Origin of the sequence: Phycicoccus sp. Soil802 (genome assembly GCF_001429605.1) — a bacterium.
Lineage (GTDB): Bacteria > Actinomycetota > Actinomycetes > Actinomycetales > Dermatophilaceae > Pedococcus.
Genome location: NZ_LMSS01000002.1, coordinates 1 through 456,963, shown reverse-complemented (window position 1 = coordinate 456,963; position 456,963 = coordinate 1). Strand labels below are relative to the sequence as shown.

410 protein-coding genes, 10 tRNA genes, 1 other RNA gene and 2 pseudogenes (1 of these 423 only partly in view) are annotated in these 456,963 nt (G+C 70.7%); 192 read left to right on the top strand and 231 right to left on the bottom strand.

The window, feature by feature from the left end:
• On the top strand, positions 1-733 hold the 3' portion of the coding sequence (locus ASG91_RS05550) for a hypothetical protein (RefSeq protein ID WP_056921595.1). Its footprint begins 674 nt before the window's first position; the window shows 733 of its 1,407 coding nt (coding positions 675-1,407); its start codon lies off the left edge, out of view; its stop codon occupies positions 731-733.
• Positions 734-745: 12 nt separating this feature from the next.
• Here ASG91_RS05550 and ffs read toward each other — a convergent pair.
• Positions 746-844: signal recognition particle sRNA small type (gene ffs, locus ASG91_RS20085), an RNA gene on the bottom strand.
• A gap of 377 nt (positions 845-1,221) precedes the next feature.
• Between ffs and ASG91_RS05545 the strand changes: the two genes are divergently transcribed.
• From ASG91_RS05545 to ASG91_RS05510, 8 genes are all read left to right on the top strand, one after another.
• Positions 1,222-2,775 carry an amino acid permease gene (locus ASG91_RS05545; RefSeq protein ID WP_056921594.1) on the top strand — a complete coding sequence of 518 codons (1,554 nt, stop codon included), beginning with the start codon at positions 1,222-1,224 and terminating at the stop codon, positions 2,773-2,775.
• 50 nt (positions 2,776-2,825) lie between these two features.
• Entirely contained in the window at positions 2,826-3,668 is an 843-nt protein-coding gene (locus tag ASG91_RS05540; protein ID WP_056921593.1) for a glutamate ABC transporter substrate-binding protein, read from the top strand.
• Between the two features lie 181 nt (positions 3,669-3,849).
• Positions 3,850-5,154, top strand: coding sequence for a putative nucleotidyltransferase substrate binding domain-containing protein (locus ASG91_RS05535; RefSeq protein ID WP_056921592.1), 1,305 nt, complete (start codon positions 3,850-3,852; stop codon positions 5,152-5,154).
• A complete protein-coding gene (locus ASG91_RS20985; RefSeq protein ID WP_200961229.1) occupies positions 5,151-5,966 on the top strand; it encodes a metallophosphoesterase in 816 nt (271 codons plus the stop codon). The genes ASG91_RS05535 and ASG91_RS20985 overlap by 4 nt, the downstream gene beginning before the upstream one ends.
• A gap of 174 nt (positions 5,967-6,140) precedes the next feature.
• Positions 6,141-6,228, top strand: a tRNA-Ser gene (locus tag ASG91_RS05525).
• A gap of 95 nt (positions 6,229-6,323) precedes the next feature.
• The gene (locus ASG91_RS05520; RefSeq protein WP_056921590.1) at positions 6,324-6,878 is read left to right on the top strand and encodes a hypothetical protein; all 555 of its coding nucleotides are present in this window, start codon (positions 6,324-6,326) and stop codon (positions 6,876-6,878) included.
• 97 nt (positions 6,879-6,975) lie between these two features.
• On the top strand, positions 6,976-8,883 hold the full coding sequence (locus ASG91_RS05515; RefSeq protein ID WP_056921589.1) for a propionyl-CoA synthetase: 1,908 nt from the start codon (positions 6,976-6,978) through the stop codon (positions 8,881-8,883).
• 9 nt (positions 8,884-8,892) lie between these two features.
• Positions 8,893-9,816, top strand: coding sequence for an AEC family transporter (locus tag ASG91_RS05510; protein WP_056921588.1), 924 nt, complete (start codon positions 8,893-8,895; stop codon positions 9,814-9,816).
• Between the two features lie 119 nt (positions 9,817-9,935).
• On the opposite strand, the gene ASG91_RS05505 is transcribed toward ASG91_RS05510, so the two are convergent.
• Positions 9,936-11,516, bottom strand: coding sequence for a helicase HerA-like domain-containing protein (locus tag ASG91_RS05505; RefSeq protein WP_056921587.1), 1,581 nt, complete (start codon positions 11,514-11,516; stop codon positions 9,936-9,938).
• 39 nt (positions 11,517-11,555) lie between these two features.
• On the opposite strand from ASG91_RS05505, the gene ASG91_RS05500 reads away from it, so the two are divergent.
• The 6 genes from ASG91_RS05500 (at position 11,556) to ASG91_RS05475 (ending at position 16,306) form a co-directional block, all read left to right on the top strand.
• Positions 11,556-11,852 (top strand): type II toxin-antitoxin system VapB family antitoxin, encoded by a 297-nt coding sequence (locus ASG91_RS05500; protein WP_056921586.1) that lies wholly within the window; start codon positions 11,556-11,558, stop codon positions 11,850-11,852.
• A gap of 45 nt (positions 11,853-11,897) precedes the next feature.
• Positions 11,898-12,416: a LytR C-terminal domain-containing protein gene (locus tag ASG91_RS05495; protein ID WP_056921585.1), complete on the top strand. Its 519-nt coding sequence runs from the start codon at positions 11,898-11,900 to the stop codon at positions 12,414-12,416.
• Positions 12,417-12,586: 170 nt separating this feature from the next.
• Complete coding sequence (locus tag ASG91_RS05490) at positions 12,587-13,786, top strand: helix-turn-helix domain-containing protein (RefSeq protein WP_056921584.1); 1,200 nt, start codon at positions 12,587-12,589, stop codon at positions 13,784-13,786.
• A 107-nt stretch (positions 13,787-13,893) separates the two neighbouring features.
• A complete protein-coding gene (locus tag ASG91_RS05485) occupies positions 13,894-15,417 on the top strand; it encodes an aldehyde dehydrogenase family protein (RefSeq protein WP_056921583.1) in 1,524 nt (507 codons plus the stop codon).
• A 6-nt stretch (positions 15,418-15,423) separates the two neighbouring features.
• Entirely contained in the window at positions 15,424-15,813 is a 390-nt protein-coding gene (locus ASG91_RS05480; protein WP_056921582.1) for a DUF779 domain-containing protein, read from the top strand.
• Positions 15,814-15,913: 100 nt separating this feature from the next.
• Positions 15,914-16,306, top strand: a complete 393-nt coding sequence (locus tag ASG91_RS05475; protein ID WP_056921581.1) for a hypothetical protein — start codon at positions 15,914-15,916, stop codon at positions 16,304-16,306.
• Between the two features lie 18 nt (positions 16,307-16,324).
• Here the strand turns inward: ASG91_RS05475 and ASG91_RS05470 are convergent, their stop codons facing one another.
• From ASG91_RS05470 to ASG91_RS05445, 6 genes are all read right to left on the bottom strand, one after another.
• On the bottom strand, positions 16,325-16,684 hold the full coding sequence (locus ASG91_RS05470) for an SPW repeat protein (protein WP_235545449.1): 360 nt from the start codon (positions 16,682-16,684) through the stop codon (positions 16,325-16,327).
• A 121-nt stretch (positions 16,685-16,805) separates the two neighbouring features.
• Positions 16,806-17,663 carry an ABC transporter permease subunit gene (locus ASG91_RS05465; RefSeq protein ID WP_056921579.1) on the bottom strand — a complete coding sequence of 286 codons (858 nt, stop codon included), beginning with the start codon at positions 17,661-17,663 and terminating at the stop codon, positions 16,806-16,808.
• Positions 17,656-18,609 (bottom strand): ABC transporter ATP-binding protein, encoded by a 954-nt coding sequence (locus ASG91_RS05460; protein WP_056921578.1) that lies wholly within the window; start codon positions 18,607-18,609, stop codon positions 17,656-17,658. The genes ASG91_RS05465 and ASG91_RS05460 overlap by 8 nt, the downstream gene beginning before the upstream one ends.
• The gene (locus ASG91_RS05455) at positions 18,606-18,890 is read right to left on the bottom strand and encodes an SHOCT domain-containing protein (protein ID WP_056921577.1); all 285 of its coding nucleotides are present in this window, start codon (positions 18,888-18,890) and stop codon (positions 18,606-18,608) included. Before ASG91_RS05455 ends, ASG91_RS05460 begins: the two co-directional genes overlap by 4 nt.
• A 117-nt stretch (positions 18,891-19,007) precedes the next feature.
• A complete protein-coding gene (locus ASG91_RS05450; RefSeq protein WP_056921576.1) occupies positions 19,008-19,682 on the bottom strand; it encodes a response regulator transcription factor in 675 nt (224 codons plus the stop codon).
• Positions 19,679-20,869, bottom strand: coding sequence for a sensor histidine kinase (locus ASG91_RS05445; protein ID WP_056921575.1), 1,191 nt, complete (start codon positions 20,867-20,869; stop codon positions 19,679-19,681). Before ASG91_RS05445 ends, ASG91_RS05450 begins: the two co-directional genes overlap by 4 nt.
• A gap of 231 nt (positions 20,870-21,100) precedes the next feature.
• On the opposite strand from ASG91_RS05445, the gene ASG91_RS05440 reads away from it, so the two are divergent.
• Positions 21,101-23,020 (top strand): glycoside hydrolase family 15 protein, encoded by a 1,920-nt coding sequence (locus ASG91_RS05440; protein WP_082593931.1) that lies wholly within the window; start codon positions 21,101-21,103, stop codon positions 23,018-23,020.
• Here the strand turns inward: ASG91_RS05440 and ASG91_RS05435 are convergent.
• The 5 genes from ASG91_RS05435 to ASG91_RS05415 all read right to left on the bottom strand — a co-directional run bounded on the left by ASG91_RS05435 (position 22,995) and on the right by ASG91_RS05415 (position 31,523).
• On the bottom strand, positions 22,995-26,096 hold the full coding sequence (locus ASG91_RS05435) for a glycoside hydrolase family 38 C-terminal domain-containing protein (protein ID WP_056921574.1): 3,102 nt from the start codon (positions 26,094-26,096) through the stop codon (positions 22,995-22,997). The two genes, ASG91_RS05440 and ASG91_RS05435, sit on opposite strands and share 26 nt — an antisense overlap.
• A 169-nt stretch (positions 26,097-26,265) precedes the next feature.
• A complete protein-coding gene (locus ASG91_RS05430; RefSeq protein WP_235545428.1) occupies positions 26,266-27,786 on the bottom strand; it encodes a DEAD/DEAH box helicase in 1,521 nt (506 codons plus the stop codon).
• A 190-nt stretch (positions 27,787-27,976) separates the two neighbouring features.
• Positions 27,977-30,358: a phosphoenolpyruvate synthase gene (gene ppsA, locus ASG91_RS05425; RefSeq protein ID WP_056921573.1), complete on the bottom strand. Its 2,382-nt coding sequence runs from the start codon at positions 30,356-30,358 to the stop codon at positions 27,977-27,979.
• Positions 30,359-30,418: 60 nt separating this feature from the next.
• The gene (locus tag ASG91_RS05420) at positions 30,419-31,258 is read right to left on the bottom strand and encodes a pyruvate, water dikinase regulatory protein (RefSeq protein WP_235545425.1); all 840 of its coding nucleotides are present in this window, start codon (positions 31,256-31,258) and stop codon (positions 30,419-30,421) included.
• A 175-nt stretch (positions 31,259-31,433) separates the two neighbouring features.
• A tRNA-Ser gene (locus ASG91_RS05415) sits at positions 31,434-31,523 on the bottom strand.
• 163 nt (positions 31,524-31,686) lie between these two features.
• Here ASG91_RS05415 and ASG91_RS05410 point away from each other — a divergent pair.
• A complete protein-coding gene (locus ASG91_RS05410; RefSeq protein ID WP_056921572.1) occupies positions 31,687-33,114 on the top strand; it encodes an MDR family MFS transporter in 1,428 nt (475 codons plus the stop codon).
• Positions 33,115-33,139: 25 nt separating this feature from the next.
• On the opposite strand, the gene ASG91_RS05405 is transcribed toward ASG91_RS05410, so the two are convergent.
• Positions 33,140-33,772, bottom strand: a complete 633-nt coding sequence (locus ASG91_RS05405; protein WP_235544066.1) for a DedA family protein — start codon at positions 33,770-33,772, stop codon at positions 33,140-33,142.
• On the bottom strand, positions 33,769-34,236 hold the full coding sequence (gene tadA, locus ASG91_RS05400; protein ID WP_056921812.1) for a tRNA adenosine(34) deaminase TadA: 468 nt from the start codon (positions 34,234-34,236) through the stop codon (positions 33,769-33,771). The genes ASG91_RS05405 and tadA overlap by 4 nt, the downstream gene beginning before the upstream one ends.
• Positions 34,237-34,300: 64 nt before the next feature.
• On the opposite strand from tadA, the gene upp reads away from it, so the two are divergent.
• From upp to ASG91_RS05375, 6 genes are all read left to right on the top strand, one after another.
• Positions 34,301-34,939, top strand: a complete 639-nt coding sequence (gene upp / locus ASG91_RS05395; protein ID WP_056921571.1) for a uracil phosphoribosyltransferase — start codon at positions 34,301-34,303, stop codon at positions 34,937-34,939.
• A 178-nt stretch (positions 34,940-35,117) separates the two neighbouring features.
• Entirely contained in the window at positions 35,118-35,288 is a 171-nt protein-coding gene (locus ASG91_RS20980; protein WP_200961228.1) for a hypothetical protein, read from the top strand.
• A 6-nt stretch (positions 35,289-35,294) separates the two neighbouring features.
• Positions 35,295-36,101 (top strand): PH domain-containing protein, encoded by an 807-nt coding sequence (locus ASG91_RS05390; RefSeq protein WP_056921570.1) that lies wholly within the window; start codon positions 35,295-35,297, stop codon positions 36,099-36,101.
• Positions 36,102-36,167: 66 nt separating this feature from the next.
• Positions 36,168-36,665 (top strand): Fur family transcriptional regulator, encoded by a 498-nt coding sequence (locus ASG91_RS05385; protein WP_056921811.1) that lies wholly within the window; start codon positions 36,168-36,170, stop codon positions 36,663-36,665.
• A 57-nt stretch (positions 36,666-36,722) separates the two neighbouring features.
• Positions 36,723-39,041 carry a catalase/peroxidase HPI gene (gene katG, locus ASG91_RS05380; protein WP_082593930.1) on the top strand — a complete coding sequence of 773 codons (2,319 nt, stop codon included), beginning with the start codon at positions 36,723-36,725 and terminating at the stop codon, positions 39,039-39,041.
• A gap of 189 nt (positions 39,042-39,230) precedes the next feature.
• Entirely contained in the window at positions 39,231-40,718 is a 1,488-nt protein-coding gene (locus ASG91_RS05375) for an amino acid permease (protein ID WP_056921569.1), read from the top strand.
• 21 nt (positions 40,719-40,739) lie between these two features.
• Here the strand turns inward: ASG91_RS05375 and ASG91_RS05370 are convergent, their stop codons facing one another.
• Positions 40,740-41,129, bottom strand: a complete 390-nt coding sequence (locus tag ASG91_RS05370) for a VOC family protein (protein ID WP_056921568.1) — start codon at positions 41,127-41,129, stop codon at positions 40,740-40,742.
• A 57-nt stretch (positions 41,130-41,186) separates the two neighbouring features.
• On the opposite strand from ASG91_RS05370, the gene ASG91_RS05365 reads away from it, so the two are divergent.
• The gene (locus ASG91_RS05365) at positions 41,187-42,032 is read left to right on the top strand and encodes a helix-turn-helix transcriptional regulator (RefSeq protein ID WP_157582302.1); all 846 of its coding nucleotides are present in this window, start codon (positions 41,187-41,189) and stop codon (positions 42,030-42,032) included.
• 92 nt (positions 42,033-42,124) lie between these two features.
• Positions 42,125-42,514, top strand: a complete 390-nt coding sequence (locus tag ASG91_RS05360; RefSeq protein ID WP_056921566.1) for a VOC family protein — start codon at positions 42,125-42,127, stop codon at positions 42,512-42,514.
• Between the two features lie 73 nt (positions 42,515-42,587).
• On the opposite strand, the gene pntB is transcribed toward ASG91_RS05360, so the two are convergent.
• The 3 genes from pntB to ASG91_RS20535 form a co-directional block, all read right to left on the bottom strand.
• Positions 42,588-43,985 (bottom strand): Re/Si-specific NAD(P)(+) transhydrogenase subunit beta, encoded by a 1,398-nt coding sequence (gene pntB / locus ASG91_RS05355; RefSeq protein WP_056921565.1) that lies wholly within the window; start codon positions 43,983-43,985, stop codon positions 42,588-42,590.
• 6 nt (positions 43,986-43,991) lie between these two features.
• On the bottom strand, positions 43,992-45,569 hold the full coding sequence (locus ASG91_RS05350; RefSeq protein ID WP_056921564.1) for a Re/Si-specific NAD(P)(+) transhydrogenase subunit alpha: 1,578 nt from the start codon (positions 45,567-45,569) through the stop codon (positions 43,992-43,994).
• A 150-nt stretch (positions 45,570-45,719) separates the two neighbouring features.
• On the bottom strand, positions 45,720-45,872 hold the full coding sequence (locus ASG91_RS20535; RefSeq protein ID WP_157582305.1) for a hypothetical protein: 153 nt from the start codon (positions 45,870-45,872) through the stop codon (positions 45,720-45,722).
• 114 nt (positions 45,873-45,986) lie between these two features.
• On the opposite strand from ASG91_RS20535, the gene ASG91_RS05345 reads away from it, so the two are divergent.
• A complete protein-coding gene (locus ASG91_RS05345; RefSeq protein WP_200961227.1) occupies positions 45,987-47,411 on the top strand; it encodes an MFS transporter in 1,425 nt (474 codons plus the stop codon).
• 53 nt (positions 47,412-47,464) lie between these two features.
• Here the strand turns inward: ASG91_RS05345 and ASG91_RS05340 are convergent, their stop codons facing one another.
• The 3 genes from ASG91_RS05340 to ASG91_RS05330 all read right to left on the bottom strand — a co-directional run bounded on the left by ASG91_RS05340 (position 47,465) and on the right by ASG91_RS05330 (position 50,961).
• On the bottom strand, positions 47,465-48,442 hold the full coding sequence (locus tag ASG91_RS05340) for a pirin family protein (protein ID WP_056921563.1): 978 nt from the start codon (positions 48,440-48,442) through the stop codon (positions 47,465-47,467).
• Positions 48,443-48,601: 159 nt separating this feature from the next.
• A complete protein-coding gene (locus ASG91_RS05335) occupies positions 48,602-49,201 on the bottom strand; it encodes a hypothetical protein (protein WP_056921562.1) in 600 nt (199 codons plus the stop codon).
• A 140-nt stretch (positions 49,202-49,341) separates the two neighbouring features.
• Positions 49,342-50,961: an AMP-binding protein gene (locus ASG91_RS05330; RefSeq protein ID WP_200961226.1), complete on the bottom strand. Its 1,620-nt coding sequence runs from the start codon at positions 50,959-50,961 to the stop codon at positions 49,342-49,344.
• Positions 50,962-51,077: 116 nt separating this feature from the next.
• On the opposite strand from ASG91_RS05330, the gene ASG91_RS05325 reads away from it, so the two are divergent.
• A complete protein-coding gene (locus tag ASG91_RS05325; RefSeq protein WP_056921560.1) occupies positions 51,078-52,715 on the top strand; it encodes an ABC-F family ATP-binding cassette domain-containing protein in 1,638 nt (545 codons plus the stop codon).
• A 73-nt stretch (positions 52,716-52,788) separates the two neighbouring features.
• On the opposite strand, the gene ASG91_RS05320 is transcribed toward ASG91_RS05325, so the two are convergent.
• Positions 52,789-53,616 (bottom strand): NAD(P)-dependent oxidoreductase, encoded by an 828-nt coding sequence (locus ASG91_RS05320; RefSeq protein ID WP_056921559.1) that lies wholly within the window; start codon positions 53,614-53,616, stop codon positions 52,789-52,791.
• 208 nt (positions 53,617-53,824) lie between these two features.
• A complete protein-coding gene (locus ASG91_RS05315; protein ID WP_056921558.1) occupies positions 53,825-54,271 on the bottom strand; it encodes a MarR family winged helix-turn-helix transcriptional regulator in 447 nt (148 codons plus the stop codon).
• A gap of 197 nt (positions 54,272-54,468) precedes the next feature.
• On the opposite strand from ASG91_RS05315, the gene ASG91_RS05310 reads away from it, so the two are divergent.
• The 6 genes from ASG91_RS05310 to ASG91_RS05285 all read left to right on the top strand — a co-directional run bounded on the left by ASG91_RS05310 (position 54,469) and on the right by ASG91_RS05285 (position 59,210).
• Entirely contained in the window at positions 54,469-55,035 is a 567-nt protein-coding gene (locus ASG91_RS05310; RefSeq protein WP_056921557.1) for a PadR family transcriptional regulator, read from the top strand.
• Complete coding sequence (locus tag ASG91_RS05305; RefSeq protein ID WP_056921556.1) at positions 55,014-56,486, top strand: DHA2 family efflux MFS transporter permease subunit; 1,473 nt, start codon at positions 55,014-55,016, stop codon at positions 56,484-56,486. Before ASG91_RS05310 ends, ASG91_RS05305 begins: the two co-directional genes overlap by 22 nt.
• Positions 56,487-56,592: 106 nt before the next feature.
• The gene (locus ASG91_RS05300; RefSeq protein WP_056921555.1) at positions 56,593-57,204 is read left to right on the top strand and encodes a hypothetical protein; all 612 of its coding nucleotides are present in this window, start codon (positions 56,593-56,595) and stop codon (positions 57,202-57,204) included.
• A gap of 4 nt (positions 57,205-57,208) precedes the next feature.
• Positions 57,209-58,438, top strand: a complete 1,230-nt coding sequence (locus ASG91_RS05295; protein WP_056921554.1) for a pyridoxal phosphate-dependent aminotransferase — start codon at positions 57,209-57,211, stop codon at positions 58,436-58,438.
• On the top strand, positions 58,438-58,848 hold the full coding sequence (locus ASG91_RS05290) for a CrcB family protein (protein WP_200961225.1): 411 nt from the start codon (positions 58,438-58,440) through the stop codon (positions 58,846-58,848). The genes ASG91_RS05295 and ASG91_RS05290 overlap by 1 nt, the downstream gene beginning before the upstream one ends.
• Positions 58,845-59,210, top strand: coding sequence for a CrcB family protein (locus ASG91_RS05285; RefSeq protein WP_200961224.1), 366 nt, complete (start codon positions 58,845-58,847; stop codon positions 59,208-59,210). Before ASG91_RS05290 ends, ASG91_RS05285 begins: the two co-directional genes overlap by 4 nt.
• 185 nt (positions 59,211-59,395) lie before the next feature.
• Here the strand turns inward: ASG91_RS05285 and ASG91_RS05280 are convergent, their stop codons facing one another.
• Complete coding sequence (locus ASG91_RS05280; protein ID WP_082592924.1) at positions 59,396-60,919, bottom strand: MFS transporter; 1,524 nt, start codon at positions 60,917-60,919, stop codon at positions 59,396-59,398.
• 100 nt (positions 60,920-61,019) lie between these two features.
• Here ASG91_RS05280 and ASG91_RS05275 point away from each other — a divergent pair, with 100 nt between their 5' ends.
• From ASG91_RS05275 to ASG91_RS05260, 4 genes are all read left to right on the top strand, one after another.
• The gene (locus ASG91_RS05275) at positions 61,020-62,003 is read left to right on the top strand and encodes a YafY family protein (RefSeq protein WP_056921553.1); all 984 of its coding nucleotides are present in this window, start codon (positions 61,020-61,022) and stop codon (positions 62,001-62,003) included.
• A 25-nt stretch (positions 62,004-62,028) separates the two neighbouring features.
• The gene (locus ASG91_RS05270; RefSeq protein WP_056921552.1) at positions 62,029-62,484 is read left to right on the top strand and encodes a VOC family protein; all 456 of its coding nucleotides are present in this window, start codon (positions 62,029-62,031) and stop codon (positions 62,482-62,484) included.
• A gap of 67 nt (positions 62,485-62,551) precedes the next feature.
• Positions 62,552-63,556, top strand: coding sequence for a hypothetical protein (locus ASG91_RS05265; protein WP_056921551.1), 1,005 nt, complete (start codon positions 62,552-62,554; stop codon positions 63,554-63,556).
• 22 nt (positions 63,557-63,578) lie between these two features.
• Positions 63,579-63,764, top strand: a complete 186-nt coding sequence (locus tag ASG91_RS05260; protein WP_056921550.1) for a hypothetical protein — start codon at positions 63,579-63,581, stop codon at positions 63,762-63,764.
• A 94-nt stretch (positions 63,765-63,858) separates the two neighbouring features.
• Here the strand turns inward: ASG91_RS05260 and ASG91_RS05255 are convergent, their stop codons facing one another.
• Positions 63,859-64,686, bottom strand: coding sequence for a UbiA family prenyltransferase (locus ASG91_RS05255; protein ID WP_235545424.1), 828 nt, complete (start codon positions 64,684-64,686; stop codon positions 63,859-63,861).
• Positions 64,687-64,767: 81 nt separating this feature from the next.
• Here ASG91_RS05255 and ASG91_RS05250 point away from each other — a divergent pair, with 81 nt between their 5' ends.
• The 4 genes from ASG91_RS05250 to idi are packed head-to-tail and all read left to right on the top strand — an operon-like array spanning position 64,768 to position 68,019.
• Positions 64,768-65,847 carry a type III polyketide synthase gene (locus ASG91_RS05250; RefSeq protein WP_056921549.1) on the top strand — a complete coding sequence of 360 codons (1,080 nt, stop codon included), beginning with the start codon at positions 64,768-64,770 and terminating at the stop codon, positions 65,845-65,847.
• A gap of 5 nt (positions 65,848-65,852) precedes the next feature.
• On the top strand, positions 65,853-66,383 hold the full coding sequence (locus tag ASG91_RS05245; protein ID WP_056921548.1) for an isoprenylcysteine carboxyl methyltransferase family protein: 531 nt from the start codon (positions 65,853-65,855) through the stop codon (positions 66,381-66,383).
• Entirely contained in the window at positions 66,380-67,438 is a 1,059-nt protein-coding gene (locus ASG91_RS05240; protein WP_056921547.1) for an NAD(P)/FAD-dependent oxidoreductase, read from the top strand. Before ASG91_RS05245 ends, ASG91_RS05240 begins: the two co-directional genes overlap by 4 nt.
• On the top strand, positions 67,435-68,019 hold the full coding sequence (gene idi / locus ASG91_RS05235) for an isopentenyl-diphosphate Delta-isomerase (RefSeq protein ID WP_056921546.1): 585 nt from the start codon (positions 67,435-67,437) through the stop codon (positions 68,017-68,019). Before ASG91_RS05240 ends, idi begins: the two co-directional genes overlap by 4 nt.
• A gap of 2 nt (positions 68,020-68,021) precedes the next feature.
• Here the strand turns inward: idi and ASG91_RS05230 are convergent, their stop codons facing one another.
• The gene (locus tag ASG91_RS05230; protein WP_056921545.1) at positions 68,022-69,521 is read right to left on the bottom strand and encodes an MFS transporter; all 1,500 of its coding nucleotides are present in this window, start codon (positions 69,519-69,521) and stop codon (positions 68,022-68,024) included.
• 96 nt (positions 69,522-69,617) lie between these two features.
• On the opposite strand from ASG91_RS05230, the gene ASG91_RS05225 reads away from it, so the two are divergent.
• Positions 69,618-70,355, top strand: coding sequence for a TetR/AcrR family transcriptional regulator (locus ASG91_RS05225; RefSeq protein ID WP_082593967.1), 738 nt, complete (start codon positions 69,618-69,620; stop codon positions 70,353-70,355).
• A 480-nt stretch (positions 70,356-70,835) separates the two neighbouring features.
• Here the strand turns inward: ASG91_RS05225 and ASG91_RS05220 are convergent, their stop codons facing one another.
• On the bottom strand, positions 70,836-72,812 hold the full coding sequence (locus tag ASG91_RS05220; protein WP_056921543.1) for an APC family permease: 1,977 nt from the start codon (positions 72,810-72,812) through the stop codon (positions 70,836-70,838).
• A 135-nt stretch (positions 72,813-72,947) separates the two neighbouring features.
• Between ASG91_RS05220 and ASG91_RS20530 the strand changes: the two genes are divergently transcribed.
• On the top strand, positions 72,948-73,118 hold the full coding sequence (locus ASG91_RS20530; RefSeq protein ID WP_157606094.1) for a hypothetical protein: 171 nt from the start codon (positions 72,948-72,950) through the stop codon (positions 73,116-73,118).
• 30 nt (positions 73,119-73,148) lie between these two features.
• Here ASG91_RS20530 and ASG91_RS05215 read toward each other — a convergent pair whose 3' ends face one another.
• Positions 73,149-74,126 (bottom strand): DUF389 domain-containing protein, encoded by a 978-nt coding sequence (locus tag ASG91_RS05215; protein WP_056921804.1) that lies wholly within the window; start codon positions 74,124-74,126, stop codon positions 73,149-73,151.
• A gap of 339 nt (positions 74,127-74,465) precedes the next feature.
• Between ASG91_RS05215 and ASG91_RS05210 the strand changes: the two genes are divergently transcribed.
• Positions 74,466-76,322 carry a sialidase family protein gene (locus ASG91_RS05210; protein ID WP_157606090.1) on the top strand — a complete coding sequence of 619 codons (1,857 nt, stop codon included), beginning with the start codon at positions 74,466-74,468 and terminating at the stop codon, positions 76,320-76,322.
• A 109-nt stretch (positions 76,323-76,431) separates the two neighbouring features.
• On the opposite strand, the gene ASG91_RS05205 is transcribed toward ASG91_RS05210, so the two are convergent.
• Complete coding sequence (locus ASG91_RS05205; RefSeq protein WP_157606087.1) at positions 76,432-77,064, bottom strand: hypothetical protein; 633 nt, start codon at positions 77,062-77,064, stop codon at positions 76,432-76,434.
• 289 nt (positions 77,065-77,353) lie between these two features.
• On the opposite strand from ASG91_RS05205, the gene ASG91_RS05200 reads away from it, so the two are divergent.
• The 4 genes from ASG91_RS05200 to ASG91_RS05185 all read left to right on the top strand — a co-directional run bounded on the left by ASG91_RS05200 (position 77,354) and on the right by ASG91_RS05185 (position 79,825).
• Complete coding sequence (locus ASG91_RS05200) at positions 77,354-77,779, top strand: cupredoxin domain-containing protein (protein ID WP_056921540.1); 426 nt, start codon at positions 77,354-77,356, stop codon at positions 77,777-77,779.
• A 71-nt stretch (positions 77,780-77,850) separates the two neighbouring features.
• Positions 77,851-78,249 (top strand): hypothetical protein, encoded by a 399-nt coding sequence (locus tag ASG91_RS05195; RefSeq protein ID WP_235545422.1) that lies wholly within the window; start codon positions 77,851-77,853, stop codon positions 78,247-78,249.
• A 104-nt stretch (positions 78,250-78,353) separates the two neighbouring features.
• Positions 78,354-79,118 carry a CHRD domain-containing protein gene (locus ASG91_RS05190; protein WP_056921539.1) on the top strand — a complete coding sequence of 255 codons (765 nt, stop codon included), beginning with the start codon at positions 78,354-78,356 and terminating at the stop codon, positions 79,116-79,118.
• The gene (locus ASG91_RS05185; RefSeq protein WP_082593926.1) at positions 79,118-79,825 is read left to right on the top strand and encodes a class F sortase; all 708 of its coding nucleotides are present in this window, start codon (positions 79,118-79,120) and stop codon (positions 79,823-79,825) included. Before ASG91_RS05190 ends, ASG91_RS05185 begins: the two co-directional genes overlap by 1 nt.
• A 416-nt stretch (positions 79,826-80,241) precedes the next feature.
• Here ASG91_RS05185 and ASG91_RS05180 read toward each other — a convergent pair whose 3' ends face one another.
• The gene (locus ASG91_RS05180; protein WP_157606084.1) at positions 80,242-80,538 is read right to left on the bottom strand and encodes an antibiotic biosynthesis monooxygenase; all 297 of its coding nucleotides are present in this window, start codon (positions 80,536-80,538) and stop codon (positions 80,242-80,244) included.
• Positions 80,539-80,910: 372 nt separating this feature from the next.
• On the opposite strand from ASG91_RS05180, the gene ASG91_RS05175 reads away from it, so the two are divergent.
• Both ASG91_RS05175 and ASG91_RS20975 read left to right on the top strand, forming a co-directional pair.
• The gene (locus tag ASG91_RS05175; RefSeq protein ID WP_056921537.1) at positions 80,911-81,489 is read left to right on the top strand and encodes a hypothetical protein; all 579 of its coding nucleotides are present in this window, start codon (positions 80,911-80,913) and stop codon (positions 81,487-81,489) included.
• Positions 81,490-81,809: 320 nt separating this feature from the next.
• A complete protein-coding gene (locus tag ASG91_RS20975; protein WP_200961222.1) occupies positions 81,810-82,049 on the top strand; it encodes a Crp/Fnr family transcriptional regulator in 240 nt (79 codons plus the stop codon).
• A gap of 58 nt (positions 82,050-82,107) precedes the next feature.
• On the opposite strand, the gene ASG91_RS05165 is transcribed toward ASG91_RS20975, so the two are convergent.
• Entirely contained in the window at positions 82,108-82,755 is a 648-nt protein-coding gene (locus tag ASG91_RS05165; RefSeq protein ID WP_256363719.1) for a haloacid dehalogenase type II, read from the bottom strand.
• A 570-nt stretch (positions 82,756-83,325) separates the two neighbouring features.
• Between ASG91_RS05165 and ASG91_RS05160 the strand changes: the two genes are divergently transcribed.
• The gene (locus ASG91_RS05160; protein ID WP_056921535.1) at positions 83,326-84,048 is read left to right on the top strand and encodes a redoxin domain-containing protein; all 723 of its coding nucleotides are present in this window, start codon (positions 83,326-83,328) and stop codon (positions 84,046-84,048) included.
• 31 nt (positions 84,049-84,079) lie between these two features.
• A complete protein-coding gene (locus tag ASG91_RS05155; protein WP_082593925.1) occupies positions 84,080-84,916 on the top strand; it encodes a cytochrome c biogenesis CcdA family protein in 837 nt (278 codons plus the stop codon).
• A 59-nt stretch (positions 84,917-84,975) separates the two neighbouring features.
• Here the strand turns inward: ASG91_RS05155 and ASG91_RS05150 are convergent, their stop codons facing one another.
• A complete protein-coding gene (locus ASG91_RS05150) occupies positions 84,976-85,365 on the bottom strand; it encodes a heavy metal-responsive transcriptional regulator (RefSeq protein ID WP_056921533.1) in 390 nt (129 codons plus the stop codon).
• A 100-nt stretch (positions 85,366-85,465) separates the two neighbouring features.
• On the opposite strand from ASG91_RS05150, the gene merA reads away from it, so the two are divergent.
• Together merA and ASG91_RS05140 are read left to right on the top strand one after the other, a co-directional pair.
• Positions 85,466-86,851 (top strand): mercury(II) reductase, encoded by a 1,386-nt coding sequence (gene merA, locus ASG91_RS05145; RefSeq protein WP_256363716.1) that lies wholly within the window; start codon positions 85,466-85,468, stop codon positions 86,849-86,851.
• Positions 86,809-89,136 (top strand): molybdopterin-dependent oxidoreductase, encoded by a 2,328-nt coding sequence (locus tag ASG91_RS05140; RefSeq protein WP_371262031.1) that lies wholly within the window; start codon positions 86,809-86,811, stop codon positions 89,134-89,136. Before merA ends, ASG91_RS05140 begins: the two co-directional genes overlap by 43 nt.
• Positions 89,137-89,282: 146 nt before the next feature.
• Here the strand turns inward: ASG91_RS05140 and ASG91_RS05135 are convergent, their stop codons facing one another.
• From ASG91_RS05135 to ASG91_RS05120, 4 genes are all read right to left on the bottom strand, one after another.
• The gene (locus tag ASG91_RS05135; protein ID WP_082593924.1) at positions 89,283-89,615 is read right to left on the bottom strand and encodes a hypothetical protein; all 333 of its coding nucleotides are present in this window, start codon (positions 89,613-89,615) and stop codon (positions 89,283-89,285) included.
• Positions 89,616-89,762: 147 nt separating this feature from the next.
• The gene (locus ASG91_RS05130) at positions 89,763-90,185 is read right to left on the bottom strand and encodes a hypothetical protein (RefSeq protein ID WP_157606081.1); all 423 of its coding nucleotides are present in this window, start codon (positions 90,183-90,185) and stop codon (positions 89,763-89,765) included.
• Between the two features lie 470 nt (positions 90,186-90,655).
• Positions 90,656-91,036, bottom strand: coding sequence for a hypothetical protein (locus ASG91_RS05125; RefSeq protein WP_056921530.1), 381 nt, complete (start codon positions 91,034-91,036; stop codon positions 90,656-90,658).
• 170 nt (positions 91,037-91,206) lie between these two features.
• Entirely contained in the window at positions 91,207-91,869 is a 663-nt protein-coding gene (locus ASG91_RS05120) for a metalloregulator ArsR/SmtB family transcription factor (RefSeq protein ID WP_056921529.1), read from the bottom strand.
• A 386-nt stretch (positions 91,870-92,255) separates the two neighbouring features.
• Between ASG91_RS05120 and ASG91_RS05110 the strand changes: the two genes are divergently transcribed.
• The 3 genes from ASG91_RS05110 to ASG91_RS05100 are packed head-to-tail and all read left to right on the top strand — an operon-like array spanning position 92,256 to position 95,267.
• On the top strand, positions 92,256-92,609 hold the full coding sequence (locus ASG91_RS05110) for a cupin domain-containing protein (RefSeq protein WP_056921527.1): 354 nt from the start codon (positions 92,256-92,258) through the stop codon (positions 92,607-92,609).
• Positions 92,610-92,640: 31 nt separating this feature from the next.
• Positions 92,641-94,014, top strand: coding sequence for a rhodanese-like domain-containing protein (locus ASG91_RS05105; protein WP_056921526.1), 1,374 nt, complete (start codon positions 92,641-92,643; stop codon positions 94,012-94,014).
• Positions 94,011-95,267: an MFS transporter gene (locus tag ASG91_RS05100; protein ID WP_056921525.1), complete on the top strand. Its 1,257-nt coding sequence runs from the start codon at positions 94,011-94,013 to the stop codon at positions 95,265-95,267. Before ASG91_RS05105 ends, ASG91_RS05100 begins: the two co-directional genes overlap by 4 nt.
• A gap of 214 nt (positions 95,268-95,481) precedes the next feature.
• Here ASG91_RS05100 and ASG91_RS05095 read toward each other — a convergent pair whose 3' ends face one another.
• The 3 genes from ASG91_RS05095 to ASG91_RS05085 form a co-directional block, all read right to left on the bottom strand.
• Positions 95,482-96,447: an IS481 family transposase gene (locus ASG91_RS05095; protein WP_082593923.1), complete on the bottom strand. Its 966-nt coding sequence runs from the start codon at positions 96,445-96,447 to the stop codon at positions 95,482-95,484.
• A gap of 354 nt (positions 96,448-96,801) precedes the next feature.
• Positions 96,802-97,488, bottom strand: a complete 687-nt coding sequence (locus ASG91_RS05090; protein WP_056921524.1) for a maleylpyruvate isomerase family mycothiol-dependent enzyme — start codon at positions 97,486-97,488, stop codon at positions 96,802-96,804.
• Positions 97,489-97,518: 30 nt separating this feature from the next.
• Positions 97,519-98,151, bottom strand: a complete 633-nt coding sequence (locus ASG91_RS05085; RefSeq protein ID WP_056921523.1) for a DsbA family protein — start codon at positions 98,149-98,151, stop codon at positions 97,519-97,521.
• Between the two features lie 74 nt (positions 98,152-98,225).
• On the opposite strand from ASG91_RS05085, the gene ASG91_RS05080 reads away from it, so the two are divergent.
• Entirely contained in the window at positions 98,226-98,660 is a 435-nt protein-coding gene (locus ASG91_RS05080) for a MarR family winged helix-turn-helix transcriptional regulator (protein ID WP_056921522.1), read from the top strand.
• 117 nt (positions 98,661-98,777) lie between these two features.
• Positions 98,778-99,824 carry an ATP-binding protein gene (locus ASG91_RS05075; RefSeq protein ID WP_056921521.1) on the top strand — a complete coding sequence of 349 codons (1,047 nt, stop codon included), beginning with the start codon at positions 98,778-98,780 and terminating at the stop codon, positions 99,822-99,824.
• Positions 99,825-100,127: 303 nt separating this feature from the next.
• On the opposite strand, the gene ASG91_RS05070 is transcribed toward ASG91_RS05075, so the two are convergent.
• The gene (locus tag ASG91_RS05070) at positions 100,128-100,451 is read right to left on the bottom strand and encodes a MerR family transcriptional regulator (RefSeq protein WP_235545415.1); all 324 of its coding nucleotides are present in this window, start codon (positions 100,449-100,451) and stop codon (positions 100,128-100,130) included.
• 203 nt (positions 100,452-100,654) lie between these two features.
• Between ASG91_RS05070 and ASG91_RS05065 the strand changes: the two genes are divergently transcribed.
• Together ASG91_RS05065 and ASG91_RS05060 are read left to right on the top strand one after the other, a co-directional pair.
• Positions 100,655-101,077 (top strand): Hsp20/alpha crystallin family protein, encoded by a 423-nt coding sequence (locus tag ASG91_RS05065; RefSeq protein WP_056921798.1) that lies wholly within the window; start codon positions 100,655-100,657, stop codon positions 101,075-101,077.
• A gap of 556 nt (positions 101,078-101,633) precedes the next feature.
• Positions 101,634-101,981, top strand: coding sequence for a J domain-containing protein (locus tag ASG91_RS05060; RefSeq protein WP_056921520.1), 348 nt, complete (start codon positions 101,634-101,636; stop codon positions 101,979-101,981).
• A gap of 72 nt (positions 101,982-102,053) precedes the next feature.
• Here ASG91_RS05060 and ASG91_RS05055 read toward each other — a convergent pair whose 3' ends face one another.
• The gene (locus ASG91_RS05055) at positions 102,054-103,301 is read right to left on the bottom strand and encodes a site-specific integrase (RefSeq protein ID WP_157606078.1); all 1,248 of its coding nucleotides are present in this window, start codon (positions 103,299-103,301) and stop codon (positions 102,054-102,056) included.
• Between the two features lie 162 nt (positions 103,302-103,463).
• A tRNA-Arg gene (locus ASG91_RS05050) sits at positions 103,464-103,536 on the bottom strand.
• Between the two features lie 461 nt (positions 103,537-103,997).
• Here ASG91_RS05050 and ASG91_RS05045 point away from each other — a divergent pair.
• Positions 103,998-105,833 (top strand): phosphoenolpyruvate carboxykinase (GTP), encoded by a 1,836-nt coding sequence (locus ASG91_RS05045; protein ID WP_056921518.1) that lies wholly within the window; start codon positions 103,998-104,000, stop codon positions 105,831-105,833.
• 10 nt (positions 105,834-105,843) lie between these two features.
• Here ASG91_RS05045 and ASG91_RS05040 read toward each other — a convergent pair whose 3' ends face one another.
• Both ASG91_RS05040 and ASG91_RS05035 read right to left on the bottom strand, forming a co-directional pair.
• A complete protein-coding gene (locus ASG91_RS05040; RefSeq protein WP_082593966.1) occupies positions 105,844-106,644 on the bottom strand; it encodes a DinB family protein in 801 nt (266 codons plus the stop codon).
• Complete coding sequence (locus ASG91_RS05035; protein WP_056921517.1) at positions 106,641-107,264, bottom strand: DUF664 domain-containing protein; 624 nt, start codon at positions 107,262-107,264, stop codon at positions 106,641-106,643. The genes ASG91_RS05040 and ASG91_RS05035 overlap by 4 nt, the downstream gene beginning before the upstream one ends.
• Positions 107,265-107,325: 61 nt before the next feature.
• Here ASG91_RS05035 and ASG91_RS05030 point away from each other — a divergent pair, with 61 nt between their 5' ends.
• Both ASG91_RS05030 and ASG91_RS05025 read left to right on the top strand, forming a co-directional pair.
• Positions 107,326-108,282 (top strand): YafY family protein, encoded by a 957-nt coding sequence (locus tag ASG91_RS05030; RefSeq protein WP_056921796.1) that lies wholly within the window; start codon positions 107,326-107,328, stop codon positions 108,280-108,282.
• A gap of 51 nt (positions 108,283-108,333) precedes the next feature.
• A complete protein-coding gene (locus ASG91_RS05025) occupies positions 108,334-109,818 on the top strand; it encodes a hypothetical protein (RefSeq protein WP_056921516.1) in 1,485 nt (494 codons plus the stop codon).
• A 96-nt stretch (positions 109,819-109,914) separates the two neighbouring features.
• Here ASG91_RS05025 and ASG91_RS05020 read toward each other — a convergent pair whose 3' ends face one another.
• The 4 genes from ASG91_RS05020 to ASG91_RS05005 are packed head-to-tail and all read right to left on the bottom strand — an operon-like array spanning position 109,915 to position 113,280.
• Entirely contained in the window at positions 109,915-110,322 is a 408-nt protein-coding gene (locus tag ASG91_RS05020) for a universal stress protein (RefSeq protein WP_056921515.1), read from the bottom strand.
• The gene (locus ASG91_RS05015; RefSeq protein WP_056921514.1) at positions 110,319-111,152 is read right to left on the bottom strand and encodes an ATP-binding cassette domain-containing protein; all 834 of its coding nucleotides are present in this window, start codon (positions 111,150-111,152) and stop codon (positions 110,319-110,321) included. The genes ASG91_RS05020 and ASG91_RS05015 overlap by 4 nt, the downstream gene beginning before the upstream one ends.
• Positions 111,149-112,171, bottom strand: a complete 1,023-nt coding sequence (locus tag ASG91_RS05010) for an ABC transporter permease (protein WP_056921513.1) — start codon at positions 112,169-112,171, stop codon at positions 111,149-111,151. Before ASG91_RS05010 ends, ASG91_RS05015 begins: the two co-directional genes overlap by 4 nt.
• A 2-nt stretch (positions 112,172-112,173) precedes the next feature.
• On the bottom strand, positions 112,174-113,280 hold the full coding sequence (locus tag ASG91_RS05005; RefSeq protein ID WP_056921795.1) for a substrate-binding domain-containing protein: 1,107 nt from the start codon (positions 113,278-113,280) through the stop codon (positions 112,174-112,176).
• A 111-nt stretch (positions 113,281-113,391) separates the two neighbouring features.
• Between ASG91_RS05005 and ASG91_RS05000 the strand changes: the two genes are divergently transcribed.
• Positions 113,392-114,429, top strand: a complete 1,038-nt coding sequence (locus ASG91_RS05000) for a LacI family DNA-binding transcriptional regulator (protein WP_235545413.1) — start codon at positions 113,392-113,394, stop codon at positions 114,427-114,429.
• A 2-nt stretch (positions 114,430-114,431) separates the two neighbouring features.
• On the opposite strand, the gene ASG91_RS04995 is transcribed toward ASG91_RS05000, so the two are convergent.
• Positions 114,432-114,614, bottom strand: a complete 183-nt coding sequence (locus ASG91_RS04995) for a hypothetical protein (RefSeq protein ID WP_056921511.1) — start codon at positions 114,612-114,614, stop codon at positions 114,432-114,434.
• Positions 114,611-115,087, bottom strand: a complete 477-nt coding sequence (locus ASG91_RS04990) for a hypothetical protein (protein WP_056921510.1) — start codon at positions 115,085-115,087, stop codon at positions 114,611-114,613. Before ASG91_RS04990 ends, ASG91_RS04995 begins: the two co-directional genes overlap by 4 nt.
• Before the next feature lie 169 nt (positions 115,088-115,256).
• On the opposite strand from ASG91_RS04990, the gene ASG91_RS04985 reads away from it, so the two are divergent.
• The 4 genes from ASG91_RS04985 (at position 115,257) to ASG91_RS04970 (ending at position 121,088) form a co-directional block, all read left to right on the top strand.
• A complete protein-coding gene (locus ASG91_RS04985; protein ID WP_056921509.1) occupies positions 115,257-115,991 on the top strand; it encodes a response regulator transcription factor in 735 nt (244 codons plus the stop codon).
• Positions 115,988-117,451 (top strand): HAMP domain-containing sensor histidine kinase, encoded by a 1,464-nt coding sequence (locus ASG91_RS04980; protein WP_056921508.1) that lies wholly within the window; start codon positions 115,988-115,990, stop codon positions 117,449-117,451. Before ASG91_RS04985 ends, ASG91_RS04980 begins: the two co-directional genes overlap by 4 nt.
• Before the next feature lie 230 nt (positions 117,452-117,681).
• A complete protein-coding gene (locus ASG91_RS04975) occupies positions 117,682-119,784 on the top strand; it encodes a glycosyltransferase family 39 protein (protein WP_056921507.1) in 2,103 nt (700 codons plus the stop codon).
• Between the two features lie 11 nt (positions 119,785-119,795).
• Positions 119,796-121,088: a bifunctional glycosyltransferase family 2/GtrA family protein gene (locus tag ASG91_RS04970; protein WP_082593965.1), complete on the top strand. Its 1,293-nt coding sequence runs from the start codon at positions 119,796-119,798 to the stop codon at positions 121,086-121,088.
• Here the strand turns inward: ASG91_RS04970 and ASG91_RS04965 are convergent.
• The 3 genes from ASG91_RS04965 to ASG91_RS04955 all read right to left on the bottom strand — a co-directional run bounded on the left by ASG91_RS04965 (position 120,983) and on the right by ASG91_RS04955 (position 123,447).
• Positions 120,983-121,519 (bottom strand): hypothetical protein, encoded by a 537-nt coding sequence (locus ASG91_RS04965; RefSeq protein WP_056921506.1) that lies wholly within the window; start codon positions 121,517-121,519, stop codon positions 120,983-120,985. The genes ASG91_RS04970 and ASG91_RS04965 overlap by 106 nt on opposite strands.
• A gap of 139 nt (positions 121,520-121,658) precedes the next feature.
• Positions 121,659-121,751 (bottom strand) — tRNA-Ser (locus ASG91_RS04960).
• Positions 121,752-121,854: 103 nt separating this feature from the next.
• Complete coding sequence (locus tag ASG91_RS04955; protein WP_056921505.1) at positions 121,855-123,447, bottom strand: LCP family protein; 1,593 nt, start codon at positions 123,445-123,447, stop codon at positions 121,855-121,857.
• 191 nt (positions 123,448-123,638) lie between these two features.
• Between ASG91_RS04955 and ASG91_RS04950 the strand changes: the two genes are divergently transcribed.
• The gene (locus ASG91_RS04950) at positions 123,639-125,561 is read left to right on the top strand and encodes a penicillin-binding transpeptidase domain-containing protein (protein ID WP_082593919.1); all 1,923 of its coding nucleotides are present in this window, start codon (positions 123,639-123,641) and stop codon (positions 125,559-125,561) included.
• Positions 125,562-125,646: 85 nt separating this feature from the next.
• Here ASG91_RS04950 and ASG91_RS04945 read toward each other — a convergent pair whose 3' ends face one another.
• Positions 125,647-125,850 (bottom strand): cold-shock protein, encoded by a 204-nt coding sequence (locus tag ASG91_RS04945; RefSeq protein WP_056915917.1) that lies wholly within the window; start codon positions 125,848-125,850, stop codon positions 125,647-125,649.
• Positions 125,851-126,302: 452 nt separating this feature from the next.
• On the opposite strand from ASG91_RS04945, the gene ASG91_RS04940 reads away from it, so the two are divergent.
• A complete protein-coding gene (locus ASG91_RS04940; RefSeq protein ID WP_056921503.1) occupies positions 126,303-129,266 on the top strand; it encodes an HYR domain-containing protein in 2,964 nt (987 codons plus the stop codon).
• A 103-nt stretch (positions 129,267-129,369) separates the two neighbouring features.
• Here ASG91_RS04940 and folP read toward each other — a convergent pair whose 3' ends face one another.
• Positions 129,370-130,287, bottom strand: coding sequence for a dihydropteroate synthase (folP, locus tag ASG91_RS04935; protein ID WP_056921502.1), 918 nt, complete (start codon positions 130,285-130,287; stop codon positions 129,370-129,372).
• 106 nt (positions 130,288-130,393) lie between these two features.
• Between folP and ASG91_RS04930 the strand changes: the two genes are divergently transcribed.
• On the top strand, positions 130,394-131,152 hold the full coding sequence (locus ASG91_RS04930; protein WP_056921501.1) for a hypothetical protein: 759 nt from the start codon (positions 130,394-130,396) through the stop codon (positions 131,150-131,152).
• 120 nt (positions 131,153-131,272) lie between these two features.
• Here ASG91_RS04930 and ASG91_RS04925 read toward each other — a convergent pair whose 3' ends face one another.
• Genes ASG91_RS04925 through ASG91_RS04915 form a run of 3 tightly spaced genes read right to left on the bottom strand, consistent with a single transcriptional unit; the run spans position 131,273 to position 135,600 of the window.
• Entirely contained in the window at positions 131,273-132,655 is a 1,383-nt protein-coding gene (locus tag ASG91_RS04925) for an FAD-binding oxidoreductase (protein ID WP_235545411.1), read from the bottom strand.
• Positions 132,656-132,660: 5 nt separating this feature from the next.
• Complete coding sequence (locus ASG91_RS04920) at positions 132,661-134,061, bottom strand: aspartate aminotransferase family protein (protein ID WP_082593918.1); 1,401 nt, start codon at positions 134,059-134,061, stop codon at positions 132,661-132,663.
• A 48-nt stretch (positions 134,062-134,109) separates the two neighbouring features.
• Positions 134,110-135,600 carry a CoA-acylating methylmalonate-semialdehyde dehydrogenase gene (locus ASG91_RS04915; RefSeq protein ID WP_056921499.1) on the bottom strand — a complete coding sequence of 497 codons (1,491 nt, stop codon included), beginning with the start codon at positions 135,598-135,600 and terminating at the stop codon, positions 134,110-134,112.
• Between the two features lie 60 nt (positions 135,601-135,660).
• Here ASG91_RS04915 and ASG91_RS04910 point away from each other — a divergent pair, with 60 nt between their 5' ends.
• From ASG91_RS04910 to ASG91_RS04880, 7 genes are all read left to right on the top strand, one after another.
• On the top strand, positions 135,661-137,022 hold the full coding sequence (locus ASG91_RS04910; protein WP_056921498.1) for a PLP-dependent aminotransferase family protein: 1,362 nt from the start codon (positions 135,661-135,663) through the stop codon (positions 137,020-137,022).
• A gap of 318 nt (positions 137,023-137,340) precedes the next feature.
• A tRNA-Ser gene (locus ASG91_RS04905) sits at positions 137,341-137,425 on the top strand.
• Between the two features lie 192 nt (positions 137,426-137,617).
• The gene (locus tag ASG91_RS04900; protein WP_056921497.1) at positions 137,618-137,950 is read left to right on the top strand and encodes a hypothetical protein; all 333 of its coding nucleotides are present in this window, start codon (positions 137,618-137,620) and stop codon (positions 137,948-137,950) included.
• 607 nt (positions 137,951-138,557) lie between these two features.
• The gene (locus tag ASG91_RS04895) at positions 138,558-140,183 is read left to right on the top strand and encodes a S8/S53 family peptidase (protein WP_056921496.1); all 1,626 of its coding nucleotides are present in this window, start codon (positions 138,558-138,560) and stop codon (positions 140,181-140,183) included.
• The gene (locus ASG91_RS04890; RefSeq protein WP_056921793.1) at positions 140,183-140,776 is read left to right on the top strand and encodes an RNA polymerase sigma factor; all 594 of its coding nucleotides are present in this window, start codon (positions 140,183-140,185) and stop codon (positions 140,774-140,776) included. Before ASG91_RS04895 ends, ASG91_RS04890 begins: the two co-directional genes overlap by 1 nt.
• Positions 140,773-141,273 carry a hypothetical protein gene (locus ASG91_RS04885; RefSeq protein ID WP_157582314.1) on the top strand — a complete coding sequence of 167 codons (501 nt, stop codon included), beginning with the start codon at positions 140,773-140,775 and terminating at the stop codon, positions 141,271-141,273. The genes ASG91_RS04890 and ASG91_RS04885 overlap by 4 nt, the downstream gene beginning before the upstream one ends.
• A gap of 41 nt (positions 141,274-141,314) precedes the next feature.
• Positions 141,315-143,840, top strand: a complete 2,526-nt coding sequence (locus tag ASG91_RS04880) for a CHAT domain-containing protein (RefSeq protein WP_056921494.1) — start codon at positions 141,315-141,317, stop codon at positions 143,838-143,840.
• Here the strand turns inward: ASG91_RS04880 and cysE are convergent.
• Both cysE and cysK read right to left on the bottom strand, forming a co-directional pair.
• Positions 143,801-144,400, bottom strand: a complete 600-nt coding sequence (cysE, locus tag ASG91_RS04875; RefSeq protein ID WP_056921493.1) for a serine O-acetyltransferase — start codon at positions 144,398-144,400, stop codon at positions 143,801-143,803. The two genes, ASG91_RS04880 and cysE, sit on opposite strands and share 40 nt — an antisense overlap.
• 64 nt (positions 144,401-144,464) lie before the next feature.
• A complete protein-coding gene (cysK, locus tag ASG91_RS04870) occupies positions 144,465-145,391 on the bottom strand; it encodes a cysteine synthase A (protein ID WP_056921492.1) in 927 nt (308 codons plus the stop codon).
• Between the two features lie 273 nt (positions 145,392-145,664).
• Here cysK and ASG91_RS04865 point away from each other — a divergent pair, with 273 nt between their 5' ends.
• Positions 145,665-148,013 (top strand): (Fe-S)-binding protein, encoded by a 2,349-nt coding sequence (locus ASG91_RS04865; RefSeq protein WP_056921792.1) that lies wholly within the window; start codon positions 145,665-145,667, stop codon positions 148,011-148,013.
• Positions 148,014-148,146: 133 nt separating this feature from the next.
• Here ASG91_RS04865 and ASG91_RS04860 read toward each other — a convergent pair whose 3' ends face one another.
• From ASG91_RS04860 to ASG91_RS04835, 6 genes are all read right to left on the bottom strand, one after another.
• Entirely contained in the window at positions 148,147-148,908 is a 762-nt protein-coding gene (locus ASG91_RS04860) for a 1-acyl-sn-glycerol-3-phosphate acyltransferase (protein WP_082592964.1), read from the bottom strand.
• Between the two features lie 37 nt (positions 148,909-148,945).
• Positions 148,946-151,363 carry a LuxR C-terminal-related transcriptional regulator gene (locus ASG91_RS04855; RefSeq protein WP_056921490.1) on the bottom strand — a complete coding sequence of 806 codons (2,418 nt, stop codon included), beginning with the start codon at positions 151,361-151,363 and terminating at the stop codon, positions 148,946-148,948.
• A gap of 281 nt (positions 151,364-151,644) precedes the next feature.
• Positions 151,645-152,574: an ABC transporter substrate-binding protein gene (locus ASG91_RS04850; RefSeq protein WP_235545409.1), complete on the bottom strand. Its 930-nt coding sequence runs from the start codon at positions 152,572-152,574 to the stop codon at positions 151,645-151,647.
• A gap of 20 nt (positions 152,575-152,594) precedes the next feature.
• Positions 152,595-153,386 carry an ABC transporter permease gene (locus tag ASG91_RS04845; RefSeq protein ID WP_056921489.1) on the bottom strand — a complete coding sequence of 264 codons (792 nt, stop codon included), beginning with the start codon at positions 153,384-153,386 and terminating at the stop codon, positions 152,595-152,597.
• Positions 153,383-154,030 (bottom strand): ABC transporter permease, encoded by a 648-nt coding sequence (locus ASG91_RS04840; RefSeq protein ID WP_056921488.1) that lies wholly within the window; start codon positions 154,028-154,030, stop codon positions 153,383-153,385. The genes ASG91_RS04845 and ASG91_RS04840 overlap by 4 nt, the downstream gene beginning before the upstream one ends.
• Positions 154,027-155,145: an ABC transporter ATP-binding protein gene (locus tag ASG91_RS04835; RefSeq protein ID WP_056921487.1), complete on the bottom strand. Its 1,119-nt coding sequence runs from the start codon at positions 155,143-155,145 to the stop codon at positions 154,027-154,029. Before ASG91_RS04835 ends, ASG91_RS04840 begins: the two co-directional genes overlap by 4 nt.
• Between ASG91_RS04835 and ASG91_RS04830 the strand changes: the two genes are divergently transcribed.
• Positions 155,144-156,661, top strand: coding sequence for an aromatic amino acid ammonia-lyase (locus tag ASG91_RS04830; protein ID WP_157606072.1), 1,518 nt, complete (start codon positions 155,144-155,146; stop codon positions 156,659-156,661). The genes ASG91_RS04835 and ASG91_RS04830 overlap by 2 nt on opposite strands.
• Positions 156,662-156,677: 16 nt before the next feature.
• Here ASG91_RS04830 and ASG91_RS04825 read toward each other — a convergent pair whose 3' ends face one another.
• A complete protein-coding gene (locus ASG91_RS04825; RefSeq protein ID WP_162257504.1) occupies positions 156,678-157,325 on the bottom strand; it encodes a S9 family peptidase in 648 nt (215 codons plus the stop codon).
• Positions 157,326-157,535: 210 nt separating this feature from the next.
• Positions 157,536-158,111, bottom strand: coding sequence for a dCTP deaminase (dcd, locus tag ASG91_RS04820; RefSeq protein WP_056921485.1), 576 nt, complete (start codon positions 158,109-158,111; stop codon positions 157,536-157,538).
• Between the two features lie 116 nt (positions 158,112-158,227).
• On the opposite strand from dcd, the gene ASG91_RS04815 reads away from it, so the two are divergent.
• Positions 158,228-158,301 (top strand) — tRNA-Gly (locus tag ASG91_RS04815).
• A gap of 111 nt (positions 158,302-158,412) precedes the next feature.
• Here ASG91_RS04815 and ASG91_RS21135 read toward each other — a convergent pair.
• The 9 genes and pseudogenes from ASG91_RS21135 to ASG91_RS04785 all read right to left on the bottom strand — a co-directional run bounded on the left by ASG91_RS21135 (position 158,413) and on the right by ASG91_RS04785 (position 164,281).
• Positions 158,413-159,000 (bottom strand): site-specific integrase, encoded by a 588-nt coding sequence (locus ASG91_RS21135; RefSeq protein ID WP_235545407.1) that lies wholly within the window; start codon positions 158,998-159,000, stop codon positions 158,413-158,415.
• A gap of 66 nt (positions 159,001-159,066) precedes the next feature.
• Positions 159,067-159,525 (bottom strand): annotated as a pseudogene (locus ASG91_RS21430) (phage integrase SAM-like domain-containing protein); the annotation flags it as partial.
• On the bottom strand, positions 159,522-159,725 hold the full coding sequence (locus tag ASG91_RS04805) for an excisionase family DNA-binding protein (RefSeq protein WP_056921789.1): 204 nt from the start codon (positions 159,723-159,725) through the stop codon (positions 159,522-159,524). The gene ASG91_RS04805 and the pseudogene ASG91_RS21430, both read right to left, overlap by 4 nt.
• A gap of 5 nt (positions 159,726-159,730) precedes the next feature.
• Positions 159,731-161,254: a replication initiator gene (locus ASG91_RS20080; RefSeq protein WP_082593916.1), complete on the bottom strand. Its 1,524-nt coding sequence runs from the start codon at positions 161,252-161,254 to the stop codon at positions 159,731-159,733.
• Positions 161,251-161,619 (bottom strand): WhiB family transcriptional regulator, encoded by a 369-nt coding sequence (locus ASG91_RS21425; RefSeq protein WP_157606148.1) that lies wholly within the window; start codon positions 161,617-161,619, stop codon positions 161,251-161,253. The genes ASG91_RS20080 and ASG91_RS21425 overlap by 4 nt, the downstream gene beginning before the upstream one ends.
• A gap of 8 nt (positions 161,620-161,627) precedes the next feature.
• Complete coding sequence (locus ASG91_RS04800) at positions 161,628-163,007, bottom strand: FtsK/SpoIIIE domain-containing protein (RefSeq protein WP_162257503.1); 1,380 nt, start codon at positions 163,005-163,007, stop codon at positions 161,628-161,630.
• Positions 163,008-163,337: 330 nt separating this feature from the next.
• Positions 163,338-163,586: a hypothetical protein gene (locus ASG91_RS04795; protein ID WP_056921483.1), complete on the bottom strand. Its 249-nt coding sequence runs from the start codon at positions 163,584-163,586 to the stop codon at positions 163,338-163,340.
• Positions 163,573-163,824 carry a hypothetical protein gene (locus ASG91_RS04790; protein WP_056921482.1) on the bottom strand — a complete coding sequence of 84 codons (252 nt, stop codon included), beginning with the start codon at positions 163,822-163,824 and terminating at the stop codon, positions 163,573-163,575. Before ASG91_RS04790 ends, ASG91_RS04795 begins: the two co-directional genes overlap by 14 nt.
• Before the next feature lies 1 nt (position 163,825).
• The gene (locus ASG91_RS04785; protein WP_056921481.1) at positions 163,826-164,281 is read right to left on the bottom strand and encodes a hypothetical protein; all 456 of its coding nucleotides are present in this window, start codon (positions 164,279-164,281) and stop codon (positions 163,826-163,828) included.
• 135 nt (positions 164,282-164,416) lie between these two features.
• Between ASG91_RS04785 and ASG91_RS04780 the strand changes: the two genes are divergently transcribed.
• Together ASG91_RS04780 and ASG91_RS04775 are read left to right on the top strand one after the other, a co-directional pair.
• On the top strand, positions 164,417-165,175 hold the full coding sequence (locus tag ASG91_RS04780) for a helix-turn-helix transcriptional regulator (protein WP_056921480.1): 759 nt from the start codon (positions 164,417-164,419) through the stop codon (positions 165,173-165,175).
• Between the two features lie 9 nt (positions 165,176-165,184).
• On the top strand, positions 165,185-165,655 hold the full coding sequence (locus ASG91_RS04775; protein WP_056921479.1) for an NUDIX hydrolase: 471 nt from the start codon (positions 165,185-165,187) through the stop codon (positions 165,653-165,655).
• 640 nt (positions 165,656-166,295) lie between these two features.
• Here ASG91_RS04775 and ASG91_RS20525 read toward each other — a convergent pair.
• The 10 genes from ASG91_RS20525 to ASG91_RS04725 all read right to left on the bottom strand — a co-directional run bounded on the left by ASG91_RS20525 (position 166,296) and on the right by ASG91_RS04725 (position 179,969).
• Positions 166,296-167,609 carry a hypothetical protein gene (locus ASG91_RS20525; protein ID WP_157606064.1) on the bottom strand — a complete coding sequence of 438 codons (1,314 nt, stop codon included), beginning with the start codon at positions 167,607-167,609 and terminating at the stop codon, positions 166,296-166,298.
• On the bottom strand, positions 167,606-170,998 hold the full coding sequence (locus ASG91_RS04765) for a serine/threonine-protein kinase (protein WP_082593912.1): 3,393 nt from the start codon (positions 170,996-170,998) through the stop codon (positions 167,606-167,608). The genes ASG91_RS20525 and ASG91_RS04765 overlap by 4 nt, the downstream gene beginning before the upstream one ends.
• Before the next feature lie 119 nt (positions 170,999-171,117).
• A complete protein-coding gene (locus tag ASG91_RS04760; protein ID WP_157606061.1) occupies positions 171,118-171,789 on the bottom strand; it encodes a hypothetical protein in 672 nt (223 codons plus the stop codon).
• Complete coding sequence (locus tag ASG91_RS04755; protein WP_056921475.1) at positions 171,782-172,909, bottom strand: C40 family peptidase; 1,128 nt, start codon at positions 172,907-172,909, stop codon at positions 171,782-171,784. The genes ASG91_RS04760 and ASG91_RS04755 overlap by 8 nt, the downstream gene beginning before the upstream one ends.
• A gap of 1 nt (position 172,910) precedes the next feature.
• Positions 172,911-173,255, bottom strand: a complete 345-nt coding sequence (locus ASG91_RS04750; RefSeq protein WP_157606058.1) for a hypothetical protein — start codon at positions 173,253-173,255, stop codon at positions 172,911-172,913.
• A 284-nt stretch (positions 173,256-173,539) separates the two neighbouring features.
• Positions 173,540-175,558 (bottom strand): hypothetical protein, encoded by a 2,019-nt coding sequence (locus ASG91_RS04745; protein WP_157606055.1) that lies wholly within the window; start codon positions 175,556-175,558, stop codon positions 173,540-173,542.
• 1 nt (position 175,559) lies between these two features.
• Complete coding sequence (locus tag ASG91_RS04740; protein ID WP_157606052.1) at positions 175,560-178,115, bottom strand: ATP-binding protein; 2,556 nt, start codon at positions 178,113-178,115, stop codon at positions 175,560-175,562.
• Positions 178,112-178,540 carry a hypothetical protein gene (locus ASG91_RS04735; RefSeq protein ID WP_056921471.1) on the bottom strand — a complete coding sequence of 143 codons (429 nt, stop codon included), beginning with the start codon at positions 178,538-178,540 and terminating at the stop codon, positions 178,112-178,114. Before ASG91_RS04735 ends, ASG91_RS04740 begins: the two co-directional genes overlap by 4 nt.
• Positions 178,541-178,544: 4 nt before the next feature.
• Complete coding sequence (locus tag ASG91_RS04730; protein WP_056921470.1) at positions 178,545-178,799, bottom strand: hypothetical protein; 255 nt, start codon at positions 178,797-178,799, stop codon at positions 178,545-178,547.
• Between the two features lie 408 nt (positions 178,800-179,207).
• On the bottom strand, positions 179,208-179,969 hold the full coding sequence (locus tag ASG91_RS04725) for a DUF4145 domain-containing protein (RefSeq protein WP_082593911.1): 762 nt from the start codon (positions 179,967-179,969) through the stop codon (positions 179,208-179,210).
• A gap of 231 nt (positions 179,970-180,200) precedes the next feature.
• Here ASG91_RS04725 and ASG91_RS04720 point away from each other — a divergent pair, with 231 nt between their 5' ends.
• A complete protein-coding gene (locus ASG91_RS04720; protein WP_157606049.1) occupies positions 180,201-182,111 on the top strand; it encodes a hypothetical protein in 1,911 nt (636 codons plus the stop codon).
• A 908-nt stretch (positions 182,112-183,019) separates the two neighbouring features.
• On the opposite strand, the gene ASG91_RS04715 is transcribed toward ASG91_RS04720, so the two are convergent.
• The 7 genes from ASG91_RS04715 to ASG91_RS20060 all read right to left on the bottom strand — a co-directional run bounded on the left by ASG91_RS04715 (position 183,020) and on the right by ASG91_RS20060 (position 192,206).
• Entirely contained in the window at positions 183,020-184,429 is a 1,410-nt protein-coding gene (locus tag ASG91_RS04715) for a hypothetical protein (protein ID WP_157606046.1), read from the bottom strand.
• Positions 184,430-184,470: 41 nt separating this feature from the next.
• A complete protein-coding gene (locus tag ASG91_RS04710; RefSeq protein WP_235545405.1) occupies positions 184,471-185,928 on the bottom strand; it encodes a DNA cytosine methyltransferase in 1,458 nt (485 codons plus the stop codon).
• Between the two features lie 118 nt (positions 185,929-186,046).
• Positions 186,047-186,646 (bottom strand): hypothetical protein, encoded by a 600-nt coding sequence (locus tag ASG91_RS04705; RefSeq protein ID WP_056921465.1) that lies wholly within the window; start codon positions 186,644-186,646, stop codon positions 186,047-186,049.
• A gap of 112 nt (positions 186,647-186,758) precedes the next feature.
• The gene (locus tag ASG91_RS21420; protein ID WP_082593962.1) at positions 186,759-187,193 is read right to left on the bottom strand and encodes a very short patch repair endonuclease; all 435 of its coding nucleotides are present in this window, start codon (positions 187,191-187,193) and stop codon (positions 186,759-186,761) included.
• Positions 187,194-187,474: 281 nt separating this feature from the next.
• Positions 187,475-188,986, bottom strand: coding sequence for a hypothetical protein (locus ASG91_RS20520; protein ID WP_157606043.1), 1,512 nt, complete (start codon positions 188,984-188,986; stop codon positions 187,475-187,477).
• A gap of 40 nt (positions 188,987-189,026) precedes the next feature.
• Positions 189,027-189,665 carry a hypothetical protein gene (locus ASG91_RS20515; RefSeq protein ID WP_157606040.1) on the bottom strand — a complete coding sequence of 213 codons (639 nt, stop codon included), beginning with the start codon at positions 189,663-189,665 and terminating at the stop codon, positions 189,027-189,029.
• A 48-nt stretch (positions 189,666-189,713) separates the two neighbouring features.
• The gene (locus tag ASG91_RS20060; RefSeq protein WP_162257502.1) at positions 189,714-192,206 is read right to left on the bottom strand and encodes a type II secretion system protein GspG; all 2,493 of its coding nucleotides are present in this window, start codon (positions 192,204-192,206) and stop codon (positions 189,714-189,716) included.
• 878 nt (positions 192,207-193,084) lie between these two features.
• Here ASG91_RS20060 and ASG91_RS04695 point away from each other — a divergent pair.
• Positions 193,085-194,737: a DUF885 family protein gene (locus ASG91_RS04695; protein WP_056921463.1), complete on the top strand. Its 1,653-nt coding sequence runs from the start codon at positions 193,085-193,087 to the stop codon at positions 194,735-194,737.
• A gap of 9 nt (positions 194,738-194,746) precedes the next feature.
• On the opposite strand, the gene ASG91_RS04690 is transcribed toward ASG91_RS04695, so the two are convergent.
• From ASG91_RS04690 to ASG91_RS04665, 6 genes are all read right to left on the bottom strand, one after another.
• Positions 194,747-196,189: a hypothetical protein gene (locus ASG91_RS04690; RefSeq protein WP_056921462.1), complete on the bottom strand. Its 1,443-nt coding sequence runs from the start codon at positions 196,187-196,189 to the stop codon at positions 194,747-194,749.
• A 153-nt stretch (positions 196,190-196,342) separates the two neighbouring features.
• On the bottom strand, positions 196,343-197,998 hold the full coding sequence (locus ASG91_RS04685) for an FAD-binding dehydrogenase (protein WP_056921461.1): 1,656 nt from the start codon (positions 197,996-197,998) through the stop codon (positions 196,343-196,345).
• A gap of 39 nt (positions 197,999-198,037) precedes the next feature.
• Positions 198,038-198,835 carry an amino acid ABC transporter ATP-binding protein gene (locus ASG91_RS04680; protein ID WP_082593909.1) on the bottom strand — a complete coding sequence of 266 codons (798 nt, stop codon included), beginning with the start codon at positions 198,833-198,835 and terminating at the stop codon, positions 198,038-198,040.
• Positions 198,832-199,500: an amino acid ABC transporter permease gene (locus tag ASG91_RS04675; protein ID WP_056921460.1), complete on the bottom strand. Its 669-nt coding sequence runs from the start codon at positions 199,498-199,500 to the stop codon at positions 198,832-198,834. Before ASG91_RS04675 ends, ASG91_RS04680 begins: the two co-directional genes overlap by 4 nt.
• Before the next feature lie 7 nt (positions 199,501-199,507).
• Positions 199,508-200,302, bottom strand: coding sequence for an amino acid ABC transporter substrate-binding protein (locus tag ASG91_RS04670; protein ID WP_056921459.1), 795 nt, complete (start codon positions 200,300-200,302; stop codon positions 199,508-199,510).
• Positions 200,303-200,436: 134 nt separating this feature from the next.
• Positions 200,437-201,105, bottom strand: coding sequence for an HAD-IA family hydrolase (locus ASG91_RS04665; RefSeq protein ID WP_056921458.1), 669 nt, complete (start codon positions 201,103-201,105; stop codon positions 200,437-200,439).
• Between the two features lie 47 nt (positions 201,106-201,152).
• On the opposite strand from ASG91_RS04665, the gene ASG91_RS04660 reads away from it, so the two are divergent.
• Together ASG91_RS04660 and ASG91_RS04655 are read left to right on the top strand one after the other, a co-directional pair.
• Positions 201,153-202,802, top strand: a complete 1,650-nt coding sequence (locus ASG91_RS04660) for a metallophosphoesterase (protein ID WP_056921457.1) — start codon at positions 201,153-201,155, stop codon at positions 202,800-202,802.
• 32 nt (positions 202,803-202,834) lie between these two features.
• Positions 202,835-203,524: a DUF5701 family protein gene (locus ASG91_RS04655; RefSeq protein WP_157606037.1), complete on the top strand. Its 690-nt coding sequence runs from the start codon at positions 202,835-202,837 to the stop codon at positions 203,522-203,524.
• Positions 203,525-203,627: 103 nt separating this feature from the next.
• On the opposite strand, the gene ASG91_RS04650 is transcribed toward ASG91_RS04655, so the two are convergent.
• From ASG91_RS04650 to ASG91_RS04640, 3 genes are read right to left on the bottom strand one after another with little or no spacing between them, the layout of a single operon-like run.
• Positions 203,628-204,530 (bottom strand): sucrase ferredoxin, encoded by a 903-nt coding sequence (locus tag ASG91_RS04650; RefSeq protein WP_056921456.1) that lies wholly within the window; start codon positions 204,528-204,530, stop codon positions 203,628-203,630.
• Positions 204,527-205,768 (bottom strand): cupin domain-containing protein, encoded by a 1,242-nt coding sequence (locus tag ASG91_RS04645; RefSeq protein ID WP_056921455.1) that lies wholly within the window; start codon positions 205,766-205,768, stop codon positions 204,527-204,529. Before ASG91_RS04645 ends, ASG91_RS04650 begins: the two co-directional genes overlap by 4 nt.
• A 27-nt stretch (positions 205,769-205,795) precedes the next feature.
• Positions 205,796-206,128, bottom strand: a complete 333-nt coding sequence (locus ASG91_RS04640) for a hypothetical protein (RefSeq protein WP_056921454.1) — start codon at positions 206,126-206,128, stop codon at positions 205,796-205,798.
• A 296-nt stretch (positions 206,129-206,424) separates the two neighbouring features.
• Here ASG91_RS04640 and ASG91_RS04635 point away from each other — a divergent pair, with 296 nt between their 5' ends.
• Complete coding sequence (locus ASG91_RS04635) at positions 206,425-207,474, top strand: SGNH/GDSL hydrolase family protein (protein ID WP_056921453.1); 1,050 nt, start codon at positions 206,425-206,427, stop codon at positions 207,472-207,474.
• Positions 207,475-207,662: 188 nt separating this feature from the next.
• On the opposite strand, the gene ASG91_RS04630 is transcribed toward ASG91_RS04635, so the two are convergent.
• From ASG91_RS04630 to ASG91_RS04580, 11 genes are all read right to left on the bottom strand, one after another.
• Entirely contained in the window at positions 207,663-208,952 is a 1,290-nt protein-coding gene (locus ASG91_RS04630; RefSeq protein WP_056921452.1) for a sugar ABC transporter permease, read from the bottom strand.
• On the bottom strand, positions 208,949-209,800 hold the full coding sequence (locus tag ASG91_RS04625; RefSeq protein WP_056921451.1) for an ATP-binding cassette domain-containing protein: 852 nt from the start codon (positions 209,798-209,800) through the stop codon (positions 208,949-208,951). Before ASG91_RS04625 ends, ASG91_RS04630 begins: the two co-directional genes overlap by 4 nt.
• A 150-nt stretch (positions 209,801-209,950) precedes the next feature.
• The gene (locus ASG91_RS04620) at positions 209,951-211,045 is read right to left on the bottom strand and encodes a sugar ABC transporter substrate-binding protein (RefSeq protein WP_056921450.1); all 1,095 of its coding nucleotides are present in this window, start codon (positions 211,043-211,045) and stop codon (positions 209,951-209,953) included.
• Between the two features lie 93 nt (positions 211,046-211,138).
• Positions 211,139-212,335, bottom strand: a complete 1,197-nt coding sequence (locus ASG91_RS04615; RefSeq protein ID WP_056921449.1) for an ROK family transcriptional regulator — start codon at positions 212,333-212,335, stop codon at positions 211,139-211,141.
• A 25-nt stretch (positions 212,336-212,360) separates the two neighbouring features.
• Positions 212,361-214,220: a glycoside hydrolase family 3 protein gene (locus ASG91_RS04610; RefSeq protein WP_056921448.1), complete on the bottom strand. Its 1,860-nt coding sequence runs from the start codon at positions 214,218-214,220 to the stop codon at positions 212,361-212,363.
• Positions 214,221-214,336: 116 nt separating this feature from the next.
• Entirely contained in the window at positions 214,337-215,974 is a 1,638-nt protein-coding gene (locus tag ASG91_RS04605; RefSeq protein ID WP_056921447.1) for a glucoamylase family protein, read from the bottom strand.
• Positions 215,975-216,026: 52 nt separating this feature from the next.
• Positions 216,027-216,854 (bottom strand): carbohydrate ABC transporter permease, encoded by an 828-nt coding sequence (locus tag ASG91_RS04600; protein WP_056921446.1) that lies wholly within the window; start codon positions 216,852-216,854, stop codon positions 216,027-216,029.
• A 7-nt stretch (positions 216,855-216,861) separates the two neighbouring features.
• Positions 216,862-217,818, bottom strand: coding sequence for a carbohydrate ABC transporter permease (locus ASG91_RS04595; protein WP_056921445.1), 957 nt, complete (start codon positions 217,816-217,818; stop codon positions 216,862-216,864).
• 2 nt (positions 217,819-217,820) lie between these two features.
• Positions 217,821-219,092, bottom strand: coding sequence for a sugar ABC transporter substrate-binding protein (locus tag ASG91_RS04590; protein ID WP_056921444.1), 1,272 nt, complete (start codon positions 219,090-219,092; stop codon positions 217,821-217,823).
• A gap of 76 nt (positions 219,093-219,168) precedes the next feature.
• Entirely contained in the window at positions 219,169-220,206 is a 1,038-nt protein-coding gene (locus ASG91_RS04585; RefSeq protein WP_056921443.1) for a LacI family DNA-binding transcriptional regulator, read from the bottom strand.
• A gap of 204 nt (positions 220,207-220,410) precedes the next feature.
• Complete coding sequence (locus ASG91_RS04580) at positions 220,411-221,352, bottom strand: sugar-binding transcriptional regulator (RefSeq protein ID WP_162257501.1); 942 nt, start codon at positions 221,350-221,352, stop codon at positions 220,411-220,413.
• 214 nt (positions 221,353-221,566) lie between these two features.
• Here ASG91_RS04580 and ASG91_RS04575 point away from each other — a divergent pair, with 214 nt between their 5' ends.
• Positions 221,567-222,985, top strand: coding sequence for an FGGY family carbohydrate kinase (locus ASG91_RS04575; protein ID WP_056921442.1), 1,419 nt, complete (start codon positions 221,567-221,569; stop codon positions 222,983-222,985).
• Positions 222,986-223,042: 57 nt separating this feature from the next.
• On the opposite strand, the gene ASG91_RS04570 is transcribed toward ASG91_RS04575, so the two are convergent.
• Positions 223,043-224,239: an MFS transporter gene (locus ASG91_RS04570; protein ID WP_056921441.1), complete on the bottom strand. Its 1,197-nt coding sequence runs from the start codon at positions 224,237-224,239 to the stop codon at positions 223,043-223,045.
• Positions 224,240-224,382: 143 nt separating this feature from the next.
• Here ASG91_RS04570 and ASG91_RS04565 point away from each other — a divergent pair, with 143 nt between their 5' ends.
• Both ASG91_RS04565 and ASG91_RS04560 read left to right on the top strand, forming a co-directional pair.
• Positions 224,383-224,838 carry a MarR family winged helix-turn-helix transcriptional regulator gene (locus tag ASG91_RS04565; protein ID WP_056921440.1) on the top strand — a complete coding sequence of 152 codons (456 nt, stop codon included), beginning with the start codon at positions 224,383-224,385 and terminating at the stop codon, positions 224,836-224,838.
• A 67-nt stretch (positions 224,839-224,905) separates the two neighbouring features.
• Positions 224,906-225,394, top strand: a complete 489-nt coding sequence (locus ASG91_RS04560; protein ID WP_056921439.1) for a cupin domain-containing protein — start codon at positions 224,906-224,908, stop codon at positions 225,392-225,394.
• On the opposite strand, the gene ASG91_RS04555 is transcribed toward ASG91_RS04560, so the two are convergent.
• On the bottom strand, positions 225,379-226,899 hold the full coding sequence (locus ASG91_RS04555; protein ID WP_056921438.1) for a CdaR family transcriptional regulator: 1,521 nt from the start codon (positions 226,897-226,899) through the stop codon (positions 225,379-225,381). The genes ASG91_RS04560 and ASG91_RS04555 overlap by 16 nt on opposite strands.
• 102 nt (positions 226,900-227,001) lie before the next feature.
• On the opposite strand from ASG91_RS04555, the gene ASG91_RS04550 reads away from it, so the two are divergent.
• The 6 genes from ASG91_RS04550 to ASG91_RS04525 all read left to right on the top strand — a co-directional run bounded on the left by ASG91_RS04550 (position 227,002) and on the right by ASG91_RS04525 (position 232,600).
• Positions 227,002-228,270, top strand: coding sequence for an FAD-binding oxidoreductase (locus tag ASG91_RS04550; protein ID WP_056921437.1), 1,269 nt, complete (start codon positions 227,002-227,004; stop codon positions 228,268-228,270).
• A gap of 159 nt (positions 228,271-228,429) precedes the next feature.
• Positions 228,430-228,729: a metal-sensitive transcriptional regulator gene (locus ASG91_RS04545; protein WP_056921436.1), complete on the top strand. Its 300-nt coding sequence runs from the start codon at positions 228,430-228,432 to the stop codon at positions 228,727-228,729.
• Positions 228,730-228,761: 32 nt separating this feature from the next.
• Positions 228,762-228,980 carry a heavy-metal-associated domain-containing protein gene (locus tag ASG91_RS04540; RefSeq protein ID WP_056921435.1) on the top strand — a complete coding sequence of 73 codons (219 nt, stop codon included), beginning with the start codon at positions 228,762-228,764 and terminating at the stop codon, positions 228,978-228,980.
• The gene (locus ASG91_RS04535) at positions 228,977-229,948 is read left to right on the top strand and encodes a hypothetical protein (RefSeq protein WP_056921434.1); all 972 of its coding nucleotides are present in this window, start codon (positions 228,977-228,979) and stop codon (positions 229,946-229,948) included. Before ASG91_RS04540 ends, ASG91_RS04535 begins: the two co-directional genes overlap by 4 nt.
• Positions 229,938-232,214 carry a cation-translocating P-type ATPase gene (locus tag ASG91_RS04530; protein WP_056921433.1) on the top strand — a complete coding sequence of 759 codons (2,277 nt, stop codon included), beginning with the start codon at positions 229,938-229,940 and terminating at the stop codon, positions 232,212-232,214. Before ASG91_RS04535 ends, ASG91_RS04530 begins: the two co-directional genes overlap by 11 nt.
• Before the next feature lie 20 nt (positions 232,215-232,234).
• On the top strand, positions 232,235-232,600 hold the full coding sequence (locus ASG91_RS04525) for a hypothetical protein (RefSeq protein WP_200961219.1): 366 nt from the start codon (positions 232,235-232,237) through the stop codon (positions 232,598-232,600).
• An 83-nt stretch (positions 232,601-232,683) separates the two neighbouring features.
• On the opposite strand, the gene ASG91_RS04520 is transcribed toward ASG91_RS04525, so the two are convergent.
• The 4 genes from ASG91_RS04520 to ASG91_RS04505 form a co-directional block, all read right to left on the bottom strand.
• On the bottom strand, positions 232,684-233,796 hold the full coding sequence (locus ASG91_RS04520; RefSeq protein WP_056921432.1) for a lysylphosphatidylglycerol synthase transmembrane domain-containing protein: 1,113 nt from the start codon (positions 233,794-233,796) through the stop codon (positions 232,684-232,686).
• 125 nt (positions 233,797-233,921) lie between these two features.
• Positions 233,922-234,272, bottom strand: coding sequence for a UBP-type zinc finger domain-containing protein (locus tag ASG91_RS04515; RefSeq protein WP_056921431.1), 351 nt, complete (start codon positions 234,270-234,272; stop codon positions 233,922-233,924).
• Between the two features lie 68 nt (positions 234,273-234,340).
• On the bottom strand, positions 234,341-235,240 hold the full coding sequence (locus ASG91_RS04510) for a hypothetical protein (RefSeq protein WP_056921430.1): 900 nt from the start codon (positions 235,238-235,240) through the stop codon (positions 234,341-234,343).
• The gene (locus ASG91_RS04505; RefSeq protein ID WP_235545403.1) at positions 235,233-236,153 is read right to left on the bottom strand and encodes an amidohydrolase family protein; all 921 of its coding nucleotides are present in this window, start codon (positions 236,151-236,153) and stop codon (positions 235,233-235,235) included. The genes ASG91_RS04510 and ASG91_RS04505 overlap by 8 nt, the downstream gene beginning before the upstream one ends.
• Positions 236,154-236,421: 268 nt before the next feature.
• Here ASG91_RS04505 and ASG91_RS04500 point away from each other — a divergent pair, with 268 nt between their 5' ends.
• The 3 genes from ASG91_RS04500 (at position 236,422) to ASG91_RS04490 (ending at position 240,369) form a co-directional block, all read left to right on the top strand.
• Positions 236,422-236,892, top strand: coding sequence for a VOC family protein (locus ASG91_RS04500; protein ID WP_056921429.1), 471 nt, complete (start codon positions 236,422-236,424; stop codon positions 236,890-236,892).
• Positions 236,893-237,054: 162 nt separating this feature from the next.
• On the top strand, positions 237,055-238,542 hold the full coding sequence (locus tag ASG91_RS04495) for a DHA2 family efflux MFS transporter permease subunit (RefSeq protein ID WP_056921428.1): 1,488 nt from the start codon (positions 237,055-237,057) through the stop codon (positions 238,540-238,542).
• Between the two features lie 171 nt (positions 238,543-238,713).
• On the top strand, positions 238,714-240,369 hold the full coding sequence (locus ASG91_RS04490; protein ID WP_371262030.1) for a glycoside hydrolase family 13 protein: 1,656 nt from the start codon (positions 238,714-238,716) through the stop codon (positions 240,367-240,369).
• 3 nt (positions 240,370-240,372) lie between these two features.
• Here the strand turns inward: ASG91_RS04490 and ASG91_RS04485 are convergent, their stop codons facing one another.
• A complete protein-coding gene (locus ASG91_RS04485) occupies positions 240,373-240,798 on the bottom strand; it encodes a VOC family protein (RefSeq protein ID WP_056921427.1) in 426 nt (141 codons plus the stop codon).
• 269 nt (positions 240,799-241,067) lie between these two features.
• Between ASG91_RS04485 and ASG91_RS04480 the strand changes: the two genes are divergently transcribed.
• Positions 241,068-242,330: a hypothetical protein gene (locus tag ASG91_RS04480; protein ID WP_056921426.1), complete on the top strand. Its 1,263-nt coding sequence runs from the start codon at positions 241,068-241,070 to the stop codon at positions 242,328-242,330.
• A gap of 63 nt (positions 242,331-242,393) precedes the next feature.
• Here the strand turns inward: ASG91_RS04480 and ASG91_RS04475 are convergent, their stop codons facing one another.
• The 4 genes from ASG91_RS04475 to ASG91_RS04460 all read right to left on the bottom strand — a co-directional run bounded on the left by ASG91_RS04475 (position 242,394) and on the right by ASG91_RS04460 (position 245,743).
• Positions 242,394-243,410, bottom strand: coding sequence for a GTP pyrophosphokinase family protein (locus ASG91_RS04475; RefSeq protein WP_304438258.1), 1,017 nt, complete (start codon positions 243,408-243,410; stop codon positions 242,394-242,396).
• 114 nt (positions 243,411-243,524) lie between these two features.
• Entirely contained in the window at positions 243,525-244,085 is a 561-nt protein-coding gene (locus ASG91_RS04470) for a DinB family protein (protein ID WP_056921425.1), read from the bottom strand.
• A 13-nt stretch (positions 244,086-244,098) separates the two neighbouring features.
• Positions 244,099-245,487, bottom strand: a complete 1,389-nt coding sequence (locus ASG91_RS04465; RefSeq protein WP_056921424.1) for an NAD(P)/FAD-dependent oxidoreductase — start codon at positions 245,485-245,487, stop codon at positions 244,099-244,101.
• Between the two features lie 7 nt (positions 245,488-245,494).
• Positions 245,495-245,743, bottom strand: a complete 249-nt coding sequence (locus ASG91_RS04460; RefSeq protein ID WP_157606031.1) for a hypothetical protein — start codon at positions 245,741-245,743, stop codon at positions 245,495-245,497.
• Here ASG91_RS04460 and ASG91_RS04455 point away from each other — a divergent pair.
• Positions 245,721-246,467 (top strand): hypothetical protein, encoded by a 747-nt coding sequence (locus tag ASG91_RS04455; RefSeq protein ID WP_157606028.1) that lies wholly within the window; start codon positions 245,721-245,723, stop codon positions 246,465-246,467. The two genes, ASG91_RS04460 and ASG91_RS04455, sit on opposite strands and share 23 nt — an antisense overlap.
• Before the next feature lie 10 nt (positions 246,468-246,477).
• Positions 246,478-247,593 carry a DNA glycosylase AlkZ-like family protein gene (locus ASG91_RS04450; RefSeq protein WP_056921421.1) on the top strand — a complete coding sequence of 372 codons (1,116 nt, stop codon included), beginning with the start codon at positions 246,478-246,480 and terminating at the stop codon, positions 247,591-247,593.
• Between the two features lie 7 nt (positions 247,594-247,600).
• On the opposite strand, the gene ASG91_RS04445 is transcribed toward ASG91_RS04450, so the two are convergent.
• Positions 247,601-248,638 (bottom strand): acyl-CoA desaturase, encoded by a 1,038-nt coding sequence (locus tag ASG91_RS04445; protein WP_056921420.1) that lies wholly within the window; start codon positions 248,636-248,638, stop codon positions 247,601-247,603.
• A 180-nt stretch (positions 248,639-248,818) separates the two neighbouring features.
• Between ASG91_RS04445 and ASG91_RS04440 the strand changes: the two genes are divergently transcribed.
• Positions 248,819-249,544 carry a DUF429 domain-containing protein gene (locus ASG91_RS04440; protein ID WP_056921419.1) on the top strand — a complete coding sequence of 242 codons (726 nt, stop codon included), beginning with the start codon at positions 248,819-248,821 and terminating at the stop codon, positions 249,542-249,544.
• 13 nt (positions 249,545-249,557) lie between these two features.
• Complete coding sequence (locus ASG91_RS04435; protein ID WP_082593907.1) at positions 249,558-250,259, top strand: nucleoside/nucleotide kinase family protein; 702 nt, start codon at positions 249,558-249,560, stop codon at positions 250,257-250,259.
• On the opposite strand, the gene ASG91_RS04430 is transcribed toward ASG91_RS04435, so the two are convergent.
• From ASG91_RS04430 to dnaB, 9 genes are all read right to left on the bottom strand, one after another.
• A complete protein-coding gene (locus tag ASG91_RS04430) occupies positions 250,256-251,488 on the bottom strand; it encodes a glycoside hydrolase family 32 protein (RefSeq protein WP_056921418.1) in 1,233 nt (410 codons plus the stop codon). The genes ASG91_RS04435 and ASG91_RS04430 overlap by 4 nt on opposite strands.
• A 1-nt stretch (position 251,489) precedes the next feature.
• A complete protein-coding gene (locus tag ASG91_RS04425; RefSeq protein ID WP_082593906.1) occupies positions 251,490-252,575 on the bottom strand; it encodes a LacI family DNA-binding transcriptional regulator in 1,086 nt (361 codons plus the stop codon).
• Positions 252,572-253,507 (bottom strand): carbohydrate ABC transporter permease, encoded by a 936-nt coding sequence (locus ASG91_RS04420; RefSeq protein WP_082593905.1) that lies wholly within the window; start codon positions 253,505-253,507, stop codon positions 252,572-252,574. The genes ASG91_RS04425 and ASG91_RS04420 overlap by 4 nt, the downstream gene beginning before the upstream one ends.
• Positions 253,504-254,385: a carbohydrate ABC transporter permease gene (locus ASG91_RS04415; protein WP_056921416.1), complete on the bottom strand. Its 882-nt coding sequence runs from the start codon at positions 254,383-254,385 to the stop codon at positions 253,504-253,506. Before ASG91_RS04415 ends, ASG91_RS04420 begins: the two co-directional genes overlap by 4 nt.
• Positions 254,386-254,439: 54 nt before the next feature.
• Positions 254,440-255,771, bottom strand: a complete 1,332-nt coding sequence (locus ASG91_RS04410) for an ABC transporter substrate-binding protein (protein WP_056921415.1) — start codon at positions 255,769-255,771, stop codon at positions 254,440-254,442.
• Complete coding sequence (locus tag ASG91_RS04405; RefSeq protein ID WP_082593904.1) at positions 255,768-257,381, bottom strand: glycoside hydrolase family 32 protein; 1,614 nt, start codon at positions 257,379-257,381, stop codon at positions 255,768-255,770. Before ASG91_RS04405 ends, ASG91_RS04410 begins: the two co-directional genes overlap by 4 nt.
• A 231-nt stretch (positions 257,382-257,612) precedes the next feature.
• The gene (locus ASG91_RS20970; protein WP_057376153.1) at positions 257,613-257,813 is read right to left on the bottom strand and encodes a hypothetical protein; all 201 of its coding nucleotides are present in this window, start codon (positions 257,811-257,813) and stop codon (positions 257,613-257,615) included.
• On the bottom strand, positions 257,810-258,523 hold the full coding sequence (locus ASG91_RS04400) for a hypothetical protein (protein WP_157581661.1): 714 nt from the start codon (positions 258,521-258,523) through the stop codon (positions 257,810-257,812). The genes ASG91_RS20970 and ASG91_RS04400 overlap by 4 nt, the downstream gene beginning before the upstream one ends.
• 90 nt (positions 258,524-258,613) lie before the next feature.
• Positions 258,614-259,978: a replicative DNA helicase gene (dnaB, locus tag ASG91_RS04395; RefSeq protein ID WP_056921779.1), complete on the bottom strand. Its 1,365-nt coding sequence runs from the start codon at positions 259,976-259,978 to the stop codon at positions 258,614-258,616.
• Positions 259,979-260,396: 418 nt separating this feature from the next.
• Between dnaB and ASG91_RS04390 the strand changes: the two genes are divergently transcribed.
• The 3 genes from ASG91_RS04390 to ASG91_RS04380 all read left to right on the top strand — a co-directional run bounded on the left by ASG91_RS04390 (position 260,397) and on the right by ASG91_RS04380 (position 263,078).
• Positions 260,397-260,669, top strand: coding sequence for a DUF2277 domain-containing protein (locus ASG91_RS04390; protein WP_056921413.1), 273 nt, complete (start codon positions 260,397-260,399; stop codon positions 260,667-260,669).
• A 129-nt stretch (positions 260,670-260,798) separates the two neighbouring features.
• Positions 260,799-261,572, top strand: coding sequence for a hypothetical protein (locus ASG91_RS04385; RefSeq protein WP_056921412.1), 774 nt, complete (start codon positions 260,799-260,801; stop codon positions 261,570-261,572).
• Positions 261,573-261,614: 42 nt separating this feature from the next.
• The gene (locus tag ASG91_RS04380) at positions 261,615-263,078 is read left to right on the top strand and encodes a DHA2 family efflux MFS transporter permease subunit (RefSeq protein ID WP_082593903.1); all 1,464 of its coding nucleotides are present in this window, start codon (positions 261,615-261,617) and stop codon (positions 263,076-263,078) included.
• A 43-nt stretch (positions 263,079-263,121) separates the two neighbouring features.
• Here ASG91_RS04380 and ASG91_RS04375 read toward each other — a convergent pair whose 3' ends face one another.
• Positions 263,122-263,502 carry a hypothetical protein gene (locus ASG91_RS04375; protein WP_056921411.1) on the bottom strand — a complete coding sequence of 127 codons (381 nt, stop codon included), beginning with the start codon at positions 263,500-263,502 and terminating at the stop codon, positions 263,122-263,124.
• Between the two features lie 94 nt (positions 263,503-263,596).
• Between ASG91_RS04375 and ASG91_RS04370 the strand changes: the two genes are divergently transcribed.
• Positions 263,597-264,286, top strand: a complete 690-nt coding sequence (locus tag ASG91_RS04370) for a DNA alkylation repair protein (RefSeq protein WP_056921410.1) — start codon at positions 263,597-263,599, stop codon at positions 264,284-264,286.
• Here the strand turns inward: ASG91_RS04370 and ASG91_RS04365 are convergent.
• Both ASG91_RS04365 and ASG91_RS04360 read right to left on the bottom strand, forming a co-directional pair.
• A complete protein-coding gene (locus ASG91_RS04365; RefSeq protein WP_056921409.1) occupies positions 264,273-265,466 on the bottom strand; it encodes an MFS transporter in 1,194 nt (397 codons plus the stop codon). The two genes, ASG91_RS04370 and ASG91_RS04365, sit on opposite strands and share 14 nt — an antisense overlap.
• On the bottom strand, positions 265,459-266,271 hold the full coding sequence (locus ASG91_RS04360; RefSeq protein WP_056921408.1) for a PIG-L family deacetylase: 813 nt from the start codon (positions 266,269-266,271) through the stop codon (positions 265,459-265,461). The genes ASG91_RS04365 and ASG91_RS04360 overlap by 8 nt, the downstream gene beginning before the upstream one ends.
• A gap of 162 nt (positions 266,272-266,433) precedes the next feature.
• On the opposite strand from ASG91_RS04360, the gene ASG91_RS04355 reads away from it, so the two are divergent.
• Genes ASG91_RS04355 through ASG91_RS04345 form a run of 3 tightly spaced genes read left to right on the top strand, consistent with a single transcriptional unit; the run spans position 266,434 to position 270,995 of the window.
• Complete coding sequence (locus ASG91_RS04355; protein WP_056921407.1) at positions 266,434-268,947, top strand: beta-glucosidase; 2,514 nt, start codon at positions 266,434-266,436, stop codon at positions 268,945-268,947.
• The gene (locus ASG91_RS04350) at positions 268,944-269,594 is read left to right on the top strand and encodes a TetR/AcrR family transcriptional regulator (protein ID WP_056921406.1); all 651 of its coding nucleotides are present in this window, start codon (positions 268,944-268,946) and stop codon (positions 269,592-269,594) included. The genes ASG91_RS04355 and ASG91_RS04350 overlap by 4 nt, the downstream gene beginning before the upstream one ends.
• Before the next feature lie 51 nt (positions 269,595-269,645).
• Positions 269,646-270,995: an MATE family efflux transporter gene (locus ASG91_RS04345; RefSeq protein ID WP_056921405.1), complete on the top strand. Its 1,350-nt coding sequence runs from the start codon at positions 269,646-269,648 to the stop codon at positions 270,993-270,995.
• On the opposite strand, the gene ASG91_RS04340 is transcribed toward ASG91_RS04345, so the two are convergent.
• The 8 genes from ASG91_RS04340 to ASG91_RS04305 form a co-directional block, all read right to left on the bottom strand.
• Entirely contained in the window at positions 270,992-271,465 is a 474-nt protein-coding gene (locus tag ASG91_RS04340) for a hypothetical protein (protein ID WP_056921404.1), read from the bottom strand. The two genes, ASG91_RS04345 and ASG91_RS04340, sit on opposite strands and share 4 nt — an antisense overlap.
• A gap of 182 nt (positions 271,466-271,647) precedes the next feature.
• Positions 271,648-273,171 carry a gamma-glutamyltransferase gene (locus ASG91_RS04335; RefSeq protein WP_056921403.1) on the bottom strand — a complete coding sequence of 508 codons (1,524 nt, stop codon included), beginning with the start codon at positions 273,169-273,171 and terminating at the stop codon, positions 271,648-271,650.
• 132 nt (positions 273,172-273,303) lie between these two features.
• The gene (gene iolD / locus ASG91_RS04330; protein WP_056921402.1) at positions 273,304-275,226 is read right to left on the bottom strand and encodes a 3D-(3,5/4)-trihydroxycyclohexane-1,2-dione acylhydrolase (decyclizing); all 1,923 of its coding nucleotides are present in this window, start codon (positions 275,224-275,226) and stop codon (positions 273,304-273,306) included.
• Positions 275,223-276,143, bottom strand: a complete 921-nt coding sequence (gene iolB / locus ASG91_RS04325) for a 5-deoxy-glucuronate isomerase (RefSeq protein ID WP_371262029.1) — start codon at positions 276,141-276,143, stop codon at positions 275,223-275,225. The genes iolD and iolB overlap by 4 nt, the downstream gene beginning before the upstream one ends.
• Positions 276,140-277,075, bottom strand: a complete 936-nt coding sequence (locus ASG91_RS04320; RefSeq protein ID WP_082593901.1) for a deoxyribose-phosphate aldolase — start codon at positions 277,073-277,075, stop codon at positions 276,140-276,142. Before ASG91_RS04320 ends, iolB begins: the two co-directional genes overlap by 4 nt.
• Entirely contained in the window at positions 277,072-278,010 is a 939-nt protein-coding gene (iolC, locus tag ASG91_RS04315) for a 5-dehydro-2-deoxygluconokinase (RefSeq protein ID WP_056921775.1), read from the bottom strand. The genes ASG91_RS04320 and iolC overlap by 4 nt, the downstream gene beginning before the upstream one ends.
• 55 nt (positions 278,011-278,065) lie before the next feature.
• Positions 278,066-278,977, bottom strand: a complete 912-nt coding sequence (locus ASG91_RS04310; protein ID WP_235545399.1) for a sugar phosphate isomerase/epimerase — start codon at positions 278,975-278,977, stop codon at positions 278,066-278,068.
• A gap of 2 nt (positions 278,978-278,979) precedes the next feature.
• Positions 278,980-279,984 carry a Gfo/Idh/MocA family oxidoreductase gene (locus ASG91_RS04305; RefSeq protein ID WP_056921401.1) on the bottom strand — a complete coding sequence of 335 codons (1,005 nt, stop codon included), beginning with the start codon at positions 279,982-279,984 and terminating at the stop codon, positions 278,980-278,982.
• Between the two features lie 156 nt (positions 279,985-280,140).
• On the opposite strand from ASG91_RS04305, the gene ASG91_RS04300 reads away from it, so the two are divergent.
• Positions 280,141-280,878, top strand: a complete 738-nt coding sequence (locus ASG91_RS04300) for a GntR family transcriptional regulator (protein WP_056921400.1) — start codon at positions 280,141-280,143, stop codon at positions 280,876-280,878.
• 12 nt (positions 280,879-280,890) lie between these two features.
• Here ASG91_RS04300 and ASG91_RS04295 read toward each other — a convergent pair whose 3' ends face one another.
• The 7 genes from ASG91_RS04295 to ASG91_RS04265 form a co-directional block, all read right to left on the bottom strand.
• Entirely contained in the window at positions 280,891-282,564 is a 1,674-nt protein-coding gene (locus ASG91_RS04295) for a DUF3352 domain-containing protein (RefSeq protein WP_056921399.1), read from the bottom strand.
• A 144-nt stretch (positions 282,565-282,708) separates the two neighbouring features.
• Positions 282,709-283,155, bottom strand: coding sequence for a 50S ribosomal protein L9 (gene rplI / locus ASG91_RS04290; protein WP_056921398.1), 447 nt, complete (start codon positions 283,153-283,155; stop codon positions 282,709-282,711).
• 19 nt (positions 283,156-283,174) lie between these two features.
• Positions 283,175-283,411 (bottom strand): 30S ribosomal protein S18, encoded by a 237-nt coding sequence (rpsR, locus tag ASG91_RS04285; RefSeq protein ID WP_056884210.1) that lies wholly within the window; start codon positions 283,409-283,411, stop codon positions 283,175-283,177.
• Positions 283,412-283,601: 190 nt separating this feature from the next.
• The gene (locus ASG91_RS04280) at positions 283,602-284,153 is read right to left on the bottom strand and encodes a single-stranded DNA-binding protein (RefSeq protein ID WP_056921397.1); all 552 of its coding nucleotides are present in this window, start codon (positions 284,151-284,153) and stop codon (positions 283,602-283,604) included.
• A gap of 73 nt (positions 284,154-284,226) precedes the next feature.
• Entirely contained in the window at positions 284,227-284,514 is a 288-nt protein-coding gene (gene rpsF, locus ASG91_RS04275; protein WP_056921396.1) for a 30S ribosomal protein S6, read from the bottom strand.
• Positions 284,515-284,673: 159 nt separating this feature from the next.
• The gene (locus ASG91_RS04270; protein ID WP_056921395.1) at positions 284,674-286,077 is read right to left on the bottom strand and encodes a glycosyltransferase 87 family protein; all 1,404 of its coding nucleotides are present in this window, start codon (positions 286,075-286,077) and stop codon (positions 284,674-284,676) included.
• On the bottom strand, positions 286,074-288,311 hold the full coding sequence (locus ASG91_RS04265; protein ID WP_056921394.1) for a transglycosylase domain-containing protein: 2,238 nt from the start codon (positions 288,309-288,311) through the stop codon (positions 286,074-286,076). The genes ASG91_RS04270 and ASG91_RS04265 overlap by 4 nt, the downstream gene beginning before the upstream one ends.
• A gap of 269 nt (positions 288,312-288,580) precedes the next feature.
• Here ASG91_RS04265 and ASG91_RS04260 point away from each other — a divergent pair, with 269 nt between their 5' ends.
• Together ASG91_RS04260 and ASG91_RS04255 are read left to right on the top strand one after the other, a co-directional pair.
• On the top strand, positions 288,581-289,207 hold the full coding sequence (locus ASG91_RS04260) for a PadR family transcriptional regulator (RefSeq protein WP_056921393.1): 627 nt from the start codon (positions 288,581-288,583) through the stop codon (positions 289,205-289,207).
• Positions 289,208-289,218: 11 nt separating this feature from the next.
• Positions 289,219-290,310 carry an inositol-3-phosphate synthase gene (locus ASG91_RS04255; RefSeq protein WP_056921392.1) on the top strand — a complete coding sequence of 364 codons (1,092 nt, stop codon included), beginning with the start codon at positions 289,219-289,221 and terminating at the stop codon, positions 290,308-290,310.
• A gap of 193 nt (positions 290,311-290,503) precedes the next feature.
• Here the strand turns inward: ASG91_RS04255 and ASG91_RS04250 are convergent, their stop codons facing one another.
• The 14 genes from ASG91_RS04250 to ASG91_RS04185 all read right to left on the bottom strand — a co-directional run bounded on the left by ASG91_RS04250 (position 290,504) and on the right by ASG91_RS04185 (position 314,241).
• The gene (locus ASG91_RS04250) at positions 290,504-290,980 is read right to left on the bottom strand and encodes a hypothetical protein (RefSeq protein ID WP_056921391.1); all 477 of its coding nucleotides are present in this window, start codon (positions 290,978-290,980) and stop codon (positions 290,504-290,506) included.
• Between the two features lie 74 nt (positions 290,981-291,054).
• Complete coding sequence (locus tag ASG91_RS04245; RefSeq protein ID WP_056921390.1) at positions 291,055-292,296, bottom strand: WXG100 family type VII secretion target; 1,242 nt, start codon at positions 292,294-292,296, stop codon at positions 291,055-291,057.
• Positions 292,297-292,401: 105 nt separating this feature from the next.
• Positions 292,402-292,701 (bottom strand): hypothetical protein, encoded by a 300-nt coding sequence (locus ASG91_RS04240; protein WP_056921389.1) that lies wholly within the window; start codon positions 292,699-292,701, stop codon positions 292,402-292,404.
• A 77-nt stretch (positions 292,702-292,778) separates the two neighbouring features.
• Entirely contained in the window at positions 292,779-293,048 is a 270-nt protein-coding gene (locus tag ASG91_RS04235; protein WP_157581663.1) for a WXG100 family type VII secretion target, read from the bottom strand.
• A gap of 123 nt (positions 293,049-293,171) precedes the next feature.
• A complete protein-coding gene (locus ASG91_RS04230; RefSeq protein WP_056921387.1) occupies positions 293,172-297,668 on the bottom strand; it encodes an FtsK/SpoIIIE domain-containing protein in 4,497 nt (1,498 codons plus the stop codon).
• Complete coding sequence (locus tag ASG91_RS04225) at positions 297,665-300,091, bottom strand: transglutaminase domain-containing protein (protein WP_056921386.1); 2,427 nt, start codon at positions 300,089-300,091, stop codon at positions 297,665-297,667. Before ASG91_RS04225 ends, ASG91_RS04230 begins: the two co-directional genes overlap by 4 nt.
• On the bottom strand, positions 300,088-301,596 hold the full coding sequence (locus ASG91_RS04220; RefSeq protein ID WP_056921385.1) for a DUF58 domain-containing protein: 1,509 nt from the start codon (positions 301,594-301,596) through the stop codon (positions 300,088-300,090). The genes ASG91_RS04225 and ASG91_RS04220 overlap by 4 nt, the downstream gene beginning before the upstream one ends.
• Before the next feature lie 2 nt (positions 301,597-301,598).
• Positions 301,599-302,567: a MoxR family ATPase gene (locus ASG91_RS04215; protein ID WP_056921384.1), complete on the bottom strand. Its 969-nt coding sequence runs from the start codon at positions 302,565-302,567 to the stop codon at positions 301,599-301,601.
• A 90-nt stretch (positions 302,568-302,657) separates the two neighbouring features.
• Complete coding sequence (locus tag ASG91_RS04210; protein ID WP_235545390.1) at positions 302,658-309,005, bottom strand: Ig-like domain-containing protein; 6,348 nt, start codon at positions 309,003-309,005, stop codon at positions 302,658-302,660.
• 5 nt (positions 309,006-309,010) lie between these two features.
• Complete coding sequence (locus tag ASG91_RS04205) at positions 309,011-309,739, bottom strand: hypothetical protein (RefSeq protein ID WP_056921382.1); 729 nt, start codon at positions 309,737-309,739, stop codon at positions 309,011-309,013.
• 2 nt (positions 309,740-309,741) lie between these two features.
• Entirely contained in the window at positions 309,742-311,379 is a 1,638-nt protein-coding gene (locus ASG91_RS04200; protein ID WP_056921381.1) for a serine/threonine-protein kinase, read from the bottom strand.
• Positions 311,376-312,953: an FHA domain-containing protein gene (locus ASG91_RS04195; RefSeq protein ID WP_157606022.1), complete on the bottom strand. Its 1,578-nt coding sequence runs from the start codon at positions 312,951-312,953 to the stop codon at positions 311,376-311,378. The genes ASG91_RS04200 and ASG91_RS04195 overlap by 4 nt, the downstream gene beginning before the upstream one ends.
• The gene (locus ASG91_RS04190; RefSeq protein WP_235543218.1) at positions 312,950-313,771 is read right to left on the bottom strand and encodes a PP2C family serine/threonine-protein phosphatase; all 822 of its coding nucleotides are present in this window, start codon (positions 313,769-313,771) and stop codon (positions 312,950-312,952) included. Before ASG91_RS04190 ends, ASG91_RS04195 begins: the two co-directional genes overlap by 4 nt.
• Positions 313,768-314,241, bottom strand: a complete 474-nt coding sequence (locus ASG91_RS04185; RefSeq protein WP_056921379.1) for a hypothetical protein — start codon at positions 314,239-314,241, stop codon at positions 313,768-313,770. Before ASG91_RS04185 ends, ASG91_RS04190 begins: the two co-directional genes overlap by 4 nt.
• Before the next feature lie 395 nt (positions 314,242-314,636).
• Here ASG91_RS04185 and ASG91_RS04180 point away from each other — a divergent pair, with 395 nt between their 5' ends.
• The 3 genes from ASG91_RS04180 (at position 314,637) to ASG91_RS04170 (ending at position 319,169) form a co-directional block, all read left to right on the top strand.
• Positions 314,637-316,325 (top strand): stealth family protein, encoded by a 1,689-nt coding sequence (locus tag ASG91_RS04180; protein WP_082593900.1) that lies wholly within the window; start codon positions 314,637-314,639, stop codon positions 316,323-316,325.
• A gap of 83 nt (positions 316,326-316,408) precedes the next feature.
• Positions 316,409-317,320: an FkbM family methyltransferase gene (locus ASG91_RS04175; RefSeq protein ID WP_082593899.1), complete on the top strand. Its 912-nt coding sequence runs from the start codon at positions 316,409-316,411 to the stop codon at positions 317,318-317,320.
• Positions 317,321-317,345: 25 nt separating this feature from the next.
• Complete coding sequence (locus ASG91_RS04170) at positions 317,346-319,169, top strand: stealth family protein (protein WP_056921376.1); 1,824 nt, start codon at positions 317,346-317,348, stop codon at positions 319,167-319,169.
• A gap of 12 nt (positions 319,170-319,181) precedes the next feature.
• Here ASG91_RS04170 and ASG91_RS04165 read toward each other — a convergent pair whose 3' ends face one another.
• The gene (locus ASG91_RS04165; protein ID WP_056921772.1) at positions 319,182-320,615 is read right to left on the bottom strand and encodes a CCA tRNA nucleotidyltransferase; all 1,434 of its coding nucleotides are present in this window, start codon (positions 320,613-320,615) and stop codon (positions 319,182-319,184) included.
• 74 nt (positions 320,616-320,689) lie between these two features.
• Here ASG91_RS04165 and ASG91_RS04160 point away from each other — a divergent pair, with 74 nt between their 5' ends.
• The 9 genes from ASG91_RS04160 (at position 320,690) to ASG91_RS04120 (ending at position 331,648) form a co-directional block, all read left to right on the top strand.
• Positions 320,690-321,184 (top strand): NUDIX hydrolase, encoded by a 495-nt coding sequence (locus ASG91_RS04160; protein ID WP_056921375.1) that lies wholly within the window; start codon positions 320,690-320,692, stop codon positions 321,182-321,184.
• The gene (locus ASG91_RS04155; RefSeq protein WP_157606019.1) at positions 321,184-323,295 is read left to right on the top strand and encodes a DUF6049 family protein; all 2,112 of its coding nucleotides are present in this window, start codon (positions 321,184-321,186) and stop codon (positions 323,293-323,295) included. The genes ASG91_RS04160 and ASG91_RS04155 overlap by 1 nt, the downstream gene beginning before the upstream one ends.
• A 10-nt stretch (positions 323,296-323,305) precedes the next feature.
• Positions 323,306-324,949 (top strand): murein biosynthesis integral membrane protein MurJ, encoded by a 1,644-nt coding sequence (gene murJ / locus ASG91_RS04150; protein ID WP_056921373.1) that lies wholly within the window; start codon positions 323,306-323,308, stop codon positions 324,947-324,949.
• Between the two features lie 66 nt (positions 324,950-325,015).
• A complete protein-coding gene (locus ASG91_RS04145) occupies positions 325,016-327,088 on the top strand; it encodes a hypothetical protein (protein WP_157606016.1) in 2,073 nt (690 codons plus the stop codon).
• Positions 327,089-327,116: 28 nt separating this feature from the next.
• Positions 327,117-327,665, top strand: a complete 549-nt coding sequence (gene sigM, locus ASG91_RS04140) for an RNA polymerase sigma factor SigM (protein WP_056921371.1) — start codon at positions 327,117-327,119, stop codon at positions 327,663-327,665.
• An 85-nt stretch (positions 327,666-327,750) separates the two neighbouring features.
• Complete coding sequence (locus ASG91_RS04135) at positions 327,751-328,584, top strand: hypothetical protein (RefSeq protein WP_157606013.1); 834 nt, start codon at positions 327,751-327,753, stop codon at positions 328,582-328,584.
• Positions 328,585-328,772: 188 nt separating this feature from the next.
• On the top strand, positions 328,773-329,777 hold the full coding sequence (gene trxB, locus ASG91_RS04130) for a thioredoxin-disulfide reductase (RefSeq protein WP_056921369.1): 1,005 nt from the start codon (positions 328,773-328,775) through the stop codon (positions 329,775-329,777).
• A gap of 143 nt (positions 329,778-329,920) precedes the next feature.
• Positions 329,921-330,247 carry a thioredoxin gene (gene trxA / locus ASG91_RS04125; protein ID WP_056921368.1) on the top strand — a complete coding sequence of 109 codons (327 nt, stop codon included), beginning with the start codon at positions 329,921-329,923 and terminating at the stop codon, positions 330,245-330,247.
• A gap of 228 nt (positions 330,248-330,475) precedes the next feature.
• On the top strand, positions 330,476-331,648 hold the full coding sequence (locus ASG91_RS04120; RefSeq protein WP_082592233.1) for an N-acetylmuramoyl-L-alanine amidase: 1,173 nt from the start codon (positions 330,476-330,478) through the stop codon (positions 331,646-331,648).
• A 51-nt stretch (positions 331,649-331,699) separates the two neighbouring features.
• On the opposite strand, the gene ASG91_RS04115 is transcribed toward ASG91_RS04120, so the two are convergent.
• The 8 genes from ASG91_RS04115 to rpmH all read right to left on the bottom strand — a co-directional run bounded on the left by ASG91_RS04115 (position 331,700) and on the right by rpmH (position 337,788).
• On the bottom strand, positions 331,700-332,836 hold the full coding sequence (locus ASG91_RS04115) for a ParB/RepB/Spo0J family partition protein (RefSeq protein WP_056921367.1): 1,137 nt from the start codon (positions 332,834-332,836) through the stop codon (positions 331,700-331,702).
• A gap of 11 nt (positions 332,837-332,847) precedes the next feature.
• Positions 332,848-333,921, bottom strand: a complete 1,074-nt coding sequence (locus tag ASG91_RS04110; RefSeq protein ID WP_082593897.1) for a ParA family protein — start codon at positions 333,919-333,921, stop codon at positions 332,848-332,850.
• 387 nt (positions 333,922-334,308) lie between these two features.
• Positions 334,309-335,130 (bottom strand): 16S rRNA (guanine(527)-N(7))-methyltransferase RsmG, encoded by an 822-nt coding sequence (rsmG, locus tag ASG91_RS04105; RefSeq protein WP_082593896.1) that lies wholly within the window; start codon positions 335,128-335,130, stop codon positions 334,309-334,311.
• Positions 335,131-335,170: 40 nt separating this feature from the next.
• Positions 335,171-335,869, bottom strand: a complete 699-nt coding sequence (locus ASG91_RS04100; RefSeq protein WP_082593959.1) for a R3H domain-containing nucleic acid-binding protein — start codon at positions 335,867-335,869, stop codon at positions 335,171-335,173.
• 11 nt (positions 335,870-335,880) lie between these two features.
• Positions 335,881-336,921 (bottom strand): membrane protein insertase YidC, encoded by a 1,041-nt coding sequence (gene yidC / locus ASG91_RS04095; RefSeq protein ID WP_056921366.1) that lies wholly within the window; start codon positions 336,919-336,921, stop codon positions 335,881-335,883.
• Between the two features lie 102 nt (positions 336,922-337,023).
• Complete coding sequence (gene yidD / locus ASG91_RS04090; RefSeq protein WP_056921365.1) at positions 337,024-337,275, bottom strand: membrane protein insertion efficiency factor YidD; 252 nt, start codon at positions 337,273-337,275, stop codon at positions 337,024-337,026.
• Positions 337,272-337,640 carry a ribonuclease P protein component gene (gene rnpA, locus ASG91_RS04085; protein ID WP_056921364.1) on the bottom strand — a complete coding sequence of 123 codons (369 nt, stop codon included), beginning with the start codon at positions 337,638-337,640 and terminating at the stop codon, positions 337,272-337,274. Before rnpA ends, yidD begins: the two co-directional genes overlap by 4 nt.
• A 10-nt stretch (positions 337,641-337,650) precedes the next feature.
• Positions 337,651-337,788 carry a 50S ribosomal protein L34 gene (gene rpmH / locus ASG91_RS04080; RefSeq protein ID WP_056882794.1) on the bottom strand — a complete coding sequence of 46 codons (138 nt, stop codon included), beginning with the start codon at positions 337,786-337,788 and terminating at the stop codon, positions 337,651-337,653.
• Positions 337,789-338,257: 469 nt separating this feature from the next.
• Here rpmH and dnaA point away from each other — a divergent pair, with 469 nt between their 5' ends.
• From dnaA to ASG91_RS04050, 6 genes are all read left to right on the top strand, one after another.
• Positions 338,258-339,760 carry a chromosomal replication initiator protein DnaA gene (gene dnaA, locus ASG91_RS04075; RefSeq protein WP_056921363.1) on the top strand — a complete coding sequence of 501 codons (1,503 nt, stop codon included), beginning with the start codon at positions 338,258-338,260 and terminating at the stop codon, positions 339,758-339,760.
• A gap of 703 nt (positions 339,761-340,463) precedes the next feature.
• Positions 340,464-341,597, top strand: a complete 1,134-nt coding sequence (gene dnaN, locus ASG91_RS04070; protein WP_056921362.1) for a DNA polymerase III subunit beta — start codon at positions 340,464-340,466, stop codon at positions 341,595-341,597.
• 111 nt (positions 341,598-341,708) lie between these two features.
• A complete protein-coding gene (gene gnd, locus ASG91_RS04065) occupies positions 341,709-342,770 on the top strand; it encodes a phosphogluconate dehydrogenase (NAD(+)-dependent, decarboxylating) (RefSeq protein WP_056921361.1) in 1,062 nt (353 codons plus the stop codon).
• Between the two features lie 29 nt (positions 342,771-342,799).
• Positions 342,800-344,002 (top strand): DNA replication/repair protein RecF, encoded by a 1,203-nt coding sequence (gene recF, locus ASG91_RS04060; RefSeq protein WP_056921360.1) that lies wholly within the window; start codon positions 342,800-342,802, stop codon positions 344,000-344,002.
• A complete protein-coding gene (locus tag ASG91_RS04055) occupies positions 343,995-344,600 on the top strand; it encodes a DUF721 domain-containing protein (protein ID WP_371262028.1) in 606 nt (201 codons plus the stop codon). The genes recF and ASG91_RS04055 overlap by 8 nt, the downstream gene beginning before the upstream one ends.
• 50 nt (positions 344,601-344,650) lie before the next feature.
• Positions 344,651-345,109 (top strand): thioesterase family protein, encoded by a 459-nt coding sequence (locus tag ASG91_RS04050; protein ID WP_056921359.1) that lies wholly within the window; start codon positions 344,651-344,653, stop codon positions 345,107-345,109.
• Positions 345,110-345,161: 52 nt separating this feature from the next.
• Here the strand turns inward: ASG91_RS04050 and ASG91_RS04045 are convergent, their stop codons facing one another.
• On the bottom strand, positions 345,162-345,818 hold the full coding sequence (locus tag ASG91_RS04045) for a Crp/Fnr family transcriptional regulator (RefSeq protein ID WP_056921358.1): 657 nt from the start codon (positions 345,816-345,818) through the stop codon (positions 345,162-345,164).
• Positions 345,819-345,961: 143 nt separating this feature from the next.
• On the opposite strand from ASG91_RS04045, the gene ASG91_RS04040 reads away from it, so the two are divergent.
• Positions 345,962-346,147, top strand: a complete 186-nt coding sequence (locus ASG91_RS04040) for a hypothetical protein (RefSeq protein ID WP_057376201.1) — start codon at positions 345,962-345,964, stop codon at positions 346,145-346,147.
• 27 nt (positions 346,148-346,174) lie between these two features.
• Here the strand turns inward: ASG91_RS04040 and ASG91_RS04035 are convergent, their stop codons facing one another.
• Genes ASG91_RS04035 through ASG91_RS04020 form a run of 4 tightly spaced genes read right to left on the bottom strand, consistent with a single transcriptional unit; the run spans position 346,175 to position 351,871 of the window.
• A complete protein-coding gene (locus tag ASG91_RS04035) occupies positions 346,175-347,740 on the bottom strand; it encodes a peptide ligase PGM1-related protein (RefSeq protein ID WP_056921356.1) in 1,566 nt (521 codons plus the stop codon).
• On the bottom strand, positions 347,737-348,867 hold the full coding sequence (locus tag ASG91_RS04030; RefSeq protein WP_056921355.1) for a response regulator: 1,131 nt from the start codon (positions 348,865-348,867) through the stop codon (positions 347,737-347,739). Before ASG91_RS04030 ends, ASG91_RS04035 begins: the two co-directional genes overlap by 4 nt.
• On the bottom strand, positions 348,864-349,247 hold the full coding sequence (locus tag ASG91_RS04025; RefSeq protein ID WP_056921354.1) for a response regulator: 384 nt from the start codon (positions 349,245-349,247) through the stop codon (positions 348,864-348,866). Before ASG91_RS04025 ends, ASG91_RS04030 begins: the two co-directional genes overlap by 4 nt.
• Complete coding sequence (locus ASG91_RS04020) at positions 349,244-351,871, bottom strand: response regulator (RefSeq protein ID WP_235545388.1); 2,628 nt, start codon at positions 351,869-351,871, stop codon at positions 349,244-349,246. The genes ASG91_RS04025 and ASG91_RS04020 overlap by 4 nt, the downstream gene beginning before the upstream one ends.
• A 182-nt stretch (positions 351,872-352,053) precedes the next feature.
• On the opposite strand from ASG91_RS04020, the gene ASG91_RS04015 reads away from it, so the two are divergent.
• From ASG91_RS04015 to ASG91_RS03985, 8 genes are all read left to right on the top strand, one after another.
• Positions 352,054-353,547: a protealysin inhibitor emfourin gene (locus ASG91_RS04015; RefSeq protein WP_056921353.1), complete on the top strand. Its 1,494-nt coding sequence runs from the start codon at positions 352,054-352,056 to the stop codon at positions 353,545-353,547.
• 436 nt (positions 353,548-353,983) lie between these two features.
• Positions 353,984-355,978: a DNA topoisomerase (ATP-hydrolyzing) subunit B gene (gene gyrB / locus ASG91_RS04010; RefSeq protein WP_056921766.1), complete on the top strand. Its 1,995-nt coding sequence runs from the start codon at positions 353,984-353,986 to the stop codon at positions 355,976-355,978.
• Positions 355,979-356,085: 107 nt separating this feature from the next.
• The gene (gene gyrA, locus ASG91_RS04005; RefSeq protein WP_056921352.1) at positions 356,086-358,710 is read left to right on the top strand and encodes a DNA gyrase subunit A; all 2,625 of its coding nucleotides are present in this window, start codon (positions 356,086-356,088) and stop codon (positions 358,708-358,710) included.
• Between the two features lie 53 nt (positions 358,711-358,763).
• Positions 358,764-359,216 carry a DUF3566 domain-containing protein gene (locus ASG91_RS04000; protein ID WP_056921765.1) on the top strand — a complete coding sequence of 151 codons (453 nt, stop codon included), beginning with the start codon at positions 358,764-358,766 and terminating at the stop codon, positions 359,214-359,216.
• Positions 359,217-359,379: 163 nt separating this feature from the next.
• Positions 359,380-359,456: transfer RNA gene (locus ASG91_RS03995), tRNA-Ile, on the top strand.
• 43 nt (positions 359,457-359,499) lie between these two features.
• Positions 359,500-359,619 (top strand): DLW-39 family protein, encoded by a 120-nt coding sequence (locus ASG91_RS21130; protein WP_235543224.1) that lies wholly within the window; start codon positions 359,500-359,502, stop codon positions 359,617-359,619.
• A 44-nt stretch (positions 359,620-359,663) separates the two neighbouring features.
• Positions 359,664-359,739, top strand: a tRNA-Ala gene (locus ASG91_RS03990).
• A 197-nt stretch (positions 359,740-359,936) separates the two neighbouring features.
• Positions 359,937-360,857 (top strand): SMP-30/gluconolactonase/LRE family protein, encoded by a 921-nt coding sequence (locus tag ASG91_RS03985; protein WP_056921351.1) that lies wholly within the window; start codon positions 359,937-359,939, stop codon positions 360,855-360,857.
• 168 nt (positions 360,858-361,025) lie between these two features.
• On the opposite strand, the gene ASG91_RS03980 is transcribed toward ASG91_RS03985, so the two are convergent.
• The 5 genes from ASG91_RS03980 to selD all read right to left on the bottom strand — a co-directional run bounded on the left by ASG91_RS03980 (position 361,026) and on the right by selD (position 363,722).
• Positions 361,026-361,478, bottom strand: a complete 453-nt coding sequence (locus ASG91_RS03980; protein ID WP_157606010.1) for a hypothetical protein — start codon at positions 361,476-361,478, stop codon at positions 361,026-361,028.
• Positions 361,479-361,528: 50 nt separating this feature from the next.
• The gene (locus tag ASG91_RS03975; RefSeq protein WP_056921349.1) at positions 361,529-361,711 is read right to left on the bottom strand and encodes a YegP family protein; all 183 of its coding nucleotides are present in this window, start codon (positions 361,709-361,711) and stop codon (positions 361,529-361,531) included.
• 130 nt (positions 361,712-361,841) lie between these two features.
• Positions 361,842-362,276, bottom strand: coding sequence for an SRPBCC family protein (locus ASG91_RS20860; protein WP_056921348.1), 435 nt, complete (start codon positions 362,274-362,276; stop codon positions 361,842-361,844).
• A gap of 70 nt (positions 362,277-362,346) precedes the next feature.
• Positions 362,347-362,667, bottom strand: a complete 321-nt coding sequence (locus ASG91_RS20855; protein ID WP_056921347.1) for a hypothetical protein — start codon at positions 362,665-362,667, stop codon at positions 362,347-362,349.
• 56 nt (positions 362,668-362,723) lie between these two features.
• Positions 362,724-363,722 carry a selenide, water dikinase SelD gene (gene selD, locus ASG91_RS03960; RefSeq protein ID WP_056921346.1) on the bottom strand — a complete coding sequence of 333 codons (999 nt, stop codon included), beginning with the start codon at positions 363,720-363,722 and terminating at the stop codon, positions 362,724-362,726.
• Between the two features lie 24 nt (positions 363,723-363,746).
• Here selD and ASG91_RS03955 point away from each other — a divergent pair.
• From ASG91_RS03955 to ASG91_RS03945, 3 genes are all read left to right on the top strand, one after another.
• Positions 363,747-363,842, top strand: a tRNA-Sec gene (locus ASG91_RS03955).
• A gap of 15 nt (positions 363,843-363,857) precedes the next feature.
• Entirely contained in the window at positions 363,858-365,168 is a 1,311-nt protein-coding gene (selA, locus tag ASG91_RS03950) for an L-seryl-tRNA(Sec) selenium transferase (protein WP_056921345.1), read from the top strand.
• A 6-nt stretch (positions 365,169-365,174) separates the two neighbouring features.
• On the top strand, positions 365,175-366,635 hold the full coding sequence (locus tag ASG91_RS03945; protein ID WP_056921344.1) for a selenocysteine-specific translation elongation factor: 1,461 nt from the start codon (positions 365,175-365,177) through the stop codon (positions 366,633-366,635).
• A 75-nt stretch (positions 366,636-366,710) separates the two neighbouring features.
• On the opposite strand, the gene ASG91_RS03940 is transcribed toward ASG91_RS03945, so the two are convergent.
• From ASG91_RS03940 to ASG91_RS03915, 6 genes are all read right to left on the bottom strand, one after another.
• A complete protein-coding gene (locus ASG91_RS03940; protein WP_056921343.1) occupies positions 366,711-368,267 on the bottom strand; it encodes an LGFP repeat-containing protein in 1,557 nt (518 codons plus the stop codon).
• Positions 368,264-368,785 (bottom strand): hypothetical protein, encoded by a 522-nt coding sequence (locus ASG91_RS03935; RefSeq protein ID WP_056921342.1) that lies wholly within the window; start codon positions 368,783-368,785, stop codon positions 368,264-368,266. Before ASG91_RS03935 ends, ASG91_RS03940 begins: the two co-directional genes overlap by 4 nt.
• A gap of 36 nt (positions 368,786-368,821) precedes the next feature.
• Entirely contained in the window at positions 368,822-369,421 is a 600-nt protein-coding gene (locus ASG91_RS03930) for a hypothetical protein (RefSeq protein ID WP_056921341.1), read from the bottom strand.
• Between the two features lie 91 nt (positions 369,422-369,512).
• Positions 369,513-370,385 (bottom strand): hypothetical protein, encoded by an 873-nt coding sequence (locus ASG91_RS03925; protein ID WP_157606007.1) that lies wholly within the window; start codon positions 370,383-370,385, stop codon positions 369,513-369,515.
• A 20-nt stretch (positions 370,386-370,405) separates the two neighbouring features.
• Positions 370,406-370,945, bottom strand: a complete 540-nt coding sequence (locus tag ASG91_RS03920; protein ID WP_056921339.1) for a MauE/DoxX family redox-associated membrane protein — start codon at positions 370,943-370,945, stop codon at positions 370,406-370,408.
• A 128-nt stretch (positions 370,946-371,073) separates the two neighbouring features.
• The gene (locus tag ASG91_RS03915; RefSeq protein WP_056921338.1) at positions 371,074-371,874 is read right to left on the bottom strand and encodes a hypothetical protein; all 801 of its coding nucleotides are present in this window, start codon (positions 371,872-371,874) and stop codon (positions 371,074-371,076) included.
• Positions 371,875-372,059: 185 nt separating this feature from the next.
• Here ASG91_RS03915 and ASG91_RS03910 point away from each other — a divergent pair, with 185 nt between their 5' ends.
• Positions 372,060-372,578: a peptidylprolyl isomerase gene (locus ASG91_RS03910; protein ID WP_056921337.1), complete on the top strand. Its 519-nt coding sequence runs from the start codon at positions 372,060-372,062 to the stop codon at positions 372,576-372,578.
• Positions 372,579-372,674: 96 nt separating this feature from the next.
• Entirely contained in the window at positions 372,675-373,556 is an 882-nt protein-coding gene (locus tag ASG91_RS03905; protein ID WP_056921336.1) for a rhomboid family intramembrane serine protease, read from the top strand.
• Between the two features lie 128 nt (positions 373,557-373,684).
• Here the strand turns inward: ASG91_RS03905 and ASG91_RS03900 are convergent, their stop codons facing one another.
• Positions 373,685-373,933, bottom strand: coding sequence for a cell division protein CrgA (locus ASG91_RS03900; protein WP_056921335.1), 249 nt, complete (start codon positions 373,931-373,933; stop codon positions 373,685-373,687).
• Positions 373,934-373,997: 64 nt separating this feature from the next.
• Between ASG91_RS03900 and ASG91_RS03895 the strand changes: the two genes are divergently transcribed.
• The 4 genes from ASG91_RS03895 to ASG91_RS03880 are packed head-to-tail and all read left to right on the top strand — an operon-like array spanning position 373,998 to position 376,302.
• Positions 373,998-374,750, top strand: coding sequence for a DUF881 domain-containing protein (locus ASG91_RS03895; protein WP_056921334.1), 753 nt, complete (start codon positions 373,998-374,000; stop codon positions 374,748-374,750).
• On the top strand, positions 374,747-375,448 hold the full coding sequence (locus ASG91_RS03890; RefSeq protein WP_056921333.1) for a class E sortase: 702 nt from the start codon (positions 374,747-374,749) through the stop codon (positions 375,446-375,448). Before ASG91_RS03895 ends, ASG91_RS03890 begins: the two co-directional genes overlap by 4 nt.
• 3 nt (positions 375,449-375,451) lie before the next feature.
• On the top strand, positions 375,452-375,646 hold the full coding sequence (locus tag ASG91_RS03885; RefSeq protein ID WP_371262027.1) for a hypothetical protein: 195 nt from the start codon (positions 375,452-375,454) through the stop codon (positions 375,644-375,646).
• Positions 375,646-376,302, top strand: a complete 657-nt coding sequence (locus ASG91_RS03880; RefSeq protein ID WP_056921332.1) for an aminodeoxychorismate/anthranilate synthase component II — start codon at positions 375,646-375,648, stop codon at positions 376,300-376,302. Before ASG91_RS03885 ends, ASG91_RS03880 begins: the two co-directional genes overlap by 1 nt.
• A gap of 20 nt (positions 376,303-376,322) precedes the next feature.
• Here the strand turns inward: ASG91_RS03880 and pknB are convergent, their stop codons facing one another.
• Genes pknB through ASG91_RS03845 form a run of 7 tightly spaced genes read right to left on the bottom strand, consistent with a single transcriptional unit; the run spans position 376,323 to position 384,970 of the window.
• Positions 376,323-378,170 carry a Stk1 family PASTA domain-containing Ser/Thr kinase gene (gene pknB / locus ASG91_RS03875; RefSeq protein WP_056921331.1) on the bottom strand — a complete coding sequence of 616 codons (1,848 nt, stop codon included), beginning with the start codon at positions 378,168-378,170 and terminating at the stop codon, positions 376,323-376,325.
• Entirely contained in the window at positions 378,167-379,444 is a 1,278-nt protein-coding gene (locus ASG91_RS03870; RefSeq protein ID WP_157606004.1) for a serine/threonine-protein kinase, read from the bottom strand. Before ASG91_RS03870 ends, pknB begins: the two co-directional genes overlap by 4 nt.
• Positions 379,441-380,898 carry a penicillin-binding protein 2 gene (locus ASG91_RS03865; protein ID WP_056921330.1) on the bottom strand — a complete coding sequence of 486 codons (1,458 nt, stop codon included), beginning with the start codon at positions 380,896-380,898 and terminating at the stop codon, positions 379,441-379,443. Before ASG91_RS03865 ends, ASG91_RS03870 begins: the two co-directional genes overlap by 4 nt.
• The gene (locus ASG91_RS03860; RefSeq protein WP_056921329.1) at positions 380,895-382,271 is read right to left on the bottom strand and encodes an FtsW/RodA/SpoVE family cell cycle protein; all 1,377 of its coding nucleotides are present in this window, start codon (positions 382,269-382,271) and stop codon (positions 380,895-380,897) included. The genes ASG91_RS03865 and ASG91_RS03860 overlap by 4 nt, the downstream gene beginning before the upstream one ends.
• Positions 382,268-383,602: a PP2C family serine/threonine-protein phosphatase gene (locus ASG91_RS03855; RefSeq protein ID WP_056921328.1), complete on the bottom strand. Its 1,335-nt coding sequence runs from the start codon at positions 383,600-383,602 to the stop codon at positions 382,268-382,270. Before ASG91_RS03855 ends, ASG91_RS03860 begins: the two co-directional genes overlap by 4 nt.
• A gap of 12 nt (positions 383,603-383,614) precedes the next feature.
• Positions 383,615-384,112: an FHA domain-containing protein gene (locus tag ASG91_RS03850; RefSeq protein WP_056921327.1), complete on the bottom strand. Its 498-nt coding sequence runs from the start codon at positions 384,110-384,112 to the stop codon at positions 383,615-383,617.
• Between the two features lie 9 nt (positions 384,113-384,121).
• Positions 384,122-384,970: a DUF3662 and FHA domain-containing protein gene (locus ASG91_RS03845; protein ID WP_056921326.1), complete on the bottom strand. Its 849-nt coding sequence runs from the start codon at positions 384,968-384,970 to the stop codon at positions 384,122-384,124.
• A 175-nt stretch (positions 384,971-385,145) separates the two neighbouring features.
• Between ASG91_RS03845 and ASG91_RS03840 the strand changes: the two genes are divergently transcribed.
• Positions 385,146-385,228, top strand: a tRNA-Leu gene (locus tag ASG91_RS03840).
• Positions 385,229-385,401: 173 nt separating this feature from the next.
• Positions 385,402-386,169 carry a hypothetical protein gene (locus tag ASG91_RS03835; RefSeq protein ID WP_056921325.1) on the top strand — a complete coding sequence of 256 codons (768 nt, stop codon included), beginning with the start codon at positions 385,402-385,404 and terminating at the stop codon, positions 386,167-386,169.
• Positions 386,170-386,183: 14 nt separating this feature from the next.
• On the opposite strand, the gene ASG91_RS03830 is transcribed toward ASG91_RS03835, so the two are convergent.
• Positions 386,184-386,735, bottom strand: a complete 552-nt coding sequence (locus ASG91_RS03830) for a dihydrofolate reductase family protein (RefSeq protein ID WP_056921324.1) — start codon at positions 386,733-386,735, stop codon at positions 386,184-386,186.
• Between the two features lie 113 nt (positions 386,736-386,848).
• Here ASG91_RS03830 and ASG91_RS03825 point away from each other — a divergent pair, with 113 nt between their 5' ends.
• Positions 386,849-387,619, top strand: coding sequence for an MOSC domain-containing protein (locus tag ASG91_RS03825; protein ID WP_157606001.1), 771 nt, complete (start codon positions 386,849-386,851; stop codon positions 387,617-387,619).
• Positions 387,620-387,628: 9 nt separating this feature from the next.
• Entirely contained in the window at positions 387,629-388,564 is a 936-nt protein-coding gene (locus ASG91_RS03820) for an alpha/beta hydrolase (protein WP_056921322.1), read from the top strand.
• Between the two features lie 141 nt (positions 388,565-388,705).
• Here ASG91_RS03820 and ASG91_RS03815 read toward each other — a convergent pair whose 3' ends face one another.
• On the bottom strand, positions 388,706-389,098 hold the full coding sequence (locus ASG91_RS03815; RefSeq protein ID WP_056921321.1) for a cyclic nucleotide-binding domain-containing protein: 393 nt from the start codon (positions 389,096-389,098) through the stop codon (positions 388,706-388,708).
• A gap of 168 nt (positions 389,099-389,266) precedes the next feature.
• The gene (locus ASG91_RS03810; protein WP_056921320.1) at positions 389,267-389,584 is read right to left on the bottom strand and encodes a hypothetical protein; all 318 of its coding nucleotides are present in this window, start codon (positions 389,582-389,584) and stop codon (positions 389,267-389,269) included.
• Positions 389,585-389,633: 49 nt separating this feature from the next.
• Between ASG91_RS03810 and ASG91_RS03805 the strand changes: the two genes are divergently transcribed.
• Positions 389,634-391,739 (top strand): NAD(+) synthase, encoded by a 2,106-nt coding sequence (locus ASG91_RS03805; protein ID WP_056921319.1) that lies wholly within the window; start codon positions 389,634-389,636, stop codon positions 391,737-391,739.
• Between the two features lie 58 nt (positions 391,740-391,797).
• On the top strand, positions 391,798-392,157 hold the full coding sequence (locus ASG91_RS03800; protein ID WP_056921318.1) for an MmcQ/YjbR family DNA-binding protein: 360 nt from the start codon (positions 391,798-391,800) through the stop codon (positions 392,155-392,157).
• Here ASG91_RS03800 and ASG91_RS03795 read toward each other — a convergent pair.
• Complete coding sequence (locus ASG91_RS03795) at positions 392,141-392,647, bottom strand: hypothetical protein (RefSeq protein ID WP_056921317.1); 507 nt, start codon at positions 392,645-392,647, stop codon at positions 392,141-392,143. The genes ASG91_RS03800 and ASG91_RS03795 overlap by 17 nt on opposite strands.
• A 371-nt stretch (positions 392,648-393,018) precedes the next feature.
• Here ASG91_RS03795 and ASG91_RS03790 point away from each other — a divergent pair, with 371 nt between their 5' ends.
• From ASG91_RS03790 to ASG91_RS03780, 3 genes are all read left to right on the top strand, one after another.
• Positions 393,019-393,717, top strand: coding sequence for a hypothetical protein (locus ASG91_RS03790; protein WP_056921316.1), 699 nt, complete (start codon positions 393,019-393,021; stop codon positions 393,715-393,717).
• A 115-nt stretch (positions 393,718-393,832) separates the two neighbouring features.
• A complete protein-coding gene (locus ASG91_RS03785; RefSeq protein WP_056921315.1) occupies positions 393,833-395,263 on the top strand; it encodes an FAD-binding oxidoreductase in 1,431 nt (476 codons plus the stop codon).
• 133 nt (positions 395,264-395,396) lie between these two features.
• On the top strand, positions 395,397-398,741 hold the full coding sequence (locus ASG91_RS03780) for an AfsR/SARP family transcriptional regulator (RefSeq protein ID WP_157605998.1): 3,345 nt from the start codon (positions 395,397-395,399) through the stop codon (positions 398,739-398,741).
• 19 nt (positions 398,742-398,760) lie between these two features.
• Here the strand turns inward: ASG91_RS03780 and ASG91_RS03775 are convergent, their stop codons facing one another.
• The 4 genes from ASG91_RS03775 to soxR form a co-directional block, all read right to left on the bottom strand.
• Positions 398,761-399,486 carry a hemerythrin domain-containing protein gene (locus ASG91_RS03775; RefSeq protein ID WP_056921313.1) on the bottom strand — a complete coding sequence of 242 codons (726 nt, stop codon included), beginning with the start codon at positions 399,484-399,486 and terminating at the stop codon, positions 398,761-398,763.
• Between the two features lie 52 nt (positions 399,487-399,538).
• Positions 399,539-401,782, bottom strand: coding sequence for an MMPL family transporter (locus ASG91_RS03770; protein WP_056921312.1), 2,244 nt, complete (start codon positions 401,780-401,782; stop codon positions 399,539-399,541).
• A gap of 105 nt (positions 401,783-401,887) precedes the next feature.
• Positions 401,888-402,610, bottom strand: a complete 723-nt coding sequence (locus tag ASG91_RS03765; RefSeq protein ID WP_056921311.1) for an endonuclease/exonuclease/phosphatase family protein — start codon at positions 402,608-402,610, stop codon at positions 401,888-401,890.
• Positions 402,611-402,617: 7 nt separating this feature from the next.
• Positions 402,618-403,085, bottom strand: coding sequence for a redox-sensitive transcriptional activator SoxR (soxR, locus tag ASG91_RS03760; RefSeq protein ID WP_056921310.1), 468 nt, complete (start codon positions 403,083-403,085; stop codon positions 402,618-402,620).
• Positions 403,086-403,153: 68 nt separating this feature from the next.
• Between soxR and ASG91_RS03755 the strand changes: the two genes are divergently transcribed.
• Genes ASG91_RS03755 through ASG91_RS03745 form a run of 3 tightly spaced genes read left to right on the top strand, consistent with a single transcriptional unit; the run spans position 403,154 to position 405,552 of the window.
• On the top strand, positions 403,154-403,912 hold the full coding sequence (locus ASG91_RS03755; protein ID WP_082593892.1) for an SDR family oxidoreductase: 759 nt from the start codon (positions 403,154-403,156) through the stop codon (positions 403,910-403,912).
• On the top strand, positions 403,909-405,003 hold the full coding sequence (locus ASG91_RS03750; RefSeq protein WP_056921309.1) for an S-adenosylmethionine:tRNA ribosyltransferase-isomerase: 1,095 nt from the start codon (positions 403,909-403,911) through the stop codon (positions 405,001-405,003). The genes ASG91_RS03755 and ASG91_RS03750 overlap by 4 nt, the downstream gene beginning before the upstream one ends.
• Before the next feature lie 45 nt (positions 405,004-405,048).
• Positions 405,049-405,552, top strand: a complete 504-nt coding sequence (locus tag ASG91_RS03745; protein WP_056921308.1) for a DUF664 domain-containing protein — start codon at positions 405,049-405,051, stop codon at positions 405,550-405,552.
• Positions 405,553-405,602: 50 nt separating this feature from the next.
• On the opposite strand, the gene ASG91_RS03740 is transcribed toward ASG91_RS03745, so the two are convergent.
• The gene (locus tag ASG91_RS03740; protein ID WP_235545385.1) at positions 405,603-406,388 is read right to left on the bottom strand and encodes a fructosamine kinase family protein; all 786 of its coding nucleotides are present in this window, start codon (positions 406,386-406,388) and stop codon (positions 405,603-405,605) included.
• 160 nt (positions 406,389-406,548) lie between these two features.
• On the opposite strand from ASG91_RS03740, the gene ASG91_RS03735 reads away from it, so the two are divergent.
• The 4 genes from ASG91_RS03735 to ASG91_RS03720 all read left to right on the top strand — a co-directional run bounded on the left by ASG91_RS03735 (position 406,549) and on the right by ASG91_RS03720 (position 410,382).
• The gene (locus tag ASG91_RS03735) at positions 406,549-407,718 is read left to right on the top strand and encodes an endonuclease (RefSeq protein ID WP_056921307.1); all 1,170 of its coding nucleotides are present in this window, start codon (positions 406,549-406,551) and stop codon (positions 407,716-407,718) included.
• A gap of 54 nt (positions 407,719-407,772) precedes the next feature.
• On the top strand, positions 407,773-408,552 hold the full coding sequence (locus ASG91_RS03730) for a GAF and ANTAR domain-containing protein (RefSeq protein ID WP_056921306.1): 780 nt from the start codon (positions 407,773-407,775) through the stop codon (positions 408,550-408,552).
• Positions 408,553-408,633: 81 nt separating this feature from the next.
• Positions 408,634-409,284, top strand: coding sequence for a hypothetical protein (locus ASG91_RS03725; protein ID WP_056921305.1), 651 nt, complete (start codon positions 408,634-408,636; stop codon positions 409,282-409,284).
• Positions 409,285-409,293: 9 nt separating this feature from the next.
• Complete coding sequence (locus ASG91_RS03720; RefSeq protein ID WP_056921304.1) at positions 409,294-410,382, top strand: App1 family protein; 1,089 nt, start codon at positions 409,294-409,296, stop codon at positions 410,380-410,382.
• Positions 410,383-410,401: 19 nt separating this feature from the next.
• Here the strand turns inward: ASG91_RS03720 and ASG91_RS03715 are convergent, their stop codons facing one another.
• Positions 410,402-411,847, bottom strand: a complete 1,446-nt coding sequence (locus tag ASG91_RS03715) for an MFS transporter (protein ID WP_056921303.1) — start codon at positions 411,845-411,847, stop codon at positions 410,402-410,404.
• 82 nt (positions 411,848-411,929) lie between these two features.
• Here ASG91_RS03715 and ASG91_RS03710 point away from each other — a divergent pair, with 82 nt between their 5' ends.
• Positions 411,930-412,790: an Fpg/Nei family DNA glycosylase gene (locus ASG91_RS03710; RefSeq protein WP_056921302.1), complete on the top strand. Its 861-nt coding sequence runs from the start codon at positions 411,930-411,932 to the stop codon at positions 412,788-412,790.
• Here the strand turns inward: ASG91_RS03710 and ASG91_RS03705 are convergent.
• The 4 genes from ASG91_RS03705 to ASG91_RS03690 form a co-directional block, all read right to left on the bottom strand.
• Positions 412,783-415,755: a helix-turn-helix transcriptional regulator gene (locus tag ASG91_RS03705; protein ID WP_082593891.1), complete on the bottom strand. Its 2,973-nt coding sequence runs from the start codon at positions 415,753-415,755 to the stop codon at positions 412,783-412,785. The two genes, ASG91_RS03710 and ASG91_RS03705, sit on opposite strands and share 8 nt — an antisense overlap.
• Before the next feature lie 70 nt (positions 415,756-415,825).
• A complete protein-coding gene (locus tag ASG91_RS03700; RefSeq protein WP_056921300.1) occupies positions 415,826-416,140 on the bottom strand; it encodes a type II toxin-antitoxin system PemK/MazF family toxin in 315 nt (104 codons plus the stop codon).
• A gap of 4 nt (positions 416,141-416,144) precedes the next feature.
• A complete protein-coding gene (locus ASG91_RS03695) occupies positions 416,145-416,378 on the bottom strand; it encodes a YlcI/YnfO family protein (protein ID WP_056921299.1) in 234 nt (77 codons plus the stop codon).
• 56 nt (positions 416,379-416,434) lie between these two features.
• A complete protein-coding gene (locus tag ASG91_RS03690; RefSeq protein WP_056921298.1) occupies positions 416,435-417,376 on the bottom strand; it encodes an aminoglycoside phosphotransferase family protein in 942 nt (313 codons plus the stop codon).
• 82 nt (positions 417,377-417,458) lie between these two features.
• Between ASG91_RS03690 and ASG91_RS03685 the strand changes: the two genes are divergently transcribed.
• The 4 genes from ASG91_RS03685 to ASG91_RS03670 all read left to right on the top strand — a co-directional run bounded on the left by ASG91_RS03685 (position 417,459) and on the right by ASG91_RS03670 (position 420,151).
• Entirely contained in the window at positions 417,459-417,785 is a 327-nt protein-coding gene (locus tag ASG91_RS03685) for a rhodanese-like domain-containing protein (RefSeq protein ID WP_056921297.1), read from the top strand.
• A gap of 10 nt (positions 417,786-417,795) precedes the next feature.
• Entirely contained in the window at positions 417,796-418,314 is a 519-nt protein-coding gene (locus tag ASG91_RS03680; protein ID WP_056921296.1) for a DUF3806 domain-containing protein, read from the top strand.
• A gap of 138 nt (positions 418,315-418,452) precedes the next feature.
• Complete coding sequence (locus ASG91_RS03675; RefSeq protein WP_056921295.1) at positions 418,453-419,664, top strand: ATP-binding protein; 1,212 nt, start codon at positions 418,453-418,455, stop codon at positions 419,662-419,664.
• A gap of 49 nt (positions 419,665-419,713) precedes the next feature.
• A complete protein-coding gene (locus ASG91_RS03670) occupies positions 419,714-420,151 on the top strand; it encodes a VOC family protein (protein WP_056921294.1) in 438 nt (145 codons plus the stop codon).
• Between the two features lie 7 nt (positions 420,152-420,158).
• Here ASG91_RS03670 and ASG91_RS03665 read toward each other — a convergent pair whose 3' ends face one another.
• Positions 420,159-420,659 (bottom strand): hypothetical protein, encoded by a 501-nt coding sequence (locus ASG91_RS03665; protein WP_157605992.1) that lies wholly within the window; start codon positions 420,657-420,659, stop codon positions 420,159-420,161.
• 27 nt (positions 420,660-420,686) lie between these two features.
• Between ASG91_RS03665 and ASG91_RS03660 the strand changes: the two genes are divergently transcribed.
• Positions 420,687-421,091 carry a helix-turn-helix domain-containing protein gene (locus ASG91_RS03660; RefSeq protein ID WP_235545375.1) on the top strand — a complete coding sequence of 135 codons (405 nt, stop codon included), beginning with the start codon at positions 420,687-420,689 and terminating at the stop codon, positions 421,089-421,091.
• An 88-nt stretch (positions 421,092-421,179) separates the two neighbouring features.
• Here ASG91_RS03660 and ASG91_RS03655 read toward each other — a convergent pair whose 3' ends face one another.
• Genes ASG91_RS03655 through ASG91_RS03645 form a run of 3 tightly spaced genes read right to left on the bottom strand, consistent with a single transcriptional unit; the run spans position 421,180 to position 423,430 of the window.
• Positions 421,180-422,442, bottom strand: a complete 1,263-nt coding sequence (locus ASG91_RS03655; protein ID WP_056921292.1) for an RNA polymerase sigma factor — start codon at positions 422,440-422,442, stop codon at positions 421,180-421,182.
• Positions 422,443-422,467: 25 nt separating this feature from the next.
• The gene (locus tag ASG91_RS03650) at positions 422,468-422,833 is read right to left on the bottom strand and encodes a YciI family protein (RefSeq protein WP_235544104.1); all 366 of its coding nucleotides are present in this window, start codon (positions 422,831-422,833) and stop codon (positions 422,468-422,470) included.
• A gap of 48 nt (positions 422,834-422,881) precedes the next feature.
• The gene (locus ASG91_RS03645) at positions 422,882-423,430 is read right to left on the bottom strand and encodes a dihydrofolate reductase family protein (RefSeq protein ID WP_056921291.1); all 549 of its coding nucleotides are present in this window, start codon (positions 423,428-423,430) and stop codon (positions 422,882-422,884) included.
• Between the two features lie 264 nt (positions 423,431-423,694).
• Here ASG91_RS03645 and ASG91_RS03640 point away from each other — a divergent pair, with 264 nt between their 5' ends.
• The 4 genes from ASG91_RS03640 to ASG91_RS03625 all read left to right on the top strand — a co-directional run bounded on the left by ASG91_RS03640 (position 423,695) and on the right by ASG91_RS03625 (position 428,622).
• Positions 423,695-426,289: a hypothetical protein gene (locus ASG91_RS03640; protein ID WP_200961218.1), complete on the top strand. Its 2,595-nt coding sequence runs from the start codon at positions 423,695-423,697 to the stop codon at positions 426,287-426,289.
• A 21-nt stretch (positions 426,290-426,310) separates the two neighbouring features.
• Positions 426,311-426,880, top strand: coding sequence for a dihydrofolate reductase family protein (locus ASG91_RS03635; RefSeq protein ID WP_056921290.1), 570 nt, complete (start codon positions 426,311-426,313; stop codon positions 426,878-426,880).
• The gene (locus ASG91_RS03630; protein WP_256363714.1) at positions 426,877-427,947 is read left to right on the top strand and encodes an aldo/keto reductase; all 1,071 of its coding nucleotides are present in this window, start codon (positions 426,877-426,879) and stop codon (positions 427,945-427,947) included. The genes ASG91_RS03635 and ASG91_RS03630 overlap by 4 nt, the downstream gene beginning before the upstream one ends.
• Before the next feature lie 69 nt (positions 427,948-428,016).
• The gene (locus ASG91_RS03625; RefSeq protein WP_082593889.1) at positions 428,017-428,622 is read left to right on the top strand and encodes a DUF421 domain-containing protein; all 606 of its coding nucleotides are present in this window, start codon (positions 428,017-428,019) and stop codon (positions 428,620-428,622) included.
• Here the strand turns inward: ASG91_RS03625 and ASG91_RS03620 are convergent.
• The 4 genes from ASG91_RS03620 to ASG91_RS03605 all read right to left on the bottom strand — a co-directional run bounded on the left by ASG91_RS03620 (position 428,619) and on the right by ASG91_RS03605 (position 431,415).
• Positions 428,619-429,764, bottom strand: coding sequence for a N(5)-(carboxyethyl)ornithine synthase (locus tag ASG91_RS03620; protein ID WP_056921289.1), 1,146 nt, complete (start codon positions 429,762-429,764; stop codon positions 428,619-428,621). The two genes, ASG91_RS03625 and ASG91_RS03620, sit on opposite strands and share 4 nt — an antisense overlap.
• An 82-nt stretch (positions 429,765-429,846) precedes the next feature.
• Entirely contained in the window at positions 429,847-430,338 is a 492-nt protein-coding gene (locus ASG91_RS03615; RefSeq protein WP_056921288.1) for a nucleoside deaminase, read from the bottom strand.
• A gap of 4 nt (positions 430,339-430,342) precedes the next feature.
• Positions 430,343-430,933 (bottom strand): methylated-DNA--[protein]-cysteine S-methyltransferase, encoded by a 591-nt coding sequence (locus tag ASG91_RS03610; RefSeq protein WP_056921287.1) that lies wholly within the window; start codon positions 430,931-430,933, stop codon positions 430,343-430,345.
• Positions 430,930-431,415, bottom strand: a complete 486-nt coding sequence (locus tag ASG91_RS03605) for an RNA polymerase sigma factor (protein ID WP_056921286.1) — start codon at positions 431,413-431,415, stop codon at positions 430,930-430,932. The genes ASG91_RS03610 and ASG91_RS03605 overlap by 4 nt, the downstream gene beginning before the upstream one ends.
• Before the next feature lie 146 nt (positions 431,416-431,561).
• On the opposite strand from ASG91_RS03605, the gene ASG91_RS03600 reads away from it, so the two are divergent.
• Genes ASG91_RS03600 through ASG91_RS20505 form a run of 5 tightly spaced genes read left to right on the top strand, consistent with a single transcriptional unit; the run spans position 431,562 to position 436,141 of the window.
• Positions 431,562-432,413, top strand: a complete 852-nt coding sequence (locus ASG91_RS03600; protein WP_235543229.1) for a glycerophosphodiester phosphodiesterase family protein — start codon at positions 431,562-431,564, stop codon at positions 432,411-432,413.
• Between the two features lie 40 nt (positions 432,414-432,453).
• Entirely contained in the window at positions 432,454-432,927 is a 474-nt protein-coding gene (locus ASG91_RS03595; RefSeq protein ID WP_056921756.1) for an ATP-binding protein, read from the top strand.
• Positions 432,928-432,964: 37 nt separating this feature from the next.
• Positions 432,965-433,855 carry a DUF5926 family protein gene (locus tag ASG91_RS03590; protein ID WP_056921285.1) on the top strand — a complete coding sequence of 297 codons (891 nt, stop codon included), beginning with the start codon at positions 432,965-432,967 and terminating at the stop codon, positions 433,853-433,855.
• Between the two features lie 29 nt (positions 433,856-433,884).
• The gene (locus ASG91_RS03585) at positions 433,885-434,625 is read left to right on the top strand and encodes a glycosyltransferase (protein WP_056921284.1); all 741 of its coding nucleotides are present in this window, start codon (positions 433,885-433,887) and stop codon (positions 434,623-434,625) included.
• A gap of 7 nt (positions 434,626-434,632) precedes the next feature.
• Complete coding sequence (locus ASG91_RS20505; RefSeq protein WP_056921283.1) at positions 434,633-436,141, top strand: DUF2029 domain-containing protein; 1,509 nt, start codon at positions 434,633-434,635, stop codon at positions 436,139-436,141.
• Here ASG91_RS20505 and ASG91_RS03575 read toward each other — a convergent pair.
• Positions 436,074-438,272: a hypothetical protein gene (locus ASG91_RS03575; protein ID WP_082593887.1), complete on the bottom strand. Its 2,199-nt coding sequence runs from the start codon at positions 438,270-438,272 to the stop codon at positions 436,074-436,076. The genes ASG91_RS20505 and ASG91_RS03575 overlap by 68 nt on opposite strands.
• A 41-nt stretch (positions 438,273-438,313) precedes the next feature.
• Here ASG91_RS03575 and ASG91_RS03570 point away from each other — a divergent pair, with 41 nt between their 5' ends.
• From ASG91_RS03570 to ASG91_RS03555, 4 genes are all read left to right on the top strand, one after another.
• Positions 438,314-439,558 (top strand): glycosyltransferase 87 family protein, encoded by a 1,245-nt coding sequence (locus tag ASG91_RS03570; protein ID WP_082593886.1) that lies wholly within the window; start codon positions 438,314-438,316, stop codon positions 439,556-439,558.
• A complete protein-coding gene (locus tag ASG91_RS03565; RefSeq protein ID WP_056921282.1) occupies positions 439,555-440,502 on the top strand; it encodes a D-2-hydroxyacid dehydrogenase family protein in 948 nt (315 codons plus the stop codon). Before ASG91_RS03570 ends, ASG91_RS03565 begins: the two co-directional genes overlap by 4 nt.
• Before the next feature lie 116 nt (positions 440,503-440,618).
• A complete protein-coding gene (locus tag ASG91_RS03560; protein ID WP_056921281.1) occupies positions 440,619-442,277 on the top strand; it encodes an FAD-dependent oxidoreductase in 1,659 nt (552 codons plus the stop codon).
• Complete coding sequence (locus ASG91_RS03555; RefSeq protein ID WP_056921280.1) at positions 442,274-443,689, top strand: ATP-binding protein; 1,416 nt, start codon at positions 442,274-442,276, stop codon at positions 443,687-443,689. The genes ASG91_RS03560 and ASG91_RS03555 overlap by 4 nt, the downstream gene beginning before the upstream one ends.
• Before the next feature lie 17 nt (positions 443,690-443,706).
• Here the strand turns inward: ASG91_RS03555 and ASG91_RS03550 are convergent, their stop codons facing one another.
• The 6 genes from ASG91_RS03550 to ASG91_RS03525 all read right to left on the bottom strand — a co-directional run bounded on the left by ASG91_RS03550 (position 443,707) and on the right by ASG91_RS03525 (position 450,743).
• Positions 443,707-444,792, bottom strand: a complete 1,086-nt coding sequence (locus tag ASG91_RS03550) for an alpha/beta hydrolase (RefSeq protein ID WP_157605989.1) — start codon at positions 444,790-444,792, stop codon at positions 443,707-443,709.
• Between the two features lie 114 nt (positions 444,793-444,906).
• Positions 444,907-445,794: a hypothetical protein gene (locus tag ASG91_RS03545; RefSeq protein ID WP_056921278.1), complete on the bottom strand. Its 888-nt coding sequence runs from the start codon at positions 445,792-445,794 to the stop codon at positions 444,907-444,909.
• Entirely contained in the window at positions 445,794-446,897 is a 1,104-nt protein-coding gene (locus tag ASG91_RS03540; protein ID WP_056921277.1) for a CapA family protein, read from the bottom strand. Before ASG91_RS03540 ends, ASG91_RS03545 begins: the two co-directional genes overlap by 1 nt.
• Positions 446,879-448,675, bottom strand: a complete 1,797-nt coding sequence (locus ASG91_RS03535) for an ABC transporter ATP-binding protein (RefSeq protein WP_056921276.1) — start codon at positions 448,673-448,675, stop codon at positions 446,879-446,881. Before ASG91_RS03535 ends, ASG91_RS03540 begins: the two co-directional genes overlap by 19 nt.
• A 2-nt stretch (positions 448,676-448,677) precedes the next feature.
• Positions 448,678-449,910, bottom strand: a complete 1,233-nt coding sequence (locus ASG91_RS03530; protein ID WP_157605986.1) for a DUF1611 domain-containing protein — start codon at positions 449,908-449,910, stop codon at positions 448,678-448,680.
• A 212-nt stretch (positions 449,911-450,122) separates the two neighbouring features.
• On the bottom strand, positions 450,123-450,743 hold the full coding sequence (locus ASG91_RS03525) for a TMEM165/GDT1 family protein (RefSeq protein ID WP_056921274.1): 621 nt from the start codon (positions 450,741-450,743) through the stop codon (positions 450,123-450,125).
• Between the two features lie 42 nt (positions 450,744-450,785).
• Between ASG91_RS03525 and ASG91_RS03520 the strand changes: the two genes are divergently transcribed.
• Together ASG91_RS03520 and pheA are read left to right on the top strand one after the other, a co-directional pair.
• Positions 450,786-451,202, top strand: coding sequence for a DUF4446 family protein (locus ASG91_RS03520; RefSeq protein ID WP_056921273.1), 417 nt, complete (start codon positions 450,786-450,788; stop codon positions 451,200-451,202).
• Positions 451,199-452,137 carry a prephenate dehydratase gene (gene pheA / locus ASG91_RS03515; RefSeq protein WP_056921272.1) on the top strand — a complete coding sequence of 313 codons (939 nt, stop codon included), beginning with the start codon at positions 451,199-451,201 and terminating at the stop codon, positions 452,135-452,137. Before ASG91_RS03520 ends, pheA begins: the two co-directional genes overlap by 4 nt.
• Before the next feature lie 54 nt (positions 452,138-452,191).
• Here pheA and zwf read toward each other — a convergent pair whose 3' ends face one another.
• Positions 452,192-453,622 carry a glucose-6-phosphate dehydrogenase gene (gene zwf, locus ASG91_RS03510; protein ID WP_235544106.1) on the bottom strand — a complete coding sequence of 477 codons (1,431 nt, stop codon included), beginning with the start codon at positions 453,620-453,622 and terminating at the stop codon, positions 452,192-452,194.
• Between the two features lie 268 nt (positions 453,623-453,890).
• Here zwf and efeU point away from each other — a divergent pair, with 268 nt between their 5' ends.
• From efeU to ASG91_RS03495, 3 genes and pseudogenes are all read left to right on the top strand, one after another.
• Positions 453,891-454,745, top strand: a complete 855-nt coding sequence (efeU, locus tag ASG91_RS03505) for an iron uptake transporter permease EfeU (protein WP_056921270.1) — start codon at positions 453,891-453,893, stop codon at positions 454,743-454,745.
• A 30-nt stretch (positions 454,746-454,775) separates the two neighbouring features.
• Positions 454,776-455,909, top strand: coding sequence for an iron uptake system protein EfeO (gene efeO, locus ASG91_RS03500; protein ID WP_056921269.1), 1,134 nt, complete (start codon positions 454,776-454,778; stop codon positions 455,907-455,909).
• Positions 455,906-456,862, top strand: a pseudogene (locus ASG91_RS03495) (Dyp-type peroxidase); the annotation flags it as partial. The gene efeO and the pseudogene ASG91_RS03495, both read left to right, overlap by 4 nt.
• Positions 456,863-456,963: the final 101 nt, after the last annotated feature.

Below are 456,963 nucleotides of genomic sequence, written 5' to 3'. Positions count from 1 at the left end.
CCTGGCCGGCGACCTGCGCGCGGCCCGGCTCGACGTCGCCTCCCCGTCGACGCGCCTGCGGCGGACCAGGCTCCGGGCCCGCGGGCCGGTCGCGGTGCTGGCCGGCCGCGACCTGTTGGGGCTCCGGCGCGCGCCCGGCGCCCTGGTCGTCGGCCTCGTCCTCGTCGCCGCAGGCTGCTGGTCTCTCGCCCACGCGACCATCCCCGGCGTGCCGAACATCGTCGCGTTCGTCGGCACGGTCTCGTGCTACCTGGGCTACGGGGCCTGGTCCGAAGGGCTGCGGCTGCAGGGTGACAACGCCGGCACGCCGCCGCTGATCGGGCTCGCGTACGGCAGGGAGGCGTTGGCCCACCTGGTGACGCCCTCGGTGCTCTACTCGGCGGTCGCGCTCCTGACCGGGGGCGCCGTCGTCCTCACGACGCCGGGGGCCGGCTTCGCCGCCGTGGTCTGGCCGCTGGCGATGGTGGCGCTCGTGGCCGGGGGCCACCTCATGGCGGCGTTCCGGGGACTACCGCCGGTCAGCCTGTTCTCACCGGGGTCGGCCGTGGTGTCGGTGGCGTTCTGGTACTCCCGGCCGCTGCTGCTCACCATCATCGGCGGCGTCGCCGCGACCGCGCTGCTGACGAGGTCAACCGCCTCGAACGCCCTCATGGTCCTGGTGCTCGCCTCGTATGCCGCCGTCGCGTTCGGGCGGCGCCGGGTCAGGCTGCTCGACGAGGGCCACCGCACCTGACGCGCGTCCGGCACAAAAGGGACACCCCGCGTACCTGGAAGAGCTCTCCTACCCTTGCTGCATTCCTGCCCTGGGGGAGTTCGGAGAGGTACCACCACACGGGGTGCCTGCGGCCAGTGTAGACGGGCCCCCGCCGCTGCAGCCAATTCCCTCCCGGAGCGGCCGGCCACCCCTCGGCCACCCCCTTCCACGTCCCCCGGGACCTCTCGAAGTGTCCACGGGTCGAACACCTGCCGCCCGTCCTGCACCGCCGCCGACGGACGGCCGGCAGCCCTCATGCTTCGGTGCGCACCGTCCCTGACCTGCGGCTTCGACACCCCAACGCCCGTCAACACACGTCAGTCGACGTTGGCTTGCTCAAACGAGCACAGAACTTGCCAATTGTGGGCTGGCGGCAGCAGTGGTGGGATGCGTCCAGTCACCAGCGCCCGCGACCGCGGGAGGTCCGGTGGGGGTGTCGGTCCGAGCGAGAGATCAGAGGTTGACCAATGAGTGACACCGTGACGGGGACGGCGGCCGAGGAGTCGCACCACTCCCTCGACGCAGAGCAGGTGGGCTACAAGCAGTCCCTCGGGCGGCGGCACGTGCAGATGATCGCCATCGGTGGCGCCATCGGCACCGGGCTGTTCCTGGGATCGGCCTCCCGGCTGCACAGCACCGGGCCGGCCCTGCTGCTGAGCTACGCCTTCGTCGGCGTCATCGCCTACTTCCTCATGCGCGCCCTCGGCGAGCTCGTGCTGCACCGCGCCACCTCCGGCGCGTTCGTCTCCTACATGCGTGAGTTCTTCGGCGAGAAGGCCGCGTACATCACGGGCTGGATGTACTGGCTCAACTGGGCCCTCACCGGCATTGCCGAGCTCTCCGCCGTGGGGCTCTACGTCCAGCACTGGTGGCCCACGATGCCGACCTGGGCGACCGTGCTCATCGCGCTGGCCGTCGTGCTGGTCGTCAACCTGCTGTCGGCCCGTGCCTTCGGTGAGTTCGAGTTCTGGGCCGCCGTCGCGAAGGTCGGCGCGATCATCATCTTCCTCATCGTGGGGATCGTCGTCGTGGGGCTGCGCCTCGACATCGGCGGGCACAAGGCCGGTGTGAGCAACCTGTGGGGCAACCCCGGCGGCTTCTGGCCGGCGAGTGGCGACTTCGCTTGGTACGGACCGATTCTCGTGATGTCGGGTGTCGTCTTCGCGTATGCCGCGATCGAGATGGTCGGCGTCGCAGCCGGCGAGATGGCGAACCCGAAGGTCGAGGTGCCCAAGGCGGTCAACGCCGTCATCTTCCGGATCGCGGTCTTCTACTGCGGCTCGATCTTCCTGCTCGTCTCGATGCTGCCGACGAGCGACTTCAAGGCCGGCATCAGCCCGTTCGTCACGATCTTCGGGCGGATGGGCCTCGACTGGATGGGCGACCTGATCCAGGTCGTGCTCATCGTGGCGGCCATGTCGAGCCTCAACTCCGGTCTCAACTCGACGGGCCGGGTGCTGCGAAGCCTCGGCATGGCCAAGCAGGCGCCCGGCTTCACCCTGAGGATGAGCGGGTCCGGCGTCCCCTGGGCCGGCATCGTCTTCACCTCCGTCGTCTACGTCTTCGGCGCGGTGCTGAACGCCCTGACCCCGGACGCCTTCGAGATCGCCCTCGAGGCCGCAGCAATCGGTGTGCTCTTCACCTGGGGCACGATCTTCCTGTGCCAGCTGAGACTTCGGCAGCTCACCGACCGAGGGGTCATCCCCCCGAGCGCCTTTCAGGCCCCGGGGTCGCCGTGGACCAGCTACATCGGACTCGCCTTCCTCGCGATGGTGGTGGTCGGCATGGCCGCCTCCGGGTGGAAGTCGTCGCCGTACTTCTGGCACAAGACCGACTTCGTCGTCGTCATCATCGGGATCCCCGTCATCTTCGCGATCCTGGAGATCGGCTGGCGGGTGGTGCGACCGAAGGTCGTCGCGAACACCGGTGACCGCCTCAGGGCGGTCTGGGCGGACGACGGACCGACCTACGGGCCCCGCGTGGCGGCCAACCCCGACGCGATCGACGGAGGGCAGGCCTGATGTCCCGCACCGTGGCTCGCGCCTTGTCCCACAAGGGTTCTGGAGGCCCCATGTCGATCGTCCGTCGCCGCTCCGCGGTCGCCGTCGCCGCCGCGTCCCTCGTCGTGGGCGTCCTGGTCGGGTGCTCGTCGACCCCGGCCGCCCCCACGACCGACAACGGAGCCAGCGGCACCGGGAAGCTCACCATCGGGATCGCGGACGACGAGCCGGGCGTGAGCGCGAAGTCCGGCAGCACGTACGCCGGCTTCGACATCGAGACGGCTCAGTACGTGGCCGGGAAGCTCGGCGTCCCGTCGGCCAACATCACGTGGAAACCGGTGGACCCGGCCGAACGCATCTCGGCCCTGCAGAGCGGCGCGGTCGACCTCGTGATCGCGACCTTCTCCATCACGGACGAGCGGAAGAAGGAGGTGTCGTTCGCCGGGCCTTACTTCGTGGCCCACCAGGACCTGCTCATCCGACGAAACGACGTGGCGATCACCGGGCCGGAGACGCTCGACGGCAGGATCCTGTGCGCTGCCTCGGGCACGACGTCGGCCGACTACGTCAAGGCGCACTATGCCGGCAAGATCACCTTGCGCCAGGTGCCCACCTTCTCCGAGTGCGTCCGCAACCTCGCCAACGGTGACGTCGACGCGGTCTCGACCGACGACCTCATCCTCGCCGGGTATGCCGCGGAGCCGGAGTACAAGGGCGTCCTCAAGGTCGTCGGCAAGGGCTTCACCGACGAGCGCTACGGCGTCGGCGTGAAACTGGGCGACACTGCCATGGTGGACAAGGTCAACGCGGCGCTGAAGGAGTACATCTCCTCCGGAGCATGGAAGACCGCCCTCGAGAAGACGGTGGGGCCGTCGGGCTACGACATCCCCAGCCCGCCGACCGTCGGAGGCTGATCTGGACGAGGGTGAGCTCGCGGAGCTCCTGGGCCAGCACCGGCCGTTCAGCCACCTCGGGGCGGCCGGTCTGGCCGAGCTCGCTGCCGCCGCCCGGGTCGTCGACTACGGCGGGGGCGACCTCGTCCTCGACGCCTTCATCGACCCCACGGTCGAGGTCTTCGTCGTCATCGAGGGCCGGGTGGACGTCTGGAACGACCCGGCCCGGCTCGCCGAGGTGCCGGACGAGGTCCTCGAGCCGGGTGGAGTCTTCGGCTTCTCCGCCATGCTGACCGAGCGATCGGTGGGGCCTCGGGCCGTGGCCTCGGGCCAGACCCGGATCGCGCGGATCCCGGGAGTCCTCGCGACCCCTGTCTTCACGTCGCGGCAGGGCGCGCGGTTCCTCGCCCAGAGCCTCGCGGCGCGGTCCAGGGGCGCGGCCTCGCCGTCGACCTCCGCGGACGTCGCCCTGCACGCGCAGCTCAACCGCGCTGAGACGGTCGACGACCTCGCGCGGCTCGCCCGCGGCATACCCTCCGTCCTCGGCGAGCTGCTCGCGGGCGGGTTCACGTCCGGACGGGTCATCGCCCTCTACGCGGCGATCATCGACACGACCGTGCGTCGGGCGATCCGGATCGTCTTCGCCGCGCACCCCGAGCTGGACCGCGACGCCTTCACCTGGCTATCGCTCGGCAGCAACGGGCGCCAGGAGGCGGTGCTCAGCTCCGACGTCGACTCGGCGGTGGCGTTCACCGACGACGTCCCGGTGGACCTGCTACCCGCCTATCGCGCCGCGTTCGGGGAGGTCCACGACGTGCTGGCCCGTGGTGGCCTGAGCCGCGACTGGAACGGCGCGACCGCTTCGCGCGAGCCGTTCGCCCGGACCAACACCGAGTGGCGCGCCGCAGCCCTGCGGTGGATGGCGTCGCCCGAGCTCAACCAGGGCGCGATCATGGCCTCGCTCCTCGTCGACGGGCGTCCTATCGAGGGCGACCCGGGGCTCCCCGCCGCGCTGCAGGTGTTCACCGAGCTGCGTCGGCACCCCGGGACCATGCGGTTGCTGTTGGAGGAGTCGCTCGCCCACCGGGCCAGGCTGCGGACGACCCGCGACGCGTTGCGGCGTCGGCCGGCCGACATCGACGTCAAGGAGCATGCCCTGCTCCCGGTGGTGAACCTCGCCCGGTGGGCCGCCCTGAGCGCCGGGTCGCAGGCGCTCGGCACCCGCGACCGGCTGGTGGCGGCGGCCGGGTCGACCATGCTCCCCGATGACCGCGCCGCCACGCTCGTCGACGTGTTCGACACGCTCCAACGGCTCCGGCTGCGCTACCAGCTGATGCAGCACCAAGCCGGTCAGCCACCGTCCGACACCTTCTCGGAGGAGCTGATGTCCCCCCTGGACCGCAGCGTGGTCGCGCAGGCGGTCCGGGAGATCGCCTCGGTCCAGAAGCGGATGACCCGGCTGTCGGTGTACCTCCCGACGGCCGAATGGTCGCGACCGGCGCCATGACGGCACCCACGGCGGTCCGCCGCGTGGTGATCGGCGACGTCGGGGGCCACGCCACCGCCCTCTTCGCCGAGCTCGTCCGGCTCGGGGCGGATCCCGGGACCGGTCGACTGCCGGCCGACCTGCAGGTCGTCCAGCTGGGCGACCTCGTCCACCGTGGGCCGGACTCGGAGCAGGTCGTCGCGCTGGTGGACGGCTACCTCACCCACCAACCTGACCAGTGGACCCAGCTGGTGGGCAACCACGAGATGCAGTACCTGCGGCAGCCCGTCTTCGAGTGGCCGGAACGCCTCCACGCGCACGCGATCGAGACGATGCGCCGGTGGTGGGGCTCTGGCCAGCTCGCGATGGCCGCCACCGTCAAGTCGGCCGGCGAGGTCCACCTCGTGACCCATGCCGGGGTGACGGCCGAGTTCTGGGAGACCGTGCTGGGCTCGCCTCGGACGGCGGCGGATGCGGCGGAGGTGCTGAACTCCCTTGCGGCGCAAGGCTCGGACGACGTGTTCCGTGCGGGTGTCATGCTGCACGGAACAGCTGACGAAGGACCCGTGGGGCCGCTGTGGGCCTCGGCCGCCACCGAGCTGGTGCCGAGCTGGCTGCATCGACCACTGCCCTTCAGCCAGGTGCACGGACACTCCACCGTCTTCGACTGGGCGCGCGACCGGTTCCGGGCCGCTGAGCCGATCCGCGCGGTCACCTCGGTGGACCGCTCCGCGCGGCACGAGACCACGACGCTCGCCGGTGGGCGCATCATCGGCGTGGACCCCGGGCACGGCCGCGCACCGGTCCATCCGTGGCGCGGTTGGCCAGGCTGATCCGCTGATGCGGCTGGTTCGATGTAAACCCGCGGACACATCCCGGCGGGTTTACATCGAACGGACGCCCCGCCGGCGTCGTCACCGAGCTGACGGCCGTCCCTGGAGCCGTTTCGACCCGGTCATCCGGGAGCGATTTCAGTGGTGAGGTTCGGCTCAGGTAGCCTCCTCGGCGGAGGATTCGCATAGTGGCCTAGTGCGCACGCTTGGAAAGCGTGTTGAGTGAAAGCTCTCAGGGGTTCGAATCCCCTATCCTCCGCCACAACCCAGGTCCCGTGCTCGGGTGCTAGACGGGTCGACCACGCTCGACGAGGCCGACCCGTCAAGGACCGGCCTCGTCCGGAGGAGCCACACCGCATGGCCCGACAGATCAACTGGCGCGGCGTCCTGAGCCCCGACGGTCCCGGCGACGGCCGTCCGGACCACACCGCCTGGCGTCCCGGCTCGCCCCTGGTTCCGCCACGGTCGATCGTCGACGCCGTGCGCCTGATGCAGTTCGGCGCCGCGCTCGAGGTGCTCGAGGTCGTGCGCGGCTTTCTCACCCGCGGTCAGCTGCGCGACGCGATCCGGAACGAGGTCGCGGTGGGCAAGCTGCCGGCCACCGCCGACGACATCGAGGGCGTCCTGCGGTTCACGCTCAGCCTGACTACGGCGGTCGCCGTCGTCAGCTGCGTGATCTGGCTCGCGATGGCCAGGGCGACGGCCCGCGGGTCGCGCTGGGCTCGGATCATCGCCAGTGTGCTCTTCCCCGTGTCGCTCGGCCTCTTCGCCGGCGCGCTGCTGCCCACCGCAGGGACCTTCGCGCGCACCCTCGCCCTCGGTCTGTTGCTCGTCGGCGGGTGGGCGCTCGTCCGCTTGTGGCACCGCGACTCCAGCGCCTGGATCCGCTACCAGAGCAACCCCGAGGACTGACCGCCCGGCCCAGCGCCGCGCCTGAAGGGCGGCGCAACCAGCACCTCCTCGGTCTCCGGCTCTGGCGGGTCGCGGCGTGGTGGCCCACGATGGCGACATGGGCAACGGTGACTACCGCGCGGCATACCGGCAGAGCCTCGAGGACCCGGAAGCGTTCTGGGGCCGGGCCGCCGAGGCGATCGACTGGATCACTCCGCCACCGCGGGTGCTCGACGACGACCGGCCGCCGTTCTACCGATGGTTCACCGGCGGCACCCTCAACACCTGCTTCAACGCACTCGACCGGCACGTGGCCGCGGGGCGCGGCGACCAGCCGGCGCTGCACTACGACTCGCCGGTGACCGACACCCACCAGACCATCACGTATGCCGCGTTGCTCGACCGCGTCGCGACGTTCGCCGGGGCGCTGGCGTCACTGGGCGTCGAGAAGGGCGACCGAGTCGTCATCTACATGCCGATGGTGCCGGAGGCCGTCGTCGCGATGCTCGCCTGCGCCCGACTGGGGGCGGTCCACTCTGTGGTCTTCGGTGGGTTCGCGCCGGCCGAGCTCGCGGCCCGCGTCGAGGACGCCAAGCCAGTAGTCATCGTCGCGGCGAGCTGTGGCGTCGAGCCGACGCGGGTGGTCGAGTACAAGCCGCTGCTCGACGCCGCCCTCGACCGCAGCACGCACAAGCCGGAGTCGGTCATCGTCCTGCAGCGCGAGCAGGCTCGGGCCGCCGTCGGCGAGCGCGACACCGACTGGGAGGAGCTCGACTGGGACGAGCTGGTCGCCGACGCCGAGCCCGCCGACTGCGTCGAGGTCGGCGCCACCGACCCGCTCTACATCCTCTACACCTCAGGAACGACGGGCCGGCCGAAGGGGATCGTCCGCGACAACGGCGGGCACGCGGTCGCCCTGCGCTGGTCGATGGGCAACATCTACGGCATCGGGCCGGGCGACACCTGGTTCACCGCCAGCGACGTCGGCTGGGTGGTCGGGCACTCCTACATCGTCTACGCACCGCTGCTCACCGGCGCGACAACCGTTCTGTACGAAGGGAAACCGGTCGGCACCCCGGATGCGAGCGCGTTCTGGAAGGTGATCGCCGACCATGGTGTGAAGGCGATGTTCACCGCCCCCACGGCATACCGAGCCATCAAGCGAGATGACCCCGAAGGCGAGCTGATGAAGGGGCACGACCTGTCGTCGCTGGAGACGGTGTTCCTCGCCGGCGAGCGCCTCGACCCGGACACCTACGCGTGGGCGACCGAACGGCTCGGGGTGCCCGTGGTCGACAACTGGTGGCAGACCGAGACCGGCTGGCCGATCGCCGCGAACCTGCGGGGGCTCGAGCCGATGCCGATCAAGCCGGGGTCGCCGACCGTGCCGGTCCCGGGCTTCGACGTGCGCATCCTCGGGGAGGGTGGCCGGGAGCTCGGCGCGGGCGAGGAGGGTGCGATCTGCATCCGTCTGCCGCTGCCCCCCGGCACCCTGCCGACCCTGTGGGGCGACGACGACCGCTTCGTGTCCGGCTACCTGTCGGCGTTCGACGGCTACTACCTCACCGGCGACGGCGGCCTGGTCGACGAGGACGGCTACCTCTACGTGATGGGTCGCACCGACGACGTGCTCAACGTCGCGGGCCACCGGCTCTCGACCGGCTCGATCGAGGCGGCGCTGGCCGGGCACCCCGCCGTGGCCGAGTGCGCGGTGATCGGCGTCCACGACGACCTCAAGGGGCAGGTGCCGCGGGCGCTGGTGGTGCTCAAGGCCGGAGTCGACGGGGCGGCCGACGGGGAGCGCATCCGCACGGAGCTGAAGCAGCGGGTGCGCGACGAGGTCGGCGCGATCGCGTCGCTGCAGCGGGTCGACGTCGTCGCAGCCCTGCCCAAGACGAGGTCGGGCAAGATCCTGCGCAAGACGATGCGCGAGATGGCCGACGGGAAGGTGCCCACGGTGCCCGGCACGATCGAGGATGCCTCGGTCCTTGAGACCCTCGGCCCCGTGCTGTCCTCGCCCGCCTAGCCTGACGGGGTGCAGGGAGTCCTCAACGGTTTCACCACCATCGGCCTGGTCATCGCCGTGGGGGCCCTGCTGGCCCACCTCAGGATCGTCGACCTCGGCGCGCAGCAGGTGCTGTCGCGGCTCGCCTTCTTCGTCGCGAGCCCGGCCCTGATGGTGGTCACGCTGTCGCGGGCCGACGTCCACCAGGTGCTCTCCGCGAACCTCGGCGCCTCTGCGGCCGGCGTCGTCGTCGCCGGGGGCGTCTACGTGCTGCTGGCCCGCACCCTCTGGCACCGCTCGATGGGCGACACCACCATCGGCGCCCTCTCGTCGTCCTACGTCAACGCCGGCAACCTTGGGATCCCGGTCGCCAGCTACGTCCTGGGCGATGCGGCCTTCGTCGCGCCGACACTGCTCTTCCAGCTGCTCGTGTTCCAGCCCATCGCCCTGGGCTTCCTCGACGCCGACGCCCACGGCGGCCGGTCCTCCTGGTGGTGGCTGCTGACCAGGCCGTTCGTGAACCCCCTGACCGTCGGCTCCCTCATCGGACTCGGGCTGTCACTGACCGGGTGGACGCTGCCCACCATGGTCTCGGCGCCACTGGGCCTGCTCGGCGACATGGCCGTGCCGTCGATGCTCGTCGCCTACGGCATCGCGCTGCGACTGGGGCCCGGGCTCGGGCGCGCGGGCTCGGTCGCGGAGCTGGTCACGACGTCGTCGCTCAAGCTGTTCGTGCAACCGGCGGTCGCGTGGTTCGTGGCGTCGGTGGTGCTGGGAGTCGACGGCCACGCGCTCCTGGCGATCGTGGTCACCTCGGCGCTCCCGACCGCCCAGAACATCTTCGTGCACGCCACCCGCTACGACCGGGCGACCGTCCTGGCCCGCGACACCATCCTCATCACGACGATCGGCGCCGTGCCGGTGATCCTGCTGGTGGCCGCCCTCCTCGGCTGAGGGGTCACCAAGCCGGGGGCGGTCACCGCTGGTCCATCTGTGGCACTCGAGCCACCAATGGACGTCCGCACCGGTGATCGAGGTCGATCCGTGGCGTCCCCGTCATGGATCGACGCCTGCTAGCGGGAGCGGCGGGCGGTGCCGAAGATCGAGCGGGTGATCTCGCGACCGATGACCGTGCCGGCCGAGCGGACCATGGACCTGAAGGCGCTCGACTTCACGACCTGCTCGACGATGCCCGGCTCCTCCTTCGCCGGGCGAGGGGCGCGCGCCGGTGGCTCGGACTTCGGCGTCGGGGCGGGCGCCTGCTCGGGCGTGGGCGCCTGCTGGAGCCGGGCCTGGAGCTTCTCGTAGGCGGACTCGCGGTCGACCATCGCGGCATACTTCGACCCGATCGCGGACGCGGCGATGACCTGCTTGACGGTGGCCTCGTCGGACGGCGCCATCAGCGACTGCGGGGCGATCATTCGGGTCCACGCGACCGGCGTGGGGGCGCCCCGCTCGGAGAGCACGGTCACGACCGCCTCGCCGGTGCCGAGCGAGGTGAGCAGCGTGGCCAGGTCGTAGCCGCTGTGGGGGTAGGTCGAGACGGCCGCCTTGAGCGCCTTCGCGTCGTCGGGCGTGAAGGCGCGCAGGGCGTGCTGCACGCGGTTGCCGAGCTGGGCGAGGACGTCCGAGGGCACGTCCTTGGGCGACTGCGTCACGAAGAAGACACCGACCCCCTTCGACCGGATCAGCCGGACGGTCTGCTCGATCGCGTCCTGGAACGCCTTGCTCGCGTCGTTGAACAGCAGGTGCGCCTCGTCGAAGAAGAACACCAGCTTCGGCTTGTCGACGTCACCGACCTCGGGCAGGTCGTGGAAGAGGTCGGCCAGCATCCACATGAGGAAGGTGGAGAAGAGCGCGGGCCGGTCCTGCACGGCCGGCAGCTCGAGACACGTGACGAGCCCCTTGCCGTCGGCGGCGGTGCGCAGCAGGTCCTGCGTGTCGAACTCGGGCTCGCCGAAGAACGCCTCAGCGCCCTGGTCGGAGAACGCGATCAGCTCGCGCAGGATGACGCCGGCCGTGGCCGAGGACAGTCCGCCCAGCGACTTCAGGTCGGCCTTGCCCTCGTCGGAGTTGAGGAACGCGATGACCTCACGAAGGTCCTTGATGTCGAGGAGTGCGAGGCCGTTCTTGTCGGCGTAGTGGAAGACCAGGCCGAGGCTGGACTCTTGGGTCTCGTTGAGCCCCAACACCTTCGAGAGCAAGGTGGGCCCGAAGGACGTGATCGTGGCGCGGATCGGGATGCCGTTGCCGAGGCCGCCGAGCGACAGGAACTCGGTCGGGTATGCCGTGCCGACCCATTGCTGCCCCACGTCAGCCGCGCGGGCGGTGACCTTGTCGTTCGGCTGCCCTGCCGTCGCGAGACCGGAGAGGTCACCCTTGATGTCGGCGAGGAAGACGGGCACGCCCTGACCCGAGAGCTGCTCGGCCATGAGCTGCAACGTCTTCGTCTTGCCCGTGCCGGTCGCGCCCGCCACGAGGCCGTGTCGGTTGAGGGTCGACAGCGGGATGCGCACGGGCGCATCGGGATACGCCTTGCCGTCGATCACGGCGGCACCGAAGTGCAGGGCCCCACCTTCGAAGGAGTACCCGGCGCGGATCTCGGCGAGCTGGGCGTCGGACTTCGTCGAGCCTTCGGTGGCGTTCTCGGTCACGCTCGCGACTCTAGTGCGGGGTGCACCTACAGTGGCACGGTGATCTTCAAGAAAGTCGGAGACGGCCGCCCCTACCCGGAGCACGGCAAGTCGACCCCTCGCGACTGGGCTGACGTGCCTCCGCGCATGGTGCGGCTCGACGACCTCGTCACCACGAAGCGCACGCTCGACCTCGGTCACCTGCTCGCGGAGGACTCCACGTTCTACGGCGACCTGTTCGCCCACGTGGTCGAGTGGGAGGGGACGCTCTACCTCGAGGACGGTCTGCACCGCGCGCTACGTGCCGCGCTTCAGCAGCGACCTACCCTCCACGCACGCGTCCTCGTGCTTGACTGACCTCAGGCATGTCGGGGCCGCGCTGACGCGGGCGGAGGTGGGTGGATGAGTTACGTCGTCGAGTCGGGGTCGTCGCGAGCCCGCCGAGCGCGGCGCCGTCGCGCACTCATCACCCTCGGGGTGGTCGCGCTGATGCTGTTCTTCGCGTTCTGGTACGCCTACTCCTACTACCAGGACAGCAACAAGGCGAAGGCCGCGCCCGCGCCCACCTGCACCGCGACCTCCACCGTGAAGACCCCGGCCCAGGTCACCGTGAACGTCTACAACGCCACCGAGCGCACCGGCCTCGCCGCCAAGACGGCTGCCGACGTGCGCAAGCGTGGGTTCAAGATCTCCACGGTCAGCAACGACCCGTTGCAGCGGGACGTCAAGGGGGCCGCCGAGGTCCGCTACGGGCCGACCGGCGCGTCGTCGAGCAAGCTGGTGCTCGCCCTGGTGAAGGGTGCGAAGGCGGTCAAGGACAGCCGCACCGACTCGTCGGTCGACCTCGTCCTCGGGGCGAAGTTCACCGCCCTGACGCCCCCGCCGAAGAAGACGCCGTCGCCCACCACCTCCACCTGCTGAACTCCGCCCGCTGAACTCCGCCCGCTGAACTCCACCCGCTGAACTCCACCTGCTGACACGGGCGGACCGGAGGCCGACCACTCGGCGCGGCAGGTCGCCGCTGGGCCGACCCGGTCCGGACGACCGTGGACAGGCGTTGGAACCCCACCCACACTGAGGCGGTGGAACCGATGACAGCGGTGCGCGCCCAGGTGGCCGACTCCTGGGTCAGGTCCGCTGCCGCCGGGGTCGAGGCCGACCGCGTGGAGGCGCCGATCACGCTGCCGGCCGACGCGCTGCGCGACCACCGCGAGGCACACCCGTTGGCGCAGATCTTCCCCCTGCTCGACGACGTCCTCGGTCGGGCCGCCCGGGAGTGCGACGCGATCATGGCGGTGTCGGACGCCGCCGGGCAGCTCCTCTGGGTCTGCGGCACACCCGCCGTGCTGCGGCGGGCGGAGAGCATCGGCTTCGTTGAGGGGAGCAACTGGGACGAGCGGCTCGCCGGCACCAACGCCCCCGGCATGGCGCTCGCCCTCGACCAGTCGGTCAACATCATCGGAGCCGAGCACTTCCGCCGCTCCGTCCAGCGCTGGAGCTGCGCCGCGACCCCGATCCACGACCCGACCACCGCGTCCCTGCTCGGCGTCCTCGACATCACCGGGGGCGACCAGATCGTCGTCCCACAGACGATGGCGATGGTCCGGGCCGCGGCGCGGATGGCCGAGGCCGAGCTGGCCCGAGAGCTGCTCACCCGGGGCACGGACCAACCGCAGCAGTCCTCCTCGCAGCTCACCGCGGCGGTGCACGCCCTCGGTCGCGACGAGGCGCTGTTGACCGTTGACGACGGCCGTGGCCACCGGCGCACGGTGCGGCTCAGCCGCCGGCACAGCGAGATCCTGCTCCTGCTGGCGTCCGCACCCCGCGGCCTCTCGGGCGACGAGCTCGGCGTGCTGCTCTACGAGGAGGACGTGACGTCCTCGACGCTGCGGGCCGAGCTCAACCGGCTGCGGTCACTGCTCGGAGACGACCTGCTGGCGTCGCGGCCCTACCGGCTCGCGGCCGAGGTCACGGCGGACTGGCTGGCCGTGGAGGCGCACCTTGCGGCGGGAGCAGTCGGCGCGGCCCTGCGCACCTACCGCGGACCGCTGCTGCCGGCCTCGACCTCGCCGGGCGTCGCGCGGTTGCGGGGCAGCGTGGAGAGCCAGCTGCGGCGCGCCCTGCTCGCCAGCGGCGAACCCGACCTGATGTCCACCTGGACGAGGTCGGCGTGGGGCACCGACGACCACGAGATGTGGACCGCCCAGCTCGCCGCCCTGGGCACGGCCTCCCCGTTGCGACCGCTGGTCGTCGGCCAGATCGCGCGCCTCGACCGCGAGCTCGGCGCCTGACGCCTCCCCCCGAGTGAGCGGGTGCAACGTGGTCGCAACGTTGCGCTGCCTACCGTCACGGCAACCCGCACACGCGGGGCACCACCAAGGACGTTGGGAGAACAGCGATGACGGTCTACGCACCCCCCGGAACCGAGGGCTCGAAGGTCACGGTCGAGCCACGCTACGGGCACTTCATCGGCGGCAACTGGGTCGAGCCGAAGAAGGGCGAGTACTTCGAGAACATCTCTCCGGTGACGGGCCGGGCCTTCACCGAGGTGGGTCGCGGCACCGCCGAGGACATCGAGGCCGCCCTCGACGCGGCCCACGCCGCAGCGCCGGCCTGGGGCAGGACGTCGCTCGCCGAGCGCGCGCTCGTCCTCAACCGGATCGCCGACCGCCTGGAGGAGAACCTCGAGGCCCTGGCGATCGCCGAGACCTGGGACAACGGCAAGCCGGTCCGCGAGACCCTGGCAGCCGACCTGCCCCTCGCGATCGACCACTTCCGCTACTTCGGCGGCGTGCTGCGCGGCCAGGAGGGCAGCAGCTCGGAGATCGACGAGAACACCGTCGCGTACCACTTCCACGAGCCGCTCGGCGTGGTCGCGCAGATCATCCCGTGGAACTTCCCGATCCTGATGGCCACGTGGAAGCTCGCCCCCGCGCTGGCGGCCGGCAACGCCGTGGTCCTCAAGCCCGCCGAGCAGACCCCGTGGTCGATCCTCAAGGTGCTCGAGCTGATCGGTGACCTGATCCCGGCCGGTGTCCTCAACGTGGTCAACGGGTTCGGCGTCGAAGCCGGCAAGCCGCTGGCCAGCTCCAGCCGCGTCGCCAAGGTCGCCTTCACCGGTGAGACCACCACGGGCCGCCTGATCATGCAGTACGCCAGCCAGAACATCATCCCGGTGACCCTGGAGCTCGGCGGCAAGAGCCCGAACGTCTTCTTCGACGACGTGGCCGCGAGCAGCGACGCGTTCTACGACAAGGCCCTCGAGGGCTTCACGATGTTCGCGCTCAACCAGGGCGAGGTCTGCACCTGCCCATCGCGCGCCCTCGTGCAGCAGTCGATCTACAGCGACTTCGTCGGCGACGCGATCGAGCGCGTGGAGAAGGTCAAGCAGGGCAACCCGCTCGACACCGACACCATGATCGGTGCACAGGCCAGCAACGACCAGCTCGAGAAGATCCTGTCCTACCTCGACATCGGCCGCCAGGAGGGCGCCAAGGTCCTCACCGGAGGCGAGCGCAACGTGCTCGACGGCGACCTCGCCGAGGGCTACTACGTCACCCCGACGGTCTTCGAGGGCACGAACTCGATGCGGGTCTTCCAGGAGGAGATCTTCGGCCCGGTCGTCTCCCTCACGAGCTTCACCGACGAGGCCGACGCCCTTGCCATCGCCAACGACACGCTCTACGGCCTCGGCGCCGGCGTGTGGACCCGCGACGGTGCCCGTGCCTACCGGATGGGCCGTGGCATCAAGGCCGGTCGGGTCTGGACCAACTGCTACCACCAGTACCCGGCGCACGCCGCGTTCGGCGGCTACAAGCAGTCGGGCATCGGCCGCGAGAACCACAAGATGATGCTCGACCACTACCAGCAGACCAAGAACCTCCTAGTCTCCTACTCCCCCGACGCCCTCGGCTTCTTCTAGACCGTCGTGGACACGACCGAGCACAGCCGGGTCGACTTCACGGGTGAGGCGGCGGACCTGCTCCGCCGCCTCACCGTGAAGCACGGCCCGCTCATGTTCCACCAGTCCGGCGGCTGCTGTGACGGCAGCGCGCCGATGTGTTACCCCGCAGGCGAGTTCATCACCGGCGAGGCCGACGTCCACCTGGCCGACCTGGTCATCGACGGGCTGCTCGACCCGATCGGGTTCTGGATGTCGGTCTCCCAGTACGAGTACTGGAAGCACACCCACCTCACCGTCGACGTCGTCAAGGGCCGCGGTAGCGGCTTCTCGGTCGAGGCGCCGGAGGGGGTCCGGTTCCTGATCCGGTCCCGGCTGATGAGCGAGGGTGAGCTGCGCGCCTACGACCTGCTCTGACACCACCACGGACCGAGGTATGCCGCGTGGGCCGCTGGCCGCGCGGCATACCTCTGGTCGCGGGGCGGCGCCCGAACGGGGCGCGACGTAGGCTCGGCCCATGATCACGGTGGAGCTGTCGCGCAGCCTGAACCAGGGCGGCGTGCTGTGGGAACCCGCGCCGGGCGACCGGTTCACCATCGACCAGCCGAACGTGGTCGGCGAGGTCTTCTGGATCAGCCACCTGACGATCGACGTGCACACCTTCAAGGGCCAGCCGCTGCTCGGCTTCAACGGCACGACGGAATGGGCGCTCGACTCGGTGACGCTCGACACCGCGCTCTGGATGCCGCGCGAGGACCAGCTGCGCGACCTGATCGGCGAGCGACTGGTGTCGCTGAGCCGCGAGGAGGAGCAGTGGCTGGTGACGGTGGAGACCGAGGAGGGGCGCGAGACCTACACGGATCCTGACCCCGAGTGCGCCTACGCGCTGGCCCTCCTCAGCCTCACCTGACGACGACTGGCCGGCGGCCTAGTGGGACGTCGCCATGGTCCCCTTGTGGTGCGAGCGGGTCACCTGGAGGTCGGCGACGCCGACCACGAGGACGACGGCGCCGACGATCCAGGCGGTCCACCCCATCGGCCGGGTGCCGCTGAACCCCATGACCCAGGGAGCCGCGATCATGGCGGCGCCCAGGAGTGCCGTGAGTCCCTCGATGGACATCATGTCCGGCCTGAACAGCTCGATCAGAGCCAGGACGGCGGTGGCGGCACCCAGCACGACCATGGTCATGGTCGCCCGGTCAGTCGTGGTGGTCCACCACGGTGAGAGGGCTGCGTAGGCGCCGGCGATCAGAGCAATGAGATCCTGTGGATGGTTCCATCGCTTCATGGTGGTCACAACCACCTTTCCTTGAAGGCGGTCCGTCGATCCGAGGCGGGCCGAACACCTTGATTCTCCTCCCGCCCAAGGGATTTGGCTATCAGCCGCAGCATCGGGTCCGCTTCGCGTTTCAGGCGGCGACGTCTCGGCGGCGGCCGACGACGAGGACGGCGAGGGTCGCGACGACGGCGTACCCAGCCACGGTCGCCAGGCCCCGGCCACCACTGACGGCGGACTGCACCCCGGGCGGCAGCGGACCGACCTGGGCCGGCAGGACCGAGCTGATCAGCGACCCGGAGGTCACTCCGGGGAGCACGTCGCGCAGTGGCTGCAGGGCCGTGAGCGAGGTGCGCGCCACGGCGGAGACGAGGTTCTCGATGCCGAGGATCCACACCACGCCGAGGCCGATGGGTAGTGCGACCGAACGCAGCAGCACCGCGAAGACGGCTCCCAGGGAGGCCCACATGGCCATCACGAGCCAGCCTGACCCGAGGCCGGCAGCGAGGTCGGCGACCGACGGCCAGACGACGGCCTGGTCCTCGACCTGCGCGATCGCGAAGGAACTGGCGGCACAGGTGACGAACAGCGTCAGCACCCCGCCGCCGACCGCCATGACGAGGGCGACCAGCTGCCCACCGAAGACGGACGTGCGACGCGGCCCCTGCGTGAGCACGGTCTTCAGCGTGCCGCCGGTGAACTCCGTGCCGGCGACCAGTGCGCCGAGGACCAGGGCGAGCGCGCCGGTGAAGACCGGGAAGGCCCCGGTCGTGTTGGTGACCACCTGGTCGGGCAGGGTGCTGGCGAGCAGCTGGGCGCCGGTCTGGCCGTCGGTCATGGCGCCCCCCGAGCCGTTCTTGAAGGACAGGTAGGGGATCACGAAGCCGAACACCTGGTTGAGCGTGACGGCAGCGGCGAGCAGGACCCAGGTCGCGGGTCGCCGGGCGAGCTTGGCCAGCTCGGCGCGGGTGACGTTGACGAGGTCAGACATGGCTGGGCTCCCTGTCGGGGTGGGTGGAGTGGTCGGGCTGGTGGGTGGTCAGGTCGAAGAAGACGTCCTCGAGCTCGCGCTCGCGCCGGCGCACGCCAGTGACGGCGACGCCCGCGTGGACCAGCGCCCGGGTGATCTCGGCGGTGTGACGCGGGCCCACCGTCACGAGGAGCCGCCCATCCTCGACGCGCACCGAGTCGACGAACGACAGCGCGCGCAGGGTGGCGAGGGCGGTGTCGGAGGGGGTCGCGACGAGCTCGAGCTCGGTGTCACCACGCAGCTGTTCGACCGTGCCCTCGCGCACGATCCGGCCGCGGTCGATCACCGCGACCCGCTCACAGATCTGCTGCACCTCGCCCATCAGGTGGCTCGACAGGATGACGGTCCTGCCCTGCCGCCCGAGGTCGACGATGAGCTCGCGCATGTCCCGCATCCCTTGCGGGTCGAGGCCGTTCGTGGGCTCGTCGAGGATGACCAGCTCCGGGTCCTTGAGCAGGGCGGCAGCGACACCGAGGCGCTGCTTCATCCCGAGCGAGTAGGAACCGAACTTGTCCCCCGCGCGGTCCGCCAAGCCGACCGCCTCCAAGGCGGGGGCGACGCTGGAAGCCGGCACACCGGCATACCGGGCCATCGTCTGGAGGTTGGTGCGGCCGGTGAGGTAGGGGTAGAAGCCGGGCCCCTCGATGAGGGATCCGATGCGGCGCAACGACTTCGGGTCGCCGGGTCGCCCACCGAGCACCGTGACGTCGCCGCTGCCGGGCCGGATCAGCCCGAGCAGCATCCGCAACGTCGTGGTCTTGCCGGCTCCGTTCGGACCGAGGAAGCCGAACACCTCCCCCCGGTGGACGGTCAGGCTGAGCCTGTCCACCGCGGTGAGCTGGCCGTACTTCTTGGTCAGGTCGTGGATCTCCACGACCGCTTCGGAACGAGTCCCGGACCGGGTCATGACGACCCCATCCGCTTGAGCGTGGCGAGCCGGCGCTCGTACTCCTGCTCGTCGATCTCACCGGCCGCGTAACGCTCGGCCAGCTTGGCCTCGCCTGCACGGGTGCCGGCGTAGCCCTGCACCTGGCGCCAGCGACGGATCCCGAAGAAGCGGAAGGTGGCGAAGATGCCGATGATGAACAGCAGCCACAGGAAGGGGAAGATCGGCCACCACGGGCCGGGGCCGTTCCAGGAGGGGTCGTGGGCGGCGAGGGTGCTCGCGGTGGCGATGACGGTGGTCATGGTGACTCCTTGGTCGGATTGAGCTGACTCCTCAATCCTTCGTCGGGAGAATGCTTTCCGAATCCCACCCGGGGCGACACCTCGCCTGCTCCCCCGGGCGTACGCCACCGACGCCTGCTACTCCTGCGACCACCCGGGGCGCACCAGGCCGGACTCGTAGGCGAGCACCACGAGCTGGGCGCGGTCACGGACGTGCAGCTTGATCATCGACCGGCTGACGTGGGTCTTGGCGGTCGCCGGGCTGAGGAAGAGCCGCTGGGCGATCTCGTCGTTGTTGAGGCCCGCGCCCACGAGCGCGACGACCTCGCGTTCGCGGTCGGTCAGCTCGCCCAACCGGTCCGCGGCCGGGGCGGCGTTGGGGCGGCTGCGGGTGGCGAACTCGCCGATCAGCCGTCGGGTGACGCCGGGAGACAGCAGTGCGTCGCCGGCCGACACGGCACGGACGCCCCGCAGCAGCTCGGCCGGCTCGGTGTCCTTGACGAGGAACCCACTGGCCCCGATCCGCACCGCCTCGAAGACGTACTCGTCGAGGTCGAACGTCGTGAGCATGACGACGCGGGTGCCCGAGAGCCGCTCGTCGGCGGCGATCTGCCGGGTGGCCTCGAGCCCGTCCGTGCCGGGCATCCGGATGTCCATCAGCACGACGTCGGGCCCGGTCTGCCTGACCAGCGCGACCGCCTCGGCACCGTCGGCCGCCTCACCCACGACCTCGATGTCGTCCTCGGCGTCGAGCAAGGCCCGGAGCCCCGCCCGGAGCAAGGCCTGGTCGTCGGCCAGCACCACCCGGATCACCGCTGACCGCCCGTCGGGAGGTCGCCCTCGACCCGGAGGCCACCATCGGGCGCGGCCTCGACCCGCAGCTCGCCGCCGAGCGCTCGCGCGCGCTCCTGCATGCCGCTGATCCCGTTGCCCTGCACCAGGTTCGGCAGCCTGGCTGCGCCGTCGCCGTTGTCCTCGATCGTCAGGGAGAGCACCTCGTCACCGTAGTGGAGGGTCACCGCGGCCCGGGTCGCGTGCGCGTGCCGGACGATGTTGGTGATCGCCTCCTGCACGATCCGGTATGCCGCGAGCTCCACTGCCGCCGGCAGGGCGCGGGCCTGCCCGGTCACCGTCTTGGTGACCGCCAGCCCCGCGTGCCCGCTGCGCTCGACGATGTCGTCGAGGCCGGCCAGGTTGGCGACCGGCGAGCGGGGCGCCGGTGCCCCGTCGAGGCGCAGGACGTCGATGAGCGACCGGAGCTCGGAGAGCGCCTCCTTGCTCGCGTCCCTGATGGCGACGAGCGCGGGCTCGACCTGCTCGGGCCGTCGGTCGGCCAGGTGGAGGGCGACCCCGGCCTGCACGTTGATCAGTGACATGTGGTGGGCCACGACGTCGTGTAGCTCCTGCGCGATGCGCAGGCGCTCCTCCCCGGCCTGGCGCAGCCTCGTCTCGCGGGCTGCCTGCCGGTAGGTGGCGGCCCGATCCCTCCAGCTGCGCCCGACCTCGGCGACGGCCAGCACGACCAGGGTCCAGGCCAGCAGCCCGCCCATGGCCTGCCACGACCAAGGAGCCGAGTCGAAGGCGAGACGACCGGCAGCATCACCGGCCAGGACGACAGCCGCGCCCAGCCAGGCGGCCACGCGGTGGCCACGCACGACCGTCGCGAACAGGACGATCGCCAACCCGAGGAACACCGGCCCGTAGGCGTAGCCACGGGCGAGGTAGCTGCTGGCGGCGAGGGAGGTCGCCCCCATGGCCCACAACGGAAACCGCCGAAGCACCGTGATCGCCACCGGCGCCACCAGGAGCAGGACGACGGCGAGGGCATCGAGCGCGCGGCGGTCGGGCTGGCCGTGTGAGGCACCGAAGCTGCCACCGACCTGGATCACGGCCACGACGAAGGCCAGGACGTAGCGCGCAGCAGGGTGCGTCCGACCGGCTCCGGCCCGCGGACCTCGCATCCACGGGGGGCCCCAGGCCAGGTCGTCGGGCTCACGCATGCCTGCCAGCGTAGGCAACGCGGCCAGGGTGTGGCGTCCCACGACGGTGGCACCGCGGCATACTCCCGCGGGCGTATGCCGCGCCGGGGCGTCTCCGCAACCTGGGCGCCCTCGGGGGCGCTCAGGTTGCAGGACCGGACTGCGCCCCCGAGCCATGGCGGACGGCGACCATCTGCGGGACGCTTGGGTTCGGGCCGCGCGCTCGGCGACGGCGCCTCGTGAGGAGTTCCCATGACCTCGACCGTCAGCCCCCTTGAGCCGCAGGGCGAGACCGGCGACCAGCCGGCCCCCAAGTGGCGGCTGCCGCGATCGCCGTTCCCGCCGATCGCTGACTACGCGTTCCTCTCGGACTGCCAGGTGACGGCGCTCGTCGCACCGAGCGGCAACGTGGAGTGGATGTGCCTGCCCCGCATGGACTCGCCCAGCGTGTTCGGCTCCATCCTCGACCGCGACGCCGGGGGCTTCCGACTCGGCCCGGCCGACATGATGGTGCCCACCGCGCGGCGCTACCTCCCGGGAACGCTGATCCTCGAGACCTCGTGGGGCACGCCCACCGGCTGGGTCATCGTCCGCGACGCCCTGCTGATGGGGCCGTGGCACCACGAGACCGAGCGCGCCTACCGCTACCGGCGGACGCCGACCGACTACGACGCCGAGCACGTGCTGCTGCGGACCATCCGCTGCGTCAACGGCGAGGTGCAGCTGGTGATGAACTGCACGCCCGTCTTCGACTACGGGCGGATCCAGCCGACCTGGTCGTACACCGCCGAGGGCTACCACTCGGCGGTGGCGCAGGCCGACGGCGAGGACGACGACAAGGTGTGGCTGACCACCGACCTCCGGCTGGGGTTCGAGGGACCGCAGGCCGCCATCCGCACCCTCGTCAAGGAGGGCGACACCCACTTCGTCGCGCTGTCGTGGAGCGACCACGAGGCGCCGCAGAGCTACGAGGAGGCCTACCGGCGGCAGGTCTGGACCGCCCACCACTGGCAGCACTGGCTGGCGCGCGGCAACTTCCCCGACCACCCGTGGCGCACCCACCTCGAACGAAGTGCGTTGACCCTCAAGGGCCTGACCTACGCCCCCACGGGCGCCATCGTGGCCGCGTCGACCACCTCACTCCCGGAAACGCCCAAGGGCGAACGGAACTGGGACTACCGCTACACGTGGGTGCGCGACTCGACGTTGGCACTGTGGGCGCTGGACACGCTCGGCTTCGACTGGGAGGCCAGCGACTTCTTCTGGTTCATCGCCGACCTGGCCGAGTCGTCGGACGACCTGCAGATCATGTACGGCATCGACGGCGCCACGGACCTGACCGAGTCGTTCCTCGAACACCTCACGGGCTACGACGGAGCCCGACCGGTGCGAATCGGCAACGGGGCCTTCGACCAGAAGCAGCTCGACGTCTGGGGCGCGATCCTCGACTCGGTGTGGATCCACACCAAGTCGCGCGACACCCTCGACGAGCGGCTGTGGCCGATCCTCACCGGGTTCGTCGAGTCGGCCATCAAGCACTGGGTCGACCCCGACCGCGGCATCTGGGAGGTGCGCGGGGAGCCCAGGCACTTCACCTCGTCGAAGGTGATGTGCTGGGTCGCCGCCGACCGCGGGGCCAAGCTGGCCCGGGTCCGTGAGGACGACGAGCTCGCCCAGCGCTGGCAGACCGCTGCCGACGAGATGCACGCGGAGATCTGCGAGCGGGGCACCGACGAGCGAGGGGTGTTCACCCAGCACTACGAGACGGATGCGCTGGACGCCTCCAACCTGTTGCTGGCGCTTGTTGGCTTCCTGCCCCCGGACGACCCGCGCCTGCACGCCACCGTGCTGGCCATCGCCGACGAGCTGACCGACGACGGCCTGGTCCTGCGCTACCGCGTGGAGGAGACCGACGACGGGCTGGCCGGCGAGGAGGGCACCTTCACCATCTGCTCGTTCTGGCTGGTGTCCTGCCTGGCCATCGTCGGCGAGATGGAGCGGGCTCGGCACCTGTGCGAGCGACTGCTCAACCTGGCCACCCCGCTCGGCCTCTACGCCGAGGAGATCGACGCCAAGAGTGGTCGGCACCTCGGCAACTTCCCCCAGGCGTTCACCCACCTCGGGCTGATCAACGCGGTGCTCAAAGTCATCTCCGCGGAGGACGACGAGTGAAGCGCAGGGTCCGCACCTCGAACGGGCCCAGCTCGACGTCGACGACCGCGGGGCCCCGTCCCCTCGTCGCCTCCTCGCCAGGCGACGGCTGGCCCAGGGGCTCCTCGAGGAGGGTGACCGCGGACGCCGACTCCACGTCGGTGTCGACGTGGAGGGTGCCCGACGCCCGGCCACCCAGCACCTCGTGCACCCTGACCACGAGGTCACCCGAGCGGTCGGCGGCGAGCTTGACGCTCGACAGGGCCACGCCGTCGCCCTCCACCCGCACGAGGGGCTCGAACCCGTGGGCGCCCAGCACCTCCCGCGCCGGGGTGTTGAGCCGGACGCCCTCCTGGGCGGCTCCCGCGACCCCGGTGCCGATGACGAGCCCGTAGCGGTGGGCGTGCGCCCCGTGGTCGGTGTCGGGGTCGGGGAACCTCGGCGCCCGCAGGAGCGAGAGCCGCACGGTCGTCCCCAGCGCACCGCCCTCGACCCAGTCACGCGTGACGTCGTAGCCGTAGGTGGAATCGTTGACGAGGGCGACCCCGAAGCCCGGCTCCTCGACGTGCACGAACCGGTGCATCGAGGTCTCGAAGCGGGCGACCTCCCAGCTGGTGTTGACGTGGGTCGGCCGGCGCTGGTGCCCGAACTGCGTCTCTGCGCTGGTGTGCTCGGCCCGCACGTCGAGCGGGAACGCCACCTTGAGGAACGTCTCGACCTCGTGCCAGTCGGTGACCTGCTCGACGTCGAGCGTCCGCGAACCCGGGGCCAGTGAAAAGACCTGCCGCACAGTCGATTTCGCTGAGATGGTGCGCTCGACGACGACCCGGGCCACGCCACGCTGGTCCACCGACGCGTCGAGGCTGTCGGCGTCGCGGAGGTCGCGGACCGTGTTGCGGTAGAAGCGGTCGACGTCCCAGGCGTCCCACTTGTTCGGCAGGTCGGGGTGCAGCTGCAGCAGACCGGCAGCGCGACCCGGGGCGATGGCGTCGCGCCCCGAGGCGAGGTCGACGGCCGACGTGACGAGACCCTGTGCGGACAGGGTCACCCGGACGACGTCGTTGTCGAGGACGAGGTCGGCACCGTTGCGGACGACCTCGACAGGACCCGCGCCGAGGTCCGCGCCGAGGTCAGCGCCGAGGTTCTTGCTCGCCACTCCCGCGCCGGACGGCACCCCAGCGCGTTCGGATGCCGCGCCGTTCAGTGCGATTCGCGTGGTCCCCTCACCGACGAGGGCGGCCAGGGAACGTGCCACGAGCGCCTCTGCCTCACGTTCCACCCGGGCGTACTGTTCCACCGCCTCGCGGTGCACCCACGCGATCGACGTGCCGGGGAGGATGTCGTGGAACTGGTGCAGCAGCACCTGCTTCCAGAGCGCGTCGAGCTCGTCGTGCGGGTATGCCGCGCCGGCCCGGACCGCGGCGGTGGTGGCCCACAGCTCTGCCTCGACGAGCAGGTGCTCGCACCGCCGATTGCCCGCCTTGGTCCGGTGCTGGGAGGTGAGGGTGGCGCGGTGCAGCTCGAGGTAGAGCTCACCGACCCACACCGGGGTGCCCGGCCGAGGCCGACCGTCCTCACCCACCAGCTCGGCACGCGTGCGGACGTAGAAGTCGTCGGGGTGCTCCCACCGCACCCGTGGGCTGCCTTCGAGGTCGGCGAGGCGCTCGGCGCGGCCGGTCATCTCGCGCGTCGTCCCGCCCCCGCCGTCACCCCAGCCCACCGGTGCGATCGAGCCCGACGCGATGCGGTGGTCGCGGAACTGCCGGTCCGCCAGGGCCAGCTCGGCTCCCGAGAGCTCGGAGTTGTAGGTGTCCATCGGCGGGAAGTGGGTGAGCACACGCGAGCCGTCGATGCCCTCCCAGAGGAAGGTGTGGTGGGGGAAGGTGTTGACCTGGTTCCACGAGATCTTCTGGGTGAAGAACCACTCGAAGCCGGCCCGGCGCACCAGCTGCGGCAGGGCCGGGGAGTAGCCGAAGCTGTCGGGGAGCCAGACGCCCTGCGACCGCACCCCGAGCTCCTCCTCGAAGAACCGCTGTCCGTAGAGGAACTGGCGCACCATCGACTCCCCGGACGGCATCACCGTGTCGCTCTCGACCCACATCCCGCCCAGGGGCAGGAAGCGCCGGGCCTGCACCGCCGCGACGACCCGTGACCACACCTCGGGCCGGTGCTCCTTGACCCAAGCGTACTGCTGGGCGCTCGACATGCCGTAGACGAAGTCCTCGGTCTCGTCGATGAGCGCAGCCATCGAGGCCGTCGTGCGGGCCACCTTGCGCACGGTCTCGCGCACCGGCCACAGCCAGGCCGAGTCGATGTGGGCGTGCCCGACCGCCGAGACCACGTGGGCCGAGGCGCCCGCTGGCCGGGCCAGGACCTCGCCCAGCGCGGCGCGTGCAGCGGTCGCCGTGCCGGAGACGTCGGCGAGGTCGAGCCGGTCGAGCGCGTCGTCCATCGCCTGGAGGATGCGGCTGCGCCGTTGTCCCGCAGGCAGCTCCGCCTGGAGCCCGAGCAACACGTCGAGGTCCAGGGCGAGGGCGTGGACCTCCTCGTCGAAGACGGCGAGGTCCATCCGCCTGGTGCTGTAGAGCAGGTCGGGTGATGCGGTGAGCAGGTCACCCTGGGTGGTCGGCTTGAACCGCACCGGCCCGAACACGACCGGGTTGGACGCCCCCTCCACGTAGAGCTCGACCCGCTCGCCCCCCTGGGCTGGAGCGGCCACGAGCGCCCAGTGGTTGCGAGGGTTCACGGCCTTCACCGGTGAGCCGTCAGGACGGTAGACGAGGCCCTCGCACTGGAACCCCGGCTCGGCCACGTCGAACCCGAGGTCGACGACCGCCTCCACCCGGCGACCGGCCCACTCGGCCGGCACCGCACCGGTCAGCCGGAACCACGTGGTGCCCCAGGCCGCACCCCATGGTGAGCCCACGGCATACGGCTCGTAGTCGAGGGCGAGGCCCTCGGACGGTGACACCGGTTCACCGGGGAGGGTGTGGGCCTCGACGGTGAACGGCACGGACACCGCGTGGACCGCGGGCCAGATGCGTTCGGTGAGGACGCGGGTGACGCGACCGGTCGTCAGGGTGGTGTCGTCGTGCATGGGTCCACCCTTGCGCGCCGACGGACGACGTGCGACCCAGGGTCACCCCGACCGCTCCAGCCCTGTTGGGAGCGAAACTTCCGGAAATCCGGAAGTTCCGCTCAGACCCGGAGCCGGAGGTATGCCGTGTGGCTGAGGTGAGGCCGCCAGTTCCGGACGGCGGGTGGGCTCAGCGCCCGCGGCGACCCGCCGAGAAGGCGGCGATGCCGCCGGAGCGGGCCTGACCCTGCGAGCCACCCTGCCGCGAACCGCCGCGAGACGACTGCGAGCGGGCGCCCTGCGAGCCACCCGAGCGCGGGGTCTCGGTGCGGTAGGACTCGGTGCTCGAGGACTGCGAACCACCGCGACGGCCACGAGCGCCACCACCCGACGCGCGGCCAGCGCCGCCGGAGGAGCGACCGGCGCCACCCTGCTGACGCGGCTGGCCGGAGCCGCCACGGCCACGCTGCGAGCGTCCGCCGTTGCCGTTGCCGTTGTTCGGCTGCGCGACCACCGGGGCCGGGGTGACCAGCTCGGCCACCGGGCCGGTCAGGTCGCCGATGGCGGGGTGTCCGGGGCTGACGTCGACGGCGGTGGGCTTGATGCCGGCCTGACGCATCAGGGTGCGGGTGTCGCCGCGCTCCTCGGGGGTGCTGACGGTGACGACGACGCCCTCGGCGCCGGCGCGGGCGGTGCGGCCCGAGCGGTGCAGGTAGGCCTTGTGCTCGGCCGGCGGGTCGACGTGGACGACGAGGGTGACGTCGTCGACGTGGATGCCGCGGGCCGCGATGTCGGTGGCCACGAGCACCCGGCTGTGGCCCTCGCTGAACGCAGCGAGGTTGCGCTGGCGGGCGGCCTGCGACAGGTTGCCGTGCAGGTCGACGGCCGGGATGCCCGATGCGGTGAGCTGCTTGGCCAGCTTCTTGGCGGCGTGCTTGGTGCGGGTGAAGGCAAGCGTGCGGCCTTGTCCTGCAACGAGTTCGCGCACGACGGCCGGCTTGTTGTCGCGGCTCACGTTGAACAGGTGGTGCGTCATTGCGGGAACGGGCGACGCGGCGCTGTCGACGCTGTGGGTCACCGGGTTGTGCAGGTAGCGCTTGACCAGCTGGTCGATCGCGTTGTCGAGCGTCGCGGAGAAGAGCAGCCGCTGGCCGTCCCGCGGGGTGGCGTCGAGGAGGCGCTTCACGGCGGGGAGGAAGCCGAGGTCGGCCATGTGGTCGGCCTCGTCGAGCACGGTGACCTCGATGTCGCCCAGGCGCACGTGGCCCTGGCCGATGAGGTCCTCGAGGCGACCAGGGGTCGCGATCACGATGTCGATCCCGCGGCGGAGCGCGGCCACCTGCGGGTTCTGGCCCACGCCACCGAAGATGGTCATGGTGCGCAGCTCGAGCGCGGCGGCCAGCGGGGTCACCGTCTCGGCGACCTGGATCGCCAGCTCACGGGTCGGGACCAGCACGAGGGCGCGCGGGGTGTGCGGCGCCCGACGGCGGCCGGACTTGGCCAGCGCGGAGACCATGGGCAGTGCGAAGGCCACCGTCTTGCCGCTGCCGGTGCGGCCACGGCCGAGGACGTCACGACCGGCGAGCGAGTCAGGGAGCGTCGCGGCCTGGATCGGGAACGGCAGGTCGATGCCGCGTTCCTTCAGGGCCGCGATGACGCGGGGATGGATGCCGAGGTCGGCAAAGGGCAGGGCGGTGTGGTGCGAAGACACGGAGAACTCTCATCAGCAGTAGGGAGTGGCCGAAGATGCTGGACCACTCACGAACCTGTGAGCTGACGGCGCCAACCAGTAGTTGGGGCGCGGAGCAGACGACCTGGCGTGCACGACGGTGCGCACGCAGTGGTTGCAACCCTATCGGGCCGGGCGTTCATTCCCGAATCGCCCGTTCGGCCGGACGGCGCTACGAGGCCTCCGGCGACCTCTTGGCGAGGCGAAGCCAGGTCTCGACGACGGTGTCGGGGTTGAGTGACATGGACTCGATGCCCTGGTCCATCAGCCAGTCCGCGAGGTCGGGGTGGTCCGAGGGTCCCTGCCCACAGATGCCGACGTACTTGCCGCGGGCCCGGCACGCCTCGATCGCCATGGTGAGCATCTTCTTCACGGCGGGGTCGCGTTCGTCGAAGCCACCGGCGACCAGGGCCGAGTCACGGTCAAGGCCCAGGGTGAGCTGGGTGAGGTCGTTCGACCCGATCGAGAACCCGTCGAAGTGGTCGAGGAACGCGTCGGCGTTGACGGCGTTGGAGGGGACCTCGCACATCATCACGACCTGCAGGTCGTTCTCGCCGCGCTTGAGGCCGTTCTGCCCCAACAGGTCGATGACGCCCTCGGCCTCCTTCAGGGTGCGGACGAACGGGATCATCACCTTGACGTTGGTCAGACCCATCTCGTCGCGCACCAGCCGCAGCGCCTCGCACTCCATCGCGAAGCACTCCGCGAAGTCCTCGGAGAGGTACCGGGCCGCACCGCGGTACCCGATCATCGGGTTCTCCTCGTCCGGCTCGTACCGCTCACCGCCGAGCATGTGGGCGTACTCGTTGGACTTGAAGTCGCTCATCCGCACGATCACCGGCTCGGGCGCGAACGCGGCCGCGAGCATCGAGACGCCCTCGGCGACCCGCTTGACGAAGTAGTCGCGCGGGCTGTCGTAGGCGCCGATCAGTGCCTCGATCTCCGCCTTGATGCCGGGCTCCTGGTCGTCGAGCTCGAGCAGCGCGCGCGGGTGGATGCCGATCTGGCGGTTGATGATGAACTCGAGCCGGGCGAGCCCGATCCCCTTGTGCGGCAACCGAGAGAACTCGAACGCCTGGTCGGGGGTGCCGACGTTCATCATGATCTTCACGTCGATGTCGGGCATGTCGTCCAGGGCGGTCTCAGTGACCGAGAACTTCTGGAGCCCGTCGTAGACCAGGCCGGTGTCGCCCTCGGCCGCGGAGACCGTGACCTCCTGCCCGTCGGACAAGGCGGTCGTCGCCGTGCCGGTGCCGACGACGGCGGGGATGCCGAGCTCGCGGGCGATGATCGCGGCGTGGCAGGTGCGGCCGCCGCGGTTGGTGACGATCGCGGAGGCCCGCTTCATCACCGGCTCCCAGTCCGGGTCGGTCATGTCGGCCACCAGCACCTCACCGGGCTGGAACTCGTGCATCGACTCGGCCGAGGTGAGAACTCGTACGGCTCCGGCGCCGATCTTCTGCCCGATCGCGCGCCCCTCGACCAGCACCTCGCCCCGCTCGTCCATCCGGAACCGCTGCAGTGTCGAGCCGGACTGCCGCGACTTCACCGTCTCCGGGCGCGCCTGCAGGATGTACAGCTGGCCGTCGACGCCGTCCTTGCCCCACTCGATGTCCATCGGGCGGCCGTAGTGCTCCTCGATCTTGAGCGCGTGCTGGGCCAGCTCGGTGACCTCGTCGTCGGTCAGGCTCAACCGGCCGCGCTCGACTTCCTCGACCGGCACGAAGTCGATCGAGCGACCCACCGCCGAGTCCTGCGTGTAGACCATCTTGGTGGCCTTGCCACCCACCCCGCGCTTGAGGATCGCCGGCCGCCCGGCCCGCAGAGCCGGCTTGTAGACGTAGAACTCGTCGGGGTTCACGGCCCCCTGCACGACCGCCTCACCCAGGCCGTAGCTGCTGGTGACGAACACCGCGTCGGGGAAACCGGACTCGGTGTCGATGGTGAACATCACACCGGACGACCCGATGTCGGAGCGCACCATCCGCTGCACCCCCGCCGACAACGCCACGACGTCGTGGTCGTAGCTGCTGTGCACCCGGTAGGCGATCGCCCGGTCGTTGTAGAGCGAGGCGAACACCTTCTTGATCGCCAGCAGGATGTTGTCGATCCCCAACACGTTCAGGAACGTCTCCTGCTGCCCCGCGAACGACGCGTCCGGCATGTCCTCCGCCGTGGCGCTGGAACGCACCGCCCAGCTCACCTCGCCGGGGGCGCCGGCCACGAGCTCCTCGTATGCCGCGCGGATGTCGGTCTCGAGGTCCGCCGGGAACGGCTGCCCCTCCACCAGGTCACGGATCTGCGCGCCGGCCTCCGCGAGCGACCGGGTGTCCTCGACATCCAGGCCCGCCAGCGTCGCGCTGATCCGGTCGGCCAGACCCTCGTGCGCCAGGAAACGGCGATACGCATCCGCCGTCGTGGCGAAGCCGTCCGGGACGCGCACCCCTGCCTTCGACAGGTGCTGCACCATCTCACCGAGGGAGGCGTTCTTGCCCCCCACCGACTCGACGTCGCCCAACCCGAGGTCCTTGAACCAGGAGATGTTGCCGCTCACGACGTTCCTTTCGACAGGCGGCCGAGCCGCGGGTGGTGACGCTGTCCTTCATGGTGGCACTCAGGCGAGGTTGCCCAGACTGCTGGTCTGCATGATGACCGCCGCCATCTCCTCCACCGACATCGAGGCCGAGTTGATCGAGGGGATCCGGTGCAGCCGGTAGAGCGCCTCGGCCCGGCGCAGCTCGTAGCTGCACTGGGCGAGACTGGCATACGTCGAGCCCGGCCGTCGCTCCCCCCTCACCTGGCTCAGCCGGGCGGGCGTGGACAGCAGGCCGAAGCACTTGGCGCCGAGCTCCCGGACCGGCCGCGGCAGCGCGTCGGAGTCGAAGTCCTCGGGGACGAGCGGGTAGTTGGCGACCTTGAGGCCGTGCTGGAGGGCGAGGTACATCGAGGTCGGCGTCTTGCCGCACCGCGAGGGCGCCACGAGGATCAGGTCGGCCTGGTCGAGGTTGCGCAGGCTGGCGCCGTCGTCGTGCTCCATCGCGAACTCGATCGCCTTCATGCGCAGGTCGTAGCGACGCGTGTCGCCGACTCCGTGGAGAGCGCCGACGCCGTGGGTCGCGTTGACGTGCAGCACCCGCTCGACGGTGTCGAGGTGCGAGCCGAAGAGGTCGATGAACGCACCCTTGGTGCGTTGCAGCTCCTTGCGGATCTCCTCGTCCGAGACGGTCGAGAAGACCAGCGCGGTCACCGAGTCGGTGGTGGCCGCGTCGAGCTCCTCGACCACTGCGCGGGCCTGCTCGACCGTGGTGATGAAGGGGATCTTGCGGCGCGCGAAGGTGAGGCTGGGGAACTGCGCCAGCATGAGGTTGCCCAGCGTCTCGGCCGAGATGCCTGTGCCGCCGGCGAGGAAGAACACCGGGGTGGGGGCGACCGTGTCAGCAGGCTCCGGGATCACGCCCCCCACCGTTCCATGTCGCCGCTCGGTTGCCCAGCCCGACAGGTTATCGGGCAGTTGGCCGACTTCCCACGGTGCCGGACCGCAGGTGGCGCCCGGAACCGGGCAATTGGCCGACTTCTGTGGGCCACCATGACGAAGGACCCGACAGATCACTGTCGGGTCCTTCTCGCTTTGGCGGTGGCGGTGGGATTTGAACCCACGGTGGGCTTTCACCCACACACGCTTTCGAGGCGTGCTCCTTAGGCCGCTCGGACACGCCACCGCGGAGCAGGTTACTAGAGCGGCCGACGGCGACGAAATCGCCCCGATCGCGCCTGCTGGACGGCTCCGAGGGGGTGCCGACGCGGCATACCTCGCTGCGCGCCAGGGGCGCGGTCGAGGCGGCTGGGGGAATGCGCGGGCGCCCACGGCACTTGTCATCGGAGATGACCTCCACCACCGAGACCACCGCTGGAGTGGGCCTGCGATCGGACCGCGGGCCCATCCTGTTGGCGCTGATGGTGTCGACCGGGCTCATCGCCATGGACGCGACCATCCTCGCCACTGCGGTGCCGTCGGTCGTGCGTGACCTCGGGGGCTTCGCGCAGTTCCCGTGGCTGTTCTCGGTCTACCTGCTGGCGCAGGCCGTCTCGGTGCCCATCTACGCCAAGCTCGCCGACATCGTGGGGCGCAAGCCGCTCATGCTGTTCGGGATCGGGCTCTTCCTCGCGGGATCGGTCCTGTGCGGCTTCGCCTGGAGCATGACCTCGTTGATCGTCTTCCGGGCCGTCCAAGGACTGGGTGCGGGTGCCGTGCAGCCGATGGCCATCACGATCGCGGGCGACATCTACACGGTGGCCGAGCGCGCCAAGGCGCAGGGCTACATCGCGAGCGTGTGGGCGGTGTCGTCCGTCGTCGGTCCCACGCTGGGCGGGATCTTCTCCCAGCTCGGCATCTGGCGCTGGATCTTCTTCGTCAACGTGCCGCTGTGCCTGGTCGCCGGCACCCTCATCGCCCGCAACTTCCACGAGCGGGTGACGCGCCAGCAGCACCGCATCGACTACGCGGGCGCGGCGCTGCTCACCGCCGCCATGTCACTGCTCATCCTCGGCATCCTCGAGGGCGGACAGGCCTGGCCCTGGTCGTCGGTCACCAGCTGCACGGTGCTCGGCGCCGGCAGCGTGCTGCTGCTCGTCTTCCTCCTGGTCGAGCGCCGGGCCGCGGAGCCGGTGCTGCCCTTGTGGGTGCTCAGCCGCCGGCTGCTCGCCACGACGACGATGCTGGCGCTGGGGGTCGGCGTCATCCTGATCGGCCTGACGTCGTTCGTCCCGACCTACCTCGAGAACTCCCTCGGCATCGACCCCCTCATCGGCGGCCTCGCCCTGGCGGCCCTGACGATCGGCTGGCCCATCTCGGCCACCCTGTCGGGGCGCCTGCTCTACCTCCGGTTCGGCTTCCGACCGGCGATCCTGGTCGGGATGGCGCTCGTCGTCCTCGGCACCGGGACGCTCGCCCTGACGGCGCACCACCCCTCCGTGGCCGTGGTCGCTGTCTCCTGTTTCGTCACCGGCCTGGGCCTGGGGCTGGTCGCCAGCCCGTCGCTGATCGCGGCGCAGGCCAGCGTCGAGTGGCACGAACGTGGGGTCGCCACGGGCACCAACATGTTCGCGCGCTCGATCGGGAGCGCGGTGGGTGCAGCGGTGCTCGGAGCAGTCGCGAACGGCGTGATCGCCCGCTCCGGACACCCCGAGACCGATCCGGGCACTGCGGCCGGTGCGGGCGCGGCGGTCTTCGTCGGCGTCCTGGTGGCTGCCCTCGTGACGATCGTCGCCGCCCTCCTCATGCCCAAGGCCAGAGCCGCCGATTCGAGGTAATCCGCGACCGGAATCGGGTCCCGAATTACCTCGACCGGGCGGAAGGCTGCGCGCGGTGTCGGCGGACCGCCCACACGGCGATGGCCACCACCACGATGAGCGCCACGATCCCCGCCGCTCCACGCCCGAGCCACTTCTCGACCCGGTGGTACGACTCGCCGGCGAGGTAGCCGGCGGTGACAGCCGTTGCGCCCCAGGCGATTCCGCCGATCGCGTTCCAGGGGAGGAACACGCGGTAGCGCATGCCGGACAATCCTGCGAGCGCCGGCATGACCGCCCGGAAGAACGCCGTCCACCGGCCGAGGAAGACGGCCGACCCACCCCGGCGACGAAGGAACTCCTGCGCGGAGTCGAGCTTCTCCTGACGACGCTCGAGGATCTTCAGCCCCATCACCCGCGGCCCGAACAGCCGCCCGATCTCGTAGCCCACGGAGTCGCCGATGATGGCGGCGAGGATGACGACGACCAGCACCCAGGCCAGCGACGTGTGGCCGAGGCTGGCGGTGACCCCGCCGATGATCGCGAGGGTCTCGCCGGGCAGCACGAACCCCACGAACAGCGCGTCCTCGGCGAAGACCACCAGCGCGACGATGAGGTAAACGAGCCACGGCGGCGAACCCAGCACCTGGTTGACCAGGCTGTTGATGATTCCGCTCACGCGCGCTCCCCCGGCTGGTCGACTGCGCCGCCGTTGCGGTGTCCCTCGAAGAATGACAGCAGCAGCTGAGAGCACTCTGAGGCCCGCACCCCACCGACGACCTCGACCCGGTGGGTCGCCCGCCGGTCGCGGACGATGTCCCACACCGAACCGGTCGCGCCGAGCTTGGGGTCCCACGCACCCAGCACGAGCCGAGAGATCCGCGAGAGCATCAGGGCGCCGGCGCACATAGGGCACGGTTCGAGCGTGACGACGAGCGTGCAGTCCTCGAGCCGCCACTCCCCCAGCGCTCGCGCGGCGGCCCGGAGCGCGACGATCTCTGCGTGGGCGGTCGGGTCGCCCTCGACCTCGCGCAGGTTGCGCCCCTCGCCGACCACCTCACCCGACGGCGACACCACGACGGCTCCGACCGGGACGTCGCCGTGGCGGCCCGCAGCTGCGGCAAGGTCGAGTGCCAGGCCCATCCACGCGGCATACCGCTCATCGACCGAGGGTCCGCGGGTGGAGGTCACGCGCTAAGTTTCGCCTATGCGCGTCCACGTTGCCGACCACCCGCTCATCACGCACAAGCTGACCTACCTGCGCGACAAGCGCACGGACAGCCCGACCTTCCGGCGGCTGGCCGAGGAGCTGGTGACGCTGCTGGCCTACGAGGCCACTCGCGACGTGCGGGTCGAGCCGTTCGACATCGAGACGCCGGTCGCCCCGACCACGGGCATCAAGCTGTCCAACCCCAAGCCGCTGATCGTGCCGATCCTGCGCGCCGGGCTGGGGATGCTCGAGGGGATGGTGCGCCTGCTGCCGAGCGCCGAGGTGGGTTTCCTGGGGATGCAGCGCAACGAGGAGACGCTCGAGGCGATCACCTACGCGAACCGGCTGCCCGACGACCTCAGTGGACGCCAGTGCTACGTCGTCGACCCCATGCTCGCCACCGGCGGCACGCTCGTCGACGCCATCCGCTACCTCGCGGACCGTGGCGCCGACGACATCACCGCCGTCACCCTGCTGGCCGCCCCGGAGGGGATCAAGCACGTCGAGGAGTCGCTCGCCGACCTCGACATCCCGATCACGATCGTCACCGGCGCCCTCGACGAGCGGCTCAACGACAAGGGTTACATCGTCCCCGGCCTGGGCGATGCGGGCGACCGCCTCTACGGCGTGGTCTGACCGCCGATACCGTATGCCGCGTGGCCGGGGCGCGCGGCGCGCCTCACCCGTTCGGCCAATGGCATCGGTCAGGATGGACCCGGTGGTGCGCCTGACGGGCGCGCCCACCGCACGACAAACCCCCCTGATCCAGTGCGGACTTCAGCCACAGAGGTCCCGCCCCACCGAGGAGATGAGCATGACGCGCGTGAAGAAGATCGTGCTCTGGGTCCTCGTCGCCTTCGCGGCCTACGCCATCTTCACGTCTCCCGACCAGGCAGCTGACATCGTCAGGACGTCGTGGGGCATGATCGTCGACGGCGCTCGCAGCATCGGCAACTTCTTCGACGCCCTGCTCGGCCGCGGGTAGTCCCCCATGGGCCCGACGCCCAGTCGTAGCGAGATCGAGCGCTACCTCGTCGACGGTGAGCGCATCGTGTTCGCAGTGCACCAGCACTGGGGCAGGGTCGCCGAGCCGGTCGGGTCCGCCCTTGCCGGGCTCGCTGTCGCGGGATGGCTCGACGCCAAGCTGGCCGCAGACTTCAACCTCCTCAGCACGCTGGCGTGGTGGGCGTGGTTCGCGCTCGTGCTGCGCGCCGGGTGGAAGGTCGTCAACTGGCGGCACGACTGGTTCATCGCCACCGACAAGCGGCTGCTGCTCTTCCACGGGTTCATCACCCGGCGGGTCCCGATGATGCCGCTGACCAAGGTCACCGACATGGCGTACGAGCGGTCGGTGCCCGGGCGGATCTTCGGCTACGGCCGGTTCGTGCTCGAGTCCGCCGGTCAGGACCAGGCGCTGCACAAGGTCAGCTTCGTGCCTGACCCCGACCACCACTACCGCATCATCTGCTCCGAGATCTTCGGGGTGGGCGAGCGCAACCCGTTCGACGACCACTACGGCGACCCGTACGACCTGCCCTTCGAGGGACCGGACGACCGCTGGGACGACCCGCCGTCCGGCGGCGGCGGTCCGTCGCGAGCGGGGCGTTCGGGTGGCGGCCTGCCCGACCCGTATGCCGGGTGGGACGACCCGCGGCACAGCCCCGCCGCGCCGACGTCCCCGACCTCGCGAGCGCAGGGTTCGCTCTACCGCAGCCCCGACCTGCGCGCCCGCGACCGCAGCGCCGACACCGGCCCCATCCCGCTCCGCCCCCGCCGCCGCGTCGACCAGGACGACTGAGCCCGCACCGTCTCACGCGCCAGACGTTTTCTTGACTCATTCAAGACAATGCGACAGGCTCGGGTCATGCCCACGACGGTCGAGCTCGAGCAGGTGCTGCGCGGCGCCGAGCTGCGGGTGACGAAGCCCCGGGTCGCGGTGCTGACCGCGGTGCACGACCACCCGCACGCCGACACCGACACCATCATCGGCGCCGTCCGGGCCGGGCTCGGCGACGTCTCGCACCAGGCCGTCTACGACGTGCTGCGCGCCCTCACGGCAGCCGGGCTGCTGCGGCGCATCCAGCCGGCCGGATCGGTGGCCCGCTACGAGGCCCGCGTCGCCGACAACCACCACCACGTCGTATGCCGCGGCTGCGGCACGATCGCCGACGTCGAGTGCGCGGTGGGCGAGATCCCCTGCCTCACCGCGTCCGACAGCCAGGGCTTCGTGATCGACGAGGCCGAGGTCGTCTACTGGGGCCTGTGCCCCGACTGCGCGAACGGTGGGGCGACGACCGCGCCCGCCAGCGCCACGAGCGCGCCCGTCGCGACCACGCGGCATACGCACCAGCCCGCCTCCTGACCAACCAACCCAGACCTGACCATCGCCCTGCACTCGCCCAACCGTGGAAGGAACCACATGTCGGACACCGACCAGCCCCTGACCCCCAACGCCCGAGCCGACGAGGCCAATGCCGCCGGCTGGGACCCCGACCAGCCGCTGACCGCGGAGACCAACCCGCAGGCCGACGGGGTCACGACGGACAGCGCCGCCGAGGGCAAGTGCCCGGTCGCGCACACCGCGACCCACCCCACCCAGGGTGGCGGCAGCAACCGCGGCTGGTGGCCGGACCGGCTCAACCTGCGGATCCTCGCCAAGAACCCCGTGGTGGCCAACCCGCTCGGTGCCGACTTCGACTACGCCAAGGCGTTCCAGGCCCTCGACCTCGCGGCGGTCAAGCAGGACGTCGCCGAGGTCCTCACCACCTCGCAGGACTGGTGGCCGGCCGACTTCGGCAACTACGGCCCGTTCATGATCCGGATGGCCTGGCACAGCGCCGGCACCTACCGGATCCGCGACGGCCGCGGCGGTGCCGGTGCCGGGCAGCAGCGGTTCGCCCCGCTCAACAGCTGGCCCGACAACGCCAACCTCGACAAGGCCCGGCGCCTGCTGTGGCCGGTCAAGCAGAAGTACGGCCAGAGCCTGTCGTGGGCCGACCTGATGGTCCTCACCGGCAACGTCGCCCTGGAGAACATGGGCTTCCAGACCTTCGGCTTCGCCGGTGGACGCGAGGACGTGTGGGAGCCCGACGAGGACGTCTACTGGGGCCCGGAGACCGAGTGGCTCGGCGACGAGCGCTACACCGGTGACCGCGAGCTCGAGAACCCGCTCGCCGCGGTCCAGATGGGCCTCATCTACGTCAACCCGGAGGGCCCCAACGGCCAGCCCGACCCGCTGGCCGCGGCCCGCGACATCCGTGAGACGTTCCGCCGCATGGCGATGAACGACGAGGAGACGGTGGCACTGATCGCGGGTGGCCACACCTTCGGCAAGACCCACGGTGCCGCGGACCCCCACAAGTACGTGGGTGACGAGCCCGAGGGCGCCGAGCTCGCGGAGCTGGGCCTCGGCTGGCGCAACTCGTTCGGCACCGGCAAGGGCGCCGACACCATCACGAGTGGCCTCGAGGTGACCTGGACCCAGACGCCCACCCAGTGGAGCAACCACTTCTTCGAGAACCTCTTCGGCTTCGAGTGGGAGCTCACCAAGAGCCCGGCGGGCGCCCACCAGTGGAAGCCGAAGGACGGCGGCGGCGAGGGCACCGTCCCGGCCGCCCACGACGCCTCCGCGCGGATCGCCCCCAACATGCTCACGACCGACCTGGCGCTGCGCGTCGACCCGGTCTACGAGCAGATCTCGCGTCGCTTCCTCGAGAACCCTCAGGAGTTCGCGGACGCGTTCGCCAAGGCGTGGTTCAAGCTGACCCACCGCGACATGGGCCCCGTCGTCCGCTACCTCGGCCCCGAGGTCCCGAGCGAGGTGCAGATCTGGCAGGACCCGATCCCCGCCGTCGACCACGACCTGGTCGACGCGGCCGACGTCGCCTCGCTCAAGGAGCAGATCGCGGCGTCGGGCCTCTCGGTGGCCGACCTGGTCTCCACCGCCTGGGCGTCGGCGTCGACGTTCCGGGGCGGCGACAAGCGCGGCGGCGCCAACGGTGCCCGCATCCGCCTCGAGCCGCAGAACGGCTGGGACGTCAACGACCCGGCCCGCCTCGCCTCGGTGCTGCGGACCCTCGAGGGCATCCAGGAGTCGTTCAACGGTGCGCAGTCCGGCGGCAAGCGGGTCTCGCTCGCCGACCTGATCGTGCTGGCCGGAGGCGTCGGCGTGGAGCAGGCCGCCAAGGCCGGCGGTCGCGACGTCGAGGTGCCGTTCACCCCGGGTCGCACCGACGCCAGCCAGGACCAGACCGACGTCGACTCGTTCGCCGAGATGGAGCCGCGGGCCGACGGGTTCCGCAACTACGTCGGCAAGGGGCTGCGACTTCCCGCGGAGTTCCTGCTCGTCGACCGCGCGAACCTGCTGACCCTCAGCGCCCCCGAGATGACCGTCCTCGTCGGCGGCCTCCGGGTGCTCGGGGCCAACCACCAGCAGTCCACGGCCGGTGTGCTCACCGACCGGCCGGGCACGCTGACGAACGACTTCTTCGTCAACCTGCTCTCCATGGACACCACCTGGCGGGCCTCCGCTCCGGACTCCGCGGCATACGAGGCAGTCGACGCGTCCGGCGCCGTGAAGTGGAACGGCACGCGCGCCGACCTGGTGTTCGGATCGAACTCCGAGCTGCGCGCGCTGGCCGAGGTCTACGCGAGCGACGACGCCGCCGACAAGTTCGTCACGGACTTCGTCGCGGCCTGGGTGAAGGTCATGGAGCTGGACCGCTACGACCTGGTCTGAGCCCCACGGCTCAGCCTCAGCAGCACCGCAGCAACACCGCACCGACGACGTCCGGGTCGGCCCGCAGGGGCCGGCCCGGACGTTTCGCATGCCGGATCGCCGAGGAGCGCAGCACCCGCACCGGCGCTAGGTTGGCTGGACTCCGGGTCGCGGCGCTGCGGCTCGGCTCCGAGCTCGGGAGGCGCGCCGATGTCCATGTTCCGCACCAAGTCAGTCGAGCAGTCCCTGCGTGACGGCGACGAGCCCGAGTACCAGCTGAAGAAGCGGCTCACCGCACTCGACCTCACCGTCTTCGGGGTCGGCGTCGTCATCGGTGCCGGCATCTTCACCGTGGCGGGGCGAGCGGCCAAGGAGCTGGCCGGTCCCTCGGTCGTGCTGTCCTTCGTGGTGGCCGCGGTCTGCTGCGGCCTCGCCGCGCTCTGCTACGCCGAGTTCGCGTCGTCGATCCCCATCAGCGGCTCCGCCTACACGTTCTCCTACGCCAGCCTCGGTGAGATCATCGCCTGGATCATCGGCTGGGACCTGCTCCTCGAGCTGATGCTGGGCGCCAGCGTGGTGGCGCAAGGCTGGTCGGCCTACCTCGGCGTCTTCCTCGACCACCTCGGCCTGGCCATCCCGGAGTCCGTGGCCTACGGGTCGAGGTTCGACCTCCCGGCCTTCCTGCTCGTCGTCGTGCTGAGCATCCTGGTGAGCATCGGCATCAAGGAGTCCTTGCGCGTCAACCTGGCCCTGGTCGCACTGAAGGTCTTCATCGTCCTGTTCGTCATCGTCGCGGGCATCGGTTTCATCAAGTCGGCCAACTACTCCCCGTTCATCCCCCCGAGCCAGCCGGCCAAGGCGAAGTCCTCCCTTGAGTCGCCGCTGATCGAGTGGGCATTCGGCTTCGCACCGTCGCACTTCGGGATCCCCGGCATCCTCGCCGCCGCCTCGTTGGTGTTCTTCGCCTACATCGGTTTCGACGTGGTCGCGACCACGGCCGAGGAGGCCAAGAACCCCAAGCGAGACCTGCCGATCGGCATCATCGCCTCCCTCGTCATCTGCACCGTCCTCTACTGCGCCGTGGCGATCGTCCTGACCGGCATGGTGCCGTTCACCGAGCTGTCCACCGAGGCCTCACTGGCCACCGCGTTCGAGAGCGTCGGGAAGTCCGGCTACGCCACGCTCATCTCCGCAGGAGCCGTGGCGGGCCTGACGACGGTCGTCATGACCCTGTTGATCGGCACCTCCCGCGTGGTCTTCGCGATGTCGCGCGACTGGCTGCTGCCGCCGTGGCTCGGCAAGACCAACCACCGCACCGGCACCCCGCTGCGCATCACCGTCATCGTCGGGGTGGTCGTGGCTCTGGTCGCCGCCCTCACCCCGGTGGGCAAGCTCGAGTTCATGATCAACATCGGGACGCTGTCGGCCTTCTTCCTCGTCTCACTCGCGGTGCCCGTTCTCCGTCGGCGCCGTCCGGACCTGCAGCGGCCGTTCCGGGTGCCGTTCTCGCCCGTGGTGCCGTGGGTGTCCGCAGCCATCTGCGCCTACCTCATGCTCACCTTGCCGGTCGAGACGTGGATCCGGTTCCTCGTCTGGATGGCGCTCGGGTTCCTGATCTACTTCGCCTACGGCTACCGCAGCAGTCGCCTGTCGGGGAACCCGAAGAAGGGCGAGCTGCCCAGCATGACGAGCACCTGAGGCGCCGGGGGGGTTGCTGGCTCAGCCCCAGCTGGCTGCCTTGGTGAGGCAGAACGGGTGACCATCGGGGTCCCGCAGCACCACCCAGTCGGTGGACGGCTGCGGCTCGGCGCGGGTCGCGCCCAGCCCGGTCAGGGCCTCCTCGGCTGCCGCCAGGTCGTCGACGGCGAGGTCGAGGTGGAACTGCTTGGTGCCCGAGGCGTTGGGCCACCCCGGCGCCGTCCAGCCCTCGACCCGGCCGAACCCGATCCGCTGTGTACCGTTCACCACCATGCCGTAGTCGCCGTCGGCGTGGGCCACCTCCCAGCCCAGGGCCGCCGCCCAGAACCTCGCCTCCCGCTCAGGGTCCGCACAGTCGATCGTCGTCATGGCCAGGGTCGCGGGTGCGCTGCTCGAGGTGGTGGGGGTCATGCGTCCTCCTGCTGTCGTCAGTGGTCCTACTCCCCCCGACCTTCCTAGACTCGGCCCGTGGCGGCTAGCACAAACACGACAGGCCGGACGCCGTCGTCGAAGGGCGTGCTGCGACCGGAGCAGATGGCTCGCCACGTGGCCTTCGACGAGACCGCGCCCACCGCCGGGGCTGCGCCCTGGGTCGAGCGGGTGTGGTCCGTGACATGGGACCTTCCCGAGGGCGTCGAGCACGTCAACTCGATCGTGCCGCATCCTTCGGTGAGCCTCACCGTCGAGCGCGGCGAGGTCGACCGCGACGGGGCGCCCGGTCCGGGCGTGTGGGTCACGGGGGTGACCACCCGGCGCTTCGACGCCGTATGCCGCGGGCGCGGCGGAGTGGTCGGCGTCAAGTTCCACCCGGGTGGGTTCAGTGCCCTCACCGGCATCCCGGCGGCCGAGCTCACGGATCGCAGTCGGCTCGCCGACGGGCTGGTCCCGGGCTCGGCGTCGCTGGCCGACCTGCCCCTCGATGCAGGGGCGGCCTGCCCTGCACTGTGCACCCTCGTGGAGGACCTCGCTCGTGGTCGTGGGCCCGACCTCGGCTACGCGCAGGTGGGTCTCGTGGTCCAGCACCTCCAGGACCCGTCGGTGACGCGGGTGGACGACCTCGCCGACCGGTGCGGGCTGTCGGTCCGCAGCCTCCAGCGCCTGCTTCGCCAGTACGTCGGGGTCGGACCGAAGTGGATGGTCGCCCGCCGCCGGCTGCACGACGCCGTGGCGACGATCGACTCGGGGTACGACGGCTCGCTGGCCGACCTGGCCGCTGCCGCAGGGTGGTACGACCAGAACCAGTTCGCCCGCGACTTCACTGCGCTCGTCGGCACCACGCCGAGCGCCTACCGCGACCGGGCCACCGCGGACTGAGGCGCCGCGGACTGAGGCGCCGCGGACTGAGGCGCCGCGGACTGAGGCGCGATCTGGAACGTAGCCACGCGGCATACGGCATCGTGGGAGCCATGCGACTCTCGGTCGTCCTCGACGGACGTGACCTGTCCCTGCTCGTGCCGTTCTGGTCGGCGGCGCTCGGCTACGACGCGGTGTTCTCACTGCCTGAGTTCGAGGTGCTGCGGCCGCGCGAGGGTGAGCCGCCCGGACCGGTGTTCATCCTGCAGCGGGTGCCGGAGGAGAAGGCCGGCAAGAACCGGATGCACGTCGACGTCCACCCGCCCCTCGACCTCGGCGTCCCCGCCCTGGTCGACCGGCTGGAAGCGTTGGGCGGCAGGCGGATCGGCAAGCCCGTGACCGACCTGCTCGAGGCGATCGACACCTGGTGGCAGGTGATGGCCGACCCCGAGGGCAACGAGTTCTGCGTCGTCGCCGACCAGGGCCACCCGCCTCCCGCGTAGCCAGAGTCGGCGAGTTTGAAGGATCCGGCGGGCCCAGGCGCGGCGGATCCTTCAAACTCGCGGTGTGGCGGGGTTACAACGCCTTGATGATGTCCTCGACGCGTTCCTTGGCGTCGCCGAAGAGCATCTGGCTGTTCTCCTTGAAGAACAACGGGTTCTGCACTCCCGCGTAGCCGGTCGCCATGGACCGCTTGAAGACGACGACGTTGCGCGCCTTCCAGACCTCGAGGACGGGCATGCCGGCGATCGGGCTGCCCGGGTCCTCGGCGGCCGACGGGTTGACCGTGTCGTTGGCGCCGATCACGAGCACGACGTCGGTGTTGGCGAGGTCGCCGTTGATCTCGTCCATCTCGAGCACGATGTCGTAGGGGACCTTGGCCTCGGCGAGCAGGACGTTCATGTGTCCGGGCAGCCGGCCCGCGACCGGGTGGATCCCGAACCGGACGTTGACGCCCTTCTTGCGCAGCTGTGAGGTGAGCTCGGCGACGGGATACTGCGCCTGAGCCACCGCCATGCCGTACCCGGGCGTGATGACGACGGTCGAGGCGTCGCGCAGCAGCTCGGCGACATCGGCGGCGATGGTCTCGCGGTGGTCGCCGTAGTCGGTGTCGTCACCGACCGAGACCTCCTGGCCGAACCCGCCTGCGATCACGGAGAAGAACGACCGGTTCATCGCCTTGCACATGATGTAGGACAGGATCGCACCGGAGGAGCCCACGAGGGCGCCGGTGACGATGAGCAGGTCGTTGCCGAGCATGAAGCCCGCCGCGGCAGCGGCCCACCCGGAGTAGCTGTTGAGCATCGACACGACGACGGGCATGTCGCCGCCGCCGATCGAGGCCACCAGGTGCCAGCCGAACGCCAGCGCGATGACGGTCATGAGCAGCAGCGGGACCACCGAGTGCGACTGCACGAACCACACCAGCAGCCCGGCCGACACGACGAGCGCCGCGAGGTTGAGCCAGTGCCGCGCCGGGAGCATCAGCGGCGACGACTTGATCCGGGCGCTCAGCTTGAGGAACGCGACGATCGACCCGGTGAACGTCACCGCCCCGATGAAGACCCCGATGAAGACCTCGACGAGGTGCAGCTTGTCGTCGGTGCCGGCATCGCGGGACTCGAGGTAGGAGCTGTAGCCGACCAGGACCGCCGCGAGCCCGACGAAGCTGTGCAGCATCGCGACGAGCTCGGGCATCTGGGTCATCTCGACGACCCGGGCCCGCCACAACCCGATCGCGGCACCGACCGCCATGGCGACCGCGATCAGGGCGATGGTGAGCGCCGGGTGGGCCGCCCGGTCGACCGACAGCCAGATGGTGGCGCCCAGCGCCAGGACCATGCCGGCGACGCCGAAGGCGTTGCCCTCCTTGGCCTTCTCGTGCTTCGAGAGCCCCGCCAGTGACAGCACGAAGAGCACGGCGGCGATGATGTATGCCGCCTGGACGAGGTTCGTGGTGACGTTGCCGCTCATACCGGTTCAGTCCTTCCGGAACATCTGGAGCATCCGGCCGGTGACGGCGAACCCTCCGAAGATGTTGATGCTGGCCACCAAGGTGGCGAGGAACGCGAGGGCCTGGATCACCGCGTTGGAGCTGCCGAGCTGCAGGACTCCGCCGACCAGGATGATGCCGCTGATCGCGTTGGTCTCGGCCATGAGGGGCGTGTGCAGGGCGTGGGCGACGTTGGAGATGACGTAGAACCCGACGATGACCGCGAGCGCGAAGACCGTGAAGTGGCCGAGGAAGACCGCGGGTGAGTTCGCTGCGATGACACCGAAGACCACTGCGGCCAGCGCCATGCCCACGTACTTGCGCCGCGGGTCCGGCGGCGGTTTGGGGGCCTTGGGCTCGGGCGCCGCCTTGACCGCGGCGACCGGGGCCGCGCTGACCTGCACGGGCGGCGGTGGCCACAACGTCTCGCCGTCGCGACAGACCGTCATGCCGCGCTGCACGACGTCGTCGAGGTCGAGGACGACGCGACCGTCCTTGCCGGGGGTGAGCAGCTTGAGGAGGTTGACCAGGTTGGTGCCGAACAGCTGGCTGGCCTGGGTGGGTAGCCGCCCGGGCAGGTCGGTGTAGCCGATCAGCTTCACGCCGTTCGCGGTCGTGACGACCTGGTCGGCGACGGTGCCCGCGACGTTGCCACCGTTCGCGGCGGCGAGGTCCACGACCACCGAACCGGGCTTCATCGTCGCCACCATCTCCTCGGTCAGCAGCCGTGGCGCGGGCTTGCCCGGGATGAGCGCGGTGGTGATGACGATGTCGACGTCCTTGGCCTGCTCGGCATACAGCTCCGCGGCCTTGCGGTTGAAGTCCTCGCCCATCTCCTTGGCGTAACCGGTGGCGGACGGGCCCTCGTCCTCGACCTCGATCCGCAGGAACTCGGCGCCCATCGACTCGACCTGCTCGCCGACCTCCGACCTGGCGTCGAACGCCCGCACCACCGCGCCCAGGCTGCTGGCCGTGCCGATCGCCGCCAGGCCGGCGACCCCGGCCCCCACGACGAGCACCTTCGCCGGCGGGACCTTGCCGGCCGCGGTCACCTGACCGGTGAACAGCGAGCCGAACTCGTGGGCCGCCTCGATCACCGCGCGGTAGCCACCGATGTTGGCCATCGACGACAGCACGTCGAGCGACTGCGCGCGAGAGATGCGGGGCACCGCGTCCATCGCGAGCGCGGTGACCCCAGCTGCGGTGAGCTTCTCCACCAGGTCGGGGTTGAGCGCGGGCGAGACCAACGAGGCGAGCAGCGACCCGGGCCGCAGCCGCCCGATCTCCACGTCGCTCGGCGCGTTCACCTTCAGCACGACATCGCTGGTCCAGGCGTCTGAGCCGTTGACCGCCGAGCCACTGACCGCCGAGCCGTCGACCGCCGAGCCGTCGACGACGGAGGCGCCGGCCGCGGCATACGCGTCGTCGGAGAAGGAGGACCTCGCACCGGCGCCGCGCTCGACCACCACGTCGTACCCGAGGCCGATCAGCTGGCCCACGGTCTTGGGCGTGGCTGCGACCCGGGTCTCACCCGGCTTGGACTCTGCTGGAACTCCGATGCGCACTCTTGCTCCCGCCGCTGGCCGTGACTGTGCAAAACCTGCCGTGACCTCGCCAAACCTAGGGGGTGAGCCGCTGCGATGGCACGGCAATGTGAGCACAGTCGCGCCCGCCGTCCACACGGTGGACGGCGGGCGCGCTGCTGGCGGGGTCGCTCAGACGAGGCCGACGACGATCAGGGTCATCAGGACGATCAGCGTGACGGCTCCGAGGAACAGGCCACCGCCGATGTCCGACTGGCTCTCGGCATACGGGCGGTTGTCGTGCAGGTAGTCGTGGGGGTACTTGTGGGCGGCGTGACGGCTCATGGATCCGCCTCCTTTCAATACGATACGGAGCGTATCGTAATCGAGTCCGGCTGGTCAACCGGCGATGAGTTCCAGCGCACTGGCGGGTCGATACTGATGACCCGAGGAGGACCAGTGACGGACCAACCGCCCGCCGACCCGACGCAGGCCGAGCACGCCACGCCCCCGGCGCCACGCACCGCCGCACGGCTGCGGTGGAGCGACCCGTTCATGCCGACCTTCGTGCAGCTGCTGGCCAACGTCCTGCTCGTCTCGGTCATCAACTTCACCGTGTGGTTCGCCATCACGTTCTTCGTCTACCTCGAGACCCGGTCGGTCTTCGCGACGGGCATGATCGCCGGGATCTTCCTCGTGGCGACCATGCTCACCGGCATCTGGTTCGGGAGCCTCGTCGACCACCACTCGAAGAAGGCCGTCATGCAGGGGTCGGCCCTCGCCTCGGTGGTGCTGTACGCCGCGTCGTTCGGGCTCTACCTGATCACCCCACGCGAGGAGTTCCGCGACCCGACCAGCGTGCGGCTCTGGGTGTTCGTGGTCCTGCTGATGACCGGCATGATCGCCGGCAATCTCCGCACCATCGCGCTGCCGACCGTCGTGACGGCGCTCGTCCCCGAGCACCAGCGAGACCGCGCCAACGGCCTGGTCGGCACCACGTCCGGGGTCTCGTTCCTCGTCACCTCGGTGATCAGCGGCCTGCTCGTCGGCGCCAGTGGGATGTTCGGCGTCCTGGTGCTCGCCCTCGTGGTGCTCGGCATCGCGCTGGTGCACCTCGCACTGATCCGCATCCCGTCCGCCGTCGACGACGCCGCCGACGGGGCCGACCACAAGGTCGACCTGCGCGGCACCGTGCAGGTGGTGCGCGGCATACCAGGCATGCCCGCGCTCATCGTCTTCTCGACGATCAACAACTTCCTCGGTGGCGTCTTCATGGCGCTCATGGACGCCTACGGGCTGTCGATGGTGTCGGTGCAGGCGTGGGGCCTGATCTGGGGCGCCCTCAGCGGGGTGCTCATCGTCGCCGGGCTGCTCATCACGCGCACCGGTCTCAGCTCCAACCCGGTGCGGCTGATCCTGCTGATCAACCTCGCCCTGTGGACGACCACGGTGGTCTTCCCGATGCGCAACTCCATCGTCTGGCTGACCGTCGGGATGGTCGTCTACATGGCGCTCATCCCCTACGTCGAGGCGTCCGAGCAGACCGTGCTGCAGAAGGTCGTGCCCTACGAGCGGCAGGGCCGGGTCTTCGGGTTCGCCCAGAGCGTCGAGCAGTCGGCCTCGCCGTTGACGGCGTTCCTGATCAGCCCGATCACGCAGTTCGCGTTCGTGCCGTTCATGACCGACGGGCGGGGCGCCGACTGGATCGGCGGGTGGTTCGGCACCGGCCCGACGCGTGGCATCGCCCTGGTCTTCGTCCTCGCCGGGCTGCTCGGGCTGGCGCTGACCACCTACGCCCTCACCAGCCGCTTCTACCGCGACTTGCGCGACCGGTATGCCGCAGCGCCGGCTCCCAGCGAGCCACAGCCCACCCCAGCCTCGTGAACCTGAAGGATCGTCAGGACCAGGGTCCTGACGATCCTTCAGAGTCGAGCGGGTCAGGCGGAGGCGCCGCCGACGTCGCCGTGCGGGACGGGCTGGCCGAGCCGGCCGGCCTGGTAGTCCTCGAACGCCTTGCGGACCTCGGCCTCGGTGTTCATCACGAACGGACCGGCCCAGGCGACGGGCTCACGGATGGGGAGGCCGCCGAGCACGACCACGTCCAGGCCAGCGGCATACCGCTCCTGCTGGGTGCGGGCCGAGGAGATCTGGAGGGCGTCGCCGGGACCGAACACGGCCAGCTGGCCGGGACCGACCGGGGTCTGGTCGGGCCCCACGAAGCCGTCGCCGCTCATGACGTAGACGAGGGCGTTGAAGTCGCGGCGCCACGGCAGGGTCAGCTCGCCACCGGGGGCGACGGTCGCGTGAACCATGGCCATCGGGGTGTGTGTCGAGCCGGGTCCGGCCACGCCACCGACCTCACCGGCGATGACGCGCAGCAGCGAGCCGCCGTCGGCCGAGGTGAGCAGGCCCACCTCGCTCGAGCGCAGGTCCTGGTAGGCCGGCGCCTTGAGCTTGTCGACCTTCGGCAGGTTCACCCAGAGCTGGAAGCCGTGGAACAGGCCACCACTGACGACCAGGTGCTCCGGCGGGGCCTCGATGTGCAGGATCCCCGACCCGGCGGTCATCCACTGGGTGTCGCCGTCGGTGATCGTGCCACCGCCGCCGAACGAGTCCTGGTGGTCGAAGATGCCGTCGATGATGTACGTGACGGTCTCGAAGCCGCGGTGCGGGTGCCACGGGGTGCCCTTGGGCTCACCCGGTGCGTACTCGACGGCGCCCATCTCGTCCATGTGGATGAACGGGTCGAGGTCGCGCAGGTCGACGCCGGCGAAGGCACGCTTCACCGGGAAGCCCTCCCCCTCGAACCCACTGGGCGCGCTGGTCACCGAGCGGACCTTGCGCTGCACCGCAGCCGGGGCCACGGCGGGCACCCGAGGCAGGACGGTGAGGTCGGCGACGGAGACAGCAGGCATGGTCACTCCCGATCTAGTTTGAATTTCAACTATCTCGTACAACCACACCCATGGTCAAGCCATTCCCCGCGCTGCCTCACCTGCCCCGACGCGCCTGTTGGAAGCGGAACGCCCGGAGATCCGGTAGTTCCGCTTCCGACAGAACGGGGGTGACTCGGATCAGACCTGCCGGGGCCGGTCGTCGGCTTCGGTGCCGTCCGGGTCGCCGTCGCGGTCAGGGGTATGCGGTTCGGTCACCTCGCGGTCGCCCGCCACCTCACGGTCCTCCGCCACCTCGCGGTCGCCCACCTCACGGTCCTCCGACACCTCACGGTCCTCCGCCACCTCACGGTCCTCCGCCGCCTGGCGGTCTTCCGGCACCTCGCGGTCGCCCTTCTCGCTGTCCGCGTCGAGCGTGCGGCCGTCGGCCTCGACGACGTCGACGTCGGGGTCGCGCTCGTCGGCCCGCCGCAGGTGCTCGTCGCGCTGCGCGCCGGCCTGGGCGGCGTCCTCCGCACGACGCTGCGCCTCGGTCTCGAGCTGGGCGGCTCGCGCCTGTTGCGCCTCCGCCTCGGCCCGGGCCTGGTCGGCCCGGGCCTGGGCTTCCGCGGCTGCGGCGTCACGCTCCAGACGCTCCCGCTCGCGCACCTCGGCTTCCGCGCGCAGGTCGGCGGCCTCGCCGCGCCTCGCCTCGACCTGTCGGCTCCTGCCCACCATGGCGAGCAGAGCGATGGCGACGAGCAGGACGATGATGAGGATGATCCAGATGACGGGTTTCATGAGCCCTCCTGGTTGGGGCCGGAACGGGTCTCCGGCTCTGGCAACGTAGGCCAGGTCTGCGGCCGCGTCCACCCAGACGGGACGGTATTTGCGCAGGTCAGAGGAGGTCAGGCGGCCGTCGCGTCACCGACGGCGTCCGGTCAGGTCGCGAGGCCGAGGTCGGCGACGGTCTTCTCCCGCATCTCCACCTTGCGCACCTTGCCGGTCACGGTCATCGGGAACTCGTCGACGATCGTGACGTAGCGCGGGATCTTGTAGTGCGCGAGCTTGCCGGTCGCAAAGGCCCGGACCGCGGCGGCATCGAGCGGCTCCGCGCCCTCCTTCATCCGGATCCAGGCGCACAGCTCCTCGCCGTACTTCTCGTCCGGGACCCCGATCACCTGGGCGTCGAGGATGTCGGGGTGGGTGTAGAGGAACTCCTCGATCTCGCGCGGGTAGATGTTCTCCCCGCCCCGGATCACCATGTCCTTGATCCGGCCGGTGATCTGCACGTAGCCGTCGTCGTCCATCACCGCGATGTCACCGGTGTGCATCCACCCGTCGACCAGCACCTCGTCGGTCTTGTCCTGCTGCTCCCAGTAGCCGAGCATCACCGAGTAGCCCTTGGTGCAGAACTCCCCCGCCTCGCCCCTCGGCAGGGTCTCCCCCGTCGACGGGTCGACGACCTTGATCTCCAGGTGCGGACCCACCCGGCCGACCGTGCCGACCTTCTGCTCGAACGTGTCGTCGGTGCGGTTCTGGGTGGACACCGGCGACGTCTCGGTCATGCCGTAGCAGATGGTCATCTCGGTGATCCCGGCGTCGATGAGCTTGGTCATCATCGTTGCCGGGCAAGGCGATCCGGCCATGATGCCGGTCCGCACCGAGGAGAGGTCGTATGCCGCGAAGTCGGGCAGCGCCCACTCCGCGATGAACATCGTGGGCACGCCATACAGCGACGTGCACTTCTCGTCGGCCGTCGCCTTGAGGGTCGCGGCCGGGTCGAAACCGGGTGCCGGAATGACCATCGCGGCGCCGTGGGAGGTGCACGCGAGGTTGCCCATCACCATGCCGAAGCAGTGGTAGAAGGGCACGGGGATGCAGACCCGGTCGGCCTCCGTGTAGCCGCACAGCTCGCCCACGAAGTAGCCGTTGTTGAGGATGTTGCGGTGGCTGAGGGTCGCTCCCTTCGGGAAGCCGGTGGTGCCCGACGTGTACTGGATGTTGATGGCGTCGTGGGGATCGAGCCCGGCCTGCACCTCGGCGACCTCCTCGGCATCGACCTCGTCGGCGCGGGCCACGAGGTCGTCCCACGAGTCCCGCCCGAAGACGTAGGAGTCCCGCACACCCGGACAGCTCGGCCGCACCTCGTCGAGCATCGCGACGTAGTCGCTGGTCTTGAACGACTCGGCGAGGAAGACCGCCGAGATGTCGGCCTGCTTGAGGACGAACTCGAGCTCGTGGGTGCGGTAGCTCGGGTTGATGTTGACCAGGATCGCGCCGATCTTCGCGGTCGCGTACTGCACCACCGTCCACTGTGCGCAGTTCGGTGCCCAGATGCCGACCCGCTCCCCCTTGGTGATCCCGGAGGCGAGCAGCGCCCGGGCGAGCCGACCCACCTCGGCGCCGAACTCGGCATACGTCCAGCGGATCCCCTGGGCGACGTCGACGAGGGCCTCGCGCTCACCGAACGCGGCCACGGTCGCATCGAGGTTGTCGGGGATGGTCTGCTCGAGCAGCGGGACGTCGGTCTCACCAGCGGTGTGCGACAGCGTGGTCATGTCGTTCATCCCACCGCGCGTCCGGCCATCCCACAACCCGTGACGCGCTCCCTTGGGACGGGTCCGCGATATCCGCTGGGGCCGGATGATCCACTCCGGGTAGCGTCGCCCCCGTCATGAGCGCAACCCTGAAGGCCACCGACCTCGCCGCCGGCCACGGCGCCAGGGCACTCTTCGAAGGGCTCGACCTCGTGGTGGGCGCCGGCGACGTCGTCGGGCTCGTGGGCGCCAACGGTGCCGGCAAGTCCACCCTCCTGCGCCTGTTGGCCGGCGAGCTGGAGCCCGAGCAGGGCACCGTCGCGCTGAGCCCGCCCACCGCCTCGGTCGGCCACCTGCCGCAGGAGCCCGAGCGCCGCTCCGGCGAGACCGTGGCCGGGTTCATCGCGCGCCGCACCGGCGTGGTCGCGGCCGAGACGGAGATGAGCGACGCCGCCCACGCCCTCGGGGAGGGCGGCCCCGGCGCCGACGACCGGTATGCCGTGGCGCTCGAGTCGTGGCTCGCGCTCGGTGGCGCGGACCTCGAGGAGCGGGCCGCCGCGACCCTGGCCGGGCTCGGGCTCGGGGTCGACCTCGAGACGCCGATGACCTCGCTGTCGGGTGGCCAGGCCGCTCGGGCCGGGCTCGCGGCGCTGCTGCTCTCGCGCTACGACGTGCTGCTCCTCGACGAGCCGACCAACGACCTCGACCTCGACGGCCTCGCACGGCTCGAGCAGTTCGTCGCGGGTCTGCGCAGCCCGGCGGTGATCATCAGCCACGACCGGGAGTTCCTGGCGCGCACCGTGACTCGCATCGTCGAGCTGGACCTCGCCCAGCAGCAGGTGGCGGTCTACGAGGGCGGCTACGACAGCTATCTGGCCGAGCGCGAGGTGGCCAGGCGGCACGCGCGGGAGGCCTACGAGGAGTACGCCGACACCCGCACGCGACTGGAGCAACGCGCTGTCACGCAGCGGAACTGGATGACGGTAGGGGTCCGCAACGCCAGGCGGAAGAAGACCGACAACGACAAGTTCGTCCCGGCGTTCCGGGCCGAGTCGGCCGAGAAGCAGGCCGCCAAGGCGCGGCAGACCGAGCGGATGATCGAGCGGCTCGAGGAGGTCGACGAGCCCCGCAAGGAGTGGGAGCTGCGGATGACCATCGCCGCGGCCCCGCGGTCCGGCACCGTCGTGGCCTCGGCCGCGGGCGCGGTGGTCCGTCGTGGCGACTTCACCCTCGGGCCGGTCGACGTGCAGGTGGACTGGGCCGACCGGATCGTCGTCACCGGCGCGAACGGGTCGGGCAAGACCACGCTGCTCGGCATGCTGCTCGGCACGGTGGCCGTCGACGAGGGCACGGCCGGGCTGGGCTCCTCGGTGCGGGTCGGAGAGGTCGACCAGGCGCGCGGGCTGTTCCTCGGGCCGCAGACGCTCGCGCGGGCGTTCAGTGACGCCCTGCCCGACTGGCCGGATGCCGAGGTCCGCACCCTGCTGGCCAAGTTCGGCCTCGGCGCCGAGCACGTCCATCGCGCCGCCGACTCCCTCTCCCCCGGCGAGCGCACGCGCGCCGCGCTCGCCCTGCTCCAGGCCCGCGAGGTCAACCTCCTGGTCCTCGACGAGCCGACCAACCACCTCGACCTGCCGGCGATCGAACAGCTCGAGCAGGCGCTCGACTCGTTCGGCGGCACGGTGCTCCTCGTGACGCACGACCGCCGGATGCTCGCCGATGTGCAGGCCACCCGTCGCTGGCACATCGAGGATGGCCGGCTCCAGGAGCTGTAGGTGAGCAGCCTCTGGGTGAGCAGCCTCTGGGTGAGCCGCGCTGGGACTGGGCGACGCGGCATACCTTGCCGGCTCAGCTCAGGAAGATGTCGGGGGCGAGGCCCTCGTCCTTGCCCGTCATGGAGTAGGCCGCGAAGTCGGCCACCCCGCGCGCCCGCAGCAGGTCCTCGTCGATGACGGTCTGGCCGTTGAGCCCCTGACCGTCGGTGGTGAGCACCTCGTAGGCCGCGTCCGCGACGATCTCCGGCTTCCGGCTGACCTTGACCATCTGGTCGCCGCCGGGGAGGTTGCCGATCGCGTCGGTCGCCACGAGCGTCGCCGGCCACAGGCAGGTCGACGACACACCCTTCTGCCCGAGCTCGTGCGCAAAACCCAGTGCTGCCAACGTCATCCCATACTTCGCCATCGTGTATGCCGGGTGGCCGGCGAACCAGCGCGGGTCGAGGTTGATGGGCGGTGAGAGGGTGAGGACCTTGGGGTCGGGGCTGGCCAGCAGGTGCGGGATCGCCGCCCTCGTCAGCATGAACGTGCCCCGGACGTTGATGTCCTGCATGAGGTCGTAGCGCTTCGGCTCGAGCTGGGCGGTCGGGCTGAGGTTGAGGACGCTCGCGTTGTTGACCACGATGTCGATCCCACCGAACTGGGCCGCCGTCTTCTCCACCGCGGCCAGCAGGAGGTCGTCGTCGCGCACGTCGCCGACGATCGGCAGGGCGTGCCCGCCGGCTGCTTCGATCGCCTCGGCCGCGGTGTGGATGGTCCCGGCCAGCCGCGGGTCGGGCTTGTCGGTCTTGGCGATCAGCGCGACGTTGGCCCCGTCGCGGGCGGCCCGCACGGCAATGGCCAGGCCGATGCCCCTGCTGCCGCCGGACATGATGATGGTCTTGCCGGAGAGCGTCGTCATGGCCGCGAGCCTAGTTACTGATCGGTAGCCCGGGAACCGCTGGCGCCCGTGGCCCTCGTCACGCGCCCGCCGGAGCCTTTTGACGGGCAGAGACGGCTTCACCCCGGAACGTTGACCTTCACCCCGGAACGTTGACCTTCACCCCGGAACCGTTCCGGGGTGAAGCACAACCTTCTCCCTAGACCCGATAAAGCTGGGGCAGGGGAGGTCAGGGGGCGGTTTCGTTGAGCAGGCGCAGGAGCCGGGCCAGGTCGGTGACGTCCTTGGCCTCCCAGCCTTCCAACCGGGCGCGCAGCCGCTCCCGACGACCCGCGAGGGTGCGATCCAGCGCAGCCGACCCGGCCGTCGTGAGCCGCACCTGTCGTGCGCGCGCGTCGGCCGGGTCGAGGATCCGCTCGACCAGCCCGAGCTCCTCGAGCGTCGTGAGGTTCCGGCTGGTCGTCGACTTGTGCAGGCCCAGGAGGTCGGAGATGTCGCCACCCCGGGCACCGCCGCCGGTCGCGGCCAGGTCGCGCACGGCGACCAGCACGACGTACCCGGCGGAGTCGAGGTCGGGGTGCACCTCGGCGGCGGTGCGCTGCTGGGCACTGCGGGCACGCCGGAGCAGTCGGGTGAGCTCGACCTCGAGTTCGCCGAGGTCCGACGTGGACGCCATGCAGGGGAGCCTATGGCAGGCGCCGCGGACCGGCGAAGGGATCCGCAGGTCACGGCCGCGGGAGCCCCGCCCGCGAGTCACCGGTGGGTTGACGACGGTCGCGGGTGATCGTATATTCCGCGTGGAATATTTCATCCGGAACACCCGGGCGCCCGACCCATGCGCCCACCCCCAGCAGCGAAGGGACCTGTCACCGCATGACGCTCAGCCCCCTCGCCATCTCCGCGCTCGCCCTGCTGAACGAGCGGTCGATGCACCCCTACGAGATGTACCAGCTGCTGCTGGAGCGCCACGAGGACCGCATCGTCCGGGTCACCCCCGGTTCGCTCTACCGCACGGTCGACCGGCTGACCGCCGACGGGATGGCCGAGGCGACCGGCACGGGCCGGGAGGGCAACCGCCCCGAACGCACCACCTACGCGATCACCGACACCGGCCGCACCGCCCTGGTCTCCCGCATCCGCGAGATCCTGCGCGAGCCGGTGAACGAGTTCCCCACCTTCGCCCTCGCCCTCGCCGAGGCGCACAACGCGCCGGCGAGCGCCGTGTGCGCCGACCTGCGCGACCACCTCAAGGTGATCGAGCGCGAGCTGTCCGACATCGACTGCCTCGTCGACAAGGCCAGGGCGCGCGAGGTCGCCGAGGCGTACTGGATCACCGCCGACTACATCCGCCACATGACCGTGGCTCAGCAGGACTGGATCAACGGCTTCATCACCCGACTCGAGAAAGGCGACCTGCCATGGCCGCACCCACAACCGTGAGGGCCGACCTCCCCGCCGACTACCGCCCCTGGCCAGCCCTGTGGGCCATGGTGATCGGCTTCTTCATGATCCTCGTCGACTCCACGATCGTGTCGGTGGCGACGCCGGCGATCATGCAGGGCCTCGACTCGGACGTGAACGCCGTCATCTGGGTCACCTCGGCCTACCTGCTGGCGTATGCCGTGCCGTTGCTGATCACGGGTCGGCTCGGCGACCGGATCGGGCCGAAGTACGTCTACCTCACCGGGCTCGCGCTGTTCACCGTCGCCTCGCTGTGGTGCGGCCTGACCGGCACCATCGAGATGCTGATCATCGCCCGCGTCGTGCAGGGGCTCGGCGCCTCGATGATGACGCCGCAGACGATGGCGGTCATCACGCGCACCTTCCCGGCCGCCTCCCGCGGCCAGGCGATGTCGCTGTGGGGCGCGACCGCCGGCGTCGCGATCCTCGTGGGCCCGTTGCTCGGTGGCCTGCTCGTCGACGGCCCCGGCTGGGAGTGGATCTTCTTCATCAACGTGCCGATCGGCATCATCGCGTTCGCGCTGGCGATGCGCCTGGTGCCCAAGCTCGAGACGCACAGCCACACCTTCGACTGGGTCGGCGTCGCACTGTCGGCGATCGGGATGTTCCTACTGGTGTTCGGCATCCAGGAGGGCGAGACCTACGACTGGGGCCAGATCACCGGCTTCCTCTCGGTGCCACTGCTGATCGTCGCCGGCCTGGTCATCTTCGGGCTGTTCATCTTCTGGCAGAGCCGGATCCGCACCGAGCCGCTGGTGCCGCTGGGCCTCTTCCGCGACCGCAACTTCTCGCTGTCCAACATCGCGATCAGCGCGGTGGGTTTCTCCATCACCGGCATGGCCTTCCCGTTCATGCTCTACGCCCAGGTCGTGCGGGGCATGACGCCGACCAAGTCAGCACTGCTGCTCGTGCCGATGGCGGTCCTGTCCGGTGCGCTGGCGCCGGTCGCCGGCAAGCTGACCGACCGCATCCACCCGCGCACGATCACGGCCTTCGGGCTCGCGCTCTGCTCTGCCTCGCTGTTCTGGCTGAGCCGGGTCACCACGGTCGAGAGCCAGACCTGGCTGCTGCTCCTGCCGATGGCCCTGATGGGTGTCGCGAACGCGTTCATGTGGGCCCCGCTCGCCGCGACCGCGACCCGCAACCTGCCGCTCTCGTCGGCCGGTGCCGGCTCAGGCATCTACAACACCACCCGCCAGGTCGGGGCCGTTCTCGGCAGCGCCGCCATCGCAGCGCTCATCGAAGCGCGGCTCACGGCGAACCTGCCGGGTGTCCCGCAGGACATGTCGCAGCGGACCTCCGGGGTGAAGCTCCCGCCCCAGCTCGCGGACGGCTTTGCCACGGCCATGTCACAGACCCTGCTGCTCCCGGCCGCCGTCCTCCTGATCGGTGTCGTCGCCGCGCTCAGCTTCACCAAGCCGACCCACTGAGCGGCACCAGATGACGTTGTTCGGAAGTTCCGCCGGGTCCTGGTCCGGCGGAACTTCCGAACAACGAGGGACACCCTGGGGGCCCGAACCTGTCAGGCTGGCGCCCGTGCAACGTCTTCGTTTCGCGGGCGCCATCGCCGGGGTCGGCTCGACCAGCGGCGTGCGGTTCGTCGTGGGGCGGTGGACCGACTCACCCCTGGGCCCCTTTGCCGACGTCATGGTCGAGGACGCCTCCGGCCACCGGACCCTGCTCGCCCCGAGCGACGAGGTGGCCAGCTTCGTCCAGCAGACCTACGAGTTCGACGAGGTCTGCACGACCCCGGTGTCGGTGGGGGTGACCCACGACGGCTGGGACGTGCACGTCGAAGGTCACCTCGCGGCATACCTGCACCTCGGACCGCGTATGCCGCTGGGCTGGCTCCTGCGCGCGGTGCCGCGCCGACTCAGCGCGACGCCGGCCTGGGCCGCGGCCATCGACCCGGTCGCGCGGCTGCTGATGCCAGGGGTCCGCACCCGCGGGACGGCCCTCGAGGGTCGGCGCGAGTGGTACGGCGCCACTGACCTGCACTCCGTCACCAGCATCGGGGGCGCGTGGCGCGGCGTGCCGCTGGGGCGGCTGGCCGACGTCGACCCACCCTGCCGGTTCGGGTTCAGCTCGACGCCGACTCGCCCATCGGTGACCACCGTCGTGACCACGGTCGAGTTGCTGGGAGACTGAACCCGTGCGCCGAATCACGCAGTCCCGCAAGCTCCACCAGGTCCGCTACGACGTGCGCGGGCCGATCCTCGAGGAGGCCCAGCGGCTCGAGGCCGAGGGGCACAAGATCCTCAAGCTCAACATCGGCAACCCCGCGCCGTTCGGGTTCGAGGCGCCGCAGGCGATCCTCCAGGACATGGTCCACCACCTGCCGAACTCGCAGGGCTACAGCGACTCCCGCGGCATCTACTCCGCCCGCACCGCCGTCGCGCACTACTACCAGTCGCGCGGGCTGACCGACACGCACGTCGACGACATCTACATCGGCAACGGTGTCTCCGAGCTGATCTCGATGGTGCTCACCGCCTTCGTCGACGACGGCAACGAGATCCTCGTCCCGGCGCCGGACTACCCGCTGTGGACCGGGGCCGTGACCCTGGCCGGGGGGACGCCGGTCCACTACCGCTGCGACGAGTCCAACGGCTGGAACCCGGACCTCGCCGACATCGAGTCCAAGATCACCGAGAACACCCACGCCCTGGTCGTCATCAACCCCAACAACCCGACCGGCGCGGTCTACAGCGACGAGATCGTCAAGGGCATGGCCGACATTGCCCGCCGCCACAACCTGGTGCTGATGTCCGACGAGATCTACGAGAAGATCCTGTTCGCCGACGAGGTCAACCACCCGGTGCACCACCACACGGCGACCTACGCCGGTGACGACGTCCTCTGCCTGACGTTCAGCGGACTCTCCAAGGCCTACCGGGTCTGCGGCTACCGCGCGGGCTGGGTGATGGTGTCGGGGCCGAAGGAGCTGGCCGTCGACTTCCTCGAGGGCCTGACCCTGCTGGCCAACATGCGCATGTGCGCCAACGTCCCCGGACAGCACGCCATCCAGACCGCGCTCGGCGGCTACCAGTCGATCGAGGAGTACATCCACCCCGGCGGCCGGTTCTACGAGCAGAGCAAGACGGCCTGGCGGCTGCTCAACGAGATCCCCGGCGTCTCCTGCGTCGAGCCCCACGGCGCCCTCTACTGCTTCCCGCGGCTCGACCCCGAGGTCTACGCCATCGAGGACGACCAGGCGTTCGTCATCGACCTGTTGCGCACCAAGAAGATCTTGGTGACCCACGGCACCGGCTTCAACTGGTTCGAGCCCGACCACTTCCGCCTCGTGACCCTCCCCGACGTCGAGGTCCTCACCGAGGCGATCGGGCGGATCGCGGACTTCCTGGAGACCAAGCGCGCCTGATGGATGTCGTGCGCCGCGGTGACTCCGGGCTGCTCGCGGCCGTCGCCGCCGGTGGCGTGCTGGGCTCCCTCGGCCGGTATGCCGTGGGGCTGGCCCTCCCCCACGTCTCGGGGGCGTTCGCGTGGTCGACGTTCCTCGTCAACGTCACGGGGTCACTCGCCATGGGGGTGCTCGTGGTGTGGGTGCTCTCGATGGCCCGCCCGCACCCGTGGCTGAGGCCGTTCCTCGGTGTCGGGGTGCTCGGGGGGTGGACGACCTTCTCGTCCTACGCCCTCGACATCCACGCGATGGTGCAGGCGGGGCACGGACTGGTCGCCGCGGCATACCTCGTGGGGTCGCTCGTGATCGGCCTCGTCGCGGTGGGGCTCGGGATCACGCTCGGCGAGCGGCTGTTCGGACGTCGAGCGTGACCGGGACGGGCGCGCTGCTGGTGCTGGCGGGCGCAGCCGTGGGCGCGCCGCTGCGGTTCGTCGTCGACCGGTGGGCCCGCGACCACACCCGCGCCGGGACCATCCTCGGCACGCTCGTCGTGAACGTCGTGGGCTCGTTCGTGCTCGGGCTCGTGGCCGGGGTCCCGCACGCGGCGGCGTGGCTGATGCCGTTGGTGGGCGTCGGTTTCTGCGGGGCGCTGACGACGTTCTCCACGCTGGCCTTCGAGACCTGGGTGTTCCTGGAGGAGCGGGCCTGGAAACCGTTGGTCGCCAACCTCGCCCTCACGTTGGGGCTGGGACTGCCCGCCGTCTGGCTCGGCTACGCGCTCGGTTCGATGTAAACACGCTGGGGTTGCCGGGCGTGTTTACATCGGACCGAGCATGCTCCTGGTCAGATGAGATGCCGAGCGGCTCCGGCGAGCGCGACACCCAGGACGAACAACACGCTGACCCGGCGCACCGGCTCACGGCACTACGACACTGCCCGCTGAGAGCGAGCAGTGTCGTAGTGCGCTGCGTCCCGACCTCAGTGCTCCAAGGGCTGGCTGGGCATGGCCGGCAGCTGCCGGGCGACGAAGGCCGCCACGAGCATGAGCCCGACCAGCACCGCGAGCGCCACCTCCATCGCCGGCCGGAACATCTCCACCGGCACGGTCGATCCGTGCGCGTCGACCACGGAGAAGAACAGCGACCCAAGCACGGCCACCCCGGCCGCGCCCGAGAGCTGACCCGTGGTGCTGAACAGCCCCGACGCCGACCCGGCCTTGTCGACCGGCACGTCCGCGAGCGTGAAGACCCCTATCGGCGAGACCATCAGCCCGAACCCGGCGCCCGCCACGACGAAGCCCGGCAGGAACGTCCAGACCGAGGTCGAGGCGTCGGCCCCGTGCACGGTGAAGCCGAGGACGACCGCACCGGCCGCCCAGGTCAGCGCGCCGATCTGCAGCACGCGTCGGCCGATCTTCGGCGCGAGCACGGCCACCCCGATCCCGGCGAAGACGGTGGTCGTGAGCGCGAACGGCACCCCAGCGAGCCCGGCTTTGAGCACCGACCAGCCGAGACCGGCCTGCAGGTAGATCGTCTGGCACAGGAAGTAGGAGGCCATTGCCATGAACAGCAACGAGTTCATCGCCGATCCAGCGGCGAAGCCCCGGCCCCGGTAGAGGCTGAGGGCCACCAGCGGCTCGCGACCTGCGCGCTCGGTCCGCACCTGCGACCGGGCGAAGAAGCCGAGCACGACGACACCGGCCGCCATCGCGGCATACACCCACGCGGGCCAACCCAGCTCGCGCCCCATGGTGAGCGGGTAGAGCACCGCGAGCAGGCCGACGGCGAGCACACTGACACCGCGCAGGTCGATGCGAGGACGTTGCGTGGCAACGGATTCCGGCACCCACCGCAGCGCGGCCACGATCGCCAGCACACCGAACGGCACGTTGACGAGGAAGATCGAGCGCCACCCGAGGCCGCCCAGGTCGGCCTCGGTGAGGACCGCGCCGATCACCGGCCCGAGCACCGCCGACAGGCCGGCCAGCCCGGTGAAGAGTCCCATCGCCTTCGCCCGCTCGTGCGGCGCGTACATCACCTGCAGGCTCGACAGCACCTGCGGGATCATCGCCGCGGCGGCGATGCCCTGGAGGGCGCGGAAGCCGACCAGCGCCTCGGCGTTCGGCGCGAAGCCACAGGCGGCCGACATCAGCGTGAAGCCGACCAGCCCCCCGAGGAAGACCCGCTTGCGGCCCCAGAGGTCGCCGAGCCGCGACCCGGTGATGAGGGCGACCGCGAACGCCAGCGGGTAGGCCGCCACCATCCACTGCAGCTGCGCTGCGGTCGCGTGCAGCCCTGACTCGATGGTCGGGAGCGCGACGTTGACGATGGTCGTGTCGAGCAGCTCCATCGTCGACGCGAGGAAGAGGCTGAGCAGCGCGATCGTCCGCGCCCGGCCGACCGGCAGCGCGCCTCGCGCGACCGCCTCGGTCCCGGGCTGCGTCTCAACCGGCGGGTATGCCGTGGGCTCACCGTCGCGGGTGGCCTCGAGCGTGGTGGTCATGTTCCTTCTCCTGACGTCGTGGTCGTGGATTTCCTGTCACCTCCGACGCTAGGGAGACATCCGGTCACTTTCTGACCGCTTTCTCCGGCATCCTGAAGTCATGGCCAACACCAGTTCCCGCACCCTGCGACTGCTCTCGCTCCTCCAGACCCATCGGTTCTGGGCCGGGCCCGAGCTCGCCGACCGGCTCGAGGTGTCCGAACGCACGCTGCGTCGCGACGTCGAGCGGCTGCGCGAGCTCGGCTATCCCGTCGACTCGGTCCGCGGGATCGAGGGCGGTTACCAGCTCGGCGCCGGCGCGACTATGCCACCACTCACCGTCGACGAGGACGAGGCGATCGCGATGGTCGTGGCGCTCAACGGGGCCGCCCAGCTCACCGCCGGCGCTCTGTCGGAGGCGTCGGTGAGCGCGCTGTCGAAGGTCGTCCAGGTGTTGCCGCCCAAGCTGCGTCGGCGGGCCGAGGCGCTGCGCTCGGTGACGGACGACTCGCCCTTCTCCGAGGCTCCCGCGGTGCACGCCGACGTCCTGGCCGCCGTGGCCCAGGCGACCCGGGACACCGAGCGGATCCGGTTCACCTACCTGGCGCGGGGCGGCCAAGGGGCCGGCGAGGCCGTGCGGCGCCACGTCGAGCCGCACCGCCTCGTCACCGTCGGACGCCGCTGGTACCTGCTCGCCTACGACCTCGACCGCCAGGACTGGCGCTCGTTCCGGCTCGACCGCCTCAGCGAGCCGTTCGGCACCCGGGCCCGCTTCCGAGCCCGCGAGGTGCCGGGAGGTGACGCGGCGGCATACGTGCGAAAGGGACTGTCCCGCAATGAAACTCGCGTCGTCGTGCGCGCCCGGGTCAACGCTCCTGCGGAGCAGGTCGAGCGCCGCACGGGGCGGTGGGCGCGGGTCACCCCGATGGACGCCACCTCCTGCCTGCTGGAGATGGACGCGGTGCACCCGGGGTGGGCGGCCTTCGGGCTGGGCGTCGTCGATGCCCCGTTCACGCTCGAGGAGGCCACCCCGGAGGTGCTCGAGGTGCTGCGCCTGTGGGCGGCCCGCTTCAGCGAGGCAGCCGGCCCAGGGCCCATCGGCTGACGGACCCCGGTGCGACACTGCCGGGATGACCGCGAACTGGCACCTGACCATCGACTGCGCCGACACCTCCCGCCTCGTGTCGTTCTGGTGCGAGGCGCTCGGCTACGTGCCCGAGCCGGCTCCGGACGGCTGGGACTCGTGGCTCGCCTACTGGCGTGCCGGCGGCATCCCGGAGGAGGAGCTCGTGGGTGCGGAGGAGGGCAGCGGGGCGATCGTCGACCCCGAGGGCGTGCGGCCGCGCATCTGGTTCCAGGAGGTGCCGGAGCCCAAGTCGGTCAAGAACCGGCTGCACCTCGACGTCCGGCACACGCCGGGTCGCGAGGCGATGCCGTATGCCGAGCGGCGGGCGAGCGTGGACGCCGAGGTCGAGCGCCTGGTCGGGCTCGGCGCGAGCATCGCCTACCGCAACGCGCCGGAGGGCGCGGACTACTACGCGGTGACCCTGCGCGATCCCGAGGGCAACGAGTTCTGTGTCGTGTGACCGGAGTGGGATGACGGGTGCTGCGTGGTGACTCGGCGCCGCCGCCGACACCTGAGAGGCTGACGTCGTGCTCACCACGAACGACGTCGCCAAGTGCGAGGCCTGGTTCGACTCCCACGGGTTGCCGTACTTCGTCGAAGCGGGTCACGAGGCGATCCAGCGGGCCCTCGTGCCGCGGATCGTCGGCCTCTGGGCCGTGCTCGCCGTGGCGCCAGCCGTGCTCGTGACGGTGGTCGCGCTCAACCTCGACGCCGGGGTCGGCGAGGCCGTCGCGGCGGGACTCCTCACCGCAGCCGTGGTCGCCCTGGGCCGGGCGGTCCGGGTGTTCCGGGTCGGGCGGATCGGCCGCTGGGCGCTGGCCCACGCCTGGGAGAACCGGTCGCTGATCGGCCCGCTGGCGACACGCGCCCTGCCGTTCCTGCTGCTGTTCATCACCTTCCTCTTCATCAACACCGAGGTCTGGCAAGTGTCCTCGGCGTTGCCCCGGCCGTTGCTGTGGGTCTGCGTCGGGATCTTCGCGCTGCTCGCGGTCGCCTTCCTCGCGCCGTCGTTCCGCAGCGAGATCGAGCGGGTCGGCGCCGAGGTCGAGGGCGAGATGCTCGCGGCCACCTGCGTCGGGACCCCGGTGGCCTCGGCCGCGCGCGAGATCCTCGCCGAGCCACACCTCGCGACCGAGGTGGCCGGCATCCGGCTGCCCCCGCTACAGCGCCGCAACCTCATGCTCATGCTCTTCATCGCCCAGGCGATCCAGATGCTGTCACTGGTGCTGATCGTCTTCGGGTTCTTCGTCGTCTTCGGCTCGATCGCCATCCGCCCCAGCGTGATCGAGGCGTGGGTGGGCTCGGAGCCGCACTACACGGGGCCGTTCCACCTCGTGAGTGACGAGCTGTTCTCGGTCGCCATCTTCCTGTCCGCGTTCGCCGGCCTCTACTTCACCGTGCAAGCCGTGATCGACCAGAACTACCGGCGCGAGTTCTTCACCCGCATCCAGGACGACCTGCAGCGGGCGATGGGGGTCCGCAAGGTCTACGTCGCCCTCCGTGCCCACCTCGCGGCCGACCGTGGCGCCTGAGCCCCGGGCATAGGCTCACGACGTGCACCCACGCGTAGCGCTCGGCATCGGCATCCTGCTCGTCCTGGTCGGCCTCCTCTGGACCTTGCAGGGACTCGACATCGTGGGTGGCAGCGGCATGAGCGGCGTCCCGATCTGGGCCGTCATCGGGCCCTTCGTCGCCCTGATCGGCATCGTGGTCGCCTTGGGGGCGCGCCGAAAGCGCTGAACCCCGATGACCGTGTCGCCTCTTCACTGAGCGCCAACCCACTCACCGAGTCGACCTGACAGTGGGTTGGCGCTCACTCACGGAGCCGAGGGCATCAGCGCAGGACCAGGACCGCCACGTCGACCAGGGCGATGCCGATGGCCGCGACGAAGGGGCCCTTCCCCCGACCGAGCACGGCGAACAGGGCGAGCAGCACGCACGCGGCCAGGCCGACCCAGGCACCGGCAGGCACCACGCCACCCGGCCCGAACGTCGCCACGACCGAACCGGCCAACAGCACTGCGGCAGCGATCACCCGCACCCGCCCCGCACCGAGCCGCTGCGGCAACCCGCGCACTCCGGTGGCGGCGTCGTCCGACAGGTCGGGCAGGGCGTTGAGCAGGTGCGCCCCCACCCCGAGGACCGCCCCGGTGGCCATCATCCACACCGGTGGCCACGCCCGGTCCGGGGCCGCCAGCGACACGACGGCGGGCAGCGCACCGAACGCCACGGCATACGGCAGCGCTGACCAGGCGGTGCGCTTGAGCCCGAGGTTGTAGGCCCAGCCACTGCCCACCCCGAGGAACAGGTGCACCAGGGCCGAGCGCCAGCCACACAGGAACGACAGGACGACGCAGGCGACACCGGCGACACCGATCGCTCTGCGCACCAAAGCTTCCGAGAGCTCTCCGCTGGCCAGGGGTTTGTCCTCGCGCGCGACGGCACGGTCGCGGGCGGCGTCGATAAGGTCGTTGGACCACCCGATGGTGAGCTGACCGGTGAAGACGGCGGTGGTGACCAGGATGCCGGTCGCCAGGTCGAGGTCGAGGGCCACCGAGAGGAGCGCCACCAGCACCGTGACGGCGAGCGTGGGACCGGGGTGACAGGCCCGTACCAGCGCGGTGCGCGACGTCGACGACGCTGACACCGGCTCGCTGGACACGGGCCCACCCTAGGCGGCCACCGGCCAAGCCCGACGGTCCCGGCGACACACGACGGCCGCTGGTGTGCCTACGCTCTCCTCGTGAGCCGCATCGTGTCCGTCGCCGGGGTCCTGCCCGAGCACCGCTACGCCCAGGGTGAGGTGACCGCCGCCTTCGCGTCCGTCCTCGGTGCGCACGGCGTCGACCGGCTGCTGCTCGAGCGGATCCACGCGAACGCCGGCGTGAGCCACCGTCACCTCGCGCTGCCCCTGGAGCGGTATGCCGCGTTGCGCGACTTCGGGGAGGCCAACGACGAGTTCATCGCGGTCGCCGTGGACCTCGGCGCCGAAGCGGTCGTCGATGCGCTGAAGGCGGTGGGTCTCACCCCCACCGACGTCGACCTCATCGTCTCGACGACGGTGACGGGGCTGGCAGTCCCGTCGTTGGAGGCCCGGATCGCCGCTCGGATCGGCCTGCGCCCGGACGTGAAACGGGTGCCGATCGTGGGCCTCGGCTGTGTCGCCGGGGCGGCCGGCGTGGCCCGCGTCCACGACCACCTGCTCGGCCACCCCGGCGACGTCGCGGTCCTCCTGTCGGCCGAGCTCTGCAGCCTGACCGTCCAGCGCGACGACACCTCCACCGCCAACCTCGTCGCCAGCGGGCTGTTCGGCGACGGTGCCGCAGCCGTGGTCATCGTGGGCGCCGACAAGGCGGCCGAGCTCGGTCCCGACACCGGCCACGACCTGCGGGTGCTGGCGACCCGGAGCCGCATGTACCCCGACAGCGAGCGCGCCATGGGCTGGGACGTCGGCGCCTCCGGCCTGCGGATCGTCCTCGGCGTCGAGGTGCCTGACCTGGTGCGGGCCAACCTCGGCGAGGACATCGACGGCTTCCTGGACAGGCACGGCCTCAGCCGAGCCGACATCGGCTTCTGGGTCGCCCACCCCGGCGGACCCAAGGTGCTGGAGGCGATGGCCGACGCGCTCGAGGTGCCGCGCGATGCCCTCGGCGTGACGTGGGACTCCCTCGACCGGATCGGCAACCTGTCGTCGGCCTCGGTGCTGCACGTCCTCGCCGACACCCTGCGCGACCGCCCCCCGACGCCCGGGTCGTACGGCGTCCTGATGGCCATGGGCCCGGGGTTCTGCCTCGAGATGGTGCTGCTCCGAGCGGCCGGCTGACGACGATGTCCACCTCACAGACCCTGTTCACCGTGCTCATCGCCGCGGTGGGGCTCGAACGCCTCGCCGAGATGGTCGTGTCCAACCGCCATGCTGCGTGGGCCTTCGCGCGCGGTGGGGTGGAGTCGGGTCGCGGCCACTTCCCGGTCATGGTGCTGCTGCACACCGCGCTCCTCGTCGGAGCGCTCGTCGAGGTCGTCGCCGCCGACCGGCCCTTCATCCCCCTGCTGGGGTGGCCGATGCTCGTCCTCGTCGGGCTCGCGCAGGGCCTGCGCTGGTGGTGCATCGCAACGCTCGGGCCGCAGTGGAACACCCGCGTCATCGTCGTGCCCGGCGCCGCCCTGGTCGCCGGCGGTCCCTACCGCCTGCTGCGTCACCCCAACTACGTCGCCGTGGTCGTCGAAGGCTTCGCGCTGCCGCTGGTCCACACCGCGTGGGTCACCGCAGCGGCCTTCACGGTCCTCAACCTCCTCCTGCTGTCGGTGCGGATCCGGGTGGAGGAGCAGGCGCTCGGGCTCCGAGCCGGTGCGGCGTGAGCGTCGACCTCCTCGTCATCGGCGGTGGCCCCGTGGGCCTGGCCACCGCCTTGTATGCCGTGCGACGCGGCTTCACGGTCGAGGTGCTCGAGCCGCGCCCCGGCCCCGTGGACAAGGCGTGCGGTGAGGGCCTGATGCCCGGAGGGCTCGCCGCCCTCGACGACCTCGGCGTGCGGCCAAAGGGCCACCCCTTCAACGGGATCCGCTATCTGGCGCGCAACGGCAGCGCCGTCGCGGACTTCACCCGGGGCCCCGGTCTCGGCGTCCGTCGGACCGAGCTGCATGCCCGCCTGAGCGAGGCGACCGCCGACGCCGACGTCACGGTCCGCCGACTGTCGGCGACCGGCTTGAGCCAGGACGCCGACGGCGTCGACGTGACGACTCGGCTGCCGGGTGGCGAGGGTGGGCCGACCATTCGCGCCGGTCACGTGGTCGCCGCCGACGGGCTGCACTCCTGGGCCCGTCGACACCTCGGCCTCGACCGACCGGCGAGCCGGCCCGGCCGGTACGGGCTGCGCCAGCACTTCGCGATCGCGCCGTGGTCGAGTCATGTCGACGTCCTCTGGGCCCAGGATGCCGAGGCCTACGTCACCCCGGTCGCCGACGACCTGGTGGGCGTCGCGGTCCTGAGCCGTCGACGCCGACCGTTCGCCGAGCACCTCGCCCAGTTCCCGCCGCTCGCCGAACGCCTCGCCGGGGTGGGGCCGGCCTCGGCCGTGCAAGGCGCCGGTCCGTTGCGGCAACGCAGCCGGCACCGGGTCGCCGGCCGGGTGCTGCTGGTCGGCGACGCCAGCGGCTACGTGGACGCGCTGACCGGTGAGGGCATCTCGCTGGGGCTGGCCCAGGCGCGGGCCGCAGTTGCGGCGATTGCTGCCGACCGGCCGGCCGACTACGAGCGCGGATGGCTCGCAGCCACCTGGCGGTGCTCGCTGCTGACCCACGGGCTGCTGCAGGCCACCCGCCCACAGGTTGCCCGTCGCGCCCTGGTGCCGCTGGCGGCGCGAGCGCCCTGGGTGTTCTCGGCGGCCGTCAACGAGCTGGGCCGGTCGGCGTGACCGAGCTCGTCGTCCTCCTTGACGACCACGGCCGCGCGGTCGGAACGCAGGACAAGGCGACCGTCCACCACGGCCAGACGCCCCGGCACCTGGCCTTCTCGGCATACCTCGTCGACCCGGAAGGGGCGCTGCTCGTCACGCAACGGGCGGGGACGAAGGCGACCTTTCCCGGGGTGTGGACCAACTCGGTCTGCGGCCACCCGGCCCCGGGCGAGGCGCTCGACACGGCTGCCAGGCGTCGGGCGCTCGACGAGCTGGGCGTCACGGTGGGCGAGCTGCGGCTGGTGCTGCCGGAGTTCGGGTACGTCGCCGAGATGGAGGGCGTGGTCGAGAACGAGCTGTGCCCGGTGTTCGTCGGGGTGCTTCCCGGTCGTGAGCTGGGCCTCGAACCGGCCGAGGTCGGTGGCGCCGAGTGGGTCCCCTGGTCGACGTTCTCGGTCGAGGTGCTCGACGGACGGCGGGCGGTGTCCTCGTGGTGTCGGGAGCAGGTCGAGCAGCTCGTGCTCCTCGGCCCCAACCCCCGGGACTGGCCCGCCGCAGATCCAGCGCTGCTCCCCCCAGCCGCCCGCCTCGACAGCTGACGTCAGGCGGTCTCGTCGTCCGGGTGCTCCTCGACCGGGTGCTCCTCGACGGTGTGGGAGTTCGTGAGCGTGAGAGCGCCACCGGCCGCGACCATCCCGACGACCACCGCGAGCAGGGCGTAGGTGATCCGCTCGCCGTGGAAGAACGACGCGACCAGACCAGTGCTCCACGTGCCCGCGGGCAGCTGGGTGGTGACCAGCGCGGCGATCATCGTGCCGACGACGGCCGTGCCGAGGCTGGTGCCGACCTCCTGCGCGGTGTCGTTGAGCGCGGTGCCGATCGAGGTGCGGTTGGCCGGCATCGCGTCGACCAGGGCTACTGCACAGATCGTCATGACCGTCCGCAGGCCGATCGTCATCAGGACCAGGCAGACCGCGATGGCGAGGTAACCGTGGTCGACGCCCCAGGAGAGCCCGCCGAGCGACCCGGCCAGGAAGCCAGCCCCCACGAGGCACGCGATCCGGTGGCCGAAGCGCCTCGCCAACCACTCGGACAACGGCGTCGCCACGACCATCGTGAGGATGATCGGCAGGTTCGCCAGGCCGGCGCGGACGGGGCTCCACCCGTAGGCGTACTGGAAGTGCAGGATCAGGCCGAACATCACGCTGGCCATCGCGATCGACGTGCCGATCTGGGCGATCGAGGCGCCGCGGACGGTGCCGTTCGAGAAGAGGCCGAGGTCGAGCATCGGCGCGGCACTGCGGCGTTCGTGGCGCACGAACCACGCCCCGGCCACGAGGGCGCCCGCGATCGAGCCGATCGTCACCAGGGAGCCCCAGCCGTGCTCGACGCCACTGGTCAGTGACCAGCAGGCGAGGCCGATCGTGGCAACGCTGAGAAGGGCTCCGGGCAGGTCGAGCCCGTCGTCCGTCAGGTCCTCCCGGCGGTCGGCCGGGACGCCGAGCCGCACTCCGATGAAGGCCAGCAGCGCAATCGGCGCGTTGACCACCAGGAGCCACTCCCACCGCACGTGGGCCAGCGCGGTGCCGCCCAGCAAGGGGCCGAGCACGAAGCCCGACATGCCCACGACGATCATCACGGTCATGGCCCGCATGCGCAGTGCCCGGTCGTCGAAGAGGCGGAAGACCAGCGAGTTGGTGATCGGCGCCATCGCCGCGGCGGCGATGCCGAGCCCGGCTCGCAGGGTGATCAGCTCGGCGGCCGTGGACACGGCGGCCACGGCCAGGCTGAGGAGGCCGAAGACCGCGAGCCCGACGAGCAGCACCCGACGGCGCCCGAGTCGGTCGGCAACCGAACCCGCGGTGAGGAGCAGCCCGCCGAACGTCAGGGAGTAGGCGCCGGTGACCCACTGCAGAGCCGTGGTGCCGCTCCCGAGGTCGCGCCCGATCGTGGGCAGCGCGATCGACAGCAAGGTGTTGTCGACCATCTCGACGAAGAAGGCCAGGCAGAGCGCGGCCAGCGGAACCCAGGCCGCCCGCAGCGACCGGTACGTGGGTGCCGCGGTGGGCGTGGCGGTGGTGGTCACATCAGTAGGCGTCATGGGGCCCTCCTCTCGAGGCGTCGTCGACTATCGAACGACGTTCCAGACGATAGAACATTGTTCGATAAATCCGCAAGCTGTGGTTGGATGGACGTCATGGCAGGCCCCCGAACGCGAGCAGTGGACCGTCGTCCACCCGGTCGCCGGCGCGCCTCGCACTCGCTCGACGCCGTGCTCACCGCGGCAGTGGAGCTGCTCGACGAGGCCGGCGACTCGGCCCTGACCTTCCGCGCGCTGGCAGCCCGCCTCGGCACCGGCGTCGGCAGCATCTACTGGTACGTCACGAGCAAGGACGACCTGCTCGACCGCGCGACCGACCACGTCCTCGCTGGGGTGTTGACCGCCGTCGAGGGACAGCCCGGCACCGACGACCCGATCGCGGACCTGCGGGTCATGGCCGTGACGTTGTTCGACGCGATCGTGGACCGGCCGTGGCTGGCCGCGTACTTCATGCGCAACACCGACGTCCAGGGCAACTCCCTCCTCCTCTACGAGAAGCTCGGCCAGCAGACCCTGCGCCTCGACCTGACGCCGAAGGAGCGGTTCCACGCCGTCTCCGCGATCGTCGGGGTCGTCGTCGGCACAGCCGCCGACCTGGGTCAGGACCCACCCGAGGAGGTCGTCAGCGGCGCCGTCGACCGCGCCGAGTTCCTCGCTCGGTATGCCGCGACGTGGCGGGCCGCGGACCCAGACCAGTTCCCGTTCGTCAGCCAGATCGCCGACGAGTTCGCCGGGCACGACGACCGCGAGCAGTTCCTCGCGGCGCTCGACCTCACCCTGGCCGGCCTCCGCCTCCAGGCCGGCGGCGAGGTGGGCCAGCCGGGGCACGAGTAAGGCCCCCGTCGCGTTTCCGCGAGCGGGGGCCCCATCGTCTGTCTCAACGCAGAGTGCGCCCGAAGGGATTCGAACCCCTAACCTTCTGATCCGTAGCAATTCGCGGACGGCGACTCGTGACGACTCTGCGCGACCTAGTCAGCGCCCTCGAGGCGCATCGTCGCAGGTCAGGACACTGCAGACGGCTGGAGTCGTCGCCAAGCGGGTGTTGTCGAATCGTTACCCACTTGCTGCGCGGCAGGGCTTCTTGGGCCCATTCTTGAGCCCCTCGGGCGGGGGCCGGGGCGTCAGGGCCGACCGGCACCGGGAGTTGCGGTTAGCCCGTGCTCGCCAAGAGTCACAGCCCTTGACCCTGGCGCCCACCTCGGGAAACGAGGGCGCGGTCCCCTTGGCGCGCATTTTTACAGATTAGGCGCGGAAACGAACATTGTCTGTACGGCGTCGGATGAAGGGTTCGACACCAGGGGAACCAGTCACTCCTCAGCTGACGTGGATGCCCGGACGTCGTGTCGGGTCCGGCTCGACCTTGCGGATGATCTCCCGGACGACGGGTGGGGTGTCGCCGCGCCCGAGGAGTAGGTACCGCACGAGATGGGCGACTGGTGAGCCTTCGGACCACTCGAAGTGGCAGTGCGGGTGCAGGCCGGTCGCGTCCCGCAGCGCGAGCAGGACGGCGGCGATGGCGTTCGGTGCCGCCGGGCTGGCCACCCGCAGGATGCGGTACCCGGCCACATCGACGCCGTGCACGCGCAGAACATCGGCGAAGTCGGACGGGTCATCGATGTCGACCTCGAGGAACAGCACATCAGATCGTCCGGGGACCGGGTTCATGGACCGCTGCTCGGCCTCCTTGGCGACGTACTCGGCCTCGTCGCCGGCTTGGCGCTTGTTCGAAATGATGTTCAGCAGCCCATCGTGCGCCACCGACTCCTCGATGAATCGGCGAGCGGGTTCGTCGAACTCGATGTGCTCGACCCGCAGCTCCGTGGTGCGGCTGATACGGGAGATGAGGGAGACCACGACAATCCCCAGGATGAACAGGGCTGAGATGGCGATGCCGTCGGGCTTCTCGCGGATGTTCTCCACCAGGGCGTACAGCAGGATGAGCGTCAGGACCGCGAACCCGGCCGCGGCCACCTTCTGCCGGTGCCGGTACGCCGAGATGGTGACGGCCACCGCGCCGGAAACCATCATGGCCAGGATGCCGGTGGCGTAGGCACCGGCTTGGGCGTTGACGTCGGCACCGAACGCGATCGTGATGACGATGCAGATGACGGTGTAGACGAGCACAACTGGGCGCACCGCACACCCCCACTCGGGCGCCATCCCATAGGCGGGCAGGTAGCGGGGCACGATGTTGATCAGACCGGCCATGGCTGAGGCGCCGGCGAACCACAGGATGAAAATAGTGCTGATGTCGTAGACGGTCCCGAACCCGTCGCCGAACATCTCATGCGCCAGGTAGGCCAACGCCCGCCCATTGGCCTCCCCGCCGGACTCGAATGCCCCCGCGGGGATAAGCACGGTGGTGACGAAGCTGGTGGACAGCAGGTACACCGACATGATGAGCGCCGCCCCGGCGAGAAGCTTGCGGGTGTTGCGGATCCGGGAAGCCAGCTTCTCCTTGGCGCTCTTCCCGTCCGCGGCCACCAGCGGCATCATCGACACCCCGGTCTCGAATCCAGACAGGCCGAGCACCAGCAGCGGGAACGCGATGACCGCCGGGCCGATTGCGCCGCCCAGGCCGCCGCTGTCGGACAGCGCGGAGGTCCACGCGGACAGCGCTCCGTCGGTGGTGAACACCTCGACCAGGCCCTTGACCACGACCACCGCGTTCAGAGCCAAGAACACTGCCACCAGGGGGATGGCCACGCTGACGGCCTCGCTGAACCCGAGCAGGAACACCCCGCACAGCACGAGCAGCAGGAACACGGTGATCGCCACCGCGTGCCCATGCAGCGCGTCCGGGAAGAACGGGGACTCCAGCACGTGCACGGACGCGTCCGCTGCCGACAAGGTGATGGTGATGATCCACGACGTGGCCACGAACCCGAGCAGGACCAGGACGAACACCTTGCCCCGCCAGAACGGCAGCAGGTCCTCCAGCATGGCCACCGACCCTTGCCCGTGCGGGCTCTCCCGGGCGACACGCGAGTACATCGGCAGCATTCCCAGCAGGGTCAACAGCACGATGAGCAGGGTCGCCAACGGCGACAGCGCCCCGGCGGCCAGCGCCGCGATTCCGGGCAGGTACGCCAGGGTGGAGAAGTAGTCGACCCCGGTCAGGGTCATCACCTTCCACCACGCATGCGGCTTCGCATGCTCCTCACCCGACTCAGGACCGACCGGCTGGACCCGGTGCTCGAGCAGCCACTTGGCCCCGGGCCTGGTGGACTCCGTGCGGGTAGCGGGGCTTGGCACCCGGGCGGGCATGACCAGCGGGTCAGAAGCGTTCATGTCGTCCTCTGCTGCGAGTGTAGGTCGGGCCACCCTACGGGCGACGAGCCCTTGACCCTGCCGACCGGCACCACGCCAGCACCGGGCCCCACCGCCGCTGATACGTTCGGGCCATGAGGAAAGCATGAGGGCACGATGAGCACGGCGGTCCGAGTGCTCCTTGCCGTAAGCGCAGCCGCCGCAACACTCGCCATCGGGCGAGCCGTTGCGGCCCGGGAGGAGAACCACCGGATGACGCTGCCGATGTCCCTCGGCGTCGGTGTGGCTCTGCTCGCCGTGTACCTCACCATCGCACTGTCCGTGTAGACGGAGTACGGCCCGAGCTCGCCTCGACGACTACCCCGGCTGCTTGGACCCGCGGTGTCGCAGCCGGCCGAGCATCCGCACCCGCTTGGCTGACATCCGTGCCCACACCGCCTGCTGCACTGCAAGGGTCGCCCACCCCGCGAGGGCCATACCGGACAGATTCAGCGCCAGCTGCAGGGTGCTGCCCCACACCTCGTGACCGACCCCGAACGCCAGTCCGAGGGCAATGTTCCCCGCAGCGGGGACGGTGGTCACGGAGATGAACACCCCGGACAGCCCACCGGTGCGGGCGGAGGTCACCGACAGGACCCCCGCGGCTCCGGCGATGACGGCCACGATGAACGACCACTTGTCGGGGAAGTAGATGAAGTCGGTGCCGGGACGAGGCCCAGTGACGTCGCCGAGCGTGATCCAGCCCAGCGCCTTGGCGGCCAGCGCAAACAGGGTGGTCAAGGCGATGGCAGCCGCGAACCCAGCGACGAGGGTGACCGTGGCGCGGCGCAACAACGTGGTCCTGCGGCGGACGAGGGCCACCCCGAGTGCCGCGACAGCCCCGAACTCCGGACCGAGGACCATGGCCCCGATCACCAGGATCTGGGAGTCCAGGACGATGGCGATGGTCGCGATGAGCGTCGCCAACGTCATGAAGCTGCCGTAGGTCCAGTTCAGCTCGGAGTCCTCGTACGCGCGCTGGGTCACGTCGGCCCAGACCACGGAGTCGGCGCTGCTGCCCGGTGTACGCCGCTCGGCTTCGTAACCATCCTTCGACAGCCAAGTGGTCACGTGCTCGACGTGCAGCGACCCGCCCTGGTGGACGCCCAGGTCGCGCAGCCCGTCGATGACCACGTTCGCGCCCTCACGGGCCACGTCCGCCAGGACCAGGTCGCCGGGGGGACGCAGGGACGCACGGCGAACCACTGACAGGGCGCTGACGCTGGTGTCAGATTCCAGCAGGGCCAGCACGCGATCGGTCTGGGCGGCCGGTGAGGAGATGCGCAGGTGCAGCATGCGGACAGTGTCGCGCAGCCGCACGGTCCGGATGGCGCACCACCGGATGCGTCTCGCCTGAGACTGCCCGGCGCGTCCCATGCGCGCTCGGGTTCCCCCGGACAGGAGCTTGCCGCAGGTGTAGAGCCCGCCCGAGGAGGGGGTTCGCTCGGTGACGACGTAGAGGATCTCAGGGGTCACTCAGGCCGGGACGCGGATGCGCGAGCAGTGTTACCGGGGACGACAGCGCGGAAGGGCGCTCGACGCCCAAAGCGCGACCACCGAGCCCCCGCCTCAACAGCGTTCAGGCGACATGGACGAGGCGCGCCGCGCAGGCCCCATCCCAACCCGAGGAGTGCCATGCGCATCACCAAAATGGCTGCCTTGGGCGCAGCCGCCGCCACAGCAGTAGTTCTCACCCCGGGGCTGGCGTACGCAGTCCCGATCACGCCCGGTGGATCCACCGAGGTCACCGTCGGAAGCAACGACAACCTGTTCTCGCAGAACAAGCAAAACGAGCCGGGACTGGCGGTCAACCCGGTCGCCCCTTCGGTCCTAGCTGCGGGAGCCAACGACAACATCGACCTGGAAGCGTGCAACGCCGGCGACGACCGCACCTGCCCGTTCACGCCAGGTGTCGGGGTGTCGGGGGTGCAGTTCTCCACCGATGCGGGGCGCACCTGGACCCAACCTACGTACACCGGGTACTCCGCCCGGGTCACGCCCAGCTGTGTCGGTGCCCCGGACCCCGCCCCCGGGGTCCCACCGGCGGGTGACACTGGCTGTGTCCCCGACCCCAGCGGCCCTATCGGCACCCTGCCCGGGTACTACGAGCACGGGATGGTCTCCAACGGTGACCCCGAGCTGGTGTTCGGCCCGCGTCCGTCCGCGAATGGTTCGTTCTCCTGGGCCAACGGTCAGCGGCTGTACTACGCCAACATCGCCACGCCGTTCCCGGGCCGGGCGCCGTTCGCCGGAGCTGCCGCCATCGCCGTGTCCCGCACCGACAACATCGCCGGAGCGATAGCCGGACAGAACTCCGCTTGGATGGATCCCGTCATCGTGACCCGGCAGAACAGCGCCCTGTTCAGCGACAAGGAGCAGATCTGGGCCGACAACGCGGCCACGAGCGCCTACTTCGGCAACGTGTACGTCTGCAACGTCGGATTCCGCGGCACCGCCGGTTCAGAACCAGTAACCCTCGCCCGGTCCACCGACGGTGGTGGAACGTGGCGCACTCGGCAACTGTCCGCTGCCACGAACAACAACCAGACCGGGGGACGCCAAGGGTGCGCCATCCGCATCGACAGCACGGGTGTCGTGTACGTCCTGTGGGCCGGCACCGACATCCAGTCCAGGCGTGACGTGTTCTACCAAGCCCGCTCCTTCAACGGCGGCGCCACCTTCGAGCGGCCCCGGGTCGTACAGACCGTCGCCAGTATCGGCCAGTTCGACCCCGTCCAAGGCAGGTTCACGATTGACGGCATCGCCGGTGCGCGGACCAGCAACTTCCCCAGCGCCGACATCGCCAACGGGGCCCCCACCGGAACCGATGCCACCAACCAGATCATCCTGACCTGGGCGGACAACCGGGCCGGCACCGACCAGGAGAAGGCGTACGTCAGCACCTCCGTCAACCGCGGCGCCTCGTACACCGCCGCCCAAGCCGTCAGCGACGCCGGTGACCGGGCCAACTTCCCCGCCGTCGCGGTGTCCCCCGATGGCTCGGACGCCTGGTTGGTCTACAACGCCTGGCTTGACCCGTGGCGCAGCGACACCACCTCCCCGCGCCGCATGCAAGGCGTGGTCAAGCACGCGGAGGTAAGCCGGACAACTGGCGCCGTCACGGTGTGGACCACCGTCCACCGCGGCGCCCTCGGTGACGGGCGCGCGTCCAGTGCCAACGGGCTCACGTCCGAGTTCCTCGGCGACTACAACTACGCCGTCGCGACCCGCGACTACGGCGCCGGGGTGTGGAACGACATGCGTGACAGCACCGTCTGCGCGGCGATCAACTCCTACCGTCAAGCGTTCTTCGAAGACGTCACTGGCGGCGCCGCGGCGCCCACGGTTGGCGATGAGAAGGAGGACCAGGAACAGGCGGCCGAGCTCCCGGCCAGCCATTCCACCGCCCTTCGGCCCGGACCCAACAACCAGTGCGCACCCACCTTCGGCAACTCCAGCATCTACGGAGGCACCTTCAGCGACGACAGCTAAGCACCCCTGCTCGACGCAGCCCCTGACGACCGGGTCGTCAGGGGCTGGTGCGATGGTTCATGCTCCTCCCTGCGGAGCATGAGTCACCGGCTCGATCGGTGCGGTCTTGTCAGCGCTGTTGAGCTATTTCTCCGCAGGCCACCGGAAGCGTGGCTTCGAACAGGCTGCTGAGGGAGGAGTGGTCAGGATCGGACGGCAGGTCCGCGCCGTGGAGAACGATGTGCAGGTTCGCCAGGTTCTTGGCCACCTCCTTGGGGACGACAACCGACCGGTGGTAGGCGAGGTTGCCGGCAGAGTCGGCTTTGACGAACCGCTCGAGGCTCAGACCGCTCGAGGGACTCGTGTCGCCTGTGATGGTCATCGACACGTCGATCGGGCCGTATGACGGGCCGCCTTCAGCGAGCGAGATCAGGCCGTCAGGCTGTCCCGCGATGAACGTTGAAGGGTCGATCGGGTCACCGGTGTTGACGTCCGCGCTGATGTCGGGGCACTCGTTGTTGGACTGAACCACCCCGTGGATGTGCATGGCGTGCGGCTCACCCGGGGTGAGCCCAGAAGCCGTCAGATTGATATCGAGCGTCCGCCCAGTCAGGCGCAGCGAGGCCTGACCGTGGACATCGGATCCGCCATCCGCGGACTCACTGTGGGGCAGGGGCCTCAGGGTCGCGTCGAAGCTTCCCGCACTGACAGCGACGGCGGCACCGGCAGACACCAGCAGAACCACGGGTGCAGCGAGCAGCACCGTAACTTTTCTCTTCATTTTTGGATCCTCTTTGATCGCAGGTGCCCCTCAGTGCGGGCGCACTACACCCGACCTGTCATTCGATCCCTGAGCCCCAACGGATTGGCCCTCATTCAGCCTTGCGGGAACCTGCCCATGAGCCTTGCGTCGGCTCCGGCAACGCGCTCGATGAACGTCGCGTCCAGCCCGGGCGCGGTCAATGGGCTCAGCCACACCAAGCCGGTTTGGACCTTGTAGCGAACTCCCTGGTGCGGTCGTCGTCTCGGCTGCCTGACTCGGGAGGCAACACATGAACCGCAAGATCACGCTCCTCGTATTCATTCCCGCGCTGACGCTCGGCCTGTCGGCCTGTGGCTCATCGGACTCCGGCTCGTCGTCGACCTCGCCCATGTCGTCGATGCCGATGCCCTCGGAGTCGAGCACCACCACCAGCCCTGCGGAGCCGACGGCCTCGACCACCACGGACGCGGGCGAGGCCGTCATTTCGATCACGGACTTCGCGTACAAGGTGCCTACGTCGGTGGCGCCCGGCGCCACCATCACGATCAAGAACGGTGACGCACAGGCGCACACCGTCACGTCCAAGGCGGGCGGATTCGACGTCAAGGTGGACCCCAACGGGACGGCGACGTTGACCGCGCCGAGTAAGCCCGGCAGCTACCCGTTCGTCTGCACCTTCCACGCCAACATGACCAGCACGCTGGTCGTCAAGTGACCACCGCCGCGATCGCTGCCCCGCGCGCCGCGGGGCACACTTTCTCACTCGTACTGCGTGTTCTTCTCGCCGTGTCCCTCGCCGTCGATGCCGTCGTTCACCTCCGGCTCGCCGGCGGCTACCAACAATCCGCGCCGAGCGGCATCGGCGCGGGAAACCTGTTCCGCATCGAAGCCGGGGTTGCCCTGGTGGTGGCGGCATGGGTGCTCTGGCGAGGTAGCCGCTCCGCCCTGCTCGCCGCCTTCGCGGTCGGCTTCAGTGCCGCCGTGGCCGTCGTCCTCTACCGCTACGTCAACGTCCCCGCCCTGGGCCCACTTCCAGCCATGTACGAGCCCGTGTGGTTCTTCGAGAAGGCTTTGAGCGCGGTGTTCGAAGGCGTGGCAGCAGCCGCGGCACTGACCGCCGTGGCCCTCATACCTCGCCAACGGGGTAGCCACGTGCCGACCGGGGATGCGCCTGCCGCGAACTAGTCCGGCCCAGGACCCATCTGCCGCACGGACCACACCGAAGTACCTGCACAAGCGTTGTTCAGGATCGACGGCCAAACACGGCCACAGGACCAAGGAGCACCCGTATGCGCACCACCACCAAGATCGCCACCGTCGCCCTCGGCTCGGCGGCCCTTCTCCCCTTCCTCGGTGCCGGCATCGCACAGGCTGCCGATGGGAACACGACGGCAACACTACGCCCGGTCGCACTCAACGGCGTCAAGGCCAACGGCACCGCGATGGTGACCGTCAGCGGCACCCGCATCGACGTGACCATGGCCGCGTCCGGCCTGCTGGCCGGCAGTCCGCACGCGGCGCACATCCACTTCGGGGCCGACGCCCGCCACGAGTGCCCCGTCGCCGGCGACGACGCCAAGGGCGACGGCACCATCAACACCACCGACGGTGGCCCCGCCTACGGCCCCATCGTGGTCTCGCTGACCAAGACCGGCGACACCTCGCCCAAGAGCGGCCTGGCCGTGGACCGCTTCGACACCGCCCCCGGTGGCAAGATCAGCTACGAGCGCGGCAGCATCAACGTCTCCTCCGACGTGGCCCAGGCCATCACCGAGGGCAAGGCAGTCGTCGTCGTCCACGGTGTCGACCACAACGACAACGGCAAGTACGACGGCGAGACCAAGAGCGACCTCGACCCGAGCCTGCCCACCGAAGCAACCGACCCGGCCATCTGTGGCGTCCTGAACGCGGCCCCGGCCGGCGGCATGGACACCGGCGCCGGTGGCACGTCCACCCCGAACAACGAAGGCATGCTCCTGCTCGGTGGCGGCTTGCTCATCGCCGCTGTGGGTTCGGGCGCCTTCACGGCTCGCAAGGCTCGTAACCGCGTCTGATGTCCCACCCCACGAAGTTCGGTGACCGCCGCGGCAGCATTGCCGCGGCGGTCACCGTCGTGCTTCTCCTGGTGGGTGGCGCCCTGGTCGGCAAGGCCTATTCGGGAACCCAATCGCCGCCGCAGCCCCCTGCCGCCCAGTCCGCTCCGTCGTCCGCTGCATCGGCATCCTCGTCGCCGGGCACGACGCTGTCGCCGTCATCCAGCGCGACCACGTCCACGCCTGCGAGCACCTCGGAATTCGGGCCGATCATGCCGCCAAGCTCGCCGATTTCACTGGCTATCCCGTCCATCGGCGTGAATACGAAGGGCATCGTCGACCTCAAGCTGGACAAGAACGGCAAGCTCGAAGCACCCCAGGACTTCCAGAAGGCAGGCTGGTACGCCAACGGCCCCACACCCGGGGAGTTCGGACCGGCGGTCATCGGCGCCCATGTCGACAGCAAGTCCGGGCCCGCGGTCTTCTACCGCCTGGGGTCACTGAAGAAGGGCGCGCAAGTGTCCGTGGTCCGCAAGGACGGCTCCACAGCCCGCTTCGTCATCGACCGCGTCGCCCGGTACCCCAAGAACGCCTTCCCCACCGCCACCGTGTACGGCGACACCAACGGTCGCGCCGAACTCCGCCTCATCACCTGCGGTGGAGCCTTCGACCAATCCACCGGACACTACGTCGACAACATCGTCGCGTTTGCCCACCTCATCAGATAGCAGCCCGCCCAGGCCACACGACCCGCCATCCACCCGGGAACCGTGCCTGGTTCCGGCGAAGCGGAGGACGGGCGTTGCCGTCGGCGACGAACAGGTCACGCGAGCATCAGGCACCACGGGGCGGCGAAACGGATGGGCGCGCTCGCCTCGCTGCGGTTCGCTGCCCCTACCTCACCGCCGATGACCAGACGACCCGGTCAAGGCCATCGGCCCATTCCGGACAACCTGGGGTACGTTGGCCCTCAGGCCGACATGGCTCGCGGGTGCACCGGAGCCCACACCTGGGCCCGCTTCCCATCGGCCCGAGACGACCGTGTCGGCCCCTCACGGGATCTGGCGCGGTCGTCTCGTCACAGAACCAAAGTCGGGCTCCCTGGCGAAGGCGAGCCACCATGTGCGGCAGATGAGTGCGGTGCTCAGCATGGCCCCCGGCTGTCCACGAGAACCGGCATGATCGTCAGGGCCGGCTCGGCCGAGAATCGCCGGAACAGGGCGGGAGCCGCAGGCGGTTCGGAGGCAGCCCTCATGGCATCTAGGGCGGCGCGATCCCGCCACAACGAATGAATCGCCCAGTGTCCCTGGCCATCGCTAAGCAACTGCGTTTCGAGCAGCCCGTCGGGGAGGCCGCCAGCCAGCAACATCTCGTACGCCGCGATGAGCTCCTGAGCCTGGCCCTGATCCACGTTCGCGGTGACGATCGTCAGAATGTTCATGACACCCAGAGTGCTCTACAGCATCCTCGAAGCAAGCCAGAAGTCGCAGACCCGCCGCGGCTGAGCGGTCGAATCTGAAATGGAAATGACGGTCGCTCGCCACGGTGGCACGAACACCGCACGGGGCCGAGGCAACCCACGGAGCGCGCAATGAGAGCGCTTGGCGCGCTGCCGTCGGGCCACGTCAAGGTCGAGGAGATACGTCGATAGGCCGTACGGGCTGTTGACGGCTGGATCGACGCAAGCACGGCCACGTTCATGGACTCCCGTGTTGTGTAAGCACCGTCACCGACGACGCCTGTCATCCGCCGAAACACTCGTCCTCAGGAGGCTGACCCGACCGGTGAGCGAACTGACAAGGAGCACCAGCCCGTGACCCGCAGCAGCAGCACGGTGGGCCTGAGCCGAGCCGTCCTCGTCGGAGCCGGCAGTGGCGTCATCGCCTCCGTGGTGATGGCGATGTACGCCATGGTCGCCGCCTGGGTAAAAGGCGCAGGCTTCTTCACCCCGCTCCACCACAGCGCCTCGCTGTGGGCGTCCCAAGACCCGATGATGACATCGATGCAGGACGCCAGTGCGGGCAGCGACCTCCACTTCGTGTTCGGGACGGCGCTCCTCGGCGCGATCATCCACATGAGGACCGGCGCCATGTACGGCGCGATCTTCGGAATCATCGTCTCCCGACTCCGACGCGGCCTCCCCGCGGGCGCCGGCATCGGCCTCGTCTACGGCTTCCTCGTCTTCGCCGTGAGCGCCTACGTAGCCCTCCCGATCGCCGCCGCAATCTTCGACAGCGGCGACCCGCTCAAGAACATGGCCCAGATGGCGGGATGGGGCACCTTCATCATCGAGCACCTGCTGTACGGCCTCGCGCTCGGCGTTCTGGTCGCCCTAGACCGCACCAGGTCGAGACCGTCCGCAACGGTCCCCGCCACCGCCATCGCCCGCTGAACCGAACACCCCAGCGGGTCCGTTGGCCCGTCCCCCAATTGCCCGACCCGCTTCCTTCTGCCCATTCTCGACAAGGCTGAGACGACGCCACCCGATCATCGAGCCCGGGACCATCTTCGGCGAGATGGTCATCGTCGGCCAGCAGATGCATGACAGCTTCGCCGAAGCTCTCGACGACGTCGTTGTCTGCGTCATGACCAGGGCCGACGTACGCCGACTTCTCCTCGGCGACCCCCGGATCTCCGCCCCGGATCTCCGAGACGCTCGGCCGACGCATCGGCGAGCTCGAACAGAAGTTCTCCGACGCCGTTTTCAAGTCAGTGCCCGAACGCATCGCCGGGGCCCTCGCCACCCTCGCCTCGGCCTCGCCCGAGCGCCCGCTCGGACGAGGCGTCCAGATCAAGCTCACCCACGAGCAGCTCGCCGCCCTCGCCGCAACCTCCCGTGAGACCACCACCAAGATCCTCGGCGAGTTCGCCGACGAAGGGTTCATCACACTCGGTCGTGGCCGAATCACCGTGCTCGACCAGCATCAACTGCGCCGGTTGAGCGGCAACTGACCACGGCGGCAGCTCCGAACCTCGTCTCGGTTGTCGAACGCGCGCCGTCATTATGCGCCTATGCCGTGAGGATCTGCGCGAGCTCGGTTATGGAGTCGACTTCGAGGTCGGGTCGGTCGAAGAAGGCCGGGTATGGGGTCCCGGTACGGTTCACGAACGCCGTCGACAGCCCTGCCCGGGCCGCTCCGTGGATGTCCCAGGGGTGCGCGGCGACCAGCATCGTCTCGTCCGGCTGTGCCTGGCAGGCATCCATGGCATACCGGTATGCCGTGGCTGCCGGCTTCCAAGCCAGCGCCTGCTCCACCGAGAGCAGCCGCTCGAAGCTCCCGGCTATACCGGCGCGCTCGAACAGGCCCTGCGCGACCGAGGTGGAGCCGTTGCTCAACGTCACCAGGCGGACCCCCGCATCCGACAGGGCGCGCACACCCACGACGACGTCCGGGTGCAGCGGCAGCGCGGCAAAGGCACCCATGATCTTCGCCACTCCAGCTTCGACGTCCGCGACTCCGTGCCCGCGCAGTAGTGCCGCCAGCGACTGTGAGGCGAGCTCGGCGAAGGCCGGGTTTCCACCCGTGACGGTCAGCGCGAACCCGTCCCGCAACAGGGACGCGAACCAGGTGGCTGCCGCGCCCGCGGGCATGCCGGTCTGGGCGAACCGCTCGGAGAGTCCGCTCATGTCCGAGAGCGTCTCGTTGACGTCGAACACCAGCAGCCGCGGCCGTCGCGGACCGTCCGGTGAGATGGGCTGGTCCGGTTCGAGACCTCGTGAAGCCCCTGAAGGTTGTCCCGGTCTGTCCGCTCCCTCGCTCATGCGTCTCTCCTCCACTGGTCGCCTTAGTCGCTGGCCCACGCAAGCGCGACCGCCGGGAACAGGGCCAACCCTTCACCGGGTTCCCCCGGTGTGCCCGAATCCGGTCGGGGACATCATGGCGCGAGCAGCAGCAGCGCACTCACCGGAACCTGCGCCGACGGCGGCCCGACCGTTCGCCTTCTGGGACGGGTTGTCTCACCCAGGGCCAGCATTCGGCGCCGCACGGCGGCCCAGCGCCGAGGACGCGGTCCCACGATGTCCACCCGCCATGTTCGTTCCTCGGGGAACCCTGCCTGCGCTATGTGTGCGACCTTACAGTCCAGCCGATGGCCAGCCCGGAGACTGGGGCCCGTGGGCACCTTCGTCGCCGAATGCCTCTGACCGGCACACAATGGGTACGAGCAGGAAAGCCGGGGCGCCCATTCGGGGTTTCCCAACAGGACGGCTGCGCGCGAGGAGGTACTCATGTTCTCCAACTACCCGGCATACGGCGCGGGCAGGCAACGGTCCGATGGCATGAAACGCCTCGGCCGCACCCGGGGGCCTCTGATCCTCAGCGCTGTGCTGGCACTGCTGCTTCTGGCCGGCTGCGCCGGCAAGGACCAACCAGCGAGCCCCGGCTTAGCTCCGACAACCGGGCAGTCCACACCGCTGGCAGGTATCCGCCCGCGGCCGGCCACGCTTGGCGGAGGCCCGTTCGACCCGGCCAGCCTGGCCGGCAAGCCCGTGGTGCTGTGGTTCTGGGCGCCGTGGTGTCCGATCTGCCGCAGCGAAGGCCCCGCCATCAGGAACGTCGCGGCGGAGTTCACGGGGAGGGTTCGGTTCATCGGCGTGGCCGGCCAGGACACCGTCCCCGCCATGGACGCCTTCGTCAAGGAGACTCACACCGACGGGCTGACCCACCTGGCGGACGTCAACGGCTCGATCTGGCGCGAGTACGGCGTGTCGGTCCAGCCGGCATTCGCCTTCATCACCGCCGACGGGAAGGCGGACCTGCAGATCGGCGGCCTGGACGAGCAGACACTCCGATCGCGTGTCGCCGAGCTCGCTGCAGGAGCCAGTACCTCGACAGTCACGATGACCCCCGGGGGGACTTGCAGCCGCGCTCCGGACGGGAGGCTGATCTGCCAGTCAGCCGGCCCGGCGCACACTGCGACCACGACCGTCATTACCACCACCACGCGATGACCGGCCCTGGCCCGACCGGCCGCGTGGCCCCGTGAGCGGGACTCTCGCGTTCGCCGCCTCCGCGGGCATGCTCGCAGCCTTCAACCCGTGCGGCTTTGCTCTACTACCGGGTTACCTGACCACGTTTCTCGGTCGGACAGGCACGAACGACCAGACCGTGCGCCGCGCGCTGGTCGTGGCTGCTGCCGTCACGACCGGGTTCGTCGTCGTCTTCGGTGCGGTCGGTGTGGCGGTCAGCGCGCTGTCGCTGACGCTCGGGCCGTGGCTGTCGGTGGTCACCCTCCTCGCGGGCCTGGTGTTGCTCGTCGTCGGCGCGGTCCAGCTGAGCGGTCGCGACATCCCGTTTCGGGTGCCTCGAGCGCGTCTGCTGGTCGACGGCTCGGCCTCGGGCATGGTCGCCTACGGCGTCATCTATGCCAGCGTGTCGTTGTCCTGCACGCTGCCGGTGTTCCTTGCCGCCGTCGTGTCGGCGTTCTCGGCTCCAGGCGCCACACCGACGGCCGGCGTCCTGGCGGCACTGGCGTATGCCGGCGGGATGGGTCTGGTCATGGCCACCCTTGCCGTGGTCGTCGGCCTCCTCGGCCGCCGCGCGCTCGCCCGCACCCGGGCCTGGACTCGCCATGTTGGCCGCGTGTCCGGTCTGGTCGTGCTGGCGGCCGCGCTCTATGTGCTCTGGTACTCCTGGGTCGAGCTCGCCTCGTATCGCGGCACGCGGGTCGCTGCGGGCCCGGTCGCCTGGGTCCGCGACCTGTCCGCGTCGATCAGCCAGGGCGTCGTCAACGCTGGGACCTGGCCCACCATGCTCACCCTCGGCGCGGTCCTCGCAGCGGTGGCCACCGCAACCTTCATCACCCGTCGATGGCGCTGAGCCCAGTCCTCGCGGGCCGAACCTGCACCCGGGCCGTGCGGCGATCCGCCACCGCCGCATCAGAGGTACCGGCACACCTGGTCCTCGGGACAGGCCCGCTCGTCAGCGCCTCCGGCCCGCGCACGGAGTCCGGCGATGCTGTTCCGCAACGTCCGGAGCTCCGCGAGTTGGGCGTCGAGGTCCTCGAGCCTTCGGTCGAGGAGCGCGACGACGTGCTGGCAGGGGGCCTGTCCCGCGTCACGGACCTCGAGCACCTGCCGGATCTGGGCGAGCGTCAGCCCCGCGGCCTGCCCCCGCCGCACGAAGTCAAGCCGCGACACGGCCGCGTCCGTGTAGTCGCGGTACCCGGCCGGGGTTCGCTGCGGTGGCAGGAGCAGACCAGCCTGCTCATAGAACCGCAGCGCCTTCGTCGTGGTGCCCGCCGCCGCGGCCAGCTCACCGATCCGCATCGTTCACATCCGTGCTCGCGTCAGGGGGGTTGACCTTCCCCTGCACTGGAAGGTTCATTCTGTCTCGGATCAAGCCGAAACGTCGAATGGAGAGATCCCGGTGAGCACCAGCATCAGCACGGCCGCGGTTGATCTGGCCATCATCGGGTCCGGTGGGGCAGCAATGTCGGCAGCTATCCACGCCAGCCTGCTTGGCGCCACCGCGGTGGTGATCGAGCGCGGCACCCTCGGCGGCACATGCGTCAACGTCGGGTGCATCCCGTCCAAGACCCTTCTCGCCGCGGCCGCCGCCCGTCACGTTGCCGCAACCAACCCCTTCCGTGGTGCACCGACCTCGGCCGGCCCGGTGGACCTCGCTGCCCTGGTCTCCCAGAAGGACGAGCTGCTCGGCCGGCTGCGCCAGGCTAAGTACGCCGACGTAGCGGCCGCGTACGACTTTCCCGTCATCCACGGGTCCGCCTCCTTCGACGGGCCCAACACCTTGCTGGTCGACGGGCAGCCATTGACCGCCAACGCTTTCATCGTCGCGACCGGCGCCGAGGGCGCCGTCCCGGACTTGCCAGGCCTGGTCGGGACTGACTACCTGACCTCCACGACAGCCATGGCGTTGGACGCGCTGCCCGAGTCGTTGGTGGTGATCGGCGGTGGCTACGTCGGCCTGGAGCAAGCCCAGCTGTTCGCCCACCTGGGCGTGCCGGTCACGATCGTTGGCAGGCTGGCGCCCCGGGCGGAGCCGGAGCTGGCCTCGGTCCTGCGCCGCGTGTTCCTCGACGACGGGGTCACGGTGGTAAACGACCGTGCGACGGCCGTCGGGCACGAAGGCCAGATGGTCACCGTCACCACCCGACGGGGTCGCATGGTGACCGGGCAGCGCCTTCTCGTCGCGACCGGTCGGACCCCGCGCACCGACGGGCTCGCCCTGGAGAAGGCCGGCGTGAACACCGATGACCGCGGTTTCGTCGTGACCGACTCCCAGCAGCGGAGCAGCAACCCGAAGGTGTATGCGGCCGGCGATGTCACCGGCGCGCCGCAGTTCGTGTACGTCGCTGCCGCCACCGGCAAGGTCGCCGCGCACAACGCCCTCGGCCGCGACGAGCAGGTCGACTACACCGGGCTGCCCTCGGTCACCTTCACCCGGCCCCAGCTCGCGTCGGCGGGACTCACTGAGCAGCAGGCCCTCGACCAAGGCATCGATTGCTCGTGTCGCGTCCTGGACCTCGCCGATGTCCCCCGCGCGCTGGTCAACCACGACACCCGCGGCGTGGTCAAGGTCGTCGCCGACGCGCAGACGAGCCGCGTCGTCGGGGTCCACGCCCTGGCCGACTCCGCCGGGGAAATGATGCTCGCCGCCACCTACGCGATTAAGGCCGGATTCACCACCGACCAACTCGCCGACACCTGGGTCCCCTACCTGACCATGGCCGAGTCCATCCGCCTCACCGCATGGCTCTTCCGCAACCAGCTCCCCACCTCCTGCTGTGCCTGACCTCCCCCGACGAATCGACGCTCCCGGCCCTGAGCTGGCCCCTTTGCGGACTGGGCCGCTTGAGACTGTTGCCCTGTGCTTGGGCCACGCGCGACAATCCGGTGATGGGCGGGGACACGGTTCCGACGTTCTGCCCGTTGTGCGCGTCGCGCTGCGGGGCGCGCGCCACCGTAACGGAGGGGACGTTTGTCGCGCTTCTCCCGGATGCGTCCCACCCGACGGGAAAGGCAATCTGCTTGAAGGGCAAGGCGGCGCCGGAGATCGTCTACCACCCCTCGCGGCTGTTGCACCCGGTGAAGCGGACCAACCCCAGAGATTCTGCGGACCCGGGGTGGGAGCAGATCACCTGGGACGAGGCGCTGGACACGGTCGCAGAGCGGCTGATAGCGGCCGCCGCCTCAGACGGGCCGGAGTGCGTTGGGTTCAGTTCGAGCTCGCCGTCTACGTCGGCGATCAGCGACGCGGTCGACTGGGTTCAGCGGCTGATCCGTGCGTTCGGCAGTCCCAACTACTGCAACTACGTGGAGCTGTGTGGGTGGGGCCGTTACCTCGCCCCGCTCTACACGTTCGGCGCCTCCGTACCTGGTGTCTATCTACCGGACCTCGACAACGCCGGCTGCATTCTGTTCTGGGGATACAACCCGTCCGTCGCCCGTCTCGCGCACGCGACGAGCACCGTCGCGGCTGTCGCGCGGGGCGCGAAGCTGATCGTGGTCGACCCCCGCAAGGCAGGCCTTGCTTCCAAGGCCGATCACTGGCTGCGGGTCAGGCCCGGCACCGACGCGGCGCTCGCCCTCTCCCTGACGCACGTGATGATCGAGCATGGCTGGTACGACGCCGACTTCGTCCGCGACTGGACCAATGCGGCTGACGATGTCGAGGGCGAACGGGTCTGGGATCTGCTGGCGTCGCGCTGCGCGCAGTTCCCGGCGGAAGTGGCTCAGGAGATCACCGGCGTCCCGGCAGCAGACATCGTCGCCGCAGCGCGGACGCTTTGGGAGGCCCGACCGGTCGCCTTCTACACATGGAGCGGGCTGGAGCAGCACAGCGGCGCGACACAGACCATCCGCGCGATCGACGTGCTCTACGCCCTGACCGGAAGCCTGGATGTTCCGGGCGGGAACGTGCTCTTCGAAGCGGTGCCATCGAACCCGATCGACGGAGCGGAGTTCCTGTCCGACGCGCGCCCGCCCGCGGTGGGCCTCGAACAGCGGCCGCTCGGCCCGGCCCGATTCGAGTACGTCACCGGCGAGGACTTCTACACTGCCGCCCTCGACCGGCGGATCAAGGCGCTGGTCAGCTTTGGCGGCAACATGGTGATGGCCCACGGCGACAGCGCCCGGGGACGCGAGGCACTACGCAGCCTGGACTTCTTCGTCCAGGCTGACCTGTTCATGACCCCGACCGGCGAACTCGCCGACATCATGCTGCCCGTGACCTCGCCGTTCGAATCCGAGGCACTGAAGATCGGCTTCGAGTACAGCCAAGAGGCGCAATCGCTCGTCCAGCTGCGACAGCCGCTCGTCGCACCGCGCGGCGAGGCGCGTTCGGACCTGCAGATCGTGTTCGACCTTGCGACACGCCTGGGCCTCGGCGCGCACTTCTGGGACGGCGACATCGAGGCGGCGTTCCGCCATCAACTTGCACCGAGCGGGATCACCCTGGAGGATCTGCGGGCCAACCCGGCCGGTGTCCGGGTGCCGCTGACCACGCGGTACCGCAAGTACGCCCAGACCGGGTTCGCCACTCCGTCGCACAAGGTGGAGCTGTACTCGGCCACGCTGGCCGCACATGGCTACGAACCGCTGCCGACCTTCGAAGAACCGCTGACGAGCCCCCGCTCCCGGCCGGACCTGGCCGACCGGTACCCGCTGGTGCTCAGCTGCGCGAAGTCCCTGTTCTTCTGCGAAGCCCAACATCGCCAGGTCGCAGCCCTGCGCAAGAGCGCGCCCGACCCGCAGGTCGAGATGCACCCGTCCGCGGCCGCGGCCCGCGGCATCACCGCCGGGGACTGGGTCACCCTGGACACACCACAGGGAAGCGTTCGGGCGCGCGCGAAATTCAACCCCAGCCTCGACCCGCAGGTCGTCTTCGCCCAGCACGGGTGGTGGGAGGCCTGCGAGGAACTGGGCCTGCCCGGCTACCCGCCCTACGGGCCGGATAGTGCGAACCTCAACCTCGTCCTGCGCCAGACACCCAGCGACCCGATCAGCGGCAGCTCACCGCTGCGCGCGTCTGTCTGCGACGTCGCCCCGCTGCATGCTGCCGACCCGGGAGGTTCGTGACGTCGGTTGCTAGACGGCGTATCGGTGGCTTGCGTCGCGGAAGGAGGTCACCGCCAAACTCCGCGAAGTGCCGGGCGCGACGGACCGCCCACCGTCCGGCTCCGCCCAGCACCCCGCAAGGAGCTGCCGTTATCCGCCAACGAGCCTCAGCCGGCGGTTTCCATGTTCTTCGTGACCACGTCGAGGGTCTGCTGCAGCTGCTCGGTGGGGCTGAACTCGATGACCTCGGTGCCGGCGTACAGCACTGGGGTGTGACCCGGGGGGACGTAGTAGGCATCGCCGGTCTCGAACGTCTCCTCACCAGCGGCGGTCTTGAACGTCACCTTGCCGGTCAGCACGTACCCCCAGTGCGCTGCCTGGCACTGGTCGTCCGGCAAGCCCTTGAAGAACTCTGCGAGGTCGGCGTCTGCGGTGTACTTCTCGAAGGCCACCGTGTAGCCCCCTTCGAGCCTCTCCAGGTGACCCTCATAGCCCTCCACCTCAACGGTTTCTGAAGCGCTGCTCTTCGATGTCTTGGGCACGTTCCCTTTCCTTTCAGCGATGGCTTGAGAATGCGAACTCGGGGACCGGACACCCTGTGCAAGTCCGGTCCCTGACGCGCGCCGCGCTGTCCCCTCAGCCAGCCCTCAGCCGTGGCACTTCGACCACTCGAAGACCGCTCCGGTGGGGATGGCGCTGAAGTGGTCGACGGCGTGGACACTAAGCCGTTGACCGTCGTCGTAGGCGCCGTTGACGTTGAACGTGAACGTCCCGTTAACGCTCTTCCCGTTGACGTTGAAACCGCCCCAGACGGTGAAGTGTCCGGTCGCAGTCCGTCCGGTCTCGAGCGAGACCGCTTCGAAGGTCCCGGTCTGGGTGAAGGTGTCGTGCTCTCGCCCGTCGGCGAAGATGGTCTGCTTCTCCACCGAGTTGTAGGTGACGGTGATCTCGAAGAGTTCGGTGGAGCCGCACTCGGGCCCCAAGTCGACAAAGGTCTCCGTGCCCTGGTGCTCGTGGACGACCGTCGTGACAGGGCCGGCAGCAGCCACGGCCGCCGAACCAGTGAACATCAGGGCCCCAGTCGCGACAGCAACCAGGGTGGCGCGCACAACCGCAAAAGCTCTCATAGCCAGCTCCTCCACGCGGACGATGCGCCGGAGCGGCGCACCAGGCCCGCACCACAGCACGTTCCTCCGACCCCACGGCGGCCGCCTCGCCCGATCGGACTAGTACCACAGCCGCCGTTACGAAGAGCCGCCGCTCAGCTGGGTGTTGAAGTCAGCCGGGCCGGTGAAGGTCCGGCCGGGCAGGAACGAGGTTAATGGTCGCCCCCTATGCCGACTGGTCCGCGGGCGTTGCCAACGCTGATCACGCTCACTTTGCAGAGACGTGCGGCATGCACCTCTCGGTCTAGCCGTCGTCGCAAGGATCTCCCGCGTCATTCGGACGAGCTCGTCCGGCGAATCGCGCGCGCCGAGGCACGACCCAACTTGTGCCGGGCCTCGGCGTTGGGCCTTCCTACCTGCGAAATGGGTTCTTGTCAGGGGTTAGCGCAGTGCGCGAACCCCTGACCGCTCGCTGCCTTGGGAACGTTGCGAAGGTCGACCACAAGAGCGGTCACGTTTCCACTGGCGTCGCGGACGACCTCATCGATGAACCCGGTTGCCTGCAGCGCGCGGAAGTCGGACTGTGAGAACTCCAGGGGTTCGGGGAACGAGATCCTCAGGAACGGGAATGCCACGGTGATGCTCTCGGCCGTCAGCGCGTCTGGTGTCTGGCCGGGCGGGTCGGCGATCGGCGCGTTCGCAAATGCCGACGCCGCGGCACAATTGATGGACTGGACGATGGGGTGGATCGTCGCGTGTGCGGGTCCTGTCATGAAGGCCAGAATCGCCACACACAGCAGTGGGTACTGCTGCACGGACGATCGTGCGGGTTGCAAACGTGGGTCCGCTCCTTTCAAACGTGTCCGAGCGCGTACCCAATTTTGCCAGCGCGCACCGCATATTCCTCCACCAGCGGGGTGAGCAGGCAGCTGAAACGAGGATGCGGCCCAGGGACTCCTCGAATCGCTCCGGATCCCCTCGTTCTCTAGGAGCGGGCAACCGGCAGGTGAGCCTGGTTCCATTCTGGGAACCCGTCTTCGAGCCGGGCGGCGCTGATGCCCTTCCTGCTGAGCATCCGGACGGCCTCGTCGGCGAAGACGCAGAATGGTCCGCGGCAGTAGGCGACCACTTCGGCGCCGTCCGGGATGTCGCCAAGACGCGACCTCAGGTCGTGGATCGGGATCGAGATCGCTCCGCGGATGTGGCCGGCGGCGTACTCGGCCTCGGGTCGTACGTCCAGCACGACCACGTCACCGTCGCGCAGGCGGCTCCGCAGGACGTCGCGGGTGATGGTCCGCAGCTTGCTGCGGTCACCGAGGTAGTCGGCAGCCAGCTGCTCGAGGCCGGAGACATGCTCCTGGGCGGCTCGTCGCATGGTCCGCCAGAGGTCACCCACCACCTCGCTGGCCAGGGAGTAGTAGATCCGGGTGCCCTCGCGGCGCGACTGCACCAGGCCGGAGCGCAGCAGTCGCTGCAGGTGCTGGGAAGTGTTGGCGAGGGTCTGGTCGATCTCGGCGGCAAGCTCTTCCACCGATCGCTCGCCCTGAGCGAGCACGTCCACCAGCTCCGCACGTCGCCCGTTGGCCAGCGCCTTGGCCGACTCCGCCAGTGCGTCATACAGAGCGGCCTTTGCTGCGTGATCTGCCATCCGTCACCTCTCCTCAGCACTTTATTCAAGATTTCCCTTGACAACGCCCACGCTACAGGAGTTTTATTCAAGTGAATCATTGAATATTGCGAAGAAGGCGAACCGTGACGATCAGCTCGACAAGGCACGCCGGCTGGCCGACCAGGCCGGGCTCGCTTAGGTCGAGTTCCGGGAAGGCCGCATCGAGGCACTCCCGCTGGGAGATGGCACCGTGGACTGCGTGATCTCGAACGGGGAAGCCGGCTTCACGATCGACCATCACCGCGAGAACGCGTACGCGTTCATCTCCGACCAGGCCCGCAATGCCAGCGCCACGTATGGCGTCAAGAGCATCTCCATCCTCGCCACCTTGACCACCGATTTAACCCACACCACCGGAGGAACCCATGTTCGACAAGCAGAACATCGACACCCCGCACGAGCAGCGCCCCTTCAAGGCTCACGGCCACCTGGACGTGGTCACCCTCGGCGAGTTCACCCTCGGACGCGGTGTGTTCGAACCGGGCTGGCGCTGGTCCAACGACGTCAAGCCCATCGCCGGCACCGACTCCTGCCAAACCCACCACACGGGGATCTGCCTGTCCGGTCAGATGACCATCCGGTTCGACGACGGCAACGAGGTCTCCATCGGCCCCGGCGACGTCGTGGACCTCGACCCCGGGCACGACGCGTGGACCGACGGCGACGAGCCCTGTGTCCTGCTCGACACCGGAATCAAGGCCTATGCCAAGCCCAGCTGAGGCGTGACACGCAGATGGAGCCGAACAGCACATGACGCAACCACTCACGCTCCAGATCGCGGACAAGGGGCTGGGCAACACGGCATACCTGGTCGACCTCGGCGACGGCCGTGCCCTCGCCGTGGACCCGAGTCGTGACCTGCGCGCCCTGGAGGCGGCCGCGGGGACCCGGGGTCTTCGCATCGCCGTCGCCGCGGACACCCACCTGCATGCGGACTTCATCTCCGGCGCTCGTCAGCTCGCTGCGACGCGAGGCGCGACGGTGCTGGCGTCGGCCGCCGGGAACCGGAGCTTCGGACACCACGGGTTGAGGGACGGCGACGAGTTCGACCTCGGGGGTCTGCGGCTGCGCGCCCTCGGGACGCCCGGGCACACCGATGAGCACCTGTCCTACCTGTTGCTGGACGGCTCGCAACCCGTCGGGGTGTTCACGGGGGGCTCACTGCTGGTCGGGGCAGCTGCACGGACCGACCTCGTCGACCCCGACCGCACGATCGAGCTCGCCCGGGCCCAGTACCGGTCAGTGCATCGACTGCTGGAGCTGCCCGACGCCGTCGAGGTGTGGCCGACCCACGGCGCAGGTTCCTTCTGCGCCGCACCCGCCGGGTCCGCCCGCACCAGCACCATCGGCTCCGAACGCGCCGCGAACCCACTGCTGTCCGCCGCGGACGAGGACGCGTTCGTCGCCCGGCTGCTCGGCAGCCTCGGCTCGTTCCCGCCCTACTTCCTGCGACTGGGCGAGGTCAACCGGCGCGGACCAGCGATCCTGCCCCGCCGGCTCGGGGTCGAGCAGCTCACGCCGCAGGCGGTCGCCGCTGCGCAGGCCACCGGCGCCATGATCGTCGACGTCCGCCCAGTGCCCGCCTTCGCCGCCGGACACCCCTCGGGCGCCCTCTCGATCCCGCTACGGCCCGCGTTCGCGAGCTGGCTCGGCTGGCTGGCACCAGACGACACACCACTCGTCGTCCTCCGCGAACCCGACCAGGACGTCGAGGAGGTGCTCTGGCAGGCCGCCAAGATCGGCTACGACAACATCATCGGCGAACTAGCCGGCGGCCAGGCGGCCTGGTCCGCTGCGTGCCTGCCGACCACCTCGGTGCCGCTGGTCGAGGCGAGCGACGCGGCAGGCGCCGCGGCCACCGTGCGGGTCCTGGACATCCGTCAGGAGGCCGAGTACCGAGCCGGACACGTCCCTGGTGCCCTCAACATCGAGCTCGGCGACCTCCCCGCCGTGCTCGGCCACCTCGCCGACGTGCCGACCGTGGTCATGTGCGGACACGGCGAACGCGCCATGGGAGCGGCATCGCTGCTGTCCGGAGCCGGATTCACCCAGGTCGCCGTGTTCGCCGGCAGCTCCCAGGACTGGGCCGCCGCCCACGGCGAGGACCTCGCCATTGGCCCGTGAAACGAGCAGGAACGTCGGCGTCTCCCGTCTTCGGCGTACGAGCGAACGCGGCCCAGTTCGGCCTACTCGTTGCCGTCAACGCTCTGGTCGGCGGAACGCTCGGCCAGGAACGCACCGTCCTGCCCCTCCTTGCCACCCAGGAGTTCGGGCTCGACTCCTACACCGCGGCCCTGACCTACATCCTCGCGTTCGGCCTGGCCAAGGCATGCACCAACTACTTCGCCGGGACCTGGTCGGAGCGCCATGGGCGCAAACCCGTACTCGTCGCCGGCTGGCTGGTCGCCCTCCCCGTCCCCCTGCTCCTCATCTGGGCGCCCCAGTGGTGGATCGTCGTCGCCGCCAACGTCCTGCTCGGCATCAGCCAGGGGCTGACCTGGTCCACCACCGTGATCATGAAGATCGACCTGGTCGGGCCCCGACACCGGGGCCTGGCCATGGGCCTCAACGAGTCCGCCGGCTACCTCGCGGTCGCCGTGACGGCCCTGCTCACAGGCAACATCGCGGCACACGCCGGACTTCGGCCCGAGCCGTTCCTGCTGGGCGTCGCCTATGCCGCGCTCGGCCTGGGCCTTTCCACGCTCTGGGTCCGGGAGACCCGTCCCCACTCCGACCACGAGGCCGCGACCCGTGCCGACTCCGAGGACCTGACCGACCGGGAAGTCCTCGTGCTGACAAGCTTCCGCGAGCCCGCCCTCTCCTCGGCCAGCCAAGCCGGCCTGGTCAACAACCTCAACGACGGCCTCGCCTGGGGCCTGTTCCCGGTTCTCTTCACCTCCGCCGGACTGTCGCTTGGCCAGACCGGCATCCTCGTCGCCCTCTACCCCGCCGTCTGGGGCGTGGGGCAACTAGCCACCGGCGCACTGTCCGACCGTTGGGGCCGCAAACACCTCATCACCGGCGGCATGCTGCTCCAAGCCGCCGCTCTGGCGATCATCGCAACCGCCAACTCGCAGACGCCATGGGCCCTGGGGTCCGTGCTGCTCGGCGCCGGCACCGCCATGGTCTACCCCACCCTGCTGGCCAGCATCAGCGACGTCGCCCACCCCAGCTGGAGAGCACGCGCCGTCGGCGTCTACCGACTCTGGCGCGACCTCGGATTCGCCATCGGCGCGCTCCTCACCGGAGTCCTCGCCGACACCCTCGGCGTCCGCCAGGCAATATGGGTGATCGCGGCTCTGACGGCCGCCTCGGCACTCGTCGTCGCGGCGCGCATGTACGAGACCCATCGCAGCCCATACGCGCAGCCCGCCTGAGCTCGTCGACGTCTCAGGCCGCCCGCGCCCAGTGTTCTGGCGTGTAGACAGTCCCTGCGAACCGCCGAGGGCCGACTGCGAAGGCTGGATCGGCCGGCACCCACTACCACCTCGGCCCTGGCTCTGGCGGTCGCGGTGCGCATGGACGAAACCCTGGACGGCATCCCACGGTTCCCGGGACCTGACCGCAGGCCCGCCTAGATGTACCGAGCCATCAGGTTGGTCGCAGCCGGCTGAGGGGTGGGAGTCCTCCGAGTGCGCTGTGGCGTCGTTGAGTGTTGTAGTGCTCGAGCCAGGGGGCAAGGGCGGCTGAGCGCTCGGCGTTGGTGGTGAAGACCTGCCGGTAGGCCCATTCGGTTTGCAGGGTGCGGTTGAGTCGCTCGACCTTGCCGTTTTGCCAGGGGCAGTGGGGTTTGATGAAGACCTGGCTGATGCCGTGTCGGGCGCATGTCTCGCGCAGTGACCAGCGGTAGGCCCAGGCGTTGTCGGTCATCACCCGCTCGATCCCGGTGATGCCGTGATCGGCGAAGTAGCCGATCGCCCGGGTCAAGAAGGCGGCGCAGGTAGGGCCCTTCTCGTCGGGCAGGATCTCGGAGTAGGCCAGGCGGGAGTGGTCATCGACCAGTGAGTGGACGTAGTCGAAGCCGACGCGGGTGTTCTTCCTCTTGGAGGTGCTGCCCATCTCCCGGCCGTGCGCCTTCCACCCACCACCATCGGGGATGCGGCCAAGTTTCTTGACGTCCATGTGGACCAGCTCGCCGGGTCGTTCGCGTTCGTAACGGACCGCGGTGACCTTGCTGGCCCGGATGACCTCGCCCGTGATCGGATCCAGCCCGGCCAGTTTGGGCAGCCCGCGGCGGGAGATCACGCGGGAGACGGTCCGGGCCGGTACGCCCAGCTCGGCACCGATCCACGCCGGACCACGACGCTCACGCCGTCGCAGCTCGATGATCCGCGCCTCGACCTCAACAGGGGTCCGGGTCGGGCTTCGACGCGGGCGGCAGGACCGGTCGAGCAGGCCAGCTTCGCCCTCAGCCGTGAACCGGTCAATCCACGTCCGAACACACTTGCGTGAGACTCCCATCGCCGCCGCGATGTGGGCTTTGGGCCAGCCAGCCTGGTGCCGCTGCACGATCAGCAGCCGGCCATGGACAGTCAAGCGAGCATTACCGTGGGACACGAGAACCTCCGAGTGAATGTGGGCCTTAGACAAGCCACACCCCACTCGGGGGTTCTCCTCACGTCAACAGGGCACCGGCGCAACCAAGGTCATGGCCGGGTACACCTAGACGGTATGCCGTGACCGCTCGCGGCTGAGTGGTTGCGGGCCGGGGCCTCACTCGCACAGATTCGTGGGTTGCTGGACCAGTGCCCTTGCCCGGTCGTCGCGGCGGCGATCGACGGGATGACCGGCGAGGTGTTTCGGGCACAGCTTGGCAACGGGAGCCGATCAGACGTGAGTTGATCGGCATGACGGATCGTGTCCACTCGAGATGTCTGCACGTTGCCATGCGTAGGCGTCGGTGCCGTCGATCTACCCGGATCGGGTCTCGGTGAAGCGAAGGGCGTCCGCTCCCTCGCCTGCGAGTTGTTCTAGAGCGGCTGGCCGCCCGGTGAGCAGGAGCAGGATGGCACCGATCGGGCCGGACACCTCGGGTCCTTGGCCGCGGCGCCAGTCGGTGTCGGTGGCGGTGAGCTGGCAGCTGGCCCAAGGCAGTCGGCGATTGACGCTGGCCAGCCAGGTGTCGCGGGTGTCCCACCGACGGGTCGCGGCCAGGGCGCAGAGTGAGGGGCGCATGGGGAGGTCCTCGCCGAGAGGAATGGCGATGTCCTGGCTGTGCACGAGGATGTCGGTCAGCGTCTCCAGTGGGGTGACCCCGGGATTGTGTCGACGCGATCCCATGCCGTTCCTGATCGCCGTGACGATCTGCTCGGTGGACAGGGCCTGCGCCTGCAGTATCCCGGCGTCGTGGATGAAGGTGTTCAACGGCATGCTCCCCAGGATCCGGGGATGACGGCCGATGAAGCCCAACGCATCGCGCAAGCTCTGCTGTTGCATGGTGAGGTGCGCGGCGACGTGTCGCACGGTCCAGCCCTCACAGAGGGAAGGGTGCTCCCACTGCTCGGGCGTGAGGCCTTCGAGCAGGGCGGCAGTCCTCGCACGCTGGTCGTCGATCCCGGCCCACAGGGCATCCGTCTCGTTGGCTGTGAGGGTTGCCATCACGTCTCCTTCCAGTCAACACCGGCTCCTTCAGGTGAAGACCGGGGGTTGCACGCGGGTGCGCTTGAGCTCGAAGAACTGCGGGTAGCCGGCGAGCAGGCGCGCGCCCTCGAACACCCGGTCGGCGTGCGCCCCACGCGGGATCGCGTTGAGGACCGGGCCGAAGAACGCGACACCGTCGATGGAGGTGATCGGCGTGCCGACGTCGCCTCGTCCGACAAGGGCCAGCCCAGCGTCGTGGCTGGCGCGCATGGCGTAGTCGTGTTCCTCGGACTCCATGGCGTCCTCCAGCTCGGCCGGCAGCCCCACCTCCGCGAGGGCAGCACTGACCACCTCGTGATACTCCGCAGCGGTGGGCCGGCGCCATACATCGAACACCCGCTTGCCGAAGGCGGTGTAGAAGTCGGCGAGTGCCCCCATCCCGCACCGCGTCACCACCGCCGTGGCCACCTTGGCGGGCCCCCGGCTTGCTTCGACGTTGCGGCGGTACTCCGGCGCGATGTCCGTGCGGTCTTGGTTGAGCAGGTAAAGGCTCAAGACGTGGTGACGCACCGTCAGCTGCCTGCGCCGGCCCACCTCGTGCAGCCATCGGGAGGCCGTCCACGAGTAGGGGCAGACCGGGTCGAACCAGAAGTCGACCACCGTGTCGTCTGTCGCGTCCATGACGCCTCCGTGGCTAAACTAGTCCTATCAACGAACTACTATAGTTCGATGATAGGACTTTGTGAAGGGATGCGATGGAGCGCGAACTGCCGGCCAGCCTGTTGATGTTCATCGCCTCGCGATCGGCCGCCAACCGCATTTTCGAGGCGCTCCAGGAGCGTGGCTTCGACGACGTGACCATCGCGCAGAGCCGGCTGATGATGGGCATCGACCCCGAAGGCACCAGGCTGAGTGTGCTGGCGGAACGTGCTCAGATCGCCAAGCAGACGGCAACCGCCCTGGTCGACAAGCTCGAGCGTGCCGGCTACGTCGAGCGCGTCGTCGATCCCACCGACGGCCGGGCACGGTTGGTGCGCATGACCGCTCGCGCGAAGAAGGCGATCCCGCACGCCCGAGCTGAGGAGGAGCGCATCGAACAGGAATGGCGGGCTCATCTGGGCGCCGAACGCATGCAGCAACTCCGCGACGCCCTCACCGAGCTACGAATGATCACCGACCCCTACCAGTGATCACCCAAGGTTTGATCGGACATGCAGCGAAGGCCGGCCCTCGGGCCCAGACGCCGTGCAGGGGCGAACGCGCTCAAGGCGACGGAAGTCCCACGACGCTCATGGCGGCATGCGCGGATGCCGGTGATGACCGGCGCGGGCGTAGTCCGCAAGCAGGAAGCCCAGGACGACGAACGCTTCGGCTCTTCGTCGCACGGCCCGTTAAGGCCATACCCTGACGAGATGGCGCACACGGTCGCGAGCAGACCGGTACCTGACGTGGAGACGTGGGCGCGGTCCGCGCTCGCGCAGCTCGGCCACGTGCCGGGCGTTCATCGGGCGGGGCTGGCCTTGGCCGAAGGCGGTGGACGACGGCTGCTCTTTACGGCCAGTGACCGATCCAACGAGCACAGCGTCGAATGGTGTGAGGTCGACGCTTACGAGGACGTCCCGCTGAACCACGCCGTGCGCACAGGCGAGGCGGTAGTGGGCTCGCTGGACGACCTCGCCTACCTCTATCGCGCGTTCGCTGACCGCCAGACGCTGAAGACGCACGCGCTCGCGTCCTTCCCGATCGTCGCGGCAGGTCACGTCCAGGGCGGATACGTGCTTTTCTTCGACACACCGCAGCGCTTCGACCAGCCACAGCTGACCGAGCTCGAGGATCTCGGGGCACGGCTGGGCGTTGACCTGCGCCGCGTCCAGCGCGCCACCACCCACGCCAGCAGATCCCTCCAGGCCGAGCCGATGCCGGACGGCGCACACGCGGTCTCCTACTCCGTCGCCGCGGACCTTCGGGCGGTCGCCCAGGCACGCCACTTCGTGCTGAGAACCCTCGCGGCATGGGGCATCGAGGAGGACACGGCCGACAACGCCATCCTGTGTCTGAGCGAACTGGTCACTAACGCGATCATCCACACCGATGCCGGCTGCGAGATTCGCGTCGTGCTCGACCGCGACGTACTCACCACGACCGTTCGCGACGGCGGCTCGACCGTCGTCGTGGATCCCCGAAACGTCACGGTGGATCCGCTGGCCGAGCATGGTCGTGGGCTCCAGCTCGTGGACGCGGTCTCGACGAGGTGGGGCTCGGAACTGGACGCCGTCGGAATGACCGTGTGGTTCGTGCTCGAGCCGGCGAGCACACCCGTTGGTCGATCAATCCCTCAACTGCCCTCCATGTAGTGAGCGGACGCCCGCGTCCGGCCAGCGGCACCAACGGGAACCTTTCGGGCAACAAGGATCCTTGCCCATGACCACGCGCCGCATTCGAGCAGCGACCTGATCGACGACTGGCCACTCCGGGGGGCGACAGCGGACGCCGCGCGTCCTCCAGGCGGCGGCGCGCCGCGCCACCTACAGCGGCAGCTCAGCGTGGATCCGGCGTGTACTCCTCATCGGGATCGCTGAGGACCGGCAGAGACTGTTCGACTCGGTCGGCTTCGTCGACCTCCTGCGTCGGCGAGGTTGGCCACGCGGGCTCGCTGCCTACTGCGGGGTTCGCCTGCTGTTCCTGTTCGAGCCGGTCCGCTTCGGGGATCGCGGTGCTCGCGTGGTTGTCATCACCGCTGGCCATGGTGCAACCTCCTGTTCTTGACGCAGCCGGGCGTTCTGTCCCTCCAAGTCAAGCACCATGCCGATGCCGGCCAGGTTGAGACCGGCGACGAGCAGGTCCCCGATCCGACGCAGTCGGTCCAGGTCGTTCGCGCTGTACCGGCGGGTGCCGCCGTCGGTGCGCTCGGGATCGAGCAGGCCGCGGGCCTCGTACAGGCGCAGGTTTTGCACGCCCATGCCGACCAGGTCGGCGGCCACGGAGATGCCGTACACGCCGCGGTCGCCAGCGGGAGCAGGGACTGACATGGGTGACGTCTCCTTCCTCGAGAAATTCTTGTGCTTGCCCTCTTGCTTCAGTATGCCCGCGGTGCTACATAAAACCTATAGCGGCAGCCACAGACCTGGTAGGGCCGATGGCACCGTTAGGAGCATCAGTGAAGAACACGACGGAGGTGAAGACGATGCTGATGCGCACCGACCCTTTCCGTGAACTGGATCGCCTGACCCAACAGGCCTTGGGCACGCTGGCGCGGCCCTCGGCAATGCCGATGGACGCCTGGCGGGAGGGAGACGTCTTCCATGTCGAGTTCGACCTGCCCGGGGTCAGCCAGGACTCGATCGACATCGACGTGGAACAGAATGTGGTCACCGTCAAGGCCGAACGGCCCGCTCGGGCCAGCGACGCCGAGCTGATCGCCGCGGAACGTCCCCGGGGCGTGTTCAGCCGCCAGCTCGTTCTGGGGGACACCCTGGAGACCGAGCGCATCGAGGCCAGCTACACCACGGGCGTGCTCACCTTGAAGATTCCGGTCGCAGAGCAGGCCAAGCCGCGCAAGATCGAGATCAGCAGTAAGAACGAGGGCCAGCAGGCCATCAGCGCCTGACCACGGCGGTGATACTCGTGCCCACCGTTCCCGCTGCCCAGCTCGACGCGCCGCACAGTGTGGACGAGGAGTTCCTCGAACTGATGTGCGCGGACGAGGAGTTCATTCGGGCGGAGTTCGACGCGATCATCGCCCGCGAATGGTCGAGTCGTCCCCCTCCGGCCGACCCCCCAGCAGCGTCCCCTGCCGCCGGCGCCCACCAGGGGTCGCGACCGGACCCGCCCGACTTCCGGGGTTTCCCGCGCCGACCACGCCACCCCGGCATCGGGGGGTGGAGTCGCCAACGCTCGCCCCCGCGGCCCACCGATGCGCCACCGCAGTACCCAATCAGAGTCGAACGATAAGGACGGACAAAGGTAGGTGGTCGCCCAACACCGAACGCGCATCACGATGAAGCACCGATCGAACAGACTCTCGCCTGGGCCGCGTTCGTGCCACGCGCCTGACGCATCCTGCGCGACGACCACGCCTTGACGGCGTACCCGTTCGCGGCTCAGGCGAGACCCAAGCACCACGCCCCCCACACCACCCAAGAAGGAAGCATGCCGGCCTGGTCATGATCGAGCGGACCGATCCCTATGCCGTCTTGGGCCTCACGCCGCACGCGACCCAGGAGCAGATACGGCGCGCTTACCGAGCGCTCCTGCGCCAGAACCACCCCGACACGCACCCCTGGGGCGAACCGGCCGACAAGGCCGCCTCAAACACGACACTCCAACAGGTCATCGCCGCGTACGCGATCATTGGCGATCCGGCCCACCGAGCCGCGTACGACCATGACACCAGCCCACACCAGATTCGCCTCCGAACCCGCGTTCGCCTCCCAATGCCCTTTTGTAGCAACGAATCTGACCAGCCGCCGATCCAGGCCGGCCCGGTGCACTGGCACGCTTCCTCCCGGTGACCAACCTCCACCACCATGATGCGAAAACCGAGTAAGGGCGCGGATCACGAGCCCGAGCCAAGGTCTCGGGGGTCACAGCTCGGGCGTTGCTGCCTCCCCTCCGGCATCCTGCTCAGTCGCTGCTCGCGACTGGCCTGGTGGGCGGTGAAGGTGCCGGTCGATGGCATCAGCGACGGCGCCGTCGGTCAGCGGGAGCGCGTGGGCGTACTCGCGGAGGGTAGTGGCGGCGTCGGCGTGCCCGAGCCGGGCTTGGGCGGCGAGGATCTCCCCGCGTGCGACCAGGAAGGTGGCGACGGAGTGCCGTAGCCGGTGCAGGGTGGCGTCCGGGACTCCGGCGGCGTCGCGCACGTGCGCGAAGCGGTGGCCCAGGACCTCGGCGCCGAGTCTGTGTTGGTGAGCCAGGTCGGGACTGAACAGCCACGGCCCGAGCGGTGCGCCGGCTCTTGCTGACCACTGCCGTTCCAGGTGGTGCCACAGCTCGGCGGTGGAGCACCCGACGGTGAGCGTGCGGGGTCGTCCCGACTTGGGCGTCGTGAGCTGACCGGCGGACAGGGCGCGTTCAATGGTCAGGACGCGGCCGTCCAGGTCGGTCAGGCGCAGGGCGGCCAGCTCGCCGCGACGGGCGCCAGTGTCGGCAGCGAGCCGAACCAGCAGCAGGTCCTGCTCCGCGCGGTGCAGCCGGCCCGCGGAGCCGGTGTCGCCGGGGTGGTGGTTGGCGTGGGCTTCCAGGACCCGGGTCTCGGCGCTGGCGATCAGGGCCCGGACGGCCTGGTCGGGCAGGGGGCGTCGAGGCGGGACGCGGCCGGGGCTGCGCATCCCGCGCAGTGGGTGCTCGGGCAGGATGCGCTCGTCCCAGGCCCAGGACAACGCCGAGCGGAGCACCCGGAACCGACCACCGACCACCGACAGGGTGGCCCCGGTGGCGGTCCATCGGGTGATCGCCGCGCGGACCAGCGCCGGGGTCAGCCGCGCGGGCGGCACTTCCGCGATGGGGTCGGCGCGCAGGGCGCGGGCCACGGAGCGGTGGCTGACCAGCGTGGCGGGCTTCCACGGGTGGTCCGCCTCCAGCCACAGCTCGAGCAGCCGGCCGACAGTCAACGAGGCGGACCGCGCCCCGCGCTCAGCGGTGAGTAGCAGGACCCGTCGGGCGTCGGCGTCGGCCTCGGTGCCGTGCACCGTCACCGACAGCTGCCGGCGCCGCCCGGTGACGGGGTCGGGGGCGGTGGGGACGCGGACCTCCCACACCCCCGGCCGGCGCTGGCGTTGCGTGCCGCTCCCCCGTCGGCGAGATCCAACAGCAGCGGGCGGCGATTGGGTCATCGCCCCAGCCTGCCCGCGCCAGTTTCGGCCGCTCGCAGAACCCATTGGAGGGATGTCACGAGGGATGAGGGACGACTGCGGCTGTCCGCACCCTCAGCAACGAGTAAGGCCCTGACCGCGTTGCCGCAGGTCAGGGCCCCAGTCGTCTGTCTCAACGCAGCGTGCGCCCGAAGGGATTCGAACCCCTAACCTTCTGATCCGTAGTCAGATGCTCTATCCGTTGAGCTACGGGCGCGAATGTCGCCCTGAGATTCCTTGTGGGATCGCCCAGAGCAACGACGGGAAAGACTACCGGCTCGACCCCGCGCCGACGAAATCGGTATGCCGCGCCGCTGAGCCCGCCGCGCGGCATACCTCCTGCCGTGGCGGGCTGAGCACGCGGCCGAGGTGGCGCACCCCACGGCTGGCGGCTCCGGACCCGCGACGCCGAACGGCAAGAAACGCAACGGAATCCGCCGTCTTCTTGCAGTGCTTGCAAGAACGTTGCACGGGATCGTTTCCTACTCCCCGGTTGTGAGGCTTTTCACGAGCGGTCTAGACCGTGCGCGGTATCTACTGGCGCGTAGGGGGGCGTACCTTGGCCAGATCAGGAGCGTTCACCATGTGGACACGCGGTCGGATGACCCGTGTCGGCGTGGACGCACAACCTCATGATCCGGGGGAGCACCGCCCCGGACGAAAGGGACGGCCGATCACATGACGACCGAGGCGACGCACACCGACCAGCGCGCAGGCGGCACCACGCATGCCGGCCTGCAGGCATGGGTCGACGAGGTGGCAGCGATGACCACCCCCGACCACATCGAGTGGGTCACCGGCTCCGCAGCCGAGTGGACCCGACTGACCGACAAGCTCGTCGAGGCCGGCACCTTCGTGCGCCTCAACGAGGAGAAGAAGCCGAACAGCTTCTACGCGGCCTCCGACCCGACCGACGTCGCCCGGGTCGAGGACCGCACCTACATCTGCTCCGTGGACGAGAAGGATGCCGGGCCCACCAACAACTGGATGGACCCGAACGAGATGAAGGACCTCATGCGCGGGCTCTACGCCGGCTGCATGAAGGGGCGCACGATGTACGTCATCCCGTTCGTGATGGGTCACGTCGAGGCCGAGAACCCGATGTTCGGGGTCGAGATCACCGACTCCGAGTACGTGGTCGTCTCCATGCGCGTGATGGCCCGCACCGGAGTGAACGTGCTGCGCCGGATCGAGGAGCTCGGCGACAAGGCCAAGTACGTCCCCGCCCTGCACTCCGTCGGCGCCCCCCTCGAGCCCGGCCAGGCCGACGTGAAGTGGCCGTGCAACCCCGAGAAGTACATCGTCCAGTTCCCCGAGGAGCGGATGATCTGGTCGTACGGCTCGGGCTACGGCGGCAACGCGCTGCTGGGCAAGAAGTGCTACTCGCTGCGCATCGCGAGCGTGATGGCCCGCGACGAGGGCTGGCTGGCCGAGCACATGCTCATCCTCAAGCTGGTCTCCCCCGAGCAGCAGGTCTACTACATCGCCGCGGCCTTCCCGAGCGCGTGCGGCAAGACCAACCTCGCCATGCTCGCCCCGACCATCCCGGGCTGGAAGGTCGAGACCCTCGGCGACGACATCGCCTGGATGCGCTTCGGCGACGACGGTCGCCTGTATGCCGTGAACCCCGAGTTCGGCTTCTTCGGCGTCGCCCCGGGCACCAACGAGCACACCAACCCCAACGCGATGAAGACCATCAACAAGGGCAACTCGGTCTTCACCAACGTGGCGCTCACCGACGACCAGGACATCTGGTGGGAGGGCCTGGAGAACACCCCGGCCCACGCCACCAGCTGGAAGGGCCAGGACTGGACGCCGGACTCCGAGGAGCTGTCGAGCCACGCGAACAGCCGCTACTGCACCCCCATCGAGCAGTGCGACATCCTCGCCCCGGAGTACTACGACCCCAAGGGTGTGCCGATCTCGGCGATCTTCTTCGGCGGCCGCCGCAAGACGACCGTCCCCTTGGTGACCGAGTCGCGCGACTGGGTGCACGGCACCTTCATGGGCGCGACGCTCTCCTCCGAGACGACCGCCGCCGCCACCGGAGCCGTCGGCGTCGTGCGCCGCGACCCGATGGCGATGCTGCCCTTCATCGGCTACAACGCCGGCGACTACTTCCAGCACTGGATCAACCTCGGCAAGGACGCCGACGCGTCCAAGCTCCCGAAGATCTTCTACGTCAACTGGTTCCGTCGCGACGAGGACGGCGGCTTCCTGTGGCCGGGCTTCGGCGAGAACAGCCGCGTCCTCAAGTGGGCGATCGAGCGCATCGAGGGCAAGGCCGCCGCGGTCGAGACCCCGATCGGCCACGTCCCGACCCCCGAGTCGCTCGACACCTCCGGCCTGGACATGAGCGACGCCGAGCTCGAGCAGGCCCTCGCCGTCGACGCCGACGAGTGGAAGGCCGAGATCCCCCAGATCGAGGAGTGGTTCGCCAAGTTCGGCGACACCCTCCCGACCCAGCTCCAGGTCGAGCTCGACGGCCTCAAGGCCCGCCTCGGCGTCGAGTGACCGAGGTGAGCTAGCCCGTATGCCGCCCGCGCGACTCGAGGACGGCGAGGTCCCGGATGGCGTACTGGTGGTGGTACCACTCCTCGTTGATGATGCAGCCGACGACGTCGGCGACCAGGAAGTCACGCGACTCCGGGTAGCCGGGCTCGGTCACCGGGGTGGTCCGGCTCTCGACCGCGTCGTCGGTCAGGCCGTCGACGACGGTGCGCATCGTGGCCATCCGGTCACGACGCAGCTCCAGCACCTCGTCGAGCGGGGGACGCACCGACTGGTCGCGGGGCACCTCCGGGATGTCGGCCATGTCGTCGTGCGGCAGGTCGAGCGGGCTCCACGGCGAGGGGTCACCCAGCAGGGCTCGGCGGATCCACGCGTCGGTCGCGAAGACCAGGTGGCGCTGCGTCTCGATGAACGACCACTCACCGTCGACCCGTTCGTGGAGCAGCTCCGGGTCCAGGCGCCGGGCCCGCTCGACCGTCTCGGCCCACCGCCGCTCGAGGATGTCCCACGCCTCCCGGAACTCCGCCGGCTTGCGCGGCCGCATCCTGGCGCGGTCCGGCTCCCGTCGGTCGAGCTCGGCCTCGACGAAGTCGGTGACGTCGACACCGTTGACGGTGAGGCGCTCCACCTCGCCGGAGATGTCGACGTCGACGACCTGCGAACCGGTGATCCGCGCGCCCTTGAGGGCGACGTTCTTGAACCGCGCGCCGACCAGGTAGGTGTCGTCGAACACGGTGTCGGTGAAGTCGAACCGGCGGAACGTCTCGCCACGGTGGGTGGCGTCGAACCCGGGGTGCTCGTCGTGGTCGGTCATCGGGTGGCCCACGTCCAGGCGCCGGACACCGGCTGCCACCCGGGCGGCGGGTCCTCACCGACCCGGCCGTCGACCGCCTCACGCAGGAGGTCGGCGTGCCCCGTGTGGCGGCCGTACTCCTCGACCATGTCGAGCAACAGCCGCCGCAGGTTGGCGTGGTTGCCGTGCTCGTCCTTCGCCTCGACCATGTGGTCGAGGCCGACGGCCAGACCCGCGTCGCGCAGGGCTTCGGTGACCCTGGTCCGCGACCGCTGGACCGCTCCGTCGTAGAGGGCGTAGAGCCTCTCGGGCGAGTCCTGCGCCGCGGAGGCGAACTCCCAGTCGTCGTCGTCATCCCACCCGTTGTCGTCCCACACCGGGTCCATCGGGGCGCCGCTCAGCTTGACCGTGAACTTGTAGTCCTCCGCGACCGCGAGGTGCTTGAGCAGGCCGCCGAGGGTCAGCGACGAGGCACCGACCTGCGTCGCCAGACCGGTCGGGTCGAGACCGTCGGCCTTGTAGCGGAAGGTCGCGCGCAGTCGTTCGAGGGCGCCCAGCACGGCCTCGGTCTCGTTGCCGGCCAGCGGGGGCTCCCAGGGGGTGTCGGTGACCGGGTCGCTCGAGCTGTCTGTGGTAGCCATGCCTGCACGCTAGGTCCTGTTCCGGACGTTTGGCTTCCGCATGTCGTCCTACGCTGTCGTCATGCCGTCCACCGACACCAGCCCGACCGCTCGAGCGCTGCTCGCGCTCGAGCTCATCCAGGGCAGCCCCGGCATCAGCGCGGGCCGGCTGGCCGACCGCCTCGGCGTCACCGAGCGGGCCGCCCGCCGCTACGTGGCGATCCTGCGCGAGGCCGGCATCCCGCTGGAGTCCGAGCGGGGACCCTACGGCGGCTACCGCGTCGGGCGCGGGCTGCGGCTCCCGCCCCTGATGTTCGAGGCGTCCGAGGCGCTCGCCCTCGTCATGGCGGTCCTCGACGGCCACCACGAAGCGGCGGACGCCGCAGACCCGGCCGGCAGCGCGCTCGGCAAGATCATCCGCGCGCTCCCCCAACCCGTGGCCGAGCAGGCCGAAGCCGTCCGACGTGCCGCCGCACCGGCCCCCGACCGGGGCGCCGCCCGACCGAACCCCCAGACCACCACCGCCCTCGTCCAGGCCACCATCGACCGCTCGCGGGTCCGCATCGGCTACCGCACCGAGGCAGGGCGCGAGTGGTCGCAGGAGGTGGACCCGTGGGCCGTCGTGGTGCGGCACGGCCGGTGGTACCTGCTCTGCTGGAGCCATGCGGCGAGCGCTCGGCGCGCCTTCCGCATCGACCGGGTCACCGCGGTCGACTCGCTCGCCGAGCGGTTCGAGCCACCCGCGGACCTCGACCCCGTGGCCGAGCTCGAGACCCACATGTCGGCGGGGTGGGAGTACGCCACCGACGTCGTCGTGCAGGCCCCGCTCGAGGCGGCGACGCGGATGCTGCCCCGCGGCCTGGGACGGCTCGAGGAGGGCCCCGAGGGCACCACCCGGTTGGTCGGCAGCACGAGCGCCCCCGACTGGTATGCCGCGCAGCTGGCGGCCCTCCCCGTCCCCTTCCGCATCGTGGACGGTCCGGAGCTGCGCGCCGCTGTGGCGCTGATCGCCCGACGCCTGTCGAACGCGGCGAGGTGACGCACGAGGCGGGCTCGTCGCGCTCCGGGGCACACGGCATACTCGCGAAGCATGGCGCAGAGCGACTCCCACCAACCGCACGGCGTGGTCTTTCCCGAGGTCGACGGCAAGCGCAGCACCTCAGCGCTCGGACGCGCGGTCGTGGCGGACGCGCTCCGGCCGGTCGACCCGGTGGGGGCGCAGGCCGCTGAGCGCGAGACCAACTGGCGGCAGGGCTACCTGACGCACTTCCGGCGGATGGTCGAGGCGGGCCTGTTGCGTGACGGCGAGGCGGCGGTCGACGTCGCGCGCGCGGGTCTCGACTCGCTCCACGGGCGGATGCGCGCCACGACCGCCGACGGCGAGGTCGCGCTGGATGACGCCTTCACCGCAGGGGGCGGCACGCCACTCGGGACCGCCACCGTGCGGGGCACCGGCCAGCGGGCGACCGAGCTCAGCCTCCCGCTGCACGGGCAGCGCCTGCGCGGCGACGCGCTCCGCAGGCAGCTCGACGACTGGACCACCCGCGGCATCATCGAGCCGTCCGCCGCCGAGGCCGTCCGCACCGTGCTGACCAACCCCGACTGGCTCGACCTCAGCGACCAGCGGGTCGTCGTGCTCGGCGCCGGCGCGGAGATGGGCCCGCTGCGCTCGATCCTGTCGTGGGGTGGGCACGTCGTCGGGGTCGACCTACCCCGGCCGGACATCTGGAAGCGGGTCCTCGATGTAGCCGCCACCAGCGCCGGGACGCTGCACATGCCGGTGGCCGCGGACGCACCGTGGTCGGCGAGCGACCTCGCCGCGCACGCCGGCGCCGACCTGTTGCACGGCCTTCCCGCCGTCGCCGACTGGCTGACCGAGGTCGAGGGACCGCTCGTCCTCGGCAACTACGTGTATGCCGATGGGGCCACGAACGTGCGCGTCTCCACCGCCGTGGACGCCCTCACCGTCGAGCTGATGCGGCGGCGACCCGACGTGGCGCTCGGCTTCCTGGCCACCCCGACCGACGTCTTCGCCGTGCCGGGTGAGGCGGTCGAGCACTCGACGCGCAGCTACCGCAGCCCGTCGACGCCGATGCGGCTGGTGCGACCGGCGCTGCGGACCGTGAGCGGAGGCCGGCTGCTGCGGCGCAACTACGCGCCCGGCACCGACCCCGGCCTCAACGACAGCCTGGTGCCGCAGCAGGGACCGAACTACGCGTTGGCCAAGCGGCTGCAACGCTGGCGGGCCACCGTCGCCCGCCGCGATGGTCGCACCGTGTCACTCAACGTGGCGCCACCCACCCGGACCCGGTCGGTGGTCAAGAACCGCGCCCTCGCCAGCGCGTATGCCGGCGCCCACCGGTTCGGGATCGAGGTCTTCGAGCCGGCCACGAGCAACACCCTGATGGCCGCCCTCCTCGTCCACGACCTGCGCACCGCACCGCACGCACCCATGACGCCCTGGCGTGAGGAAGCAGCCGGCGCGGTGCACGGCGGGCTGTGGCGCACGGCATACGACCCGCGCAGCGCGCTCGGCATCGCCGTCGTCCTGGGCCTGGGCTCGGCCCGCACCTGACCTCGACGCCGAGACGGACGAGCGGCGCCCCTCCTTGTCGGAGGGACGCCGCTCGCGTGGGGGCTGACCCGGTCAGGGGATCCGGGTCAGGGCCGGTCAGCCGGTCTTCGCCGCCTTCACGGCGAGCACCGGGCAGTGGGCGTCGAGGAGGACCTGTTGCGAGGTGCTGCCGAGGAAAAGCTTCCCGACCGGCGTCCGACGTCGCACTCCGATCACGATGAGCCGGGCGTCCTTCTCCTCGGCGACCCGCAGGATCGCCTCGGCGGGCGCCAGCTCGTCGGTCGACTGGACCACCTCGTGGGCGATCCCCGCCCCGCTGAGCTCGACGTCGATCGCGTCGATGTCCGCGGGGCTCGCGAACGTCGACCCGGCGAAGTTGCCACTCTGGCCGGTGTTGACCACCACGAGCGTGGAGCCGTCGATCACGACCTCGTCCTTGGCTCGCTCGAAGGCGGCGATGCCCTCGGGCGTCGGGATGTAGCCGACGACGACGACGCCGCTCACGAGGCGCCCTCCAGCCGCTTCGCACCGGTCATGATGGCCACGCCCTCACCCATGTCGTGCGTCTGCGGCGTGATGACACCGGCGCGGCCACCGAGGCGCTGGATGTGGATGCGGTCGGCCACCTCCCAGACGTGCGGCATGTTGTGGCTGATCAGGATGATCGACAGGCCCTTGTCGCGGAGCTGCTTGACCATGTCGAGCACCATGCCCGACTCCTTCACACCCAGGGCGGCCGTCGGCTCGTCGAGGACGACGACCTTGCTTCCGAACGCCGCCGCGCGGGCGACCGCCACGGCCTGGCGCTGGCCACCCGAGAGGGTCTCCACCGCCTGGCTCATGTTCTGGATGGTCTGGATCCCGAGGTCCTGCACCGACTTGCCGGCCCGCTTCTCCATGCCGTTCTTGTCGAGCATGCGCAGTACCGACCCGAGCGGGCCCTTGCGGCGCTCCTCGCGAGCGAGGTAGAGGTTGCTGGCGATGTCGAGCGCCGGGATGACGGCCAGCTGCTGGTAGACCGTCTCGATCCCCGCCTCGCGGGCGTCCTGCGGCTTGCGGAAGTGCACCGGCTGGCCGTTCATCGTGATCTCACCCGAGTCGGGGACGTACGCCCCGGTCAGGCACTTGATCAGCGTGGACTTGCCGGCGCCGTTGTCACCGATGACCGCCAGCACCTCGCCGGGGTAGAGGTCGAGGTCGACGCCGTCGAGGCCGACGACGCGACCGAAGGTGATGACCAGCTTGCGGGCGGAGAGGACCGGCTCCTTGCCGTAGATCTCCTCCTTGCCGGTCGGGACGCCGCCATGGGCGACCTCGAGCGTGCTGGTGCTCATGCCTTCACCTTCCTGATCCACTGGTCGATGCCGACGGCCACGATGACGAGGACGCCTGTCGCCATGACCCGCCACTGCTGGTTGACGCCCATCTGGGACAGACCGAAGGCGAACGTCTGGACGATGAGGGCACCGATGAGGGTGCCGATGAGGCGACCCCGGCCACCGAAGAGGCTGGTGCCACCGATGACGACCGCGGTGATGCTGGCCAGGTTGGCGTCGGGTGCCGCGTTGGGGGTGGCGGCTCCGGCCCGGCCGATGAGGATCCAGCCGGCGATGCCGTAGACCAGGCCGGCCACCGTGTAGACGGCGAGCAGGATCCGCTTGCTCGGCACACCCGAGAGACGGGCCGACTCGGCGTCGTCACCGACGGCGTAGACGTAGCGTCCCCACGCGGTCTGGGAGAGCACGAACCCCATCACGGCGTAGATGAGGATGACCACGACGATGCCCCAGGTGAGCCGGAACTGGCCGATCGCGAACCCCTCGCCCAGGAAGTTGAGCAGCCGTGGCAGGTGGTCGGCCTGGATGCTCTCACCGCCGGAGTAGAGCAGCGCAACGGCCGTGAAGATGCTCAGCGTGCCGAGGGTGACGATGAACGGCGGGAGGTTGATCCGCGTGACGAGCAGGCCGTTGAGGAAGCCGGCTCCCGTCGCGAGGACGACCCCGATCGCCAGGGCCAGGACGGCCGGCATGCCACCGTCCTTGGCGAGCGTGGCCGTCACCATCATCGAGAGGACCATGATCGCGCCGACCGAGAGGTCGATGCCGGCCGTCAGGATGACCAGCGTCTGGCCCACCGCGAGCGCTGCGACCACCGCTGTCTGCTGGAGCAGGATGCCCATCGAGTTGGCGGTCAGGAACGTGGGCGTCGCGATGTAGAACACCAGGAACGTCACGAGCAGCAGGAAGAGCGGGCTCAGCCACGGCTTCCCGTGCAGCTGGTGCTGCACCCGCTGGAGGGGGGACTGCTGCCGCCGAGCGAACTCGGCGGCAGCAGAGGTGACCTGAGTCGACATGGTCAGTTGCCCCAGCAGATCTTGGCGCCCTCGTCGGAGGTGATGCTGTCGACACCGTCAGCCTTCTTGTCGGTGACGAGCGCGACGCCGGTGTCGAAGAAGTCGAGGCCGGGGGAGACCTGCGGCTTCTCGCCACCGCGGGCGATCTTGGCGATGGCCTCCATGCCCAGCGTGGCCATCTTCAGCGGGTACTGTTGGGCCGTCGCACCGATCACGCCGCTCTTGACGCTGCCGACGCCGGCGCAACCACCGTCGACCGAGACGATCAGCGCGGTCTTGCCGGCCGCCTTGAGGGCCGCGTTGGCGCCGACCGCGGTCGGCTCGTTGATCGTGTAGACCACGTTGATGTTCGGGTTCTTGGCCAGGCACTTCTCCATGGCCGAGCGGCCACCGTCCTCGGCGCCCTGTCCGGCCTCGTTGCAGGCGATCGTGTAGTCGCCGCCCTTGCCGCCGGTGTACTTGCCGGTCTTGGCCTCGTCGCCGTTCTTCTTGCCGTCGGCCACGTCGATGCCCATGCCCTCGAGGAAGCCCTGGTCACGGTTGTAGTCGACCGAGACGATCTTGTCGTCGAACAGGTCGAGCAGCGCGATGACCGCGGGCTTGCCGTCGAGCTGTGCCGCGGCCCACTGGCCGTCGAGCTTGCCGGCGTTGCGGTTGTTGGTCGCGAAGGTGATGTCGACCGTGTCCGGCGGGTCGGGCGGGGTGTCGAGGGCGATGACGAAGAGCTTGGCGTCGCGTGCCTTCTTCATGGCGGCGTTGACGCCGGTGCTCATGGGTGTGATGAGGATGCCCTTGTCGCCGCGGGCGATGGCGTCCTCGATCGCCGTGATCTGGCCCTGGTCGTCACCCTCCTGCTTGCCGGAGGCGACCGTCAGCTTGACGTTGTTCTTGGCGGCGTCCGCCTTCGCGCCCTTCTGCATGGCGACGAAGAAGGGGTTCGTGGAGTCCTTGGTGATGAGGGTGACGCCGACGGCGGCCTCACCGCCGCCACCTCCGCCGGTGTCGGCGCCGCCACGGTTGCACGCGCCGAGGGCGAGCGCAGTCGAGGCAGCGAGGGTGACCGCCATGGTGCGGCGGAAGGTGGGGGTCTGCAGGGTGCTGTGACGCATGGTGTCTCCCATCTCGTGCGGCACCAGTGCCGCGTGACAACGTTGTCAAGGAAGTTTGTAGTCTTCAGTTGTGCTTTTGTCAACGGTTCCTGTACAACTGCAGACGTGATCGTGACATCGTTGTCAAAGGGTGACCCTCGACGCCCCCGCGCCACCATGCGCGAGGTGGCGGCGCTCGCGGGCGTCAGCCTCAAGACGGTGTCGCGCGTCGTCAACCGGGAGTCCGGCGTCTCCGCCGACGTCGTGACGCGGGTGGAGCGGGCGGTCGCCCAGCTCGGCTACCGGCACAACCTCGCGGCGAGCAACCTGCGGCGCGGCCACGGCAAGACCGCCATGGTCGGCGCCCTCCTGCAGGACGTCAGCAACTCGTTCTCGTCCAGCCTCCTGCGCAGCCTGGAGGACGAGGCCCGCGACCGCGACGTCGTCATCGTGGCGTCCAGCCTCGACGAGGAGCCCGAGCGCGAGCGGGCGCTGGTCGAGGGGCTGGTCCGCCGTCGGGTCGACGGCCTGCTCCTCATGCCCGCGACCGACCGCCACGACTACCTCGCCGACGACCTGCGCAGCGGCCTGCCCATCGTGTTCGTGGACCGCAGCCCCAACGGCATCGACACCGACTCGGTCACGATCGACAACGCCCGTGGCTCGCGGCTCGCGGTCTACCACCTGGTCGCCCACGGACACCGGCGGATCGCGTTCCTCGGCGACCTGCCGACCATCCAGACGGCACGCACCCGACACGAGGGCTTCGAGGCTGCGATGCGGGCCAGGCACCTCCCCATCGACCCCTCGATGACCATCACGTCACTGCGCTCGCCCGAGGACGCGGAGGCCGCGGTCCGCCGCCTCCTCGCCAGCGACGAGCCCCCAACCGCGATCTTCGCTGCGCGAAACTCGTTGGCAGTCGGCACGATTCGTGCCCTGCACCGGCTCGGCAAGGCCGGTGAGATCGCGCTGGTCGGCTTCGACGACTTCCCGTTGGCCGACATCGTCGACCCACCACTGACCGTCATCCGACAGAACGTCGGCGCGATCGGGGCCGAGGTGGCCCAGCGTCTCTTCGCCCGCATCGACGGCGACACCTCACCCCCGCGCCACGTGGTGCTGGCACCGGAGCTGGTCGAGCGCGGCTCCGGCGAGATCCGTCCCTGAGGTCAGGGCTGGCTCAGCCGCCGCTGCGACGCCGAGGGTCGCACCGACCCACAGACCGGCACGATGCTGAAGTCCTTGCTGGGCAACGCTTCCGAGCTCGGGTATGCCGCCGACCCGGGTGTCGCGGTCCGGCTCCGCGCCCAGCGCGCCCGGGCGCTGCGCGGCAGGACGGCCACGTGGATCATGTCGTGCTCGCGTTCGGGGCGACGGGCTGCTGGAGCCGGGCGCCGGGCGCCTGCGACGTGCCGCCGGGCGCCTGCGACGTGCCGCCGGGCGCCTGCTGCACCGACCCGGGGCCGTCGGGCAGCTGGGAGCCCTGCTGCATCCCCGGCGGGATGAACCCACCCTGCTGACGACCTCCGGGGCCGAAGCCACCCTGCTGCACCTGGCCGCCACCGGCGGTGCTTCCCGCCGGGATCGCAGCAGCCGCGCCCACCGCGCCCACCGACGAGATGCCGATGGCGAGCGCCGCGGCGATCGCGGTCTTGCGACCGCTCCAGGTGGGCGGGTTGAGGGCCGGCGCGGTGTCCGGCGCGGTGTCCGCGGCCACACCCGAAGGTGCGGGGGCCGGGGTGGGGGCCGGCGCGGCATACGGGAAGGTCTGGGTCTGGGCCCACTCGAGGTGGGGGACGGTGTCGTCGGTGCGCGGGGTCGTCATCGGTTCTCCAACGTCGATGGGGAGGTGGTCGGGTCCGACTCTCGGCACCGACGCTGTGGCGAGGCTGTGGAAGGGGTATCGGGCGACTGAGCATCCGACACAGAGGTCTCACAGGATTCGCACAGGAGTTACGAGGGCGCCGCACATGGTTCCGGTGTTTCCTGAGGGCATGAACGCGCAGCAGTCAGCCTCTGCCAAGCTCCAGCGCCTCGACGGCTCGCCCGTCCGAGTCCTCGTCGTGGACGACGAGAACAACCTCACCGAGCTGCTCGGGATGGCGCTGCGCTACGAGGGCTGGGAGGTCCGCACCGCAGCCACCGGTGTCGCAGCGGTCCGCGCGGCCCGGGAGTTCCAGCCCGACGCCGTCGCCCTCGACATGATGCTCCCCGACTTCGACGGGCTCGAGGTGCTGCGCCGGATGCGCGGCGACAACCCGAACGTCCCCGTGCTCTTCCTGACTGCCAAGGACGCGGTCGAGGACCGGGTGGCCGGCCTCACCGCCGGCGGCGACGACTACGTCACCAAGCCGTTCAGCCTCGAGGAGGTGGTGGCCCGGCTGCGCGCCCTGATGCGTCGCACCGCCGTGGTGACCGACGAGTCCGACTCCGTCCTGGTGGTGGGTGACCTCAGCATGGACGAGGACAGCCACGAGGTGACCCGCGCCGGCGAGCCGATCAACCTCACCGCGACCGAGTTCGAGCTGCTCCGCTACCTCATGCGCAACCCCAGGCGCGTGCTCTCCAAGGCGCAGATCCTCGACCGCGTGTGGAACTACGACTTCGGTGGCCAGGCCAACGTCGTGGAGCTCTACATCTCCTACCTGCGCAAGAAGATCGACGCGGGTCGCGAGCCGATGATCCACACCATGCGTGGCGTCGGGTACGTCCTCAAGCCCGCGGCATGAGCCCTGCCCCAGCGGTCGGCTCGGCCCGCTCGCGCCTCGACCCCGCAGCGTGGTCGCTGAGCAGCAAGCTCGTGGCCACCGTCGTCGGGCTCTTCCTGGTCGTCACGCTGGCGTCAGGGGCGCTGACCGTCCTGCTGCTGCACCACAGCCTGGTCCGCCAGCTCGACGAGGGCGTCACCGCCAGCCTCGTGCGGGCCGGCGGCCCCGACCGGGGACGACCCGGCGGCGACGGCACCGGTCCGAGTGGCCCGCCCGGCGCCGCGGGTGAGTCGCTCTTCCTGCGGCTCAGCAACGGCGTCGCCACGCAGAGCCGGGTGGAGCACGACCGCACCTCCGGCACCCTGACCGCCGCACAGATCGACGCCCTCAACGCAGCCAGCATCGGGTCGACCCCCAAGACCGTCGACGTGCCAGGTCTCGGCGACTACCGGGTCGCGGCCGGGCGGGCGGTGGACGGTGACACCGTCATCAGCGGCCTGCCGGTCGAGAGCATCAACGAGACCGTCGTCACGATGATCACCCTCGTGGTCGGCGGCACGATCGTCGGGTTCGTCATCGTCTCGGCGGGCGGCCTGTGGCTGGTGCGTCGCAACCTCGCGCCGCTGCAGCGGGTCGCCCACATGGCCACCCAGGTCTCCACACTCAAGCTCGACTCCGGAGCGGTTGCGCTCGCCGAGCGGATCCCCCCAGCCGACACCGACCCGCGCACCGAGGTCGGCCAGGTCGGCCTCGCGCTCAACAACATGCTCGACAACGTCGAGGGCGCCCTGCAGTCACGGCACGACAGCGAGCAGCGGGTGCGCCAGTTCGTCGCCGACGCGTCGCACGAGCTGCGTACTCCCCTCGCCTCCATCCGCGGGTATGCCGAGCTGTCCCGTCGCGAGCGCGAGCCGGTGCCGGCGTCGGTCACCCACGCGCTGTCGCGCGTCGAGTCCGAGGCGTTGCGCATGCAGGGCCTGGTCGAGGACCTCCTGCTGCTGGCCCGCCTCGACGCCGGCCGGCCGCTGGACCGCGAGCCCGTCGACCTGTCGCTGCTCGCGATGGATGCGGTCAGTGACGCCCATGCCGCCTCCCCCGACCACCGCTGGGAGCTCGACCTGCCCGACCAGCCGGTCGAGGTGACCGGCGACTCCGCCCGGCTGCACCAGGTCGTCGCGAACCTCCTCGCGAACGCCCGCACCCACACCCCGGCGGGCACCCGCGTCGTCATGTCGGTCAAGCCCGACGGTCAGTGGGTCAGGCTCAGCGTCTCGGACGATGGTCCGGGCGTGCCGGAGTCGTTGCAGCGCAACGTCTTCCAGCGTTTCACCCGCGGCGATGACTCCCGCAACCGGGCGTCCGGCTCGAGTGGCCTCGGGCTCTCGATCGTCGACGCGGTCGCCAAGTCACATGGGGGCAACGTCGAGCTGTCCTCCAGTCCCGGCGACACGACCTTCACGGTCGCCCTGCCGCGGGGCTGAGCGCCCGCGAAGAACTCGGCCAATTGGCCGAAAACACGGCACCAATCAGCCGCTGCGCGCGGGAAGTCGGCCAATTGGCCGGGACCACGCCACCAACCCGCCTCTGCGCGCGGGAAGTCGGCCAATTGGCCGAAAGCACGGGACCGCAGTCGGAGCTCATCACCGGAGCTCATCACCGGGGCTCAGGGGCAGCACAGGGATCGCACAGGGCCGAGCTCGACCGTAGGGACATGGACACGATGACCCTCCACCGCGACGCCACCAGCCAGCCCGTGCTGCCCGCGCGCCCCACCACTCCCGTGCCGGCAGGTCCGGCCGCGCCGACGACGCCGAGTCGGATCGAGCGCCTGTGGCGCGGTCCGGCCGGCGACCCGGCGTGGGCCCGCCCAGCACTCCTCGGCCTGCTCCTCGCGACGGCCCTCTTCTACCTCTACAACCTCACCGCCAACGGCTACGCCAACTCGTTCTACTCCGCCGCCGTGCAGGCCGGGAGCGACAGCTGGAAGGCGTTCTTCTTCGGCTCCTCCGACGCGGGCAACTCGATCACCGTCGACAAGCCACCCGCCTCGCTGTGGGTGATGGCTCTGTCGGTGCGGGTGCTCGGGCTCAGCTCGTTCAGCATCCTCCTGCCCGAGGTGCTGATGGGGGTGGCCGCGGTCGGCGTCGTCCACGCGACGGTGAAGCGCCACTTCGGCGCCGCAGCCGGACTGATCGGTGGCGCGGTCATGGCGCTGACGCCGGTGGCCGTCCTGATGTTCCGGTTCAACAACCCCGACGCGCTGCTGGTCCTGCTCATGGCGCTCGGCGCGTGGGCGACGATGAAGTCGATCGAGCAGGGCTCGGCCAAGTGGTTCGCGATCGTGGGCGTCTTCATCGGCCTCGGCTTCCTCACCAAGGCGCTCCAGGTCCTCCTCGTCGTCCCGGCGTTCGGCCTGGCCTACGTCCTGTTCGCCGACACCACGCTCCGCCGTCGCATCACCGGTGCCCTGATCGGGGCGGCCGTCATGGTCCTCTCAGCGGCCTGGTGGGTGGCCATCGTCGAGCTCGTCCCGGCGAGCATGCGGCCCTACATCGGCGGCTCGCAGGACAACTCGTTCCTGTCGGTCACGTTCGGATACAACGGCCTCGGCCGGATCAGCGGCAACGAGACCGGCTCGGTCGGCGGTGGCAACGGCTGGGGCACGACCGGGCTCGGGCGGATGTTCAGCTCGTCCATCGGCGGCCAGATCTCGTGGCTCATCCCGTCGGCCCTGCTCCTCCTGGCCGTCGGCCTCTACCTGCGGGGCCGGGCCCCGCGCACCGACGCCCGCCGCGCGGCATACGTGGTCTGGGGCGGTTGGCTGCTCGTCACGATGGTGACGTTCTCGCTGATGGCCGGCATCTTCCACGAGTACTACACGGTCGCCCTCGCCCCCGCCATCGCCGCCTTGGTCGGCATGGGCGCGGCCGAGGCGTGGGAGCGCCGGCACAGCCCGGTCGGCTCGATCACCCTGGCCGCCGCCACGGCTGCCGCCGCCACCTGGTCGTTCATCCTGCTGTCGCGGACCGACTGGCAGGGCTGGCTGCGGATCGTCGTCCTCGCGCTCGGCCTCGCCAGCGCCCTCCTGCTGCTCGCGATCACGCAGCTGCACCGCCGGTTCGTGCCCGTGGTCATCGCCGGCGCCCTCGTCGCGGCGCTCGCCGGACCGGCCGCCTACAGCGTCCAGACCGTCGGCACGGCGCACACCGGCTCCATCGTCACCGCGGGCCCCGCTGTGGCCGGCGGCCGAGGCGGAGGTATGCCGGGTGGTGGCCCGGGTGGCACGGGTGCACCTCCGCAGGGCACGTTCGCCGGGCCGCAGGGGGCCACCGGCACCCAGGGCACCCGCGGGGCGGGTGGCATGGGCGGACTGCTCGACGCCTCCACCCCGAACACCGAGGTCGTCTCGGCCCTGTCAGCCGACGCCAGCTCGTACCGCTGGGTCGCCGCCGCGATCGGCTCGCAGAACGCGGCCGGGTTGCAGCTCGGGACCGGTCTGCCGGTGATGGCGATCGGTGGCTTCAACGGCAGCGACCCCAGCCCGACCCTGGCGCAGTTCCAGCAGTACGTCGCGGACGGCGACATCCACTTCTTTGCCGGAGGCGGGAGTGTCAACAGCGCTGCGAGTGGCGGGGCCGGTGGTGGCCCGGGTGGCGGGATGGGTGGCTCCGGCACCGGCTCCGAGATCTCCGAGTGGGTGGCGGCCAACTTCACCCAGGTCACGATCGGCGGCTCGACCTTCTACGACCTCACCCAGCCGTTGACGTGGAGCGGCGCGTCGACGGCCACCGGCACGACCACGCAGACCACCTGAGGAGTCCTCCGATGACCGCCCCCGTCCTCGACGTCGTCATCCCCGTCCACAACGAGCAGCACACGGTCGCCGCCAGCGTCCGACGGCTGCACGCCCACCTGGTCGAGACCTTCCCCTACCCGTTCCGGATCACGGTGGCGGACAACGCCAGCACCGACGCGACGGTGGCCGTCGCGTCGGTGCTGGCCGCGGAGCTGCCGGGGGTGGCGCTGGCGCGGTTGGCCCAGAAGGGACGCGGGCGCGCGCTCAAGCAGGTGTGGCTCGCCTCCGATGCGCCGATCCTCGCCTACATGGACGTGGACCTCTCGACGGACCTCGATGCCCTGTGGCCGCTGGTGGCACCACTGATGTCGGGGCACTCCGACCTGGCCATCGGGTCACGCCTCGCCCGGGGCTCACGGGTCGTGCGGGGAGCCAGGCGTGAGGTGATCTCGCGCTGCTACAACCTCGTCCTCAAGGGGGCGCTGGGGGCCGGGTTCACCGATGCCCAGTGCGGGTTCAAGGCGATCCGGGCCGACGTGGCGGCCGAGCTGCTGCCGCTGGTCGAGGACCCCACGTGGTTCTTCGACACGGAGCTGCTGGTGCTCGCCCAACGCTCGGGGCTGCGCATCCACGAGGTGCCTGTGGACTGGTTCGACGACCCCGACTCGCGGGTCGACGTCCTCGCCACGGCGCTCGACGACCTGCGCGGGGTGGTCAGGCTGCGCCGTGGGCTGGCCTCCGGGCGGCTGCCCGTCGCGGACATCGCCGCACGGATCGGCCGCCGCGCCCCGTCCACCGGGACGTGGCGGCAGGTCAGCCGGTTCGCCGCGGTGGGTGTCGTGTCGACGGTCATCCACCTCGGCCTGTTCGCGTCGCTCGCGTCGGCGCTGGCCTCGACCCAGGCAGCCAACCTCGTCGCCCTGCTCCTGGCGACCCTGGCCAACACGGGGCTCAACCGGCGCTGGACCTTCGGCATCCGGGGCGTCGGTCGGCTCCGGTCACAGGTGCAGGGGCTGGCCGTCTTCGGGATCACCTGGCTGATGACTGCGGGCGCGTTGGCGCTCCTGCACGCGGTGGTCGCTGCCCCGTCGACTGTCGTGGCGACCTTCGTCGTCGGCGCTGCGACGGCTGCCTCGACGGTCGTGCGGTTCGTGGCCATGCGGTCGTGGATCTTCCGCGGGGGGCCGCTGACCACGACCGAGCAGGCCGCCCTGGATCAGTACTCCGTGAGGATGAACGAGCCCTCGTCGTCCTCGAACACGACGATCCCGGTCCAGTCGAAGCCGTCCACCGAGCCGTGGCAGACCGTGACCAGTCCCTGACCGACCTGGGAGCGCTCGGGGCACACGATCTCGTCGACCGAGCCGCCGTCGTCCTCGATCGCGGCGACCAGCGCGTCCTGCAGGTCCGAGTAGCTCGCACCCTTGTCGACGACCGTCACCTCGCCCGTGAGGGCGTAGCCGCCCCCGGCCATGATCGGCCCGACGAAGAAGAACGCGGCCATCGCCACGACGCCCAAGAGGGCGAGCCCACTCAGCACGATCGCCGTGACGGCCAGGCCGTTGCCACCCTTGGGAGCCGGCGAGAACGGCTGGTACGGCGCGGACGCAGGCGGCTGCGCGGCATACCCGGTCTGCTGGACTGGCGCCCACGCCTGGGGGTTCTGCGGGTGGGGCTGCTGTGGGTACGCCGGCTGGGACTGGGGCTGGGGCTGGTGCCCGGGCGGGCCGAACGGGTTGGACGGGTACGACATGACGCTCCTTGACTTGGTCGCCCACAGGATGCCCGAGCGGGCCGGATCCCGTCTCCGGATCGAGCCAAACGGATCCGGATGCCGCGTTCGACTGGACGAAGCAAGGCCCGACGACGAGCGTGTCGGGCCTTGCTGGGTGTGGCGGAGACGGAGGGATTTGAACCCTCGATGGGCGATAAACCCAAACCGCATTAGCAGTGCGGCGCCATAGACCGGACTAGGCGACGTCTCCTCACCCGGTCGATGGAGCAACCGAGCCCGCACAGGGTATCTGCACCCCCTCGACGGGAGCAAAGCGACCCTGTGCGGACAGCACGAGGGGTGCCGTGGGCGGGTCAGGTGCAGATGTCCTGGGCCGCGGTGCGCGCCTTGATGGTCTCGCTCGGGCCGGTGCTCGGTGTAGCGGAGACCGTCGGTTTGGGGAGCGGTTGGGTGCCGAGGCGGTTGGGGATCTCGACGGCCTTCGGCGAGCCGACACCCATGCTCAGCTCGATCGTCGTGCTCAGGCTGTCGTCCTCTCGCAGCTGCGCCCCCGGGTAGACGGCCGCGACGGTGCGCGCCGCCTCCTTCTGCCCCGGGCCGTAGCGGACCACGACACCGTCGGCGCTCTTGTTGCCGGTGATGTACGACGAGACGTTGAAACCCTGCACCTGCAGCTCGGCGGCCGACTGCTTGGCCAGTCCCGCGATGCCCGAGTCGTTGCTGACCCGCACCTGGATCTGGTCCGGGGAGACGGTCAGCGCAGGCCCGGTCGTGGTGGGCGACCCGGTGGCCGTGGTGGTGCTCGAGGGCACCTTCGTGCCGGGCAGCGGCTTGTCCGTGCGGATCGCCTTCCAGATGGTGTCGGCGCTCGAGGTCCACTGGACGCGGTTCGGGTCGGGGGCGTAGGCCTCGGTCGGGAGCTTCACGAAGCGGATCTGGTCGGTGCCGATCTTCTGCACGCTCTGCGCGATGTCCTTCATCTCACCGACGTTCAGGCCCTTGTCGGTCGTCATCGCCGAGGTGGTGGCGTTGAGGAAGCGGAACAGCTTGTCCGGCCGCAGCAGCAGGGAGGACTTCGTCGCCTCCTGGATCACCGACGACAGGAACGCCTGCTGACGGTCGATCCGACCCAGGTCCGACCCGTCACCGATGTTGTGGCGCAGCCGTACGTAGGCCAGCGCGTTCTTGCCGTTGACCCTGGACTTGCCCGCCGGCAGGTCCAGGAAGCTCTGGCGGTCCTTGACCGCCTCGGGGAGGCAGACCGTCACGCCGCCGAGGGCGTCGACCATGCTCTGGAAGCCGCGGAAGTCGATCACGACGAAGTGGTCGATGAAGACGCCCGTGAGGCCCTCGAAGGTGCGGATCGTGCAGGCCGGCCCGCCCAGGGTGAAGTTCTGGTTCCACTGACGGATGACGCCGTTGTCGACCTTGTCGTTCTTGTTCTTGCAGTCGCGCGGCGCCATCGTCATCGAGTCACGCGGGATCGACACGACGATCGCCGACTTGCGGTCGGCGGAGAGGTGGACGATCAGGTTGGTGTCGGAGCGGCTGCCCGCCATGCCGTACTCCGTCTGGCCCTTGCCGAGGTTGGTGCCCTCACGGCTGTCCGAACCCATCACGAAGATGTTCAGCGGGGCCAGGTTGGTCTGCGCGTCCGTCGTGGCCTGCTGCGTGGGGCGGTCACCGAGCGCGCCGGTGATGTCGAGGCGCTGGATGTTGCCGTTGAGCTTGACGTACGCAGCGACGCCGAGGACGAGCGACACCACGAGCAGGCCGGCCACGCCGAAGGCAGCACGACGCAGCCACGGGTGGCGGTGCTTCTTGGCCGTGTGGCGGTCGGACCGACGCCGGGGGACTTCGGTGCTGTGCGTGCCGTCTGCGGGGGCACCCGTGCTCTGGCCATTGACGTCGTCGCCGGGCGCAGAGCCGTTGGTGGGCTCGCTCACGTGTACCTCTCTGATTCCTGAAAAACGCCACCCCTGCAGGTGGCCGGCGACGAATCGCCTCCGCGAGTGTACGGGCGCTTCCTGAGTGCTCGGCCTCCTGCGCCCTGTCCTCCAGACGCCGTAGCTCCCCGCTGGGTTGTCCCGGGGTGACAAATGGGACGAAGCCGCAACAGGTGAGGTTGGATGGACGCATGAGGCAACGCGCAGTAGTGGGGGGAGTCACCGCCGTCGTCCTGGTCGCGGCAGCGGCCGGTGCTGGTCTGTGGTGGCGGCACTCCGAACAGGAGAAGGAGCTCGACACGCTCGCCAGGGACGAGGTGACGTCGTTCGCTGCCTCGTGGTCGAAGCGGTCGTTCTCGACGCCGGGCATGCTGTTCACGGGCACGAACAGCGACGTCGTGCAGGCGGAGTTCGCCAAGGCGACCGGCGGTCTGGGGACCGGACCGGTCAAGGTCACCGCTGACGGTGTGCGGCGCACCGGCGACCGCGCGACGGCCACTGCGCACGTCTCGTGGACCCTGGCCGGCGGAGTCGTGTGGTCCTACGACGTGCCGGTCACGGCCGAGCGCGCCGAGACCGGCGGAGACCGCTGGGCCATCACGCTCCCCAAGGACCACTCGCCGTGGCACCCACAGCTCAAGGTCGGCGCCACCCTCACGGCCAACCGCACCTGGGGCGAGCGCGGCACCCTGCTCGACCGTGACGGGAAGGCCCTGACCCCGATCGGCAAGGTCTACCCGGTGCAGATCGACCCCGCCCGGGCCACCGCCGCCACCGTGCGCGAGCTCGAGAAGGTCGTCGACGAGCCGGCCGGGTCGCTCGTGGCCAAGCTGGCCGCCGCGACGAAGGCGGGCAGCAAGGCGCCGATCCCCGTCATCACCTACCGGCAGGCCGACTTCGACGAGCGCAAGGACGCCCTCGATGCGCTCAAGGGCGTCATCTACCCTGCTCGGGAGCAGCCGCTGGCCAAGACGCGCACCTTCGGCCAGCCGTTGCTCGGCTCGTTCGGCGCCGTGAGTGCCGAGCTGATCGCCAAGTCCAAGGGCCGGTATGCCGCGGGCGACTACGCCGGGGTCAGTGGCCTCCAGGGGCAGTACGACGCAGTCCTCGGCGGGACCGCGGGTGTGGAGGTGGTTTCGAGCACGGATCCCGACAACCCGCTGTTCAGCAAGGACGCCGTGCCCGGCAAGGACGTCTCGACGACCCTCTCCCCCACGGTGCAGGACGCCGCCGAGCGCGCGATCGCCTCGACCGGCGACGTCCCCTCGGCTCTCGTCGCGGTGGACGTGAAGACCGGTGACGTGCTGGCCTCGGCCAACTCGCCGGCGCTCGGCTTCGACCGGGCGATGACCGGTCACTACCCGCCCGGGTCGGCGTTCAAGATCGCCACCACCTACGCGTTGCTGAGCTCGGGCAAGGTCACGCCGGACACCTCGGTCACCTGCCCCAAGACGTTCGTGGTCGACGGCCGGCCCTACAAGAACTTCGAGGGCGAGTCACTCGGCACCCCCGACTTCACCACCGACTTCGCCCACTCGTGCAACACCGCCTTCGTGCAGCTCTCGACCAAGCTGGGCAACGGCGACCTGGCCAAGGCCGCTGCCACCCTCGGCCTCTCGGGGTGGGCGAAGACCCTCGGTGTCGCCAACGCCTTCGACGCGAGCGTCCCCGCCAACAACGGCAAGACCGACAAGGCCTCGGCCGCCATCGGGCAGGGTCGCAACGTCACGTCGCCGCTGGCCCTCGCGGTCCTCGCCGCGAACGTCGCGCGCGGCTCGACGATCGCCCCTGCGCTCGTCACCGACCCGGCCGTCGACGGCGCCGACCGGACGCCCAAGCCGCTCGACGCCAAGGTCGTCGGCCAGCTCCGGACGCTGATGGGTGAGGTCGTGAGCAGCGGCACCGCCACGGTGCTCAGGGGGACGCCCGGCGGCACCGTCCGCGGCAAGACCGGGACCGCGGAGTTCGGCACCAAGAACCCGCCGGAGACACACGCGTGGTTCGTCGGCTACCAGGGCGACGTCGCGTTCGCGGTCCTCGTCGAGAAGGGCGCCAGCGGTGGCAGCGTCGCCGCTCCGGTGGCCAAGGACTTCCTCACCGCGCTCGCCCGCTGAGCGACGCGGCATACCGGGACGCGACAAGGCCCCCACCAGGTGGTGGGGGCCTTGTCGGAAGACTGTTGGTTGAGCAGTCCTCGGATCAGATCGGGCGAACGGCGTCAGCCTGGGGACCCTTGGGTCCCTGGGTGACCTCGAACTCCACGCGCTGCGCCTCGTCCAGCGAGCGGTAGCCCGAGGAGTCGATCGCCGAGTAGTGGACGAACACGTCCGGGCCGCCGCCGTCCTGGGCGATGAAGCCGAAGCCCTTCTCAGCGTTGAACCACTTAACGGTTCCCTGTGCCATGGGGTAACTCTTTCTTTTGTAGCCATTGGGAATCCGCACTTCGCGGAACCCAGGCTGCCGTACACACCCCCACGGACGAGACATGCCCGCCCTCAGACCAACTGCCACCTAAGAAGGCGAATGCCCGCTCTGATGGTGCTAGGGCGGGCACTTCGTCGACCTTGCGAGGAACTGCTTGATGCAACCGTGAGAAACGCTAGCACGCAGCATGGCGACCGCGTGAGGTCCTCCGAGGTCAAATTCTGGTCAGGCGACCAACTCACGCTACCTCGCAGACTCACCCCTCGTTGGCCCCCTTCCAGCCCCAGACGCAACCAAATCAAGGCCTAGCACAGCCACCCCAACGAACGTGTCAGCCGTTTGGACTTTTTGTTCCTCTGGGGTATTTCCGCAGGTCAGCGGGGCTGTCATCGTTCGCTCACCACTACTGCTTCATTCTTTGGGGGACGTCCATGACACTGTCCGCACCGTCACGTCTGCTCGCGGCCTTCGCCGTGGCCACGATGACGCTCTTCTCGGCCGGGTCGGCCTTCGCCGACCAGGTCAATCCTGACGGCGACACGGTCGCCGCGGCCACCACCGATCTCGTCGCCACCTCCTGCACGCTGCCGGTCACCAGGTCTGGCCTGGTCGAGGTCAAGCGCACGGGTGGCGCGAACACCAACCACTACCTCCCCGGTGAGACGCTGTCCATCGCGATCACCGACAGCAGCACCCAGGTCACGACCAGCCTGGTCGGCGGGGCGGTCGTCGTTCCTGATGGGTTCACCGCGAACGGCGCCAGGCAGTCGTTCACGTTCCCGATCAGCACGACCATCTCATCGGGCGCAGCGACTGGAAGCACGACGGTAGCCGTCAAGGTCACGTCCGCTGGCTACCCGGACGGCGACACCGGCACCTTCGCGGTGTCGTGGAACTGCACGAGCAACACCGCACCGGTGATGACCTTGTCCGGCGTCACGGCAGGTGCCAACTACGAGTTCGGCTCCGCGCCGACCCCGATCTGCTCGTGGACTGACGACCACGACGGTTCGGGCAGCGTCACGCCCACCGTCTCACCCCTCAGCGGACCCCGCGCGGCCTCCGGGCTCGGGAGCCGAACGGTGAGCTGCTCCTACACCGACGCCGGTGGCCTGCTCGGCACCGCGGCGGCGACCTACTCCATCGTCGACACCACGGGCCCGTCGCTCTCATCGGTCTCCGACGTGGCAGTGGACGCGGTCAATGCGGCGGGGGCTCCGGCCACCTACACCGCTCCGACCGCAACCGACGCAGTCGATGGCACCCGCCCAGTCACCTGTCTGCCCGCCTCGGGCTCCACCTTCCCGATCGGCAGCACGACCGTCACCTGTTCGGCCAGTGACCTGAGCGGCCACTCCTCGAACACCACCTTCTCGGTCTCGGTGGCGGACCACACGGCTCCCGTCGTCACCGTGCCCGAAGACGTGACGATCAACGCGACCAGTCCCGCGGGCGCGGCCCACACCTTCCTCGCGAGCGCCACGGACAATGTCGACGGCGCACGGCCGGTCAGCTGCACCCCGGCCTCGGGCAGCGGGTTCGCCTTCGGCTCGACGACCGTCACCTGCACGGCCAAGGACGCGGCCGGCAACACCGGCTCGGGTTCGTTCGTCGTGACCGTCCAGGACAAGACAGCCCCCGTCGTGACCACTCACGAGCCGGCGGCGGTTGAGGCCACCGGACCCTCCGGTGCTGTCGTCAGCTGGCCCGCAGCCACGGCCCTGGACGACACCGACGGCGCCCGCACGGTCAGCTGCGACCACCCGTCCGGCGCGACCTACCCGGTCGGCAACACCACGGTGACCTGCACCGCCGACGACACCCACGGCAACACGGGGTCGGCCACGTTCACGGTCACGGTGTTGGACACGACAGCCCCGAGCCTCACGGTGCCGGAGGACATCACGGCCGAGGCCACCAGCCCGGCAGGCGCTGTGGTCGGCTGGTCCACCTCGGCCACCGACCTCGTCGATGGCACCGTCGCGGTGCACTGCACACCCGCATCGGGGACGCAGTTCACCCTCGACCTGCCCACCACGGTGGAGTGCTCCGCCGCTGACGCCCACGGCAACGAGGCGACCGGTTCCTTCGTCGTGAAGGTCCGGGACACCACCGCGCCGGCGCTCCCCGACCTCGCTCCCGTCACGGAGGAGGCGACCGGACCCGACGGCGCCAGCGTGGCCTACTCGGTCGGTCTCGCGTCGGACCTGGTCGACGGTGGCGTCAGCGTCATCTGCGCACCGGCCAGCGGGTCGACCTTCGCCCTCGGCAGCACGACCGTCAACTGCACGGCCACTGACGCCCACGGCAACGAGGGCGAAGGCCACTTCACCGTGAAGGTGCGGGACACGACTGCTCCGGTGTTCAACGACATCTCCGTCCCCACCGCCGAGGCCACCGGGCCGACCGGGGCGCCGGTGTCCTTCGCCGCGACGGCCACCGACCTGGTCGACCCGTCCCCCGCAGTCGTCTGCTCCCCGGCCTCAGGGTCGGAGTTCGCCCTGGGTGCAACCCAGGTGACGTGCACGGCGAAGGACCTGTCGGGCAACTCGGTCGACAAGACCTTCACGGTCAACGTGGCCGACACCACGGCCCCGGTGGTCGGGGCGGTTGCGAGCCAGACCATCGAGGCCACGTCGGCCGCGGGTGCGGCACACAGCTGGGTGGTTCCGACGGCGACGGACATCGTCGACGGGACGCGGCCGGTGACGTGCGACCGGGCACAAGGCTCGACGTTCCCTCTCGGCGACACCATCGTCACCTGCTCGGCGACGGACCTGACCGGCAACACCGGTACGGCTGCCTTCACGGTGACCGTGGTCGACACGACCGCGCCGGCCTTCGGCGGCGTCGCGAACCGCAACGTGACGGCGACGTCGGCGAACGGGGCGGTCGTGACCTACCCGACGCCGCAGGCCACCGACCTGGTCGACGGTGCCACTGCGGTGACCTGCACGCCGGCGAGCGGGAGCACCTTCCCGCTCGGCACCACCAACGTGACCTGCACGTCGACTGACCACGCAGGAAACACCGCCTCGGTGTCCTTCACGGTCACGGTGTCGGTCGGCTGGAGTGGCGTGCTGGCACCGGTCACGGAGGGTGGCGTCTACAAGCAGGGCAGCACCATCCCGGTGAAGTTCGCGCTGACCGGCGCCTCGGCGGGCGTGACGAACCTGCAGGCCACGCTGTGGGTCCGCAAGGTCTCCCCCACGCCGGCGGGTCAGACGGTTGTGGCGGTGTCGACCTCGGCGGCCACCACCGGCAACCTGTTCCGGTACACCGATGGGCAGTACCTGTTCAACCTCAACACCAAGCCGCTCCAGGTCGGAACGTACGAGCTGCGGATCGACCTGGGGGATGGAGTGCCACACACGGTGACCATCACCCTGCGGTGAGCTGAGGGTTGGCGGCGGCCGGAATGCCAGGGGGCTTCCGGCCGTCGTCGCGTCCAGGCGGTATGAGCGTCCAGGCGGTATGAGGACGGGCGGGGACTGCCCGTCAGACGCCGCGTACGGCGCGGACCGGCGCGCGGTCGCCCCGGATGACGGCCACCATGTCGACCACCCGACGGGTGGCGCGCACGTCGTGGGCGCGGAACACCGTGGCACCCAGCCAGGCCGCGACGGCGGTCGCCGCCAGCGTGCCCTCGAGCCGGTCGTCGGCCTCGAGCCCGAGCGACTCACCGACGAAGTCCTTGCGCGACAAAGCCTGCAGGATCGGGAAGCCCAGCTCTGCCACCACTGCGGTGTGCCGGAGCACCTCCAGGGAGTGCACGGTCGTCTTGCCGAAGTCGAGCGTGGGGTCGATGAGGATCCGGTCCTGGGGTATGCCGGCCTGCCGGGCCGCGGCTGCACCGTCGGCCAGCGTGCGGAGCACGTCTCGGACGACGTCGAGCGGGTCGGTCCCGTAGGTCACCCGGACCGGGTCGGTGCGCGGCGGGAGCCCACCCGTGTGGGAGCAGACCATCCCGGCGCCGATCTTCGCCGCGACGTGGACGAGCTCGGGATCGTGGCCGGCCCACGTGTCGTTGATGAGGTCGAGGCCGTGCCGGCCCGCCTCCTGCGCCACCTCGGACCGCCACGTGTCGAGGCTGAGGACGAGCTCTGGATAGGTCTCGCGGGCGTGGGCCAGGAAGGGCACGACGCGGTCGATCTCCTCCTGGGGGCCTACCACCTCGCCCTCCTGCCCGGCGCGCACCCCGCCGACGTCGACGATGTCGGCGCCGGCCGCCACCGCAAGATCGAGGGCACGCTTGGCCGACTCGAGGTCGGCGTGCCGGTTGCCGGCGAAGAAGGAGTCGCTGGTGCGGTTGATGATCCCCATGACCGCAGGGCTCGACGCGTCGAAGGTCCGGCCACGCAGGCGCAAGGGTGGCGTCCGGGGCAGGTCGAGGGGGCGCGGCTCGGGGAGGCTCACCCAGCCATCCTCGCACCCGGGTCCGGGGACAGGACCACCCGTGTGGGCCATGCCGTCTGCGCTTGGTACTCAGGCGCGAACCGAGCGCGATGCACCACCATGAGGCATGGCCACCCCCCGCACCACCACGACCACGGCACCGATCCGACGCTGGATCGTCCGCGTCACCATCGGCTCGTTCTCCCTGGCCGCCCTCCTCGGCATCGTCGCTCTCCTCGGCGGAGGCGACTTCGGCGAGACGGAGGGACAGATCCTCCTCACCACCCTGCTGGTCGGCGTCGTCAGCATCGCGGTGCTCTGCTACCTCACGACTGCGGGCCGCAGGTCACAGCCGGTCGGGATCGCGGGTGGTGTGGTCGTCCTCGTCCCCCTGGTCACCGGCTTGCTGCTGATCTGGGCCGACGGGGGTGGTGGGCTCGACGAAGCCCTCGTCAAGACGTTCGCGGTCGGTGGCATCGTCGCAGCCACGCTCGCCCAGACCTGCCTGCTGCTCGCGCCCGGAGAGAAGGCCAACGTCGTGGCCCGACGGATGCTGCTCGGCACCATCGGGCTGGCCGCCCTCCTGGCCGTGCTGACCAGCCTGCTCGTGCTCGGCGTCGACCCCGGCGACGGCTTCTACCGCGCGGTCGGGATCGTCGCCATCCTCGACGTCCTCGGGACGGTGGTCGGGGCGGCCCTGATGAAGTTCGGACCCGGCTCGAGCGACGACCAACGGACCTCCGCAACGACGCTGGACCTGCCGCCGGATGTGGCCGCCGCGCTGGCGGAGCGGGCCGCTGCCACCGGCCGGACCCGCGACGACCTCGCCGCGGACATCCTGCGCACTCACCTCGACACGGCCCAGCCCCAGGACTCGTCGCTCTAGGCGGCGAAGGCTCCCAAGGATTCGGCCAATTGCCCGGTTTCCCGCCGCACCGGTGCGTGGAGGGCCGGGGAACCGGGCAATTGGCCGGTTTCCAGGCGGGGCCGCGAGGACCCGCACGTCCTAGGAGTCGAAGCCGAGGCCAGCTCGGTCGAGGGCCCGCAGCCACAGGTTGCGCCGGCCCTCGTGCCGGTCGGCACTCGCGAGCGCCCAGCGCGTGAGCTGCATCCCGGTGTAGGCCAACGGTTCCGGCGGGAAGGGCAGCGGCTTCTCGCGCACCATCGCGAGCCGGGTGCGCTCGGTCTCCGCGCCGCTCAGCAGGTCGAGCATGACCTGGGCGCCGAAGCGGGTCGCACCCACACCCAGACCGGTGAACCCTGTCGCATAGGCGACCCGACCGCGGTGGGTGGTGCCGTAGAACGCGCAGAACCGGGTGGAGGTGTCGATGGCCCCGCCCCACTGGTGGCTGAAGCGCAGGCCCTCGAGCTGCGGGAACGTCTCGAAGAAGTGGGTGGCCAGCCGGTCGAACGTCGCGGGCCGCTGGTCCAGGCTGGGCTCGAGACGACGCCCGTAGTGGTAGATCGCGTCGTAGCCGCCCCAGAGGATCCGGTTGTCGGCGGAGAGGCGGTAGTAATGGAACTGGTTGGCCATGTCCCCGACGCCGGCCCGGCTGGCCCAGCCCAGCGAGTCGAGCTGGGCGTCCGACAGCGGCTCGGTCATGAGGGCGTAGTCGTAGACGGGCACGGTGTGTAGCCGGGTGCGTCGGACCAAGGAGGGGAAAGCGTTGGTGCCCAATGCAACTCGTGGCGCATGGACGACCCTGCCCTCGGCCGTGGTGACGTCGACACCCGACCCGGCGGTCGACAGACCCGTCACCCGCACGCCCTCGGCGATGCGGACTCCCAGCGACTCGGCTGCTCGCGCGAGCCCCCACGCCAGGCGGGCCGGGTCGACGATCGCCGTCTCGCCGGACTGGTAGAGGCCGGCGAGGTAGGTCGGCGAGTCGAGGTGGGCTCGCACCGCCTCGCGGTCGAGCAGCTCACCCTCGGACTCCTCGGCCAGCCACTGCACCTGGTGCGGCTCCGTCGCCACGGTCAGCTCACCGGTGCGCCGGAAGTCGCACTCGATCCCGTACCTGCGCACGGTCGCCTCGATGCCGTCGAGGTTCTCCAGCCCCAGACGGTGCAACGCGGCATACTCCTGCGGCCATCGGGTGCGGCCGTTGGCCTCGCCGTGCGTCAGGCTCGAGGAGCAGAAGCCACCGTTGCGGCCGGAGGCCGCCCACCCCACCGATCCGGCCTCGAGGACGAGGACGTCGAGCGACGGGTCGGTCTCCTTGGCCAGCAAGGCAGTCCAGAGACCGGAGTACCCTGCACCGACCACGACGAGGTCCGCCTTCAGGTCGGCGGACGAGACACCCCCGAGACCCGGGCGGCGCGCTGGTCGGTCGGGCTGGTCGAGCCAGTAGACGGCCGGCGCGGCCTCGGCCAGCGCGGGATGACCCACCGGCGTCAGGCGTCCGCGCCGGTGTAGAAGGCATCGGCGACGGTGAGCGCCTCGTCGAGGATGGCCAGTCCCTCACGCACCTCGTCGGCGGTCGTGGTGCACGGCGGCACGACGTGGGTGCGGTTGAAGTGGATGAACGGCCACAGCCCGCGCTCCTTGCACGCGGCGCCGAAGTCGTTCATCGGCTTGGCATCCGCACCGCCGGCGTTGAACGGCACGAGGGGTTCGCGGGTGGCCCGGTCGCGGACCAGCTCCAGCGCCCAGAAGGCACCGAGGCCACGGACCTCGCCCACACTCGGGTGGCGCTCGGCCAGGTCGCGCAGACCGGGACCGATGACGTCGGTGCCGAGCGAGCGGGCGTGCTCGACGATGCCTTCTTCCTTGAAGATGTTGATGGAGGCCACCGCCGAGGCGCAGGCGAGCGGGTGACCCGAGTAGGTGAGCCCACCCGGGAACGGCCGCTGGTCGAAGGTCTGCGCGATCCGGTCGGAGATGATGACGCCGCCGAGGGGCACGTAGCCGCTGTTGACCCCCTTGGCGAAGGTGATCAGGTCGGGGGCGACACCCCAGTGGTCGACCGCGAACCACTCACCACAGCGGGCGAACCCGGCCATCACCTCGTCGGCGATCATGACGATCCCGAACTCGTCACACAGGTCGCGGACACCCTGGAGGTAGCCCGGCGGCGGCACCAGGATGCCGTTGGTACCGACCACGGTCTCGAGGATGATCGCCGCGATGGTCTGCGGACCCTCGACGGTGATGAGGTCCCGCAGGTGCTGCAGCGCGCGGACCCCTTCCTCCTGCTCGTCCTGCGCGTGGAAGGCCGAGCGGTAGGGGTACGGCCCCCAGTAACGCACGATGCCCGGCATACCCGGCTCCGAAGGCCACCGACGCGGATCGCCAGTCAGGGCAATGGCTCCCGCGGTCGCACCGTGGTAGCTGCGGTAGGCCGCCATCACCTTGTGGCGCCCGGTGTGCAGCCGCGCCATGCGCAGGGCGTTCTCGGTCGCCTCGGCCCCACCGTTGGTGAAGAAGACCCGGTTGAGGTCGCCCGGGGCGAGCTCACTGATGAGCCGGGCCGCCTCGGAGCGCGCGTCGTTGGCAAAGGCCGGGCTGATCGTGGTCAGCCGCCCTGCCTGCTCCTGGATGGCCGCGACCAGCTTGGGGTGCTGGTAGCCGATGTTGACGTTGACCAGCTGGCTCGAGAAGTCGAGGTAGCGCTTGCCCGAGTAGTCGGTGAAGTGGGAACCGAACGCGTCAGCGATCGGCAGCGGGTCGATCAGCCCCTGCGCCGACCAGGAGTGGAAGACGTGGGCCCGGTCGTCACGGCGCACCTGCTCCTCGGTGTTGGTCGTGAAGGCAGTGGCGGTGGTCGTGGTGGCGGCTGGGAGCGTGTCAGTCATCGAGAGTCCTTGGTATGCCGGGTGTTCCGGACAGTCTGGCGGCTTGCGTCAGCGGGTGCGCGGGAAACCGAGGTCGACGCTGGACGTCGCCGGGTCGGGCCAGCGCTGCGTGACGACCTTGCCCCGGGTGTAGAAGTTGATGCCCTCGGGGCCGTACATGTGGGTGTCGCCGAAGAGGGAGTCCTTCCAGCCACCGAAGGAGTAGTAGGCCACCGGCACGGGGATGGGCACGTTGATGCCGACCATGCCGACCTCGACGTCGTACTGGAACTGGCGGGCGGCCCCACCGTCGCGGGTGAAGATCGCCGTGCCGTTCGCGTACTGGTTCGAGTTGATGAGGTCGAGCCCGGCCTCGTAGGTGTCGACGCGGACGACCGACAGCACCGGACCGAAGATCTCGTCGGTGTAGACGGTCATCTCGGGGGTGACGTGGTCGAGCAGCGTCGTCCCGAGGAAGAAGCCCTGCTCGGGGTGGTCGCCGGTCCGCCCGTCGACGACGACCGCGGCACCGGCGGACTCGCCGGCGTCGACGTAGCCGGCAACCTTGTCGCGGTGCTCCGCGGTGATCAGGGGACCCATGTCGGAGTCGGGGTCGGTCCCGGCGCCGACGGTGAGCTTGGGCAGGCGTGCGGCGATCGCGTCGACCAGCGGCTGGGCGACGTCACCGACCGCGACGGCCACCGACAGCGCCATGCACCGCTCGCCGGCTGAGCCGTAGGCGGCGGAGACGACCGCGTCGGCAGCCATTTCGATGTCGGCGTCCGGCAGGACGAGGGCGTGGTTCTTGGCGCCACCGAGGGCCTGGACGCGCTTGCCGTTCGCGGTGCCGCGCTCGTAGATGTACCTGGCGATCGGCGTGGAGCCGACGAAGCTGACCGCCGCGACGGCGGGGTGGTCGAGGATCGCGTCGACGGCGACCTTGTCACCGTGGACGACGGTGAAGACGCCGTCGGGCAGGCCGGCCTCCTTCCACAGCTGGGCGAGGAAGAGCGCGGCGGACGGGTCCTTCTCGCTGGGCTTGAGGATGAAGGCGTTGCCGCAGGCGATCGCGTTGGCGCACATCCACAGCGGCACCATGGCGGGGAAGTTGAACGGCGTGATGCCGGCGACGACGCCGAGCGGCTGCCGGATGTTGTAGACGTCGACCCCGGTCGCGGCCTGCTCGCTGAACCCGCCCTTGAGGAGGTTCGGCACGCCGGTCGCGAACTCGACGTTCTCGAGACCACGCGCGATCTCGCCCGCGGCGTCGGAGAGCACCTTGCCGTGCTCGGCCGTGATGATGGCGGCGAGCTCCGGGGTGCGCTGGTGCAGGAGCTCGCGGAACGCGAAGAGGACGGCAGCGCGCCGCGAAAGCGAGGTGTGCCGCCACTCGCGGGCCGCCACGACCGCGGTCTGGACCGCGGCGTCGAGCTCCTCGACGGAGGCCAGGTCGACCTCGGCGGTGACCTCCCCGGTGGCGGGGTTGTACACCGGCGCCGAGCGTCCGGAGCCGCCCTCGTGGAGGCGGCCGTCGATCCAGTGGGAGATGCGCGTCGTCATGCCCCAACCATACGCACCACCGATTGGTAACACAATCTCACTATTGCTATGGTACAAAACATGACCGCTGTCCTCTCCGCCCTCGAGCACCGCCTCGACCACCCCACCGCGAAGGGCCTCGCGCATGCCGTCTCGGCGGCGATCCGGGACGGCGAGCTGGTGGCGGGCGACCGGCTGCCCCCGATCCGGACGGTCGCGGCGCAGCTGGCGCTGTCGCCAACCACGGTGAGCGCGGCCTGGTCGCTGCTCGCGCGGTCGGGCGCCGTCCACGCCGACGGGCGGCGGGGCACCACCATCCTCGACCAGGGCGGGGCCACGGGAGGGCGCTACCGCCAGGCCCTTCGCCACGAGGCGGCCTTCACCCTCGACCTGTCCACGGGGGTGCCCGATCCCGCGCTGCTGCCGTCGCTCGGCGCGGTGCTCGCGCAGCTCACCTCGGCCCCGACGACCGGCAGCTACCTCGACGACCCGGTGCTGCCGGCCCTCGCGGACACCCTTCGCGAGGACTGGCCGTATGCCGCAGCCAACCTGGCCGTCGTCGACGGGGCGATGGACGCGATGGACCTCATCGTGCGGACGACGCTGCGGTTCGGTGACCGCGTCGTGGTGGAGGACCCTGGGTTCCCGCCGCTGGTCGACCTCCTCGAGTCCGTCGGTGTGCAGCTCGTCGGCGTGCCGCTCGACGACGAGGGACTCGAGCTCAGCGCGCTCGAGGACGCCCTGCGCGAGCCGGTGGCCGCCGTCTTCCTCCAGCCCCGCGCCCAGAACCCGGTCGGCGTCACCATGACCACCGCACGGGCCGAGGCCATCGCAGCCCTGCTCGACGGCACCGACACCCTGGTGGTGGAGGACGACTCGGCCGCCGGGCTGTCCTCGGAGGCGCTCGTGAGCCTGGGTCGCTGGCGACCCGAGCACACGGCATACATCCGGTCGTTCTCGAAGTCGCACGGACCGGACCTGCGGCTCGCGGCGCTCAGTGCTCCGGCGGCGCTGCACCGGGCGCTGACCGCCCGCCGCGAGCTGGGGCAGGGCTGGTCGAGCCGGCTGCTGCAGCAGGTGCTCCTCGGGCTGCTCACCAGCGAGACCGCCCGCACCGAGGTGGCCCGGGCCTCCGTCACGTATGCCGCGCGGCGGGCGCACGTGGTCGACGCCCTGGCCGCGCGTGGTGTCGTGGTGCCCGGGACCGAGGGGATCAACATCTGGGTGCCGGTGCACGACGAGACCGCCGCGGTCGTCCGGCTCGCCAGCAGGGGGATCGGGGTGGCGGCTGGGGCGCCCTTCCGGCTTGGCGCTGCCGAGGTCGGGGGCACCGGCGGGCACGTGCGGGTCACGGTGGGGGCCGCGACCGGGGACCTCGACGCGGTCGCGGACGCGCTGGCCGACGCGGCGCTGGCCGGGGGCCGGCAGGGCCGCGCACGCTGAGCTGCCAGGTCCGGAGCCGGGACGGCGCGAAGGCCGGGCTGCAGGGTTGCCCGGCCTTCGGCCCGCCGCCCGAAAGCGGACGTCTCATTTCCCCCCACCGCGAACGCTAGTCGCGAGGCCGTGACTTCAGGATCCTTCAATTCGCGTATGAGTGGCGTCGAATTGGTTGGGTCGCGGCCCGAACTATGCTGCGATTCAACACATTTCGGACCGCAATCGATTTTGCGACCACCTGCTTCGTGGCGTGTCGTCGCCCTCCCTCCACGGTACTCGCTCCCGGCGGGATGGGAAGGTCTGGAATAGTTGGCGCGCACGCCGGGCGGGTTCGCATAGTGGCCTAGTGCAGTCGCCTTGAAAGCGACCAGAGGGCAACCTCTCGTGGGTTCAAATCCCACACCCGCCGCCCAGAGTCCCAGCTTTATCGGGTCATGCCGGAACGTTGACCCTCGCTCGACTTCATCACCCGAGCGAGGGTCAACCTTGGTGCTAGACCCGATAAAGCTGGGGATGGGGCGAAAGCTCGGGCGGGTCGCTGACCAGCGGGTTTGTGCGAATCATGGGTTAGGGTCGAAGCCCCGACCGAAGGATGCGAACCATGGCAAAGCTCTCGTTCCTCGCCGGTCTCGCTGCGGGCTACGTGCTCGGGGCGAAGGCCGGTCAGAAGCGCTACCAGCAGATCAAGGCCCAGGCCGACCGCGTCTGGGGCAGCGAGCCCGTGCAGGCGCGGGTCGACACCGTGAAGCAGGCGGTCAAGGAGCAGGCGCCCGTCGTCGCGGCCAAGCTCGGCGACGCGGCGAAGACCGCGGGTGCCAGCGCCCGCGAGCGCTTCACCGGTGAGGATCTCCCCGAGACCCTGCACCGGGGGACCGACGGTCGGCTGCACGCCGACACGACCGGGTTCGGCCCGGGCCCCGGCAAGCTCCCCTGACCACGAGACCTCAGCTTTATCGGGTCCTGGGACAAAGGGCGGCTTCACCCGGAAACCTTTCCCGGGTGAAGCGGACACTTCTCCCTAGACCCGATAAAGGTGGGACGGGCGCGCAGCACGAAACGGCACGGCATACGAGGTCTTGTATGCCGTGCCGTTCCTGTGTTGCTGGGCTCAACGGCGTCGCCGAGAAGGTCGGGCCTGGCGCGTGCTGGGAACCCCTGACCAGCACCTTCCTCGACCTGACCTACTCGGCGACGCGCCCCGAGGGGCGGGACGGCAGCACGCCCCCACGACCTGCCGTCCGGTCCGCTGGCACCCCTGTGCCCAGCGGCCCTCCATCTGCCTGACCCGTCGCCCCCTGCGACGGATCCTGCATGACACGAGGCTTCCTTTCGTTGTGCCCACCTTGTCCCCCGACCAGGTCTGACAGTGGACAAGAGCGGGGGCGCCGGACCCTGATACATCCCCGCCGAAAGTTTTTTCCGGACCAGAATCTCGGGGCTGTCCGGTATCACCCGACCCGTCGGCTTCTCCTGTCAGATGAAGCGATCCCTCACTACGCTGAACACTGCACTTCGTGGTCGGCACCACCTCAGGAGAATCAATGGCCGCATCGACTCCCCCGCCGCCGTCAGGGCCGGGGCCCACGCCCTCGGTCGCGATCCCGCGCTCGGCGGCCCGGCGCCTCGACGTGCGCGTGCTCGACCCCGCGAAGGCGGTGCGCCTCGACGGTGACGACGCCCTGGAGCCGACCTTGTATGCCGGCAACCGACTGCTCGTGCGTGGCCTCGCCACCCGTTCGGCGCAGGGTCCGATCAGCTCGTTGTCCGCGATCGCCGAGCGGCTGGGCTACTCGGTCGAGACGCGCCGCGACGAGCGGTTCGAGGCGTTGGTGGAGCAGTACGAGCTCGGCGCGCAGGTCGACCAGGCGGTCTCGACGATGGTCGAGTTCCGGCCGCTCCCGAACCGGCCGGTCGTCGCTCCCGACGCCTGGCTGATCCTCCAGACCTTGCGCGCCGAGGACCCGGAGTCGGCCAAGGCCGTCAGCCTCAGCCACATCGTCACCGCGGCCGGCTACGGCTCGGGCGTGGGTTACGGCTCAGGGGTGGGTTACGGCTCAGGAGTCGGCTACGGCTCGGGCGTGGGTTACGGGTCCGGGGTCGGCTACGGCTCCGGAGTCGGTGACGACGAGGTCGCGATGCCCGGCGGTGGACCGTCGCCGCGCCTGCCCGTGGTCTGGGCCGCGCCGGCGCCCGCGCCCACCCAGAAGTCGGGGCCCGTCGTGGCCCTGCTCGACACCGGGCTGGGCCAGCACCCGTGGTTCGCCGACCGCGTCATCCGTGACGTGGAGGTCGACGGGTTGCCGATCGGTCTGCGGTTCACCCCCGCCGACGACCCCGAGCTGACCGGGTGCACCCTCGACCGCGTCAACGGCGTGCTCGACCCGCTGGCCGGGCACGGCACCTTCATCGCGGGCGTGGTGCGCCAGCACTGCCCCGATGCCGTCCTGATGATCGTCCCGGTGATGCACGGTGACGGCGTCACCGACGAGGCGTTCCTCGTGGAGACGCTGAGCCTGCTCTACGTGCGCCAGCTGCTGGCCCACTCCGGCAGGGGCAAGGGGCCGGCCGTCGACGTGCTGTCGCTCTCGCTGGGCTACTACCACGAGACCCCGGGCGCCTTCGACGACGAGCCGGCCTTCTCCAGCGTGCTGCGGGCGCTCGCCAGCACCGGGGTGGCGGTGGTCGCCGCGGCAGGGAACGGCGGCACCAACCGGGAGTTCTACCCCGCGGCGTTCGCCGTTGCGGGCGGCTACGACCACCCGATCACCAGCGTCGGGTCGCACAACCCCGACGGCCACACGGTGTCGATCTACTCCAACACCGGGTCCTGGGTGACGGCCTACCGCTGCGGCACGGCCGTGGTCAGCACCATGCCGACGACCTTCGACGGCAGCCTGCGGCCGGTGATCGCCCAGCCAGCGGGACACGACCCGGCCCGGGGCTCGTGCGACCCTGACGACTACTCGAGCGGGTTCGGGCTGTGGAGCGGCACGTCGTTCGCGGCGCCGGCCTACGCCGGGGACGTCGCGGCGACCATGGTGGAGCACGAGTGCTCCGACGACGCTGACGTGAAGACCAGGCTCGACCTGCTCGGCCGGGTCCGCGCCGCGATCGCGGAGCGCACCTCGCTCAAGGGGCGCCGGGCCGCCAAGGAGGGAGAGCGGTGATGCACGCAGAAGGAGGCACCCGCAGCCTCGCCGAGCTGGCCGCCAACGCGTTCAGCGACTACCGCGACGGCCGTCCCGAGGGGATGTCCGAGCTGGTCGACAGCACGACCTCGCTGCTGTGGCACACCGCCCGCGCCCAGGGGCTCTCGGCCGCGCAGGCCGAGGACGTCGTCCAGAACACCTGGCTGTCACTCGTGCAGCACGCATCGGGAATCACCGACCCCCGGGGCGTCCTGAAGTGGCTGCTCACGACCACCCGCCGCGAGGCGTGGGCGGTGTCGAAGAAGTCCCGGCGCGAGGACGTGCGCGAGGACATCGGCGATGCGATGCCCGAGGTCCCGACGACGGGCGACGAGCCCGCCGACGCCGTGGTCCGCAGCCAGGAGCAGGGTCTGCTCTGGCGCCACTTCAAGGACCTGCCCGAGCGCTGCCAGCAGCTGCTCCGGGTCATCGCCCTCGCCGAACGGCCCGACTACGTCCAGGTCGCCGATGCGCTGGGCATGCCGGTCGGCAGCATCGGACCGACCCGGGGTCGGTGCCTCGCCAAGCTCAAGCTGGCCCTGCTCGGCGACCCCGGGTGGGCGACGTCATGACCGCCGAACACGACCTGGACGCCCTCGCGGCAGAGCCCATCGACGAGCAGGACCTGCGGGCCCTGGCGACCCTCCGGTCCATCCTGCAGGCGAGCGACCCGGTGCCGAGCGACCTCGCCGAGCGCGCCAAGTTCGCGATGTCGGTCGCCGCGCTGGAGGCCGAGATCGCTGAGATCACCACGACCACGCCCGAGCTGGCCGGGGTCCGCTCGACCGACTACGACCGGGCCGGCACGATCACCTTCTCCAGCGAGCAGCTCAGCGCGATGATCACGATCGAGCTGGTCGAGGGGACCAACGCCCGGCTGAGCGGGTGGGTGACCACCGGACCGACGCACATCGAGCTGCGGGAGCGCTCGCGCACCCAGGAGACCACGACGGACGACGCGGGTCGGTTCACGTTCACCTCGGTGCAACGCGGGCTCGTCCACCTCGTCATGCGCCGGCTCGACGACCCGCAGAGCCGCCCCGTCATCACGCCAGCCATCGAGATCTGAGGTACGACATCGAGGTTGCTGACCGCCAGGTCGCCGAGCTCTTGGCCCGAGCGCGGAACCTCAACGAGATCGGCAGGTTCCGCGACGCCGAGCGCTCGCTCCGTCGCGCCCTGACGCTGTCCGACGACCTCGACGAGCCCGACCGGGTGCCGACCCGCGCCCGGCTGCTCATCACCCTGGCCTGGCCGACCCTGGCCTTGCACGGGCTCGACCAGGCCCTCGAGATGCTGCAGGAGTCGCGGGCCCAGCACGACTCGCCCCGGCTCCGGGCGCTGAGCTGGATCCAGGAGGCGGTGGTGCACGTCTCCTGCCAGGACTGGCGCTCGGCCCTGGCCGCCCTCGACAAGGTGGGTGACGGACACTCCCTCCTGACTCCTGGCGAGGAGGTGGCGTCCCGCATCAACGGCGGGCTGGCCCACCTGTCGCTGCTCGAGCTCGGCCCGGCGCGAGCCGACCTGGAGACCGCCCTGCGAGTCTGCGTCGAGCACGGGCTGGCCGAGCAGGAGTTCAAGGTCCGCCACAACCTCGGGTGCCTGGAGTACTACGCGGGCCGGCTCCCCCAGGCGATCGAGCTGATGCGCGAGGCCGACGAGATGTCGGTGCCGGTCGGTCGGGTCCGGGCGCAGCACGACCTGGCCCTGGTGCTGCTGGAGGTCGGGCTGCTCGACCAGGCCCGCGAGACCCTCAGCCGCGCCCTCGACGAGACGCGGCGTGACGGCCACCGCCTCGAGGAGGCCGACCTCCGGCTCGACCTCGCCACGACGGCGATGCTGCGCGACGACCTCTCGACCGCGCGTGAGCACCTCGACGCCGCGGTGGCGGCCTTCCGCGCCCGCGGAGCCACCGAGCGCCAGCGCAGTGCCGCCCTGCTGCGCGCCTCGGTCTCCCTCGCCGAGGGAGTCGTGCCGCGTGGCCTCGGCCGCACGCTCGCGCCGTGGCTCGACGTCGCCCGGCCGGTCACGCCCGACGAACGCCTCGCGGCGCGGGTCCACGTCGAAGCCCTGTTGTTGAGGGGGCAGGTCGACGACGCCGGGTATGCCGTGCAGAGACTCAGCGGCCGGGTGCGCCAGGGCTTCGCCGCCGACATGCACGACCGGCTCCTTGTCGCGAAAGTCGCTGCGGCACAGGGCAACACCGTCAAGTCGCGGCGCGCGGTACGTGCCGCGATGAACCGGTTGACGGAGCGGCAGGCGCCGAGCCAGAGCGTCGAGATCCGGTCCGCCCTGGCCCTGCACGGTCGGCGGCTCGCCGACTTCGACGTCAACGACGCGCTGGCGAGCGGGTCGGCGCCCCGGGTCTTCGACGCGGTCGAGCGCTGGCGGGCGGTGTCCCACCGCCTCCCGCTGCTCTCCGCACCGCAGGACCAGCGGTCGGCGGAGCTGCTGGCCGAGCTGCGCCAGGCCCGCCGCGAGGGCGTGACCACCGGCCAGGAGGGTGCCCGGCAGCGCGCCCGCGCGGCACGCCTCGAGTGGGAGGTCAGCCGACTCGACTGGACGCGCGTGGAGCAGGACGACGTCGCGGCGGCGGGCGCTCCGCTCGGGCACGGCACCACCCGCGACCTGCTCCGGGCCCGCGGCGAACAGGCCCTCGTGTGGGTGGCTCAGGAAGGCGAGGAGTACGTCCTGGTCGTCGGCGAGCAGGGCAGCCGGCTGCACCACATTGGCCCGGCCGCGGAGGTCGCCGCCCTGGCCGACCGGCTCACCCGCGACCTGCGGGCGCACGCCTTCGCCAGCACCAACCCGACGATGGAGGCCGCCGTGGGACGCGCGGTCGCCGGCTCCGTCGCAGCGCTCGACCAGCGGCTGCTCTCCGACCTCCGCCTCGGCGACGGGCCGGTCGTGGTCGTCCCGGGCCGCACCCTGATGGCGGTGCCGTGGGGCATGCTGCCCAGCCTCGCGGGTCGCCCCGTCACGGTGGCCCCGTCGGTGACCCGATGGGCCACCCCCCTGCTCTCCCCCGGCCCGAGGATCGACGGTGCGCTCGCCGTCACGACCCTGACCGGCCCCCGGCTGCTCCGAGCGGGGGCCGAGGCCGCCGCCGTCGCCCAGACCTGGCGGTCGGTCGGCGCGGACACCGAGGGACACTCGGCCGCGACGGCCCAGTCGGTGCGGGACGCCCTGGTCAGTGGTGGCGTGGTGCACATCGCCGCGCATGGCGCCCACGAGCCGCAGAGCCCGTGGTTCTCCTCGCTGCACATGGCCGACGGTCCGGTCTTCGCCCACGAGCTCCCGCGACCGGCCACCGCGCCGCACGTCGTGCTCTCGGCCTGCGACGTCGGCCGGCTCGACCCCCGACCGGGCGACGAACCGCTCGGTCTCACCGCCGCCCTGCTGGCGCTCGGGGTGCGCAGCGTCGTCGCCCCGGTCGCGCCGGTGTCAGATGTCGTGGCGGAGCAGGCGATGGTGGCCTACCACCAGCAGCTCGCGTCAGGTCGGACCGCCTCCGAGGCCCTGGCCGCAACCCTCGCAGAGCACCCGGCCGCGGGGGCCTTCTGCCTCTTCGGCACCGACTGGCGACCCGACCCCTCTCAGATCCAGAGGGCCGGGTCCTTGAACATCGCCTCGTAGGGGTCCTCGGTCCCGTGCGGGAACCGGACTGTCGCGGGGATCCCGGTGGCGACCGCCCCGGCCGGGATGTCCTTGACCACGACCGAGTTCGCGCCGATCTGCACGTCGTCGCCGATGTGGACCGGCCCGAGGATGCGGGCGCCCGCGCCGATGGTGACGCGGGAGCCCACCGTGGGGTGTCGCTTGACCCTCTGCATCGACCGGCCGCCGAGGGTGACGCCGTGGTAGAGCATCACGTCGTCACCGACCTCGGCGGTCTCGCCGATCACGACGCCCATGCCGTGGTCGATGAAGAACCGGTGACCGATCACCGCGCCGGGGTGGATCTCGACGCCGGTCACCGAGCGCACGAAGGTCATGACGACCCTCGCCACCGGCTTGGTCCACCCGCCGCGCGGCCACAGCCGGTGGGCGAACCGGTACGCCCAGATGGCGTGCAGCCCAGGGGCGTTCAGCGCCACGTCGACCCGCGAGGTCGCGGCCGGGTCGCGCGCGATCGCGGCGTCGAGGTCGTCGACGATGCGATTGCGTGCGCGCCTGGCGTAGAGAGCGAGGGTCATCGGGTTCCGTTGCGGCAGAAGGGTTGTGGCGGGGTCAGGTGCGCTCGGCCATGGTCAGTCGAGGTCAGTCGAGCAGGTCGGAGAAGAGGATCGTCGACAGGTAGCGCTCACCGAACGACGGGATGATGACGACGATGGTCTTGCCGGCGTTCTCGGGGCGGGTCGCGACCTGGTTGGCCGCCGCGAGCGCGGCGCCCGACGAGATGCCCACCAGCAGGCCCTCCTCCTTGGCGGCCCGCTTGGCCCACTCGACTGCCGTCTCGGCGTTGATGTCGATGACCTCGTCGTAGATGTCGCGGTCGAGGATCTCGGGGACGAAGTTCGCGCCGATGCCCTGGATCTTGTGCGGGCCGGGCTGTCCGCCGTTGAGGATCGGCGACTCCTCGGGCTCCACCGCGATGATCTGCACCCCGGGCTTGCGCGACTTCAGGACCTGACCGACGCCGGTGATGGTGCCGCCGGTGCCGATCCCCGCGATGACGATGTCGACCTGGCCGTCGGTGTCCTTCCAGATCTCCTCCGCGGTGGTCTTGCGGTGGATCTCGGGGTTCGCCTCGTTGGCGAACTGCTTGGCGAGGATGCCGCCGCGCTCGGCCGCGACCTCCTCCGACTTGGCCACCGCACCCTTCATGCCCAGGGCGCCCTCGGTCAGGATCAGCTCGGCGCCGTAGGCGCGGAGCAGCGCACGCCGCTCCTTCGACATGGTCTCCGGCATGGTGAGGACGACGTTGTAGCCGCGGGCGGCGCCGACCATGGCCAGCGCGATCCCGGTGTTGCCGGACGTCGCCTCGACGATGGTGCCACCGGGCTTGAGCGCCCCGGCCGCCTCGGCGGCGTCGATGATCGAGACGCCGATGCGGTCCTTGACCGAGGAGGCCGGGTTGTAGAACTCGAGCTTCCCGGCGACGATCGCGTCGCTGTCGATCAGCCGGTTGATCCGCACCAGCGGGGTGTTGCCGATGAGCTTGGTGACATCGTCATAGATGGGCATGCGAGCTTCCTTGCGTCGGTATGCCGCGGGCGAGCCGTGGCGCGAGGTCGTGGGCTGTCGTCGGGTTCAGCGAACCCGACGTTATGCATATTCCAACAGATCGTTATGCACCTTGGCAACGAACGCCCGGCAGGCGGGCACCCGGTGGACGCCGCGGGGTCCTGGGAGGCAGCCACGCGGCATACCCCGGCCTGGCAGGGGGGCCGCGACTCACCTTTGATGCTCCTCACACAGACGGTAAGCAGGCGCTTACTGGCCAGTAGAGTGACGATCATGTCTGCGCTCCAGATCGTCGCGCTCGTCGTGTGCCTCGCCGTCGCCCTCACGGGTATCGCCTTGTTCGCGCGGGTGATCGGTGAGTTCCTCGCCGTCTTCCGCCTCGGCCAGCCCGATGCCACCCGCACCGGCGACAAGGGCACCCGCACCGTGACGCTGCTGCGCGAGTTCCTCGGCCACACGCGGATGTCGCGGCTGCCGGTCGTCGCGGTGGCGCACTGGTTCACGATGATCAGCTTCGGGGTGCTGTTCTTCACCCTGCTGAATGCGTTCGGACAGCTGGTCAAGGCGGACTTCACGCTGCCGGTGATCGGGCACTTCTTCCTCTACGAGTGGGTCACCGAGTTCTTCGCGTGGACCGGCCTGGTGGGCATCGTCGCGCTGATGGTGATCCGGCAGAAGAACCATCCGCGCTCGGCCGCCGGCGAGGGTGGTCGGCGGTCGCGGTTCTTCGGGTCGACCTTCTGGCAGGCCTACTACGTGGAGCTGACCATCCTCGGCGTCACGATCTGCATCATCACCCTGCGGGCGCTGGAGTACGCGCTCGACTTCAACGGCGGCACCCAGGGCTTCTCCGGCGTCGGTCACGCCGACGCGCTGCACTACCCGCTGACCGGCTGGCTCGGCGCGATGGTCAAGGGCTGGTCGGTGTCGCGCCTCGAGGACGTCATCGTGGTCGTCGCCGCGGTGAAGATCCTCATCTCGTTCGCGTGGATGATCACCATCTCGCTGCAGCCGACGATGGGGGTCGCGTGGCACCGCTTCCTGGCCTTCTTCAACATCTTCCTCAAGCGGCACGCCGACGGCCGCACCTCGCTCGGCGAGCTCCAGCCGCTCATGGTCAAGGGCGAGCCGGTCGACTTCGAGAACATCGAGGACCTCGACGAGGACGCCGCGCTCGGGGTCGGCAAGGTCGAGGACTTCACCTGGAAGGGCCTGCTCGACTTCACCACCTGCACCGAGTGCGGCCGCTGCCAGTCCCAGTGCCCCGCGTGGAACACCGACAAGCCGCTGTCGCCCAAGCTGCTCGTGATGGCGCTGCGCGACCACGCGCACGCCAAGGCGCCGTGGCTGCTCGCCACCGAGGGTGACCGCTCGGGTCTCGGCGAGGGCGCTGCTGCGCTGGCCGAGGTGCCGCTGATCGGCGACACCGGCTACGACATCACCAACCCGCTGGCGGCCTACAACCCGCACGGACCCGACGCCGTGATCGACCAGGACGTGCTGTGGTCCTGCACCACCTGTGGCGCCTGCGTCGAGCAGTGCCCGGTCGACATCGAGCACGTCGACGCGATCGTCGACATGCGCCGCTACCAGAACCTCATCGAGTCGGCGTTCCCGAACGAGCTGAACGGCCTGTTCAAGAACCTCGAGAACAAGGGCAACCCGTGGGGCATGGCCGCCCGCGCCCGCCTCGACTGGGCCAAGGACCTGCCGTTCCCGGTGAAGATCCTCGGCCAGGACGTCGAGTCCGCCGACGACGTCGACTACCTGTTCTGGGTCGGCTGCGCCGGCGCCTACGAGGACCGCGCCAAGAAGACCACCCGCGCCGTCGCGGAGCTGCTCGACCAGGCCGGGGTGTCGTTCGCGATCCTCGGCGACGGTGAGTCCTGCACCGGTGACTCCGCGCGACGGGCCGGTAACGAGTTCCTCTTCCAGATGCTCGCCGCCCAGAACGTCGAGACCCTCAACGAGGTCGGCGCCACCAAGATCGTCGTCACCTGCGCGCACTGCTTCAACACCATCAAGAACGAGTACCCGCAGCTCGGCGGCAAGTACGAGGTGGTCCACCACACCCAGCTGCTCAACCGGCTGGTCCGCGAGAAGAAGCTCGTCCCGGTCGCCCGTCCCGCCGACGTGCCCGGCAAGTCCTCGAACAAGGACGTCGCCTCCACCGCCGAGACGGTGACCTACCACGACCCCTGCTACCTCGGCCGGCACAACGGTGTCTACGCCCCGCCGCGCGAGCTGATCGGCGCCCTGCCCGGGGTCGAGCTGCGCGAGATGGAGCGCACCAAGGAGAAGTCGTTCTGCTGCGGTGCCGGCGGGGCGCGGATGTGGATGGAGGAGAAGCTGGGCACCCGGATCAACACCAACCGCACCGAGGAAGCCATCGGCACCGGCGCCGAGCGGATCGCGATCGGCTGCCCCTTCTGCCGGGTGATGATGTCCGACGGCCTGACCGCCGCCCAGTCCGAGGGCAAGGGCGCGGACGTCGAGGTCGTCGACGTCGCCCAGATGCTGCTCGCCGCGGTCAAGCGCCGCGACGACGGCCAGCCCACCGAGCCCGAGCCGACCGAGCCCACTCCCGACCCCGAGCCGCGCGAGCCGCAGCCCGTCGCCTAGCTCCCCTTCGAGCAACCTTTGCTAGCAAACGTTGCTCGTTCCCGGACACCCTGCAACCTGTCCGCGTTCAAGGAACCCTTGCTAGCAAAGGTTCGTCGCGACAGGGGGTATGCCGCGGGGCTGGCTGTGGGGGTCAGCGCGGGGTGTCGGCGCGGCTGACGGCTGCGTCGTCGAGCACGCGGGCGTCGGCGCGGGTCGGCGCCGCGCCGCCCAGGGCGGCCGGCCACCACCACGCGTGGGCCGGGTCGGCCGGTGGCTGCGGGTAGCGCGCGACCAGTTCGTCGACCATCGCGCTCAGTCGGTCGTGCAGTCGGGCGGTGAGGGCTTCGGCATCCTCGCCGGACAGCGGGACGAGGGGCGCCCCGACGACCACCTCGACGGCCTTGCCACGCCGCAGCGAGTAGCGGCCGTCGACGGTGAGGATCCGGTGGATGCCCCAGTGCGCGACCGGGACCAGCGGCGCGCCGGTCGCCAACGCCAGGTAGGCCGCGCCTCGGCGCAGGTCCACGGCGTCCTTCACGACGAAGGCCCGTCCGATGGTCGCCTCGGGGTAGACCCCCACCACCTGGCCGGACCGCAACGCGCGCAGTCCCTGCCTGGCGGCCAGCTCACCGTGCACCCGGTCGACGGGGATGTGGGCCATGCCGCGCATCAGCGGTCCCGACAGGCGCGACCGGAACACCGACTCCTTGGCCATGAACCGCACCAGCCGCCCGCGCTGCACCGCCGCCAGCCCGACGAACATGAAGTCGAGGAAGCTGCTGTGGTTGGCCGCGACGACCACAGCACCGGCTGCGGGCAGGTGCTCGATGCCGGACACCCGGATGCGCAGCCCCAGCGCCCGGAACAGGGCGCGGCACAGCCGGATGACGACGCGGTAGGTGAAGTCGGGCACGGTTGTCATTCGTGGTCGCGCGCCCACTGGTTGTCGCTCAGGCGATCTCGACCATCAACGCGGCGAGCTTGGCACGCGACGCGATCTCGAGCTTGCGGAAGATGTGGCTGAGGTGGGCGTCGACCGTGCGCGGTGACACGAACAGCTGCTCGGCGATCTGGCGGCTGGTCAGCCCCTCGGCGACCAGCTCGGCGACGGCGCGTTCGGCCCGGGTCAGCACCCGCAACGGGGTCGGCGCCTGCTCCACCGAGTCCTGGCTGCCGAGCAGGCCGGTCACCGCGGCCACCCCGGCGGCGGTCAGCTGGCCGGCCGACACCCAACCCGCGGGGCAGTCCTTCGGCGAGCCCGCGGCATACGGCACGCCCGGGCGCTCGCGCCCGACCGCGCGGCGACTGGCGCGCAGTGCCTCGGCCGCCCCGGCGATGGACCGGTATGCCGCCGTGCCCGACTCCGCGGCGATCGCCGCCAACCCGTCGAGGGCGTCGGCCGCACGCAACGGGAGGGGCACCTCGACGGCCCGGCGCAGCACCGACAGGTAGGACGGTCGGGCCTGGGCGGGTTCGCCGAGGGCCATCAGGGCGTCAGCCACGAGCAGCCTGGCCTCGACGGCGTCGCGGCCGAGCTTGCTGCTGTCGGCGAGCACGACGATGTCGGCGGCGCGACCGGCGGCGCGGGTGGCATCGCCCTCCGCGAGCAGCTGGCGCGCGTCCTGGAGCTGCACGACGAGACGCACCGCCCACGGCAGCGCCTCGGTGTCGACCTTGAGCCCCGGTCCACCGGCGACCATGCGGTGCACCGTGTCGGCGAGCAGCGCGATGCGATCCTCGCGGATCTCCTCGGCCTGCGAGCGGGCGAAGGTCGCCAGCGAGGCGGCTTCGACGAGCCGGCCCTGCTCCCAGGCGATCTTGGCCTGGAGGGTGCGGGCCGACAGCGCGATCCAGAGCTCGTCCTCCGGAGGCGAGTCGACAATCAGGGTGGCGAGCTCCTCGGCCTCGGCGAAGTCGCCGGCCGAGACGCAGACGTCCATCAGGGTGCGCCGCACCTGGCGGATGACGTAGGGGTCGCCGCCCCCGAGGTCGAGCGTGCGTTCGGCATCGCGGCGAGCTGACAGGAGGTCGCCCGCGTCGAGGTGCATCTCGGCGCGGATCGCGGCGTTCCGGGCCAGCTCGAGGTCACGGGTCGCGGTGTCGAGCGCGGAGGCGTGCTCCTCCGCGCGATCGAGGAGCCGCAGCCCTTCGTAGGTGCCACGCACCTCGGAGGCGCAGATGCCGGCCCGGCGGGCGAGCTGCGAACCGATGATCGGCGGGCCGTCACCGCTGGCGAGCGCGGCGTCCATCATGTCGAGCGCCTCACGGGCCCGCATCGCGGCGGACAGCGAGGGGAAGGCCCGGTTGGCGATGGCGTAGCCACGCGGTCGGGTCGCCTCGACGGCGCAGGCCTGGCGCACCGTGGAGTCGACGAGGGCGAGCTGGCTGAGGAACGGTTCGTCGGCCGACCCCGCGTTCACTGCCTTGGGCACCACACGGTCGGCCCAGGTGAGGAGTCCTTCGAGGGCCTTCGCCGCGTCGTCGGACTCGCGGGCCAGGAGACGTCCGGCCTCGCGCATCGGGGGCAGCAGGTCGAACCGTCCGTCCGGCTGCACCTCGACCAGGCTGCGCCGAGCCAGGGCGGCCGCGAGCTGGACTGCCTGCGGGCGCCCCACGCCACACACGTCGGCCAGGACGTCGAGGCCCACCGGGCGACCGATGACGGCCAGCCGGCGGAAGCACTCCTGCTGCGCCGGGTCGAGCAGGTCGTAGGAGGTGCGGACGGCGTCGGCAAGGGTGTTGGTCGGGGAGACGTCGCTGACCCCGACGAGGGCGATCTGGACCGCCAGCTGCTCGATCAGTGAGGGCAGCCCACCACTGGCGCGCAACAGTCCGCGCAGGATGCTGTCGTGCTGGTCGAGGTCGACCGAGTGCCCTCCGGCGGCCGCGACCCGGGCGAGCAGCAGCTCGATGGCCGGCCCTTCCAGGGGTTGCCGCGCCGTCGGCACCGGGAGTGGGGGCACCCGGAGCACCCGCTCGTGCGGTCGCCCCGAGACCGTGGTCGCGGTGCACAGGAGGCGCCAGTCCTCGGCGTCCTCGACGAGGTCGTTGAGCAGCTCGCCCAGGCCTTCGATGGCGTCCACACCGTCGAGCACGAGCAGGGTCTGGCGACCGTCGAGCGCCCGCTTGAGGGCCAGCGTCGGCGAGTCACCGGGAGCCACCTCGGCATCGAGGGCGTCGAGGCAGGCGGTCACGAGGGAGTCGACGTCCGCCTGCTGGTACCCGGTGACCCAGGCGACCGCACCCTCACCGCTGGCGGTGTGCCGGGCGACGAGCGTCTTCCCGCATCCCGGGGCGCCGGTCAGCGTCACCCACCGGTTGCTGCTGAGCAGGAGCCGAAGGCGTTCGAGGACGTCGTCACGACCCACGCACGGAGTCAGCACCCCGACAGGTTATCCCGTCCGTCAGGGGGAATATCGGTGGTTTCACCGATGCCTGCCCAGGCCCTCCTCCGCCACTCTTGTGGCAACGGAGATCGCGGGATCCGAGGTCACGTGAGGCGCGGAGGGGCGCTTCCCGAGATGGCGGAACTGGGATTGGCAGACCGGGGGGTCATGCCGAAAGGCCGGGTGTGGGTCCGGGGGGACACCACACCCGGCCTTCATCCGTCTCCGGGGAGGATCGGGATCGGTCGGTCAGGGGCTGCTGGTCAGGCGAGGCCGGCCTTGGTCAGGAACTCCTTGGCGACCGTGTCGGCGTCCTTCTTGTCGACGACGACCTGCGTGAGCAGGTCGGACAGCGTGGCCGTGTCGAGCTTGGCCGAGACCGCGTTGAGGGCACCCTCGATGGTCGGGTTGCTCTTGCTCTTGGTGATCAGCGGCACGACGTTCTGCGCGGCGTACATGCTCTTCGGGTCCTCGAGCGCGACGAGGTCGTTCGCCGCGATGCTCGGGTCGGTGGTGAACAGGTCACCGGCGTCGATCTGGCCGTTCTTCAGGGCAGCGAGCGTGAGCGGGCCACCGGCGTCGAGCGGGCGGAACGCCTTGAACTCCAGGCCGTAGATCTTCTTGAACCCGGGGATGCCGGTGTCGCGGGTCTTCCACTCCGGCGGTCCACCGACGGTGAGCTTGTCGGCCTTGCCGGCGAGGTCGGCGATCGACTTCACACCCAGCTCGTCAGCGCGCGACTTCTTCATCACGAGGGCGTCCTTGTCCTCGGCCGCCGACTTGTCGAGCACGGTCAGCGTGGCCGGGACGGAGGCCTTGAGCTCGGTGTAGACGGCCTCGGCATCGGTGCCGGTCTGGCCCTTCTTGAAGTAGTCGCGCAGCACGCCGGTGTACTCGGGGATGAGGTCGATCGACCCGTCCTGGAGCGCCGGGATGTAGGCCTCGCGGGCGCCGATGTTGAGCTTCTTCTCGACCTTGACGCCCTTGGCCTCGAGGGCCCCGGCGTAGATCTCGGCGAGCAGCGCGCTCTCGGGGAAGTCGGCCGAGCCGACCTTGATGGTGCTGCTGGCAGCCCCGCCCGAGCTCGAGCTGGAGGTGGTGGCAAGCGGGTCGCCACCGGAGTTGCCGCACGCAGCGGTGGCCATGAGGGCCGCCGCCGTGGCGATGGTCAGGGTGATCTTGGTGAGCTTCACGGTCCCGCTCCTACTGTTGATCAGGGGGTTTGAGGATCAACCGTACGTGTCGTCGACGGAATGTCTACATCAAGGGGGGTATTACCTAGGTTACGGTTCGGTGACCGCCTGCGGGACCCGCGAGCGGGTCCGGCGCCGCGGCCGGTGAGCCCCGGCGAGACGACGTAGCGCTGCACCACGGCGAGGAGCAGGTCGACCACGAGGGCCAGCACGGCGACGAGCAACGCACCGCCGGCCATCTGGGGGTAGTCGCGGATCTTCTGCCCGTCGATGAGGAACCGCCCGAGCCCGCCGGTGCCGGCCACGGCGGCCAGCGTGGCGGTGGCGATCACCTGGAGGGTCGCCGAGCGGAACCCGGAGAGGATCAGCGGCAGCGCGTTGGGGACCTCGACCTTGCCGAGGACCTGCATGCCGGTCATGCCCATGCCCTTGGCCGCATCGCGCGCGGCGGGGTCGACACCCTCGACCCCGGCGTAGGCCCCGGCCATGAGCGGCGGGATCGCCAGCACGATGAGGACGATGAGGCTGGGCACGAGGAACGCCGAGTCGCCCTTGAGCTTGGGGAAGAGCCACAGCACCATGAGGTAGAGCAGGCCCAGGCTCGGGATCGCGCGGGCGGCGCCGGCGAGGTTGACGACGAAGAACCGGCCGCGACCGGTGTGGCCGATGGCCAGCCCCAGCGGGATGGCGATGAGGCAGGCGACGAACAGCGAGATCGCGGAGTACCAGAGGTGGGTCAGGGTCTGGCCCGGGATGCCGTCGGAGCCCGACCAGTTGAGCGGGTCGGTGAGCCAGGTGATGACGCCGTTCATGCGCGGCCTCCCGTCGCCCGCTGCCACGGCGTGAGCAGTCGCGCCAGGAGGATGATGATGCCGTCGAAGAGCAGGGCGAGCACGACGCAGCCGATGATGCCGACGACCAGCGGGTCGTAGAAGTCGCGGTTGAACCCGTCGCTGAACAGCAGCCCGAGCTGCTGGACCCCGATGATGGTGCCGACACTGACGATGCTGACGTTGCTGACCGCCGCCACCCGAAGCCCCGCGGCGATCACCGGGACGGCGAGCGGGAGCTCGATCGCGAAGAACCGCTTGCCCCGCGTGTAGCCCATCGCGGTCGCGGCGTTCTGCACGTGGTCGGGGACGGCGCCCAGGCCGTCGGCGACGGTGCGCACCAGGAGGGCGAGGGTGTAGAGGGACAACGCGATCACGACGTTGACCGGGCTGAGGATGCCGTAGCCGGTGAAGAGCGGGAGCATGACGAACAGGGCGAGGCTGGGGATCGTGTAGAGCAGGCCGAAGCCGGCGGTGAACGGCGCGTAGAGCCACGAGTAGCGACGCGCCAGCCAGCCGAGCGGCAGCGCGAGGGCGAGCCCGACCACCAACGGGATGCCCGCGAGGTAGGCGTGCGTCCACGCCAGTCGCAGGACCTCGGGGATGTGGTCGAGGAACCAGGTCATGCCGCCGGCGCCCCGGGGTTGTCGGGGTTGGCCAGCTCGGGACGGCTGGTCTCCTCGATGGCGGTGAGCACCTCGTGGGCCTTGACCGTGCCCACGAGCGCCCCGGTGTCGTCGACGATGACCCCGCGCCGGCTCGGGCTCGACAGCGCGGCGTCGAGGGCGGCGCGCAGCGGTCCGCTCGCCCGCGCGACCGTGCCGCCCCGGTGGAGGGTCTCGCTGCGCACCTCACCCTTCAGTCGGGCCGGCTCGACCCACCCGAGCGGGTGGTTGTCGTCGTCGACCACGAGCACCCAGTCGGCGTCGATGCCGCCGATCCGCTCGCCCATGGAGACGGTGCGCTCGGACGCGAGCGGCAGCCGTGGGGTCGGCTGGAACGACAGCGCACGGTAGCCGCGGTCGCGCCCGACGAAGTCGGCCACGAAGTCGTCGACCGGGTGGGAGAGCAGGTAGGCCGGCGCGGCGATCTGCGCGAGGTGGCCGCCCACCTTGAGCACCGCCACCTGGTCGCCCAGCTTGATGGCCTCGTCGATGTCGTGGGTGACGAAGATGATCGTCTTGCCGAGATCGCCCTGCAGGCGCAGGAACTCGTCCTGGAGCTGCTCGCGCACCACGGGGTCGACGGCGCTGAACGGCTCGTCCATCAGCATCACCGGCGGGTCGGCCGCGAGGGCACGGGCCACCCCGACGCGCTGCTGCTGGCCACCGGAGAGCTGCGCCGGGTAGCGCTTGGCGAACGCCGGGTCGAGCCCGACCCGCTCGAGCAGCTCCATCGAGCGCTTGCGGGTCTCGGTCTTGTCCATGCCCAGCAGGCGCGGGACGGTCGAGACGTTGTCGAGGACCGTGCGGTGGGGGAAGAGACCGGCGTGCTGGATGACGTAGCCGATGCCGCGGCGCAGCTCGGACTCCTTCATCCGCCCGGTGTCCCTGCCGTCGAGCGTGATGGTGCCCGACGACGGCTGGATCATCCGGTTGATCATGCGCAGGGAGGTCGTCTTGCCACAGCCTGACGGACCCACCAGCACCGTGATCTTGCCGCTGGGAGCCTCCAGGCTGAGGTTGTCCACGGCCACGGTTCCGTCCGGATACTTCTTCGTGACACCGTCGAAGGCGATCATGGCGATCAACCTAACCCAGCACACCGACAAGCGACACCGGCAGGCGATACTTGGCGACGTGACGCAACCGGTGCACCTCGACGGCCACAGCCTCGACCTCGACGCCCTCGAGCGGGCGGCCCGCGGAGCGCCTGCGACGATCGACCCGGTTGCCCTGGCGGCGGCCGAGACCTCGCACCGCAATGCCGCTGAGGTCAGCCGGATCCGACCGGTCTACGGCCGCACGACCGGTGTCGGGGCGGCCCGCGACGAGAGCACCGACTCCAAGGTGGACCACGGCCTGCGGCTGCTGCGCTCGCACGCCGCGGGGTGGGGTGAGGTGATGTCGCCGTCCGTCGTGCGGGCCGCCCTGGCGGTGCGCGCCAACCAGATCCTCGCCGGCGGGTCGGGCGCCACCCCCGCCCTCGCGCAGGCGCTCGCCGACCTGGTCGGTGCGCCGGAGGACGACCTGCCCGTGGTGCATCGCTACGGGTCGCTCGGCACCGGTGACCTGACCGCGCTCGCCGAGGTCGGCCTGGCGCTGATCGGGGAGCGTGAGCGGTCCGGTGGCGCCAGGCGCTCCGACGTGCAGCTCACCTCGGCCGACGCCCTCCCCCTCATGTCGTCCAACGCGTTCGCGATCGCGGAGACCGCGCTCCATGCCGCGTCGCTGCACGAGCTGGCACGGGCCGCCGACACGGTTGCCGCGCTGAGTTTCGTTGCGCTGCAAGGTAATCCCGAGGCGGTGAGCGAGACGGCTGCCGCTGCGACGCCGTTCCGCGGCGCCCAGGAGGTGATCCGGGTGCTGCGCGAGCTGCTCGACGGCCAGCCCGGCGAGCCTGCCCACCTCCAGGACTTCTTCGGGCTGCGCACCTGGCCGCAGGTGCACGGTCCCGTCCTCGACACGGTCCGTGACCTCAAGACCGTCGTCGAGACCGCGGCCAACACCGCCTCGGAGAACCCGCTCTTCACCGGCACCGACGGCGCGCCGGAGGTGACGCACCACGGTGGGTTCCACGCGGCATACCTGGTGCTGGCGGTGGACACGACGTTGCTGGCCCTGACGCGTTCGGCGCAGGCCGTGCAGTCGCGGATCAGCCACACCCTCACCGACTCCGACAGTGGGCTGCCGCTCTTCCTGTCGGACTCCACGATGGGGTCGTCAGGAGTCCTCATCGCGGAGTACGTCGCCGCCTCGGCCCTGTCGACGATCCGGGGCGTGGCGTCGACGCCGTCGAGCGTGCAGACGGCCGGGGTGTCGGCGGGCATCGAGGACGACGCGTCGTTCGCGGGCCAGGCGGCGCTGCGGCTCGGTGAGGCGACCGCCGCCTACCGACGGATGCTCGCCGTCGAGCTGGTGTGCACCGTGCGGGCGCTGCGGATGCGTGGCGTCGTGCCGCTGGGCGAGCTGGGCGAGGCGTTCGGGCGGTGCGCGGCGCTGCCCGCGGGCATCGAGGACCGCGACCTGTCACCCGAGCTGATGCTCGCCGAGCACATCGTCGAGCGGTATGCCGTGTCGACGCCCGAGGAGCGCTAGCCGTCTCCCAGCGCCGTCAGCTCCCCGGGACCCGCGTCCGGGAGGGCTGGTCGAGCAGGTGGCCGACGAGGAAGGCAGCGGCTTCACGGTGCCAGCGGGAGGCCTCGCGGAGCATGGCGTGGCTCTCGCCCGTGACGGACTCGTAGCTCACCTGGGCCCCGAGGCCGGCCATCGCGGTGGCCATCGCCCGCGAGGCGCGCGGAGAGGTCATCCGGTCGAGGTTGCCGTGCATGAAGAGGACGTGCAGGCCCGGGTGGGAGCGGGGCTGGTCCCGCGGCTCGACCCAGGGGGCGAGCGCGGCGATGGCGGTGATCCGCTCGTCGGCGGCGAGGTGGAGCGCCACGCGGCCGCCCATCGAGTGGCCGAGCAGCCCGATCGGCATGCCGGGGTGCTTCGCCGCGATCTGCTCGAGGGCCAGCCGGGTGTCGGCGAGGGGGCTCTGCTCGGCGCCGTTCCAGCCGCGCACGGCATACCGCAGTGACGCCACGGCGATGGAGCCGGCGCCGGCCTCCGCGATGACCTTCGCGAACGGCGCCATGCGCAGCACGGCACCGTGCCACGGCCGCACGGGGCGGCGGCTGCGCGACTTGCCACCGTGCAGGACGAGCACGACGGCACGCGGCTGGTCGACCTCCGCCGGCCAGAGCAGTCGGGGAGCGGACACGGGGCCTCCTTCGGGTCGGTGGGACCTGTGGCAGTCGTTCGTCGCGGAGCCCTGGTTGGATGCCGCGGTCACCAGGAGTTGTCGAGGGGACGTCCCCGGGACCGAGAGCTGGGATCTCGGGGCTGCCGGAGGCCTTGAGGCCCGAAAGGTGGGATCTCGGGAAGGCTCGGGGCGCGCTCGAGGTGAGCACGCGGCATACCCGGGCGTCGGTCAGACGTCGGTGGTGTGGAAGTTCTTGAACGAACGGCTCGCGGTGGGACCGCGCTGGCCCTGGTAGTGCGAGCCGTACTTCGCCGAACCGTAGGGGTTCTCGACGGGCGAGCTGAGGCGGAAGAAGCAGAGCTGGCCGATCTTCATGCCCGGCCACAGCTTGATCGGGAGGGTGGCGACATTGCTGAGCTCGAGGGTGACATGGCCGGTGAACCCGGGGTCGACGAAGCCGGCCGTCGCGTGGGTGAGCAGGCCGAGGCGGCCAAGGCTCGACTTGCCCTCGACGCGGGCGGCGACGTCATCGGGGAGCGTGACCGTCTCGAAGATGGAGCCGAGGACGAACTCGCCGGGGTGCAGGATGAACGGCTCGCCCTTGTCGACCTCGACCAGGCGGGTCAGGTCGGGCTGGTCCTCGGCCGGGTCGATGAAGGGGTACTTGTGGTTGTCGAACAACCGGAAGTAACGGTCGAGGCGCACGTCGATGCTCGACGGCTGGACCATCTCCGGGTCCCAGGGGTCGAGGATGACCCGTCCGTTGTCGATCTCGGCCTTGATGTCACGGTCGCTCAGCAGCACGGTGAGAGACTAACGCGAGGGGTATGCCGGGGGCCGTCAGTCTCGCGCGCGCGTTCGGTTAGACTTCCTGCCGCACCGCCCGGTGGGCGGTGTTCGCTCCGCCTCAGGTGGGGTGCGCCGGTGTAGCTCAATGGTAGAGCGCCAGCTTCCCAAGCTGGACACGCGAGTTCGATTCTCGTCACCGGCTCCACAGAATCACCGCAGGTCAGCGCGTGTGTATTCGGCTCGGACGCTGACACTTGCAGAATCCGAATGGTCGTGTGGACCACATCTGGACCACATCTCCCGGCGCCAGACGTCGTCATGATCCATCCAGCTGCGCACGAACAAGCGTGTCCAGGCGGTCTGCCAGTAGCCGCGATCGGGAGTCAGTGGCGTGCTGGTAGATGAGTGCCGCCCGGACGGTCGAGTGCCCCATCCGCTGCATCAGCTCCCTCGTCGACGCTCCCGTTTGCGCAGCCAGGTGGTTGCCTGTGTGCCGGAGGTCGTGGAAGCGGAATCCTTCCGGTAGGCCGGCGACCTTGACCGCCTCCTTCCACTGGACGTTGGCGCGCCAGTTGCCACGCCGGGGGACACCGCCACGCTCGCCAGTGAAGACCGGGGCATCGGGATCGGCATCGACCTTTCGAAGATGCGACTCCAGCTCCTCGACCAGCACGGCTGGGAGGGCGACAGTGCGGCTTCGATTGTTCTTCGGAAGGGAAATCTCGAGACTTCCGCCCCGCTCGACCATGCTGCGGCGCACGAAGATCAGACCGGCGACCAGGTCGATGTCTCGCCGTCGCAGTGCGACGAGTTCACCCCAGCGCAGGCTGGCAAGAGCGGCCGTGAGCACGAATGCCCGGTAGGTTGCGCCCACCTGGTCGGCAAGCACGAAGACCTCGCCCACCGTTGCCACTGGGCGCTCAGCTGGATTCTCGCGATCAGCTCCTTTGATACGACATGGATTCCGCGAGATCCGCCCATCGTCAACAGCTGTATTGAGAATGGCTCGCAAGAGTCTGTACGCCTTCGCCACCGTTGATTCCGAGCGACCCTCGTCGTGGAGGCCGGCGCGCCATCCGCGGATCGACTCGGGTGTGAGTTGATCTAGAGGGCGAGCGCCCAAGTACGGCTCGACGTGGAGCCTGAAGAGGCTCTCGTACAGATCTCGAGTACGAGGGCTCAGCCTGTGTTCAGCGATCCAACGTTGCCCGAACTCCCCCAGACGGAGTCTGCCCAGGGCGGGGTCACTCCACGTGCCCCGATGAAGTTCGGTCTGACGGGCGGCGAGCCATGCCTGGGCATCCGACTTGGTCGTGAAGGTCTTGCCGGCATGGCGCCTCAGCCCGTCGGGCCCGATATAGCTGGCCGCGTATCGTCCCGACGCGCGCCGGCGGATGGCACCGAACTCACGTCGTCGGCCTGGGCTCATGATGCCCACCGCCCTGTCGGCCGCATCACGACATCGACGGTCCCGCACTGGACGAACTCCTCGATCGCCGTCTCAGGTATGCGCACGAATCGACCAACTTTGACGAACCTGATTCGTCGCTCTGCGACCAACCTGCGCGGGAATCGCGGTGACGTGCCCAAGACCTCCGCGGCCTCCTCAAGGGTCAGCAGCTTCTCCATCGCCATCACTCTCCGACATCACGACAGGTTGCCGAATTGTTTTCCACAGGCGGACCTGCCGACCCGACCAGTTGCCTTGCCCGTTCGTACTCAGCTCGTCGACGGCGTCGTTCAGTCACACTGCGCATGACCACCCGCGCGTAGTCGTGAGCATTGACGGGAAGTTCGTCCCACACGAAACGCGGACTGCCGGTGTCGTCGAGCACCTCCGTCGACATCCGACGGGCGTCCGGGGCTTCGATACCTGCCTCCTCAAGAACCGCGCGAACTACAGCAGCCCGGTCGGCCTTGTGCTCGGACAGGGTCTTGCCGGACCAGTGCCGTGAGACCTGGACTCGGCGGCCACCGACACCGAGATGTTCGCGGTCGTGTGCCTTGCTCGGGCACTGGCCGGGTGTCAGACCCGGGCCGGCCAATCGGGGTTGGGTCCCGAACCGCAACCAGTTGGCGCATTCCGGCGAGCAGGGAAGCCAACGCACCTCTTCCCAGAGCCGGTCGATATGGCGCTCGTATGCCGCGACGGCGTCATGTGGGTCCGCGTACGTTTCGGCCACGGACTTGGTCAGGTACTTGGTGAGATACCGAACTGCCCGATCGGCATCAGGCGTCCCGCTCAGGATGCCCTTGACGTCGGTCTGCGCGCCGAACCGCATGACATGCGCAGGCCGACCGTCAGGATCGTCTGCCAGTTCCCCCACCGCCTTCTCCCATGTTGGGAGTGCGAACCCGGTGTCGGGATCCCGGTAGTCATCGCCGTCCCAAACAGGGACCCGCTCGACGTAGACGGGTTGACTCATCTGTGGCCACCACAGCTGTAAGTACGTCGCCCGGGTGACTGTCTTGATGGTCGCCCGCGGCACAGCCCCACGGATCGCTACGTGAAAGTGCGGAGCAAGTCGGCGTTGGGCCTCCACAGCCCCGAAGTACTGCACTCGGAAGCCGGCGCACCGGCGGAGGTTCTGCATCCAACGATCGAGCAGCCTCGGAAAGTGCAAGGCGTCGAGCGCAGCACGGCGATAGTTGTACGTCCCGGATTTCACCGGCGTACCCACCCCTGGCAGCACCTTGCCGTATGAGGGAAGAGTGAGGGTGATGAACATCGAGGGCCGATAGGTGCGACCATTCGGTGCCGAGAATGTCTGGCCGATGGTGCGCGGTTCCGTGGGCCGGGTGGGAAGGTCCACCACATCCGAGCGACGTCTGGTTGACCTCACTAGACGCGAAGGATCGTCCTGGTCAGACTCGTCGTTCAGTTGCCCCTGCCCCGCCTCTGCTGCGGGCGCACGATCGAGATCCTCGGGTTCCGACTCGAGGTGCCATCCCTCGGCACACTGCGTCATCCGGAGCCAGCGAGCCTTCGTCGCGCAGGAAGGGCAGACCGACTCCCGCGTTGAACCACAAGGGATGGGAACGATGGTCTCGTGCTTTGTGAGCCGGTCGGTCACCACGCGCATGACGGGCCGGACACAAACAGCCTCTTTGACCGCCAGTTCGCGGATCATCTCGTTGCTGATCCGGGGAGTCGTCATGCCGCACCTCGGACCGATGACGGCTCCGAACGGGTCGCCGCTCGAACCACATCACCAAGCGGCGCACCGGCCGCGAGCTGCCCTTCCAATCCGAGCCGCTCAAGGGGATTGAGCCCTCCCCAGATGCCGTACTCATCACCGCACAGGAGAGCCCAAGCCAGACACTGAGCTTTCACGGGACAGTTCGAGCAGATCGCCTGGGCACTCTTCGCGGAAGGCGCGTCCCAGCGAGCAAACCACGGGCGCGGGTCCCGACCGACGCACAGCCCGCGTCGCTGCCACGGGACGGAGGCGAGCTGTCCCGCCGAGAACCGACCCGAGGCAATGATCCACTGGCGAGGGACACCGGGATCGCCGTATCTCATTACCCGGCTCATGCCGCCTCCCCAACCGGCGGAGTGACGGAACACGCGAGTCGCTCGATGGCTTGGTCGTCCAGGTATGACGCGCGAACCCGACGCAACTCTCGGGTTCCCTCGACCCTCACAAAGGCGACCCCGGGGGTCAGCTCGCTGATCTGGTCAGAGCGGGCTCCTCTGTCGCGGGCGCCCTCGCCCAGGACCATGTCGACCTGGATCGGATTGTCTAACCGCATCGCTACACGGGTTGGGAACAGGTCACGCCACCCAACGACGTCCTTGCCCGGATCCTGCACAGCGGCCACGACCGTGATGCCGCAAGCCCGACCTTGTGTGAGCAAGAGTCCTAGTGCTTGATCGATGCGACGCACTATCGACCGCTCGGCAAAGGCCGTGAGTGTGGCAAGTTCGTCGATCACCAGCACGATGTGGGGAGATGCCGGCGTCGGCTCGTGGACGCGGCGTGCCTCCGACGCCAGCTCCCTGGCCCGCTCGTCCTTCAGCTGCACCAACTCTTCCAGCAGCTCACACATCGAGTCGGTCGTGCCGTCTTCGAAACGTGCGAAAAGCGCAATCCCGGGACGCAGTTCCATTCCGCCCTTCGGGTCCACAACCCACATAGCCACATGCCCTGACTCGATGGCCGGCGCCAGGGCCCTGAACAGGGACCACAGGATCGAGCCCTTCCCCGATCCCGTCGCGCCGGCGATGAGCACGTGCGTCCCCGACAACCGCATCGACCATTCCTTGCCGTCTTCGTGCCGTCCCACGGGGAGGCGGCCAAGGTCAACAGATCCGGGCTGGAGAATCGGTGTGACGACTGCGGCAAGGCTGTCCCTGCGATGGAGCTCGAGCCACACTCGGCCAGGGCTTGCAGGCGCTACACGGGCGTCCACACACCTGAAGGCGTGGGCAAGGCCATCACACGCACCGGCAACATCATCCGGTGTCAGACCGGCCGGGAGCCGGAGTAGAAGTCTCTCGATGCCAGAGGACGTGATGCGAACCCTGCAGAGCTTGGGCACCTCCCCGTCGCCGCGTCCGCCTCGAGCCTCGTAGGCGATCAGGCGATGCCGTCGGGCAAGGCGGGGCCAGATCAGCCGGTAGAACGGCCCACGCCAACCAGTCGCCAACCGTGGCCGAACACGGCGCATGAACGAGGCGGCCGCGAGGATTCGCCAGAGGGTGAGAGCAACGACCATGCCCGCTACGAGCAGGAGAGCATGCCAGGGACCACCCCAGATGGATAGCGCGATAGGAGCGCCAATCCCGACGAACATCAGTGGATTCCTGACGGCGAAGACAGCGACGGACCAAGCCAGCACTGCGGCCAACCACACGACCCTGACCACCGCTTCCAGCGCGACGGCGAGCGGGTCGTCGGATCCGAACATCGGCTGGGTCGTGCCGCCGGCACCCATTACCCGGCCTCCCTGGCCAACTCCGCAACGGCTCCGCCGAGAATCACGGAAACCCTCGCGAGGTGACGTTCGGCCTGGCGCAGAGCCTCGTCGAGGTCTTGGTCGGGAGCGGCATGGAGCCGGTCCCGGATCCGCATCTGTGCGGCATACAACTCCTCTTGGGCACGCCACAGCCCACGGAGCTCTGCGTGCAGTTCGGTGTTCGCAACTCCGAGTGATTCGCACCATCCAGTCCGCTCTGAAGGACGCATGCTCACTCACCCCACCTCCCCCGACGGATGATCTGGACCGTCCCCTGCCACATCAGCGATCCCTCCTCACTTCGACCAAGGCATCGTTCAGACGATCACCGGCGACGCTCAAGGCGCGGCTGGCAGAGCTGATCGACGTGAGCATTTCCTCGTCGGGCGCCTCAGAGAGTCCTGTCCGGAGCCGCGTGATCTCGTCGTGCAGGTCCTCGATCGTTCGTACGCGCGCTGCGATCGCCCACGGCAGTTCCCTCGCGCCCACACCGAGGGCTTCGCTCCACGCCGCGACGTCACCGGGGCGCATTGCCCACCACCAACGTCGTCCCGATCCCGTATCGGCGCTCTGCCTCCGCAGGGGCGTCGATGGCGAGCTGAACGTGATGGATCGCCACACTCAGGCTCTGGAGCACGCAGATGGCCGAGTCGACGCTCGCCGCCTCACGCTCCCAACCATCACGCTCGAGGTCCCAGGTGAAGTGGTTCAGCGCATGGAGGATGTCGCCAAGGGCGGCCTTGCGTTCATCGACCTTGAGAACCGTCATGTCACGCCGCCTTGGTGGGGACACTTGGGGATGCCGACGGCTTGCCCGGTGCCGCCATCCCCCTGGCCTTGAAGGACCACGCAGCCTGGGCGCCGCATCGGTGGGACTTGTTCGACTCCGGAGGCTTGCACCGGGATGAGTCGATCCACGGTGTTGCCACGAGGTCCTCGAATACAACCCGGGCGAATGTCTCGGCTCCCTCGGGGGCCGGCGGGACGGGCTGCACCTTCGCCAGCAGCTTGATGGTCACCGTGCGGTTCTTCTTCGTCGCCTCAGGGTCCGCGTCCAGGACGTCGATCTGCCACAGGAGCAGACCGGTGTCTGGGTCGACCTGCTGGACCTTGTTGTCCCGCGTTGACCTCTCGAAGTCGAAGACAGGATTGACCTCGGAGACGATGAACGCCCCGTTGGGGAACACGTCGTCGTGCGAGAGCTTGAGCTTCCGAGCAATAGCCATTGCAACGCCTTTCGTTGTGGGCCCGTGTTGACCCATGTCCATGCCACCGCTGTCCACAGCCACGGGGTAACCGCGCTGCGGGACACCCGAGGACGTCGTACTGTGAACAAAACGTCCCAAAAGGAGGGGTGGGCGATGGAGACCAACGAGCGACTTCGAGCAGCCATCACGGATGCGGCGCTGACCAGCGAAGGGCTCGGCGAAAGGCTGGGGGTGGATCCCAAGACCATCGAGCGATGGATCTCAACCGGTAGAACGCCACACCGCCGCCATCGTCAGGCTGCCGGGGTGGCACTGGGCAAGGACGAGCACTACCTCTGGCCGGCGGCCCTCTCCGATGCCCGAGCTGAGGCAGCCAGTGCGGCGGAGGTCGTCGCGGTACACCCCAATCGCGGGAGCGTGCCGCCGGGCACCTGGCAAGCACTCCTCCGCGAGGCCACCGAGAGCATCGACATGTTGGCCTTCGCAGCCACGTTCCTTCACGACACCATTCCCGACTTCGACGACTTGATTGCCCAGCGGGCTCAAGCGGGCACGAGAATTCGCCTGCTCTTCGGCGACCCTGACTCGACTGCCGTGGCCCTACGCGGCGAGGAGGAGGGGATCGCAGACTCTCTCGCGGCCCGGTGCCGCATGACCTGGAGATACCTCAAGCCCCTCCTCGGGCATCCAGGAGTCGAGGCTCGGGCACACGACCGAACGCTCTACAGCTCGATCTTCCGGTTCGACGACCAGTTGTTCGCGAACCACCATGCCTACGGCGCACCGGCGAACCACTCGCCTGTTGTGCACCTTCACCGCATCGCAGGCGGGCGGATGTTTGACCACCAGATCACAGCCTTCGAGAAGGTGTGGGACAGCGCCCGCATCGCTGACGAAGCCTGGGTCGCCTAGTCTCGAAGCGTGGCTCGCATCGACTACATCGACGACCCGGACGCCCCCCAGGCGAACAGCGTTGTGCCCTCCGTCGTGGCTATCGTCCGCGACGACGATGGCCGAGTCTTAATGATCCACAAGAGTGACAACGACAAATGGGCCCTCCCGGGTGGGGGCCACGAGATCGGTGAGTCGATTGCAGAAACCGTCGTGCGAGAGGTGAAGGAGGAGACCGGCTATGACGTCGAGGTCGTCGGTATCAGCGGCACCTACACGAACCCGCACCACCTGATGGCCTACGACGACGGGGAGGTTCGCCAGCAGTTCTCAATTGCCTTCCGTGCCAAGCTGATTGGCGGCTCGCCCAGAACGAGCAGTGAAAGCAAGCAGGTCCGGTGGGTGCCGCCCATGGAACTCGCCGACCTCGACATTCACCCTTCGATGAGGCTGCGCATCAAGCACGCACTAAGCGACCGCGAATCCCCATTCGTGGGGTGAGCCCGTGGCTACTGCAGCCCGTGAAGCACACGCCAAGAGATACCCCTGCGAGCGAGACACTGCCCGATGGACCGGGTCGCTCGACTCATACCGCGTGAGGATCTCGGATATCCGATCGCGCGGATGTACTCGGAGGCCAGTAGGCGACACGGAGAGGTCGGCCAAGATCAGGGCATCGAGGTCGGCAGGCTCTGGCCATGCAAACGCCCTAAGTTCCTCGGCCAGGCCACGCTCCTCAGCCTCAAACTCGGCCCCCGTGTGGAACGCTACGAGGCTGACGATCTCGGGAGACCATGCCTCCGCGGCGAGAAAACGTGCACCGTCCAGGGCGTGAAACCCGGTGCGGGCGACGGACGGACCGTAGCCGACGTCATGTAGCCACGCGGCGTCAACGACCGCGTCACTCACGCCCGGAGACTGATTGACGATCCTCGCGACGGTGGCTGCAACCGCTTGGACGTGGGCCCATCGCGGCTCGGTACGTCCGAGGACAGATTGAGCGGTGATCGCCGCTCGCAGCTGCGTCGTCATGCATCCAGCCTACAAATCTATGCCCGAGGCTGGCCGAAGCGCACCCCAACGAGGCCTGACACGAGCGCAGCGTTCGAGGCGCAGCAGGCCAAAACCGCGCGCGCCGAACCTAGACCTGTTGCTTGTTGATTACGTCCTCAAAGCGCCGATACTCCTCGTCGACGCGCTTCGGAATGGCGACCAGAGTTCCTTCCTCCATGCGGTACGTCCGGTCTGGGTCACCGCGGAAGGAGAGCCAATTAAAACTTGTGCTGACCCACACGTCATCGAAGATGAGCACTTTCGCGTGCGTATTGGGCAGGCGCACGAACGAGAAATTCTCGAAGCGCGAGGCGAGATTGCCCAGACGTCGAATGGCATCATCGTCGGAGCCGCGGTCATCATCTCCGTAGCCGTGGGCAATCGTGACTTGGACTCCGGCCTTAAGCCGTCGCTCAAGTTTCGAGAGGAAGTCCGTGGTAACTACAGCCCGCCTGATCCATGGAGCGATGAGCAACAAGCGACGCTCCGCCGTCTCCAGCGCGCGATCTAGGAGGGCTGGATGCTCGAAAACGCCCACCCCCTGAACCAGCCGAGAGGCCGTATCAGGCTCCTCGCTTCCCTCCGTTGGTGGCAAGGGGGGCGATTCTGAGTCAGAAGTTCGCTGCAGCTCCAGTTCAGGCTCGAGGACCGGCCGATCCTCAGTGGGTTCGTACTTGAGCCCGAGTCGCTCTACCGCCCCCAACTTGGACAATCCAATCCCGTGGTCATTCGACATACGGTCTTCCAAGCAGACTGCGAGCTCTAAGTCACGTGTTGTCGGGTCCACATAAACCAGGAGCTGGACCGGCAAGTATCGGTGCTTCCGCGTCGAGACCCTTCGGACTCGTAGCACTTCGAGCAGTTCCGACCTGATTAGGGAGGCGAAGTCACGAACAGGGACATCGTCAACCGAGATTCGAGCATTTCGAGCGGAGGGAAGTATCCGAAAGCCAGCGTCAACGGCGTCACGCTTCTCCATGAGGCGCGCCTCTTGGTAGGGAGCGATGCGCCAGACCAGCCGATCGAACGCAACCGGAAGTTGCCGTTCCACAGGTCTGATCCCGGCGATGTCCTGGGCGGTCAGTTCACCTAAGGCCGTAAGGTGTAGATCTCCATCACTACCCCGTCGCACCGTACCGGCAGCGATCTGCGCAGCAACGGCTTCCAGCACCGGAACATCATCGAGGCCGAGGAAGGCGGCGACCTGCCCCGGTCGAGCAACGCCTTGACATACAAGCCTCAAGACGAACTCCTCCGCAATCGGAAGTTGTTGTCGTTCTTGCGCGAGAACGTCAACGCGCAGGGTGGTGACCGGCACCGCGGCATCCTCGATTGCGACAAGCTCGAGCCCAGGTCGCGAGCCGGCAAATCTCTTGGCGAGATTCTGAAATCGGTCGGTCATGTGCCCGCCTGCGTCACGGAGCAGTCCCCAGGGTGTTGGCCCATGTACTCGAGTACGTTTCGTAGCGCACCTCGGGTTCCTCTTATGAACTCCGCATCGCCGACGATCGTGAGCCCGAAACGAGCGCGCGACAGGGCGACATTGATGCGGCGCCAATACTCCGGGCCCAGGAAGCCGAGGGCACCATCCGGGTTGCTTCGCGTAACCGACAGCAACGCAACGTCGCATTCGCGACCCTGAACGGCATCTATGGACATGACCGAGATCTCGAGGTGTTCTAGGGACTTTGGCAGGATCTGGCGGCTCAGCTCCTCCACCTGACCGCGGTACGGAGCGATCACCAGTACCTCCAATTTCCGTTCAGAGGGCTTCTCCAAGAGGCCGAAGGCGACTGCCTTGTCGATCCTGACAAGTTGTTCGACCAGCAGTTGAGCCTCCGCCCGGTTGGCACGACTAGTGCCTGCCTTCTGCTCCCTGCGTCGTTCGTTCAGGGGCGCCGTGTCTATCCAGGCTGCGGGTGCACCCATCACTGCGTCGTAACCCTTGAGCCGCTCGTCCTTGGGGGATCTGAGAACCCCGTCGTAGAAGCATGTCGAGATGAGGTCCCCAATAGGTCGAATCATTCGGTACTGCTCAGTCAGCATGGCTTGAGCCTCGTCGGGCAGTCGAAGCACCATACGTTGGAACAGGGTTTCCTCAATCTGTTCTGCCGATATCGAATGCTCCTTCAACAAGTCCGGGCGCCTTAGAAGGTCTTCGTCCATTGGAGGAAGTTGGTTGGTGTCCCCTACCAGGATCCAGCGCTTGGCACGCGACATCGGCACAAGGGCCTCCGTGAGGGTGGCCTTGGACGCCTCGTCGACGACGCACAGGTCGAACTCCAACTCGGCCACTTCCGGCAGCCGAACATATCCGGTGCAAGTTCCCGCGACGACAGACGTACCCGCCAGAAAGATAGAGGCCAGGCTTCGCTCAGTAGCGATACGTTCCAGCCAGTTTGCTTGGAGCTCAAGGAGCCGCATCAGTTCGACCGCCCCGTCATGGTCACCAAGAAGCAGTTCGACGGCACTTCGTGCCTGGCTACTGTCGATCGACATTGAGATCGTGAGGTCTCCTGCGAGCTGCCTCTGAGCCTCGTCTACCAGTTCTTTCCTGCGATACGCGAGTTGTTCTATTCGGGACTGAATGCGTTCGTGCGGGTCTTCACCCTCAAGAGCGGTTTCAAGAGCGGTGGTCGACGGATCAGCTCCATCCAGCTCCCGTGCCTGCGATTCGAGGATCTCGATATTTGTTGTGACCGCCGCCAACTGCTCCAACACGAGCGCCGCTCGGAGGTGTTTCTCCTCCACTCCTCGGGCAGCGGCCTCCTTCGACATCTTCTTCTCGGCGCGACGACGAACCTCGTCCGCCCAGAGTCTTAATTGGTTGTCCAACAGGAGGTGACGCGCTCCAGGCTGAACTGCGGCGTCTTCTGCGCCCGCTAGCCGAACTAGGCCCTTGACGCCAGAAGCGTGAAGGCGTTCGACAGCGTTATCGACGGCCACGTGGGTTTGTGAAGCGATGAGGACTCGGGCATCGGGGTTGGCCTTTAGGAACTGGAGAACCAATTCCGCGATGAAGCTGGTCTTGCCAGTGCCGGGCGGCCCCTGGACCAACAGGCACTGTGGCGCGCCGAGTGCTGCGCTCACTGCAGAGCGCTTCTGTTCATCGAGATCGAGGCCCCACTCCTCAACTTCGACCGCTCTTGGGGGTAGGCAAGATTCGGGGCTTAGTAGAAGGTCTCGCAATGAAGGATTGGGGGTTGCACGTTCACGGACAGCTCGCAGGGCTGCCCGTTGCCGGTTGAGCGCAACCGCCGACGGGCCGTCGTAGGGGCGCAAGGTCGCCTTGCTGGGCATGCCTTTGAAATCGATGTGAGATAGGAGAGTCACTGCATCTGAGGACTGCTCTATGACCTCACCGCGGCTGTAGCGATACCCCGTTCTCGGATCAAAGACTTCCCAGTCAGTTCCCAAGAGTTCGAGTTCACAAGCCTCCTCGAGCTGGAACCGGCACCGTGCTCCTTTGGCATCGAAGTCAACGTAGCGGAGAGGCTTGTGCTCACCTCGAGAGAGTTCCTCTCGAGCGTCGAGGCCGGCGTTCCACGCGTCAAAAACCGCTTCCTCTTCACCCGTCGGCACTGCAGACTGCGCGAGCGCGGGCTCCTCATGGCCATCAAGAAGGCGCATGACAGTTGCCACAGCGGCAGCCGCGGCGCTGCGATCGGCGGGGGGCCGAGTACTCCAGTCGAAAATGGGCGGAAGTTCTGCCGCGAAGCGTCGGCCGCCCTCCAACTGCTCAAGTTCGGGCGCCCGGGCCGCGACGACGACCAGCCTGGCTTGCTCTACCTTCAGCGTGTAGCGGTGCTCGGCTCCGAACAAAAGGATCGTGTCTCTCAGGGGCCGACCGGTTTCACGATCCGTCGCGAAAGATGCGAACACTTCGCCGGAGAGGTCGCCGAGCACCACTGCGTCCGCGCGACCGGGTGACAGCGCTTCGGCCGAGAGCTGTTCCCTGGCAGTTCTCGTAAGGTGAAGCCAAATCGGGTTCCGCGGCTTTTCGCGCCGAGCGCGCTCGTTGGCCGCGACGGTGTCCAGGATCGCAAGCAGTTCGCTTGCGCTCCTCGGTCTCTCATAGGGATCAATGTGTACACAGCGGGTCAGTACGGTGCGAACGTCTGGGATAAGGGGAGCATCTCCGAGAGTCCTTTGGAGGGCGGCCAAATCGTCCATTGCCTCTTGCCCCAGACAACGAAGCATGAGGACGCCGAAGCTATAGACATCCCGTACGTACCGAATTGGCGTCTCAGACTCTGGGGGCGCGTACATGCCCGACCTGAAGTCTTTGACGGTGAGCCCACCGTTGTCCGAGTCCCCTCCCTTCGAGATCCCAAAGTCGGCGAGCAGAGGGATGCCCTCAGGGGTCATGAGCACGTTTTTCGGTTTCAGGTCTCGGTGCTCGATCTCGTGTAAGTGAGCGAACGCCAGCGCACGCAGTAGCGGCCTCCCCACCGACTCATAGAGATCGATCCACGATGACCAGGGGCCGTTCTCGCGGAGGAAGTCGTGCAGGTTGAGGTCGATCCAGTCCAGCACGATGAAGTAGTTGCCTTCACCGTCGACACCTGAGTCACGAAAGGCAACGATGTTCGCGTGCTTGAGCTCCCGTAGGTTCCTTGTCTCGCGCTCGAACACTTTGCTGTTGAGCTCATCGGTGTGATCCCCCTTGCTGATCTTCACCGCAACGGTCGACAGGTCTCGAATGTCCACAGCCTTGCGCACTGTGGATAGTCCTCCTGAGCGCGCCTCCTCTTGCGACAGCACATAGTGCTGCCCAACGACCTCTGCCACGTGTCCCCTCCCGGATCCGTGGATGCACCTTACCGACGCATTGCGACATCCGGGCTAGAAACCGGCACACCAGACAACTTGGGCGGTACCTCTCACAGCATCTGGCATGTCGATCTGAACTACTCGACCCACACTCGTGCGGCCAGCTCCCACCTCAGTGTCGGGTGTGGCTCCGCTGGGTAGTCGCGTGCCCAGCGGTACCAGTCACGTTCGGCCATGACGGTGATGGCCAACTCGCCGTTGTCTGTCATTCGCACGGGGCTGACAGCTCGAAGATCGGTCTCGACAACTTCGCCGACCACGACGACTCGGGCGCCAACGGGATCTGGGTGTCCTTCCGCGTGGTGCATCATCCGTAGCTCGGGTGAGTTGGGGTCCCTGTTGAGGTTTTCAATCCAGGACTGCCTGCCGATGTCGGTATCGGGCGGCGGCGCTGAGACGTACTGCTCGATCCAGAGGCGGGAGCGCCCGACGGCGAAGCGGTTGGTGCTCTGGGTGTCGCCGTAGTAGTCGCGCTCCTCCTGGACCCAGACGGCCGGCTCGTCGAGGCCGCCGGGGTCATCATTGACCTCGGAGACGATGCGCAGGCCGTCCTTCCAACCGTGAGCGAGCCAGTCGCCTTCAGTGGAGTGGCTGGTCATCAGAAACCGCGCGCGCTTGCCCAGCAGTGGCTCGTGAAAGTCGCGCGCCCGCCGGATCAGGAGCGCCGGGACACCCACGGGTCCCTTCGTTGGCGGGTCCGCCGACAGAAGGTCAGCAAGTTCGATATCTAGTGGGTCTGGATCAGCCATGATCAACCCCTGCCTGGGCGTCGGCGGCGTTGCCTGAATCCGGGCGGGCGACCAGGGCTAGCTGCGAAGCGAAGTAGGAGTTCTTCAGGACGTCGTGGACGACCTCGACGGTCTTGCCAGTTCGGGGCGCGTGGACCATTCCGCCTTGGCCGTCGTAGATGCCGACGTGGTGATAGCTGCCCGGCGGGTCTGCGGGCGAACGGAAGAAGAGCAGGTCGCCGGCACGCAGCTTCGAACCCGGTGGCACGTGTGGCAGGGCCGCTGCCTGTGCGTCCGTGACACGCGGCAGGGTCATCCCGGTCGCCCGATGGTAGGCGTACTGGACGAGGGACGAGCAGTCGAAGCCAACCGTCGCGCTGCCGGGTCCAAAGCCTGTGCCTGCCCCTCCGATCCCGCCGCCGCCCCAGCTGTAGGGCCTGCCGAGCTCCTGGAGCGCCGACGCGACGACATTCGAGCCAGGGGTGCCGTCCCCGACGTAGTCGGCGTCGGTATAGCAGGTGGCGGAGAGCACGGTGGGGCTGGCGACGATCTGTTGGGCCAGTGGTTCCCAGCGCGCGTAGGCATCCGGGAACGCGCTCGCCTGGACCGTTTGGGCCGCCCGGGTGAGCGGCATCGATTCGAAGTCCTTGACCTGGACCAAGCCCTTCTGGCCGCCCTGGCCGCCCTCATAGAACATCCGCGCAGCCTTGGCTGGGTCCAGCCGATCCGCCTCGGGCGCCCAGCCGGCACGCTGCTGGAACAGCCCGACGCTGTCCATGTGGCCGGTTGAGAGATTCTTGAGGCTCGACTCCTGCAGCGCAGTCGCTACCGCGATCACCCACCCGTACGCCGGCACTCCCAGTTGCCGACCGACGGCGACGATGGTCTGGGCGTTGGCCAACTGTTCCGCGTCGAGTCCCGCAGTTGGCGTTGCCGAGTTGGTGACCAGGGTGGTGCAGCTGCCCGACGTGGCCGCGGGGTTGGATTCGCTGCCGCCCGAGGAGATTAGCAAGGTGAGCAGGCCGAGGGACACCGCGCCGACCAGCACGACGGGGAGCAGCACCAAGCTGATGCGCAGCAGGCGACGGAGGACGACCTTGCGGACGGCCTGCAGTCCTGTGGCGACCACCGGGACGGGCATGTCAGCCTGCGGAGCCGGCCGTGGACGGGCCGAGAGCGGGCGTGGGCGCGGCTGGTGGGGCGTCGTCGGGCGCGAGGGAGTTGGCCTTCCATGTCCCTGACTGCTTGACCAGCTCGACGGCAACCCGTCCACCGTCGGTGGGGACGCTGACCGTTGCGGTCTCGGTCATGATGGCCCGAAGGGCTGCATCGCCGGTGACCTTGGTCGCCGGGACTTGGGTGGGGTCGGTACCGGTCATGGACGACACCAGCTCTGCGGTGGCCCAGGGCTTCATCCCCGCCAGCCACTGCGACTCACCCTCGCCTGCCTTCGCCCACGCCGTCACAAGTGCGGTGGCGACGTTCACCGGAGACGACTTGCTGGCGGGGGTCGCTGCTGAGGAAGCTGTGGTCGTCGGCGGGGCGGTGGTCGCCGGAACTGTGGATGGACCCCCCTTTGAGGGACCGGACGGCGGCACGGTGGGGCCGGAGGGAGGGACGGCCGCACTGGCGGGCGCCGGGGAGGCTCCACTCATGACGTCAGTCAGGCGACCAACCCCGGCGAGCAGCGCGAGGGCGACCGCCGCGGTGATGGCCAGGTTGCGCCACGACCACAGGGGCCACCGTGCGGCTCGACTGAGCGAGGTCCCTGTCATTCCTCAGGCCGCCTCTGGACGCTGAGTACGGTTCGCTTGATGGCGGGGTCGTAGACCCGGGGTCCGACCCCGTCCGGGCGGATCTCGGTCTGGGAGTCGTGGGCCAGGTTTGGCAGCTCCCGGGCGTCCGGTGGCACCTTGTCCACGAGGACCCCCGCGAGCAACGACCCACGCGGCTGGGCCAATGAGGGCGCCTCGTCCGTGCGCGCCTCGGGGATGCTCGATGCGGGTGCGTAGGCCGGGTCGTCACGGCCGTCGATCGGGTCACCTTTGCCTGCCGCTGCCGCCGCCTCTCGGCCCACGGCCGAAGAGCGATTCCACTCGGCGCGAGGAGCTTCCACGGCGCTGATCTGCAGGTGCTGCGGGTAGGGCAAGGCACGTTCTCCCTCAGGGACTGCAGGGGAATGAGCAGGACGCCCAAAGGCCTCCGCTGGAAGGTGAGACACCCGGTACCGGAAAGCCGGTCCTCGATCACGCTCGGGAATGGAGGACGACATCTCGTCATGGGACCCGCGCGTCAGATCCTCGTTCGCGTCTCGGATTCCGTGCTCGGTGGCGAATCGACGGGAGAGGTAGTTCCACCCCTCGCGTCCGCCTCGCTTGAGCCACCACGGCCCCCCGGACTGACCGAGGATGTTGGAGAAGCTGAGCAGCGGGAATAGGACCACGAAGGCTGCCACCGTGGTGACGAGGCAGAGGACCAAGCCCAGAACACCCATGCCGGTGTTGGTGGCTCGGGCCAACACGGCTGAGACCACCGTCGTGTGGACCGCCGATCCGGCGGAGAAGGCGACCACGTTCACGACCGCGGCACCGCCCATCGAGAACACCCGCCGCACGACGGATGCCATGGGGGCCATCACCCCCACGACCGCGACAGCGGGGAAAAGCATCACGAGCAGGCGCAGCATGACGAGGCCCGCGAAGAGGAAGACGTCGGCCACGAGCCGGAACAACAGGGTGAACGTGGAGCCGAGCGCCACCACCAGACCGGTTCCGGCGCGACCGCCCGACTTGCCCTGCAGGTAGCCGTAGGCGACCGGATCGTCCTGCTGGACCTGGGCGGCGGTCTTCTTCCAGTTCTCGGCCTTGGTCTCCGCGATCCGCTTGCCGGCGTCAGGGTCCTGTTCGGCCTGCTTGGCCTCGGCCCAGGTGAAGGCGCTGGCCTTGAACAGCGCCGGGCCCCACTTCTTGGCCGCCGTCGAGTCGGTCGAGCCGAGCTGGCCGCGCAGCCAGTTGTCGTAGAGCACTCGGTCGACGACGAGGGCGCCCTGTGCGCGCGCGGGGTCGGAGGATGCGGGCAGGTTCACAAGGCCGCTGACTCCGGCGTTGATCGAGGCGACGCTGGCCGAGACGGTGTGGTCGAAGAAGGTGGCGACGCGGGTGGGGTACTGCCCGATGCCGGCGACCACGGCCAGGACGAGGAGCGCCCAAGCGGCCGCCGAGGTGACCGAGGAGAGCCGTCCGTTCATCGAGTAGAAGAGCAGCATGGCGCCGACACCGACGAGCGCCGTTGCACCCCAAGGGGACCAGATCGAGTCGTGCAGTCGCTGGGTGACGCCGGCGACGACATCGTCGAGTGGCGCCATGTACTGCTCGGGGTGGGCGACCTTGTTGTGCAGGCCGTTGGAGGCCGCGGTGCCCCAGGTGGCCGACGACATCAGGAAGTTGCCGGTGGCCGTGTCGATGCTGGCCTCGACGTCGCGCATCCCGCCCCCGCAGCCGAGGTCGTAGGTGTGCCAGCCGAGTCCCGCGTAGCCGTACTGCTCGTACACGCTGGTGGACGGCTTGGAGACGAACGGGTCGAGCGGTTGCGGGGGATTGGCCGGCCCGGGGTCGAGGAACCCCGTGATGCCGCTGCCGGGCGACTGCGCGGTGGGGGCGTCCTTGCAGTCCGGCACTCCCGGGATCGTCGGCGAGGCGTCGGCGGCACCGGCCAGGGCGACGAGCACCCCGGCGAGGATCGCGCCGATGGCGAGCACCCGGCATACCGCGACGCGAAGTGTGGTCGCCATGTCAGGCGCTCTCGCGCTCATGGCCTTCGGGCAACGCGGCCCGCGACCCGGGGGCCGCGTCAATCTCGCCGCGGACGACCCTGTTCAGTGCCTTCTCCGGTTGCGCTGTGGTGTTGAGCGCCTCAAGCAGCTGCGGGTGGGCGGAGAGGTCCATCCGCATCCGCTCGATGCCGCCTGTGCCGTCGCTGAAGATGAACTCGCGCGAGCCACGGCGTCCCTCGCGGGTGGGTCGCGAGAGGGTGCCGAAGATCGACTCGTACCCCATGCCCTCCCGGATGCCGGGCAGGAACCGCAACGCGTCGCGCTGGGCGTCCTCTCCGGTGAGCCGACCGATGAACGCGGCGGACACCAGGTTCGCGAGGTCGAGCTTGAGCAGGTCCGACGGGTTCTGGGAGGCCATTAGCACACGGGTGTTGTGTTTGCGGGAGTCGCGGGCGGCGCGGTCGATGAAGCGGCGACCGGTGCTGAAGGTCGACAGCGCCCAGGCCTCGTCGATGAAGATTCCCTTGCGGGCGTTGATGTCCCCGAAGTACATCCCTCGCTGCGTCAGCCACGCGGCGAGGTAGAGGACGCACATCGACAGGCGCTCGTCGAGGTCCTCGCTGTTGGCGGTGGACTCGTCGGGCAGCGCCAGACCGCGCAGACTGTAGACCGTCAGCAGTGGATCGTTGCGGCTGTAGTCCTGCATGTAGCCGGGCGGGAAGATGAGGCGACCATGACTGGTCTTGCTCGCCTCTGTTAGGAAGTCAGCCATGTATCCCGCGTGCCGCTGAAGGTCTGGATCTCCGGTCAGGGCGCGCAACTCTGTGACGACGTCACTGGGGGAGGCGGTCTGCTTCGCGCTGACGGCACCGACGGCGCGCATCAGGGCAACTTCAGTCAGCACGTGCTCTTGCAGCTGTCTTGGCAGCATCGCGCGCAGGACGCTCGACGTCAGCAGCCGACGGGTCTCCTTGGCCTGGTCCTGGGCGGCTCGCCAGTCCAGGTCGGTCTCGTAGTGCTCTCGCCGGGGCTCGGCGATGACCCGGTAGGTCGACAGGGCACCGGCCGGGGCGTCGAGGAGGTCGATGGCCTGCGAGACGTCGGCCAGCTCCGGCAGGCGGCAGAGCGCAGTCAACCGGCCCGAGGGGTCCAGCACCGTCCAGGGGACGCCTTGCAGGACCGTGCGGTAGATGATGTTGCCACCCGCGGTGGACTTGCCACCACCCAGCCCCGCGCACAGTACGGCGAGGCCGGACTCCTCGCGTCGCTCGGTGGTCTCCCACGGCTCCCACGTGACGACGCGGGCGCTGGTGCCCGAGGTTTCGCCGAGGTGGATGCCGACGCGGTCGCCGACCTTCGCCGTCGCGGCGGGGACGGCGGCCGCGAGGGTGGTGACCGGCATACGCCGCTTGTAAGCCGTTGACGCCAGCTTCTCGCCGGGGATGAACTCGCGGGCCACGGCGTACTGGTCGGCGGGGCGCGCAATGGTGATCTGCGGGGTGTAGAGCTTGCGCAGCAGGCTTGCGCGTTCGAGTGCCTCCTCCTCGGTCGCGCCGGAGACGGCGAGGCGGTACCAGCCGGTGGTGCGGGTCGACAGCCCGGACAGGCCCATCGAGATCTCGTCCTCGACGCCGAGGGCCTTGTCAGCTTGGCGGTCGAGCGCGCCGGGGGCGGGCTCGTGGTGCTCGAGCTCGTAGTGGTCCTTCTGGGCGCGGATCTTCTGGATGTTGCGGCGCATCGCCTGACCGACCTTCGCCGAGTCGTCGACGGTGACACGGGCCGACCACTCGACCGGGAACCCGAGCTGGTCGGTGCGCTGCATCCAAGGGATGCCGGCGGGGATCTCGAGGTCGGTCATGCGGCCGACGGACAGGATGCAGACGTGGCGCTCGACGCGCTGGTCCTCGTTCTCCCCGATGACGCGAAGGGTGCGCGCGTAGGGCTCGGCGAACCACTGGACGTGGTCGGTGAACTCATGCAGGTCTTCTTCCTCCCAGCGACCGTCGTCGACCGCGCCGAGGGTCAGCGGTGCGGGAAGTCCGAGCGAGCAGGACCGGTGCAGCAGCCACTCGAGCTGACGCGGGGTGACGGGTGCGCCGTCCATGCCGGGCGATGCCATGATCTCGTCGGTGGCCCGGATGTGCTTGGACAGGGCCGCGACCTCACGGTCGGAGAACGTCTCCGCGAGCCCGCCCAGGGCCTTGTGCAGGCCCTTGCGTGCCGGGATCTCCACCCCGACATAGACCTCCTTGTCGGCCATGCTCCGGCCGGACAGGTGGTGCTGGTCGGTCATCAGGTAGTCGCGCCACGCGGGCAGGGGAGCGGGGGCGTTCTGGTCGTGGGCCGAGGCCCACCGGCTCACCGGGTAGGGGCGGGTCGTGACTCTGATGTGCAGGCTGCGCTTGACCAGCTGGGCGAACACGTCGGCGCCGTCGATGATCAGCTGCTCGCGCACGCTGTCCGGGCGGAATGACCACCCCTGGGCATCGAGGAGGTACCAGGCGTAGATCTTGTCGGCGGTGACGGTGCAGTGGCCGCTGATCCGCCGCATTGCCAGTCCTGCCTTGGCGCTCATGCCGCCACCTCCTGGGTCCCTTCGTCTCTGGTGGCCTGCCATGCTGCCCTGCGTTGGGCCCGGCTCAGGCGTGTGGGGACGGCACGAACCCGAGCCGGGCGGATGACGCCCACGGTCGGTTTGGTGCGCTGCCGGGGCGCTCCGACCTCGTGGGCAAAACCGGCGATGGCCGAGGCCAGCGGGCGGTCAGCGTCTACAACGTTGAGGATCAAGCGGGTCAGGCCCACCGTCACGAGGAGGCTGTATGCGAGGCTGAAGAAGCCCAGCCCAATACCTAGCCGACGCTCGATGACCTGGAGGATGACGAACACGAGCGCGCCCACGGCATACGCGACGTACCGCGCCCGGAAGGGCAGGGTCTTGTTGGGCGGGCCGAGCCAGACGGCGTTGACGTTGTATATCTCATCGTCGACAGGAAGTCGCATCTCATCAACCCGTGACGAGCCCGGCCATCCAGGCGCCGAGGTTGTCTGCTTGCCCGCTGCTTGCGATGCCGAGCACGGCAAGCGCCACGATCACGCCGGCCACAACCTTCATGGCCTTGGCGTTGTCGCCACGCTGAGCCAGAACGAAAAGCATTACTGCGATCAACAGCAGCAGCAGCGGGATGACGTTGTCCTTGATCCACGCTTGCAGGCCGCCCGTGCTGGCAGCCGCGACAACGGCGGTGTCGAAGGTGTGCATGATTGGTCCCCAATCGGTCGCGCGAGCGGGTGCCCGCGCCACCATTGAGACCCCACATGCGAGCGAAATCCACACTAGGTCGCGTTTGTGGACACTTCCATACGATTTGTTTACCTTGCGTTCGGCGAACTGGCTGTCCGACCTCGTTGTGCCACAACTCCCCGGGGCCAACGGCCCGCTAGAGCACAAGGCTCCGTGGCTACGTGGTTGGGTCGCGTTGTCCGTCACCGATCGGGCTGGCCCTCTGCGCTGCCCATCGTCCGGCCCGGTCGGAACACGTCAAGGGCGCCTGACGGCGTCACTACGTGATGGCCTGCGGCCACCCTTGACCCAACCCGACCGTCCCTACCAATGCTCCGCTACGAGGACGCATCCCCGAAATGCGCCAACAAGGGAGGGCAGGCCAAGCTACGTCCGCTTGCGAATCCCCTTGTTCTTAATGATCTTCCTGACGATGCGTTCCATCTCAGGATCCCTGGACTCAAAAAGTCTGTACAGCGCGGCCTCCATGATCCGTGCCCCTACGAGCACTTCCCGCGCCGTTAGGCCCGACTCGTGGGAACCGTCGTTCCCGATCCACTTGACCGCTTCGAGAAGGTCGGCGACGTCCTTCTCTGACTTGCGCAGGATCTCGATGCGAGCATGCAGCGTAAGACGATCTCTGAACGTCGATCCGTTCCGACGCGTCGCGATAGTAAACCGCTTGACCTTCTTTGCTGTCAGGAGAGCTTCAATGCCCTGCCGGAGGCGGTTCGCGGCCGCACTGGGGTTGGCCAGCAATAGGCTCGAGGCGTCACGGATCGCGCGCGCGGTCTCATCCGGCGTCTTCTCGGGGATGCGGATGAACTGAAGCGGAGGGTGAAAGAAGCGGAGAGTCAACCGCTCCGCATACTGCTGGTACGGGTCGCGCGAGTCGCCAACGCACCACGTTCCACCGACCACTACAAATTCCCCGCACCTTTCGTTGTTACAAGTCAGGTGACCACTCAAGACACCGTGGATCCAGTCGGGCTCCCATGCCTCTTCCTTGCGCCAAGAGACCGATCGCGCAGTCTCCACCTTGTCCAGTTTGTCCTCACCCGAGAGGAACCCCGCCCCGCACGTGGGACAGCCGGGTGCTGGCCATGTCTCGAACTCAACCCAATCAGTGAACGCCTCAACCCCAACCATGCGAGCAACCTACGGGGCTTAATGGGCATCCGGGCGCACGACGCGTCCACGACACCGTGCGCGCCGTTCCCTGGTGTTGCTGGATTCCGCTCTTAGGTATCAAGGCGGCGCTGCGCGCCGCAACCGCCTGCGGGCGGCGCTGGCGCGCCGTCCTCGGCGACAGTTCCGCAAACACGCAAACTGGGCATGTCGCCCTAGATAGCATCACTGCGGCGAACCTAGGAGGATGCAATGACGGCAGTGACGAGCGCAGAATCGACCCCAGAGGGACAGTTGGAGGACGCTGACGAGGCCCTTCCTCCGCGTCCGATCAAGGACTTCGAGACCCGACCCAAAACCGCCGCCCGCAACCGGCTCCTCAAGGAGTTTCGTGACCTTGGGTTCGACGAAGCTTCGTCTGTGGCCATGGTCCGCGCCATCGATGATCCAGACCAGGCGTTGGCCCAGCTCAAGGCACCTGCGGAGTTCGGTGTCCACGGGGGGACGATCCGCTATATCGCTGTGCGCATCCGGAACGGAGCAGCGCTCCCCATCCCGACGAACCCTCGAGTCTCTGCACGCGTTCGCTACCCAGCCGGCGATAGTGGCAGCGGAGGCATCGAGCCGCTGACGATTGCGGATGGACCAAACGACGCAGCGACCTTGACCATTTCGGCTGCCTCAGCTGCCAGCCTCAAGAGCGACATGCGCGAAGGTCACGAGTACATCACTGGAAACAACGACCTCCTTGCGTCGGTTCAGACGCAGGGCGTCTTGCTGCCCATCACCCTTGTCCCGGTTAAGTTTCAGTTCCATGACTCGACGGCGAGCAGGACCGTCGTCTGCACCATCGACGGCTCCTCCCGACTTACTGCGGCGATGCGCACGTGGGGCCTCAGTGCTGAGGATGTCCTCTTCACGCTGACTGAAGGGGACGCGCTCGACGTGCGGCGGCGTGAAGTCGCGCAATTGATGAGTCAGGACAAGGCATCTCTAACCCAGGCCGATTTCGCTCGCCTGAGAAACCAGGCCCTGCCGGCAAACCTCATCATTGGATGGGAGTCAGACGAGCCAGGCATCACATTCAGGCACGTGCTTGACGCCTACCTGGGCCTTCTACATGTCGAACCGCCAACCCCCTGGGGCGATGCGGCGGGTCAGGACAAGCGCGCCGACTCCGTACTCGACGAACTCGAGCGCCGGGGACGTATCGACACCACACGACGCCAATACCTTGCTGGGCTGCTGACGCCTGAGGAAGCTACCACTGCCGGCTACAACGCCACCCTGGACGGCCGGGCGGCTGAGATCTTCTATGAGTTGGACCGCCGCCAGAACGCCAACGCCGTAAACCGAGCCTTGCGGCGCATCGGGATGCACAACCCAGATCGACTTACCCGGCTGGAGGTCGCGACTGAACTAGCGATGCGGCCCTATCGACGTAGTGCCACGGAACTGGCACGACGGAATCCCCGTCAAGCCCTTCCGAACGCTCTAACCAGACTGCGGCCAGACAACCTCTGGGCCCCAACGGGACGCTCGCCGGAGGAACTCCTCGCGGCAGCACTTGATGAGGTTGCTGCCGGTTCTACGGGCGAAGCCAGCGCAGAGCTCGCCGTGCGTGGAGCATTCTGGCTGACTCGGTACTCGGCCCTACAAAAGTCGAGTCGAACGGACACTCGTTTCGCCGAAGAACTGCTTCAAGACATCATCCGTACGGCGCACGGCGCTCGAGTCCTTCACCAAGCGATCGTGGATGGACGGGCGGCCCAGCACCCTCGTCAGGTCAACGAGCAAGGCGAGATCTCGCAGACCCCCGCGGACAAGGACATGCTCGTCGATGACCAGTGGCTGCGAAAGACTTTCGTCAGTGCCGAGCCGGACGGTGACGGCGGTGGTGGAGAGGACGGCCCGGAGCCGGACTGGACGCCTCGCGACGAGCTCCGTCACAGGATCTTTGGCATCCGGGATGACTCCGGCACGCTTCTTGCAAAGATCGAAGCGCTGGACGAGATCACCGAGGAGGATCAGAAGATCGCGAATGTCGACGGAGTCCCCAAAGACATCGCAGACGAGGTCAGTCTGAACCTAGACCGAGCGCGGATGCGGATCGTTGGTCTTGGAACCACATGGGCGGCCCGGAACGACAGCACGACAGATTGAAACCGGAAGTCGCTCGTGCGCTGGAAGAGATCGCAGGTCACGACCTCGATGGCGGGCTGCTAGGTCCCTTCCAGATTGGTGTCGATCGGTGGCCAAGTGGCGTTCGAGGCGTCTACGTCGTGTTCGACCCGACCGGAAAGTGCGCCTATGTCGGCAAGGTCTGTTCAGACCTTGACGGGCGTCGCCTAGAGGGACGGATGAAACAGCACCTGAGAGAACCGCGCAAACTTCAGACTTTCGACTGCTATTACGTTGTGCCCCTTCGGTCGAGCGCCTCGAATCTCCTTGTGGAGAAGGCTGAGGGTTGGATTGCGCGGCACATGCGGCCGTACCTGTCGGACAGCCACCCTAACCCCTTCCGTCGAAGCAGGGCACGCGGGTGACCCGACGGGCTTCCTGCCCAAATTCGAACTCGTACTTGGGAACCTCTTGCCGGGCGGAATGCCTCGATGCGCCTTCTTCAGCGTCTCTACGATTGGTCACCTGGCTTTCGAGGTTGTCGTAGGGGTCGGCGTGGACACCGAGCGGTTCAGCCGGTGGACCACGCAACGCACCCATCGCTTGGTCCCGATACAACCTGTCGCACGACAGGAAGTCTGTTGGCCGCCCCGCTGGTCCCTAACCAGCGCCCAGATCGGGGCCATGCGGGAGCGCTACGTGTCAACCCGCCAGATGCGCCCGAATCTCAATAGCCCGACCCTGCGCGTTTGGAACCACCCATCCACCGACGAGGCGGCGAGGAAGTTTGCACAGCACGGGGTCGAATCGACCAGCCGGGATGCCCCAGTCGATCCATAGGTGAGGGCTCCCCGATGGAAGCAGGGCGTCAAGCTTCGTCTCCGCTAAACAGTCTTCTCCTGAGTCGGCGCTCCACGGCACCTGAGGACCGCGACTCCTGGGATGCGCGCCTACCAGTCGTAGCGAGCAACGCGGATCGATTTGCGCGCCTCACGCATTCGCATCACAAATTTGTCAGCCCTAGCTGCGCCCTCGCCGCCTAAAGCCCTCGGAGCTTGGCGGCCGATGGGCTTTACCTTCAATGCCCCCCGCAAAATTGCCGCGTCCAGGGCCTCAGAGTTCGGGACCCAAAAGGACTCGACATGCAGCGTGGTGAAGGCCGCTTTGCGCGTGCGGCTCGTACCTGAGTTGGACGGGGCTGCTGGCGGTCCTCCCCTCCCGGCCTTGAACTGGCGGTGCCACGCGACGAACTCGCCGCTTTCGTCCATCTCGGCCGCACCGTTGACGATCAGGAAACCCAAACCTTGCTCGTCGATGCAGGCCCGGATGGCCCTCTCGTCGTTGAGGAGGGTGTCGGTCTTCCCACCAGCCACGCGATCGCCGAACACTTGGGTTTCAGTGTGGACCTTGATGTCCCAGACAAAGTTGAGGGCGTAGTCGAACGCGGTGTTGCCGTATCGAACCCGACGTGGGCGATCGGGCGGAGTGAAGGCGCCGGCAAGGACGACTTTGGCCCGCTCCTCGCCGTAGAAGCCTTGCCATTCGTTGTCGTTGGCTCCCCGAAGTCCGCGATCCGCCAGCCACTTCACTGCAAGCTTCCCATCCCATCGCGATGGCAGCTTGGCTAACAATGCAGCGGCGAGCGCGTCGCCCTCATCCTCCGGGGCAGCCAGGGCGTCGACGACTTCAGAACCGAGAAACCCGAGGTGCCGCTCGGCTCCGGCCAGGATCATGTTGAGGCCAGTCAGCGAGATCGTTTCACCCGTGGACTCGCACTTGTCAGTCCAGGGCACGCCAAACTCGGTAGCAAGGGATGCAGCAAGCTTGGTCTTGCTCGACCGGTTCATGGCGACATCGGGAAGGGCCCGATCCGCGAGATTGGTCAGAACGGACTTGTGCTCCTTGGCGCCCGGCCCGAGCCATTCCTTGGGAGCGCGAGTAAGCGCAGCGATGCGTGTGACGGCCTCGATCTTCGAACGCGCGGGCTGAAAGGCAGCCCAGGCGGGGCCGGCTAACTCTGCGGGCGCCGCGTCACGAAGGCGGCGAAGGGAGCCACGCTGCCTCGCTTCGGTTGCACCCGCAAGGAGGACGTTCAGGCCCTCCAGGGTTACCTTGTTCCGCTCCGTGTGCAGCGCTGGGTCCCAGTCGACCGTGAGTGCTTTTGCAATTTCGCGCCCAAGTACAGCGTTGGTGCGCACGAGGTCCACATCCAGGGCCAGTGAGTCTCGCAGAGCGACCAAGGCTCGCTTTTCGCCGCGCGAGTCGTCGGGATTCCGTCCAGTCAGGGCATAGATGCGCTCGATGGCTTCAGTGAAAGTCTCTGCTGGGAAGAAGAGGAACCAGTTCTCTGAGGCAGGCACTGGGGCAGGCTAGCCGTCAGGAAGCGCAATTGCTCGGGAATCTACGAATGGGCTGGCTGGTGTTTTGCCAGTATCTCGTTCGGCCGCAAAGGTGCCTTCTCGACTGCTGCGACGATGGCGCGCCCTCGAGCGGTTCGGCGGAGGATATTGGCGTCGCGATCGACGTGGGCACGGAAGATGTGCCACACGGCACCGACGTTGACCCCGTTACCCATTTGCTTGTACGTCGCTGCGGCCGACTGACCGGGGAAGATGAAGGAGTCCGGAAGTCCCTGCAAACGCGCAGTCTCGCGGGGGGACAGCCGTCGCTCTCGCGGGCCCACGATTGAGGTTTGGGTGATCGCCACCAGCGCCGGCAAGTAGGTCGCCTTCTTTGCCCGGATGCCGGAAGGGCGGAAGTGCATCACGGTGTGCCAGAGCGACTTGGTCTCCTGGGCCTGCCATTCCAGCTTGCGCCGCGACGCTGGGAAGGCCTCCGAGTAGATTCCCCATCGGTGTGCCCAAGGGATGATGGCGGCGAAGTGCCGGGCGAACATGTCGTGGTTCTTGCGCAGATGGCTCTGCTTCCAGTCAGGAAGGTCAGAATCCACGACGGGCCGTGACACCCTGCGGGGTACGCGGATCTTGCGGGCCTGCCAGTCGATCCGCTTCATCTCTGGAAAGTCCAGCCACGCATCGGCCCAGATTGGATGCCCTGGGAGATGGCGGTCGTTCATGAGGGGCCTCATGATCTGCACGAACTCTTCCCAGGCATTGATCCAATGCGTCTCCGCATCCGTCAGGTCACACCCGGGGATGTTGTGTGAGTCGTCGAGGAGACCCTCGAGGTGCCAGTCCTTCTTGGGGTCGAAGAGGCCCGTGGCTCCCTCTGCGCTCGGGAAGCGGTCGGTCATGGTCGCCACGGGGCCGGGCCCGCCGAACTCGATGTCACGGGCCACTAGGTCTGGAGCGAGCGTTGCTGTGATGAAGACGCGTTCGCGGACCTGAGGCACGCCACCAAGATGAGGCGGAAGTAGGTGGGGCGAGAATACGGCGGCCTGGTTACTGACGTGGTAGCCCTCGTCCTGCAGTGTCTCGATGATTACGTCCCACTCGTGTTGGTGCTTTGGCCCTATGAGGTTGCGGACGTTCTCAAGGATCACGATCAGGGGATGACGGGCCTTGATGATGCTGGCGATGTTGAAGAAGAGCGTGCCCCTTGCTTCGTCCATGCCACGCTGGGCGCCGGACTTGGAGAAGGGCTGACACGGAAACCCGGCACAGAGCACATCGTGCTCGGGCACTTCCATGACACCACGGTCGGCATCCGCATCAAGCGTAATGTCGCCCCGGTCATTGGCACCTAGGGCCGAGTGGCCCCAGTTGGACTCGTAGACCTTGCGTGCCAGGGGGTCAATCTCGACGGCATAGACGCACTCTCCGCCCATCGCCTTGAGCGCGGCGTGAAAGCCGCCAATTCCTGCGAAGAGGTCAATGAAGCGGAAGGCTGGGGGCGTCACGCTGCCCATGGTAACTCAGCTCGAGCTAATGTTCGAGCTCCCTCTAGAGCATGTCTGGCTGGGCGGTTTAGCTTCGTTGGGCGATCGGCGTCCCTCAAGTTCGCTGTTCGGCGGCGCCTTAGGGAGACTCCTGTTTGTAGTACTGGTCGTCCTCGAGATCACCAGTGACCTCCAGGTAGCCGAGCTCTCCTGCGACCGCTCGATCGTCGACGATCGCCTTTCCCAGTGCGACAAGGCGCAGCACATCCGGCGCAAGGATGACGATCTGTCCGTTCTCAGGGACTACCGTGCAGCCACTCTCCAGGGCCAATGGTTGCAGGTAAGCGACATGCGCGGGCGTTGCCGCTGCGCGAACAGCGGGCTGGCCGTCACGGACGTGTCCCCTGCACGAGCTGCTCGTCCGAAGGCCGGCGCATGTCAGCGCCAGGACCAAGCCTGCGACTCCGACATCCATGGCGGTGAAGTACTCGTGTGGCACGTCTAGTTCCTCGAGAAACGCTTCGAACTCTTCGTGCTTCGACGAACCGGCGTCGGCCTGGCGCAGCACAATTGATTCATAGCGCAGCTGGTCGTTGGCCTCGTCCCAGTCGTAACGGCAGATGCAGCCGTACGCCCGGTTCCCATCCCACCCTTCTTCCCACTCCTGGACTGTCAAAGAGCCGATGAGTTGTTCCGGGTTGACTGGCTGCGAGGGGACAACCTCGAAAGTCGGAATCACGAGAGCACCTTCCTGGCGGGACGCGCGGATGCTGGCGAGCCTTGCAGAACGATTCAATGTCGGATGGCAAGTCAGGACGCCATCCCCCTTTGGCCCATGGAGATTGTTTGCCTCAGCTCGCCGGTTTGGCAGGACCTGCGGACGCGAGGATCCTCGACGCAACTTCATGTGGGTCACGAAGGACCTCACACTCCCATGCCCGGATGACGCGCCAACCCTGCTCTTCCGCAAGCAGACTTGACCGCCGGTCGCGCTCCGCATTGCGCAGCATCTTCTGCTCCCAGAGCTCTGCGTTGGGGCCGGTCCATGCCTTCGTGCGGCCGTGCTTGGGACAACCGTGCCAGAAGCACCCGTCGACAAAGACCGCGACTTTCCGGCCCGGAAGCACGAAGTCAGGCGTGCACCCCTTGGCCAGCCGCGGATGTAGACGGAAGCGACCCCCGGCAGCATGGACGGCGCGACGAAGAAGAACCTCAGGCGCCGTGTTCGTTTTCCGCCGCCCGGCAAGGTGGGCTCCTGCCGGAGTTGCCACCCACCGCACCGCCATGACGCCAAGGTACGAGGCACCCACCTAGATGTCACTTGGGGCACTGCCATCGAGGAGCGAGCGGGACGCCAACTGACACACGCTGCCGGCAGGGATAGTAGGACGGTTCTCATGCAAAAGCGCAGCCCCGTTCGCGGAATTTCTCTCAGGCAGGTCGATACCAGTTTTTCGGGTCAGACCAACAGCAGACACGCGCGCGATACGATGGAACGGTGATGACAAGGTGCATCGCTCCCAACTGACGGTGACCGTTTTGGCCCGTCGGTACGGGTAGCCACACGCTACGGGAGGGCACTGAAGTCGATCAGGCTCCCAATCACGCGGTCGCCCTCGACAAAAACGAGATCGCTTGCAGCCTTGACGCGCAGCCCCAGCGTCGAATTTACAACGGGAACGTAGCCACCAGTGCCCCTTAGGTGCGGCCGCCGAAACGACGTCGCGATATCCACTATCTCGGCAAAATCTCCCTGGACGCCTGTTCCGAAACGGATCCGAAGCAAGTCGAGTCTGACGAAACCCGACTTTGTGGAGGCGATTCCACGTCCGGACACCCACGGCTCGATGAAAACGGCAGAGCTGCCAGGGCGGCGAATTCGGTTAATGAACTGCTTATCAAGACGACCCGAGTAGTACACCTCGCCAAGGCCACTTTGGATGCGGACGACCATTGGATAGATCTGATCCATTAGCCATTGCCCAAACCGCTGCCGCAAGCGGATATCAAGACTTGAAAAGGGAAGTTTCTGCCTGAATGCCCGCTCAACAGCAAACCTGGCCTCCTCTTTCGCGGCATGTCGTGCTAAGGCTTCAGGCGTGTTTGGCCCTTCGAGCAGGTTGGGCGGAGCCGGCCTGGGTGGTCCACTGGGTATCCCCGGACTCTTGTCCTCTCGCTCGGCCTGTCCCAACGGGCTCTTGGGGCCTGCGGCTGTCGCGGCGGCTTCTCGTGAACTCATCGCGATAAGGATCCCCAGCCCACCCAGCACCGTAAGGCCCTCCATCACCGCCGACCACTCGAGCACCAACCCCCGTTGGACAGCAAGCACGCCGGAGCCCGAGACGAGCAAGCCTCCACCGGCCGCTGGTGGGCCAGGGAAATTCCTTGCCAACGTTGTTGCGAGCTCGTAAATGAGAACTACTTGAATGGCTGTGTCAAGGACCAAAATGACTGTCTTGCTTAGTAGCGCTCCCCGCCTGACGTTCGAAACAAGGCCGTTGTAGAAATCCACCTCATACTTAATCTTCTCGGCACGACCGCGCAGAGTGGCTGCCAGTTCGGAAGTCGCACCTCCCGAAACGGCTGACTCGCACGCCCTCAAGAGCGGATCTGTGACGTTTGCGTAGAGGCGGTCAGAGGACTGGAGCAGAAGGAGGCCAGGCACGTCCGCTCGGTAAAGCTGCGCCATCGCAAGTGAATGAGCAACCTGCCATCTTGTCACGTCCGCTGAGATCAGGGCCGCTACCAAGAGATCTGCGACAACTCCCGCCCGAAGAGGGGCGGCGCTTTGCGCCAACTCCGTGAGTCTCTCACGAATCGCTGAAAGGATGGCGGAACTTCGGTTGAGGCTTGTCGCGACATTGTTCCCCGAAATGGCTCGAGCGCTGTCCGCTTTAAAGTCGCGATAGATCGTAAACTGTTCCGCCCAGTCGATTGGCTCCGGAGAGAAGGAGTTCCATTGATTCTCGCTAGCTGCCACATCGGCTTCCAAACGACCCAGGAGTCCGCTACCGCGAGACTTAAGCAGCGTCTCAAGCGCCATCTCGAACAGCGTGCGTTGCACCGGCATTTCCGTCACGAATGCCCCCTCGTCAGCCTACCAGCGTCCTCTCCATCCGCTATTGTCGCTCAGCGGACAGCGGCAGGGCCACCAAATGACTGAAGGCCTCATACGGCACCCGCTTGTTGCCGTCGACAACAGCATAGAGACCGTCATCCCACGTGAACGTACTGACGACAAACTTCTCCCCCTGGTCGGTGGTCAAGAGATAATGCGCTCGAGGAGCGGGCTGGGGGTACGCAAATGCTCCCACCAAACTCGTCACAACCTGAGCACGAGCTTGGTATTGGGCCGCGGAAGCAACAGCTCGGCTTGACACATCACCCCTCACCATTATGGCGATCGCGAATGCGATTGCAGATGCCAAAAACGCTGCGGATGCGGTGATTACTGCCTGCTGAGTAGCCCCCGGGGCATCAAGGCCGAGAGGTTCCCAGCCCATACCCACGACACCTTGCACCAGGGCACCTGCACCAAGACCGCCACCCACCAACCCAACCCACCATTTAGAGAACTGGCTAGCGCCGGCAGTAATTACCTGCAGACTCTGCGGTGTCATCGTTCCCAGGCGGCTGTGTTCAGATTCCTGTTCGTCCTCAGGACTCTCCTGGAGACGGAGTTGTACGCACTGGTCTCGTAGAACCGTCTTCAACAGGTCCGGTGGGTAGGGCTCCCCAAGCCACTGAGAATTGCTCATTTCTGACTCCTCACTGGATTCTTCGAAAAGGACAACGTTCGCTCACGGCTAGGCAACGGGCAACCCGGTCGCAACTTTGATGGTCAATGAGCTAGTTGGCGTGTGCTCATACCATCTGCCAACCATGGATGCGGTCGCCCAATTCGTGATCGCCAATCCCTCCGAGGGATGCGCGTCAGATCCGCGAGGACCGCCGGCGGAACTCAGGTCGTAGTCACCCTCGCGACCGGGGCATTCATAGGCGTAGCGATCACCCCAAGGATCCACCAGAGATGGGCCGACGTGCGTCAGTGGCATCGCGGCAGCTAGACCCTCCCCCGTATTTGGGTATCGGCCATTCTGCGCCTTGAACCCCTCTATAAGAACCATCCAAGCCTGAATTTCGTCCCAAGCCTTCTTCTGGCGGAAGGTCAGTAGGGGACGCGGCTCGGGCGTCGGATTGGCGGATGTGGCCCCCGGATAGTTGGTTTTCGCGTATCTCTCCATCTCCTCAGCAATAGTCACGTATGGATGTGAGTTTCCAATATCCCCGGTCTCTACGTAACTCATGAAGTCACGCTCATAGCCGGAAGCGATCGGCAAAACTACTCTCGCGGCCCCGGACCTCAAGAACGCGAGGTGGCGGAAGTCTGGGTGCTCGATGCCAAGACGCTGTTGCCAACTTCCTGCCGACCCCCAGTAGTATGGATATAGGAAGTACAGCATGCTCTCCCATTCAATAGCATGGTTGAGAAACTTGATCGTCTCGCCGTGGGCCATATATCCTACCCATGCGGTTTCGCTAATCACTGACCCGTTATCGCTATAGTATGACTCTGGTGCACCCTTTTCGGTAAAGGTAAAGTCCGGTCCGAGAAGCCATCGCTTCGCATTCTTCATGACTTCTTCACGCTCCAGTTTGCGAAGTCCTGCAGGGTTTTCTTCCGATAATTCTCCTGTGAGACTCCGCAACCGCTCAGCGATTGAGGCGCGCTGCAACTGATATCGCCGTTCCGCGACTTCGTAAATGGCCTTCCAAGCGCTCTGTTGCCACGAAACAAAGCGTCCATTATCCAGAGTTGCCACGCCGCGGACCTGGGCAGAGATGGCGCTGGCCCATCTAGCGCCATAAGGGATGGAGAGTTTCCCCCGCAGGCCGACAAGATTTGGCTGCGGCGTCCAGTTGCCAAGGCCGGCCAGATCAACTGGATATAGGCCATTGTGCGCTCCCCACGCGGAGGCCTCGCCGGGGAATCCGAAAGCGTTGACCTGCAATTCAGCTGAGGAGATCGCGTAGTCTTCTTCAACATCGACCTCCACTGCGAAGGTTCCTCCTCCCTTCGATTCCTCTACGGATCTGAACTGATGGTTGTCAGACCCATGAATTGGTACCGTTTGTGGGGGTGGACTTGGAACCGTCGCGCCATACTTGCTCGCTATCGAATGGTAACTTTCTCTGGTGATTTCGCTGGGAGTCAGAGTGAAGCGTGCCCACTCGAGTTGCGTATTCGGATCGCCAAATGACACTGAGAGCGAATTTTCGAGTTCTTGACGCTTCAGGACTTTGGCCAAAATGTCCCCGCCCGGATTCGGGATAACTATGTCATATGTCAGCCTCACGTCGTACCGACAAAGGCGGGCTTCCCAACGCCGCACCAACTGTGCGTAGTCGATCCGCATTGGCTTGGCCGACGGGTTCTTGAACTTCTTTGTGGCCTCGTCCTCGATTCCCTCACCGGCTGTGGTCCGAAAGGTAACTTTGTGCTCCTCCGTGACCCTACGACTCGCCTTCTTGGTGACTTCAGAGCTTTCTCTGACGCTTGCTTGACTACTCGAAGTAGACGACGATGAGACATCTAGGTTTGCATGCGCCGACAAGCGGACAGGTCCGAATGTTCCCGTCGCGGTGACGCCCGCGCCCAGGTTTTCGGTGTGCGTCTTTTGGTTGCTGCTTGCTTGTTCTATGTCGCTCTTCTCTACAACGGCTTGCTCCTCGGATTCATCCACTGAGCGCGTATCGCTTTGTGTAAATTCGGTTGAGGAGTTGGACCACTCTCGATGCACTAAGGTGATATCCTCATATGGGGCGAGAGGAACTGAGTGGATATGCTCTCCGTCAAGGATTTCCAGAGGAATGAAGTCAATTCGTTCGAGGTGAATGTATCCGACCGGCTCGACTCTCAGACGGCGTTCGAAATTGGCGATGGCGGACCCAAGCATGAGAGCCTCGGCATCCCCTGTCTCGGTTGATCTCGCTACTGGTCCAGAGGGCGTGTCCGCAATACGATCTTGAGTTTCATCATGGTCCTTTTCTACAAGCACCGGCGCGCGGTTTTTCCGGTGCTCAAGGAGCCTTTGTGCTAAATGCAGAAGAGCCTCCTTGTCCCAGACCAACAAACTCCGCAGGCCCGGGGGGTGCTGGGTACCTTCTCGAAGACCAAGGACTGCCTCTGCCATGAGATGAGGACCCCCAACGCCGCCCACGACGTGGCCTCCGGGGGCCAGCAGGCCGCTCGCGGGGACCGGCAGTAGGTCAGCCAGCTCCTGGTCGGTCATGTTCATTTGGCGAATGAAGTGCGCTGTCTCGAGTACACGGTGAGTCGCTGTCACCTCGCCGCCCAGTCTTACGGGCGTGTAGCACGCTTGATAGTGACTCCGTGTGGACTGCGACAAGGCGGGCATTGGACCTCCAAGGTGCTTGTTAACCTCAACAGGACTCGATCAAGGTTGGCGCACGTCGTCGGGGCTGACCTACAACAAATGCACTACTCCCGCACTTGATGCACCACGGCTGGATGACGGCCTGCCAACTGACACAAGTGCGGTCTGATGGACGTTGCTCCCGCATCGGGAGGCCAGATGGCGCCTACCGAGCTACTTGCTGGCCAATTTGGACGCTTGGCGAGACCGGGCCTGACGGACGAAGTCCGAAGTCACGAGCACCACAAGCCGCCACCGGAAGCCACGTGTCCGATGCCCGCACTCAATTGCCATAGTGGGACGACCGTCGAGACGACCCGCTCCTTCCAACACCGCGGCCCGGCTGGGTAGCTCCTCCTCGACCCCGAGGCCAAAGCCAAGGCTGGCCTAGAGATCCGGACACCGTCGGGCCACAGGTGGGCAACATCAAGCGGGCGAAAGGGGTACTCATGGGGCAGGAACGGAGAGCCTCTGTCAGCGTGCAACAGGCACAGTCGCGTCATCCGACTAGATTCCCAAGCTGGACACGCGAGTTCGATTCTCGTCACCGGCTCCACGCACGGCAGCAAGAACGCCGCGACGGCGAGACCACCCCGGGGATCGAGCCCCAGCTCGGCGGGCCGCGAACGACGCGCGGTCCGGGTCCTCCATCAAGGTCCGCACCAGGTCACCGCTGCGGCGTTCGCCGAAGTCGGGCGCCGACCGCGCGTGGAGGAGGGGCAGGCCGGTACGTTCGGGGCATGACGGACGACGTGCGACAGCTGGCTGACGACTACCACGACCACTGGATGCGGACGAGCCCGAGCTGGGCGCACATGGTGGGTGACTACCGGTTCGCCGACCGGTTCGACGACGCGAGCCGGGCCGCGGAGGACGACCTCATCGCCGCCTCGCGCGAGTTCGCCGCCCGGGCTGCCGCGATCCCGGACGACGGGCTCAGCCTGCAGGACCGCGCCACTCGCGACGTCGTCGCCTTCCAGGCCACCAGCGCGGCCGACACCGCGGAGAGCCGCACCGCCGAGTTCGCGGTCAACCCGGTCTTCGGCCCGCAGGTCGACCTCCCGCTGACCGTCGCGAACCTCGCCATCCCCAACGCCGACGTCGCCGAGGCGATGGTGAGCAAGTTCCACGGCATGGGCCAGTACCTGCGCGACGCCGCCCAGCGGCACCGCGAGGGGGTCGCCTCCGGGCGCGCCCCGGCCGCCTTCGCCGTGGCCGAGACGATCCCGCAGCTCGACGCCTGGCTGGCCACGCCACTGTCCGAGGACCCACTGCTCAGGACGGCCGACCTGCCCGCCGACGTCGACGTCGATGCGTGGCGGGCTCGGCTGACCGACGCCATCGAGCACCAGGTCCGCCCGGGCCTGCAGGAGTACCGCGACGTCCTGGCCGACGAGGTGGCGGCCCACACCCGACCAGACGAGAAGTGCGGGCTGGTCTGGCTCCCCGACGGTGAGCAGACCTACGCGCGCGCCCTGGCCGCCAACACCACCACGACGCTGGGCGCGCAGGAGATCCACGACCTGGGGCTGCAACAGATCGCCTCCCTCGAGGACGAGTACTCGGCCCTCGGTGGCGAGGTCCTCGGCACGTCCGACGTCCCGGCGATCTACGACCGACTGCGCACCGACCCGGCCCTGCGCCACCACGACGCAGCCGAGATCCTCGCCGACTGCGAGACCGCGTTCGCCCGGGCGCGGGCCGAGATGCCGGCCTGGTTCAACCGGCTGCCCGCGGCCGACTGCGCCATCAAGACCACCACCCATGGCGCGCTCGGCTTCTACTACCCGCCGTCGGACGACGGCTCCCGTGGCGGTGTCTTCTACGTCAACACCTCCGACCCATCCGCCTGGGGTCGGGTCGAGATCGAGGCGCTCAGCTACCACGAGGGCATCCCGGGCCACCACCTGCAGCTCGCCATCGCGGCCGAGCTCACCGACCTGCCGGCCCTGCGCCGGCACACCGTCTTCAACGCCTACGCCGAGGGCTGGGGTCTCTACACGGAGCGACTGGCCGACGAGATGGGGCTCTACTCCACGCCGCTGACCCGGCTCGGCATGCTGACCATGGACTCGGTGCGCGCCTGCCGGCTCGTCGTCGACACGGGACTGCACGCCCTGGGCTGGAGCCGCCAGCAGGCGATCGACTACATGGTCGCCAACTCCCCGATGTCGACGGCCAACGTCACGAGCGAGGTCAACCGGTATGCCGTGCTGCCCGGCCAGGCCTGCGGCTACATGATCGGTCGGCTCGAGATCCTGCGCATCCGCCGCGAGGCCCAGGAGCGCCAGGGCGACGCCTTCGACATCAAGGCGTTCCACGACGCCGTGCTCGACGGCGGCAGCGTGCCGCTCGGAGTGCTCGACGGCATCGTCCGCGACCGTCTCCCCTGACCGGGTGGGTCAGGGGACCAGCCCGTGCGGCAGGGCGGACGCGGGCCCGGACGTCTGTCCCGGAAGGTCGACGGTGTAGACGTCCAGACCACGGACCAGGTCGACCGAGTACGCGATGTTCGTCTTGCGGTCGGTCCGCACGTCCCGCTCGTTGTAGTCCGGCACCCAGTAGGAGTCCCACACCTCCGAGGCGCCCCAGACAGCGTGACCGTACGGCTTGATGTCGCGGGGGTCGCGCACGTCGACGAGCTGCGTACCGCCACCGTAGAAGCCCACGGTGACGATGCCGGACGGGTGGAAGTCGAACCAGTGCGCCGAGCAGAAACCGCCGACCGGCAACGGGAAGGAGCCGAGGTCGGCCACCTCCACCTTGTCCAGCGGCACGATCGCGTCCGGGGTACCGTCCAGGCGCTTGACCCACCAGGTCTGGAACGAGCCGGCCTTCGAGCAGTCGACCTGCTCGTAGTCCTCTTCGGTCACGAGCAGGACGTTGCCGTTCGCCAGGCTCGGCGCCGCGTCGGCGATGAAGGCCTCGGCGTTCGGGCGGTAGGAGTTGTGGTGGATGAAGTCGTTGTAGCCGTTCTTCGTGACGCCGTCGGCCTCGAACCCGCGGCCCGCGAGGCCGGTGGTGGTGACCAGGCGCGGGTGCACCGGGTCACGCACGTCGAAGACGGAGGAGCCGTTGTAGCCCGTGTGCGTGGCGAAGCCGGCCCGGTCGAAGTTCCACTTGTGGCCGCCCGAGGGTGAGGCGAACGGCTGCACCCCGGCGAGGGCCGAGTCGGCGTCGACCTCGTGGGGAGCATCGAGGTTGTCGAGGTCCATCAGCGAGAAGTTCGTCCGGCCACCCGCCGAGTAGGCGTAACGGCAGTCGCGGTCGTCCACGCAGGCCACGGTGTGGGTGCTGGTCGATGCGGTGGCGCTGGACTGGAGCCGCGGCGTGGTGGGGTCGGTCACGTCGACGACGATGAGCTCCTTGCCACCCAGTGCGGAGGCGGTGTGCTGGATGTCGGCCGATACGTCATAGGTGTCGACCCCGATGAGCGCGAACCGCTTCGTGCCGGTCCTGGTCTTGCGCTCCCCACAGTTGATCGCCTCGTTCTCGAAGACGAGGTTGGGCAGGGTGCCCACGAGCTTCGGCGCCACGGGGTCACTGACGTCGAAGACGCTCAGCGAGTCCAGCGAGGACATCACGAACAACGGTGCGGTCTTGAGGAAGCACCCGGAGATGCCGGCCGTCTCGGGGAAGTTCGCGGCGAGCTGGGTGTTCGGGCTGTTGACCAGCGGCACCGAGGTGCCGCCTGCATAGGCAGCCCGCTTCTCCGTGGCCCGGTGCGCGTCGTCCTTGCGGTCACCGTGCGCCTGGGCACCCCCTGCGCCGAGCAGGCCGGCGGTCAGGGCGACGGCGAGGCCGGCGGCGAGGCGTGCAGGGACAAGGGATGCGGTGCGGCGCATGGGTCCTCCAGGGTGCGGGTCTACCCCGTCAACGAGCCGGCGGCCCTGGGGTCACGCGCCACGACCCCGACCACCTCCCCCGGTTCGATGTAAACACGCCGGTGATGACCGGCGTGTTCACATCGACCCGGCGGGGACCCGGGGTATGCCGGGTCAGGCGGTTGCTGCCGCGGCGGCCCGTCCGGCGGAGCGGCCCGAGAAGATGCAGCCGCCGAGGAAGGTGCCCTCCAGCGCGCGGTAGCCGTGCATCCCACCGCCGCCGAACCCGGCCACCTCGCCCGCGGCATACAGGCCGGGCACCGGCTCACCCGACGCGGACAGGACGCGCGACGAGAGGTCGGTCTCCAGCCCGCCGAGGGTCTTGCGGGTGAGAATGTTGAGGCGTACCGCGATGAGCGGTCCGGCCTTGGGGTCGAGGATGTGGTGCGGGGTGGCCGTGCGGATCAGCTTGTCGCCACGGTAGTTCCGCGCCCCACGGACCGCGGTGACCTGGGCGTCCTTGCTGAAGTCGTTGTCGATCTGGCGGTCGCGCTCGACGACCTGCCGTTCGATGTGGGCGAGGTCGAGGGGGGCATCGGGGGTCAGGGCGTTCATCTTGTCGACCAGCTCGCGCAGGGTGCCGGCCGAGACGAAGTCGGCTCCCTTGTCGAGGAACGCCCGCACCGGGGCGGGCATGTCGGCCCGCGCGCGACCCAGCACGTCCTTGACCGACTTCCCGGTCAGGTCGGGGTTCTGCTCCGACCCGGAGAGCGCGAACTCCTTGCCGATGATCTTGGTGGTCAGGATGAACCAGCTGTGGTCGTGCCCGGTCTGGCGCAGGTGGGCCAGCGTGCCGAGGGTGTCGAAACCCGGGAACAGCGGCGGTGGGAGCCGGTCGCCGTTGCCGTCGAACCACAAAGAGCTCGGCCCGGGCAGGATGCGGATCGCGTGGGACGGCCAGATCGGGTCCCAGTTCTCGATGCCCTCGACGTAGTGCCACATCCGGTCGCGGTTGACCAAGCGCCCACCCGCGGCCTCGGTGATGGCCAGCATCCGGCCGTCGACGTGGGCCGGCACCCCGGTGAGCATGTGCTCCGGCGGCGGGCCCAGTCGCGCCGGCCAGTTGGCGCGGACCAGGTCGTGGTTGGCGCCGATGCCGCCGCTGGTGACGATGACGGCCTGCGCGGTCAGCTCGAACTCGCCCACGGCATCGCGGCTGGTCGGCCGGCCCCGCGACGCCTCGTCGTCGGCCAGCAGCGTCCCGCGCACGCCGGTGACGGCGCCGTCGCTGGTGACCAGCTCGTCGACCTGGTGGCGGTGCCGCAGCTCCACCAGCCCGGCCGCGACGTGCTCCTGCACGCGACGCAGGAACGGCGCCAGCACCCCGGGACCGGTGCCCCAGACGATGTGGAACCGCGGCACGGAGTTGCCGTGGCCCGAGGCGGACCCGTCACCCCGCTCGGCCCACCCGACGACCGGGAAGAACCGCATCCCCTGCTGGTGCAGCCAGGCCCGCTTCTCGCCGGCCGCGAAGTCGACGTAGGCGCGCGCCCACTGCGAGCCCCACTTGTCCTCGTCCTCGAGCCGGTCGAACCCGGCCGAGCCCTGCCAGTCCTGCCAGGCGAGGTCGACGGTGTCCTTGATGCCCATCCGCCGCTGCTCCGGGCTGTCGACCAGGAACAGCCCGCCAAACGACCAGTGCGCCTGCCCGCCGAGGTTGGCGGCACTCTCCTGGTCGACCACTACCACCCGGCGTCCGGCGTCGGCCAGCTCGGCGGCAGCGACGAGTCCGGCCAGGCCGGCTCCGACCACGATGACGTCAGCGTCCATGACCGCACCCTACGGCCCCCGACGGCCGCCACGGGCCGGTTACAACGGGTCCAGGATCCGTTGCAGGAACTGGCGGGCCCGCTCGGTCTTGGGCTGGGAGAGCACCTCGGCCGGGGTGCCCCGCTCCACGATGACGCCGCCGTCCATGAAGAGCACCTGGTCGGCGACCTGCTGGGCGAAGCGGATCTCGTGGGTCACCACGACCATGGTCCAGCCCTGGGTGGCGAGGTCCTTCATCGTCGCGAGCACCTCACCCACCAGCTCGGGGTCGAGGGCCGAGGTCGGCTCGTCGAAGAGCATGAGCTGCGGCCGAATCGCCAGGGCCCGGGCGATCCCGACCCGCTGCTGTTGGCCGCCGGACAGCTGGAACGGGTAGGCGTCGGCCTTCTCCGCCAGGCCCACGGCCTCGAGCAACGCGCGGGCCTCGCGCTCCACCTCCGCCTCCGGGCGCTCCTGCACGACGACCGGGCCCACCGTGACGTTCTGGAGGACGGTCATGTGCGGGAACAGGTTGTGGGCCTGGAACACCATGCCGCTCTGGGCGCGCAGCCGGACCAGGTCGTCCTTGGCCACCGGCCCGGAGAAGTCGACGTCGACATGCCCGATCCGCACCTGCCCGGCGTCCGGTCGCTCGAGGGCGTTGAGCGAGCGCAGCACCGTCGTCTTGCCGGAGCCCGACGGTCCGATCAGCACCGTGACCGAGCCGGCGTGCACCTCGAAGTCGATCGAGCGGAGCACTTGGTTGTCGCCGAACGCCTTGGCCAGGCCGCGCACGGACACCAGCGCACCCTCCGCAGGGTCCTGCGAGGTCGGGGTGTACCCCAGGGAGTCGGTCATCGCGCCACGTACCTGTTCTCTCGCTTCTCGAGCCGGTTCTGCACCAGCGACAGGAGATGACAGACGACCCAGTAATAGGCGGCTGCCACCGCGTAGAGCTCGAAGAACTGGAACGTCGGCGCCGCGACCTCCTGCGCCTTCCGCAGCAGCTCTCCGACCTGGACCGCGGACGCCAGCGAGGTGTCCTTGACCAGCGAGATCAGCGTGTTGGACAGCGGCGGGATGGCGTTGCGGGTGGCCTGGGGGAGGACGACCTTGCGCAGGGTGGTGGTGTAACCCATCCCGATCGTCGAGGCGGCCTCCCACTGGCCCTTGGGGACCGACAGGATCGCCGCCCGGATCACCTCCGCGGCATACCCACCGACGTTGAGGGACAACGCGATGATGGCGGCGGGGAAGGGATCGAACCGGATCCCCACCGAGGGCAGGCCGTAGTAGATGAGGAACAGCTGCAGTAGCAGCGGCGTCCCCCGGATGATCGAGATGTAGACGCGGGCGACGCCAGACACCACGCGCAGCGGGGACAGCCGCATCAGCGCCACGACGAGGGCGATCGCCAGGCCGATGACGAAGCTCGCCGCGGTGAGCGGGATGGTCCCGAGCACCAACGCCTTGAGCAGTGGCCAGAGGCTGTCCCCGACCAGGGTGAGGGTCTGTCCGTCCACCGCCGGACTACTGCTTCACGGAGACGTCGGTGCTGAAGTACTTCTCCGAGATCTTCTTCAGCGTGCCGTCCTCCTGCAGCTCGGCGAGGGCCGTGTTGATCGCGGCGACGAGGTCGGAGTCCTTGCGAGTGGCGACGACCTGCTCGGAGGTCTCACCGGTCTCGGCAGCGATCTTGATCGAGGTGTCGCCGGTGGACTTCTGGTACTCGAGGACGGCCAGGTTGTCGTTGACGGTGGCGTCGACGCGCTTCTGCTTCACGAGGGTGACGGCCTGGGTGAAGCCCTCCACGCCCTCGACCTTGGCGCCCGCGTCCTTGGCGACCTGCGCCCAGTTGGAGGTGAGGCTCTGGGCCGTCTTCTTGCCCTTGAGATCGGCCAGCGCGGTGATCGAGGAGTCGTCGGCGCGGGTGGCGATGACGCCCTCGGAGACCGTGTAGGTCGAGCTGAGCCCGTAGAGGCCCTCGCGCTCGCTGTTGCGGGTCACCTGGTTGGCGATGACGTCGAAGCGCTTCGAGGTGAGGCCCGCGAAGATGGCGTCCCACGGCGTCTCGACGAACTCCGCCTTGACCCCGAGCTTGGCCGCCACGGCCTTGGCGACCTCGACGTCGTAGCCGGTGAGCTGGTTGTTCGTCGGGTCGTGGTAGCTGAACGGCGAGTACGTGCCCTCGGTGCCGATCTTGAGGACCCCTGCCTCCTTGACGCGGGCGAGGTCGGTCTCGGGGCTGGACGAGCCACCGCCACACGCCGCGAGTGCGGTGGTGGCAGCGAGCAGGACGGCGACGAAGGACAAGCGGGTGCGCATGGGAGGTTCCTTGGGGAGGGCGACGCGGTCGCGTCGGCGGAGGGCAATGCGTCCGACTATAACCTCACCTTTGGCAATGGATAACACGGCGGTATGCCGGGTGGTCCCGTCCGGGGGCCGGCCCGAGCCGTGGGCTACCGGGCGGTGAGCGCGACCCGACCCGCCTCGACGGTGAACCGCACGTCCGCGAGGGTGCCGACCACGGCGTCGGCGAGCAGGTCGGCGGCGACGGTCGTCGTCGTGACGGCCAGGGTCGAGCACCCCGCCGCGCGGGCCGCCTCGAGTCCGCCCGGGGCGTCCTCGACGACCAGGCAGTCGGTGGGGTCGACCCCGAGCCGGGCGGCGGCCAGCAGGAACGGGTCGGGGTGCGGCTTGCCCTCCGCCACGTCGCTGGCGGTGACGACCACCCGTGGCGCCGGGAGTGCGGTGGCGACCAGACGCGCGTCGGCAAGCGGTCGGGTGCACGAGGTCGCGATGGCGCAGAGCTCCGGGTCACCGGTCAAGACGGCGAGCGCGTCGAGGGTGCCGGGCAGGACGGTGATGCCCTCGGTGTCGGCGATCTCGATCGCCTCGATCCGCTCGAACGCCGACTCGACGCGCTCCGGCGGCAGCAGCGCCGAGATGACCCCGCGCGCCGGCACCCCGTGGAAACCCGCCAGGTCGTGCGGGTCGACACCTTCCTCCTGCGCCCACCGCAGCCACGACCGGACGACCGTCGGGATCGAGTCGATCAGCGTCCCGTCCATGTCGAACAGCACCGCCGCGAAGGTGCGGCCTTCCAGCGTCCCCAGGCGTCGCGGCATACCCGCCAGCCTAGGAGGCGCCGACGGCGGCCGGTTACGGTGGACCGGTGAGCACGCCCCCGGAGAGCCCACGTCGCTGGAGGCGTGCGTCCCGGTGGCTGCTGCGGTTCGGCGCGCTGGTGCTGCTCTTCGTCGCCTGCAACAGCGGCGGCGTGGCCGCGACCACGCTCTTCCCGAGCCCTGCGGACACGCTCAACTACGGGGCAGACCTGCGGCTCTCACTCGACCCGGGTGACATCTCCAAGATCCAGAGCCCCACGATCTTCGGCGACATCAAGCTCGACTTCGGTGGTCCCGTGCCGGCCCCCGGGGTGGTGGCCCAGGTCCACGTGAAGGAGCGCATCACCGACCTGCTCGCCCGCCCCAACATCTCGGTGCAGTCCCTCCAGCCGGGCCCGCTCGAGCTCGAGCGCGCGGCGCGCGGCGGCGTGATCGCCCTCGCCTGGCGGTTCGCGGCCGGCGCCCTCGTCGTCGCCCTCCTCTGCCTCGGCGGGTATGCCGCGTGGCGCCGGCGGCGCCCCGACCTGCGGTGGACCGCCGTGGTCGCCTCGGTGTGGGTCGCCTCGTGCGTCGCGACGTTCGGCGTGATCGGGCTGTCCTACCAGCCGGAGCGGCTGGACAGCTTCAGCACGACCGGCATCCTCGGCACGGTGCAGCGCAACGCCGACCTGCTGGAGGGCGTCGAGACCCGCGCCGAGCAGGTGACGCCCTACCTCAAGAACCTCCTGGCCCTGTCCGCGGCGCTCCAGGACAAGTACGCGCCGCAAGCCCTGGACCAACCGGTCGCCGCGCGGATCCTCCTCGTCTCGGACATCCACGGGGCCAACCAGTACGCGCTGATGAAGACGATCGTCCAGCAGGAGCGGATCGACGCGGTCATCGACTCGGGCGACCTGGTCAACTTCGGCAGCGCCACCGAGGCCGACGCCGCCGGTCTCTTCCAGGGCATCGCCTCCCTCGGCGTTCCGTACCTCTTCGTCAAGGGCAACCACGACGGGCGCTCCGACGTCGACCGGGAGCTGCTCGACCGGCTCGCGGCCGTCCGCAACGTGGTGCTGCTCGAGCCGGACGACGAGACCTACGTGGTCGAGAGCATCCACGGCCTGCGCATCGCCGGTTTCAACGACCCCCGCTGGTTCGGCGACGACAACACGAACAACGCCGCCAAGCAGAAGCCGGCCGCGGCCCGGTACAACGCGACGATGGCCGACGAGCCGGTGCCCGACATCGTCGCCTCGCACGAGCCGGCCGCGGCCGAGGACGTGGCGCGCGCGGGCATCCGCGTGAACGGGCACCTGCACGCCAGCCAGCTCCAGGGCTCACGGATCGGCGTGGGCACCTTCACCGGGGGCGGCCCGTTCAGCCACTTCATCGCGAGTGACGGCACGGGCTCCGCGAACGGGACCAAGGGCGACGTCGGCGAGCTCACCGGCCAGCCGTCGGCCTTCGACATCGCCACCTTCGGGACCGACTGCCGCCTGGCGTCGCTGACCCGCTACCAGTTCCGCAACGTCATCGAGGGGCGTCCGGCCTATGACGACGTGACCCTCATCAACGGCTCGCGGATCGAGGGCGCAGCACCCGCCGCGACGGTGCCGGCGGCCGAGGCCGGCGCGACCGGTGCGGCCGCCCCGGCCCGCGCCTGCGGACCGGACCTGGAGCAGAGCCGGGAACGCGTGACCGCCGCCCCCCGTTGAACCTCGGCCACCCGCTCGTGACCGGAGGAACCGTGACCCAGACGCCGACCGACACCCACCGCCCGACCACCACCCATTCCCAGACCGACACCCAGGCCCAGGCCCTGACCGACACCGCGACGGAGTTCGACCGGCAGGTCCAGGCCTACCTCGACGCCGGCTACCCGGCCCTCGCTGGACTGACCGAACGGGCCTTCGTCGACCAGCTGGAGCCGTGGCGGGACAAGGCTTTCCGAGCCGAGGCCACGGCGGAGGACCGCATCCCCTTCGCGCTCGTCGTGACCTCGCGCCTCGTCACCGCCGACCGGGCCCTACCCACGGTGCACTGGAAGGCCACGACCGGCTGGACCGAGTACACCGCCGACGACCTGGCCGGCTACCGCCCGATCCAAGGCGTCGATGTCCCCGACCACGCGGCATACCTCGTCACCGACGTCGACACCGGGACGGCGACCCTCGACGTGCGGGCCAGGGACGCGGTGCCGCTCATCGCGGCCGAGGGCCGCACGCCGCTCACCGTCGACGAGGGCGTCAGCCTGCTGGCGCTGTGGCCGGGGATCCTCAAGGACCGCAACGCCTTCTTCCTGCCTGGGGCGCGGGACGCGAGCAAGCGGGTGGCCGCGCTCTGGGTGAGCAAGGGGCACCCGCGGCTGGGGTGGTGCTGGGAGGGCAACCCGCACACCTGGCTCGGTTCGGCGTCCTGCGGCGGACGCGTGGCCTGAGCCAGCCGACCGGGTCGGCGCGCGGGGTTTCGGCCATTGGGCCGAGTTCCGGGGGCCAGCGAGGGCGTGGTGCCCGGGGTTTCGGCCAATGGGCCGAGATTGCTCAGCCGACCGGGTCGGCGACCACTGCCGTCCACACGTATGCCGTGGCGTCGGCCTCGGCGCGACAGGTCAGCCTGGCGGGCGGTTGGCTGGTGCGTCGCACCGTCACCAGCGACCGGGCCGGCAACGCGCCGCGACCCAGCACCTCGACGCGCCAGAGCCCGCCGTCGGCGACCACCTCGCCGGGGGTCACGTCGCCGGCACCGGCCGGGCCGTGCGCCCGCAGCACCGCCGCGAGGGCGGCCTGCACCGGCGGCCGGTGGGCCGAGAACCCGCGCAGGTGCTCGAGGTCCACCGACCCGGAGAGGTGCGACTGCACGACGTCCACCGCGGTCGCCGCGTCGAGCCCGCCGTAGACGGTGCCGTCGGGGACGACGAGCAGGTTGGCCGCGAACCGGTCGCCGCCGATGTGCGTGCACTCCCAGGTCTGTTGCGGCCAGCGGACCGCGAGGGCCTGGGCGACGGGGCGACCCCTGACCGCACAGCAGACGTCGTGCCGACCGTGCGTGCAGACCAGGAACAGTGGGTCCGGCGGATGGCCCGCGAGGGAGTCGGCCGGGCCGTGGAGCAGGGCCGCGCCGGCAGCGAGCAGGTCCTCGGACCGGCGCCAGGTGCCCCACTGCTGCCGACCGTCGAGGTCGAGCACGGTCCAGCGACGCAGCTCCGGTGGCCCCGGGACCGCGGCCCGGCCGGGTCGGCGGACCAGCACGACCCGACCCCCGACGGTCAGTGCGGTCCGGTGCAGGTGGTCCGCCACGTCGTCGTGGATGCCGGGGCTGTCGAGGGCCGCCGGCGCCCACCCGCCCGGGTGCTCGATGAGCAGCCACCGGATGGCGGGAGCGGCGGTGCCGAGCATCGGGTCGCGCCGACGTCGCGCCGACGTCGAGCACAGGGGCGTGGTCATGCAGGGACGACGACGCCGGCGCGCAGGAGGGCGCGGGTGAGCTCGAGGCCGAGCTCGGCCGCCGTGGCCGAACCCGACTCGAGCAGCTGCTCGACGACGGCCAGGTCCGGCCGCTCGACGGCCTGCGACCCGACCCTGCTTCGCAGCACGGTGCGGCCACCGGCGGCCGGCACGAGGGTCGCTGCGACGTGCGCCCGCAGGGCCACCCGGGTCCCGGGGGTGAGGGCGTTCGCGGCCTCGGCCTGCGCCAGGGGCGCCAGTGGGGCGGGCCGCTGGGCCGCCCGAGCCGCGCCGGCCAGCCCGGTCGCGAGGTCGTTCGCGTCGACCTCCGCCAGTGCCTCGAGCAGGGCTGCCCGCACCACCTCCACGTCGTCGCTCGCTGCCCCCTCGCCGACCAGGTCGGTCCCCAGGGGGAGGGCTTCGCGCAGCTGGGTGGCGCGGCTCGCCCGCGCGACGGCGGCGTGCAGCAGCTCGTCGGCGACGTGCCGCCGGGTCCAGGCGTGCACCCCGATCGTGAGGTGGATGCTGGTGCCGCCCAACGCCGTCGCGGAGTGCAGGTAGCCGCGCGGCAGGTAGAGGCAGTCACCCGGCGCGAAGGTCTCCTCGATCAACGGAGCGGCGCGGGCCGCCTCCTCGACCGCGGCGCGGTGGGCGGTCCACGGCTCGTCGCGCAACGGCAGCTCGTGCACCGGAGGACGGATCCGCCAGCGCTTCTCCCCCGCGACCTGGAGGACGAAGACGTCGTGGACGTCGTAGTGGTCGCTGAAACCGGTGTTGCCCGGCGGGGTCACGTAGGCGTTCACCTGCACCGGGTGCCCGAGCTCGGCAGCGAGCGACTGGGAGAAGTCGACGACCGGCCGCCAGGTGCGGTGCAGCCCCTGCAGCACCAGCGTCGCTCCGTCGGCGAAGTGCTGGAGGACGGCGTCGTCGCTGGCCTGGTCGGCGATGGCGGCACCGATCCCACCGCCTCGCGTGAAGCTGCGGTCCTCGAGGGTGGTGCCCTCCTTGGCCATCCGCAGGAAGGGGGTCCGCAGCCCTCGCCCGGAAACCAGCTCGTCGACGGCGGCGGCGGAGAACAGGTCGTCGAACGACCTGGGCAGGTCGGCGGCCCTGCTGAGCAGCGGGGTGCGCGACCAGTGCCGCTCGGCGAACTCGGCGGACGGGACGGCCAGGAGGCGCGACAGCACCGGGTGCCCACCGCTCGTGGCGGGCACCCGGTGCGATGACGTCGTGGTCACCGGCTCACCGGTCGCGGGTCGGGGCGCTCAGGAGCCGTCGGCACCGCCGTCGGCACCACCGTCGTGGCCACCGGGGTTCGCGCCACCGTCGGCCGGACCCTCGCCGGCACCCCCATCCGCACCACCGTCGGCACCACCGTCAGCACCACCGTCGGCACCACCGTCAGCACCACCGTCGGCCCCACCGTCGTGACCACCGAGGTTCGCGCCACCGTCGGCCGGACCCTCGCCCGCACCACCGTCAGCACCACCGTCGGCGCCACCGTCGTCCGCGCTGCCCGGCATGCCCGCCGCACCGCCGTCGGACGGTCCGATGCCGCCCTCGTCGTCGCTTGCTTCGTTCAGGGGGGTTTCGGTCATGGCTGTTCTCCCTGTCGTCGAGCGACGCCGTGTCACGCCGCTCCTCCCTTCCTATGCCACGCAGGCCTGACCCGCCACTCAGAACCCGGCGTTTGCGCAGGTCAGCGGCCCACCTCCGGTTGGCGCGAGGATGACCCGGCCCCGCGGCGGCACACCCCCGCGGAGGCCCCGAGCCCGCCTCCGGATCGTCCCCACCTGAGGTAAGGACTTGGCAAGGGTTCGCGCGCAGGACGCCACCCCCGATTTCCCAGCCCTACTGTGCGACCACCGATCCACTGGACTGCAGGGAGAAATCAATGGCGATGACCCGCACGTTCGGCGCGCTCGTGGCACTCGGCGCCGCGACCGCCCTCACTCTGTCGGCAGCACCCGCGCAGGCCGCGAACTCGTATGTGGCCCTTGGCGACTCGTACTCCTCGGGCACCGGCACCCGGAGCTACATCAACGACGGCACCTCGTGCCAGCGCTCGGTGTACGCCTACCCCTCGCTCATCTCGGCGAGCAAGGGACTGACCCTCAACTTCCGCGCCTGCTCCGGCGCCAAGATCGCCGACGTGACCAACACCCAGCTGAGCGCGCTCACGACGGCGACGACGCAGGTGTCGATCTCGGTGGGGGGCAACGATGCTGGCTTCGCCGACGTGCTCACCGAGTGCGCGCAGCCCGGCTGGATGAGCAACTGCAACGGTGCGATCGACGGTGCCCAGAACCTCATCAACAACACCATCCCGGCGCGGCTGTCAACGCTCTACGCCTCGATCAAGGCGAAGGCGCCCAACGCCAAGGTGGTCGTCGTCGGCTACCCCCGCATCTTCCAGGGCGAGGACTGCAACGCCTTCACCTGGTTCTCCCCTGCTGAGGAGACCCGGCTCAACCAGACCGCCGACCTGCTCAACAGCAAGACCTCCGCCCAGGCCGCGGCGAAGGGGTTCACCTTCGTCAACCCGACCAGCCGGTTCATCGGGCATGCGGTCTGTGACGACGTCGAGTGGCTCAACGGCCTGTCCAACCCGGTCGGCGAGAGCTACCACCCCAACGTCGCGGGGCACCGCGACGGCTACGCCCCGCTGGTCAGCACGCCGCTCACGGGCAGTGCGTTCAGGGTCAGCAGCGCGACGTTGCGCCAGGCCGAGCTGTCGGCCGACCGGCTCGCGTCGCAGCAGCGCCACTATGCCGCCGCCGACTCCTCGATCAGCCCCGAGCAGTTCCGGGCGCCGGACCTGACGACGGCCGAGGCCAAGGCGGCCGCCCGGCGCGCTGGGGTCGACCTGCGCTCACGGGCCAGCATCGACGCAGCCGACCGCGTGTGGTCCCAGCGCCAGGCCGCAGAGCTCGCCACCCGCTGATCCTCCACCCCACGGTCCTCAGCTTTATCGGGTCAAGCAAGAACGTTGACCCTCGCACCGGTTCAGAACCCGTGCGAGGGTCAACCTTCCTGCTAGACCCGATAAAGGTGGGACGACGGCAGGAGGGGTATGCCGGGTGGTGACCACCCGGCATACCCCTCCTGTGTGGGTGGGTGCGGCTCGAACCGTCAGGCGCGACCGTGGGCGGCGCGGCTGCGACGGCTGAGGGAGTCGACGATGACCGCGAGCAGCAGGACACCCCCGGTGATCATGTAGCGCTCCGGGGAGCCGAGGTTGACCAGGCTGAGGCCGTTGGAGATCGACTGGATGACCAGGATGCCGAGCAGGGCGGAGTAGGCCGACCCGCGACCACCGAAGAGTGACGTGCCACCGATGACGGCTGCCGCGATGGCGTTGAGGTTCACGTCGCCACCACCGCTGCTCTGGTTGGCCGCAGCGAGCCGGCCGGCGGCCAGAAGGCCACCGAGCGCAGCCAGCGTCGAGCAGAACACGAAGACCGTGACGTAGATCCGCTTGACGTTGATGCCTGCGCGCCGGGCTGCCTCGACGTTGCCGCCAATGGCCAGCACCGAGCGACCCCACGACGTGCGCCGGATGACGAAGTCGAAGATGACCACCAGCGCGAGGAACAGCACGAACATGTAGGAGACCCCGCGGTCCCGGTTGAGGACGTAGACCGGGACCCCGAGAAGCAGCAGGAGCGCCACGGAGCGCACCGCGAGGGTGGCGACCGGCGTGGTGGACAGCCCGGCCACCGCGCGACGCTGGTTGGAGCGCAGGCGCAGGAGGGCGTAGATCACGACTGCGGCGACGACGACGGCGTAGGCCGTGGCGTCGGGCAGGAACTTCAGCGCCGAGAACTGCACGATCGCGGAGTCGAACGGGATGTTGATCGACCCCTCCTTGCCGAGCACCTTCAGCTGCAGGCCGAGGAAGCCGAGCAGCCCGGCCAGCGTGATGACGAAGCTGGGCACGCCGAACCGCGTGTAGAGCACGCCGTAGACCGCGCCGATGACGGCCCCCGCGAGCAGGGCCGCGATGATCGCGAGGGGAAGGGCCCACCCGTGGCCGACGAAGCCGACAGCGAGGATCGCGGCGGACAGACCGCTGATCGAGCCGACCGACAGGTCGATCTCCCCGAGCAGGAGCACGAGCACGATGCCGAGCGCGATGATGCCCGTCGGGACGCTCTGCTGGGTGAGGTTGACGAGGTTCCGGCTGGAGAGGAAGGCGTCGTTGCGCAGGGCGAAGACGCCCCAGATGACGACCAGGCCGACGACGACCGGCAGCGAGCCGAGGTCACCGCTGCGCAGCCGCGACAGGAAGGCGCGGAGGAAGCCACCGACGCCCTGCGACGCGATCAGCCGCTCGTCCTGCAGGTCGGCGGGCAGGGCAGCCGTGGCGTCCGCGGTCTGGGCCTCAGGGGTAGGGGTAGGGGTTGGGGTGGGGGTGCTCATGACTGCTCCTCCGAGGTGGCTCCGGTGTCGGGACCGGCATCGGCGCCGGTGGGCTCGGGGGTCACCGCGCGGCGGGCGGCCCGTTGCGAGACGGCGTTCGTGGTCGCGCCGGTGATCGCGGCGATGATCTCCTGGCTCGTGGTCTGGGCGACGTTGAACGTGCCGTTGTTGCGACCGAGCCGCAGGACGCTGACCCGGTCGGCGACGGCCATCACGTCGGACATGTTGTGGCTGATGAGGATGACACCGAGGCCGTTCTCGCGAAGCCGCTCGACGAGGTTGAGCACCTCGGCGGTCTGGGCGACACCGAGGGCGGCCGTGGGCTCGTCGAGCATGACCACCTTGGGTGCGCCGAGCAGCGACCGGGCGATCGCGACGGTCTGGCGCTGGCCACCGGAGAGGCTGGCCACCGGGATCCGCACCGACGGGATCTTGGCGCTGAGCTGGCGCAGCAGCCGCCAGGACTCCTGCTCCATGGTCACCTCGTCGAGGGCGCGACCGCGGTAGAGCTCGCGGCCGAGGAACAGGTTGGCGACCACGTCGAGGTTGTCGCAGAGCGCGAGGTCCTGGAAGACGGTGGCGATGCCGAGGTGCTGTGCCTCCGCGGGGCTGGCGACGCTGGCGGCCTTGCCGTCGAAGGTCATCTGCCCCTCGTCGGGCGTGTAGACGCCGGCGATCGTCTTGACGAGCGTCGACTTGCCGGCGCCGTTGTCGCCGACCAGGGCCACGACCTCGCCCGAGTGGACGTCGAAGTCGATGTCCTTGAGAGCCTGCACTGCACCGAAGCGCTTGGAGACGCCGGTCAGTGCAAGGACCGCGGTCGTCGGGGGCGAGAGGGTCGCTGTCATGTCAGTCCTTCGGTGGTTCGGTTGAGCCGGGTGCGGTGGCGCGCCTGCCGGGGCGCTGATCTGGACGGAGTACTCCCGCCCCGCAGTCTGCCGCCTACGCCAGCGGGTGGGAACGGCGCCGAGGCGCTGCTCCCACCCGCTGGCCTGTCGTCAGCTGATGCCGGCCGCAGTGCAGACTGCGGCGAAGGCACCCGTGCAGATGTCGGCGACCTTGTAGACGTTGTCCTTGATGATCGTGTCCTTGACCTTGTCCTTGGTGACCGCGATCGGGTCGAGGATGGTCGAGGGCACACCGTCGGTGTCACCGGTCGAAGCAGGCTTCTGCTTGTTGGCCAGTGCGATGGCGGCCTTGGCGGCAGCCTCGGCCTCCGGCGGGACCGGCTTGTAGATGGTCATGGCCTGGTCGCCGGCGAGGATCCGCTGGATCGCGGCGAGCTCGGAGTCCTGACCCGTGACGGGCGGGAGCGGCTTGACGCCACCGGCCTTCAGCGCGGCGATCGCGCCGCCGCCGGTGCCGTCGTTCGCGGCGTAGACGCCGACGAGGCTCCCCTTGACGGCCGAGATCTGGCCCTCCATCCAGGCCTGCGCCTTGTCGGGGCTCCAGTCCGGGGTGTCGTACTCGGCAGCGATCTTGAAGCCGCTGGAGTCCAGCACGCTGTGCGCGCCCTTCTTGAAGCTGGCGGCGTTCGGGTCGGTCGGCGAGCCGTTGATCATGACGATGTCGCCCGAGGTCTTGCCCCCGGCCTTGATCGTGTCGACCAGCGTCTGGGCCTGGATCTTGCCGACCGTCTCGTTGTCGAACGAGACGTAGTAGTCGGCGCCGGCGATGAACCGGTCGTAGGCGACGACGGGGACGCCCTGGCCCTTGGCGCTGGCGACGACACCGGCGGCGGCCTTGCCGTCGACCGGGTCGAGGACGAGCACGTTGGCACCCTGCGTCAGCGCCGCCTCAGCCTGCTGCTGCTGCTTGGCGGGGTCCTGGTCGGCGTTGCTGTAGATGATCGTGCAGTCGGCGCAGTCCTTCTTGACGGCGGCCTCGAACAGCGGCCGGTCGAAGGTCTCGTAGCGGGTGGTCTTCGACTCGGGAAGCAGGAGCGCGATCTTCTTCGCGCCGCCGCCACCGGACGACGACGAGCCGCTGCTGCCGGAGCCGGAGTCACCGCTGTCGCCACACGCGGCGAGCGACGCGAGGCCGAGGCCAGCCACGAGAGCGGCCCCGGCGAGACGAATGGAACGGGTGGGCATAGCTGAACTCCCTTGGTCAGGCGCCGACAACCACGATGGTGCGGGCGTGTCCTGAGTTAAGCGCTGACCAACCCTTGACGTCAAGAGTTGAATTCAAGAAATAGACGCTGCACTGGCCAGAACGGCCTGGTTGGCCGGCAGCAGGGCCGTGGCACACACCAGCGCGCCGATGACGTCGGCGTCGGTGTCGAGCTCGCCCTCACGCACGACGACGGAGGCCGCGGCGCTCGGGATGGCACACCGCTCGAGCGAGGCACGCATCGGGCTGATGATGATCGAGCCGACCTTCGACAGCTGCCCACCCAGGACGATGACCTCGGGGTTGAGCAGGTTGACCAGGCCCGCGACCGCGACGCCCAGGTGGCGCCCGGCATCCTCGAGCACCCGGCGGCAGCCGGGGTCGCCGTCCAGGGCGCGGGTGATCACGTCGCGCAGGCTCATCGGTCCGTGCGAGGAGGCCAGGGCGTCGAGCAGCCCGCGGGCACCGATGTAGGTCTCGAGGCACCCGCGGTTGCCGCAGCGGCACACCGGGCCGTTCTCGTCGATGGTCAGGTGGCCGATCTCGCCCGCCGTCCCGGCTGCTCCCCGGAAGACATCGCCGTCGAGGATCAGACCGGCACCCACGCCGTAGGACAGCTTGATGTACACCGCGTGCTGAACCCCTTGCAGCACACCGCATCTCAGCTCGCCGAGGGCCGCCAGGTTGGAGGTGTTGTCCACGGCCACAGGAGCCTGGATCCGGCCCTCCATCTCCTTGGCCACCGCCACGCCGCGCCACCCGGGGAGGATGCTCTCACTGCCCACCTGGCCCGACACGGCGTCGACCGGAGCGGGGATGCCGACCCCCACCGCACGCACGTCGGCCATCGTCTTGCCGGCCTTCTCCACGAGGTCGAGGAGCAGCCGCGAGGCGCGGTCCATGCCCTCGTCGGCGGCGTGGTCGGCGGGCAGGGGCATGCGCTGCCGGCCGATGATGTCGCGGGGGCCGGTGCCGAGCGCGACCCGCACGTCGCGGTCGCCGAAGGCGATGCCCGCGATGAGGGTGCTGCCGGTCGCCAACGAGACCAGGACCGCCCGCCGGCCGTTCCGGATGCTCGGCTCGAGCTCGACCGCCCCAGAGGTGTCGAGCTCCTTGACCATGTTGGAGACGGTCGCGGGGCTGAGCCCGGTGAAGCCGGCGATCTCCACCTGCGTCATGGCGCCCTGGTCGCGCAGGGCCTCCAGGACGCGCAGACGGTTGGCTTCACGCAGGGATGCCTGCGAGCCGGGAGCCGTCTGGGATGGATTCACGGCCTAAACATAAAGGGTGAGCCGGTCAAACGGTAGAGATGATCGACAGGCCATGTCCGAAGGCGAACAGCGGGTCGTCGTAGCCGGGGACGTCCTCGCCGTGGCGACGCACCTGCTCCATCGAGCGCGGCAGGTCGAACGGCAGCCGGCCCTCAGGAGGGATCACCCCGGTCAGGGCGTCGACGAGGGCCTCGTCGTTGGTGCCGTAGCTGCCGACCAAGGCGCTGGCCAGCGGCAGCAGCGGGGTGACGACCGCCGGGCGGTCCAGGACGACGTCGACGACGAGGGGGCACTGCGCGGCGATCCGCGCGAGCCGGGCGACCAGACCGGGCGGGAAGTCGAGCGAGCCCTGGTGGAACCACGACTCGAGGAACAGGTCGGAGCGCGGCTCGAAGGGCGCGGGCAGCCGCACCAGGGCCACCTCGGCGTCCTCGGGTCGGGCGACCGCGACCCCCAACGCCGCGACGGCCTCGGGTGACACGTTCTCCGCGTAGACCCGCAGGCCCTTCGTCAGCGGGAGCACCGACGAACCCGACGCGGACTCGCTCGCACGATTGACGAGCACGGTCACGGACCTGGCCTGCGCGGCATACCCGGCGGCACGGAAGTCCTTGCGTCCCAACGTTTCTGCGGCCATGTCCTCGTCCACGAACGGGTCGTCGAACAGGCCGAGCCGGAACTTCACGGTGAGCAGCCGGCGGGCCGACTCGTCGATGCGCGCCTCGGTCACCCGCCCCTGGGTGACGAGGTCCAGCAGCAGCTCGACGCACTCCTCGCCCCCGAACTGGTCTGCCCCGGCCTCGATGATGAGCTCCATCCGGGCGGCCGGGCTGAGGTGCTCGACCCCCCACGCCCTGGCCGGGAGCACCTGGTCGCCGACGTGGTTGTCGTTGACCAGCTCCCAGTCGGTGACCACGACGCCGTCGTAGCCGAGCGCGCCGCGGAGCAGGCCGGTGACGATCTGCTTGTTGTAGCCGAAGCCGACCTCCTCGATCTTCTCGCCGTGGATCTCCAGGGCGATCGGCATGCCGTAGTAGGGCATGATCGCGGCGGTGCCGGCGGCGATGATCGGGGGGAACGGCTTGAGGTGGTCGGCGAACCGGCCACCGGGGTAGACCTGCTCACGGCCGTAGGGGAAGTGGGCGTCCTCGCCGTCCTTCTGCGGTCCACCGCCGGGGAAGTGCTTGCTGGTGCAGGCGACGCTGCCCTGGCCCAACGACTCCTGCTGGAAGCCCTGCAGGTAGGCCACCGCGAGCTCGCTGACGAGGTCGGGGTCCTGGCCGAAGGTGCCCGACTGGCGCGCCCAGCGCGGCTCGGTCGCGAGGTCGAGGGTGGGGTGCAGGGCGGCCCGGATGCCGACCGCGCAGTACTCCTGACGGGCGATGTCGCCGAACTCCCGCACCAGCTCGGGGTCGCGCAGGGCGGCCAGCCCCAGCGGCTCGGGCCACTGGGAGAACGACTTCGCCGCGAACGACGTGCCGGCGTTCTCGATGAACGCATGCCTCGGGTCGGTGGAGATCGTGACCGGTATGCCGTGGGGAGACTGCTCGGCGATCGTCTGGAGCGCGTTGTGCCAGCGCGCGGCCATCCGCGCGTCGTCGAGGGCGTGCACGTTGAAGTGGGTGAGGTGCTTGCGCAGCACCACGTCGGAGGTCGCCGACTTGCTGATGGCACCCGGCCCCTCGAGGACCGTGCCGTCGGCGCCCGCCTCGATGACGGTCTGGAACATCAGGCCGACCTTCTCCTCGAGCGAGAGCCGGGGAAGGAGGTCCTCGACGCGCTGCTCGACGCTCAGGCGCGGGTCCTCGAACGGGTCCATGCGGTCGTTGCCGTTGAGGTCGCGGTACTCGACTCCCTCGGGGCTGGTCTTCCTGACCGGGTGCATGGGGTCCTCTCAGTGGGCTGGGCTCTGGGCGACCGGACGTCCGGTCGGCCACCCCCGGCACCGCGCGCCCCGGGCCATCAGGGGCTTGCTCGGGGCGCGCGGTGTGTCCCGGGGGGTCAGGCGATTCCGGCTCCGAACTCTTCCACACCGATGACCGGACGCAGCGCCCGCTCCACGTCGGCGGTGCTGAACGCGCGGCGGATCACGTTGTCCGCCAAGACGTTCCCGATCGCGCCCATGACCATGGCCTGGTCGAGCGACAGGTAGCGACGGGCGATCAGGCCGGACTTGACCGCGACCGCGTCGAAGAAGCCGCCGGTGCCGTAGGCCTTGAGCTCGTCCTGGATCTTCGCGAGGTTCGTGAAGGCCTGGTCGGGCTCGTGCATCATCGCCAGGAAGGCCGCGTGCGGCGTGACGACGCCGTCGCGGTAGGCCGGGTTCGGGTTGATGCCCTCGCGACAGTCGCCGAACCCGGCGTCGTAGTTCGTGCCCACGAACTTCGGGTCCGTCGGGTCGATGTCCGAGAGGTACCCATCGGGCTTCATCCCCAGCTGGTCGACCCCGAACTCGCGGTAGCCACCCATCGGGTTGCTCGAGGGTGAGAAGCCCCAGTAGCCGTAGCCGGTCTCGCTGAGGCCGTACTCACGCTGGGCGCGGACGTGCAGGGTGTGGTTGAGACCCCACGAGCGCGGGGCCCAGCTCGACTCCGGCACGAACACGTCGGGCATGAGCTCCTCGAACATGCTGCCGCCCCAGCCGGGGACGACGTGCATGCCGCGGTAGGTGTAGGCGCCCTCGTAGACGTCGACGCCGAAGTAGGTGCGGTTCTCGCCGACCGGCTGCATCTCGTGCCACGACCAGTCGCAGGTCGCGGGGAAGGTGCGCCACATGGCGAAGTAGTGCTCCTTCGGGACCTGGCCGGTGAGGATGCCGAGGTAGCTGGTGATGCGGGTCTCGGACACGGTCGTGTCGTAGTGGTGGTTGGTGAGCCAGACGTCGGGCCCGATGCCGATGTGGTTGCCGTAGAAGCCGTCGGTGCGGTCGGGCGGCTGGACCACGAAGAAGCCACCGTGCATCAGGCCCGGCTTCCGGGAGGCGTTCGGGTCGTAGAAGCTGTCCCAGCGCATCCGGCTGAACAGCCGGTTGGCCAGGGGCGCCGCACCCTTGTCGGACGTCATCACGACCCTGAGCGCCGCACCGAGCCAGCCGTTGTCGACGCTGGAGAGGAACGGGTCGACCCGGCTGCCGTCGGTGGGCCAGGTGGTGAGCTTCTCGCCGGTGGCCTCGTCGTACCAGTTGTAGTACATGCCGCTCGGCTCGTGGTGCTCCATGCGCAGCAACGTGTTCAGGGTCTGGACGAGGCGCTTGGTGCACTCGGCCCTGGAGATGATGCCGAGCTCGCGCGCCACCACGGCGGACCACAGGTAGCCGCCGATGTTGGTGGGCGACGTGTAGCCGGACCGGTCACCGGCGGCCAGCGACTCGGCGATGTTGTCGGCGGGCAGCCCGGTCTTCGGGTCGGTCATGGCCACCAGGCTGCGCCAGGTGTCCGTGGCCCAGCCGTGCACGCGCGCGGACTGCGCGGCCGCCGAGGAGGTCGACGCGAGGTATGCCGGTGCGGCGGGTGCGGCAGGCGCGGCGAAGGTCCCGGCCGAGGCGCGACCCGCGGTCAGGCCGGTCGCGGCCAGCGCCGTGGCTCCCACGAGGAGCTGTCGGCGGGTGGCGGCGGGGAGGACGAGCTGGGGGGTGGCCATGGGTGAGGCTCCAATCAGGGGTTGGTTTCACTTGCTGCCGAGCGGGGTGTTGCTACTTGATGCCGGTGGTGGCGATTCCCTCGATCACGCGGCGCTGGAAGACCAGGAAGATCGCCAGCACCGGGACGACGACGACCGTGGCTCCGGCGAGGAGCAAGCCGTACTGCGTCGAGTTCTGACCGGTGGAGTAGAGCGCGAGCGCCACCGGCAGCGTGTACGTCTTCTCCTGCTGGGCGACGACCAGCGGCCACAGGAAGTTGTTCCAGCTGCCGAGGAAGGTCAGGATGCCCAGCGTTGCCAGCGCCGGTCCGGCCAGCGGCAGGAAGATCTGCCGGAAGATCCGCAGCTCTCCGGCACCGTCCACCCGACCTGCGTCGAGCAGGTCGCGGGGCAGGCCCAGGAAGAACTGGCGCATCAGGAAGACGCCGAACGGCGCGGCCAGGAACGGGAGGATCAGTCCGGGCAGGGTGTCGATGAGCCCGATGTTGGCCACCAGGACGAACAGCGGCACGAAGGTCACGACGCCGGGGATCATCAGGGTGCCCATCACGACGATGAACAGGATCTTCTTGCCCTTGAAGTCGAGCATCGCCAGGGCGTAGCCGAGCATCGAGCAGAACAGCAGGTTGCCCGCGGTGACGCAGACCGCCACGACCGTCGAGTTGAAGAAGTACTGCTTGAAGTTCAGGCGTGAGAACAGCTGGGTGTAGTTGTCGAGGGTGACCGTCTCCGGCCACCAGGTCGGCGGGCTCTGCAGGAGCTCGCCCTGGGTCTTGAAGCTGCCCAGGATCATCCACACGAAGGGTGCGATGACGACCACGAGGAGGACGGTGAGCAGTCCGTAGAGGAGCACCCGGCCGCGAGTGTTCATTCCAGTCATGACGACCTCACGTGTTGTCACGCAGCAGGCGGAACTGGATGGCAGCCACGATCGCGATGACGACGAAGATGATGTAGCTCATCGAGGCCGCATAGCCGTAGTTGCCGAAGCCGAACTGCTTGTAGGTGTACATGGACATCGAGATGGTGCTGTTCAGCGGGCCACCGTTGGTCATCACGAACGGCTCCTCGAAGAACTGCAGGTAGCCGATCGAGGTGGTGACCGACACGAACAACATCGTCGGGCGCAGCATCGGCAGCGTGATGTGCCGGAACCGCTGCCACGCACTCGCACCGTCGATCGAGGCGGCCTCGTGGAGCACCCACGGCACACCCTGCAGACCGGCCAGGAAGATGATCATCGCGGTGCCGAAGTTGCGCCACGCTGCCATCAGGATCAGGCCGGGCATCGACCAGTTGGGGTCGCCGAGCCAGTTTGGCCCGGTGATCCCCACCCAGCCGAGCACCGTGTTGATGAGGCCGAACTCCTCCTGGAGGAGGAACCGCCACACGACGGCCACCGCGACGATCGAGGTGATCACCGGCAGGTAGAAGCCCAGGCGGAACGCCGACCGGAACTTGGTGATGCCGCGATCGAGCGCGACCGCCGCTGCCAGCGCGATGCCCAGCGTCAGGGGCATCCCGATCACGACGAAGTAGGCCGTGTTGAGGGCCGCCTTGCGGAACACGGGGTCGGAGAAGGCCTTGGTGAAGTTGTCGAAGCCCACGACGTTGACCGCGAACGGGCTCCGCAGGTCGCGTGACTTGGTGTCGGTGAGGCTCATGAAGAGCGACTGGACCACCGGCCACGCGGTGAAGACGAGGAACAGCAGGCAGAACGGCAGCGCCAGCATCCAGGCTGCCGGCCCCTCGCGGAGTGCCCGCCTCGCGGCACCACCCCCGCGGGGGGACGGGCGGGTCTCGCCCGTCTCCCCGCGAGGGGTCACCTCGGTGGTGGCGGCCATGACTACTGGCCGGTGCCGATCGAGTCAGCCTGCTGCTGCACGCTCTTCAGTGCCGCGGCGGGGTCGGCGCCCTTCTTGGTGACCTTCTCCATCTCGGTGTCGAAGCTCGCGACGACCTGCTCCCACGTCGGGAAGCTCGGCGGGGCCTGCGCGGTCTCGAGCTGCTTGCCGAAGGTGGCCAGCTTCTTGTCAGCGGTCAGTGCCGGGTCCTGCCAGGCCGACTTCACGGCGGGGAGGTCGGTCGACATCGAGTACCACTTGACCTGGGTCTTCGGGTCGCTCAGCCACTGGATGAACTTCCAGGCGGTGTCGCGCTGCTTGGACTTCTTGAACACGACGAGGTCGGACCCACCCACGAACGACGACGACTTGGTCTTCGCCGGGATCGGCATGACGTCGTACTGGTCCTTCTTCACACCGACCTTCTCGACCGCGGACATCATCCACGGGCCCGAGATGAACATCGGCACGCGACCGCTCTTGAAGTCGGGCTCGGTGGTCGGCGTCGCCGGCGCAGCCTTGTCGGAGATGCCCTCGTTGAAGTAGCTCTGGTAGTACTTCACGGCCTCGAGCACCTGCGGGCTGTCGAAGTTGTAGGCCTTGCCGCCGTCCTTGGTGAGGTCAGCGTCGTTCGACCAGCCGAACGGCATGATCGACTGCCACGAGCCGACACCGCCGGCCTGGAGGCCGATGCCGTACTTCGCGCCCGCCTTGGTCTGCATGGCCTTGGCCATCGACTTCAGGCCGTCCCAGTCGGTGGGCGGCGTGGTGATGCCGGCCTTCTTCGCGAGGTCGGTGCGGTAGTAGACCAGCCGGGTCTCGACGTACCACGGCACGCCGAACGAGGTGCCGTTGACCTCGGTGGTCTTCTGGGCGCCCTCGAAGAAGACCGACTTGTCGATCGACGGGGGCGTCGGGTCGAGCGCGTCGTTACCGGCGAACTCACCCATCCAGGTGGTGCCGACCATGGCGGCGTCCGGCGTCGTGCCGGCCGTGATCGCGGTGGTGAACTTCTGGTATGCCGCGTCCCACGGGATCGCGGTGACGTTCACCTTGGCGCCGGGGTTGGCTGCCTCGAACTCCTTGGCGAGCTTGGGCAGGTTCTCGCCCTCGGCGCCCATTGCCCACACCGTGATGGTGCCGGTGGCCTTGCCTGCGCTGACGTCCTTGCCTGTCTCGCTTGCGGTCGAGCCTGCGTCACCACGGCCACAGGCCGTCAGGGTGAGCGCTGCGACGGCGATCGTCGCGACCGCCAGGGCGGGGGTGCGTCTCATCGGGGTTCTCTCTTTCATCGGGGGCGGGGATTACGGGAGGTGGACTGGGGGTGGGACGGACTGCGGAGTCCGCGGCTCAGTCCGGTGGGTCGGGGCGGTGGCCGGGGGCACAGCCGCACGACGACCGGAGGACCAGGTGGGTCGGGATCACCAGCGGGCCGGCCTCGACGCTGCCGCCGGTGACACGCTGGTGCAGCCGTTCGGCCGCCTGGGCGCCGAGCTCTCGCACCGGCTGACGCACGGTGGTCAGCGCGGGCTCGATGTACCGCGCGGTCATCACGTCGTCCCAGCCGACGACGGCCACGTCGTCGGGGACCCTGGTGCCGCCCTCGCGCAGCCGTTTGATCAGGGCGAGGGCGAGCTCGTCGTTCGCGCAGACGAGGGCGTCGGTCGCCAGGTCGCCGGACAGGATCCGGTCGGCGAGGGCGGTGCCGTCCGCCTCGCGCAGCGAGATGCGCAGCGGCTCCGCGGCGGTCAGGCCGGCCGCCGAGTGGGCGGCGAGGAAACCGGCATACCGGTCTCGGACGTCGGGACCCGAGTCGGGGTCACCGACGAAGCGGAGGGTGCGGCGACCGTGCCCGAGGACGTGGCTGGTGAGCTCCTCGGCGCTGTGGGTGTTCTCCGAGGTCACGGTGTCGACGTCGGTGCGCGGGTCGCCGGCGATCAGGACGACCGGCTTCGAGCCGTGCAGGGCGGTGACGGTGCTCTCGGGGATGGCCGCCGAACCCAGCATGGCGAGGCCGTCGACGCGGGTGGCGAGCTTGCGGACCGCCGCGGGGAGGTTGTCCTTGCCCTCGGCGAGCATGAGCACGACGCTCTGGCCGAGGTCGGCGGCCCGCGACTCGAAGCCCATCAGGAGCTCGGAGTAGTAGGGACCGGACAGCTCCGGCAGCACGAGCCCGTGGGCTTCGTGGTGGCGCACGGCGAGGCTGCGGGCCGCAGCGAGCGGCACGTACTTGAGCTCCTCGGCCGCGTCCAGGACGCGCTTGCGGGTCTTCTCGGAGACCGCGGTGGAGCCCTGCAGGACGCGGGAGACGGAGGCGATCGAGACCCCGGCGCGCTCGGCGACGGAGTAGATCGTCGTCCCGTTGGATTGCGTCGCACCGGTCGCCACAGGTCTGCCTCTCTCATCGTTGAAAGCGCTTACATCTGTTTCGACCATGCCACCCCCGAGCGAATAGTGCAAGAGGTGCCGTTCGCGTTGTTGGTCGGTTACGTGCCATCTACCCGATTTCCGGGGCGACCAAACGCGACGGGGTTTGCGGGCCAGGAGCGGACTGACGAACCGCCGGACTGACCGGTGCGTCGAGGGGGTGGGTCAGCCCGCGAGCAGCACGTCGGCCAGCGTCGCGTCGACCACGAGTCCCTGCACCAGCCCACCGTCGAGCGCGGCGTGCACGGCCGTCGACTTCGAGGCTCCGGAGACCACCGCGATGACCTCCGGGACCCGGGTCAGGTCGTCGGGGTCCATGGTGATGAGACGCGCAGCGACCTTGGGGCGCAACGGTTTTCCGCTCGCATCGAAGAAGATGCCAGCCAGCTCGCCGATGACTCCCCGGGCGGTCAGGTCGCGCTGCTCGGCCGCGTCGAGGAGGTCATGGATCGTCGACTCGCCCGGCTGCCAGCCGCCGATGCCGACGACGGCCTTGGTCACGCCGGAGGCCCGAGCCAGGCCGTCCACGACGGCCGGCTGACGGCGCAGCGCATCGGCGCTGGATTTGCTGTCCAGGACGAATGGCGCATAGAAGACAAATGCCCTACCTCCGGACACGCGTGCTGCGCGGCGGACGATGTCCACGGCGCTGCTGTCGAGGTCAGGGAGGGCGATCGCCCCGGTCAGCTGCACGACGTCGACGCGCGGAAGGCTGGTCAGGGCGCCGACCATCGCATTGACGTTGCGCGACCAGGGCAGGCCCAGCACGTCACCCTCGACGAGCACCTCGGCGAGCAGGTCGGCGGCCGCCCGGCCGAGCTGGTGACGCACGGCTCCCGGGTCGGCATCGGCGGTGTCGACGACGACCGCGTGCGCAAGTCCGAACCGCTCCTGGAGCCGCGCCGACAGGTCGACGTCGAGCGACCCCTGCCGCACGATCTCGATCCGGACCAGGCCCCGCTGCCGGGCGGCCTCCAGCATCCGGGCGACCTTGAAACGGCTGATCCCCAGCTCGTCGGCGATCTCGACCTTCGACTGGTTCTGGAGGTAGTGGCGGCGCGCGACCGCCGCGAGCATCACGAGCTCGGCGGGTCCGTCGTCCTCCACGTGTCCGTCCTTCCCATTGACAGGGTCCGGGGTGCGCCGACATGCTCGACGAACTCGTTTGCGCATCATCGCGCTCATCTGAGCGACAGTCAACCAGGCCCGGGATGTCGACGGAGGCGGTGACGGGCCGGGCGTGAGAGCCTGACCGGCACCACCAGCAGCGCATCTCGTGCCGACCCTACGGTCGCCCTGCCCGCCCGTCCCGGAGGCCTTCATGCCCGACGCCCCTCGCACCCTCGTCGCGGGTGTCGACTCGTCCACGCAGTCGACCAAGGTCGTCGTCTGCGACGCCGCGACCGGTGAGATCGTCCGCTCCGGACGGGCGCCGCACCCTGACGGCACGTCGGTGCACCCCGACCGGTGGTGGGACGCCTTCACCACGGCGACGGCCGACGGGCTGCTCGACGACGTCGCCGGCATCGCGGTCGGTGGGCAGCAGCACGGCATGTGCGCCCTCGACGAGTCCGGTGCGGTGGTGCGGGAGGCGTTGTTGTGGAACGACACCCGCTCCGCGCAGTCCGCCCGTGACCTCACCGACGAGCTGGGTGGGCCGCAGGAGTGGGTGCGCCGCACCGGGTCTGCCCTGGTCCCCAGCTTCACCGTGACCAAGGTGCGGTGGCTGGCCGAGCACGAGCCCGACAATGCCGCGCGGGTGCACGACGTGGTCCTCCCGCACGACTGGCTGACCGCGCAGATCCTCAAGCAGGGCAACGGCTTCGAGCGTTACACCACCGACCGCGGTGACGCCTCCGGCACCGGCTACTTCTCCAGCACCGACAACTCCTACCTCCCCGAGCTCCAGGAGCTCGCCCTCGGACGGGTCTTCGGGGTGCCCACAGTCCTGGGGCCCCACGAGGTCGCGGGCCGCACCGATCTCGGGATGGTCGTCGGACCCGGCACGGGCGACAACGCCGGGGCCGCGCTCGGGCTGGGGCTGCGCCCTGGCGACGTCGTGGTCTCCCTCGGCACCAGCGGCGCCGTCTTTGCCGATGCCGACCGGCCGGTGGCCGACCCCAACGGCCTGATCGCGTCGTTCGCGAGTGCGTCCGGCGGCCACCTGCCGCTGATGGCGACCCTCAACGCGGCCCGGGTGCTGACCGCTGCCGCCCAGCTGCTCGGCACCGACCTCGCCGGGCTCGACCGGCTCGCCCTCGCGGCCGCGCCCGGGGCGGGTGGGCTGACGCTGCTCCCCTACCTCGACGGCGAACGCAGCCCCAACCTGCCCGACGCCACCGGCACCCTCGGGGGCCTCACCCGCGCGAACGCCACCCCGGAGAACCTCGCCCGGGCCGCGGTGGAGGGGATGCTCGCCAACCTCGTCGCCGGGGTGGCCGACGTGCGGCGGCTCGGCCTGCCCGTCGAGCGCGTGGTGCTGATCGGCGGGGCCGCCGCCTCGGCCGCGGTGCGAGCCGTCGCGCCCGGCCTCTTCGGCGTGCCGGTCGCGATCCCGGAGCCCGGTGAGTACGTCGGGCTGGGCGCCGCCCGCCAGGCCGCGTGGGTGCTGGGCGGGGACGACCACCCGCCCGAGTGGGAGGTCAGGTACGAGGCCACCCTCGACCCACCCGTCACCGGCGAGGGCACCGCCGTCCTCGACCGCTACGCCACCCTGCTGGCCAGCCTCCACCCCTCCTGACCCGACCCACGAGCCGAGTCCTTGATGGGTTGACCACGCCCGGGTGGGGTCAACCCGTCAAAGACTCGCGGATGCCGCAGGCTCGAGGCGAGGCTCGGAGATGGCGGACGAGCGGAGGGCGAGGCGTTCGGCGACCAGCAGCACCACCAGGGCGCCGAGGCTGAGCGCGGCGCCGTCCCAGATGGTCGAGGCATAGCCGAGCCCTGCGGTGATGGTGAGCCCGCCGAGCCACGCACCTGCGGCGTTGCCGACGTTGAACGCCGCGATGTTGGCGCCGCTGGCCAGCGTCGGTGCCGAGCCGGCATACGTCATGATCCGCATCTGCAGCCCCGGCACGGTGGCGAACCCGAAGCCACCCATGAGCACCAGCCCCACCACGGCCAGGACCGGCGAGGAGGCGGTGAGCGCGAAGCCCCCCATCACGACAGTGAGCGTCGCGAGCACCACGGTGAGCGTGCCGGGGACCGAGCGGTCGGCCGCGCGTCCACCCACCCAGTTGCCGACGAAGAGGCCGACCCCGAAGAGCACCAGCAGCCACGGGACGGTGGAGGACGCGAAGCCGGACACCTCGGTGAGGGTGTAGGCGATGTAGGTGAAGGCGCCGAACATCCCGCCGAAGCCGAGCACGGTCACGAGCAGGGACAGCCACACCTGGCCCGACCGGAACGCCCCCAGCTCTCCGCGCAGCCCCGCGTCAGTGGCCGACACCGGCTGCGACGGCACGAGGGTGGCCATGCCGACGAGGGCGAGCACGCCGATCACGCTGATCGCCCAGAAGGTCGCGCGCCACCCGAGCTGTTGGCCGAGCAGGGTGCCGAAGGGCACGCCCAGCACGTTGGCCGTGGTCAGCCCGGCGAACATCATCGCGATCGCGCCGGCCTTCTTCTCCGGTGCGACCAGGCTGGCGGCGACGACCGAGCCGATGCCGAAGAACGCGCCGTGGGTCAGCGCCGCCAGGATCCGCCCGAGGAGCATCACCTCGTAGGTGGGGGCGTTCGCCGAGACGAGGTTGCCCGCGATGAAGAGCACCATCAGGGCGGTGAGCACGTGCTTGCGGTTGAACCGGGTGACCGCCGCGGTGAGGCCGATTGCCCCGAGGGCCACGCTCAGCGCATAGCCCGAGATCAGCCAGCCGGCCGCGGCCTCGTCGACGCCGTAGTCCGCCGCCACGTCGGGCAGCAGCCCCGCGATGACGAACTCGGTGAGCCCGATGCCGAAGCCCCCGATGGCGAGGGCGAGGAGTCCGAGGGGCATGTCGTGCCTTTCCGTGCGGTCGGAGTGTCGGGTCTCGTGGTCTCCGGGTTTCCCGAGCCGGTATGCCGCGTGTGCAACAACCAGCGTATGTTGCAAGATAGTTGCACGCGCGGGTTGTTGCAAATGCGGGTTATGATGCAGACATGGGAATCGCAGACGATGCCGTCGAGGTGCGCGCCCAGGGCTGGCGGACCCTCGCCGCGCTGCACGGGTTGATCGAGTCGGCGCTCGAGCGTGAGCTCACCAGCGCCCACGACCTGTCGGTGGTGGAGTTCACCGTGCTCGACGCCCTCTCCCGACAGGACGGCTGGCACATGCGGATGTCGCAGCTGGCCCGCGCGGCGGCACTGTCCAACAGTGCGACGACGCGCCTGGTCAACCGGCTCGAGGACCGCAAGCTGATCCGGCGGATCCTCTGCGCCGACGACCGTCGGGGCATCTACACCGAGCTCACCCGCTCCGGGGTCAAGCTCCTCGAGGCGGCCCGGCCGACGCATGACCGCGTGCTCGAGGACACCATCCGACAAGCCGAGCAGACCCCGGAGCTGGCTCCCCTCGTCGACGCGCTGCACCGGCTCCCGGCCGCCGTCGCGGTCTGACGCCGGCGCCGCCCCCGGCTGCGCGCACCCGTCGCGCGCTCGCGGCCGCCCGGGCAGGATGGCAGGCATGAGCTATCCACCGCCCCTCTACGACGGCACCACGGGTGAGGTCAGCGCGACCATCCGCCTGAGCGACGCGGAGCCGGATGTCCTCTACCCCAACGGAAACCGGGTGCACTACCTGTCGACCGGCGAGTCCACCGGACGGTTGTTCGGCCTCTACCGGTGGGAGTTCGCGGGGCCGCGGTCAGGCCCCGACTCGCACTTCCACAGGACCCTCGCCGAGTCCTTCTACGTGCTGTCCGGTGAGGTGAGCATCTTCGACGGCAAGGGCTGGAACACCACTCGTCCGGGTGACTACGTGCACGTGCCGCCGGGTGGGCTGCACGGGTTCCACAACGAGTCGGGCCCGGCGTCGATGCTGCTGCACTTCGCGCCCGGCGCCCCTCGCGAGGCCTACTTCGAGGGCCTCGCCCGGGTCGCCGCCGGCGAGACCATGACCGACCAGGAACGCGACGAGTTCATGCGCCACCACGACAACTACTGGAACGACTGACCGGCCGCGGCGAGCTGGAGTCGCACGGCGAGCCGCACGGTGGCGTCGTCGAGGTCGAGCCCAGCGAGGTCGGCGATGCGGGCCATCCGGTAGCGCATCGTGTTGGGGTGCACGTGGATCGAGCGCGCGGCGCTGGTGGGCGCACCGGGATGGTCCAGCCAGGCGGCCAGCGTGCGCAGGTAGTCACTGTGCTGCTCGGCGTCGTGTTCCCGCAGCACCGCGAGTGGGCCGAGGGGGGCTCCGACCAGCGTGCCCGCGGCCCGGGCGATGGTGACCTCGGCCCACACCTCCTCGTGCGCCGCCACGGCCACGGCCGGATCCACGACCCGGTCGGTCTCCTGCGCCTCACCGCGCGAGCGCTCCAGCTCCCCCGGTGCGTATGCCGGGCGGCCGGCCCGCGCGGTCAGCGCCAGCGACTCGGCACGGGCCTGCGCGACCACGCCGACCAGCCAGGCCCACGTCCCGGGTGACGTCTCGTCGCTGTCCCGCACCACGGCATACCCACGGCCGTCGAGGTCGGCGAGCAGCGGCTGGTTCCAGGCGTGCCGCCGGCAGACCGACTCCCAGAGGTCGAGCAGGCGCACCGGGTCACCCTCGCCGCCCAGGGCGACGACGCGCCACGGACCGGCCGGCAGCCAGTCGGCGGCGCCGCTGGTGTTGCCGGCCAGGACGCCGCGCAGGCGGTCGGCGGCGACCCGGCGGGACAGGTCGGCCTGGGCCCGCAGCCGGAGCAGGTGCAACGCCACCACCGAGGAGGTCTGGACCAGCTCGGTCACGAGGGCGGCCGGGGGGCGTTCCTCGACCACGGCCCAGATCGAGCCGAGCCACTCACCCCCCGCGCGCACGGGGATGACCAGGCGGGGCTTGGTGCCACCCGAGGCCGGGACGAAGACGGGCTCGGCGGACCGGGCGAGCCGGCGGAAGACGCCCTGTGCCCGCAAGGTCGCGAGCACCTCGTCGGGCACGCGGCGGCCGACGATGGTCGAGACGCGGGCCGGGTCGGTGAGGTCCTGCTTGGAGGAGTAGGCCAGCACCCGCGACTGGGCGTCCTCGATGGTGACGGGGGCGTCGACCAGGGCTGCGGCCGCGTCGGCGAGCGCGAACAGGTCGTCCTGCACGGGGGCGTCGGCACGGCGCCCGGGGCCCACGGCGGCGCGGTCGATGACCCCGCGGAGCAGCCAGACCAGGTGGGCCCACGACGCCTGCTCCGCGAGCTCGACGAGGGCGATCCCGCTGCGCCGGGCCCGGTCCCGGACGGTGCGTCGCCGGGCGATGCCACGCCGCAGCACGACGCCACCCGCACCCGCCTCGGCGGCCCGCCGCACGAGGTCGGCCGCCGACTCGGCCGACTCGACGCCGACGCCGAGGACGAGGTCGCCCGGCTGGCCCACGATCCCCTGGCCGGGCTCGGCGATGGTCAGGTCGTCGACCTCCGCACCCGGATGCGGCACCCCGAGGGTCAGCAGGCCCCCGAGGGTGGCCACGAGGTCGGTGACGGCGAGCACCTGCTCAGGGTGCTCCTGTTTGTGCTCCCGGCACAAGTCACGTCGTGGGATTCATGCGCCCGGCCCAAGGCGGCATACCGGCTGCGCTGTCACTCTCGATCTATGGCTCCCATCACTGCAGCAGGTCTCCCCGTCCCCCAGCGCGTCGCCGTCGTCGGCGCCGGCATGGTCGGTCTGTCGACCGCCTGGTTCCTCCAGGAGCACGGTGTGGAGGTGACCGTCCTCGACCGCGAGGGTGTCGCCGCAGGTTCGTCGTGGGGCAACGCCGGGTGGCTGACCCCCGGCATCGCGACGCCGCTGCCGGAGCCGGCCGTCCTGAAGTACGGGCTGCGCGCCGTGCTGTCGCCGAGCTCGCCGGTCTACGTGCCGCCGAGTGCCGACCCCAAGTTCCTCAAGTTCGTCACCGGGTTCACCAGGAACTCGACGATGAAGCAGTGGAAGAAGGCGATGGGCTCGCTCGTGCCGGTCAACGACCTGTCGCTCGAGAGCTTCGACCTCCTGCGTGACGGTGGCGTGCAGGCCGAGACCCGTGAGGCCAAGTCGTTCCTCGCGTCCTACCGCACCGAGGCCGAGCGGGTGACCCTGCTCGAGGAGATCGAGCACATCCACGCCGCCGGCCAGGACATCGAGTTCGACGCCCTCACCGGTGACCAGGCCCGCGCCATCGAGCCGAGCCTGTCCGACGAGATCGGCGCCGCGATCCTGCTCAAGGGCCAGCGCTTCATCGACCCGGGCACCTACGTGCACGCCCTCGCCGACTCGGTGCGGGCGCGCGGCGGCAAGATCATGGACGCCGCCACCGTCGCCGACATCCGCGACACCGGCACCGGCGTGGTCGTCACCACCGCGGAGGGCTCGGTCGAGGAGTTCGACGCCGCCGTCCTCGCGACCGGCGCCTGGCTCGGCAAGCTCGCGCGGCAGTTCGGCGTGAAGAACGTCGTGCAGGCCGGCCGCGGCTACTCCTTCTCGGTCGCCATCGACCACGTGCCCAACGGCCCGGTCTACTTCCCCGCCCAACGGGTTGCCTGCACGCCGATCGGTGACCGCCTCCGCGTCGCCGGGATGATGGAGTTCCGCAAGCCCGAGGCCGCGCTCGACCAGCGCCGCATCCAGGCCATCGCCGAGGCCGCCCGCCCGCTCCTGCGCGGCGCCGACCTCGACAACCGCCAGGACGAGTGGGTCGGCTCGCGCCCCTGCACCGTCGACGGCCTGCCGCTGATCGGTGCCACGAAGTCGCCGCGCGTCTTCGCCGCCGGTGGCCACGGCATGTGGGGCATCACCCTCGGCCCGGTCACCGGTCGCCTCCTCGCCGAGACGATGGTCACCGGCAAGCAGGTCGAGCAGCTCAAGCCGTTCGACCCGATGCGCTGACGACCCTGCAAGGGACCTCCGCGAGGAACCTTTGCTAGCAAGGACTGCTGGATGGCGGACAGGTTGGAACCTGTCCSCCATCCACTTTTGTTTGCTAGCAAAGGTTCCTGTGAGGGGGCAGGGGGTTGACTGGATACCATAGGGGGGTATGGTGTCTTTATGGCTGACACCGAGACGCACCACGGGTACCACGACCAGAAGGACAGCCACCTCAAGCGGCTGCGCCGGGTCGAGGGGCAGGTCCGCGGCCTCCAGCGGATGGTCGAGGAGGACAAGTACTGCATCGACATCCTCACCCAGGTGTCGGCCGCCACCAAGGCGCTGCAGTCGTTCTCGCTGGAGCTGCTGGAGGAGCACCTGGAGCACTGCGTGGTCGACGCCGCGCGCCGCGGCGGTCCCGAGGCCCAGGACAAGGTCCGCGAGGCCTCCGACGCGATCGCCCGGCTCGTCCGGTCCTGACCCGACCACCCTGACACCCAAGGAGCACCCCCATGAGCACCCAGAACTTCGACGTCGTCGGACTCACCTGCGGCCACTGCGCGAGCGCCGTCACCGAGGAGCTCAGCGCCCTCGACGGCGTGTCCGGCGTGACCGTCGACCTCGTCGCGGGCGGCACCTCGGCCGTCAGCGTCGAGACCTCACGCGAGCTCACCCCTGCTGAGGTCGCCGCGGCCCTCGACGAGGCGGGCGACTACAGCCTGGCGACGTGAACGCCGTCACCCGCGTCGCCGCCTTCGGCGCCGGGGTCGCCGTGGCGTTCGGAGCCGCCTTCGGCATCGGTCGCGTCGCCGACCTCGGTGTGCCGGGTGCCGACCGAGCCGCCGACCGCACCTCCGCGACCGGGGCACCGAACGCAGCCGGCCACGGCCACGGCGGGGCGGTCGCGACCAGCCCGGCTGCCGACCACGGTGCCGCCGCGAGCGGGGACGCCGCGGCCGAGGCGGTCCCGGGCGGCCTGCAGGTCGCGCAGGACGGCTACCGGCTGGTCCTCGACCACCCCGTCGCCGAACCCGTCGACGACGGCGCGCTGAGCTTCCGCATCCTCGGTCCGGACAACCAGCCCCTGCGCAGCTACACGACGACGCACGACAAGGACCTGCACCTCATCCTGGCGCGGCGCGACCTGAGCGGCTTCGCCCACCTGCACCCGCGGCTCGACCACAACGGCACCTGGTCCGTGCCGACCAGCCTGGCGCCGGGCAGCTGGCGCGTCTTCGCCGACTTCGACCCCGCCGGTGCGGTCGCGCCGCTCACGCTGGGCGCCGACCTGCTGGTGTCCGGCACCCTGACGCCCACTCCCCTGCCGGTGCCGGCGACCACGGCAGTCGTGGACGGCTACACCGTCACGCTCGACGGCACGCTGACCCCGGGCCACGACTCCCGGCTCACGCTGTCGGTGAGCCGGGACGGCACCCCGGTGACCGACCTGCAGCCCTACCTCGCGGCATACGGGCACCTCGTGGCCCTGCGCCAGGGCGACCTGGCGTACCTGCACGTCCACCCGGACGGCGCCCCCGGCGACGGCCGCACGGAGCCGGGGCCGGCGATCGTGTTCCACACCACCGCCCCGAGCGACGGCACCTACCGGCTGTACCTCGACTTCAAGCACGACGGCGTCGTGCGGACCGCCGAGTTCACCGTCACTGCTGGGCAGGAGGCGCCGGCTCATGGCCATTGACACCACCGCCGCGCCCGGGCCCGTCGAGGCGGACTCGGTCGAGCTCGTCATCGGGGGCATGACCTGCGCCTCCTGCGCGACGCGGATCGAGAAGAAGCTCAACAAGATCGAGGGCGTCACGGCCACCGTCAACTACGCCACCGAGAAGGCGAAGGTCAGCTTCCCGGCCACGGTCTCGACCGACGACCTCCTCGCGACGGTCGAGCGCACCGGCTACACGGCGTCCCTCCCGGTCGTCGCCCGCGCCGACGCGGCCGCCGGCCCCGGGGCCGAGACCGACCCCACCGCCCTGCTCCGTCAGCGGCTGCTCGTCTCGGTGGCCCTCGCCGTGCCCGTCGTCGTGCTGGCGATGGTGCCGGCGTGGCAGTTCGACTACTGGCAGTGGGCCTCCCTCGTCCTGGCCGCGCCAGTGGTCGTGTGGGGTGGCTGGCCGTTCCACCGGGCCGCGTGGACCAACCTGCGGCACGGGCAGACGACGATGGACACCCTCGTGTCGGTCGGCACGCTGGCGGCGTTCGGCTGGTCGCTCTACGCGCTGTTCCTCGGCACGGCAGGCGTCCCGGGGATGACCCACCCGTTCCGGTTCACGCTCGAACGCGCCGACGGCGCCGGCAACATCTACCTCGAGGCAGCGGCCGGCGTCACCGCCTTCCTCCTGGCCGGGCGCTATGCCGAGGCCCGCGCCAAGCGGAGCTCCAGCGCGGCGTTGCGGGCGCTGCTCGAGCTCGGGGCCAAGGACGTCGCGGTGCTGCGCGGCGAGGGAGACGACGCCCGCGAGGAGCGGATCCCGGTCGAGCAGCTCGTCGTCGGCCTGCGGTTCGTCGTGCGCCCGGGCGAGAAGATCGCCACCGACGGGACCGTCGAGCACGGGACCTCGGCCGTCGACGCCTCGATGGTGACGGGTGAGTCCGTGCCGGTCGAGGTCGGTCCCGGCGACTCTGTCGTCGGCGCCACCGTGAACGCCGGGGGCCGCCTGGTCGTCCGGGCCACGCGGGTCGGCGCCGACACCCAGCTCGCCCAGATGGCGACGCTGGTCGAGGACGCGCAGAACGGCAAGGCGCAGGTGCAGCGGCTCGCCGACCGCGTCTCGGGCGTCTTCGTGCCCGTCGTGATCCTCCTGGCGGCGGCCACCCTGGGCTTCTGGGTGGGCACCGGCGCCGGCTGGACCGCTGCCTTCACCGCCGCCGTCGCCGTGCTGATCATCGCCTGCCCATGCGCCCTCGGGCTGGCGACGCCGACCGCCCTCATGGTCGGCACCGGCCGCGGCGCCCAGCTCGGCCTGCTGATCCGCGGGCCCGAGGTGCTCGAGTCCACCCGCCAGGTCGACACCGTGCTGCTCGACAAGACCGGCACCGTGACGACCGGTCGGATGTCACTCACCGACGTGGTGCCCGCCGACGGCGAGGACGCGGCCGAGGTGCTCCGCCTGGCCGGTGCAATCGAAGACGCCTCCGAACACCCCGTCGCGCGCGCCGTCGCCGAAGCCGCCCTCGCGGCCGGCGCACTGCCCGGGGTCGAGGGGTTCGCCAACAGCGAGGGGCTCGGCGTCTCGGGGAGCGTGTCGGGGCACGCGGTCCTCGTGGGCCGGCCACGGATGCTCACCGAGCGCGCGGTGGCCGTCCCCGACGACCTCAGGTATGCCGTGGAGTCGGCCCACCAACGCGGCGCGACCGCCGTCGTGGTCGCGTGGGACGGGCTGGCCCGGGGCGTGCTCGTCGTGTCCGACATGGTGAAGGAGAGCTCGGCGGCCGCCGTGGCGCAGCTTCGTGCGCTGGGGCTGCACCCGATCCTCCTGACCGGGGACAACGAGGCCGCCGCGCGGTCGGTGGCTGACCAGGTCGGCATCGACGAGGTGGTCGCCGACGTGCTGCCGCAGGAGAAGGTCGAGGTCGTCCGGCGCCTCCAGCAGCAGGGCCGCACGGTCGCGATGGTCGGCGACGGCGTCAACGACGCGGCCGCGCTGGCGCAGGCCGACCTCGGGCTGGCGATGGGCACCGGGAGCGACGTGGCGATCCAGGCCAGCGACCTCACCCTGGTCCGAGGCGACCTGCGCTCGGCCCCCGACGCGATCCGGCTGGCCCGTCGCACCCTGGGCATCATCCGCGGCAACCTGTTCTGGGCCTTCGCCTACAACGTCGCCGCGATCCCCCTGGCCGCGCTCGGCCTGCTCAGCCCGATGATCGCCGGTGCCGCCATGGCTCTCTCGTCGGTCTTCGTCGTGACCAACAGCCTCCGCCTGCGCGGGTTCACGTCCACCAGCCCGTGAGCCGGTGCGAGGATCGGGATGTGAGTGCCGACCTGCGAGCCCTGCTGCAGTCCTCGCTGCTGCCCGCGATGCGGGTGGGCGACAAGGACACCGTGTCCGTGGTGCGGGCCGCCCTCGCTGCGATCGCGAACGCCGAGGCCGTGCCGGTCGACGACGCCGCGCCGCTCACCGATGGCCCGATCGCCGGTGCGGCCGTCGGGCTGGGCGCCACGGAAGCCCCACGGCGAGAGCTGAGCCAGGACGAGGTCCGCCAGATCGTCGAGCGCGAACGGCAGGACCGGATCCACGCCGCGGAGGAGTCGGAGGCCGGCGGGCTCGGGGAGTATGCCGCGCGGCTGCGGACCCAGGCCGCCGTCCTCGCGTTCCTCCTCGAGCGAACCGCCTGACTGGTCCCACCCGGGGGTCTTTGATGGCTTGACCACGCCCTGGTGGGGTCAAGCCATCAAAGACCCGAGCGTGCGGGGGTCCGTCAGGCCGCGAGGGCAAGGCTGCGGCGGCGGAGTGACCAGGCCAGCATCGACAGCCCGCCGACCGGGATCTCCATGCCGAAGATGAACGCGCGGTAGAGCAGGACGCCCGCGGCAGCGGTGGCCGGCTCGCCGTGGAACGCCACGAGCACCCCGGTCATCCCGAGCTCGACGATGCCGGTGGCCCCGGGGGTGATCGCCGCCATGGTCAGGATCCGCTCCACCGCGAAGGCCGCACCCACGATGGCGGGGTGCACGTCGGCGCCCACCACCCGCAGGCAGGCCCAGAGCAGCACGGCCTGCAGCGCGGCATACGCGAGCTTGCCGCCGACCATCCGCCCCCAGCCTGCGGCGACGAGCCCGGCGCTCTCGCGGCGGAACGACGCGGCGCGCTCGGCGTACCCCTCGTCGGCCTTGGGCAGGAAGTGGACGCGGGCCACGACGCGGTCGGCGACCCGGCCGAGCCACCGCACCGCGCGGTCGTCGCGGGCCACCAGCCAGACGGCGGCGATGCTTGCGGTGAGCAGGCCGAGCCCGACGTAGGCGGCGGTACTGACGCTGCTCGACACCTCGACCCCCGCGACGCCCAGCCAGACGAGCGCGAGCCCCGGCAGGACGAACTTGAGGAGGGTGTCGACGAGGTTGGTCAGGACGGCCCACCGCGCGAAGGCCGGGGACTCGAAGCCCCACGACCGCGCCATCCGCCAGTTCGCGACCGTGCCGGCGGCGCCACCGAGGGGCAGCAGGTTGGAGACGAACGAGCCGGTGAGGTTGAGCATCAGCGCCCTGCGGTGCGACAGCCCAGGGAGGGCTGCGGTGAGCGCGGGGGTCTGCACCCAGAGCCCGGCCAGCCAGAGGACGGTGAGGACCGCGAGCTGGCCGACGGTCAGGCCCTTGAGCGCGGTCGCGATGTCGGCCCACTCGGCGCCGGCCACCTTGGGCAGGGCCAGCGCGACGATGCCGGTTGCGAGCGCGCCCGTCACGAGCAGCTTGGCGGCCCCCCGCCCGCCGCGTCCTCCCCCAGGAGCGCGGCGGGCGAGCCGACCCCGCGCGGTCACCGGCCGCAGTGGTGCGGTCAGTGCCGTGGGCGGGATCAGCTCGGTCTGGAGGGCCATGAGTCAACCGTCCCGGCTCAGGGCACCCCCGTACATGGGGGCAGATACCCAGATCGACCCTCGGTGTGACTAGTCACTCTCAGGGTCAACCCTGAGGCGACGGTGTGGCGCGGCTGTCCTCGCGGCTAGTGGATGTGGCTCTGCCAGTCGGCCGGGACGCGCCCCGCCGGACCCGGGGTGGGCTGGTCCTCGGGATGGCTCTGCGGGTCGGCCAACCGTGGGCCGCGGAAGCCCCGCTCGCGGGCGAAGTCCCAGAACCAGTCCTCCCCCGGCTCGAAGCTGGCCATCACCGGGTGGCCGGTCTCCTCGAAGTGGTGGCTCGCGTGCTGGCTCGGCGACGAGTCGCAGCACCCGATGTGTCCGCACTGCGCGCACCGACGCAGGTGGACCCACCAGCCTTGCACCGCAAGGCATTCCACGCATCCGGTCCCGCTCGGCTCGACCTCCGGGTCGATCCCCACCTGCTCCTGCGCCATCTGGCCACCTCCGTCCGGCCAAGGTACCCGCCATCGCGGTCGGTCGCGTCCCGAGCAGCCGTCGGCGGTCAGCCGTCCGACCGTGCCCGGTCGAGTGCCTCCTGCGCGGTGTGCCGGGTGGCCTCGGCGGCCTTGCGCGCCCGGACCGCGTCGGTCACCGCCTCGAGCGCCCGCTCGTCGGCCTCGCGGGCCTTGGCCAGCTGGCGCTCGACGACCGCCAGCCGTTCGCGGGTCTCCTCCGCTCGCTCCCGGGCCCGGGTGACGTCGGACTCCGCTGCGGCGAGCTGCTTCTCGGCCTGCTCGAGCGCCGCGCGGAGCTGCTCCTCGTCGGCCTCGTCGCCCGCGTCCTCCGCGTCCGCCTCGTCGCGGCTGTCGGGTCGGTCGCCGCGGGCGGACCTGGCACCACCTCCGCCTCCCGGCACCACGGAGAGGATCGCGCCCGACGTGGTGCGGACGACCGCCTCGGCGAGGTCCACCTCACCGAAACCGCTGTAGGACAACGTCCGCGCGAGCTGACCGGACGCCACGGCCGCCATCGCCTGCTCGTCGGCGAGGGCGGCGATCGCCGTCGCCCGCACGTCCTGCTGCGCCGCCGCACTGCAGGTGCGTCCCGCGTCGGCGACGAGCTGCACCGTCGTCCGCACGACCTCCTCGAGCAGCCGGTCACGCTCGGGGCGCAACGAGGTCAGGGTGTCGGTGTCGAGCCGACCCTGGGCAGCGCGCATCCGACCGCCCAGGTCGGCCAGGCCGTCCACGAGGTCCGGCGCCTCCCGGGCCAGGAGGTTGACCGCCCAGGCAGCGAGGCTGGGTTTGCGCAGGGTGCCGATCTCCTTGGCCACGGCGGGGTCGCCGTCCGCCTTCTCGACGGTGACCAGGCGCTTGCGCTCGCTCATGAACTCCTCGGGCGGCACGGCATACAGACTGCGCAGGGCCGCGGCGAGCGCGCCGGCGTCGGGGACGTCAGGCATCGTCGACCTCCAACCGGAGGAGTCGGGCGCCGTTGTGCCACAACACTTTCCGCATCCACTCGTCGCCAAGGCCGAGCCGGTGCAGGGCCTCGACCTGGTGGGCGTAGGGGTAGGGGATGTTGGGGAAGTCGGAGCCGAGGACGACCCGGTCACCGAGGGCGCCGAGCCGTTCGACGTAGGACGGCGACAGGGGGGCGAACCGGTTGCTGAAGTCGGTGCCGGCCATCGTCGTGTCGAGGTGCACGCGCGGGAACTGCTCGACGAGGTCGGCGAACGCGTCGTACTCCCCCATGCCGAGGTGGGCCACCACCAACGTCAGCCGTGGGTGGCGGTCGAGGACTGCCGCGACGGCCTTCGGCCCGGTGTAGGCGCCCTCCTTCGGCGCCGACCCCGCGTGCAGGACGACCGGCACACCGGCCCGCTCCAGCGCGTCCCAGGCCGGGTCGAGCAGCGGGTCGTCCGGGCTGTAGCCACCGACCTGCACATGCATCTTGAACAGCCGCGCCCCCGACTCCAGCGAGCGCTGCACCTGCTCGCCCACGCCGGGCTCGGGGAAGAGCGTGGCGCAGTGCACCGCGCCGTCGACTCGGGTCGCGAAGTCGGCGCACCAGTCGTTGAGCCACTGCGCCATGCCGGCCTTGTGGGGGTAGGCGAGGGCGGGGATGGCACGGACCCCGAGCGCGCGCAGCGTCGCGATCCGGGTGGGCTCGTCGTCGCGGTAGTGGATCGGCCACGGCTGACCGTAGTGCTCCTGCGCCTGGTCGAAGTAGGCCCACACCTTCGCGAGCACCGGCTCGGGCAGGAAGTGCACGTGGATGTCGGCGAGTCCGGGCAGCCCCAGCGCGCGCCAGTATGCCGGGACGTCGGCGTCGGAGCGCGGTGCCGTGAGCAGCGACGGAGGTGACGGGGCCACGGTGGCGACGCTACGGCATACCCGGGCTCTGGCTCCGATCTCTGCCGGGACGCGGACGGACCGCCGAACGTGTCCAGCCAGGGGCCGTCACCCTCTGACCCCACATACGTCTCACTGCCCGGAGGATCCGCAAGTGCCCCCTCAGCGAGGAGTGTCGTCATGAGTGCGCATCCGAGGCGAAGCTGACCGCGCGATGAGTTCCGGGGCCGGTGGCGGTCTATCCCACACCAGTCATACCCGACCCACCCCCGACCCTGAGGAGCACGCCATGCCACGCCAGTACGTCTGTCTCTGGTTCGACCGCCAGGCGGAGGACGCCGCGACCTTCTACACCTCGGTGTTCCCAAACTCCTCCATCGGCACCGTCGCCCGCTACCCCGACGACAGCGGGGAGCGGGCTGGGGAGGTGCTGACCGTCGCGTTCGAGCTCGACGGGGTCCCCTACGTCGGGCTCAACGGCGGGCCCCAGTTCACCTTCGACGAGGCCATCTCGATCACCGTCGACTGCGCGGACCAGGCGGAGATCGACCACTACTGGGACGCGCTGACGGCAGACGGCGGCGAGGAGGGACCGTGCGGCTGGCTCAAGGACAAGTTCGGGTTGTCGTGGCAGATCGTGCCGCAGGACTGGGACGCGATCTTCTCCACCGACCCCGACCGCGCGGCCCGCGTCTTCGCCGCGATGATGACGATGAAGAAGCTCGACATCGCCGCGCTCGAGGCGGCCGGCGACGCCTGACCCCCTCCCACCTGCAGCGATACATCACGCGGAGAAATCCACGTGTCGACTGTCGGTCAGCGGGTCTAGGCTTTTTCGTGCGTCACGCAACGGAGCGGGGGGCGCGACCACACGCTTGAACCATCTGCCTGTCAGCTCAGGCCAGTTCCGAGAGGACTCCCAGTGTCAGCACCTGCCACGACACCCGTGGAATACCCCGAGAAGATCGACGCTGCCGTCCTCAAGGTGGCCGGCGTCGTGGTCCTCGGAGCGATCATGTCGATCCTCGACATCACCGTCGTCAACGTCGCGCTGCGCACGTTCCAGACGGCCTTCGGTGGCGAGCCACTCGCCTACTCCAGCGTCGCGTGGACGGTGACCGGCTACACGCTCGCGCTCGCGACCGTGATCCCGCTGTCCGGCTGGGCGGCCGACCGGTTCGGCACCAAGCGCCTCTACATGCTGGCGATCCTGTTGTTCACCCTCGGCTCGGTCCTGTGCGCCGCGGCCACGTCCATCGGCATGCTGATCGGCTTCCGCGTCCTGCAGGGCCTGGGCGGCGGCATGCTCATGCCGCTCGGCATGACGATCATGACCCGTGCCGCCGGCCCCGCCCGGATGGGCCGCCTGATGGCCATCCTCGGCGTGCCGATGCTGCTCGGCCCGATCTTCGGCCCGATCCTCGGCGGCTGGCTGATCGACCACTTCAGCTGGCACTACATCTTCTTGATCAACGCGCCGATCGGGCTCATCGCGCTGATCTACGCCCAGTTCGCGCTGGCCAAGGACAACCCGCAGCCGTCCGAGTCGTTCGACTTCGTCGGCATGCTGATGATGAGCCCGGGCCTGGCGTTGTTCCTCTACGGCGTCTCGTCGATCCCCGGCGAGGGCGGCATCGGCCACGCCAAGGTGCTTATCCCGGGCTTCGTCGGCCTGGCCCTGATGGTGACGTTCGTGCTCTACAGCTTCCGGCCCAAGCACCCCCTCCTCGACCTGCGCCTGTTCAAGAACCGCAACCTCACCGTCTCGGTCATCACCATGTTCATCTTCGCGGCGTCGTTCTTCGGTGGCCTGCTGCTCGTGCCGCAGTTCCTCCAGCAGGTCCAGGGTGAGACGCCGCTCAACGCGGGCTGGCTGGTCGCGCCCCAAGGCGTCGGCGCCATGCTCACCATGCCGATCGCGGGCACGTTGGTCGACAAGTTCCCGGTCGGGCGGATCGTGCCGTTCGGACTCGTCCTCATCATCGGCGGCATGTTCGCGCTGACCCAGATCGAGGCGGACTCCTCGCACTGGGGCTTCCTCATCCCGGTGCTGTTCGTGATGGGGCTCGGCATGGGCGGCACGATGATGCCGATCTTCACCACCGCCCTGAAGACGCTGACCCACCACGAAGTCGCCCGCGGGTCGACGCTGCTCAACATCACCCAGCAGATCGCGAGCTCGGTGGGGGTGGCGCTGTTCTCGGTCGTCCTCACGAACGCCCTCAAGGACAACCCACCGACCAGCCCGGCGCAGGCGCCGGTCGCGGCCGCGAGTGCGTTCGCGCACACCTACTGGTGGGCCGCCATCCTGGTGAGCCTCACCCTCATCCCCGCGTACTTCCTGCCCCGCAAGCGGGAGGCCTCGCACCTGCTCGACGAGCAAGGGGTGCCTCCGGTGGTGGTCCACTGACGGTGGACCTCCTGCGCCGGGTCCGCGAGGACCTCGGCATCCCGCTCATCGGCGTCCGACCCATCGGGTCGGGCGCCGATGCGCGTGGTGCGCTGGTCACCGGTGCGGCCGCCCGCAGGACCGCTCGGTCTCACCCTGTCGGAAGCCGCTGCAGGGCACTAGGTTCGGCGTGTGGCACTCGACGAGGAGCCGGGCACGCCAGAGGCTTGGTGGCGCACCGCCGTGATGTATCAGGTGTACCCGCGCAGCTTCGCCGACGGGAACGGTGACGGAGAGGGCGACCTCCCGGGCCTGCGGGCCAAGCTCCCCTACCTCGCCGACCTCGGCGTGGACGGATTGTGGATCTCCCCGTGGTTCCCCTCGCCGATGGCGGACGGGGGCTACGACGTCAGCGACTTCCGCGGCATACACCCGATGTTCGGCACCCTCGACGACGCCGACGCGGTGCTGCGCGAGGCGCGGGATCTGGGCCTGCGGGTCATCATCGACCTGGTCCCCAACCACACGTCCGACCAGCACCCCTGGTTCCTCGAGGCGCTGGCCGCCGCACCGGGATCCGCCGAGCGGGCCCGCTACTTCTTCCGCGACGGGCGCGGCGACTCCGGCGAGGAGCCCCCGAACAACTGGATCAGCGCGTTCGGCGGGCCGGCCTGGTCACGGATCACCGAGCCCGACGGCTCACCGGGCCAGTGGTACCTGCACCTCTTCGCGCCCGAGCAGCCCGACCTCGACTGGAGCAACGAGGCGGTGCTGGACGACTTCGACGACGTGCTGCGGTTCTGGTTCGACCGCGGGGTCGACGGGCTGCGGATCGACGCGGCGCCGGCGATGTCGAAGAAGGCCGGACTGCCCGACGCCGACTACGGCGGGGTGCTGCAGTTCCGGACCGTGGACTGGGACGACAACCCGCACTGGGACGTCGACACCGTGCACGACATCTTCCGGCGCTGGCGGGCGATCGCCGACACCTATGACGGCGACCGGGCCTTCGTCGCCGAGGCCGTGGTCAGCACGCCCGAACGGCTGGCCGCCTACCTGCGCCCCGACGAGATGCACACCGCCTTCAACTTCCCCTACCTCAAGGGACCCTGGGAGGCCGGGCCGCTGCGCGACGTCATCGACGCGACGCTGTCGTCGTTCGCACCGATCGGGGTGCCGTCGACCTGGGTGCTGACCAGCCACGACGAGACCCGTCCGGTGACCCGCTACGGCCGCACGACGACGAGCTCGTACTTCATCTCCGACGGCGCCGGCGAGGTCTCCGACCTGGCCCTGGGCACCCGTCGCGCCCGGGCCGCGGCGATGCTCATGCTCGCGCTGCCCGGAGGCGCCTATGTCTACCAGGGCGAGGAGCTCGGTCTCCCGAACGTCGACGACCTGCCGGACGAGGTGCTCCAGGACCCGATGTTCCTGCGCAGCGGCGGCGAGATGCGGGGCCGGGACGGCTGCCGGGTGCCGCTGCCGTGGAGCGGGCAGGAACCGCCGTTCGGGTTCTCGCCCGAGGGCGTGACGCCGTGGCTGCCGCAGCCCGAGTCGTGGCGCGACCTCACGGTCGAGGCCCAGGAGGGCGACGCCACGTCGATGCTGACCCTCTACCGCGACGTGCTGCGACTGCGCCGCGAGACCCCCGGCCTGTATGCCGCCGGGCTGGCCTGGCGCGAGTCGGCGCCGGACGTCCTCGACTTCGACCGCGACGACGCCTTGCGCTGCGTCGTCAACCTGTCCACGGAGCCCGTGGACGTGCCGGCCGACCGCGTGCTGCTGTCCAGCATCCCGCTCGAGGACGGTCAGCTGCCGCCCGATGCGACCGCCTGGCTCCGCCCCTGACCCTCAGCCGTCGGACTCGGGGCGGGCGCCGGCGATGTTGACCATCCAGCCGATCCCGAACTGGTCGGCGCACATGCCGAACTCGTCGCCCCACATCTGCTGCTCGAGCGGCACCTGGACCTGGCCGCCGTCGGAGAGCTTGTCCCAGTAGCCGTGCAGCTCGTCGGGGTCGTCGCCGGAGAGGCTGACGGCGATGTTGCTGCCGGGGTTGTGGTCCATGCCCGGCGGGGTGTCGGCGGCCATGATCGTGTAGCCGCTCGGCGTCTCCAGCTGGCCGTGCATGATGCCGTCGGCACCGGGCTGGCTGGGGTCGCCGTACTCGCCGAAGGTGCTGACGGTGAGGTCGCCACCGAAGACGCCCTGGTAGAACTCGAGCGCCGCGCGGGCGTTGTCCTTGAACTGGATGTAGGGGTTGAGGCGAGAGGCCATCGCGTGCTCCTGGGTCCGTCGTGGAGTGGATGACTCGCACGATAGACCCGGCCGGTGACGGCGTCAGGGGGTCAGGGCAGCCACCAGACGGCCCGCGGGCGCCGGCCGTCACACCTCACCCCAATGGCCGAGGACAGCCTCGAGCGTGCGTGGACAATGAGAAACATGGCCATGGGGAGCCCACCACCCGCCAGCTGTCCCACCGGGTGGCAACCGCAGGCACTCGCACCGGTCGTCGACGGGGCGAGCCGGATGGTTGGCGTGGGCCCATGACCGGCGACGTGCTGGCGGTGCGCGACTCCATGGTGGTGCAGACCAGCTTCCTCGCGCTGCGGCGCACGGTGGCGACAGTGCAGGCCGACTGCGCGGAGGTCGCCGAGACGCTCGAGTCGCTGGAGGAGGCCCTGGCCATGGTCACCCAGGGTGGGGCCGGTGGCGGGACGCAGGCGATGAGCGGTTTCGGGCTGGTGGGGCTGCCGATCGCCGGGGCGGTGCGCGCGGTCAAAGGGCTGGCCAGCCAGTACGTCAAGCAGCAGACCGGGGTGCCCCTGAGCACCTGGGCCGCCTTCGTGACCTCGGCCTCCGGCGAGTTCCAGGCCTACCTGGCCGAGCTGGAGCGGATCAGTGACCTCGCGGAGAAGCAGCGGCAGTCGCCCGACGGAGCGGTCGATGCGACCCGGATCCGCAAGGACCTCAAGGTGCTGGCCGATGTACGCTGGCGCACGGCGGCGTGGAAGACGGTCCTCGGCCGGGTGGCCCAGCTCGGGCAGGTCGTCGACGCGATCCTGCAGGTCGACGTGCACGCGGTCGAGGTCGAGACGGGCTCCGCGACCGGAGAGGCCGCGCCGCCCGAGGCACCGGCCGGGCTGACCGGGCTGACCGGGCTGGGTGGCACCCTCCAGCGTCGGATCAAGGACGTGCAGCACCGCACCACCGACCGGTCCTCCGACCTGCGCGAGTGGGTGATGCGTCCGTTCCTCGACGTGCGCGACCGGGTGCGGCAGCTGCCGGCCCAGGTGGCCCGGCTCGCGCAGGAGGTGGGGCTGCTCGAGCTGTTCCTCGAGCTGGAGACGGCCGAGCTGAGCGGGCTGGCCGGACACCTCGCCGCCGACGAGACGCGGATCGTCCGGCTGCGGGTGGCCGCCTCGGTGCTGCTCCCCGAGCTGGTCCACGACCTGGCGCAGGCCCGCTCGACGGTGGCCGATCTCGAGGCCTACCAGCGCCGGCTCGACGCCGGGCGCGACCAGGGCACCGTCGGGCCGGTGGCCCACGCACGACTCTCGACCGAGTACGCCGCGGAGCTCTCGACCGCCCGCGCGCGGCTGGCCGACCTCGAGGCCCAGCAGGAGGTGTGGCGGCGCGACGGGCCGCAGATCCTGCAGGCGTGCGAGGACTGGACCACCGGCGAGCTCGACGTGCTCGCCGCCCGCCGGGTCGCCGAGCAGGCGGACAAGGCGGCCGACCGGCGCGCATTGCTGGAGCGGGAGCGCGGCCGTCTGGAGGAGGCCCGCACCCTGCTCGCGGCGCTGTGACCCACCTCGGGTCGGTGCCGTTCCTTCCGGACATCCGGAAGGAACGCTTCCAACAGGGGGGACTCAGACGGCGCGGAGCTTGTCGAGCCTGGCCCGCAGGGCGGCCTCCCGGTGCCCGTTGCCGTGCAGCGCGAGGTAGCGCGAGCCGTAGACCGCGAGCAGCGCGTCGTCGAGGCGGCGCACCGCACCGGCGGGGTAGCGGTAGCCCATCCGCGCGTTGATGCCTTCGAGGTCGATCGACGACAGCAGCCCGCCGAGCTCGTCGAGCGAGGTGATGCCGAGCTCGAGCAGCAGCCCGGAGATCCACGCGTAGTGGTCGGTGCGCGACCAGCCGGCGTCCTGGAACTGCCCGGCGAGGAAGGTCGCGAGGTCGGAGGCGCTGATCCGCGGGTCGTCCTCGTCGATGGTGAGCCGCTGCCCACCCATGGTCGCCTGGAGCGTGTCGCGGATCTCGGAGAACTCCCGGTCGGCCAGCTCGAGCAAACCCGCCGCCAGGGTGAACCGCCGGTCGAGGTCGGGCACGTGCTCCTCGGGGATGGTCCCCTTGTAGCGCACGTCGTGCTCGAACTCGGCCCAGGCGTGCTGCAGGATCGTGCGCACCTGCACCGAGGCGCTGCGCCCCTTCAGGGTCTCGTATGCCGCGGGCACGCCCTTGACGGGGTCGACCGCCACGAGCAGGTGGCGGCTGGAGTAGCCGAACCGGCCCTGCCGGGCCGTCTCGCGGCCCATGTCGCGGTCGTCGAGGACGCTGAACTGGTCGGAGAGCAGACCGGCCACCGCGTCGACGTCGCCGTGCAGGTAGGTCACGACGCGCACGCCGAGCTGGTCGGTGATCTCGGTCAGCGGGTCGGAGTAGACCGGCTCGCCGTCGAGGGTGCGGGACGCCTTGGCCGCGAACGAGGCCACCGACTTGGTGCGACCGGTGACGCTGACGTAGTTGATGCCGGCGTCGTCGAGCAGCGAGGTGACGAGGGCGACGAACTGTTCGGTGGGCACGCGCAGGTCTGGCTGCATCGCGGCATACCGCTGCACCGCGTCGTGCACGGTGGTCGGTTCGGGTGCTGCGGGCTCGGTGCTCACGCTGCACAGGCTATGGCTTCCGGGCGGTCTGCGAGATCCGCCCCTGACCAGTGCCTGCCGCCGGTTCGAGGTAAACCCGCCGGAGATTCCGGGCGCGTTCACATCGAACCGGGGCTACTGGCCGGTGCGGCCGTCGATGCGCTCGCGGATCAGGTCGGCGTGACCGCAGTGCCGGGCGTACTCCTCGATCATGTGGACCAGCAGCTCGCGCAACGTGATCGGCCCACGGGTCGCGTGGGTGCTGAGCAGCTCGAGGGACTCTGCGCGCTCGACGAACTCCACGGCATACGCCACCTCACGGCGCCACGCCGCCCAGGCCTCGGCGACGACGGCCTCGTCAGCCACCGCCTGGTCGAAGTCGGCATCGCGGTCGTCGTCCTTGCCCCACAGCCGGGGGACGTCCTCGTTCGCCATCGTGATCCGGAACCAGGTCTGCTCGACCGCAGCGAGGTGGCGCAGGAGCCCCAGCAGCGACATCGTCGACGGCTCCACCGAGCGGCGGGCCAGCTGCTCGGCGTCGAGGCCTTCGCACTTCATCTCGAAGGTGAGCCGGAAGTGCCGGAGGTAATCGAGGAGGACGCTGCGCTCGTCGGTCGCGGAGGAGGTCGCCGTCTCGCGAGGGTCCTCCTCGGGGTCGACCCACAGGTCCGGGTACTTCTGCGCCTTGGAAGCCATGGGCTCGATCCTGTCAGGCGCGGCTGCGGGCGGCGGCCTTCGCCCGGTCGAACCCACGGCGCAGCTCGCGGCGCAGGTCCCACAGGTAGCGGTCGAAGTCGACCTCCATGGTGTGCCGCACCGAGGAGTAGAACTGCCGCTTGTTGCGCTCGTGGTCGGCCCGCATCTGCCGACGGATCTCGCTGTCCGGCGGTGGCGCGTAGCGGCCGATGAGGAGCTGGGCGACCCATTCCCCCTGCGCCTGCGCCAGCGGCATGACGGCGCCGACCGGCTGCACCAACCCGATGAAGAAGAGCCCGGGCAGGTCGGGGTGGATGGTCCGCTTCCACAGCGGCAGGTCGTTGTCCTTGGCCGAGACCAGCGCGGGGTCGAGGAACGGGAAGCTCACCTGGTAGCCGGTCGCCCAGACGATCAGGTCGGCCGGGACCCGGCTGCCGTCGGCGAAGACGACGTGGTCGCCGTCCAGCCGCTCGATCGCCGGGCGCGGGACCACCCGGCCGGTTCGGAGGGCGTCGCGGATCCCCTCGGACTGCACCGGATGGGACTGGCCGGGCTTGTGGTGGGGCTGCGGCAGGCCGAGCTTCGCGACGTTGCCGGACAGCAGCGCTCCGATCCGCAGCCGCAGCGCCGTGGCCCACCAGGGCAGCCACCCGGGCAGCGCGACCTGGTCGGCGGGACGCCCGAGGGCGAACTTGCGCAGCACCCACTGTCCCCGGCGCTGCGAGAGGTTGGCCGACCGGGCCACCGTGCCGGCCTCGACGGCGATGTCGAGCGCCGAGTTGCCCGACCCCACGACGACGACGTCCCGACCGGCCAGCTGGGCTCCCGAGCGGTAGTCGTGCGCGTGGATCTGCTCGCCGTCGAACCCGCCGGGGTAGGGCGGGTTGGGCCAGCGCGGGTCCCAGTGGTGGCCGTTCGCGACGAGGACGGCGTCGTACTCCCGCACGTGGTCACCGTCGGGGCCCGTGGTGGAGACCAGCCAGCTGTCGCCGGCGCCGCGCGCGACGTCGGTCACGGTGGTGTGGAACGTGATCCGGTCCCGGAACCCGAAGTGGTCGACGTAGGCGTTGAAGTAGGCGGCGACCTGGTCGTGGCGTGCGTAGGGCGGGTAGTCGGCGGGCATCGGGAAGTCGGAGAAGGCCATCCGCGGGCCGGACGTGTTGATCTCCAACGTCTCGTAGCAGGCGGACAGCCCGTTCGGGTTGTCGTAGACCCAGTTGCCGCCGATGACGCTGCCGCGCTCGAAGCAGTCGAAGGGGACTCGTGCGGTGTAGAGCGCCTTCGCCGCCGCGAGGCCGGAGGACCCGGCGCCGATGACGCACGCCCGGGGCAGCCGCGGGTCGGGCGGGATCGGCCCTCGCACGGGTCGAGCCCGATGGCTCTGCTTCACGAGGTAGGGCACGGCGCGATTATCTCCGAGACGCGGGCGGACGCGAGCGCGGGTTACCCTCGGTGACCATGCGGCATACCGTCTGGTTGGCAGCAGCCTGTCTCGCGCTCAGCGCGTGCGCAGGGGCGACGCAGACCCCCCGGGCCGCGAGCCCGACGTCCGCGGCCCCGCCGGCGACCAGCACCGCCGCGCCGACCACGACGACGACCACCCCGAGCCGCACGAGGACGACCACGGTGAAGCCGGTGAAGCCCAAGCCCTCGAGCACACCGTCCGCCCCCAAGCCGTCGGCCGCCAAGCCGCGCACCAGCCTCAAGGGCGACACCAACGACGCCTTCGCCTTCGCGCCGCTGAGCAACCCGGGCAACGTCACGGTCGAGGGCTCGGTCTCGAGCTACAAGGCCTGGTCGACGTCGAAGGTGCTGGTCGTCGCAGCCTTCCTCGACACGGCCTGCGACGGCGACCCGGCCAAGGCCAGCGCCCAGCAGAAGCGCTGGGTCACGGCCGCCCTCACCGCCTCCGACATGAATGCCGTCATCGCCCTGCGCGAGGACATCCCCGGCAGCCCGGGCGCCGCCATCACGAAGGTGCTGCGGTCGATCGGCGACACCCGCACCGTCGCCCCCGACGCGTCGCAGGGCGGGATGCAGTGGACCATCCGTGAGCAGGTGCGGTTCATGGCCGCGCTCAGCTCGGGACGGGTGGTGTCCAGGGCAGCGAGCGCCTACATCCTGTCGTCGATGCGACCGATCGCAGCGCACCGCTGGGGCCTGGGCACGATCGGCGCCGGAGCGTTCAAGGGCGGCTGGCTGCGCAGCGACACCGTCACCCGGCAGATGGGCATCGTCGACGGGTATGCCGTGGCGATCATCACCGACGCGGTCGGCCCCGCGGTGCGCCAGACCGACGGCGACTCGGCCCACGTGGAGCAGATGAACTACCTCGCGAAGGTGCTGGACCGCCGGCTCGCCCTCGAGTCCGGCCGCGGCTGACGGGGTCGACGTGAGCGAGCACCGGCTGTCGCGGGCCGACGCCCGGCGGATCGCGGTGCGGGCGCAGCTGCTCGACGAGCCCCGGCCCACGGACCTGCTCGACGTGGTGCGTCGGCTGGGGGCGGTGCAGGTCGACCTCACGGCGGCCGTCGCGCCCAGCGCCGACCTGGTCTGCTGGAGCCGGCTGGGTGGCGGCTACGCGCTCGGCGACCTCGACGGCCTGTTCCAGGAGCGGGTCGTCGTGGAGCTGCGGGGGTTCCTGCGCCCGGCCGAGGACATCGCGCTCTACCGAGCCGAGATGGCGCAGTGGCCGGGGCCGGAGCCGCTGCGCGACTGGCAGATGGACGTCGCCGAGTGGGTGTCGGCCAACGACGAGTGCCGCCTCGACATCCTCGACCAGCTCGAGGCGGAGGCGCCCCTCTCGGCGCGACGGCTGCCCGACTCGTGTGTCGTCCCGTGGCGCTCGACGGGGTGGACCAACAACAAGAACACCCAGCGGATGCTCGACTTCATGGAGGCCCGCGGGGAGGTCGCCGTCGCGAGCCGTGAGGGACGTGAGCGGCAGTGGGACCTGGCCGCGCGGATCTACCCCGACGACGCCTCGGTGCCTGCCGTCCCGGCCGTGGAGGCGTCGGTCGAACGGGGACGCCGCAGGCTCTCCGCGCTCGGGATCGCGCGGGCCAAGGCGGTCGAGGTCTCCGCCGAGCCGAACGACGTCGGGTCGGTGGGGGAGGCCGCGGTCGTCGAGGGGCTGCGCGGGCAGTGGCGGGTCGACCCGGCCCAGCTCGACCACCTCGGCGAGCCGTTCCGCGGTCGCACGGCGCTGCTGTCGCCCCTGGACCGGTTGGTCTTCGACCGCAAGCGGATGACCGAGCTGTTCGGCTACGACTACCAGCTGGAGATGTACAAGCCGGTCGACAAGCGTCGTTGGGGCTACTGGGCCCTGCCCATCCTGCACGGCGACCAGCTCGTCGGGAAGCTCGACGCCACCGCCGACCTCGCGGCCGGGGTGCTGCGCGTCGCCGCGGTGCACCAGGACGAGCCGTTCAGCTCCGCCGTCCGCCAGGCCGTCGACCGTGAGGTCGAGGACCTCGCCGCCTGGCTCGATCTCAGCGTCGCCCGCTGAGGGCCGGTCACCCACCCGCGCGCAGCGGGGCCCCGACGGCGTGCAGGTGACGCAACACCTCGGCATACGAGGCACGCGCGGTGGCCTCGACGTAGGGCACGTCGTGGCGTTCGCAGACGGAGTGGACGATGCGCTGCGCCTTCGGGAGGTTCGCGCGCGGCATGCTCGGGAAGAGGTGGTGCTCGATCTGGTAGTTGAGCCCGCCGAGCGCCCAGTCCACGAACGGCCCGCCACGGATGTTGCGTGAGGTCAGCACCTGCCGCAGGAACGGGTCGGCCTCGTCGGCGCGCGACAGGACCGGCATGCCCTTGTGGTTGGGCGCGAACGAGACCCCGAGGTAGAGGCCGCGCAGGCCCTGGTGCACCGCGATGAAGACGAGCCCTTGGAGCCACGACGTCGTGGTGACGACCACGACGAGGTATGCCGCGGTGTGGGCTGCGATGAGCGCGACCTCGGCCGGGCGGTGCTGCAGACCGGGGCGGGCCAGCGACCGGATGCCGGCGATGTAGAGGTTCACCGCCTCGAAGGTGAGCATGGGGAAGAAGAGCCAGGCCTGGTGGCGGGTCACCAGGGCAGCCAGGCCACGGCGTTCGCGGGCCTGGCTGATGTCGAAGATCAGCACCCCAGCACGGACGTCGGGGTCGGTCTCGAGGTCGTTCGGGTGGGCGTGGTGGGCGTTGTGCTTGTCCACCCACCAGCCGTAGCTGAGGCCGCTGAGCAGGTTCGCGTGCACGAGGCCGAGCAGCGCGGCCGTCCTGGCCCGCCGCGAGACCTGGCGGTGCGCGATGTCGTGCCCCAGGAAACCGATCTGCACCGACACGACTGCCAGGACCACCGCCCACGCCACCAGCCACCACGAGTGGTGCCAGACGACCATGGCGGCCAGGACGGCCAACAGCCCGAGGGTGTTGACGGCGAAGTGGACGAAGTAGGGGCCGAGTCGACGGTCCATCAGCCCGGCGGCGCGCACGGCGCTCACGACCTCGGGGTAGAGCGGGCGCGGCGCGAGCGGCGCAGGGTCGACGATGCGGGGAAGAGTGCTCATCCCGGACTCCTGGGGGGTGGTTTCACGCCACCGGGTCCAGGGCAGCCTTCGGCTTCGACTCTACTCGCGATCCCGGCTGGCGGCGGGGGTGACGAGTCGCCGATCCGCCGCCGCGCAGCGGTGTCTGGCACTGTTTCACCCCTGGCAGGTTTCACCCACGGCAACGGAAGGTGGTGGGCAGTGGCGGACGAGGCGTCTGAGCTGGCGGCCCGGGTGGCTGAGCAGGCGGCCGCCCTGGCGGAGCTGCTCGCCGCTGCCGGCGTGGCTGACCGGGCCCGGGTCGACGAGACCTACTCGGCCCTCGCGACCACGCTGGAGCGGCTCGGCGCCGTTCTCCGCGCTTCCGGTGACGACGGTCCGCGGCCGTCCCCGCCGGTCGACGTGATCGTGCCGGTGCTCGGCGTGGACGCGTGCCCGGCGGGCTGGGTCGGCGCCATCCTCGAGCCGGGCGCGCCCCGCCCGCGGATCGCGGTCGCGTCGACCATCGCCGACCTCGTCGAGACGGTGCGCCAGTCGCTCGACCTCGAGGCCGTGGCCATCGCGCGGGACGACGCCGACAGCCTGCCTCGTGACCAGGTGGACGAGGTGTACGCGTGGGTCCGCGGCCGGCCCACCGTCACCGTCATCGAGGCGCACCCCGAGCTCAGCTTCGCGGTCATGGCCGGGGCACCGATCGTGGCCGGCAAGAAGACCGACGAGGGCCGCGTCGCACGGCTCGCCGCGCTGGCCGCCGCAGGGCTCCCCTCACCATCGGTGCTCAACGGCAGTGGGTATGCCGCGGACGACGTCCTCGACGCCTGCGCGGCTGCGTGGACGGCGGCTCGTCGCATGAACGGTGACGCCCACCCGCTGCCCGATCCGCCGCAGACCTTCGCGGACGGCATACCCGCCGCGATCTGGGTGTGATGGCATGGAGGACATGACCTCTCGAGCCGGCGACGGCAGCAGCCTCGGCGAGTTCACGGCGCTCGGTGAGCGGGCTCGGGGCCTGGTGGCGCGCGCGGCACTGGGCCGCGGCGGTCGCGCGGTCCTGGGCATCACCGGGGCGCCTGGTGCGGGGAAGACCACACTGGTCGAGCGGCTCCTGGCCGAGCTCGCGGAGCACCCGCCGGAGGGCGCAGGTGCGGGCTGGGTGGCCCACGTGCCGATGGATGGGTTCCACCTCGCTGACGCCCAGCTCGACCGGCTCGGGCTGCGGGACCGCAAGGGAGCGCCGGAGACGTTCGACGCCGCGGGGTATGCCGCGATGCTGGAGCGGGTGCGGACCGACACCTCGCAGACCGTCTACGCGCCAGGCTTCGAGCGTGACCTCGAGCAGCCGATCGCCGCGGCCCTGGCCGTGCCCCCGTCGGCCCGGCTGGTGATCACCGAGGGCAACTACCTGCTGCTGGACGAGCCGGCGTGGCACCGGGTGCGGGAGGCGATGGACGAGGTCTGGTACTGCGACCTCGACGAGCCGACCCGACTCGAACGGTTGGTGGCGCGGCACGTGGAGTTCGGGAAGGAGCCCGACGCCGCCGCCCTCTGGGTGGACCGCGTCGACCAGGCGAACGCCACGCTGGTCGCGGCAACCCGAGCTCGCGCCGACCTCGTGGTGACGACGCCGGCCCGTCTGGCCTAGTCGACCCAGCGGAGGTCGGCCCCCTGCGCACGGTCGTCCCACCACGTCGCGCCGGGGAGCGCATGGGCGAAGGCACCGCCCGAGGTCAGGACCTCGATGCACGGTCCGTCGACCAGCACCTGCACCCCCCGGGGTGAGGCGACGATGGCGGCCCCTTCGGTGCCCGCGACCACGACCACCGCGCCGTCCACGTAGGACACCGACAGCAGGTCCTGGCCGTGCGAGGTGAGCCGGACGGGGCCGTCGGTCAGGTCGGCCGGCTCGGCAACCGCTGCGTTGGCCCCGTTGCGTCGCTCCCGCCCCCGGGAGGTCAGCTCCGGGTGCAGCCGCAGCACCAACCCGTCGTCGATGAGCTCGAGGCGGTGCACCACGCTGAGCGCGCCGGCCCGTCCGGCTGACTGGTCGAACAGCCCGCGGATCCAGAAGACCAGACAGGGCTGCCCGTCGGCGTCGGTGAAGGACGCCGGTGCGTAGTAGCCGTGTCCGTAGGTGAGCCGTTGCCAACGCTCCGGGGTGAAGGTCGGACCCTCGGCCGAACCGCGGGCTGCGGCGACGTGGTGGAGCGCGTCGTCGGCCCAGACCGAGACGACCAGCGCATCCGCGCCGCCGACCGTGACCAGCTGCGGACACTCCCACAGGGTGCCGGTCCACAGGGGGTCGCGGTCGGTCGTGGGACGCGACGCCGCCACTCCCTCATAGGTCCACTCCACCAGGTCCGGCGAGGAGAAGGAGGTCGCCGCCGCCTCGGTGCCGCCGATGGAGGTGCCCACGAGCATCCGCCACACCGGTCCGTCGCGGTAGACGAAGGGGTCTCGGAACGCGGTGACGTCGACGTGCGGCGGGGCCGTCACGACGACGTCTCCCTTCACCCAGGAGCCAGGGGACAGGTCCGGGCTGTCCGCCCAGCGCACCCGGCCCATCGGCAGGTCGTCGGCGGAGATCGCCGTGTAGAAGATCCGGTAGCCGTCGTCGCGCCGGACCATCGACCCGGACCAGACGCCGTCGTCGCCCTCGCCGGGGGCGAGCGCCACGCCGCGGTGCTCCCAGTGCACGAGGTCGTCCGACACCGCGTGACCCCAGTGGCAGTGCGGCCGCCACTCGAGCGAGTCAGGCACGTACTGGAAGAACAGGTGATAGCGCTCGCCGTCCCAGGTCGGGGCGAGGGGGTCGTTCACCCAGCCACGGTCCGCGGTGAGGTGCAGCGCGGGCCGACCGTCGTCGGCCGCCATCTCAGGCTGTCCCCACCCGGGGCCGAGCCACCGACGAGCGACCGATCGGCGGGCAGGCCACCCGCAGCGGCCCCACGGCCGGGAAGTCCTCGACCCCCATGAGGAGTCGGACGCCCTGCACCCCCAGCTCGTAGTGCGGGAGGGCGACGGTCGACAGGGGCGGCCGCAGGTGGGCTGCGATCACCTCCTGGTTGTCGAAACCGACCACCGACACGTCGTCCGGCACCGCCAGCCCGCGCTCGCGCAGCGCGTCGTAGACCCCCATCGCGACCCGGTCGTTGTGGCAGCAGACGCCCGTGACCCCGAGGTCGGCCAGGCGCTGACCCGCGACGAACCCGCCCTCCTGGTCGGGAGCGGTGTCGATGACCAGCTCGTCGTCCACGTCGATGCCCGCCACAGCCATCGCCTCGCGGTGCCCGGCGATGCGCCCGCGCCGAGCCGGGGAGGGCGTCGTCGTGTTGAGGAACGCGATCCGCCGGTGTCCCTGCGCGAGGAGCAGCTCCGTCGCGGCGCGGCCACCGCCCACCTCGTCCGGCACGACCGCCCGGACGCCGTCGCTGGCGTAGCAGTTGACCAGGACGTGGTCCACCTCGCTCAGCCCGGCCGGAAGGGTCACCTCACGGTGGTACCAGGTCGAGAAGAGGATCCCCCTGACCTGGTGGGCCAGCATCATCCCCAACGCCTCGGCCTCGGCGTCGGCGTTGTCCTCGGTGTTGGCGATGAGCAGCGTGTAGCCGAGCCGCCAGGCCTCGTCCTGGGCGCCGCGGATGATCTGTCCGGCAAAGGGCGTCGTGGCGATCGAGTCGGCGACCAGCCCGATGAAGCTCGACTGCCCCTTCACGAGGTTGGCCGCCGTCGCGTTGGGCCGGTAGCCGAGTGCCTCCACCGCCTCGCGGACCCGGCGGCGCGCGTCGTCGCCGATCCGGGCCCCCACCTTGTTGTTGATGACGTGCGACACCGTGGTGGTGGAGACGCCGGCCAGCCGACTGACGTCGCGCAGCGTCACGCGCGCCGCGCCGCCCCGAGGGGACGACGCGGCTGCCGTGCCATCGCTGGACGCCCCGGTGGCGCCTCGCCCTTCAGTCATCCCTTGGTTGCTCCGCTCTCGAGTCCGTACATCATGGCGCGGTTGAGGACGAGGAACACCAGCAACAGCGGAGTCACCGTGACGCACACGGCCGCGAAGGTCGCAGTCCAGTCGGTCTTGCCCATCGCGCCGATGTAGTTCTGCAGCCCGAGCGGCACCGTCTTGAGCTCCTCCGACAGCACGAAGGTGTTGCCGAAGACGAAGTCGTTCCAGATGAAGATGCTGTTGATCATGACGACCGTGACGATCGTGTTGACCGACATGGGGAGCGTGATCCGGGCGAAGATCGCCGTCGGACCGGCCCCGTCGATCGAGGCGGCGTCGTAGATCTCCTGCGGGATGTACTGGAAGAAGGACATGAACAGGTAGAGCGACATCGGCAGCGAGAAGCCGGCGAGCGGGATGATCATCGACAGGTGCGTGTCCAGCAGGCCGACCTTGGCGTAGTCGACGAAGAGCGGGACGAGGGCGACCTGCACCGGGACGATGATGCCCACGAGGAACAGCGCGCGGACCACCCGGCTCCCGCGGAACCCGAGGACCTGGATGGCGTAGGCGCCCATCATCCCGCACACGACGATGAGCGCCGAGGCGCCGAGCGTGACGACCAGGCTGTTGACGATGTTGCGCCCGAGGTCGCCCTGCTCGAACGCCCGGGCGAAGTTGTCGAGCGTGAACGACTGAGGCAGGCCGAAGGCGCCGTGTGACGCGAAGTCGGCGTCGTCGCGCACGGCGGTCAGGAGGATCCAGACCAGCGGGTAGACCTGCACGACCAGCAACGCGCCGAGCAGCACCCTCGAGACGACCTGGGCCGGCTTGAGGGGACGCCGTCGTCGGGCGTGGACCCTGGACTGGGAACGGCGCGAGGGAGGCACCTGCCCGCCGTGGGCCGGGGCCGGCTTGGGCAACGTGTCGGTGGGCGAGGAGGTCATCGCACGGCCTTCCGGTTGAGCAGCAGGGAGATGAGGCCGACCGCGACCAGGCACTCGAGGACGATGAAGACCGACATCGCACTGGCATAGCCGTAGTTCGTGCTGGTGAAGGCGGTCTTGTACATGTAGGTCGTCACCAGCTCCGACGCCTGGCCGGGCCCGCCGTTGGTGAGCAGGTAGGGGATGTCGAACCCGCGCAGGGCGAAGGTGGTGGCCATGATCGTCGTCGTCACCCAGACCGGTCGGATGTACGGGAACCGGATCTTCGTGAAGACCTGCCACGCGTTCGCGCCGTCCAGGCGCGCAGCCTCCTCGAGCTCGCGCGGCACCGCCAGCAACGCGGCATACACGATGATCGTGTAGAGACCCACGAACCGCCAGCCTTCCGGTGCAGACACGGCCGCGAGGACGGTGTGCACGTCCGAGAGCCATGGGCGGCTCAGCGAGCCGAGGCCGAGGTCGTCGAGGACCCCGTTGAGCAACCCGACCGGGTCGTAGGAGTAGATCCGTTGGAAGAGTAGGCCGATCGCCACCGTCGAGATGACTGCGGGGAGCAGGTAGAGGACCTTGACGACCTCGCGGCCCCTGGTGATGGTCAGCAGCAGCGAGGCCACCAGGAGGGCTCCGCCGAGCTGCAGCACGAGGCAGACGGCCAGGTAGCCGAGCTGGTTGGTGAACGACGTCCAGAACGTCGGGTCGCCGCCGACCATGTGCCGGTAGTTCTCCAGCCCGACGAACTCCCGGTCGGTGATCCCGTCCCACGAGAAGAGCGACAGGTAGACCGACTGCACGATGGGCAGCAACACCGCGCCACCGAAGAGGAGCAGGGGCGGGAGCAGGAAGCCGACGACTGAGAGCCGGGAGCGGTAGGGAAGCACGGGGTCTCCTTCCGGGTCGGTGGGCCGGGAGCTCCCGGCCCACCGACTGCGGCCTTACTTGAAGTACTTCGGCGCGTTCTGGGCGAGTGTGGTGTCCATCGTGGAGATGAACTCCGCAGGAGTCACGTCACCCTGGACGAGCAGCACCAGCTCCTGCTGGAGGCGGGTGTTCGTGGTGGGGTCGAGCTGGGTGTCCCAGGGCATCGCCAGCTCGTCGCCGACCTTCTCCGCTGTCGAGATCGCCTTGGAGTACAACGGAGTTGCGTTGGCCGGCAGGGTCACGTCGGTGGTGGTGGGGGTCAGCGCACCCGAGGCCGCGTACTGCTGCGGGTACTTCGTGAGGGCGAACTTGAGGAAGTCGCGCACCAGCGGGTCGTAGGTCCTGGTGTTGACCGCCATGCCGATTCCGGACGGGGCGACGTAGTCGTTGTCCGCGGTCTTGGCACCGGCGACCGTCGGCAGCGTGAAGAAGTCGACGTCGTTGCGCACCCCCGCGTCGAGCTTGTCGGTGGCGAGGCTGCCCAGCTCCCACGTGCCCATGTTGTAGATCGCCGCCTTGCCGGAGGTGAACAGGTTCTGGGCGTCGGTGTAGCCGACCGAGGAGAAGCCCTTCTGGAAGCACCCGGAGGTGCCGAGCTCACCGAGCCACTTCGCCGCGGTGGCCCCTGCGGGGTCGCTGAACTTGGCCTCACCCTTCTTGAGCTTCCCGACGTATGCCGGTCCCTCGAGTCGGAACGGCTGGTAGGCCATCCAGCGCTCCAGGGGCCACTGCTCCTTGCCGGCCATCGCGATCGGCGTAACCCCCGTCTTGGCGAGCGCGGCGCACACGGCGGGGAAGTCGTCGAGCGTCTTGGGCACCTCGACACCGGCCTTGGCGAAGAGCGCCTTGTTGTACCAGAAGTACTCGGCGCCGTACTCGAACGGCAGGAGGTAGAGGGATCCGTCGTCGAAGCGCTGGTAGGCCAGGGCCGAGGGGCGGTAGCTCTGGTCGAGACCGATGTCCTTGAGGAGCTTCTCGGCGTCGACCATCTGGCCCTGCTTGGCAAGCTTCTGGGCGTAGGGCGTGGCATCGGTGTCGAAGAACTCGGGGAGCTTCTTGGCCGCCGCCAGGGTCTCGAGCTTCTGGATGTAGGAGGGGCGATCTGGCGTCGTGATGAACTTCAGCGAGAAGCCCGGATGGGTGGCGGCGTACTCGTCGGCCAGGCCCTTCATCACGGTGATGACGGAGCCGTTGGCCGGACGGGACAGCAGCCACGAGATCTCTCGTGCCTTGATCGCCCCGGTGGGGTTGACGTCGCCCGGCGCGGCGCCGGTCGACCCCCCAGCACAGGCGGTCATGGCCAGCGCGGTGCCTACGGCAGCGGCCAGCAGCGAAACCTTCTTCATGGTGCACTCCTTCGTGCAGCGGACCCCGTGGCGCCGGGATCGGTCGTGGTCAAACGGGAGGGCAGAGCAGGTGCGTCGGGGAGGGCGGTGTCGTCGGTGGCGTACGAGTTGTCGGTGAGGGTGTGGCCCGGCAGACCGGGCTCGGCTGCGCGGGTGAGATCGGTGACCGGTGGGCGTTGGCTGAGGTTCGCCTCGACCACCTCGAGTCGTCCCTCGCCGACGAACACACCGAGGCGTCCGCGTCGGTGGTCGTAGAGGGGCGTGCTCAGGGTCACGGCGCCGTCGAGGGTGAAGACGGCGAGGTCGTCGTCGACCAGGGCTTCGAGGACGTGCCGACCCGGTGCCAGGTCGACCGGGCGCTCGAGCTCGAGGAACTGCGGGACATCGCCGGAGACCTGCCACTGCGCGGCTCCGGTCGACTTGCGGGGCCAGCGGTCGAGCACCATCCGTGAGGCGTGCGGCTCGAGCCGCAGCACGTAGCCGGTGTCGCCGTCCTCCGAACAGCGAAGCAGCAGGCCGAACTCCCGGGTGCCGGCCTCGACGTCGAGCACCACCCTGGTGTGGAACTGGCGCGGGGTGGCGTGCTCGGAGATGGTCGCGGCGTAGGAGTCGGGGGCCTCGAGGACACCCTTGGCCAGGCCGAGCTGGGCGGAGCGGTCCTCGCTGAAGCTGTCGACCAGCTCGGCCGGCGGACGCAGGGCCAGGGTGCCGTCCTCGCGCTGCAGCGCCTCCAGGGTCGAAAGGCTTCCGGCCCACTGCCACGGACCATCATCGGTCTGCCCCTCGCGGCTGGCGATCCAGCCGAAGAAGAACCGGCGCCCGGCGCGCGCTGCGGATTTCGCGGCATACCAGGCTCGCCCGTCGAGGGTGTCGTGGGCGGGCACCTGCCACGGCCCCTCGGGGCTGCGGGCCATGCGGTAGCGGGTGACGAAGCGGTCGGAGAACTCGGAGTAGACGAGGTACCACCACTCCCCCCACTGGAACACCTCGGGGCACTCGTGGGTGATGTAGCGACGCGGGTCCCAGAACGGCTCGGCCGCCGCCCAGGTCACGAGGTCGTCGGACACGCACCGGGCGACGACACCTCGACGTCGTTCGGGCCCGTCCTGGTGGCGGGCGGCGAGGAGCATGTGCCAGCGGCCATCCGGGTGGCGGAAGACGAACGGGTCGCGCCAGTCCGACGGCTGGTAGCCGGGCGTGGCGCCGAAGGTGTGCTCGGGGTGCTTGGTCCAGGTGGTCTGGCCGTCGTCGCTGGTGGCGTGGGCGACGAGTTGGAGCGGTAGTCCGTCGGCACCGAGGACGTCCGGGTTCTGGGCGGTGTAGAAGAGGTGGTGACGGCCCTGCTCGTCCTGGACGATGCTGCCGGTGTAGCAGTTGTGGTCGGCGGCGTCCGGCTCGGTGCCGGTGGCCAGGGCCAGGCCGTGGTCGGTGAGGGTCACCAGGTCGCGGGTGGTGACGAGGTGCCAGGGCATTCCGGTGGGCGGGTCGGCGCGGCGCTCAAGGAGGTAGTAGAGCCAGAACTGGCCATCCTGCTCGAACGGGATGACGTCGCCCACCCAGGCGTCGCGCGGCCGGAAGAACACCGGCGCGGTCGTCGTCCCCAGTTCCATCGAGGTCCTCACTTCGTCGTGATCGGCGCCTTGGTTAAACGCTTGATCAGACCGTAGAGGCTGGGATGCGGCGTGGTCAAGCGTTTAACCAAACTTTCTCGGGACCATGGCCGACTCCCTCCGTCGACCCTCGTTACCCTCCCTTGGCAACGGCGTCGCCGGCTCTCGCCACTCCCGGGGGGCGCGCAGCGATGCGGGGTCAGGCCGCCTGGCGACCGGTGGAACGGTTGCTCACGCGGGCTCGGCCGCGAGCGAGTGCCGGTAGCGGACCTCGTCGAGACGGACGTCGCCGCACCAGTCGACCTTCGCCGCGCCGTCGGAGCGCCAGCCGTGATGCTCGTAGAACCGGCGAGCGCGCTGGTTCCCGTCGAGCACCCAGAGGGTCGCCTCTAGCCACGGGAAGCGATGCGTTCGCTGGTTCCGTCTGGTCATGGGCAGCTGGCGTCGTCGTTCGTCACCCGGCTGAGCGGGCGTCCGGTGTTGTCGAGGGTGGCCCTCAGCTGTTGCCCGCTGTCGGTGCGGACCTCGAAGGTCGTGTCGTCGACCCACACGAGGCTGTCGTTGGCGATGGCGGGGTCGTCGCGACTGATGCAGCCAGCGTCCCACCTGCGGGAGAGCAGGCCCGCGTTCTGGTGCACGGTCACGTCCCAGGTCGGCTCGATCGTGGAGGTGCCTTCGGTGACGACTGCGGTGAACCGACCGTCCGGCGAACGCACGCTCGACAGGTCTTCGGTGTTGGCCGACCACACCGTATGCACTCCGAAGGCGACCCACAGGAGCACGACGCCGACGAGGGTGCGCAGTCCCCAGCTGGGTTGACCCCGGCGCTCATCGAACGACGTCGCCATGTTCAGCAACGTGCAGATGGCCATGAACCACAACGCGGGCGGCAGGATCCGGTCCACCACGAAGTAGGTGTCCCCAGCGAAGAACACAAGGCTGGCCAGGGCGACGCACAGGCCGGACAGCGCGAAGAGCACGTAGTGTGTCCGGCGGCTCCACCGGCTGCGGTCCACGACCGGGGCCTCTTCGGGCTGGGACCACGACAACGGCTGCATCGGCGGGAAGCCGGCCCCAGTCGTCTGGGCAGGCTCCTCTCGATCAGTGCGGTCGACGGTCACGGGGACATTGTCGATGGTCACGAAGACGAGAGTCTCGCCTTTTGCCAGTTCCCCGCTGGTCGGCCGAGCCGGGCCGCGACGCGTTGGCCGCCCCGCGAATCGCCGAGGCGATCAGAAGCCGTCGCGGGCCATGTTCGCGAAGCGGGAGTAGTGGCCCTGGAAGGCCAGCACGATGTCCTTGGTCGGACCGTTACGGTGCTTGGCCACGATCACGTCGGCCTCACCCTCGCGACCCGGGTCGGCCTTGTCGCGGTGGAGCAGGATGACCATGTCCGCGTCTTGTTCGATCGAGCCCGATTCACGCAAGTCGGACATCTGGGGCCGCTTGTCGGTGCGCTGCTCGGGACCACGGTTCAGCTGGCTGATCGCGATCACCGGGACCTCGAGCTCCTTGGCGAGCAGCTTGAGGGCCCGCGAGAACTCCGAGACCTCCTGCTGGCGGGACTCGACCTTCTTGCCCGAGCTCATCAGCTGGAGGTAGTCGATCACCACCAGCTTGAGGTTGTGCTGCTGCTTGAGCCGCCGGCACTTGGCGCGGATCTCCATCAGCGACATGTTCGGTGAGTCGTCGATGAACAACGGAGAGTCGGTGATCTGCCCCATGATCCGCGCGAGCTTCTTCCAGCCGGCGTCGCCGATGGTGCCCTTGCGTAGGTCCTGGAGCTGGATCTGGGCCTCGGCCGAGAGCACCCGCATGGTGATCTCGGAGCGGCTCATCTCGAGCGAGAAGACGGCGGTCGCCATCTTGTGCTTGATCGCCGCGGCCCGGGCGATGTCGAGCCCCATCGTCGACTTGCCGACGGCAGGCCTGGCCGCGAGGACGATCATCTGGCCGGGGTGCAGGCCGTGGGTCAGCTCGTCGAGCTCGATGAACCCGGTGGGCACCCCGATCATCTCGTCGGTGCGCCCGGCCGCCACCTCGATCTCGTTGAGGGTCTCCTCGAGGATGTCGCCGAGCACGTGGTAGTCCTCGCCGCCGCGCTTGTCGGCGACCGCGTAGACCTCGGCCTGGGCGGCGTTGACGATGTCCTCGACGTCGCCGTTGCCCTGCTGGTAGCCGAGCTGCACGATGCGCGTGCCGGCCTCGACCAGCCGGCGCAGCACGGCCCGCTCGCTGACGATCTCGGCGTAGTAGCCGGCATTGGCCGCGGTGGGGACCGCCTGGATCAGGGTGTGCAGGTAGGCCTGGCCACCCACCCGCTGCAGGTCGCCCCGCTTGGACAGCTCGTCGGAGACGGTGATCGCGTCGGCGGGCTCGCCCCGCCCGTAGAGGTCGAGGATCGCGTCGTAGATCAGCTCGTGGGCGGGCCGGTAGAAGTCGGTGCCGCGCAGGCCCTCGACGCAGTCGGCGATGGCGTCCTTGGAGAGGAGCATGCCGCCGAGGACGGACTGCTCGGCGTGCACGTCCTGCGGCGGAACCCGCTCGTCACTGGGTGGCGGACCATCGCCACCAGTGCCGAACGCGCTCGTGCTCAGCTCCGCAAGAGACACTCGGGCAACTCCCCTGTCACAAACTCACCGACGCCACCTGCGCCGCCTGACGGCCACCGGCGACGAACTCCACCTGTGTGATTCGAGTACACCAGTCGGCACCGACAAACCTCCGCCGACACGACCGGGACCCGTATTCGGCACAACGTATGGCGGCCGGACCCGCAGCTCAAACCAGCCCTGTGGAAAGGCTGGGGACAAGGTGTGCGCAACGCCCGGGTCCCTTGTGCACAGTCGGGGGATAACCCTGTGGATTTCGCGACGGTCCGTCCGACACAGGTGCCCTGACCTGCGGTTTCCTGATCCACCGGGTGTGGACCCAAGAAAGTTTCGGGCGTGTCCACGCCCGTGGTCTTCCACATGACGCAGGACACACTCGACCCCTGCGACGTAGCCTGAGGCCATGTGCCGCAACATCCGCCAACTGCACAACTTCGAGCCGGCTGCCACCTCGGACGAGGTTCGCGCCGCCGCCCTCCAGTACGTCCGCAAGGTCAGCGGCAGCACCAAGCCGAGCGCTGCCAACCAGGCGGCGTTCGACGAGGCGGTGGCCGAGGTCGCCCACGCGACCCAGCACCTGCTCGACCACCTCACCACCAGCGCGCCGCCCAAGGACCGCGAGACCGAGGCCGCGAAGGCCCGCGCCCGCGCCCAGGCGCGCTACGGCGCGGCCTGAGCCGCGCGCAGCCGGCCCGAGCCACGCGGCATACCGATCGTGGGTATGCCGCGTGGCTGGCTCGTGCGGCGATGGCAGGGCTGTGGATATCCGCCAGGGGCGTGACCGGCGCGCTGCCATCGTGGGGCGATGCACTCAACCAGCAGTGACTCACCCGGCCCCGCGACCGACCACCGCCGTCCGCGCATCACCCACCTCGTCCTGGTCGACGGGCTGCCGGCCGACCACTGGGTGGAGGAGAGCGCTGACGTCGCGCCGCCCGTCCCTCCGCGCGTCGGGAGCGGCCGGGCCAGGCGGACCGCGGCGCTGATCACGGCGGCCGAGCAGCGCGACGCCGAGCTGCGCTGGCTGGAGGCCCTGGTCGGGGGGCGCGCGGCCCTGCTCGCCCTCGACGACAGTCCCCTCGAGCCACGCCCGCTCACCCTGCCTGACCTGGCACCCGCGCTCAGCGACCGGGCCCGGGCGGTCGCCGCGGAGTGCGACCGCCTCGCGGTCGAGGTCTTCGACGACGAGGAGCTGGGCACGGCGTTGCGACGCCTGTGGGAGGCGGTGCTCGTCACCGACCCGGGGATGCTCGCCCGGAGCAGCCGCGACGACACGGCCGTGGGCGCACTGGTGTGGGCCGGCGCCCAGGCCAACGGACTGCTCGGACGCGAGGGGCGCCTGCTCGCCCGCGACCTGTGGCCGCGGCTCGGGGTGCCCACCTCGGCTGCCGGACGTGGGGGAGCCCTGCTCGACCGACTGGCCCCCGCGGCCGACCTGCCGGTCGCTCCCCCGGGCGCGCCACGACTGCGCCCGACGGGCCGGCCGGACGTCCTCCTCGCGCAGACCCGTGCCCTCCTCGTCGCGCGTCGCGATGAGTTCTGGCCGCGACCCGGGTCAAACCCGATGAAGCCAGTTTGAGCAGGCCACCGCCAGAGCACCACACACCACCGAGGACATCCCATGACTGACACCGTGAGCACCACCGAGGAGCGGCCCGCCGAGGTCGCAGCCGAGGTCAAGGTCAACCTCGTGATGCGGATCCTGACGCTGTCGACGTTCGTGGTCATCCTCAACGAGACGATCATGGTCAACGCCATTCCGCGGCTGATGCGCGACTTCGCCGTCCCGGCGACGAGCGCCCAGTGGCTGTCGACCGCGTTCATGCTGACCATGGCCGTCGTCATCCCGGCCACCGGCTGGTTCCTCCAGCGGGTGACCACCCGCTCGGCCTACGCGCTGGCGATGGGCCTGTTCCTCACCGGCACCGCGGCCGCCACCCTGGCACCGACCTTCACCGTCCTGCTCGTCGCCCGCGTCGTGCAGGCCAGTGGCACCGCCGTGATGATGCCCTTGCTGATGACCACCATGATGACGCTGGTGCCACCGGCCGAGCGCGGCAAGGTGATGGGCAACGTCACCCTCGTCATGTCGGTCGCGCCGGCGCTCGGGCCGGCCGTCTCCGGCCTGCTGCTGGAGCTCGGCTCGTGGCGGCTGATCTTCGCCGTCGTGCTGCCGATCGCGGGCGTCGTCGGCACCCTGGGGCTGCGCGAGCTGGTCAACATCGGCGCACCCACCAGCACCCGGATCGACCTGCCCAGCGTCGCGCTGTCGGCGATCGGCTTCGGCGCCCTCGTCTACGGGCTCAGCGGACTCGGGGACGGGGCGCGCGCCACCCACACCATCCCCCCGGCCGTGGTGACGGCGACCGGCGTCCTCGCCCTCGTCGCGTTCGTCCGCCGCCAGATCGTGCTGCAGCGCGGCACGGGGGTGCTGCTCGACCTGCGGACCCTGACCTTCCGCCCGTTCGCCGTCTCGCTCGGCGTGATGTGCCTGGCTTTCATGGCGATGATGGGCGCGATGATCCTGCTGCCCCTCTACCTCCAGGACGTCCTGCACCTCAGCACCCTGGTGACAGGGCTCCTGCTGATGCCCGGCGGGCTCGTGATGGGGCTGCTCGGCCCGGTCGTCGGTCGCGCGTACGACCGGTTCGGCGCCCCGCGCCTCGTGGTCCCCGGCGCGATCGTGATGGCGGCGACGCTCGCGCTCTTCAGCCGCGTCGGCACCGACACCTCGCCCTGGCTGCTCCTGGTCAACTACGTCGCGCTGATGGCCTCGCTGGCCCTCATCTTCACCCCCGTCTTCACCTCGGGGCTGTCGGTCCTGCCGCCACACCTCTACGCCCACGGGAGCGCGGTCCTCGGGTCGCTGCAGCAGGTCGCCGCCGCAGCCGGCACGGCGATCGTCGTCAGCGTGATGGCCGGGCGGGCCGCGTCAGCCACCGTCAGCGGCGCCACTCCCCTCGACGCGTTGAGCACCGGTGTGCGCTGGGGTTTCGGGGTGGGCGCGGTGCTGGCGCTGGGTGTCGTGGCCGTCTCCCTCGCCGTCCGCACGCACTCCACCGACAGCGCGCCGGCACAGCACTGACGTCCCAGCGATCCACCTGCTCGACGCCCTGGCCGCAGCGCGGTCAGGGCGTCGACGTCGCTGTGGGGGTCGGCGTCGGCGTGCCCGCCTCCTGGGCGACCTCGCGGCAGCGGGTCTGCTGGTCCTGGTTCATCACGGTGAGCGGCACCTTCTGCTTCGCCGCCACCGCGCCCAGGAGACGGCAGAGGTCCTCGACCTCCGCGGCGCTGGCCGGCCCCTCTGGGGTGCCCCAGCCGTTCTGCGACTGGAGCTGGTTCACCACCTGGCTGGCGATGCCCCCGTTGTCGACGTACTGGTCGTCGTCGTTGGCGGCACTGCACGCCGCGAACAGGATCAGCACGAGGACGACGTTGACCCACGTGGGCAGCCGCACGACGGGCGGCTTCGACCGCGGCTGGACTTGTTGCTGGCTCGGCTGCGACATGGACTCCCCCTGAGGACTGCGACGACCTGGTGGCACGACGGTGCGACGACGTGAGCTCGCGACAGTGTGACGCGGCAACCGGCATGCTGGCTGCGTGACACACCCCGTCGTCTCCGCGATCCGAGCCGCCCTCGCCGCGACCGGCGACCCCGAGCGGGCCGCCGCCCAGCAGGCCTACATGAGGTCGCAGATGCCGTACCGCGGCATCACCGCACCCGAGCTGAAGACGCTGCTGCGCCCGATCCTGGCCGACCCGGCCCACCGGATCGCCGAGCGCGGGGAATGGGAGCGGGCAGTGCGCGACTTGTGGGACGGCGCCACCCACCGCGAGGAGAGGTATGCCGCGACGGCACTCACGGGGCAGCGCACCTACCGCGCGTGGCAGGACCCCGACACCCTCCGGCTGTACGAGCACCTGGTCGTCACCGGCGCCTGGTGGGACCACGTGGACGAAGTCGCGAGCAACCGGATCGGCCCGATCCTGTTGTCCCACAAGGAAGAGGTCACGCCACGGGTCGAGCAGTGGATCGAGCACGAGGACCTGTGGCTCCGACGGACGTCGATCATCTGCCAGCTCACCTTCAAGGAGCGCACCGACCTCGGCCTGCTGCGAGCCGCCATCGAACCCAACCTCGAGGACCCCAGCTTCTGGATCCGCAAGGCGATCGGGTGGGCGCTGCGGCAGTACGCGCGGACCGACCCCGACTGGGTGCGGGCGACGGTGGCCGAGTACGACGGTCGGTTGAGCGGACTGAGCCGGCGCGAGGCGCTCAAGCACCTCTGAGGGCGGGGGCGCCGCGGCCGACGACCGTGCGGGCGATCGCGAGCGCGGCCAGGGACGCGGCCGCGGCCACGAGGAAGGCCCCAGCGATCCGCCCGGCATCCGACAGCGAGCCGGCCGCCGCCGCCCCGGCCGAGGAGCCGACGAGGAACGCCGAGATCAGCCACGCGAACGCCTCGGTGGTCGTCCCGGGCGGGGCGAGCCGGTCGACGAGCTGGAAGACACAGGTCAGCACCGGAGGCAGGCCCAGGCCGCTGCCGACGGTGAGCACCCCCATCACCCAGGGGCTCGACGGGACCACGGCCAACGCGGCATACGTGACGACGAGGACGCCGAGGCCGAGCAGGAGGTCACGGCGCGGGTCGCGGTGCGGGGCCCGCGGGCTGTAGGCGACCCCACCGACCAGCGCACCCAGCGCGTTGGCGGCCACCAGCCAGGGCGCCAACCCGCGGTCACCGATCGACTCGGTGTAGGCGACCAGCGCCACGGCCGGCACGCCGACCGTGAGCCCCACCAACATGACGGCCGAGAAGAGGACGCACAGCCGGCGCGAGCGCAGCGGACCCAGCCAGTGGCGGTCCTCGTGGACCGGCGGGACCCAGGCGCCGGACGCCCGCGACGCCACGAACCACACCGTGCCGAGCAGCCCGACCACACCCGCGGCGACGAGGCCACCGCCGTCCCCGGCGACCTGGGCGAGCAGCACCGCCAGCGGCCCGAGGACGAAGATCAGCTCCTGGGCCGCCGCGTCGAGCGCGAACGCCGAAGGCACCTGGCGCGGCGACAGCACCGACGGCCAGAGGGTGCGCAGCGCCGGCTCGAGCGGTGGGGTCGCCAGCCCGGCGACGAGGGCGACGACCAGCGCGCCTCCGGACGGCACCCACGGCAGCACCGCGAGCGCCAGTGACGAGACCACCCCGCCGAGCACCAGTGCCGGGCGCTGCCCGCGCAGGTCCATGACCCGCGAGAGCGCCGGTCCGCCCAGGCAGCAGCCGAGCGAGTATGCCGCGGTCAGCAGGCCCGCGCGCCCGTAGCCGCTGCCGGTGTCCCGGGCGAACAGCACCAAGGCCAGCGGCACCATGCCGTTGGGCAGCCGCCCGACCAAGGCCGAGAAGAGCAGGCGGGCGACCTGGGGCAGTCGCAGCAGGGCGCCGGGGCTGAGCGACGGCGCCGGGTCAGTCACCGAACGGCCAGCCGACCTGCATGGTCGGGTGCGCGTCCTTGTCGACGCCGGGCTCGAGGTAGTGCTCGCGCCCGAAGAACTCCGCGAAGAACGCCTCGGGCATCGAGAGCATCCCCTCGATGTCGGTCGCCTGGCTCCGGTGCGCCTCCAGGGAGGCGCGCCGCTGGGCCAGGTAGTCGCTGGTGTCGACCTGCCAGGTGATCTCGGCCTCGGGGGTGCCGAGCGGGTTGCCGTCGTCCATCGGGCTGTCCGGGTCGAAGGCCTGGTCGCCGGCGCCGGCGGCCACCGCGGCCTGGAACACGCCTCGGACGATGTCGCGGTTCATCGTGGACTCGAGCAGCCGCGGTCGACGGGCCGCCAGCTCGGCCGCGCGGTGCACGACCGGGTGCACCTTCACGTGGTCGGGGTGGCCGTAGCCACCGTGCCAGTCGTAGCCCACCAGGACGTCGGCGTCCTCCTCGTCGAGGATCGCCACGAGGCGGCGGGCCGCCTCGTCGACGTCGGCGCCGTGGAAGGCGTTGGCGTGGGTGTTCTGCTCCCAGCCGGTCATGCCCGAGTCGGCGTAGCCCAGCCACGCGATCCGCTGCACGCCCAGGGCGTCGGCGCTGGCCTGGGCCTCGCGACGGCGCCAGTGGACCAGCGTCTCCCCCTCCGGCAGGCCCGCGGCGGGGAGCTCGCCGTGGTCACCGTTGGTGGCGAACACGGTGACCACGCGGTGGCCCTCGGCGACCGCGCGGGCCATCGCGCCGGCCGTCTGCGAGGCCTCGTCGTCGGGGTGGGCGTGGAGGAACACGATCGTGGACACGACGCCATCATGCCAACCACGTCCGACGGGGGACACGCCACGCCGTCCTGACCACGCGGCATACCCCGCACGCGCGGTGGGCGGGGCCTCGGTCGTCTCAGACTGCGAAATAGTTAGCCCTATCTATTTACCCGCCGCGGCCCGGCTCCCGACACTGGCTCGGTGACCACCACCGACTTCGCCCCCCTCGTGGCCCAGCTCGACCTCGAGACCAAGGTCCGGCTGCTGACCGGCGCCACCTCGTTCACCCTCCACGGCGCGGACGAGATCGGCCTGGCGCCGATGGCCTTCTCCGACGGCCCCACCGGCGTCCGGGGGCTGAAGTTCGTCGGTGGCGACCACGTGGCGCTCTTCCCCAACGCGACCCTGCTCGCGAGCGCCTGGAGCGAGGAGACCGCCCACGAGGTCGGCGAGATGCTCGCCGAGGAGGCCGAGCGCCAGCAGATCCACGTCGTGCTGGGCCCCACCATCAACCTGCACCGTTCACCGCTCGGTGGCCGGCTGTTCGAGGCCTACTCCGAGGACCCGCTGCTCACCGGCCGGCTCGCCGCGGCCTACGTGAAGGGCTTGCAGGGCAAGGGAATCGGCGCCTGCCTCAAGCACCTGGTCGCCAACGAGTCCGAGACGCTGCGCAACAACATGAACTCCGTCGTGGCCGAGGACGTGCTGCGCGAGGTCTACCTCCTGCCGTTCGAGATCGCGGTCGAGGAGTCGCAGCCCTGGTCGATCATGGCCGCCTACAACGACGTCAACGGCGTGCCCGCCACGGAGCAGGTCCACGTCAACACCGAGGTCGTGAAGGACGAGTGGGGCTGGGACGGCCTGCTGATGAGCGACTGGTTCGCGACCAAGACCTCGGCCCCCGCCGCCCTCGGCGGTCTCGACCTCGTCATGCCCGGCCCTGACGGGCCCTGGGGCGAGGCGCTGGTGGCGGACGTCCGCGCGGGTGCCGTGGACGAGTCGGTCATCGACGAGCACGTGTGCCGCCTGCTCCTGCTCGCGCAGCGCGTCGGCGCCCTCGACGTCCCCGGCTCCACCGAGGGGCACCGCAGCTGGCCGACCGACTCGCTCGCCGCCGACGCACCGGAGCGCCGGGCCCAGCTGCGGCGGCTGGCGACGGACGGGATGGTGGTGCTGCGCAACGCCGACGGTGTCCTGCCGCTCGCGGGGGGTACGACCGACGGGTCGGGTGCGGCCGGAGGGTCGGTCGCCCTGATCGGTCGGCACGGCATCGAGACCGTGTGCATGGGCGGCGGCTCGGCCCAGGTCAACCCTCCGCACCAGGTCTCCATCGCGGACGGGCTGCGCGAGCAGCTCGGTGAGCGACTGGTCGTCGTCGACGGGGTGGACGTGCGCGAGAGCCCGCTGCCCGCAGCGCTCGAGGCCATCCAGGACCCGTCGACGGGCGAGCCCGGCATGCGGGTCGAGCACGTGGACGCCGAGGGCGTGGTCATGCTGGAGGAGCACGTCGACGGCGCCGAGGTCACGACGGGTTGGGACGACACCCTGCCCCGCCAGACCGAGCAGCTGCGGCTCAGTGCCCGCCTCGTCACGGGCGGGCGGGTCCGCGTGGGAGCCAAGGGGGCTGGCTCGTGGCGGGTCAGCGTCGACGGCACCGAGATCGGCCGGGCCGACCTGGTGTCCGGCGGGGCGGACCCGGGCGAGGCGATGTTCAAGCCGCCGGTCTGGACCGCCGACCTCGAGGCCGCCGCCGGCGCGCTGGTCGAGGCCGAGCTCACCGTGGTCCGTTCCGAGCCCGTGCCGGGTCCGGACGGCAAGCTGAGCACCCTGTCGCAGATCCTCGCCTCGGGCATGGGCACCAAGACCCTCGTCGTCGCGCCGGTGCCGGCTCCCGTCGACGAGACGCTCGCCGCAGCCGCCGCGGCCGCACAGGCTGCTGACGTCGCCGTCGTGGTCGTCGGGCTCACCCCCGAGCAGGAGACCGAGGGCAGCGACAAGACCACGCTCGCGCTGCCCGGCGAGCAGGACGCGCTGGTCCGGGCCGTCGCAGCGGCGGCCACCCGGACGGTCGTCGTCGTCAACGCCGCGACCCCGGTGCTGATGCCGTGGGCCGACGAGGTCGACGCGATCCTGGTGGTGGGCCTGCCCGGACAGGAAGGCGGCCACGCCGTCGCCGACGCCCTGCTCGGCGTCCGCGAGCCGGCCGGCCGGTTGGTCACCACCTGGCCGGCGGCCGACGAGGCCGCGCCCGCGTGGACCGTCGAGCCGACCGACCTCCAGCTCGACTACACGGACGGGTCGTTCGTCGGCTACCGCGGCTTCCACGCCGGGCGAGCCGCCGCTCCTGCGCACTGGCTCGGTGCGGGCGACGGCTACGGCGCCTGGGACTACACCGCGGCAGCGCTGACCGGCTCCGGAGCCGACGCGTCCCCCACCGTCTCGGTGGCGGTGCGCAACACGGCCGGTCGCGACTCGCGGGAGCTGGTCCAAGTCTACCTCCAGCCCAGCGAGGCCGACCAGCCCGTGCGACTGGTCGGCTGGTCCACCGTCGACGTCGCGGCCGGGGAGTCGGCCACGGTCGAGGTGACCACCGACCCGCGGCTGTGGCGTCGCTGGGACACCGCGGCCGACGGCTGGGCGTCCTTGGCCGACGGTGGCGAGCTGCTCGTCGCCCGTGGGCTCGGCGACATCCGGTTCCGGCTGCCGCTCGCGTGACCACGAGGCACACCGGACAGCCCGCTCGGCGGGGTCGCGGTCGCCCTCGCGGTCCGGGCACCGAGGCGACCGCCGCCACCCGCGAACGGATCGTCTCCGCGGCCGCGGAGCTCTTCGCCGAGCGCGGGTTCCACGCGACCCCGATGACGGCGGTCGCCGAGGCGTCGGGCCTGTCGCAGAGCGGTCTGCTGCACCACTTCCCCAGCAAGGAGGGGCTGCTCGCCGAGGTGCTGCGCGCCCGCGACGTCCGCGACCTGGCCACGCTCGCCACCGGCCGCGACCGCGCCCCGCGCGGCTGGGAGGTGTGGGACGACATGACCCGCCTGGTCCGGCTGAACAGCGACCGCGAGGGCCTCGTCCGGCTCTTCACCAGCCTCGCGGGCGAGGCCGTGGAGCCCGACCACCCGGGCCACGGCTGGCTCGGCGAGCACCACCGCAGCGCCGTCGAAGCCCTTGCCGTGGCCCTGCGCGAGGCCGTCGCGGACGGCACGGCCGACCCTGCTGTCCCGGCCGACAGCCTGGCCCGGCAAGCGGTCGCCCTGACGGACGGCCTGCAGGTGCAGTGGTTGATGCGGCCCGACGAGGTCGACATGGCCGGCGACTTCGCCGCGTTCGTCGAGGGCGTGCGCACTCGCTGGACGCCCTGACGAGCTGGACGCCCTGACGACGACGTCACGGGTCGCGGCTACCGTGGCGCGGTGAGCACCAGCCCCCGCGACCCGGCGCAGAGCCGGGAGATCCTGCGGCTGGCTGTCCCGGCGTTCCTCGCGCTCGTCGCCGAGCCCCTCTTCCTGCTGGCCGACTCGGCGATCATCGGGCACCTCGGCACGGCCCAGCTGGCTGGGCTCGGCGTGGCCAGCGCGACGCTCATCACCGCGGCCAACATCTTCGTGTTCCTCGCCTACGGCACCACCTCGATCGTGGCTCGCCAGATCGGCGCCGGCAGCGAGCGGGGAGCGCTCGAGGCCGGCATCGACGGCACCTGGCTCGCCGTCGGGCTCGGCACCCTCACGTCCGTTGGTGTCGCGGTGGCAGCCGAGCCGCTGTGCCGCGTCTTCGGTGCCTCCCCCGACGCCATCGGGTATGCCGCGACGTACCTTCGCATCTCGGCCCTCGGCATCCCCGCGATGCTCGTGGCGCTCGCCGCCACCGGGGTGCTGCGGGGGTTGCAGGACACCCGGACCCCGCTGGTGGCCTCTGTCGCCGGGTTCTCCGCGAACGTGGCGCTCAACCTGCTGTTCGTCTACGGGTTCGGCTGGGGCATCGCGGGTTCCGCGTGGGGCACCGTGATCGCCCAGACCGCGATGGCCACCGGACTGGTGGTCGTCATGGTCCGGCACGCCCGTCGCGCCGGAGCCGCCCTGCACGCCCACCCGGGGCGCGTGCTGCGGGCCGGGCTCACCGGCATACCCCTGCTCGTCCGCACGCTCGCGCTGCGCGCCATCATCCTGCTCACCACCTGGGTCGCAGCGGGCCTCGGTGACGTGCCGCTGGCATCGCACCAGGTGGCGGCGACGGTGTGGACCTTCCTGGCCTTCGCCCTCGACGCCCTGGCCATCGCCGCGCAGGCGATCACCGGGCGGGCCCTCGGCGCAGGTGATGTCGTCGCAGCCCGCGCCGCCACGACCACGATGCTGCGCTGGGGCCTCTGGGGTGGAGCCGTGCTCGGGCTGCTCGTGCTGGCCGTCCACTCGCTCCTGCCGGCGCTCTTCACGACCGACCCCGCCGTCCGCGCCGCGCTCTCGGCGGCGCTGGTCGTGGTGGCGCTGGGCCAGCCCCTCGCCGGTTACGTCTTCGTGGTTGACGGCGTGCTGATCGGCGCCGGCGACGGACGGTGGCTGGCCAAGGCGATGGTCGCGACGCTGGTGCTCTACCTGCCGCTCGCCCTCTGGGTGCACGCCCGCGGCGACGACCTCGTGGCCGACGGGGCCCCCCGGGCCGTGACCGTGCTGTGGGTGGTGTTCACGGCGTTCATGGCGATCCGCGCGGCGTTCTTCTGGTGGCGGATCCGTGGCGACGACTGGGCCGTGACCGGCGCCGCCCGCTAGGCCGCGCAGTCGAGCAGCGGCAGCAACCCGGACAGCCGCGCCCAGGTGCTCGGGAAGACGGCGTGCGCCACGTGGAGGGCCACCATCGGTGCGGCCTCGCCGGTGAGGCGCACCCTCGGGTTGATGCCCACCGGGTGCAGGTCGAGGTGGCACTGCTGACCGGTCACGCCGAGCTGGAGGTTCTCGAGGTCGACGTGCCAGAGGCTGAGCAGCCCCCGCAGCGGGCGGCTGACGAGGATGCGACGGTCGGTGACCACCACGTCGGCCGGTGACGCCTCACCCCGACGCGCCTCCCCGCGGGTGCACTGCTGCTCGTAGGTCAGCGTGGTCTCGAGGGTGGCCCGTTCCCCCGCTGGCAGGTCCCCGAGCTCGAGGTGGGCCAAGGACGCGCCGCGCAGCAGGCGACCGGCCAGCTCGACGGCGTCGGCCCAGCCCAGGTCGACCGCTGCTGCGGTGGTGTGTCGTGCCACGGCTGTTCGGCTCCTCCCCCGAGGGTGTACGTCAAGGAGTGTGACCCGACACCTCCTGATACATGACGCCGCCGGACCCAGGCTGACTTGTTGCCACCTGCTGGTCACTGGACGCCTGGTTGAGGGGTCTGGTGAGGACCTACGCGCAACAAGTGCGGGAAGGGGGAGGCGGCAGGAGGATCTCAGGAGACGCGGGTGGCGGCCTCTCGGCGGGGGTCCCCGGCGGCGTCGAGCGACCCGTCGGCCAGTCGTCGGGCCGCGGCCACCCCGCCGAAGAACATCGAGGTGGCGCCGTGCGAGAACGACTGCAGCCCAAGGCTTTCGATCGCAGCCGAGATCTCCGGATCGTCCTCGTGGTCCACCCGCGGCGTGCCGTCGTCGAGGATCCGCACGTGCACCCGGGGCGCGTCGATGGCCTCCTGCATCGGGGTGCCCGAGAGGCAGTGCCGGCCGAGCACCTGCATGAGCGCCGTGGTGATCCGGTCGGCGCCGGGGCTCCCGATCGCGAGCGCCGACCCCGACGACGACCTCGCGACGGACGGGGCCATGTTGGAGGCCAGGCGGGTGCCGGGGGCCAGCGCGTGCAGCCCCAACCGGTTGAGCTCGGGCTCGCCGAGGCAGTTGTTGAGCATCAGCCCGGTGCCGGGCACCGTTGCGCCGGAGCCGTATCCGCTCGACGCGGTGATCGCGCAGATGGTGCCGTCGCTGTCGACCGCGGAGACGTGGGCGGTCGAGGACGAGGTGGGCAGGCCGGCCAGCCCGTTGCGGTCGATCGACTCCAGCAGCGCGTAGCCGTCCTCCTCCAGGTCCGTCGACAGGTCGTGCACCTGGTGGCGGAACGACAGCACCCGCTGCTGGATGTCGATGATCCGTGACCAGTCCCAGCCCGCCGCGGCCAGCTCGCGGAGCATCACCGCGAGCATCGGACCACCGACCGAGGGTGGTGGGTTGAGCGCCAGGTCCCACTCGCCGAGCCCCAGCCGCAGCGGCGTGCGGACCACCGCCCGGTATGCCGCGAGGTCGGCTGCCGTGACCAGCCCACCGCGGGCGGCACTGTCTGCCGCGATCCGGGCCGCGAGGTCGCCGGTGTAGAGCGACCGGGCGCCTTCGACGGAGATCTGCTCGAGGGTGTCGGCCAGGTCGGGGTTCGTGGCCTGCTGCCCGGCGGTGACGATCCTGCCGTCGGCGCCCCGGACCAGGGGCCAGGTGTGCTCGTCCCAGCCGAAGACCAGGTCGCCGGTGATCGCCAGGTAGCGCGCCGCGGCGCCGCCGATCGAGTAGCCGGTACGCGCCGCGTCGATGCTCGGGGCCAGCACCTCGCGCCACGGCGCCGACCCGTGCCGGTCATGGGCGATCCCGAGCGCCGCGAAGGCGCCGGGCGTCGCCACCGAGCCGTGACCGGCATACAGGGTCAGCCCGCCACCGTAGGAGGTGCGCACCTCGCGCAACCCGGCGCCGAACCGGTCGGGGTCCTGGCCGCGGCCCGGCATCTCGACGTTGCCGTCGATGAGCTCGGGGTCCCCACCGGCCGGCCAGATGCTGACGAAGGCGCCGCCGGCGGCCGAGACGATGCCCGGCTCGGTGGTCATCGCCGAGACCATCGCCGCGATCGCGACGTCGACGGCGTTGCCACCAGCAGCCGCCGCGGCCAAGCCGGCGTCGGCAGACGCGGGACCGGTCGCCGCGATCGACACGCGTCTGTCCATGCGCCCGATTCTGTCCCATGGCCTCTGCCGGTGCCACGGGTGCTCCAGCCCGCGACACGCGAGTTGCGTCTGATTCCGCCCACCTGCTGGGCGGAGGCGCGCGCACTTGCCGTGTTGCGCAGGGTGGCGCGCTCAGAGCAGCGGGCGCTGGTCAGCCTTGTGCGCCAGGTAGGCCGCGTGGGCCGCCTGCGTGCTGTCCAGCTCGCTCACCTCGGCGACCGGCACGTCCCACCACGAGCCGCTGTCCGGCGAGTGCACGGTGGGGTCGGTCTGCACGTGGATCACCACCGGACCCGCGTGGCTGGACGCCTTCGCCTGCTTCACCGCGTCCTCGAGCCCGGCCCGCGAGTGCACCTCGACGACGTGGGCGCCGAGGCTGCGCGCGTTGGCGGCCAGGTCGACCGGCAGCGGCTCGCCATCCAGGCGACCGGAGACGTCGTCGCGGTAGCGGTAGCGGGTGCCGAACCGCTGGGAGCCGAGGCTCTCCGAGAGGGAGCCGATCGAGTGGAAGCCGTGGTTCTGCACCAGCACGACGATCACCTTGACCCGCTCCTGCACCGCCGTGACGAGCTCGGTCGGCATCATCAGGTAGCCGCCGTCGCCCACCATCGCGAAGACCTCACGGCTCTCGTCGGCTAGCCGGACGCCGATCGCGGCCGGGATCTCGTAGCCCATGCAGGAGTAGCCGTACTCCACGTGGTAGCCCTTGCGGTCGCGGACCCGCCACAGCTTGTGCAGGTCGCCGGGCATCGAGCCGGCAGCGCACAGCACGACGTCGCGGGGGTCGGCGAGCTCGTTGACCACCCCGAGCACCTCGCCCTGGGTGAGCAGCCCCTCGGCCAGGGCGTCGGTGACGGCCGCTCCCGGGTGGTAGGTCGCCTCGACCTGCTCGTCCCACGCGGACCACAGCTCCGCCTGACGGGCGCGGTGCACCTCGTCGACGGAGTACCCGACCAGGGCCGAAGTCAGCGCGGTCAGTGCCTCGCGAGCGTCCGCGAGCACCGACAGCCCACCCTGCTTGACGGCGTCGACCGGGGCGACGTTGAGGTTGACGAAGCGAACTCCGTTGTCCTTGAACGCACTCCGTGATGCGGTGGTGAAGTCCGACCAGCGGGTGCCCACCCCGATCACGACGTCCGCCTCGGCGGCCAGGGCGTTCGCGGCGGTCGTGCCGGTCGAGCCGATCGCACCCACGAGCTGGGGGTGGCCGTGCAGCAGGGAGCCCTTGCCCGCCTGCGTCTCGGCCACCGGGATCCCGGTCGCGTCGCAGAAGTCGGCGAGCGCCCCCTCGGCGCCGGAGTAGTGCACACCTCCACCCGCGACGACCAGCGGGCGCCGGGCCGACCGGATCACGTCCGCGGCAGCGGCGATCCGCGACGCCTCGGCCGGCGGTCGGCCGATGTGCCAGGTGCGCTCGCTGAACAGCTCGACCGGCCAGTCGAACGCCTCGGCCTGCACGTCCTGCGGCAGGGCGATCGTCACGGCGCCGGTGTCCACGGGGTCGGTCAGGGTGCGCATCGCGCCGAGCAGGGCAGCGGGCAGCTGCTCGGGGCGGGTCACCCGGTCGAAGAACTTCGAGAGGGGACGGAACGCGTCGTTGACGGTGACGTCCGCGGCATACGGCTGCTCGAGCTCCTGGAGCACCGGCGCGGACACCCGCGTGGCAAAGGTGCCCGAGGGCAGCAACAGCACCGGGATCCGGTTGATCGTCGCCACGGCGGCGCCGGTGAGCATGTTGGTCGAGCCGGGACCGACCGACGCCGTGCAGACCCAGGTCTGCAGGCGGTCGCGCTGCCGGGCATAGCCGACGGCGGTGTGCACCATGGCCTGCTCGTTGCGGGCCAGCACGTAGGGCAGCGGGTTGTCGTCCTCGTGGCCCTCGAAGGCGAGCTCCGCCTGCAGCAGGGCCTGCCCCACCCCGGCGACGTTGCCGTGGCCGAAGATGCCGAGGCAGCCGGCGAACAGCCGCTGCCGCTCGCCGTCGCGCTCGCTCCACTGCTGGCCGAGGAACCGCACCACCGCCTGGCCGACGGTCAGCCGCACCGTGTCGCTCATGTGTCGTCTCCGAACGGAAGTCGAGGGTCCACGGCCTGGGTCGCCCAGGTGTCGCGCACCCAGGTGTGGGCCGGGTCGTCACAGATCATCCACGCCCGCTCCGGCCCGGGGCCAGCCATGACGTTGAGGTAGTAGAGGTGGGCCGCCGGCGCAGCCATCGACGGACCGTGCCAGCCGTGCGGCACGAGGACCACGTCGCCGGTGCGCACCTCGGCCAGGACGTCGATCGGCCGCTGGTCGGTGCCGTAGACCCGTTGGTAGCCAACCGGATCCGCGCCCTCGGGGGCGTCGTCGACGGGTCGCACCTCGAAGTAGTAGATCTCCTCGAGCTCGGTCTCGACCCCGGCCCGCCGCTCGTCGTGCTTGTGCGGCGGGTACGAGCTCCAGTTGCCGGCGGGTGTCACCACCTCGCAGGCGATGATCGCGTCGGCGTCCAGCACCCCGGGCACGCCGAAGTTGCGCACCTCACGGCTGGCTGCCCCGGCGCCCCTCAGCTCGACCGGCACCTGCGCCGCAGGCACCACCGTGACGGCAGGGGTATGCCGCGTGCGCGCCTTCGCGCCGCAGACGGCCACCCGCGCGGGGCCGCCCTCGGCGACCACGGTGAAGGCGACGTCGCGGGACAGGTGGGCGACGTCGGTGGGGCCGGCGAACACGTGCGCCCGCCCGGCGAGCACGACGTCGTCGTGGTCGTCGGGGCGCACCCGGACCGACCCGTTCAACGGGACCACCACGTGCTCCCACTCCCCGGCCGCGAGGCTGCGCTCCTCGCCGGCGGCGAGCGTGGCGACGTGCAGGCTGGTGTGCTGCCACCCCGCCACCGTGTCGTCCACGGCGACCGGCCAGCCGTCGGCCGCGGCGGACCCCAGGGGCAGGACCCAGCGGGCGTTGTCGGCGCCGCTCTGCTCCACGGTCACGGGCGCGCCCCGTGCACGAGCTCCCCGGCGATGTCGACGGCGGCTGCGACGTCACCGTCGGGCGGGTAGAGCAGGGCCCGGCCCACCACGAGTCCGCGCACCGGCGGCAGGGTGAGCGCGCGCCCCCAGGAGGCGTAGGTGTCCTCCGGGTCGCCCTGCGGGTCGCCGCCCAGGAGCAGGGTCGGGAGGGTGGTGGCGTCCATCACCCGCTCGAGCTCGGGGACCACCGGCAGCTTGAGCCAGGTGTGGGCACTCGAGCCACCCAGGCCCGAGGCGATGTGGATGGAGCGGATCGTCGAGTCGGGGTCGAGCAGGTTGACGACCCGTCCCTCCCGGCGCTCGCTGAGGAACGGCTCGACCATCGCCATCAGCCCTCGTGCGGCGAGCTCGTTGACGGCGTGGGCGGTGGCTTCGAGCGTGGCGACGGTGCCCGGGTCGTCGTAGCAGATGCGGGTCAGCGTCTTGCCGCCGTCGAGGCCGCACGCCGCGATGTCCTCCGCCCGGTAGGCGGTGAACCGGTCGTCGAGCTCGAAGCTCGCGCCCTGCAGGCCGCCGCGGTTCATCGAGCCGATGACGACCTTGTCCTCGAGCGCGCCGAGCAGCAGCAGGTCGTCGAGGATGTCGGGCGTCCCCAGCACGCCGTCGACCCCGGGCCGCGAGACCGCGGTGACCAGGCGCTCGAGCAGGTCGTGCCGGCTGGCCATCGCCCACGGGTCGGCGCGCACCCCGAGGGCGCCCCGCGCCGGGTGGTCGGCGGCGACGAGGAGCAGTCGGCCGTCGGCGCGAAGCAGGTCGCGGCGGGCCCGGGCAGCCCAGGCCCGGCTGATCGCCTCCGGGTCGCTGGCCCGCAGCTCGGTCAGCTGGGCCACGTCGACCGCGCCGGTCACCGAGCCGGTCGCGACGCCGGGCTTGGCGCCCGTGACGCCTGTCATCGGAGCGCGTCCTGTCGGCCTGCTCCGGCCAGGGTGTCGAGCACCTCGGCGGTCGTGGGCATCGCGCTCGAGCACTCGAGGTGGGACGCGACGATCGCGCCTGCCACATTGGCGAACTCGATGACCCGACGCAGGTCCCAGCCCTCGAGCAGCCCGTGCACCAGCGCGCCCCCGAACGCGTCACCGGCCCCGAGGCCGTTGACGACCGACACCGGGAACGGCGCCACCTCGACCCGCTCGTCGCGGGTGGCCGCCAGCACACCCTTGGGGCCCTGCTTCACGACGGCCAGCTCGACGCCACGCTCGAGCAGGGCGTCGGCCGCGCGCTGGGGGTCGGTCTCGCCCACGGCCACCTCGCACTCCTCGCGGTTGCCGACCGCCACGGTGACGTGCCCGAGGGCGCGGCCCACCTGGGCGCTGGCCTCGGCGGGGTCCGGCCAGAACATCGGCCGGTAGTCGAGGTCGAGCACGGTGTGCTGCCGCCGGGCCCGCGTCTCCCAAGCGGCGAAGTGCGCCGAGCGGCTGGGCTCCTGCGAGAGCCCGGTGACCGTGGACCAGTAGACCCGGGCGGCCCGGATCGCCTCGAGCGGCAGGTCCTGCGCCTCGATCAGCAGGTCGGGGGCCGTGGGGTAGCGGTAGAAGTAGAGGGGGAAGTCGTCGGGCGGGAAGACCTCGCAGAACGTGACCGGCGTGGGCGGCCCGTCGACGGGCGCGACGAACCGGTCGTCGACCCCGAAGCCGCGCAGCGCCTGGTGGACATAGCGCCCGAAGGCATCGGCACCGGTGCGCGTGATCAGGGCGACCTGACGGCCGTGCCGGGCCGCGGCGACGGAGACGTTCGTGGCGGTGCCGCCGAGGAACTTCTGGAAGGTCTCGACCTCCTCCAGCCCGACGCCGAACTGGAGCGGGTAGATGTCGACCCCGGTGCGCCCCATGGCGACCAGGTCGTAGGCACCGTCGTGCACCTCGTCCGCGGTGGGGTCGGTCACGTCAGATCCCCACACCGGAGTGCTGGGCGGCCAGGCCCAGCAGGTAGAAGTAGCTCGCCTCGACGTCGGCCACCGGACCGTCTCCCTCGGGGACGCCCGGGAGGATGGTGTCCTGCTCGAGGACGTACCACCCGGCATACCCACTGTCCTCGAGCGCGCCCACGATGGCGGCGATGTCGACGTCACCCTGACCCAGGGGGACGTACATGCCCGCGGCGACGGCGTCGGTGTAGGTCGTCTCGCCGGCCTGCACCCGGCGGGCGAGGTCGAGCCGGACGTCCTTGAGGTGGGTGTGCGCGATCCGGTCGGGGTGCTCGCGGGCGACGCGCACCGGGTCACCGCCACCGATGAGCAGGTGGCCGGTGTCGAGGCAGAGCCCGATCCGGCTGCCCGCGAGCACCCGGTCGGTCTCCTCGCCGGTCTCGACCATCGTGCCGACGTGCGGGTGCAGGGTGGCGGTGAGCCCCTGGGCGGCGGCCGCAGCAGCCAACCGGTCGAGGTTCGCCAGCAGGGTCGCCCAGCCCTGGTCGTCGAGCTGCGGGCGGTCGTCGTACCCCTCCCCGCCCGTCGCAGCTGCGAGGACCACGGTGGAGGCAGCGGCTGCCGTGAGGTCGACCATGGCGGCCTCGAGCTCGGGCAACGGGTCGTGGCCCGGGTCGTGCAGGACGAGCGGCACGAACTGACCGACCGCGGCGAGCCCGTGGCTGCGCAGCGTGGCGACCTTGTCCTCGGCCGAGTCGGGCAGGAACCCGTCGGGACCGAACTCGGTGGCGGCCAGGCCGAGCTCGGACATCTGGGCGAGCACCACCTCAGGCGGCAGCTGGTGGCCCCAGCCGGGCACCTCGCAGACGCCCCACGAGATGGGCGCCCCCGCGATGCGGTCGGCCAGGGCCTCGGACGGGATGCCGGCCACGGTCAGGCCCCCTTGATCTCGGTGAGGTCGACGACGCGGCGCTCGGCGCGCGAGATCTCGCAGGCCTCCGCGACCCGGAACGCCTGGAGCGCGTCATCGAGGGTGCACGGGCTGGGCGAGCGCCGGGCCGCGACGTCGAAGAACGCAGTCAGCTCGGCCCGGTAGGCGGGCAGAAAGCGCTCCATGAACGTCATCGTGACCGGTCCATGCGGGAAGTCGACACCGTCCTCCAGCGACCGGAGGGCCAGCGAGTCGTCCAGACCGACGGCGACGGCCCCGCGCTCACCGAGCACCTCCATCCGGACGTCGTGGCCCGCCCCGTTGTAGCGGGTCGAGGAGACCTGGGCCAGCGTGCCGTCGTCGAGGGTGAGGAGGGCGGCCCCGGTGTCGACGTCGCCCGCGTCGGCGAAGAAGCGCGCGCCCTGGTTGGACCCGGTCGCGTAGACCGAGACGACCTCGCGCCCGCTGACGAACCGGATGATGTCGAAGTCGTGCACGTTGCAGTCGCGGAAGATGCCGCCGCTGGTGGGCACGTAGGCGGCGGGCGGCGGCGCGCTGTCGCGGGTGTGGGCCACCACGGTGTGCACGAAGCCCAGCTCGCCCGACGCCACGACGTCGCGGGCCCGACGGTAGCCCTGGTCGAAGCGCCGCTGGAACCCGACGTGGACGGGCACACCGGCCTCTTCGACCAGCCGGGTCAGCTCGATCGTCTCGTCGAGGGTCGAGGCGACCGGCTTCTCGCAGAACGTCGCGATGCCCTTGGCGACCCCGGCCCGCAGCAGCGGGGCGTGGCCGGGCGTCGCAGTGGCGATGACCAGGGCGTCGAGGCCCGAGTCGAGCAGCTCGTCGGTGGTGGCCGCCCACTCCAGTCCACGGTCGGCCGCGACCTGCTGGGCGCGCGCCGCGTCGACATCGGCCACGACGAGCTGGTCGACGGCGTCGAGGCTGCGGAGGGTGTCGGCGTGGAAGGCGCCGATCCGGCCGACGCCGGCGAGTCCGATACGCATGTGCAGGGTCCGTTCACGGTCGCAGGGCAGGGGGAGGCACCGGGGCGCTCGACGACAAGCGTGCCGTCGGGGCGGGAGTCGTGTCAACCATTTGTAAGGACATTCTGACGTCATGAGATTCTCATGTCTGTGACCCGCACCGGCTAGAGTGCCTGCGTGGCCACCCAGCTCGACATCCGGATCGACCGGTCCTCCCCCGTGCCGCTCTACCACCAGCTCGCCGAGCAGCTCGCGGCCGCCATCGACGACGGGGCCCTGCACCCCGGTGACGCCTTCGAGAACGAGGTGGCGATGGGGCTGCGGCTCGGCCTCTCCCGCCCCACGGTGCGCCGCGCCATCGCCGAGCTCGCCGCCCGCGGCCTGCTCGTGCGACGCCGCGGCGTCGGCACCACCGTCGCCAACCGCACGGTGCACCGGCGGGCCGAGCTCACCAGCCTCTACGACGACCTGACCAGGGCCGGCGCCCACCCCACGACCACGGTGCTCTCGCTCGACGTGGTGCAGGACGAGCGAGTGGCCGGTGCCCTCGACCTGGCCCCCGACAGCGAGCTGCTCGCCATCGTGCGGCTGCGCCTGTCCGACACCGAACCGCTGGCGGTGCTGCGCAACTGGCTACCGCCGTCGCACCTGGACGTCACCAAGGAGGACCTCGAGGCCGAGGGCCTGTATGCCGTGCTGCGCCGCCGTGGCGTGCGCCCGGTCGTGGCGCGGCAACGGATCGGGGCCAGGCCGCCCAGCCCCAGCGAGCGTCGCCACCTGCGGATGCGGGGCAACGAGCCGGTACTCACCATGACTCGCAGCGCATTCGACGAGGTGGGGCACCCGGTCGAGTACGGCGACCACTGCTACCGCGCCTCGACCTACACGATCGAGGTCATGGTCGACGAGCGCTGAGCCTCTCTCGACCTACTGAGTCGTCAGGCGCAGGCTGAAGTCGGCGCTGTTGCCCTCGCCGGTCACGGTGAAGCCCAGGGCGGAGAGCCCGGCGAGGTTCTTCGCCTCGTCGGCGCCGACCTCGTCCTTGAACTCGGTCAGCAGGCCCGCGATGTCGACGAAGCCGGCGACCCGGGCCGAGTCGGCTCCCTTGACCGCGTCCTTGAACCGGTCGGTGTCCCCCAGCCCGTGCTCCGTCCCGAGCTCGTCGGCGTAGTTCTCGGACAGCGACACGACGGTCGTGCCGCCATCGGACTTGAGGGTCAGCGCATCGGAGCCCAGGCCCTGACCCGCGTCGGAGATCTTCTGGAGCACCTCCCGGTCGCCGTCCGTGACGGCGGCGACGCGCAGCTCGCTGTGGTCCTCGCCCATGCCCCCGAACACCAGCGAGAACTGGCTGCCCAGCGCGGCATACAGGTCGTCGGGGACGGCGATGCCCAGCTCGCTCTCGAGCTCGGCGACACCGTCCTTGAACTCCTGCTTGCCCATGGACTCGGTGATGGCCTTCTCCATCGCCGGCCAGCCGGCCTTGAGCTGCTCGCCGGCGTTGGCGACGCTGATCGCGGCGAGGGTGGTGTCGGGCAGGTCAGCCAGACCGGTGCCCTGCCTCGACCCGGCGAACCTCACGCTGGCTCCGTTGGTGTGGCCCGCGAGCTCGAGGTGCGGCCCGTCGAACCGCAGGGCCAGCGCGACCCGGCCGGTCTGCGAGGTGGCCGGTCCACCGGTGAAGCCGGGGATCATGCCGCTGACGTCGAGGGACCTGGTGGCCTTGGCCACCTGCTCTGCGTCGAACCAGGCGGCGACGACGCCGTCCTCGCCGAGGTCGGCCATGTCCTGGCGGAAGTTGGCGGAGTCGGCGAGCGTGCCCTTGGCCGCGGCAGCAGCCACCCCGGCGGCCTTCCCGGTGCCGTCGGTGCAGAGCGCGAACTCCTCGACCAGCTGGCACTCGGCCGCGTTGTCCTTGGCGATCGTGGGCAGGCTGGCCCTGGCCTCGTCGGCGTCGGTCACGGCGAGCGCGACGACGACGGTCGGCTCGTCGTCGGCCTTGGCGCCCGGCACGAGCCCGACACCGATCCGCTGGCCCAGCCACGGCTCGACGTCCTTGGCGTAGTCCACGCCCTTGAGCTGGCCCTCGGCCTGGAGCCGCGTGACGATGACCTTGCGCAGGTCGGAGTCCTCCTTCACCTCGTCACGGGTGTCGGGGAACTTGCGGATGAAGCGGATGCCGTCGATCTTCTGGCCCGCCGAGGGGTCGAGGTCGATCTTGGCAAAGGCGATCGTGGTCGCCGGCAGCGCCGACTCGGGCTGGGCACCCCCGCCGCCGACCTGCTGGAACGCGAGCGCGCCACCTGCACCCACCGCGACGATCGCGAGGATCCCGCCGACCAGGGCCACCGTCCGGCCCCGGCCGGGCCGGCCCGTCGCCACCGGCTCGGCACCGGGCTGGGCGAACGGGTCCACCTGGACCGACGGCGCCGGTGCGGCGAACGGGTCGGCCTGGGTCGGCTGGGCGGGCCGGGCAAACAGGCTGGGCTCGCCGGGCTGGCCGAACAAGCCGGGCTGGCCCTGCTGGCCGGGCTGGCCGAACAAGCCGGGCTGGCCCTGCTGGCCGGGCTGCGGTACCTGCTCGAACGGGTTGTTGCTCATGACGTGGATCCCCCAGTGCGGACTGACTTCGCCGCACGCGGTCGCTCGGCGGCTGCGCCGCAGGATAGAACAGGCCCGGTCCACCCCGAGGGGCGAACCGGGCCAATCCAGACCGAATGGTTACGTCGGTCTCAGACCAACGTCTCAGCCGGCGACGACGTCGAGCGTCACCTTGGCCTGCACCTCGGGGTGCAGGCGGATCAGCGCCTCGTGGCTGCCGACCGACTTGATCGGGGTCGTGATCTCGATCTTGCGCTTGTCGAGCTCCGGGCCACCGGCCGCCTTCACCGCGGCTGCGATGTCGGCGGTGGAGACGGCACCGAACAGGCGGCCGGAGGCGCCTGCGTGGGCCGCGACCTTGACGGCCTTGTTCTCGAGGTTGCCCTTGATCGACTTGGCCTCCTCGAGGGAGTTGATCGCGCGGACCTCACGGCCCTTGTTGATCGAGTCGACCTGCTTCTGCCCGCCCTTGGTCCACGCGGTGGCCAGGCCACGGCGGAACAGGAAGTTGCGGGCGTAGCCGTCCTTGACGTCGACGACGTCACCGGCGGTGCCGAGGCTGGAGACCTCGTGGGTCAGAATGACCTTCATTTTCTCAGTCCTTCCCGACTCAACGAGACGAGCTCGAGTAGGGCAGCAGCGCCATCTCGCGGGCGTTCTTGACCGCGGTGGCGATGAGCCGCTGCTCCTGGACGGACACACCGGTCACCCGACGCGCGCGGATCTTGCCGCGGTCGGAGATGAACTTGCGCAGCAGCGCAGTGTCCTTGTAGTCGATGTTCTCGACCTTCGCCGCCTTCAGCGGGTTGGCCTTCTTCTTGGGCTTGCGCACAACGGGCTTGGCCATCGTGGTGCTCTCCTTCTGCTGAGTGACTCAGCGGATGAGCCCTGGTCTCCCAGGGATGGTGTGTTTCGAGTTTTCAAACAGTGGGTATGCCGGGTGCTCCCCCGTGCAGGTTTCTCACCCAAATGGAACGAAACCTGCAGCCGCGCTCACGCGCGGGCGGGGCCACTCGGCATACCGAGTGATCTGGACCTTAGAACGGCGGCTCGTCGTAGGACGGCGCGCCGCCGCCCCAGCCGCCACCCTGCTGGCCACCGGTCTGGGGAGCCGAGGCCGGAGCGGACGACGGGCCGGTGGCCCAGGGGTCCTCCTGCTGGCCACCCTGACCGCCACCCTGCTGGCCGCCGCCACCGGAGAAGCCTCCGCCGCCGCCGGTGCCCCGCTGGGTCTTGTTGACCTTCGCCGTGGCGTAGCGGAGCGAGGGGCCGACCTCGTCGACCTCCATCTCCATGACGGTGCGCTTCTCGCCCTCTTTGGTGTCGTACGAGCGAGACTTCAGCCGACCGGAGACGATCACGCGAGTGCCCCGCTGGAGCGACTCGGCGACGTTCTCCGCCGCGTCCCGCCACACCGAGCAGCGCATGAACAGGGTCTCCCCGTCCTTCCACTCGTTGGACTGCCGGTCGAACTGTCGCGGCGTGGAGGCCACGGTGAAGTTCGCGACGGCAGCACCCGAGGGGGTGAAGCGCAGCTCGGGGTCGCCGGTGATGTTGCCGATGACGGTGATGACGGTGTCGCCAGCCATGGAGCGTGTCCCCTGTTCGTTTGGGTCAGGTCAGGTGGTGCTGTGGTGCAGATCAGATCTAGATCAGTGCAGCTCAGGCGCCGGGGCGCAGGAGCTTGGTGCGCATGACCGACTCGTTCAGGCCGAGCTGGCGGTCCAGCTCCTTGGCCGTGGCCGGCTCTGCAGTGAAGTTGACGACGGCGTAGATGCCCTCGGCCTTCTTCTTGATCTCGAACGCCAAGCGACGGCGGCCCCAGATGTCGATGTTGTCGACGGTGCCCTTGTCCTTGGTGACGACGGTGAGGAACTTGTCGAGCGACGGCGCGACGGTCCGGTCGTCGAGCTCGGGGTCGAGGATGACCATGAGTTCGTACTGACGCATGCTGATAACCCGCCTCCTTTGGTCTATGGCGGTCACGGTCTCTCCGTGACAGGAGGGTTGCAGTGCGATCTCCGTGGACACACCGTCGAGGCGTGCTGCGGGAGAACCTGACAAAGCGTACCGGCCCGCGAGGACATCACCGAATCCTCCTCCACAGGGTCAGGCGAGCCGCACCAGCAGCCGGTCGGGAGCACCGGCGAAGTCACCGGCCAGCTCGTCCGGCTCCTCGTCCGGCTCCTCGTCGTCCGGAAGATCCACCGGGTCCTGGTCCGGTGCATCGTCCGAACCATCGGGGTCGGGGAGGGGTTCACGAGCCGCGGCGGTGTGCCAGACCCGCCACACGAGGTAGGCGACGGCGACGACGCGGATGACGAGGAACACGGCATACCAGCCGGGCGGGAGGCCACGGTCGGGCGTGGAGAGCCCGCCCACGTAGAGCCACACGGCGACGAAGTGCAGCGCCTCCGCGCCGGCCCAGACCAGGTGGTCACGCCACCGCACCCCGCACAACGCGAGCAAGGGCAGCAGCCACAGCGAGGCCTGCACCGGGAAGGCCTTGCCGGTGAGCAGCGCCAGGGCCACCAGCACGAAGGCGACCTCGGCCAGGGTGGGCCGTCGCGGGGTGCTGAGCGCGAACACCGCGCCCACCGCGTAGGCGACCAGCAGGCCCACCACGGCGAGCAGGGTGGTCGCCCCGGTGGGGAGCGGGTGGCTGAGCAGCTGGGGGATCATCCACGGCGAGCCCAGCCCCGCGGCGCTGTCCCACCAGACCTGGGTGGAGCGCAGGATGGCCATCGTGTTCAGCCCGACGAGGAACGGCAGCAGCACCAGGGCGCACGCACCGGCAGCCGCACCGAGGGTCCGGCGCACCGCCTCGAGCCGGCCGCTGCGGAGTCCGAGCACCACCAGCGCCAGCAGGATCAGCAGCGGGTAGGTGCGCGCCATCACCCCGAGACCGAGCAGCACCCCGGCTGCGACCGGCCGACGACGGCTCCAGGCCCAGATGCCCGCGCTGGCCAGGGCCACCCCGAAGAGATCGGGCGACAGCATCGCGGTGAGGAGCAGCACCGGGCTGAACGCCACGTGGGCGGCGTCGGTGACGTGCAGGGGACGCGACGCGGCGGTGAGATAGACGACGGCCACCGCGAGCGCGGTGCCGAGCAGGGCCCAGAGGGCGAAGTACCAGCGGGTCTGGTCGAGGAAGGCGCCGTCCGGCACCAGTCCGCCGACCCACGCCATCACCGCACCGGTGAGCACCGGGTGGTCGGTGCGGGCGCCCTCGCCGCCGACGTAGGCAGCCAGGCCGTTGTCGAGGTTGCCCAGCTGGTAGAGCGCCGGGAGGTCGGAGAAACAGGCGTGCCAGAACTGGTCGGAGCCGACCCAGCCCTTCTGGATGCAGTGCGTCCGCTCCGCCACCGACAGCGCCATGGTGGCCGCCGTCGCGACGAGCAGCGGCACGACGGCCGCGACCCAGGACACCGCTCGGGCCGAGACGTGACGGCCGAGCGGCCCGCCGGCGACAGCCAGCGAGCCCCTCGGCAGCAGATCCCCTCGACGGCTCACTGGGTCGTGGAGGTCGTGGGTGGTGCCCCGCCCAAGGTGATCGTCGGTGGCCCGGTCGTCTTGGTCGGCTTCGTCTTCGTGGTGGTCGGCGGCGTCGTGGGCGGCGTCGTCGTGGTCGTCGTCGTGGTGGTGGTCGTGGTGGTCGTCGTGGTGCTCGGCGGCGGCGGGGGCGGCGTGTAGACCTGGTCGTCGCCGAGGCCCTCACGCTGCGGGAAGTCGAGCACCTTGCTGCCCTTCAGGGCGGCCTGCATGTAGTCGGTCCAGATCCGGACCGGCACCGTGCCACCGGTGATCTCGGAGTAGCCGCCGATGTTGGTCATCGACAGCTCGGTGCCGCCCTTGCCGGTGCGGTACATGCCGACGGTCGTGGCCAGCTGCGGGGTGAACCCGTTGAACCAGGCGGCCTTGTTGTTGCTCGTCGTGCCGGTCTTGCCGGCCACCGGACGACCCAGCGCCTGGGCGTACTGTCCGGTGCCGCTCTTGACCACACCCTCCATCGCGTCGATGGTGTCGGCGGTGACCCCCTTGTCGAAGGCCGCCTTCCTGGTCACCTTGACCTTGTAGTCGAGGTCGCCGGGACCACCCTTGACCGTCTTGATCAGGTAGGGCGTGACCCGCACGCCGTTCGCGGCGATGGTCGCGTAGGCGTTGGCCATGTCACGGACGGTCACGCTGTCGGTGCCGAGCACGTTGGCGTAGTTGGTGCCGAGACCCTTCTCGGGCAGCCCCGCGGCGACCGCGGCGGCCTTGGTGTTCTTCGGCCCGACCTTGATGTTGAGCTGGGCGTAGACGGTGTTGACCGAGTGGGCCGTCGCGGTGCGCAGGTCGATCCGGCCGAAGTTCTCGCCACCGAAGTTGGTGACCCGGCCCCGTCGGGCGTTCTCGTCTCCCGCGCTGTCCTCGAACTCCTTGAAGTACTGCGGGGTCGCGCCGTTGAACATGGTCTTGGTGCTGATCGGCTTGTCCTGCGCCAGTCCGGCCAGGAGCGCGAACACCTTGAACGTCGAGCCGGCCTGCATCTTGGCGTCGGTGGCGGTGTTGAACTGCTCCTTGAGGTAGTCCTGGCCGCCGTAGAGGGCGACGATCGCCCCGTCGCCGGGCTTGATGCTGGTCAGGCCGACGTGCAGGGAGTCGGTGCCCTTGCCGGTGGGCATCCGGTCGTGCACGGCCTTGACCGCCGCGGCCTGGGCGTTCCGGTCGATCGTCGTGACGACCTTGTACCCGCCCTTGTCGATGTCGGCGTCGGTCATCTTGAGCTTGCTCTTGAGCTCCTTCTTGACCAGGTCGACCAGGTAGCCGGTCGGGCCGGACGCACCGGTGGTCTTGCGCGGCTTCTGCAGGGTCGGGAACTTGGCGGCGGCGCGCTGCTCCGGCGTCAGCCAGCCCTCGGTCACCATGCCGTCCATGACGTAGGTCCACCGCGCCTCGGCGTTGGCCTTCTGCTCCGCACCCAGGGCCGGGTCGTAGAACGACGGGCCGCGGATGACCGAGGCGAGGAAGGCGCCCTCCGACGGCGTGAGCTTGGAGACGTCCTTGTTGAAGTACGCCTTCGAGGCGGTCTGGATGCCGTAGGCGCCACGGCCGTAGTAGATGGTGTTGAGGTAGTTCTCGAGGATCTGGTCCTTGGACTCCTGCTTGGCGATCTTGATCGAGATGATGATCTCGCGACCCTTCCGGGTCAGCGTCTGGTCCTGGGTGAGGAAGTAGTTCTTGACGTACTGCTGGGTGATCGTCGACCCACCCTGGGTCGCCCCGCCCTTCAGGCCGACCCACACGGCGCGCGCGATGCCGGTCGGGCTGATGCCGGAGTTCTCGTAGAAGTTGCGGTCCTCGGCGGCGAGGTGGGCCTCCTGCACCGGCTTGGGGACCTGCGCCAGCTTGACCGACTCGCGGTTGACCTCGCTGATCCGGTCCATCTCGGTCTTGCCGTCGGCGTAGTAGATGATCGACGCCTGCGCGTTGGCCAGGTCGTTCGGCTTCGGGGTGTCGACGAGGGAGTAGGCGACGAAGAACGCGATGACCGCCAGCAGGAAGCCCGCCAGCGCGGCGATGCCGAGCCCCTTGGCCCAGCGCTTCTTCCGGCTGGTCGTGGCGCCGCCACCCTTGCCTCCGTTGCCCTTGCCGGCCCCGCTGGTCGAGCCGCGCCGGGCGCCGGAGCCGGAGCCGGCACCGCCCTTGGCGGCGCGCTGCGCCGCCTTCGCCTGGGCGCGCGTCTTCGGACGTGAGGTGCTCATCTGACCTTCCCGATCGGCATACAACAGGCACGGTCCCGGCCCTCTGGCCACGGTTCCGCACCGTCAACTGACGCTCAGTATGACTGGCGACCTTGAGAATCGTGCATTCGCCCGACCCCGCGTCAACGAACCCCGGGGGCGAAAGGTCACGAATCCCGAGATATATCGGCTCGATATATCTGGTGTACGCTGACCCTCGTCGTCGACCACTCGATGACCCGCACGGACGCGGTCCGTGGGCCAGCAACGCAAGGGAGGTGCAGCCAGTCATGAGCCGTCGCTCCGAACTGCTCGAGTTCGCGGTCCTCGGACTGCTGCACGAGAGCCCCATGCACGGGTACGAGCTGCGCAAGCGGCTCAATGCCGCGCTCGGCGCCTTCCGCGCGCTGTCCTACGGCACGCTCTACCCCTGCCTGCGCGGCCTGCTCGACCAGGGCCTCATCTCCGAGGCGAGCGGCACCCAGCACGCGGCGGCCACGGCCGGCTCCAAGCGCGCCCGCATCGTCTACGAGCTCACCGCGGACGGCAAGGAGCACTTCCAGGAGCTGCTCAAGGAAGCCGGGCCGACGGCCTGGGAGGACGACACCTTCGACGTCCACTTCGCCTTCTTCGCCCGCACCGAGGCCGAGGTCCGACTGCGCATCCTCGAGGGACGCCGCAGCCGGCTCGAGGAGCGGCTGGACACCATCCGCACCAGCTCGGCCAAGAACCGCGAGCGCTTCGACACCTACACCGCCGCCCTCGAGCGGCACGGCCTGGACTCCGCCGAGCGCGAGGTCCGCTGGCTCAACGAGCTGATCACCGCCGAGCGGAACATCCCGTCCTCGGCCACCTCGAGCACCACCTCCAGCACCACCTCCAGCACCACCTCCACCCCCATTACCCCCAACAACTGAGGAGTCTTCCCATGGGATCCGTTCGCGTCGCCATCGTTGGCGTCGGCAACTGCGCCAGCTCGCTGGTCCAGGGTGTCGAGTACTACAAGGACGCCGACCCGGCCGGCAACGTCCCCGGGCTCATGCACGTCCAGTTCGGTGAGTACCACGTGAGTGACGTCGAGTTCGTCGCCGCCTTCGACGTGGACGCCAAGAAGGTCGGCTTCGACCTGGCCGAGGCGATCGGCAACTCCGAGAACAACACCATCAAGATCGCCGACGTGCCCCCGACCGGGGTCACCGTCCAGCGCGGCCACACCTACGACGGCATCGGCAAGTACTACGCCCAGACCATCGAGCAGTCCGACGCCGAGCCCGTGGACATCGTCCAGGTCCTCAAGGACACCAAGGCCGACGTGCTCGTCTCCTACCTCCCGGTGGGTTCCGAGGTGGCCGACAAGTTCTACGCGCAGTGCGCGATCGACGCCGGCGTGGCCTTCGTCAACGCCCTGCCCGTCTTCATCGCCTCCGACCCCGAGTGGGCCGCGAAGTTCGAGGCGGCCGGTGTGCCGGTCATCGGTGACGACATCAAGTCGCAGGTCGGCGCGACCATCACGCACCGCGTGATGGCCAAGCTGTTCGAGGACCGCGGCGTCACCCTGGACCGCACCTACCAGCTCAACGTCGGCGGCAACATGGACTTCAAGAACATGCTCGAGCGCGAGCGTCTCGAGTCCAAGAAGGTCTCCAAGACCCAGGCCGTCACGTCCAACCTGACCGGCGCCCTCGCGGGTCTGACCGACAGCCGCAACGTCCACATCGGCCCGTCCGACTACGTCGCGTGGCTCGACGACCGCAAGTGGGCCTACGTCCGCCTCGAGGGTCGCGCGTTCGGTGACGTGCCGCTGAACCTCGAGTACAAGCTCGAGGTCTGGGACTCCCCCAACTCGGCCGGCATCATCATCGACGCCATCCGTGCGGCGAAGATCGCCAAGGACCGCGGCATCGGCGGCGCGCTGATCAGCGCCTCGTCCTACCTCATGAAGTCCCCGCCGGTGCAGCGCGAGGACACCGAGGGCCGCACCAAGCTCGAGGCCTTCATCGCCGGCACCGAAGAGCGCTGACCCAGCCTCCTCACGGCATACGAAGAGGGGCACCTTCCGCACCACGCGGAAGGTGCCCCTCTGTCATGTCCCCCGACTTCTGGCCACCGGTGCCGCACGGAGCGGCCGATTCGCGGGTCCCCGTGCCGCACGGCTGGCCAGAAGTGCGGGGTATGCCGCGGGGCGCGGCGGGTGCGTGGGTCCGGCTCGTGGGTCAGCGGGTGATGCGGGTGCTCGCGATGACCTGCTCGACGACCGGCACGTCCGCGTCGACGCCCGCGCCACCGGCCGAACCGGTCACGTGGACGAAGTCCTGCAGGGCGTCCGGCCGGGGCAGGCTCGCGAAGGCGTGGACCTGCCGGATCGTTCCGAACTGCGGGTCGACCCACGAGACGTCCACGCGGTGGAACTCCTGGTCGTTGATCTGGACCGTCCGGAGCTCCCCGACCTCGGCCTGCGGGCGCTGGTCGAGCGAGCCGCGCAGCTCCATCAGGGCGTCGGCGGGCTGGTCGTCCTCGGGGCGGGTGCCGATCCGGACGATGACGTTCGGCGTGAAGTCGGCGTTGACCTCGGTCTGCTTCGCGGCCAGGACGACGGCCGGCGCCGACACGGGTTCCCAGGTGTCCGGCACGTCGATGCTCACCGCCGGCGGCGCGGGGAAGCGTTCGGAGGGAAAGCTGAGAGTGCTCATGGTGCTGGCGCTGCCTTTCATGGATGCTGCACGGGTGCTGCACGGGTGCTGCGTGGGGTGCTGGGCCGGCCGGGCTACCAGGGCGGGTCGAACCCGATGTCGAACTTGATCCCGCCACCGATGCCCAGGGTGGCACCGACGTCGACCGAGACCCCGATGTTGTCACTGCTGATCTCGGCGTCCGCCTCCGCGTGCGCACCGATGCCGTAGGAGATCTCGCCGCCCACGCCCACGTCGACCGGGCCGAGGTCCTGGCTGACCTCGCCCTCGGCCTTGCCCCCGGCGAACACCTCGCCGCCGACGTTGGCCTTGGCTCCGTCGAGACCGAGCTTGACGCCGGCGTCCGCGTTGGCCTCCGCTCCGACGTAGGCCTTGCCCTCGGCCTGTGTGCCGTAGCTGTTGGAGTAGGCGCCGCTGACCTTGGCGACATAGGCGCCGGCCATCACGCCACCGGAGGCCACCAGGCCGTCCTTCGAGATGCCGAGCTCGTAGTCGGCCTTGCCCTCGGTGCCGAGCAGCTCGGCGGAGAGGTGGTTGCCGTCCTCGTCGCCCCAGGTGTGGCCGAGGACCTGCTGGTCCCACAGCTGCTGCTCGCCGTCCGCGAGGGTCATGCCGACGTTCAGCTCCGGCTTGTCGAACGGCGACTCGGCGGCGTGCTCGGGATCGTCCTCGTCGGGGGTGCCGTCGTTGTCGTCGTCGCCGTCCTCGACGTCCGGGATGCCGTCCTGGTCGTCGTCGAGGGGGTCCTCGTCGCCGTCCGGGATGCCGTCCTCGTCGTGGTCGTTGTCGGAGTGGTCGTCGACGTCGTCGGGGATGCCGTCGTTGTCGTCGTCCTCGTCGCTGTTGTCGTCGACCCCGTCGTCGTCCTGGTCGTCGTCGTTCTCGGGGTCGTCGTCGCGGTCGTCCGGGACGCCGTTGTTGTCGTCGTCCTCGTCCTGGTCGTCCGGCGTGCCGTCGTCGTCATCGTCCCGGTCGGAGCCGTCGGGCGTGCCGTCGCCGTCGCCGTCGCCACCGCCGGTGCCAGCACCGTCTCCGCCGGTCACCCCCGAGGTGAGCTCCTGGTCACCGATCTCCTCGGACAGCCGCTTGCTCAGCTCCTCGACGCCGGCCGAGCTGGAGTCCAGCGTGGTGCGGGTGGCCGGCCAGGCGTTGAAGAAGGTCGTGGCGTCCTCGCCCACCCAGACCCCGCGGAGCTGGCGGACCGCCTGCTCGGCAGTGGTGGTGGCGTCGGTCAGCTCACGGTGCACCCGGGACAGCTGTTCGGCGATGGAGCGAACCTTGTGGTTCTCCATGCCCTTCTTGTCGGTGCCGCCCATGGCGCTCTGCTCTCTGGGTTGGTGGTGCGACGTGGTCAGCGTGCGGGAAGGTCACGCCGGCGGCCGCTCCTGGTCGTGCCAGGGCAGCCACCGGCGTGGACGGCCTCAGTTCGAGGCGGCCCGCTGCTCGGACAGCTCGGCCTGCAGACGCTTGTGCATCTCCGTCACGTCGAGGACGGTCTGGTCGATGTGGGTGGCGTCGTTCTTCCACTGCGACTGGAAGCGGGCCGAGTCCGGGCCGTGCCAGGCGCTGGCCAGCTTGTGCGCAGCCTGGTCGGCGTCCTGCTTGGCGTGCTGGAGGTCGGCCTTGGCCTTGCCGAGGCGAGAGATGACGTCCTGGACCTTCGACGGGTCCATACCCTTCTTGTCGCCGCCGCCGCTGCCACCGTCGGGAGTGGGAAGCATGGTTGTCTCCTTGTCTGCGTGAAGCTCGTGGGTCCTACCGGATGTGGTGCGTGGTGCGTGGTGCGTGGTGCCTACGCTCAGTTCGAGGTCTGGTCCTGCTGCTTGGCCTCGGTGCGGATCTGGTCCGCAGCCTTGGTCAGGCCGGTCGCGGCCTTGGTGAGGTCCGCGGCGTACTGCCCGTTCCACTTGGTCTCGAACTTCTTCTGGTCCTCACCCCACCAGCTGCTCTTGAGCTGGCCGATCAGGTCGTCGATCTCCGACTTCGCCTTCTTGATCTTCTGGGCGGAGTCGTCCAGGACGCCGGCCTGGGTCCGGGCGGTGCCGGTGTTCATGGAAAGTTCAGCCATGACGGTTCCCCTCTTTCATGTCGTGAGCGCCCTTGGTGGCACTCGCTTTCGTGGTCGAACAGGACAAGTCGTGATGTGAGTCGGTGCTTGAGGTGAAAACGTAGGTGCGGGCCAGTCGGTACCTCAATGGGGAGCACTCCCCACCGCACCTTCGCCCGTGGCGCTCGTGGACAACGGCAGCGCCACCTGGACGAGCTCGGGGTTGCCCCGCCGCACCAGGAAGCCGCGGCCCTCGAGGAGCTGGTCCCGGCTGACGCCGCGGTAGTCGGCGGCGAACGCCGAGGCCTCGTCGCCACTGGGCTGCAGGGACAGCCCGGAGCGCGACGACCGCAGCGCCCCGGACATGCCGTAGTTGGAGTTGAAGAAGCTTGAATCTGCCTCTGCCACAACGCATTGCTCAGAGTTGACGACGGCCTTGATGAGCTCGACCAGGTCGTCCTCGGCCATCGACCCGTCGAAGTCCTGGGCCCGCTCGACGACGACGAGCACGGTGGCCCCGGAGGCGCCGGCCTCGACCAGCTCGTCCTTCAGGCGCTTGGCCAGCGCCCGGCAGTCGTCGACGCCGACGGCGCTCTCGGTCCACACGCCGGTGGCCCGGGTGAGCACCGACCGCCGCGGGCTGAACAGCCAGCAGCGCAGCCCCGGCTGGGCACGCAGGGCGGCCTGCGCCATGGTCAGGACCGCGGTCGTCCGGCCACTGCCCGAGGGCCCGAGGACGATCTGGCTGCCCCGCAGGTCGAAGCCCATCGGGCGCATCGTCGTCGACGACAGCCCGATCGCGGGACGTCCGGATGCGTCCGTGGCGGGCAGCGAGGCGAGCGACACCGACTCGGGCAGCGACCGGATCGGCGGTGCCTCGGGCACCCCGGCCCGGCGCACGCCCTCGGCGAAACCGTGGATGGCCCGCGCCTGCACGGTGGAGTCCGAGGACCCGCCGAGCACGGCGACCTGCACCTCCCGGTCGTGCACGATCGCGCGTCCCGGCGGGGAGCCGAGCGACAGCACGTCGGCGTCGACGTCGAGGGACAGGTAGTCGTCGACGGTGGCCATCCGCAGCACCACGCGGTTCTGGATCGCGGACGACAACCCGCCCCACAGCCCGTTGCGCTGGTCGGCCGTGACGACGAAGTGCACGCCCACCGGCCGGCCGTCGCCGGCCAGCGAGGTGAACAGGTCGAGCCAGCGCTGCCCCGCGTGGCTGTCGTAGGCCGCTTGGAAGCTGGTCAGCCCGTCGACCAGCACGATGATCCGCGGCTCATCGGGCGCATCGGCCAGTCGCCGGAAGTCGGTGATGGTGGCGGCGTTGACGGCCGAGTAGCGCAGCGCCCGCTCGTCGATCGTCTCGCGGAGCATGGTCAGCAGCCGGACGACCCGCTCGTGGTCGCTGGCGTAGATGATGCTCCCGACGTGCGGCAACGGCTCGAGCATGGCCAGGCCACGGTTGCCGAAGTCGAGCCCGTAGACGTGGCACGGACCTCCGCGGACCGTGAAGCCCGCCGCCACGGCGATGGTGCGCAGGAACGCGCTCTTGCCGGCCCCCGAGGCGCCGAACACCGCGAGGTTGCCCTCGATGTCGGGGCGGAAGCTGATCGGCGGCTGGGTCTGGCTGTCGGGGTCGTCGCTGATGCCGATCACCAGCTCGTCGTCACGGCGCCGGGTCGGCAGGTCGGCGAGCTCGTAGACGGGGGCCATCTCGGGCAGCCACGGCTTGCGCGGGTCGGGGATCTCGGCGGCCTCCTGCGCTGCCCCGATCTGGGTGACGACGCGCTGGATGTCGGTCGGCCCGAGGTCCTCCTGCACGACGTCGTGGGCCTCCTCGGCAACGGGCAGCTCCCAGGCCGTGCCGACCCCGAAGCCGAGCGTCTCGACGTCCAGCGACGCGGTCGGCGCGTCCCCGGTGGACCACCCACCGGCATACCCGGTCTGGAACGGGGTGAGCCGACCGGGACCGGCCTTGGAGACCGCGCGGCCCGGCAGGGCCGGGTCGAAGTAGGCCGCCACGGGCGTGCCGAGCACGTCGTCGCTGTCCGCTTCGTCGGCCATCCGCAGCGCCATCCGCAGGTTGGTGTTGGCGCGCAGGTTGTCCTTGATCACGCCGGCCGGGCGCTGGGTCGCGAGGATCAGGTGCAGCCCCAGGGAGCGACCCCGCTGCGCGACGTTGACCACGCCGTCGACGAACTCGGGGACCTCCTGCACCAGCGCCGCGAACTCGTCGACGACGATCACCAGGCTCGGCGGCGCGGCCACCTCGCCGCGGCGCTCGAGCTCGATCAGGTCCTTGGCCTTGTGCTGGGCGAGGATGTGCTCGCGGTGCCTGAGCTCGGCCGACAGGGACGCGAGGGCTCGGCGCACGAGGTGCGGCGAGAGGTCGGTGACGAGGCCGACGGTGTGCGGCAGGTTCACGCAGTCGCGGAACGCCGAGCCACCCTTGTAGTCCACCAGCAGGAAGGTCAGCCGCTGCGGGGAGTGGGCGACGGCCATGCCGAGGATCCAGGCCTGGAGCAGCTCGGACTTGCCGGCGCCGGTGGTGCCACCGACCAGGGCGTGCGGTCCGTCGGCCCGCAGGTCGATCGAGAAGGTGCCTGCGGCGGACTGCCCGATGACGGCGCGCAGGTTGCCCGGCTTGGGGCGGGCCACCGGAGCGGCAGCGTAGGGACCGGTGAGGATCGACCGGTTCTCCCCCCAACGCTCGATGACCGGGCCCGGGGCCTCGGCCAGCTCGTGACCCACCAGGTTGACGAACGACACCGAGCGGGGCAGGTCGCTCTCGTCCTCGACCGGCACCCCGGAGTCGACCAGCGGCGCCAGCTGCCGGCTCAGCCGCTCGACGTCGGGAGCCTCGACGTGGTCGGCGGCGACCGGCATCCGGACCACCGCCGCGCCGACGTAGCCGACCACGGCGTCGCCCTGCTGCGGCCCCTGCTCGACGAAGGTGCGGCAGGCCGCGGGCAGGGTCGCGGTCGTCGGCGACACCCACAGCACGACGATGCCGTAGCGCCAGCCGCGCTCGGCCAGCTGGACCAGCCGGCTGCGCTCGACGGGGGCGTCGTCCTCGACGACCAGCAGCACGACCGGGCGACCGGCGGGCAGGCGTGGCGGCGTGAACGTCCCCTGGAGCGGGCCGGTGGAGTCGTCGGGGAGCTCGGCGGACGGCGCCCCGCTGGTGATGAGCTCCTCGAGCTCGGTGACGAGCGAGAGGCTGGCCGGGCCGGTGTTCGCGAGGTGCCGGGCGTCGATCGGGCTGTGCGGGGAGGCCGTGTGCGGCACCCACTTCAGCCAGTCCCAGTCGCGCGCCGTGGCCGGCGACCCGACCGCCGCCACGACGAGGTCGGCGGGTGAGTGCAGCGCGACCGCCTGGACGACGACCGCACGGGCTGCCTCGAGGGCGCGCTGGCGCGGGCCGGAGATGCCGATCGCGCCGGTGCGCAACGGCTCGGCGACCACCGGGACGGGGTCGACCGTCCCCATCCCGTCGACGGCCTGGGACGCCTCGAGCCAGGCCTCGGCCCGGGAGCGGCCGAGCTCGGGCAGCTTGAGGGTGTTGCGCGAGGGCAGCTCACCGAGCCCGAGCCGGAACTCGCAGAAGCCGGGGTCACCCGGGCGCCGGGTCCACAGCAGGCTGGACGCGCTGCCGACCGCCTCGACCGCCTCGGAGCTGGCGGGGTGCTCGGCCTGGCGGCCGACGACCTCGCGGCCCTGCTCCTCCTCGAGCTGCTCGACCATGATCGCGAGGTCCTCGCGGAACTCGGTGAGGGCCTGCTCGTAGTCCTTGCGGGCGTTGCGTCGCGACTCGAAGTAGTGCCCGAACAGCATGGCCGGCGTCAGCAGGATGAAGAGCAGGAAGAGCAGGTTGTCGAGCGCGATGGCCAGTCCGACGCCCATCAGCATCGGCACCGCCGCCGCGATCCACGGGGGCCGCTCGGGCTTGGGCCGCTCGGGCAGTGCCGGCAGCGGGAACTCGCGCCCGACGTAGAGCGGCGCGATCCGCGGCGACCGCGAGAACGGCAGCGACGTGCCCCTGGCCGCGGCGAGCCCGGTGTTGCCACCCGCGACCCGTACCTCGACCTCGGTCTCGCCGATCCGGAACCGGTCGCCGCTCTTGAGCACCGCCCGGTCGACCTGCTGACCCTGCACCTGGATGCCGTTCGACGAGCCGAGGTCGATGACCTCGAGGATGTCGGTCACCAGCAGTCGGGCGTGCCGGCGCGAGACCTGCGCGTCGCTGAGCTGGATCTCGCAGCCGCGACCGCGGCCGAGGTATGCCGTGCCGGCACCGAGCGGGACCTCGCGGCCGGTGTCGGGGCCGGCCACGACCACGGCGGTCGCGACGGACTGGCCCCGATCGGCATACCCCTCGGTGCGTCGCGTGACCGCGACGTGGGCGCCGGAGCGCAGGCCGCTCTCGGCGATGGTCGACCGCGGGTCGACGGCGCGGAACCCCTCGGCGACGTGGGACAGGGTGAAGTCACCCACCCCGGCCTGGGCCGGGGCCACGCCCCGCGCAGGGTCGGCGAGGACGAGGTACTCCGCGAGCTGGCCGACGGTGGTGGTGCCGTCGACGGTCGCGACGAGGTCGGTGTCGACGTCGCCGGAGGATCGCAGGGTGAACTTCAGCTTCACGAGGCAGCCGTCCTCCGGGTCAGGGTGGCCAGGGTGGGCAGGGTGCGGCGGTGGCCCGGGGTGGCCGGTCCGCGGGCGAACAGCGGCCGCGGGTCGACGTCGGAGCGCAGTCGGCGCCAGAAGTCACAGTTGGCCCGCAGGTCGCCACGCGCCTCGTTGGTCGCCGCCCAGAAGGCCTTGGCGTCGTCCGCGTCGGGCGTTCCGGGTCCGAAGATGAGCGCATTGGCCTGCGTGGCAAGGGCGTTCGCGCCGGCCAGTCGGTCGAGCGCGCCGGCCTGCTCCAGCCGGGTGGCCTGGCGGGGCAGGGCGTGGCCGAACGACCGCGCGCTGGTCATCAGGTCGTCCCACGCCCACGCGACCCGGGCCGTCGCCGTGCCCCGGGTGGCGTGCCGCCGCCGACGCCAGGCCTTGGCGCCGCGGACCAGCCAGTAGACCGCCGCCAGCACGAGCAGTGGGAGGAGCAGGTAGAAGACCAGCCAGCGCAGCCAGTCCGGCCAGGCCGACGGGTCGAACAGCTTCTTCGGGGGCTTCTTGAGGTTCACGGCGTTCTGCGCCTGGTCGGGTCCCTGCAGCACGCTCGGCGGGTTGGTGCCGGCCGGCGGCGGCACGAGGGCGCCGATCTTCTGCTCGTCGGTCTTGGACTGGAGCTGGTTGGGCTTCTGGTTGCGGTCGGGCAGGAAGGTGTTGGCCAGCAACGGGATCCACGTCCCGGTTTCGTCCTGGACCTCCACCCAGGCGTGCACGTCCCGGCCCCTGACCACCCCGCCCTCCGGCAGCACGGCCCCCATCACGACGCGGGTCGGGATGTCGAGGCGGTTCGCCACGAGCGCGAGCGTCGCGGCGTACTGCTCGTCGTTGCCGGCGAGCTGCGTGGCGCCCCCGAAGCGGGCCAGCCGCCCGCGGGAGTGACCGGCGAGGTAGTAGCTCTCGACGGAGTTCTCGGTGCCGCCGTCGGTGTAGGCGCCGTCGTTGCGCATCGCCCCCGCCACCGCCCGCAGCTCGTCCCACGGACCCTCGGCGTCGTGGCTCCAGGCGTCGACCCGCTCGTCGAGGAAGCCGAGCTCCTGGCTCTGGGCGAGGTTGCCGGTCGCGGTGGACAGCGACGTCGGCAGCTTGTCGCGCACCACCTTCGTCGGCAGCAGCACGCGCATCGTGTAGCGGTCGCCGGGCGACACCCGGTCGGGCACGATCGCCGTGCTGGTGTCGGTGTTGAGCCACAGCCGGGAGGCGAGCTGGTCGGCGCGGGCACCCGCGAACGTCACCCCGGTCACCTGCCCGACCGTCGGCAGCCACACGTCGGAGTAGCCGCCCTCGGGGATGGTGACCCGCAGGGTGGCCGGCCTGCCGTCGCCGGTCGCGCTGACCCGCTCACCGACCTGCTGGAACGCCGTGCCCGGTCGGGGCGAGTCCTCCCCGGCCCGCGAGCCGGCCCCCCAGACGCTGCCGTCGTAGTGGTCGAGGGTGGCGAAGCGCAGCGGCGTCCCGGCCGGGGCTCCGGTGACCCGCATCAGCTCGGTGTCGTAGAGCTTGGCGTCGTTGGGCTCGGTGTACTTGCGGAACCCGGCGAGCGGGCTGGGGAACTGCGCGACGTCGAACGGCGGCACGATCTCGGTGCGGGCCACGAGGCGCAGGTCGCCGTCGGCACCGGGCAGGTGCGGCCCGACGACGAGACCGGCGACGGCGGCCAGCGCGAGCAGCGCGGTGCCGATCCCCGCGCGGGCGCCGCGGCCCGCGCCGTTCTGGAGCGGGGGGCGCGACCGGGTGCTGCGCACGACCATCCAGCCGACCGCGGCCAGGCCGAAGGCGACGCCCTGCGCGAGCAGGGAGGCCGGCTCGAGCGTGCCGAGCACGATCGTCAGGGCGAGCGCGGCCAGCGGGGGCGCCACCACGGCATACCCGCCGGCGCGGCGGCGCGCCACGGTGTAGGTGACGGCTGCGGCGACCAGGCCGACGATGAGGGGCAGGGCGAGGAGGGTGACGGTCGCGTCGACGGGGGGCAGGAGCGTCAGCAGCCGCTTCCACCCGTGCACCGCGGTCGAGGTGAGGTCGTCGATCGTCCGGCCGCTGGGGAACACCCCGGCGACCAGGTGGTCGCGGACCGCGAGCGGGCCGCCAAGGACCAGGTATGCCGCGGCGAGACCCAGCATCGTCACCACCGAGGGCAGGCGGAACGCGGTCACCAGGTGGGCGACCAACAGCCCGAGCAGCAGGCCACCGACGGCAGCGAGGATCCACTCCCAGCCGAAGAAGACGGTGCGGAACCCCCAGAGCGCCAGCCCGACCAGGAGGGCGGTGAAGGCCAGGTCGACGAGGTCCTCGCGGGACGGCAGGAGGCGCGAGCGCAGGCTGGCCGCCCGGTCGGCGCGGGTGCGCTCGGTGGGCAGCATCGACTCGCGGGGCGGGGCGAGGGGGCTGGCGCTCACGTCGCCATCACTCCCACCAGCACCGCGCGCAGGTCACCGAGCGCGTGGATGTTCATCAGGGTGATGCCTCCGACGTTCTTGACCCCGACCCGCTGGTCCCGGTCGATGGTGAGGGCGACCCGCAGCACCTCCGACTCGAACCGGCCGAGCGCGCGCTGCACCTGGATGAAGGGAGTGGCCGAGCCGGTGACGAGCACGGCCATCGAGGTGTCGGGGGCGAGGGAGAGCCCTTCGCCGGCCATCGCGTAGAGGTCGCTGGGCCCGAGCTCGACCCTGGCCAGGGCGTCCATGGCCAGGGGGGCGCTGGTGCGCGAGGCGGACGAGTCGCGGCACACGATGGTGAAGTCCTGCTCGTCCATGTGGGCCCGCTTGCCCACCGAGGCGGCCACCGAGATCGCGGTCTCCGCGTCCTCCTCACCCCCGGCGTACTTGTCGGGGTCGACATCCACCACCACGGTCAGGTGGGACCGCCGGGTGTCGAGGAACTGCCGCACCAGCAGTCGTCCGGCCTTCGCGGAGGAGCGCCAGTGGATGTAGCGCCGGTCGTCCCCCGGCTGGTACTCCCGCAGCGCGTGGAAGGCCAGGTCGGACATCGACATCTCCTGGGTGGTCTCACCCTCGAGGTCGCGCAGCAGCCCGGCGCCCAGGCTCTCCAGCGAGGTGGTGCGCGGGTGGACGAACAGCTCGGTGACGTCGGTCCACCGCAGGGTCCGTCGCACGATGCCGAGCGGGTCGCCCTGCACGGTGGACGCGGGGCCGACGGCGATGACGCCCCGGCGCTCGGTCGGCACGACGAACAGCTCCTCGTGCACCTTGCCCGACCCGAGCGGCGGCAGGGTGAAGCGCGCGGCCGTGATCCCCACGGGCAGCTCGACCAGCAGCGGCAGCATCCCGCGCCGGGACTCGTTGGTGACCGCGATCCGACCCGTGGCCGGCTCCCCCACGGTGACCCGCAGCGGGTCGACCTCGGTGTCGATCCGCACCCGGGTGCGGCCCACCGCCAGCAGCGCGCAGCACAGCACGAGCGCCATCGCACCGGCGCCGATCATCGCCCACTCGGCCCAGTCGGCCACCGCCGCGACCACCCAGCAGAGCACGCCGAGCGCGAGGATGCTCCAGCCCAGTGGCGAGACCCAGCGCAGGACCGCCGCCACCGGACCCCAGACCGGACGGGTCGCGCCGCGCAGGCGCTCGGTGCGCCGGGCGAGCACCCCCGTGGCCTGCCGACCGGCCCGGGCGACGGCGCTCGGCACCTTCGGGCGGGTGACCGTGATGGTGGGCAGCGTCGGGAGCCGACGCGCCCGGGTGGAGCCGGCCCCGTCGGCACCCGCAGCGCCGCCACGGGCACCCGGCGAGGCGGAATACGGAGGAGCGGCCAGCGGCGTCGAGGAGGTCCCGGGGGCGCGCCGGGACCACCGACGCCCCTTCTTGAGGTCGGCTCGGCGGGTCGTGTGGCCCACGTCCTCGCCCAGCTGGCTGGGGTCCTGCTCCTGGTCCACGGTCATGCTCAGGCGACTCGCTCGGCGGGTGGAGCGACCTCGGAGAGGATCTGGGTGATGACCTGGTCGACGGTGATGTTGGCGAACTGCGCCTCGGCCGTCAGGAGCAGCCGGTGGCACAGGATGGGGTGGCTGATCAGCTTCACGTCGTCGGGGATGACGTGGGTGCGCCCCTGGCTGGCCGCCCAGGTCTTGGCGCACCGGACGAAGGCCAGGCAGCCGCGCACCGACAGGCCGAGCTTGATCGAGACGTGCCGGCGGGACTCCTCGGCGATGCGCGAGATGTAGGCGAGGATCGCCGGGTCGACGTGCACCTCGTCGGCGAGCGCGGCCATCTCCGTGACCACGTTGCTGGTGACCACCGCCTCGAGGGCCTTGGTGCGGTCGCGGGTCTTGGCGTCGGCGAGGACCGCGATGGTCGCCTCGTGGTCGGGGTACCCGAGGCTGGTCTTCATCAGGAACCGGTCCAGCTGGGCCTCGGGCAGCCGGTAGGTGCCGGCCTGCTCGATCGGGTTCTGGGTGGCGATGACCATGAACGGCGAGGGGACCGGGTGGGCCACGCCGTCGACCGTGACCCGGCCCTCCTCCATGACCTCGAGGAGTGCCGACTGGGTCTTGGGTGAGGCCCGGTTGATCTCGTCGGCGAGCACGATGTTCGCGAAGATCGGGCCGGGGTGGAAGTCGAAGGTCTGCTTGGCCGGGTCGTAGATGGTCACCCCGGTCACGTCGCTGGGGAGCAGGTCGGGGGTGAACTGCACGCGGCTGTTGCTGCCCTGCACGGTGCCGGCCATCGCCCTGGCCAGCTGGGTCTTGCCCGTGCCGGGGAAGTCCTCCAGGAGCAGGTGGCCCTCGGAGAGCATGCAGGTCAGCGCGAGGCGGATGACGTGCTGCTTCCCCAGGACGGCCTTGTCGACGTTGTCGACCATCTGGGTGAACGCCTGGGCGAACCACTGAGCCTGGTCGTGGGTGACGGTCATGGGTGTCGCTTTCCCTTGTCTTCGTTGGTCATTCGCGGTTGCTGTGTCTGTGTTGCCGGGTCTGCGTGGTTGCTGGGTTCGTGGGCCGTACTACCAGTCGAGTGAGCCACTGACCCCATCGCAGGTGGCTGTGACCCGCCCTGTGCCGCCGTAGAAGTTGTCGCTCTCCTTCGTGGCGTTGGCACCCATCGACATGTTGCGCCACCCGCTGACGGTGCTGCCGTTCTCGCGGAAGGTGCAGGTCACGCTGCCGTTGAAGTTCGCGGTCCGCACCTTGATCCACGCGCAGCCAGCGGTGGTGCACGAGCCGTTTCCGGTGTTGCAGGACCGCTGCGTGCAGGAGTTGCCCTTGAGCACGGTCACCGTGGGGTTCTGCGGCACCGTCGCGCCCTGGGGTCCGGCAACTGCGCTGTACTGCCACGTCCCCGCGCCGCCGGCCTGGTCGCCGCTGTTGCGGTTCGCGATCGTGCGGACCCGGAGGTTGTAGGTGCCGGGTGACAGGTTGGAGCGCGTGTAGGACTCCCTGGGGCCACCGAGGCCCTGCCACCCACCGCCGTTGAGGGACACCTGGACGTTCTGGATGGCCCGGCCGTCGGTCTGGTTGTTCCAGGTCCAGGTGATGTCGTTCCCGGTGCGGTTGGCGTTCAGGCCCGACGGCGCCGGGGTCTGGCCGTAGGCCCGGTAGCTGTTGCTGGAGGTCGACCAGTCCGACCAGTTCTTCCCGTTGTAGGCGCGGACCTGGAGGGTCTGCGACGAGCTGGTCCCGAGCCCCGCGATGCCGAACTGCTTGGTCGAGGACTCGGGGCAGCCGCAGGAGACGGTCTCGGTCCGGCCGGCGCTGTTGCGCCACTGCAGCTGGGTGAACGACCCGGACCGGGAGTCCCCGAGGGAGACGCGCACTGTCGCGCTGTGGTCCGCCTGCGGGGTCGTCACCGACGGTCGTCCGGGGACCTGCGGGATGCCGACCGAGCTGAACGTCGTCGGGTTGGCCTTGGGACCGGTCTTGTTCGCGCCGTTCGTCGCGGTGACGACGTAGCGGTAGCTGGCCCCGTCGTACACGGTGGTGTGCCCCAGCGAGCGCTGGTCGGGCGACTTGGTGCCGATCGCGGTCCAGGCACCGTTGTTCCGGCTCTCGTACACCGTGTACTGGGTCAGCGGCGGACCGTTGGGACGCACCTCGTCCCACGAGATGGTCAGTCGCGACGACCCCTCGGCCGGGCCGGTCCCCGCGTTGTCGACGCTCGGGGCCGGGACGGCCGGCGGCGTGCCGGCCGACTGCATCCGCACGGCCTGTCCGAACGGCCCGTAGCCGAGCTTGTTCTTCGCCCGGACCTGGACGGACTGCTGGTGGTCGTTGGTCAGACCCGTGACAGTGGCCCGCAGCGCCGGGGCCGGCACGGTCTTCGACTGGATCGCGCCGGTGGAGGTGTCGGTGACGCGCACGTCGTAGGACGTGACGTCACTGCCCTTCTTGGCCGGGGCCTGCCAGGCGATGTCGAGCGAGCCGTCCCCGCGAGCGGCCATGCGGACGCCGTTCACCGGGTTGGGGAGCGTGTCCGGGACGACGGCGTTGCTCGCCCTGCTCTCGGGGCTGCGGCCGATGGCGTTCACGGCGACCACGCGGAAGGTGTAGGACGCCCCATTGGTGAGGCCGGTGATCGTGCACGGCGACGCCGAGCAGCTCACCTCCCGCCCACCGGGGCCGTTGACCTCGACGACGTAGCCGGTGATCGGGCTGCCGCCGTCGATGCCGGGCGGCAGCCAGCGCACCCGGGCGGAGCCACCACTGACGCGGTCCGCCTCGGCGGCCACTCCCGTCGGGGCGTCGGGCTTGCCGAGGATCTCGACGGTGCCGCGACCCGGGGCGTTGCGGCCCGGACCGTCGGCGACCGAGACGTCGACGAAGGTCCGTCCGCGAGCGCTCGCGCCGGCGGTCAGGGTGAGGTCGCAGCCCGACCGGGAGACGGTGAGCCCCGAGCCGGCCGGGACGGTGGCGGCCGAGATGCTGCAGCTCGGGCTCTCCAGCGGGGAGTCCAGGTAGGCCTGCAGGTTGACCGTCCGCGACGACCCCGCCTCGAGTCCCGACACCGAGAACGGGCGCAGCCGGGGCGGCCCCAGGCTCGGCAGCGGGTTGCCGTTGGCGTCGACCGCACCACCGTCGATGCCGAACACCGACACCGCGATGGTCGACTCCGGTCCGCCGCGCGCCTTGACCACGAGCCGGCCGTCGATGCTGCTCGGCGCGCGGTTGCCGGCCCGGAGCTCGAGGGTCCGGTCGCCGGCACCACTCCTGCGCAGGTCGACGTCCTTGGGCTCCGACTTCCACGTGCTCTCGAAGACGACGTCGTCGAGGGTCATCCCGACCGGCAGCCAGGCGTGGCAGAGCGTGGGGATGTCCACGCTGCGCGCCCGACCACCGGCGTTGAGCTTGACCGTGTAGTCGGGGCAGCGCAGCAAGGGGATCTTGGGACCGATCTGCACAGGGATCGACAGGTAGGCGGTCTTGAAGTCCTGCTGGCTGACCGACTCCTGGTCGCTCACCTCGAGCATCACCGCACCCGGCCCGATGTAGCCGCCCGAGGAGGTGAGGGTGAGCCCGGAGCGGCCGTCGGCCTCGACCCGCAGCCGCTCCCTGGGGGAGCCGCTGACGTTGTCGGCCGTCGTGATGCTCACGACCCGCGCGCGCGGGGACTTCACGTAGTCGGCGAGCTTGATCGTCTTGGTGGAGTCCTGGTCCATCTCGATCAGAGCGCCGGACACGACGAAGGGCAGGCCCGACTCACCGGTGGGCACGTGGATCAGCGCCATGGCGGTGAGGCCGTCCTCGTCGGTGATGACGTAGGGGACGGTGTAGGGGAACGGCTTGACCTGGACCCGCACCTGGGTGCCGTTGCCCTCGATGGTGCCGTCGGGTGACAGCACCGAGGTGATCTTCAGCGACTCGCGGGTGCCGTCGACGTCCCGGTCGTTGGCCAGTGCGTCGACCACCGTGCTGGTCTCGCCCTGCTTGGGCCGGGCCGTGTCGTCGACCGCGACCGGGGGGTTCTTGGCGGTCGGGTCGGGGACCACCGAGATGGTTGAGCGTGACGGGTCGAACAGGCCGTTGCTGATGCCGTAGGTGAGGTGCTGCACCCCGGCCTGCGGGGTCGGGACCTTGGTCGTGAAGTAGGTGTTGGCCTCGTCGACCTTCCACTTGGCCAGCTCGCCCGCCGGGTTGAGCGGCGCCTGGTACTCCAGGTCGATGCTGTCGCCGCGGGCGATGAGGTCGTTGAGGGTCGCGTCGACCGTGACGGTCTTGCCCGGCTTGGCGCGCACCTCGTCCTCGACGGCGACCGGCGGCTGCGGGTCGCCGGGCTGCACGACCCCGATCCGCACGAAGCCCTGGCTGGTCGCGCCGAAGCGGTCGCGCACCTCGTAGTTGAGGACCTCGGTGCCGGCGGCGGTCGGGTAGGCCTCGTACCTGATGGTCGACGGCCCGAACCCGGTGACCCGGCCGAACTCCAGGTCGACCGCCCCACCGTCCGCACCGACCAGGCCGGCGACGGTCACGCTGTCGCCGTCGGGGTCGACCCCCGAGGACGGCACGGTGATCGTCAGCGGGTCACCCGCGGTGACGCTGGTGGAGAAGCTGCGCGCCACGGGCGCCTGGTTGGGGGTGGTCGCGGTCGGCAACGGCAGCACCGCGATGGTGATCCGGCCCGTCGTGGCCTTCGCCTTGTCGCCGATCGGGTACACCGCATACTCGGCCGTCACGGTCTCCTGCACCGTCGGCGACTGGTGCTTCGGGACGAACCGCACGACGTTGCCCGACGCGAAGGCGACCCCCGCGCCGTCGATGACCTTGACGCTGGCCGGGTCCAGGACCAGGGGTATGCCGTCGGCCATGCTGTCGTTGTCCATCACCGGGATCGTGACGGTGTCCTGGGCGCGGACGACCGCCTGGTCGTCACCGACCACCGGCACGGCCCGGTCGTCGGCGGGGAACTGCGAGACGGCCACCTCACCGGTCGTCGTCTTGACCCCGTCGCTGATCGTGTACGTGACGGTGCCGGTGCGGGGTCGGCTGCCCTGGCCTGCCGGGTCGAGCGCCTCGATGCGCACCCAGCGACCCTGGTAGATCGAGGGGCGCAGCCAGTCGCTGTCGGCGGTGACCGACACCGAGCGGGTGACCAGCACGTCGGCCCGCGGGCTGTAGTCGTTGGCCAGCACGTCGGTGAGCACCGGCGTCTGGTCGCGCAGGGTGGCCGCGTCGGGGACCGCGACCGGTGGCGCGTCGGGGTCGGGGTCGGCGATGAGGTCGACACGGACCCGGCCGGCGGCGATGCCGCCACCCACCTGCGCGCCGTAGCTGAGCTCGAAGGTGCCGGCCGAGGACCCGGTCACGGTGACCACGCCGGTGTCGAGGTTGGTGTCGACGGCGAGCGCGCCGGTGGACTGCAGCTCGCGGCTGAGCCGCAAGGTGGCGTCGGGCTCGGTCGGGTCGGCGCCCGGGATGTCGTTGCCGAGGGGCTCGAGCTGCAGGGGCTTGCCGACCACGCCGCGGACGACGTCGGGCTGCGTCTCGGGCTTGACCAGCGAGTCGTCCTGGCCCAGCACCTTCACCGTCACGGTGCCCGTGGAGCCGACCCGCCCGTCGTTGACGGAGTACTCGACCCCCTGGGTGCCGGTCTTCATCGGGGCGCGGACGTTGAGCCGGCCGAGGCCGTCGACCGACGAGCCGTCGGCCACCGCCTCGAGGCTGAGCGAGTCGCTCTCCGGGTCGCGCCAGTCGCCGATCACCTGCACCGGCAGGACCTTGCCGCGGATGACCGGGTAGACCGTCCTGGTCAGGTTGGCCGTGCCCGGGCGGAGCGCCGGCGGGGAGTTCACCTCGTCGGGGACGAGGGTCACGGTGACCTTCGCCTCCGACTTCTGGGGGGCCTTGCCGTTGTTGATCTTGTAGGTGAACGAGAAGGACTGGCGCTCGGGCTCGGCCGGCACGGCGACGTCGACGCTCTGGCCATCGGCGGCGACGCTGGCGGTGACGCCAGCCATGTCGGGGCGGCCGAGGTCGTCCGGGGAGATGGCCAGCACCGAGCCGGCGGCGTCGGTGTCGTTGTCGAGGACGTGCAGCTTCGAGGTGCGACCGGGGCGGACCTTGAGGTTGTCGGGCTTGGCCGTCGGGGGCTGCGCCACCGACGTCTCGTCGATGAGGTTCGGGTCCTTCTTCTTGGTGTCCTTGGTCGTCTGCGGCGGCGGGATCAGCGAGTCCCACTCGTCGAGCTTCTTGGGCTTGCTGTCGAGGTCCCAGACCTCGCCGCCGTCGAGGTCGTTGAGCACGATCAGGCCGTGGTTGGTGCGCAGCGAGACACCGGAGCGCACCGGCTCCGCGGTCTTCCGCTCGATCGACACGGCGGGTGCCGGCTGGTCGGAGCCGCCGCAGTCCTTGCCGTAGTAGGTGTTGACGACACTGGCCCAGGCGGCGTGGATGCACGCCCCGGTGCGCAGCGGCCGCGAGGGGAGCGGGGGCGTCTCGTCGTCACCGATGGTGACCTGGACGCCGCCGGTGCCGGAGGCGCCGTCGGGCCCGATCAGCCGCAGCGTGGTGGAGTCCTGGAGGCCCACGGAGTCGGCGTCCGGGCCGGGCTGCTGCAACGCGGCATACGCCGGCTTGCCCTGCTCGCGCGTGGTGCCGGCGTCGACGGCCTGGTCGCTGCCCTGGAAGTAGAGCTTGTCGTCGCCGGCGCTGTAGACCACCCACCGGGTGCCGACGGCGGTGATGTCGACGACCTTGGCGTCCTTGACCGCGATCGTCTCGGTGACCGGCTTGCCGAACCCGGTCGGGGTGCGGGGGATGGTCACGACCTTGCCGGTCGCGCCGGACACGACGTGGATGTTGCCCTTGACGTCGACCGCCATCGCGGAGACCGCGCCCACGGTCGCGAGCTTGCGGGCCCCGTCGGCGAGACCGGCCAGCGCACCCAGGCCGACCTCCGGGTCGTAGGTCTGCCCCCACACCTTGCCGGTGGTCGGCGACAGCTTGGCCACCGTGCCGCCGCGCAGGTCTGCGGTGGCCGGCACGAAGACCCGCTGGTTGGTGGCCACCCGCGGGGGGTTGACGAACACCCCGCCCGACTCGGCGAGCCGGCCGGACCTGGGCTCGATGGGGGTGAACGACCCCGAGCCGAGGACCAGGCCGGCGACCGCGTTGTCGTCCTGGAGGATGTCGACCGGCTCGCCGGGACCGCTCGAGGCGACCACGCCGGCGTCGAACTGGCCGACCGCCTTGTTGACCCGCGCGAACCGCGCGTCCTTGGCCGACGAGACCCACACCCCGCCGTCGCTGAGGTCGGCCTCGTGCACGGTCTCGCCCTTGGACGTGACCGCGAGGAACGTCAGGCTCGTCGCGGCCAGCGCCACCACGAGACCGGACGCCACCCCCACCCGTCGAGTCGACATCGGACTCACAGCTTCCCCTGCTCCCCTTGGTTGCCATGCGTGATGCTGTCGAGCAGCACCAGGTCGGGCTCGGTCACCAGACGGGTCGACAACGCGTGCTCGACCAGCCTCGCCTTGCGGTTGCTGGCGAGCTTCCCCGGCCCCCCGTGGAGACCACGTGTACCAGCATCGGCCACCTTTTGGCACACATTGTCCAGTTTTCGGTTGAACTTCGTGACCTTCCAGCCCAGCCTCGCGGCGGCGTCGGCCGACGACGGGATCTGGGCCGCACCCGTCTGTCCGCGCCGCAGGAACGGCTCGGCGAGCGCCACGATGAGCAGCTTCTGGTCGGGGGTGAAGGACACCCGGCCGACGGTCGTCTCGCCGGTGGCGTCGTCCTCCACCACCTCGTCCGTGCCGGTCGAGGTGAAGGCCGGTGAGTCGACCAGGATGTCGAAGTCGTAGGTCGTCGGGCCGGCCGTGAACCAGACGGTGAGCCGCTCGAGGGCCAGCGGGATCCGGGCGCCGGGGTTGAGCCAGGCCTGGAACAGCCCCTTCTTGTCGGCCACCGTCGCCGTGAGCGTGGTGCCGACGTTGGACAGCCACCAGAGCCCGCCGTCCTCGACGATCTGGAGGAAGTTGCGGTGCAGGTAGGGGTTGTCGTCGATCTCCACGTCACCCACCCGACCGATGGTGAGCGGACGCGACCCGTCGGCCACGAACAGCTCGCCACAGAAGTCGACCGTCACACCCATGCCTAGCCTGCCTTCTCGCACTGCGGCTCGGACCAGTTGGACTCCGACCCGCTGCGGATCACGCGGGCCTGCCCGCAGACCTGCTTGCCCTTGGCCGCCTTGACGACCCGGGTCGTGGTGGCGGCCTTGACGAAGGTCGCCGACTTCAGGCCGTCCAGGGTGGCCGCGCTCCGGAACCGGTAGACGTCGCCCTTCTCGGCCCCCGGGTAGCTCCACGAGAACGCCACCCCACCGGTCGTGCCGCGCGACGAGATGGTGGGGACCGGCGCGATGGCCACCGGGTCGTCGTCGGTCGGGCTGGCGACGGTCCTGGTCGGCGTGGCGACCGGGGTGCCGCCGTCCGGGCCGAAGGCCGCCCACAGCGCGAGCGCGGCGAGGACGGCCACCACCACCGTCACGCCGGTCAGCAGCATCGTGGGACTGATCTCGTGGCGCTCGACGTCCGCCGGCACCTCCGCGGCCGGGCTCGGGGCGACGGTGCCGCCGGCAGCCACCGCGGCAGGCGACCGGTCGACCCGGACGGTGCCCTCCTCGGCGACGTCGTCGGGCACGCCCTGCGCTGCCGCACCCGGGCGGGGCGAGGTCACGGTCGTGGGCGCGGCCGCCGGGATCGACGTCGAGCCGCTCAGTGGTGGGTATGCCGGCTGGCTGGGTCGTGGCTGCGGCAGCGCCTGGGCGCTGCGCACCGCCTGCGGGCTGCGCACCCGGGTGCGGTCCTCCTCGTCGCTGACCGGCCCCGGGGTCTGGTCGGCCAGGGTGGTCTGCCCCTGCTCGTCGAGCACGACGATCGCCGTGCGGGGGAACCGCTGCTCCTGCTCGATCTCCTGCAGGGCCCGGGCCAGGGCGAGTGCCGTGGCGGGGCGGTTGCCCGGGTCCTTGGCCATCGCCTGCCCGAGGAGCCGCTCGAGCGAGACCGGCACGTCGGCGCGGCCGGTGCTCGGGACCGGGTTGGACCGGATCCGCGGCATCAGGGCATAGGCCGAGTTGTCCCCGCCGCCGACCTCGAAGGGCGAGCGGCCGACGAGCAGCTGCCACAGCGTGGCGGCCAGGCTGTAGACGTCGGCGCGGGCGTCGCCGTTGGACTGGCCGAAGAGCACCTCGGGGGGCGCCCAGGGCACCGAGACGCCGACGTCGTCGGCCTCCTCCTCGGCCGCGGCACCACCGCGCCCGGCGATGCCGAAGTCGGTGAGGCCCGGTGCGCCGTACTGGCTGACCAGGACGTTGGCGGGCTTGATGTCCCGGTGCGTGATGCCGGCCCGGTGCGCGGTCTCGACCGCGCTGGCCAGCTGGATGCCGATGCGCAGCACCTCCTCGACGGTGAACCGCTCCGAGCGGGCCCGCATCGCCATGTTCGGCGGCGGGTAGTACTTCATGACGAGGTAGGGGCGGCCGTCGGCCGAGGTCTCCGCGCGGAACACCTGGACGATGTAGGGGTGGTCGGCGAGCTGGGCCATCGTGTCGGCCTCGTCGGCGAACTGGCGCCGGATCGCCGGGGTCAGCCCCTCGCCCTTGAGCACCTTGACCGCGACGTTCATCCGCGGCATCTGCTGCTCGTAGAGGAAGACGTCGGCGTAGCCGCCCGACCCGACCGGCTGGACGTAGACCAGACCCGGGATCTCGGGTGGCGTCGAGGTGCTCACGGGCCGACCTCGTAGGTCAGGCTGACCTCGTCGGCCAGCGTGATGACGGTGCCGGGCTCGATGACCTGCTGGTCGCTCGGGCGCAGCCGCACGGGGTGCTGGCCCGGCAGGGCGACGGTGGTCCCGTTGGTCGAGCCGAGGTCGCGGATCAGGACGTGCCAGCCCTCGAGGACGATCTCGACGTGGTTGCGGGAGATGTCGTTCTGCGCGGAGGTCACCCGGACCAGGTGCGGGCGGTCCGCCGCCGCCAGCTCGGCATTGACCTTCGGCGAGCGCCCCAGCAGGACGCCGCGGTCGAGGTGCACGACGTCACCGGACGCCAGGCGCAGCAGGCCCAACGGCGGCCGAGCGGTCTGGAACGGCTGCTGCGGCGGGATCTCGCGCCCGCACCACCGGCAGACGCCCGAGTGGGGCGGGCTGGTGTGGCCTGCGGGGCAGAGGACGGCCAGGACGGCGGGGCCGCTGACCGTGGCGCCACGCCCCGCGAGGAGCGCACTGCGGTCGACCGTGGCGTCGGCGTCGGCCCCGCTGTCGGAGGTCGGAGCCGGGGCGACGGGCGGCTCGGCTGCCGGCTTCGGAGGGGCAGCGGCGGGAGGGATGACGGGAGGGATGACGGTGGGAGTCGGCGGCGTCACGGGGGTCGGCCGCGGCGCCGGGTCGGGGGCGGGCACGTTGGAGCCGCCGCTGCGCCACGGCACCGAGTCGATCAGACCGGTCTTCGGCGGGGGCGGGAGCGGCGCGGGGTCGGCCGAGGGCGACCCAGCCGGCGGCGCAGGCCTGGCGCCCGGCTGGATGGTGTCGCGCGGCGGGGCGAGGGTGTGCTCGGGGTGGGCCGGTGGGGCCTGCTCGGCGAGGGAGTCGCGCGGGTCGAAGCCACCGGCAGCCTCGATCGGCGCGTGCCCGATCGGCGGCTCGCTGATCCCCTGGGTGTCGTGCTGCTCGAGGTACGACGGCCGGTCGTGCTGGGTGGCGCCGAAGAGGTGGTCGTAGCTCGGGAGGTCCTCGACCTCGGCGGCCGGCGGCGTGACCGGCTCATCGGCCGCGGCTGCGTCCGTGGCCGGGGCACCGCTGTCGGAGGCAGGCTGCGGCTCGGGCTCCTCGGCGCGACCCCGGGCGAACACGCTGGGCAGCTTCCAGCCAGTCCCACCGTCGGACCCCGGCTCGCTGGCGGGCGGGAGCCGGGTGTCGGCGACCGGCGTCGCCGGCTGCGGGCGGGCCGCACCCGCGTGGAGCGTGACGGCAGTGACGTCGGCCGCTGCGTCCTGGTCGACCCACGGGCCACGGCCGGTGGCGCGCAGCTCGGTGGCTCCTGCGGGGCCGGACGCCACGGCATACCCGCTGCCCCGGGTCACCACGCGCAGTGGTGACCCGGCGAGCACGGCGACGAAGTCGGGGGTGGCGCGCACCCCGTCGGCCGACAACGCGTCGAGCACGTCGTCGAGGTCACCGTCGTGCGCGGCCAGGCGGACGCGCTCCACCAGGGCGCCACCCGCGCGCACGAGCACGTGGATGTGGCCGACCGAAACGGTCGACCATCCTGGCTCGTCGGGCAGCTCGATGGGGACGGCCGTCATGCGGCGCCGCCCGCCGCCCCGGCGCCGGCCCGGGGCGCGGTGTCGATGTCGTCGAGGTCGTCGTCGTCGGAGTCGAGGGCCACCACGACCACCGAGACGTTGTCGCGGCCGCCGGCGTCGACACCCGCGGCGACCAGCGCCTCGGCGCAGGCCTGCGGGTCGTCGTGCTCGGCGACGAGCTGGCGGATCCGCTCCGTGCTCAGCTCGTTGGACAGGCCGTCGGAGCAGATCACGAACCGCTCACCGGCGTGCGGCGGGAACACCCAGATGTCCGGGGTCGGCAACGACTCCGAACCCATCGAGCGGGTCACCACGTTGCGCAGCGGGTGGCGCGCCGACTCCTCCTCGGTGATCAGCCCGGCGTCGATCAGCTCGCGCACCTCGGAGTGGTCGACCGTGACCAGCCGCAGCTGGCCGTCGACGAACCGGTAGACGCGGGAGTCGCCGACGTTGAACACGGCCCAGTGGTCGGACCCGCCTGCCGTGACCACGGCGAGCCCGGCGGCGGTGGTGCCCATGCCGTGCTGCTCGGGATGCTGGGCGACCGACTCGAGGATCCGCCGGTTGGCCAGGGCGAGGGCGGCGACGAGGTCCTCACGCCGCCGGACCGGGGCCTGCGCGAGCTCGCCGAGGGTGGCCGTGACGATGCCGCTGGCCACCTCGCCGGCCGCGTGACCGCCCATGCCGTCGGCGACGACGAAGACGGTGCGGTCGGCCAGCACGCTGTCCTCGTTGTGCTTGCGCACGCGGCCCACGTCGGTCGCGGCGCCGGCGCGCACGGTCAGGCCCGCACCGTGGGGGGCCTCGGGCGCGGTCACCGGGTGATCCGGACGGTCTGCATGAGCTGCTGGAGCGACGCGTACTCGAGGTCGACCTGCTCGCCGCCGACCGACCCGGTCACCTGCAGCAGGTCGACGACCTGGCCGCGGCGGGCGCCGGCGAACAGGTGGGCCTGGACCACGTCACCCACGGCCTGGTCGGTCCACGAGACGTTGACCCCCACGAACGGGACCGACTCGATCTCGAGCGCGAAGGGCGCGTCCATCTCGCCGTCGGTGCGGTCCTCGACGTAGGACTTCAGCTCCGCGAGCGCGCGGCCGATGGTGAAGTCGCCCGAGCGGGTGAAGCCACGGACCACGACGTTGGGGGCGAACCGGCCCTCGGTGTCGGTGCGGCGGGCGGCCAGCAGCGTGCCCGGCACCCGCACCGGCGACCAGCCGTCGGGGATGTCGACGGTGACCGAGGGCGGGCCCGGGAACTGCTCGCTCGGGTACTTCAGGGTGGGCATCGGGACCTTTCGGGGAACCTTGCGGCAACCGGGGAACGCACCGCGAACGCTAGGCCCGATGGCGACCTCGACCAATGGGGAGAACTCCCCATCGCCCACACCCCACCTGCCGACGCGCGCCGTCGCAGTCACGCGCAAGGCTCCCACAGTAGGGCAAACCCAGAAAACCCCCCTTTCCCCCGTCATTCCGGCACATCTCGACCGCCCCGGGGGGTCGCGTCAGCCGCTCGCAGGGGCTCCACCAGCGCCGTTGCAGGGGTCGAGGTGCCCGGGATGACGCGCTGGCTCGGGTACGGTTGAGTGGATTCAGGTGTGGTTCGACCACTGACAGGGGAGGAACAGTGCAGAACCTCGCGCGCTCTGTCCCACTGCCAGTACGGCAGCGGGCATACGCCATGGTGCCCTCCCCCCTCTGGCGGATGATGCGTCGGGTGGCCACCGGCCAGTCCCGCCCCCAGGTCGCCTGGCGCCGCACCCGCACGAGGATCTTCCACCTCAGCAGCGGCCAGCGATCCGCCAGCACGGCCGCCGTCGAGGTGCAGGGCGTCACGTACGTCGCGCTCCGGACCCCGACCTTCCGGTCCGGCACGGTCATCGCCCGCCACCTCACCCTGGTCGCGGATGCCTTCGAGAAGCACGACGTCCCCTACTTCGTCCTCGACGCCCAGTCCGAGCGCCGCCGGGTCGTCGTGGTCGCCGAGGAACACCGGTCCGAGGCGCTGGCCGCCCTGCAGGCCGAGCTGCGCGACCAGCCCACCTACCTCGCGCGGGTGCGGGACAAGACCATCGACTCCCCGCGCCTGATCGGCCGGACCGCCCTGCCTCGGTCGGCCCGGGTCATCCGGGTCTTCCAGGTGCTGGTCAGTGACTCCGGGAGCTTCCTGGCCGGACCGGTGCTCGGCTGCGACGTCGAGTTCTGGCACCGGGTGGCGAGCGCCAAGCCCGCCCTGTTCAACGGCGAGCCGATCCCGGCCGGCACGCTGGTCGCCCCCCGCCGCAACCCGTGGGCCGACGTGATCATCCCGACCGAGCAGAAGACCGTCCGCCGGCCGGTCGACGGGACCCCGCGACCGGTCCTCGACACCATCGCCCACCCCCACCTGTTCACCGTCACCGAGCCGATCGACGTGGTCTACACCTGGGTGGACGGCAGCGACCCCGCCTGGCTGGCCCGCAAGGCGGCCGCGCAGGAGGAGTACTACCGGCGCACCGGCGTGCTGCACGCCCTGGCTGCCAACGACAGCCGGTTCACCTCGCGCGACGAGCTGCGCTACTCGATGCGTTCGCTCGACATGTATGCCGACTGGGTGCGGCACGTCTACCTCGTCACCGATGGCCAGGTGCCCGAGTGGCTCGACACGAGCCACCCGCGTCTCACCGTGGTCACGCACGAGGAGCTGTTCGGCCAGCGAGGCAGGCTGCCCACCTTCAACTCGCACGCCATCGAGAGCCAGCTCCACCGCATCGAGGGGCTCAGCGAGCACTACCTCTACCTCAACGACGACGTGTTCTTCGGCCGCCCGGTGTCCCCGTCGCTGTTCTTCCACAGCAACGGGATCGCGCAGTTCTACCTCTCCAGCGCGAAGGTCGGGCTGAGCGCCGCCTCCGGCCGGGACATGCCGGTGATGAGCGCCGGCAAGAACAACCGCGACCTGGTCGCGAAGATGTTCGACCGCACCATCTCCAACAAGTTCCAGCACGTGCCGCACGCGCTGCGTCGGACGGTGATGCTCGACATGGAACAGGACTTCCCCGCCGACTTCGAACGCACCGCGGCCTCGCAGTTCCGCAACCACGAGGACATCTCGATCTCGGCGTCGCTCTCGCACTACTACGCCTACGCCACCGGCCGTGCCGTGCCGGGCACGCTCAAGTACCTCTACGCCGACATCGCCCGCGACGACACGGCCAACCGCCTCACCTCCCTGCTCTGGCGGCGCGACGTCGACGTGTTCTGCCTCAACGACCACGACTCCACCAGCGCCGACCTGCTGGCCCAGGGCACCGTGATCCGCAGCTTCCTCGACTCCTACTTCCCGATCCCCAGCCAGTTCGAGAAGACCGGCCCCGTCGACCAGCCGTGACCCCGCGCGGGGCGCGGACCCGTCCGTGACCGGCCACCAGACCTGAACCCCTACCTGCCCCCCAGACCCGCAAGGACCCCTCCATGCCGATGTTTGTCCGAGTGCCGCGGAACGGCCGTGTGATCTCGTCGACCGGCTCGTACGCCGGCAGGCTCAACGTCCTCGACCGCAAGGAGACCGCGGTGCAGCGGCAGCTGCGGCGGGCCGGTCTGGCGGGCTACGAGCCCCTGACGCAGGCGACCTTGCTGGCCCTGGCCGAGCTGGCCCCGCGACCCACCTCCTTCCTCGACGTGGGCGCCCACATCGGCCTCTACTCCGCCTTGATCGCGACGATCTTCGCCGACGACGACGTGCAGGTGATCGCCTTCGAGCCCACTCCCCACACCGCCGACATCGCCCGGCGCCTGGCGGCCCGCAACGGCCTCAGCTACTCCGTCGAGCAGCTGGCGCTGTCCTCGGCACCCGGCAAGGCCACGCTCTACATCTCCGCCAAGGCCGAGACCTCCAACTCCCTCAGCGAGGGCTTCCGGGAGAGCGCCCAGTCGGTGGGCGTCACGGTGACGACCCTCGACGACTTCTGCCTCGAGCGCGGCGTGACGCCCTCGGTGATGAAGATCGACGTGGAGACCTTCGAGCCCCACGTCCTGCGCGGGGGGCTGCTGACGCTGGACCGGGCCCGCCCCAGCATCGTCTTCGAGCTGCTGCCCAAGTCCGACGCCCGGATGACCGACTCGGTGCTCCGCCTGCTCGGCAGCATCGGCTACCGCCTGCACCGCGCCGTCGGCGACGAGTGGGTCGAGACGCCGCTCGACACCTACCGCCTCCACCTCAGCCACACCAGCCGCGACTGGCTGCTGAGTCCCACCAAGCCCGAGGGCCTCGACGCCAGCGTGCAGCGCTGGCTGGCGGCCATCGCCGAGTGCACGGAGGACACCAACCTCATGGTGCCGGGTGGCCAGGCGCCGCCGGACGGCTGGAACGCGAAGCACGCGTGACCGACGACCCGATGCTGACGAACCGATGACCCCCAAGAGCGTGCTCCGGCGGCTGCGTGCCGCCCAGCGCGACCGACTCCGCCTGCGCGAGGCCCGGGACGGGCAGTTCCCTCCCGGCGGCTACGAACCGGTGCTGCCCAGCGCCACCCCTGCATCGCGAGCGCGGCGCCACAGCGTCCGCCTCTACCGAGTGCTCCACCGGTTCGAGGAGCGCGCCTTCGTGCAGGCCCAGCCGGCTGCCGTCCTGGCCCGGCCCGACGTGGTCGTCGCCCGGCGTCGCGGGCGGATGCGGCTCCTGCAGGTCCGACCGGGGATCACGCCGGACGGCGCCTACCGGGCCAACCGCGACCTCGTCGTCTCGCTCTGCGAGGCGCACGCGATCGACTACTTCGTCGTGCCCGAGTCGGCCAGCCCGCGCACCCGGATCGGCATCCCGCAGCACAGCTGGCGCCGGTTCGTCGAGGCCCTCGAGGCCCTCTCCGCGGAGGCGCCGCTCTACGTCGCGGTCCGTGGCCGCACGCCCCGCGGACAGGCGCGGCGGCTGCCGGGCCAGCTCTCCGAGCCCGCGATCGACCTCGCGGTGCGGTCGCAGCGCGAGCTCGAGGTCTTCACCATGATGGTGCCGACCCCCACGGGTCGGGTCTTCGACCGGCCGTTCTCGTGCCGGGTCGACCGGTGGGACGAGGACGAGGACGGCAGCCTGAACGCCCCGTCCCGCAACACCCGCACCACCCACCTGGGCTCCGCCAGCCAGGTGCCCGCCACGATCAGCGACGGCTCGCGCAGCATGCGCACGTTCGGGAGCCTCACCGCCCGCGACATCTTCGCCGTGGACTTCCCGATCGACCTGGTCTACATGTGGGTCGACGGCTCGGACCCGGCGTGGTTCGAGCGCAAGAACGCTGCCCTCGTCGCCTGCGGCCTCGAGCCCGAGGACGCCGGCGCGGCGGCCGAGCGGTTCCGCGACAACGGCGAGCTGCGCTACTCGCTGCGGTCGGTCGAGCGGTTCGCCCCGTGGGCCCGCAACATCTACCTCGTGACCGACCAGCAGGTCCCGTCGTGGCTGGACCCGACGAACGACCGGATCACCATCGTCGACCACGCGGACCTCTTCGCCGGCGCGGGACGCCTGCCGTCCTTCAACTCGCACGCCATCGGCGCACGGCTCCACCACATCGAGGGCCTGAGCGAGCACTACATCCACTTCAACGACGACTTCTTCCTGGGTCGGCCCACGACGCCGTCGCTGTTCTTCCAGGGCAACGGCGCCTCCCGCTTCTTCCTGTCGCGGTCGACCCTGGGGTTCCACGACGAAGGTGTGGCACAGCCCCACGAGCAGGCCCGCCGCAACGTCGTCGACCTCCTCGAGAAGGACTTCGGTCGCTCACCCACGCGGGCCTTCTTCCACACCCCGATCACCCAGCGGCGCAGCGTCATGCTCGACCTGGAGACGCGCTACCCGTCGGTGTTCTCGACGACCTGGAACAGCCAGTTCCGCTCGGGGGCGGACTACGAGATCAACTCGTGGCTGCACCACTACTACGGCTACCTCTCCGGGTCGGCCGTCCCGGGGTCGATCCGTTACGACTACTTCGACATCTCGAACCCGACGGCGCTGCGCCGGATGCGTCGCCTGCTGCAGAACCGCAGCTTCGACGCGTTCTGCATCAACGACAGCCCTGCGGCGACGGACGCGCAGCGCGAGCGCGTCGCCACCTGGATGCGCCGCTACTTCCCCGACCCGGCCGCGTGGGAGCTCGACGACGAGCCTGAGCAGCCCGCCACCGCCGAGGAGACCGACGCACCGCCAGAGGTGCCGGACGCACCCGACGCACCCGACGGGGTCTGACCGCCCCGACGGTCAGCGGCTCTCCGGCTGCTGGGCCCACCAGTCCCGGAGCGCCGCGACGGCCGCGTCGCGACCGACCATGCCCTGGTCGAGCCGCAGCTCGAGCAGGAACGAGTAGGCGCGGCCGAGCACCGGTCCGGGCGGGATGCCGAGCACCTCGGCGATCTCGTTGCCGTTGAGCTCCGGGCGGACCTTGGCCAGCTCCTCGGCCGCCATCAGCGCCTCGATCCGCGTCTCGAGCGCGTCGTAGGTCTGCGACAGCCGAGCCGCCTTGCGGGCGTTGCGGGTGGTCGAGTCCGACCGGGTGAGCCGGTGCAGGCGCTGCAGCAGCGGGCCCGCATCGGTGACGTAGCGGCGCACGGCCGAGTCGGTCCACGCCCCGTCGCCATACCCGTGGAACCGCAGGTGCAGCTCGACCAGCCGGGTCACCGCCTTGACCGTGTCCTTGTCGTAGCGCAGGGCCTTGAGCCGCTTGGCGGTGAGCTTGGCGCCGACCACCTCGTGGTGGTGGAAGGAGACCCCGCCCCCCGGCTCGAACCTGCGGGTCGCCGGCTTGCCGATGTCGTGGAGCAGCGCGGCGAGGCGCAGCACCAGGTCGGGGCCGGGCACCGAGGACTCCGGGCCGTCGGCCGGTCCCTCGAGCGCGATCGCCTGGTCGAGCACCCGCAACGAGTGCTCGTAGACGTCCTTGTGCCGGTGGTGCTCGTCGATCTCGAGCTTGAGGGCCGGCAGCTCGGGCAGCACGTGGTCGGCCAGCCCGCTGTCGACCAGGAGCCGCAGCCCCCCGTGCGGGGACGGCGCGAGCAGGAGCTTGGTCAGCTCGTCCCGGACCCGCTCGGCCGACACGATCGCGATCGTGGCGGCCATCGCGGTCATCGCGTCGCGCACCTCGGGGGCCACGTCGACCTCGAGCTGGGCCACGAAGCGGCAGGCCCGCATCATCCGCAGCGGGTCGTCGCCGAACGACACCTCGGGCGGTCCGGGCGTGCGCAGGCGACGGGCGGCGAGGTCGGCCAACCCGGCATACGGGTCCACGAACTCCATCGACGGCAGCCGCATGGCCATCGCGTTGACGGTGAAGTCGCGCCGGACCAGGTCGTCCTCGAGGTTGTCGCCGAAGGCGACGACGGGCCGACGGGTCTGGCCGTCGTAGGCGTCGGCGCGGTAGCTGGTGACCTCGACGACGTGGTCACCGCGGCGCGCGCCGATGGTGCCGAACTCGCGGCCGATGTCCCAGTGCGCGTCACTCCACGGGCGCAGGATGGCCAGCGTCTGGTCGGGCGACGCGCTGGTCGTGAAGTCGAGGTCGGGCGACATCCGCCCGAGGAAGGCGTCGCGCACCGGCCCCCCCACGAGGGCGAGCTCGTGGCCCTGCGCCGCGAACAGCTCGCCGAGCTCGGCGAGCAGCGGCACCACCGGTGCGAGGTGCGCGGTGGCCCGGCGCATGAGCTCGGGCAGCGGCTCGCGGGGATCGGCGGTGGACACGGAGGTCAAGGGTAGGCGCTCGTTAGAGTGGCACGGTGACCTCCCCCGCTCGCGACCCCGAGAGACTGGCGCCCAGCCGGCCTCGGCTGCCCTCGGTCGAGGAGCGTTCCGCCGGGGGGATCGTCGTCGACGTGCACGAAGGCGTGGCGCGGATCGCGGTCATCGCCAGGCGCAACCGGGCCGGCCGGATCGAGTGGTGCCTGCCCAAGGGCCACATGGAGCACGGCGAGACGCTGCAGCAGGCCGCGGCCCGCGAAGTCGAGGAGGAGACCGGCATCGAGGGCCGCGTCCTCACCGAGCTCGGCACCATCGACTACTGGTTCGCCACCGGCGAGCGCCGGATCCACAAGTTCGTGCACCACTACCTCCTCGAGGCCACGGGCGGTCACCTCACCATCGAGAACGACCCCGACCACGAGGCCATCGACGTCGCCTGGCTGCCGCTGCGCGAGGCGCACGAGCACCTCACCTTCCCCAACGAGCGCCGCATCGCGAGGCAGGCCTGGCAGCGACTGGCCGGAGACGGGTGATGCACCGCGCTTCGGTATGCCGCGTGCTCGCCGCGGCGGCGCTGGCCGTGCCCGCGTGGTGCGCCGTCGCGACCCCGGCGACCCCGGCTTCCGCGGCACCGACCGCGGCCGACGTCACCCTCGACCTCAGCTCGGTGACCCCTGCGGTCGCGAAGGCCGGGGACGACCTGGTCGTCACCGGCACGCTGCACAACGGCGGCGGCTCCGCGCTGGCCCGCCCGACCGTCTCGGTGGTCATGGGGTCGATGGAGCCGACCCGCAAGGCGGTCCGCGACTGGGCCGCGCAGACCGGTCCGGCCGCCGGGAAAGTGGTGGGGCAGAGCCGACTGACCGGCTCGGTGCCCGCAGGCGGCAGCCAGACCTTCTCGGTCCGGGTCCCGAAGCTGGCCACGCTCGGCCCGGCCGCCTACGGCGCCATCCCGCTCAGCATCCAGTCGGGCCCGGCGAGCATCCGGACCTTCGCGGGTTACCAGCAGACCAAGCAGTACCAGCCGATGTCGATCAGCTGGGCCGCCCCACTCACCCTCGACCCCGACCCCAACCTGTTCGGCGGCAGCGGCGCCGCCCGCGAGACCGCCTGGGGCGAGGCGCTGGGCGAGGGATCGCGGGTGGCGCGGGTCATCCGGGCCACCGAGGACGCGCCGGTCACCTGGGCGATCGACCCGACGCTGACCCCCACCCTGCTGCCCGACGACGTCGACATCGAGGCCGACTCCGCGCAGGGCCGGCAGGAGAGCGCCATCCGGGTCGCCACCGAGGACCGGATCACCGACCTCGCCGCACAGCACAGCCCTTGGGTGCTGCCCGACACGGACGCCGACCTGGCCGCCGTCGCGGGCATCCGGGCCGGTGAGCCGCTGATGCGCAGCTTCGTGGACCGCGCCGACGGGGTGGCCGCGAAGCTCGACGGGCGCGCCGACATCGCGTGGCCTGCCGACGGTGGCTACACCGCGACCCGCGAGAGCGCCCTGCGCCGCGTCTTCCGGGTGCCGGCCCTCGCGGGGCAGGTGACGTCCGGGGCGGCGCTCACCCCCGCCGGGTCGGCCAACACCCCCAGCGCTGCGCAGCGCAGCACGACCGGGCTGCCGCTGCTCGCCTACGACGACTCCCTGAGCGGGCTGCTGGCCCGCACCACGTCCGCCTCGGACGGGGTGCTCAGCACCCAGCAGTTCGTCGCCGACTCGGTGGCCTTGCTCAACGAGCTCCCGGGCACCGAGGGACGCAGCGTCTTCGTGGCCGCCCCGCGCTCGTTCAACCCCGACCCCGACACCGCCCGGAGCTTCTTCGCCGCCACGGCCACGATTCCGTGGCTGGCGCCGACCACGACCGACGCGATGCTGGCGAAGGCTCGGCGGGCCGTCCCGACCAGCTCGGCCCCGGTGACCCGGCCGAGCGTGCCGGCGACCGGCGGTCGAGCGGTGCTGACGACGGCCCGGGTCGGACAGCTCGAGCAGACCGTCCGCACGGTCCGCGGCGTGGCCCAGATCCGCGACGACGGCGACGCGTTCCTGCGCACCTGGACCCGCGCCGCCGAGCAGCTCGCCTCCACCCGCTGGCGAGCCGCGCCCACGGCCTGGAACACCCTGAGCGGCCGGGTCTCCGAGGCCGCGCGACAGACCACCACCGCGGTCAAGGTCTCGGCCAGCACGATCAACTTCCTCGCCGACTCCGGCCGCCTCCAGATCACCGTGACCAACGACCTGGCCGTCCCGGTCGACGACGTGAAGCTCACCGTCGAGGCGTCGAACCCCCGGCTGCGGATCGACAGCCAGCCCGCGGTGCTGCGGATCGGGCCGCGCAGCCGAGCCACGGTGACGGTGCGGGTGACCGCGCTCGCCGCCGGTCCGGTGCCGCTGCGCACCACGCTCACCACCCCCGACGGGACCGTCATCGGGCAGGGCGCCGACGTGCAGGTCCGGGTGACCCCCACCGGTCACTGGATCTACTGGGGCCTGGGTGGCGTGGCGGGCGCGATCCTCCTGCTGGGTATCGTGCGGACCTTCCGACGTCGGCCGGGCAGCGGTCCGGACCCCACCGGGTCCGTGCACTCCACCGGGTCACCGCCGCCGACCGCTCCCGACCCGCTGCCCCGAGAGGCCACCACCGCATGACCTTGGATCGATGACAGACGCACCGTCCGGCGAGCGCAGCCTCGCCCGGTCCAGCGCCCTCATGGCCGCGGGCACCGTCGTCTCGCGGGTCCTGGGGTTCGGGCGCGCCGCGCTGCTCAGTGGCGCGGTCGGCATCGGCCTGGCCGCCGACACCTTCCAGGTGGCGAACACGCTGCCCAACCAGTTCTACCTCCTGCTCGCCGGTGGGGTCCTCAACGCCGTCCTGGTGCCCCAGATCACCAAGGCGGCGAGCCACGACGACGGCGGCCACGCCTTCGTCAACCGCCTGCTGACGCTCTCGCTGGCCCTCCTCGTCGGCGCCACCGTCCTCGTGACCCTCGCCGCGCCCCTGCTGGTCCGGGTGTTCGCGACCCGTGAGTGGGACTCCGACGCGGTCGGGTTGGCCGTGGCGTTCGCGTTCATCTGCCTCCCGCAGGTCTTCTTCTACGGCCTCTACACGCTCTTCGGCCAGGTGCTCAACGCCCGTGGCCAGTTCGCGGCCTACATGTGGGCCCCGGCGCTGGCCAACCTCGTCGCCATCGGCGGGCTGCTCTGGTTCAAGGTGGCCTACCCCGACACCGTCAAGGTCGGCGAGTGGACCCCGGGGATGATCTGGATCCTCGCCGGCACCGCGACGCTGGGAGTCGCGGTGCAGGCGGCGGCACTGTGGCTGCCCCTGCGGGCCAGCGGGTTCCGCTACCGCCCGGTGTGGGGCTTCCGCGGGGTGGGCCTGCGCAGCGCGTCGAAGGTCGCGGGGTGGACCTTCGCCGCGGTCGCCCTGAGCCAGGCCGGCTACATCGTGACGTCCCAGGTGATGACTCGCGCCACGCACCTGCTGGAGGGCCGCGACGAGGTGGGCGCGGGTCTCGCCGCCTACGGCTATGCCTTCCTGCTCTTCATGCTCCCCCACTCCCTCATCACGGTCTCGCTCGTGACCGCGCTCTTCACCCGGCTGTCCCAGGCCGCCCACCGTGGCGACAGCGCGGCGGTGGTGGCCGACCTCGGCAGCGGCCTGCGGATGCCGGCCGTGCTGCTGGTGCCCGGCACCGTCGCCATGATCGTGCTCGGGACCCAGGTCGCCCGGGTCGCCTTCTTCGACAACACCCCGCAGGAGTCCGCCGCGATCGGGCGGGTGATGGTGGCGATGATGCTGGGCCTGGTGCCGTTCGGGTGGCTCTACCTCATCCAGCGCGTCTTCTACGCCTACGAGGACGCCCGGACCCCCTTCCGCCTGCAGCTCGTCGTCACCGTGGTGGCGACCGTCGCGAACCTCACTGCCGCCACGGTCGACCCCACCCACACCGGGATCGTGGTCGGGCTCGGGCAGACGCTGAGCAACCTCGCCGCCGCGCTGCTCGGGTTCGTCCTGCTGCGTCGCAGGCTCGGGTCGCTGCACCTGCGGCCGAGCATCCGCGGCTACGTCCGGCTGGCGCTGGCCTCCGCCGTCGCCGGGGTGCTGACCTGGCTGGGACTGCGGGCCGTGGAGGCGCTGGGCGTCGACCGCACGTCCTGGAGCGGCGCGTTCGTCGAGGTCGTGGCCGGCGGCGGGGTGTTCGTCCTCATCGCGCTCACGCTCGCCCACGTCATGCGGGTCCAGGAGGTCGCGCTGCTCCTCGACCCGCTGCTGCGCCGCCTGCGTCGACGCCCCTCCTGATCCGCACGCCCTAGGATGAGGCCGCGGCCGGCTGGCCAGCCGGGGTGGCGCATCGAGTGTGACGTGGTGGACGAGACCGTAGGAGGCAGCGTGCACGGGGTAGGCCCTTCGACGGTGCTCGGCGGTCGCTACGCCGTCCAGCGCCGGCTCGAGCAGCTGCCGAAGGCCGAACGCTGGTCGGCCCACGACACCACCCTCGAGCGCGATGTGGTCATCGTCTGCTTCTCCGAGCAGGAGTCCCACGCCGACACCACCCTCGACGCCGCCCGCCGGGCCGCCGGCCTCGACAACCACCGGCTCGTGCGGGTGCTCGACGTCGGCCGCTCCGAGGGCATCGCGTTCTTCGTCGAGGAGGCCATCCACGACTCCCACACCCTCACCCACCTCCTCGAGCAGGGTGGCCTGCCCGCCGAGGAGGTGCGGCGGATCGCCGGCGAGGCCGCGACCGGCCTCGAGGCGGCGCGCGGTCGTGGCCTGCACCACCTGCGGCTGACTCCCCACTCGATCCTGCGCGCCCACGACGGCACCATCAAGGTGCGGGGCGTGGCCACCACCGCGGCGATGGCCACCGACGACGACGTCGACGCCGCCCGCGCGGCCCGCACCGACGCCGTGGGCGTCGTGGCCATCACGTATGCCGCGTTGACCAGCCGGTGGCCCCTGCCCGGCCACGTCGCCGGGCTCGAGTCCGCGCCCCACGTCGTCGGCGGCGTGCCGGCCCCGTCCGAGATCGCGGCCGGCGTGCCCGGTGACCTCGACGCGCTGTGCCGGCTCACCCTCAACGAGGACCAGGGCCCGCTCACGCCGGGCGACTTCGCGAGCCAGATCGCCCCGTGGGCGATGTCGCAGGTGCAGGGCCTCGGGGGGACGCGACCGGTCGACGACGGCAGCACCCGCACGATCGCGATGCCGCGCGAGGAGCTCGACGCGGCGCTCGCCTCCGTGCCGGCCCCGCCGGTCCCCCCGCCGCCGGTCCACCCCGACGAGCAGGGCCCCGGCGAGGCAGCCGGGCGCGGCCGGCACGAGGCACCGTGGGCTGCTCCCGCGGGTGCCGCGGTCGGCGCCGCCGCCCTCGGCGAGCCCACCCCCACCCAGCCGCTCACGCCCGCCACCGGGGCACCCGGCATACCGCAGGGCCCGGTCGGTCCCGCCACCGACCACGACTCCGAGCACGACTCCGACGCCGATGACGGCGTCGACCAGGGACCGGGGCAGCCGGGCGGCGCCGCCGCCGCCGCCCAGGCGTCCGCTGCGGCGACCGCAGTGGGTACCGCCCTCGGCACGGCCGGCCACGCCGCCGGACACGCCGCCGGTGCCGCGGCCCACCGGGTCGGCAGCTTCGCCCGGGCAGCAGCCGACAAGGCAGCCGAGCGCCGGGCCCAGCGCCAGGCCGCCGAGGAGCGCGCCGAGGAGCGCCGGATCTCCCTCAACCAGGCCCTCGTCGAGGGGCAGGAGCCACTCGGGCCGCCCCTGCCGATGCTCTCCGCCGAGACCGGCACGGCCCCGACCCGGGACCAGGCCAAGGTGGTCCTGGCGATCATGGCGGCGTTCCTGGTCGTCGCCACGATCCTCGGTTTCTGGGGTGCCTCGAGGATCGGTTCCAACAGCGACCTCGGGCTCGGTGGCACCCCCACCCCGAAGGGCACGGTCAAGGTGACTGCCCCAGCCGTCACGGTCACACCCACGCCCCCTGACGAGGGCGGCGGCGAGTCGTTCGCGATCCTCAGCGCCACCGGCTTCGATCCCGAGGGCGACGGCGCCGAGCGCAACGGTGAGGCCGCTCGCGTCTTCGACGGCAAGACCAACACCTACTGGAGCTCCGAGGGCTACGCCAGCCCGAACCTCGGGGGCCTCAAGAAGGGCGTCGGCCTGCGGCTCGACCTCGGCCAGAACCGCAGTGTCTCCACGGTCGAGCTCGTGCTGCCCAACGCGGCCGACGTGACCGTCTACGTCGGCCAGGACCGCGACAGCCTGGGCAGCGCCACCAAGATCGGCTCCTCGCAGGGCAAGTCCGGCGCGGTGACCCTCAAGGCCCCCTCGATCGTCAAGGGCCAGTACGTCTTCGTCTGGTTCACCGCGGTGACCCAGGTGTCCGACGGCCGGTTCCGCGCCACGGTCGCCGAGGTCACGGTCAGCTGAGCCGGCGCGGCGGCCGACCGGCACACCCATGAGCAGCCTCCCGTTGCACGAGCAGGACGACCGCGCGTTGCTGCGCGCGCACGTCGAGGGCGACCCCGACGCGTTCGGCGAGCTGTTCCGGCGGCACCGCGACCGGATGTGGGCGGTGGCCCTGCGCACGACCCGCAACCGCGAGCTCGCCTCCGACTGCGTCCAGGACGCCTTCATCTCGGCCTTCCGGCGGGCCGGGTCCTACCGGGGCGACGCGGCGGTCACCACGTGGCTGCACCGCATCGTGGTCAACGCCTGCCTCGACCGGCTGCGGCGCGACAAGCCCACCAGCGAGCTGCCCGAGCACGAGCTGGCCGACCGCCACGACGCGGAGTCGTCGGTCGACACCCGCCTCGACGTCCGTGAGGCGCTCGAGCGCCTCCCCGAGGGCCAGCGGATGGCGCTGATCCTGGTCGACATGCACGGCATGTCGGTCGCCGAGGCGGCCGCTGTGCTCGAGGTCGCGGAGGGCACCGTGAAGTCGCGGTGCAGCCGGGGTCGGGACGCCATGGCCGAGCTCCTGCGGGAACCATCGGGGCAGCCGTGACGTCGTACACATGTCGCCACCGCCGTGCCCGCACCGGCAGCCGCGCGACCACGAGACCGACACCCATCGTCTGGAGGAAGTCGTGGTGAGCACACCCCCCGTGCCCCCGGCGGACAGTGGCGTCCCCCCGCACGGCAGCAGCCCGCAGGACCCGCGCGTCGCGGGCCCGGGGCGGCACGACGACGTCGAGCACGACCCCACCGGCATCCGGGCGCTCCTCTCGGCGCTGCCCGACCCCGGTCCCATGCCTCCCGACCTGGTCGCCCGGATCAGTGCCTCGATCGCCCAGGAGCAGTCCGCCCGCGAGGGCGGCACCGTCGTGCCCCTGCGCCGGCGCAGCTGGGGCTGGCAGCACCTGGGTGCCGCCGCAGCTGCCGCCGTGGTCCTCGCGGTGGGCCTGCCCGCCCTGCTGACCGGCACCGGCCCCGGCGACGTGATGGCCTCGCTCAAGGGCAGCTCCTCCGCCGACAGCGCCAGCAGCGCCGAGGGGAACAGGGGCTCCGTCGCCGACTCCGGTGGTGCTCCCGAAGCCCCCGGCTCCACGGCGACCCCCGGGCCGGTCACCCCGGACAAGCGGGTGCGCAGCTCGGTCGGCGACGTGGCCCTCGCCGCGACCGGCACGGCATACACGATCTCGGGCCTGGCCACCCAGGCGGCGACGCTGGGCACCACCTTCCAGGCCTCCTCGGCCGCGAAGGACCACGCCGTGCCCTACGGCGAGGCCGGGCTGCGGGGCTGCCTCACCGCGCTGGGCGTGCCCGACGGGCTCCCGGTGCGGGGCGACGTGGCGACCCTCGACGGTGTCCCGGCGGTGATCGTGCTGGTCGACCGGGGCAGCACCGAGTCGGTGTATGCCGTGGCGCCCGACTGCGACGCGCAGCACCCCCGGCTGCTCGCCGGACCCCTCACCCTCCCCTGACCCGCACAACGGCAATTGCGTCCCCTTCCGCCCAGCTGCAGACGGGCGGGAGTGAGGGCAGCTGCCGTTTTGCCGGGGAGCTGGGTGTCGCGGAGCCGCCGGAACATTCAGGGCCTACGATCGGTTGAAGAGTCCGGCACCGTATGTTGCGGTGCACCGCCTTCTCGACCACAAGGGGCTGTAACCGCGTGACCACCACCGCACCCGCCGACATCCGCAGTCTGATCATCATCGGCTCCGGCCCGGCGGGTTACACCGCCGCCGTCTACGCGGCCCGTGCCAACCTCCAGCCGCTGCTCTTCGAAGGCGCCGTCACCGCGGGTGGCGCCCTGATGAACACCACCGAGGTGGAGAACTTCCCGGGGTTCCGCGACGGGATCATGGGCCCCGACCTGATGGAGAACATGCGGGCCCAGGCCGAGCGGTTCGGCGCCGAGATCATCACCGACGACGTCGAGTCCGTCGACCTCGAGGGTGAGGTCAAGACGGTCGTCGACGCCGAGGGCAACACCTACCGCGCGCACGCCGTCATCCTCGCCATGGGCTCGGCCTACCGCGAGCTGGGTCTGCCCGACGAGAAGCGGCTGTCCGGCCACGGCGTCTCGTGGTGTGCGACCTGTGACGGGTTCTTCTTCCGTGACCAGGACATCGCCGTCGTGGGTGGCGGCGACTCCGCTGTCGAGGAGGCCACCTTCCTCACCAAGTTCGCCCGCTCGGTGACCATCGTGCACCGCCGCGGCGAGCTGCGGGCTTCCAAGATCATGGCCGAGCGCGCGCTGTCCAACGACAAGATCAAGTTCGCCTGGAACTCCGCCGTCGAGGCGATCCACGGCGACGCCAAGCTGACCGGCATCACGCTGCGCGACACCGAGACCGGTACGACCCGCGAGCTGCCCGTCACCGGCCTGTTCGTCGCGATCGGCCACGACCCGCGCAACGAGCTGGTCAAGGGCGTCGTCGACCTCGACGACGAGGGCTACGTCCTCGTCGAGGGCCGCACCACGCGGACCAACCTCCCCGGCGTCTTCGCCTCGGGCGACCTGGTCGACCACACCTACCGGCAGGCCATCACGGCGGCGGGGTCCGGCTGCGCCGCGGCGCTCGACGCCGAGCGGTTCCTCGCCGACCGAGAGCACGCCGGCGCACCCGCCACCGACGCTGCCCTCACCGATGAGCCCGCCCTGACGCACTGACCCTGACGCACTGACCCCGACGCACCGACCCCACCCGTCCGCCTGTCAGACCCCGCGGGGATCATGGCAGGCAGACGCAGCCCCACCCAGCCACACCGCACACCCAGCCAACCAACCGCAGCACCACCGAAAGGAGCCCCCGAGTGGGAGCCATCAAGGACACCACGGACGCCACCTTCGAGGCCGACGTCCTCCAGAAAGACAAGCCGGTCCTGGTGGACTTCTGGGCGCCCTGGTGCGGCCCGTGCCGCGCCGTCGCCCCGATCCTCGAGGAGCTGGCCGTCGCCCACGCCGACAAGATCGAGATCGTCAAGCTCAACACCGACGAGAACCTCGCGGTCAGCAGCCGCTACGGCATCACCGGCATCCCGACCCTCAACGTCTATGTCGGTGGCGAGGTCGTGAAGACCCTCGTGGGCGCCATGCCCAAGCCGAAGCTGGTGCGTGAGCTCGCCGACTACCTCGGCTGAGTGACCCCGTGACCGGATGCCGGTCGCGCCCGAGGTGGGCGCGACCGGCATCGTCATTGCCGGGCCGGTCCGGTTGGTCCGCGACGCCGTTCTGACCTAGGCTCGGGAGTCGGACACGGTGTGCCACGAGCCCGCCCACCGGTGCCACTGCACCACCGCTGACCTGCACAAACATCCAGCTGCGATGATCCGTCCACCGGGCGTCGCCCACCATCCCGAGGAGGCCGCGTGTCAGACAGCAAGTACGGCCTGCTCGGCCTCGGCAGCCACGGCCCCGCGGTCGCCGACGTGCGGGCCCGGCTGGCCGCGCTGCCACCCGACCAGCTGCCCGAGCGCCCGGACCTGCAGGCCGACGACCCCACCGTGTTCGACGCCGCCCTGGAGCGGGCCGTGCGCGCCTTCCAGCAGCACAAGGGCCTCATCGTCGACGGCGTGGTGGGCGTGGAGACGTTCACCGCCATCGACGGCGCGCGCTGGGCGCTCGGTGACCGGATCCTGCTGCACACCCCTGGACACCTCCAGCGCGGTGAGGACGTGGTCACCCTGCAGGAGCGGCTCAACACCCTGGGCTTCGCCGCGGGGCGGGTCGACGGTCGCTTCGGACCCGAGACCGAGCGCGCGGTCCGCAGCTTCCAGCGGGCCTACGGCCTGTCCGGGGACGGTTCCGTGGGTCCCAACACCCTGCGGGCCTTCGAGGACCTGCGCAGGTCGGTGTCCGGCGGCTCGGCGAACGTGCTGCGCGAGCGCGAGCTCGTCCGTCGCTCAGGACACAGCCTGTCCGGGCGCACGGTCGTGCTCGACCCCGGGCACGGCGGCAGCAACACCGGGGCGGTGGCCCACGGGCTGGTCGAGTCCGAGGTGGTCATGGACCTGGCCCGACGCATCGAGGGCCGGCTGACCGCGATCGGCGTCTCCGTGGTCTACACCCGGACCGAGCACACCTCCCCCACCGAGGACGAGCGGGCCGCGCTGGCCAACGACGCCGGTGCCGACCTCGTGCTCTCGCTGCACTGCGACTCCCACGACGCCGGGGATGCCAGTGGGGTGGCCACCTTCTTCTTCGGTCGCGACCGCCAGACCTCCTGGTCGGCCGTGGGTGAGCACCTGGCCGACCTCGTCCTGCGCGAGGTGGTGGCCCGCACCGGCCTCGAGAACTGCCGCTCGCACGGCCGCTCGTGGGCCCTGCTCCAGCAGACCCGGATGCCGGCGGTACGGATCGAGGCCGGCTACCTCTCGCACCCCGACGACGCGGCTCGGCTCGCCGACCCGCTCTTCCGCGACACCCTGGCCGAGGCCGTCCTGGTCAGCCTCCAGCGGCTCTACATGGGCGACGACGACACCGCCACGACCGGGGTGCTGCGACTCGGCGACCTGCGCGCCTACCTCGCCTCACACAGCTGACCCAGCCACAACCGCAGCGCGAATCCGCTACTGCCCCAACGGTTTTCCCGCTCAGGCGCTGCGCTCGAGCCCCAACATGTCGACGATCCGGTTGAGGTCCTCGACCGAGGCGAACTCGACGGTGAGCTTGCCCTTGCGCTGCCCCAGGGCGATGTTCACCCGGGTGTCGAACCGGTCGGAGAGCCGGGCCGCCAGGTCGTCGAGCTGGGGGTGCCGGTTGCCGGCCCGCGGCCGACGCGGCTTGGCCACCTCGTCGGGCCCACCCACGGCCACGATCTCCTCGACGTTGCGGACGCTGAGCCCCTCGGCCACGATCCGCTGGGCGACCCGCTCCATCGCGGCGCCGTCGGACAGCCCCAGCAGGGCCCGGGCGTGACCGGCGGACAGGACGCCGGCGGCGACCCGGCGGGCGACCAGCGGCGGGAGCTTGAGCAGCCGGAGCGTGTTGGAGATCTGCGGTCGCGAGCGACCGATCCGGGCGGCCAGCTCGTCGTGCGTGCAGCCGAAGTCCTCGAGCAGCTGCTGGTATGCCGCGGCCTCCTCGAGCGCGTTCAGCTGGCTGCGGTGCAGGTTCTCCAGGAGGGCGTCGCGCAGGAGGTCGTCGTCGTCGGTCTCCTTGACGATGGCCGGGACGGTGGCCTTGCCGGCCTCCTGTGACGCGCGCCAGCGCCGCTCACCCATGATCAGCTCGTAGCGCACGCCGTCGGCCGCGTTGTCGAGCTCGTCAGGCCCCTGACCTGCGGGAATGGGCCGGATCACGATCGGCTGGAGCACCCCGATCTCGCGGATCGAGTGGACCAGCTCGGCCATGTCGTCCTCGTCGAAGACCGACCGGGGCTGGCGCGGGTTGGGCCGGATCTGCTCGACCGGGATCTCGCCGTAGGACACCCCGGGCACCGGCGCGAGGTCGAAGCCGTCGGCAGCCGTCGGCTCCGCGGATGCCTGGTCGGCCCCCTCGGCACCGGTGGCCGCAGGGTCGGGAGCAGCGGCGTCGACCGCGTCGACGTCCGCCACGGCGATTCCCCCACCCTGGTCACCCTCACCCGCGGGTGACCCACCGGCATACGCGGTGGCACCGGGGCGCGAGTCGGGGAAGAAGACGTCCACGGGACGGCCGTTCGGGGAGGTCGGGGCGTTGGGGATGAGGGCACCCAGGCCCCGGCCGAGGGCGCGACGCTTCTCGCTCATGATCTCTTCTCTCACTCTCGTGTGGCCGCTGGCTGCGCGGATGCGGTCTGGTGGTCGGCGGTGGCGGCGGCGCCGCGGTCGGCGAGCTCAGCGGCGGCGCCGAGGTAGGACAGCGCGCCGCTGGAGTTGGGGTCGTAGGTCATCACGGTCTGGCCGTGGCTCGGCGCCTCGGAGATCCGCACCGAGCGGGGCACCGTGTTGCGCAGCACCTGCTCGGGGAAGTGGTTGCGCACCTCCTCGGCGACCTGGGCCGACAGCCGGGTGCGGCCGTCGTACATGGTCAGCAGGATGGTCGACACGTGCAGCGTGGGGTTGAGGTGGTTGCGGATCAGCTCGATGTTCTTGAGCAGCTGCGAGAGGCCCTCGAGGGCGTAGTACTCGCACTGGATCGGGATGAAGACCTCCTGCGCCGCGACGAAGGCGTTGACCGTCAGCAGGCCCAGGCTGGGCGGGCAGTCGATCAGCACGTAGTCGGGCGCCCGGCGTCCGGCGGCGGGACCCTGCTCGAGAAAGGCGGCGATCGCCTTCTGCAGCCGGGTCTCCCGGGCGACCAGGGAGACCAGCTCGATCTCCGCTCCCGCCAGGTCGATGGTGGCCGGCGCGCACCACAGGCCGGCGATGTCGGGGCACTCCTGCACCACGTCCGCGAGCGGAGTGCCCTCGACCAGCACGTCGTAGATGCTCGGCACCTCCGCGTGGTGGTCGATCCCCAGCGCGGTGCTGGCATTGCCCTGCGGGTCGATGTCGATGACGAGCACGCTGAGCCCGGCCTGCGCGAGCCCGGCGGCGACGTTGACGGTGGTGGTGGTCTTGCCCACCCCGCCCTTCTGGTTGGCCACGGTCAGCACGCGAGTAGTAGGCGGCTTCGGGAAGACCCGGCCGGTCAGGGCGATCCGCTTGCGCGCATCAGCGGCGACCGCCCGGGCCAACGGGGTGTCCCGGTCGCCCTGCGGCAGCGACGAGGCGACCTCCTCGCGGTCGTCCGTTTCACGTGAAACGACGGCGGCCAAGGCCTCCAGCGCCTCAGCCGCAGCCACCGAGTCCCCGGTGTGTGGCGGCGCCTCGGAGACCGCATCAGACTCCATCGTCGTCTCCTGGACCGCCTCGACCGTCGGGTCGGTTTCACGTGAAACGTCGGTGGGTTCCGCGTGGCTCGCCCCCGCGGCGGCGTCCGCCTCAATCCGCGTTTCACGTGAAACAGCCGCCTCGTCGGCGGCTTGGGTCCACGCCGGCCAGCCGAGCGCCGTGCTGGCGCGGCCGAGCCGCTGAGGCCATCCAAGTCCCTGGGTCAGTTGCAGTCCCTGGGTCAGTTGCACCGTTGCTGTGCTCACACAGTCACCTCGTTGGCCATGGACATCATCCAACCCTACGGCGCCGCAGAGTCACAACGCGGGAGGCAGCGCCTGCCACACCCAAGCGAAAACAGGCGCTCGCCGACGGGCCGCGGACCGTCGGTCTCGAGCCGCGACTGGTCAGGGAGTGGGTCGAGCAGTGCCCTTGCCCTTGGCGGCTCGACGGGCTGCGCCCTTGGAGCGACCCTTCGGCGTCGGGCGGGAGCCGAGCGTCACTTGGAGCGTCGTGGTGGGCACGGACAGCAGGTCGGCGCCGTAGGTCTCGATCCGGGCCGATGTCATGCCCAGCTTGCGCAGCGTCTTCTGCTCCGCGTCGAGCTCCTCGGCGGCCGAGCCACCCTTCAGGGCGACGAGCGTCCCGCCGTCCTGGAGGAGGGGGAAGGTCCAGCGCGCCAGCTTGTCGATGCGGGCGACGGCGCGGGCGGTGGCGAAGGGTGCCGACAGCACACCGGCGAACTCCTCGGCGCGGCCACGGTGCACGGTGCCGTTGTCGAGTCCGAGCTGCTCGATCGTCGTCGAGAGCCAGGTCGTGCGGCGCAGCATCGGCTCGACCAGGTGCAGGTGCAGGTCGGGCCGGACGATCGCCAGGGCGAGACCGGGCAGCCCGGCGCCCGACCCGACGTCCACCACGGCGACGCCCTCAGGGAAGGCCGCATGGGCGACCGCGCAGTTGAGGATGTGCCGGTCCCAGAGGATCGGCACCTCCCTGGGCCCGATCAGCCCGTGCGAGACCCCGGTGTCGGCCAGGATCGCCGCGAACTGCTCGGCGAGCGGCAGGCGGTCACCGAACACCGCGGCCGCGGCCGGCGGGGCAACCGGCGCCACAGCGGGGCTGTCCGACGCAGCCAGCGCGGCCGACTTCTCGGTCGCTGATGCCGCGACGGGCGCGGTCCCGGTCTCCCCGGTCCCGCGCCCGTCGTCGGTGCGTTCGTGCGATGTCATGCGCGCTGTTTCACGTGAAACACGGTGGTCGTCGCTCGGGTCACGCCGGGAGGATCACGACGAAGCGGCGCGGCTCGACACCGTCGGACTCCGAGGACAGGCCTGCGGCCAGCACCTCGTCGTGCACCACCTTGCGCTCGAACGCCGTCATCGGGTCCAGGGCGGCCTTCTCGCCGGTCGCCTTGACCTGCTCGATCACCGCGTGGGCGAGCTCGACCAGGGTCGACCGGCGCTCGGCGCGGTGGCCGGCGACGTCGAGCATCAGGCGGCTGCGCTCACCAGTCGCCGACTGCACGGCCAGCCGAGTCAGCTCCTGGAGGGCCTCCAGCACCTTGCCGTCCTGGCCGACCAGGCGGCGGGGGACCCGACCTTCGTCGGAGTCCACGATGGACACGGCGGCGCGGTCGCCATCCACGTCGACGTCGATGTCGCCATCGAGGTCGGCGATGTCCAGCAGGGTCTCGAGGAAGTCGGCGGCCACCTCGCCCTCGCGCTCGAGGTCGGCCACCTTGGCCGGACGCCGGCGCGAGGTGGCGGACGGGTCCGCCTCCTCGCTGTCGGCGTCTGCGTCGGTGTCGCTGTCGCCGTCCGCATCGGTGTCGGTCGCGTCGTCCGTGGTCACGTCGGCCTGCTCAGCACCGATCGCCGCGGTGGTCTCGCTGGTCGCGTCGACGCCCTGGTCGGCGGCCTGGTCGCTGGCGGGGGTGTCGTCCACGACGGTGTCGTTGTGCTCGGTCATGGTGATCACTCTCAGTTGTCGGTCTGGGGCTTGGGGTCGGTGGTGGCGCTGGGCGCCGTCGCGGGCTTCGCGGTCGCCTTGGTGGCCGGCTTGGCCGCAGCACCCTTCTTCTTCTTGTTCCGGGAGGGCTGGACGCGCTGGCCGCTGGGCTTGGGGGCCTCGGCCTCGTCGGTCGGCTTGTCGAGGCCCTTGACGGTGAACTCCTCGACCGGCTTGCCCTTCTTGCGCCGGCGCTCCTGCATGGCCTTCTCGGCCTGCGACCCGGGTGCGGGCATGTTGCGGATCACGTAGAACTGCTGGCACATCGACCAGACGTTGGTGGTGAGCCAGTAGAGCAGGACACCGATCGGGAAGTTGACACCCGAGATCGCGAAGAAGATCGGCATCAGGTAGAGCAGCATCTTCTGCTGCTTGGCGAACGGGTTGTCCAGTGCCGAGGCCGGCATGTTCTTCATCATCAGCTGGCGCTGGGTGGTGAACGTGCTGGCCGACATCGCGATGATGAGGACCACGGTGACGATCTGCACGGTGAGGCTGTTGGCACCGATGAACCGGTCGGACAGCTGCGCACCGAAGAAGGTGGATGCCTCCGCCTCACCGGCCAGCTTGCGGGAGATCGGACCGATCGGGTCGGTCGTCCCGTCCGAGATCTTCTTGAGGCCGTTGAGGACCCGGAACAATCCGAAGAAGAACGGGGACTGCAGCAGGATCGGCAGGCACGAGCTGAACGGGTTGGTGCCGGTCCGCTTGTAGAGGTCCATCGTCTCCTGCGTCATCGCCTGACGGGAGTCGGGGTCCTTCTTGTCCTTGTACTTGGCCTGGATCTTCTGCATCTCGGGCTGGATGAGCTGCATCCGCCTCGAGGCGTGGATCTGCCGCACGAACAGCGGGATCATCGCGGCGCGCATGACGACCACCAGGCCGACGATGGACAGCGTCCACGCCACCCCTGACGCCGACGGGATGCCGAGGGTCGTGAAGAGGGTGTGCCAGCCGTACAGGATCCACGCCACGATCCACTCGAACGGGTAGATCAGGTCACTGAAGCTCATGTCGTCCTCAATCTGGTGGTGTCCCGTCGAGGTGACGGTCCACCGGTGGTTCCGGTCGCGTGGTGGGTATGCCGCGTGGCCGGCAGGTCTGGTGCCCGGCCGCTAGGCGGCGTGGGCGTGTCGGGCAGGAACGTGGTCGACCCCGCCGGCTGCCCACGGGTGGCACCTACCCAACCGCCGCAGCGCCAGCCAGGTTCCCTTGACGGGTCCGAAGCGGCGGATGGCGGTCAGGGCGTACGACGAGCAGGACGGGTAGTAACGGCAGGTCGGCGGCGTCATCGGGGAGATGAACCGCTGGTAGAACAGCAGCAGCCCGATCAGGGGCGCCGCGGTGGCTCGCTTGAGGGTGGTCACGCCCGAGTCGCCCCCAGCAGCGCGGACACCCGCGCCAGGAGGGTGTCGAGCTCGATCGCGAGGGAAGCCGAATTCGCTTGTGCTGCAACGGGATTCGCGCGGATGACGAGGTCCGTCCCAGCGGGCACAGCCGAGAGCCGGGCCGCCATCAGGGCGCGCAGCCGCCGCTTCGTGCGGTTGCGGACCACGGCGTTGCCCACGGCCTTGGAGACAACAAAACCGACCCGCGGCGGTTGTCCCGCACGCGCGTCGGCCTGGTTGGCGTGGACCACGATCAGCGTGGAGCCAGCTCGGGCTCCCCTGGGCCCCCGGAAGGTGGCCGCGAAGTCCGAGCTCGCACGGAGCCGGTGCCCCGCGGGCAGCACGGGGTCGGCCTCAGGCGGAGAGCTCGGAGCGGCCCTTGGCGCGGCGGGCCGACAGGATGGCGCGGCCCGCACGGGTGCGCATGCGCAGGCGGAAGCCGTGGGTCTTGGCCCGACGACGGTTGTTCGGCTGGAAAGTACGCTTGCTCACGAGGATCTCCGTTACTGGTCAGGCCCGGGTGGCCTGCTGAGTGCTTGGGGCGCCTGTTCGGCCGCAATCGGAGGCCCGCGCCTCGACCACCGGTGGGACTCACCGACGATCCAGGGGCGTCACGGGCATGCGAAAGCGGCCGACAGGCCTGGTCAAAGGTACGCGAGCGCGACGGGCAGGGTCAAACCAGCGCTGACCACCCGGCATACCCGGGGCTTTTAGCACCGCTGGTCCCGGTTCGCCCCGGGGACACGCCGAGGTCACACCTCGATTTTGGCCCGGGGAGGCCAATTTTCGGCCGTTTCGGTTGCCGAGGTGCCGCCGCTGTTGTTAGCGTCCCTCCTCGTCCCGTTCCTTGCCCACAGGTTGTGGATAACCATGTGGACAAGGCATGCTGAGGCACGGCAGACCAGCACAGACCCTGCGACAGGGCAGATCCGCGAAGACCGTCGAAAGGGATGTGGGACCGGTGAGTGACACAGATCTGGACTTCACACAGATCTGGCAGAACACCATCGCCACCCTCGACGCCGACGGCCTCCCCGCTCGGGAGCGCGCGTTCCTCACGCTGGCCCGCCTGGCCGGCCTGCTCGACGGCACCGCCCTGGTCAAGGTCCCGAACGACTACACCAAGGACGTCGTCGAGCAACGCGTGCGCGACGCCGTGACCCGGGCGCTCTCCTCGCAGCTCGGGGAGCAGGTCCACCTCGCGGTCACGGTCGACACCTCACTCGACGACGCCCACCACACCGAGGACACGACCGGCTACGTCGAGGAGGCCGCGGGCACCCCGGTCCTCACGCTGGGCTCGGACCTGCAGGGCACCATCAGCTCCGGCATGGGTGTGCCCGGCCAGGGCGACAACGTCTACGCGCTCACGCCCGCGACCGAGCAGCAACGCCGCCCGCGCGACGAGGTGCTCAGCGTCACCGACGAGTCGGCAACCCGGCTCAACCCGAAGTACACCTTCGACACCTTCGTCATCGGCGCGAGCAACCGGTTCGCCCACGCGGCCGCCGTCGCCGTCGCCGAGGCGCCGGCCAAGGCGTACAACCCGCTGTTCGTCTACGGCGAGTCCGGGCTGGGCAAGACCCACCTGCTGCACGCGATCGGGCACTACGCGCGCAACCTCTACCCGCACGTGAAGGTGCGCTACGTGAACTCCGAGGAGTTCACCAACGACTTCATCAACAGCATCCGCGACGACAAGGCGAGCAACTTCCAGCGCCGCTACCGCGACGTCGACGTGCTGCTGATCGACGACATCCAGTTCCTCCAGGGCAAGGTGCAGACGCAGGAGGAGTTCTTCCACACCTTCAACACCCTGCACAACGCGAACAAGCAGGTCGTCATCACCAGCGACCTGCCGCCCAAGCTGCTGAGCGGCTTCGAGGAGCGGATGCGCAGCCGGTTCGAGTGGGGTCTGCTCACCGACGTGCAGCCGCCCGACCTCGAGACCCGCATCGCGATCCTGCGCAAGAAGGCCATCCAGGAGCGGATGAGCGCTCCCGACGACGTGCTCGAGTTCATCGCCAGCCGGATCTCGACCAACATCCGCGAGCTGGAGGGCGCCCTGATCCGCGTCACGGCGTTCGCCAGCCTGAACCGCCAGAGCGTCGACATGGGCCTGGCCGAGATCGTGCTCAAGGACCTGATCCCCAACGAGCAGGGCTCCCAGATCACCAGCGCGACGATCATGGCCCAGACGGCGGCCTACTTCGGGCTGACCATCGAGGACCTCTGCGGCACGTCCCGCTCGCGCGTCCTGGTGACCGCCCGGCAGATCGCGATGTACCTGTGCCGCGAGCTCACTGACCTGTCACTGCCCAAGATCGGCCAGCAGTTCGGCGGCCGCGACCACACCACCGTCATGCATGCCGACAAGAAGATCCGGCAGCTGATGGCCGAGCGCCGGGCGATCTACAACCAGGTCACCGAGCTGACCAACCGGATCAAGCAGCAGTCCCGCTGACCGGACGATCGGCAGCTCGCCAGGCCCTTCCCCAGCGCCTTCCCCAGTCGCCGGGACGTTCTCCACAGGCTTGTGCACAGCTGTGAAGGTTTGTTCATCCTCCCGACATGTTGGCCGGGAGTCGCCTCGAGCGTGCTCAGACGAGCACGGACCATGCTCGGGAAACGGACAAACGCGGCTCAGATCCCGTGGTCCACACCTGTGGACAACTCTGTGGGTATGTATTCGGCCCCCACGACCATCGTCTGAATGGATGATCTTTTCCCAAGGCCTGTGGACAACCGGTGGACAACGAGTGCACGACCCCTTCGGGACTGGGGACAACGCGGGTATGCCGTGTGGAGACCATGTGGGCGGCCGGACCGCCTCCACAACCCGGACCAGCTTGTCCGCCGGCCCGTCCACCTCTCGTGCACACCGGACGCGCCGCGCTGACCTGCACCGATGCCGGTCGTCCACAGGATCCACACCCCCTATGACAACGACTACCCCTCCCTAGTCATGGATCCAGCCCCGAGTACCAAACCTGGGCCCGCCCTCTGGAGGAACACCGGAAATGCCAGGAGGTTCGGCCACCGAGATCCGGCCCGGCGGATTGCCCGATCCGGGTTGGCCGACCGCACGGTGAGCACTAGGGTCAGTCCGCAATCACATTCTTGAAGTTTTCAGCGGCGGGGCCGCACGCGAAGGGCAGGTAGTCACGGTGAAGTTCCGGGTCGAACGTGAGGTCCTCGCCGATGCCGTGACGTGGGTGGCCCGCGGCCTCCCGGCCCGTCCGCCGGTGCCGGTCCTGGCGGGAGTGCTGCTCGAGGCGAACGAGGAGGGCACCCTCACCCTCTCGGCCTTCGACTACGAGGTCTCCGCCAAGATCACCGTCGCGGCCGAGGTCGCCGAGGGTGGCACCGTCCTGGTGCTGGGCCGGCTGCTCGCCGACATCTCGCGCAACCTGCCGTCCAAGCCGGTCGACGTCGCGACCGAGGGCAACAAGGTCTCGGTCGTCTGTGGTTCGTCGCGGTTCAGCCTGATGCAGATGCCGGCCGACGACTACCCGACCCTGCCGACCTCCCCGACCGCCAGCGGCACGATCGCCGGCGACGTGTTCACCCAGGCCGTCGCCCAGGTCTCGATCGCGGCCGACCGCGGCGACACCCTCCCGATCCTGACCGGCGTGCGGGTCGAGATCGAGGGCGACAAGATGACCCTCCTCGCGACCGACCGCTACCGGCTGGCGATGCGCGAGCTGACCTGGAACCCCGAGGCCACCGACGCGAGCCACCTGGCCCTGGTCCCGGCCCGCACCCTGTCCGAGACGGCCAAGGCGCTCGGTGCCTCCGGCTCGATCGAGGTCGCGCTCGGCTCCTCGGCCGGCGGTGACGGCCTGGTCGGCTTCGAGGCCGGACAGCGACGCACCACCACCCGCCTGCTCGACGGCGAGTACCCGAAGGTCACCTCGATCTTCCCGACCAGCGTCGACACCGAGGCCGTGATCAAGACCTCCGAGCTCATCGAGGCGGTCAAGCGCGTCGCCCTCGTGGCCGAGCGCAACACCCCCGTGCGACTGAAGTTCAGCGATGGCCAAGTGGCCATCGAGGCGGGCACCGGCGACGACGCCCAGGCCTCCGAGGCGGTCGAGTCCACCCTGACCGGGCCCGAGATCGAGATCGCCTTCAACCCGCAGTTCCTGCTCGACGGACTCGGCGCGGTGGGCACCGACTACTCGCGGTTCTCGTTCACCCAGCCGTCGCGCCCGGCGGTGCTGTCCGGCCAGGACGAGGTGGACGGTGAGGCCGACACCACCTACCGCTACGTGCTGATGCCCGTTCGCTTCGCGAGCTGACCACACCCGGGCGTAGCCTGAGCGGGCCGCACCCGAAGGTATGCCGCGCAGCCGGCTCCGCGGCATACCGCACCACCCACACGCTCCACCCATTTGAAAGGGCGTCGTCTCATGCAGCTCGGTCTGATCGGTCTCGGCAAGATGGGCGGCAACATGCGCGAGCGGATCCGCCGCGCCGGCCACGAGGTGGTGGGTTTCGACCGCGATCCGAAGGTGTCGGACGTCAAGACCCTGGCCGCCCTGGTCAAGGCCCTCGACGCCCCCCGCACGGTGTGGGTGATGGTGCCGTCGGGTGCGCCGACCACCGACACGGTGGCCCAGCTGGCCAAGCTGCTCGACAAGGGCGACATGGTGATCGACGGTGGCAACAGCCGGTTCACCGATGACTTCGAGAACGACAAGCTGCTGAAGACCAAGGGGATCGCGTACCTCGACTGCGGGGTGAGCGGTGGCATCTGGGGTCTGGAGAACGGCTATGGCCTGATGGTCGGTGGCACTGCGGCCAACGTCCGCAAGGCGATGCCGATCTTCGACGCGCTGCGTCCCGAGGGCCCGCGCGACGAAGGCTTCGTCCACGCGGGCAAGGTCGGCGCCGGCCACTACGCGAAGATGGTGCACAACGGCATCGAGTACGGCCTGATGGCCGCGTACGCCGAGGGCTACGAGCTGCTCGAGGCCAAGGACATCGTCACCGACGTGCCGGGCGCCTTCAAGGCCTGGACCCGCGGCACCGTCGTCCGGTCCTGGTTGCTCGACCTGCTGGTCGACGCGCTGGAGAAGAACCCGCACCTCGAGGACGTCTCGGGCTACACGGTCGACTCCGGCGAGGGGCGCTGGACGGTCGAGGAGGCGATCGCCAACTCGGTGCCGATGCCGGTCATCTCGGCCTCGCTGTTCTCCCGGTTCGCGTCCCGCCAGCAGGAGTCGCCCACCATGCAGGCCGTCGCGGCGCTGCGTGGTGGCTTCGGCGGACACCAGGTCATGTCGGTGGCCGAGGGCGAGCAGCTGCGCGCCGACGGTGCCCCCAAGCACGAGAAGGCGGTCGAGGCCAAGGTGGAGCCCAAGGAGAAGCCCACCAAGAGCGCGGCCAAGGCGGCGGCGAAGGGCCGCAAGGCCGCCAGCGCCGGGCCCTCCTCGGGCACCGGCTCGACGCGCAAGCGTGCTGCACGATGACATCCAACTGCCAGGCCTGAGCGAGGACCGTGCACGTCCGGCACCTGACCGTCTCCGACTTCCGCAGCTACACCACGGCCGAGCTGCCGCTCGAGCCGGGCGTGACCACGCTGGTCGGGCTCAACGGGCAGGGCAAGACCAACCTGGTCGAGGCGATCGGCTACCTCGCGACGCTGTCGAGCCACCGGGTGTCGACCGACCAGCCGCTGGTGCGGTTCGGGGCAGAGCAGGCCGTCATCCGGGGGGCGGTCGTGCGCGATGGCCGGGAGACCATGCTCGAGCTGGAGGTCAACCCCGGGCGGGCCAATCGCGCCCGCCTCGGGCGCTCCCCCGTGTCGCGGCCGCGCGACGTGCTCGGCACCCTGCGCACCGTGCTCTTCGCACCGGAGGACCTGGCCCTCGTCAAGGGTGACCCCTCGGAGCGGCGGCGGTTCCTCGACGACCTGCTCGTCGCGAGGCAACCACGGTGGGCCGGCGTGCGCAGCGACTACGACAGGGCACTCAAGCAGCGCAACGCCCTGCTGAAGTCGGCACAACCGTTGCTGCGCAAGGGATCTCGGCGCCGACCCCCGTCGCGCCCTGTCGACGAACCGGTGGACGACGCCCGCGCATCGGCTCTGCACACCCTCGACGTGTGGAACGACCACCTGGCCGCGGTCGGGTCGCAGCTGCTCTACGCGCGGCTGCGCCTGCTGCGCGACCTGGGCCCCTACCTCGCCAAGGCCTACGACGAGGTGAGCGCCGGGCAGTCCGACGCCCGGGCCTCCTACAAGAGCAGCCTGCGCGAGTCGGCCGCGGCCTCGCTCGCTGCCGGTGAGGTACCCGAGATCGAGGCACTGCGCGCCGAGCTGCTGGCCACCTTCGAGGAGGTGCGCGACAAGGAGGTCGAACGCGGGATCTCCCTCGTCGGACCGCACCGTGACGACCTCGTGCTGTCGCTCGGCGAGCTGCCTGCGAAGGGCTACGCCAGCCACGGCGAGAGCTGGTCGTTCGCGCTGGGACTCAAGCTCGCGGCATACCAGCTGCTGCGGCACGACCTCGGTGAGGACCCGGTGCTGATCCTCGACGACGTGTTCGCCGAGCTCGACACCGGGCGCCGCGAACGGCTGGCCGCGATGGTCGCCGACTGCGAGCAGGTGCTGATCACCGCCGCCGTCGACGCCGACGTGCCGAAGAGCCTGGTGGGCCAGACCTTCACGGTCACGCTCGGGGAGGTGGCGCGGCGTGGGTGAGGAGCCCGACGACGGCCGCGGGCCAGGCGGGGACGGCACCAGCGAGGCGCCGGACGACTCCCCTGACGTGGACCCGGGTGCGGACGCATCCCTGCTCGACGACACCGCCCTGGTCGACGACGCGGCCGAGGCCGCGCTCCAGCGGGCCCGTGCGGCGGCGCGCGAGAAGGGGTTGCGACCCGGGCTGAAACCGATGCGCCGCAGGCAGATCGGGCGGCCCACCCCGGGCGCTCCGACCGACCGCCGGGACCCGCTGCTGCTGGGCGACCAGATGGACCGGCTGATGGCCGACCGCGGGTGGAAGGTCGATGTGGCCGTGGGTTCGGTGATGGGGCGCTGGCCCGACATCGTGGGCGAGGAGGTGGCGCAGCACTGCACGCCGGTGACCTTCGAGTTCGGGGTCCTCACCGTGCGGGCCGACTCCACGGCCTGGGCGACCCAGCTCAAGCTGCTCGAGTCGTCGATCATGACCCGGCTCGAGGGCGAGGTCGGCAAGGACACCGTGACCGCCCTCAAGATCGTCGGTCCGAGCGCGCCCTCGTGGAAGAAGGGACCGCGCCGGTCGACCGGACCCGGTCCACGCGACACCTACGGGTAGGCGTTGGATCTCCTGCTTGGCCCGGACCGCTCCCTGCCTAGGATCGGACCATGACGGCCGACGCCGACCGGTCCGTGGACCGGTCCCTGACCCGCGAGCACTTCGACCACGTCACCCGGGTCACCACGCGCTGGTCGGACAACGACATGTACGGCCACCTGAACAACGCCGTCTACTACGAGCTCTTCGACTCCGCGATCAACGCCTGGCTGATCACCGCAGGCGAGTCCGACGCGATGGCGGGGGGCGAGCTCGGGGTCGTCGCCGAGTCGGGCTGTCGCTTCTTCCGCGAGCTGGAGTACCCGCGGCCGCTCGACGTCGGGGTGCGGGTGGAGCGCCTGGGTCGCAGCAGCATCACGTACGGCCTCGGCCTGTTCGACGCGGAGGACACCGCGATCGCCGCGCTCGGCCACTGGGTGCACGTCTACATCGACCGCGACTCGCGTGGCACCGTGCCCATGCCGGCGGCGGTGCGCGACCTCCTCGAGCGGGCCGTGGCCCAGCGCTGACCGCCCCTCACCCCCAAGCTCTGCCAGCAGACGTGAGGGCTGTCGGCCGGGGTCAGCGGTCCTTGCGGCGCAGGCCGGCTCGGTCGACGACCTCGACCTGTCCGCGGCGCAACCGCAGCAGGCCCTCGGTCTCCAGGGCCCGCAGCACCCGGTTCGTCGACGGACGGGTGGCGCCGGCCAGCTCGGCGATGTCGGTCTGGGTGAGGGGGATGACGACGGGACGGTCGGGCCCGGCTTCGTACTGCTCGCACAGGTCGAGCAGCCGGCGCACCACCCTGCGGTCGGTGGGCAGGAACAGCGCCTCGAGCAGGTGGTCGGACAGCCGCTTCACCCGGGCGGCGAGGAGGGTGGCCAGGTGGGTCTGGATCCCGGGGTGCGCCGCACAGAGCTGGGCGAACTCGCCGAAGGTCAGGCTGAGGGTGGTCGTGGGCTCGAGCGCGGTCACGGTGGAGCTCCGGCGCTGGGCCGTCGACACCACCGCGACGTCACCGAGCGCGCGCCCCGGTCCGATCACCCGGAAGGCCACCGAGTCGCCCATCGGTGAGGTCCGCCGGGCCATCACCCGGCCCTCGGCGATGAAGTGCACCGTGTCGGCGGGGTCACCCTCGTGGAAGAGGATCTCGCCCCGCTTGAACTGACGACGCCGCGCCATGGCCAGGACCTCACGGCGCTCCCCCTCGGTCAGGGCGCGAAGCAGCTGCCACTCCATGACTCAGTGCACCACAGGCGATTTCACTGTGTCACGACGAGCACGTTCGCTCCGTCCGCCCGTGCACAGACCGTCCAGTCGCCAACCGCGACCGTGGAGTGACCACCCGGACCACCCGGGAGGGACGGACGAAGGAGGCGGTCATGAAGCGGAACCACCGACACCACCCCGACCTCGCCCACCACCACCCGGTCGTCCAGAAGGTGCGCGGCAGGTGGGTGTGGTCCTGCGAGTGCGGCAGCGCGTCCTGCCGCACCGACCTGAGCCAGCTGAACTGGCACCAGGTCGTCGTCGAGGCGCTGCGGCACGCCACCACCATCGCTGCCTGAGCTCATGACGCGCTCGGGGCCACCCCCTCAGGGGAGAGATCGGGGGGTGGCGGCGGAGCGGGCCTCGGAGAGGAGGATCCGCTCCGCCCTGTCGTACCACTCCTGCGCCTTCGCCGCGGTGTCGCCGACCGCCGTCATCCCCACCCGGCCGGCCTCGGTCACCGAGCTGATCATGTGGAACACGACGCCGGTCTGGCTGGCCGGGTCGAAGTGCAGGCCGGTCCGGGCCACGACGTCGAAGAGGTCGTTCACGCGCAGGCCGCGCAGGCTGGGGTCCTCGAGGTGGTCGGTGGCGACCAGGTGCTTCTCCCGCCCGGCGGGAGTCGTGAACAACGCGGTCTGGCTGTCGTACCGACCGTTGGTGAGGAACTGCAGCGTCAGGAAGGGGTGCGTGGTCCCGCCCTTGCGGAGGTTGACCTCGATCGCGTACGACTCCCACCCGGCGCCGCGCCGGACCACCACGAAGTCGATCGCGAACCGCCCCAGCACGCCGAGCTCGGCCAGTCGGGCCCCGACCGCGCTCGCCTGCCGGGTGATGGTGCCCGCGTACTCGGGGTCGGCCGGGAAGCGGCACCCGAGGTAGGACTGACCGGTGGGGCCGCCGAGGATCTGGTCGTGCGTCGACAGCACCTCCACCTCGCCGAGCGGGGTGATCCGCAGCTGCACGCTCGGGCTGAGCACCTCCTGGCCGATGATCCGCTCCTCGACGATGCCGGCGCGCTCGGCGAACTTCGCGAAGTACAGGTCGTGCGTGACGGTCTTGCCCTCCAGCTCCATCGTCCGCACCCGGCCCTCGAGGTCGGCCCGCTCCGACGGCGACCCCGTGGGTGGGAGTCCCCGGAGGTCGACGAGGGCGTTCCCGGCGCCGGCCACGCCCTCGTTGAGCTTGACCATCGCCTCCTCGACGCCGGGTCGGCGCGCGCGCAGCTGGGCCAGGGAGTCGACGATGGCGTCGACCGAGCGGAGGTCCTCGAAGCCGGCGGGGTAGTCCACACCGGCCTCGTCGAACAGCCGCCGGCACCCGGTCTTCGTCCCCAGCGCGAAGTGCCGCGGATCCGCGCCGTACATGGGGATGCCGAGCTCGAGGGCGAGGTCCCGCTCGAGGGTCGTGGTCGTGTAGGGCACCAGGTGCGAGCGGCTGCGGTCGGGGATGAGCGCCCCGATGTCGGCGAGGATCCGGGGCCGCTCCAGCAGCTTCTCGGTGAGGGGACGGGCGGTGAGGTCCCCCACCGACACCAGCGACAAGCGGGCGCGGGCGTGACTGGGGATGACGCCCGGCAGGAGCGCGAGGTAGTACTCCACGATCGCGGGGTCCACCGGGCCCGACGTCACGTAGACCATCCGCAGCCGGGGCTGCCGCAGCAGCAGCAACAGGAACAGGTAGCGCTCCTCCATCGCCTGGTTGATGGCCCCTACCTTGGCCGTCACGCGGTCGAGGGACACCGACGGCACCACCACGACGGACTCGCCGGGCTCGTTGAGCCGCATGGACCTCCAGACCGCGGGCAGCCGGCTCTGCAGGCGGTCGTATGCCGCGTTGCGCTCCTGCTCGTCCAGCTCACCCAGCGGCCGCGAGACGTCGAGCGTGGTCACGGCGCGACCCTGGCCGCGTCGAGGCCGAGGACGTCGAACACCTCGACCGGCCGGGTGATGCCGCGCAGCTCGGTCGGCCCGAGCGAGCGGGTCACCGCGACCTCGGCCGCCCCCGTCACGACCCGCTGGGTGGCGAGGATCTGCCCCGCCTGGGCCAGGTCCGAGAGCCGGGCGCTGACGTTCGTCACGGTGCCGATGGCCGCGTAGTCGTAGCGCCCCTCGAACCCGACCCGGCCGAGCGTGGCGTAACCCTGCGCGATGCCCACCCCGAACCCGAGGTCGTGACCGCGGCTGCGCCAGCCCTCCGCCAGCTCGGCGACCCGGCCCCGCATCGCCACCGCCATCCGCACCGCGCGCTCCGGCGCATCCGGACACGGGATCGGGTCGTTGAAGAAGACCAGCAAGCCATCACCGGCGAAGTGCTCGAGCGTCCCCTCGAACCGGAAGACCAGGTCACCGAGCGCCTCGTGGTACTCCCGCAGCACCGAGATCACCTCCTCCGGCTCGGCCGTCTCGGCAAAGCTGGTGAAGCCACGCAGGTCGCAGTAGACCGCCGTGATCTCGCTGCGGTGGCTCTGCAGGAAGGTGTCGTCGCCGCTCTCGACGACCAGCCCGGCCACCTGCGGCGACAGGAACCGGCGCAGCCGCCCGACCCGCTCGAGCTCGGTCACCTGAGCCGCGACCTTGGCCTCGAGCTCGCGGTTCCAGTCGGCCAGCTCGGCAGCCTGCCGCTCGATCGTGTCGTGGTAGCGCTTCACCCGCACGAGCGAGCGCACCCGCGCCAGCAGCTCGGCCTGCTCGAAGGGCTTGGTGACGAAGTCGTCGGCCCCCGCCTCGATGGCGCGCAGCTTCTGCTCCTGGCCGCTGGCAGTCACCATCACCACGGGCAGGAAGGAGGTGGCCGCGTTGGCGCGGATCTGGCGACAGGTCTCGTAGCCGTCGATCCCGGGCATCAGGATGTCGAGGAGCACGAGGTCGGGGACCTGCGTCGCCAGCCACTCGAGCGCCTCCTCCCCCGACGCCGCCGTGTGGACGGTGAACCCTCGCGGGGTGAGGACGGCATCCATCAGCTTCACGTTCTGCGGAAGGTCGTCGACCACCAGGATCACGGCGTCGTCGGTCGTCATCGGGGGTCCTCCGTTCTGAGGTGGGCACGTACCTGGTCGGGGAAGCTGCGGACACTGATCGGCTTCTCGAGGTACCCGTCGAAGCCGGCCGCGAGGGCGCGGTCCCGGTCCTGCGCCATGGCGAAGGCGGTCAGGGCCACCACCGGGATGTGCCACGTGGAGGAGTCGGCCCGCAGGAGGGACAGGGCCGCGTGGCCGTCGATCCCCGGCAGCTGGAGGTCCATCAGGATGACGTCCGGGACGGAGCTCTGGGCGGTGGCGACCGCCTCCTCACCGGTGGTCGCGACGAGGACGGTGAAGCCGGCATACTCCAGCACGTCGCGCGCGAGCTTGAGGTTGCGTTCGTTGTCCTCCACGAGGAGGACGACCCGACTGCTCATCCCGCCTCCCGACCGCGGGACCGGACCGGTCCGGCGGTGATCTGGGCCAGCCGCACGGCCAGCAGCCCGAGGTCGACGGCGCTCTTGGACGTGACGAACTCGATCCGTCCGTCGAGCAGCTCGCGGTCGTGGGAGGTGAGGGTCTTGGCGGTGAGGACCACGACCGGGACCGAGGCGGTCTGCGGGTCGGACCGCAGCAGGTCGACCACCTCGAACCCGTCGGTCTCCGGCATGAGGAGGTCGACGAGGACCACCGAGGGCTGGTGGGTCCGGATCAGCGCCAGGGCGACGTCCGGGGTGGTGCAGGTGTGCACCACCCAGCCGGCCGGCTCCAGGGCCAGTCGCACCAGCTCGAGGGCCAGCGGGTCGTCGTCAACGAAGACGGCCACCTTGCGCTGGGCCTGGTCGACCGGGAGCGGGACGAGCCGCCGGAGGGCCGCGAGCAGGTCGTCCCGGGCGACGGGCTTCACGAGGTAGTCGGAGGCACCCAACGCGAACCCCCGCCCGCGCTCGTGGATCACCGAGACCACCACCACGGGGGTGGACGCCGTGTGCGGGTCGCCCTTGATCGCGCCGAGGACGTCCCAGCCGTCCATCCCCGGGAGCCGGATGTCGAGGATCACGGCGGCCGGGGCCAGCTCACGCACTGCGGCCAGCCCATCCGGTCCGTTGGGCACCGCCACCGGGCGCAGCCCCGCGGCCTCGAGGTGCAGTGACATCAGCTCCGCCGAGCTGCGGTCGTCCTCGACGACGACCACCACGGGGCGCTCGTCCGGGGTCTCGACCGAGTGGTCAGCCAGCGGGGTCGCGGTGAGGCTGCGGTCGAGCGGGATCGAGAAGCCGAAGGTGCTGCCGTGGCCGACCTCGCTGGTGAGCCAGAGCCGCCCGCCGTGCAGCTCGACGATCCGCTTGGTGAGGGTGAGCCCGAGACCGGTGCCCTCCACCTGGCGGGCGGTGCGGCCACCCTGCTGGAACGAGTCGAAGATCCGCTGCTGGTCGGCGGGGTCGATGCCCATCCCGGTGTCGGACACGGTGAGCTCGAGGTCGCCGCCGACCACCCGGGCGCGCACCTCGACCCTCCCGCCGTCCGGGGTGAATTTCACCGCGTTGCTGAGCAGGTTGAGCAGGATCTGCTTGAACCGCAGCTCGTCGGCCCGGACCAGGTCGACCTCTGGCGCCACCTCCCGGGTCAGCGTGATGCCGTGCGCCACCGCGCGCTCGCGGACCATCGACAGGGCGTAGTCCACCGTCTCGGCGACGTCGAACTCGGTGGGGTCGAGCTCCATGTGCCCGGCCTCGACCTTGCTCAGGTCGAGGACGTCGTTGAGCAGCGCGAGCAGGTGCCGGCCCGAGTTGAGGATGTCGCGCAGGTAGTCCTCCTGCCGCTCGTTGAGGTCCCCGAACATCCGCTCGAGCAGCACCTCGGAGAAGCCGATCACCGCGTTGAGCGGGGTCCGCAGCTCGTGCGACATGCTGGCCAGGAACTCCGACTTGTGCTGGCTGGCTTCGGCCAGCTCGGCGCTCTGCAGCTCCAGCTGCTGGTAGAGCCGGGCATTCGTCAGGGCGATCGTGGACTGGCTGGCGAACGCCTCCAGCACCTCGCAGGTCTCCTCGCTGAGCAACCCGGGCGACTTGCGGCGCACCACCATGGCCCCGACGACCCGGTCCGAGCGCACCATCGGGATGGCAGCGACGGAACGCCACCCCGCGGCATACAGGACGGCCAGGTGGGGGTCCCGCTCCGTCCGGGTGAGGTCCTCGATCTGCTGTGGCGAGCGTTCGAGGCAGGCCCGGCCCACGAGGGTCTCGTCGATGTGGATCCGGGTGGCCCGCAAGGCCTGCACCACGCGCGGTTCGGTGCCGAACGTGGTGCGCACGGAGAACAGCTGGGTCTGCTCGTCGAACTCCATCAGGGAGCCACCGTCGGTGCCCGAGAGCTCGACGGCGAGGCTCACGATCGTGGTGAGGACCTCGTCGACGTCGAGGCTGGAGCTGACGGCCTCCCCCACCTCGGCGAGGGCCTCGAGCTGGTCGACGCGGCGGGCGAGCTCGGCCCGGCCGGCCTGGAGCTCCTGCACGAGCCGGACGCCGTTGATGGCCAGGGCCGCCTGCCCGGCGAAGGCGGTCACGATGGTCAGCTCACGCTCGGCGAACGGGCTGACCTGGTTGCGCCACAGCACCAGCGCCCCGACGACCTCGTCGTCGACGACCAGCGGTGCGCCCATCGTGGTCCGGAACCCCGCGACCCGCTGGAGGTCCAGGCGGCCGTACTCCGGGTCGGCCACGACGTCCTCGATCTGCTGGGCCCGGCGGTCGAGGGCGACGCGGCCCATCAGGGTGTCCCGGTCCAGCGGCAGGGGGTGCTCGGCGATGTAGGCGATCGCCTCGTCGCTGATGCCGACCGCCTTGATCAGCTGGAAGACGCGCTCGTCGTCGAGGAGGCACAGCTGTGCCGCGTCCGAGCGGCACAGTCGTCGCGCACTCTCGACGATCGTGGCGAGGACCATCTCGGGGTCTCCCGCCGAGCGACCGACCGCCGAGAGCACCTCGTTGACGGCGGCGAGCTGCTCACGGCTCTCCCGCAGCTCGGCCGCCAGCTCCCCCGGCCCTGCCGGTGTGGTCACGTCGCAGCCTCCCCTGGACGAGCAGCACTCGAGCACTCGCGTCCCTGCGACGACTTCCACTTGGCAGTGTCCACCCTGGGCGCGGCCCTGACCAGCGGAAATCGTGGGTGGCAGGGGGCCGCGGCTGCGGCTCGGCCGGCCACCGGGTCGCGGCTGTCACCCGTGCAGCGCACGATGGATCCATGCCCGAACGTCCCACCCACGCCTGCACGATCGTCCCGCCCTACCTGCTGGCCGCACTGACCGGGCACCGCGACGAGGTCGTCGCGGAGTGCGCTCGCCGTTCGCTCGACCGGGACCACACGCTGCGCGAGCACCGCTCCGCCGGGGTGCCGCGCACCTCCTCGACCACCGACCACCCGGTCGAGCACCAGGGCGGGCTCGCCGCCCCCCATGCCGACGACGGCACCGGCCCGCAGCGCACCATCGCCGACGCCAAGGGCACCCAGACCACCCCCGGCACCACGGTCCGCACCGAGGGGCAGCCGGCGACCGGTGACCCCGCGGCCGACGAGGCCTACACCGGGTTCGGGCAGACCTGGAGCCTGTTCGACCGGACCTACGGCCGTGACTCCCTCGACGGGCAGGGGCTCCCGCTGCTCGGCACGGTCCACTACGGCCGCGGCTACGACAACGCCTTCTGGGACGGCACCCAGATGGTGTTCGGCGACGGCGACGGCACGGTGTTCAACCGGTTCACGATCGCGGTCGACGTGATCGGGCACGAGCTCACCCACGGGGTCACCGAGCACACCGCCGCGCTCGTCTACCGGGGCCAGTCGGGGGCGCTCAACGAGAGCATCTCCGACGTGTTCGGCTCGCTGGTCAAGCAGCAGGCGCTCGGCCAGGACGCCGCCTCCGCCGACTGGCTGATCGGCGCCGGGCTGTTCACCGCGCAGGTCAAGGGGGTGGCGCTGCGATCGATGAAGGCTCCCGGCACCGCCTACGACGACCCCCAGCTCGGCCGCGACCCCCAGCCCGCGACGATGGCCGACTACGTCGAGACCACCGACGACAACGGCGGCGTGCACGTGAACTCGGGCATCCCCAACCACGCGTTCTACCTCGCGGCGACGGCGCTCGGCGGCCCCGCGTGGGAGGTCGCCGGCCAGGTCTGGTTCGACGTGCTCACCGGCGGTCGGTTGACCGCGACAGCCGACTTCGCCACGTTCGCGCGGCTCACCGTCGACGCAGCAGAGCGCCGGTATGCCGCGGGGTCGGCCCCGGCGAGCGCCATCCGGTCGGCCTGGGAGCAGGTCGGCGTGCTCACCGCCGAGGCCCCCACCGACGACGACGCACCGGCCCCGGTGCCGGCCCCGGTGCCGGCGCCGCAGCCCGCGCCCGGACCGCAGCCTGAGCCGGTGCCTGAGCCGGTGCCTGAGCCGGTGCCCTCGGCCACGCAGGTCCAGGTCCGGCGCACCGGCGGGTTGGCCGGTCAGCGCCGCGCCCGCACCGTGGCGCTGGCGGAGCTGCCCGACGACGACGCCGAGGGCTGGCGGACGCTGCTCAGCGAGCACCGCCTCGAGGCGCTGGCCGCCGCCGCACCGACCCGACCCGTCCCCGACGCCTTCACCTACCACGTGGCCTGCCCCCCGGACGGTGACGAGGTCACCCTGCCCGAGCACGGCATACCGGAGCCGGTGCGCGACCTGTTCCAACGCACCCTCGGCGGGTGACCGGGACCGGGACCGGACCCGGGCCGTTCGGCGTCACGAAACGTGAGAATCGGGCGCTCAGGGGGTGGGAGACGTATCCCCACCCGTGAAAGGGCAGGTATTTGGCGCAAATCCGCGTTCCCGGGCCTCCTGACGCGAGATCTGACACCGACGACAGGTAGACTCAGAGGTGAATTCGCGGCCAGCTGGTCTCCAGTCTGGTCGCGTGCCATGAGCGGGTCCAACGAGCCAGGGGGGCACCCCCTGTTCGTTGTGCCACCGGAGAAGGAGCACCGTGTCCGAGGCTGACCACACGCCAGACCAGAACGCCCCCGCAGCCAGCACCCCGGCAGACGCCGCAGCCAGCACCCCCGACCAGCCGGCCCCCCAGCCGCCCCCCACCGAGCACCTCACGGCCGCCGAGGCCGAGGCTGCTCGCGAGGTCGTCGAGGCCGAGATCGTCGGCGCGGCCCCCGGGTCCGACTACGACGCCAGCCAGATCACCGTCCTCGAGGGTCTCGAGGCGGTCCGCAAGCGCCCCGGCATGTACATCGGCTCGACCGGCGAGCGCGGCCTGCACCACCTCGTCTGGGAGATCGTCGACAACTCGGTCGACGAGGCCCTGGCCGGCTTCGCCGACACCATCGACGTGACCCTGCTCGCCGACGGTGGCGTGCGGGTGACCGACAACGGTCGCGGCATCCCCACCGACATCCACCCGGCCGAGGGCAAGTCCGCGGTCGAGCTGGTGCTGACCCAGCTGCACGCGGGCGGCAAGTTCGGTGGCGGTGGCTACAAGGTGTCCGGTGGCCTGCACGGCGTCGGCTCCTCGGTGGTCAACGCGCTGTCGACCCGCCTCGACGCCGAGGTCCACCAGAAGGGCCACGTCTTCCGGGTCACGTTCGACCACGGTGAGGCGGTGGCGCCCCTGGAGAAGATGGAGGCGTCGGACCGCACCGGGACCACGATCACCTACTGGGCCGACGGCGACATCTTCGAGACGACCACCTACGACTTCGAGACGATCCGGGCCCGGTTCCAGCAGATGGCCTTCCTCAACAAGGGCCTGACCATCAACCTCGTCGACGAGCGCCAGCCCGAGACCGCCGAGGACGACGCCGACACCGTCGACGCCTCGGAGCGCAAGCCGCGCAAGGTGTCCTACAAGTACGACAACGGCCTGGTCGACTACGTGACGCACCTCGTCTCGTCGAAGAAGTCAGAGCCGGTGCACGCCGACATCATCTCGATCGAGTCCGAGGACACCGAGCGCCAGCTGAGCCTCGAGCTCGCGATGCAGTGGACCAACGCCTACTCGGAGTCGGTGCACACCTACGCCAACACGATCAACACCCACGAGGGCGGCACCCACGAGGAGGGCTTCCGGGCGGCGATGACCAAGCTCATCAACGACTTCGCCCGTAAGCAGAACCTCCTCAAGGAGAAGGACGACAACCTCACCGGCGACGACATCCGCGAGGGCCTGACCGCCGTCGTGTCGGTCAAGCTCGGCGAGCCGCAGTTCGAGGGCCAGACCAAGACCAAGCTCGGCAACTCCGAGGTCAAGGGCTTCGTCCAGCGCGCCATGACCGACGAGTTCGGCCACTGGCTCGAGGCGCACCCGACCGAGGGTCGCGACATCGTCCGCAAGTCGGTGCAGGCGGCCGCGGCACGGATGGCGGCTCGCAAGGCGCGCGAGGCGACCCGGCGCAAGGGCCTGCTCGAGTCCGGCGGCCTGCCCGGCAAGCTGCGCGACTGCCAGAGCAAGGACCCGGCGATCTCCGAGGTCTTCATCGTCGAGGGTGACTCGGCCGGCGGCTCGGCCGTGCGTGGACGCAACCCGCACAACCAGGCGATCCTCCCGATCCGCGGCAAGATCCTCAACGTCGAGAAGGCCCGCATCGACAAGGTGCTGGCCAACAACGAGGTCCAGGCGCTCATCTCGGCGTTCGGCACCGGCATCGGCGAGGACTTCGACAAGACCCGCGCTCGCTACCACAAGATCGTGCTGATGGCCGATGCCGACGTCGACGGCCTGCACATCCGCACCCTGCTGCTGACCCTGCTGTTCCGGTTCATGCGGCCGCTGATCGAGGAGGGCTACGTCTACCTCGCGCAGCCCCCGCTCTACCGGCTCAAGTGGAGCAACCACCCCCACGAGTTCGCCTACTCCGACCGCGAGCGCGACGCCATGATCGTGGCCGGTCAGGGCCAGGGCTGGCGGCTGCCGAAGGACGCCGGCATCCAGCGCTACAAGGGTCTGGGCGAGATGGACTACCAGGAGCTGTGGGAGACCACGATGGACCCCGACCACCGGGTGCTCCTGCAGGTCACCCTCGACGACGCGGCGGCGGCCGACGAGATCTTCGCGATCCTGATGGGCGAGGACGTCGAGTCGCGCCGCGGCTTCATCCAGCGCAACGCCCGCGACGTGCGCTTCCTGGACATCTAGACCTCGTATGCCGCGTGGCGCGGTTTCACGTGGAACCCAACCGCCCGGCATACCCACTGCACTTGAATGGCACGGCTGGTGAATGGCATTGACGGACAAGGGAATTCATGACTGAGATACCGCCGATCGAGTACGACCGCACTGAGGCGGTCGACCTCAACACGGAGATGCAGCGCAGCTACATCGACTACGCGATGACGGTGATCGTGAGTCGGGCCCTTCCGGATGTGCGGGACGGCCTCAAGCCGGTGCACCGTCGCGTGGTCTATGCGATGTACGACGGTGGCTACCGCCCCGACCGCGGCTACAACAAGTGCAGCCGCGTCGTCGGTGAGGTGATGGGTCAGTACCACCCGCACGGTGACTCCTCGATCTACGACGCCCTCGTCCGGCTCGTCCAGGACTGGTCGCTGCGTTACCCGCTGGTCGACGGCCAGGGCAACTTCGGCAGCCCGGGCGACGACCCGGCCGCAGCCCCGCGGTACACCGAGTGCCGGATGGCGCCGCTGGCCATGGAGATGGTCCGCGACATCCACGAGGAGACCGTCGACTTCCGCGACAACTACGACGGCAAGACCCAGGAGCCGGTGGTCCTGCCGAGCCGGTTCCCGAACCTGCTCGTCAACGGGTCGTCCGGCATCGCGGTCGGCATGGCGACCAACATCCCGCCGCACAACCTGCGCGAGGTGGCCGACGCCGCCCAGTGGATGCTCGCCAACCCGGAGGCCTCCCGCGACGAGGCCCTCGACGCGGTGCTCGCCCGGATCAGCGGTCCCGACTTCCCCACTGGCGCGCTGATCCTGGGCCGCAAGGGCATCGAGGACGCCTACCGCACCGGCCGTGGCTCGGTCATCATGCGCGCGGTCGTCGAGGTCGAGGAGATCCAGGGCCGCCAGTGCCTCGTGGTCACCGAGCTCCCCTACCAGGTGAACCCCGACACGCTCGCGCAGAAGATCGCCGAGCTCACCAAGGAGGGTCGCCTCAACGGCATCGCCGACATCCGCGACGAGACCTCCGGCCGCACCGGCCAGCGCCTCGTCATCGTGCTCAAGCGCGACGCGGTGGCCAAGGTGGTGCTCAACAACCTCTACAAGCACACCCAGCTGCAGAACAACTTCGGCGCCAACATGCTCGCCCTGGTCGACGGGGTGCCGCGCACGCTGCCGATCGACGCGTTCATCCGGCACTGGGTCGAGCACCAGATCGAGGTCATCCAGCGCCGGACGAAGTTCCGGCTGCGCAAGGCCGAGAACGAGATCCACATCCTGCGTGGTCTGCTCAAGGCGCTCGACGCCCTCGACGAGGTGATCGCCCTGATCCGCCGGTCGCAGACCGTCGAGGCGGCCCGCGACGGGCTGATCGAGCTGCTCGAGATCGACGAGGTCCAGGCCCGCGCGATCCTCGAGATGCAGCTGCGTCGCCTGGCCGCCCTCGAGCGCCAGAAGATCATCGACGAGCACAACCGGCTCGAGGCGATGATCCTCGACTTCGAGGACATCCTTGCCAAGCCCGAACGGCAGCGGACCATCGTGTCGGACGAGCTGGCCGAGCTGGTCGACAAGTACGGCGACGACCGCCGCACCCGGATCGAGTTCTTCGACGGCGACATGTCGATGGAGGACCTGATCCCCGAGGAGGACGTGGTCGTCACCATCACCCGCGGCGGCTACGCCAAGCGCACCCGGGTCGACGCCTACCGCTCGCAGGGTCGCGGCGGCAAGGGCGTGCGCGGGGCTTCACTGCGCGGCGACGACATGGTCGACCACTTCTTCACCACGACGTCGCACCACTGGCTGCTGTTCTTCACCAACCTCGGCCGGGTCTACCGGGCCAAGGCCTACGAGCTGCCCGACTCCGGTCGGGACGCCAAGGGCCAGCACGTCGCCAACCTGCTGGCCTTCCAGCCGGACGAGAAGATCGCCCAGGTCCTCGACGTGCGCGACTACGCCCAGCAGCCCTACCTCGTGCTCGCCACGAAGAACGGCCTGGTCAAGAAGACGCGACTCGCCGACTACGACTCCCCCCGGTCCGGCGGCCTGATCGCCATCAACCTCAAGGAGGGCGACGAGCTGGTCGCGGCCGACCTGGCCTCGGCCACCGACGACCTGCTCCTGGTCTCGCGGCACGCCCAGTCGGTGCGGTTCCACGCCACCGACGCCCAGCTCCGGCCGATGGGTCGGGCCACCAGTGGGGTGACCGGCATGCGGTTCCGCGGCGACGACTCGCTGCTGTCGCTCAGCGTCATCCACGAGGGCGAGGACCCCGACGTGTTCGTGGTCTTCGAGAACGGCATGGCCAAGCGCTCGCCAGCCTCCGACTGGAACGCCAAGGGCCGTGGTGGCCTCGGGGTGGCGGTCGCCAAGATCACCGAGCGCAACGGTGACCTGGTCGGCGCCCTCACGGTCAGTGAGGACGACGAGGTCCTGGTCATCATGGGCAAGGGCAACATCGTGCGTATGCCGGTGAGCCCGGTGACGCGGCGCGGCCGCAACACCCAGGGCATGAAGTTCGCCAACCCGGGCAACGGGGACACGGTCGTCGCGCTCGCGCGAAACCCCGAGCGGGCGGTCGAGGAGGCGGACGAGGACGCAACTCTCGAGTCCGGCGCGGCCGCCGAAAGCGACTCCGCACGGGTTGATGCCGTACCGTCGTCTGGAAACGAGCAGGGTGTGGAAGCCTCCGCGGAGGCTTCGGACGCACCTGAGAGCGACGCCACTGGAGGTAGCGAGTGAGCACGGCAGGCCAGACCAGCAGGTCGGCCCTCCCCCAGGGAGGGTCCGCTCCGGTGAGCCCGACCCAGTCCCTGTCCCAGGGTGGTGCCCGCCCGGCCGGCGCCCGTCCCGCCGGTGCGCCCTCCGCTGCCCAGGCCGCCCGCGCCAGGCGGGTCAAGCTCACGGTCTCGCGGGTCGACCCGTGGTCGGCGATGAAGATGTCGTTCCTCATCTCGGTCGCCCTCGGCATCGCCGGCGTCGTCATGGTCGCCGTGCTGTGGATGATCCTGTCCGGCATGGGGGTCTTCAGCGAGGTCAACCGCCTGGTCGGGACGATCATCAGCGACTCGGAGAACCCGTTCGACATCATGGACTTCCTCGGCTTCGGCCGGGTGCTGTCCCTGTCGATCGTGATCGGGGTGATCGACGTCATCCTGCTGACCGCCCTGTCGACCCTCGGCGCCTTCCTCTACAACATCTGCTCGGCCCTCGTCGGCGGCCTCCAGCTCACCCTCACCGACGACTGACCGGGGTCCTAGCGGGCCCTCGAAGCCGGCCCCGCGGCATACCTCGAACCGCCCACCGGCCCCCTCGGGATGGTGGGCGGTAACCGTTTTGGAAGTGCGTGTGCGCGTGCTGTAACCTCGTGCCTCGCGCCACCTCCCGTGGCGCAGCGGAGATTGGGCTCACGGGCCTATAGCTCAGACGGTTAGAGCGCTTCCCTGATAAGGAAGAGGCCACAGGTTCAAGTCCTGTTAGGCCCACCAATCCCGATCCCCGCGGTTGCTCTGCGAGGGAAGGCGACGGCCCATGAAGAAGCTCCTGCTCCTCATCGTGACGGCCATCGGCGCCACGGCAATCCAGCGGAAGCTCAAGGCCCAGAAGGCCGAGAAGGACCTCTGGGCCGAGGCGACCGACTCCCCTCGCTAGCACTGGGGCGGCCCTGGCCGCCTGTCACCTACATGTGACACCCAGGGGCCATGGCGCAATTGGTAGCGCACCTGCTTTGCAAGCAGGGGGTTAGGGGTTCGAGTCCCCTTGGCTCCACCATCTCCTCCCCACTTCTGGCCAGGTATGCCGCACGGCTGGCCGGATTGCGCGGCCCCACCCGCACAGGTGGCCAGAAGTGCTCGTTGGTAGGGCTCCCTACGCAGGTTGGTGGATGTGCTGGCCGACCACGCGGGCGCACGCTGGCTGAGGTCCACCTCGCACGTGGCGCGGTGGCTGTCGTGAGCGAGGTGGGTCGTATGTTCCGAGCCCGGACGGTCCTCGGATCGATCGTCTCGACCGTCGCGGTGGTACTGCTCGCCGCACCGGCCGCCGTGGGCGCTCACACGGACCGGGTGATCGTGCTGCCCGGGGCATCGAGCACAGAGGGGATCGCCCGGGGCGCAGGCACGACGTTCTACGCCACCGACCTCTTCGCCGGCGACGTGTTCCGGGGCGACCTGGCCACTGGAGCCGTGGAGCGCTTCATCGACAACCCGCCCGGCCGGGTGGCGGTAGGCCTGAAGGCCGACGTGGCGCACGGCCTGCTCTTCGTCGCGGGAGGGCCCACCGGTCAGGCCAATGTCTACGACCTCGCCACCGGGGCCTCGGTCGCCACCTACCAGCTGGCCGCGCCCGACACATCCTTCATCAACGACGTGGCCGTCACTCGGAGCGGCGCCTGGTTCACCAACTCCAATGCGGCCGAGCTCTACTTCGTCCCGGCCAGCCACGCCGCGACGGGGCCGGTCCGCACCCTGGCTCTCAGCGGGCCTGCGGCGGACACGACAGGTCAGTTCAACAACAATGGCATCGCCGCGACCGCGGACGGCAGGAGCCTGCTCGTCGCGCACAGCGGTCAGGGCGCGGTCAACGTCGTCGACCCGACGACAGGAGCCAGCCGGACCATCGCAGGGGTGGGCACCCCCAACGTCGACGGAATCCTCCTCGAGGGACGGACCCTGTGGGCGGTGCAGAACTTCAGCAACCAGATCTCGACCTTCCGGCTGAGCGGCGACCTGTCGTCCGGGTCGCTGACCAAGGTCATCACCAGCGACGCCTTCCAGGTGCCGACGACGGTGGCCCGGTTCGGTGACCGGCTGGCCGTCGTGAACGCCAAGTTCGACACCGGCCTGCCCCCGACCGCGAGCGAGTACGAGGTCGTCGTCGTCGACCGCTGACGCTCCCACTCGTGGCCACCCATGGCGCAAGCCGGTCCAGTGATCCACCGCCGGTGAGGGACCGGTGGCCAGAAGTGGGAGACCGCCGGGACTTGTTGCCACTGGTGCCTCACGGATCGGCCGAAACAGGGGTCCGGTGAGTCACAGGTGGCCAGAAGTGGGAGAGGGTCAGGGGGCGAGGAGGACGAGGGGGACTCGGCAGTTGAGGCCGACGTTGTTGAGCCGGTCGACCAAGGGCTTGCCGTCGATCGTCGGCAGGTTCATCGGCTTCGGCTTGCCGGCGGCCAGCGACCGCGCGTAGGCATCCCGCGCGGTCACGAGCCGCTGCCAGTCCTCGACCCACTCGGCGGCAGGCTGGTCGGCCTGGAGCCGCTCCGCCCCCAGGGTCTGCATCGCGGTGATCAGCTCGACCACCGCGTCGTTCTGGGCGTTGATCGCCCCGACGCGACGCGGGATCGGTGCGGTCGGGGCGACCGCGGCCGCGGCGGCGGACTCGCGCATCTGGGCGCAGGCCGACGAGGCCATCCGCAGGATCGCGCCCTGCTCGACGACGTCGGGGTCATCCGCGTTGGCGAAGGTCCACAGCTTCGACAGCGCGACGGAGACCACCACCGCAGCCACCACCACGGCGATGCGCGCAGCCCAGACCCGCCACTGCTCCCCCTGGCGGGTTATCCGTCGACCTCGACGGTGGGGGCCCCCGGCGCGTTCTCCTGCACGGAGGCGATGCCGTTCTCGGCCGCGGCCTTCGACTCGTACGCCTCACCCACGGCGATCACCTGGCCGTTGCTGGCCTTCAGCCGGAAGCGGTACTTGCCCGCCTTGTCCTGGTAGAGCTCGAACTTCCCCGCCATCACTGCACCTCCGTCAGTGGACCAGACTGCGAACCTTCGCAGCCTAGGGCCGCCGGTATGCCGCGTACAGGCCCAGCGACCCAGCCCAGCCCAGCCCAGCTCAGCCCAGCTCAGCCCCGCTGACCCCGGCTCAGGCCGACTCCGCCATCGCCTTGAGCTTGGTCATCGCGTCCATCGTCTGCTTGGGCAGGTCGCGCCGGATCAGCGGGGTGAAGAGCTTGCCGATCCCCTTGGTGGCGATGTCGATGCTGTGCGTCAGCGTCGTGCCCACCCCGTCGGAGGCCGCGACGAAGTCGACGGTGACATCCATCAGCTTGTCGGTGAACTTCATGGCGAAGTGCCGGTCCGGCTCGTGCGCGATGATCTGGCCGTCCATGGTGCCGGTGCGGCGCCCGTCGTCGTAGTGGTACTTCAGCTCGGTACCGACGTCGTTCGCCCCGTCGGACAGCTTGTCGATGCCGGTGCAGCGCGACAGCCAGAGGGGAGTCTTGGTGAAGTCGTCGACGATCGCGAAGACCGCAGCGGGAGGTGCGCTGACGGACAGCGTGTGGGAGAAGCGCGGCACGGGGGCCTCCGAGAAGGTGGGTGGGTGGGCACACGCTACTGCGTGCCGGGTCCCCACAGGAGAGCCTGCCTCAGATGTCCGGGTATGCCGGTCGCTCGGCTTCCGCGCGCAGGCTCGGCGGGGTGGGCAGCGGGCGCCGCGGCTCGCGCACACCGGCCAGGCCGTCACCCGGGTCGTCGGGCAGGAACGCGCCCACCAGCCGGCGACCGCGCACGCGCCGGTGGCGGTACACGGCATACAGGTCGGCGTGGGTGCGGTCGCGCTCGGTGACCCGGCGCAGCGCCGGTCCACCCACCATGACCGCCTCGCCGGGGCTGGACGCCGTGACGAAGACCGGGCGCCCGGACGGGCGTCCGGCGCGGTCGTGGGCGATGAGCTCGTACCTGGCCATGCCCCCAGCGTGCGCCGAACCGCACTCACTCACAAGACCTTTCGAACAGCAGCAGTTCACCGGAGCTCGATCCGCGGGGCTCCCGCGACCGTGTGGCCGATGACCGTTGCGCCGGGCACCTCGCCCACGACCAGCAGCCCACCGCTGGTCTGGGCGTCGGCGAGCATGAGCAGCACCTCCTCGTCGACCGACCCACCCGCCACGTCGAGGTGCGGCCGGACCCAGTCGAGGTTGCGACGGGTGCCACCGCTGACGTACCCGTCGCGCAGCGACTCCCACGCACCGTCCAGCACCGGCACGGCCGCCGAGTCCAGCACCGCCCCGACCCCCGAGGCGCGCAGCAGCTTGAACAGATGGCCCAACAGCCCGAACCCGGTGACATCGGTCGCGGCCCGCACCCCGGCCGACACGGCCGCAGCGCTCGCCTCGTCGTTGAGTGACACCATCGACGCGACCGCGTGCTCGAACACCTCACCGGTGGCCTTGTGCCGGTTGTTGAGCACCCCCACCCCGATCGGCTTGGTCAGCGAGATCGGCAGCCCGGGCAGGGCAGAGTCGTTGCGCAGCAAGCGATCCGGGTCGGCGACACCGGTCACCGCCATGCCGTACTTCGGCTCGGGGTCATCGATCGAGTGACCCCCGGCCACCGGGCACCCGGCCAGACCAGCCACGTCGAGCCCACCGCGCAGCACCTCGCGCAACAGCTCGAGCGGGAGCACCGACCGCGGCCAGCCGACCAGGTTGATGGCGAGCACCGGGCGACCACCCATCGCGTAGACGTCGCTGAGCGCGTTGGTGGCGACGATCCGGCCGAAGTCGTAGGCGTCGTCGACGACCGGGGTGAAGAAGTCGGCGGTGCTGATCACCGCGGTGCCGTCGGCGACCCGCACCACGGCGCCGTCGTCCCCGTCGTCGAGCCCGACCAGCAGGTCATCGGCGACCTGGCCACCCAGCCCGCGCACGACCTCCTCCAGCTCCCCCGGCGGGATCTTGCAGGCACAGCCGCCCCCGGCGGCATACTGCGTCAGCCGCACGGACACACCCTGTTCGGTCACGGTCCCTACGCTAGCCTCGCTCGCGGAGGCGTACAGGCGCCTGGTGGCCCTCCCGGTCTTCAAAACCGGTGCAGCCGAGCACCTCGGCTGGGCGGGTTCGATTCCCGTCCGCCTCCGCCACAGACAGGAGGGCGTATGCCGCAGCCGCAGCCCGGTCGTGGGCTCGACGCGCGTCGCCTCGTGCCCCGGACCGACGCCGTGCTCGCCAAACCCGCTGTGGCGCAGGCGATCTCACGCTTGGGTCGCGATGTCGTGCGGGCTGCCGTGCAGCTGGCGCAGGAGCAGGTGCGGGCCGGCCGGATCGGCCCCGACGACGTGGTCGACGCGACGCTGGCCGCGCTGCCCCAGCGGGCGACCACCCTGACGCCGGTGCTCAACGCCACCGGCGTCGTGATCCACACCAACCTCGGCCGGGCACCCCTGTCGGCCGCGGCGGTCGAGGCGATGGCGGCGGCGGCCGGCACCGTCGACGTCGAGCTCGACCTCGGCACCGGCCAGCGCTCGGCCCGGGGCCGGGGCACGACGGCTGCGCTCCTCGAGGTGCTCCCCGAGGCCGAGGCCGCGCTGGTCGTCAACAACGGCGCCGCCGCGCTGGTGCTCGCGACGACCGCTCTGGCCACCGGCCGCGAGGTTGTCGTCAGCCGTGGCGAGATGGTCGAGATCGGTGACGGGTTCCGGCTGCCCGACCTGATCGCGAGCGCCGGTGCGCGGCTGCGTGAGGTCGGCACCACGAACCGCACCACCCTCGCCGACTACGAGTCGGCCATCGGCCCCGCCACCGGCTGTCTCCTCAAGGTGCACCCAAGCAACTTCCGCGTGGAGGGCTTCACCTCGGCGGTCCCCGTCGCTGAGCTGGTGGCGCTCGGACCGCCCGTCGTGCACGACATCGGCAGCGGCCTGCTCCGCCCGCACCCGCTGCTGCCCGACGAGCCCGATGCCGCACGCTCGCTCGCTGACGGGGCCGCAGTGGTGACCTGCAGCGGCGACAAGCTGCTCGGCGGTCCCCAGGCGGGGCTGGTGCTCGGCCGCTCCGACACCGTCACGTGCCTGCGTCGGCACCCGCTGGCCCGGGCGGTCCGGGCCGACAAGACCACTCTGGCCGCCCTCGAGGCCACGCTGCGCGGACCGCGCGCCCCGGTCTGGGACGCCCTCGAGGCCGACCCTGCGGTGCTCCGCGCCCGGTGTGAGGCGGTCGCCGCCAGCCTGCCCGACGGACTTGCCTCGGTCGTCCCCGCCGACGGCGTCGTGGGTGGTGGCGGCGCACCGGGTCAGGCGCTGCCCGGCTGGGCGGTCGCCCTCCCCGAGTCGTATGCCGCGTCGTTGCGGCTGCTCGCCCGGCCGGTCCTCGCCCGCGTCGAGCGGGGCCGCTGCCTGGTCGACCTGCGGTGTATCCCCGCGGCCGCGGATGCGGTGGTGGCACAGGCGATTCGCGACGCCGGGGAGTAGGTCACGATGGCTGTCGTCGCGACGGCGGGGCACGTCGACCACGGCAAGTCGACCTTGGTTCGCCTGCTCACGGGGCAGGAGCCCGACCGGTGGGCCGAGGAGCGGCGTCGTGGCCTGACCATCGACCTCGGCTACGCGTGGACCGACATCGACGGGCAGCGGGTGAGCCTGGTCGACGTGCCGGGTCACGAGCACTTCACCGGCAACATGCTGGCCGGGCTGGGTCCGGTGGACGCGGTGCTGTTCGTGGTGGCGGCGGATGACGGTTGGTCGGCGCAGTCCCGCGAGCACGCCCGGGCCGTCGCCGCGCTGGGCATCGAGCACCTGCTGCTCGTGGTGACCCGGTGCGACCTGGCCGACGGGGTCCCGGCCCGCGAGCAGTCCCTCGACCGGCTGGCAGCCCTCGGCGTCGAGGTCGCGGAGAGCGTGCTGGTTTCGGGGGCGACGGGAGCCGGTCTCCCCGAGCTGCGCGCTGCCCTGGGCCGGCTCGCGGCGGCCGCGGCGCCGAGGGCCCCGGATGATCCGGTGCGGCTCTGGGTGGACCGCTCGTTCAGCATCCGGGGCGCGGGTACGGTCGCGACCGGCACCCTGCCGCAGGGCCGGATCGCGGTGGGCGACGAGCTGCTGCTGGACGGCGAGGCGGTGGGGGTGCGAGGGCTCCAGACCTGCGGCGAGGACGTGCCCGTCGTGGTGGGTCCGGCTCGGGTGGCGGTCAACCTGCGGGGCGTCGAAGTGGGCCGCGTCGGCCGGGGCACCGCGCTCACGGACGTCCACTGGCCGGCCCACCCGTCGGTGCTCGACGTGGACCTGGTCCCCCTCGAGCCGGTGACCTTGGTGCCGGCAGCCGTCGCCACCCCTCGGCTGCCCCGCGAGCTCACCCTGCACGTCGGGACCGCGGCAGTGCCGGTGCGCACCCAGGCGCTGCCGGACGGCCGGGTCAGGCTGCGTCTGGCCCACCCGCTCCCGCTGGTCGTGGGCGACCGGGCCGTGCTGCGCGACCCCGGCCGGCACGAGGTGCTCGCGGGGGCGCGGGTGCGGGTCGTGGACCCACCCACCCGCCGCGGCGGGCGGCGGGACCGCAGCGAGCCCGCGGCATACCCAGGAGACGTGAAACCGGGGGACGAGACCCCGCCGGGCGTGCGGGCGCTGGTGGCCTGGCTCGGTGCGCACCCCCTCCAGGCGCCGTCGCGCGAGCAGCTCGACGGCTGGGCGGTCACGGCCGCCGACCTGGCTGCCGCGGCCGACCGGGGCGAGGTCACCCGGCTCGGCGGCGTCGTGCTGACCGGCGACGCGGTGGACCGGGCCGAGGCGGTCGTGCGCGAGCTCGACCAACCGTTCACCGTCGGCGCCGCCACCCGGGCGATGGGCACGTCACGACGCGTCGCGGTCCCGCTGCTGGAACGGCTCGACTCGACGCTGGTGACCCGGCGGCTGCCGGACGGCACCCGCGAGGTGCGGCGACGGTAATCCACCCAATCGGAACGATATTGGCGCTCCCGGGCGTCAACATCGTTCCAATGGGGTGAGAAACCTGCGGAGCGGTCAGGCCGTGATGGTGCCGCCCTCGAAGGTGCAGGTGAGCCGGCCGCCGCCGGCCTGGGTGGTGTCGGTGACCGGGTAGCCGTAGCTGCCGGTGGCCCCCCCTTGGGACTTCCACTCCGTCAGCACCGCGCCGTGGACCCGACGCGGCGGCGACCCCGCGCCGAGCGCCCAGAGCTCACCCCGCTGGAAGAACTGCGCCAGCCCGCGGGGTTCGGTGTGGCTCGGCCCGGTCGGGTAGCCCAGCACGCCGGACTCGCGCCCGGCGTCGACCCACGGGGCGTACATCGGGGCGGGGACGGCTTCGGTCGTGACCGGACCACCGCAGATCGCGCCGTTCTGGAACAGCTGGATCCAGCCGTCGGGCAGGGTCTGCTGCGGACCGGTGGGGTAGCCGAGCGGGCCGCGGTCGCGCGACAGCAGGCTCCACTTCCAGTAGCTCGACCCGGCGACCACCTGGGTGGTGGTGGACGGGGAGTCGACGATGGCGCCCTTCTGGAAGAGCTGGAGCGTCCCGTCCTGGGCGCCGACTGTGGGAGCGGTCGTCGGGTAGCCGAGGATCCCGCCCTCCCGTCCGTTGGCCTTCCAGATGGTCCAGCGGGTGCCCCAGACGACCTGCGTCGTGGTGCTCGCCGAGTCGGTGATGGCCCCGCGCTCGAAGGTCTGCAGCCAGCCCTTGTCGGCGGTGTACGCGATGTCGGCGGTGGCGTAGCCGAGCCGGGCGCCGCGTGGTCCGCCGTGGGTCGAGTAGATCTTGCGGATGAACTCGGTGACGGCGACCGCGCCGTACTTCGACGTGTAGTAGATGACCCCGCCCTGGAACAGCACGTACCGGCCGATGCCGTCGCCGACATAGCTGACCGGGCCCTTGGAGGCCTTGAGGTACGACGCCTGCTCACCCATCGCGTGGTACTTCTGGGTGATCGCCTCCCAGCGCGGCAGGCTCGGGGCGCTGTGCTCGCTGGTGCGGTTGTCGGACAGCGACGCCGTCGTGCAGTTCGCGAACTTGTACGGCGGCACGCAGCTGACGACCCGGCAATGCACCCCACCGGAGCACTTCACGTGGGTGTTGCACTGGCCGTAGCGGAAGGCGTTGCAGCAGACCCGGCGCTGGTCGCAGGTCGCCGACGACCCGGTGCCGCACGAGCAGCTCCAGCACCGGGAGTCGCACATGCCGTCGCTGCACCCGGTGGTGCACTTGGAGCAGCTCGCGTTGCAGTCGACGATGTAGCGGTAGCCGCCTCCGCACCAGGACGAGTCGGCGGCCTTCCACCAGCCCGCGGCGAAGCTGCCCGGCGGACAGGTGTTGACGCCCTTGTTCACCGTGGAGCAGAACACCGTCCAGCCGCTCGACGCCGTGTTGCCGGGTCCGCAGATGGTGGCGTATGCCGCGACCGGAGTGAGCGCGTACTCCTTGGGTTTGGTGGCCAGCGCCGTGGCGGCCACCGTGGCGCCGACCAGCACGTCGCGGCGCGACACCGGGCGCATCCGGCGGGTCAGCGCGGACACGAAGCCCGCCATGCCCCCCGGCCCGGCGTTGAGGTCGTCGAGGGTGCTCACGGTCGTCCTCCCTGGCGGGCCAGGGTGGCCCGGTCGGTGATCCTGATCGTCGAGACGAGGGCCGCGGCCCGGGGCACGGAGGCCATCCGGCGCGCGTGGCTGCCCACGACGGTGAACAGGCAGAACGCCCGGCCGCCGGAGCTGAAGAAGTGCTGCGAGGCGCTCAGCCCCGGGAGCGGTCGCTGCAACCGGTTCGGCCCGAACTGCGACGGCGCGAGCCCCGGCATCCCCTGCCGCTCGAACAGCCCCTGGTCGGCGACCTCGGTGCCGTAGTCGACGAGGGCCACGAAGACGTCGTCGGGCCCCAGCAGGTCGACGACGTTGCTGCCGAAGTCGCCGCGGTCGGCCGGCATCGGCCGGGTGCAGGCGTGCAGCACCGGACGGGTCACGTCACTCTCGTCGGCGCCGCTGCGGGCGCCCGGAGCGGTAAGGGTGCCCGGCTCGATCCCGGGCCTGCGGGTCACGGCCACCTGCCAGCCCGGGGGTGCGTCAGCCCGCATCCCGTAGTGGTCAGCCACAGCTCTCTCAACTCCCCTGGGTCAGCTCCACTGCGATCAACTTCCAACTGCGGCGGCGGCCAGCACGATCACAACCGCTCCTCCCAGAGCCACCTTAGCGAGGGCTCGTGCCGGATTTGCCCATCTTTCGACGCGGATGAAGACCCGGTGCAGGTCGCCCCTGTCGACCACCCGGGCCATCAGCAGCGACGGCAGCGCCCGGACCACCCCGAAGGTCGCGCCGATCGCCAGCCCCGCGCCGAGGTGGCCGGTGAGCGCGGCCAGCAGCACCGCGGCATACGTCGTCGTGCTGGTGATGATGGTGACCAGGCCGAACCCGAGCTGCGCCCCGAAGCCGACGCCGTAGACCCAGCCGCGGTAGCGGGTCAGCCAGCGCTCGTCGACCTGGCGGCGCCACGACGGCACCGAGCGCTGGTTGCGCAGGTCGAGGACCAGCCCGACCAGCAGCAGGGCGGCGACCGCGACGAGGGTCCAGCGCGACGTGCGCACCCCGTCGGGCAGGAGCCCGCCGAGCGTGGCGGCCAGCCCACCGACTGTGAGTCCCCCGACCAGTGAGCCGAGGAGGTAGGCGGTGGTGGTCAGCCACCACCGGGAGTGTCGGGCCCGCTCGCCGAGCGGGCTGATGCTCGAGAGCATCGACTCACCTCAAGGGGACCAGGTCGCCCGGACGGCCGCGACCGCGGCCATCGGGAGACCCAGGGCGAGGGCGAGCGCGGTCACCGACATGTCAGTGGTCGTGCTGGTGCGTGTGGTCGTGGGTCTGGTGGTCGTGCCCCTGCCCGTGGTCGTGGTCGTGGTCGTGGTGGCCCGGCGCCGCGAGGGAGTCCTCGTCCGGGGCGCGGTAGAGGCTGGGGTCGCCCGGGCGGACGCCCGAGGCCAGGAGCTCGGCGTCGATCCGCGACAGGTTGTCGCGCCCGCCGGCTCCCATCGCGTCTCCCACGAGCAGCCCGGGGCCGGAGCGGCCCGCGGCGGTGCGGGCCTCCTCGCTGTCGGCGACGCCCTGCGCCATCAGGCCACGCACCTGGGCCCAGGTGGTCGCCGAGCCCTCGCCGGTGACCACGCCGTCCTCGACGTAGACGAAGTAGGGCGAGCCGGGGATGTCGTAGTCCACCCAGGCCGCGGACGACTGCACCACGTCGCGGTCGCCGGCCAGCGCCCGCAGGCTCGAGATCGACTCCTCGGCGGAGCCCTTGGCGATGATGTGCAGCGACCCCTCGCCCGGCACGTCGACCGAGCCCTGGAACTCGTCCCAGAAGGTCTGGCACACCGAGCAGCCGCTGGTCAGGAAGGCCAGCAGCGTGCGGGTGCCGGGGGTCGTGACGGTGACCTGCTGCTCGCGGCGGTCGAGGTCGGTGCCGACGATGTCGTGGGCCGTGGTGGAGTCCTTGCGGGTGGCCTGCACCACGCCGGTCTCCAGCTCGACCGGCACGGGGCCGGGCTTGCCACCGGTGGTCGCCAGGCTCACCCCGGTGCCGGCCTCCTTCTCGAGCTCGAGACCCGCGCCCAGCTCGTGCAGCGCCTTGAGGATGAGGGCGTGGCTGCGGAGCAGTCCGAGGACGAGCACGCCGAGGAGCACGATGGCGACGCCCTCGGCGATCACGACGGCAAGCATTCTGTGGGTCAGCCCTTCGGGGTCGGAGCGGTCGTGGTGCGGATGGCCGCGGGCGAGGTCGTCGGCAGGACGGCCAGCACCTGCCAGGCGAGGAACCCGATGACGACCGCGAAGCCGGCCGTGGTGACCGTGGTCCCGTCGACGCCGGCCCACGCCGCGGCGGGCGGGTCGACGGCCACCAGCAGCGCGGTGAGCGCAGCCAGCGCGGTGAGCACGAGGTGGGTGCGGGTGGCGGGGGTGTCAGGCTTGCCGAAGCAGCCGCACGACCCGAGGACGCCGCCGCGCGCCAGCACCCGGGCCACGAAGGCAGTGAAGACGAGGTATGCCGCGGCGACCAGCCCCGCGGCATACCGACTCGGTGCGACCAGCGCCCAGGCACCCAGGGCGACCTCGATGACGGCGAACGCGCGCACGAGCTGGCGGTGGACCGGCACCCCTGCGCCGCGCAGCGCGCGGACCAGGGGCAGCGGGTCGACGACCTTGGGGCCCCCGGCCACGACGAGCAGCCCCGCCGCGGCGAGGAACGGTCCGGCTGCCAGGTCCCACATGTGGTCCAACCGTAGTCGAGCCAGCAAGCTTTGCTAGCAAACAAAACTCGGAGGTGGACAGGTTGCAACCTGTCCACCTCCGAGGAATCCGTGCTAGCAAAGGTTGCTGGCAACCAGTGGTGCGCGGGTCAGTCGACCTTGTCGGCCACGTCGTCGGCGGCGTCAGCGGTCTCGTCGGCGACGTGCTTGCCCTTGGCGGTGACCTTGTCCTTGGCGTCGGACGCAGCCTCGGTGGCCTTGTCCTTCGCCTCGGAGGCCTTGTCCTTCACCGTCTCGGCGGCGCTGCTGGCCTTGTCCTTGGCGGCGTCGGCGAGGTTCGCGACCTTGCTGGTGCTGGAGTCACGACCGGTCGTCGGCGCGGTGTAGGGGTCGTCGAGCGGCGTGGCCCACGGGTCCTCGCGGGGCGCGGACTTGCGGAACGCCGCGACACCGGCGGCCACGGCCGCGGCCAGACCGAGGATCAGCAGGAACCGGCCCTTGCGCCGACGCGGCTTGGCCACCGCGTCGCCCTTGAGCACCGAGTAGGCGTCGGAGGAGCGGTCGGCGGTGTCGGCCGCAGCGGTCTTCGCAGCAGCCGAGGCCGCGGCGACGGCCGCGATGGCCTCGGCGACCTTGGGCAGCAGGGTGTCGACGATGGTGTCGCGCGCGGTGTCGACCTTCGGGGCCAGGCCCTCGACGGCGCCCTGCAGCTTGGGGGCGGCGACCTCGATGCCGTGGTCGACCCGGGGCTTGGCCCAGTCGCGGGCGGCTTCGATGCCGTGCTCGACGTGCGGCTTGCCCCAGTCCTTGGCTTGGACGGCACGCTCCTTGGCGACCTCGGCGGCCGGGGCCACCCGGTCCTTGAGTGACGATGCGTAGTCGGCGGCGCTCTGGGCGGAGCTGCTGACTGCCTCGGTGGCCTGCTCAGTCTTGGTCTTGGTGCGGAACACCGTGCCTCCTGTGACTTGGCGGATCTGGACTCCGTGATGCCGGTGAACCGGTGCCCCGTGGGGCCCCGGCCCCACGCCGGACGGACGACTTCTCCCTACCCATCCTGCCTTGTTTCCGCTGGTGGGCAAGCCCGTGGGGGTACTGGGAGCCATCCCGAGGGGGTCCGCATGGAAGGATGCGTGACATGGACGTCACCCTCAAGACCAACCACGGCGACATCAACGTCACGCTGTTCCCCGACCACGCCCCGAAGACCGTCAAGAACTTCGTGGGACTGGCCAAGGGCGAGCAGGAGTACCGCGACGACGCCGGCCGCTCGAACCCCACGCCGTTCTTCGACGGGCTGGTGTTCCACCGCATCATCCCGGGCTTCATGATCCAGGGCGGGTGCCCGCTGGGGCAGGGCTTCGGCGGCCCCGGCTACACCTTCGACGACGAGATCAGCCCCGACAAGGACTTCACCAAGCCCTACATGCTCGCCATGGCCAACGCCGGCAAGCGGATGGGCAAGGGCACCAACGGCTCGCAGTTCTTCATCACCGTCGGCAACACCGCCTGGCTCCAGGGCAAGCACACCATCTTCGGTGAGGTGGCCGACGGCCCCAGCCGCGAGGTCGTCGACAAGATCGCCGCCGTCCCCACGGGTGCGAACGACAAGCCGCTCGAGGACGTTGTCATCGAGTCGGTCGTCGTCAACGACTGACCGCGACCGACACCTGGTTCGAGGTGCCCGGCCCGCACGGGCCGGGCACCTCGCGCCGATGGCCCGCGATGACCCCGAGACCCCGGAGCGCGACGCATGAGTGAGCCCACCGCAGACCCGCAGCAGCAGGCGCCTCCGGTGTGCCCGCGGCACCCCGACCGGGTCGCCTACGTGCGCTGCCAGCGGTGCGGCCGTCCGGTCTGCCCGGACTGCCAGCGCCCGGCCGCCGTCGGGGTCCAGTGCGTCGACTGCGTGAAGGCCCAGGCCAGGACGATGCGCACCACCCGCACGGTGTTCGGCGGCAACGTCACCGACACCCCGCGGGTCTCCTACGCCATCATCGCGATCTGTGTCGTCGTCTTCGTGCTCCAGACCGCGCGCCCCGGCCTGAGCCGCGACATCTCGTTCGTGCCCTACCTCGGTGCCCACGAACCGTGGCGGTTCCTCACCTCGGCGTTCGCCCACGCCACGATCACCCACATCCTGTTCAACATGCTCGCCCTGTGGATGGTGGGCGCGCAGTACCTCGAGCGACTGCTCGGTGGTGCCCGGTATGCGGCGGTCTACCTCGTCAGCGCGATCGGCGGCTCGGCCTGCTACCTCCTGCTGTCACCGGCCGTGCCCTTCCAGCCGGGCAACCCCAGCTCGTGGTACATCGGAGCCGTCGGTGCCTCCGGCGCCGTCTTCGGCCTCTTCGGTGCCCTGCTCGTGCTCAACCGGCACCTCGGCCGGTCCTCGGCCGGCATGTACGCGACGATCGGCCTCAACGCCGTCATCGGGTTCGTCGTGCCGGGCATCGCCTGGCAGGCCCACCTCGGCGGGCTGGTGACGGGTGCCGCCGTGGCCGGCGTCATCGCCGCGACCACCGCGAAGGAGCGCCGCCGCTGGCAGTGGCCGGGCGTCGTGCTCGTGCTGCTCGTGGTCATCGCCGTCGCGGTCGCGAAGTATGCCGTGGCGCCCGCCGACATCCTCGCCTGAGGCTGCGGCTCCCACCCCAACCCACCCCATCCCGGGTGGATTACACGGCTGTCATTTGTCCCCAGCTGTGGAGAACCCTGTGGACAACCGGGTGTGGACAACCCCTGTGGACAGCTCCGGAGGGTCGGTCAGCGCCAGCGGGTGGTCATCGCGAAGCCGGAGAGCATCAGGCCGAAACCGACCCCGAGGTTCCACCGGCCGAAGGCCTCGATCGGGAACCGCTGGCTCGTGATGTAGAAGACCACGATCCACAGGAGGCCGACGACCATGAGCGTCAGCATCACCGGCACGAACCAGGGCGGGTTCCCGACCTTGGCCTTCGCGGGCTTGCTCGGCGGGGTGTACGCGCGCTTGGCGCGACCCTTGGACTCAGGCACGGAAACACTCCTCGTAGCTCGGACAGCGCCATCACCGTCGCGACGTGTGGCATAGCGTAGTGCCATGGCGGACCAGCGGCTGACGTGGCTGACACGCCGCCCTACCGCTTGGTCGGCCGTCGTGCCCCTGGTCGCGCTGGGTGCGGGCGTGCTCTTCGCGCTGAGCGCGGCCACCGCCCGCGGCACCGATCTGCGCTCCTCCGGTGGGGACCTCCCCGGCCTGATCCGCGAGCAGACCCGCCAGAACTCCGCGCTGGCGTCCCGGGTCGCCTCGCTGCGTGCCGAGGTCGACCGGCTGTCCGCCCAGCAGGCGCCCGGCGACCTGCGCGTGACCCAGCTGACCAGGGAGGGCGACCAGCTCGCGCTCGCCGCCGGCACCCAGGCGGTGTCGGGCCCGACGGTGCAGGTCACCCTCACGGATGCCCGCAACGTCCCCTCCGTGCTCCCCGACGGCATCTCGGTCGACGACTACGTCGTGCATCAGCAGGACGTCCAGGCCGTCGTCAACGCCCTCTGGGAGGGCGGTGCCGAGGCGATGATGCTGATGGACCAACGGGTGATCTCCACCAGCGCGGTCCGGTGCGTCGGCAACACCCTCATCCTCCAGGGCCGGGTCTACTCCCCTCCCTACGTGATTACTGCCATCGGCAACCAGACCGACCTGCGCGCGTCACTCGATCGCAGCCCGGCGGTCGCCATCTACAAGCAGTGGGTCGGCGCGGTCGGGGTCGGCTACGACGTGCAGTCCCGTCGTGAGCAGACCTTCCCCGCCTATGCGGGCTCCATCAACCTCGAGAGAGCAAGGACCACCCGGTGAAGCTGGCCCGCTGGACCCTCGGCATCGTCGGCGACCTGTTGGTCACGGCCGGACTCGTCCTGCTCCTGTTCGTCGGGTGGCAGCTCTGGTTCACCGACGTCACCGCCAACCGCACCCAGGACGCCACCGTCTCGCGGCTGACCCGTGACTTCGCGAAGCCGCCGGCCAGCGCCCCGGGCACCGAGACGCCCAAGGCAGTGCCGTTCGGGTCGGCGTTCGCGATCGTGCGGATCCCCCGCTTCGGCGCCGACTACGCCCGCCCGGTGCTCGAGGGCACCAGCCGCGACATCCTCCAGGACGGCATCGGCCACTACGACGGCACCGTCCTGCCGGGCGCGGTCGGCAACTTCGCCGTCGCCGGGCACCGCACCACCTACGGCCGCCCGTTCCACGACATCGACACCCTGCGCACCGGTGACCTGATCGTGGTCGAGACCAAGACGGCATACAGCGTGTATGCCGTGAAGCGGCACGAGATCGTGGCGCCCACCGACGTCCAGGTGGTCGCGCCGGTGCCCGACAAGCCGGGCGTGAAGCCGACGGAGCGCTGGATGACGATGACCGCGTGCCACCCGAAGTACAGCGCGGCGCAGCGCTACGTGGTGTTCGCGCAGCTCGTGAAGACGTACCCGCACGCCGACGGCCTCCCCGCCGGCACCCTGACCGTTCCCCTGAGCTCCTCCAAGAAGGCGGCCTGACCGATGATCTACTCCGCGATCTGGCGGGCGCTGCCCGGTCCCCTCCTCGTCCGGGTGCTGCTCGCCGTCGTGCTGGTGCTGGCCGTGGTCGCGGTCCTCTTCGTGTGGGTGTTCCCCCGGATCGCGCCGCTGATGCCGTTCAACGACAACACCGTCGACCCGAGCGCCGGGGTCGTCGCGCACGTCAGGGAGGTCTGATGACCCGCATCCTCGTCGTCGACAACTACGACAGCTTCGTCTTCACGATCGTCGGCTACCTCCAGCAGCTGGGCGCCGAGTGCGAGGTCGTGCGCAACGACGCGCTCGGTCCGGCCGATGGAGCCGACTTCGACGGGGTGCTCATCTCCCCCGGGCCCGGGACCCCCGAGGAGGCCGGCGTCTCGATGGCGATGATCGAGGCCTGTGCCGAGCGGTCCCAGCCGATGCTCGGCGTCTGCCTCGGCCACCAGGCCCTCGGGGTCGTCGTCGGCGCCACGGTCGGGCGGGCGCCCGAGCTCCTGCACGGCAAGACCTCCCGGGTCCTCCACGACGACACCGGCGTGCTGGCCGGCCTCCCGTCGCCGTTCACCGCGACCCGCTACCACTCGCTGACGATCGACCCGGCGACCGTCCCCGACGCGCTGGTCGCCAACGGGCACACCGAGTCGGGCATCATCATGGCCGCCCGGCACCGCGACCTGCCGTTGCACGGCGTGCAGTTCCACCCGGAGAGCGTGCTGACCGAGGGTGGCCACCGGATCCTCGCCAACTGGCTGGTCGGCTGCGGGCTCCAGGACGCGGTCGCCCGCTCGGCCGGCCTGAGCCCGCTGGTCCACGACGCCGAGGGCGTGGCGCGGGCGGTCGCGGCCGGCTAGACCCGTTTTGCGGTCGGGGGCTACGGCGTGATGGTGGGCACCGTGGTGGACGTCGTCGGTGGCGTGGTCGGCTCGGTGGTGGCCGTCGTCGGCGGAGTCGTCGGGGTCTGCACCGGCGGGGGCGGCTGGGCGATGGTGAGGGTGATCGTCGACCCGTCCTCGACCTTCGTCTTGGCCTTGATGCTCTGCTTGAGCACCGAGTTCTCGGCCTCCGTGCTGTCGACGTAGGTCGTCTTCACGCTGAGCCCGAGCTCACCGAGGATGTCGGCGGCCTCGTTGCGGGTCTTGCCCACGACGTCGGGCACGGTCACCTTGCCGGACGACACGTTGAGGTTGATGGCCGAGCCGACCGGGACCTCCTCGCCGGCGGCCGGCGAGGTCGTGAACACCTTGCCCTTGTCCAGCCCGGTGTCGTCGACCTGTTTGACCGCGCCGACCTTGAGGTCGAGCGCTGCGAGCCGCGCAGTGGCCTCGTCCTGGGTGAACCCCTTGAGGTCGGGCAGCTCGACCGTGTCCGGTCCGGCGGAGACGCTGATGCCCACCTTGCTGCCGTCGGCGACCATCTCGTCGGCGCCGGGGTTCTGGTCGACCACCACCCCGATGTCCTTGGAGCTGGCGACCTGGGTCGCCTCGGGCACCAGCCCGACGGCCCTGATCTTGGCCTCGGCCGCAGCCTGCGGCAGGTCGATGACAGCCGGCACGGCCACCTTCGGTGCATCCGTCGGCGGCCGGTCGAGCAGGGCCTTGCCGGCGACACCCAACAACACGAGCGCGCCGAGGACGGCGAGCACGAGCAGGAAGTAGGCCAGCCCGCGCCGCTTGCGCGGCTCGTCGTCGGGATCGTGGCCGATGGCGGGCAGGCTGGCGGTGTTGGAGCCCACCGGCTCCGGCGGGTCGTCGTACCCACCGGTCGGCGCGAACACCGTCGTCGCGGCGGCTCCCACGGGGGTGGCGATCGCGACGGTGGCGTCGGCGGCGCTCCCGGCAGTGCCGCGCGCGGCGTCGCTGATCGGGCGCCCGAGCCGGGCGGCCTGGAGGTCGGCGCGGAACGCGGTGGCGTCCTGGTAGCGGGCCTCGCGGTCCTTGGCCAGCGAGTGCAGGACGACCGCGTCGAGCGCGGGGTCGACCGCCGGGTTGAGGGTGGAGGGTCGCGGCGGCGGCTGCCCGACGTGCTGGTAGGCGATGGCGACCGGCGAGTCGGCCTGGAACGGTGGACGGCCGGTGAGCAGCTCGAAGAGGAGGCAGCCGGTGGAGTACAGGTCCGAGCGGGCGTCGACGTGGTGGCCCTGGGCCTGCTCCGGGGAGAGGTACTGGGCGGTGCCGATGACGGCCTGCGTCTGCGTCATCGTGGCGTTCGCGTCGGCGACCGCCCGGGCGATGCCGAAGTCCATCACCTTGATCTGGCCCTGGGGCCCGATCATGACGTTGGCCGGCTTGATGTCGCGGTGCACGATCCCCATGCGGTGGCTGTAGGCCAGGGCGTCGAGCACACCCTCGGTGATCCGGGCGGCCTCGGCCGGGTCGAGGGGCGAGCTGGCGTTGAGCAGCTCGCGCAGGGTCCGACCCTCGACGAACTCCATGACGATGTAGGGCACCGGGACCGAGGCGCCCCCGGTCTCGATCGCGTGGTCCTCGCCCGAGTCGTAGACCGCGACGATCGAGGCGTGGTTGAGGCCGGCCGCCGACTGTGCCTCGCGGCGGAACCGGTTGAGGAACTGGGTGTCGCGGGCCAGGTCGGACCGCAGCATCTTGATCGCCACGGGTCGCGAGAGCCGGGTGTCGTGGCCGAGGTGCACCTCGGCCATCCCGCCCCGGCCGAGGAGCTCCCCGACCTCGTAGCGTCCCCCGAGCAGACGTGGTGCGCTCACTTCTTCCTTCCCCCCTTGCCCTTGCCGTCGCCCTTTCCGGGCGAGGGCTTGGGTGAAACCGTGGCTGTGGTGGTGCGCGACGCCGTGGCCGTCCTGGTGGCGGACGGCGTCGTCGGTGGCGTGGTGGTCGCGACCAGCGGCGTGCTCGTCTGCTGCGTCTCGGCCGGCGTGCGCGCTGACCCCCCACCTCCCAGGGCGATCGCCGCGACCACGACCACGAGGACCACCGCCGCGGCGGCGACGGGGAGCAGCCAGGCCGGACGCCGGGTGTCGTGCTCCCCGGTGTCGTGCTCCGTGGTGTCGTCGACCGACGTGGCGACCGCGACCGCGACGCCGAGTGGCGCCGAGGTGGGGATCACCGACGTCGGCAGGGGCTGGTCGGGGGCCAGGTCGAGCGGGGTCCCCACGATCGTCGGGGTGACCGCCGCAGCCGCACCGGCCCGCAGGTGCTCCGGCGCCTCGCCCGCGGGGAGCCGCAGGGCCTCGGCGAACTCGGCCGCGCTCTGGGGGCGCTGCGCCGGGTTCTTGGCCAGTCCCGCCATCACGGTCGTGCGCAGGGGATCCTCGATGTCCTCGGAGAGCTGCGGAGCGGGTTGGCTCACGTGGGCGAGGGCGGTGGCCACCATGGACTCACCGGAGAACGGTCGCTCCCCGGTCAGCATCTCGTAGCCGACGACTGCCAGCGCATAGACGTCGCTCAGGGGACCGGCCTGCGCGCCCTTGGCCTGCTCGGGGGCGAGGTAGTGGGGCGTGCCCAGGACCTCACCGGTCTGGGTCAGCGAGGCCTCGCCGAGGGCGCGCGCGATGCCGAAGTCGGTCAGCTTGGCGTAGCCCTGAGGGTCCACGACGATGTTGGCCGGCTTGACGTCGCGGTGGACCACGCCCGCGTCGTGGGCGGCCTGCAGGGCCAGGGCGGTCTGGTGGAGGATCTCGGTGACCTCGGCCTGCGGCATCGGGGCGCGCTCGGCGATGAGGGTCGAGAGCGGCACACCGGTCATCAGCTCCATGACGAGGAAGGCCTGCCCGTCGTGCTCGCCGAAGTCGTGGACCGTGCCGACGTTGGGGTGCGAGAGCTGGCTGCTGAGCCGTGCCTCGGCGCGGAAGCGCTCGACGAAGCCCTCGTCCTGGGCGCTGTCCGGCAGCAGGACCTTGACGGCGACGGCGCGGTCGAGGGTCTCGTCGTGGGCCCGCCACACCTCGCCCATGCCACCGGCCGCGATCCGCTCGACCAGCCGGTAGCGGTCGGCGATGAGGTCCTGCGGTGCGTAGGTCATCGGCCCAGCACCGCTTCCATGACGGCCTTGGCGATCGGCGCGGCGACCCGGCCACCGGCGGCCTCGTTGCCCGCGTTGCCGCCGTCCTCGACGACGACCGCGACCGCGACCTTGGGGTCGTTCGACGGCGCGAAGCCGGTGAACCAGGCGTGCGGGGGCTTGCCCTTGGCGTGCTGGGCGGTCCCGGTCTTGCCGGCCACGTCGATCCCGCTGATCTGGGCCGCCCGGCCGGTGCCGCTCTTGACGACCGCCTCCATCATCCGGGTCAGCGCCGCGGCGGTGTCGGCGGACACGGCCTGCGAGAGCTGCTCGGGCTGGGGCTCGTCGATGACCTCGAGGTCGGACGACGTCACCTTCTTGACCAGGTGGGGGCGCATGACGACGCCGTTGTTGGCGATGGCGGCCGAGATCATCGCGACCTGGAGGGGTGTGACCCGCACGTCGTACTGGCCGATCGCCGACTGGGCCAGCTGCGGCTGGTCGAGCTCGGCGGGCACCGAGCTGGGCGTGACCGACATCGGGATCTGCAGCCGGTCGCCCATCCCGAACTTGGCCGCCTGGGCCCGGAAGTCGTCGGCGCCGACCTGCATGCCCAGCCAGCCGAAGGCGGTGTTGCAGGAGATCTCCAGCGCGTGGGTCAGCGTCGTCTTGTTGTTGGCGCCGCACGAGCCGCGGAAGTCGTTCGGCAGGTCGTCGTCGGTCTGGGGCAGGTCGAGCACGGCCGGCCCGGGGATCACGCTCTCCTCGGTGTACTTCCCGGACTCCAGCGCGGCCGCGGCCGTGACGACCTTGAAGGTCGAGCCCGGTGGGTAGAGGTTGCCGGCGATGGCCCGGTCCACCATCGGCTGCGTCGAGTCCGCGTTCAGCCGCTTCCAGGCTGCGACGACCTTGTCGGTGTCGTGGCTGCTCAGCGAGGCCGGGTCGTATGCCGGGTGGCTGACCAGCGCGAGGATCTCACCGGTGGTGGGGTCGATGGCGACGACCGCGCCGCGCTGGTTGCCCAGTGCCTTGTCGGCCGCGGCCTGCGCCTTGGCGTTGATGGTGAGCTCGATGCTCGCCCCGGTCTGTTCCTTCCCGGTGAGGATGTCGGAGACCCGGCGGTAGAAGAGCTTGTCCGACGAGCCGGACAGCAGGTCGTTCTCGGCCCCCTCGATGCCGCCACCGGCGCCGTAGGTGAACGAGTAGTAGCCGGTGAGGTGCGAGTAGAGCTCACCCTGCGGGTAGGTGCGCAGCCACTTCAGCTCGTCGTCAGTGGCCGTCGACTTCGCGACCGGCTTGCCACCGACGAGGATCTGGCCGCGCTCGCGGGCGTAGTTGGCCAGCAGGGTGCGCCGGTTCTCCGGGCGGTCCTGGAGCGACTTGGCCTGCACGAACTGGATGTAGGTCGTGGAGATGAGCAGCGCGGTGAACAGCATGGCCACGACGGTGGACAGGCGGCGGATCGGGGAGTTCACCGGATCGCCACCACTTCGGTCTTGGCCTCACCCGACGGGCTGGGGCCGGTCCGGACCTCCTCGACGGGTCGGCGGGCGACGTCGCTGATGCGCAGCAGCAGGGCGACGAGGGACCAGTTGGCCAGCAGGGAGGAGCCTCCGTAGGAGAGGAACGGCATGGTCAGCCCGGTCAGGGGGATCACACGGGTGACGCCGCCGACGACGACGAAGCACTGCAGGGCCACCGAGAAGGCCAGGCCACTGGCGAGCAGCTTGCCGAAACCGTCGCGCACCCCGAGGGCGGTCCGCAGGCCGCGCTCGACGAGGAGCACGTAGAGGACCAGCAGCGCGAACAGGCCGACCAGCCCCAGCTCCTCGCCGAAGCTCGGGAAGATGAAGTCGGACTCGGCGAAGTAGGTCAGGTCGGGACGCCCGCGACCGAGGCCGGTGCCGAGGAGGCCACCGGCCGCCATACCCATCAGGCCCTTGGCGACCTGGTCGGACTGGTCGGGCGCGAACGGGTCGAGCCACAGGTGCACCCGCGCCTGCACGTGGCCGAAGGCGAGGTAGGCGACGTAGGCGCCGGCGCAGAACAACGTCATGCCGATCGCGATCCACGAGGTGCGCTCGGTGGCGACGTAGAGCATCGAGACGAACAGACCGAAGAGCAGGAGCGAGGAGCCGAGGTCCTTCTCGAAGACGAGCACGAGGAGGCTGAGCACCCAGGCGACGATGATCGGGCCGAGGTCGCGCCCGCGCGGGAAGGTGAACCCGAGGACCTTGCGACCGGCCAGCGACAGGGCGTCGCGGGTCTGCACGAGGTAGCCCGCGAAGAACACCGCCAGCACGATCTTGGCGACCTCACCCGGCTGGAAGGTGAACGGCCCCAGGCCGATCCAGATGCGTGAGCCGTTGACGGTGCGCCCGATCCCCGGGAGCAGCGGGAGGATGAGCAGGCCGAAACCGACGACCGCGGCGGTGAACGTGTAGCGGCGCAGCATCCGGTGGTCGCGCAGGAACCACAGGACCACGGCCGCGATCGCCACGGCCAGGGCGCTCCAGGTCAGCTGGCGCAGGGCGAGTCCCTCGGTGATGTCTCGGCCCTCGGCGATGTCGAGCCGGTGGATCATCACCAGGCCGAGGCCGTTGAGCAGCGTGACGATCGGCAGCAGCAGCGGGTCGGCGTAGGCGGCCTTCCAGCGCAGCAGCAGGTGGAAGGCGAGCGAGATGGCCAGGAGCCCGGTGCCGTGCGTGACCAGTCCCGGGGGGAAGGCCCCGGAGACGGAGAGGCCGACGTTGACGTAGGCGAGCACCACGATCGCGACGGCGAGCAGCAACAGGACCAGCTCGACGTTGCGGCGGGTGCGGGGGGCGACGCTGGAGACCGTCGTCATCGCGTGGTCGTGGACGACGGTGACGACGTCGTCGTGGTCGGACTGGTGGTGGTCGACGGCGTGGTCGGCGTGCTGCCGGTGCCGGAGTCGTCACACGTGCTGGGACTGGCCGCACAGCGCAGGGCCTCGGTGCGCAGCTGGCTCACCAGTGCCTCGGCGTCCTGGAGGGTGTCGGTCGACACCCGGTCCTCGACCTTGGTCCGGTAGAAGTCGGGGAGGTCGGCCACGCGGACGTCGGACTCGGACTTCACGTGGGAGAGGCCGATCGGGCCGACGTCCTGCGTCACCCCCTGGTAGATGGCGACGTTGCCGTCGTGCGCGCCGACGAAGTACTGGCGCTGCGACCAGGTGTACGCGGCATACGCCCCCCCGCCGACGACGATGAGCACGACCAGCAGCACGGCGATCAGGCGCAGCCAGCGTCCCGGCCCCGAGGCCGGGCCCTCCTCGGCGAGGGTGACGTCCTCGACGTCCTCCTCACCGGAGGCTTCGCGCGACAGGGCGGCCGCCTTGGCAGCCGGCGTGACCGGGATCGGCCGGGTGCCCCTGGTGCGGGTGGCCGCGGCGCCGACGATCTGGGGCTGGGTTGGCGGGGCGGCGACCTTGGTGAGGTCGACGACGTCGCCGATGACGATGGTGACGTTGTCGGGTGCGCCGGCCTTCAGCGCGAGGTCGACCAGGCGGTCGGCGGTGGCGCCCGGCGGCTGCCCGGCCAGGACCATCTCGGCGATGGTGTCGCCCGCGACGTAGTCGGTGAGGCCGTCGGAGGCGATCAGGTAGCGGTCGCCGATGCGGGCCTCGCGGACCATCACGTCGGGCTCGTCGTCCTGCTGGCCGGTGAGGACGCGGGTCACGAGGGAGCGCTGCGGGTGGCCGATCGCCTCGTCCTCGGTGATCCGGCCCTCGTCGACGAGGCTCTGGACGAACGAGTGGTCCTTGGTGATCTGGGTCAGCTTGCCGTCGCGGGCGAGGAAGGCGCGGGAGTCGCCGATGTGGGCCAGCACCAGCTTGTTCTGGGAGCGCAGGATGGCGATCAGCGTCGTGCCCATCCCCTGCAGGCGCGGCTCGGCCTTCGCCATCTCCGCGAGCTCGTCGTTGGCTGCCGAGATCCGTTGCAGGAGAGCGGTGCTCGCTTCCTTGCTGCCCAGCGCCTCGCCGTCGAGGTCGACCAGGGCGCCGATGACGGTGGACGACGCGATGTCACCCCCGGCGTGGCCGCCCATGCCGTCGGCCATCGCGAGGAGACGCGGCCCGGCATAGCCGGAGTCCTGGTTCTCCGAACGGACCATGCCGACGTCGGAGCGCGCGGCGTAGTGGAAGGCGAAGGGCATCGTCGTCGCTGCCTATCGCCTGAGCTCGATGACGGTCTTGCCGATCCGCAGGGTGCTGCCGGCCTCGACGCGCACCGGTCCGGTGAGGCGCTCGGTGCCGACGAAGGTGCCGTTGGTGGAGCCGAGGTCCTCGACGAACCACGCGTTGTCACGGTGGAAGATCCGCGCGTGCCGACCGCTGGCGAAGTCGTCGTCCAGGACCAGCGCGCACTCGGGGTTGCGGCCGATGACGGTGCCGGCCTCGCGCAACGGCAGGCTGGTGCCGGTCAGTGCGCCGCCGGTGACGACCAGGGTGCGGGGAGCAGTCGAGTGCGGCTGCCGCTTCGGGCGTTTCTGGGGTGCCCCCTGGCCGTCGCCCCGACGGGCGGCGGGCGCGGGCTTGCGGGCGGTGCGGCTCACGACCCGGGTGCCGTAGAGGTCGCCCCGGAGCACGCCGACGACGCTGAAGACGAAGATCCACAGGAGGACGAGGAGCCCGAGGCGGATGATCGTGAGGGTGAGTTCACTCATGCGTGGGGATCACCGCCGCCCGGCGCGGTAGATGACGGAGGTGCGCCCCACCGTGATCCGGTCCCCGTCGGACAGGCGCTGACTGGTGATCCGCTCGCTGTTGACGAACGTGCCGTTGGTCGACCCCATGTCGCGGATGCTCGCGACCAGGTGCGGGCCGTCGTTGGTCACCCGGATCTCGCTGTGCCGCCTGGAGATCCCGGGGTCGTCGAGGATGATGTCGGCGCTGTCGTCGCGACCGAGCACCGTCATGGCGCCCATCAGCGGGTAGCGCTCGCCGTCGACGTCGAGCCACGGCCGGTCGGCCGGGTTGACCCGCCGCGGCTGGGCCGGGGGTGCGACCGGGGCCTGGCGCTGCGTCGCCTCCAGCCCGTCGTCGTCGGTATGCCGCGGGCTCGGGGCCGGCGCGGCCGGCGCCGGTGCGACGGGGCTGGGAGCCGGCGCGGCGGCATACCCCTCCTCACCCCGGCCGGGGCTGGTGCCGGGGCGGCGGGCCGTGGAGGTGCGCAGCCGGAAGACGCCGGTCTCGAGGTCGTTGGCGCTGGCGAAGGTGACCTGGAGCGGTCCGCCGGGCTGGTAGCGCTGCGACTCGGCGTGCTCCTGGGCGGCGGCGATCAGCTCGACCTCGAGCTCCTCGTCGTAGCCGCCGAGGCGGTCGTAGTCGGTGTCGGAGAGCTCCACGGTGAACAGGTTGGGCACGATCGTGCGGCCCTGGCCGAGGACGGCGGCACGGTCGTCCATGGCGCGGCGGATCGCGGAGGCGATCTCCACGGGCTGCACCTCGGACTTGAAGGCGCGTGCGAAGGCACCGTTGACGGCACGCTCGAGACGCTGCTCGACGCGGTCGAACAGACCCATCGGTGCCACCTCCTCACGTGTTGCCCGGGACGCCAGTCGGACATCGGCCGGTCCGGTCTGGTCCACGATCGTAACCGGCTGGTCTGGGCTGGTCGCTCACGCGCGCCGGGAGAAACCCCCCAAGGAGCCGGTTTGGTGAATCCGGGGGGTGTCCGCCACAATTGGCCGGTCCCACGCGCGAGTGGCGGAACGGCAGACGCGCTGCGTTCAGGTCGCAGTGTCCGAAAGGGCGTGGGGGTTCAAATCCCCCCTCGCGCACCCTGACAGTGAAGGCCCCCAACCACACCGGTTGGGGGCCTTCTCTCCTGCGTGGAGGCCGTCGTTGACGGAAAACCTGCAGGTCAGGGACTTGCGCCGGACTGCGAGTGACGCCTTTCGGGCATAGCCTGACGACAGCGGAGCCTTCCGCCGCACTCGTCAAGGAGGACGCCATGAGCACGACGCCTGAGCCGGCCAGCTCTACTGCCGCAACCGGACCCGACGAGGCCGAAGCCGTCGAGGCCACGAAGACCGCTGAGGCCGTGGAACCCGAGACCACCGAGAAGACCGACGCCACCGAGGCCGAGGACACGGAGGCCGAGGACACGGAGGCCGACACCGCCTCCGATGCGGATGACAGCGAGGCAGCACCGCCGACCGCCCCGACGCCGTCCAGCTCCACCTCGCCTGACAAGGACACCGAACGGGTTACCGAACGGGCGTCGGACGACGGCCCGGACGAGAAGTCGGATGAGAAGTCGGAGGATGACCGGCAGAAGTCGGCCGAGGAGTTCGCGGCCGAGCACGACCCGGCCAACCACGACGTCGCTGCCGGTGAGGAGTTCCGCCAGCCCGGGGACTGGACCGCGGACGAGGCCGGTGGGCCGCAGGTCTTCGACGACGAGGGCAACCTCGTCTCCGAGGGAGGCGAGCCGACCGGTGCGTCCGACAAGACGGACAGTGGCGACGGCGACGGGTCATCCGCCGCGGGGGGTCGCCGCGTCTCCGATCTCGACGAGGTCAGGGACGGCGGCTACAGCGTGGGTTCGGCGGCCACCCTCCACGACGGCGCCATGCCGCTGGGCCACCCGGTCAAGGCCTGGGAGGACACCAAGACCTTCGTCACCGAGGAGCACGACCACTACGACGAGGCGGAGCCAGACGTGTGGTTCACCGACGCCGACGCCGCCCAGCGCGCCGGTTTCCGTCCGGCCGACTGAGGAATTCCCCGCCGTCAGTCCTGCTTCAGGGCGTAGGTCAGGACGGCGTTGCCGGCTGGGGTGGACTGGCTGCGGACCAGCTCGAGCCGGGTGACCGGCACCGACTCGTCGAACAGCCGCCGGCCGACCCCGACCACGGGGTGCGTCGTGAGGGTGAGCTCGTCGATCACCCCGGCGAGGAAGAGCGAGCGGATCGTGTCGATGCCGCCGACCACGCTGATCCCGCCTTCTCCTTCTCCCTCCTTGAGGGCCGACACGTAGGCCACCGGGTCACCGTCGACGACGGTGCTGTTCCAGCCGAGGTCACCGGACAGCGTCGAGGTGACTACGTGCTTGCGGACCGGGTTGATGAACCCCGCGAAGAAGTCGCCCTCCCCCGCTGCGGGCCAGAACTCCGACCACTCCTGCCACAGCTTGCGGCCGATGACGACGTCCGTGATGCCCCCGATCGCCGCACCCATCAGCTGCCCCTCCTCGGGGCCGAACGCGTCGAACTGCCACTCGTTCGGCGACTCGACGACGCCGTTGACCGAGTTGAACTGGTGGGCGGTGACCTTGCGTGCCATGGTGCGGCCTTCCTGGGTGGGCGATCCGGTGCAGGGTTCCGGGTGGTGGTGTCGATGCAGACCCTGCCAGCCCCGGGAAGTCATCGCGCGAGGACGGCTCTACCGTGGTCGCCATGACGAGCGCCCGGGTCCGCAGGCTGGGGTTCGCCGCGGTGAAGGGCACCCGGCACCTCGCCCGCGACGCCGTGACCCTGGCGGCCGACGGACCGGTGGGCGACCGCGCCTTCTGCCTGGTCGACCCGCAGTCCGCGCGGGTGCTGCGCACCGTCGAGCACCCGACGCTCACCTGCGTCGAGGCCACCACCGGCGACGGCGGCGAGCTGCGCCTGCGCTGGCCCGACGGTCGAGAGGTCGTCGGCCCACTCAAGGCGACCGACGAGGCACCGCTCACTGTTGACTACTGGGGTCGACCCGCCACCGCCCGACTCCTGGACGGCCCGCACACCGCCGCGCTCGCGGCATACCTCGGTCGTCCGGTGCGGGTGGCTGCCACCCAGCCCGGCGAGGTCGTCTGGGCGGGCGCGGTCTCGGTCGTCACCACCGGCGAGCTCGACCGGCTCTCGGAGCGGATGACGAGTGTGGGACTCACGGCACCGATCGCACTGGACGAGCGGTTCCGGGCCACGATCACGCTCGACGCCGAGCAGGACCCGGAGCCGGGCACCCGGCTGCGGGTGGGGACGGCCACGATCGAGGTGGCCCGCCGCATCGACCGCTGCGCCGTCGTGGACGTCGACCCGGCCACCGGCCGCCGGGACGTCCCGGTGCTCGCCCACCTGGACCGCCACGAGGGCCTGCTCACCTTCGGCGTGGATGCCCGCGTCGTGCAGCCCGGGCGAGTGGAGATGGGCGACCCGGCGACGCCGGAGAACCCGTCGCACTAGGGTCAGCGCATGCAGTCCAGCAGCTTCTCCCTGGCCACCCCCGACGGCACCCAGCTGCACGTGAACCGGTGGCTTCCCGACGGCCCCCCGAAGGCCGTGGTCCAGGTCGCGCACGGCATGGCCGAGCACTCCGACCGCTACGCCCGGTTCGCCGAGCGGCTCACCGCTGCCGGGTATGCCGTGTACGCCGGTGACCATCGCGGCCACGGTGCCACGGCGCGCACCGCTGCAGACGCCGGCTACTTCGCCGACGACCACGGCTTCGACACCGTCGTCGAGGACCTGCACCTCGTGAGCGACCACGCCCGCGAGGAGAACCCGGGTCTGCCGTTCTTCCTCTTCGGCCACAGCATGGGCTCGTTCCTGAGCCGGTCCTACGCGACCCGGTTCGGCGGCGACCTCGACGGCCTCGTCCTGTCCGGCACGGCCGGCGACCCCGGTGCGCTCGGCAAGGTGGGACTGGCGCTCGCGACCGCCCAGGCGCGGCTCCGCGGCCGGCGACACCCCAGTGGCCTGATGGACCAGCTGACCTTCGGCCAGTACGGCGCGGCGTTCAAGCCGAACCGCACGAAGTTCGACTGGCTCTCCCGGGACGAGGCCGAGGTCGACAAGTACGTCGCGGACGAGCGCTGCGGCAACGTCTTCACCAGCGGCTTCTTCGCCGACCTGCTGGGTGGGCTCGGCACCATCAACTCCGACGCCTCGGTCAGCCGGGTGCCCAAGACGCTGCCGGTCTTCGTCTTCTCCGGCGCACAGGACCCGGTCGGCGACAAGGGCAAGGGCCCGACGGCCGTGGCCGACCAGCTGCGCCGCCTCGGGGTCGGTGACGTCACGCTCCGGCTCTGGCCGGAGGGTCGCCACGAGATGCTGAACGAGACCAACCGCGACGAGGTCATGGACTCCGTCGTCGAGTGGCTCGACGCGCACCTTCCCACCCAGGGCTGAGCCGCAGAAATCGGCCAATCGCCCGCTTCCAGGGCATCGCCGCGCGATCTGAGCCACGGTTTCGGGCAGTTGGCCGAAAGTTGTTGTGGCCCCGACCATGTCGAGAGACTCTGGCGCGGCTCCGTCCTCGTGGGCGAGCGGTCAGTCGCGCTCGAGCCGTTCCATCGCCCGCTCGCGGATCCGGGTCCCGAGCGCCGGGAGCTCGTGCATCAGGTCGGAGAAGTCCCAGGCCATCAGGGTCAGCAGCCGCATCCTGCTGAGGGCGACGACGTTCGCCGACCGGGTGCTGTGGGTCAGCACCCCGATCTCCCCGAACCAGTCGCCCGGGCGCAGCGTGGTCAGCAGCCTGGTCTCGTGGGCCGCGGCGGCCAGGCCGTCGACGACGAAGAACAGGCTGTATGCGTAGTCGCCCTCGCGCGCGAGCACGGTGCCGACGTCGACCTCGCGCTCGTTCAGCTTCTCCGCGACCATCGCCCGCTGCTCCGGGGTCAGGTCGGCCAGAAGCGGTATCGAGGCAAGCTCCTCAGCATCCATGACGCCTCCCTGAACCCGGTGACCCCCTCGCCACACGATGAACCCCGCGCGTGATCCCGTCAACCACCACCGAACGCAGGCCGCTGGCCCGAGGAAACCGGCCAATTGCCCGGTTGTGGGCCGCACAGGGGGACTCTGCGCGCCGAGAACCGGGCAATTGGCCGGTTCTCAGCTGAAGAGGCGGCTGAGCAGTCCCTTCCGTGCCGGCTCGCCGATCCGGAACCCGTGCATCGGCACCTCGAACGGGTCGAGCAGCTCGCCGAGCTCGCGCTGGACCGCATCGCCGGGGGCGCCCTCGCCAGAGCTGCCGAACATCCACGCCATCGCGGCCTCGCCCAGCTCCAACGGGTGGAACGGATGCGGGTAGTCGTCGACCTCGGCGTGCTCGCCGGCCCAGTACGGGACCTCGAACGGCAGGAGGTCGCCGATCGCGTCCGCGGTCACGTCCGCCGGGTCCTTGTCCGAGTAGATGTCGAGCGCCCGCACCGTAGCGATCCGTCCTGGCGGTCGCGCCTTCTCTGACAGACTCGGAACCATGGACACCGGGGCTGCACCCTCGAACTTCGCGTCGGCCTACCGCCACGGCTTCGCCCGCGTCGCCGCGTGCACGGTCCCGGTGGCCGCCGGCGATCCCGCGCGCAACGCCGAGACGATCGTCGAGCAGGTGCGGGGGCTGCACGAGGACGGCGTGGCCGTGGCGTTGTTCCCCGAGCTGAGCCTGTCGGGCTACGCCATCGACGACCTGCTGCTCCAGGACGTGCTGCTCGACGAGGTGGACCGGGCCGTCCTGACCGTCGCCGCGGCCACGAAGTCACTCCTGCCCGTCGTGGTCGTGGGTGCCCCGCTCCGGCACGGCAACCGGCTGTTCAACTGCGCCGTCGTGATCCACCGTGGCGAGGTGCTCGGCGTCGTCCCGAAGTCCAACCTCCCCAACTACCGCGAGTTCTACGAGAAGCGGCACTTCGCGGCCGGCGACGACAGCCGCACCGACTGGTTCCACGCGCCGCACTGGCCGGGCGCCGACGAGGACGGCGACCTGCCGTTCGGCCCCGACCTGGTCTTCGACGCCGACGACGTCCCGGGGCTGGCCGTCCACGTCGAGATCTGCGAGGACATGTGGGTCCCCGTGCCGCCGAGCGCGAAGGCCGCGCTCGCGGGCGCCACGGTGCTGCTCAACCTGTCGGCCTCACCGATCACCGTCGGTCGCGCCGAGGACCGCCACCTGCTCGCGCGTTCCGCGAGCGCGCGGTGCAACGCCGCCTACCTGTATGCCGCCGCGTCAGCGGGTGAGTCGACCACCGACCTGTCGTGGGACGGCATGACGATGGTCTACGAGCTCGGCGACCTGCTCGGCGAGAGCGAGCGGTTCCCGGACGGGCCGCGGTCGACGGTCGTCGACGTCGACCTCGACCGGCTGCGCCAGGAGCGGATCCGGCAGGGGTCCTTCGATGACAACCGTCGGGCCGAGCGCATCGACGCCAGCGACGGCGCGGACTTCCGCACCCTCGGGTTCACGCTCCAGCCGCCGACCGGCGACATCGGGTTGCGGCGCAAGGTCGACCGGTTCCCGTTCGTGCCCGACGACGAGGCCCGGCTCGCACTGGACTGCTACGAGGCCTACAACATCCAGGTCTCCGGTCTCGAGCAGCGGCTGCGCGCCATCGCCACCGACACCTGGCAGCCCAAGGTCGTCATCGGGGTGAGTGGTGGGCTCGACTCGACGCACGCGCTGATCGTCGCGGCCAAGGCGATGGACCGGCTCGGCCGCCCGCGCACCGACATCGTCGGCTTCACCATGCCGGGGTTCGCCACCACCGAGGGGACCAAGAGCAACGCCGTCCACCTCATGGAGTCGCTCGGGATCACCTGGGAGGAGCTCGACATCCGGCCCGCGGCGACCCAGCTGCTCACCGACCTCGGGCACCCGTTCGGCCGTGGCGAGGAGGTCTACGACGTCACCTTCGAGAACGTCCAGGCCGGGCTGCGCACCGACTACCTCTTCCGGGCGGCCAACCAGCGCGGCGGCATCGTGCTCGGCACCGGCGACCTCTCGGAGCTCGCGCTCGGGTGGTGCACCTACGGCGTGGGTGACCAGATGTCGCACTACGGCGTCAACAGCGGCGTCCCGAAGACGTTGATGCAGCACCTGATCCGCTGGGTCGTCAGCAGCGCGCAGTTCGAGGGTGCGGTCAACGGCACCCTCACCGAGATCCTCGACCAGGAGATCAGCCCCGAGCTGGTGCCGGCCAGGGCGGGTGAGAAGATCCAGTCCACCGAGGACTCCGTCGGCCCCTACGCGCTGCAGGACTTCACGCTCTACCACGTGCTGCGACGTGGCTACCGACCCAGCAAGATCGCCTTCCTCGCCCTCCACGCGTGGTCCGACGTCGAGGTGGGCGACTGGCCGGCGGGCTACCCCGAGAGCCGTCGCACGGCATACGACCTCGCCACCATCCGGCGGTGGATGGAAGTCTTCCTGCAGCGCTTCTTCAGCAACCAGTTCAAGCGCTCCGCGCTGCCCAACGGCCCGAAAGTCGTTGCGGGAGGGTCACTCTCACCTCGCGGCGACTGGCGTATGCCGTCCGACGTCACCGGGCGCGTGTGGCTGGACGAGCTGCGGTCGAACGTCCCGGAGGACTGAATCCGGCCTAGTGCTCCTGCATGACGGTGGTGTCGGCGCCCGATGCGACAGTGGTGGGGTGGCAGTCACCGTGGAGGACGTGCGCCGCATCGCGACGCCGCTCCCGCGCGCCTACGAGGTGGTGGTCCGCGACCGCGTGAAGTGGCGGGTGGGCAGCATCGTGTGGCTCGCCTTCTCGCGCGACGAGACGGAGCTGGGCTTCGCCTTCCCGCGTGAGGAGCGGGCGGCCCTGGTCGAGTCGGAGCCCGACGTGTTCTTCCTGCCCGGGCAGGTCGACCTGCGCTACCAGTGGGTCGAGGCCTGGGCCGACGCGATCGACCTCGACCGGCTGCCGGAGCTGGTCCTCGACGCGTGGGCCATGGTCGTGCCCAAGTCAGTGTCCGCGCCCTACTTCGCTGGGCTCAGAGCTGACCGGTGACGATCCACTCGCAGGCCTGGTGGAAGGCGTCCCACGGGTCCGTGCCGAGCGTCGTCGAGAACGAGCCGACGTGCCGGTTCTGCGGGTCGTGGAACAGGCCGGACCAGTGCTCGCCCCGGCCGGCGGCGGTCAGCGACGCGCGCCGCAGGAGGGTGCAGGAGGAGATCTCGACCGCCATCGCGCCCGACGAGTGCAGGTCGCGCTTCACGCTGAACGCGTGGCCGAGCACGATGTCGGTGCACCGGGCGGCCTCGGCGGCCCGGGACCGCGCCCGGTCGTAGCCGGCCTGCCGCGAGTTGCCCAGCGAGAGGGCGAGTGCCGAGCGCGCCGGGGACAGGCTCGCGACGCTGCGGGCACGTTCCGCGTCCTCCCGAGCCGCCTCCCGCTCCATCCAGGCGCGGGTGACGTCGGCAGCGAGCAGGTCACGGGCGCCGGGTGAGGCGTTCGCGACGTACCACGCGTTGTCGTAGAGCCGTTCGATGACCGTCATGGCGGTTCCCCTTGCACGAGCCAGATGGTGGTCCGGGAGGCATCTGCGGCGACGTCCTCCCGGTAGCCACCATCGTGGGGCCGCCGGACCCCCGTCACATCCGACAGTGGGGGGCAGACGATCTCCACCACGGGTACGAGAAGAACCCTGCGGATGGCGTGGTTTGGGCGCGGCTGTCCAGCACGACGCCCGGCAGCGTGCCCCGATTTCTGGACGGTTGGACTAGACCGAAGCACTGAGGCCGGGTCGGCCGATGAGATAGGGAAGGCAGGGTGGGGCAGGGGTGGCGCCAGCCGGGCGCCCGGCGCATAGTGGAACCAGGGCCGCTGCCGCGACGAGCAATGGCCCTGACTGCCCCGCCGGGAGGTGCCATGAGCCGCGTGACGACCCTGCCAGAGCTGGTGCCCGTGCTGTCCGCGGGACGGCACCGCAACCCGCGCAAGGGTGCCTGCTTCATGGAGCTGGCCTCCTTCCTCGCCGGCGAGCGCTGGAGCGACCACCCGGCCTGCACCCACCCCCTGCTCGCGTCGCTGGCCCGGCTGGTCAACGACTCGCTGGGTGACGCCGACCGGGGGCGGCTGGTCATGCTGATCCCCGACGTCGTGGGGCTGACCGGGTCGGACCTCGACCTCGACCTCGCGATCGCCACCCGCGCCGCCGCGGCGGCTCTCCCGGTGGCCCCGGCCACCCGCCAGAGCGTGCTCGCGGTCGGCCTGCTGACCGCCCAGCGGCTCGCGGCGGGGCGGCCCGGCGTCCGCGACCTCGTCGACGACCTGTGTGGTGCGGCGTTCGCGGCGGTCCCGGAGGCGCACGCCTGGGCCGAGCGCTATGCCCGCGGTGCGGTCGTCAGCGAGCGCACCTACCGCCGCCAGACCGCCCCGCACACCGTCGCGTATGCCGTGGAGGGCATCGCCGTGGCCTGCGTCCCCGACGTCGCGGACCGGCTCGTCCACCTCCTCGAGGAGGTCGTGGCCGATGTCGCCGGTCGCGTCGGGCGCCCGCAGCACGAAGCCTCCACCCCCGTGTTGCCCTCTGGTGGGCAGGTGCGGGCGGTTTCCGCGGGTCGGTGACCACCGCGACGCAACAACTCGGGTGCGACTGACCCCAAGTCGGCACCAAGTGGTGCCCAAGCGGGTGGCTGCACCGTGTTCCGCACACCAACTGAAGCGGAACAAGGAGTCACCCATGACCAGCCAGACCACCCCCACCAGCCTGCGACCTGACCAGCGGCGCGCCGAAGCCCTGCGCGGCCTCTGCGACGGTGGGGTCCACCTTCCCGGCGACCCGGGGTACGACGCAGCGCGCCTCCCGTGGAACGCCGCCCTCGACCAGCGCCCGGCCGCCGTGGCCCAGCCGCGGACCGTCGCCCAGGTGCAGGAGGTGGTCCGTGCGGCCGCCGCGGCGGACCTGCGGATCGCCCCGCAGAGCACCGGGCACAACGCCGGCCCTCTCGTCGCGCAGGGTCTCGACGACGTCGTCGTGCTGCGCACCTCGGCGATGACCGGCGTCACCATCGACCCGGTGCGCCGGATCGCCCGCGTGGAGGGCGGTGCGCTGTGGATGCACGCGACCGAGCCCGCCGGTGACCACGGCCTGGCCGCGCTGCACGGGAGCTCCCCCGACGTCGGCATCGCCGGCTACTCCCTCGGCGGAGGCATCGGCTGGTACGCCCGGCGCCTCGGCCTGGCCACCAACAGCCTCACCGCGGTCGAGCTCGTCACCGCCGACGGCGAGCACCTGCGCGCTGACGCCCACCGCAACGCCGAGCTGTTCTGGGCGCTGCGCGGCGGTGGCGGCAGCTTCGGCGTCGTCACGGCCCTCGAGTTCCGGCTCTACGCCATCGAAACGGCCTACGCCGGCATGCTCATCTGGGACCGCGAGGTCGCGGAGCCGGTGCTGCGGCGCTGGGCCCAGTGGGCTCCCGGTGCACCCGACGACGTCACCACGTCGTTCCGGGTCCTCAACCTGCCCCCGATCCCGGACATCCCCGAGCTGCTCCGTGGCCGGTCGGTCGTCGTGATCGACGGGGCGGTCCTCGGCTCGGACGAGGCAGGCGCAGCGGCCATCGCCGACCTGCGCGCCCTGTCACCGGAGATCGACACCTTCGGGCGGGTGCCTGCGCGCTCACTCGTGCGGCTGCACATGGACCCCGAAGGACCCACGCCCGTGGTGTCCGATTCCGCGATGCTCGGCGGGATGCCCGACGAGGCGGTCGACGCGTTCCTGTCCGAGGTCGGGCCGGGCTCGTCGTCGTCGTTGCTGATGGCCGAGCTGCGGCAGCTCGGTGGGGCCCTGGGTCGGGAGCACGAGGGTGGCGGCGCACTGAAGAAGCTCGACGCCGCGTTCGTCACCTTCGCCGGCGCGATGGCCCTCACGCCCGAGATGGCAGCGCAAGGTGAGCACGACGCGCACCGCCTCACCAAGGTGCTGTCCCCGTGGGCCAATGGTCGCAGCTACCTCAACTTCGCCGAGAGCGCCGTCGACCCGCGCACCGCCTACGACGAGCGGGCGTGGTTGCAGCTCAAGGGAATTCGCTCTGCGGTCGACCCGCACGGACTGTTCGTGGGCAACCACCGCATCCCGCGGCTCGTGGAGCACGGCCGGGTCACCGACTGACACGTCCTGAGGGGGGCCGGTATGCCGCGTGGTGACCACGCGGCATACCGGCTCGGCCGCGTGCTGGACCGCAACCCCGGTCTCGCCCGAAAGCACGAGTGGGAAGTGACCGCTCGCGCGTACTCTCGGGCGGGTGAGAGTGGGTGTCCTCGGTGCCGTGCAGGCGTCCCTGGGCGACGGCCCCGTCGACCTGGGCACGCGCAAGCAGCGTGCCCTGGTCGCTGCCCTCGCCATGAACCACGGGCGGCCGGTCTCGGTCGACGCCCTCGTCGACCTGCTGTGGCCCGACGGTGCGCCACCCGGGGTGAGCGGCACCCTGCAGGCGTACGTCGCGGGGTTGCGCCGCTCCCTCGAGCCGGACCGGGCCGCTCGCGCCCCGTCGAACGTGCTCGTGACGGTCGCGCCGGGGTACGCCCTGCGGGTCGGGGACGACGCCCTCGACGCGGCGCGCTTCGACCGGGCGGTCAGCCGGGCGCACCGCCGCATCGGCCAGCTGGCCGCGCTCCACCAGCCGAGCGGCCTCTCGACCGAGGAGCTCACGGCGGTCGTCGCCGAGCTGGACGAGGCGCTGTCGCTCTGGCGGGGCACGCCTTACCTCGAGCTGGAGGACGCCCCCTCCGCGGTCGCCGAGCGCGCCAGGCTGGAGGAGCTGCGCGTCGTCGCCCTGGAGGACCGCGCGGTCGCGTCGCTCGAGCTCGGGCAGCACGCGACCGTGGCGGGCGAGCTCGAGTCGCTCACCACGGCATACCCGTTGCGCGAGCGGTTGTGGGGGCTGCGAGCCCTGGCGCTCACCCGGGCCGGCCGCCAGGCCGAGGCCCTCGACGCGCTGCGCGAGGTGCGCGACGTCCTCGCCGACGAGCTCGGCCTCGAACCCGGTCAGGAGCTGCGCGACCTCCAGTCGGCCGTGCTGCGCCAGGACCCCACCCTGGACTGGCAGCCCGGGACCTCCTCCCCTGCCCCGCAGCCGTCCCGCGCGACGACCACGGCCCGCATCCAGTCGTTCGTCCCGACCCTGCCGCCCTGGCCGCTCGTCGGGCGCGAAGACCAGCTGGCCGACCTCGTCGGCGCCCTCGAGCAGGCCGAGTCGGGGTCGGTCGCCCTGGCGGCGCTGGTCGGCGAGCCGGGCATCGGCAAGAGCCGGTTGGCCGGCGAGCTGGCCAAGGTGGCCGGCGAGCGCGGCGCCACGGTGCTGCTGGGTCGGTGCTCGCAGGACGACGGAGCCCCACCGCTGTGGCCGTGGCAGCAGGTGTTGCGCGCGCTCGGTCGCGACCTGCCGGAGGAGACCGAGGGCGACGAGGACGGCGGTGGCCGGTTCCGGACCTGGGAGGCGATCGCGGGCGCGGTGGCCGAGGCGGCGTCGGAGCGCACGATCGTCGTGCTGCTCGACGACCTGCACTGGGCCGACGTCGCGTCGTTGCGGGTGCTGCGACTGCTCGGCGAGACCGTGCAGCAGGGCCGGCTGCTGGTGCTCGGCACCTGGCGCAGCCACCCCGAACCCACCGACGCGCTGCTCGACGCGGTGGAGACCTTCGCCCGCAGGCACGCCGTGCGCCTCGACCTGCAGGGCCTCAGTGCCGACGACGCGTCGCGGGTGGTGGAGGCGGTCAGCGAGTCGACCCCGTCCGACGGCGAGGCGCGAGCCCTGCGGCAGCGCACCGACGGCAACCCGTTCTTCCTGGTCGAGTACGCCAGGCTGGCCCGCGAGGGTGGCGACCTGTCGGCGCTGGTCGCCGAGGCGCACCCACCGGCGGCGGTCCACGACGTCCTCGCGCGGCGCCTGCAGCGGCTCCCGGAGGAGGCGGTCTCGACTCTGCGGTGGGCCGCGCTGGTCGGGCGGCAGTTCGACCTCGCCACGCTGGCCGCGGTCTCGCGCCTCGACGAGGACGACCTGCTCGACCACCTCGACCCGGCGCTCGAGGCAGGCCTGGTGCGGGACGACGGCATCGACCGGTTCCTCTTCGGTCACGCCCTCGTGCGCGACACCATCTACGCGGCGATCCCCACCACCCGCCGGGCCAGGGCGCACGCCCGCGTCGCGGAGGCACTGTCGGGCATCGCGGGCCGCGAGCACGAGGTGGCGCGGCACTGGCTGTCCGCCGGTCCGGCGCACGCCGCCCGGGCCTGGCTGGCCTGCGTGCGGGCCGCGACCGTGGCGCGGCGGCTGCACGCCTACGAGGAGTCGGCCGACCTGCTGCGCTCAGCCCTCGACGCGCTGCCGGGTGACCCTGACGCCACCCTCGGTGAGCGCTACGACGTGCTGATGGACCTCGCGGACGCGCAGCGGTGGTCGGGTGACTGGGAGGGGCTGGTCGGCACCGCCGAGCAGGCCATCGCCGTCGCCGACGAGATCGGTGACGTCGTGCTCCTCGGCCGGGCCGCCACCGCGACCTCGGTCGGGGCGCTCTGGCAGTCCGGGCCGCACGGGTCGGTCAACGAGGTCGTGGTCGGTGCCCTGCGCCGGGTCCTGCAGGGTCTGCCGACCACCGATGGCGCGCTGCGGTGCCGGGCGATGCTCGCGCTGGCGCTCGAGATCTACTACGGCTCCACCGTCGAGGAGCGCAGCGCGCTGGTGGAGGAGGGCATCGCGATGGCCCGGCGGATCGGCGACGAGGCGCTCCTGCTCGACGCCTGCCAGCTCGCCTACGTCGCCCTGTGGCGCAGCGCGACCGCGGAGCTGCGGCGGGACCTCGTGAGCGAGGGGATGGAGCTGGCGCACCGCCTCGGCGACGAGCGCGCCTATGTGGTCACCACGACGCTGCGGGCGGTCGTGGCCGGTGAGCTGGGCCTCGTCGAGGAGATGTGGGAGCACGCCGTCGTGGCCCGCGACTGGGCCAAGCGGTTGCGACTGCCCTACGGCCTGATCGTCCTCGACAGCCTGGAGCTGCCGTGGCTCGCGATGGCCGGGCGGTTCGACGACTGCGAGCGACGGATGGCCGACATCGTGCGGCTCGACCAGGAGATGACCCTGGGCCAGACCGAGGACGCGACCGCCGGCGCGCTGATGTCGCTGCGGCTGTGGCAGGGCCGCTCGGCCGAGGTGGCCCCGATCCTCGAGCAGTTCGCCCAGCACAGCGTGCTCCCCGTGACCTCGACCATGGTGGTGTTCTGGCTGCGGGCCGGGGAGGTGGACAGGGCCACGGCGTATGCCGCGTCGCACCCGATCAGCGTGGCGGACGACGACTGGTTCTCGATGCTCAACTGGTGTGCCGCGGCCGAGGCGGCCCTCGGGCTGGACGACCACGCGCTGGCCTCCGCCGCCTACGACCGGCTGGCTCCGTTCGCCGGGCACTCGTGCACGGCGGGTTCGGGCATCGCCATGGGTCCGGTCGACGCGTTCCTCGCGCTCGCGGCGGCGGCGGTCGGCGAGCGTGAGCTGGCCGGCACGCACGCCGACCGCGCGCTCGAGCTGTGCGAGCAGTGGCAGATCCCGCTCGCCGCGCAGTGGCTGCGCGGTGAGCGGACCCGCCACTCCTTCTGACCCACCCGCAGAACGGGGATCAGTCGCGGTCGAGGTAGCGGAAGGCGAGCGCCTCGCGCCGCTCGAAGCCGCGGCGGGTGAGCAGCCACAGGATGTGGTTGGGCCGGCCGGTCTTCGCGAACACCTGTCGGCGCAACGGTCCGGGGACGTCGTGGGCGGCCCACGGCACCAGCGCGAGGACCTGCGCGAAGGCCACGTCCTTGCGGAAGTGCTCCTCCTCGACCTGCTCCCACTCCTCGTTCGTCATCACCCGCTGGATGACGGCGATCGCCTCGGTCTCCTCGTGCCGCAGGTGGCGGCCGAGGCTCTCCCGTGCGGCACACAGCCGCACCGCCAGCGCGGCCCGGGCGTCCTCGTCGGCGTGGTGCGCGAGCCGCTCGAACCCGGCGGCACACGCCGTCAGGATCGGGTCGATCTCGGCGTGCTCGGCCTCCATCGCCTCGAGGACCCGGCGCTCCGCCTCGTCGGCCCGGTCGAGGAGCGTCGGCCAGAGCCCGGCGTCCTCGCCCGAGTGGTGGTGGTGCAGCACCTCCGCGAACAGCTCCCACCGGGCCGCCAGGGCGCGCCAGGTGCTGCGGGCCTCGGTCGGGGTGGCGCTGGCCGCCGCGGCGAAGGCCGCCAGGTCGCGGCGGAAGCCGTGGTGCATCACGTACATCATCGTCATGTCGACCGGCCCCGGGTGGGCCGCGGTCTGGCCGGGGAAGGTGAGCTGCTCCGGCCAGAGCGTCGTGGTCGTCGTGGTCATGGTGAGTTGCCTTTCAGGTCAATGGGTTTCAGGTGCCAGGTATGCCGTGGCGTCAGTGCGTGCCGACGGTCTCGTGGTCGCGGAGCTCGTCGTCGCGCAGCTCCTCGTCCCACAGCTCGACGTCGTCGTCCTCCACCTCGGCACGGACGTGCGGGAGGACGCGGTCGAGCCAGCGCGGCACCCACCAGTTCCAGTCGCCGAGCAGGGACATGGTGGCCGGGACCAGGACCATGCGGACGACGGTGGCGTCGAGCAGGATCGCGACGGCCATGCCGACGCCGAGCTGCTTGACCACGACGTCGACCTCGCTGGCGAACCCGAGGAAGACCGCGACCATGATCGCCGCCGCACTCGAGATCACCCGGCCGGTGGCCGACAGCCCCCGCACGACGCTGCCGTGCGAGTCGCCGGTGCGCGCCCAGTCCTCGCGGATGCGGGACAGGAGGAACACCTCGTAGTCCATGGACAGGCCGAACAGGATGGCGAACATCAGGATCGGCACCCAGCTCGACACGGCCAGCGGGTGGTCGAGGCCGAGCAGGTCGGTGGCCCAACCCCACTGGAAGACCGCGGTGAGGACGCCGTAGGCCGCGCCGATGCTCAGCAGGTTCATGACCGCGGCCTTGACCGGGATCACGACCGACCGGAACACCATGGCCAGCAGCAGCACCGAGACGGCCACCACGAAGGCGATGACGATCCACAGCCGGCCGGCGAGCATCTCGGCGATGTCGGCGAAGAAGGCCGTGCCACCGGTGAGCTCGGCCCCGGCGGGCAGCTGGGCCCGCACTGCGCGGACCAGGCCGGCGGTGCGCTCGTCGGTGGGCCCGAAGGCCGGGATCGCGTCGAACACGGTGATCGCCGAGTCCGGCGACGTGACGGCCGGGGTGACGGCCACGATGTCGGGGCGCGCCCCGAGGTCGCGAGCCAGGCCTGCCACGGCCGACTCGTCGAGCCGGGCGCGGTCGACCACCACCGTGAGGGGACCGTTGCTGCCGGCGCCGAACTCGGCGCTGACCAGGTCGTAGGCCCGCCGCGTGGTGAGCTCGGTGGACTGGCTGCTCGGGTCCTGCGGCCAGGTGCGCATGTCGAGCGCCGGCACCGCCAGGGTGAGCATCACGATCGCGGCCGACACCGCCCACAGGAGCGGACGCTTGGCGACCTTGACCGCCCACCGGGCCGTGAGCGGCATACGCAGCGGCTTGGCGACGACGTCGCCAGCGGCGGAGCGACGGCCTGCGCCACGGCCGGCCCGACGGACTGCGCGGGGCAGGAGACGGCGACCGGCGAACCGGCACAGCACCGGCACCAGGGTCAGCGAGGCGGCCATCACGCTCAGCACCGCGATGCCGGTCGAGAAGCCGAACGAGCTGTAGACCGGCAGGCCCGCGAGGCGCAGCCCCATCAGCGAGACCAGCACGGTGCTGGCCGCGAAGACGACCGAGCGTCCTGCCGTCGCGGCAGCGCGACCGGCCGACTCGGAGACGCTGAACCCCTGGGCGAGGTACTCGGCGTGCCGGGTGACCAACAGCAGCGCGTAGTCGATGCCCACGCCGAGCCCGACCATGGTCGCGACCATCGGGGCGGCGGTGCTGACGTCGGTGGCGGCGGCGAGCAGGGTGATGCCTGCGCTGCCGACGCCGAGCCCGACCAGCGCGGTGCCGATCGGCAGGCCGGCGCTGACCACGGACCCGAACGCGAAGACCAGGATGACCAGGGCGGCGACGATGCCGATGATCTCCCCGCGACCCTCCATCGGGGCGGCCGCGCTCTCGGGCAGCTCGCCGCCCAGCTCGACCTGGACACCGGTGGCCCGCAGCGGGGCGACGGCAGCCTCGATCGGGTCGAGGTTGCCCATCAGGTCGGGGTCCGTGACGGGGGCGTCGTAGCTGACGTTGACGACCGCGGTGTCGCCGTCGGCCGACCGCTCGGCCGGGAAGACCTGGACGACGTGGGGCATGGCCTGCAGCCGGCTCGACAGCTGCGCGAGCGAGGCGTCGCTGGGTCGTCCGCCGCTGCGGTCGTGCACGACGACGCGGGCGGCGGTGTTGCCGGCGCCGGGCAGGTGGGCGCGCAGCTGGTCGATGCCGACCTGGGAGCGCGCGCCGGGGACGTTGTAGTCGTCCTGCGGGGTGCCGCCGATCGTGGCCGCGAGGCCGACGACGACGAGGGCGAGGACCACCCAGGCACCGAGGGTGCGCCACGGGTGGGCGGCGGCACCGTGGCCGAGGCGGTAGAGGAGGGGTCGGCGGGGGGCTGCGGTCCGCAGCGTGGGCCGGCTGAGCAGGGCAGGCATGGTGGTCCTTCGAGTGGTGCGGAGGTGAACTGGTCGGGACCAGCGTCGGCTCACCTGCTTGTGCGCCACTTGGGACTGACTTGGGGTGCCTCCCCACCCCGGGACTCAGCCGGGGACGGAGACCTCCACCCGCAGGGCGCTGTGGTCGGAGGCGACCGAAGGCAGCACCTGCGCGGTGACCGCCCGCACTCCCCCACCCACCCACACGTAGTCGATGCGACGGGGCGGCGGGTCGGCGTCGAAGGTGTGCCCCTCGCCTTCCCCGACGAGGGTCCAGGCGTCCTCGAGCCGGGCTGCGAGACAGCGGTATGCCGGTGAGCCGGGTGTCGTGTTCAGGTCACCGAGGAGCACGACCGGGCGGTCGTCGAGGGCGGCGACGATGGCCTCGGCCTGCCGGGTCCGCTCGGTCTCGCTGTCCCACTGCAGGTGCGTGCCCAGCACCCTGAGCGGCTGGCCGTCGACCACCACGGTGCTCTCCAGCAGCCCGCGCTGCTCGCTGCCCTCGAAGCACGGCAGCAGGGCGTTCGTCGATGACTCGAGCGGCAGCCGGCTGAGCAGGGCCGTCCCGTACTGCGCCCGCGGGGCGCCCGGGTGAGCGGGCTCGTCGTCGAGGTTCGCGGCATACGCGAGGTGCATCCCCAGCCGCTGGGCGAGCCGGCCGGGCTGGTCCTCGAATGCGCTCTGCTCGCGACGGAACCGGTCGACCTCCTGCAGCGCCACGACGTCGGCGCCGCTGTCGTCGACGACCTCGGCGATCCGCTCGAGGTCGAGGGCGCCGTCGAGCCCGACGCCGCCGTGGATGTTGTAGCTGAGCAAGGTCAGGTGCACGGGTGCCTCAGTGGGCTGGGCGCCGCAGCAGCGGCGGGAGGTAGGCCGCGCCCGGGGCGTCGTCGGTGGTGGCCGCCGTGTCGGCGGGGTTGGAGATGCCGCACTGCTTCAGCGACAGGCACCCGCACCCGATGCACGAGTCGAGCTTGTCGCGCAGCGCCTCGAGGGCCGCGACCTGCTCGTCGAGGCGGGTGCGCCAGTGCGCCGAGATGCGGTGCCAGTCGGACTTGGTGGGGGTGCGGTTGGCGGGCAGCGAACCCAGCTCGCGGCGGATCTCCTCCAGGGTGAGCCCGACGTTGCTGGCCGCGCGGATGAAGGCCAGCCGGCGCAGCACGCTGCGTTGGTAGCGGCGCTGTCCCCCGGTGGTCCGCGACGCCTCGACGAGCCCCTCACGCTCGTAGAAGCGCAGCGCGGACGGGGCGAAGCCGCTGCGGGCGGCGACCTCCGACACCGTGAGCACGTCCGTGGTGTCCACGATCTCCTCCTCTGTTCCGGGGCTTGACTTCAACTTCACTTTAACTTCAAGGATGGGGGAATCGGATCGTGATCGCAACGGAAGGCACCCACATGCACACCGCACTCGTCACCGGTGGCTCGGCCGGGCTCGGCCTGGCCCTCGCCCGGGACCTCGCCGCCGACGGCTGGCACGTCGTGGTCGACGCCCGGGACGCGGAACGGCTGGCCGCCGCGGTCGGGCCGCTCCAGGGCACGGTCACCGCGGTCGCGGGCGACGTCACCGACCCGGCCCACCGCGAGGCCCTGGCGGCCCGAGCCCTGGCCACCGGTCGCCTCGACCTGCTCGTCCACAACGCCAGCACGCTCGGCCCCACGCCGCTGCCGCCGCTCTCGGACCTCGACCTGGCAGGCTTCGACGACGCGTGGCTGACCAACGTGGTGGCCCCGCTCGCCCTGACCCAGCTGGTGCTTGCCGCGCTGCGGGACGCCGGCGGGATCCTGGTGGGGATCTCCTCGGACGCCGCCGTCGAGCACTACGAGGGGTGGGGTGCGTATGCCGCGTCGAAGGCCGCGCTCGACCAGGTCGTCCTCACGCTCGGGGCGGAGAACCCCCAGATCGCTGCCTACGCGGTGGACCCCGGTGACATGCGCACCGCCATGCACCAGGCCGCCTTCCCGGGCGAGGACATCAGCGACCGGCCGCTCCCGGAGTCCGTGCTGCCCGCCCTGCGCACCCTGCTGCGCACCCGTCCGGCCACCGGTCGCTACCGGGCGGCGGAGTTCGCCGCCGGCACAGCCGGTCCAGCCGGCCCGGTCGGCTCGTCGGCGCACGTGGTGACGGCGTGACCCGCCTGTCCGTCGTGCCGTCGACCCGGTTCGCGAGCCCGGGCGACACCACGGCCCCGGCCCCACCCGAGGAGCGCGGGCTGGCCCGCGACGGGGTGCGGATGCTCGTGGCGACCGACGAAGGCGTGGCGCACGCCCACTTCCGGGACCTCGCGGCATACCTCACGCCCGGTGACCTCGTGGTCGTGAACAACTCGGCGACCCTCGCGGCCGAGTTCGACGCCGTGCTGCGCGGCCGCGCGCCGGTGGTCGTGCACGCGGCGACGAGGCTCGACGACGGCACCTGGGTGGTCGAGCTGCGGTCCGCTCCCGACGCTGCGCGCTCCGTGCTCGACGCCGACTCCGGGGCGGAGCTCGACCTGCCCGGCGGTGGACGGCTCACCCTCGTCGCGCCGTATCCCCGGCCACTCTCCTCCCCGACCGGTCGGGGCAACCGGCTCTGGAGGGCGGCGGTCAGCGGACCTCGACCCCTCGAGCAGCACCTGGTCCGGTACGGACGTCCGATCGCCTACGGCTACCTCGACCGGGCCTACCCCCTGTCCGCCTACCAGACGGTCTTCGCCAGCCGACCCGGAAGCGCTGAGATGCCCAGTGCCGCAAGGCCGTTCACCCACGAGCTGGTGACCGACCTGGTCTCGCACGGCATCGGCCTGGCGGTCGTCACGCTGCACACCGGGGTGTCGTCGCAGGAGGCCGGGGAGGCGCCGCAGCCGGAGTGGTTCGAGGTCTCGGCCCTGACGGCGCGGCTGGTCAACGCGACCCGCGCCGAGGGTGGCCGGGTCGTGGCCGTGGGCACCACCGTCACGCGGGCGCTCGAGTCCGCAGTGCAGCTCTCGCCGTCCGACGAACCCGTCGTCGTCCCCCGCACCGGCTGGACGGCGCGGGTCGTCTCGCGCGACGACCCGCCCCGGGTGGTGACGGGGCTGGTCACCGGCTGGCACGACCCGCAGGCCTCGCACCTGCTCCTCGTGGAGGCGGTCGCGGGGCGGGACCTGACCCAGCGGGCCTACGACGGGGCGGCCCGGGGCGGCTACCTGTGGCACGAGTTCGGCGACTCCGCCCTCCTGCTCCCCGGGCCGGCTCCCCGGTGACCGATCCCGGCGCGCCGGGAGCGTGATCTGCCTAGGATCCGGACCATGACCCTGGGTGAGCTGCTCGTCGACGCCTTCGACCGGATCCGGGAGGGCGCGCAGGACGCCGTCGACGGACTGACCCCCGACCAGCTGGCCGAGCGTCCCAGCGACCGGGCCAACTCGATCGGGTGGCTGGTCTGGCACCTCGCGCGGGTCCAGGACGACCACGTCGCGGCGGTGGCGGACCGCGAGCAGGTCTGGACCCGCGAGGGGTGGCACGAGCGGTTCGGGTTGCCGTTCGACGCCGAGGACACCGGCTACGGCCACACCAGCGAGCAGGTCGCGCAGGTGCGCGGCCTGACCCCCGACGACCTGGTCGGCTACCTCGAGGCGGTGCACGCGGTGACCGTGGACTTCGTCCGACCACTCACGCCCGAGGACCTCGGCCGCGTCGTCGACGAGCGCTGGGACCCGCCGGTCACCCTCGGGGTGCGGCTGGTGAGTGTCGTCAACGACGACCAGCAGCACGTCGGCCAGGCCGCCTTCGTCCGCGGGCTGGTCACCTAGCCGCCTGGTCCCGCAACCTGAGCACCCCCGGGGGCGCCCGGGTTGCGGGATCAGCGGTAGCGGCGGGCCAGCTCGAGGGCCCGCTGCGGGTAGTCGGCCCCGAAGAGCACCGCGTGCACCAGCAACGGGTGCAGCTGGTGCAGCGCGACCCGTTCGTGCCACTGCGCATCCAGGCGGTGCTGGCCCAGGTAGCCGCCCACCACGAAGTCCCAGTGCGGGCAGCCGAACAACGCCAGCATCGCCAGGTCGGTCTCGCGGTGCCCACCGTGCGCAGCCGGGTCGATGAGCACGGCGCCGCTCGGCGTCCAGGCGATGTTGCCCGACCAGAGGTCGCCGTGGATCCGCGCCGGCGCAGACCCGTCGTCGAACTCCCCGTCGTGCAGCCGTCGCGCCACCCGCTCGAAGACGGCCCGGTCGTGCCGGTGGAAGAGCCCCCGGTCCACGGCTGCCGTCAGCATGGGCAGGAGCCGCTGCTCGGCGTAGAACGACCCCCACGACTCGTCGGGCGTCAGCCCCAGCGGCAGCAGCTGCGTGGCCGGGCCGAGGAACCCGTCGCCCGCCCACCCCTGCGGCGGGCTGCCGAAGGCCGGTGCGCCGGCGTCGTGCGTCTTCGCCAGGGCCGCCCCGAACGCCTCGGCCATCGCGGGGTCCGGGTTGGCGAAGGACAGCTTCTCCAGGTCGAGGTGCTGGTCCCCCACGCCGAGCACCTTCACCACCGCGGCCCCACCCGGCGCATCGCCCAGCCACGCGAGACCCGCGGCCTCCCAGCGGAAGTAGCCGGGGGGCGCCGAGCGGCTGCCCTTGCGAAAGACGGCGGCGGGCAGCTGCTCGCTCACGAGGGGAACCCCCTCCGGGGGCGCACGCCGGCCATCCCGACATCTAACCGCGTGGGGGCACCGAGCCGCTCGCGCGGCATACCGGATCTTTGCCAAGCCCAGCCGCACGGCATACGCACCGTTCGCCCGCTGTATGCCGCGCGGCTGGCACGGTGCCTGCATGCAGCTCACGATCCGGGTGCGTCCCCGTCTGGCGGCCATCGCCGCCCTCCTGCTCGTCGCCTTCCTCGCCACCACGGCGCGCAGCGCCCTCGCCGCCACGCCCCTGACGGTGGCCCAGGCCATCGCCACCCAGGACGGCTCGAGCCAGGCGGTCACCGGCTACATCGTCGGTGAGCCGGTCGCCACGAACACCGTGAACCGCTCCGGCTTCACCGGTGACCTGGCGATCGCGGTGGCGGACAACGCCGCCGAGACGGGCACCTCGCGGATGCTCTACGTGCAGCTGACGACGCAGTGGCGCGCGGCATGGGGGCTGAAGACCAACCCGGCCAAGCTCGGCACCAAGGTCACGGTCACCGGCCAGCTGACGGCGTACTTCGCCCACCCCGGCCAGAAGTCGCCCACCGTGATCACCGGCGGCACCCCCGACCCCGACCCGACCACCACCACCCCGCCGCCGACGTCCACGACCAGCTCGCCGACGGACACCTACTACGCCAGCGCCCTCGGCAAGTCCGGCTCGGCGCTGCGCAGCTCGCTGCACGCGATCATCAGGAACCAGACCGTGCTGACCTACGACCAGGTCTGGGACGCGCTCAAGGACACCGACCAGGACCCGGCCAACAGCAGCAACGTCATCGAGATCTACTCCGGTCGCTCGATCGCCAAGTCCGACAACGGCGGTGGTGTCGACCAGTGGAACCGCGAGCACGTCTGGGCCAAGAGCCACGGCGACTTCGGCACCGCCAACGGTCCGGGCACCGACGTCCATCACCTGCGCCCCGAGGACGTCACGGTCAACAGCGACCGCGGCAACCTCGACTTCGACAACGGCGGCTCCGCGGTCAACCAGTGCTCCGACTGCTGGCGCGACGCCGACTCGTTCGAGCCGCGCGACGCGGTCAAGGGCGACGTGGCGCGGATGATCCTCTACATGGCGATCCGCTACGAGGGCGACGACGGCTGGCCGGACCTCGAGCCCAACAACTCGGTCGCCAACGGCACCGCCCCCTACATCGGCAAGCTCACGGTGCTCAAGGTGTGGAGCGCGGGCGACCCGCCGGACGCCTTCGAGAAGCGTCGAAACCAGGTCATCTACGACACCTGGCAACACAACCGGAACCCGTTCGTCGACCACCCCGAGTGGGTCTCCTCGATCTGGCCGTGACCACCTCGCGACAAAGCCTCAGCTGGGCCGCTGACCTGCGGGTACCGTGTATCCGTGAGTATCGACACCACCGACGAGGACGCGCGCGAGGCGGAGGCCTTGTACGACGACGCAGGTCAGCGTGGACTCGGTGCTGCGGCCCGCCTGATGGACGACCTGGCCGGCAACCTCGAGGGGCTCGACGACCTCACGCCCTACCTCGAACGGCTCGTCCAGTCGGTCAACGCCAACATCGACGGGTGCGACTGCGTGGGCGTCACCGTCGTCATGGAGGACCGTCCGCGCACCGCCGCCTACACGACCGCCGGGACCCTCGAGATCGACGCGGTGCAGTATGCCGTGGGCGACGGACCGTGCCTCGACGCGTTTCGCAACGGCCGGGAGAACCTCGTCGACTTCGCCGGTGGCGAGGAGCGCTGGCCGGCCTTCATGGAGGGTTGCGACCCGGGCGACGTGCAGACCCTGCTGGCCCTTCCGCTCGAGTCGGACGGGCGCCGCTTCGGCGCGCTCAACCTCTACGGCTATGCGCGAAATGCCTTTGACCACACCGATCTTGCGCTCGTGCGGATGGCGGCCCAGCGCGCCGCGGACGCCTTGGCAGCGGCCGTCGATCTTTCCGGGGCGCGCGAGGTGGCCGGACAGATGGAGCACGCGATGGCCAGCCGCGCCGTCATCGAGCAGGCCAAGGGACTGCTCATGGGGCGGCACCAGATCGACGAGATGGTGGCCTTCGAGCTGCTCCGCCGCCAGTCGCAGGAGCAGAACCTCAAGCTGCGCGTGCTGGCCGCCCAGCTGGTTGCCGAGGCCCGATCTTCCCGTTCGGAGGCAATCTGAGCTAGTCTCCGAAGCACCTGAAGCAACCGGGTCGGCCAGCTGGCCACTCGGTTGCTTTTTTGTTGCCCAGGAGGATTCGACATGCGAGGTGCCCCCCACCGTTGCCGGGCCGGCGTCATCGACTGCGACCGGCGGACCTCTCCGGGTCTCGGTGCCCGGTGCACCCACGAGCCCCGACAAGGGTCCCGGCGCACGGCCGGCGGGAACCCGTTGGCCCCGCCGTCGACCGCTGACTCGTCGACGCTGCTGGTCTACGTCATGGACATCTACGACCCCGAGTCGTGGGCCTACCTCCCGTCGGTGAGCGCGGTGCTGAGCGCCGCCTGCTCACTGGTGGACGTCGAGGTCGTCCAGTCCGGACGGTTCGCCGCCGGCTCACCGGCCGCCTGCCTGATCGCGCTGCTGGCCGCCGCCGACCTCCCCGTGTCGACGGTCCTGGGCGCGGTGCAGCACCAGTACTTCGTCGGGGGCCTGCCCCTCGACGCACCCGGCGTCCTGGGCTCGATCGCGAACGACCTCGGGCTGGACGGTCCGGCCATCGAGATCTTCGCCCGCAGCCCCCGGGCCCGGGAGCTCGCGTCGGACGACTTCGAGCTGGCTCGCGACCTCGCCCTGGGCGGCGGTCCGCTGCTGCTGGCCAGTCGCGGCGAGCAGGTCTTCGAGTTCGACGGTCCCGGCGCGAGCGGGGACCGACTGGTCGACCAGTTCAGGACGGTGCTCACGAGGCCATAGGGTCTGTTCATGGCCAGACCCCACGCCGCCTCCATCGTCGAGGACGCCTGGCACCGCCAGGTCGACTCGGTGCTGCGCAGCCGCGGGTGGCAGACCCGCATCGTGGCGCACACCGGCTACGGCTCGGAGGAGTTCGCGCGTGTCCTCGGACGCGTCCTGCTCACCCGCCGCGCGGACCGGAGCGAGGGCGGCGAGCGGGCCGACGCGGGTGCCTCGACCGCCGAGCTGCGGTCGGCCGAGGACGAGCGCCGGGGGTGGCGCGCCTTCATCACGGCACCGGCGATGAACGTCCCGGTCACGATCACCCTGGGCCACAAGACTGTCCACACCCGCACCGACCGCAGCGGCTACATCGACACCAAGGTGCGCGGCCACGGGCTCACGCCCGGCTGGCACGAGGCGACGCTGACGTCGGTGGACGCCGAGGAGACGACCGCCGCGGTGATGGTGGTCGGGACCGACGAGACGTTCGGCCTGATCAGCGACATCGACGACACCGTCATCTCGACCTCGCTGCCGCGCCCGATGATCGCGGCCTGGAACACCTTCGTGAAGAGCGAGAACGCCCGCCACGTCGTGCCCGGCATGGCGACGATGTACCGGGAGCTGCTGGCCGAGCACCCGAACGCCCCGATGTTCTACGTGTCGACCGGCGCCTGGAACACCGCGCCGACCCTGACTCGTTTCCTGCGCCGTCACGGCTACCCGCCCGGCCCGCTGCTGCTCACCGACTGGGGCCCGACCAACACCGGCTGGTTCCGGTCGGGCCAGGACCACAAGCGCGCCTGCCTGCACCGGCTGGCCAACGAGTTCCCCCACATCCGCTGGGTCCTCGTCGGCGACGACGGCCAGCACGACCCCAAGATCTACGGCGACTTCGTCGAGCAGCGGCCCGACACCGTTGCGGCCATTGCGATCCGCGAGCTGACACCGAGCGAGCAGGTGCTGTCCCACGGCATACCGGTGTCGTTGGAGGAGTTCACGCCGGCCCGCGGGCGGCACGAGAAGGAAGTGCCGGTATGCCGCGCCGGCGACGGCTACGGGCTGGTGCGGCTCCTGCGCGTGGCCCTGGGTCAGACCACCGCGCCGGACGCCTGACCGCACCGGGGTCCGCGGGTCAGCGGGCGGCGTGGTCGAGGTGGGGCGTCTCTGCGCAGGGGGTGCGCTCGCGCGAGGGCAGACCGACCGCGGTCAGCGCGGCGCCGCCGACGAGCAGTCCGGCGCACACGATCATCGCGACGCGGTAGGAGGGCGCGAGCGCGTCGGCGGACGCGTAGTCGGCCCCACCGAGCCCGACCAGCGGGGGCAGCGCCGCGACGGCCAGGAGACCGGCCGTCCGCGCCACCGCGTTGTTGACCCCGCTGGCCGTTCCGGCGAGCTCGTCGGGTGCTGCGGCCAGCACGGTGCCGGTCAGGGGTGCCACCGTCATCGACAGGCCGAGGCCCACCAGCGAGATGCCGGGCAGCACGTGCAGGACGAACGACGGGTCACGCGGGGCGACGGCGAGGAGGGCGAATCCCGCTGCGGCGACGAGGGTTCCGCCGATCATGAAGGGGCGGGGGGCGGACCGTGCAGCCATCGTGCCGAACCGTCGCGCGAGCACCAGCATGATGATGCTCAGGGGCAGCGTCGCGGCCCCGGCCTCGAGCGCCGACCAGCCGGCCACGGTCTGCAGGAAGAGCACGAGGAAGAGCAGCGCGGCCGACAGCCCCGCGTAGACGAGCAGCGTGACCAGGTTGATCGTCGTGAAGACGCGGTTGGCGAACAGCGAGGGTGGGACCATCGGCGCCCGGGCGTGGACCTCGGCCCAGGCGAAGGCGGCGAGGGCGAGCAGGCCGAGGACGCCGACCACCACGGCACGCACACTCACCCCGTCCGACAGGGCGGTGAGGCCGTAGGTGAGCGCAGCCAGCCCGACCACCGCGAGGGCGATGCCGATGAGGTCGATGTGCTTGCTGGCCAACGGGTTCCGCGACTCGGGCACGAACTTCACCGCCAGCGCGACCACCACCACGGCGAGCGGCACGTTGAGCCAGAAGGCCCACCGCCAGTCGTGCTCGACGAGCCAGCCGCCGACGACGGGGCCCGACGCCGACGCCACCCCGAGCAGGCCGGTCCACGCGCCGATGGCCGCCATCCGGTCGTCCCGGTGGAAGGAGGCCTGGAGGATGGCCAGGCTGCCGGGCACCAGCAGGGCCGCGCACAGTCCCTGCACGGCCCGGGCGGCGACCAGCACCTCCACGCTGGGTGACAGCGCGCAGAGCGCGGAGGCGACGCCGAAGCCGGCCACGCCCACGGCATACATCGCCCGTCGCCCGAACCGGTCACCCAGGGAGCCGCCGAGCAGGATGAACGCGGCCAGCGTCAGGGCGTAGGCGTTGACCACCCACTGGAGCCCGGCGAGGTCGGCGTCGAGGTCGCGGCCGATCGTGGGGAGCGCGACGTTGACGATCGTCCCGTCGAGCAGGGCGATCCCGCTGCCGAGGACCGTGGTCGCGAGGGCCAGGCGTCCACCGTGCGACTTCAGTCGCAGCAGCTCGTGCGGGGCCACTTCTGTCGTCATGCTGCCGCTGTCGTCATGGGCACATCGTCGCACCGCAACGGAAGTCCGGCTCCGTGACCGGCGGTCTGCCAGACTTGGGCGGGTGCCGGAGCTGCCCGAGGTCCAGGCGCTCGTCGACTTCCTCGCCGAGCGCACCGTCGGGCTGGCCGTGACCGGTGTCGAGCTCGGGTCGTTCTCGGTGCTCAAGACCTTCGACCCCCCACCGCAGGCGCTCACCGGCGCCCCGGTCGACGGCGTCTCTCGGCACGGCAAGTTCGTCGACATCGACTGCGACGGCGTCCACCTGATCTTCCACCTGGCCCGCGCCGGGTGGCTGCGCTGGTCCGATGCCGTGCCCAACACCGTGCTGCGACCGGGCAAGTCGCCGATCGCGCTGCGCACCCGGTTCTCCGACGGCTCGGGCTTCGACCTCACCGAGGCCGGCACCAAGAAGCGGCTCGCCGCCTACCTCGTGCGCGACCCTCATGACGTGCCCGGCATCGCCTCGCTCGGCCCCGACCCGCTGGCCGAGGAGTTCACCCGCGAGGCGTTCGGAGCGCTGCTCGCCGGTCGGCGCTCCCAGATCAAGGGCCTGCTTCGTGACCAGGCCTTCATCGCCGGTGTCGGCAACGCCTACTCCGACGAGATCCTGCACGTCGCGAAGATGTCGCCGTTCGCGATGGCGTCCAGCCTCGATGCCGAGGCCACCGACCGCCTGTATGCCGCGTTGCGCGAAACGCTCGCTGCCGCCGTCGCGACCGCGTCTGGAAAGCCGGCCAAGGAGCTCAAGGACGCCAAGCGCGCCGGCATGCGGGTGCACGGCCGCACCGGCCAGATCTGCCCGGTCTGCGGCGACACCGTGCGCGAGGTGTCGTTCGCCGACTCGTCGCTGCAGTACTGCGCGACCTGCCAGACCGGCGGCAAGCCGCTCGCCGACCGCCGGATGTCCCGCCTCCTCAAGTAGCCCGGTCGAGGCGATCGCTCGGCGTGCTCCTCGACTGCACCGCGAGAGCGGCGAGCGCGATGCGGCTCGTCGTGCCGGTCTTGCGGAGCAGGCTGGAGACGTGGGAGCTCACCGTCTTCTCGCTGATGAACAGTCGGCGCGCCACCTGCGCGTAGGTCTCGCCCGCCACGAGATGGTCCAGCACCTCAGCCTCGCGGCGGGTCAGGGTGACGCCCGCCAGCACGTCGCGCGACCCGTCGCCGGACGGCTCACCCACATCCGGCGTGAGCACCACGAGGTGGGCCTGGAGGGCCAGCTGCTCGATCAGTGCCACCACCGGCGCTGCTCCGAGCTCCTTCGCCACGGCCATCGCCCGGCCCAAGGCGTCGGCGGCCTGCTCGCGACCCTTCGGCTCCCCCAGCAGCGACCGACCAAGGAGGTACAGCGAACGGGCGTGCTCGAGCCGAAGGCCGGCGTCATGGGTGGCCTCGGCCGCCGCCTGCCAGAGCGGCACCATCATGCGGTCTTCCGCGTGGCACCTCGCGCGGTCGGCAGCGAAGAGCGCGCCCCACGCCGGATGCAGCGCGTCGTCTGGCCCCGACGGCACATACCGCGGTGGCGAGTCGCCACGAAGCGACTCGATCCGCTGCAGCCAGGCGATCGCCGTGGGACCTGGCGCGTCGGAGGCGCCCTCGGCGCCCTCGGCAAGATCGGCGGCGGCCCGCGCTGCGAGTTGGAGGAGCTGATCGGCGGCTGCGGGATCGAGGGCCACCGACGGCGTCATCCACCGCTCCACGAGCTCGAGGGCACGTCGAGGCCGCCCCAGCTCGATGGCGACGATCATCTCGCACAGGTTGAACTCGTCACCCATGCTGCTGACCGGCATCAGCTCCTTGGCCCGGGACAGGTGCGCCTCGGCCGCGGCGACGTCACCCTCCAGCGCGCTGAGCACGGCGGCCCCGCAGCGGGCGGCTGCACCCCACCGGGTGTCCAGTCGCAGGGCCAGCGTCTCGCGGATGACGGACCTCGCCTCATCCCACCCCCCGAGCTGGACCAGCGTCAGGGCTGCCCGCGCCCCCGTGCACGAGATGCCCTGGGCGCTGCCCCGCTCTCGCATGAGTGCATGGACCTCGCGGGACAGCGCCGCCGACGCCGCGAGCTGTCCCACCGACTCGTAGCTGTTGCAGACATTGACCGACACCCGGATGAGCAGCTCCGTGTCGTCGACCGCCCGAGCCCGTGCCCAGGCTCGTTCTGCGTCGACGACGCCTGCGCGGGTGCCCCAGCGCGTCTGCGCTCGCACCACCAGGGCCCAAGCGAGGGCATCGTCCTCGCCGAGCTCCTCGGCGAGGCGCACGGCCTCCTCAGCGTGGTGCATCCCGGAGTCGATGCCCTCGAAAACCTCGAAGTTGGCCAGGTGGGCCAGTGCCAGGACACGCTCCCTCGAGTGCGGGAACAGCTCGGTCAGGGCCACGGCACGCTGGAAATCAGAGACTGACGCCGATGCGGTGCCCGTCACGTTCGTGCCGAGCGCGAAGTTCAGCGCCATCAGGACGCGGCAGGCGCGCAAGGGCTCTTCCTGCGGATCAACGGCCGAGAGGGCCCGGGCGTAGAGCTCCAGGGCGAGAGCCGGCCTACCCGCTGCGATGAGACACCGCCCCGCCCGCGTGAGTAGCTCGGGCGTGGCTGGCCGCGCCTCGGCCGGTACGGCCTCGACCAGCTCGGCAGCCGTCGCGAGGTGCGTTGCCTCCTCGCTGATCGCGCGGAGACGGAGGGCTGCGTCCGCAGCCCGAAGGGCCCATCGGAAGGCCGGTTCGGCGTCCCCGGCCGCGCGGTAGTGCAGGGCGAGGTGGGTGGCCCGCTCGTCATCGCTGACATCCTCGGCCTCCTCCCAGACCGCGGCGAAGGCCCGGTGGACCTCGGGCAGCTGCCACGGCAGCAGCGTCGTCACGATCACCTCGGCCAGCAGGGGGTGGCGGAACCAGACGTCGCCGTGGCCCTGGAGGATCGTGATGCCTTCACCGACTGACTCGCTCACCGCCGCTGCCACCTCCTCGCCGGCCAGACCTCGCCGAACGGCCAGGTCCTGCAGGACCCGGAACGCGACGGGACGCCCGGCGACGGAAACCAGCTGGGTGACCGCCCTCGCGGTGGGGCCGAGACGGTGCCAGGAGGCGAGCAGCGCCTCGGCGAGCCCGCCCTGGCGCCCATCGGCGTCACCGCCTCCCTCTGCCATCAGCTCCGACAGGTAGGGGTTTCCCTCCGACCGCGCGAACACCCTCTCGCTCATCGCCAGGTCGAAGGGGACGCCCGAGAGCCCGACCACGAGCTGCTCCGTCTCGCTGAAGCTGAGGCGCGCCAGCTGGAAGCGGGCGATCCCCTTCACGCGGCGCAGGTCCGCCAGCCACGAGTGCAGCGGGTGGCCATCGCCCAGCTCGGTGTCCCGGTACGCGAGCGCGAGGACGAGGTGCTGCGACCGTTGCAGGCCGGCGACGATGAAGGAGAGGACATCGAGGGAGCTCGGGTCGGCCCATTGCAGGTCGTCAACCACGACCAACGTGGGCCCGTCGTCGGCCAGCTGGTCGACGGCCCCGGACAGCCGGAACAACATGCCCTGCGATCCTGTCTCGGCAGCCAGGCCCAGGGTGTGGCCCAGAGAGTGCGGCGACCCGCGGCCGGACGCTGCCCCGGGAAACACCCGATCAACGGTCTCTGATCCCACGCCACGCGCCCACCGATCGAACGCCTGGGTGAACGGGAGGTGCGTGGTCACCTCGGCGCCGAAGCGAAGGCACTGGCCGAACAGGACGTGGAACCCCCGAGCTGTCGCCTGGTCGACCATGTCCCTGAGCAGGGTGGTCTTGCCGATGCCGGGCTCGCCGTGGAGGAGCGTCGCCGTCGGCTCCCCGGCGACCGCTCGGTCGAGTGCGCCGCGCAGGTGCGCCTGCTCGGCTGTGCGTCCCACCAGTGGTCGTGGGGGATCCATGCACCGATCATCCTCCCGTGACTGGTCCGTCGTCGTCGGCAGATCGGTGCGGCACGAGGCCGATCCCTGGTCAGTCGAGCAGGGGGAGCTCCAGGTCGTAGGCCAGGACCACGGCTCGTGCCAGTCGGCGTTCTTGGTCGACGGTGAGGTAGCCGACGGTTCGTCCGAGGACGGCGACCGGGACCGTCAGGACGTTGTCCAGTGAGATCACGCTGTCGGCCTCGAGTCCGTTGTCCGGTCCGACGGCGACCTCGCTGGACAGGCCCTTGATCGTCGTGGTGATCGGGGCCACCGTCACCTTCGTCATCGCACTCCGGGCAGCTTCTCGCGTGAGGACCAGCACCGGTCGGGTCTTGTCGAGGCGGGCCAGGCAGATTTCCCGCACCCGATCAGTCCTGGACCACGGCGTGCGTGCCGGTCCACTCGACGAGGACGTCGAGCTCATCTGCCGGGCCGTGCGTCCGAAGGATCTGTGCGTCCTGCTCGGCGGCCAGTCGGCGCATCTCCCGCTCCAAGGCCGACGCCACGAGGGCGGCCCTGCTCGGTGCCTTGCCCGAAGCGACGCTGCTGTCGAGGAAGGCGACCATCTGGTCGGGGAGGCGCACGGCGATCTGGATGCTCACCCGACCCAGTCTACCGCAGTGCATCCCGGAATGGGATGCATGCGGCGATCTCTCGTTCAGTCGGGGAGCAGCACGGTCGCTGCGTCGAGGAAGGACTCGGCGGTCTCCTCGTCGTGGAACCACCGCAGGTAGAGCCCAGTCGTGACGCGCTCCACGAATGCCCACTGCCGCACCCGCTCGGCATCGGTGTCGGTGAGGTCGGCGGCCAGGTCGCAGAGCGCGTCGTGCCTCGCCCGGGCGGTCCGGTGGTCGCGGCTGGCCAGCACCTCGCGGCTGAAGTCACGCACGGTCACCCCGACGTCGTACTCGGGCTCGCACCGGAAGCCGTCGGGGTCGACGAGCTTGTAGCGCGGGATCCCGTTGGCCTGCAACGCGTTGCCCGGATGCGGGTCGCCGTGGCAGAGCACGTCGCGGCGTGGGTCGCGGGTGGCGGACAGGTGGCGGGCCAGCTCGTGGGCCCGGTCGAGCGCCGGCCCCCAGCGGTCGTCGTCGCCCCGCCTGAAGCGCCGGACGATCCCCGCGAGCTGCGCCGCCTTGTCGTCACCGGGTGCGATGACCGGGGCCAGGTCGACCGGCAGCTCCCACGCGAGGCGCAGCGCCGCCGTCAGGTGGTCGACCTGCGCCGACGGCGCGAGCCGCGACGACGCGAGGCTGGCGCCGAGCCGCTCCATCAGGACCGCGCCGCGTGGGACGTCGGAAGCCAGCACCGCGGCATACCCCCGGCCCCGGGCCGCCTCGAGGGTGGCGACCTGCGCCGAGAAGGCGGGGCCGGCCCGGTCGATCTTGAGGACGGCCGGGCGGCCGTCGGCGTCGACGGCCACCACCGGCACCCCGAGACCCTCGCCGTAGACCTCGCCGAGGGTGAGCGACCACCGCTGCACGAGGTCGGCGAGCAGCTCGCCCAGGCCGTCGAGGACGGGCGTGAGCACAGGATGGTCACCCACCTGGGCGCGGGCAGTGGCCACCACCCGCGCGATCTGCTCGTCCGGACCCGTCATGCCGACACTGTGCCGCCTGGCGGGACTCCTGCCCACTCGTTTTGGTTTAGGGGTAGCGGCGGCTGGGTGGTTACATGGGCACATGAGCATTCCCCAGGTGCCCGTCACCGACGTCCACGACCACGCCCTCGTGCTCGACGTCCGCGAGCAGGACGAGTGGGACGCCGGGCACGCGCCGGGCGCCGTGCACATCCCGCTGGGTGAGCTCCCGTCGCGACTCGACGAGCTGCCCGACACCGACGACGGCGTCCTCGCGGTGGCCTGCCGCGGTGGTGGCCGCTCGTCGCGAGCCGTCGCGTGGCTCTCGCAGCAGGGCTTCGACGTGGCCAACCTGCACGGCGGCATGAAGGCCTGGGAGGGCGCGGGCAAGCCGCTCGTCGCCGACTCCGGCTCGGCCACGGTCAAGTAGGGCTGCCGACATGGCGTGGTTCGGACGGCGCCGTGACGACGACGACGCGGTCCCGGAGCCGCAGGTCGAGGAGCGCACTCTCCCCAGCGCTGGCGACACGCTCGACCCCAACGCCTCGCTGCGCCCGCTCGTCGACCCGCTCGGTGACGAGGAGCGGGCGCGGATCCGTGCCGCCCTCGAGTCCCTCACGGAGGACGGCGTCGACGTCGACGACCTCGCCTCCCTCGGTGCCGGCCTCGACCGGGCGTATGCCGCGTGGTCGGCCTCCCCCGAGGACGACCGCCCCGACCACGCCGCCATCGTCGAGCGTTACGCCATCGGGATCGGCGAGTACCTCGACCGCAACACCGACCTCGACTGGCAGGTGGTGACCGACGTCTTCGGGACTGACCTGTCGCTGACCGAGGGCTACAAGGGGTCGTTCGTCGTGGTGCCGCACAACCTCGTGGCCGGTCGCTGGATGCGTGGCGAGACCGGCTGGGTCCCCGCGGTCGTCGGCCACATCGTCAAGCGCCGCAGCCGCCGCTGAGCCTGCCGCTCGCTCCGTCTCGGGCTTTCTCAGGCATTCGCTAGACAGCCCCAGACGCCCAGATCGTCCACGGCCGACACGATCACGGCGTATCGCCAAATCTCAGGGAAACACTAGAGAGACCCATACGCTGCGATCGTGGACCCGATACGCAACCCGTACGCCCCCGGAGCCGGCCAGCGCCCGCCCGAGCTGGCCGGACGGGACGAGCAGCTGCACGCCTTCGACGTCGTGCTCGAACGGATCGCCCGAGGCCGCCCGGAGCGCTCGATCGTGCTCACCGGGCTCCGGGGTGTCGGCAAGACCGTCCTGCTCAACGCGCTGCGCTCGGCGGCGGTCCGCGCCCACTGGGGCACCGGCAAGCTGGAGGCGCGGCCCGACCAGGGCCTGCGCCGCCCGCTGTCCGCGGCCCTCCACGTCGCCGTCCGCGAGCTCGGCCACCCGGCCGGCGACCAGGTCGACCACGTCCTCGGTGTGATCAAGGCCTTCGCCCAGCGTAACGCGGCCCCCGGCGCGAAGCTGCGGGAGAAGTGGAACCCGGGCATCGACGCACCGGCCGCCACCGGGCGCGCGGACTCCGGCGACATCGAGATCGACCTGGTCGAGCTGCTCACCGACGTGGGCGGTCTCGCCGCGGACGTCGGCCGCGGGGTCGCGGTCTTCGTCGACGAGATGCAGGACCTGTCGGCCGACGACGTCTCGGCCGTCTGCGCCGCGTGCCACGAGATCTCGCAGTCGGGGCTGCCCGTCATCGTCGTCGGGGCCGGCCTGCCCCACCTGCCAGCCGTCCTGTCCGCCTCGAAGTCCTACTCCGAGAGGCTGTTCCGCTACCAACGGATCGACCGGCTCGACCGCGCCGCGGCCGACCTCGCGCTCGTGGCGCCGGCCGGTGACGAGGACGCCGGGTTCACGCCGGAGGCGTTGGATGCGATGTATGCCGCGACCGCCGGCTACCCCTACTTCGTGCAGGCCTACGGCAAGGTCGCGTGGGACGTCGCGCCCCGGTCGCCGATCACCGCCGAGGACATCGCGGTCGCCGCACCCGAGGCGGAGGCGGAGCTGGCCGTGGGGTTCTTCGGCTCACGGTTCGAGCGGGCGACGCCGGCCGAACGCGAGTACCTGCGGGCGATGGCCGATGCGGCGCAGAGCCTCGCCGAGAGCGGCGAGGGGGTCGACGAGACCGAGTCGGTGCCGACGTCGGCCGTCGCCACGGTGCTCGACCGCAAGCCCCAATCCCTCTCTCCCGCAAGGGATGCGCTCCTGAAGAAGGGGCTCATCTACTCGGGCGAGCGCGGTCGGATCGCGTTCACCGTCCCCCACTTCGGCCGCTACCTGCGCACCCAGGGCTGACCGCTCGGGAACCACCACACGGCGGCGACGAGTCGATAGCGTGCTTCGCATGCCCATCAAGCTCGAGAACGTTGCCATCGCCGTCCGCGACCTCGAGGCGACCATCGCCTTCTTCACCGACCTCGGCCTGACCGTCCTGGGCCGCGACACGGTCAGCGGCGAGTGGACCGACACGGCGGTGGGCCTCGACGGCAACCACGCCAAGATCGCCATGCTCCAGACGCCGGACGGCACCGGCCGGCTCGAGCTGTTCGAGTACCTCCACCCCGACGCGATCGAGACCGAGCCCACCCTGCCCAACGAGATCGGCATGCACCGGGTGGCCTTCTCGGTCGACGACCTCGACGAGGCGCTGGAGGTCGCGGCCCGGCACGGGTGTTACCCGCTGCGGGGGGTCGGGACGTACGAGGACATCTACCGCCTCACCTACGTCCGCGGGCCCAGCGGCATCATCGTGATGCTCGCCGAGGAGCTGCAGAAGGGCTGAGCGCGGATCAGGAGCCGGCGCGGGTGTCGGTGGCGACCCAGTTGGTCTCCCAGGTCGCCCCGTCGTCGTCCGAGAAGGCCTGGGTGAACCTCGCCCGGTCGTCCCCGTCCCGCTCGATCACGAACCGGACCCGGATCGGACGTCCGGCCAGCTGGTCCTCGCCGTGGAACTCGCCGACGCCGTCCCGGAACCGGCCGAACACCGAGGGAGTCAGCATCCCGTCGCGCAGGCTGGCGAAGGTCGCGCTCCAGCGCTGGTGCTCCGGTTCGTAGAGCCTCAGGTTGAGGCCGTCGATCTGGCCGTCCGGACCGGACACCCGGAGCTCGACGACGTTGGCGCGACCCTCCAGGAGCGGTCGGACGATGCTGGTCCCCTCGAACTCCAGCCACCGTTCCTCGCTGTCCGACAGCGGGTCGGCCAGCACCGTGACGCTGGTGTGCCAGCTGCCCAGCTCCCAGTCGAAGTCGCCTTGCCCGCCAGGCGATGACGTGGTCGAGTGAGTGGTCATGCCGTGACTATCCGGAGGAGCAGGTGGATGGACAAGAGGGCACCTTCAGGTAACCGCTCGGCGGCGCGCCCCAACCCGTTGCCGGGCTGCCCGATGGCTGCGGCCTTCGCCGCGGTCGGTGGGAAGTGGAAGCTGACCCTGCTCTACTGGCTCGCGCACGACGAGACCCACTTCGCCGGGCTGCGCCTCCGCGCCGCGCCGATCTCGGCCAAGGTGCTGGCCGAGCAGCTGCGCGAGCTCCAGGCCGACGGGCTCGTGGAACGGGTCGAGACCGGCCCGGTGCCTGCGCCGGTCGTCTACCGGCTCACCCCCTACGGCGAGACCGCGCTCCCGCTGGTCGAGGGTGTCCGGCTCTGGGGCACCGCGCACCTGGAGCGGTCCGGGGCTCCGGGGGCGGACCCGGACCGTGCCTGCGCCCACCAGGTCGCCTGACCGCGCGTCACCAACCGACGCCGGCGGCGTCCTCCACGTGGACGGCGGGCGGTCTCCACCCACCACCCGGTCCTGGTCGCCCGCCGTCTCAGGCTCCGTGGCCCGACGCGCACTGCGCCGCGCGGTCCTGCATCGTGGCGCGCTCGCGGGTGTTCTTCGTCAGGGCAGCGGACCTCAGGAAGTGCTCCCGGGCTTCCTCGTGGGATCCATTGCGGCACAAGAGGTCTCCGACGACTGCCGGCAGGAGGTGGTAGCCGCGGAGGTCGGCCCGCTCGAGCAGCGGCCGCACGATCTCCAGCCCGGCCTCCGGCCCGAAGGCCTGGGCGGTCGCCACGCCCCGGTTGAGCTCGACGACCGGTGAGGGGCTGATCTGGGCCAACCCGTCGTAGAGGGCGGTGATGCGCTCCCAGTCGGTGTCCTCGGCGACGCGGGCCCGCGCGTGGCACGCTGCGATCGCAGCCTGGAGCGCGTAGGGGCCCACCGTTCCGCCGAGGGCGTCGACCTGCTCGACATGGGTCAGCCCGCTGCGCACCAGCAGCTGGTCCCACCGGCTGCGGTCCTGGTCCATCAGCAGCACGGGGGACCCGTCCGCGGCGAGGCGGGCCGGGAGCCGGGAGGCCTGGATCTCCATCAGCGCCAGCAGGCCGAGGGTCTCGGTGTCACCCGGGGTGAGGGTGGCCAGCATCCGCCCCAGGCGCAGGGCCTCCGCGCACAGCTCGGGAGTGATCCAGTTGTCGCCGGTCGTGGCCGTGTGCCCCTCGTTGAAGACGAGGTAGATGACCTCGCGCACGGCGTCGAGCCGGGCCGGCCGCTCCTTCGGGCCCGGCAGCTCGAACCGGACGTTGGCCGCGGCCAGAGTCCGCTTGGCCCGCACGATCCGCTGGGCGATGGTCGCCTCGGGGGCGAGGAACGCGCGGGCGAGGTCCTCGGTGCGCAGCCCGCAGACCAGCTTGAGGGTCAGGGCCGAGCGCGCGTCGGCCGACAGGATCGGGTGGCACGACATGAAGACCAGCCCGAGCAGGTCGTCCGCGAGGGCGCCGTCGACCACCTCGTCGAGGTCGTGCTCCACCGTCAGGGGCGTGCTCGCCGCCACCACCTGGTACTTCGCCCGCCCGGTGTCGCGCCGGCGGAGCCGATCGACGGCGAGGTCGCGTGCGGTCTTCGTGAGCCATGCCGCCGGGTTGTCCGGTATGCCGTCGCGGCGCCACCGTTCGAGGGCGGCCACGAAGGCGTCCTGGGCGAGCTCCTCGGCGGTGTCGAGGTCGCCGACGAGGCGGGCCAGGCGGGCGGTCACCCGTGGCGACTCCACCCGCCACAGGGCCGCCACCCGCCGGTCGACCTCGGTGCCCACCGCCTCGTCCCCGGTGTCGGCGCGGTCAGCGCTGCTGCTCGGGGAGGACGAGGTCCTCCACCTCGATGACCTTGCGGACGTCCACCCGGTCGCTGCCCACGAGCAGCGCGAACCGTCGCGCGTGCTCGATCGCCTCGTCCAGCGAGCCCACGTCGAGGATCGCGAAGCCGGCGATCAGCTCCTTGGCCTCGGCGAACGGCCCGTCGATCACCCGGGTCGCGCCGTCCTGCACCTCGATGCGGGCGCCCTTGGCGCTCGAGGCGACTCCTTCGCCGGAGAGCAGGACGCCGGACATCGCCGCCTCCTTCATGTACTCCCCGATGGCGGCCTGCTCCTGCGCGGTCGGCGGGATGCCGTCCTCCATCGCCTGGGTCTGGTAGTGCATCACCATGTAGCGCACGGTCGTGCCTCCTCGGTCGGTCTTCCGTCGCATTCTTCCTCAGGCCTCGGCTGCGGCAGCCGGGCCGTAGACGAGGTAGACCACCCCGGTCTCGAAGGTCTGCGACGAGACCAGCTGCAGCGGGACGGTCGCGCCGTCCTCGAAGAGCTTCTTCCCGTGTCCGACGACGATGGGGTGCACCAGCAGGTGCAGCTCGTCGACCAGCCCCTGCTCGAGCAGCCACCGCACGAGCGTCGCGCTGCCGGTGGTGCCGAGGTCGGTGTCCTGCTTGAGCGCGGTGAGCTCGGCGGCCACGTCGCCGCTCACGACGGTGGAGTTCTCCCAGGTGGCCTCGGTGAGGGTCGAGGACACGACGTACTTGCGGGCCCCGTTCATCGCCGCGGTGAACGGGTCGGCCGGGTCGGCGCCCGGCCAGTAGCCGGCGAACGCGTCGTAGGTGGTGCGGCCCAGCAGGGTCGCGTCCGCAGCCGCCATCTGGGCACCGACCACGGCGCCCATCTCGTCGTTGAAGTAGGGGAAGTGCCAGCTCTCCGGCGACTCGATGACGCCGTCGAGGGAGATGAACAGGCTTGCCTTGATGGATCCCATGGTGTGCTCCTCGGTGAGTGGGTGGTCTCCCGACCGTCCCGGCGGCACCGCCTCTCGGTGCCTTCACCCCCTTCGCCGAACGGCGCACCGCGGTTTCGACAGCCTCCGGAAGATTTCTCGAGAATTTTCCACGCGGCATACCGGCGGGGCGGGTGTAACGTCCGAAGGTCCGGACAATTCGTCCGTGAACCCGCGGACGAACGGTCCCGACCACCCAGGCGACGCCGCCCGACGTCGCTGCCCCTTCCCGGTCGGAGGACGACGATGTCTCGATCTCACGTTGCCGGTGCCACCGCGCTCATCCTCGGAGCGGCCGTCATGGCGACCCAGCTCCCCGTCACGGCAGCCGCCGCCGCGGCCGGCGACGAGCTGTCGGTGAGCACCCGGCTCGCCGACCGGCGGGAGGTCTCGGCGGGGACCCGGGCCTACTCGGTCGGGTTCGAGGACGGTCGGTTCTACGCGAACGGCTGGCACATCACCGGTGAGATGGGTGGGGTCTGGACCCCGCCGCTGAAGCTGGTCGACGGCGTGTGGTTCGGCCTCGACGACCAGTGGGTGGGTCCGGCGACCACGTTCACGAGCGGGTGGGGCTACAGCCGCTACGACCTGCCCGACACCGCGGGCCTCAAGGTCGCCCGGACCGACTTCGTTCCTGACGGCGTCCGCGGCGCACTCTTCGGCCTGACCGTGACCAACCCGGGTGCCGCCCGGACCGCCACGCTCGCGGTCGACGCCCACTCCGAGCTGATGGGCCAGTACCCGTGGGGCTTCGGCGGGGTGACGCCCAACGCGAGCGACAACCTCCCGGACACCGGGGCCTACGACGGCAAGAGCCTGGTCTTCACCGACGACGGCGCCCTGCCCGGGGCACCGGTCCACCACTACGCCGCCGTCGTCGGGACGTCGGCCACCCCGACCACGGGACAGATCGGCACCCAGTTCTACGGACCCCAGGCCGGCCACCGCTGCACCGGCACCGAGACCGGCGCCCCGGCGGACCCCAAGCCCTCGGCCTGTGACGACGGACCCTTCGGCAAGGGCACCGGCGGCCGGCTGACCTACAGCCTCGACCTGCCGGCGGGTGGCTCGCAGACCATCTGGCTCGCCGTCGCCGGCTCCGACCAGGGGCTGACCTCCGCCCGCGACGAGCTCGCCAAGGCGCTGGCCGACCCGGCTGCCGCGCTGGCCGCCAAGAAGGCCTCGCGCCAGGCGCTCGCGCAGCTGACCCAGCTGTCCCTGCCGGGTGACCCGCTGGTGCAGGAGGCGGTCCAGTGGGGCAAGCAGAACATCGCCGACCTCACCCAGACGGCGACCGACCTGCAGATCCGCTGGACCAACCAGGGCAAGCAGTTCCCGGCACCGTCGGGGACGGTTGCCAAGGCGACCTGGATCGGGGCCGGCTTCCCCGACTACCCGTGGCTCTTCGGGACCGATGCCGAGTACACCGCGTTCGCGTCGGTGTCGGTCGGGCAGTTCGAGGCGATCAAGGACCACCTGCGGGCCCTGCGCGACGTCTCCGACATCCTCAACAACCGCTCGGGTGTCGTGACCCACGAGGTCATCTCGGACGGCTCGATCTGGTACGGCCAGGACTCGCGCAGCACCAACCCGGACGGCTCCACGACCTACAACTTCAACACCGACGAGACGGTGAAGTTCCCGAGCACGGTGGCGCTCCTGTGGCGCTGGACCGGGGACGACCGGTTCCGCGACGAGCTGTACGACTTCTCGGTGCGCAACCTCAGGTACGTCACGCGCACCCTCGACGCCGACCACGACGGCTTCCCCGAGGGCCTCGGCAACGTCGAGCGCGGCGGGATGGGCACCGAGAAGCTCGACAACACCGTCTACTACGTCCGCGGGCTCTACGACCTGGCCACCATGGCCAAGGCCAAGCACGACGGCACCACCTTCGCCTGGGCCAGCACCCTGGCCCGCCAGGTGCACGACCGCTTCGACACGGCGTGGTGGTATGCCGCGGCGTCCCAGTACGCCGACTCGCTCGCCGATCCCGGCAACGTCCAGTCCTTCCAGAAGCACTGGATCGGACAGACCCCGATGGAGGCCGAGCTCCAGGTCAACGACCGCACCGCGCCCGGGCTCGCGCCGTACGCCCACGGGACGGCGGCGCTCGCCGGTCGTGAGGACCCCTGCTACAGCGGGACCGCGCCGCTGTCCACCGGCCTCTTCCACACCGGGTGTGGCGGTGGCGCGACCGGCCAGGGCGAGAAGGTCGTCTTCGGCCTGACCACGTCGATCCAGTCGATCGGTGAGGGCAACTACGGCCGGCTCGGCGCCGGACAGCAGCAGCGCTACACCCACGCGCTGGCCGACCCGATGTTCGCCGAGCCCGCCACCGGCGGGACGCCGGACGAGCAGCCCGGTGCCATGCCGGAGATCTTCCCCTCGCCGGACCAGGGCGCGAACATCGACCGCTGCTGGACCTGCCGCTCGATGTTCATGCAGGCCTGGGGCAACTACGGCACCGCGTGGGCGGTGGTGCACCAGTGGCTCGGCCTGCAGCCCGACCTCGGCAACGGCCAGCTGGTCGTGGTCCCGCAGGTGCCGGCCGGTCAGCCGTCGGTCTCCGGTGCGCACATCCGGCTCGGCGGTGGCTTCGCCGACGTGTCGGCCTCCGTGGCCGGGTCGCGCTACACGACGACGGTCACGGTCGGCTCGGCCGTGGGCGCCGACAAGGTCTGGATCGGGCACACCGTCCCGCGCGGCAGCACCGTGACGCGGGTCGTGCTCGACGGTCAGGTGCTGTCCAGCTGGACCAGCCGCACGACCAACCGCGGCCTCGAGGTGACCGTCCCGACCAAGGCAGGAACGCACACCCTGGAGGTGACGACCTCCTGACGGCGTGGCAGGGTCGGCTCCATGGGTCAGATCGCAGTCCACGAGTTCATCTCCCTCGACGGCGTCTTCGAGTCGCCGAGCTGGACCTTCGAGTTCGGTTTCGACCCGGCGATGGGGGAGACCCTCGCCGGCGTCACCGGTGGTGCCACCGCGATCCTGCTGGGGCGCACGACGTTCGACATGTTCGCTCCCGCCTGGCGGGACCGCACGGTGGAGCAGGACCCGGGTGCACCGTTCTTCAACGAGACCACCAAGTACGTCGTGGGGAAGGGGGCGCCGACCGAGGAGTGGGGCCCGAGCGAACGACTCGGCGGCTACGACGCCGACGCCATCCGACGGCTGAAGGACGACACCGACGGCACCATCTACGTCTCGGGCAGCGGCCAGCTCGTGCGCGGGCTGCTCGCCGACGGGCTGGTCGACGAGCTGCACCTGTTCGTCTACCCGATCGCGCTCGGCGCGGGGGAGCGGCTGTTCACCGAGGGCAGCAGCCCGACCAGGCTCGCCCTCCTGGACAGCGACGTCTACGCCAACGGTGTGGTCCACCTGTCCTACGGCCCCGCAGCCGCAGCCTCCCAGGACCAGGCGTGAGCGGCCAGGTCGTGGGTGGCCAGGACGTGGGTGCCACCGGCGGAGCGCGACGGGTCGACCTCGGGCACGGGCTCGAGGTCAGCCGACTCGGGTTCGGCGGGATGGCGATCACCCACGTGTACGGCGAGACCGACCCCGCCGAGGGGCTGCGCACCCTGCACCACGCGGTGGATGCCGGAGTCACCTTCATCGACACCGCCGACGTCTACGGCCAGCCCCGCGAAGGCGTCGAGGGCCCGGCCGGCACCAACGAGGAGCTGGTGGCCCAGCTGCTGCGCGACCGCCGCGACGAGGTGCAGCTCGCCACGAAGTTCGGCATCACCGGTGTCCCCAACCAGGGGCCCGGCGCGACCGGGGTCCGGGGCGACGCGGCCTACGTGCGCAGTGCGGCCGAGGCGTCGCTGCGGCGGCTCGGCACCGACGTCATCGACCTGTACTACCTGCACCGCCGCGACGTCAGCGTGCCGATCGAGGAGACGGTCGGGGCGATGGCCGAGCTCGTCGCAGCGGGCAAGGTGCGACACCTCGGCCTCTCCGAGGTCACGGCGACCGAGCTGCGCGCGGCGGCCGCGGTGCACGCGATCAGCGCGGTGCAGAGCGAGTGGAGCATCTGGTCGCGGGACGTCGAGGCGCAGGTCGTCCCGGCCGCCGTCGAGGTGGGCGCCGGGTTCGTGCCGTACTCGCCGCTGGGCCGGGGGTTCCTCACCGGTGCGATGACCAAGGAGGCCGTCGCCGGGTCGATGCTCAAGGGCCACCCGAGGTTCGACGCCGGCTTCGACGCCAACCAGCGGGTCGTGCAGGTCGTGACCGAGGTGGCCACCGAGGTCGGGGCCACCCCCGCGCAGGTGGCGCTGGCCTGGCTCTACGCCCAGGGCGAGCGGCTCGGCCTACCCGTCGTCCCGATCCCCGGCACCCGCCGAGCGGAGCGCGTCGACGAGAACCTCGGTGCCCTCGACGTCCGGCTCGGCGCCGACCACCTGGCCCGGCTCGACGCGGCCGCGGCGCTCGCCGAGGGCGACCGCAACCTGAGCAAGGACCCGGCCTGGATCTCCTCCGGGCGCGAGTAGCCACCACCCGAGCGGCCACCAGCCCGAGCAGCCACCTGCCCGGGAAGCCATCAGCCCGAGGAGCCAGCCATGGTCCAGCACGTCGTCGCCGCGGCACAGCAGGGGGTCGTCGACGACCTCCTCCACCTGCCGATGCCCCCGGCCGAGAAGGTCATCCGCACGGTCGCGGTCTACCTCGGGATCCTGATCGTCATCCGGATCGCAGGCAAACGCCTGATGGGACAGATGAACTCGCAGGACCTCGTCGTGGTGCTGCTGCTGTCCAACGTGGTCCAGAACGCCATCATCGGTGAGGACAACTCGCTGGTCGGCGGGCTGCTCGGCGCTGCGGTGCTCGTCCTCGTCAACGCCGGCCTGGACCGCCTGACCCTGCGCATCCCGTGGCTCGCCTGGCTGCTCGACGGTCGTCCCACCGTGGTGGTCACGGACGGGCTCCTCGACGACCGCGCGCTGCTGCACCTCGGGATGACGCCGGAGGAGCTCGACAACGCCATCCAGGCCCAGGGCGCCGACTCGCTGAGCCAGGTGCGCCGGGTGGCCGTCGAGCCCGGTGGCTCGGTCACGGTCGAGCTCCAGCCCGACGCCCGCACCGCCACGATCGGCGACCTGCGTCGTGCGGTCGAGGCCCTCACCGCGCGCCTCGAGGCGCAGGGCAGCGGCCCCGCCCGTGGCTAGGCCCTGACGGCGTAGGGGTACTCCGGCTCGCGCGACTGGAAGGCCAGGATGTCCTCGTTGCGGACCATCCCGTCCTGGATCTCGATCGCCCGGCGGACCGTGTCGTCAGCCGCCCAGGACTCGGGTCCTCCCATCACCGTGGCCAGGTGCGGGAGCAGCGATTCACTGATCTCCCACGTGGCGGAGTTCCAGAGGTAGGACGGGCTGTGGTCGACGCCGTAGTACTGCACGTTGTCCCCGACGACGAACATCGGCGCCTCGAACGTCGTCGGCCGGGCCCAGGCAAACCCCATGCCCTCGTCGCAGGACACGTCGATGACCAAGGTCCCCGGGGCCAGGGCGGGCAGGTCCTCGTCCTCGAGGAACATCATCGGCCGCAGTGGGTCCTGGAGCACGCAGTTGACGATGATGTCGTGCGACGCGAGGAAACCGGGCATCGTCTCGTTGCCCTCTTCGAGGAAGACCTCCAGCGGCCGCACGTCCGCCTCGCCCCGGTCGAACTGCACGATCCGGGCCGAGTGGATCGGCGACGCGACAGCAGTGGTGTCACGCTGGGTGAGGATGTCGACCTGGTTGACCCCCAACGCGCTCAAGGCGGTCACGGCGCCCCGGGCGGTGGCCCCGAAGCCGATCACGGCCGCGCTGAGTCGGCGGCCGTAGTCACCCGTGGAGCCCACCAGCGCCAGCGCGTGCAGCACCGAGGCGTAGCCGGCGATCTCGTTGTTCTTGTGCAGCACGTGCAGCTTGAAGGAGCCGTCGCTGCCCCAGAGGTTCATCGCCTCGAAGGCGATCATCGTCAGCCGCTTGTCGATCGCGAGCTGGGTGATCGCACCGTCCTGGACACAGTGCGGCCAGCCCCACAGGACCTGGCCGTCCCGCAGCTCCGCGACGTCGGCAGGGGTCGGCTTGGGCATCGTGACGACGTCGCACCGCGCGACCAGCTCGGCCCGCGTCAGGATGCCGCCGACCTGGGGCGCCAGCTCGGCATCGCTGACCCCGAACTGCCGGCCGTAGCCCTCCTCGAGGAAGATCCGCGGGCGCAGGTCCGCCCCGATCCGGCCGAAGTGGAGCGGGTGGATCGGCAGCCGACGCTCGTTCTCCTTGCGCGAGGTGCCGACGAGTCCGACGCTGAGCTGGTCCATCGAGGGCTCCTTGGTTTCTGCCCTGTCTAACACAGTTCCGCGCCACCACCGGCCGGCCCGCGCGCGACCCTGCGACGGGCGGCTACCGCCCCTCCGGTATGCCGTGCAGTCGCCGGTGCAGCTCCCGCACCTCCTGCTCGAGCTCGGGTGCCGGCCCGTCCACGGGCAGTCCCGGCGCGACGGCCTGGACGGGAAGGGGGTTCACCGGTCCCGGCGGCACGCCCCACGCGCGGAGCCAGCCGACGAGCTGGTCGGTCGACACGGCATACACGATGCGGCCCAGGCCGACCCACGCGTGCGCGGCGGAGCACATCGCACAGTGCTCGCCGGAGGTGTAGACGGTGCACGCGCCCCGCTCGTCGGCCGGCAGGTTCAGGGCGGCCCACTTGGCCGCCTCGAACTCCGGGTGCCGGGTCTGGTCACCGTCCTGCACCCGGTTGCGGTCGGCGAAGCGGACCTGCCCGGCGCCGTCGACCAGCACCGAGCCGAACGGTTCGTCACCGGCGTCGAGGCCTCCGCGGGCCAGGTCCACGCACCGGCGCAGGTGGGTCAGGTCGACGTCGGAGAGAGCCATGGAGTCATTTAACCCCGGCCTCGAGCTCGAGCAGGTAGCGCTTGGCGGCCAGCCCTCCGGCATACCCGGTGAGCGCGCCATTGGACGCCACGATCCGGTGACAGGGCAGCACGACGCACAACGGGTTCGCGCCCAGCGCGGCCCCGACCGCGCGCGCGGCCTTCGGTCGGTCGACGCGGGCGGCGAGCTCGCCGTAGGTGGCGCGGTCGCCGTAGCCGACGGTCGCCGCGAGGCGGGGGAGCACCGACCGCTGGAAGTCGGAGGCGAGGGCCAGGTCGGTGCGCAGCGAGAACGCCCGGGTGCGGCCGGCGAGGAACGACTCGAGCTCGGTGCGGGCCTCGTCGAGATCGCGCGGCTGCCGCAGGACGCGGGGCGAGATGCGCTCGCTCAGGCGGGTGAGCACGTGCTCCTCGTCCTCCGCCGTGGGCACGAACGCGGAGGCGACCATCGCGCCAGAGTCGTTGCGGGCCAGCAGCATTCGGCCGATCACGGTGTCCTCCACGACGTAGGACACGTCGCTCGGGGGGAGCACCGGCGGGCGGAGGTGGGACGGGCTGGGCGCGAACTCCGCGAGGCGGGTGGTGGGGTCGGTCATGGCAGCTCCTTGCGCAAGGTCGCGAGCGCATCGCTCACGAGGCGCCGGCTCATCGCGGGCGAGGTGCCCAGCGCGGCGGCGATGGTGGGGTGGTCGAGGTCGGCGACGTACTTGAGGACGACGGCCTCGCGTTGTCGTGGGGGCAGGGCCGCGACCGAGGCCCAGAGCGGGCCGTCGGGCAGCCCCGCGTCAGCGGGTGGTGCGGCCGGCCCCTCGGACAAGGAGGCCGGGTCGTCGTGGGGCACCGCGCGGCGGGCCCGTCCCCGGTGCACGTCCATGGCGCACCGGTGCGTGATCGTGAGCAGCCAGCCCCGCAGGTTCGTGGCCGAGCGCAGCGACGGGTAGGCCGCGAGCGCCTGCGTCCACGCCTGCTGGGCCACGTCGTCCCCGTCGACCGGGCCGGCGAGGGCGTGGGCGAGGCGGGCGACGTCGCGCCAGTGGGCGTCGACGAGGGTCTGGAAGGCGGGCAGTTTCACACCCATGGAACGCCGCACCTCCCGGTCCTGTGAGCCGCCTGGTCGAGCCCCCGGCCGCGCCGCCGGGCGGTGGCCATCGTGCCGCATCAAGGCACCTCGCGGCACCGGCCCGGTCACGGGTGCTTCGGCTCGTCGTGTGGAACCATGGTCGGGTGCTCGACGACGGCGTCCCAGCGCCTGTGGCCGGACCCGCCCGCCCTGATCCCGCGCGGCATGGTCCGCTCGTCATCGCGCACCGGGGGTCGAGCCTCGCGGAGCCCGAGCACACGCTGCGCGCCTACGTGCGCGCGATCGAGGAGGGCGCGGACGCCCTCGAGTGCGACGTCCGGCTCACCGCCGACTCCCACCTGGTCTGCGTGCACGACCGGCGGGTCAACCGCACGTCGAACGGGCGCGGCATCGTCTCGACCCTCGAGCTGGCCGAGCTCGAGGGCCTCGACTGGGGATCGTGGAAGCAGGACCACCCGCGCGACCTCGAGCTGCCGGACCGCGACCGCAACCGGCTGCTCACGTTGCGCAACCTGCTCACCAACGTGCTGGAGTCCGAGCGCCCGGTGGGCCTGGTGATCGAGACCAAGCACCCCACGCGCTATGCCGGGCTGGTGGAGCGGCAGCTGGCCCGGGTGCTGCAGGAGTTCGACCTCACCGGCCCGCGGCGCGAGGGCCGGCACTGGGTCAGGGTCATGTCGTTCTCGCAGCTGGCGGTCCAGCGGATGCGCCAGCTCTGCCCCGACGTCCCCGCGGTCTACCTGGTCGAGGACTCGATGCCCCTGCGGTTCCGCGACGGGTCGCTGCCGAAGGGGATCCACACGGTCGGGCTGGACGTCAAGATCGTCCGCCGCTACCCCCAGACGGTGGCCAGACAGCATCGTCACGGGCACGAGGTCTACGTCTGGACCGTCGACGAGCCGGAGGACATCGACCTCTGTCTCGACCTCGGCGTCGACGCCATCATCACCAACCGCCCCCGCGCGGTTCTCGACGCTCTCGAAGCCAGTCGGTAGTCTCCGACCGGACACGGATAGATCGGACATGGGCCCGCGCATGGCAGCTGCACCGCTGGGAGAACGCTCCCCGCGCTCCGAACCGCCCTCGGGTGGTCGGCTTCGGGACTCCTCCCGCACCGTCCGCGTCCCGTGGCGGGCCACCTCCGTGGCCCAGGTGCGCAAGGCCCTCGTCGACGACCTCGAGGCCAGGGACGTGTCCGCAGCCGTGGTCGACGAGGCCGAGATCGTCGTCTCCGAACTGGTCTCCAACTCGATCCGCCACGCCCGGCCCCTCGCCGACGGCAACCTGCGCGTGCACTGGAAGGTCAAGGCCGGGGTCGTCGAGGTCGAGGTGACCGACGGCGGCAGCGAGAGCACCCCGCGCCCGGCGCCGCGCACGATCTGGGCCCCGTCGGGCCGGGGCCTGCGGATCGTCCGCAGCCTCGCCCACGAGTGGGGCGTGACCGAGGACCGCAGTGGCTCGACCGTCTGGGCCTCGCTCGGCGGACCCTCCCGCCGCCGCAGCCACTGAGGAATCCCCGGTCACCCGAGGCAATAGGGTTCTCGTCATGGGTAAGGCAACACGTCGCCGCAAGGGCGCAGACCACGGCTCCGCCACCGCGCGCGTCGAGCCCGCACCGTTCGTCGCTCGTCCGTTCGAGGGCCTGCCGGGTGAGACCGACTGGGTCGCGATGCGCGAGATCCTGCCGTCGGCCACCGCGACGGTGGCCTTCGCCAAAGGTCAGGCGCCCGAGGGCGCGCCGAGCGAGGTGACCATCGCGACCGTGCTGCCGCTCGCCTGGCCCGGCCTGCACCGCGCCGACGGCACCGTCTTCGTCGGCTCCCAGTCGGGCTCGATCTCCGGCGATGCCTCGCGCGACCTGGCGACCTCGCTGCTGGCCGCCGCCTCCGCCGAGCAGGGCACCCCGATCACCGGCACCCCGGCGGCCACCGCCGACACCCCGCGGCTGCAGGACCTGCTCGACACCTCGGCGCCGTTCGAGGTGACCGTCCACGAGGGTTTCGGCTTCTGGGTCGGCGACAGCGAGCTCGACGACGACGCCAAGGCCTCGCTCGACCGCGCGAACGAGTCCGTCATCCCCACGGTCAAGATGTCCGCCACCGACTCGGCCTACTGGTGCCGCATCGGCGAGCGCACCCACATCCGCCTGGTCCTGCCGCAGGACGAGGACGTCGCCACCGACGCGCTCGCCCGGTTGCACGCCGCAGGTGGCAGTGGCCTCGGTGACCAGACCCGCCTGCTCGGGGCGTTCCGCGCCTGTGGGCTGCTGGTCCCGGTGTGGGACCTCGATGCCGCCAAGTCCGCCGATGACTACGAGACCGCGCTGGGCGAGTTCATCACCCGGTATGCCGCCGCCGCGGCGTCCGAGGCGCCCCTCACCGCGGAGGAGCGCCGGGCCCGGTCCGGCCTGCTCAGCCGCCAGGTCACGCTGCGCTGACCAGCCGCTCCCATGACCGCGAACCCGACATGACCGCGCACCCGGCCCCGGCCGTCGCCGCGGTGATCCCGGCCAAGGACGAGGCCGACCGGATCGCCGCGACGGTCCGGGCGGTGCGCGGCATACCGGGCGTGGACCTGGTCGTCGTCGTCGACGACGGGAGCTCCGACGACACCGCCGAGATCGCCCGTGCAGCGGGCGCCGAGGTGGTGCGGCACGCCCGCAACCGGGGCAAGGCCGCCGCGATGACCACGGGTGCCGGCTACGTCGCCCGCCACGAAGGGGTCGAGGGCCGGGTGGGGGGCTCCGACGGCCGACGCCCGCTGCTCTTCGTCGACGGCGACCTCGAGGGCACCGCCGCGAACCTCGGGGTGCTCGTGCCACCCGTGCTCGAGGGCCGCGCCGACATGACGATCGCCACCCTGCCGCCCCAGAAGACGGCGGGCGGCGGACACGGGTTCGTGGTGCGGCTGGCCCGCAAGGGCATCGAGGACCTCACCGGGTTCGTCCCCCAGCAGCCGTTGTCGGGCATGCGGTGCATCTCCCGCCCGGCGTTCGACGCCGCCAGCCCGCTGGCCCGTGGGTGGGGCGTGGAGGTCGGCCTCACCGTCGACGTCCTGATGGCCGGGCTGCGCGTGGAGGAGGTGCCGTGCGAGCTGCACCACCGGGTCAGCGGCGCCGACTGGCGCGGGCAGGTGCACCGCGCCAAGCAGTACCGCGACGTCGCCCTCGCCCTGGCCCGCCGCCGGGTCCGTCGCGGGCTGCGCTGACCGGGTCATGACCACCCCCCGGCTGGTCGTCGTCCGCGACCGCGTGGCGACGCCCGCCCTGGTCGTGTCGTTCGGGCTGCTGCTCCTCGTCGGGGTGGCCGGGGAGAGCGCCGCCAAGCCCGGGCTCGGGCCGCGTGGCTGGGCGCCGGGCGACCTCGCGTGGGCGCCGGCACCGGCGCTGGTCACCGGCCTGCTGTGGGCCGCCTACCTGCTCGGCGCGGTCGCGGTCTGGCTCCGCCTCCAGGGAGAGCCCTCCGTGGTGTCGGGGGTCGGGATGCTCGGCGCGGTCGCGGCGCGGTCGCGTCGCCGCCTCGCCCCTGGTGGCTGGGCCGTGCCGGTCGCGCTCGGGGTGCTGGCCCTGCTCACCGGGCCGTTCGGGTCCGCCGACCACACCAACTACGCCGCCTACGGCCGGATCTCGGCCCTCGGCGGCGACCCCTACCTCACCCCGCCGAGCGCCTGGTCACCCGCCGATCCCGTGGTCTCCGGGGTCGAGCCGCCGTGGACCGACACGGTCAGCGTCTACGGCCCGTTCGCCACCCTGCTGCAGACCCTGACCTCCCACCTCGGCGGGTCGAACGTGCGCGAGACGGTCTGGTGCTGGCAGGTCCTGGTCGTCCTGGCCTGGCTGGGGGTGCGGTTCCTGCTCCTGCGCTCGGGCGCGACCGCGCGTCGGGTCGACACCCTCTGGACCCTCAACCCCCTCGTCTTCGGCATCGGGGTGCTGGGCGCCCACGTCGACCTCGTCGCTGCCGCGCTGGGCGTGGCCGCCCTCGTGCTGGCGGCCCGCAACCCCCTCGCGGCCGGCCTGTTCGCCGGGCTGGCGGTCTCGTGCAAGGTCACCTACGGCGTGGTCGGCCTGGCCGTCCTCGTCGGGTGGTGGGCCCACGAGCGGGCGAGCTTCACCCGTCGCGCCCTGACGTTCGTCGCCGCGGCGGTCGTCGTGGTCGCGCCCCTGCACCTCTGGGCCGGCCCGCACGTGTTCGACCAGCTCGACCGGGCCCGCCGGTCGATCTCGTTCGCCACCCCGTGGCGGCTGCTCTACGAGCTGCTCACCGGGCCACTCACCTCCGGCGATGCCCGGACCGTGGTCACCTGGCTGGCCGTTGCCGTGGCGCTGCTGCTCGTCGTCCTGCTCGCCCGCCTCACCCGTGGCCTGGCGCCCGGGACCTCCACCGGCGCGGCGGTCCGGTGGACGCTCGTCCTCAGCACGGCCTACACGCTCGCGGCCCCCTACTCCCTGCCGTGGTACGACCTGCTCACCTGGGCGACCCTGCCGGTGCTCGCCGCGAGCGTGCTCGACACGATCCTCCTGGTGCGCCTCGCGGCGATGGCCGTCGCCTACGTGCCGGGTCGGGTGGTGGGCATGACCCCGACGGTCGAGCGGGTGTCGCTGTGGGTGCGGCGCACCCCCGTCCCGTATGCCGGGCTGCTGGTCTGGGGGTGGCTCACCCTCGCCGCGACGCGCGGGTCGTCGCGGACGAGCGAGCCTCGTCCTCCAGCACCCGGACGCTGACGGCGATGATCAGCGGCACCGCGATGATGGCGCCGTTGGCCGGGATCGCGACCCCGGAGTCGTTGATGGCGAAGCCGATCGTGAGCGTGACCAGCAGCGCGATGAGCCCCGGCCGCAGGGTCGGGCACGCCTCGTAGGACCGCTGCAGCGACCGCGAGCCCCACGACGTGGGCCGGGCCAGGATGTAGATGACGAACACCAGGGCGATCGGCACGAGCAGCGACAGCCGGTAGTTGCCGAACAGGATGTCGATGTTCTGCTGCAGCTTGCGGGTGATGATGTCGAGCGCCCCACCGTCGAAGATCGAGCGGAAGAACCGGCCCAGGTGCGACTGGTTCTCGACGCCACGCAGCGAGTCGAGGAAGCCGACCAGCAGGAACAGCCCGACGGTCGCGGCGGCCAGGATGGCGCCACGCTTCCACGTCATCTTGATGCCGAGGATGGCCAGGACGAGGTAGGCCAGGCCGGGCAGCAGCGCGGGCGGGCCACCGCCGTCGGCGCCCCACCCGGGGTAGCCGTCGACGACCACCGCGGCCAGCCCGATCACCAGTGCGGCGACGGCGGCGAGCTTGGGCTGGCCGCGCTTGACGTAGTAGCTCGAGACGGCGATGCAGAGCAGCAGGGCGGCGGTCGCGAAGAGCGCGAAGGTCACGTTGCCCATGCCGTAGAACCGCCCGCCGACGACGGGCTGCAGCCCCATCAGCGACGAGATCTGCAGGTGCGACCCGAGCATCACGTCGCCGCCGAGCACGAGCAGGGTGGCGAGGGCCACGACGACCAGCGGCCCGGTCAGCCGGCGGCTCCAGGGGCCCAGCAGGGCGACCGCCGAGATGATCGCCACGAACAGCCCGACGCTGAGCACGACCGCGATCATCGGGATGGGGAAGCGCCACCACGGGATGAGGTTCGCCAGGAAGGTGGATGCGGGGACCGTCGAGGCCACGACCGCGACCCGGCGGGTGATCCGCAGCATCCGCAGCCGCAGGTCGGTCGACCCGAAGTCGCGCCGCCAGACCACCGCGGCCAACAGGTAGATCGCGATCTGGGTGTAGACCACTCCGTTGAAGAACGGCGGGACCAGTGGATGCACCTCGTGGCTGGCCTCGTCGAAGTCGAGCAGCTGGCGCAGGCGGTCCTGTGCGGCGGCGTCGGAGTTGCTGGCCTCCCCGCCGTCGGCGTCGCCCCGCCGCAGCGCGGTCCCGCCGAGCGAGTCGGGGATCGGCACGCCCGCGGCGGTCAGGGCGGTGACCGTCAGGTCGGCCGACTGCACCAGCCCGTCCTGCCGGGTCGAGGGGGAGTAGAGCGTGCCGGAGCCGAAGCGCGGGCCCTTGGCGGCGACCAGCCGCAGCCGCTCGCTGCTCCCGGCGTCGGACAGGCTCGCCACCACGAGGTCCGAGCCGCTCGGGGCGGCCGCCAGCACCTCGCCGATGCGCTGGTCGATCGCCGCGGCCTGCTCGGCCCGGCTCCCCGCCGTGGACCTGGCCTCGCTGGCGGGGAGGTCGCCCGGGTCGCGCAGCGAGCCGACGTCCACCAGCGTCACCCGGCACCCCGTGAGGAGGCCGGTGAGGGCGGAGGCGTCGTACGCGGCATACCGGGGGACCGCGCCGGACTGGTAGGCGGCGCCGAGTCCGGCCCCCGGGCCCACCGCCTGGATGCACTGCTTGTTGCTGGCGAGCTGCTCGCCCAGGGTGCCCAGCGTCGAGTCGAACTTCAGGGCGTCCGCGGCCGCGACGTAGTCGTTCCAGCCGGGCACGACCCCGCTGTCCACGACCGGGATCGGCGGGCACGGGTCGGTGGTCTTGCGGGAGCCGTTCTTGCCCGGGCCCGGGGCAGCCGCGCGGTTGCCGGCCGATAGGCTGAGCCAGCCGTCGACCGGGCAGGTGTTGGTGAAGACCGACCGCACCGAGACCGCGGCCGTCGACCCGTCGCGCAGGAACGTCCACAACGACGGCGTGCCCTTGGCGCTGACATCGCTCCAGGTGAGCCCGCCGGTGCCGAGGATGATGATCGGGTTCGGGTCGACCGCGCTCGGCACCGCGCTCGCGCTGGCCCCCGGCAGCACCGCTGCCAGCACTGTGACGAAGAGGGTTGCGAACAGGCCGACGAGGGAGTGCTTGGCGCGGCGGGTCACCCGTACAGGCTACGGGTCGGCCAGCAGGACAGAATGGAGGCGTGACCACCACGACCCCACCCACCCGTGCCCGGTGGGCGCTCGCGGTGGTCGTGGTCCTCGCCGGGGCGGCCATCCCGGTGCTGCGCTACCTGGTCTTCTGGCCGCTGGACCAGTGGCAGGTCGACGTCGAGGTCTACCGCGAGGCGGGCGTCTCGATCCTCACCGGTCGACCCATCTACTCGGCGATGACCGAGGCGCCCCAGCTGCTGCCGTTCACCTACCCGCCGTTCGCCGCCGTCCTCGCGGTTCCCTTGGCGTTGTTGCCCTTCGGCGCGGTCGGCTGGCTGTGGACGCTCGCCCAGATCGCGGCCACGGCCGCGATCGTCTGGTATGCCGGGTGGCGCCTGATCCACCGCACCGGCACCCGCGCGCCGATCACCTTGGCCCTGCTCACCGTGCCGATGCTGTGGCTGCACCCGGTGTCGGACGGGATCAGGTTCGGGCAGGTGAACGCCTTCATGGTGCTGGCCTGCCTGATGGACCTGCGCCGCCCGCGCCCCGGTCTGCTCCGGCGCATCCCACCCGGCGTGCTGGTCGGGCTGGCCATGTCGATCAAGCTCACGCCCGGCGTCTTCGTCGTCCACTACCTCCTGAACCGGCGGTGGAAGGAGGCGGCGACCGCGGTCGGGACCGCCGTCGCCGTCACCGTGGGGTCCTGGCTGCTGCTCCCGGAGGCGTCGTTCGCGTTCTGGGGTGGCGCGCTGCAGGACCCGGCCCGCCTGGGTCCGAACGCGGGCACCTCGAACCAGAGCATCCGCGGCTTCCTCCTGCGGGTCGGACCCGACGGGCTGGTCGGCGACGCGCTCTGGCTGGTGCTGGTCGCCGTGGTCGGTTTCGTCGGGTTCCAGCTCGCCCGCCGCGCCTACCGGGCCGGTGACTCGATCAGCGAGGTCGCCGCCGTGGGCCTGATGGCGGTGCTGCTGTCACCCGTCGCCTGGATCCACCACCTGCACTGGATGGTCGTGGTGATCTTCGCCGTGCTCGGCGCCGACCCGCTGCGCGACCGCCGACGGCTGCTCGCGGCGGGGGTCGTCACGGCGTTCTTCCTCTGCCGGATGCCGTGGTGGGGCATCACCTGGCTGAGCCACCCCGACTGGCCGCGCTGGATCGGCCGCGTGCTCCAGAACGCCGACACCTTCGGGTCGCTGCTCGCCCTCGCCCTGCTCTGGTGGGCGCTCCATCGGGTGCCGCCCGCACGGCATACCCCGTCGGTGGTGCCGGACCACGCCGAGCAACCGGCATGAGGGTCGCGGTGCTCGACGACTACGCCGACGCGTTCGGCTCGTTGCCGTGCGCCCAGCGGCTGGCCGGTCACGAGGTGGTCGCCTTCACCGACTCGGTGGCCGGAGACGCGCTCGTGCAGCGGCTGGACGGGTTCGACGCCGTGGTGCTGCTGCAGCAACGCACGGGGCTGCCCCGCGAGGTGGTCGAGCGGCTGTCGACGGTGCGGCTGGTGAGCCAGACCGGTCGCAACACCAGCCACCTCGACCTCACCGCGCTCGCCGCGCGGGGCATCGTCGTGAGCGCCGGTGGGGTGGGCGGCCCGCATGCGACGGCCGAGCTGACCTGGGCGCTCATCCTCGCCGCCCAGCGGCAGCTCCCGCAGGAGGTCGCCGCGCTGCGCGAGGGTCGGTGGCAGTCGACGGTCGGCGTCGGCCTGCATGCCAAGACCCTTGGTGTCTATGGCCTCGGCCGCATCGGTGCCCTCGTCGCCGAGGTCGGGCGAGCCTTCGGCATGCGGGTCGTGGTGTGGGGGCGGGAGGGCTCGCGCACGCGCGCGACCCAGGCCGGGTATGCCGCGGCGGCCAGTCGCGAGGCCTTCTTCCGCGAGTGCGACGTGCTGGCGGTGCACCTGCCGCTCAACGCCGACACCACCGGCCTGGTCACCGCCGAGGACCTCGCCCTGATGAAGCCCGACGCGCTGTTCGTGAACACCTCGCGGGCCGGCCTGGTCGCGCCCGGCGCCCTGGTGGCTGCGCTGGAGGCCGGGCGCCCCGGCCGAGCGGCGGTGGACGTCTTCGAGCACGAGCCGGTGCTGGACGCCGCCGACCCGCTCCTGGCCCTTCCGGGGGTCACCGCGACCCCCCACCTCGGCTACGTCGAGCGCGACGTCATCGCGGGGCTCTACGACGCAGCCGTCGACCAGGTCCTGGCCTTCGCCGCCGGAGCACCGATGAACGTGGTCTGACCGAGGCGTGCGCCGGGCTGGAGCCGTGGATTCCCCAGCGATGGCCGCGACCCACGTCCGCCCGAGGGCTCATCCGGACCATGGCGCACGACGGGGGCTGCCGGTAGCCTCCGAGCGTGGCGAAGCCGACGATCCTGGCCGTCGACGACGACCCCGTGGTGTCCAAGGCGATCACCCGTGACCTGCGCGACCGGTTCGGCGCGGACTTCCGGGTCGCCGGTGCCACCTCGGGCCCGGGGGCGCTGGAGCTGCTGACCGAGTTCACCCTGCGGGGCCGGGCCGTCGCCCTCGTGGTGTCGGACCAGCGGATGCCCGGGATGACCGGGATCGAGCTGCTCGAGCGGGTGCGCACCATCAGTGCCGACACCAAGCTGCTGCTGCTCACCGCCTACGCCGATACCGACGTCGCCATCAAGGCCATCAACGACATCGGGCTCGACTACTACATGCTCAAGCCCTGGGACCCGCCGCAGGACAAGCTCTACCCGGTCGTGGAGGACCTGCTCGGCGACTGGCAGGAAGGTCATCGCGACAGCGCCGACCAGGTGCGGGTGGTCGGCCACCGCTGGTCCGACCGCAGCCAGGAGGTCAAGACCTTCCTGACCCGCAACCACGTGCCCTACGCGTGGCTCGACGTCGAGCGGGACGACGGCGCGGCCGAGCTCGTGGAGCTGGCCGGGGCGCGACCGGACGACCTGCCGCTCGTGCTGCTGCCCGACGGTGAGCCGCTGCGCAGCCCCACGAACCGCGAGGTGGCGGCGGCCCTGGGTCTGCACACGCTCGCCGACGCGCCCCTCTACGACCTGTGCATCGTGGGTGGTGGTCCGGCCGGCCTCGCGGCCGCGGTCTACGCGTCCTCGGAGGGGCTGCGGACCGTCGTGGTCGAACGCGACGCCCCCGGCGGCCAGGCCGGACAGAGCGCCTCGATCGAGAACTACCTCGGCTTCCCCAAGGGGCTGTCCGGGGCCGACCTGACGCACCGGGCGGTCGCGCAGGTGGCGCGGTTCGGGGCCGAGATGGTGGTCGCCAGGGAGGCCGTGGGGCTGCGGGTGAAGGGGCCGGTGCGCTCGGTCGTCATCGACGGGGCGGATGAGCTGGAGGCCCGGTCGGTGCTCATCGCGACGGGGGTCTCCTACCGGCGGCTCGAGGCCGCCGGGCTCGACGAGCTGGGCGCGAGGGGAGTGCACTACGGCGCCTCCGCCAGCGAGGCGGCCCAGTGCGAGGGCGAGGAGGTCTACCTGGTCGGGGCGGCCAACTCCGCCGGGCAGGCGGCCCTCAACCTCGCCCGCTACGCCAAGCGGGTGGTGATGCTGGTCCGCGGCGCCGGCCTCGAGCTCACCATGTCCCAGTACCTCGTCGCCCGCATCGAGGCCGCCACGAACATCGAGGTCCGTGTCGGGTGCGAGGTCGCCGCCGCCCGGGGGGAAGAGCACCTCGAGTCGCTGACCCTGCGCGACCGCGCCACCGGCGCGACGGAGGAGGTCGACACCTCGTGGCTGTTCATCTTCATCGGTGCGATGCCCCGCACCGACTGGCTGGGCGACGACGTCCTGCGCGACGACCACGGGTTCGTCCTCACCGGGCCGGAGCTGCTGCAGCGACCCGGTCGGTCGTCGTGGCCGGAGGACCGGGTCCCCTTCGCGCTGGAGACGAGCGTCCCGGGTGTCTTCGCGGCGGGTGACGTGCGGCTCGACTCGATGAAGCGGGTCGCCTCGGCCGTGGGTGAGGGTGGCATGGCCGTCCACCTCGTGCACCGCTTCCTGGCCACGACGTGAGCGCTGAGGAGCTGGCGCGGATCGGGTTGTTCGACGGGCTCTCCGCCGAGCAGCGCGAGCGGCTCTGGACGGCTGGGACCGAGTGGTCGTTCGACACCGGTGACGTCGCGTTCCGCGAGGGGACCCCGGCCGACTTCTGGTGGGTGCTGCTCGAGGGGTCGCTCAGTCTCGGGCGCCGGGTGGGCCACCAGGAGACCGAGCTGGGCGTGATGAGCAACCCCGGTCAGTGGGCCGGTGGCTTCCAGGCCTGGGACGCGCACGGCGTCTACATGGCGACCGCCCGCGGGGTGCTCCCCGGCCGGATGCTCAAGGTGCCTGCGAAGGCCCTGGGCGAGGCCGCCCGCGCGTGGTTCCCGTTCGGCGTCCACCTGATCGCCGGGCTGGTCAACACCGTGCGCAGCATCGAGGCCAAGGCCCGCCAGCGCGAGTCCCTGGTGGCGCTCGGCACCCTGGCCGCCGGCCTCGCGCACGAGATCAACAACCCCGCGTCGGCGGCGACCCGGGCGGTCGACGCCCTCGACCGGGCCAGCGACACGCTCGGGACGTCGTTGCGGCGGCTGGCCGAGAGCGGCGCGACGCCTGAGCAGTTCGTGGCCCTCGACACCCTGCGCCGGTCGCTCGCCGAGGCAGGGGCCGAGCTCGATCCGGTGGCTGCGGCCGACCGTGAGGAGGAGCTGTCCGACTGGCTGGTGCGGCACGACGTCGACCGTGACTGGGTCATCGCCCCACCGTTCGCGGCGGCCGGGGCCGACGTGGCCATGCTCGACCGGGCCGCCTCGGGGCTCGAGCCCGGCCAGCTGGCGCCGGCCCTGGAGTGGATGGCCAGCTCGCTGGCCGTCGACGGCCTCCTGGGCGAGATCCGCGAGGCGACCCACCGCGTCTCCGAGCTGATCGGGGCAGTGCGGTCCTACTCCCAGCTCGACCGAGCCCTGGTGCAGCAGACCGAGGTCACCGAGGGCCTGGAGAGCACCCTGGTCATGCTCGGCCACAAGCTGCGCGGCGGCATCTCCGTGGTGCGCGACTACGCGCCGGACCTGCCCCGGGTCGAGGCCATCCCGGGCGAGCTCAACCAGGTGTGGACCAACCTGATCGACAACGCCGTCGACGCCATGGAGGGCTCCGGCACCCTGTGGCTCACCGTCCGCATCGCCGAGCCGGGGCCGGCGGGCGAGGCGTCGGGCGTCGTGGTCGAGGTCGCCGACGACGGACCGGGGGTGCCCGAGGACGTGGCGGCGCACGCGTTCGAACCGTTCTTCACGACCAAGGAGGTGGGCAAGGGCACCGGGCTCGGGCTCGACATCTCCCGCCGGATCATCGTCGAGCGGCACGGTGGGGAGATCTCGCTCGAGCCGAGGGCCGGCGGTGGCGCCCTGGTGCGGGTGCGCGTGCCGTTGCGAGCCGCCGAGGGCTGACCCGGGCCCCCTTCCGCCTACTGGAAGAGGACGGCCCTGGCTGCGGCGGAGCCGATCATGGACCGGCCGTCGTGGCCCACTCCCGGCACCACCGCCAGGGTGTGGCCCGCCGGCTGGGAGCCCAGCTGGGCCGCGAGGTGGTCGTGGAACCGCTGCCCGCGGTCCAGCCGGTTGCGCCCCTGGGCCTCGGCTGAACACCCGGTGTCGAGGTCGGCGTCCCGCTCCGTGTCTGCGCTGCCGAGCAGGAGGGCGACGCGGTGTCCGGCATACCGCGCCCGGATGCCGCCCTGGCCGCTCATGTAGGTGTTGAGGTCCTCGAGACCGTACTTCCAGCTGTTGTAGCCCGGGCACCCCGCCACGGTGTCGAGGGTCGTCGTCCCGGGCCACCGCTGCGCGCCGAGGTAGGCGTAGCTGGACGGGTTCATCGGCACGAAGGCAGCGAAGGGCGCGTCGCTGCCCTCGGCATAGCGCTGCACGAGCTGGCCGCCCGCGGAGTGGCCGACGATCACCAGGCGCACGCCCGGGCCGAAGGTCTGGCGCACCGTCCCGGCGAGCTGGTCGACGGCGGCGAAGCTCGAGACCCGGGGGCCCTCGACGTTGGTGCTCAGGTCTCCCTCCCGCCACCCCGATCCCCAGGTCAGGTGTGGGTCGCCGCTCGCCGCGGGGTCGGTCCGGAAGAACGGCGCGACGACGAGGGTGCTGCCGAGGACGCCGGCCGCCTCGGCGGCGTCCATCGCGTACCGGGCGTGGTCGCAGTAGTTGCCGGAGCTGCCGTGGACGACGAACACGACCCGACGCACCGAGCCGACCTTGTGCGTCACCGAGCCGTTGCCGCAGTAGTCCAGGAGCGCGGTGCCGATCCGGAAGGTCCGGCTGGACGGCGTGGCGCCGACGCCGGCGTCGGCCTGGTCCGCCGACAGGCCGGCTCCGACGACGAGGCACAGAGCCACACCCACTCTCGGCACACCTGCCGCCGGCCGCTTCCGCCGCCGCGCGGGCGCGAGGGTGTGGCACCTGCGGCGCGACCGGGCTGCGGAGGGGCCGGCCCGGTGGTGCCCGGAGTGGGCTGCGTCGTGGACTCTCGGGGTCTGGGTGGTGCTCATGGCGACCGCCTGCTTTCTCATCGGGGGAGTGCCCGAAAGACGGTGCGGGGTCGGCTCGCCTTACGAAGCCGTCCCGAGCGGCTGGCGAGCGGCTGGCGGACGACCGCCGGGCGACTACCGGGCGAGGATCTCGGCCGCGGCGGCCGACATGGGCGAGTGGTCGTGGGCCACCCCGGGGACGACCTGCAGGGTCCAGCGGAACGGGGTGTCGAGGTCGCGAGCCTCGTCGCTGGCCACCTGGTGGAACCGTTCGCCGCGGTCGATCCGCGTGGGTCCCTGACGGCTCGCACCGGCGTCCTGTCGCAGGTTCTCCTCCTCGACGTCGTCACTTCCCAGCAGGACGGTGAGGTCACGGGCGAAGAGGGCGGGCAGGTCGACGGGTCGAGGGGCGTCCCGCACGCCGTAGGGGAAGTCGACGCCGGGGTCCGGCTCGGTGTACCAGCCGGCGTTCGCGGCGACCGCCCGTCGCACCGGCGCGGTCGGGACGAACTCGAGGTAGCGGTGGACGAACTGCGCGCCGGCGGAGTGGCCGAACAGGTCGAAGCGGCGCTCCCGGACCCCACTCATCGCGCGGGCCTGCTCGACCAGCGGCTCGAGGTACGAGAAGGTCCACGCGGACTGCGGCACCGGCTCCCCGGAGTCGTCGACCATGCCACCGAGGTTGTAGGCGGCCACTCCCGGGAAGTCGTCGCGGGCGAACTCCGGTGCGACGACGACCCACGGGCGGTGCCGGACCAGCGGGACCCACGAGTCCCGGTAGTCGGCGGCGTTGCGGTTGGTGCCGTGCATGACCACGACGACACGGCCACTGGCCACGTCACCCGAGCCCACGGCATACCAGACCTTGATCGGGGTGCGGCCGGGCGGCGCGAACACGAACGACCCCGTGTCGCCCGGCTCCCACGGGTCGTCAGTCGGGTGGCCACAGGCCGCGCTCACGGCGAACGTCACGAGGAGCACCATCCAGGTCAGTCGGGGGCGTCGCATCAGGCTGGCTCGCATCAGAACGTGAGGGACGCCTGGTTTTTGGTCCACGTCACGGTCGTGCCGAGCACGCGCTGTGCGGCAGCCCGGGTGACGGGCGGGCAGGGACGGGCGACGTAGCCGTCGAGGAGGTTGTCGGTCTGCACGCAGTCGAGGCGCAGCGTGCCGCGCCCGGTCGCGTCCCACCGGAGGTGGGCGACCGCGCCGACCCCCACCTTGCCGTAGCTCGCGAACCGGCCGGGTGCACCGAAGGCGAGGTTGCCCAGGCCGTAGGCGACCGGGGTGCCCCGCACCAGCTCGACCGGCTGGAGGACGTGCGCGCCGGTGCCGATGACCGCGTCGTACCCGGCATCGACGAGGACGCCGGCCCAGTAGCGCTGCTGGGCGTTGACGTCGGCGTAGTTGTCGCCCCAGTGGACGAACGCCACGATCTTCGTCGCCCCGGCCGCCCTGGCCGTGAGCACGCCGCGCTCGACCCGCTCGATGCTCAGCGGCACCATGCCCGGCGTGGTCTGGGTGCTGCGGTGCAGTGGCCCGAAGTTCTCACCGAAGCCGATCACGGCAATGGTCTCCTGGGGAGAGGCGAGGACCAGGGGCCGCATGGCCTGCGCGAGGTCCGCGCCGGCCCCGAACGTGGACAACCCCGCGGCCTGCGCGAACTGCTGGGTCTGGCTCAGCCCCGCCGCGCCGCGGTCCATGGCGTGGTTGTTGCCCAGCCCCAGGACGTCGACGCCTGCGCGCGCCAGGGCGTTCGCCCCCTCGGGCGGGACGGCGTAGGAGTACTTGGCGCCGGGGTTGGCCGGTTCGGCCACGGTCGTGATGGGTCCTTCGGCGTTGACGATGGTGACGTCGCCGCCCAGGAGCGGCCGGACCCCCTTGAGCGGGGCGTCGTAGCCCGCGGCCGCGATGAGCCGCTTGGCGCCGTCGCCGAGCATCGTGTCGCCCGTGAAGGTCAGGTCGAGGCGGCCGTCCGCGCCTGCGGAGACGGTGCGCGTGATGACCTCCGGGTCGGCCGGGGCGGCCACCGCCAGCTGCCACCCGACCGCCCCGAGGCACAGGGTGGTGAGGGCGGTGAACCAGGCCATCAGGCGTCGGTCGCGGGTCAGGTGGTGGCGGGCCATCGGCTCTCCTCGTGGTTTCGGGTGGTCCACTGCTCTGCGCGGTAGGCGCTGCCCGCCTTCACCTCGGTGAGGACGCCGCCCTCGAGCACCCAGATGACGTCGGCCTCGGCGAGGTCCTCCGGGTCCTCCGTGCACCACAGCACCGTGCCGCGGTGGCGCAGCACCATGGCGCGCGCGAGGATCCGGCTGGCCGGGTCGAGGCCTTCGAAGGGCCGGTTGAGGAGCAGGATCGGCGGGTTGCCCATGAGGGCCCGACCCACCGCGATGAGCTGCCGGTCGGCCGGCGAGACGTTCTGCCCGCCCTCGACGAGCCACTCGTCCACCCCGTCGGCACCCACCCGGCCGAGGGTCTGGTGCAGACCCAGCCCGAAGGCGACGCGCTGGACCTCCGCCGGCGTCGACGACCTGGCGGAGTAGGTGAGGTTGCGGGTGACCGTCCCGCGCATCAGGGGAAGGTCGGGGCCGACCATCCCGACGGCGCGTCCGATGGAGCTGGGAGACGTCTCGGCCAGGTCCTGGTCGTCGATGATGACCGCGCCACCGTCCGGGTCCACGAGCCGGGCCACCACGTCGAGGACGGCGGTCGCCCCCGAGCCGGCCCGGCCGGTGATCGCCACGACCGTCCCGGGCTCCGCCAGGACGGTCAGCCCGTCCAGCGCTCCCTCGACGGTCACGTCGTTGAACCGGATCTCGCCGCGCCGGACCCGCAGGGGAGCAAGCAGCGAGCTCTCGATGCCGCGGCTCGAGCTGGCGAGGAAGTCGAGGATCTTCTGTCGGGAGACGGTGCCCCGGTGCCAGTAGTCGTGCATCAGCCCGAGGGTGCGCACCGAGCGGGTGAGGAACCGGGCGACCAGGACCTCGAGGAGCACGGTGGCCGGCAGGACTTCGCCGCGCCGGGCCTCGACGACGCCGGTGGCCACCACGGCGGCGGTGGCGACCATGCTGGTGCCGGTGGCCAGGCCACGGAGCCGACCTCGGAGGTTCGCGACCCGCACGAGCGCGCGGTTGAGGGAGTCGTTCTGCCGCGACAGCCTCGCGAACTCGCCCCCGGTGCGACCGGCCACCTGCGTCACGGCCAGGGCGTTGATCTGCTCGGCGATGTTGCCGATGACCAGCGAACGCCGGCGCCGCATCGTGCGGGTGGCCGAGCGCATCGCCTGGCCGCTGGAGAGCGAGGCCACCGCCCCGAGCGACAGGACCGCCAGCAACGAGCAGGCCATCGGCCAGCTGAGGATGAACGCCGCGACGAGCCCGGCCGCCAGGGTGATGGCAGCCGAGCACCCCTGCAGCTGACCGCGGCTCAGCCACATCCGCAGCATGCTCAGGTCGCCGGTGAGGCGGAGCAGCAACCCACCGCGAGCGCGGTGGAGCAGGTGGGCGGGCAGCATCCGCTGGAGGTGGGCGTACATCTCCATCCGGAGGCGGCGCACCACCGCGTAGCCAGCCCGCTCGGTGACCGAGAACTCGACCGCCCGGAGGACGCCCAGGGCGACGCCGAGGCCGGCGAGGACCGCACACGCCACCAGCGACTGGCGGTACTCGCGCTCGGCGGCGAACCCCACGCCGGTCGGCTCGAGCAGCTCGACGACCTTCGACAGCAGCAGGATGAAGGAGAGCAGGCAGGCGCCCTGGGCCAGGCCGAGGGCCACGACCCCCCAGATCGCCACGCGGGAGACCCGGAAGCGGTCCCGGTCGGCGGTGGCTCCGGCGCCCTGGACCTTCAGGTCGGCGCGGCGAGGGGTGCCGGTGGGCGGCGCGTGGGGCGGTGGTGCGTCCACGGTCAGCCCGCCCGGTGGAGCAGGGAGCCGGACTCGTGCCTGCCCGGGCCCACCAGCTCGGCGTCCGCCAGCTCAGCGTCCACCAGCTCGGCGTCCGCCAGCTCGATGAGCTCGGGGTCGAGGCCCTCCAGCTCGATCGGCCAGGCAGCCGGGGGCGGCGGCTCGGGCTGCCTGGCCAGCGTCGGGTCGATGCCCAGGACCGGGATGACCAGCTCGGGTGCCTGGAGCTCGGGGATTCCCCACACCGGCAGGCCGGTGGCCTCCTGGGTCTCGCGGATCGCGAGCGGAGAGCGCGTGAGCATGCCGGAGACCGCCGCCACCTCGAACCCGAGCTCGCGCAGGTGGGCGACCCCGTAGGCGGCACCCATCGCGTCGGAGGCGGCCAGCACCACCACGTCGAGCAGGTCGTGGACGACCGGCGACGTCAGCAGCATCCGGTTGTCGTCCTGGAAGACACCGTCCGCGATCTCGACGAAGTTCACCCCACAGCCGGCCGTCGTCAGCTGGGCCACGAGCTGGGTCATCACCGACTCGAGCACGGGGATCGGCTGGCGGAACGTCGAGGCGAGTCCGGCGTCGGTGAAGTCGAGCATCCGGTGCGCGCCGGCATCCAGCATCACCCAGTAGTCGTTGCCTGACCCCGTGCCGGTGACCTTGACCGAGCCGGGGTTGACCCCGATCTTGCTCAGGCCGTGCAGCAGGTAGTGCATGGTCGTCGTCTTGCCGGCGTTCATCGAGGTGCCGATGACGGCGACGGTCCGGGGGCGCTCGGCGGGCGGCACGACATCCGGCATCCGGAAGTCCCACACGTTGAGGGGTCGGCCGAACTCGTCACCGACCAGCCCCAGGGGGACGATGTCGGTGGCGCGTCGTACCGACCTGCTCTGGGAGAGGGCCTGCGAGGCGATCCCGCCGGAGGCCACGAGCTGGACCCGCCCGAGCGAGCGGGGCACGTGCGACTCGAACTGGTCAGTGGCGTAGCGGTCGGCGTACGCCACGACCACCGTGTCGTCCAGGTGCAGCGCGCTGCGCCGTCCGTTCGGCTGCTCGATCCGGCGGTGGTGGCCCAGCCGCTCGACCCGCGCCAGCACGACGTCCCCCGAGCGCGGCCGGACGGCACCGCCGACCAGCGTCCGCATCGCCGAGGCAGGCACCCGCCGGGTGGCAAAGCTCTGCCGGGCCCGGGCGCTGGTCCCGGCGTCCAGCGGTCGCACCCACACGTGTTGTCGAGACATGACCCCTCCTTGGTTTCGCTGCGAGCCCCCGCCGGCCCAAGGCCTTCCGGACCCCCGTCGGCCCGCAGCAGGCACGACGACACCAGCGACGCGGTCACCGGTCCTGATGACCGCGTGACGACGGCTCGCTCAAGGGATAGAGAGACGTCGAGCGAGAATGAGTGACGCGGGCTGTCCGTGGGTTGGGCAGCGCGGAACCGCGTGCGCCCGCCTCAGATCGAGATGACCTCGAAGACCTGCAGGACGGTCAGCGCCGCCAGGAGGAGGCAGACGCCCCCGCCGATCCGGCGGATCGTGGCCAGCCTGACCCGGGCGAGGAGCGCCCGGCCGAGCACCGCCGCGAGCGCCGAGACCGTGGCGAGGGCGAGGAACGCTCCGATGAAGACCGATACGGGCTCCTTGAACTGGAGCACCATCGAGGCGGTCAGCAGCTGCGAGAGGTCACCCCACTCGGCGAGGAAGAGCACGCCGAACGAGACACCGACCGCGCGGAGGCCGACCGCGGTCGCGGCCCCCTTGTGGGAGAACTCCTCCTCGGTCTCGGCCTCCTCCTCGTCGGCCTGGCCCGCGCCGCGGATGAGGATGACTCCGCCGACCAGGAACAGCACGGCCGCGAAGACCTCCACCGGTCGCTTCGGCAGCTGGGCCAGCAGGCCACCCACCGTCACGGCGACGATCGTCTGGACGGCGAACGCCAGGCACACGCCGATCCACACGTACAGCGGCCGGAACCGGGTGGCCAGCACCAGGGTCGCGATGAACGTCTTGTCGGGCAGCTCGACGAGGAAGATCGCCCCGAAGACGATGGCCATGGTCGCGAGGTCGAAATCCATATCGCGTCGACTGTATCCGCGGCGCCCCAATACGCTGACGGGGTGTCCGACCCCCAGACCCTCGCCGTGGCCGCGCTCGCCGTGGCCGGCCTCGCGCTGCTGGTGGCCCTGCTCGTCGTCGTCGTCCTCACCCGGGTGCGCGGCCAGCTGCGTCTGCTCGAAGGGCAGCGTCCGGTCGGCGCCGGCGACCTCGCCGCCCTGCGCGCCGACATCGCGCAGGCGCTGCGACACGTCGCGGTCGTGCGCTACGACGCCTTCGGCGACATGGGTGGGCGGCTCTCGTTCAGCGCCGCCGTCGTCGACGACCGCGGCGACGGGCTGGTGTTCTCCTCGATCCACGCCCGCGGTGAGTCCCGCACCTACGCCAAGGGGATCGTGGGTGGCGGCTCCGACGCGACCCTGACTCCCGAGGAGCAGCAGGCACTCGCCGCTGCCCGCACCGGATCGCAAGGAGCATGACCTCCGTGACCAGACACGGCTACTTCGGCCCCGCCGGCACCTTCACCCAGATGGCGTTGCAGGCCTGGGGGCCTGCCCAGGGGCAGGAGCACGTGCCGCTCCCGTCGGTGGAGGCCGCCCTCAACGCCCTGCGCGCGGGCGACGTCGACGCCGCCATGGTGCCGATCGAGAACTCGGTCGAGGGCGGCGTGAGTGCCACCCTCGACGCCCTCGCCAGCGGCGAGCCGCTGGTCGTCGTGGGTGAGGTGCTGGTCCCGATCACCTTCGTGCTGGCTGCGCCGGCCGGTATGCCGCTCGGCCAGGTCCGCGCCGTCGGCACCCACAGCCACGCGTGGGCCCAGGTCCGCGGCTGGATGAGCACCCACCTGCCCGACGCGGCCTACGTCCCCACGCTGTCGACGGCCGCCGCGGCGGCCGGGCTGGCCGGCCCCGACGGTGCGCAGGCGGCATACCAGGCGGCGGTGTGTGCACCGGTCGCGGCGCTGAACCACGGGCTCGAGGTGCTCGCCGAGGGCATCGGCGACAACGCCGCCGCGGTGACCCGGTTCGTCTCGGTGGCCCGCCCCGGGCAGCTGCCCCAGCGCACCGGTGCCGACAAGACCACGCTGGTGCTGTTCCAGCGCGACGACCACGCGGGTGGGTTGCTCGAGCTCCTGGAGCAGTTCGCGGTGCGCGGCATCAACATGTCGCGGCTGGAGTCACGTCCGACCAAGTCGTCGATGGGCGACTACTGCTTCTCGATCGACATCGAGGGACACGTGCTCGACGAGCGGGTCGGTGAGGCGCTGCTCGGCCTCAAGCGGGTGTGCGCCGACGTCCGGTTCCTCGGCAGCTACCCCGCCGCGCACGGCACCGCGGTCCGCGTCACGCCGCACACCAGCGACGCGGCGTTCGGCGAGGCCCGGGCCTGGCTGCACTCCCTGCGCGGAGCCTGACCCCGTCCGTTGGAAGCGAAACTTCCGGATATCCGGAAGTTGTCGCTCCTACCGCTACTTCTTCTCGCGCCAGGCGCGCTCGAACGGCAGCCGCCACGCGTGCGGCGCGATCAGCTGGTGGATCGCGTTCGGGCCCCACGAGCCGGCGGGGTAGGGCTTGGCCTCCGGCGGGTTGTCGAGTAGCGGCTGCGAGCGCTCCCAGAGCGACTCGATGCCCTCGGCCGTCGTGAAGAGCGTGTGGTCGCCCCGCATGGCGTCGAGGATCAGCCGCTCGTAGGCCTCGAGGACGTCGCCGACCCGCTCGGTCTCGCGGGTGGAGAACTGCATCGACAGCTTCTCCAGCCGCATGCCGGGGCCGGGCCGCTTGCCGTAGAACGACAGCGACACCTTCGACTCGTCGGCCAGGTCGAAGGTGAGGTGGTCGGGACCGGCGTTGCCGACGCCCGAGTGGGTCGGGAACATCGACCGCGGTGCCTCCTTGAAGGCGATCGAGATGATCCGCGCACCCTCGGCCATCTTCTTGCCGGTGCGCAGGTAGAACGGCACGCCGGCCCAGCGCCAGTTGTCCAGCCCGACCTTGAGCGCGATGAAGGTCTCGGTGTCGGAGTCGTTCGGGACGCCGTCGAGGTCGGTATAGCCGGCGAACTGGCCGCGCACGACGTCGGAGGGGTCGATCGGCAGCAGCGACCGGAAGACCTTGTTCTTCTCCTCGGAGATGGCCCGGGGCTCGAGGGCGGTCGGGGGCTCCATCGCGACGAAGGCCAGCACCTGGAACAGGTGGGTGACGACCATGTCCTTGTAGGCGCCGGTGGCCTCGTAGAAGTTGGCCCGCTCGTCCAGGCCGAGGGTCTCGGGGATGTCGATCTGGATGTGGTCGATGAAGTTGCGGTTCCAGATCGGCTCGAACAGCCCGTTGGCGAACCGGAACGCGAGGATGTTCTGGGCCGCCTCCTTGCCGAGGAAGTGGTCGATCCGGAAGACCTGGCTCTCGTCGAAGGTCTCGTGGACGGTGTTGTTGAGCGCGATCGCGCTCTCGAGGTCGGTGCCGAACGGCTTCTCCATGACCACCCGCGAGCGCGCGACCAAGTCGGCGTCGCGCAGCATCTGGATCACGGCGACCGCGGCCTTCGGCGGCACCGAGAGGTAGTGCAGCCGCAGGGTGTCCGGCCCGAGTGACTCCTCGGCGCTCTTCACCGCGGCTGCGAGGGGTTCGGGACCGGCGGACTGCGGGATGTAGACGAGGTTGTCGTCGAACTTGTCCCACTGCTCGGGCGTCAGCGAGTGGGCACCGAACTCTGCGCACGCCTTGCGGGCGAACTCCCGGAACTGCTCGTCGGTCATCTCCTCGAGCGAGGTCCCCACGACCCGGATCGCCGGCGCCAGCTCGGACGCCGCGAGGTGCGCCAGGCCCGGGAGCAGCTTGCGACGAGCCAGGTCGCCGGTGGCCCCGAACAGCACGATGACGTGCGGGTCCGCCTTCTCGATGGCGCCCCGCGAGCTGCGCGCGTCAGCCGCGGGATACGAGATCGTCTGGGCGGGCCGCTGGGGCGTGGCTTCGGGCACGATCCCGATCATGGCACCGGGCGTGCATGGCCGCACCTAGGTGTCCAGCCGGTATGCCGTGCAGCGCGGCCGCGGGCCGCTCCGGCTCGGCGCCGGGTGCACAGCCGGACCACAGATTTGACGCAGGGGCTTAGGTGAGGCTTACCTTGGTTCCAATACGCAAGATCCGTATGCCGGAAATCAGGTCATCGTGCTCGTCAGCAATGCGCTCATCGGACTCCGTGAGGGTCTCGAAGCTGCTCTCGTCGTCGTCATCCTCGTCGCGTTCCTCGTCAAGACCGACCGGCGCTGGGCGCTCAGGCAGGTCTGGACCGGGGTGGCCGCGGCCGTCCTGCTCTCCGTGGCGATCGGCGCCGTGCTCACCTTCGGCACCCGCCAGCTCTCCTTCGAGACGCAGGAGCTGATCGGCGGGTCCGCCTCGATCCTCGCCGTCGCCTTCGTCACCGCGATGGTGTTCTGGATGCGCACCGCGGCTCGCACCATCTCCGGCGAGCTCAAGGGCAAGCTCGACCAGGCCCTGTCCGTGGGCGGCTGGGCGGTCGCCCTGGTCGGCTTCCTCGGCGTCGGCCGGGAGGGACTGGAGACCGCGCTGTTCTTCTACGCGAGCGTGCAGACCGCGGGGGCCGGCACCTCGCAGCCGCTGGTCGGCTTCGTCGTCGGGATCGCCGTGGCCGTCGTCCTCGGCGTCCTGATCTACCGCGGGGCGGTGCGGATCAACCTCTCGAAGTTCTTCCGCTACACCGGGGTCGCGCTGATCGTCGTGGCGGCGGGGATCCTGTCCTACGGCCTCCACGACCTGCAGGAGGCGGCCTTCCTGCCCGGGCTGAACACCCTCGCGTTCGACGTCAGCAGCGCGATCCCGCCCGACTCCTGGTACGGCACCCTCCTCAAGGGCACGGTGAACTTCACCCCCAACACGACCTGGCTCCAGGCCATCGCCTGGACGCTCTACCTCGTCGTCGTGATGACCCTCTTCCTCCGGCCGGCGCGGACCGCACCCGCCCCGGCCAGCCCCGCCGCCGCGACCGCCGGCACCTCCCGCTGAACGTCCCCAGCCGCCCCACCAAGGAGCCTCATGCGCAGCACCCCCGTCCACGCCGGCCTCGGCCTGGCCGTCCTCCTCGCCACCGCAGCCTGCAGCGGCGCCGACCAGACCGCCACCACGAGCGCGAAGGGCCCGATCGCGGTCGAGGCCACGGACACGGCGTGCAAGGTCGAGCGCACCGAGGCGGCCGCGGGCACGATCCAGTTCACCGTCCGCAACACCGGCTCCAAGGTCAACGAGTTCTACGTCTACGGCGAGGGCGACCAGATCATGGGTGAGGTCGAGAACATCACCCCCGGCCTGACCCGCGCCTTCCACGTGGACGTCTCGACGCCCGGCACCTACCAGACCGCCTGCAAGCCGGGCATGAAGGGCAAGGGGATCCGCGCCGCCTTCACCGTCACCGGCACCGCGGCCAGCCAGGCACCCGACGCCGCGATGGCCGCGGCCGTCACCGAGTACCAGTCCTTCGTGTCCGCCCAGTCGGACGAGCTGCTGGCCCGCACGACCGAGTTCGTGGACCTCGTGAAGGCCGGCAAGGTCGCCGAGGCGAAGCGGGCGTTCCCTGTGGCCCGTGGCCCGTGGGAGCGGATCGAACCCGTGGCCGAGTCGTTCGGCGACCTCGACCCGATGATCGACGGCCGCGCGGACGTCGTCGAGGAGGGCATGGAGTTCACCGGCTTCCACCGCCTCGAGAAGGACCTGTGGGTCGACGGCCTCCAGCCCGACTCCGCGGCGATCGCCGACAAGCTCCTCGTCGACGTCAAGGAGATCGTCGCCAAGGCGAAGGCCGTGAAGCTCAACCCGCTCCAGCTCGCCAACGGCTCCAAGGCACTGCTCGACGAGGTGGCCACCGGCAAGATCACCGGTGAGGAGGACCGCTACAGCCACACCGACCTCTACGACTTCGACGAGAACGTCAAGGGCTCGAAGGCCGCGATCGACGCCCTCCGCCCGGTCCTCAAGGCCCGGGACGCCGCGCTCCTCACCGACATCGACGCCCGCTTCGCGGCGCTCGACGCCGAGCTCGACACGCACCGCACCGACGGTGGCTTCGTGCTCTACACCGCCCTGTCGAAGGACCAGGTCCGGTCCCTGACCGTGGCCCTCGACGCCCTGAGTGAGCCGATCTCGCAGGTCGCCGGCGTGGTCGCCTCCTCGTGAGCGACGAGACGACCAGCCAGGTCTCGCGCCGCCGCCTCCTCGGCGTCGGCGCCGGCGCAGCCGTGGCCGGCGCCGTGGCCGGCGCCGTGGCCGGTGTCGGAGGTGCGTATGCCGTGTCGCACGACCGTGCCGACGCCCGGTCCGGGGGTGACCCCACCGGCACGGACGCTGAGTCCACCAACGACATGGTGGCGTTCCGTGGTGAGCGACAGGCCGGCATCGTCACGCCGGCCCAGGACCGGATGCACTTCGTCGCGCTCGACGTGGTCACCCAGGACCGCGCCGCCCTCGCGGCCATGCTCAAGGCCTGGACCCGCGCGGCCGAGCGGATGACCGCGGGCGCCGAGGCGGCTCCGGGCGGGGTCGTGGGTGGCGGTCCCTACCGCGCCCCCGAGGACACCGGAGAGGCCTACGACCTGGACGCCTCCGACCTCACCATCACCATCGGCTACGGCCCCTCCCTGTTCGACGACCGGTTCGGCCTCGCCGACCGCAAGCCGGCCGCGCTCGAGGAGCTGCCCGGGTTCGTCGGCGACGACCTCGACCCGGCTCGCAGCGGCGGCGACCTCTGCATCCAGGCCTGCGCCAACGACCCGCAGGTCGCCGTGCACGCGGTGCGCAACCTGGTGCGGATGGGCTTCGGCGTGGTGGCGGTGCGGTGGAGCCAGCTCGGCTTCGGGCGCACGTCGTCCACCACCCGCAGCCAGGTCACCCCGCGCAACATGTTCGGCTTCAAGGACGGCACCAACAACCTCAAGGCCGAGGATGCCGACGCGCTCGACGAGCACGTGTGGGTGCAGCCCGCGGACGTGCCCGGGGCCAGCGCCTGGATGTCCGGTGGCTCGTACCTGGTCGCCCGCCGGATCCGGATGCACATCGAGATCTGGGACCGCACCCCGCTGCAGGAGCAGCAGGACATCATCGGCCGCGACAAGGGCGAGGGCGCCCCGCTAGGTGTACTGACCGGGCACGTTGGTTGAGGGAGTGTGACTCCTCGATCTGAGGGGATGACGTGGGAGGGCCTCCCGCGGTGGAGTGGAACTGCTGAAGGTTC

Coding starts and splice junctions, on each gene's coding strand:
- ASG91_RS21425 (WP_157606148.1), bottom strand. CDS start 161,619: ATGAGATACGGCGATCCCGGTGTCCCTCGCCAGTGGATCATTGCCTCG.
- ASG91_RS04735 (WP_056921471.1), bottom strand. CDS start 178,540: ATGCGACTTCCTGTCGACGATGAGATATACAACGTCAACGCCGTCTGG.
- ASG91_RS04995 (WP_056921511.1), bottom strand. CDS start 114,614: ATGATCCACGTGGCCGTCCTGCCGCGCAGCGCCCGGGCGCGCTGGGCG.
- ASG91_RS04240 (WP_056921389.1), bottom strand. CDS start 292,701: ATGCTTCCCACTCCCGACGGTGGCAGCGGCGGCGGCGACAAGAAGGGT.
- ASG91_RS04250 (WP_056921391.1), bottom strand. CDS start 290,980: ATGAGCACTCTCAGCTTTCCCTCCGAACGCTTCCCCGCGCCGCCGGCG.
- ASG91_RS05105 (WP_056921526.1), top strand. CDS start 92,641: ATGACGCAACCACTCACGCTCCAGATCGCGGACAAGGGGCTGGGCAAC.
- ASG91_RS03885 (WP_371262027.1), top strand. CDS start 375,452: ATGATCTACTCCGCGATCTGGCGGGCGCTGCCCGGTCCCCTCCTCGTC.
- ASG91_RS03880 (WP_056921332.1), top strand. CDS start 375,646: ATGACCCGCATCCTCGTCGTCGACAACTACGACAGCTTCGTCTTCACG.
- ASG91_RS05520 (WP_056921590.1), top strand. CDS start 6,324: ATGGCCCGACAGATCAACTGGCGCGGCGTCCTGAGCCCCGACGGTCCC.
- ASG91_RS04685 (WP_056921461.1), bottom strand. CDS start 197,998: ATGGACGCTGACGTCATCGTGGTCGGAGCCGGCCTGGCCGGACTCGTC.
- ASG91_RS05445 (WP_056921575.1), bottom strand. CDS start 20,869: ATGCGTGAGCCCGACGACCTGGCCTGGGGCCCCCCGTGGATGCGAGGT.
- ASG91_RS03785 (WP_056921315.1), top strand. CDS start 393,833: ATGACCAGCCAGACCACCCCCACCAGCCTGCGACCTGACCAGCGGCGC.
- ASG91_RS04485 (WP_056921427.1), bottom strand. CDS start 240,798: ATGGCCTCTCGCCTCAACCCCTACATCCAGTTCAAGGACAACGCCCGC.
- ASG91_RS21130 (WP_235543224.1), top strand. CDS start 359,500: ATGAAGAAGCTCCTGCTCCTCATCGTGACGGCCATCGGCGCCACGGCA.
- efeO (WP_056921269.1), top strand. CDS start 454,776: ATGCGCAGCACCCCCGTCCACGCCGGCCTCGGCCTGGCCGTCCTCCTC.
- ASG91_RS03845 (WP_056921326.1), bottom strand. CDS start 384,970: ATGGGTCTGTTCGACCGCGTCGAGCAGCGTCTCGAGCGTGCCGTCAAC.
- ASG91_RS03720 (WP_056921304.1), top strand. CDS start 409,294: ATGGCCAGACCCCACGCCGCCTCCATCGTCGAGGACGCCTGGCACCGC.
- ASG91_RS20535 (WP_157582305.1), bottom strand. CDS start 45,872: ATGAGCCGTCACGCCGCCCACAAGTACCCCCACGACTACCTGCACGAC.
- ASG91_RS04210 (WP_235545390.1), bottom strand. CDS start 309,005: ATGTCGACTCGACGGGTGGGGGTGGCGTCCGGTCTCGTGGTGGCGCTG.
- ASG91_RS03920 (WP_056921339.1), bottom strand. CDS start 370,945: ATGTGGGACCTGGCAGCCGGACCGTTCCTCGCCGCGGCGGGGCTGCTC.
- ASG91_RS04720 (WP_157606049.1), top strand. CDS start 180,201: ATGACGGCAGTGACGAGCGCAGAATCGACCCCAGAGGGACAGTTGGAG.
- ASG91_RS04380 (WP_082593903.1), top strand. CDS start 261,615: ATGACTGACACCGTGAGCACCACCGAGGAGCGGCCCGCCGAGGTCGCA.
- ASG91_RS04550 (WP_056921437.1), top strand. CDS start 227,002: ATGGCTCCCATCACTGCAGCAGGTCTCCCCGTCCCCCAGCGCGTCGCC.
- ASG91_RS04725 (WP_082593911.1), bottom strand. CDS start 179,969: ATGGTTGGGGTTGAGGCGTTCACTGATTGGGTTGAGTTCGAGACATGG.
- ASG91_RS04605 (WP_056921447.1), bottom strand. CDS start 215,974: ATGGCCACCCCCCAGCTCGTCCTCCCCGCCGCCACCCGCCGACAGCTC.
- ASG91_RS03665 (WP_157605992.1), bottom strand. CDS start 420,659: ATGACCACTCACTCGACCACGTCATCGCCTGGCGGGCAAGGCGACTTC.
- rsmG (WP_082593896.1), bottom strand. CDS start 335,130: ATGACATCGCACGAACGCACCGACGACGGGCGCGGGACCGGGGAGACC.
- ASG91_RS04940 (WP_056921503.1), top strand. CDS start 126,303: ATGACACTGTCCGCACCGTCACGTCTGCTCGCGGCCTTCGCCGTGGCC.
- ASG91_RS04220 (WP_056921385.1), bottom strand. CDS start 301,596: ATGACCGTGGACCAGGAGCAGGACCCCAGCCAGCTGGGCGAGGACGTG.
- ASG91_RS04530 (WP_056921433.1), top strand. CDS start 229,938: ATGGCCATTGACACCACCGCCGCGCCCGGGCCCGTCGAGGCGGACTCG.
- iolC (WP_056921775.1), bottom strand. CDS start 278,010: ATGGGGCGCACCGGGGTCGACATCTACCCGCTCCAGTTCGGCGTCGGG.
- ASG91_RS05335 (WP_056921562.1), bottom strand. CDS start 49,201: ATGAAACCCGTCATCTGGATCATCCTCATCATCGTCCTGCTCGTCGCC.
- ASG91_RS20970 (WP_057376153.1), bottom strand. CDS start 257,813: ATGACCAGACGGAACCAGCGAACGCATCGCTTCCCGTGGCTAGAGGCG.
- ASG91_RS05220 (WP_056921543.1), bottom strand. CDS start 72,812: ATGAACGCTTCTGACCCGCTGGTCATGCCCGCCCGGGTGCCAAGCCCC.
- ASG91_RS05270 (WP_056921552.1), top strand. CDS start 62,029: ATGACCGCGAACTGGCACCTGACCATCGACTGCGCCGACACCTCCCGC.
- ASG91_RS05030 (WP_056921796.1), top strand. CDS start 107,326: ATGCCGTCCACCGACACCAGCCCGACCGCTCGAGCGCTGCTCGCGCTC.
- ASG91_RS03660 (WP_235545375.1), top strand. CDS start 420,687: ATGGACAAGAGGGCACCTTCAGGTAACCGCTCGGCGGCGCGCCCCAAC.
- ASG91_RS03595 (WP_056921756.1), top strand. CDS start 432,454: ATGGCAGCTGCACCGCTGGGAGAACGCTCCCCGCGCTCCGAACCGCCC.
- ASG91_RS04375 (WP_056921411.1), bottom strand. CDS start 263,502: ATGTCGCAGCCGAGCCAGCAACAAGTCCAGCCGCGGTCGAAGCCGCCC.
- ASG91_RS20515 (WP_157606040.1), bottom strand. CDS start 189,665: ATGAGCAATTCTCAGTGGCTTGGGGAGCCCTACCCACCGGACCTGTTG.
- ASG91_RS04835 (WP_056921487.1), bottom strand. CDS start 155,145: ATGATCGCCTTCGACGGTGTCACGAAGAAGTATCCGGACGGAACCGTG.
- ASG91_RS05080 (WP_056921522.1), top strand. CDS start 98,226: ATGGAGCGCGAACTGCCGGCCAGCCTGTTGATGTTCATCGCCTCGCGA.
- ASG91_RS03725 (WP_056921305.1), top strand. CDS start 408,634: ATGCGAGGTGCCCCCCACCGTTGCCGGGCCGGCGTCATCGACTGCGAC.
- ASG91_RS05190 (WP_056921539.1), top strand. CDS start 78,354: ATGCGCACCACCACCAAGATCGCCACCGTCGCCCTCGGCTCGGCGGCC.
- ASG91_RS04265 (WP_056921394.1), bottom strand. CDS start 288,311: ATGAGCACCTCACGTCCGAAGACGCGCGCCCAGGCGAAGGCGGCGCAG.
- ASG91_RS04890 (WP_056921793.1), top strand. CDS start 140,183: ATGCACGCAGAAGGAGGCACCCGCAGCCTCGCCGAGCTGGCCGCCAAC.
- ASG91_RS04170 (WP_056921376.1), top strand. CDS start 317,346: ATGACCCCCAAGAGCGTGCTCCGGCGGCTGCGTGCCGCCCAGCGCGAC.
- ASG91_RS03945 (WP_056921344.1), top strand. CDS start 365,175: ATGGCTGTCGTCGCGACGGCGGGGCACGTCGACCACGGCAAGTCGACC.
- ASG91_RS03830 (WP_056921324.1), bottom strand. CDS start 386,735: ATGGCACGCAAGGTCACCGCCCACCAGTTCAACTCGGTCAACGGCGTC.
- ASG91_RS03685 (WP_056921297.1), top strand. CDS start 417,459: ATGAGCATTCCCCAGGTGCCCGTCACCGACGTCCACGACCACGCCCTC.
- ASG91_RS03815 (WP_056921321.1), bottom strand. CDS start 389,098: ATGGATGCTGAGGAGCTTGCCTCGATACCGCTTCTGGCCGACCTGACC.
- ASG91_RS04435 (WP_082593907.1), top strand. CDS start 249,558: ATGACCTCTCGAGCCGGCGACGGCAGCAGCCTCGGCGAGTTCACGGCG.
- ASG91_RS05085 (WP_056921523.1), bottom strand. CDS start 98,151: ATGGACGCGACAGACGACACGGTGGTCGACTTCTGGTTCGACCCGGTC.
- ASG91_RS03585 (WP_056921284.1), top strand. CDS start 433,885: ATGACCGCGCACCCGGCCCCGGCCGTCGCCGCGGTGATCCCGGCCAAG.
- ASG91_RS03790 (WP_056921316.1), top strand. CDS start 393,019: ATGAGCCGCGTGACGACCCTGCCAGAGCTGGTGCCCGTGCTGTCCGCG.
- ASG91_RS04280 (WP_056921397.1), bottom strand. CDS start 284,153: ATGGCTGGCGACACCGTCATCACCGTCATCGGCAACATCACCGGCGAC.
- ASG91_RS03905 (WP_056921336.1), top strand. CDS start 372,675: ATGAGTGAGCCCACCGCAGACCCGCAGCAGCAGGCGCCTCCGGTGTGC.
- ASG91_RS20855 (WP_056921347.1), bottom strand. CDS start 362,667: ATGGCCAGGTACGAGCTCATCGCCCACGACCGCGCCGGACGCCCGTCC.
- ASG91_RS05280 (WP_082592924.1), bottom strand. CDS start 60,919: ATGACCACCACGCTCGAGGCCACCCGCGACGGTGAGCCCACGGCATAC.
- ASG91_RS03645 (WP_056921291.1), bottom strand. CDS start 423,430: ATGGGATCCATCAAGGCAAGCCTGTTCATCTCCCTCGACGGCGTCATC.
- ASG91_RS04515 (WP_056921431.1), bottom strand. CDS start 234,272: ATGGCGCAGGAGCAGGTGGGGATCGACCCGGAGGTCGAGCCGAGCGGG.
- ASG91_RS04425 (WP_082593906.1), bottom strand. CDS start 252,575: ATGACTGAAGGGCGAGGCGCCACCGGGGCGTCCAGCGATGGCACGGCA.
- ASG91_RS04390 (WP_056921413.1), top strand. CDS start 260,397: ATGTGCCGCAACATCCGCCAACTGCACAACTTCGAGCCGGCTGCCACC.
- ASG91_RS05150 (WP_056921533.1), bottom strand. CDS start 85,365: ATGCGGATCGGTGAGCTGGCCGCGGCGGCGGGCACCACGACGAAGGCG.
- ASG91_RS04260 (WP_056921393.1), top strand. CDS start 288,581: ATGAGCCGTCGCTCCGAACTGCTCGAGTTCGCGGTCCTCGGACTGCTG.
- ASG91_RS20530 (WP_157606094.1), top strand. CDS start 72,948: ATGAGCACGGCGGTCCGAGTGCTCCTTGCCGTAAGCGCAGCCGCCGCA.
- ASG91_RS05215 (WP_056921804.1), bottom strand. CDS start 74,126: ATGCTGCACCTGCGCATCTCCTCACCGGCCGCCCAGACCGATCGCGTG.
- ASG91_RS03850 (WP_056921327.1), bottom strand. CDS start 384,112: ATGAGTGAACTCACCCTCACGATCATCCGCCTCGGGCTCCTCGTCCTC.
- ASG91_RS03735 (WP_056921307.1), top strand. CDS start 406,549: ATGCAGCTCACGATCCGGGTGCGTCCCCGTCTGGCGGCCATCGCCGCC.
- ASG91_RS04560 (WP_056921439.1), top strand. CDS start 224,906: ATGAGCTATCCACCGCCCCTCTACGACGGCACCACGGGTGAGGTCAGC.
- upp (WP_056921571.1), top strand. CDS start 34,301: ATGCGCGTCCACGTTGCCGACCACCCGCTCATCACGCACAAGCTGACC.
- ASG91_RS04985 (WP_056921509.1), top strand. CDS start 115,257: ATGAACGCGCAGCAGTCAGCCTCTGCCAAGCTCCAGCGCCTCGACGGC.
- ASG91_RS04545 (WP_056921436.1), top strand. CDS start 228,430: ATGGCTGACACCGAGACGCACCACGGGTACCACGACCAGAAGGACAGC.
- ASG91_RS03775 (WP_056921313.1), bottom strand. CDS start 399,486: ATGACCACGACGACCACGACGCTCTGGCCGGAGCAGCTCACCTTCCCC.
- ASG91_RS03975 (WP_056921349.1), bottom strand. CDS start 361,711: ATGGCGGGGAAGTTCGAGCTCTACCAGGACAAGGCGGGCAAGTACCGC.
- ASG91_RS05290 (WP_200961225.1), top strand. CDS start 58,438: ATGGATGTCGTGCGCCGCGGTGACTCCGGGCTGCTCGCGGCCGTCGCC.
- ASG91_RS05455 (WP_056921577.1), bottom strand. CDS start 18,890: ATGACCACCGTCATCGCCACCGCGAGCACCCTCGCCGCCCACGACCCC.
- ASG91_RS04030 (WP_056921355.1), bottom strand. CDS start 348,867: ATGACGACCGACGACGCCGTGATCCTGGTGGTCGACGACCTTCCGCAG.
- ASG91_RS03605 (WP_056921286.1), bottom strand. CDS start 431,415: ATGGGTGTGAAACTGCCCGCCTTCCAGACCCTCGTCGACGCCCACTGG.
- ASG91_RS04910 (WP_056921498.1), top strand. CDS start 135,661: ATGACCGCTGTCCTCTCCGCCCTCGAGCACCGCCTCGACCACCCCACC.
- ASG91_RS03670 (WP_056921294.1), top strand. CDS start 419,714: ATGCCCATCAAGCTCGAGAACGTTGCCATCGCCGTCCGCGACCTCGAG.
- ASG91_RS03635 (WP_056921290.1), top strand. CDS start 426,311: ATGGGTCAGATCGCAGTCCACGAGTTCATCTCCCTCGACGGCGTCTTC.
- ASG91_RS03820 (WP_056921322.1), top strand. CDS start 387,629: ATGCAGTCCAGCAGCTTCTCCCTGGCCACCCCCGACGGCACCCAGCTG.
- ASG91_RS03805 (WP_056921319.1), top strand. CDS start 389,634: ATGGACACCGGGGCTGCACCCTCGAACTTCGCGTCGGCCTACCGCCAC.
- ASG91_RS03530 (WP_157605986.1), bottom strand. CDS start 449,910: ATGTCTCGACAACACGTGTGGGTGCGACCGCTGGACGCCGGGACCAGC.
- ASG91_RS03985 (WP_056921351.1), top strand. CDS start 359,937: ATGTTCCGAGCCCGGACGGTCCTCGGATCGATCGTCTCGACCGTCGCG.
- ASG91_RS04510 (WP_056921430.1), bottom strand. CDS start 235,240: ATGCCTGACGTCCCCGACGCCGGCGCGCTCGCCGCGGCCCTGCGCAGT.
- ASG91_RS03715 (WP_056921303.1), bottom strand. CDS start 411,847: ATGACGACAGAAGTGGCCCCGCACGAGCTGCTGCGACTGAAGTCGCAC.
- ASG91_RS05390 (WP_056921570.1), top strand. CDS start 35,295: ATGGGCCCGACGCCCAGTCGTAGCGAGATCGAGCGCTACCTCGTCGAC.
- ASG91_RS04915 (WP_056921499.1), bottom strand. CDS start 135,600: ATGACGACGCGCATCTCCCACTGGATCGACGGCCGCCTCCACGAGGGC.
- ASG91_RS03545 (WP_056921278.1), bottom strand. CDS start 445,794: ATGCGAGCCAGCCTGATGCGACGCCCCCGACTGACCTGGATGGTGCTC.
- ASG91_RS04730 (WP_056921470.1), bottom strand. CDS start 178,799: ATGCACACCTTCGACACCGCCGTTGTCGCGGCTGCCAGCACGGGCGGC.
- ASG91_RS04175 (WP_082593899.1), top strand. CDS start 316,409: ATGCCGATGTTTGTCCGAGTGCCGCGGAACGGCCGTGTGATCTCGTCG.
- ASG91_RS03860 (WP_056921329.1), bottom strand. CDS start 382,271: ATGACGACGGTCTCCAGCGTCGCCCCCCGCACCCGCCGCAACGTCGAG.
- ASG91_RS04635 (WP_056921453.1), top strand. CDS start 206,425: ATGGCGATGACCCGCACGTTCGGCGCGCTCGTGGCACTCGGCGCCGCG.
- ASG91_RS04430 (WP_056921418.1), bottom strand. CDS start 251,488: ATGGCGGCCGACGACGGTCGGCCCGCGCTGCACCTCACCGCGGACCGT.
- ASG91_RS04570 (WP_056921441.1), bottom strand. CDS start 224,239: ATGCCCCTCGGACTCCTCGCCCTCGCCATCGGGGGCTTCGGCATCGGG.
- ASG91_RS03625 (WP_082593889.1), top strand. CDS start 428,017: ATGGTCCAGCACGTCGTCGCCGCGGCACAGCAGGGGGTCGTCGACGAC.
- ASG91_RS04100 (WP_082593959.1), bottom strand. CDS start 335,869: ATGACCGAGCACAACGACACCGTCGTGGACGACACCCCCGCCAGCGAC.
- ASG91_RS03745 (WP_056921308.1), top strand. CDS start 405,049: ATGACCCTGGGTGAGCTGCTCGTCGACGCCTTCGACCGGATCCGGGAG.
- ASG91_RS04025 (WP_056921354.1), bottom strand. CDS start 349,247: ATGAGCAGTCGGGTCGTCCTCCTCGTGGAGGACAACGAACGCAACCTC.
- ASG91_RS04040 (WP_057376201.1), top strand. CDS start 345,962: ATGAAGCGGAACCACCGACACCACCCCGACCTCGCCCACCACCACCCG.
- ASG91_RS03615 (WP_056921288.1), bottom strand. CDS start 430,338: ATGGCTCTCTCCGACGTCGACCTGACCCACCTGCGCCGGTGCGTGGAC.
- ASG91_RS03540 (WP_056921277.1), bottom strand. CDS start 446,897: ATGGCCCGCCACCACCTGACCCGCGACCGACGCCTGATGGCCTGGTTC.
- ASG91_RS04760 (WP_157606061.1), bottom strand. CDS start 171,789: ATGGCTGATCCAGACCCACTAGATATCGAACTTGCTGACCTTCTGTCG.
- ASG91_RS05485 (WP_056921583.1), top strand. CDS start 13,894: ATGACGGTCTACGCACCCCCCGGAACCGAGGGCTCGAAGGTCACGGTC.
- ASG91_RS05465 (WP_056921579.1), bottom strand. CDS start 17,663: ATGTCTGACCTCGTCAACGTCACCCGCGCCGAGCTGGCCAAGCTCGCC.
- ASG91_RS03825 (WP_157606001.1), top strand. CDS start 386,849: ATGACGAGCGCCCGGGTCCGCAGGCTGGGGTTCGCCGCGGTGAAGGGC.
- ASG91_RS05140 (WP_371262031.1), top strand. CDS start 86,809: ATGGCTCTTCCGCAACCAGCTCCCCACCTCCTGCTGTGCCTGACCTCC.
- ASG91_RS04305 (WP_056921401.1), bottom strand. CDS start 279,984: ATGCGTATCGGACTCGCCGGCGTCGGCCGGATCGGCGCCTTCCACGCC.
- ASG91_RS04900 (WP_056921497.1), top strand. CDS start 137,618: ATGGCAAAGCTCTCGTTCCTCGCCGGTCTCGCTGCGGGCTACGTGCTC.
- ASG91_RS05440 (WP_082593931.1), top strand. CDS start 21,101: ATGACCTCGACCGTCAGCCCCCTTGAGCCGCAGGGCGAGACCGGCGAC.
- ASG91_RS04895 (WP_056921496.1), top strand. CDS start 138,558: ATGGCCGCATCGACTCCCCCGCCGCCGTCAGGGCCGGGGCCCACGCCC.
- ASG91_RS04805 (WP_056921789.1), bottom strand. CDS start 159,725: ATGGAGAAGCTGCTGACCCTTGAGGAGGCCGCGGAGGTCTTGGGCACG.
- cysK (WP_056921492.1), bottom strand. CDS start 145,391: ATGCCCATCTATGACGATGTCACCAAGCTCATCGGCAACACCCCGCTG.
- ASG91_RS03640 (WP_200961218.1), top strand. CDS start 423,695: ATGTCTCGATCTCACGTTGCCGGTGCCACCGCGCTCATCCTCGGAGCG.
- ASG91_RS04590 (WP_056921444.1), bottom strand. CDS start 219,092: ATGAGACGCACCCCCGCCCTGGCGGTCGCGACGATCGCCGTCGCAGCG.
- ASG91_RS04295 (WP_056921399.1), bottom strand. CDS start 282,564: ATGAGCAACAACCCGTTCGAGCAGGTACCGCAGCCCGGCCAGCAGGGC.
- ASG91_RS04930 (WP_056921501.1), top strand. CDS start 130,394: ATGGCCACCCCCCGCACCACCACGACCACGGCACCGATCCGACGCTGG.
- ASG91_RS05410 (WP_056921572.1), top strand. CDS start 31,687: ATGACCTCCACCACCGAGACCACCGCTGGAGTGGGCCTGCGATCGGAC.
- ASG91_RS05370 (WP_056921568.1), bottom strand. CDS start 41,129: ATGACCCCCACCACCTCGAGCAGCGCACCCGCGACCCTGGCCATGACG.
- ASG91_RS04165 (WP_056921772.1), bottom strand. CDS start 320,615: ATGCGCCGGGCCACCGCGCACCTCGCACCGGTGGTGCCGCTGCTCGCC.
- ASG91_RS05025 (WP_056921516.1), top strand. CDS start 108,334: ATGGCGCAGAGCGACTCCCACCAACCGCACGGCGTGGTCTTTCCCGAG.
- ASG91_RS05315 (WP_056921558.1), bottom strand. CDS start 54,271: ATGGCGTCCACGTCGGACCTCGGCGAACTCGAGGTCGAGCTCACCCGA.
- ASG91_RS04975 (WP_056921507.1), top strand. CDS start 117,682: ATGGACACGATGACCCTCCACCGCGACGCCACCAGCCAGCCCGTGCTG.
- ASG91_RS04885 (WP_157582314.1), top strand. CDS start 140,773: ATGACCGCCGAACACGACCTGGACGCCCTCGCGGCAGAGCCCATCGAC.
- ASG91_RS03610 (WP_056921287.1), bottom strand. CDS start 430,933: ATGACCGACCCCACCACCCGCCTCGCGGAGTTCGCGCCCAGCCCGTCC.
- ASG91_RS05015 (WP_056921514.1), bottom strand. CDS start 111,152: ATGAGCACCAGCACGCTCGAGGTCGCCCATGGCGGCGTCCCGACCGGC.
- ASG91_RS04785 (WP_056921481.1), bottom strand. CDS start 164,281: ATGGCTATTGCTCGGAAGCTCAAGCTCTCGCACGACGACGTGTTCCCC.
- ASG91_RS05200 (WP_056921540.1), top strand. CDS start 77,354: ATGAACCGCAAGATCACGCTCCTCGTATTCATTCCCGCGCTGACGCTC.
- gnd (WP_056921361.1), top strand. CDS start 341,709: ATGCAGCTCGGTCTGATCGGTCTCGGCAAGATGGGCGGCAACATGCGC.
- ASG91_RS04840 (WP_056921488.1), bottom strand. CDS start 154,030: ATGACCTGGTTCCTCGACCACATCCCCGAGGTCCTGCGACTGGCGTGG.
- ASG91_RS04235 (WP_157581663.1), bottom strand. CDS start 293,048: ATGGCTGAACTTTCCATGAACACCGGCACCGCCCGGACCCAGGCCGGC.
- katG (WP_082593930.1), top strand. CDS start 36,723: ATGTCGGACACCGACCAGCCCCTGACCCCCAACGCCCGAGCCGACGAG.
- ASG91_RS05160 (WP_056921535.1), top strand. CDS start 83,326: ATGTTCTCCAACTACCCGGCATACGGCGCGGGCAGGCAACGGTCCGAT.
- ASG91_RS04625 (WP_056921451.1), bottom strand. CDS start 209,800: ATGACAGCGACCCTCTCGCCCCCGACGACCGCGGTCCTTGCACTGACC.
- ASG91_RS04680 (WP_082593909.1), bottom strand. CDS start 198,835: ATGACCGACTCCCTGGGGTACACCCCGACCTCGCAGGACCCTGCGGAG.
- ASG91_RS04420 (WP_082593905.1), bottom strand. CDS start 253,507: ATGACCTCCTCGCCCACCGACACGTTGCCCAAGCCGGCCCCGGCCCAC.
- ASG91_RS05005 (WP_056921795.1), bottom strand. CDS start 113,280: ATGCGTCACAGCACCCTGCAGACCCCCACCTTCCGCCGCACCATGGCG.
- ASG91_RS05515 (WP_056921589.1), top strand. CDS start 6,976: ATGGGCAACGGTGACTACCGCGCGGCATACCGGCAGAGCCTCGAGGAC.
- ASG91_RS04600 (WP_056921446.1), bottom strand. CDS start 216,854: ATGACTGGAATGAACACTCGCGGCCGGGTGCTCCTCTACGGACTGCTC.
- ASG91_RS05545 (WP_056921594.1), top strand. CDS start 1,222: ATGAGTGACACCGTGACGGGGACGGCGGCCGAGGAGTCGCACCACTCC.
- ASG91_RS04255 (WP_056921392.1), top strand. CDS start 289,219: ATGGGATCCGTTCGCGTCGCCATCGTTGGCGTCGGCAACTGCGCCAGC.
- ASG91_RS05055 (WP_157606078.1), bottom strand. CDS start 103,301: ATGACCCAATCGCCGCCCGCTGCTGTTGGATCTCGCCGACGGGGGAGC.
- ASG91_RS05435 (WP_056921574.1), bottom strand. CDS start 26,096: ATGCACGACGACACCACCCTGACGACCGGTCGCGTCACCCGCGTCCTC.
- ASG91_RS04795 (WP_056921483.1), bottom strand. CDS start 163,586: ATGCGCCCCGGTGACGTCGCGGCGTGGAGCGAAGCCCTCGGTGTGGGC.
- ASG91_RS04520 (WP_056921432.1), bottom strand. CDS start 233,796: ATGGCCCTCCAGACCGAGCTGATCCCGCCCACGGCACTGACCGCACCA.
- ASG91_RS20985 (WP_200961229.1), top strand. CDS start 5,151: ATGACGGCACCCACGGCGGTCCGCCGCGTGGTGATCGGCGACGTCGGG.
- ASG91_RS04045 (WP_056921358.1), bottom strand. CDS start 345,818: ATGGAGTGGCAGCTGCTTCGCGCCCTGACCGAGGGGGAGCGCCGTGAG.
- ASG91_RS04695 (WP_056921463.1), top strand. CDS start 193,085: ATGACGGACGACGTGCGACAGCTGGCTGACGACTACCACGACCACTGG.
- ASG91_RS05210 (WP_157606090.1), top strand. CDS start 74,466: ATGCGCATCACCAAAATGGCTGCCTTGGGCGCAGCCGCCGCCACAGCA.
- ASG91_RS05305 (WP_056921556.1), top strand. CDS start 55,014: ATGGCCGCACCCACAACCGTGAGGGCCGACCTCCCCGCCGACTACCGC.
- ASG91_RS20060 (WP_162257502.1), bottom strand. CDS start 192,206: ATGAACATGACCGACCAGGAGCTGGCTGACCTACTGCCGGTCCCCGCG.
- pheA (WP_056921272.1), top strand. CDS start 451,199: ATGACCTCCGTGACCAGACACGGCTACTTCGGCCCCGCCGGCACCTTC.
- ASG91_RS04610 (WP_056921448.1), bottom strand. CDS start 214,220: ATGCACCCGGTCAGGAAGACCAGCCCCGAGGGAGTCGAGTACCGCGAC.
- ASG91_RS04565 (WP_056921440.1), top strand. CDS start 224,383: ATGGGAATCGCAGACGATGCCGTCGAGGTGCGCGCCCAGGGCTGGCGG.
- ASG91_RS05065 (WP_056921798.1), top strand. CDS start 100,655: ATGCTGATGCGCACCGACCCTTTCCGTGAACTGGATCGCCTGACCCAA.
- ASG91_RS04405 (WP_082593904.1), bottom strand. CDS start 257,381: ATGGAACTGGGGACGACGACCGCGCCGGTGTTCTTCCGGCCGCGCGAC.
- ASG91_RS03565 (WP_056921282.1), top strand. CDS start 439,555: ATGAGGGTCGCGGTGCTCGACGACTACGCCGACGCGTTCGGCTCGTTG.
- sigM (WP_056921371.1), top strand. CDS start 327,117: ATGAGCAGCCTCCCGTTGCACGAGCAGGACGACCGCGCGTTGCTGCGC.
- ASG91_RS04980 (WP_056921508.1), top strand. CDS start 115,988: ATGAGCCCTGCCCCAGCGGTCGGCTCGGCCCGCTCGCGCCTCGACCCC.
- ASG91_RS03895 (WP_056921334.1), top strand. CDS start 373,998: ATGGCGGACCAGCGGCTGACGTGGCTGACACGCCGCCCTACCGCTTGG.
- ASG91_RS04155 (WP_157606019.1), top strand. CDS start 321,184: ATGCACCGCGCTTCGGTATGCCGCGTGCTCGCCGCGGCGGCGCTGGCC.
- ASG91_RS04745 (WP_157606055.1), bottom strand. CDS start 175,558: ATGGCGACCACACTTCGCGTCGCGGTATGCCGGGTGCTCGCCATCGGC.
- ASG91_RS04755 (WP_056921475.1), bottom strand. CDS start 172,909: ATGCCCGTCCCGGTGGTCGCCACAGGACTGCAGGCCGTCCGCAAGGTC.
- ASG91_RS05110 (WP_056921527.1), top strand. CDS start 92,256: ATGTTCGACAAGCAGAACATCGACACCCCGCACGAGCAGCGCCCCTTC.
- ASG91_RS05275 (WP_056921553.1), top strand. CDS start 61,020: ATGGCCAACACCAGTTCCCGCACCCTGCGACTGCTCTCGCTCCTCCAG.
- ASG91_RS04595 (WP_056921445.1), bottom strand. CDS start 217,818: ATGGCCGCCACCACCGAGGTGACCCCTCGCGGGGAGACGGGCGAGACC.
- ASG91_RS03795 (WP_056921317.1), bottom strand. CDS start 392,647: ATGACGGTCATCGAACGGCTCTACGACAACGCGTGGTACGTCGCGAAC.
- ASG91_RS04015 (WP_056921353.1), top strand. CDS start 352,054: ATGCCCGAACGTCCCACCCACGCCTGCACGATCGTCCCGCCCTACCTG.
- ASG91_RS04990 (WP_056921510.1), bottom strand. CDS start 115,087: ATGACGACCCCGCGCACCGACGACACCGTCCCCCACCTCGAGTGGGCC.
- ASG91_RS04540 (WP_056921435.1), top strand. CDS start 228,762: ATGAGCACCCAGAACTTCGACGTCGTCGGACTCACCTGCGGCCACTGC.
- rplI (WP_056921398.1), bottom strand. CDS start 283,155: ATGAAGGTCATTCTGACCCACGAGGTCTCCAGCCTCGGCACCGCCGGT.
- ASG91_RS04470 (WP_056921425.1), bottom strand. CDS start 244,085: ATGGCTTCCAAGGCGCAGAAGTACCCGGACCTGTGGGTCGACCCCGAG.
- ASG91_RS05495 (WP_056921585.1), top strand. CDS start 11,898: ATGAGTTACGTCGTCGAGTCGGGGTCGTCGCGAGCCCGCCGAGCGCGG.
- ASG91_RS05320 (WP_056921559.1), bottom strand. CDS start 53,616: ATGACGACGCTCTCCGGCAAGACCATCATCATGTCCGGCGGCAGCAGG.
- ASG91_RS04630 (WP_056921452.1), bottom strand. CDS start 208,952: ATGAGCACCCCCACCCCAACCCCTACCCCTACCCCTGAGGCCCAGACC.
- ASG91_RS04800 (WP_162257503.1), bottom strand. CDS start 163,007: ATGTTCGGATCCGACGACCCGCTCGCCGTCGCGCTGGAAGCGGTGGTC.
- ASG91_RS05180 (WP_157606084.1), bottom strand. CDS start 80,538: ATGAACATTCTGACGATCGTCACCGCGAACGTGGATCAGGGCCAGGCT.
- ASG91_RS03550 (WP_157605989.1), bottom strand. CDS start 444,792: ATGAGCACCACCCAGACCCCGAGAGTCCACGACGCAGCCCACTCCGGG.
- rpsR (WP_056884210.1), bottom strand. CDS start 283,411: ATGGCCAAGCCCGTTGTGCGCAAGCCCAAGAAGAAGGCCAACCCGCTG.
- ASG91_RS03870 (WP_157606004.1), bottom strand. CDS start 379,444: ATGACCTACGCACCGCAGGACCTCATCGCCGACCGCTACCGGCTGGTC.
- ASG91_RS04845 (WP_056921489.1), bottom strand. CDS start 153,386: ATGAACGGCGTCATCACCTGGCTCACCGACCCGCTCAACTGGTCGGGC.
- ASG91_RS04195 (WP_157606022.1), bottom strand. CDS start 312,953: ATGACGGCCGTCCCCATCGAGCTGCCCGACGAGCCAGGATGGTCGACC.
- ASG91_RS03855 (WP_056921328.1), bottom strand. CDS start 383,602: ATGCCCTTCGCCTTCCACTACGCCGCGCGCTCCGACGTCGGCATGGTC.
- ASG91_RS04500 (WP_056921429.1), top strand. CDS start 236,422: ATGCCACGCCAGTACGTCTGTCTCTGGTTCGACCGCCAGGCGGAGGAC.
- ASG91_RS04180 (WP_082593900.1), top strand. CDS start 314,637: ATGGTGCCCTCCCCCCTCTGGCGGATGATGCGTCGGGTGGCCACCGGC.
- ASG91_RS04740 (WP_157606052.1), bottom strand. CDS start 178,115: ATGAGCGCCAAGGCAGGACTGGCAATGCGGCGGATCAGCGGCCACTGC.
- ASG91_RS05325 (WP_056921560.1), top strand. CDS start 51,078: ATGAGCGCAACCCTGAAGGCCACCGACCTCGCCGCCGGCCACGGCGCC.
- ASG91_RS04670 (WP_056921459.1), bottom strand. CDS start 200,302: ATGCGCACCCGCTTGTCCTTCGTCGCCGTCCTGCTCGCTGCCACCACC.
- ASG91_RS04110 (WP_082593897.1), bottom strand. CDS start 333,921: ATGGAGTCTGATGCGGTCTCCGAGGCGCCGCCACACACCGGGGACTCG.
- ASG91_RS04865 (WP_056921792.1), top strand. CDS start 145,665: ATGTCTGCGCTCCAGATCGTCGCGCTCGTCGTGTGCCTCGCCGTCGCC.
- ASG91_RS04385 (WP_056921412.1), top strand. CDS start 260,799: ATGCACTCAACCAGCAGTGACTCACCCGGCCCCGCGACCGACCACCGC.
- ASG91_RS05040 (WP_082593966.1), bottom strand. CDS start 106,644: ATGACCGACCACGACGAGCACCCCGGGTTCGACGCCACCCACCGTGGC.
- yidC (WP_056921366.1), bottom strand. CDS start 336,921: ATGAGCTTCAGTGACCTGATCTACCCGTTCGAGTGGATCGTGGCGTGG.
- ASG91_RS04945 (WP_056915917.1), bottom strand. CDS start 125,850: ATGGCACAGGGAACCGTTAAGTGGTTCAACGCTGAGAAGGGCTTCGGC.
- ASG91_RS04320 (WP_082593901.1), bottom strand. CDS start 277,075: ATGACAGGCGTCACGGGCGCCAAGCCCGGCGTCGCGACCGGCTCGGTG.
- ASG91_RS05230 (WP_056921545.1), bottom strand. CDS start 69,521: ATGACGCCTACTGATGTGACCACCACCGCCACGCCCACCGCGGCACCC.
- ASG91_RS05460 (WP_056921578.1), bottom strand. CDS start 18,609: ATGACCCGGTCCGGGACTCGTTCCGAAGCGGTCGTGGAGATCCACGAC.
- ASG91_RS04575 (WP_056921442.1), top strand. CDS start 221,567: ATGCCCGACGCCCCTCGCACCCTCGTCGCGGGTGTCGACTCGTCCACG.
- ASG91_RS03690 (WP_056921298.1), bottom strand. CDS start 417,376: ATGACGGGTCCGGACGAGCAGATCGCGCGGGTGGTGGCCACTGCCCGC.
- ASG91_RS05185 (WP_082593926.1), top strand. CDS start 79,118: ATGTCCCACCCCACGAAGTTCGGTGACCGCCGCGGCAGCATTGCCGCG.
- ASG91_RS04335 (WP_056921403.1), bottom strand. CDS start 273,171: ATGGACAGACGCGTGTCGATCGCGGCGACCGGTCCCGCGTCTGCCGAC.
- ASG91_RS20525 (WP_157606064.1), bottom strand. CDS start 167,609: ATGACCGACCGATTTCAGAATCTCGCCAAGAGATTTGCCGGCTCGCGA.
- ASG91_RS03620 (WP_056921289.1), bottom strand. CDS start 429,764: ATGGACCAGCTCAGCGTCGGACTCGTCGGCACCTCGCGCAAGGAGAAC.
- ASG91_RS04215 (WP_056921384.1), bottom strand. CDS start 302,567: ATGACCGTCACCCACGACCAGGCTCAGTGGTTCGCCCAGGCGTTCACC.
- ASG91_RS05060 (WP_056921520.1), top strand. CDS start 101,634: ATGATCGAGCGGACCGATCCCTATGCCGTCTTGGGCCTCACGCCGCAC.
- ASG91_RS05385 (WP_056921811.1), top strand. CDS start 36,168: ATGCCCACGACGGTCGAGCTCGAGCAGGTGCTGCGCGGCGCCGAGCTG.
- ASG91_RS03650 (WP_235544104.1), bottom strand. CDS start 422,833: ATGGTGATGCACTACCAGACCCAGGCGATGGAGGACGGCATCCCGCCG.
- cysE (WP_056921493.1), bottom strand. CDS start 144,400: ATGACCCTCGCTCTCTACGCCAGGCGCGCACGCAATCGCATCGTCGAC.
- ASG91_RS05310 (WP_056921557.1), top strand. CDS start 54,469: ATGACGCTCAGCCCCCTCGCCATCTCCGCGCTCGCCCTGCTGAACGAG.
- selA (WP_056921345.1), top strand. CDS start 363,858: ATGCCGCAGCCGCAGCCCGGTCGTGGGCTCGACGCGCGTCGCCTCGTG.
- ASG91_RS04920 (WP_082593918.1), bottom strand. CDS start 134,061: ATGACTGACACGCTCCCAGCCGCCACCACGACCACCGCCACTGCCTTC.
- ASG91_RS04620 (WP_056921450.1), bottom strand. CDS start 211,045: ATGCCCACCCGTTCCATTCGTCTCGCCGGGGCCGCTCTCGTGGCTGGC.
- pntB (WP_056921565.1), bottom strand. CDS start 43,985: ATGAGCGGCAACGTCACCACGAACCTCGTCCAGGCGGCATACATCATC.
- ASG91_RS05075 (WP_056921521.1), top strand. CDS start 98,778: ATGCCGGTGATGACCGGCGCGGGCGTAGTCCGCAAGCAGGAAGCCCAG.
- ASG91_RS04950 (WP_082593919.1), top strand. CDS start 123,639: ATGAGGCAACGCGCAGTAGTGGGGGGAGTCACCGCCGTCGTCCTGGTC.
- ASG91_RS04185 (WP_056921379.1), bottom strand. CDS start 314,241: ATGCCCACCCTGAAGTACCCGAGCGAGCAGTTCCCGGGCCCGCCCTCG.
- ASG91_RS04965 (WP_056921506.1), bottom strand. CDS start 121,519: ATGTCGTACCCGTCCAACCCGTTCGGCCCGCCCGGGCACCAGCCCCAG.
- ASG91_RS04050 (WP_056921359.1), top strand. CDS start 344,651: ATGACGGCCGACGCCGACCGGTCCGTGGACCGGTCCCTGACCCGCGAG.
- ASG91_RS05120 (WP_056921529.1), bottom strand. CDS start 91,869: ATGGCAGATCACGCAGCAAAGGCCGCTCTGTATGACGCACTGGCGGAG.
- ASG91_RS03590 (WP_056921285.1), top strand. CDS start 432,965: ATGGGTAAGGCAACACGTCGCCGCAAGGGCGCAGACCACGGCTCCGCC.
- iolD (WP_056921402.1), bottom strand. CDS start 275,226: ATGAGCGACACGGTGCGGCTGACCGTCGGCCAGGCGGTGGTGCGGTTC.
- ASG91_RS04205 (WP_056921382.1), bottom strand. CDS start 309,739: ATGGGTGTGACGGTCGACTTCTGTGGCGAGCTGTTCGTGGCCGACGGG.
- ASG91_RS04410 (WP_056921415.1), bottom strand. CDS start 255,771: ATGAAGAAGGTTTCGCTGCTGGCCGCTGCCGTAGGCACCGCGCTGGCC.
- ASG91_RS05225 (WP_082593967.1), top strand. CDS start 69,618: ATGGCAGGCCCCCGAACGCGAGCAGTGGACCGTCGTCCACCCGGTCGC.
- murJ (WP_056921373.1), top strand. CDS start 323,306: ATGACAGACGCACCGTCCGGCGAGCGCAGCCTCGCCCGGTCCAGCGCC.
- ASG91_RS05360 (WP_056921566.1), top strand. CDS start 42,125: ATGCGACTCTCGGTCGTCCTCGACGGACGTGACCTGTCCCTGCTCGTG.
- ASG91_RS04780 (WP_056921480.1), top strand. CDS start 164,417: ATGGAGACCAACGAGCGACTTCGAGCAGCCATCACGGATGCGGCGCTG.
- ASG91_RS03835 (WP_056921325.1), top strand. CDS start 385,402: ATGAGCACGACGCCTGAGCCGGCCAGCTCTACTGCCGCAACCGGACCC.
- ASG91_RS05540 (WP_056921593.1), top strand. CDS start 2,826: ATGTCGATCGTCCGTCGCCGCTCCGCGGTCGCCGTCGCCGCCGCGTCC.
- ASG91_RS04790 (WP_056921482.1), bottom strand. CDS start 163,824: ATGACGGTTCTCAAGGTCGATGAACGCAAGGCCGCCCTTGGCGACATC.
- ASG91_RS04830 (WP_157606072.1), top strand. CDS start 155,144: ATGGCGATCAACCTAACCCAGCACACCGACAAGCGACACCGGCAGGCG.
- ASG91_RS05010 (WP_056921513.1), bottom strand. CDS start 112,171: ATGTCGACTCAGGTCACCTCTGCTGCCGCCGAGTTCGCTCGGCGGCAG.
- ASG91_RS05490 (WP_056921584.1), top strand. CDS start 12,587: ATGACAGCGGTGCGCGCCCAGGTGGCCGACTCCTGGGTCAGGTCCGCT.
- ASG91_RS20980 (WP_200961228.1), top strand. CDS start 35,118: ATGACGCGCGTGAAGAAGATCGTGCTCTGGGTCCTCGTCGCCTTCGCG.
- ASG91_RS04480 (WP_056921426.1), top strand. CDS start 241,068: ATGACCGGCGACGTGCTGGCGGTGCGCGACTCCATGGTGGTGCAGACC.
- ASG91_RS05470 (WP_235545449.1), bottom strand. CDS start 16,684: ATGAAGCGATGGAACCATCCACAGGATCTCATTGCTCTGATCGCCGGC.
- ASG91_RS03770 (WP_056921312.1), bottom strand. CDS start 401,782: ATGCCTGCCCTGCTCAGCCGGCCCACGCTGCGGACCGCAGCCCCCCGC.
- ASG91_RS05045 (WP_056921518.1), top strand. CDS start 103,998: ATGACGACCGAGGCGACGCACACCGACCAGCGCGCAGGCGGCACCACG.
- ASG91_RS03680 (WP_056921296.1), top strand. CDS start 417,796: ATGGCGTGGTTCGGACGGCGCCGTGACGACGACGACGCGGTCCCGGAG.
- ASG91_RS03910 (WP_056921337.1), top strand. CDS start 372,060: ATGGACGTCACCCTCAAGACCAACCACGGCGACATCAACGTCACGCTG.
- ASG91_RS04690 (WP_056921462.1), bottom strand. CDS start 196,189: ATGCGCCGCACCGCATCCCTTGTCCCTGCACGCCTCGCCGCCGGCCTC.
- ASG91_RS05330 (WP_200961226.1), bottom strand. CDS start 50,961: ATGACCACGCTGTCGCACACCGCTGGTGAGACCGACGTCCCGCTGCTC.
- ASG91_RS05340 (WP_056921563.1), bottom strand. CDS start 48,442: ATGCCTGCTGTCTCCGTCGCCGACCTCACCGTCCTGCCTCGGGTGCCC.
- ASG91_RS04245 (WP_056921390.1), bottom strand. CDS start 292,296: ATGGGCGGCACCGACAAGAAGGGCATGGAGAACCACAAGGTTCGCTCC.
- tadA (WP_056921812.1), bottom strand. CDS start 34,236: ATGGGCCTGGCACTCGACCTTGCCGCAGCTGCGGGCCGCCACGGCGAC.
- ASG91_RS04640 (WP_056921454.1), bottom strand. CDS start 206,128: ATGACCGAAACCCCCCTGAACGAAGCAAGCGACGACGAGGGCGGCATC.
- ASG91_RS03705 (WP_082593891.1), bottom strand. CDS start 415,755: ATGGATCCCCCACGACCACTGGTGGGACGCACAGCCGAGCAGGCGCAC.
- ASG91_RS05035 (WP_056921517.1), bottom strand. CDS start 107,264: ATGGCTACCACAGACAGCTCGAGCGACCCGGTCACCGACACCCCCTGG.
- ASG91_RS21420 (WP_082593962.1), bottom strand. CDS start 187,193: ATGGCGGTGCGGTGGGTGGCAACTCCGGCAGGAGCCCACCTTGCCGGG.
- ASG91_RS04445 (WP_056921420.1), bottom strand. CDS start 248,638: ATGAGCACTCTTCCCCGCATCGTCGACCCTGCGCCGCTCGCGCCGCGC.
- ASG91_RS04970 (WP_082593965.1), top strand. CDS start 119,796: ATGACCGCCCCCGTCCTCGACGTCGTCATCCCCGTCCACAACGAGCAG.
- ASG91_RS20080 (WP_082593916.1), bottom strand. CDS start 161,254: ATGACGACTCCCCGGATCAGCAACGAGATGATCCGCGAACTGGCGGTC.
- ASG91_RS05245 (WP_056921548.1), top strand. CDS start 65,853: ATGTCCACCTCACAGACCCTGTTCACCGTGCTCATCGCCGCGGTGGGG.
- ASG91_RS05375 (WP_056921569.1), top strand. CDS start 39,231: ATGTCCATGTTCCGCACCAAGTCAGTCGAGCAGTCCCTGCGTGACGGC.
- ASG91_RS20505 (WP_056921283.1), top strand. CDS start 434,633: ATGACCACCCCCCGGCTGGTCGTCGTCCGCGACCGCGTGGCGACGCCC.
- ASG91_RS04650 (WP_056921456.1), bottom strand. CDS start 204,530: ATGACCACGCCCCTGTGCTCGACGTCGGCGCGACGTCGGCGCGACCCG.
- ASG91_RS03930 (WP_056921341.1), bottom strand. CDS start 369,421: ATGCTCTCGAGCATCAGCCCGCTCGGCGAGCGGGCCCGACACTCCCGG.
- ASG91_RS04115 (WP_056921367.1), bottom strand. CDS start 332,836: ATGAGCGAGAAGCGTCGCGCCCTCGGCCGGGGCCTGGGTGCCCTCATC.
- ASG91_RS05130 (WP_157606081.1), bottom strand. CDS start 90,185: ATGTTCACTGGTTCGGCGGCCGTGGCTGCTGCCGGCCCTGTCACGACG.
- ASG91_RS04665 (WP_056921458.1), bottom strand. CDS start 201,105: ATGCCGCGACGCCTGGGGACGCTGGAAGGCCGCACCTTCGCGGCGGTG.
- ASG91_RS03525 (WP_056921274.1), bottom strand. CDS start 450,743: ATGGATTTCGACCTCGCGACCATGGCCATCGTCTTCGGGGCGATCTTC.
- ASG91_RS05475 (WP_056921581.1), top strand. CDS start 15,914: ATGATCACGGTGGAGCTGTCGCGCAGCCTGAACCAGGGCGGCGTGCTG.
- gyrA (WP_056921352.1), top strand. CDS start 356,086: ATGACTGAGATACCGCCGATCGAGTACGACCGCACTGAGGCGGTCGAC.
- ASG91_RS05090 (WP_056921524.1), bottom strand. CDS start 97,488: ATGGCAACCCTCACAGCCAACGAGACGGATGCCCTGTGGGCCGGGATC.
- rpsF (WP_056921396.1), bottom strand. CDS start 284,514: ATGCGTCAGTACGAACTCATGGTCATCCTCGACCCCGAGCTCGACGAC.